This window comes from Pseudomonas brenneri (genome assembly GCF_007858285.1).
GTDB classification, from domain to species: Bacteria; Pseudomonadota; Gammaproteobacteria; order Pseudomonadales; family Pseudomonadaceae; genus Aquipseudomonas; species Aquipseudomonas brenneri.
In genome coordinates this window covers 54,985-438,551 of sequence record NZ_VFIL01000006.1, presented here as the reverse complement: position 1 = coordinate 438,551, position 383,567 = coordinate 54,985, and the positions used below count along the sequence as shown (strand labels likewise).

Sequence of the window (383,567 nt, the reverse complement as noted above, 5' to 3'; positions counted from 1 at the left end):
TTCTTTTCGGTCACTTGATTGACCGCTTGGATTTTGAATTCTTCGGGATAACGTGGGTTGCTCATGGCACCTCCTGATTGGCCTCAGTTTAAGGCAAAGAGGTGTCTACGAAACCCGGGGCGATTCAAGCTTACGAAAAGCCTCAGTGCTCCGATGCTGGTGTTTTGCTGCAGTGCGCAGCGTGCTTCATCTCCTACACGACTATCGAAGGCCGCGACGCCACCACTTTGAATCCATTTGATGGGCAGACGTGCGAAGTCAGCTTTGACGTGGATGCTCATAAATCAGCTCCGTTTCCATACGACGGCAACCATAGCCACCGAAAGGATTATCACCGCACACAGTGCCAAGTTGAGAGGGTCTGCTGTGAGTGCGGTTGAGAAAATGCTCGTGATTGATTCCATATTGGCATGCTCCAAAATCAGTTATGGAGCCATTTCACACCCAACCGAGAACAGCATCTAGATGATCCATTATTCAAAAAACAGCGGCAATCCCTTATAGAATAAGGGCTGTACCTATTTTCGATTAGTTAATCTCAGCAGCCCTTACATGCAAAAAATGGCTATCAGAAATGCTAAAGTGAATCAGAATATGTAAATTGATTTGGTGGGAAATGATGGGATTCGTCGAACAAAATTTGAGAGAAAAGCTGCGAGAGCCGGACGCGGTTCCCTACGCACGACGCATTTCTGGGGGGCACTTTCTTTTAGAGATATCTACTGATCGAGGTGTTCATACTCTTCAGCGACAACGAGGGGGAAACAGAGTGTTCAAGACCTTCGAACCGCTTCTTAGTCTGCTGGCCGGCCTAGGGGTAGTTGAGTTCGCAATCATATTGGATAGCGCGAAGGTGACCCCAGGAGGACCGGTTATGCCTTGGAGTCGCCCTGTAAACCCGGACAAGATCTCCCACGCCTCTTGGCGGCACGATTTCGACATACCTTTCTAGTTGGGCTCGCAACTCTGTGTGCTCGATGTTCCTCACATGCATTCTGGTTTGAGCTTGGGAAGGGCTGAAAAGTGAAAGGCATGCGAATGGCCCCTGGTTTGCTGGGCATGCCTCGGGTTTCGCTTTTCACCGACCTATCTATTTTTTGATAGCAGATGGCCCTTCCTGCTAGCTACGATGACTCTCAGTTATCTGGATTGGGGGGCCGTATGGAGCAAACCGAAATTGAGCCGCTTTTGGCGACGGTATACGCGGTTCTCCGCGCAGAAGGTGCTGATGAGGCGGCGGAGGTAGTCCGCGGTCATCCTGCGAATGCGGAACTGACAGGCAACGACAACTGGAATGGCGGAACCAACTATTGGGAAATCCACTTCATCATTCCTGCTTTGGAGTACGCCAAGCTCGGGGTCAAACGGGTCCAGCTCCAGGAAAGGATCACAACCGCGCTGAGGACGGTAACTGAGCACGAGCAAAGCGACGCGTACTCGGCGCTGATCGTGCCTGCACGTGAGTATCATGTGGATTGGCGCTCCGGGAAGTCTTCCAACCTACCGAAATCGGTGCGGCAAAACATCACGGATGGCCTACGTCTTGAGAACGTGAAGTGGTATGGGGAGCTCAATGATGTTGAGTTTCTGAGTCGGCTGTATGAGCTTGAAACCCTTCCTTCCACGGACAGTCGCTACAAAGACGCCGTCGGCGACATTTGGCAACATCGCTATAACAATGATGACTGGGACGATGACTGGGTCTTCAGCGACTCCCGATTCAACCTCTTCGATGGGAGTGCTGAGGCATTTCTCCGGTTTCTCTGCGAAACGGTGCACCCCGTAGTTCGCCCCCAACGAGAAGAAGCGGTTAAGCTCGTTGAGCATTTCAACGATCAACTCCAGAACGCCGGCTGGGAGTTGTATCAGGAGCAGCAAATCGCCGGCCGCCCACGCTTTTCCTACCGTTTGATAAGCAGCGCTTCGACAGAAGGGAACGCAACTAGGTCGGTCATGCGAGCGAGAGTTGTTGTCGAGGCGCTGAGCGCTGGATGGATGGCGAAGCAAATTGAACGTCTGGAATATGCCGTCGATTCAGACCCCGAATTGGCGATCGGGACAGCCAAAGAACTGGTGGAAAGCTGCTGCAAGTCCATTCTCACGAAACGAGAAATTCCGTTCACCAAGGCCGATGACCTAGGCAATCTGACAAAGAAGGTTACCAAAGCATTGCAGCTGGTTCCCGACGGAGTCAGTGAAGCAGCTAAGGGCGCTGAAAACATCAAGAATATCCTCCGCAACCTCACTCAGTTGACCAGCAATCTCACGCAGTTGAGAGGTTTGTACGGTACCGGACATGGCAAGGACGGCCAACATCGCGGGCTGCAGCCTAGGCATGCTCGGCTTGCGGTTGCCGCAGCAGTGGCATTTATCGATTTCGTATCGGAAACGCATCGATACCGAGAAGCTTCCGAGCCGCAGAGTTAAAGAGCTTGGCAGATCAGTTGTTTTGATGGACCCGATGGGCATAGCGTCGACCGGCTCGCATCCAGCCAAACGCTTCTAGATACCCCTATCACCAAGCAGCGGGCTGGTGCCCGCTGTGGCCGAGAAAAAACTTAGCGCAGTGTCCGAAATTAGTTGACCACTACAGGTTGTGAGCGATGAAATCCTGTCAAATCCGTGTTGAGGAATTTCTATGAGTGATGGAGAGAAGAACGCCCAAGGTAGGATCATAGGCTTTGATCCACGCATCCTGTTTACCAAGGGACTTCAGTTGGATACGGCTGATCTGGTCGTCGGCGCTGCGACCGATGAAACGGTTGGGCGACTCAGCGCCATGAGCTTTCTGGCGCTTAACGACCGGAACGGCGCTCAGATTTTCCTTAACGTGACCATTGTGGCACCTCCATTTTCTGCTTGGCCGCTGTCCGACGATGACATTCTTGAGCTCGTGCGAAAGGGCTTTCTGGCTCTGAACGGTCAGTCGCTGGGGGAGCGAGAACTCGAATCAGTCCGAAGACGACTTGTCATTCGCCGGTGTCCCGATCTGGACACCAAGGGCTTGCTGGCTCAAATCAGTAGTCTCACCCGAACATTGGTGATCGTCCCGATGGCCCACGTCTATCGCGACGCTGCGGTCACCGACGTCGAGAATCCGAGTAGGGCAGCTTCACGTCTGGTGGAGCACTTGTGGGTACCCCATCTGGCTACGTGGTCGGACAAATGTGTTAAATCGCTGGCGGACTCTGGTAATTATCTGGTGTTGTCCACTCCTGAAGACCCGCCAACCGACGAGCGTCTAAAGGAGCAGCTCAATTCAGTTGAAAATCTATACCCCGTGTATTTGTTGAATGATGCAGTTGATCTAATTAACAGACTCATCTCCGAGAACGCGCCGCGCTGGATAGGGCTAGCAGTATGTGGTCGCGTGGATGAAGCGCTTAGCGAAATCTGGGCGCTGGACGTTGAAGAACCTGTGAAGCGCCAGTTGGAGATTCAAGCACTGAACCGCAGCAGTTTCCGGGAAAGAACGCTTTCTGCGCTCGAGGCCTACGTGGAGAAGGGCTTTGACTTAACGCCAGACCTTGCTGTCAGATTTGGACGTATCGCCTATCGCTCAGATGCACCGCATCTGGCAGCTCGGCTTATAGGCGATGGCGTAGATAGCACGCTTGATATCGGTCTGCTAGAAAAAACGCTGGTGACCTGTGACTCAATGGGTGACGGTGCTCTAGCGCTTCGAGTATCCCAGCGACTGAAGTCTTTATTCCCAGAGTCTCCCTTTCTAGATCGTTACAGAGAGGGTTGGCTGATTATGCTGAGCGGTGCGACCGATCTATCTTCATTTCATGAGGCACTGCCCACACTCGAGCTCCTCGGGTTTGAATCAGAGATCGCAAAAACGTTGCTTTCACCCTCGGATGCCGGGATTGACGCACTCATCGTCGCAGCGGGTAACGAGACCACCCATGATAAGGATCTGGCTTCTCTATGCGGAGCGACGTATGCATTGGCTCGCCTCGATGCCAAGTATGCTATCAACCGCGCCTTAAGTATCAGCCCCGCAGGCTTGTTCAAGCGCCGCGCAGCTTGGTTGCTCATCAGCGCAATGAGGCGTCTTTTCCTACGCAGTGCCCCGGGCGACGACGTTGTGGGGATCATTCAGCCACCTCTTGCCTATCTTAGGCATTACCTTTCTGAAAATCCTGATGACGTCGAGGCTCGCGAAGCATTCACCGCCCTGTTCGCGGTCGAATCCAGCGCAAGTTTAGGCACTCCGATTCTCATTGCTCAGACATTAAACCTTGCGCATGAGAGCCGAGCTTGTCTGGTGCAGGACAACCCCAAGGTCCTAATGGCGACCGCAGTACAGGTCGATAGATTTCTGGGTGATGCTGAGGCCTGGCTTGGTAAGGTCGGCGTATATGACGTGAGCCACACTGAAATTCCCGCTGAGCTGATTCAGGGTGAGCCACTTGCTCTGCTCAACGCCCTCGAGTCTCTGGTCAGGGAAATCTCCATCGATCCTGAGGGCAACCTTGAATACGCCGAACACCTCTCGTTCCTGGCCTGCGGGGTGGCACGCCATGTGAGTGATACAACGGCTGATATCAACGCCCTGCGATTCGTCGCTTGCTGCTATGCCGGCAGTGGTCAGACTCAACGAGCACGCGATCGCGCCGAGCAGATACTTGAGTTAACGGGAGACTCGGTTGCCAGGCAACGAGCGGCCTGGGTTGCATTCGCGGATATCTATCACCGCACGAGAGGCCCTTTGCCCGCCCTGCTCGGGCTGGCGTTCGCTTTGGAGTTAAAGCATCCGGTTAGCGCAGATGAGCTTTGGTGGGAAGGCTATACGTTGATTCGCATTGTCCGTGACCTTGGGCTTACCGAATACGCGCAGACGTCCCTGGATCATCTCAGGCAGGTCACTGCGTTACTCGATGAACCAGCTGATACTGAAAAGCGGATACGCACTCTTGAGCTCAGCCTACGCCTGATCGGCGCGCAGCACCTTGATGCCGCCATGCAGCTTGCCTTGGTGGATGACGCTGCGCAGCACTGCAGTGAAGTCTTGCAAGGGAGGGATGAGATTCTCCCCGCGACGGTGATACTGGCCCAGTCCATCGGGCTATTGGAGCACTCGGGGAATGCAGAGGCCTCAATTGACCATGCGCGCGAAACCTTGGAAAAGGCACTCGCCCGAATAGAAGCTTCCCAAGCCAACTATGTGCGCGCCATGACTGCCAGCGATCCGACAATTGAGGATATTCTTCACCTGACTCGACGCGTTGACCCAACCCGCAACAGCGGTGATGCACCGGGTGACCTGAGGGTCGCCGAAATCAGCGCAAGACGTTTTCTCAAAGCAGGTAAAGGTGCGCGGTCACCCGACGCGGTTGCTACCACGCTTGAGCTGATTGCCGATCGGGCGTTGGATCCGCTCCAAAACGCTCGTGAGCTGGAAACTCAGTGGCCATTAAAATACGCGCACACTCTCTGTCCTGAAGACGGTGCGGTAATGATGCTGGGCACGGATTCGGAGGGTGCATTGGTGACCCTGACGGTGGAGCAGGGGGAGACTGTTGTATCCACCCAGGATGCAAGCGAAACCGACTTTGCAACGGCGGTAGAGGATTGGACCAAGGTCTATCCACACCGATATGGCTATATAAACCGGGAAGAGGGCAACAACGAATTCTTCCTCAGCATGGCAGATCTGCACGTACCCATTCCGAAGGCCAAGCGCCTAATTGTTGTGGCCGAACCAGGTGTGCAGCAGGTGCCGATTAACCTCGCGCTGATCAACGATAACTTTGCAGGGTACCAACGTGCAATTGGATACGTGCCATCACTCACTTGGCTGGAAGCTAAGTCTCGGCAGCCACGCATCCTGGAACCAAGACGAGTCGCGTGGATATCGGAAGCCACAGGCGGCCATGAGAATGACGTACTGATACGGGTTCTCGAGCGTAACGAGTACACCCTCCGGGAACATGGGTTCGAGGTAGAGACACAAGGAAAGATTCCTTCAACGCTCAAAGCTGCGCAAATTGCCGTAGTGGCTGCGCACGGTGATGTCGGGGCGGGAGGCAGGTTCTTCCATCGAGTGTCGGATGAAGGCAGCCTTGTGGTTTCTCCTGCGGCGTTGGCCAACGCACTCGAAGGTTCGGATCTGGCGATTTTGTTTGTCTGCAGCGGCGGGCGAACTGACAAGCACCCGCATGGGAATACAGCAGTCGGCCTACCTAAGCATTTGTTGTCTCGGGGGTGCCGAACCGTGATCGCCTCGCCGTGGCCTTTGTTCGCTAGCATTGCCGGCCCTTGGCTCGAATCATTTCTAAGATCATGGGACGAAGGGGTATCGGCCTTGGATGCGACGTTTCTAGCCAATCAGGCCGTAGAAATGCATTTCGGCAATGTTCCTCAGTATTCGTTGGCAATGACGGTTTATGGGGATGTGCTCATGACGAAGGTTTGAGGCCCCACGAGTTGGCAGCAAGGCGAATGTAAGCCATACCGTACTAGGGGCGTCGATCGTTGACGTTATTTGGGGTATGAAAAATCATACCCCAGTCTTTGTCTGGCAATCTCCTGCTTCATCTGTGAAAGCGCCGCAGGAGTACGGAAATATGCATAGCAGCAAAATTTCTCAACGCGTTCAGAGAGTCAGGATCGGCCATTAAATAGCTTGCCAGAGTCCGAGCCACAGGGTCCTCCCCTGCGATAGCGTTGCCCTGCACGAACGTAAGAAAGTCGCGCAGTTGTCCAAACGTTCCTTCAAATTCACGAATTTTTTAAGTTCATTCGTAGGAGGGTTGGCCGGGCCCTCGTAATAATATTTTTCCAAGCAGATCGCCTCAGACTGAGGATGGATTCTCTTTCCTCCGGCTTTAACATCAACAGTTAGATTTCCATTTGAGTCAGCCCACGCACGAAGATAGACCCGAGGCACATAGTGCTGTCGAACGGTCAATTGCATTGAACCTATTTATCAGATAAATGCCAGTTTCGGACTCGATGAGGATGTTATCGCCAGCATAGGGTTGACCCGGTTACTGCTGAATACGTAATCCGGTTGCCTCGTGTTTGCGCTTCAAGGCTACATCAATATCCGCAATGAACCTCTCGGGCGTCATTGCTAGAGTTTCCCCTGTCAACCGGTGCACAGCGACTACAGTCTCCGCCCGAACGGCTTGATTGCTGGTGAGCTGAACTGTACGTACCAAATTGGATGGTTCGACAAAATCGCTCATCATTTTGGACAGAGCTGCGAGCTCTCGCTCCAGGCTCGTGATAGCGGCCACATTATTGAGAGTGGCCTCGGCATGATCGATTTCAGCGTTAGTAAGCTCATCATTGGCTGGGATGAGTTCGAGCTGTTTACGGTAATCCGATATCTGCCCGGCATACGTTTGATGGTCCCACTCAAGCCATGCTCCCAAACCGATTAGCTTGCCGTAGGAGCTCGGGTACCAACTTCTCTCGACAACCTTCTGCCCATTCTCGGTGCCTGTCTTGGTTATCTGATATTCCCAGACCACTTCCAGTCTATTCATCTTCCAGCGGTCGATTAATTTTTGCCAGATCTGTCGGGGAAATGCGTTGCTCAGTTCAGTGATTCGAGCTTGAAAATCCCTGTGCTGCATGTGAAGGGCTTTGCCCTGCTCTATGTAGGATTGCCTTTTCTTGAGTAGCGATTCCACCTTACGACGGCGAATTAATTGCCGCTGGTTGGCATCAAGTTGCTTGAAGCCTGCTTTGACCGATTCATCATCCAGACTGAGGTACTTGTAAGCGCAGCAATGGCCAATCAGAACCACGGAACCATCTGTACAGCTGACGACGTATCCTTTCTGGTGCTGCTGAGCACATCGCTTACCAAGCTTTTCATACTGGCAGCTTGCTTCAAGTTGGTAGAGTTTATAAGGCCACACCCCGTGGCTGAAATTCTCTTTGTTCAGCAGCAGATCTAGAGCGATGTCGAAGTGACCTTGGATGTCAGCGAGGGTCTTGAACTCCATGAACTCGGTTGATGGCATCAATTGCTCCAATCTGGTTAAAAACGGGAGAGGATGGGACGCGCAGGTGTATCTGTATGCATAAACAGTATAGGGTGCACAGGTCTTTGATGGAAGGCTTCGTGCCATCACTTACAGTGGCTAAGAGTCTTGGATGAGGCGGAGTCTGGTGAAACAGGAGGCCAGGAAGATTAGCCGACACCTTAGGTTAGCCTCTCCCTCGACGAATGCTCATGACCGGACGGAAGGCTGCGGCGTGTTTGGCTGCGACAGTTTTAATTCTCTAGAGCATGTGGTGCCAAGGACGATTTGGACGATTGCGACAGTTTTGCGTTTCCTTCGCCACTACATGGGGGCGCGTAAATTCGGGCATGTCAGCGACAGTTTTAATTCTCTAAATTCAGGGTGGTTTTAGAGAATTAAAACTGCCGCTGGTGTATTAAATCTGACGCAGGTAGCTGACCGTTCTGATCAGCGCCTGCTACAGACGCGCCACCGTCCTCAATGGCTGCACGAAGTAGCCTTGGCCAGATCCCTATAGGTGGAAGTCGCCCGCAGCTTCCGGTTGGTAAAGCACTTTCCTGATCTCAATCCGGCGGGTCCGATCAGAAATTCGCCAGTCGATGGCGTCCCCCTCCTGATAGCCCAGGATGGCGGCGCCGATGTCGGAATACACGGAATGCTTCCCTGCGTTGCTGTCCGCGTCTTCGGGGTAAACCAGGGCCACTTCGATCTCTTCGTCGTCCAGCTGCAGCAAGGCCCTGGAGTTCATCGTGACGACATTGCGCGCCACCTGCTGCGGCTTGACGACAATGGCTCGCTCAAGCTCGTGTTCGAGTTCAACAACGGCCGGGCCTTGTTCGAGCACGATTAGACTTTCGAGCCTGGCCTTGTCGATTTCAGTGATGTAGATCCTAGTGGAGTCGCCAACGCCACCTTCGCGCAAGGACTGGAGATAGCGGCCCACCGTCATGGAAAACGACTTCAATGTCGGTGTTTCGCTCTCAAGCACAAAGCCGCTGCGCAGAAAGGCTTTCAGCGAGCGCGCGTTGTCCGGGTGGATCTTGGCGATGAGCTTCTTGGCCCGCATGTCGAGGAAGGCCAGTTTCATGCCTTCGCGGATCGTACGGGCGCCAAGGTTCTTGCCCCATTTGTCGCTGTCTCCGATGACCAGGACGATCTCGCAATCTGAGCCGGTCTTGATGAGACGGACAAAGCCCACCGGCGCGTCATGCCGGTCATAGGCCATGAAGAATCGCCCGCCCCGGTTGAATAGATGGGTCAGGATCGGCAATTGAGTCCGATCGATGGCGTGCTCGATGGAGCGGGAGACATGACGCGAATCGCTCAGATAGCAGGTGACGCGCTCATCCTCCAACCAGTCCATCAGCGTCAGTGCATGCGCCCGAGTAATTTCGGGGCACAGCGAAATGAAAGGCTTGTTCATCTTCAGCACACTTATTTGTAGTCGAAAAGGGCGGAAGCCCTCCATGGTTATGGCCATGACGGTTCTTTCGGCAACCGGCTATGTTAAGACATAACGCGAGTAATGCCGAATAGCCTGGAGACTCGGCCAAACAGGTGGCGCCTGACATCACGTTTTCGCGCGCAAGCCCGCTCTCACATTTGAGCGTCGCGAGCCTTCGGATAGGTGTGACTCAGGTCCACCAATACCGCACCAGATGAAAGAAAATCGGTGCCGCGAAACACACCGAATCCAGCCGATCGAGCATCCCGCCGTGCCCTTCGATCATATGCCCCCAGTCCTTCACGCCCCGATCGCGCTTGATCGCCGACATCACAATCCCGCCGGCAAAGCCCAGCAGGTTGATCAACAGTGCTATCAGGAAGGACTGCCAGGGGTTGAACGGTGTGATCCACCACAGCGCCGCGCCGATCAGGGATGACAGCAGGATCCCGCCGACAAAGCCTTCGACGGTTTTCGACGGTGACAGGTTGGGGGCGATCTTGCGTTTGCCGAACAGTTTGCCGCACACGTACTGCAACACGTCCGAGAGCTGCACCACGATCACCAGGTAGGCGATCAGCAAGAGGTTGCGGCCCTCGTAGCCGACGATGTCGAGGGTCAGCAGGGCGGGGACGAAGGATACGCAGAACACCGCGATCATCAGGCCCCACTGCACTTTCGACGCCCGCTCCAGGAAGTGCGTGCTGTCGCCGCCCAGCGAGGCCAGGATGGGCAGCAGCAGGAATACGTAGACCGGGATAAAGATCGAAAACAGGCCGTACCAGTCAAAGTAGATCAGCAGGTATTGCAGCGGCAGCGCCAGGTAGAACGCGGCGACCAGCGCCGGGTAGTCGCTGCGGCGGGTGGGGGTGAGGGTGAGGAATTCGCGCAGGGCGTAGAACGACACGGCGTAGAACAGCAGGATCACCGTGCCGGTGCCGAGCCAGAAGGCGATGCCGATCACCACCACCATCACCCACCAGGCGTTGATGCGGGCGTTGAGGTTGTCGATCACCGCGTTAGGCGTGCCACGGGTGCGTAGCTTGAGGATCAGGCCGATCAGCGAGGCGAGCACCAGGATCATGCCGATACCGCCGAACAACATCAGGGTTTGGCTATCCATGTCAGGAATGCTCCGGGGCTAGGGCGAGCAGGGCGTCGCGGCTGCGGGCGAGGAATAGGGCCTTGTCTTCACCGTCTGCCAATTGCAGGGGGGCGCCGAAGCTGGTGGTGCATAGCAATGGCAGTGGCAGCACGCGACCCTTGGGCATCACGCGGTTGAGGTTGGCGATCCACACCGGGATCAGTTGCGCCTGTGGATAACTCTTTGCCAGGTGATACAGGCCACTTTTGAACGGCAACAGGCCATCCTCCAGGTTACGCGTACCCTCGGGGAAGATGATCAGCGAGTCGCCCTGTTCCAGGGCTTCGAGCATTGGCTGCAAAGGGTTATCCACAGGGTCTTTGCGTTCGCGGTCGATCAGCACGCCGTTGAAGACGCGGTTGATGATGTAACGGCGCAGCGCGCTTTTGTTCCAGTAGTCCGTGCCGGCCACCGGGCGTGTGGCTTTGCGCAGGTTTGGCGGCAAGGATGCCCAGAGCAGCACAAAGTCGCCGTGGCTGCTGTGGTTGGCAAAATAGATGCGCTGCACCGGTTCTGGCGCACAACCCAGCCACAGGCTGCGAGCGCCGGTCACTGTGCGGGCCATGGAGGTAATCAGGGTCGCGACCACGGGTTCGAACATGAGGATTCCTTATCCGGAGAAGGGCAGCCACGGGCTGGCCAGGATGACGGCCAATGTCAGTACTACTTGCGCGCCCAGCAGGTAAGCCTGTTTGCGCAGCAATTTGAGGGCGCCGCGCTGGCGCTCGGCCCAGGGTCGGCTGGCGCGGTTGGCCGGTTGCAGGCCCAGGCTTTGCAGGCTCTGGTCCAGTTCGCCGGTGCGCTCTATGTCCTTGGCCAGCAGCGCAAACAGATCGGCATCGAACGCCACCCGCAGTGCCCAATACTTTTGCAGCAGCCCAAGGATAATCATCCACAGGCTGAGCAGCAGGCAGATCGGCGCGATACTGACCATCAACAGTTGCGCCAGGCCAAACAGCACCCCGAGCAAGGTCAGGCCTGTGGATAACTGATCCAGCGAGCGGCCACGGCGCAGCAGGCTGGCGACCACCTGGAGTTGCATATCAGCGGGCATGCGGCAGTTCTCCCAAGGCTTGACGGTGATTGGCATGCAGGACCACATCCGGTCGTGCTGTACGAATAATAGCCAGTGCCTCATCCACCGTGTTGGCACGCCCGCTGTGCAGCAGCCATGCAGCCACGGCGCTGGCACTGCGCGAATAACCGAGGGCGCAGCACACCAGCAACGGCCCGTGTTCGCGCAGGCGCTCAATGGCTTGGGCCGCTTCCAGGCACTGTGCAGGTGTAGGTACGGTCAGGTCGAGGACGGGCAGGGCATGGTAAGCGCGGCCTTGTGGATAAACCGGCAGTTCGGCACACAGGTCGACCACGGCATTGAATGAATTTAACTGTGCTGCTGTCGGAATCCGCCCCAGCCAGACGTTATCCACAACCTGGTCGGGCTGTGGATGTTTGCGCGTCCAGAGCCGTGAGTTGAGCCACGCCGCCGCGAGATAAGGCGCATACAGCCAGCGTGCTGCCGGGCTGAGGCGCCCATCCGCGCGTTTCTGAAAACCTGTGGCGCCCAGCAGCCAATAGTTGAGTGCCACCAATAACACCGCCACGGCCGGCCAGAGCAGCCACAACCCTGCGCCCCCCAACGTAAAGGCCGCTATCGCCAGCAACAGGGCGCCCACGGCGTAACGCAAGCCCAGGCGCCAGCGTTTCGGGTCCTGGGTCAGCCGTGCATGCAACAGCGGGCTTGGATGATCCACCGGCCATAGCCACACACACAGCCAGCCGGCCAGGGCGCCTGTGGGTAAGTCGATAAAGTGATGCTGGTAAGTGGTCAGCACCGAAATGCCGATCAGGGCGAACCAGCCATGCACCAGCCAGCGCCACAGGCCCTGGGTATGGCGCTGGTACATGACCCACAGGATTACCAGCAAGGCGATATGCAGCGAAGGCGCCTGGTTGAACGGTTTGTCGAACCCCGCCAGCACCGCGAACAGCCAACCGAACACGCCGTCCATTTCCGGTCGCTCGAAGGTGAAGCGCAACGGCCAGAGCAGGAAGCAGCTCACGGCAATCACCTGGGCACTGAGCAGGCGCAGGGCATGTTGCTTGAGTTCATGGCGGCTGTTGGGCAGCAATAGGGAGAAACCGTAGAGCAGGTCGATCGACCAGTAGGGCACGATGGTCCAGGCCCAGAACGGCATATGGGTTTCCCAGCCGAACACCAGGGTGCCGACGTCGCTGCGCTGGCTGGTGACCCAGGTGGCGAAGCCGTAGGTGCTGAAAAACAGCGGTGCCAACAGCAGCAGCCACAGCAACGCTGGTTTGAACAGTCCCGGTTCGCGCATGCTCAGATCTTCTGCGCCAGTGACACGCTGAAGATGCCCCACTCATCCACGCGCTGGGTGATCTTGCGAAAGCCCGCCGCCTCCACCAATTGATCCATTTCCGCCTGGCTGCGACGCCGCATCACCCAGGCCTGGCCCTGGCGATGGCTGGTGAGGGCGCGGGCGATCAGTTCCAGCTGCGGGTGCCATGGTTGGCCGGTGTACACTAGGTACCCGCCGGGCTCCACGGCTTCGGCCAGGCCGGCCAGGGAGCCGCCGACCATGGCGTTATCGGCAAACAGTTCATACAACCCGGACACCACGGCCAACGTTGGCTTGGGCGCCAGCGCTGCCAGGTCGGCCCGGTCAAACGCATCGCCTTTGACGAACTGCGCAATATCCCCCAGGCCTTTCTCACGGATCAGCGCGCCGCCGTCGCGTACGTTGATATCGCTGTAGTCGCGCAACAGGATCGATTCCGGCAGTGGAGAAACGCCCTGCAAGGCTTCCAGAATGTACCGACCATGCCCGGCGGCGATGTCGACGATACGCACTTCACGAGCGTCGTCCCGCAGTTTGGCCATGGCCAGGCGCAGCAACTCTTCGACATGCAGTTTGCGCTGGCGAATCCCACGCCAGCCGATGGAGTTCAGGTAGTTGGTATCGATCATCCGCCCCAGCGCACCTTTGCCGGTGGGCTTGTTGCGATAGACATAGTCCAGGGTGCTGCCGGAATCGAAACCGGTGTCAAAGCCCAGTTTCACGCCCTCGGACAACTGGCGACCCAGGCCCATGCTGGCGCGGGTCATGCGCCAGTACAGGTCACGCAGTGAGTTGCGTGGCAGCGGCGCGGCGAGGGATTCGGATTCGGCGCAGGTCGCGCCGATCTTGTCGGCATCCAGCAGGCTGGCGCGGTCCAGCGGGTGTGCGAAGTTTTGCAGGATAAAACGCCTGGCGCTGGCCAGTGCCACGGCGCGGTCACGTTCGCCGAGGGTGTCGTGGAAAAAGCCGGGGAGGATGTGCAGTTCTTTTTTCAGGCTGCCAAGGCGTTCGAAGAATTGCTGCTGGGGTTTGCGATGCACCACAAAGTCCGAGCCGGAGATCAGCAGTTGGGTCGGCACCTGGATGGCCTGGGCGTCGGCGACCACGCGGTCGGCCGCTTCGTACAGGCCCAGCAGCACGTTCACCGAGATCGCCTTGGTGATCAGCGGGTCGCTGTCATAGGACGCCACGCGTTCGGGGTCATGGCTAAGAAATTTGGCCTTGACGTAGCTGTTGACGAAAAAGTTGCCGCGAAAGCGCCGCATCAGCGCCAGGCCTGGCCGGGCGAAGGGCACGTAGAGCTTGACCTTGAACGCCGGGGAGGCAAGCACCAGGGCGCGGATGTTCGGCGCGTAGTCGTGGACCCAGGTGGCGGCGATCACCGCGCCGACGCTTTGGGCGATGACGGCGAGGTTGGCGGGCTCAATGCCATAGGTTGTGCCGATATGGTCGCAGAAGGTCTGCACGTCCCGCGCGCTGGTGGCAAAGCTTGGGCTATCGCCACGCTCGCCGGGGGATTGGCCGTGGCCGCGGGCGTCCCAGGCGAAGAAATCGAAGTGCGGCAGGTCCAGCTCATCCACTAGGTGCGCAATGCGCCCGGAATGCTCGTGGCCACGATGGAACAGCAGGATCGCCTGGCGCGGCTCGCTGCCTGCCTCTGTGGTCGCGGGCCAGTGCCGATAGAAAAGTTCTACGCCGTCATGGGTGCTGAAGGTGTGTTGCTGCTGTTCGCGCATCGCAAGATCCTTATGCCGTCGGGGAGATGTCTTGTGGTTCTTTGAGGCCCTGGCGCACACGGTTGACCAGGGTGTAGGCGAGCAACGCAGCCATCAGCCACATCACCCCGTCGACCCAGCCGGCGCCGAGCCAGCCCAAGGCCACGCCGGTGGCGAGTACGCCGAGGACAAACGCACGGTCACTCTTGCCCATGGGCCCGTCATAGCGCCGCGATGCGCCGACCATGGGCCCGAGCACGCCAGCGTATTCGCTGAACACCGCCAGCAGTGTCACCAGCAACACCGGTGCCAGGCTGACCCCGGGAATCAAGGCAAATGGCAGGATCAGCGCGCTGTCGGCGATCACGTCGCACAGTTCATTGAGGTAGGCGCCCAGGCGCGACTGCTGGCCGAACTCCCGGGCGAGCATGCCGTCGATGGCATTGAGGGCCATGCGCAGGATCATCCACAGCGGGATCAACGCGAACAGCCAGGTGTACTGGGCGAAACCGGCGATCAGCAGGCCCACCAGCAACGACACGATCCCGGCCAGCACCGTGATCTGGTTGGCGGTGGTGCCGTTGTCATACAGGCGCTGTACCAGAGGGCGCAGCAGGTTTTGAAAACGCGGTTTGAGCTGATAGATCGAAATCATGAGAGTGACGCTTCCTTGTCCGTGATCCCGCGAAAAAGCTGCTGCGAGTGTGACGACAAATCGCGGCGGGCACTAGTGATGGCTCCTACAAGGATTCAGGAAACCACGAAAATTTTCACAGCGTTGTAACGTCCATCCGGCACCTCACTCTAGTGCTGTGTCGGGACGGAACAAACCGTTCAGCCGACCCCCTACAGACCCATGAGGAATACAACAATGAACTTCAAGAATGCCGTTTCCGGTGCTGCCCTGGCCATTGCTGCCGCCACAATGTTTGCCGGTGTCGCGACCCAGGTCCAGGCCGCCGATGAAGCGAATGTGCATTGCTACGGCGTGACCTCCTGCAAAGGCATGAACGATTGCAAGACCGCTGAGAACGCCTGCAAGGGCCAGGCTGTCTGCAAGGGCCATGGTTTCAAGTCTATGACCAAGGCAGCCTGCGATGCGGCTGGTGGCAAAGTCGGCGAATAACCGCGAATACGTGATCCCGCAGCGGTGTGCACGCCGCTGTGGACACTTTCCAGGAGTTCGTCATGTCGGTATCGGTTCCTTGCCTGGGCTACGGCCTGGGTTTACGCAGCGCTTACTATCAGGAGATTATCGAGCAGTCGCCCGATGTGGACTGGTTTGAAATCGTCTCCGAGAATTATCTGGTCCAGGGCGGTAAAGCCCTGTACTACCTGGACGCCATCGCCGAGCGCTATCCGCTGGTGATGCATGGCGTGTCCCTGTCCATCGGCGGGCCCCATGCCCTCGATATGGACTACCTCAAGCAACTCAAGCAATTGGCTGACCGGGTCAAGCCGGCCTGGGTGTCCGATCACCTGTGCTGGAGCCGTGGCAACGCCCATCAACTGCATGATTTGCTGCCACTGCCCTACACTGGGGAAAGCCTGCGCCACGTCGCCGACCGTGTACGGCAGGTACAAGACGTGTTGCAGCGGCCATTGGTGCTGGAAAATGTCTCCAGCTATGTGCGATCCAAGGACGATGAATTCACCGAGTGGGAATTCCTCAGCGCCTTGACCCACCTCAGCGGTTGCGAGCTGCTGTTGGACGTCAACAACGTATATGTCAGCTCGCGCAATCACGGTTTCGACGCCTGGACCTTTATCCGTAACCTGCCGCCGCAGCGCATCCGCCAACTGCACCTGGCCGGGCATATGGATTACGGTGACTACGTGGTCGATACCCATGACCATCCCGTGTGTGACCCGGTGTGGCAGCTGTATCAACAGACCCTGGAACACCTGGGGCCGGTGGCGACATTGCTGGAGCGCGATGACCATTTCCCGCCGTTCGCCGAGCTGCTCGACGAACTGGGCAAGGCCCGTGAGTTGGGGGCTGGCGCCTTGGCCAGGAGGTCGTTATGCGCCTGATCGAGTGGCAACTGGCGTTCGAACGACATCTCTTGGCAGACAGTGACAACAGTGGCTTTGGCAGCACGTTGATCGGTGGCCCGACCCTGGATGTCGACACTGGGCTGGCGATCTACCACAATGCCTACCGGGCTCGCCTGCTGGAAGTGATGCAAGGGGATTTTCCAGGGCTGTGGCATTGGCTGGGGGATGACGAGTTTGCTGGGCTGGTGGCGGCCTATGTGCATCGTTACCCCTCGACGCACTTCAGCTTGCGCTGGTTGGGGCAGCGGTTTGAAGGCTTTATTGGCGAGCATCTGGTCGCCGAACAAAGCGCCCCCCTGGCAGAACTGGCCCGCCTGGAATGGGCCTTTACCCTGGCGTTTGATGCGCCAGCGGGCCAACCCCTGACCCTGCAGGATATGGCGCAACTGGCCCCCGAGGCCTGGCCGTTGCTGCAGGTCGAGTGGGCCCCAGCAGTGCAGCAGGTGGTGTGCCACTTCAACAGCCTGCAGATCTGGCGCGCGGTCAAGGCGCAGGCTGAGTTTCCCGGTAGCCAGCCATTGCCGCTGGCCGAGGTGTGCCTGATCTGGCGTGACCAACAGGTGTGCCGCTACCGCAGCCTGGAGCCCGCCGAGGCGTACGCCCTGGCCGGGATGGCCGAGCGGGGTTGGACGTTTTCAGAACTGTGCGCCGAATTGGCAGTCACTTATCAAGAGGGCGCGCCGCTGCAAGCTGTCACGTGGTTGAAACAGTGGGTTCAGGACGGTTTGCTGCAACGTCGGGCCCCATAGAATGGGGCTATTGAATCGATAGCCTGCTACTTTTTTATGGATGGTCTACCCTCATTTCAGACGTCTGAAACAAGGGGGGACTACTCATGCTCGCGCAACTTCCACCGGCCTTACAGAATCTTCAGCTACCGCTGCGTCTGCGACTCTGGGATGGCCATGAATTCAACCTGGGCCCGGAGCCCAGCGTCACGATTGTGGTCAAGGACCCGGTGATGGTGACGCAACTGAGCCATCCCACGCTCGATTCCCTGGGCGCTGCCTTCGTTGAGGGCAAACTGGAGCTGGAAGGCTCCATCAGCGATGTGATCCGGGTGTGTGACGAATTGAGCCACGCGCTGGTCGAGGAAGATGAGCACGCCGGACCGGTGCGTTCGATCCACGACAAGGCTACGGACGCCGCCGCGATTTCCTACCATTACGACCTGTCGAACGAGTTCTACCAGCTCTGGCTGGACCGCGACATGGCCTATTCCTGCGGTTACTTCGAGACCGGCAGCGAATCCCTGGACCAGGCCCAGCAAGACAAATTCCGCCACCTGTGCCGCAAGTTGCGTCTGCAGCCTGGGGAATATCTGCTGGATGTCGGTTGCGGCTGGGGCGGGCTGGCGCGTTATGCGGCGCGGGAGTTTGGGGTCAAGGTGTTCGGCATCACCCTGAGCAAGGAACAACTGGCACTGGCCAGGGAGCGGGTGCTCGCCGAGGGTCTGGAAGACCAGGTGGAGTTGGCGTTGCTCGACTATCGCGACCTGCCCCAGGACGGGCGGTTCGACAAAGTGGTCAGCGTCGGCATGTTTGAACATGTTGGGCACGCGAACCTGGCGCAGTACTGCCAGACCCTGTTCGGCGCCGTGCGCGAAGGTGGCCTGGTGCTCAACCATGGCATCACTGCCAAACATACCGACGGCCGCCCGGTGGGGCGTGGCGCCGGCGAGTTTATCGAGCGCTACGTGTTCCCCAATGGCGAGTTGCCGCACCTGGTGATGATCAGCGCCCAAATCAGTGAAGTGGGTCTGGAAGTGGTCGACGTGGAAAGCCTGCGCCTGCATTACGCACGCACCCTGGACCACTGGAGCGAGCGCCTGGAAGACAACTTGGAAGCCGCTGCGAAGATGGTGCCGGAGCAGGCACTGCGCATCTGGCGCTTGTATCTGGCGGGTTGCGCCTATGCGTTTGCCAGGGGCTGGATCAACCTGCACCAGATCCTGGCAGTCAAACCCCATGCCGATGGCAGCCATGAGTTGCCGTGGACGCGGGAAGACCTTTACCGCTGAGATCTTTGACCGCACTGAAAGACCCAATGTGGGAGCGAGCAAGCCCGCTCCCACATTGGTTGCGCGTCGGTTTACAGGATCGGGGAAATCAGCCGCGCCACCCGCATGCCCAATTGTTGCAGGCGGCGGGTCTGCAGGCTTTCTTCCTGGCTGATTTCATGGGCCTGGGCAAAGTCGTCCAGCAGCATGTGTTCCACTTCGCTGGCGAAGGCTTTGTCGACCGTCAGCAACATCACTTCGAAATTGAGGCGGAATGAACGGTTGTCCAGATTCGCACTGCCGATAGCGCTGATTTCGCGGTCTACCAGCACCACTTTCTGATGCAAGAAACCGGGTTTGTAGCGGAATACCCGGACCCCGGCGCGTACTGCTTCAATCGCGTACAGGCTGGACGCCGCATAGACAATCCGATGGTCGGGGCGTGATGGCAACAGCAAGCGCACATCCACACCACGCAATACCGCCAGGCGCAGTGCGGCGAATACCGCTTCATCGGGGATGAAATACGGGCTGGTGAGCCACACCCGCTCGGTGGCCGCGTGAATGGCTTCGACGAAAAACAGCGAGCAGGTTTCATACGGGTCCGCCGGGCCGCTTGCCAGCAGTTGGCAGAGCACGCCGTCATCGGCATAGGTGTCGGGCAGGATCAGTGGCGGCAGTTCGCGTGCAGCCCAGAACCAGTCTTCGGCAAACGACTCCTGCAGGCACGCCACCACCGGGCCGCTGACTTGCACGTGGGTGTCGCGCCAGGGCGCGAGCGGCGGTTTTTTACCCATGTATTCGTCGCCGACGTTATGCCCGCCGACAAATCCGCTAAGACCATCCACCACGACAATCTTGCGGTGGTTGCGGAAATTCACCTGAAAACGATTGAACCAGCCGCTGCGGGTGGCAAACGCCTTGATCTGTACCCCGGCGTCGCGCAGCGATTGCACATAGCGGTGGGGCAGGGAGTGGCTGCCGATGCGGTCATACAGCACGTAGATGGCCACGCCCTCGGCGGCCTTGGCCTTGAGCAGGGCGTGCAGTTGGCGCCCGAGTTCATCGTCATGAATGATGAAGAACTGTACCAGCACAGCCGTCCTGGCCGCGCGGATGGCCTCGAAGATGGCGCTGAAGGTCGCGTCGCCATTGACCAGCAAACGCACCTGATTATTGGCCAGGCACGGCATGCGTCCCAGCTTGGGCATGGCGCGCAGGGAGGCGTAGGCGTGGGAGTTGCGCGCGGCCAGGGCCTCTTCGACCCAGGGGCGCCAGTTCAGTTCGGTGATTGCCTTGTGCATCTCCTGGTTGGCCTGGCGCCGGGCCTGGATATAGGCATCGAAGCTACTGCGGCCAAAGATCAGGTAGGGAATCAGTGTCAGGTAAGGCATGAACATCAGCGACAGCGCCCAGGCGATCGAGCCTTGGGCGGTGCGTACGGTCAGCACCGCGTGCAGGGCGGCGAGGGAGCCGAGAAAATGCAGGGTGGCGATGAAGTAGCCAAGCAGGTGCGGGCCGAAGAAATCCATGGACAACATTACTCCTGACAATCCAATGCGTAACAGACCATGTTCGGCGGCGATTGTCGCTATTTTATTGAGCATGCAACGCCGACCACTTTACGACGTCTAACACCGACAATTACCCAGGAGTTACCCGATGAATGCTCGTCTGCTTGGTTTGGCCATGGTTGTTGGTTTGACGCTGCCGGTGGCAGCGCAGGCGCAGATGTTGGCGCCGGGCTTGTGGGAATTGACCACCAGCAATATGAAGGTCGATAACCAGAACCTGCCTGACTTGTCGTTGATCCTCGGTCAACTGAAGCAACAGATGACCCCGGAACAGCGCGCCATGCTGGAAAAACAAGGCATTACCATGGCCGGCAAGGGCGTGCAGGTGTGCCTGACCCCCGCGCAAGTAGCCTCCGATTCGATCCCGCTGACCGACCCGCAATCGGGTTGCAAGCAAGAGGTGACAGACAAGACCGGCAACCAGTGGAAGTTCCGCTTCAGTTGCCCGAAAGCCCAGGGCAGTGGCGTGGCGACGTTCCAGAGCCAGAAGGCGTTCACCACCTCGGTCAACGGCACTTTCAACGCCACCGGTATCCAGCAGAACGGCAGCCTCGACACTCAAGCCCAGTGGTTGGGCAGCGACTGCGGTACGGTAAAACCTCGCGGCTGAAGCATCCCCCTGTAGGCGCCGGCAAACCGTCTCCTACACATTTGGGTCAGCGTAAAAAGTGCAGGGGCAGCCCCTGGCAACTGTCGATCACCTGACCGTCATGCCAGGCCAGGTGCCCCGATACCAACGTGGTGCTGACACTGTGGCGAAAGCTACGCTCGGCAAACGGCGTCCACCCACAACGCGCCAGGATCGGCTGGCTGCTTACCGGTTTGCCGTGGGGCTCGGGCTTGATCAGTACCAGATCGGCCCAATAGCCTTCACGCAGGTAACCCCGGTCGGGTATGGCGAAGAGGTCGGCGACGCGATGGCTGGTCTTGGCCACCAACGTGGTCAGCGGCAGCAGGCCGTCAGCCACCAACTCCAATAATGCCGGCAGTGCATGTTGCACCAGGGGCAACCCCGCGGGTGCCTCGCGGTACGGCCGCTGTTTTTGCTCCCAGGTGTGAGGCGCATGGTCGGTGCCGATCACATCCAACCGGTTGCTGAGCAAGGCCAGGCGCAGGGCATTGCGGTCGGCACGGGTCTTGATCGCCGGGTTGCATTTGATCTGATGGCCCAGGCGCGCGTAGTCACGATCATCGAACAGCAAGTGATGCACACAGACTTCAGCGGTGATGAGTTTTTCTGCCAGCGGCTTGTCTTCGAACAGTGCCAGTTCCCGGGCGCTGGTCAGGTGCAGCACATGCAAACGCGTACCGTGGCGACGGGCCAGGTCCACCGCCAGGGACGAGGATTGGTAGCAGGCTTCGGCATCACGGATCAGCGGGTGCGCGACGGCAGGAATGGCTTCGCCGAAGCGGTTGCGCAAACGTTGCTCGTTGGCCTGGATGCTCGGCGTATGTTCGCAGTGCGCGAGCAAAATCGTCGGCACCTCGGAAAATAGCCGCTCCAGAATCTGCGGATCATCCACCAGCATATTGCCGGTGGAGGCCCCCATAAACACTTTGACTCCGGCAACCTTGCGCGGATCAAGGGCGGCCACGGTATCGAGGTTGTCGTTGCTGACCCCAAAGTGAAAGCCATAGTTGGCCACCGAGTGCAGGGCGGCGCGGCGTTTTTTGTCGGCCAGTGCTTCGAGGGTCAAGGTCGCCGGCTGGGTGTTGGGCATGTCCATGAAACTGGTGATCCCGCCGGCGACAGCTGCACGGGACTCGCTGTAGATACTGCCTTTGTCCGGCGCGCCAGGCTCACGAAAATGCACCTGGTCGTCAATCATGCCTGGCAGCAACCACTGACCCTGGGCGTCGATCTCGACAGCGGCGTTTTGCCCTTCGATGCTGCTGGCGATTTTTTTGATACGACCGTTGGTGACCAGCACGTCGGCGTCCAATTCCTGGCCTTCATTCACCAGGCGGGCGTTGCGGATCAGCAGGCTGCTCATAGTCAGAACTCGTTTTGCAGGGCTTTGTAGCCGCGTACCAGATCAACGTTTGTACGGGCCACGTCTTCGGAAAACTCCGAGGCACTGACACTCACTGGCGGGAACTGCGACAGGTCGGTGTTGGGCCCGATACGGGTGGTGGAGGGCACATAGAACGCGGCGGGCAAGTCGCGACCATCGACCACCGAGTTGTGCCGCACCACACAGCCATCACCGACCACACAGTTGAACAGCACGCTGTTGAAACCGATAAACACCCGATCGCCGACGATACAGGGGCCGTGGACAATCGAGCGGTGAGCAATGGAGGTGAATTCGCCGATGGTTACCGCCGCGCCGGATTTGGAGTGGATCACCACGCCGTCCTGGATATTGGAGTTGGCGCCGATAGTGATCGGATCCATGGCGCCGTCGGCGTTGACTTCGTCGGCGCGAATCACCGCATAGGGGCCGACAAATACATTTTCGCCGATGACCACTTTGCCGCAGATGATCGCGGTTTTATCGACGTAGGCTGACTCGGCAATGACCGGCAGATCGCCGGAGGGGTTCTTGCGGATCATGCAGCAGGTTCCTTGAGGGGCGCGGTGAGGATGTGTACCTGGTGGTCTTCAATGGCGTTGTAAAAGCAGGTCGGGCGCCCGGTGTGGCACGCCGGGCCTTGTTGGTCGACGATCAGCAGGACGGCATCGCCGTCGCAGTCCAGGCGTGCTTCGATCAACTGTTGCCTGTGGCCTGAGCTTTCACCCTTGCGCCACAAGCGCTGACGCGAGCGTGACCAGTAGCAGACCTGGCCGCTGGCGAGGGTTTCGTCGAGGGCCTGGCGGTTCATCCAGGCCAGCATCAATACCTCGCCGCTGCGGTGTTGCTGGGCGATGGCGGCAATCAGGCCGTCGCTGTTCCACGGCAAGGCATCCAGTACCTGGGCCAGGGGAAAGCGGCTGCCCACGGCGGCGGCTTCCAGTTCAAGCATCGACAGTGTCATGGCGTGCCCAAGGCGTCGGACAAGGTGTTGAGGTTGTATTCAAACAGGCCGATAAAGGTACTGGCCGGGCCTTTGGCAGCCAGGGCATCGGAGTACAACGTGCCGCCGATATGCGCGCCGCTTTCCTCGGCAATCTGCTTGAGCAGGCGTGCGTCCTTGATGTTCTCGATGAAGACCGCCTTGACGTGGGCCTGGCGGATCTGGGTGATCAGCGCGGCGACTTCGGCGGCCGATGGCTCGCGCTCGGTGGACAAACCTTGGGGCGCCATGAAGTCGATACCGTAGGCCTGGCCCAGGTAGCCGAAGGCGTCATGGGAAGTGACGATGCGTCGATTGCCCGCAGGCAGCGCGGCAAAATTGGCCTTGGCTTCGGCCAGCAGGCGGTAGATCTTTTGCAGGTACGCCTGGCTGTTGCGTTGGTAGTCGGCCTTGTTGGCCGGGTCGGCAGTGATCAATGCCTGGGTGATATTGCTGATGTAGATTTCGGCGTTGGCCAGGTTATGCCAAGCGTGGGGGTCGGGGATCTTTTCACCGTCTTCGTCCAGCGTTCGCGCGATCACGCCTTTGCTGGCGGTGACCACCGTGGCCGGGGTCTCGGTGCTGGCAACCAGGCGATCGAGCCACGGCTCGAAACCCAGGCCATTTTTGATGATGACGCGGGCCTTGAGCAGCGCCTTGGCATCGTCGGGTGATGGCTCATAGGTGTGTGCATCGGCATCGGGGCCGACCATGTTGCTGAGCTGGATATGTTCGCCGCCGACCTGCTGGGTCATGTCGGCGAGAATGCTGAAGCTGGTGACCACCTGGAGCTTATCTTGGGCGGTCGCGAACGACAGCGGTAGCAGGACGCTGAACAGTACGAGTAGAGCGCGCATCGGAAAACACCTCATTGGGATGTAAGCAAGGGCGGGCGGCGCAGCAAGCCATGTACCGGCCCGAACACCACGGACAGCAGGTACAAGCCGCCAGCCACCAGCACAATCGCCGGGCCGCTGGGCAGCGAGTAATAGAACGACAGCAACAAGCCAAGCCACACCGACACGCATCCGAGCAGCGCCGATATCGCGATCAATACCGGCAGCCGCCGGCTCCAGAAGCGTGACGCCGCGGCGGGCAACATCATCAGGCCGACCACCATCAAGGCGCCGATGGCCTGGAAACCGATCACCAGGTTCAACACCACCAGGGTCAGGAACACACCATGGGCCAACGGCCCGAGGCGACTGACGGTTTGCAGGAACAGGGGGTCGAGGGTGTCCAGCACCAGCAGTTTGTAGATCAGTGCCATGGCGATCAGGCTGAAGCCGGACACCCACAGCATGCCGGTCAAGGTCGGGCCGTCTACCGCCAGCGCCGAGCCGAACAGCAGGTGCAGCAGGTCCAGGCGCTTGCCGGCGAGACCAAGGATCAGCACGCCGGCGGCCAGGGAAATCGGGTAGATCGCAGCCAGGCTGGCATCTTCGCGCAGGCCGGTGCGGCGGGTGATCCACGCGGCGAGGCCGGCCATGCCCAAGCCGGCGCCGAGGCCGCCGAGGGTCAGGGCCGGCAGGCTCAGGCCGGCAAACCAGAAGCCCAGTGCGGCGCCGGGCAGGATGCCGTGGGCCACCGCATCGCCGATCAGGCTCATGCGCCGCAGGATCAGGAACACCCCCAGCGGCGCGGTGCTACAGGCCAGCAGCAGGCCGCCGAGCAGGGCGCGGCGCATGAACACGAAGTCGCTGAAGGGCATCCACAGTTGGGCGGTGAGGTGCATCAGGCGACCTGCATCTGCGGTTGTTGCAGGATCAGTGCGGTGCTCGGCGCGAGCACGCAACCGCTGCTTTTGATCTGCAACGCCTGTGGCAGATGTTGGCGGACAGCGGCCAGGTCATGGCAGACCACCAGCAAGGTGCGTCCTTCGGCATGCCAGGCGTGGATATGTTTCCACAGCAGCGCCTGGCCTTGTTCATCCAGTGCGGCATGGGGCTCATCCAGCAACAACACCGGCGCTTCGGCCAGGCTGAGGCGGGCGAGTAGGGCGCGTTGCAGTTCGCCTCCGGACAGGGCCATCAAGGGGCGCTGTTCCAGGCCGCTGAGGCACCAGTCCTCCAGCACGGCTTGCAGACGTTGGCTGCGTTGTTGCGGGGAGTGTTTTTTCGCCCAGAAACCGGCAATCACCAGTTCTTGAAGGCTGATAGGAAACTGCCGGTCCAGATATTGTTGCTGTGGCAGGAAAGACAGCCCGCCGCGTCGTGGAACATCCAGCGTGACATTGCCCGCCAGGGGCTTCTGCAGGCCGGCGATGACTTTCAACAAACTGCTTTTACCCGACCCGTTTGCGCCGATCACCCCGGTCAGGCTGCCTTTGTCCAGTTCGATATCAATGGCCGGTGTCAGCGGTTGGCCCGGAGCGCCCCAGCGCAAGGCATTGCAACGGATCACGCGCGAGCCCTCGTCCAACGGCTTTCGGCCACGGCGTCGTGGGCGTGCAAGCTTTCGGCGTGGATGACTTTGAGGTGAAAGGCTTGCACGGCGTCCGAGCGTTGCAGCGCCAGGTTCAGGCGGCGGGCGGCGTCTTCACAGAACATCAGGTTCTGCCCGTTGGCCAAGGCGAAGGCTTGTTCATCGGCCCGCTTGACCGCGGTTTGTACGGCAGTGCCAAGGGCGGCTTCGGCCTGGTCGATCAACTCAGTCAGTGGCAGCGAGGGTTGCCCAGGTTGCAGATCAACCCGCAAGTGCGCAGTGCTGCGCTGGCTGTGCGGTGTGGCGATGATCCCTTTGGCGCTGCCAAGCCAGGCCAGCACGTCTTCGTGTTGCAACGACGTGTTAGCGAAGTCATCGATAAATTGCTGCTGAATCAACTGCCTGGCGAGGGCAGCCGAGCACGGGCAGGTTGAGGAATAACTAACGTCAATTTTTAGTTCCACGTGGAACATCTGCTTTTCCAGGCGTGCTTCGATGCTCACCGGATAGCTCTTCCAACCGGCTAATGGGCTGACCAGCGCAGGACGTTTAAGCAACAAGTCGGTATGAACCCGCAGGTACGCACTGTTCGACAAGCCTTCATGGCTATCGAGAAAACGCTGTAGCACCTGACGCAGCAGCGCCGGTTGCAGGTCTTGTGACTCAAGCATTTCCAGCGCCAGGTATAAGCGCGACATATGAATGCCGCGCGCCTCGCCATCGTCCAGGCTTACTCCTGCATCGGCCTTGGCGCTCAAACGTTGGCCGTCGATCAGGATGGGCAGGGCAATGCCACACATGCCCACCCAGTCGAGTGGCAAGGCTTGGCGAGAAGCCTGCGCGGCGATATCCGGCAGAGTCAGCGCATTCATAAGCAGGTCCATCGTTGGATATAAATTGACATGTTATAGTATAACAATTCAGTCGACGATTATTTTTCTGCGGTGAATGTCATGCACAGACGTCAACTCCTTAGCCTGCTGCTGGCCAGCTCCGTGTTTACTTTGCCTTTTGCGCTGCATGCGACGCAGATCCGCAATGCGCGCCTGTGGCGTTCCAATGACAAGCTGCGGTTGGTGTTCGATCTCAGCGGCCCGGTGAGCTACAAGACCTTTTCCCTGAGCGCGCCCGAGCGGCTGATCATCGACTTGAGCGGCGCGGGCCTGAGCGGTGATTTCAGCCAATTGGCACTGGCCAACAGTGGCATTACCGCGATTCGCTCCGGGCGCCAGGGTACGGGCGACACCCGAATCGTCCTCGACCTGGCCCAACCGATGCAGCTCAACAGCTTTGTCCTGCCGCCGCAGGATGGGCAGGGGCATCGCCTGGTGCTGGACCTGAGCAGCAGCGCCCGCCAAGCACCGGTGGAGAAAGCGCATCCCAAGCGCGACATTATCGTCGTGGTCGACCCTGGCCACGGTGGCAAGGACCCCGGCGCTGTTGGCGCCAAAGGTGAGCGGGAAAAGGATGTGGTCCTGGCCATCTCCCAGTTGCTGGCCAAGCGGCTCAAGCGCGAGAAGGGCTTTACCGTAAAGCTGGTACGCAACGATGATTTCTTCGTACCGCTGCGCAAACGGGTGGAGATCGCCCGGCGCTACAAGGCCGATATGTTTATCTCGGTCCACGCAGATGCGGCGCCACGGCTGACGGCGTCGGGGGCTTCGGTGTATGCCTTGTCCGAAGGCGGTGCCACTTCGGCAACGGCGCGCTTCATGGCGCAGCGGGAAAACGGCGCCGACCTGTTGGGCGCCACCAGCCTGCTCAACCTCAAGGACAAGGACCCGATGCTCGCCGGGGTCATCCTCGATATGTCGATGAGTGCCACCCTGGCCGCCAGCCTGCAACTGGGCAATACCGTACTGGGCAGCCTGGCGGGCATCACCACGTTGCATCAAAAGCGTGTGGAGCAGGCGGGGTTCGCGGTTCTCAAGTCGCCGGACGTGCCGTCGATCCTGGTGGAAACCGGCTTTATCTCCAATGTCCGTGACAGCCAGCGGCTGGTCACTGCGCGTCATCAACAGGCAATCGCGGATGGCCTGTTTGAAGGGTTGCAGCGCTACTTCCAGAAAAACCCACCGATCAACAGCTACATGGCCTGGGCCCAGCAGCAGAAGAACGGCCAGGCCTAGCAGCCGGTGATGCGGCTACACGTGAACTTGGCGCTGGCGCCGCCGGAGCTGGAAAACCGGTTGATCGTGGTCCAGCCCACGCGCCGCGTGTAGCCAACCCATGCCTCACCATCGGAGGCCAGCCCGGTAAAAAACGTCAACTGGCCATAACGGCTGTTGGTCTGGGCCCAGTAGCGCTTGCCGATCACCTCGAACCCGCGCAAATAGGTGGTGCTGCCCACGGTGGCGACGCTGTACGCGTTGCCCTGGGCATCGACGCAGGCCAACAGGGTGGCGCTGCGAGTGCAGGTGGCCAATTGGCTCGGCACTTGCGCGCTGGCCTGGTTCGCGACCAGCAGCAACATGCCGCACAACAGGTATTTCATAAGGCTTCTCGGGGCATGGACGGGCTCAAGGATTGCGCCCTTCGTCGCGTCAGGCAAGCGGGGATTAGCTTATTTGCATTGTTATACTATAACATTAAAGCGAAGCCTGACCCGTGAACCGACCTGATGACTGAACAAGACCTGCTTGCCCAATCGCCCGCCGATTACATGAGCGAGCCCCAGCAAACCTTTTTCCGCCAGTTACTGCTGGCCCAGCGCGCTGACTTGCAAGCGCGCATCGACGCCGAGTTCATGGTGCTGCGCGAGCAGGAACCCAACAGCGACCCCGCCGATGTCGGCAGCGCCGAAGAACAGCGCCAATGGCAACTGCGCCTGCTGGAGCGAGAAAAGAAGCTGTTGGACAAGATCGACGAAGCCCTGGAGCTCCTGGCCCGCGGTGAATACGGCTGGTGCCGCGAAACGGGCGAGCCGATTGGCCTCAAGCGCCTGTTGCTGCGGCCTACAGCGACCCTGTGTATCGAAGCCAAAGAACGTGAAGAGCTGCGCGAACGCCATCAACGGGCGATTTGACCGGCCACCCTGATGAGGAACACCTGATGACCGACCGTCTACCCGTTACCGTGCTGTCCGGATTTCTCGGCGCCGGCAAAAGCACCCTGCTCAATTACGTCCTGCGCAACCGCGAGAACCTGCGGGTGGCGGTGATCGTCAACGACATGAGCGAGATCAACATTGATGGCGGCGAGGTCCAGCGCGACGTCAGCCTCAACCGCTCGGAAGAAAAACTGGTCGAGATGAGCAACGGCTGCATCTGCTGCACCTTGCGTGAAGACTTACTGATTGAGGTCACAAAGCTCGCCAGGGATGGCCGGTTCGATTACTTGTTGATTGAGTCCACCGGCATTTCCGAGCCGCTGCCAGTGGCCGAAACCTTCACCTTTCGCGATGAAAACGGCCAGAGCCTGGCGGATATTGCGCGCCTGGACACCATGGTTACGGTGGTCGACGGCATGAACTTCCTGCTCGATTACCAGGCGGCCGAAAGCCTGGCGTCCCGTGGCGAAACCCTGGGTGAGGAGGACGAGCGTTCTATCACTGACTTGCTGATCGAACAGATCGAGTTTGCCGACGTCATCCTGATCAGCAAGATCGACCTGATCAGCAGCCATGAACGTGAAGAACTGGTGGCCATCCTTGAGCGCCTGAATGCCCAGGCGCGCATCATTCCCATGGTCATGGGCGAAGTGCCGTTGGCCGAGATCCTCAACACCGGGCGTTTCGACTTCGAGCGCGCGGCCCAGGCGCCGGGCTGGTTGCAAGAGTTGCGCGGTGAACATGTGCCGGAGACCGAGGAATATGGCATTGCCTCCACGGCCTATCGGGCGCGTCGGCCATTCCACCCGCAACGTTTTTTCGACTTTATCGACCGCCCGTGGACCAACGGCAAACTGCTGCGCTCCAAGGGGTTTTTCTGGCTGGCCAGCAAGCACCGCGACGCCGGCAGTTGGTCCCAGGCCGGCGGCTTGATGCGCCATGGTTTTGCCGGTCGCTGGTGGCGCTTCGTGCCCAAGAGCCAATGGCCTGAGGACCAGGAAAGCGTTGCGGCGATCATGGGCAACTGGCAGTTGAGTACTGGCGATTGCCGCCAGGAACTGGTGTTTATCGGGCAGAACATCGATTTTGCGCAACTGCGTGTTGAGCTGGACGCGTGCCTGCTGACCGATGAAGAAATGGCCCTGGGCGTCGAAGGTTGGCGCCATATGGTCGACCCTTTTGGCCCTTGGTACGAGGAGGCAGCCGCCTGATGCTGGCACCTGTGATTCAACTGCGCCCGGTGATTCGCCAGACCCGTGGGGAAACCCCGCTGGCCCTCGCCGACATCCTGGACAACGGTGTGAACCTGGCGCTGTGGCAGCGCCAGTTGCCGCTGCATATTGCCGAGTTTGGCGCCTTGCTGGTCTCGCTGAACGAGCCGCTTGCCGAGTCGCTGGTGGTGGAGTTGGACAGCGAAGAGGCTGAGCCCAACTTGTTGGGCCTGGCCGCAGGCTGTCGTGATCTGGAAGGCTACGACGGGTTTATCGCCGATGTGGCGTGGCTGGTCAGCGCCTTTGCCTGCCTGTTGGGGGCCAAGCGCATCGGCGTGCGGCTGAGGCTGCTGGATAAGGCCATGTGCCCGCGTTTTCATGTCGATCATGTGCCGGTGCGCTTGATCACCACCTACGCCGGCATCGGCAGTCAGTGGCTGCGCGAAGGGGTGATGGACCGCCGCCAGTTGAGCCAGGCAGACGCGGAACCCAGCGAGCGCATCGAGCAGATCCACTGTGGTGAGGTTGCCCTGCTCAAAGGCGAAAAGTGGCGCGGCAATGAAGGCTACGGCTTGATTCATCGCTCGCCGGCGCTGGCCGCCAACGAGCGACGGCTGATTCTGACGCTGGATTGGTTGGCATAACCGGGTAGGATCAAGCCTCTCTACACGGTCAGAATAATGTCCAGCATGCTGCAAAATATTCCCACTCATGTGATTGCCGGGCCTTTGGGCGCCGGCAAGACCAGCCTGATCAAGCACCTGCTCGCCCAGCGCCCGCCCCACGAACGCTGGGCAGTGTTGATCAATGAGTTCGGGCAGATTGGCCTGGATGCCGCGCTGCTGACCCTGGATGACGATGGTATTGCCTTGGGCGAAGTGGCTGGTGGCTGCTTGTGTTGTGTGAATGGCGCACCGTTCCAGGTAGGCCTGGGTCGTTTGTTGCGTAAGGCCAAGCCCGACCGGTTGTTTATCGAGCCCTCGGGGCTTGGCCATCCGGCGCAATTGCTCCAGCAGTTGCGCCAGGCGCCCTGGCACACCGTGCTGGCCGTCCAGCCTTGTGTGCTGGTACTCGACGCCCAGGCGCTGGCGGCGGGCAGGTCATTGCCCGAGGCCCAGCGTGAGGCGCTGGTCAGTGCCGGGTTGCTGGTGCTGAACAAGGATGAAGGGCTGGACGCCGTACAGCGCGGCGAGATTGAAAGGGCGCTGCCGGCTTGCGAGGTTTTCTGGACCCGACAGGCGCAACTGCCATTGGCCCGGCTGCCGGGGCTCGATGCTCAGGCGGGGGCGGTTGTGGATAACTTCGAAACACCCAAGGGGCTGGGGCAGATCCCGGCTGTCTGGAGCGATCCGTGCGTGCCGATTTGCCTGCATCAGGCCCAGGCAGGTGCGTGGAGCATCGGTTGGCGCTGGCATCCGAGCCAGCAGTTCGACACCTGCAAGGTCCGGCAATGGCTGGAAAGTTTGGACTGGCAGCGCGCCAAACTGGTTATCCACAGTGTCGGTGGCTGGGTCTCGGCCAACGCTGTGGATAACACCACGCTCACCTGGCAGCCCAGCGAATGGCGGCGGGACTCACGTATCGAGCTGATTTTCAGCGAGGAACAGGACGTGGCCATGCTGCAAGCAGCCTTGGCCAATTGCCGTCAGTGACGGGTCTTGCTGTGCTCCTGGCGCCACTGGCTCAGTTCAATCACTTCGGCAGTGGGCGGCGGCGTCTTTATTTCAAACGGATAGGGCGCCAGTTCGATCTGCGCACTGTGGGCACCAAACTGGGTGATGGTACCGGGATGGCGTGCTTCGCCGGTCACGGTGAACTCAAAGTTGTAGACCCGCGCCAAACGCCGACGGCCGTTGGCGTCCTTGACGAAACCGATGCGTTTCAAGGCCACGGCGCCGTCGAGCAGCTCGATGTCGAGCTTGGCGCAATGCTGCTTGACCCTCTCCAGCGCGCGCTCGCGCAGGCCGTGGTTGTGCCACACCCAAGCGGCAGCCGCCGCCAGCAGCATCAGCACAAAGATATTTCCCAGGGTCAGCATGCGATTTGCTCCAACAAAGTAAGGCCAGCTTAACTGTGTCTCCGGTCTGTCGTACAGGCTGCTTTTAGTCGCATACTGCGCGGCCAGAATTTAACGGTTTTACGGAAATCCCCTGCATGAAACGTACGCCTCATCTGCTTGCGATCCAGTCCCATGTGGTCTTCGGCCATGCCGGCAACAGCGCCGCCGTGTTTCCCATGCAGCGGGTGGGGGTGAATGTCTGGCCGCTCAACACCGTGCAGTTCTCCAACCATACCCAGTATGGCCAGTGGGCGGGAGAAGTGTTGGCGCCGCAGCAAATTCCTGCGTTGGTAGAAGGGATCGCGGCGATTGGCGAGCTGGGTAACTGCGACGCGGTGCTGTCTGGCTACCTGGGCAGCGCCGCCCAGGGCCGGGCGATCCTGACCGGTGTGGCGCGGATCAAGGCAATCAACCCCAAGGCGCTGTACCTGTGCGACCCGGTGATGGGCCACCCGGAAAAAGGCTGCATCGTGCCGCAGGAAGTCAGTGATTTTTTGCTGGACGAAGCCGTCGCCATGGCCGATTTCCTGTGCCCCAACCAACTGGAACTGGACAGCTTCTCGGGGCGCAAGCCGCAGTCGCTGTTCGATTGCCTGGGCATGGCGCGAGCGCTGCTGGCGCGCGGGCCCAAAGCGGTGCTGGTCAAGCACCTGGACTATCCGGGCAAGCTGGCGGACGGTTTCGAGATGTTGTTGGTGACTGCCGAGGGCAGTTGGCACCTGCGCCGGCCGCTGCTGGCATTCCCGCGCCAGCCGGTGGGCGTGGGCGACTTGACCTCAGGTTTGTTCCTGGCGCGGGTGCTGCTGGGCGACAGCCTGCTGGCGGCCTTCGAGTTCACTGCGGCGGCTGTGCATGAAGTGCTGCTGGAAACCCAGGCGTGCGCCAGTTACGAGTTGGAGTTGGTACGAGCCCAGGACCGCATCGCCCACCCGCGCGTGCGCTTCGAAGCCACGCCGATCAGCCTGTAACACCACCAACCCTAATGTGGGAGCGGGCTTGCTCGCGAATGCGGTGGGTCAGTCAGCACCTGTATTGACTGATTCACCATATTCGCGAGCAAGCCCGCTCCCACATTTCGATTGGGTTTACAGTTTGGGATCAGAGGGCGTCGGCCTTGATTTCCTGGTAGCGCTTCTCCAGCTCCTGGCGAACCTGGCGACGCTGCTTGCCCTGGATAAACCGGCGCTTGTCTTCACTGTTCTGTGGCTGCAACGCGGGCACGGCGGCCGGTTTGCGGTCGTCGTCGACAGCGACCATGGTAAAAAAGCAGCTGTTGGTATGGCGTACCGAGCGCTCGCGGATGTTCTCGGTGACGACCTTGATCCCCACTTCCATCGACGTGTTGCCGGTGTAGTTGACCGACGCGAGGAACGTCACCAACTCGCCGACATGGATCGGCTCGCGAAAAATCACCTGGTCCACCGACAGTGTGACTACGTAGCGGCCGGCATAACGGCTGGCGCAGGCGTAGGCCACTTCGTCGAGGTACTTGAGCAGGGTGCCGCCGTGGACATTGCCTGAGAAGTTGGCCATGTCAGGGGTCATCAATACCGTCATCGACAGCTGGGCGTTTCCGGGTTCCATAGCACACTCACGGTTGTAGGCATTGGTTGGGGGGCACCTCTGCGGATGCTGGAATCATTACAGCGCCATCCCTTACGGGACGCCGGGATGGGGCTTGCCGTCACGCCGGGAGCGATCTGTTTCCATATATTGCACCGGCTTTCTGCCGGAAGTCGCGGTGTTACCCTTCAAAAGCCTATTTCAAGGGCATTTCTTACGATTAAGGCAGACTTTTCCTTCCGCACATTACGAGCCGTTGTGGTGGCTGCGTGGAACTTGGGAAAGTGCCAGTACCCTCAAGGAGCCCCTCGCCATGCACGCCATCAGCTTTATCCAGGACTTGGCCGTGATCATGCTCGTGGCAGGGGTGGTGACCATCCTGTTCCATCGCCTCAAGCAGCCAGTGGTCCTGGGGTACATCGTCGCTGGCTTCATCATCGGCCCGCACACTCCGCCATTCGGGCTGATCCACGACGAAGACACGATCAAGACCCTGGCCGAGCTGGGGGTGATCTTCCTGATGTTCTGCCTGGGCCTGGAGTTCAGCCTGCGCAAGCTGTTCAAGGTGGGCGCCACGGCGTTTATCGCAGCCTTCCTCGAAATCATCCTGATGATCTGGATTGGCTACGAAATTGGCCAATGGTTCGATTGGAACACCATGGACTCGCTGTTCCTCGGCGCGATCCTGGCGATTTCCTCGACCACCATCATCGTCAAGGCGCTCAACGACCTGAAGATGAAAAACCAGCGCTTTGCCCAACTGATCTTTGGCGTGCTGATCGTCGAAGACATCCTGGGTATCGGCATCATTGCCTTGCTGTCGAGCATCGCCGTCAGCGGTACAGTCAGCTCCGGCGAAGTGTTTTCCACCGTCGGCAAGCTCTCGCTGTTCATGATTGTGGCGCTGGTGATCGGCATTTTGCTGGTGCCGCGGCTGCTGGCCTACGTGGCCAAATTCGAAAGCAACGAGATGCTGCTGATTACCGTCCTGGGCCTGTGTTTCGGGTTTTGCCTGTTGGTGGTCAAGCTCGAATACAGCATGGTGCTGGGGGCCTTCCTGATCGGCGCGATCATGGCCGAATCCCGGCAGTTGCTGAAAATCGAGCGTCTGATCGAGCCGGTTCGCGACATGTTCAGTGCGATTTTCTTTGTCGCCATCGGCTTGATGATCGACCCGCAGATCCTGCTGCAATACGCCTGGCCGATCGCGGTGATTACCGTGGCGGTGGTGCTGGGCAAGATGTTGTCCTGTGGCCTTGGCGCGTTTATCGCTGGTAACGACGGCCGCACCTCGTTGCGGGTAGGGATGGGGCTGTCACAGATTGGCGAGTTTTCTTTCATCATTGCGGCGCTGGGGATGACGTTGCAGGTCACCAGCGACTTTCTCTACCCGGTGGCGGTGGCGGTTTCTGCGATTACTACGCTGCTGACGCCGTACCTGATTCGTGGTGCCGATCCTCTGTCGTTGAAGATTGCAGCGGTGATGCCGCAGCGCCTGAGCCGGGTGTTTGGCCTGTATGGCGAATGGCTGCGCAGCATTCAACCCCAGGGCGAAGGCGCAATGCTGGCGTCGATGATCCGCAAGATCATCCTGCAGGTGGGGGTGAACCTGGCGCTGGTGGTCGCAATTTTCTTTACCGGCAGTTTCTTCGCGGCGCGTATAGGCGGGTATCTGCAAGGCTGGATCAGTGATCCGAGCTGGCAAAAGGCATTGATCTGGGGCGGCGCATTGTTGTTGTCGCTGCCATTCTTGATTGCCGCGTATCGCAAGCTCAAGGCGCTGTCGATGCTGCTGGCGGAGATGAGCGTGAAGCCGGAAATGGCCGGGCGCCATACCCAGCGTGTGCGACGGGTGATTGCCGAGTTGATCCCGATCCTTTCGCTGCTGGTGATTTTCCTGCTATTGGCAGCCTTGTCGGCCAGTATTTTGCCGACCAACAAGTTGCTGGTGTTGATTGCGGTGGTGACCGCCGCAGTCGCAGCGGTGCTCTGGCGCTGGTTTATCCGCATACATACGCGCATGCAGGTGGCCTTGCTGGAAACCCTGGATAACCACAAGGACACCCACGAACACTGATCAGCTTTCCAGCCAGACGTCCCGCGCCCAGTGCCACACCGATTCCCAGGACTCTTCGGTGACCAGCTCTTCTTCGCCGGACCACAGCACGACCGTGCCGTCTTCCTCGACGCAGTAGTAATCGTCACCGTCCTGGCAGATCGGGATCAGCTCGCGAGGCACGCCGATATCCCAGGCATTGGCTGCGACTTCCGGCAGATAGGTGTGGGACTGTGGGTCGGTGATGGTCACCGGCTCCAGGCTGCCATACACCACATCGCTGACGGTCAGCAGGAATTCCTTGAACACAAACGGGATGTTGATAAACAGCTGTTCTTCGACTTCCACCAACTGGTCTTCGTCGGGCAGTTCCAGAGGAACCGGTACCGGTTCGTTGGCTTCACGCAATTGTTCGATAACTTCTTCCACGGCCGGGATCCTCATGCTAGATGGCGCGGTTTATAGGGGCGTTTTATACAGTAGCTCGCTATAAGTGCAACCGCGAAATAGAAAACCCGGTGAAGACGGTTAAAACTGCTTTTCCAGCTTTAGGCTGATGCTGTTTTTGTCGTAGGAATAAAGCCAGTCGACATTGCTTACGACCTTGTTGTACTTGACTGTCAGACTGGGCACCACATCCATCACCGCCAGGCGTGGGGCGCGCAGGATAAACGTGTAGCCTTGTTCATCGTCGCTGCGTCGGTCATCAACAATCGCGCTGTAGGCATCGTATTGGCGCTTGCGGTATGACGCGAACAGCACGGCGCTGACACCCACCTCGAAATCCTTGGCGACGCCCAGCCGCACACCTTTTTGCAGGTAAGCCTGGGTACGGTCCTGGGCGTTGCGCTGGCTCAGGTCCACGCCGCCGAACAGCGTCCAGCGCTGGGGCAGTGCCTGCCATAGGGTGGCGTAGACCGAACTGATGCCGCCGTCGAGGTTGGTATTGAGGTCGTGCTTGTAGGCCATGTCCTTGTATTCGCCTTCGAGCTTGAACATGCGCGTGGCCGATAACGTGTGGATCCATTCGCCCCGCAGCCCCCAGGCGCTGTACATGGCGTTGTCGGCAATGGTGTTGAACTCATACGACGGCCCGAAGGAGTACTGGTTCTTGGCATCGTGGTAGCTGTAGCCGGCATTGTTGATCACTGTGCCTTCGTTGTACTTGCTCTCTTTTTCATACGCCTGGCCGTACAACAGCGAGCGCATGAATACCCCGTGATGGCCGCTGAGGGCGATGCGTTTGTTGAGCGTGGCCTCGTAATCCGCGCCGTGGGCAGACACGGCCTTGGGCAGCGAGCGTTGGACCAGAATGGTTTCTTCGGCAGTGACGTAGCGATACGTCACCGTGCTTTCGGGTGACTGATTGAGGTTTTTGCCCCAGGTCGGGCCGATGGCGAAGGAGCCTTGCCAGTCTTCACGGTGATCCAGGGCCTGCTTGAAACTGTCGACGGTCTTGCCCAGGCCCATGGCCTGCGCGTCGGCGGGGCTGAGGCCGCTGCTGATCTGCTGGAATACGGCGTTGGACTCGCCATCCTTGCGGTTCTCGAACAGCACCCGCGCCAGCTCCAGGCGGCCGGGCAGGAAGTCGGACTGTATCGCCAGCAACTGCCGGTAATAATCTTCGGCCTGTTCCAGATCGCCATCGGCGCGGGCCAGGCCGCCCTTGGCATAGGCGGTGAGCATCGGGTCGTGGCCGGGCAGGGCGGTGTAGCGTTTGAGATAGTCCCTGGCCTGTGGCCAGTTCTGGCGCGAGAGGGACACGTACACCGCACGGCCCAACTCATCCAGGTTGTTGCCGACGGTGTAGTCCTGGCCATCGATGTTCAACAGTGGCGCGGCGCCGTCGCTGGGCAGTTCATCCTTGAGCAACTCGCGCTCTTGCTGGTTGGCGCGGTACTCGATGATCTGGTTCAGGCGCAGGCTGGTGTCCTGGTCGGCAGCAAATACCGCGGGGGCCATGAACAGCAGCAGGGAAAAGGGTAAAGCGTGGAGCGCAGGGGATCGTTTGCAGTAGGGCTGGGGCATTACTGGGCTCTCGGGATCGCTTCAAAACGCCAAAAACAAGTGCCTGGGGGCAGGCACTTGCTTGGGTGGTGCTACAACAGGTTCAACCGGCGATTACTTGGCGACGCCACCGAAGGCGGTGTCGTAGTTGCGATCGGAGAACTTGGCGATACCGGCCAGCGACGCGGTAGAGCCTGCGCCGAAGAAGCTGCCTTGCGAGGTGCCCGACGAAAGCAGTGCGTTGGTTGCGGTATTACGCGCTTGGGCAGTACCGGCGAAGCCTGCGGTGGCGGTGTCGATGGCGGCGGTGACTTGAACTTTCAGCGCGCTGTTGCTCAGCGAGCCGGTCAAGGTGGGTGCAGCGTTGCCGAACGAGGCGGTCAGGTCGCCGGACAGCACGTTAGCCCCGGAGTAGTTGTTGATGCCCTGTACGGCATAGGTCACGTTGGCTGTTGGCAGTACGCGGCCGGCGGTGTCGCCGGAGTAGTACACGACGCGAGTCGGGTCGTTGTTGGTGCCGTTTTGCGACCATTCGCCGTAGTACACCTGCTGGTTGGCGACTTGTTTGAAGTCGAAGTTGCCCAGGGCGGCGTGGGAGGCTGGCATCATGGCGGGGGTAATAGTGGTGACCCCATTGCCATCGGTGGCAACCATACCTTTCAAGCCACTGAACGGTACTTTTGCACCGCCGTAGAAGGCCACGACGCCAACAGCTGGCACCCCTGGGGAGCTAGGGTGGTTAGGCGACGAAGCGCCAGTACCGCCAACGACAATGGCACCGGTGTAACTTTGACCGGAAGCAGAATCTGCCTGGGCAACCCCAGTCAGACCAAGAAGAGCGATTGCCAGTACTGTGTAGTTTAAAGTTTTCATTTCATGATCCATTGAGTGATTTAAATTAAGTCAACACGTCAAGCAGTTGCCGATTGCTTCTTCAGCCTCCCATGGCTCACCTCGCAAGTTTAAAGTTGTGGAAAAACGATTCAGATAAGAAGTGGCTGTTACTTAACAACCCCACCGAACGCCGTGTCGTAATCACGATTCGCGAACTTGGCGATACCGGCCAGCGAGGCGTTCGCAGGCGGCGGCAAGTAGGCCAGGCTGTAAACGCCGCTGCTATCAGGGCGTGCATAGCCTTTTAGTGCATTGAAGGCGAGCGTTATACCGCTATGGAAGTTGGTAAGTTTCAGACCCGGTTGGCCTGGCACACTGGGATACTCGGGTAATCCAGAGTTATACGTGGAGCCTGCAACGAAATAATTAATGTAGCTTTGCCCTGAGGCGTTCCCCGCTTGAACGATACCAGCCAGACTAAAGGCGGTAAGAGCCAAAAAGGCACGGGTGATGACTTTCATTTTATCGCTCCTTGAATTCGATGAATGTTTTGAAACTTCAAAAGTTTGTGGTAAATGCAAGCTTCAGGGTTCGACCGGGAGCGGGCATTGCGGAACGCGTCAGGGGATCGATGTAGTAGAGGTTACTCAAGTTAGTACCGGTCAACTCAAGGGAGGCATCATCGGTCAGCTTGTAGTTGACGTAGGCGTCATAAGTGACAATGTCGTCCCACGACATGGGCGTATTGATGTAGTAACTGACCATGGCGCTGTTTGCATAGTTGCTATAGAACTTACTTTGGTGTTGGCGGTAATAAATCGCGCGTCCGCCCACTTCCAGCTTTCGATCAAAGAATCGCGCACCCAGGCCTAGGTTGGCTGACCACTCCGGCTGCGACATGCTCACCAGATAACCGCCTACAAAACCATCATCCACGCAATTGGGGGTACTGCCGTCGTAGCTGATCAACATCGCCGAAGTCTCGTCACAGACTTTGTTTTTCAATACATGGGCAAGGCTTACATCGGTGAAAAAACGCCCGCTGTCGTAGCGCCCTTGAAACTCGACGCCGGAGGTGGTTTGTTTTTCCAGGTTACTAAAGCGCAGTTCGGGGCTGCGTTCGATCACGTTCTTGATAGTGTTGTGGTAATAGGTCAGCTTGATATCCGCATGTTCACTGCCACCCCAGCCGGCGAGGTTATGGATGTAGGCGGCTTCGTAGTTGTAGGCGTGTTCGGGCTCAAGTCCCCAAGGGTTGGTCGATGACGAGAAGCCTATAGTGCTTTCAAACATGCTCGGGTAACGGATGGCCTCACTGTAGCGAAGGTAGACTCGGCCATTTTCCGAGGTGTAGAACGTGGCAGATAAGTTTGGCGCCCAGCCGCTGTCTTTCTGGTGTTTGGCCTTGATATCTTTTTGCTCATAGATTTCGCCCACCGATGCAGTGCACTGGATCATATTTTCTCCAGCAGCACCGTTGATACACGGATTGTTATCGCGCGAATAACGACCTTTGCCATCATGTTCCCAGTTCACCGTATGCTCGGTGTTTTGGACGCGCGGCGTATTGTTTTTAATAAGTTCTGTTAATTCCTGACGATCTGATTCAGGGGTGTCAAACATGTCCCAGAAGATTTTTTCGAAGGCAATTTTCCGGTCAATATCGGTTTGCCACTCAGTGTCTGTCAGGGTTTTTTGAGTGGTATAAGTGACTTTTCGCCCGGTTTCTACGGGTTTTGACGTTATGCCGGTCTTGTCTTGTTCACTTTTCAAATAGTCATCAAACGCCCAGTAAGATGAATAACGCATTCCGGCGTTGAATCGGGCAAAGCTGACAGGGCGCCAATCGAAGTTGAAGTTGTATTCCTTTTCCTCACGGCGCCCGGCCCGGGGGTACATGCGCAAGGTATCGCTGATGATGGGATCGTAGTAGTTGTCGTTCGACCCCAGTTTTTCATGTTGATAACTGCCGCCAAGAGTCAGGTCGAGGCTGTCGAGCAACTTGAATTTGTTGCTCGCAATCAAGCCGGTGCGGTCGTGCTGGGCATTGGCCAGTGCGGTGTTCCTGTACACCGGGTCGTCTATGGTGCTGGCATTGGGGACACCACCGCTGCTGTAGGTATCACTGCGGGTGTTGGTTGCCCACAGGTTGGAATAGAAATCTACCCACGGGTTATCTTCGGGCTTGAGGTTGTATTCCAGGTTATAGGCTTTGCTTTGTACATGGCTCAAGGGCCACTGCGGCACGCCGTAGGTGGCTGCGTCATATCGGTCCTGGGGCCTGAAGAACGAGATGCGCGATGGCATGATTTCGCCATATAGCGCATCCGTGTCGCGGTAGCCGAACTCCAGGGATTGGCCTTCATCGATCTTGAGTTTGGCCTTGGCCAACCAAGACTCCATCTTGCTGGAGGTATTGGGCACTTCATCGCCTGGCTTGTAGATATTGGCCAGGTTGGGGATGTAATCAAATTGGCCGTTGATCTGCTTACCGGTCGCGTAAAAGTCGCTTTTGTTCTTGCCAGCGTAGTGGTTGCCCTTTTCCCGGAAGGCGTAGGCAGCGAGCAGTTCGAATTTTTCCTGGCGCGTGCCCAGGGCCAGGCGATAGGCAGAGTCGTCACTGGACAACAGGTTGTTGCTACTGCTTGTGCGCGGGTGTTTGTACAGCGATGGATCGTAGTACGAGTGGACGGGATAATAGATATGGTCAGGGCTGGGCATCTGCCCGGTCATCAGCGTTGGCAGCTTGGGTGAAACCGAATTGTTGCTGCCTTCCATCTTGAGTTCGCCACCGAACTCCTGGTCTTGCTTGAGAATGTCATCGACGTTAAGGGTGCTGGCTACCACCGCACCACCGACGCCGCTATAGACGTTGCGCTCCAGGTTCGGGCCTTTGAGCACCTTGATGCTGCCGATCAGGTTGGGGTCGATGTAGTTGCGGTTGTTGGCGCCCATATAGCCGCGATACACCGTCAGTGCCTGCTCGGTGCCGTCGATGGTCAGCGGCACGCGCCCCGGGCCCTGGATGCCGCGGATGTTCGGGTCCAGCGCGCCGCTGTTACGCGAATCGCCGCTGTAGACGTTAAGCATGCCCTTGAACATATCGGCGGGGGCTGCGCCTTTGTAGCGCTCGATCTGCTCCTTGCCGGCATAGACCGTGGAGATGTCCTGGTCGTAGACGTCGTTGTAGCCTTTTTCATCGCGCGACTGTTTGCCCTCCATGCCAAGCACGTAGGTGGGATGCAGGTCGCCAGGCAGGATGCCGGCCGAGTTCGGCCCGGGCTGCACCTGGATGATCGGGCGGTCGGACGGGCCGCTGAGGCTGTAGGTGACACCTTGATTGGCCAGCAATGTTTGCAGCGCTGCGTCCAGGGACAGGCGACCCTTGACCGGGTTGCCGTAGCTGTTGGTGAAGTCGTTGCTGCCCAGGTACAGCTCGACACCGGCCTGGCGCGCCAGCAGCACCAGGGCTTGATCCAGGGCCAGGGTCGGCACATCGAAATTGTGCACATCAGTGGCCGGGGCGTGTGTTGCACTGACGGCCGGGGCTGCCAGTACCGGGCTGATAGTCGTGGCATCGGCGACCAGCGCAATGACGGCCAACTGAATCCCCAGGCTCAGTCGGGTACGTTTTGTTGCCTGGCGCTTTTTGTTGTTCTCGTGCGTCTGCAAAACCGGCCTCACTAAAGTAAATAAGATTTATTCACATGTAGTAGAAACGGCTCAGCTGCAAAAACGCGATAGATCGTTATGATCTATGAATATGATTTTTTATTTGATTTTTTAAGATCGATCAGTAGATCAGTGTCAGCCCAGGCAGCTCGACAATACGCCCATGAACTTGCGCCACCAGGTGCTTGAGCGCCTCGTCGAGGTTATCCAGGCGCATCACTGCACTGATTTTGACGTTGCGCAGTGCCTCACCTTTGACCAGTACCAGCCCAGGTCGATAGCGGTTGATGCGGGCTGCGGCGTCGGCCAGGGATTCACGCTGGAATACCAGTCGTCCTTCCTGCCAACTGGCCAGCTCCTCAGGGCTGGTGTTCAGTGGTACAAGCCCAGATTTTGGGCTGAAGCGCAGGCTGTTGCCCTGTTCAAGCAATGCCGAGCCGGCGGCCTCATCGCGCCCGTGATCGGTCAGATTGACCTCGACCCGGTGCTGCAATACGCCTACCCAGCCTTCGCGATCCTTGCCGATACCCACCAGATAGCGGGTGCCGCGTGCCGTGATATCGGCGCCGGGTGCCTGGACGGTGAAGGGGCGTCGCTCCTGTTCATTCATCGGCGCAGGTGTGAACACGGCTTCGCCCTGGCTCAAGCGCACACGCCGGGTCTGATCGTCGTAGGCCAGGTTGAGAATACTGTGGCTACCCAACTGCACCTGGCTGCCGTCGGCCAGGGTGATCTGGCGCACTTCGCCAAAACCGGTGTGGTAGTCGCTGGTCAGGGCTTGTGCCCAAAAGGGCGGCGCCAGCAGCATCCAGCAGCCGAGGGCGAAGGCCGTCGCCGCGCCTCCACTGATGATTGGCATGCGTAGCCAGGCCGAGCGCGGCGGGCGCTGGGGTTTTACATAACCGGGGCGTTGCTTGAGCGATGCCGTGGCCTGCCAGGCACGATTGGCGCGCTCAACGGCAGCCGCGTGCAATGGGTCGGCAGCCAGCCAACGCGCAAAAGCCTCAAGTTCACGTGCCGAAAGCTGTCCTTGGCGATGGCGCATCACCCAGTCGGCAGCTTTGCGCTCTACCGGGTCGATAGTCTGTGGGGAGGCGTTCACGGTTCGGTCTATTTACCTTTTGGCTCTTTGTCATACACAAGGCTCAGCCCTCTTGGTCTGGCTCTAGCGCCCGGCCAATCCTGGCCAGGGCCATTGCCATGTGTTTTTGTACAGAGCTTGTGGATATCCGTAAATAGCGCGCGGTCTCTTTGTGCGTCATGCCCTCGACGCGACAGAGCATAAATACGTCGCGGGTACGGGCAGGCATGCGTTCAAGCAGGCTTTCCAGGTGCTCCAGTTCGAGTGCGCCGAGTGCCTGTTCTTCAGGGCAACTGGTTTCATCGACCAGGGTGGCGAAAAAGGCCGTGGAGTCGTTTTCGTAGCGCTTTTCACCAAAGCGCCGGTGATGGTCGATCATCAGGTTGTGCGCTACCCGAAACAGATAGGACGGCGCGCAGAGCACGCGCTCCAGGCTCTCCAGCTGGGCGATGCGCAAAAATGTGTCCTGCACCAGGTCCGAGGCCAGGCTGGGGGAGCACTTCTTGCGCAACAGATATCGATGCAACGCAGGGGCGTGTTGAGTGAACAGTTTTTCCAGCACGGCGGCACTTTCCTATGCACGGGCAGAACCGGGGGAGGGCGAGTATAATGAGAGTCGTTCTCATTAATCCAGTAAAACTCCTCACTGAGTTTTCCACAGGCAAAAAAACACCCCGGTGGTGCAGGCTCTTTGGAGCACTGCACTCGACCGGGGTGTTTGTTACAGCAGGCTATGCGCCTTTGCGGATCAGCCGTTCTGGCGGATACCGGCTACCAGCCAAGGCTGGTTTTCGCCTTGCGGACGTTCCATGTTCCAGCTTTCGCTGAACACTTCGCCCTGGTCGAAGCGCGAGGTCTTCGACACACCGCTGAAGGTCAGGGTGGCGATGGTCTTGTCGGCGCGGTCATCCACACCTTCCAGTTGCACGCGCAGGTCGTCGATGTAGGTCGACTGGAAAGCGTCGCCCAACTCGGCACGTTCGCGCTTGAGGAACTCCAGCAGTTGCGGGGTCACGAACTCGGCGATCTTGTCCATTTCGTTGGCGTCCCAGTGTTGCTGCAGGGACTGGAAGTGGTTGCGGGCCGCTTCGACGAAACGCTCTTCGTTGAACCAGGCTGGCGCATTGATCACCGGACGCGCAGCCGCAGGTGCCGCCGAGCCGCCGAAGATCGAACCCATGGCCGGCTTTTGCTCGAACACTTCACGCTGCATTGGCGCGCCAGCTGGAGCCAGGTGCTCCTGTTGCTTGCGACGACGGGCGGCGATAAAGCGGAAGATCACAAAGGCGATGACGGCCATGATCAGGATGTCGAAGATCTGCATGCCCTGGAAGCCGCCGCCCATGAACATGGAAGCAAGCAGGCCACCGGCAGCGATACCGGCCAGAGGGCCCAACCAGCGCGAAGCACCGCCGGCCTTGGCAGCAGCGCCCGCGGCACCGGCTGCACCTGCGGTGGCAGCCGCTCCACCCATGCCGCCAGCGGCTGGGGCCATTTGGCTGGTCTGGTGGCTCGGCGCTGCGCCGGAGCTTTTACCGCCACCGAAGCGTTTGGCGTTGGCGTCGAGGCTCATCGTCAGGCCGATGCACAACGCCATGGCGATGCTAAGAAAACGTTTCATAAAGGGAATTCCCATTTGTGGATTGCACGCGCGCCATGTTGCACAGGTGTACTGACAGTGGCTAGCGACATAATGTTTCGGGCTTTTGCGTAAGGCCTAATCCGAATGCTCTGTAGGGTGTATCCGTGCCCTGTGTAGGAGCGAGCTTGCTCGCGAAAAACTCCAAGACACCACGCTCATCCAGGATACCCGCGTGATCGTTGACGATCTTCGCGAGCAAGCTCGCTCCTACGCAGGGCAGGCTTTAGACCGCTTCGAGCTTGGCGTAGCCCATCATCAGCCACTTGCTGCCTTCGGCGAAGTTCACCTGCACCCGGGCCTGGGCCCCGGCGCCTTCGAAGTTGAGGATCACACCCTCGCCAAAGATCGCATGCTTGACCAACTGGCCCAGGCTGAACGGGGTTTCGGGAATTTCCGCACCGGCAAACATGTTGCTGGAATTCTGCTGCTGGCCACCGCCAAACGGCCGGCTGACGCTATTGGACAAGCGCACTTCCTGAATCAGCCCTTTCGGCACTTCTCGTACGAAGCGCGACACCTTGTTGTAGGTCTCGCTGCCATACAGGCGACGCGTCTCGGCGTAGGTCATCACCAGGTTCTGCATGGCTCGGGTGATGCCCACGTAGGCCAGGCGGCGTTCCTCCTCAAGGCGGCCGGGCTCTTCCAGGCTCATCTTGTGCGGGAACAGGCCTTCTTCCATGCCCACCAGGAACACGTAGGGGAATTCCAGGCCCTTGGCACTGTGCAGCGTCATCAATTGCACGCTGTCTTCGTGCTCGTCGGCCTGGGTATCGCCGGCTTCCAGCGATGCGTGGCCGAGGAACGCCGCCAATGGCGACAGGTCGGCATCTTCCTCGCTGTTCTCGAAAGCCCGGGCGGCGCTGACCAGTTCCTCAAGGTTTTCTACCCGGGCCTGGCCTTTCTCGCCTTTTTCCGCTTCGTGGTAAGCGATCAGGCCGGACTGTTCGATCACGGTCTGGGTCATCAGGTGCAGCGGCATTTCCAGGCACTTGGCGGCGAGGTTGTCGATCAACTCGACAAACCCACCCAACGCCCCGGCAGCGCGACCTGTCAGGCCTTTATTGACGATCAGCAGGCGCATGGCCTCCCACATCGACACATCGCTGTGACGCGCGTGTTCGCGGATCGCCTCGACGGTTTTCTCGCCAATACCCCGCGCCGGTACGTTGATCACCCGCTCCAGCGCCGCATCGTTGCCGCGACCTTCCAGCAGGCGCAGGTAGGCCATGGCGTTTTTGATTTCCGCACGTTCGAAGAAGCGCTGGCCGCCATAGATGCGGTACGGGATACGTTCGCGCAGCAAGGCTTCTTCCAGCACCCGCGATTGGGCGTTGGAGCGATACAGAATGGCGATGTCGCTGCGGGCCAGCCCGGTTTTCAGGGCGCTTTCAATGGTTTCCACCACGTAGCGCGCTTCGTCGTGTTCGTTGAAGGCTGCGTAGAGGTTGATCGCCTCGCCTTCGCCGCCGTCGGTCCACAGTTCCTTGCCCAGGCGCCCGGTGTTATTGGCGATCAAGGCGTTGGCGGCCTTGAGGATCCCGGCGGTGGAGCGATAGTTCTGCTCCAGGCGAATGGTCTCGGCGTCCGGGAAGTCGTCGGAATACTGGTAGATGTTCTCGATTTTCGCGCCGCGCCAGCCGTAGATCGACTGGTCGTCGTCGCCCACCACCATCAAGCTGTCGCCGCCCTTGGCCAGCAGGCGCAACCAGGCGTACTGCACGGCGTTGGTGTCCTGGAACTCGTCCACCAGAATGTGCCGGAAGCGCTTCTGGTAATGCGCCAGCAAACCGGGGTTGTCGCGCCACAGGTCGAGGGCCCGCAGCAGCAATTCGGAGAAGTCGATGACGCCGGCACGCTGGCAGGCCACTTCGTAGGCTTCATAAATGCTGCGCATGGTGGCCAGGAACAGGTCACCGCTGGCCTGGATATGTTGCGGGCGCAGGCCTTCGTCTTTCTGGCCGTTGATGAACCACTGGGCCTGGCGCACCGGCCAGCGTTGTTCATCCAGGCCCAGCTCGCGGATCACCCGCTTGACCAGGCGTTGCTGGTCATCGCTGTCAAGAATCTGGAAGCTCTGGGCCAGGCCTGCTTCCTGCCAGTGGGCCCGCAACAAGCGGTGCGCCAGGCCGTGGAAGGTGCCGACCCACATGCCGGCCGGGCTGATGCCCATCAACTGCTCGATGCGGTGGCGCATCTCGGCAGCGGCCTTGTTGGTGAAGGTCACCGACAGGATGGAATGCGGGGACGCGTTCTCGACCTGGATCAACCAGGCGATACGGTGCACCAGCACTCGGGTTTTACCGGAGCCAGCACCGGCCAGGACCAACTGACGACCAACGGGGGCTGCTACGGCCTGGCGTTGGGCATCGTTGAGGGAGTTCAGCAAAAGGGAGAGATCATCGCGCATCGGCGCATTCTAGGGTGCCGGGGGAAGGGGGGCAAATCCCAATGCCGGGTGGTCGGCACAAAAAACCGCCGGTGATCTTCAATCGGCAAATAATCGCGTCGCCGTGATGACTGGTAAGTCATCGCCTGCAGCCCGCGTCCCGTCTTGTTCAGCCCCTCTGGGCCAAAGGTTTGCGCGGGTTTATTCGCAGAATTTTATGATCCAGAGCAGTTTGGTCTGCCGGCCTGCTTGTGTATGCTCCGTCGACGTTTCGGGCTCACCATTATAAGAACACTGCCTATGACCCTCAGCACTGACCTGCCTGGCCCTTCTGTCGCGCCGGCTCAGGTTATCCGCAAGCACTACGCCATGGAGATGGCGGTCGAGCGCACGCGTCTGTTGTACCAAGGTTCGTTGCTGCCCACTTTATTAATGTTGATCAACGGTCTGGTCTGCGCCTGGTTGCTCTGGAGCCCGCCGCGCTATGTACTGGTCGGTGGTTGGCTGGTGTGGTTGCTGGCGCTGGTGGCGATGCGGGTGATCCAGGTGGCGGCCTTCGACAGCGCCCTGCCCAGCCGGCAGGCACAGCCGATCTGGCGACGGATGTTCATGTTGGGCTCGGCGGCCAGCGGCCTGACCCTGGCGAGCGCAGCCATTGCCCTGGTGCCCTTGGACAGTTTCGTACAGCAGGCCTGGATCTTTGGCCTGATTGGCGTGGCGACGCTATCGGCCAGCGTGGCCTACGCCGTGAGTGTGCCGGCCTTTTTGTCGTTTGCCTTGCCCTGCCTGGTGCCCACCATCCTCTATCTATTCTTCAGCGGCGAACCGCGATTGCAGGGCTGGAGTTACCTGGGCCTGATTCTGCTGGCGTCCCTGAGTCTGGTGGCGTGGCAGGTCAACCGCCTGATCCAGCGCGGTTTGCTACGGCGTTTCCAGAACCAGGCCTTGATCGAACACCTGCAACAGGCCCGTCAGCGCAGTGAGCAGTTGAATCAGGAACTGGTGCGCGAGGTCGAGCAGCGGCGCCAGGTCGAACAGGAACTGCGCGAGGCCCAGGTCAGCCTGCAACATCGCGTCGAACAACGCGGCCAGCAACTGGACGCCGCCAGCCTGGCCCTGAGCAAAAGCGAGGCGCGCCTGGCCATGGCGTTGCAGGCCAGTGAACTGGGCTTGTGGGACTGGAACCTGCAAACCGATGAGGTCCATCACACCCAGCTCAAGGAATTGTTTGGCCTGGAGCCGGAGTACGTCACGGCGATGCTGCGCGACCTCAAGCCCCGCCTGCACCCGGACGATTTGCCGCTGCTCAAGCGCGCGCTGGTGGAGCATTTGACGGGGCGCAGCGAGGACTATCAAGTGGAGTACCGCGTGCGCCATGGCGATGGGCGCTGGGTGTGGATCGAGGACCGTGGGCGCGCTGTGGAGCGTACCGCCAGCGGACGCGTGACGCGCATGCTCGGTACCCGGCGCGATATCAGCGCCGGCAAGGCGGTGGAAGAACAGCTGCGACTGGCGTCGACGGTATTTGAGGCGGCCAGCGAAGGCATTGTGATCCTGGACCCGGAGTACGTGCTGATTGCGGTCAATCAGGCCTTCAGCCGCGTCACCGGCTTTGATATCGACGATATGCTCGGGCGCAATGTCGTGGAGCTGCCGTGCAGCCGCGATGCGCGCCGACACTTCCCGGTGATTCGCCAGGCCTTGTTGAGTCACGGCAGTTGGCAGGGTGAGTTGGTGGAGGCGCGCAAGAACGGCGAGCTTTATCCACAATGGCTGCAATTGAGCGTGGTGCGTGATGTTCGGGGAAATGTCAGCCATATCGTCGGCTTCTTCGCTGATCTGTCGGCACGCCGCGAATCCGAGGAGCGCATGCGCTACCTCACCCATTACGACGAGCTGACGGGCCTGGCCAACCGTTCGCTGTTTCGTGAGCGCCTGCGTGAAGCCCATCAACGGGTACGCCAGGGTGGCCGCAGCCTGGCGTTGCTGCATATCAACCTGGACCGTTTCAAGCTGCTCAATGACAGCCTGGGTCATGAAGTCGCCGACCAGTTGCTGCAAAAAATGGCCCGGCGCCTGATCAATGCATTACCGGAAGCCGACACCATTGCGCGGCTGTCCGGCGACGAATTCGCGGTGCTGTTCGATGCTTATGGCAGCCTGTCGAGTCTGGCGCGGGTCGCCACCCGGCTGCTGGCCAAGCTGCGGGTGCCGATGACGGTGGATGGGCATGAGTTGGTGGTCAGCGCCTCAATCGGGGTCAGCCTGTTACCCGATAACGCGCGGGAAATTTCCGCACTGGTCAGCCAGTCGAACATGGCCATGCAACACGCCAAGCACCTGGGCGGCAATAACTTCCAGTTCTACACCGACAGCCTGCAAGCCAGCACCCTTGAGCGCCTGCAGTTGGAAAATCAACTGCGCAAAGCCATTGATGAGCGCCAACTGAAGGTGTTCTACCAACCCAAGTTGTGCCTGGCCACCGGCAAGATGAACGCCGCCGAGGCGCTGGTGCGTTGGGACCACCCGCAATGGGGCAGCGTGCCGCCCGGTGATTTTATCGGGCTGGCGGAAGAGACCGGGTTGATTGTCCCGTTGGGTGAATTCGTGCTGCGCCAGGCCTGCTGGCAGGCGTGCGAGTGGCAGCGCCAGGGCCTGGCGCCGATCCGGGTGTCGGTCAACCTGTCGGTGCATCAGTTGCGCCAAGGCAAGCTGGTGAGCCTGGTGCGCCAGGTCTTGGACGAAACCGGGCTGGCGCCGCAATACCTGGAACTGGAACTGACTGAAAGCCAGTTGCTCGACAGCGTCGAGCACATCATCGCCACCTTCCAGCAATTGCGCGATCTGGGGGTGAAGTTGGCCATTGATGACTTTGGCACCGGCTATTCGTCCCTCAGTTACCTCAAGCGCATCCCTGTGGATTACGTGAAGATCGACCAGACCTTTATTCGTGGCCTGGGCCAAGGGCGTGAAGACCTGGCGATTACCCGGGCAATCATCGCCATGGCCCACGGGTTGGCGCTCAAGGTGGTGGCCGAGGGTGTGGAGGACCAGCAGCAGATGGATTTCCTGCGGGCCGAACACTGCGATGAAGTGCAGGGCTACTTGATCAGTCGACCCATCGAGGCCGAAGGCTTGGCGGATTTGTTACGAAAAAATGCGCTTTTTCCCTAGCCGGAACGCGTGCGCACCCGCAGCTACAAAGCATTTGCCCGCTGATTCAGGGGGCAGCAGGGCGATTTAGTGATGCATCGAACGGGCAAATCAACAATTCTTGTAGTATAACTACAAGCTTGCTACATCCCTGGCGTCTGCCAATAACAAGAGTCCAGCCCTTTGAACCTGTTGCAACATATCGCCCAGTCGCGCCACCTGTTACGCAAATCGGAACTCAAGGTTGCCGATCACGTGCTGCTTGACCCTGCGGCCGTGATGCACAGTTCCATGGCTGACCTGGCCCACAGCGTGGGGATCAGCGAGCCGACCATCGTGCGCTTCTGCCGCGCCATCGGTTGTTCGGGGTTCCAGGACTTGAAGCTGAAGCTGGCCCAGAGCCTGGCGGCCGGCGCCAGCTTCGGCCAGTTCGCCATTCATGAAGACGACTCCGTCGCCGACTACAGCCTGAAAATTTTCGACACCACCCTGCACACCCTGATGGAGGTGCGGGAGAAGCTCGACCCGATCGAGCTGCAAAAAGCCGTGACTGCCATGTCCCAGGCCCAGCGCGTGGAGTTCTATGGCTTTGGTGCGTCCGGCGCGGTGGCGGCGGATGCCCAGCACAAGTTCTTTCGCTTGCTGCTGACGGCGGCGGCCTACAGCGACCCGCACATGCAGGCGATGTCGGCGGTAACGTTGAAGCCCACCGATGTGGCGATCTGCATTTCCCAGTCCGGCCGTTCCAAGGACTTGCTGATCACCGCCAACCTGGTGCGTGAAAGCGGCGCCTCGCTGATCACCTTGTGCCCGAGCCAGACACCGTTGGCGGAACTGTCCACCGTCAACCTGGCGATCGATGTACACGAAGACACCGAGATCTACACCCCGCTGACCTCGCGTATCGCCCACCTGGTCGTGATCGACGTGCTGGCAATGGGCGTGGCGATGGCGCGCGGGCCGAGCCTGGTCAACCACCTCAAGAGCGTCAAGCGCAGTTTGCGCAGCCTGCGGTTGTCGCCCAAGTCCGTCAAAGCCCTCGACGACTAAGAGTCGTACACCGATCAAAAATGTGGGAGCAAGCCCATTCCCACATTTGGATCTTCAGCGGATTCAGGAAGATTCATCGTCCTGTAACCCCCGCGCCGCCAAACCGTCATCCCCCGCGCCCATCCTGTACTCCCCGTACTCGCATTGGGAGACTCGAAATGGCCCGGCACTACGAAGACAGCACCAGCACCGTCAAGACCCGTCGTCAGCAGGAAGACCAGCGCCGCATGGCGTTCCGGCGTGCAATTGAAGACCGTTGCGACCAGCGCCAATTACAGCAAAGCATCAGTGATTATCCGGAGCTGCACTGGCAGGCCCCCGCGGCCGCCCAGCGAAGCGTTCAGCCAACGCGCTGATCTGCACCCGCTCGTTGCGGATAAAGCCCAGGAACGCATGGGCCACCGGTGACAGGCGCTTGGCCTTGGCTTGCACCAGGCACCAACTGCGGTACAGCGGCAGCTCTTCCACCGGCAGCTCCTTGAGCCCGCCGGTGGCCAGCTCCAGGTTCAGGGCGTGGCGTGTCAAAAGCGCCACGCCCAACCCCGCCACGACGCACTCGCGCTGTGCCTCGGCCGAGGCCACTTCCACCGTCTGGGTGAAGTGCACGCGCTTTTCCTTGAAATATTCCTCGCAGGCCAGTCGCGTCCCGGAACCCGGCTCGCGCAGCAGCAGGGTGTAAGGCTCCAGGTCTTGCAGGCGCAACGGGCCTTGCAGGCTCAGCGGATGGTCTGGCGGCGCCACCGCCACGATCGGGTTGTTGAGAAACGGCAGGAACTCCAGGCCCATGTCCTGGGGCACCATGGACATGATCACCAGGTCGTCACGGTTGTCCGACAGCCGGCGGATCACCTGGGCGCGGTTGACCACCGTGAGGTGCAGTTGCACCTCCGGGTGCTGGCGCTTGAAGGCGGCGAACAAGTGCGGCACGAAGTATTTGGCGCTGGATTCCACCGCCAGTTTCAGTTGGCCCTGTAGCGAGCCCTGCATGTCCGAGAGCTGCATATCGAGGTTTTCCAGGCGCCCGAAGATGTCCCGGCTGGCGCGTTGCAGGGCTTCGGCGGCTTCGGTCATGTAGAGCTTTTTGCCTACGTAGTCGAACAGCGGCTGGCCGATCAGCTCTTCGAGCTGGCGGATTTGCAGGCTGACCGCCGGTTGGGTCAGAGACATTTCCTCGGCTGCACGGCTGTAGGAACGCAAATCGCAGACTTCATTGAAGATCTGCAACTGGCGTAATGTCATACGCATCAATGACTTACGCATAATTCAAAAGGTCTCGCCGGGGTCTGTCCGATCAACTATAAGTCTTTACTTATACACAACCCAATAATTATTGATTTTTGTTAATCCCTAAGTGCGCATAGTGTGTCTCTCGCGACTGGCTGGAAACATTTGGTCACGCGCCGACCTGGTCTAGCAGGTCGAAGAACGCAGCAATCGGCTCAAGGGAATTTCCAAGTGATAACAAAGATCCTGATCGCCAACCGTGGTGAGATTGCCGTCCGCATCGTGCGGGCCTGTGCCGAAATGGGTATCCGTTCGGTGGCGGTCTTTTCCGACGCTGACCGTCATGCCTTGCACGTCAAGCGCGCCGACGAGGCCCACAGCATTGGTGCCGAGCCCCTGGCCGGTTACCTGAACCCGCGCAAGCTGGTGAACCTGGCGGTGGAAACCGGCTGCGACGCGTTGCACCCCGGCTACGGCTTCCTGTCGGAAAACGCCGAACTGGCCGATATCTGTGCCGAACGCGGAATCAAATTCATTGGTCCATCGGCCGAAGTGATTCGCCGCATGGGCGACAAGACTGAAGCGCGCCGCAGCATGATCAAGGCTGGCGTACCGGTCACCCCAGGCACCGAAGGCAACGTCGCCGACATCGCCGAAGCCCTCACCGAAGGCGACCGTATTGGTTACCCGGTGATGCTCAAGGCCACCTCCGGTGGTGGCGGTCGCGGTATCCGTCGTTGCAACAGCCGCGAAGAACTCGAACAAGCCTTCCCCCGCGTAATCTCCGAGGCCACCAAGGCCTTCGGTTCGGCGGAAGTGTTCCTGGAAAAATGTATCGTCAACCCCAAGCACATCGAGGCGCAGATCCTCGGTGACAGCTTTGGCAACGTGGTGCACCTGTTCGAGCGCGACTGCTCGATCCAGCGCCGTAACCAGAAGCTCATCGAAATTGCCCCAAGCCCGCAACTGACCCCCGAGCAGCGCGCCTACATCGGCGACCTGTCGGTGCGCGCGGCCAAGGCCGTGGGCTACGAGAACGCCGGCACCGTGGAGTTCCTGCTCGCCGAGGGCGAGGTGTACTTCATGGAGATGAACACCCGGGTGCAGGTGGAACACACCATCACCGAAGAAATCACCGGGATCGACATCGTCCGTGAGCAGATCCGTATCGCCTCGGGCCTGCCGCTGTCGGTGAAACAGGAAGACATCCAGCACCGTGGCTTTGCGTTGCAGTTCCGCATCAACGCCGAAGACCCGAAGAACAACTTCCTGCCCAGCTTTGGCAAGATCACCCGCTACTACGCGCCTGGCGGCCCCGGCGTGCGTACCGATACGGCGATCTACACCGGCTACACCATCCCGCCGTTCTACGACTCCATGTGCCTGAAACTGGTGGTGTGGGCGTTGACCTGGGAAGAAGCCATGGATCGCGGCCTGCGTGCCCTGGACGACATGCGCCTGCAAGGCGTGAAGACCACCGCCGCCTACTACCAGGAAATCCTGCGCAACCCGGAATTTCGCAGCGGCCAGTTCAACACCAGTTTTGTGGAAAGCCACCCTGAGCTGACCAACTACTCGATCAAGCGCAAACCCGAAGAGCTGGCCCTGGCCATCGCCGCCGCCATCGCCGCCCACGCAGGCCTGTGAGGAATATAACAATGAGCAAGAAGATCTTCGTTACCGACACCATCCTGCGCGACGCCCACCAGTCGTTGCTGGCGACCCGGATGCGCACTGATGACATGCTGCCGATCTGCGACAAGCTCGACAAAGTCGGCTACTGGTCCCTGGAAGTCTGGGGCGGTGCGACCTTCGACGCCTGTGTGCGCTTCTTGAAAGAAGACCCGTGGGAGCGCCTGCGCAAACTGCGCGCTGCGTTGCCTAACACGCGTCTGCAAATGCTCCTGCGTGGGCAGAACCTGCTGGGCTACCGCCACTACAGCGACGATGTGGTCAAAGCCTTCGTCGCCAAGGCCGCCGTGAATGGCATCGACGTGTTCCGCATCTTCGACGCCATGAACGACGTGCGTAACCTGCGCGTGGCCATCGAAGCGGTGAAAGCGGCGGGCAAACACGCCCAGGGCACTATCGCCTACACCACCAGCCCGGTGCACACCATCGAGGCATTCGTGGCCCAGGCCAAGCAAATGGAAGCCATGGGTTGCGACTCGGTGGCGATCAAGGACATGGCCGGCCTGCTGACCCCGTACGCCACCGGCGAACTGGTCAAGGCGCTGAAGGCCGAGCAGAGCCTGCCGATCTTTATCCACTCCCACGACACCGCTGGCTTGGCTGCAATGTGCCAACTCAAGGCCATCGAAAACGGCGCCGACCATATCGACACCGCCATCTCCAGCTTCGCCTGGGGCACCAGCCACCCAGGCACCGAGTCGATGGTCGCGGCCCTCAAAGGCAGCGAATTCGACACCGGCCTGGACCTGGAACTGTTGCAGGAAATCGGCCTGTACTTCTATGCCGTGCGCAAGAAGTACCACCAGTTCGAAAGCGAATTCACCGCCGTCGACACCCGTGTGCAAGTCAACCAGGTACCGGGCGGGATGATTTCCAACCTGGCCAACCAGTTGAAAGAGCAGGGCGCCCTCAACCGCATGAGTGAAGTGCTGGCTGAAATCCCGCGGGTGCGTGAAGACCTGGGCTTCCCGCCGCTGGTGACCCCGACCTCGCAGATCGTCGGTACCCAGGCGTTTTTCAACGTGCTGGCCGGCGAGCGCTACAAGACCATCACCAACGAAGTGAAGCTCTACCTGCAAGGCGGCTACGGCAAGGCGCCGGGCACGGTGGACGAGAAACTGCGGCGCCAGGCCATCGGCAGCGAAGACGTGATCGACGTGCGCCCGGCCGACCTGCTCAAGCCGGAAATGACCAAACTGCGCGGCGAAATCGGCGCGTTGGCCAAGTCCGAAGAAGACGTGCTGACCTACGCCATGTTCCCCGATATCGGGCGCAAGTTCCTCGAAGAGCGTGAAGCCGGCACCTTGTCCCCTGAAGTGCTGTTGCCAATCCCCGAAGCGGGCGGCGTGGCGCGTGCTGGTGGCGAAGGTGTGCCGACCGAGTTCGTCATCGACGTGCACGGCGAAAGCTACCGCGTCGACATCACCGGTGTCGGCGTCAAGGCTGAAGGCAAGCGTCACTTCTACCTGTCCATCGACGGCATGCCGGAAGAGGTGGTGTTCGAACCGCTCAACGAGTTCGTCGGCGGCGGCACCAGCAAACGCAAGCAGGCCAGCGCGCCTGGGCATGTGAGCACCGCGATGCCGGGCAATATCGTCGATGTGTTGGTCAAGGAAGGCGACGTGGTCAAGGCCGGCCAGGCCGTGCTGATCACCGAAGCGATGAAGATGGAGACCGAAGTGCAGGCGGCCATCGCCGGCAAGGTCACCGCTGTTCATGTGGCCAAGGGCGACCGGGTCAACCCTGGCGAGATCCTGATTGAGATCGAAGGCTGATCGACAGCCTTCGACACTACCGCTTAATCCTCGGGGGGGCATGTGCCCCCCTTTTTTTTCGCCTGGATTATTAGAAGCTCAGCGTCCATTGGCCGAGGACACTCTGGTTACTGCTACGCGTGCCGAATTCGCTGCTGTAGGTCAGGCCGATGCTCTGGCTGGCGGAGACTCCCACATCCAGCCCAGCCTTCAGCGCAAGACTGTCGCGGTCCAGCGAGGAGCCGTCGATGACGAAGTCACTGTTGAACACGGCCTTGTTCACCCACGCCGAAGACTGGCGCACGCGACTGGTGACATCCCCGTAAAGGTGTTTCCAGTGGGTGCTCAGGTGTGGCTTGAGGGTCATCTGGTTGTCCAGTGTGTAGAGGCTGGCCAGGCGCACACCCAAGGTGCTGCTGAGGTTGTCCTGGGTCTGCGCGCCGACGTTCAGGGCTGTCATGCCGCCCTTTTCCTTGAAACTCTTACGCTGGTAACGCTGATAGCCCAGGCCGATAAAAGGTTCTGTATTGAACGTGCCGCTGTCCAACCGATAGCCCAACTCGGTGAAGGCATTCTGGCTTTGGGCCTTGTATTGGCCGTTGACGCGTTCGCGGTAGTCAATGAAGTCGAAGTCGATGCTGCGCTTGTTCTGACCACTGTGGTTGCTATGGATCGCCCCCAGGCGCAGCGCGAGTGGCCCATCCTGGCGCACGGCATACGCGCCCAGGTGCCAGCTGTCGAGGTCGGCCTTGAAGCGTTTGGCGCTCAGGTCACTGTCCGATTTACCGACCATTGCGCCCACCCGCCATGCGGGGTCCACCGCCCAGTCGGCGCCCAGCATCAAACCTTGAGTGCTTTGCTTCACACCAGCGCTGCCGCGTTGGCCGTCGAGCCTGCCGGTGTTACCCAGGCCCTGGACCCAGAGCCGGCCAGGGCCGGAGCGAGTGGTGGAGTCATTCAACTCGCGCATGGCCGAGAGCAGGCCGTTGCTGATCTGGTTCATGTTGTTTTGTGTGGCACTGCCCAGGTTAGCGTTCTGGCTGCCGGCCAGTTGCTCCAGCACCGCACCGATTCTTCCAGGGGCCAGGTTGCCCATGTAACGGGCGTCATCTGCAATCAGGTACTGCTCGCCCAGGCTCAGGTTGCCGGACTCCAGCAAGGCGTCCACCGCACGGTCCAGCACCTGGGCCACGCTCCGACCGTTGTCGGTGGTGGCGTAATCGACGAAATAAAACGGCGTGGCCGGTTCGGGGGCGGCGGGCTGATGATCGCTGGGCGGTTCCATATCCCCGCGTGCTGAGGCTATTTGAATGCTGAAGGCGCTCAGCGCGAAGGCAATGACAAGGGCAAGTCGCTTGGATGTGCAGGGCATACGGTCCCAACCTCTGGTATGTGAGGCGGGGAATTTAGCGAGGCTGCGGGAGGATAACTGTCAGGGGGCGTGTTCGAGGCAGGCGGGAGATGTCTTTAGTCCGGGGCGAATCAAGGCGTGGGTGTTGTGGTCTGAAAAGACGCTGCCGCCCTGCGACAAGGGCAGACGAGGTGGTTGATGGATTTGCATTTTATTGCGCTTTATAGGGTACTGATCTGCTCTGGATGCATTTTAATGCGTTAAATCAGCACGTCTTTCGATTTGAATGCACTATATTGCATATTAGGTACCGGCTAACCTCTTGAGGATGCATTAAATTGCAAATGGAACCGATCCACTCACTCATGCTGCAAATTTATACTGAGGGTCATTGGCACGATGCCATGCGGCTGGAGTTCTCCGAGCCGCAAAAAGGCTTTGAGGGGCCCTGTCGGTTTCACTATCGCCAGGATTATCTCGTCGAAAACCTTGATGACATTCAACAGGCGTTTTCCAACGCCGTGAGTGGCCGTTTCCCTCTGGAGTGGGATGTTACTTTCCTCAAGACAGCTCCCGCGTTCTTACACGACATTGCGCCGGCAGGTGCGGCGAAGCGTTTTCTGATGAGGCGAGTCGGCGAGAGCAAGCCGGACAATGTCAGCGTGGACCTGTTTTTACTCGGCCGCTGCACGCCGGCGCCCATTGGCAACTTGCGTATCAAGGAATCCGTTGAGGCATTGGGTGCCCGCTTGCCCATCGGCTTTGCCCGGCAGGATGTGATTAGCCGCGATAACGGTTTTCTGGAATATGCCTACGAGCAAGGCGCCGCCATTGGCGGAGCGACCGGAGCGGGAGGAGAGGCGCCGAAGCTATTGATGGCGCAGAGTCGCGAAGGCCTGCTGTATCCGGATGCGATTCTTGAAGACGCCGATGTTGCCCAGCATTGGTTTATCAAATTTGCCCGCAATGGTGCGACCCTCAACGATCAAGCGATCCTCAGGAGCGAATTTCACTACTACAAGGCGCTCCAGGCATTAGGCATCGAAACCGTCGCCGCCCAGGGGTTGGCATTGGAGGAGGCGTCCAAGCCCAGCCTGTGGATGCATCGGTTTGATCGTAATGTGACGGCGACGGGTGTCGAGCGGCTGGCGGTCGAGTCGATTTATTCATTGGCGGGTGTGATCACACCTGGCAGCTACATGGATCATCTGGAAGTTGTGCAGATGCTGGCCGATCAATGGATAAAGGTTGGCCAGGCAGATGAAGTCGCGGACCTGATTGCCGACTATTTGCGGCGGGACTTGCTCAACAAAATCCTCGGCAACTCGGATAACCATGGGCGTAACACCTCGATTATTCGCGAACGTGCCTCTGTGCGCCTGGCGCCGATTTACGACTTGGCCCCGATGGTCATGGATGCCGAGGGTATTACCCGCACCACCAAGTGGCCCAAGGCCCTGGAAGTGGCCGGTGAAATCAACTGGCGCGGCGTATGCACCGCGCTGGCCGGTTTTGTCGATCCGCAGCAAGCCTTTGAACGACTGCGAGCAGATGCCGAGCACTTGCGGGCGTTGCCGGACCTCCTGGTGGCAAGCGGTTTGCCAGCCGTCACCCTGAATCACCCGGCCATCGCGCTCGGCAAGCTGGACCAACGATTGAAGCAATGGGGGCTCGGATGACCATCAGCATGGATACACGCGCCTTGTTGATTGAGAGCGTGGAACAGGGCCTGGCCCAGGGCACCCTGCAGATCGGCGAAGCCGTGCGCCGGCTGCGGGTTGAAGTCACGGGCCTGCACCAGAGCCAATTCGCCAGGATGTGCAAGATTTCCGTGCGCACCCTGGTGCATATCGAGCATGGCGAGGGCAATCAGACGCTCAAGTCGTTGAACGCGGTGTTCCGGCCGTTCGGTTTGCAGATGGGCGTGGTCAAGGTGCGACGTCAGACGGGCTGAACATCAGCCGCGTCGTACATACCCCTTGCCGTAATGGCGCTCCATCCGCGCCTGGATCAGCTCCAGCCCGATGGACAGCATCCAGTAGATAATCGCTGCGGTGGTCAGCATTTCGATATAGCGATAGCTCGACCGGCCATAGGATTGTGCGAGGAACATCACTTCCCAGACGCCCATCACCGAAATCAGCGAAGAATCCTTGAGCATCGAGATGAACTGGTTGGTGGTCGGCGGAATAATCGTGCGCATGGCCTGCGGCAGGGTCACGTGCCAGAAGATCGCGCTGTCGCGCATGCCCAGGGCCAGGGCGGCTTCCCGTTGGCCGTGGGGTACGCCGAGAATGCCGGCGCGAAAAATCTCGCTCAGATAAGCGCCATAGTTCAGCGACAAGGCGATGATCCCGGCGGCGATGGCGCCCGGCACCAGGCCCAGTTGCGGCAAGCCCAGATAGATCAGCAGGATCTGGATCAGCAGCGGGGTGCCGCGAAAGAACGACGCGTAGAAACTGGCAATGCCAAAGGCCACGGCACTTTTCGACAAGCGCCCCAGCGCGGTGACAAAGCCCAGCACCGACGACGCCACAATCGAACACAGGCATAGAAATAGCGTCAGCGCTGCGCCTTGCAGGAAGCCATTGGGCGCTAGGTGCAGGCCCAGCAGATTGGGCAGTTTGTCGAGGATGATCGAGAACTTCAGGTCAAAGCTCAGGAAAAAACTCGCGAACAGCACAAACAATGCCGCCCAGGTCAGGTACAGGCGGGTGCGGAAACCGAACAGCCGCTGCACGCGCGATTCGGGAGGTGTAGGGAACGCGCTCATTGGCTGATATCGGCGCCGATCCACTTCTGCGACAGCTTGCTCAAGGTGCCGTCCTGTTTCAGTTGGGCGAAGACTTCACGCACTTTGTTGTCCCATTGCGGGTCGCCTTTCTCGATGGCCACCGAATTGGGCTCCGAGTACAGTGCCTCGCCGGCGAGCTTGAAACGTTTGTCTTCGCTCAGGCGCGGTTGGGCGGTTACCAGGTTGGTGAGGATCGCATCCAGACGCACACCAGCGCCCAGGCCGAGGTCCTGGAAGGCCACGTTATCGGTGTCGTAGGGCGCGATCTGCACATTCTCGAACGGGTACTGCAAGTGCGTGTCTTCGGCCCCTTCGATCACCAGATTCTTGTTCAGGTAGCTTTCATAGCTTGAAGCGCTGGTGAGCCCGACCTTCTTGCCGCTCAGGTCCTTGGCGCCGTGGATCCGCTCATCCTTGGCATTGACCACAATCACCGCCGGCGAGGCGTAGTACTGCACCGGGAAATCAAACACCTCGGCGCGGGCCTTGCTCGGGGTCATGGAGCAGATGCAAATGTCGTAACGCCCGCTCCAGCGGCCGGCGGCGATCACATCCCATGAAGGGGTTTCCAGGCGCAGCTTCACGCCCAGCTTCTGCGCCACCGCCTTGGCCACATCCACATCGAAGCCGTCGAGTTGGTTTTGCTCATTGAGGAACGAGAACGGTGGGTAGCTTTCCATCAGCACGCCGACCAACTCCTTTTTCTGCTCGATACGGTCCAGGGTGGCACCGCCGAAGGCTTGGGTCGAGGCAGCCAAAATTGTCAGGCCCAGGGCCAATAGCGGTTTGATGTTCAAGGAGGGCACCTGACTAAAAAAGAGGTTGTGATAAGGCGAATTGAGCGTATTAAATAGTTATAAGAACGACTCTCATAGTGAGTTATTTTCATAAGCTTATGAGTAAAAAGCATATGGGCGCAGCAACTACAGTAATTTTGGACGGCGGCATGGGCCGCGAACTGCAGCGCCGTGGCGCGCCCTTCAGGCAACCGGAATGGTCGGCGCTGGCATTGAGCGAAGCACCGCAGGCGGTGGAGGCGGTACACGCGGCTTATATCCAGAGCGGTGCCAATGTGATCACCAGTAACAGCTATGCGGTTGTGCCTTTTCATATTGGTGAAGCGCGGTTTGCCGCTGAAGGGCAGGCCCTGGCGGCGTTGGCTGGCGAACTGGCACGGCGGGCGGTGAATGCATCGGGTAAGGCGGTGCGGGTGGCGGGCTCGTTGCCGCCGCTGTTCGGTTCCTATCGGCCCGACCTGTTTGAGGCGGCGAGGGCAAGCGAATTGCTAGCACCACTGGTGGCAGGCCTGTCCCCCCATGTGGACCTGTGGCTGGCAGAAACCCAGAGTTCAATTGCCGAAGCACGCGCCATCCACGCGGGGCTGCCAGAGGACGGCAAGCCGTTCTGGCTGTCGTTTACCCTCAAGGATGAAGACACCGACGCAACACCGCGCCTGCGCTCCGGCGAACCGGTGGCGGACGCGGCCGAAGCGGCGGCACAGTTGGGTGTGCAGGTGTTGTTGTTCAATTGCAGCCAGCCCGAGGTGATCGGTGCGGCGATTGATGCCGCCCACCAGGCATTTGCCCGCCTGGGGGTGACGATTCAGATCGGCGCCTACGCCAACGCCTTCCCACCGCAACCCAAGGAGGCCACAGCCAACGACGGCCTCGACCCGCTGCGCGAGGACCTTGACCCGCCCGGCTACCTGCACTGGGCCACCGATTGGCAAGCGCGCGGCGCCAGCCATCTGGGCGGTTGCTGCGGGATTGGGCCGGAGCATATTGCGGTGCTGGCGCAAAAACTGGGTTAAGGCTTAAAGCGCCTGGCGGCGACACTCCGCCAGGCCCTTCAACTGGCCCGAACCCGCCTGGTTACCCTCAGACAACCACGCCTCAAACCCCGCGCCCACCGTCGGCCACTCCCCATCCAGAATCGAATACCACGCGGTATCGCGGTTCTGCCCCTTGACCACCATGTGCTGGCGGAATACCCCTTCAAAACTGAAGCCCAGGCGCTCGGCTGCGTACTTGGAGCGGGCATTGGCGTTGTTGCACTTCCATTCCAGGCGTCGGTAGCCCAGTTCAAAGGAATGCCTGGCCAGCAGATACACCGCCTCGGTGCTTTTTGGCGAGCGCTGCATCGGCGCGCCGAAGGTGACGTGGCCGATTTCGATGCGACCCTGGGCCGGGACGATCGACATCAGGCTGAGGATGCCCTGCACGTCGCCGCTGGCACGGTCGATCACACTGAAAAAGTACGGGTCGCTGTTAAGCGCGTGATTGTTCAGCCAGGCGTCGAAGGCCGCGCGCTCGGGAAACGGGCCATAGGGCAAGTAGTCCCACAGCTTGGGGTCGGCGCCGGGCCCTTCGAGGGCTTGCCACAAACCATCGCCGTGGCGGGCCGGGTCGAGTTTTTCCAGGCGGATAAAGCGTCCTTCGATCAGCTCTGCGCTGGGCGCCGGGGCGCCTTTCCAGTCGGCCGGTGATATCGACATGCGGTGCTCCTTAAAGGCCTTTGCGAAACTGGATAAAACCAGGGCGCTCGGCGATACGTTCGTAGAGGATAATGGCGGTCGCGTTGCTTTCATGGGTCAACCAGTGGACCTTGCAGCAACCGTCAGCCTTGGCGGTGGTGTAGACGAATTCGATCAGCTTGCGCCCAACCCCGGTACCGCGCTGGGCGGGGTCCACCAGCAAGTCCTGCAGGTAGCAGGCGTTCTCGATGCTCCAGTTGGAGCGATGGTAGATGAAGTTGACCATGCCCACTGCCTTGCCGTCGTGCCAGGCCAGGGCCGAATGGGTTGGTTCGTTGGGGTCGATCAGACGTTGCCAGGTGCTGGTGCTGACCGCGTCCGGCAGTTCGGTGTTGTAGAAGCGCAGGTAAGCCTGCCACAGCGGCAACCATGCGGCGTGGTCGGCATGGGTGACCTGGCGGATTTCAATCGGGTTCATACGGGCTCCTTGGGCATGAATCGGGCGAGGGTCTGGTCGCGCACATCGAGGCTGGCAGCCAGGCCTTCACGCACGCCGGCAATATCCGCCGCGCTGCGGTTCTGGCTGAGTTTGCGTTTGCCGATCAAGCGCTCGATCGGCAGGGCGAATCCGACGATGGCCTTGAGCATGCCGTCAATATAGTCGGCCGGGGCATCGCTGACTTTCCATGGCTGGGCGCGACCGGTTTCGTGGCGCTCGGTGAGGGCGCCGACGACACCCAGCAGGCGCTCGGCATCGGTGAACACCTCGGCCTGGCCGTAAGCGTGTACGGCGATGTAGTTCCAGGTCGGCACGACTTTGCCGTGCTCGGCCTTGGCCGGATAAAACGCCGGGCTGACGTAGGCCTCGGCACCAGCAAAAATCACCAGGGCCGCGCTGGCGTTTTGCAGGTCCTGCCACTGCGGGTTGGCCTTGGCCAAGTGTCCGTAGAGGGTGCCGTTGGGGCCTTCATCAGGATTGAGCAGCAACGGCAGGTGGCTGGCCTGCAGGCCCTGCTCGCCAAAGGTCACCAACTGCGCCAGGCGGGTGTGCTGGATCAGTTGCTGCAGCTCGGGCAGATCGTCGAGGGCAAAGGCACGGGGTGTGTACATGGAAATTTTCCTTGGCGAATGCCTGCATCCTAGGCAGGCTAATGGTTCGTTGTAAGAGCCATCTTTGGCCTATTTCATAGGTCCAATTTACGGAGTGTCTGTCATGCCCCCGTTAGAGCCGCCGCTGTCGTTCAACCCGGCCGGGATTGACCTGGATCGCCGCCAGGGCCTGACGCGCCAGTTATACGAGGCGCTGCGTCTGCGGGTTCTGGATGGGCGGCTGGTCAGCGGCACGCGACTACCGGCCAGCCGCGATCTGGCGGCGGCTTTGGCGATTTCCCGTAACAGCGTGGTGCGGGCCTACGATCAGCTGTATGCCGAAGGCTTTATCGAAGGACGGGTGGGTGATGGAACCTACGTGGCACAACTGCCTACCAGCAAGACGGCGGCCAAAAAACTATCCACAAAAGTGTCCACAGGCTTATCAACAGGCTTATCCCCAGCCTTATCCACAAAACGTGAAGATTTAGCTGGAAATTTGTCCAGTAAAGTTATCCACAGCCCGGCCCTGGAGCGCCTGCAAAACAACCATTTACCATCGCCACCCAGTGGTCCGCCTCGGGCTTTCAGGGTGGGTGTGCCGGCCTTTGATTTATTTCCGTTCGACGTCTGGGCCAAGCTCAATGCGGCTTTCTGGCGCAAGCCGGACTTACAGCAACTGTGCTATGGCGACCCGGCGGGGGACGAACGCCTACGCGGGCTGATCGCGGCCTACCTGCGCAGTTCCAGAGGCATGCAGTGCACCGCTGAGCAAATAGTGATCACCAGTGGCGCGCAACAGGGAATAAGCCTTTGTGCACAGCTGCTGGTGGAGCCCGGAGATGCCGTAGCGATCGAAAATCCCGGCTACCGGGCGGCAGGGCATGCGTTCGCGATTGCCGGTGCCAAACTCCATGGCGTAGCGGTAGACGCCGAAGGCATCGATTGCACGGCATTGAACGCACTCAACGACTGCCGTCTGGCCTATGTCACGCCGTCCCACCAGTACCCGACTGGGGTGGTGATGAGCCTGGTGCGACGCCTGGAATTACTGGCCTGGGCCGAGCGCACGGGCGGCTGGATCATCGAGGACGATTACGACGGCGAGTACCGTTACAGCGGCGCGCCCCTGGCACCGCTGGCGGCCCTGGATCGCAGCGGTCGGGTGCTCTACGTGGGCACATTCGGCAAGGTGGCGTTCCCGGCGTTGCGCCTGGGTTATCTGGTCCTGCCACAGGCAATGGTGGACGCCTTCACCCGGCGCCGCGCCGTGGATGTGCGGCATTCGGAGGTCAGCACTCAGGCGGTGATGGCCGAGTTCATGGTAGCGGGGCATTTCCAGCGGCATATCCGTCGGATGCGTCGTGCCGCCTTGAGTCGACGCAATGCCTTGCTGGCCGGTTGGCCTGCCAATGTGCCAGGTATGGGCAGCCTGCCCGGTGTCGCAGCAGGGTTGCACCTCACAGTGCGGGTGGAAAGCCTGGCTCGGGAAGCGCAATTGCTGGCCCAGGCCCGGGCGATGGATGTCGAAATCAACGGTTTGAGCAGCTACTGGTTGCCCGATTCCATCCCGATACCAGACTCGCGCGCCGGCCTGGTATTGGGGTTTGCCGCCGTGCCCGAAGAGGCCATCGCCCAGGCCCTGGCAAGGTTGCGCAAGGCCTGGCAGGTCGGATGATAATCAGCTCTGGAAGAATAGGGAGCGGGCCAACTGCGGACTGATTTCACTGCGATAGATTGCGATCTGGTCGCGGACACTCAAGCCTGTGCGGTGGATGGCGCCTCCAAGTTTCTGTTGGTTGCGGGTCTTGAGGTGGCCGGCGATGTAGTGTTCGAGCTCTGCTTGCGGCGACTCATAGTGAAAGTGCGCGTACCAAAGCACCGCGTGAGTTTGATGATCACGCACCTCGTATTCGTCGAGGTAGTTTTTCCCGGGGCCCTTGAGCCGTCGGCGGGTGAGCACTTTGGCGATTTTCACCAGCCCTTGGCTATGCAGCCATTCCACCCGTGCTGCCGTCGGCGGTTGCTGTTTGGTCATTTCGATGCGGGTGCTTGTTCCCAGCTCGTAGAGCCGCGTAGCCGCGTTGTTGAGTTTGCGGTTGAGGGTGGCGGCGGGAGGGCGGTCGCTTTCGGTGAGGTTGAGTTGAGTCAGAGCTTCTTCGATAGTGCTCGCCGCGCGTTCCAGGCGTGCAGCGTACTGATGAAACATTTCTTCGATTTCCACCGGGATGCGTCCGGCTTTCTTCGAGTGGCTCAAGGTTCGCAAGGTGGCGGCGGGCTCTTCGTCCAACAGGCTCTGCCCGGTATTGATACTCCGACTCAGGTCGATGGCCTGGGGTACAAGGGAAGCTGAGGAGGGGCTCTCCCGCTCGACCCAGACCCCTGGGCTTTTTTCGTGAAAGGTCGCGATGACCTTGCCCGTCACGGGTGCCTTGACGTCCACCAGGCTACGTTCGGCTTCACGGGGCTCGCCCACCACGACCCCGTTGAAGCGCGTCTTGATGACTTTGCGTTTGGGCGCCGGCGGTGTTTTTGATGGGCCGGGTTTGGGCTCCTGGGCTTTTCTTTCCTTGAGCAGCCCCACCAGTTCCTGAACCGCCTGCTGGTTGAATTGTTCGACTTGTTGGCGGAGGTTTTCCAGCGGCTCTCGTTGCACCTGCTCCGGGTATTCGGTGTGTAGGTCCAGCAGGCGCTGGTCGACAATTGCAAATTGGTCGAGCAGGCTGTTCAACACTTCAATGCGCTCGTTCAGGTCACTGACGCTGGCTTCTACCAGTGTCTCGATCCACGTTTGTACGTTGAGATCGGCGATATCGATGATGTCATTGAGTTGGGCGTGGGCGTTGGTGAAGGCCTCCCCACTGCCTTCGCCAATACACAGGTAGCGGCTGAGGGTGAGTTGCAGCGCCTTGAGGTCGTAAAGCTTGAATTCGGGCAAGGCTTTCATGGTGGTCTGGATGACTTTTGCACCCTCTATGCCTAGGCCCTCCAACTCGCGAAAGCGCGAAAGCGCGTACTCCATGCGGTTGATCATATCCAGGTTCAACTTAGCCATTGTCTGGGCGATTTCGCTGCGCTGTTTTAAGTTCTGGCCGGTAACGGCTTCTATGTCTCCCACCGCTACCAACAACTTTTCGCGAAAGACAGGGAGACGTTCTGAGATAGCAGAGCGTGTCAGCAGCAGTTGTTTGTTCAAGTAATCGATCATGCTGCTCTGGTAGTTGGGCACCGAGTCGAGGATGTTCAGCGATCGCAGTTGACGAATGGGCACGTCATATTCGGCCAGGCGGCTGTCCACCTTGTCGAGGAATGTCTGGCGCTGGCGGTCGGCGGACGGCCCGGGAGTCGGGTCTATCGCCGCGTGCGCCGCTGATACTTCGGCCTGACCGCGTTTTTCTTCGGCGTCGAATTTGTTGAGTTTCTCCCTGAGGTCGTTGATCCGGGAGGGTGTCTTGCCTCGGGCAGATTGCCGGCGGTTCCGGAAGCCGGCGCCACGCAGGCGCAGGCGGGTATCGACAAACCATTGACCGGCCAGGTTACTCACCAGTAAAGGGCCGTTGTGGGAGGGGCGTTTTGGGTCGACGATCACGACACTGTCGTTTTCATCCACCGTGACCTCGAACCAGCGGACTCCGACGGGTGCATACCATTTATCGGCAAGCGAATAGAGATGCAGGTGAGCCCCTGCTTCTTTGATCGGCTCCCCCAGCCCTTCGGGTTTGGCAATGTTGAAGCGCTCCAGTGTTGTTCCCAGGTTTGCGGGTGCGCGATTGAGCGGGCCGCTGGTATACAGGGGCCCTTGATGGTGAGCGGGTAGATCGGCATCGGGCAGGTTGGGTTGTTGCGTCACGGGGACTTTGCGGGCCGGTAGCGGTACGATTTCAGGATCCGTCACGGGGGTGGATTCAGGTACCGGCGGTTGCTCCTTGATCGTCTTTCGCCCCGGCGGATGTCGCAGGGCGACGTGCAGCACCAGGGCCATGCCCAGGTTGAGCAGCAGGTCGACCTGCGCCGCCCAGGAAGCTTTCCCGTCGGGCCCTGGCTCGGTTTGGGCGGATGCTTGCAGGTCGTCCATGATTTGCCAGATCCAGACGGCGATCCCGGCTGTACGCCCCATGAATGGCAAGGCTGCGCTGAAAATCATCCAGCCGGCTTGCCGGTAGCTTGCCCAGCGTTTCTTCACGTTGGATACCGATTGCCGAGTGGCCAGTTCAACCATCGCATTGGCGTTGTCCTTGAACAGCGTCGCCAGGGTGTCGTTGCCTACCACTTCATCGCTCAAGGCAATGGGACCGCTCATTTGCATCACCACCTGGGGCTCCACCAGCCCGCGCACGACGGTCCACGGTGAGGGCAGTGCGGTGGGGAAGACGTATTGCTCGTAGTTAAAGCGCACGTTTTCGGGTAACCAGGCCAGCACCGAGTCGCGCAAGGTGCGGTGATGCTTGATGGCATAGAGCAGGTTTTGCCGTGACGGGTACTGAACCAGCACCGGCTCCAGCAGTGGACGATACAGTAGGCACGGGCCTTGGGTGTGGTCGCGGGGACCGATCACGAACATATTGGCCACCACATCCTGTGTCTGGCCGGGGCGCAAGGTGGGGACAAACGCCAGGCGTCGGATGACGATTGCTTGCCCATCGACCTGCCGTTCATGCGCTTGCGCGTGCATGACAGCGGCGATATAGCGGTAACCACGATCATCGAGGCCATGCAGGCGTTGAATTTTCCACTGCAGTGCCAGCAGCGGCAGTTGCACCTGCAAGTGTGAGGTGTAGAGGGTTTGTCGGCTCTTTGACTCAATAGGGTCGTCAAGCAAGGTGCGCTTGATGAGGTTCGGATAGTGTTCGCCCAGGTCGAGGGTTTCGATCAGGTCCTTGAGGTAGCTGTACGTCAACCATGTGGGGCCATTGCCACCGTTGTAGCGCACGCTGGCCGTGCCGGTGGGTAGCCCGGTGAGATTATCCAGGGCCAGGTCGATCAGGTTGCACCGGGTGATGTCACTGGTGCCTGGTAGCACAAAGGTACCCCAGAGCACCGGGCTCTCGATACTGATCTCGATTTTGTCCAGGTTCAGGCTCGCGTCATTTCTGTGGGTCTGCATCTGGTTTTGCAGCTGCTGCCGGGCGTAGTCGCGGATCGGTGGGATACCGTCCTGGAAAGACTGCCCATGATTGTGCGTATGCAGTTCGGCCAGCTCGATCACGCACCGGCTGTAGGTCGATACATCCAGGTCCGAGGCACGAGCGAGCCAGTTGGGGAGCTGTTGATGGATCTGGCGGATATTCGACAGCGAGTCATCGCTCAAGTCTTCAATCACCGGCAGGATGCGGGCTACCGCCTGGCCGGTGACGACCGTTGCGGGAGGTGCTTCGAGGCTGGACGAGCCAACTACGCCGATTTCTTGCAGTTGCAGGGCGATCAGATTGCACGCCAGGCTATCGAAGAAATCACCGGTAGGTTCGTACAGTCGCCATTGCACACTCACGTCGGGTTGATATTGAGTAAGGCTCGCCGGCAACGCTTCGCCGAGTTTATCCAGCGACTCGAATTTCTCGTAACCGCTGATCAGCGAGTACGCCAGAATTCGCTGGCGCTGCTCGTGTACACCGATCAGCACGGCCATATCCGATAGGCCAATGTGAACGTCATTGTTGTTGTGATGCCCATCCATGTCGATCAGGTAAGCGTGTGTCTGGTACGTATCGGAGGCCTTGCGCTTGTCCAGCTCCGGAGCGTGGAACAACGTCCTGGCCATGGCGCAATCGTGCTCATCCCAACCTTCCTGGGTGGTGACATTCCACACCTTGCGCAGGGAATGGGAGAGCGTCTGCCAGCGCGGGCCTGACAGGCCATTGGAGGCATTCCAGTAATCGAGCTGCTGCTCCTGGAAGGCGGTGAATATCAGGGCCGATAGCTCATTGATCAACCGTGCGATGGCATCGATCTTCACCGGTAGGTGCACGGCAGGCTGGGCCTCTGGCTCCAGGGTGAGGAAATGCTCACCGTCGATATAGATCACCATGCTCGGCGACATGGCCTGGTTGGCCAGGATCGAGGTCAGTGATTGCGCGGAGGCGGGCGCCGACTGAATGACATCGCCGACGATGCGCCAGTGTGGCGTGATAACCATGGCCAGGTCCGGGTCGATAGTGAGTGTCGGGTATTGCTCAATGAGGGAGGAACGCAACAGGTTGGCGGCGACATCCCGAATGGACGGACCAACGCTCAATTGCGTCAACAGTTCATAGTTACTGGGAGGGTGGTTGTTGGTGAGGGATGAGTCGTTGGGCATCTGCAGCTCCTTGGCCAGTGTCAGGCTTTAAGAGCGCCAAGGTAGTTTCCGGGAGGGAGGGAAAGACGGTAGATAAATAATCATGGCCGGGGCGTGCTCTCCCCGGCCATGAGTGATTATGTCCCGGACTTGATCTTGGTCCAGGCGCGGGTCCTGGCACGTTCGGCATCGCGGGCCAGGGGTTTCAAGGTGTAGAGCGTGGCCATCGCTGCTTCGCTGGGGTACAGGTTGGGGTTGTTGCGGATCGCTGGATCCACCTGTTCGGTGGCGTCCTTGTTGGGGTTGGGATAACCGACAAAATCGCTGATGGGGGCGATGACCTGGGGTTGCAGCAGGTAGTTGATAAAGGTGTAGGCGTCTTGCGGGTTTTTGGCGCCCTTGGGTATCGCAAGCATGTCGAACCAGATCGGCGCGCCTTCCTTGGGCAGGCGCATATCGACCGTCACCCCGTTCTTGGCTTCTTTGGCACGGTTGGCAGCCTGGGAGAAGCTGCCGGAATAGCCGACGGCCACGCAGATATCACCGTTGGCGATGTCAGCCATGTATTTGGAGGAGTGAAAATAGGTGATGTACGGCCGGATCTTGAGCAGCAGGGCCTCGGCTTTTTCATAGTCCTTGGGGTTGCTGCTGTTGGGGTCCAGGCCCAGGTGTTGCAAGGCCAGGGGCAGGATTTCCGACGGCGAATCGAGAAGGGCGACGCCGCACTGCTTGAGCTTGCTGATGTTCTCTTCCTTGAAGATCAGGTCCCAGCTGTCTACGGGGGCGCTGTCTCCCAGCGCGGCCTTGACCTTGGCCGGGTTGAAGCCGATCAAAATGGTGCCGTACATGTACGGCACGGCGAATTTATTGCCGGGGTCGTTGGCCTCGATCAACTTCATCAGCTTGGGGTCGAGGTGGTTCCAGTTCGGCAGTTGGCTGCGGTCCAGGGGTTGGAACACACCGGCTTCGATCTGTTTGGCCAGGAACACATTGGACGGCACCACCACGTCATAGCCGGAGTTGCCAGTCAGCAACTTGGCTTCCAGGGCTTCGTTGGTGTCGAAGATGTCGTAGATCAGCTTGATCGCCGGGTTCCGGGCCTTGAAGTCGTCCAGCGCCTTGGGGGTGATGTAGTCGAACCAGTTATAGACCCGCAGGGTGTTTTCTTGTGCATGGGCGGTGGTGCTCAGCACGGCGGCGCAGAGCACAAGCGACTTGAGCATGTTCATTGGGCTGCTCCCTCGAAACCTTCGAGAACGTTGACGGCATTGATGCCGATTTCTTCCACCGCGTAACCGCCCTCCATCACAAACAGCGTGGGCCTGCCCAAGCGCGCGATACGTGCGCCCATGGCCAGGTAGTCCGGGCTGTCGAGTTTGAACTGCGAGATAGGGTCGTCCTTGAACGTGTCCACGCCCAGGGACACCACGATGATCTCGGCGCCGTAACGTTCAATCTCCGTGCAGGCCTCTTCAAGTGCTGCACTCCAGGATTCCCAGCCGGAACCAGCCGGCAGCGGGTAGTTGAAGTTGAAGCCTTCACCGGCCCCATCACCCAATTCGTCGGCATAGCCCAGGAAAAACGGAAACTCCGCTTCCGGGTGGCCGTGGATCGAGGTGAACAGCACATCGCTGCGCTCATAGAAAATCGATTGGGTACCGTTACCGTGGTGGTAATCCACGTCCAGGATCGCGACCTTTTTATGGCCTTGGTCAAGGAAGGCCTGGGCGGCAATAGCAGCGTTGTTGAGGTAGCAATAACCGCCCATCAAGTCACTGGCGGCGTGGTGCCCCGGTGGGCGGCAGAGTGCGAAGGCACTGTGGGCGCCCTGCTGGATGGCTGCCTGGGCTGTGAGAGCGACCTGCGCCGCGCTGTACGCTGCTTGCCACGTGCCGGCGGTGATCGGCGCGCCGCCGTCGAAGCTGTAATAGCCCAATTGGCCATGCAGGCTGGTGGGCAGTACACGCCGCAAGGTGCGTGCGGGCCAGGTGTAGGGCAACAGGTCGCCGTCTTGGCCGAACTCGGTCCAGCGCGCCCAAGCCCCCTTGAAGAAGTCCAGGTAGGCACGGCTGTGGATACGCTGCAGCGGTGCCAGGCCGAAATCCTGGGGCGCCTGCACCGGGCCCAGTTCGCGGTCCTTGACCCGTTGCAGCACGTGGTCGGCGCGCGAGGGCATTTCAAAGCAGGGCATCAATTGCCCGTCCATCAGTTCGCAACGGCCGTGGTGCAGGTGGTGATCGTCTGAGTAGATCGTCAGCATTTGTTGTTCTCCGCAGGCTGTATCGGTGAATGCAGTCTTGCGGCGAGCGCGATTTAAGAGAACGGCAGGAGCGGCCAAAAGGGGATTAATACGGCCAAATTATCTGTCCGAAATTCGCCCCATGTGGGAGCGGGCTTGCTCGCGAAGGCATCACCGCGGTGCGGGTCAGGGGCGAAATTGACTAGGCGCCACACCGCTCCAGCGCACAAATGCGTGCCGAAAACTTGCGGTCTCGCTGAACCCCAGGGCCTCGGCAATCCGATAGATCGGCCACTGGTCTTGCGACAACAGTTGCTTGGCCTGCTCGAAGCGCAGCTCGTCCAGCAACTCCTGGTAACTGCAGCCCAGGTCATGCAGGTGCCGGCGCAGGGTGCGCGGCGAACAGTTCATCTGCTGGGCCAGGCCATCCAGCCCGGGTGCGGCGTGCAGTTGTGCAGCGAGCAACTGGCGGACCCGTCCCAGCCAGGCCTCGCGCCCGGTGAATTCGGTGTTCTGTTTGCGGCAGCGCTCAGCCATGGCCCGGTGGGTCACGGTATCGGCCAGAGGCAAAGGTTGGGCAAGCCAGCGTTGGTCAAAGGCGAACGCATTGGCAGTGGCCTGGAACTGCAACGGGCAGTCGAAGCACTCGGCGTAGCGTGCCTGATAATCCGGCGCATCATGCTCAAAGCGCGCGCCCAGCAGAGGCAGCGGGTGGCCGAGCAGGTCGTCGCAGATAACCTTCAACGACCCCAGGCACAGCTCCACATTGAAGGCAGTTAGCGCCGGGTTTTCTCGGTAATCGCTGGCGGTGAACCAGATACGTTCGCCGTCCTCCTCCAGGCTCAGCTCAAACAGTGTTCCCAACAGCGCCGGATAACGCAGGGCCAGGCGCAAAGCGTCACCGAAAGTGGCACTGGTGAGCAGGGCATAGCCGAGCATGCCGTAGGCCGATACGTGCATTCGCTGTCCCACGATCAGTCCGATATCGCGCTGCAAGGCCACGGCATTGGCGCACACCTGCATCTCCTGGTGCGTGGCGATGCGCGTGTCGGCGCGGCTCAAGTCCGCCGCACAGATGCCACTGCCGGCCAGCAGCGCTTCGGCGGGCCAGCCTTCGGCCTTGAAGGTGCTGAGCACCAGGGAAACGGCATTGAGGGTAGTGAGGTGGGAGTGCAACATGGGAACTTCCAGCCAGGGGATGGCTGGAAGTGGAGCAAGTTATATGCCGCTCAGCTCAGTTCGCCGCACAGGTCCAGTTCCACCAGGCGGCGGACTTCGTGGGTTACAAGGCCGGCGCCGAGCAGGGCCTGTAATTTGCCGAACACCGCTTCGCGGGTCATGCCGCCTCCAGACAGAACGCCCACACCGCGCAAACGGCTGCCCGCTTCGTACACATCCAGTTCCACGCCGCCTTCATGGCATTGGGTAATTGCCACCACCACTACGTTGTGCTCCTGCGCACGCTGGAGGCTGGCGAGAAACGCCGGGTTATCGCTCGGCCCGGTACCGCTGCCGAAGCACTCCAGGACCAGCGCCTGGATACCGCTGTCGACCAGTGCATCCAGTTGCCCAGCGGTGATGCCCGGCACCAGCGGCAGCACACCGACATTGGCCAGGGCCTTGGGTTGGCGGTAATCCAGGCCGGCGGGAATTGCCTGGGCCTTGGCCACGCCGCCGTTGCGCTGCAGTGCGGCAAACGGATGGCGACCAAAGCTGCGGACCTTCGCGCAGCGGGTCGGTGCCATCAGCGCGCCGTGGAAATACAGCTGCACACCCGGTGCCAGGCCTTCGCCCAACGCGGCCAGGGCGCCGCTGACGTTTTCCCAGGCATCGCTGTCGGGCACGCCGGCCGGCAGCATAGACCCGGTAAACACCACGGGCGCCGGCAGGCCCAGCAGTTGGAAACACATGGCCGCCGCGCTGTAGGCCAGGGTGTCAGTGCCGTGCAGGATCAGTACGGCATCGGCGCCGTTGTCCACAGCCTCGACCACGGCGCTGCGCAGTTGCTGCCAGTAAGCGGGGGTCATGTTGGCGCTGTCGATCAGCGGCGCCATCTCCCGGAAGCGCCACGCGGGCACTTGCATGTTGGCAAGCTGCTCGCGCATGCGCGCCTCGAAACCCGATGCAGGCGCCAGGCCGTTGGCGCTGGCTTGCATGCCGATGGTGCCACCGGTGTAGAGCACCATGACGTTGTTGGATGGGGACATGAATTTTCTCCTGAACGAAAAACGCCGCCGGGCCCAGAGCATGCCCAAGGCCAGGCGGCGTGTCATCTATCTACGCTCAGCGTTGCACTTGAGCGTTCAGTTCAACCGATGGGGCTGCGTCCGGTTGCACCGGGTTGGCCGGCCAGGCCTTGCGGTCCAGGTCCAGGTCGGGGAACTGGCTGGAGTCGAACACCGGGGTCTTGATCCCGGCGGCGCGCTGGTCGTCGTAGTCCTTGAGCAGGCGCATGGCGATCTTGAACAGGAACGCCAGGGCGAACAGGTTGACGAACGCCAGCATGGTCATGGTGATGTCGGCGAAGGCGAACACGGTGCCCAGGTTCTCGATCGAGCCCCAGAAGATCAGCACCAGCACCAGCGCACGGTAACCGATCAGCACCTTGCGGTTGTTACCCACCAAAAAGCGCAGGTTGCTCTCGCCCAGGTAGTAGTTGTACATGATCGAGGTGAACACGAACAAAGCCAGGGCCACCGAGATGAACATCCGGCCCCAGTCACCCACCACCGCAGCCAGGGAGTTCTGGGTCAGGGCAATGCCGTCGCCTTCAAAACCTGGGGTGTAGAACCCCGAGAGCAGGATCAGCAGCGCGGTGCAGGTGCAAATGATGAAGGTGTCGAGGAACACGCTGAACGCTTGCACCACACCCTGGGCGACCGGGTGCTCGACCGAGGCCACGGCGGCCACGTTGGGCGCACTGCCCAGGCCGGCTTCGTTGGCGAACACGCCGCGTTTCACGCCCATGATGATCGCGCTGCCCACCAGGCCGCCGAAGGCTTGGTCCAGGCCAAAGGCGCTCTTGACGATGGTCATCAACATGCCCGGCACCTGGTCGAATTGCAGCACGATCACGTAGACCGTCACGGCGATGTAGACCAGGGTCTTGACCGGCACCAGCAGGTCGGCGATCGAGGCAATGCGCTTGATCCCGCCGATGAACACCAGGCCCAGCAATACCGCCAGGGCCAGGCCGGTGTAGGTGGTGTCGAAGCCAAAAGCATTGTTCAGCGAGTGGGTCACGGCATGGGCTTGCAGGCCGTTGAAGGCAAAGCCGAAGGTCACCAGCAGCAGGAATGCCATGACCATGCCCAGCCAGCGTTTTTGCAGGCCGTGCTGGATGTAATAGGCCGGGCCGCCACGGTAGGTGCCTTCAGCGTCGGTGCGCTTGTAGAGCTGGCCGAGGGAGCACTCGATAAAGCTCGAAGACATGCCCACCAGTGCGGTGACCCACATCCAGAACACGGCACCCGGCCCGCCCAGGGTCACGGCAATGCCGACGCCGGCGATGTTACCGGCGCCCACCCGCCCGGCCAGGCTGAGCATCAGCGCCTGGAACGAACTGAGTTGGCCGGCGCTGCTTTTCAGGCTGTCGCGAAACACCGCGAACATATGAAAGAAGTGACGAAACTGAACGAAACGCGAGCGGATCGTGAAGTAGCCACCGAGCCCGACAATGAGCACGATCAGCACTTTTCCTGAGAGGAAGTCGTTGATGACTTCTAGCATGGAGTATTCCTCGCTGTTTTTTGTAAAGGCAAAAGCCGGACGGTTCGACACATCGTGTTACACACAATCGCGCAGGCAGCACGATAGGTGGGTCGAGTGTTCGTCCCGGTTCCAAGTCGCGGGTTGTTATTAGTTCGGCGTTCGCATGCGGTTGACGACCGTGCATGCGAAGAGGGGCGGCACTATACCGATGTGCGCGCCAGCCGTCTGCAAGCAGCGCAACTGGGCGAGGAATGGTAGGCGGGCAAAGGGCTGAACCGGTTCACTTTTGTAGGAGCGAGCGTGCTCGCGAAGAACGTTAACGATAACGCGGACTTGCTGGATGAGCGCGGCGCTCTCAGGTTTTTCGCGAGAAAGCTCGCTCCTACAGGGAGCAGGCGTTAAAAAACAGGCAAAAAAAAGGGCCTGAAGAACAAGTCTTCAAGCCCTCAAAAGGGTGAGAGGTGTCTAGTCCCTCAACCTGGTGAGCGGTGCTACATGCGTTCAGGCCTTCAAAGGCACCAGACGCGGGGCAATCATGTTTTCCGGGCGCAGGATGTCGTCGAGCATGGCGTCGTCGAGCAAGCCTTCTTCACGCACCAGTTCCAGCACGCCGCGGCCGCTTTCAAGGGCGATACGGGCGATGCGGGTGGCGTTTTCATAACCGATGTACGGGTTCAGCGCGGTGACCAGGCCGATGGAGTGTTCCACCAGTTCGCGGCAGCGGGCTTCGTTGGCGGTGATGCCGACGATGCAGTGTTCGCGCAGCATGTCCATGGCGCGTTGCAGCAGGCGGATCGAGTCGAAGATCTTGAAGGCGATCAGCGGTTCCATCACGTTCAGTTGCAGTTGGCCGCCTTCGGCCGCCATGGTCAGGGCCAGGTCGTTACCGATCACCTGGAACGCGACCTGGTTCACCGCTTCCGGGATCACCGGGTTGACCTTGCCGGGCATGATCGAGCTGCCTGGCTGACGCGCTGGCAGGTTGATTTCGTTGATCCCGGTACGCGGGCCGCTGGACAGTAGGCGCAGGTCGTTGCAGATCTTCGACAGCTTCACCGCAGTACGCTTGAGCATGCCGGAGAACAGCACAAAGGCGCCCATGTCGGAGGTGGCTTCGATCAGGTCGGCGGCTGGCACCAGCGGCTGGCCGCTGATGGTGGCCAGGCGTTGTACGGCCAGGGCCTGGTAGCGCGGGTCGGCGTTGATGCCGGTACCGATGGCGGTGCCGCCCAGGTTGACTTCGGTCAACAGCTCCGGAGCCAGGGTCTTCAGGCGGGCCAGGTCTTCACCCAGGGTGGTGGCGAAGGCGCGGAATTCCTGGCCGAGGGTCATCGGCACGGCGTCTTGCAGCTGGGTGCGGCCCATTTTCAGGACGTGGCCGAACTCGACACCTTTGGCGGCGAACGCCTGGATCAGGCTGTCGAGGCTGGCCAGCAGCGCGTCATGGCCCAACAGCAGACCCAGGCGGATCGCGGTCGGGTAGGCGTCGTTGGTCGACTGCGCCATGTTCACGTCGTTGTTGGGGTGCAGGTACTGGTATTCGCCCTTCTGGTGGCCCATGGCCTCTAGCGCGATGTTGGCGATGACTTCGTTGGCATTCATGTTGGTTGAAGTGCCAGCGCCGCCTTGAATCATGTCCACCACGAACTCTTCGTGGAAGTCGCCGCGGATCAGGCGGGCGCAGGCTTCGCTGATGGCAGCGTGCTTGGCTTCGCTGAGCTGGCCCAACTCGCGGTTGGCGTCAGCGGCGGCTTGCTTGACCATTGCCAGACCGACCACCAATTTCGGGTAATGCGAAATCGGAACGCCGGAGAGACGGAAGTTATTCACGGCTCGCAGGGTCTGGATGCCGTAATACGCTTGGGCAGGTACTTCGAGTACGCCAAGCAGGTCTTTTTCTGTGCGGAATGATGCAGCGGAGGACATGACGGAAATCATCTCGATATGGACCCGGAACAGGCCGGAACGCTGCGAATGCTAGGCTTGCAGAAGTTTTTGGGCCAATGCTGTTAAGCACTGGCCTATGCACAAACGGCATAATGTTGATGTGACCCGGTTATCATGGCGGGCGTGTGTGCCAAAATGGTGCATGCCCTGGAGAATCAGATGAACCTTGAAAGCAAATGGCTGGAAGACTTTAGCGCCCTGGCTGCCACGCGCAGTTTCTCCCAGGCTGCCGAGCGGCGCTTTGTCACCCAGCCGGCCTTCAGCCGACGTATCCGCAGCCTGGAGGCCGCGTTGGGGCTGACCCTGGTCAACCGCTCGCGCACGCCCGTCGAACTGACGGCGGCGGGGCAATTGTTTTTGGTGACGGCGCGCACGGTGGTCGAACAACTGGGCGAAGTACTGCGCCATTTGCACCACCTCGAAGGCGGGCAGGGCGAAGTCATGCAAGTGGCCGCCGCGCACTCCCTGGCATTGGGCTTTTTCCCACGCTGGATCGCGCAATTGCGCAATGAAGGGCTGAACATCGCCACGCGGCTGGTGGCCACCAACGTCGGCGACGCCGTGCATGCACTGCGTGAAGGCGGTTGCGACTTGATGCTGGCGTTCTACGACCCGGATGCCGCGATGCAGATGGACCCGGACATTTTCCCGTCGCTGCACCTGGGCAACACAGAAATGCTCCCGGTCTGCGCCGCCGATGCCGATGGCAAGCCGTTGTTCGACCTGGAGGGCGAGGGCAGCGTGCCACTGCTGGCTTATAGCGCCGGTGCGTTCCTCGGGCGTTCGGTGAACCTGTTGCTGCGCCAGCGCGCGCTGCGCTTTACCACGGTGTACGAAACCGCCATGGCCGACAGCCTCAAAAGCATGGCTTTGGAAGGGTTGGGGATTGCCTGGGTGCCGCAGTTGAGCGTGCGTGCCGAATTGGCCCGGGGCGAACTGGTGGTGTGTGGCGGGCCGCAGTGGCATGTGCCGTTGGAGATTCGGCTGTATCGCTGCGCGTTGGTGCGCAAGGCCAACGTGCGGTTGTTGTGGCGCAAGCTGGAAGGCGGCGCGGCGCAGTCCCCGGCGGCTGAGCGCGGTTAAATGTGGGAGCTGGCTTGCCTGCGATAGCGGTGTATCAGCTGACATTTCAGGCACTGACCCTCCGCCATCGCAGGCAAGCCAGCTCCCACAGTATTTTGTGGTGTTTTCGCTGACCTGGAAGTCAATAAAATCGCAGGTTTAAAGCGTAAGACAGATGGTCATCCAAGGGGCTGTTTATCTGCATTATTACGGTATACTGCGCGGCCTTCGGCCGGTCCAACCGGCCTTAATTCGTACAACAAGCCACGCCGGATTTCCCGCGTGGCTTGTTGTTTTTTGACGCGCCTGCGGGCGCCCAGAGAGAAGAGGCACGACGATGAGTGCATTGGTTGGCGTGATCATGGGCTCCAAGTCCGATTGGTCCACCCTTAGCCACACCGCCGATATGCTGGAAAAACTCGGCATTGCGTTCGAAGTGAAGGTGGTCTCTGCCCACCGCACGCCGGACTTGCTGTTCCAGTATGCCGATGAAGCAGAATCCCGTGGCATCGAGGTGATCATCGCCGGTGCCGGTGGCGCAGCCCACCTGCCGGGCATGTGTGCGGCCAAGACCCACTTGCCGGTACTCGGCGTGCCGGTGCAGTCGTCGATGCTCTCGGGCGTGGATTCGCTGTTGTCCATCGTGCAGATGCCGGCCGGGATTCCAGTGGCTACCCTGGCGATCGGCAAGGCTGGCGCGATCAACGCAGCATTGCTGGCCGCCAGTATCCTGGGCGCCAAGCACCCGCAGTTCCACGCGGCACTGAAGAAGTTCCGCGCGGAACAGACTGACAGTGTCCTGGACAATCCTGACCCACGCATCGCCTGAGGTTGATTGATGAAAATCGGTGTAATCGGTGGCGGCCAACTGGGCCGCATGCTGGCTTTGGCGGGTACTCCGCTGGGGATGAACTTCGCGTTTCTCGATCCGGCGCCGGACGCCTGTGCGGCGGCCCTGGGTGAACACCTGCGGGCGGACTACAGCGACCCGGACCACTTGCGCCAACTGGCCGATGAAGTCGACCTGGTGACCTTCGAGTTCGAAAGCGTCCCGGCCGAAACCGTGGCTTTTTTGTCACAATTCGTGCCGGTGTACCCGAGCGCCGAAGCCTTGCGTATCGCTCGCGACCGCTGGTTCGAAAAAAGCATGTTCAAGGACCTGGGCATTCCGACCCCGGCCTTCGCCGACATCCAGTCCCAGGCGGACCTGGACGCGGCGGTCGCCAGCATCGGCCTGCCGGCCGTGCTGAAAACCCGCACCCTGGGTTATGACGGCAAGGGCCAGAAAGTCCTGCGCACCGACGCCGATGTGGTCGGTACTTTCGCCGAACTGGGCAGCGTCGCCTGCCTGCTGGAAGGCTTCGTGCCGTTCACCGGCGAAGTCTCGCTGGTGGCTGTGCGGGCCCGTGATGGCGAAACCCGTTTCTACCCGTTGGTGCACAACACCCACGACAGCGGCATCCTCAAGCTGTCCGTGGCCAGTACCGACCACCCGTTGCAGGCGTTGGCCGAAGACTATTCCAGCCGCGTGTTGAAGCAACTGGATTATGTCGGGGTGATGGCGTTCGAGTTCTTTGAAGTCGACGGTGGCCTCAAGGCCAACGAAATCGCCCCGCGCGTACACAACTCCGGGCACTGGACTACCGAAGGCGCCGAATGCAGCCAGTTCGAAAACCACCTGCGGGCGGTAGCGGGCTTGCCGTTGGGTTCCACGGCCAAGGTTGGCGAGAGCGCGATGCTCAACTTCATTGGCGTCGTGCCGCCGGTGGAGCAGGTCATTGCGATTGATGACTGCCACCTGCATCACTACGGCAAGGCCTTCAAGGTCGGGCGCAAGGTCGGCCACGCCAACCTGCGTTGCAAGGATCGCGCGACCCTCGACGCGCAGATTGCCAAGGTCCAGGCGCTGATCGCCGCGCAATAACCCTGGGGTAGGCGGGAACCATTGGTTGCCGCCATCCTCTGATTGCAGGATGCCAAAGTCTGACTAGGCTTCAGCTAACTTTCATTCAGAGGGAAATGCCATGGGTATCATTGGAACCATCTTTATCGGTTTGATCGTCGGCCTGCTGGCGCGTTTCCTGAAACCAGGCGATGACAGCATGGGCTGGATCATGACCATCCTGCTGGGTATCGCCGGCTCTCTGGCGGCCACCTATGGCGGTCAGGCACTGGGGATCTACCAGGCAGGCCAAGGCGCAGGCTTCATTGGCGCGCTGGTCGGTGCCATCGTGTTGCTGGTGATCTACGGTCTGCTGAAAAAGAAATGATTTAGCGTCAAGCCCTCTGCGCTGCGCAGGCGCAGAGGGCTAGAATGCCGACACTTGTTTATTGGTCGAGCCACTCCATGCGCCGTCTTCTGTTGACTGTCCTTTTGCTGGGCTCAAGCCTGGCCCACACCGCTGAGCTGGCGGAAACCGACTGGCTGGAACTGATGCCCAAGTCGGACCAGAAAGCCCTCGAACAAATGCCTGATATCGACCACAACTCCCCGGAAGCCCTGGGCACCTTTACCGAAAAGGGTGGCCTGAAGCAGAGCAAGGGGTTGCCGGCGGTAATGTATTCGACCAAGACCGTGGCTGCCATGAATGGCAAGCACATCCGCCTGGGTGGCTACCCGGTGCCGCTGGAAACCGATGCCAAGGGGCGCAGCACCCTGTTCTTCCTGGTGCCTTACCCGGGCGCCTGCATCCACGTGCCACCGCCGCCGCCCAACCAGTTGGTGCTGGTGCGCTATCCCAAGGGCTTGAAGCTGGACGATATCTATACGCCGTTGTGGGTGACGGGCACGTTGAAGGTGGAGACGGTCAACAACGACCTGGCGGATGCGGCGTATGCGCTGGATGCGGGGGTGGTGCGGGTGGTGCAGGAGTCAGACCTGTAACCAGCGCCACAAATCCCCCTGTGGGAGCAGGTCTACAGGGGCAGGCTGGCGATACTCACGCCCATGGTGTGGCTCGCGCCAGGTGCCAGCACCACTACATCGTCCAGCACATTGGCCGTCTCGATGCACAGCATGCCCTGCCAGCCATCGTCGGCCATGTCATCGAGCGCCTTGGCGCGTTCAGTCCAGGGGTTCCAGATCACCGTCGATTTCGACCCTTCGCTGGTGAGCTGGATACGGCGCTGCCAGTCTTTATCAACGATGTTCAATTGTGCCGGGGTGTCGAGGTAGATGCGGTCGGTCTCGGCGCTGAAGTTCAGCGCTCCAGACTGTTGTTTGGTCTGCCAGCCGTCGGCGGTATCGATATAGTCCAGCCCGTCCAGTCCTTCGACCTGCACAGTGCGCACATCGCTGACGGCGAAGTAGCTGTGCAGCGCCTGGCTGATGGTCACGGTATCGCTGCCACGGTTGTGGCTGCTCAGGCGGATCTGCAGTTGATCATCCAGCAGGATGCTCATTTTCAGGTCGACCTGGTGTGGCCAGCCCGGGAACCCGCCCGCCGGCGCCGGTAGCACCAGCTCAACCCGGTTGTCTTCGACGCCGGCCAAGGTCCAGAGGGCGGTGCGCGCAAAACCATGGGCACCCGCTGGCTGATCACTCTGGCGCATCGCTTTCACGCTCTGCGGGTTGCGGTCGAACACGCCAAACCACGGCCAGCACACCGGCACGCCAGTACGGATGCCTTTGCCTTGTTTGAACAGCGCCTTGTCATTGGGCCAGATCACCGGTTTTGCGCCAGCAGGCTGGTAACTGAAGAGGTGCGCACCCTGTTGGGCCACCAGCACTTGGGCGCCGTTGTGGCGGATGCGCCAGCAGTCCAGCTCATCCATTTTCACGGTTTCAATGTGGGGCATAGGCATACAAGGCTCTCTCAATCACAGGCAATGGGGCAATGGACCGTCAAACCGCCGCGAGGTTTAACGCGCCCGCGATGGAACCGACCGGGTGCGACCGCTACCATCAATGGCAACGAACACAAACACCGCTTCGGTGACTTTTCGCCATTCGCTGGACAGCGGGTCATCGCTCCACACTTCGACCATCATCTGGATCGAGCTGCGGCCGATTTCCAGGGCCTGGGTGTAGAAGGACAACTGCGCGCCCACCGCCACCGGCACCAGGAAAGCCATGCGATCGATCGCCACGGTAGCCACGCGGCCACCCGCGACCTTGCTGGCCATTGCCGTGCCGGCCAGGTCCATCTGTGCGACCAGCCAACCGCCGAAAATATCGCCGAAACCGTTGGTTTCACGGGGCAGTGCGGTGATTTGCAGGGCGAGATCGCCTTGCGGGATAGGATCTTCTTGTTCGAGTTCGATCATGCCGGGGGTGCCTCTGACCCGTGACTCTTGGACTATGTAATCGGTGAATAGCCGTCTTGGAAAAACGATTCAGCCCCGAACATACTACGTTCGTCACGTTTTTCGAAAGGCGCCTTGAGGGAAACTCTGCGAAATCGGCTGGTCGGTGCCAACGACGTTTTCGCGCAACTTCCACTATAAGCAGGTGCAAGCTGGGCAGTATATCGGTCGGTAGCCTGTACGACGACTGTCGGTTCCTGATTTTGTACATCTATCTACATGGCTTTACAGGCGTCAAGAAAATGGCCAAAACAGTCAGGCAACTTGAGGGGTTTGACCATTGTTTCTTTTTAACGCTGGCCGCCAGTATTTGCAGGCGTTTTCGGGCCCCGACAATAATTCGAAGAGGGAACAGGCGGGCCTCGCAAGGGGGTGACTTTGCGAGTCGGCGCTAACCGCGGTGCAGGTGTTTAGACTGTGCTTTTCCAGGCAATTTGTTATCTTGCCGGACCTGCCTGGCGCAAACCCACGCTGTTGCGGATTCCTGATCTGACCTAATAAGAGAAGCCTTGCCATGACCACAGTGCCTTCAAGCATTGCGCCTCCCGCACGACCGCTGAACCGCAACGATTATAAAACCCTGTCGCTGTCTGCCTTGGGCGGGGCGCTGGAGTTCTACGACTTCATCATTTTTGTGTTCTTCGCCACGGTGGTCGGGAAGCTGTTCTTCCCCGCCGACATGCCTGAATGGCTGCGCATGATGCAGACCTTCGGTATCTTCGCTGCCGGCTACCTGGCCCGGCCGCTGGGCGGGATCATCATGGCGCACTTCGGTGACCTGTTGGGCCGTAAGAAGATGTTCACCCTGAGCATCTTCATGATGGCCGTACCGACCCTGATCATGGGCCTGCTGCCAACCTACGCGCAGATCGGCCTGTGGGCGCCGATCCTGTTGCTGCTGATGCGCGTGATCCAGGGCGCGGCGATTGGTGGCGAGGTGCCCGGCGCGTGGGTCTTCGTTTCCGAACACGTACCGCCACACCATATCGGCTACGCCTGCGGCACCCTGACCAGCGGCCTGACCGGCGGGATTTTGCTGGGTTCGCTGGTCGCCACCGCGATCAATACGGCCTATACCCCGGAGCAGGTCTCCGATTACGCCTGGCGGATCCCGTTCCTGCTGGGCGGTGTATTCGGCCTGTTTTCGGTGTACCTGCGCCGCTGGCTGCACGAAACGCCGATCTTCGCCGAGATGCAGCAGCGCAAGACCCTGGCGGCCGAGTTGCCGTTGCGTGCGGTATTGCGCGACCACCGTGGCGCCATCGTGCTGTCGATGTTGCTGACGTGGCTGCTGTCGGCCGGCATCGTCGTCGTCATCCTGATGACCCCGACGGTGCTGCAGACCATTTACCACTTCAGCCCGACGGTGTCGTTGCAGGCCAACAGCCTGGCGATCGTCACCCTGAGTTTGGGTTGCATCGCGTCCGGCGCCCTGGCTGATCGTTTTGGTGCGGGCCGCGTGCTGGTCGCCGGTTGCGCGTTGCTGCTCGCGACCTCGTGGACGCTGTATCACAGCCTGCTGGATCACCCGGACTGGCTGTTCCCGCTGTACGCCTTGACCGGTTTGTTTGTAGGCACCATCGGCGTGGTGCCCTACGTGATGGTCAAGGCCTTCCCGCCAGTGGTGCGCTTCAGCGGCCTGTCGTTCTCCTACAACGTGGCCTACGCCGTGTTCGGTGGCCTGACGCCGCTGGTGGTGTCGCTACTGATGAAAGAAAGCCCGATGGGCCCGTCTTACTACGTTGCCATCCTTTGTGTGATGGGGATGGTGGTGGGCGGGTACCTGTGGAAGCGCGGGCGCTGAGCCCCCTGTAGGAGCCGGCAAGCCGGCTCCTACAAGGTTTTGTAGGCAATCAACGTTTACAGGGTGTTTCTGAATTACCGCAATCCCGCGCTCCACCCCCGCATTTACTCAGCCTCTCCCCGCGCCTGCCTGTTCTTCCAATACTGGCCTTTCATCTAATTGTCATATTCCAGACATAGAGTGTTCACACGGCCTACCGATACTTGGCCCCGATCCAACTATCCCTATCTGCTAGGAGTAAGGCATGAAACTGAAGCGTTTGATGGCGGCAATGACCTTTGTCGCTGCTGGCGTTGCGACTGCCCACGCGGTGGCCGCTGGTGTTGACCCGGCAATTGCGGCCTATACCAAAACCACTGGTGTATCGGGCAACTTGTCCAGCGTCGGTTCCGATACCCTGGCCAACCTGATGACCTTGTGGGCCGAGAACTACAAGAAAGAATACCCGAACGTAAACATCCAGATTCAAGCCGCCGGTTCCTCTACCGCGCCGCCTGCACTCACCGAAGGCACCGCCAACCTGGGCCCGATGAGCCGCAAGATGAAGGACAACGAACTGCAGGCTTTCGAGCAGAAGTACGGCTACAAGCCGACTGCAATCCCGGTGGCCGTGGACGCCCTGGCGGTGTTCGTACACAAAGACAACCCGATCAAGCACCTGACCATGGCCCAGGTCGACGCAGTGTTCTCGTCGACTCGCCTGTGCGGCGCCAAGGCTGATGCCAAGACCTGGGGCGACCTGGGCGTGACCGGTGACCTGGCCAACAAGCCAGTGCAACTGTTCGGTCGTAACTCGGTATCCGGCACCTACGGCTACTTCAAGGAAGAAGCCCTGTGCAAAGGTGACTTCAAGCCAAACGTCAACGAACAACCAGGCTCGGCTTCGGTCGTGCAGTCGATCAGCTCTTCGCTCAACGGCATTGGTTACTCGGGCATCGGCTACAAGACCGCCAGCGTGAAAACCGTGGCCCTGGCCAAGAAAGAAGGCGGCGAGTTCGTCGAAGACACCGAAGAGAACGCCCTGAACGGCAAGTACCCGCTGTCGCGCTTCCTCTACGTGTACATCAACAAAGCCCCGAACAAGCCTCTGGCCCCGCTGGAAGCCGAGTTCGTGAAACTGGTTCTGTCCAAGCAGGGCCAGGAAGTTGTAGTCAAGGACGGCTACATCCCACTGCCAGCCAAAGTTGTCGCAAAGGCACTGGCTGACCTGGGTTTGAAAGAAGGTAAATAAGCTACGGGGCCGGGTAAAACCGGCCTTTTCTGTAGGAGCGAGCTTGCTCGCGAAAAGCGTTAACGATAACGCGCCGTATCTGAGTCAACGCGGTGCCTTGACGTTTTTCGCGAGCAAGCTCGCTCCTACAGAAACTCCTAATTTTTCGGTCCGCTGCCAGCCCTGCTACGCGGCGGATTTCTTGCGTCACTGCATTGTCATCTTTCTGTCATACAGGATCGCTAGGGTGTGCGCATGAATGATCTGGCCAATTCCACCATGACGACGACTTCTCCCCCCAAGCGCATTGATTTCAATACGCCTGAGCTGCAACGCAAGCGCCGCATCCGCGCGCTCAAGGATCGCCTGACCCGCTGGTACGTGCTGGTCGGCGGCCTCGCCGTTCTCGGCGCTATCACGCTGATTTTCTTCTTCCTGGCCTACGTGGTCGCGCCGCTGTTCCAGGGTGCCAGCCTGACCAAGGACGACGCCCTGAGCCCGGCCTGGATGCAGGATGCCGGCAAGCCGTTGCTGATCTCGCTGGAAGAGCAGAACCAGGTCGCCATGCGGGTTTCCGACAAAGGCCAGGCATTGTTCTTCACGGTTGATACCGGCGCTGAACTCAAGCGTGTCGACCTGGCCCTGCCAGCCGGCGCCAGCGTGGTGTCCATCGGTAAAGATCAGCCGGGCAGCCCGTTGGTGATCCTCGGTCTGTCCAATGGCCAGTCCCTGGTGTTCCGCCACTCCTATAAAGTGACCTACCCGGACGGCAAGAAGACCATCTCGCCCGAGATCGAATACCCCTACGGCGAAGCGCCGATGGTGCTCGATGAAGCCGGTCGTCCGTTGGAACACGTTGCCCTCAACGCCACTGACACCTCGCTGATCATTGCCGGCTCCGCAGGTTCGCACCTGAACGTGCTGTCGGTGAGCCGCGAAGAAAACATGATGACCGGCGAAGTGGTCAGCGAGCAGAAGCGCATCGAACTGCCACAAATGACTGAGCCGGTGAAAGCGATCTTCGTCGATCCGCGCCAGCAATGGCTGTACGTGATCAACGGTCGCGCCCTGGCCGATGTGTTCAGCCTGCGGGACAACAGCCTCAACGGTCGCTACAAATTGCTGGAAGATGGCAACGCCGAAATCACCGCCAGCACCCAGCTGGTGGGCGGTATCTCGCTGATCGTCGGTGACTCCAAGGGCGGCCTGGCCCAGTGGTTCATGGCCCGCGACCCGGATGGCGAGCAACACCTCAAGCAGATCCGCACCTTCCAGATGGGCACCACGCCTATCGTTGAAATCACCGCCGAAGAGCGTCGCAAAGGCTTCGTCGCCCTCGATGCCTCCGGTAAGTTCGGTGTGTTCCACAGCACCGCGCACCGTACCTTGCTGGTGGACCCGGTGGTCGAAGGCCAGGGCATCTTCGGCATGTCGCCACGGGCCAACCGTGTGATCGTCGAGGCCGGCGGCAAGCTGCAGCCGTTGGCGCTGGACAACCCGCACCCGGAAGTGTCCTGGAGCGCGTTGTGGAGCAAGGTCTGGTACGAAAACTACGACGAGCCTAAATACGTCTGGCAATCGACCGCCGCCAACAGCGACTTCGAACCCAAGATGAGCCTGGCGCCACTGACCTTCGGTACGCTCAAGGCCGCGTTCTACGCCATGCTGCTGGCCGCACCCCTGGCCATCGCCGCCGCTATCTACACCGCCTACTTCATGGCTCCGAGCCTGCGCCGCAAGGTCAAGCCGGTGATCGAGTTGATGGAAGCGATGCCGACGGTGATCCTCGGTTTCTTCGCCGGCCTGTTCCTGGCGCCGTATGTCGAAGGGCATCTGCCGGGGATTTTCAGCCTGCTGATGTTGTTGCCGATTGGCATTCTGCTGGCGGGCTTCATTTTCAGCCGCCTGCCTGAGTCGATCCGCCTGCGGGTGCCGGATGGCTGGGAAAGCGCGATCCTGATCCCGGTGATCCTGTTTGTGGGCTGGCTCTCGCTGTACATGAGCCCGTACCTGGAAACCTGGTTCTTCGGTGGCGACATGCGCATGTGGATCTCCCATGACCTGGGAATTACCTACGACCAGCGCAACGCCCTGGTAGTCGGCCTGGCCATGGGTTTTGCGGTGATCCCGAACATCTACTCCATCGCCGAAGACGCCGTGTTCAGCGTGCCACGCGGCCTGACCCTGGGCTCCCTGGCATTGGGCGCCACGCCATGGCAGACCATGACGCGGGTTGTGTTGCTCACCGCAAGCCCGGGGATTTTCTCGGCGCTGATGATCGGCATGGGCCGTGCGGTCGGGGAAACCATGATCGTGTTGATGGCCACCGGTAACACCCCGGTCATGGAAATGAACCTGTTCGAAGGCCTGCGCACCCTGGCAGCCAACGTCGCGGTGGAAATGCCCGAGTCGGAAGTGGGCGGCAGTCACTACCGGGTGCTGTTCCTCTCGGCACTGGTGCTGCTGTTGTTCACCTTCATCATGAACACCCTCGCCGAGCTGATCCGTCAGCGTCTGCGCAAGAAATACTCGTCGCTTTAAGAAAGGTAGAAGTCTGTGAAACAGAACTCCCTGAATGGATGGTTCAAGAGCGGCGCCCCAGGCGTCTGGATCAGCGGTGGCGCGGTGGCCATCGCGGTCATCATGACCATTGGCCTGCTGGCTGTGATCGCCGTGCGCGGCTTGGGTCACTTCTGGCCGGCCGACCTGATCCAGGCCAACTACAACGTGCCGGGCCAGGCCAACCACATCGTCATCGGCGAAGTGGTGCAGAAAGAACAAGTGCCACGCGAGCGCCTGAAAAGCGCGGGCTTGCCGGTGCCGGACGAAGGTCCGGAGTTCATGACCCGTGAGCTGATCAAGGTCGGCAACCGCGATTTGAACGGCAACGACTTCACCTGGATCGTCGGCGAGTGGCTGACCGACCAGACCACGCCTGCCGAGTTGATGGCTATCGAGCGTCGTGAGTGGGGCAACTTCTACGGCACCCTGGTCAACGTCAAGCAAGACGGCAAGGTGATCGCTGAAGGCCAGGCTGCATGGCCCGAGCTGCAAGCGCGGGTTGACCGGGTGAACCGGTTGGCCGCTGATCTCAAGAGCCTTGAGAAGAGCGACATCGGTGCGATCAACGCAGGTCTTGAGCGTATCCGCCTGCACGGTCGCAAACTGGAACTCAGCGGCAAGCTCGACGCCGCCGCCCAGGCCGACATGGATGCCGATCGCGCTGAACTGAATGCGCGTTACCAGGCTGTGGAAGCGCGCCTGACCGACCTGCATGCCCAGTTCAACCGCGACAGCCTGACGGCCCGCGATGCCAACGGCAAAGAGCTTGAAATCAATATCGGTCATGTGGTGCATGCGTTCCAGCCGAACGCCATGGGCACCATGACCAAGATCGGCTTCTACATCAGTAAGGTCTGGGAGTTCTTGAGCGACGACCCACGGGAAGCCAACACCGAAGGCGGGATCTTCCCGGCGATCTTCGGCACCGTGATGATGACCCTGATCATGGCGATGATCGTGACCCCGTTCGGCGTGCTGGCGGCGGTCTACCTGCGTGAATACGCCAAGCAGAACACCTTGACCCGCATCATCCGCATCGCGGTGAACAACCTGGCGGGCGTCCCGGCGATTGTCTACGGTGTGTTCGGCCTGGGCTTCTTCGTCTACGTGCTGGGTGGTTCGGTGGACCGGTTGTTCTTCCCCGAAGCCCTGCCGGCGCCGACCTTCGGTACACCGGGCCTGTTGTGGGCCTCGTTGACCCTGGCGCTGCTGGCGGTACCGGTGGTGATCGTGGCCACCGAAGAAGGCCTGGCGCGGATCCCTCGCACCGTGCGTGAAGGTTCCCTGGCACTGGGTGCGACCAAGGCGGAAACGCTGTGGAAAATCGTCCTGCCCATGGCCAGCCCGGCGATGATGACCGGCATGATCCTCGCCGTGGCCCGCGCCGCTGGTGAAGTGGCACCGCTGATGCTGGTGGGTGTGGTGAAGCTGGCACCGTCGCTGCCGCTGGACGGCAACTACCCGTACTTGCACCTGGACCAGAAGATCATGCACCTGGGCTTCCATATCTACGACGTCGGCTTCCAGAGCCCCAACGTTGAAGCGGCACGTCCGCTGGTGTACGCCACCGCGTTCCTGCTGGTGCTGGTGATCGCCACGCTGAACCTGTCGGCGGTATGGATTCGTAACCACCTGCGCGAGAAGTACAAGGCGCTGGATAGCTGATTGAATTGAACGCGGACCCAATGTGGGAGCGGGCTTGCTCGCGAATGCGGTGTATCAGTAACAGATGGGTCGACTGACCTGACGCTTTCGCGAGCAAGCCCGCTCCCACAGGGAACCGGGTTGGAAACAGATTTGAGGTAAACCGCAAGGCCCACTATGAAGCCGCGGTTCAACGAAACGAATTGGTAGCACAGGGAGCATCCCATGCAACATGAAACCCATTCCCACGGCATCAACATGTCAGCCCTGGGTCGCGACAAGCAGAGCCTGAGCCTGGCCGAAGAAACCGTAGCCATCGAAGTCCCGGGCCTGAGCCTGTACTACGGTGAGAAGCAGGCGCTGTTCGACGTCAGCATGAACATCCCCAAGCAGCGCGTGACCGCCTTTATCGGCCCGTCGGGCTGCGGCAAGTCCACGCTGCTGCGTACCTTCAACCGCATGAACGACCTGGTGGACGGTTGCCGTGTGGAGGGTGCAATCAACCTCTACGGCAGCAACATCTACCGCAAGGGCGAAGACGTGGCCGAGCTGCGTCGCCGTGTGGGCATGGTGTTCCAGAAGCCCAACCCGTTCCCCAAGACCATCTACGAAAACGTGGTCTACGGCCTGCGCATCCAGGGCATCAACAAAAAACGCATCCTCGACGAAGCCGTCGAGTGGGCCCTTAAAGGCGCGGCGCTGTGGGACGAGGTCAAGGACCGCCTGCACGAATCGGCCCTCGGCCTGTCCGGCGGCCAACAGCAGCGTCTGGTGATTGCCCGTACCATCGCCGTGGAGCCGGAAGTGCTGTTGCTCGACGAACCGTGTTCGGCACTCGACCCGATTTCGACGCTGAAAGTCGAAGAGTTGATCTACGAGCTCAAGTCCAAGTTCACCATCGTCATCGTGACCCACAACATGCAGCAGGCGGCACGGGTTTCGGACTACACCGCGTTCATGTACATGGGCAAACTGGTGGAATTCGGCGATACCGATACCCTGTTCACCAATCCGGCGAAGAAGCAGACCGAAGACTACATCACCGGTCGCTACGGCTAGGAAGCTGTGGTTCTGATTGCACTGACGCTGCGGTTCTCCGCACCTTACCGGACGCTCCAAGGACGCCAACATGATTAGCAAAGAAGGCCTTACCCACCACATCTCCGCGCAGTTCAACGCCGAGCTTGAGGAAGTGCGCAGCCACCTCCTGGCCATGGGCGGGCTGGTGGAGAAGCAAGTCAACGATGCAGTGACCGCGCTGATCGAGGCTGACTCGGGCCTTGCCCAGCAAGTGCGCGAGATCGATGACCAGATCAACCAGATGGAACGCAATATCGACGAGGAATGCCTGCGCATCCTCGCCCGTCGCCAGCCGGCGGCTTCTGACCTGCGCTTGATCATCAGCATCTCCAAGTCGGTGATCGATCTGGAGCGTATCGGCGACGAAGCCACCAAGATCGCCCGGCGCGCCATCCAGTTGTGCGAAGAAGGCGAAGCGCCGCGGGGTTACGTCGAAGTGCGCCACATCGGCGACCAGGTGCGCAACATGGTCCGCGATGCGCTGGATGCGTTTGCCCGCTTCGACGCCGACCTGGCGTTGTCGGTGGCCCAGTACGACAAGATCATCGACCGCGAATACAAGACCGCGCTGCGTGAGCTGGCGACCTACATGATGGAAGACCCGCGCTCTATCTCGCGGGTGTTGAGCATCATCTGGGTACTGCGCTCCCTGGAACGGATCGGCGACCACGCGCGCAATATCTCGGAATTGGTCATTTACCTGGTGCGCGGCACCGACGTACGGCACATGGGCCTCAAGCGCATGAAAGCCGAAGTTGAAGGCACGGCCGATCAAATCCCTAATGTTCCGGACGAATCTGACGATAAGTAAGATTGCCCGAGAAATAAACGCCCGGCCTCTGGTCGGGCGTTTTCGTTTGTGGCGTATGAGTTTTGCGCTGCGGGCAGCCATAAAGTCCCGGCGTGACTGATGAGTTTTTGGCAAAATGCCATCATTGTGAAGCGTTTTGCTTGCCGGGGTTTTGAGAGGATGAAGGGTCGATGAGTAAAGTCAGTGTGTTGGTGGTGGATGACGCCTCGTTTATTCGCGACTTGGTAAAGAAGTGCCTGCGTAACTACTTCCCCGGCATCAAGATTGAAGATGCGGTAAACGGCAAAAAGGCCCAGGCCATCCTGATGCGCGAAACCTTCGACATGGTTTTGTGCGACTGGGAAATGCCGGAAATGTCGGGCCTGGAACTGTTGACCTGGTGCCGCGAGCAGCCGCAGCTCAAGGCCATGCCATTTGTCATGGTCACCAGCCGTGGCGACAAGGAAAACGTGGTCCAGGCGATCCAGGCCGGGGTCTCCGGCTACGTCAGCAAGCCATTCACCAACGAGCAGTTGCTGAACAAGGTCAAGCAGGCCCTGAACAAGATCGGTCGCCTCGACGCCTTGCTGGCCAGTGCACCGACCAAGATGAACTCGGCCTTTGGCAACGACTCCCTCAGCGCCCTGACCGGCGGCAAGCCCGAAGCCGTCAAGCCAGCCCCGGTGGCCGCGCCGAGCAAAGGCCTGCTCAACAGTCCGCCTGTGCAAGCCTCCGTCGCCCCCTCGGCCGCCAGCGGTCGTGGCCAGGGCCAGTTGCGCCTGTCCAGTGGCACCCAGCAATGTGTGATCAAGGCCCTGAGCATCAAGGAGGCGCTGCTAGTGGTGCGCCGTGGCGACGTCCTGCCCCAAGTGCTGGAAAGTGCGGTGCTCGACCTGGAGCAAGGCGAGAACGCTGAAACCGCGCGCCTCAATGGCTACCTGCATGCAATCGTCGCCTACGAACCGCGCCCCGACAGCGACTGGCTGCAACTGACCTTCCGCTTTATCGACCAGGACGCGCAGAAGCTCGACTACATCTCCCGGCTGATCGCCCGGGGTACGGCGCAGAAGCATTTTGTGCCGGGTGCATAACCTGGGCAAAAATGCCGTGGATCGACCAATTGTCTGATTCTCGGCGCCCGTCTTGATTTATATCTGTTTCGATATAATCTCTCGATAGCGCTTCGGTGCTGTCGAGTGCCCGCCATGCCTTGAAACACACCGCTGCTGCTGTTGACTGAATCGTCGATTACGCTTTTTCTTTCCAGGAAAGGAGAAGTGAATGCCCAGGCACAAGGATGTGGTGTTTGTGGGAAGTGCACTCAAGGATCTCAGGTCGTTCCCGATTGAGGCGCGAAGAGCCGCTGGTTTTCAATTGGATCTTTTGCAGCAGGGCGAACAGCCTTTTGACTGCAAGCCGATGAAAACCATTGGGCGCGGGGTCAATGAGATTCGTATCACCGATGAGTCAGGAGCGTTTCGGGTGTTCTATGTGGTCAATCGGCCCGAGGCGGTTTATGTGTTGCATGCGTTTCGCAAAACCACGCAAAAAGCTGAAACGCGGGATATCGAACTGGCTCGCGCCAGATTGCAGGAGTTAGGTTAAGCCATGACTGACCAAAAGCTTCATACCGAACGCTTCGCCAGTGTTTGGGACGCCCTGGAAGACGCTCCCCAAGAGGCCGCAAACATGCGTTTGCGCTCAAAGTTGCTGCTGGAATTGTGCAAAGCCATTCGTGGCTGGAAGCTCTCCCAGAAGGACGCGGCCCAGCGGCTTCATATAAGCCAGCCACGACTCAACGATGTACTCAGTGGCAAGATCGACAAGTTCTCCCTCGATGCCTTGGTCAATCTGTCCGCCGCCGCCGATATGAACGTAGATATTTGCTTCTCGACGCAACCGGCCTGATCCACACAACACTGTCATGAACCCTTGCTAGCCTGCCGTTCGGTCATACCCGGCAGGTTTACCCCATGCTTGTGCGTTTTATGTTGTTTTGTGGCCTGTGCGCGGTCGCTTCATCGTCCCTGGCCATGACCCTCTATCGTTCCACCGATGCCCGTGGCGTGGTGTTTTTCAGCGACCAGAAAACCCCTGGCGCCCAGGCGTTTGTGTTCCAGGAGCGCCGGGTCGTGCCGGTGAAGCGCCAGGTGCTTGATCCCCTGCCGCCGCGTAACCTGCGGCCAGCGCAGTTTCAGCGCTACCCGTTGCCCTGGCGCGGTGGCCCCTTCCGCCTGACCCAGGGGCCTGGCGGCACGTTCAGTCACTCTGACGTCAAAAGTCGCTACGCCATGGATATCGCCATGCCTGAAGGCACGCCGATCATCGCTGCGCGGGGCGGGGTGGTGGTGAAGACCGAGAACAGCCAATCGGGGCGGGGCAGTGACCCGTCGGGCAACTTCGTGCGGGTGTTACACGATGACGGCACCCAGAGTGTGTATCTGCACCTCAAGCTGGGGTCGGTCAGTGTCAGGGAAGGGCAGCGGGTGGCGGTGGGCAGCCCATTGGCGCTGTCGGGCAATACCGGCAACAGCAGTGGGCCACACCTGCACTTTGTGGTGCAGCGCGATACGGGGGCGGGGTGGGTGTCGATTCCGTATGAGTTCACGCAGCCGGTACAGGCGTTGCCCAACTTTGCGTCGGGCACGCGGTAAGGCTTTTGTAGGAGCGAGCTTGCTCGCGAAAAACCTGAGGGCGCTGCCGGGTGTCAGGATCCCAGCGTTATCGTTAACGTCCTTCGCGAGCAAGCTCGCTCCTACAGGGGGTGTGCCCTAGTCGAGCATCAAGACCTTGGCCAGCACGATTTTCGGGCCTTTCATCTTCTTGATGATGATCCGCAGGCCTTCCACTTCCAGCACTTCTTCCTCTTCCGGCACCCGGTTCAGGGTTTCGTAGATCAAGCCAGCGAGGGTTTCGGCTTCGATGTGATCCAGGTCGATACCCAGCAGGCGTTCGATCTTGAACAGCGGCGTATCGCCACGTACCAACAGCTTGCCCGGCTGATAGGCGAGGATGCCGCGTTCGGCCTTGCGGTGTTCGTCCTGGATATCGCCCACCAGCACTTCGAGCACGTCTTCCATGGTCAGGTAGCCGATGATGTTGCCGTCGGCTTCTTCAACCAGCGCAAAGTGCGCGCCGCCCTTGCGAAATTGCTCCAGCAGTTGCGATAGCGGCATGTGCCGCGAAACGCGCTCCAGCGGGCGGGTCAGCTCGGCCAGGTTGAACGACTCGGGAATATGGTCCAGGGCCGCCAGTTCCAGCAGCAGGTCCTTGATGTGCAGCAGGCCGACAAACTCACCGCGCACGGCGTCGTACACCGGATAGCGACTGAATTTGTGGCGGCGGAACAGCGCGAGGATTTCCTTGAGTGGCGCGTTGAAGTCCAGCGTCACCAGGTCTTCTCGGGAGTTGGCCCAATCCACTACTTCCAGCTCGCCCATTTCCACGGCCGAGGCCAGTACACGCATGCCCTGGTCGCTCGGGTCCTGGCCGCGGCTGGAGTGCAGGATCAGCTTGAGTTCTTCACGGCTGTAATGGTGCTCGTGGTGCGGGCCTGGCTCGCCTTGGCCGGCAATACGCAGGATCGCGTTGGCGCTGGCGTTGAGCAGGTAGATCGCCGGGTACATCGCCCAGTAGAACAGGTACAGCGGCACGGCGGTCCACAGCGACAGCAACTCGGGCTTGCGAATGGCCCAGGACTTGGGGGCCAGCTCACCGACCACGATGTGCAGGTACGAAATCACAAAGAAGGCGGCAAAGAACGACACGCCCTTGATCACTTCAGGCGATTCGACGCCCATCGCGCCCAGCAGCGGCTCCAGGATGTGCGCGAAAGCCGGCTCGCCGACCCAGCCCAGGCCCAGGGACGCCAGGGTGATACCCAGTTGGCAGGCCGACAGGTAAGCGTCGAGCTGGCTGTGTACGGTGCGCAGGATCTGCCCGCGCCAGCCATTGGTATGGGCGATTGCCTCGACCCGGGTGGCGCGCAGTTTGACCATAGCAAATTCCGCCGCAACGAAGAAACCGTTGAGCAGTACCAGGATCAGTGCAAAAAGAATCATGCCGAAATCGGCGAAGAGTGTCGCGAGGGTGATACCAGGGGAAGGGTCCATGATGGGGTTTTGCGAGTTCCGTGTGTTCAAAAAGGGGTGATGGCTGTGCCTCAAGGGCGGGCACAAGTCAGGCAATGTAGCGGCTGAAGGAGCGCTTGCCTAGTGGCGGCTGCCGGGTGGGCGCGCGAATGCATGCTGCATAGGGCTTATGTGGGAGCTGGCTTGCCTGCGATGCAGACGCCTCGGTCTTACAGAAGCACCGAGGTGATGCTATCGCCGGCAAGCCAGCTCCTACATGGGATGGAGGGGATTTTCAGATTAATCCTTCGCCGCGATTGCCGGCGAGCGGCTGACCTGTGCTGGCGCAAAGTGGCAGGTAAAGGTACTGCCGTGGCCCAGTACGCTGCTGATTTCCAGGCGGGCCCGATGGCGCAACAGCACATGCTTGACGATCGCCAGGCCCAGCCCGGTGCCGCCGGTGTTGGAGTTGCGGCTGGAGTCGACACGGTAGAAGCGCTCGGTCAGGCGTGGCAAATGCTTGCTGTCGATACCGATCCCCGAATCCTGCACGCTCAGGTGCGCGCCGTGCTGATCGGCCCACCAGCGGATGCGGATCGTGCCTGTGTCCTGGGTGTATTTCACGGCGTTGAACACCAGGTTGGAAAAGGCGCTGCGCAACTCGCCCTCGCTGCCTTTGAGCAGCACCGACGGGTCGGCCTCCAGGGTGATGTACTGGCCGCGTTCGCCGGACAGGGCCTGGGCATCGTTCTTGATGGTCTGCAGCAGGCTCTGTACGGCCACGGGATGGTTGTCCGAGGGGTAGTCGGTGGCTTCCAGCTTGGCCAGCAGCAGTAGGTCGTTGAGCAGAGTCTGCATGCGCGAGCCTTGTTGCTGCATTTGCTGCAAGGCACGGCTCCAGCGCGGGTTGACCTCTTCGACGTTGTCCAGCAGCGTCTCCAGGTAGCCGCAGATCACCGTCAGCGGGGTACGCAGCTCATGGGAGACGTTGGCGACGAAATCCTTGCGCATCTGTTCCAGCTGATGGATACGGGTCACGTCGCGCACCAGCATCAAGTGTTCGTTGTTGCCGTAGCGCGTGAGGTACAGCTGGATACGCACCCGGTCGTTGGTGGGCGACGGGATTTCCAGGGCTTCTTCGTAGTTATCCTGTTCGAAGTATTCCTTGAAGCGCGGGTGGCGCACCAGGTTGGTCACCGGCTGGCCGCTGTCCTGGGGCGTCTTGAGGCCCAGCAGAGTCTCGGCGGCGCGGTTCCACCATTCCAGGTTGCCGTCGCTGTCGAGCATGATCACCGCGTCCTTGAGCGCGGCGGTCGACTCCTGGACCCGGTCGATCACCGCTTGCAGGCGGCCACGTACCCGTTGGTCGCGGCGTTGCAGGTGGTAGATGCTGTCGAACACCTCACCCCACAGGCCGTAGCCGTCGGGTGGTGCCTCATCGGGTTTGTGCTGGCGCAGCCACTCGTGCAGGCGCAGCAATTGCTTGAGGGTCCAGCCCAGGTAGAGGCCCAGGCCGATGGCCAGGCTCCAGCCGTAGTAGCCGCTGATAAGGCCGACCAACAGGCAGCCGGTGACCAGCAGGAGCATGTGGCGGATCAGGGTGCCATGCCAGTTTTGATTCACTTGAACATGCGTCCTTGTCGGCTGTTAAGTCTGGATAGGGCTGGCTCAGCCTTTGGTTGAAAACCTATAACCGGTACCGCGCACGGTTTGTACCAGATTCTCGTAGGCATCGCCCAAGGCTTTGCGCAGGCGGCGGATATGCACGTCAACGGTGCGCTCCTCGACATACACGTTGCCGCCCCACACCTGGTCGAGCAATTGCCCACGGGTATAGGCGCGTTCCTGGTGGGTCATGAAGAACTGCAACAGGCGGTATTCGGTGGGGCCCATCTCGGCCGGCTTGCCATCGATGGTTACGCGGTGGCTGATCGGGTCCAGCAGCAGGCCGCCGACTTCAATCGGCGCCTCGCCATCGGTCGGACCGGCGCGGCGCAGTACGGCCTTCAGACGTGCGACCAATTCCCGTGGGGAAAATGGCTTGGTGATGTAGTCATCGGCACCGACTTCCAGGCCCTGGATCTTGTTGTCCTCTTCGCCCTTGGCGGTGAGCATGATGATCGGGATATCCCCGGTCAGCTCATCGCGCTTGAGACGCCGGGCCAATTCGATGCCGGAGGTGCCGGGCAGCATCCAGTCCAGCAGGATCAGGTCCGGCTTGCGGTCGACGATAATGGCGTGGGCCTGCTGGGAGTTCTCTGCCTCCAGGCAGTCATAGCCGGCCATTTCCAACGCAACGGCGATCATTTCGCGAATGGGCGCTTCGTCGTCAACGATCAGAATGCTCCTGCCAACCATGCTAAGTCCTCTTGTCATTTAACTGTCTTGCGCCGCATTAGATAACGGAATTATTGCAGTCGTGTGACAGTATTTTACTGGCCTGCGCAATCGGACTGGTCCTGAACTACGCTTTGAGTCCGAATCCTGACAACCGCAAAAGGAAGGTTCCGATGACTCAACGTACTTTTTCCTGGAAAGCCCTGCTGGTCACGGCGGTGCTGACGCTGCCGACACTGGCATTTGCGGCAGAGCCAGCCATGACTAAAGACGGGATGTTGGTAGATCACAAGGGCATGACGCTCTATACCTTCGCCAAGGATGCTGGCGGCAAATCCATGTGCAATGACAAGTGCGCGACCAACTGGCCGCCGTTGAAGGCCGAGTCCACCGATAAGTCGATGGGCGAATGGACCGTCATCACCCGTGACGACAACACCAGCCAATGGGCTTACGACGGCAAGCCGTTGTACACCTTCATTGCCGACAAGAAGGCTGGCGATGCGACCGGCGACGGCAAAATGGAGGGCGCCTGGAAGATCGCCAAGCCCTGACCTTCCTTGTAGGAGCCGGCAAGCCGGCTCCTTATCGAAAGGCGTAGTCCGCCACAATCCCGAGAAAAATCGCCAGTCCCGCCCAATGGTTGTGCAAGAACGCCTTGAAGCACTTCATCCGGTCCCGATCCCGGGTGTACCAGAACTCCCAGGCAAAACACCCCGCCGCTGCCAGCAGGCCCAGGTGGAACCAGCCTCCCAGCTCAAAGCGCGAGCCTGCCAGCAGCAGGCAAACTAGCGCCAGCCCCTGCAAGGTGAGGATGATGATGCGGTCGGCATCGCCAAACAGAATGGCGGTGGATTTGACGCCGATTTTCAAATCGTCATCGCGGTCGGTCATCGCGTAATACGTGTCGTAGGCCACCGTCCACAGCAGATTGGCGATGTACAGCAACCACGCAATGGCCGGCAGGCTGCCGGTCTCGGCGGTGAACGCCATGGGCATGCCCCAGGAAAACGCCGCGCCCAGCACCACTTGCGGGTAATAGGTGTAGCGCTTCATGAACGGGTAGCTGACAGCCAGGGCCAGACCGCCCAGCGACAGCCAGATGGTCGCGGCGTTGGTCAGCAGCACCAGCAGGAAGCTGATGCTCATCAGCACTGCAAAGAACACCAGCGCTTCCTTGGAACTGATCTTGCCGCTCGCCAACGGACGTTGCGCCGTGCGCTTCACGTGGCCGTCGACCTTGCGGTCAGCCCAGTCATTGATCACACAACCGGCGGCCCGGGTCAGTGTCACGCCGAGGACAAAAATCACGATATTGCTCAGCGACGGCGAACCCTTGCCGGCGATCCACAGCGCCCACAGGGTGGGCCACAGCAGCAGGTAGATGCCGATGGGCTTGTCCATGCGCGTCAGTTGAACGAAGTCCCAGGCCCGAGGGTTCAGGCGGTTCAAAGATTGGAGCAGGCGCTGGTACATCAGCAATTCTCCGCAGATTCGTGCACCGCTTGCCACAGGCTTGGCAGGAAGACTTCCGCCACCAACACGCTCAACGCGCCGCGATCAAAGCGCGAGCGCCGGGCCCACAAACCGTTGGTCTGATCTGCCGTCGGCAGCCAGGCACGTGGGTAGTGGCAAACCTCGATAGCCTGGCGGGCGAAGGCCTGGTCACAAAACAGCAGTTCACCCAACGAGCGACTGCCCAACTCATCCATATGCAGGCCGTCGCCCTGCAAGGCACTACGGGCCGCCACGCTGCGGGCGAACACCCAGGCCTGGCCGTGACCGCGCAAATACACCTCGCGCACCCAGCCAATACTGGCCGCTGGCAGGTCGAGGGCGGCGCATTCGTCGTCTCGCAGGGGCTGCCAGCCTTCGAACAGTGGCGTGACACTGAAGCCATCGTTGGACAGGTGCGTCAGGCGGCGAGTCAGCGAGCCCTCATCGAACAGCCAGTCGAGGGCAAGGGGTGCGGGCAGAGGGTGCAGAAGGCTCTGGTTCAGCCATTGGCAGGCATCGGGAACGGCAATCGAATGCGGCACGGGGAGTCATTATTGGCAGTTAATGAGGCGCCGAGCTTACCATGCTCACCCGAATTTTTGCCGGGCTGCGCCGGGACATTGGGCCGAACGTGCTTGCATCTGGGCGCCCCGATCAGTACAAAACGCCCTGAGCCGGACGGCAATGCTGGATCTATCGACTGTCGGCCAGTAAGCCTGGACCCTGAGGAAGCAAGTAATGAAGAAGTGGCAATGTGTAGTCTGCGGCCTGATCTACAACGAAGCAGACGGTTGGCCGGATGATGGGATCGCCCCAGGCACCCTGTGGCAGGACGTCCCTGAAGACTGGCTGTGCCCGGACTGCGGCGTCGGCAAAATGGATTTCGAAATGATCGAAATCGGTTGATTCGCTGAATTTAAGAAACGAACTACAAGGAGAAAGGAATGAGCGCACCTGTCGTGATCATCGGTACGGGCTTGGCCGGTTACAACCTGGCTCGGGAGTTTCGTAAGCTCGACAGCGAAACCCCGCTGTTGCTGATCACTGCAGATGACGGGCGTTCCTACTCCAAACCCATGCTCTCCACCGGTTTTGGCAAAAACAAGGATGCTGATGGCCTGAGCATGGCGACCCCGGGCACCATGGCCGAGCAACTGAAGGCCGAAGTGCGCACCCATACGCGAATCAGCGGGATCGACCCTGGGCACAAGCGCCTGTGGATCGGCGAGGAGGCGGTGGCCTACCGCGACCTGATCCTGGCCTGGGGCGCCCAGACCGTGCAGGTACCGGTCGAGGGCGATGCCGCTGAACTGATTTTCCCGATCAACGACCTGGAAGACTACGCACGCTTTCGCCACGCCGCCGCCGGCAAGCGCCGCGTGCTGCTGTTGGGCGCGGGCCTGATCGGCTGTGAATTTGCCAACGACCTGATCCTCGGCGGCTATGCAATCGACTTGGTGGCACCGTGCGAGCAAGTCATGCCGACCCTGCTGCACCCGGCTGCGGCTGCAGCGGTGCAGGCCGGGCTCGAAGGCCTCGGTGCGCGCTTCCACCTGGGGCCGGTGCTCAACCGCCTGCAACGCACGGCTGACGGCCTGGAAGCCCATCTGTCCGATGGCACGGTGATCGAATGCGACCTGGTGGTCTCCGCCATCGGCCTGCGCCCCCGGGTGGACCTGGCGGCTGCGGCTGGCCTGCAAATCAACCGTGGGATCATGGTCGACCGCCACCTCAAGACCTCCCACGCCAATATCTACGCCCTGGGCGACTGCGCCGAGGTCGATGGCCTGAACCTGCTGTACGTCATGCCCCTGATGAGCTGCGCCCGCGCCCTGGCCCAGACCCTGGCGGGCAACGCCACGGCGGTCAACTACGGGCCGATGCCGGTCACAGTGAAAACCCCGGCCTGCCCGCTGGTGGTCTCGCCACCGCCACGGGGCACTGAAGGCGTGTGGAGCGTCGAAGGGCAGGGTGGTGACATCAAGGCTTTGTGCCGCGATTCCTCCGGGCGCCTGCTGGGCTATGCCCTGACCGGCACGGCGGTCATGGAAAAACTGGCCCTGAATAAGGAACTTCCGCCACTGCTGGCGTAAATGCTGGTCGTTCTGTCGGAATAACCACCTTTTTCCCCCTAGAAAGGTCGCCGTGAGACTGGCGCAGGCACCAATGGCATGCCATCCTCACTCCCGTCTGCCGCAGAGTAGAGCCTGCGGCGCCTTGGCGCTGCTCCAGCAGAGAGCAGCACGGACATAACAACAAAAAACCGTCAAAGAGGCTTCACCTATGCGTAAACCAGAACTCGCAGCCGCCATTGCAGAAAAAGCAGACCTGACCAAAGAACAGGCCAACCGCGTCCTCAACGCCGTACTTGAAGAAATCACCGGCGCCCTGCACCGCAAGGACAGCGTCACCCTGGTTGGTTTCGGCACCTTCCTGCAACGCCACCGTGGCGCCCGCACCGGCAAAAACCCGCAAACCGGCGAGCCGGTGAAAATCAAGGCGAGCAACACCGTAGCGTTCAAACCGGGCAAGTCGCTCAAAGACAGCGTCAACCCGTAAGCGCGGCACCGTCTCGAAGGGAGGCGGGGAGGTATGAAAAATGGGCACGCCGACTGGGTCGGGTGCCCATTTTTGTTGGGGCAGTGCCTTCCCAAGGGGCAGCGCATCGAGATTTTTCGAGTCATGCACGCCCGTTCCGCCCGGCCTCACTATCAGGTGTGGCCTGGTATCCAGAATAGGTTTTTACCACCGGACTTAATGATTTTCTCGACCAGCTCAGTGAATGATTTTGCGATCAGCGTGCTCTCATCGGCCGACGGATAACTGTCCCAGAACGAGTCGTAGCAATACCCAAATTGCGGGCCCGGCGTCAGGTCGATTGAAATTATTTGATCTTCACATTTAACCAGCACGTACCAGTTAGCTGAGTCGGGATCTTCCAAGTCTTCGTTCATTACGACAAAGTCGGAACGTTCAAGTATTGGTGACTGAATCGTGAAGCTGTAGCGTGCCTGCGGATAGAAAACTGCGCTGCTGTAATGCTGATAAAAATCGGCTAAGTCATTGGGGATGGGGCCGTTCGGCAATCCAGCGGAAGGTACTGTCGTGCAGTCAGAATTTTCTATCAGGTCAATGATTTTAGTCAGGCTCATCTTCCGCATCCCTTACACAGGTAGTTTTTCATTGCTTTGTTGTACAAGCTGCGTGAACCATTTAGGCCGTGTCTTCATGGTAAGGGGATAGATTTGTTTTTGTTAAACATATCTATTAACTAAGTCTGCCCCCTTTGTTTATTGTTTTTCACCTAGTATAAGCTGCGCACAAAAAGTTTCAGTGAGGATCTCCAAACGGGGGTGTTGATTTTTTCAAAATAAAGTTTCAGCTCGGTTGTGCTTTCTTTTACATAAAAAATGTCTGATAGTTGTTGTGTTTGTCGGCCTAGATGATCAAATAAATGAAAAGTCAATACATTGGTTTTCTGTGTTTTTGGGTTGTTTATTTTCCAAGTTATCTGGTCGTCACTTGTCTGAAATATATCAGTGGCGCTAACCGGATTTGATATTTCCCAGCCGGCCTGCTCCAAGGCTTCTTTCAATTCAACCATACGTGCCCGAGTCACTATAAACTCTCCCAGAATCCCTTTTGAGGCGTCACACCGCTACGGCTAAGGCCATGAGTGATATCCGCTTTATTCATACTGGTCCCCCCTTTCTGCCAGGTGTCGATAGAGAGTATTTGACCCTTTTTATCAGTAATGGTCACGCTATAAGCGTCCTCTCCTGTTTTCCGGACGTGGTATCGCGCATCCGGTGCTTTGCCTCCTCCTTTTAGGGCTTTTCCATGGCTGATATTTTTTATGCCGCGTTTGAGATACTGCGCAGGTGACGGATTGGAGTGGCGACGAGCATGGTCTTTTAGGCCCGAGTCATTCTTTTTGAAGGTACGCCTGCTCTTCTACGACGCCCCGTAGGATTTTAATCCTAGGGGATCGACCCAGCCTAAGGTGTTGGGCGCATATTGATAGCGGTTGATCCCTCCCGTTAGATCAATCGGATCCGGAGTAGTAATTCTCCCTACATCCGGACGGATTTTTGTGTGGGAAGATCACTCACCTTTTTTCTTTTTATCCAAATAGAATTTCAAATACTTTTTTGGTCTTTCTTTGAATGCTCGCTCCTTACCGAAAGCATAGGCGGCGTCAAAATATTGAAATGCCTTCTCTTCCTCATGAAGTTCGACGCAGACCATGCCCAAATCTATCAATGGCGCTGTATTGCGCTCCGAACTTCTGCCATCTAGTGTGATTTGAGCCCAGTATTTTGCAGTTTTGAAATCACCAGCGTCAAAATAGAAATTATAAAAAGAGCCAGCGATCCATCCAGTTAATAGTTTCCATCCCAGTCTTGGCTCTGGGAGTAATGCCCACGCTTGCTCATAGGCAGCGAGGGCTTCCAGCTTGTTGCCGGCTTCATCCAATTCGTTTCCGGTTTCCATGATGGAAGATATTCTTACTTCCAAGTCCGGATTTTCTTCTGACAGATCTTTCATCGGTAATGTTCTCACTATGGATATCGAGGCTTCTCGGCCGGCCCAATAAAGTCGCCTGGGTCCCTGTATCGATCCTTGAGGCTAGCACCCTGAGACCGGTTATAGCTGTAATGCTCCAACTCATAGTTGTTCGGGTCGCGCATCCAGCCACGTACTTCCTTGGTTTTGGCTCCATGGAAGCCGCCCGTCTGGTTCCAGTATCTGACAGCATCGGTTCGGTGCGCCATGTCGGCATCCTTGATTGGGTACCACTCGTCATCTACCCGACTTCTGAACTGCATATTTTTTCCTGCCCCTCTGATGCGATCATCAGCGCGCATACGTGCAATGACGATTTTGCCAGTTTTGCTCTTCTTGCCCGGCGTTCTACCCACTGAGTTCAAGCGGCATGAAAGACCAAGCGGGTCATTCCAACCGAAGGGGTTTCGTGCGTATACGTAGAAATTCAAGCCACCGTAGAGCCCAATCGGATCCGGCGTAATAAACCTTCCCACATCCGGATCATAAAACCTGAACGTATTAAAATGCAGCCCCGTCTCCCGGTCCAGGTACTGCCCCTGAAACCGCAGGTTCTGCTCTTCAATGAAGTACGGTTCCCGCACCTCTTCCACGGTATTGCCCCACACCCGATAAGTCGCCTGCCACAGGGTGTGCCCATCAGCCTCGGTCAGTTGCTCCGGCAAGCCGTTGAGATCGTTGTGGTAATAACGAATTTTTTGCAGCGCCCCGATGCCGTCGACGCGGGCCAGGGGTTGGTAGCCTTCGTCTTCATAGAGGTAAAGGCTGGTCTGGCTGTGCTTATGCTCCTGTAACAGGCGCAAGCCGTCCCACGTGAATTGGGTTTCGCCCAGCGGATAGCCATTGCTGCCGTGTTCGGTCTTGCCGATGCGTCGGCCCAGTGGGTCGTAGGCCATCCGCACCACGCTGGCGCCTTCATTGCGCACTTCGATCAGTCGGCTTTCGGCGTCGTACGCAAAGTGTTGTACGCCACGAGCGCCGCTGCGTTTTTCGATCATTCGGCCAAAGGCATCGTAGCGGTAGCGTTTGTCCTGATAGGTCAGCAGTTTGTTGTGTACCACCAGCCCGGCCCCGGACTGTGGGCCGTCCAGCAGGTTTGCCGCCGCGTCGTAGGCGAAGGTTTCGCGCTGGCCGTGCAGGCTGTCCTGGCTTGCGATAATGCGGCCGGTGGCGTCGTAGTGCAGGAGTTGGCGATGTTGCGCGCTGGGTTGTTGATCGAGTTTGCCGATCAGGTTGTCGGCGGGGTCGTATTCAAAGTGCTTTTGCACCGCCGCCGGCATCAACGCCGGCTGGCTGGTGTGACGGCGTTGGCGGGCGCGCAGGCGGCCGCTGCGGTCGTACTCGCTGCGGGTGCTGATCTGGCCTTGGGTGCGCAGCACTTCGCGGTGCAGGCGGTCACGCTCGAAGTCGCTGATGACCTGGCCGTCGAGGTTGATCTGATGCAGATGGCCACTGCCGTAATACAAGCGATTGAGCCAGCGGCCGTCGGGCAGTTGGGTCTGGATCAGGTTGCCGAGTTCGTCGTAGTGGTGTTGCAACTCGCCGGCCGAACTGCGCTCGGCGAGCAATTGGCCAACCGCGTCATAGGCAAAGCTCAAAGCTTGGGCATTGCCCTGCAGGTCGGTGAAGGACACGTCCGTAAGCTGGTCCAATGGATCGTAGGTGTAGTCCGTGCGGCCATCGTCAGTGGTTTTGGCAATCAAGCGGCCAATGGCATCGCGCTCCAGTCGATGCACGATAGGGGCGGGCGGTGTCTCGGGGACCACGGCCAGGCCCGTGCCATAAGGCGCCGCAAGGGCGGTCACAGTGGTGACGTTGTCCAGGCGGTCGTAGCTGTAACGCTTGGCGCTGCCGTCCAGGTCTTGCTGCTCCGTCAACCGATCCCCATCATCCCAGGCAAACCGATAACGTTCCCCGTTCTCGTTGACCAGCGCTTGCAGCCGACCAAAGCTGTCATAGCCGAACTGCACTTGCCGACCATGGGCATCGGTGCGCTGACGGACCTGGCCGCGACGGTTGTGTTGATAGCACGTGGTGTGGCCGGCCGGATCGGTGTAAGCCGTCAGTTGGCCGCTGATATCACGCTGGTACTGCTCGCTACGTCCGTCGGGTAATTGGCTGCTGAGCAAGCGACCCAGGGCGTCATAGTGGAACTGGGTCCGTTCGCCGAGGGCGTCGGTGATGACCTGCAAAAAACCCTGTTCGTTATAGCTGAACCGCGTCGGGTAACCCGAGCAATCGGTGTGTTCGACCAGTTGCCCGAACGGGTTCCAGCGCAGTTTTTTGCTTTTGCCCGTGGCGTCGATAATCTCGACGACCTGGCCATGGGCGTCATAGCGGTAGCGGGTGACATGGCCCAGCGGGTCGATGGCGACGGTGCAGTTGCCGCGTTGATCATAGCGGTAGCGCCAACTGTTGCCGGCGGCGTCGGTTTGCACCAACGGCAGGGCCCAGTGTTCCAGCCACAACGTCGAGTCGCTGCGCCCCAGGGGGTCGGTTTCGCCGATGAGGTTGCCGGCCTCGTCGTAGCTGTATTCATATCGGCCACCCTGTGGGTCGGTGGCGTTGAGCAATTGGCGCTCGTCGTTCCATTCGAACAGCCAGGTCTGGCCGAGGTTGTCGCTGTAGTGAGTGATCTGGTGCTGGCTGTTCCAGTGGCGGATGCTGACACGCTGCAAACTGTCGGTAATACGTGTGGTGCCGGCCTGCACGTCATAGTCGAACTGGTAAGCGTCACCTTCGTTGGTCCAATGCTTGACCACGCGCCATTCCAGGCCATCAATCAAGGCCCATTCATAAAAGCAGTGCAAGCCGCTGGGCAACTGGTGTTCCACCATGCGTTGCCCGCTGTCGTAGGCAAAGCGCCGCTGCACCTGGCCGCTGGCATCGCGCACCTCGGTCAGGCTGCCGATGGCGTCGTAACCGTAGCTTGCGAGCACTTCTCGGCGTTGATCGGGGTACACGCGCTCGATGCAGGTCACGTGGGCCGGGTCGCGGATCAGTTCGACCTGCACCAGATCAAACGTGTCGCGCAGCCGCACCAGGCGTCCTGCGTCGTCATAATCAAGGTAGATGCGGTTGTCGTTGCGGTCACCCAGTTGGCTCAGGCGCAGCAGCGACGGGGTTGCGGGGGTGGGTTCAAACAAGCGGTACGTGCCGTCGTCGCTTTCAATCAACAATTGGCCGTTGCGGTTGCGCCGTACGGCAAGCCCTTCACCTGCACTGAATACTGCGCCGCCCAAGGGGATGGAACCCATGTCGATAGGCCGGCCCTGTTCATCGGTGTAGACAAGCGTTTCGCCGCCTTCGGGATGGGGTTGGATCTCGACGCACACCTCATACGGCACACTCCAGCCAGCGCCGAACAGACTGCCACGGCGTTCGTCGCGACTGTTGTAGAAGCGCTGCCAATCGAGCGGAAACAGGCCGGGCAGGACGAAATCCAGTTCCTGGTCATCGCCCAGCACCTTGGCGCCGGTAGCCGCATGCACCGGGTTCGAGGAACCCATGGCCGCGTTGGCCGCTGCGCCCATGGCGCTGCTGACGGCCATCGACGCGGCCCCGCCCACCAGCATGCAGGGCAGTTTGCTGAAAAACTTGCCCTTGCCACCTTTGAGCATCAGCAGCGCCGTGACGGCCAGCCCGACGCCTGGGGTCTTGCCGCTACGAATCTCGCGCACCACCACCGAACCGCCGCCAATGGTGACGTTGGAGGAGATCAGCCCGGAGGACACCACCTTCGCATCGCAGGTGCTGCGGTCACCGCTGCGTACGGCGGGCTGGCCGTTGATGGTCACCTTGTCCGAGCCTTCGGCCATGAATTGCGGTGGCATCGGAGGGTGCTTCATGCAAAGCACCAGGTCTTCCGGCTTGGTCTCCGTGCCTGGTGCAGGCGAAGCCACGGTGGGGCGCCACATCTGTGAGAAGAACTCGCCGGCCATGTCCAGGTAGCTGGCTTCTTCTTCCGGCGCCGGCATTTCCAACTCGGTGCCGGCCGGTGCGACATGTGAAACAACCGCCCCTGCCGCGCGGGCGGCGGGGATGTTATTGGTGAGCGTGTCGAGGGAGCCGGTGAGGATGTTGGCCTGCACCGTGGGCGGAAACAGCGCGTTGCCGATGCCCTCGCATAAATTGCTCAGGCCCTTGTCGGCCCCGCTCTTGCTCATCACAAGGCCCACGACCACGCCGACGACCGCGCCCAGGAGAAAGCAACCCAGCCCGCCCGTGACCACGGTAATCCCGGTGGCAGCTACTACCGCCGCCGTGGCCAGCGCGGTAATCGCGATGTTAGCCGCCACCTCCAGCACTCCGCCGAGAATGTCGGCCATCATCGAGGTGTGTTCCATCGCATCGCCCAGGCGGGCGGCCCATAACGCGTCAGACATGCAGGTCGCTCATCAGGAAACAGCGTCAAACGACAACGAGTTTTTAATCGTCGCCCAGTGCGCCGCTTCGGCATCGCCGAGTTTGTCGGCCTTCACATAACTCAGCGCGAGCATCTTGCGTGTGCCCGGCAACACCAGGGCGAGTTGATACTGAAACACCTTGTCGTTGCCCTTGCTGAACTGGCTGCGCAGCTCGATCCCTTCGACCTCCTGGGCGGCCCCCAGGCGCACCGGCACGCTGGGTAGGCAACGCAGGTCCTGTACTTGTTTTTCCAGGCGCTTGAGTTGGTCGTCGAAGTTGCTGTGCAAGGTTTCGCCTTCAGCCAGCAAGCTGCGGCTGACGATCAGTGAAGTCCCCAGCGCCGGGAACTTGAGGATATTGATGGTCGCGTCCTGCAACTCACTGGCGGGCAGTTGAAACTGGAATTCGTTGATGCGGTACGTCATGGCAGGCAGGTCTCGTCAGGAGCTTTTGGGCGCGGGGAACGCGGCTTTGATATTGGCGTCGATGCTGGCTTTTATGCCCTGGCCATCCGGTGTGGCGCCAGGCCCGCCGCCATTGTTGAGGTGCAGCACGCCGCCAGTGTTGAACTCGGCATCGCCACTGGCGTAGAAGCTGATCTGCACGCCGGTAAGGTTGATTTGCCCGCTGGCGTTGAGCTCCAGGATGCTTTCACCGCAGACCAGGCGCAGGTTTTCGCCGACCTCGATGACATAGCTCTGGCTGATGCTGTCGGTCTTCTTCTGGCCAACGGAAAGGATGTCTTCCTGTTTGACGATGCGCAGGCGGTTGTTGCCAATGGTCACCGTCTCGTTGTGCCCAATGCTCTTGTTGCGGTCATGCCCCACCGAGTGGCTTTCATCCACTTCCACCACAATGTCCTGATTACGCTCGGCATGGATGTACAACTGCTCCAGGCCCTTCTTGTCCTCCATGCGGATTTCATTGAAGTTCGCCGGGCTGCCGCCCTTGCTGGAACGGCTTTTCATGCCGCTCTGGGTGGCGTTTTCCGGCAGGTCGTAGGGCACCGTCTGTTCGGCGTTGTACACCCGGCCGGTAATGATCGGGCGATCCGGGTCGCCTTCGAGGAAGCTGACAATCACTTCCTGGCCGATGCGCGGGATCTGCATCGAACCCCAGTTTTTCCCGGCCCAGGATTGCGACACGCGAATCCAGCAGGAGCTGTTTTCGTTGGATTGGTCGTGGCGGTCCCAATAGAAATGCACTTTCACCCGGCCATACTGGTCGGTCCAGATTTCCTCGCCCTTGGGCCCGACCACCAGCGCGGTCTGCGGGCCTTTGACGATAGGGCGATGGGTGTTGGCCTGCGGGCGAAAGCTCTGTTGCGCGTCGATGCAGGTCAGGCTGCTGTCGAACTGCGCCGACCCGCCACCGCCGCCGGACTCCAGGCGTTCCTGAGTGATGCGGTAATGCGCAATGAGGATCAGGTATTCGCGGTTCTGGTCACGCCGACTGAAGCCGGTAAGGCTGAACAGGTGGCCGGCGCCCAGGCCGCGTGCATTGCCGCTGAACTCCACTTGTTCATGCAGGGCTTGCAGGGCTTCGATGCGGGTACGTGCGTAGTGTTCGCCGTCTTCGCTTTTGACGTAGGTGCCGGGGTAATCGTACAGCGGGTAGTCGCCGGCAGTGTGCGGGCGTGGCATGGCCGAGCGTACGTCGATGCTCGCGCTGGGGCGCTGGAAATCGTAGTCGTTGAGCTCAAGGGAGCCGGATTGAACTTGCTGCGCCAATTGCCAGTTGTGCATATGGTCGCGCTCGCGCTGCTGTTCGTCCTTGGGGTAGTAAGGCACTGAGGTGTAGCCGGGCACCGTGGCGTGGGCGCCATAGGCATCGGCCAACACCAGCACATGGCGGTCCTGTTCGTGGCGGAAGAAGTAGTAGATACCTTCCTGTTCCATCAGGCGGCTGACGAAATCGAAGCTGGTCTCGCGGTACTGCACGCAGTATTCCCACTCGCGATACGGCCGGCTCAGGGCGTCTTCGAAGTCGGAAAACCCCAGGTCGCGGAACACCTGCTTGATGATCTGCGGGATGCTCAGGTTCTGGAAAATCCGGCAGTCGGAGGTGCGGCTCAACAGCCACAGCCACGGGCGCAGCGTCACCTGGTAACTGGCGAACTGGCCCTGGTCGATGTTCTGGCTGCAGCGCGCGACAATGCCATGGAAATACCGCTCGCCGCCGTCCGCCAGTTGCAGGCTGACGTTCATCGGCTTGCCCAGCAACTGGTTGAGGTCGATGTTGGCGTCCAGCGAGTTCAGTTGCAGGTCGTAGTAGAACAGCCGCCCCAGCTCTTCGCCGCCGCCCATTTCATTGAGCAGCAGCACATCCGGCCCCAGGGGACTGGTGATCTTGGCCAGGCGTGAGGCTTGGTTGAATAGCATTGGTGGTCCCGTAAATACCGTAATGACTGAAGAAACCGACTCAGAAATGTGGGAGCGGGCTTGCTCGCGAATGCGGTGAATCAGTCACCGGATGCATCAACTGACACACCGTTTTCGCGAGCAAGCCCGCTCCCACATTTGGATTGCATTGCGTCAGGTCAATCGGCGTCGCTGAAGTCGTAGTGCAATTCGTTGTCCCGGCTGCTGATCCGCACCCCCGCCAGCGCCTTGCCTTCAAGCATGCGCGTGAGGAACTCGCGGCTCATGTCCGGCAGCAGGCTGTTGGTCAGGATGGTGTCGATCATCCGCCCGCCGCTTTCGGTTTCGGTGCAGCGTGAGACGATCAGGTCGATCACCGCGTCGTCGTAGTCGAACGCGACTTTGTGGGTGTTTTCCACGCGCTTCTTGATGCGGTCCAGTTGCAGGCGGGTGATCGCCTTGAGCATCACGTCGCTGAGCGGGTAATACGGAATCGTCACCAGGCGCCCGAGCAGGGCCGGCGGGAAAATCTCCAGCAGCGGCTGGCGCAGGGCCTTGGCGATTTCCTCCGGGTCGGGCACGTTTGCCGGGTCTTTGCAGACGTGGGAAATCAGCTCGGTGCCGGCGTTGGTGGTCAGCAGGATCAAGGTGTTCTTGAAGTCGATCACCCGGCCTTCGCCGTCCTCCATCACGCCCTTGTCGAAGACCTGGAAGAAGATCTCATGCACGTCCGGGTGGGCTTTTTCCACCTCGTCCAGCAGCACCACGCTGTAGGGTTTGCGCCGCACGGCTTCGGTCAGCACGCCGCCTTCGCCATAGCCGATATAACCCGGTGGCGCGCCCTTGAGCGTCGACACGGTGTGGGCTTCCTGGAACTCACTCATATTGATGGTGATCACGTTCTGCTCGCCGCCGTACATGGCTTCGGCTAGGGCCAGGGCGGTTTCGGTCTTGCCCACGCCCGAGGTGCCGGCCAGCATGAACACGCCAATCGGCTTGCTCGGGTTGTCGAGGCCGGCGCGGGAGGTCTGGATGCGCTTGGCGATCATCTGCAAGGCGTGGTCCTGGCCGATGATGCGTTTTTTCAGGTGCTGGTCGAGGTTGAGCACCGTCTCCAGCTCATTGCGCGCCATGCGGCCCACCGGAATGCCGGTCCAGTCGGCGACCACCGAGGCCACGGCCTGGTAATCCACGGTCGGCAAGATCAGCGGGGTTTCACCTTGCAGGGCGCTGAGGCGCTGTTGCAGGTCCACCAGTTGCGCACGCAATTGGTCGTTGCCGCTGTCGACAACGCCCGCTTTCTCGCGCAGGGTCGCGCGGGTGGCGAGCAACTCGTCGACCAGGGCTTTCTCTTCGGCCCAGCGGTTTTCCAGGGTTGCCAGGCGCTCGCGCTCGGCAGTCAGCAAGGCTTCGCTGTTGCTCTGGCGTGTGCCAATGGCGATGCCGATGGCATGCTCGCGGGCGATGATTTGCAGTTCGGTTTCCAGGGCTTCGATGCGGCGACGGCTGTCGTCCACCTCGGCCGGCACCGCGTGCAGGCTGATGGCGACGCGGGCGCAGGCGGTGTCCAGCAGGCTCACGGATTTATCTGGCAACTGGCGTGCCGGAATATAGCGGTGGGACAGCTTCACCGAAGCTTCCAGGGCTTCATCGAGGATCTGCACCTGGTGGTGCTTTTCCATGGTCGAGGCCACGCCACGCATCATCAGCAACGCCTTGTCTTCCGACGGCTCGGCCACTTGCACCACCTGGAAGCGCCGGGTCAGCGCCGGGTCTTTCTCGATGTGCTTCTTGTACTCGGCCCAGGTCGTGGCAGCCACGGTGCGCAAGGTGCCACGGGCCAGGGCCGGCTTGAGCAGGTTGGCCGCATCACCGGTGCCGGCGGCGCCACCGGCACCGACCAGGGTGTGGGCCTCGTCGATAAACAAGATGATCGGTTTTGGCGAGGCCTGGACGTCTTCGATGACTTGGCGCAGGCGCTGTTCGAATTCGCCTTTCATGCTGGCGCCGGCTTGCAGCAGGCCCACATCGAGGCTGCGCAGCTCCACGTCTTTCAACGCCGGCGGCACGTCGCCGGCGACGATGCGCAGGGCAAAACCTTCGACCACGGCGGTCTTGCCCACCCCGGCTTCACCGGTGAGGATTGGGTTGTTCTGGCGCCGACGCATCAGGATGTCCACCAGTTGGCGGATCTCTTCGTCACGCCCCACGATCGGGTCGAGCTTGCCGCTGCGTGCCTGTTCGGTCAGGTCCACGGTAAAACGCTTGAGGGCTTCCTGTTTGCCCATGGCACTCGGCGCCATGGCACCACTGGCCTCGCCCGGCACACTGCCGGCGTTGAAACCATCACTGGCGCTCAGGGCGTTTTCCGGCGAATCACCGACATATTCATCAAAGCGTTCGCTCAGGGCCTCGGCCTTGATCTTGTCGAATTCCGCAGACAAGCCCAGCAGCGCATGCCGCAGGCTTGGCGTCTTCAGGATTCCCAGCACCAGGTAGCCGGTGCGCACCTGGCTTTCGCCAAACATCAGGCTGCCGTACACCCAGCCGCGTTCCACGGCTTCTTCCACATGGGAGGACAGGTCGGTGATCGACGTTGAGCCACGGGGCAGGCGGTCCAGGGCTTCGGTAAGGTCACGGGCCAGGCGCGCCGGCTCGACGTTGAACTGGCGGATGATGCGATGCAGGTCCGAATCCTGCAGTTGCAGCAACTGGTGGAACCAATGGGCCAGCTCCACGTAGGGGTTACCGCGCAATTTGCAGAACACCGTGGCGGCTTCGATGGCCTTGTAGGCCACGCTGTTGAGTTTGCCGAACAGCGCGGCGCGACTGATTTCACCCATGCTCTGGATTCCTTGAGGTGGTGGCCTGATCGGCGTAATGCCGGGCCAGGATTAGGTCGTTGGCGTCCTGCCCGGGTTGGCCGAGCCAGGTGTTGAAACCCAACCGAAACTGCCCGTTGAGCTGCAACGGTGGCACTTGCGGTTGTTGGAGAATCAGGTTCAGGTCCCAGTCCAGTTCATGGCCCAGGTATTCGGCGACCCAGGCCACCAGCTCATTGAACGGCTGGCTGCCGGGCAGCATGCCCATGTAGTCGTCGAGCGTCAGGGGCCCGAGACGGATGCGGAATTTGTGCTGGCGATCCCACACATGGCTGCCCAGGCAGAAGTCCACGCCCAGCTGATTGGCACTGACGCTGACCCGGCTGCGCTCGGGCAGCTCCAGCCATTGGCCGACGTACTCTTCAATTTCGACCGGCAGGCCGAAATACTCGCCGAGAATCGCCTTCAAGCCGTCCGGGTAGCGGGTTTGCGCCGAGAGGTGGCCGCTGTAGTGCAGCTTTGCCGTGTCGGGGATCAGGCCCTGGCCGAGCAGGCTGGGCATGCCGCGGCCACTGAGCGCCGCGAGGCGGGCGGACCAGTAGTCATCGTCGGGCCGATCATGGCTGACGGTCGGCCGCGCCTCGGCCCAGGCCCGATAGAACAGAGTCAGCAGGCGATGGTGGAACACATCCAGGAAACGTTTGCTGGTGCTGTCGGCGCTGTTGCGCTGGCGTTCGCGCACGTACTCGGTGATGTGCAGCGGCAGCGGGCCGTTGGGGCCGCCGAGGCCGAAAAAGAACTGCTCCAGGCGCGCAGGTGTGCCGTCGCCGCCGGGATCCACCGACGCCAGGGTGGCCGGCGCGAAGGTGCAGTCAGCCCGTTGCCCGAGGCGCAGCGGATCATCGGCCAGGCGCAGGGAATGCCCCAGGCGCGGCAGGTGGGCCGATTCGCACTCGATACGGCGCAGGGCCTGGAAGAAGTCATATTCCCAGGGCTCCTGATGCATCGCATCCAGGGTACTCACAGGGTCGGACGCCGTCCGGGCTTGGCTTTCCATCGCATGATCTCGCCGCGTTCGGTGGTACGGATCACCGTCTCGGTAAAACTGTTGATCGACACGTAACGCGCCAGGAAGCGTTCCAGCACTGCGCCGAGCAGGAACACGCCGGTGCCGCGGAACGCGTTTTCATCAAATTCCAGGGTGATTTCCAGGCCCCGGCCAAACACGATCGGGCCGGGCATCGGCAGGCGCCGGGTCACCGCTTTGCTAGTGACCTCGCGCAGGCCTTCGATCTGCAATTGCAGGGCCGCGTCGTTGCTGTCGCCATACAGGCGCAGCAGCTCACGCAACGCCGCGGCACCTTGGCCCTCGCTCAGGGACAGGTAGTTGAGCGACAACTGGCTGATCAGGCGCCAGGCCTTGGCATCGTGGGCGTGGCTGGCGCGCGGCCGGCTGGGGCCGGCCACGCAGCGCACCGCCATTACCGGGGCACTGTCGGCCAGGGTGAAGTCGGTCTTGCCGTTGCCCACGCTCATGAACAACGGCAGGTCGCGGTTGGTGCACAGCGCGGTCACGCCCAATTGACGCAGGTCGTGGCGGTAGGGCGCCTGCTGGCTGTCCACCAGGCTGACAAAGGTCTCGCTGCCCACGTAAGTGGAGCGCGGACCATTGCGCCGCTGGTCGCTGGACAGCACGCGCGGCTCGCGGCGCACGCTGTAGTAAGTCTGGTCGCGGCCGTAGCGCGACGGATCACGCACGGCGTAGAACGGCAAGAAGGGTTGCTCCGGCCCGGTGCCGTGGCCGGTGATGCCGCTCAGGGAGTGAATTTCAAAATCCATGGGCCGGGTGCGGTCGGCAATCACATGGTGTTCGTTGACCCGTTCGGACAAGTGAATGCGGTCTACCCGCTTGGGGAACAGGTTGATCGCCGGGGTGCAGAAGGGCACGAACTGCGTTGCGCCAACACTGCCTTCCAGGCTCGGATCGTGGCGGTCGAACAGTACGATCAGCTCCAGCTCCTGGCCATCGCAGCGTTGTACGGCGCGGCTCAGTTCGGTGAACTCGACGAACAGGTAACGATGGGGCAGGGCGAAGTATTCCTGCAGCAGGCGGTAACCCTGGAAGGCTCGCGATACCACCGGCATCGCCGCATCGGCGTCGTCGAACCCGCGCGAGCGCAACGCGTCCTGCGGCAGGCGTTCCACCCAGTCACTGCCGGGCTGGCGCGCAAACACCGCGCAGACATTGCCCAGCAATTGCTCGTAGAGGCGGAACGGCTGCTCATCGGCGCCGCTCAGGTACAGCGGCAGATTGTCCAGGGCCAGGCTGTTGAAGGGCAGCTCGGCGCCGGTGCGCAGGGTCAGGCGCAGCCCGGCCTTGGCCTTGGGCTCTCTGGCGGCCAGGCGCCCGAGTACGGCGGACGGGTTGCCGAAGTAATCGGCCTGGCTGACCTGCAACGGCCACAGCATCACCGGGTGGGCGGTGCGGTACTCGCAGCAGGTCTGGGTTTCGCGGCCAAGGGCTGCGCGCAGCACGGTGTCGCGGGGCAGTGGAAAACCGCTGGCCAGCGAACCTTCATCGGGATCGGCCTGCAACTGCACCACGGTCATCGACGGGGTCGGCGCCAGGTAGTGCGGGTAGGCGATTTCCAGCAGGTTATGGGTGAAGGTCGGGTACTCGGCATCGAGTTTGAGTTGCACCCGGGCGGTGAGATACGCGAAGCCTTCGAGCAGGCGCTCGACGTACGGGTCGGCGCAGTCCATGCCGGACAGGGTCAGCCGACTGGCGATCTTCGGGTATTCCTTGGCGAACTCCGCGGCGCTCTCGCGCACGTGGTGCAGCTCCTGGTTATACAGCTCCAGCAGGCGCGGGTTCATGGGCGCCTCCGCTGGTCGGCGTTGACCACGCGTACGTGGCCGGACTCCAGGTCCAGGTCGGTCTGCAGCAGCAGGCGCAAGGGCACGGGCTGGGCCCACAGGTCGCCTTCGATCTCGAAACACAAGGCGTTGTGGTTCATCTCGCCATGGGCCACACGCGCCTTGACCCGCAGGGTGTGGCGCAGGATGCGCGGCTCAAAGGTGGCAATTGCCTGGTAGATCGAGGCCTCCAGGGCATTGATATCGACGCTCGACGCACTGTTGCCCGCCAGCGCCGGCAGGCCGTAATTGACCACGGATGTACCGGCCGGGGTGTGCAGCGTGGCATCGGCATTGAGCAGCGACGTGGTATTGAGCAGCCACGCCAGGTCCCGCAGCACCGAGGCTTTGAGCTGGGTCAGGGACAGCACGCGCTTGTCCGCACTTTCCTTGGGATTGCTCGGCTCGTCGTCGGTCAACCGGTCCAGCAGGGACGGTTGCAGACGGTCGCGGGTGGCGATTTCGGTTACCACGTGAAGGGCGCTACATACATTTTTTGGTCGCCACCCGAGCCGCAGGCCGCAAAGGTGCTAACTGCCCCCGCCTCAAAAATCCCTTGATACTGGCGAACAGCTTGCATCTTGCTGAGGCAGTCATGGCTGGGCGCGGGCATATGCTCGCTACGCCAAACTGCAAAAATCGGGGTGTTGTTGAACGTCTCTACGCGTAGCTTCTGCTGTGCATCCAGGCTGAAGCTGCAAGGCCACTCCATGTCTAACTGCATGCGAGTCTGGTCGGGCTTGACCAGCGTGCAGCGACCTTGATCATCTACCAGGCTCAGGGGCTGGTCGACAAACATCGCTTGTGTGGCAGCGGTTGGTGTTGGTACGTCTTCCGCCGCGCACGCACTCAGGCTTACAAGGCTCGCGGCCAGGGCCGCAAAAACAAAAGGCCTACGCATTACAAAAGCTCCCAGAACCAGATTTCCTTGGCACTTGAGGACAGGTCACCGCTCTTGGTCAGGCCACGGTTCCACAGGTCGATATGGTCGCCAGTGGGCTGGCCAGCCCGATCAGTATTGGTCTGGTAGCAGTCCTTGAAGAAGATGATGCCGGTCTTGCCCCGCAACGTGGCGCGGTCGGCCACGCTGTTGGTATAGGTTTTTGGTGGGCTGAGCTGGCGCTTTTTCGACAGCCAGTGTGCCAGCGACTCTGCACCCCGGGCGTGTCCATGCGCACAGAGTGGGCCGAGGTTATAGGTCGACGAGTTGACTGGTAGCGTGCGTTCGCCACACAGCGCAATGCTCACGCGAATGGCGCACTGGTTCGCCCAGGGACCGCTGCAGGCGGGGTCGGTATGGGTGTAGCGCGGATAGCTGTTCCACAAATTGATAAACGAAGGTTTGGCCATGACTCAGATACCGAAAAGGAGAAGGTCGAAATTCGAGCAAGCACCAAAAAAACCGGCGCGCGGCGCCATGGGGCTTCGTATCAATGCTGGGTGTTGGAACGGATATTCCAGCCGTGGCGGCATCCACAGGTCGCCCTCGATCTCGAACCTCAAGGTGCTGTGATTCATCTCGCCCTGGGCCACGCGCGCCTTGGCCCGCCGAGTGTGGCGCAGGATGCTCGGCTCGTCGTCGGTCAACCGGTCCAAAAGGGACGGTTGCAGGCGGTCGCGGGTGGCGATTTCGGTTACCAAATGAATAGGCCCGTATAATTTTTCTGATCACCTGTGCCAACCATGCAACTACCGCCACGAGCGATTATTGAGGGTTCGAGTTGGCCATTGATCTGGCGTATGGCGCGGTACTCAGAGCGACACCTGTCACTGTTCTCAGGGTCTGCCGCCGTATGAATAACGATCACAATGGGAACCTTACCGAAGGTCTCGACATGCGATTTGCCTTGTTGGTCAACCGTAAATTGGCAGGGCCACGGCATGTCGAGTGGCAATATGTTTTGGTCTGGTTTGCGTAATACGCAGCGCTGTTGGTCGTTTTCCAGGGTCAGTAGTTGCCCATTTATTGAGACGATCTGGGCCGCGGCAACGGATGGCGTCGCTATTTGATCTTGAGGCTCGGCACACGCAGAAAGGCTTGATAACAAGCAGCCAATAAACGCGAAATGATGGACTCTGATCATACGAGCTCCCAGAACCAGATGGCTCTTGATCGGTAGGCGGGATCGTCATACCGGCTAGCGGTAATGCCACGGTTCCAAAGATCGATATGGTCACCGGTACGGCTATCGGGAGACTCTCCCAGTTGTTGGAAACAATCCTTGAAGAAAACCAGGCCTTTTTTATCCATCAACTTGCGGCGCTCTTCTGAGCTGCCTCCAAGAATAGTTGGGCGCCCCAAGTGATGCTTCCACAACCAATTTGCCAGGGACTCAGCACCTCGCGCATGCCCATGGGAACATTTGGGCTCGGTATAGGTGGATTTGTTGACCTTGATAGTCAGTTCTGCGTTGAGGGTAATACTCATGCGGATGGCGCATTGATTGTCCCAAGGGCCATCACAGGGTTTTGCGTTTGGGTGCGTAACCAAAAGATCGGAATACGCCTTCCACAAATTAATAAACGAAGGTTTGGCCATGACTCAAATACCGAAGGAGGAAAGGTCGAATACGAGCAAGCACCAAAAAACCCCGGCGCGTGGCGCCAGGGGTCTTCGTATCAACGCTTGGTGTTGGAACGGATATTCCAGCCGAACTTGATCGGGCCGCCGTCCTTGGTGCCGTCGGCTTTCTGCGGCTGGTAGTCGACCATCACCTGGGCAAAGTTCAGGGTGACGTTTTCGGTCAGGCGATCATCGCTGCCCGAACCGCCGGTGCTCAGGGACGTGATCAGCACTTCTTCAAGGTTGATGATCATGTACTCGACCTGGCTCTCGCCGCCGGCCTTGCGCACGGTCAGCTTGACCTTGTCGATGTGCTTGCCGCTGGCGCAATGCATCATCAGGTTGGGCGAAGCCTTGTCGACGTACTTGGTCAGCGACAGGTCCTGGATGCTCACCTTGCCCGCGCCGCCGCCACTGCCAACGTGCATGTTGCCGGACTGGGCCATGCCCCAGCTCCAGTTCAGCACGTCGATTTCGTCCTTGTGGGCCTTGTCCATGGACTCGCCCTTGATGTCGCCGATCTTGATGAAAATATCAACAGCCATGTTTTCTCCCTGTGTGGTCTCTACCACAGTATTTGTTAACGTCGCCGACCTCTGTAGGAGCGAGCTTGCTCGCGAAGGCCGACAACGATGACGCGGGCATCCTGAATGAACGCGGCGTCTTCAAGTTTTTCGCGAGCAAGCTCGCTCCTACAGGGAGCGAGCCAGTCCTGATTTTTAGGCGCTTTTTGCCGAAGGCAGTTTCGATACCAGGCGCAACGACACGGTCAGCCCTTCGAGCTGGTAGTGCGGACGCAGGTAGAACTTGGAGTTGTAGTACCCCGGGTTGCCTTCGACGTCCTCCACGATCACCTCGGCGGCAGCCAATGGGTGCTGGGCCTTGGTGGTTTCGGTGGAGTGCGCAGGATCCCCGTCGACGTAGTTGAGGATCCAGTCCTGCAACCAGCGCTGCATCTCGTCCTTCTCTTTGAAGGAACCGATCTTGTCGCGCACGATGCACTTCAAGTAGTGGGCGAAACGGCAGGTGGCGAACAGGTACGGCAGGCGCGCGGCCAGGTTGGCGTTGGCGGTGGCGTCCGGGTCGTCGTATTCGGCCGGTTTCTGCAACGACTGGGCGCCGATGAACGCGGCGAAGTCGGTGTTTTTCTTGTGCAGCAGCGGCATGAAACCGTTCTTCGCCAGCTCCGCTTCACGGCGGTCGCTGATGGCGATTTCGGTCGGGCACTTCATGTCCACGCCACCGTCATCGGTCGGGAACGTATGGGCTGGCAGGTTTTCCACCTCGCCGCCAGACTCCACGCCACGAATGCGCGAGCACCAGCCGAAGTGTTTGAACGAACGGTTGATGTTCACCGCCATCGCGTACGCAGCGTTGGCCCAGGTGTACTTGGAGCTGTCGGCGCCGTCGGTGTTTTCTTCGAAGGCGAAGGCTTCCACCGGGTCGGTCTTGGCGCCATACGGCAGACGCGCCAGGAAGCGCGGCATGGTCAGGCCGATGTAGCGCGAGTCTTCCGACTCACGCAGCGAGCGCCAGCCGGCGTATTCCGGGGTGGTGAAGATCTTGGTCAGGTCGCGCGGGTTCGACAGTTCCTGCCATGAGCCCATGCCCATCACGGTCGGCGAAGCGGCGGCAATGAATGGCGAGTGCATGGCGGCGCAGACCTTCGACAGCTCGCCCAGCAGCTCCACATCCGGAGGCGACTGGTCGAAGTAGTAATCGCCCACCAGGCAACCGTAAGGTTCACCACCGAACTGGCCGTACTCTTCCTCGTACATCTTCTTGAAGATCGGGCTTTGGTCCCACGCGGTGCCCTTGAATTTTTTCAAGGTCTTGTGCAGGTCATTTTTCGAGATATTGAGCACGCGAATCTTCAGCTGCTCATCGCTCTCGGTGTTGTTGACCAGGTAGTGCAGGCCGCGCCAGGCGCTTTCCAACTGCTGGAAATCCGGGTGGTGGATGACCTGGTTGACCTGGGCGGTGAGCTTGGCGTCGATGGCGGCGATGATCGATTCGATCGACTTGATCGCGTCGTTGGACACCAGGTCCGTCTGCGCCAGGGCCTGCTCGGCCAGGGTGCGCACGGCGGTCTCGACGGCTTCGCGGGCACGCTCGGTCTTGGGCTTGAATTCTTGCAGCAGCAGGTTTGCAAACTCGCTGGCTTCTTGGGTGGCACCCAGGTTCTGAGCGCCTTCGCGGGCGGTATTGTCGGTCATGATTACTGGTCCCCAGCAGGTTTCGGCGCGCTCGCAAGGGCCTGCAGCAATGCCGGGTCCTTGATTGCCTTCATGATGATTTCTTCAGCGCCGGTCTTGCCGTCCATGTAGGTCAGCAGGTTCGCCAGCTGGGTGCGGGCTTCGAGCAACTGGTTCAGCGAGTCGACCTTGCGTGCCACGGCTGCCGGGCTGAAGTCGTCCATGCTTTCGAAGGTGATATCCAGGCTCAGGTTGCCTTCGCCTGTCAGCTCGTTGGGTACGTGGAAGGCCACGCGCGGCTGCATGGCCTTGAGGCGTGAGTCGAAGTTGTCGACGTCCACTTCAAGGAACTTGCGATCAGCCACCGGCGCCAGAGGCTCGGCAGGTTTGCCGGCGAGGTCGGCCATCACACCCATCACGAAGGGCAGCTGGACCTTTTTCTCGGCGCCGTAAAGCTCGACGTCGTACTCGATCTGCACCCGAGGCGCGCGGTTGCGCGCGATGAATTTCTGAGAACTTTGCTTCGCCACGTTGCTGCTCCTGGTCGCTTGAGCGACGGTGTTGTTACTGCAAAGCCTGGCGACTTACTCGCCGTCCGGGCCGCGCAGGTTTTCAAATTGGGACATGCCATCGGGAATCAGATTGCGCACGATGGCTGCAAAATCGGCGTGCACCAGGTTTTTTGCCCGGCTCAACAGCACCGGCAGCGGGCTCGAAGGCTCGTGCCGGGTGTAGTACGCAAGGATTCGGTCGAGGTCGCGCAGCACTTCTTCGCGGCTGGCGATCTCGCCCGTGTTGCGGGGTACGGCAGGGGCGCCAGCGTGTTCGACCGAGGCGTGGCTGTCGTCACTGACAACCTCGGGTTCACGGCTGTCGCCGCTCTGCGCAGCGAACTGGCTGAAAATCTGCAGGGCCTGCTTGAGCGGATGCTTCAGCGCGCCGAGGTCCACGCCCTGGGCGGAACCGACTTGCTCGCTGACGTATTGCTCAATGGTTTCACAGGCCGCACGGGCCTCGACGAGGGCGGCGTGGGTGGCTTGCAGCTGTTCTGGATCGCTGTCGAGGAAGGCTGCGGCCAGTTGTTCAGTACCGAGGTTTTCCCCGGGAAAGCTTTGCAGGCCGCTGGCATTCAGGGCGCCACGCAGGCTCACGGGGCCGAAGGCGCGCGAGCGTGCGAGGACGCTTTCGCGCAGCAGGCGGATGTTCGTGTCGCAGGTCAATCCGGTGAGGGCGTTGATGCGTACGGTGGGGTCGTTGTCATCATCGGCATCCAGGCGCGGATGCAGGTCGGCCCAGTATTGCTGGAGCAGTTCGCTGATCAGGGTCAGGGCACTGGCCAACCCACCAACGCCTTGCAGGGCGAGGGAACTTTGCAGCAGGAAATGGCTGATGCGCAGGTCTTTGCTGCGTTGCAGCAGGTCCAGGCTTTGTTGCTGGATGCTGCGCCACTCGGGCGGTTCGGCGGGCAAAATAGCGTCGCCCATGCTGCGCTCGGGTTGACCCTGGGCAGCACGTTCCAAGTGCAGGAAATCCGCGTCATATTCCAAGTCTTCGCCACACGGCGAAGTCGCGGAAACAGCGGTGAGCAGCAACGGCACATCCACTAAATTCGATCTCCATATCGGCCCTTTAGTCTCGGGCGGTTCATGCGTTAGTTGCGCAGCTAGTTGCGCATTTCATCGGCATGTTTTCTTGGTTCAGCTGGCGCATTGATTTCAATGTGCCACTACCTATCTTCAAGAAGTTGTGCATTTTTGGTGTAGTAGTTAGGCGTTGTCAAGGTAAGCTATTCGTCCCGTGTGACAGATGTGCGGTGCTTAACAACCTGTGCGACCCATGAGTCAAAGCAGGCACCGCTGGAAGATTTTTGTCACAAGAGCCGGTTAAGATCAGCGATCATGCTGGTAAAAGTGGCTTTTCAAGGTTGTTTAAAGGATTTTGCGGGTGACGCTTGGGAAGGGTTTTCCCTTGGGTCGGCCGTGCGCGAGGTTCAGCAAGGAGGCAAGATGTCGCTGTGTTTGACTATCACTAGTTATCACAAGATCACCCCAGGTCAATGTCCGGAAAAGTCCATGGATAGTGGAGTGATGGCAATTGGCCGCTCTAACGAAAATGACTGGATATTGCCTGATCCAGAACGTTTGGTCTCCGCGCAACATTGCGTAATTCAATACAAGGATGGCCGTTACTATCTAACCGATAACAGCACTAATGGTGTGGAATTGGTTAACGCCGGCATTCGCCTGCGCCGGGGAAACAGTGAGCCACTACAGGATGGCGAGTTGATCCGTATTGGTGATTACGAGATCCAGGCCCGTATCGACTCTGGCGTGAAAGTGACAGACAGCTCTCCGTTTGCCGGCGGGGACTCCAACAGTTTCGAAGCCCTGATGGGGCGCCAGGGTGCCGTCGTGAATGCGCCACTGCCCACTCCGGTAATCGCGCCGCAGTTCCAGGGCGCGTCGGCGATGGACACCCTGCCGGACCTGTTCGACTTTCTCACCCCAACCGCTGTTCCACCGCCGACCCAGCCCGATCATGTGCCGGCCGAACAGCACGACTTTCGCCCGCCGACACCCGTGGCCGAGCCGCCCGCACCGGTGATGTCGGGCCCGGTGATTCCAGAAGACTGGGACCTGCTTGGTGAAGCGCCGGCGCCGGTGATCAGCCCGCCGACACCTGTTGTCGTGCCTGAGCCACCCAGTGCACTGCCTGTGGTTGAGCCGCCGCTCGCCGTGGCAGATGCCGCCCAACCTGATTTGTTGCAAGCCTTCCTGCGCGGTGCCGGCCTGGATCAACTGCGCCTGGACAAGGCCCAGGCCGAGGCACAGATGGAAAGCATCGGCCGCAGCTACCGGCTGATGGTTGAAGGCTTGATCGACGTATTGCGTGCACGCAGCAGCCTCAAGGGCGAGTTCCGCATGCAGCAGACGACGATCCAGCCGGTGGAAAACAATCCGTTGAAATTCGCCCCCAATGCCGACGAAGCGTTACTGCTGCTGCTTCGCCACGGCAACCAGGCGTTTATGGCGCCGGATCTGGCTGTGCGCGACAGTTTCGACGATCTGCGTGCCCATCAACTGGCGGTGATGGCCGGCGTCGAGGCGGCTATCAAACACCTGCTGACGCGTTTTGAACCTGCGCAGTTGGAAGAGCGCATGGGCAAGCCCGGCGGGTTGTCGAGCCTGTTCAACGGTTCGCGCCAGGCCCAGTACTGGCAACAGTTCACCGAGCTCTACAAAAGTATTTCCCGCGAGGCCCAGGAGGATTTCCAGGACCTGTTCGGCCGTGAGTTCAGCCGGGCCTATGAAGCACACAGCGCACGACAGCGGCGCTGAAACTGGAACAACGGACAGCCACATACGTCATTGAGGACGCAGGATGATTTCCAGGTTTTTACTCGCTACCGCCAGCCTGTTGCTGCTGACGGCTTGTGCCAAGGATGCCGCGCCACCCCAGGCGCCAGAGACACCCATCGACTCTACCCGCGTCGAGTTGCACTTCCATGCCATCAGCGGCCTCAACCCTGGCACCACGGGCCAGCCAGCACCGGTGCGGGTGCGGATTTTCGAGCTGAAAAATGCCGCGACCTTCAGCCGTGCCGATTACTTCGCCCTGGCGGATCGCGCCCAGCCGACCCTCGGCCTGGACCTGCTGGACCAGGATGAAGTAGTGATCCAGCCCGGCCAGCAAGTGAGCATCCAGCGCGATCTCGACCCGGCCACCCGGCAGATCGGCCTGCTGGTGGGCTATCGCGAATTGGACCGCGCGCAATGGCGCACGGTCCTCAGCGTGCCGCCACGCCAGGCCAGCGAATACCAGATCAGCCTTGATGTGCGCGCCGTACGTGCGCACCTCAGTGTTGCCCCATCCAGCCCTGCCCAATAAGAAGCAATCGGAGCCCCCATGTCCTGGAACAATCGCGTGGTCTGGTCGGAAGGCATGTTCATCGGAACGCAGCACTTCCAGCAGCATGACCGTTACCTGGAAAACCTGATCGATGCCCGCAGTCGCCCACTGTCGGCCGGTGCCTGGGGGTTTTCCGAGTTGCTGATCGACCAGGGCCTGCTGGCCCAGGGCAAGCTGGCCATTGTCTCGGCGCGGGGCCTGTTGCCCGATGGCACGCCGTTCAACATTCCCCAGGACGACCTGGCACCAAGCCCGCTGAATATCGATGACAACCTGCGTGATGGCCTGGTGTACCTGGCCTTGCCCCTCAAGCGCGCTGGTGCCCGCGACACCGTAGATGAAGGCGAGGCCCTGGGCGCCGCGCGTTACCTGAGCCAGGTGCGCGAGGTGCGCGATGACAACGCACCTTTCGAAAATCGCGCCCCGGTGGCCGTTGGCTCGCGCGCCTTGCGCTTGCTGACCGCCGCCGATGGCATCAGTGACTACGCCGCCATCGGCCTGGTCCGCATCAAGGAAAAACGCGCCGACCGTGCCCTGGTGTTGGATGACAGTTACATCCCGCCGGTACTGGACGTGGCCGCGAGCAAGCCGCTGACGGCGTTTCGCAGCGAATTGCTGGGCCTGTTGCACCAGCGGGGTGAAGCCCTGGCCGGACGCGTGGTGGCTTCGGGTGCCGGTGGTGCTTCGGAGATTGCCGATTTCATGCTGCTGCAACTGGTCAACCGCGCCCAGCCGCTGATCCAGCATCTGAGCCAGTTGAGCCCGCTGCACCCGGAGCGTTTCTTCAGTGAACTGGTGAGCCTGGCTGGCGAATTCTCGACCTTTTCCACCTCTGGCCGCCGCCCGCAGGAGTACCCGCGTTACCAGCATGACGACCTGGCGCTGAGCTTCGCTCCGGTGATGCAGGCCTTGCGCGAAGCGCTGTCGATGCTGATCGACAGCAAGGCCACACCGATCCCGATTGTCGAGAAAGCCTACGGCGTGCACGTGGCGATGCTGGCGGATAAAACCCTGATCGACAGCGCCAGTTTCATCCTCGTGGTACGTGCCGATGTACCGGGCGAAACCCTGCGCGCGCGCTTCGGCCAGCAGAGCAAGGTTGGTTCGGTGGAACACATCCGTGACCTGGTCAACCTGCAACTGCCAGGCATCGGCCTGCTGCCGCTGCCGGTGGCGCCACGGCAGATCCCGTACCACGCAGGCTCCACCTACTACGAACTGGATCGCGGCAGCGAGCACTGGCAGCAACTGATCCACTCCGGCGGTTTTGCCTTCCACATCGCCGGGCAATTCCCGGGCTTGAACCTGGCCTTCTGGGCGATCCGAGGATAATCCGCGATGCATCCCAATGATGACGACCGCACCCAGTTCATGCCGCGCCCGGGTGGCCGTGCGCCGGAGCCTGCGCGTGCAGAGCCGGCGCCTCTGTCGATGCCGGCGGCGCCGATCCTCACCGGCAAGAGCCAGGGCCTCAACCCTCTGGAAAGTGCCGCCGGCCCACTGCTGGCGCTGCTGACACGCCTGCGTAACACCATCGCCCATCCCGCGCCGTCGAGCCTGCGCGCGCAATTGCTGGCCTACCTGCGCCAGTTCGAAGAGCGCGCCGAGGCGGCCGGAGTGGCCCGCAACGAGGTGCTGCTGGCCCGTTACGCGCTGTGTACCGCCCTTGATGAAGCGGTGCTGAGCACGCCCTGGGGCAGTGCCAGTGACTGGGGCAAGCAGAGCCTGTTGATCACCGTGCACAACGAAGCCTGGGGCGGCGAAAAGGTCTTCCAACTGCTGGATCACTGCCTGCAAAGCCCGCGCGAGCGCCTGTATCTGTTGGAACTGTTGTACCTATGTATGTGCCTGGGTTTTGAAGGCCGCTACCGCGTCATGAACGACGGGCGTAGCCAGTTGGAAGCATTGCGCGAACGCACCGCAGCGGCGATTCGCAGCGCCCGTGGCGAACATGAGCGTGAGCTGTCGCCCCATTGGCGCGGCGTCACCGTGGCCCGTGATCGCCTGGCGCAATTCATGCCGCCATGGATTGCGGTCGCCATCGGCCTGGCCTTGTTGCTGGCCTTGCTGTTTGGCCTGCGCCTGAAACTGGCGTCGGATGCCGAGCCGGTCTTCAAGAATATCCATGCCCTGGGCGAAATTCCGGTGCAGGCCATCGACCGTCCGGTGGCGCAGCCAAAGATCATCGAACGCCCGCGCCTGGCTGGCTTTCTGGTCGAAGACATCAAGGCGGGCCGGGTGGCGGTGGAAGATGCCGTCGACCGTTCCGTGGTGACGATCCGTGGCGATGAGCTGTTCGCCTCGGCCAGCTCCAGCATTGTCGATGACTACCAGCCGCTGATGCTGCGCATCGCCGACGCCATCCGCAAGGTCAAGGGCCAGGTGCGGGTGACCGGGCACAGCGATAACCGCCCGATTGCCACCCTGCGTTTCCCGTCCAACTGGGCCTTGTCCGAAGCACGGGCCAAGTCGGTGCTGGAGATCCTCGCGGCCAAGACCGGCCAGGGCGAGCGCTTCAGTGCCGAAGGTCGCAGCGACACCGAACCGGTGGCGACCAACGCCACAGCCGAAGGCCGTGCCCGCAATCGCCGGGTTGAAATCACCGTATTGGCGGAGGGCGTCGAGTGAAGGCGTTTTTCAGTTTTATGATTCGCTGGGTGATCCCCGTGCTGGGCCTGATTGCCCTGGGCCTGATCATCTGGTTTGTCGGGCCGTTGCTCGACGTGCTGGTGCCTGAAGGCCGACGCTGGGCGTTGATCATCCTGATATTCGTGGTGTGGATCGCCTACCGCGTGTTTCGCATCATCCAGGCCCGCCGCCAGGCCGCCGAAGTGATGCGCAGCCTGGCCGCCGAAACCCCGGCCGATCCCAATAGCGTCGCCACTGCTGAAGAACTCGCGACCCTGCGCCAGCGCATGGACGAAGCCCTGGCGCTGCTGAAAAAGGCCAAGCTGGGCGGCGACGAGCGGCGCAATCTCTATGAGCTGCCGTGGTACGTGATCATCGGTCCACCGGGCTCGGGCAAGACCACGGCGCTGGTCAATTCCGGGCTGCATTTCCCACTGGCCGCCCAGTTGGGCGCCGGCGCGGTGCGTGGCGTAGGCGGTACGCGCAATTGCGATTGGTGGTTCACCGATCAAGCCGTGCTGCTGGACACGGCAGGCCGCTACACCACCCAGGACAGCAACTCGACAGTGGATAAAGCCGCCTGGCTGGGCTTTCTCGACCTGCTGAAAAAGCAGCGCGCACGTCGCCCGATTGACGGCGCATTTATCGCCATCAGCCTTTCGGACCTGCTGCTGGGCAGCGACGCCGAGCGCGGCGCCCATGCTGCGGCGATCCGCCTGCGGATCCAGGAGCTGTACACCCAACTGGGCGTGCGCTTCCCGATCTACCTGATGCTGACCAAGCTCGACCTGGTGCCGGGCTTCATGGAGTTTTTCGACAACCTGAGCAAGGAAGACCGCGCCCAGGTGTGGGGCATGACCTTTGCCCTGGACGACGGCAAGCACAGCGACAGCCCGTTGGCCCATTTGCAAAGCGAATTCGCCGGCCTGGAACAGCGCCTCAACGAACGCTTGGTGGAGCGCCTGCAACAGGAGCGCGACCCGGCGCGGCGTGACCTGATCTACGGTTTCCCGCAGCAGTTCGGTGCGTTGAAGGACTGCCTGCAAAGCTTCCTTGAGGGTGTGTTCAAACCCAATGCCTTTGAAGAGCGCGTACTGCTGCGCGGGGTGTATTTCACCAGTGGCACCCAGGAAGGCAGCCCGATCGACCGACTGATCGGCGCCATGGCCCAGAGCATGAACCTGGACCGCCAGCACCTGGCGCGCCAGAGCGGCACCGGGCGCAGTTACTTCATCGAAAAACTGTTCAGCGCCGTGGCCTTTGCCGAGCGCGGATTGGTCGGAGTCAACCCGAAGGTCGAACGCCGCCGTAAATGGCTGGCCCGTGGCGTCCTGGCCGCAACCGTGGCGGTGGTGCTGGTGGTCAGTACCCTGTGGTGGGTGAGTTATCGCGCCAACCAGGCGTATATCGCCCAGGTCGACCAGAAAGTCGCGCCATTGGGCCAGGCCGTGCAGACCCTGAGCCCGGCACAGCGCGAGGTGTTGGCCGTGCTGCCGCTGCTCAATGCGGTGAAAAACCTGGCGGGCGACTCGCCAAGCTGGTCCGAGGGCCTGGGCCTGTACCAGGGCGACATGCTGGAAGCCGAGTCCGCTAGCGTCTACCGCAAGCTGTTGATTGCGGTCTTTGCGCCACGCCTGGTCACGCGTATCGAAGAGCAACTGCACGGCGGTGGCAATTCCGACTTCCTCTATGAAGGCTTGAAGGCCTACCTGATGCTGGCTGACAGCGAGCATTACGACCCGGACTTCATCAAGGCCTGGATCGCCCTGGACTGGGACCGCAACCTGCCGCGCGACCTGCCCGCCGACCAGCGTCAGGCGCTGACCGGGCACTTGCAGGCGCTGTTCGACCGCCATCCACCGAATGCGCGCCTCGACCCACGGCTGATCGATGACTTGCGTCGGCAGCTGCAACAACTGCCGGTGGCCCAGCGCGTATACGACCGGGTCAAGCGCCAGAAGCTGCCTGAAGGCGTGACGGATTTTCGCATCAACGAAGCGGCTGGCCGCGATGCCGCGCTGGTATTCAGCCGTAAAAGTGGCAAGCCGCTGGGTGAGCCGTTGAGTGGATTGTTTACCGCCAAGGGCTATCGCCAGGGCTTTTTGCTGACCAGCCTGAACCAGGCCGGCACCCTGGCTGAAGAGCAGTGGGTATTGGGTCATGCGCCCGCGGATCAACAGAATGTCGCCAGCCTTGCCGCTGATGTGCGGCGCCTGTATTTCCAGGATTATCAGCGCCAGTGGGACGCCTTGCTGGCCGATATCGACTTTGTGCCCATCACCAGCGTGGCCCAGGCGGCCGACGTGTTGCGAGTGATCTCCGGCCCGAGTTCGCCGCTGAAGAAGCTGCTGGTGGCGGTGGCCAAGGAAACCGACCTGCAGGCTGAAGAGCGTCAACTGGCTGCCAAGGGCGTGCCGGTGGAGGGGGGTGTCGACAAACTCAAGGAGCGTCTCGGCAGCCTGCTCGGCGAGGCCCAACCAACGGCCAGCGCGCCGGCCCTGACGGAAGACCCGGTGACCGCGCATTTTGCCGAGCTCAACAGCATCGTCGCCAAGAACGAAGGCGAGCCGGCCGCCATCGACGGCCTGCTGGCGGACATGAATGCGTTGTATGTGCAGGTCAGCGCCATGGTCGGCGCCAGTGGCGATGCCTTGCTCGGCGAAGCCAAGAACCAGGCCGCTGCCGCCGCCACGCGGGTCAGCCTGAATGCCGAACGCCAGCCGCCGCTGGTACAGGGCATGGTCAAGTCGGTGGTCAACTCCACCACCAACAGCATGATGGGCGGGGTGCGCAATCAACTGAACGCGGCCTGGGTCAGCGAAGTGGTCAATGTCTATCGCCAGTCCCTGGCCGGGCGTTACCCGATGTCTCCTGGCAGTGCCCGCGATGCCACCCTGGACGACTTCGGCCAGTTCTTCGGGGTGGGAGGGGTGATGGACAACTACTTCCGCAAATACCTGCAGCCTTATGTCGACACCTCGGCGCAAACCTGGCGCTGGCAGCCGGGGGCGGCGCAGAAGCTCGGGATCGCGCCGGGCGTGCTGCAAACCTTCCAGCGCGCGGCGACCATTCGCGATGCGTTTTTCCGCACTGGCGGCACCCAGCCCATCGTGCGCTTCGAACTCAAGCCGGTGGCGATGGACGCGACCATCACCCAGTTCCTGCTCGACCTCGACGGCCAGCAACTGAGCTACGACCACGGCCCGAGCCGGGCGGTGGCGATGCAGTGGCCGAATCCCGGCAACAGTGGCGGGGTGCGGATCTCGATCATGCCGCCAGCCGCCAGTGGGCGTTCGGGCGTGACCCTGGATGGCCCGTGGGCGTGGTTTCGCCTGCTGGAGCAATCGGACCTGTCTGCCGGCAATTCGCCGGATCGCTTCAACCTGCGCCTGCGGGTCGATGGCGCAAGCATCGCCTATGAGTTGCGTGCCAACAGCGCCTTCAACCCGTTCAAGAGCCGCGTGCTGAGCGGGTTCAGCCTGCCGGAGCGGTTATGACCACGTTGGGGTTCTACGGCAAGTTGGCCAGCCGCGGGGACTTTGTCAGCCGCGCCTTGCCCCAGAGTTTTATCGGCCCCTGGGACAGTTGGCTGGCCGCCGGTTTGCTCGCCAGTCAACACAGCCTGGGCGGCGACTGGCTCAACGTGTACCTGGTCAGCCCGCTGTGGCGATTTGTGCTGGCACCGGGGGTGTGCGGGCCGGATGCGGCGGCGGGTGTGGTGATGCCAAGCATTGATCGGGTTGGCCGGTACTTCCCGCTGGCGGTGGTGACGTTGTTGGATCACGACACCAATCCGGCGTCCCTGGTGGGTGGCCCGGACACCTGGTTCGAGCAGGCCGAGGAGTTGTTGCTGCACACCTTGGATGCTGGCGCCACGTTCGAAGGGTTCAACGATGGCCTTGACCGCCTGGGTTTGCCGCTGAGTGAGCCGCGTGCGCTGGACAGTCGCTTCGCCGGTCTGCAGCGGGTGGCCGCCACCGTGCCCGATGGCCGCATGGCCGCGCTTGCCGAACAGGCCTGCGAAGGCGCGAGCCTCTGGTGGGGCCGTGGCTCGCAACGTATTTCCCCAGGTTTGCTGCGGTGCCAGGGCTTGCCGGCTGCCGGTGATTTTGCGCAATTTCTGCTCGGACAAGAAGGTGTGATGTAGATGGGGTCGACGTACAAATCCGCGAGCAAAAGCCATGTGGGCATGGTGCGCCAGGTCAATGAAGACGCGTGCCTGGACCTGCCGGAAAACCGCCTGTGGGTGGTGGCCGATGGCATGGGCGGGCATGCGGCGGGCGACTATGTCAGCAGCTTGATTGTCGACAGTCTGCGCAGCCTGCCCGTGGGGCGGTCCCTGGACGAATACACGGCCGCACTGCGCACCGAGCTGACCCGGGTCAACGCGGCCGTACGTGAAGAAACCGCCAACCGTGGCGTGACCATGATGGGCAGCACCGTGGTTGTGCTGGCTGCGCGCGGCCTGCGCGGCGTGTGCCTGTGGGCCGGTGACAGCCGCTTGTATCGCCTGCGCGATGGCGAGCTGGAACGCATCTCCCGCGACCACAGCTACGTGCAGGATTTGCAGGACAGCGGCCTGCTCAGTGAGGCCGATGCGCGGGTGCATCCACGGGCCAATATCGTGACCCGCGCCATTGGCGTGGAGGCGCAATTGGAGCTGTCGGTGGTCGACCTGTTGATCGCCCCCGGCGACAGTTACCTGCTGTGCAGCGATGGCCTGAACAAGACCGTCGAAGACCACGAGATCCACGAAGTACTGAGCCATGCCGAGCCTGACGAAATTGCCCGCAGTCTGGTGCACCTGGGGCTTAACCGCGGTGCGCCCGACAACATCACCACCCTCGTCGTGAAGGTGTCGCCATGACCCTGATTATTCCCGGCTACGACATCGACGGCGAAATCGGTGAAGGCGCCATGGCCAGTGTCTACCTGGCCACCCAGCGCTCCCTGGAGCGCAAGGTGGCGTTGAAGGTCATGGCCGCTGCGCTGGCCGCCGACCCGAGCTTCTGTGAACGTTTCCTGCGTGAGGGCAAGACCCTGGCGCGGCTGTCGCACCCGCACACGGTGACCATCCATGACATCGGCAATGTTGGCGAACTGTATTACATGGCCATGGAATACCTGCCCAACGGCACGCTCAAGGAGCGCATCGCCGCCGGCCTGACGCCGGAGCAGGGGCTGGTGTATATCCGCCAGATCGCCTCGGCGCTGGGTTACGCCCATGCCCAGGGCCTGGTGCACCGCGACGTCAAGCCGGCGAACATCCTGTTTCGCGCCGATGGCACGGCGGTGCTGTCGGACTTTGGGATTGCCAAGTCCCTGGATGACCGGACCCAGTTCACCCAGGCCGGGTTTGCCGTAGGGACACCCAGTTACATGAGCCCGGAACAGGCGCGGGGCCAGGAAATCGATGGCCGCGCCGATCTCTACGCCCTGGGTGTGGTGCTCTATGAAATCCTTGTCGGCAAGCTGCCTTACAACGGCACCGATGCACTCTCCACGGCCCTGGCGCACCTGACCGAGCCCTTGCCGGAATTGCCGCTGCACCATGGCCGTTATCAACAGGTGCTGAAAAAGCTCCTGGCCAAAGATCCGGCAGAGCGCTACCCGGATGCGACGGCGTTGTTGCTGGCGCTGGATCAACTGCCAGCCGAAGCACCCCAAGAAGTGCTGGAGGCAACGCTGATTCGACCGGTCAGCCGCGATCTGGCCGGCATGACTCCAGTCTCCATCGACATTCCCAGCGACCCGCCGCAGCCGCAAGTGCTACGCCAGCCAGTGGTGACGCCCACCCAGCATCGCGCCGTTGCCGAACAACGGCGTGGCCCGGTCCTGGCATTGGCTGGCCTGGCGGTGGCTGTTGCGCTGGCCATGGGTGGCGCCAGTTACTGGTGGTTGAGTGCCGACGCACCGGCATCGCCACCTGCTGCGCCAGTGCCCGCTACGCCTGCAGCCGTCACACCGTTGGCCGCCGATATCGACGGCGGTCAACGCCCCTTGCTGATGGCTGGCAAGAAAACCCTGTTCCAACGGGTCCTGAGCAAGCCCGGCGCCAAGCTCTCCAGCGAGGCGGGCGGCGCACCGGGCAAGGCTTTGCCAGCGTTTTCCGTGCTGTATGTGTACCAGCGCAAGGACATCGACGGTGGCCCGTGGCTGCGCGTTGGCACCGCCACCGACGGGCGCAGCGACGGCTGGTTGCCGGCCGCGCAAGTCAGCGACTGGAAGCAGAGCCTGGTACTCAAGTTCACCGAGCGTTCGGGGCGTGCGCCGGTGATGTTCCTGCGCCAGGCTGGCGAGGTGGAAAAACTCCTGGCGGATCCCGCTTCGGCAAAAAACCTGCTGCTCAAGGCGCAGAAAAACCCCGAGGACAATCAGCAGGTCCTGGCCCTGGAGCCTGCCGCCAGCGCCGTGCCGCAGAACCAGTTCTACCTGTTGCCGATCTTCGATGCCAAAGAGAGCTTCGACGAGAATGGCCAGCCGGTGCAGTTGCTCAATGTGGCGTCCATCGATCCCGGTAGTGCCGCCGCCAAGCCGGCCACTCCGGTGCTCAGTGCGAATGCCGATGCCTTCCGCACCGCCGTGGTGCTGGTGGTGGACACCACCGTGTCGATGCAGCCCTACATCGACCAAGTGCGCGACGTGGTCCACGAGTTGCAGACCCGCATCGCCGAGCGTGGCGAGTTGGACAGCGTCAGCTTTGGCATGGTTGGCTTTCGCAGCAGCGTGAAGAAAACCCCGGGCCTGGAATATGTGGCCAAGACCCTGATCACCCTCGATCAGGGACGCGACCCCCAGCGTTTTCTCGACATGGCGCGGCAGGTCAAGGCCTCGACCGTTTCCAGCCACTCCTTCAACGAAGACGCGTTCGCCGGAGTGATGCAGGCGGTCGAAGGCATGGACTGGTCGGGCTACGGCGGACGCCTGATCCTGCTGGTGACCGATGCCGGCGCCTTGCGCAAGAACGACCCGTTCGCTGCGACCCAGATGAACGAAGCCGAAGTGCGCCAGGCTGCGCTGGGCAAGCAGATCAAGATCTATGCCCTGCACCTGCGCACCGATGCCGGCAAGAAAACCCATGGCGGCGCCGAATCCCAGTACCGCACCCTGACCGCCGACGCCAACCCGCGGATCGGCGATCTGTACACCGCGGTGCCGGGCGGCGATGTGCGCAAGCTGGGCGAGCGTGTCGATGAGATCGGTACGGTGTTCGCCAATCTGGTGCATCAAGTGCGCAGCAACACCCCGCAGCCGGTACCGTTGCTCAGCAGTGCGCCGAGCCTGGCGGACAAATCCGCCGCCGTCGGCTATGCCATGCATATGGATTTCCTCGGCCACAAAGGCGCCAGCCAGGCGCCGCAACTGGTCAGTGCCTGGACCGCCGACCGTGACCTGACCAACCCCGCACTGCCGGCGTTCCAGGTCTGTGTGATGCTCACCAAATTGCAGCTCAACGACTTGCAGCAGTCGCTCAAATTGATCGTCGATGCGGCCCGCAAGACCCAGACCTCACCCAAGGATTTCTTCCAGGAAATCGCCAGTGCCTCGGCCTACATGAGCCGCGACCCGCAGGCTTTGCGCAAGGGCGGCAACCTCGCCGCCGGCGGCATCCTCGGCGAATACCTGGAGGGCCTGCCGTACCGCAGCAAGTCCTTGAACATGACCCAGGACCTGTGGCTGTCGTTGAGCGTGGCCGAACAGGAAGACTTTATCGACGAACTGGATTCGAAAATCCGCCTCTTTGAGACCTTCCATAACGATGTGGCCAACTGGGTCCGTTTCGGTGATGCCGAACCGGGCGATGCGTTGTACCGCGTGCCATTGTCGACGCTGCCTTGATGCTGAACCTGAGCGCGGTGCACAAGAGCCGGGGCGTCGGTAGCCAGCGCTATAGCCTGGTGATTCCAGCGTTGCACCTGTGTGCCGGGGAGCAATTGGCGATTGTCGGGCCGAGCGGCTGCGGCAAAAGCACCTTGCTGGATCTGCTGGCGTTGGTATTGGCACCGGATCAGGTGGGCCGGTTTGAATTCAACCAACTGGATATTGGTGGTTTATGGCGCGCCAATCAGCAATCCATGTTGGCCGGGTTACGCAGCCGGCACCTCGGTTATGTGTTGCAGACCGGCGGCCTGCTGGGCTTTCTCGATGTGCGCGGCAATATTGCCCTGTCCCGGCAACTGTTGGGGCTCAAGGACGATGGCAGCGTGGCGCGCCTGGCGGAGCAGTTGCAAATCAGTGACCAGTTGGCCAAGAAACCCGCTGCGTTATCGGTGGGCCAACGCCAACGCGTCAGTTGCGCCCGAGCCTTGGCCCATGCCCCGCAATTGGTGCTGGCGGATGAGCCGACCGCGTCCCTTGACCCGCTTAACGCCGAGCGTGTCATGCAGGCGCTGCTGGCCCAGGCCCGCGAGCACCGCGCCGCCTGCGTGATCGCCACCCATGACGAGCCCCTGGCCCGCGCCAGCGGCTTGCAGGTGCGGCGCATCAGTTGCCAGCGCGACACTGACGGTGGCGTCACCGCGACCCTCGGGGAGGCGTGCTGATGCGTATCCCTCTGGTGGCCTCCCTTGCTTGGCAGGATTACCGCAACGATGGGTGGCTGTCGGCCTGTTCGGTGCTGGCGCTGGTGGCCGTGATCGCGCCGTTGCTGGTGTTGTTCGGCCTCAAATTCGGGTTGGTCAGCAGCCTGACCGAGCGCCTGGAGAATGACCCGGCGACCCGGGAAATCATCCCGTTGGGCGGTGGTCGCTTCAGCCGCACCTTTGTCGATCAGCTTGGCCTACGCCGCGATGTAGCGTTTGCCATCCCGCGCACGCGACAGATCGCGGCCACGGCGCAGGTGGGAGCGTTGACCCTGGAAATGTTGCCAACCGCGCCAGGTGATCCGTTGCTGGGCGGTCTGCCGATACCGGTGGGCCTGGACCAGATCGTGCTGAGCCACACCGCTGCCGAGAAGCTTGCAGCGCGGCCGGGGGATTGGTTGCAAACCCAGTTTGTGCGGCAAGTGGCCGGGCGCGTCGAGGCCCAGCATACGCGGCTGCAAGTGCTGGCGGTGTTGCCCCTGGAGGCGTTCGCACGGGACGGATTGTTTGCCGGGTTGAGCCTGCTGGAAGCGGTGGAAGACTACCGCGATGGCCGGGCCGTAGCGGCGCTGGGTTGGGACGGTGACGCGGCGGGAGTGAGCGAGCTGCGGGTGTATCCGGCGTTTCGTTTATATGCGCGCAGTCTCAGCGATGTAGAGGGGCTGCGGGTGTATTTCGCCGCGCAGGACCTGTTGGTCTCGACCCAGGCGCTGAGCATCGCCCAAGTGCAGTCGTTGAGCCGCAACTTGTCGATTGTGTTTTGGATCATCGCCGGGCTGGCCTTGGCGGGTGCATTTGCGGCGATCTTCGCCGGGGCGTTGGCCGCCGTGGCGCGCAAGCGTCGGGAATTGTCGGTGTTGCGCCTGCTGGGATTTTCCACCGGCGCGCTGTTGCTGTTTGTGGTGATGCAGGCGCTCTACAGCGCGGGTTTCGCCGCCATGCTCAGCGCCGGTCTGTATGGCCTGGCCGAGGCGGGTTTGAATCAATTATTCGTGCAGGTGCCGGGCGAATACGCCAGTCATCTGTTGACGCGGCATTACGCCCTGACCCTGCTCGCGGTGCTCGGCGTCAGCGCCGTGGCGGCCGCGTGTGGAGGGTGGCGTGTGGCGCGTATCCAGGCTTCTGAGGGCATCCGAGATGTATAAATTATTGGCCGCCGCCGTGGCGCTGAGCCTGGTCTCTGTGGCCTGGGCCGATGAGGCAGGCGACAAACTGGACAACCCCAAGCCGTTGGCCGATGACGTCAGCCTGCCGCTGCCGTGCGAAGGCAATATGGTGTTCCGCTACGCCTATGTCCTGGCCCAGGGCACCCTGGACGACCGTGAGGTCAGCCTCGGCTACCCGTTCAGCGAAGGTGAGGCGGGCTACAAGCAGTCGTTTATCTCCGGCTATCGCCGAGACTTTATCAACGGTCAATTCACCCTCAAGGATTTGCCCAAGGGCTGGAACAAGGTCATCGCGCCGCTGATGCCCAAGACCGACGCCAAGACCCCGCTCAAGCCGATGCTCTATTTTATCGGCAAGTACGAAGTCACCGCGCGCCAGTACGCGCAGGTCATGTCCCAGGCCCAGTCGCTGGCCAGCGGCGAGCCGGCCCCGGCGTGCGAGGTGCCTGAAGGCATGGCCGGGCGCTTGCCCAAGGTCAAGCTGTCGCGCTTTGAAGCCGAGCGTTTCTCGGCGGTGTACAGCGCCTGGTTGATGAAATACCACCGCGACTTGCTGCCGGTCAGTGGCCGTGGTTCTTCGGCAGAGGATGGCGGCCTGGGCTTTGTGCGGCTACCGACTGAAGTGGAGTGGGAATTCGCCGCGCGCGGCGGCCAGGCGGTGAGCCGCCAGGACCTCGAAGGCCGGTTGTTCCCCCGACGCATCGAGGGCAGCGACAGCGACGGCCCGCTGGCCGATTGGGCGGTGTTCAACCAGGTCGCCGGCGGCACTGGCCAGGCGGCGCGACTGATGCCCATCGGCACCAAGTTGCCGAACCCCATCGGCATGTTCGACGTGATCGGCAACGCCGCCGAGATGGTCCAGGAATCGTTCCAACTGGTGCACGCCGGCCGCCGCCAGGGCACCTATGGCGGCTTTATCGTCAAGGGCGGCAACTACCTGGAGGGCGAGGGCACGCTGTTCAGCGGCATGCGCCGCGAATACCCGTTGTTCGGCGCCGATGGCACTGAGCAAAGCAACGAGACCACCGGTTTTCGCGTGGCGATTGGTGCGCTGTCGGCACCACGTTCACGCTACAACGAACTGTTCGCCCAGTGGCAGAAAGAGGGCCGTCTGGCCGCGCTGACCGACGCCATCGACGACGCCCAAGACCCGACCAAACGCCTGGACAGCATCATCGCCGCCAGCGTCGACCCACGGTTGCAGGCCGAGTTGGGGCTGGTCAACGAAGAGCTCAAGCGCAACGTGTCGCTGATTGCCCAGCAGCGCGAGGAGGCGGCCGGCAACCTGATCCAGTCTGCTGCCCTGGTGGCCGAGACCATCAATAACTACAACATCCGCCTGATCAATCTGCAGAAGAGTCGCCAGCAGTCCCTGGACGCCAAGGACGAGGCCAGCGCGCAGTTGTTCGCCACGGCGATCGCCAATGGCCGCAGCGCGCTGGACGGCGCGGTGGCGATCTATATCGATAACCTGGCCACCGGCACGCGCTACACCGATGCGGTGATCCAGGCGCAGTTTCAACGGATCCAGCAAGAATTGGAGCGCAAGCCGGTACTGGGCAAGAGCCTGGTGACGCGCGCGACGTTATTCGTTCGCCATGTCGGCAACTATCGCAAGCAACAGCGAGCCGACCCGGCAACGATTTTGAAGCAATTGCTCGCAGCGAGCGGTCAGCGGTCTTGACCGTTGGTTGTATGGCGAGCCTGGAAGGGACTCAGGCGGCATGGGCCGTGCTGGGCAAGTCAAACTTAAAAGAGAACACACCTATGCTTTTTTCCCGTAAGGCGGTTTCCAAGCGTCACTTGCTGCTGGTCGCGGCTGGTTTCAGCACTGTGCTGACAGGTTGCGCCACGTCGCCGGCCTCCAAGGTCGCGTCGAGCACCAAGGTTGAGTACTACCCGAGTTGCTACGAGCCGGTGCAGCACCTGCGTGCCACCGATTCGGACATGACCAAGTCGGTCGTCACGGGCGCCGCCCTTGGCGCGGCCGGTGGTGCGCTGTTGGGCGCCCTGACCGGCGACTCCGACAAGCGTGGCCGCAACGCGGCCATTGGCGCGGCGGGTGGTGCCCTCGCGGGCGGCGCAGCGGGTTACTACACCGAGCGTCAGAAGCAGATCAGCGACGACAACCAGCGCATCGCGTCCTACGCCACTGACTTCAACAAAAGCGCCTCCGATATCGACCGCAGCACCGCGTACGCCAAGGCGTCCCAGCAGTGCTACCAGAGCGCGTTCACTAAGCTTGTGGCCGACCGCAAGGCCAAGACCGTCAACGACACCGAAGGCCGCAAGCGCCTGGCGGAAATCGTCGCCGGCCTCAAGGAGTCCAACGACCTGGTCGTTGCAGTCAACGGCAAGGCCAGCGAAGACCTGAACAACTACACCCAGGCCTACGAGAAAGACCTGCAACAGGTGGGCGTGCAGCGCAATGACGTGGTGACGGTGGCCACGGCAGAGGCCGCCCCGGCGGTGGTCCCGGCGAAGAAAGGCAAATCGACTAGCAAAGTCGTGACCAAGCGTCCGCCACTACCCAAGGTGCCGACAGAAGCGGTGAGCACCGAGAAAACCATCCAGACCGTCAAGGTCAAGCAGGCCGAGAGCAAGCAAGTGGCCAGCGCCGGTAAAGCGCAGATCGAAGGCACCTGCCGCGATCCGAATCTGGCTGACTGGGCACCGGTGCCTTGCCCTAACGTTTAAGCCAAGTTGTTGCTATAAGCGGTAAACGCCAACCGATCTCCTGCTAACGCGGGAGATCGGTAGCGTTCCGCGCACAAATCGTTAAACTGCTGCGGCCACCCAATAATTACACTGAGGCCGTGTGCATGAAATTTCGTTTTCTTCTGTGGGTGCTGGGCCTGATGATGGCCAAAGCCAGCCGCAACAACCCTGCATTCCAGCAGCAGTTGGGTGACAAGGACCTGGCGTTCCAGCTGCAGACCCTTGACGGCAAGGTTGCCCGTCACTTCATCGTCAAAGACCAGCGCATCACCAGCCGCTCGGGTGTCCACCCGGAGCCTGCGTTTGCTATTGCCTTCAAAGACGCCGCCTACGGCTTCGCCACGATGCAGGCGAAGAACAAGCAACTGGCGTTCATGACAGGGATTCAGGACAAGTCGATCCAGATCAAGGGCAACCCGGCCCTGGTGATGTGGTTCCAGGGGTTGACCAAGTATTTGAAGCCGAAGAAAAAGAAGTAGGGCTTCAGTCAGACCGAGGTGAACTCTTCGCGAGCAAGCCCGCTCCCACATTCGACCGGGTTCCAACTTTGGAATGCGGTCGAATGTGGGAGCGGGCTTGCTCGCGATAGCGATACAACAGACGCCCGCTTCACCCCTGGCTGAACTGCGACGCCAACTCCCGCAACAACACCTCGGCATCCAGCACCTTGCTCACTACATCCTCAGCTTTGCTGCGGTCCAGGCCCAGGCGCTCCAGCAGCTCGTCCGGGATCTCGGCCTCAGGCCCGGAGCCGATGCCGCGCCCGCGCAACAGGCGTACGGCCAGGCACACCAGGTTCGGGTATTCGGCGTATTGGCCGTCGTAGGTCGGGTCATGCTGGAAGCGCAGGGCAGTGGACAGCTCTTGCGGCATGTCCCAGTAACGCATCAACCAGGCACCGATCTGCTCGCGGCTGATCCCCAGCAAGTGTTGCTCGACATAGCTGTGGCACAGGTGCGGGTTGACCTCCAGGTGCCGGCAGATCAGCGAGAAGTGCGGCGGGAAGACGTGGGCCAGCAACAGATAGCCAAAGTTGTGCAGCAGGCCCGCCAGGTAGGTCAGGCCGGCTTCCGGGCGCTGGGCGCGCGGCATGGCACGGGTCAGCCCTTCGATTACCGCCGCGGTGTAGATCGACTGGTGCCAGTAGGGCGTAGCCTGTTGCGGATGGTCCTTGGGCAGGCTCAAGGTCTTGCCCAGCGCCAGGCCGAGGGCCAGGTTGATCACCAGGTCGAAGCCCAGCACGCGCACAATCGCATCTTCCACCGAGCGGATCTTGCCCGGCGAGGCGTAATACGGCGATGCCGCCCAGCTCACGACTTGCGCGGCCAGGGCTGGGTCGGTTTCGACCACGCCGGTAATGTCGTCGATGGTCGCGTTGGGATCGACCCGCAGCTTGATGATCTTCTGCGCGGTATCGGCCAGCGGCGGGATCTCGATGGTGGCTTCCAGGCGTTGCTGGATGCGGCGGGCGGTAAACGCCTGCATTGCCTGGGTGATCTCGTCACGATCGTCGGCAGGACGGTCGAAGTTGGGCCGGATGCTGCTCAGGGGCTCGCCGAAGTTGGCGGCACTGGCCTTGCTCAGCATGCGCTTGAAGTCATCGCTGGTGATTTCCAGCAGCACCGTGGCTTCGCCCGAATGCACCAGCAGGGTTGGCTCGCGCAGCAGACTTTCTTCGTACAGGCACGGTGAACTGGTCAGCGGCGGCAGACCAGGCAACAGGCTCAGGCTGTGCTTGCCGAGCATGCGCTCCAGGCGTTCCGGCGAGACAGCAGTCAGGTTGCGGCCGGTCAGTTCGGTGAGGCGGTTGAGGTCCAGCAATTGGCTCTGGGGGAACAGCACCATGAGGGCGCCCACGGCGTCATCGAGCAGCACCGCTTGAACCTTTCGGGCCGGATTCAGCCCTGGGTGTTCGGTGACTTGCGTGTAGCTGATGGCGAGTTTCGCGAGCAGGTCCCGAATGACCGAGGGTGCGGTCGGCGGGGCTGTGGCGTGGGCAACTTCTGACATGGCCGGATCCAATCTCCTACATTTGCTTGGAGTATAACCAGCTTGGTCCGGCTGAGTGGTGTCTAACTGTGGTTTGTGATGGTGTTGGCGGTCCCCATTACTGTAGGAGCGAGCTTGCTCGCGAAGAACCTTAGCGATAACGCGGGGCACCGGCATATACGTGGCGCCTGTGAGTTCTTCGCGAGCAAGCTCGCTCCTACAGGGGCGCTGGGTCAGACCTGGCCGTATTGCTGGCCATGACGCAGCCAGCGATCGAGCAACGGGCTGACGTGGTGCGGCCAGCGTTCCAGCAGGGCCTGGGCGGCGTCGCGCACCGCTGGCAGCAGGTCGGCATCACGCATCAGGTCAGCGACCTTGAACTGCAGCAACCCGGTCTGGCGGGTGCCAAGCATCTCGCCTGGGCCGCGCAGTTCCAGATCCTTTTCGGCAATCACGAAGCCATCGTTGGTTTCGCGCATGATCCCCAGGCGCTGGCGACCAATCTGCGACAGCGGCGGATGGTAGAGCAGCACGCAGTGACTGGCGGCACTGCCCCGACCGACGCGGCCACGCAGTTGGTGCAATTGAGCCAGGCCCAGGCGCTCGGGGTTTTCGATGATCATCAGGCTGGCGTTGGGCACATCCACGCCGACTTCAATCACCGTAGTGGCCACCAGCAGTTGCAGGTTGCCGGCCTTGAACTCGGCCATCACCGCGGCTTTTTCCGCAGGCTTCATGCGCCCGTGGATCAGCCCGACCTTGAGCTCGCCCAAGGCACTGGTGAGGTCTTCATAGGTGGTTTCAGCCGCCTGGCAGGTCAGCTCTTCCGACTCTTCGATCAGCGTACACACCCAATAGGCCTGGCGCCCTTCGGTGCAGGCCCCGCGTACCCGTTCGATCACTTCGACCCGACGGGTGTCGGTGACCAGCACGGTGTTGACCGGGGTGCGGCCGGGCGGCAGTTCATCGAGAATCGAGGTGTCGAGATCGGCGTAGGCACTCATGGCCAAGGTGCGTGGGATCGGGGTGGCGGTCATGATCAACTGGTGCGGATTCATCCGTCCGCCCACGCCTTTTTCGCGCAGGGCCAGGCGTTGCTGCACACCGAAACGGTGCTGTTCGTCGATGATCACCAGGGCCAGGTTCTTGAATTTCACTTCGTCCTGAAACAGCGCGTGAGTGCCCACCACCATCGGTGCGCCGGCAGCGATCTGCTCCAGGGCGGCCGTGCGGTTCTTGCCCTTGAGCTTGCCCGCTAGCCACGCCACTTCCAGGCCCAGGGGTTCGAGCCAGCGCTTGAAGGTGATGAAGTGCTGTTCGGCAAGGATCTCGGTCGGCGCCATCAGGGCCACTTGATAACCGGCCTCCAGGGCCTGCAGCGCAGCCAGGGCGGCGACCACGGTCTTGCCGGCACCGACGTCGCCCTGGATCAGGCGCAGCATGGGTTCTTTCTGGCTCAGGTCGTAGGCGATTTCATTGCCTACGCGCTGTTGTGCACCGGTCGGCGCAAAGCCCAGGTTGGCCAGGTATTGCGCGGGCAGGCGCGTGGCCTTGGGCATCGCCGGCGCGCGCAGGGAACGCATGCTTTCGCGCAGGCGTTGCTGGGACAGTTGATGGGTCAGCAGTTCTTCAAAGGCCAGGCGATGCTGGGCCCAGTGATGACCCAGAGCTAGCTCATCGACATCGGCATCGGCCGGTGGATGGTGCAGGTAGCGGATCGCGTCATCCAGGGGCGCCAACTGGTAGTCCCGGGCCAGCTCCTGCGGTAGCCAGTCGGGCAGGCTTTGCGGGCCGAGCAGGGCCAGGGTCTGCATGCATAATTGGCGCAGGCGCTGTTGCGTCAGGCCTTCGGTGAGCGGGTAGATCGGGGTGAGGGTGGTGTCTACCGGTGGTGGCTCGTCGCCGGTGATGGCGCGATATTCCGGGTGATAGATTTCCAGGCCCGAGGCCCCTGGCCGGGCTTCACCGTAGCAACGCACGCGGGTGCCACGCTTGAGGCCTTCCTTTTGTGCGTTGCTGAAATGGTAGAAGCGCAGGCTCAGGCCACCGGTACCGTCCTGCAGGCGCACCACCAGGCTGCGGCGCTTGCCCATCACCACATCTGCACCGCTGACGGTGCCCTCGACCACGGCATCCTGCCCGGGGCGCAGATGGCCGATGGGCACTACACGGGTGCGGTCCTGGTAACGCAGGGGCAGGTGAAACAGCACGTCCTGGAGGTTTTCCAGGCCAACCTTGGCCAGTTTCTCGGCCATGGATTCACCGACACCCTTGAGTGCCGTCACCGACACCTGCGACAGTTCAGTCATACAAGTGCTTAGCTCGCAGCAGGCGGCTTGGCCACCGAGCACAGGCGGATCGAGTCGGCGAGGATATCAATCGCTTTGGGGCGCGGGAAACTGGCACGCCACGCAATCGCCACGGTACGGAATGGCACGGGCGGGGTGAGCGGACGCACTTCAATCACGCCGGCAGCGTAGTGATGGCTGTCCACGGCCGACAGCGGCAGGATCGAGATGCCCAGGCCGGACGCTACCATGTGGCGAATGGTCTCCAGGGAGCTGGACTCCACAGTGGTGTGTTTGGCGCCGTCGTTGCCCTTGCTCAGGGTTGGACAGGCCTCCAGCACCTGGTCACGGAAGCAGTGGCCTTCGCCAAGCAGCAGCAGGCTCTTGTCGTTGAGCAGGCTGGCGTCGATCGTGTCTTTCTGGGTCCATGGATGGGACGCAGGCATCAGCACAGAGAACGGCTCGTCGTAGAGCGGTAGCGTCAGCACGTCGGCTTCGTTGAATGGCAGGGCGATGATGATCGCGTCCAACTCACCGTTGCGCAGCTTGTCGCGCAACACGTGGGTGAAGTTTTCTTCGATATACAGCGGCATCTGCGGCGCGACGCGGTGCAGTTGCGGGATCAGGTGTGGGAACAGGTACGGGCCGACGGTGTAGATTGCGCCGACTTTCAGCGGGGCGGTCAGTTGGTTCTTGCCGGCCTGGGCCAGCTCACGAATGCTCTGGGCCTGCTCCAGCACCTTCTGGGCCTGGGCAACAATGCCTTCGCCTACCGGGGTGAGGCGCACGGCGCTTTTGCTGCGCTCGAAAATCAGCACACCGAGTTCGTCTTCAAGCTTCTTCACACCCACCGACAGCGTCGGCTGGCTGACATGGCAACGTTCTGCGGCATGGCCGAAGTGTTGCTCTTGGGCGAGGGTCACGATGTAGCGTAATTCTGTAAGAGTCATAGCGGGCGTCCATGAGGTTGCGGGCCAAGCATACCGGCTGCAATCGATAGGCGCACGTTATCAGAACTGGAGTGGGGATTGAGCGGTTTGTGCGGGGGATTTTGCTGAAGCCCGGGACTGTCTGTATGAGCAGGCAAGCCTGCTCATACAGACAGGGGATCAGCGGCGACGTTTCTCGATGTTGTAGACAAACGGCGCAACGATTTCGATGCTGCCGTTTTTCAACATATCGGCCGGTGGCTTGGGCAGCGGCTGGGCACGACGGATCATCTCCAGGGTAGCGCGGTCCAGGTCGGCGTTGCCGGAGCGGCCCACCAGTTCATAGGACAGCACCTTGCCTTCGGCATCCACCACGAACCGCAAGCGGTTCAAGCCTTCCTTGCCACGGGCCTGGGCGCCTGGCGGGTACTTCTTGTACTTCGCCAAGTGACCGAGCAGCGTACTTTCCCACGTTGCCTTGGCCGCGATCTGCGCCGGCGAAGGACCGGGTTGTGGCTGCGCCGACTTTTCCGAAGGCGCATTATTCGCCGGGCTTTCGCTTGGCGGATCCTCGGAAGGTTTCTCCTTGGGCGGCTCGACCTTTTTCTCCGGCTTGGGCGGCTGTGGCTTGGGCTTTGGCTTGACCGGCTTGGGCACGGAAATGGTGGGTTTCGGTGCCTCGGCCAGCTTGGGCAATGGCAACTCTTCCACCGGTGCCGGCGGTTGCGGTGGCGTCACCACCTTCGGCGGGGCCGGAGGGGGTGGCGCCGGCATCGGCGCCAGGTCGATGACCATGGCCGCCGGTGGCAACTGCACCATGTGTGGCGCCGACCACTGGAGCGCGAGGATGATCGCGACGGCGTGGACGCCCAGCACGACGGCGAGGCTGGTGCCATAACGCGTCAGTTTGTGGCGCGTCGTGATCATTTCTTGGCTGCCGTCTCAAGTCCGACCAGACCGACCTTGAGGTAACCGGCCGCCCGCAGGGCATCCATCACGCTCATCAGGTCGCCGTAGTCCACGCCTTTGTCGGCCTGGAAGAAGATCGTCGTGTCTTTCTTGCCCTGGGTCCGGGCGTCGAGCACCGCACCGAGGGTTTCGGATTTGACTTCTTCTTCGCCCAGGAACAGGCGCTGGTCAGCCTTGACGCTGAGGAACACCGGTTTCTCCGGTCGCGGCGCGGGTTTCGCGCTGGAGGCGGGGAGGTCGACCTTGATGTCCACCGTAGCCAGGGGTGCTGCGACCATGAAGATGATCAGCAGCACCAGCATCACGTCGATAAACGGCGTGACGTTGATTTCGTGGTTCTCGACGAGCTCGTCGTCACCTTGATTCAAATGCAGGCCCATGGCCGATTACCCCACTTTCACCATGTGCGGTTGCGAGCTGCGCTCGGTAGGCAGGTGATCGAGGTCACGGCTGACCAGCAACAGGACTTCTGCCGAAGCATCCGACACCTGGGCCTTGTAGCCGGCGATCGAACGGGCGAACACGTTGTAGATCACCACCGCAGGAATCGCGGCGACCAGGCCCAGGGCAGTTGCCAGCAGGGCTTCGGCAATACCGGGAGCGACGACGGCGAGGTTGGTGGTCTGGGTCTTGGCGATGCCGATGAAGCTGTTCATGATGCCCCACACGGTACCGAACAGGCCGACAAACGGTGCGGTGGAACCGATGGTTGCCAGCACGCCGGTGCCATTGCTCATGTTGCGACCGCAGGCCGCTACCAGGCGCTCAAGGCGGAAACTCACACGCTCCTTGATGCCTTCCTTCTCACGGGTGTTGGCCGACAGGCGCATTTCTTCCAGGGCGTCGTGCACCAGCAGGTGCGCGAGGGTGCCCTTGATGGCCGCGCTTTCGCTGGCTTCCTTGAGGGTGGTGGCTTTTTTCAGGTTGGCGATTTCGGTGCGCAGGCGACGTTTGGCGCCCAGCAGCTCGAAGCCCTTGGCGATCCAGATGGTCCAGGTGATGATCGAGGCGATGGCCAGGCCGATCATCACGATCTTCACGATGATGTCAGCGTTCTGGTACATGCCCCAAGGTGACAGGTCGTGGGCCATGCCCAGGGTGTTGTCTTCTTCCAGGACAAGACCGGTTTCATCTGTGGGGGCTACGCCTTCGGCAGCGGCAGGTGCGGCAGCCGGGGCGCCGGGTACTGCGGCATTTTGCTCAGGTGCGGGGGCTGCGGCGGCCGGGGCCGGCGCAGTAGCGGCCGGCGGGGTAGCCGGGGCCGTGACATCGGCGAAAGCGGCGGTCGGTGCCAGCAAGGCGCTGAACAGCACCGCAGCAATCGCGCGCCAGGCGCGGGACGGGCTGTGAGGCTTGGTTGGCGAAGCGGGGAGGTTATTGCGTGTCATGCTGGCCGGACCTGAGAGTTGAAAATAAGTAATTGTCCTGCCAGGCCGGAGGGCGGCCGAGGACAAACGGGCGGTTATTATTGCAAGTAATTCTTGTTAACAGAAGTAATACAGTAACTTTATTTGTGCTTTTCCTGGCCGCTGGTCACCTGCGAGGGCTAATCTAGACCTTTGAGAACGGAGTTTTGTGATGTCTGCGCCTTCTGTGGTGATTGCCGGTTGTGGTGATGTAGGGAGCCGGCTGGCAAGTCAATTGCTGGCCGCGGGATGGGAGGTGCATGGCCTGCGACGTAATGTCTCGCGCCTGCCGGAAGGGGTGATTGGCATTGCCGGTGACCTGTTCAATAAAGAGTGTCCCGACACGTGGCCGATCGGCGGCGTGGATTACCTGGTGTACTGCGCCGCTGCAACCGATCACGACGAGGCGGGCTATCGCAAGGCTTATGTCCAGGGCCTGCAGCATGTGTTGGAGTGGCTGGGCGACTATGGCCAGGAGCCCAAGCATCTTGTTTTCGTCTCCAGCAGCAGTGTCTACGGCCAGCAGGATGGCGAGTGGGTCGATGAAACCTCGGCCACCCAGGCCGTTGGCTATTCCGGGCAGGTGATGCTGGAAGCCGAGCAAGTGGCATTCGACAGCGGTATCCCAGCCACGACACTGCGCTTGACCGGCATTTACGGTCCGGGTCGTGAGTGGCTGTTGAGCCAGGTGCGTCAAGGCTATCGCGTGGCTGTTGAGCCGCCTCTATATGGCAACCGCATACATGTCGATGATGCGGCGGGGCTGTTGGCCTTTTTGCTGTTGCATGTGGAGCAGGGCGGTACGTTGGACAAGGTCTATATCGGTGTCGACGATGCGCCTGCGCCGCTGTCTGAAGTCGTGGGCTGGCTGCGTGAGTACCTTGGGGTCACCGAGTGGGCCGAAGACGCCAGTGTGCGGCGCGCGGGCAGCAAGCAGTGCAGCAATGCGCGGGCCAAGGCACTGGGCTGGACGCCAACGTATCCAAGCTACCGCGAAGGCTATGCGGCCATCCTCAAAGGCTGAAGCGCGGTTGAAAATGTGGGAGCGGGCCCGCTCCCACATTTAGGTTACTGTTTTTCCAGCAACCACTGGCGTGGCCCGGGGCTCAACTGAGGGACTTCGTCTGGCCGGGAATGATTGATCGCCTGGACAATTTCCAGCGTGTTGCCGTAGCGTACGAAAATCCAGCTGTCTCCCACATCGCCTTTGCCCAGGTACAGGGTGTCATTGCCGGCGCCCTGAGTGGCGCAATCCCCGCCCAGGCATAGCTCGTAGCGGTCACTCTTCCCCAGTCCCGATAGGTTGCCATCCGCGTTGAACACTACGGTGCCGCCGGCGCCCTGCCCTTCAAGGATTTTCCATTGGCCACCCATATAGGCTGAGTTCAGCGCCTGCCGGAATGTGTTCCCCCATTGCGTACCCTCTGCGGCGGGTGGGTAGGGACGCTGGAACACTTGGCCGGGAAGATCCTTGCGAGGCAGTTGGAGTAGTTGCTGACCCTTTAATTGCAGTTCGTCACTGCCATAGCCGTTGTGGTCGACGGTCCATACGCCGGGTGCTTTTGGCAGGAGTTGGCCTTCATCAACCTCAAAGGCACTGCTGGCATTCGCCCTAGCGGTGCGGGTATCGATATCCCACTCCAGGTTCCGGCCATTGGCGCTCAGGGTCTTGAGTAACGGCCGGCCCTGCGCGGCGGCATCGATGGCGGTCTGGTTGATCCAGATCCCGCTGATGTCAGCGGGTTGCGGCGCTTGGGTGCAGCCGCCCAGCAAGGCCAGGCCAATGAGGAGTGGTTTGAACATGGAGTCGTCCGAGGCAAGGGAGTGTAACTAACGAAAAAGGAGCCCGTAGGCTCCTTTGTTCTGTATCACTGTTTTTCCAGCAACCACTGGCGTGGCCCAGGGGTGAACGAAGGCACTTCGTCGGCCTGGGACGTATTGATCGCCTGGAAAATCTCCAGTTGCTTGTCATTGCGGCTGAAGATCCACGGGTTGCCCTGGCCGCCTTGTTGCAGCCAGATGCTGTCGTAGCCACCGCTCATGGACGCGCAATCGCCTGCCAGGCACAGCGAATACTGGTCAGCGCCCGGCAGGCCGGTCACTTGGCCGTTGGCCTGGAACTGCACGGTCGCGCCGCTGCCGCTGCCGCTGGTGATTTTCCAGCTACCGCCCATATAAGCCGAGTACAGCGCGCGCTCGAAGTTGGCGCCCAGGGGTGCGCCTTCGGGGGCAGGGTCCTTGGGGCGATCAAAGAGCTGTTCGGGTTCGTTGTCGTTGGCTACTTGCAGCAACTGCTTGCCGTCACGCTTGAGTTCGGTGGTGGAGCTGCCGTAGAAGTCGACGTTCCAGGTGCCTGACTTTTCACCCTCCAGCTTGCCTTCAGGCCGTTCGAAGCCATTGAAGTAGCGCGCCTGGTAGGCCCGGGTATTGACCTCCCATTCGAGGTTCGGGCCGTAGGCTTGCAGGGCTTCACGCAAAGGGCCGCCCTTGGACGCCGCATCGATGGCGACCTGGTTGATCCAGGTACCGCTCACATCCCGGTCGGCTGGATTGCTGGCGCAGCCGCCAAGGAGTAGGGCGAGCAGCGTGGAGGCAACGAGCGCTTTGCGCATTACGAAATCCTTTTAAAACGAAGTCGGCGCAACCTATTGGGTTGCGCCGAATGTATTACTCGATGACCAGAATCGCGTCCATCTCAACCTGCGAACCCTTGGGCAGGGCGGCAACGCCAATGGCGGCGCGGGCTGGGTAGGGTTGTTCGAAGTACTTGCCCATGATCTCGTTGACCTTGGCGAAGTGGCTCAGGTCGGTGAGGAAAATGTTCAGCTTGACGATGTCCTTGAACGAACCGCCCGCTGCTTCGGCTACCGACTTGAGGTTTTCGAAGACTTGTACGGTCTGGGCTTCGAAGCCTTCAACCAGCTCCATGGTCTTTGGGTCCAGTGGGATCTGGCCGGACATGTAGACGGTGTTGCCCGCCTTGATCGCCTGGGAATAAGTACCGATGGCGGCAGGTGCCTTGTCGCTGGTGATAACAGTCTTGGTCATGAATGACTCCTTGTAATGTCCGGGCTATAGGGGAGGCGTTATGCGCGCATGCGAGTGATGCGGATAACCCCGGTCAGGGCACGCAGTTTCTTGATCACGCGGGCCAGGTGTACGCGGTCGTGCACGCTGACCACCAGTTGGACCACGCTGATGCGACCATCGCGTTCGTCCATGCTGATTTTTTCGATATTGCCATCGGCCGCGTTGACGCTGCTGGCCAGCAAGGCGATCAGCCCGCGCTGGTGCTCCAGCTCGACCCGCAGCTCGACGTTGAATTCGCCGGTGACATCCTTGGCCCATGACAGCTGGATGCATTTTTCCGGGTTGTGGCGGATTTCACTGATATTGCGGCAGTTGTCCAGGTGCACCACCATGCCTTTGCCGGCGGACAGGTGCCCGACAATCGGGTCGCCCGGGATCGGCGTGCAGCACTTGGCGTAGCTGAGGACCAGGCCCTCGGTGCCGCGAATGGCCAGCGGGCCTTCGGGGCTCGGTAGTTGCTCGCCTTCGCCCAGTAGGCGGCGGGCGACGACGTAGGCCATGCGATTGCCCAGGCCGATATCTTCGAGCAGGTCTTCGATGGTTTCCTGGCGGTACTCGTGGAGGATCGCCTGTACGCGCTCGGCGGGGATCTTCTCGAGGGAGCTGTCGAAACCGTTGAGTACCTTGTTCAGCAGGCGCTCGCCCAGGCTGATGGACTCGGAGCGGCGTTGCAGCTTCAGCGCATGGCGAATATGGGTACGTGCCTTGCCGGTGACCACGAAGTTGAGCCACGCCGGATTCGGCCGGGCCCCTGGCGCGCTGACGATCTCCACGGTGGAGCCGCTTTGCAGCGGTTCCGACAGCGGGGCCAGGCGACGATTGATCCGGCATGCGATGCAGCTGTTGCCGACATCGGTGTGGACCGCGTAGGCAAAGTCGACCGCCGTGGAGCCCTTGGGCAGCTCCATGATCCGGCCTTTGGGCGTGAACACGTAGACCTCGTCCGGGAACAGGTCGATCTTCACGCTTTCGATGAATTCCAGGGAGTTGCCAGCGCGTTGCTGCATTTCCAACACGCCCTTGACCCACTGGCGGGCGCGGGCATGGGTGCCTTTGGGCTGCTCGTCGCCGCTGGATTTGTACAGCCAATGGGCGGCGATGCCGTTGTTGGCCATCTCTTCCATTTCCCGGGTGCGGATCTGGATCTCGATCGGCACCCCATGCATACCGAACAGCGTGGTATGCAGCGACTGGTAGCCGTTGGCCTTGGGAATGGCGATGTAGTCCTTGAAACGCCCCGGCAGGGGTTTGTACAAATTATGTACAGCGCCCAGCACGCGGTAACAGGTATCGACCTTGTCGACGATGATCCGGAACGCATACACGTCCATGATCTCGTTGAAGGCCCGGCGCTTGCCGCGCATCTTCTTGTAGATGCCGTAGATATGCTTCTGCCGCCCGCTGACTTCGCCTTCAATCTCGTCGATTGCCAGGCAGTGGCTCAGGGACTCTTCGATCTTGTTGACGATTTCCTTGCGATTGCCCCGGGCGCGCTTGACCGCCTGGTAGATGCGCGCCGAGCGCATCGGGTGCATCGCCTTGAAGCCAAGGTCTTCGAATTCGATACGAATGGCATGCATGCCCAGCCGGTTGGCGATGGGCGCGTAGATTTCCAGGGTTTCCTTGGCGATGCGCCGGCGTTTTTCACCGGACAGCACTTCCAGCGTGCGCATGTTGTGCAGCCGGTCGGCCAGCTTGACCAGGATCACCCGGATATCCCGGGCCATGGCCATGGCCATCTTCTGGAAGTTTTCCGCCTGGGCCTCGGCCTTGGTCTCGAAGTTCATCTGGGTCAGCTTGCTGACCCCGTCGACCAGATCGGCCACGGTTTCGCCAAATTGCGCACTGAGCGCTTCCTTGGCAATGCCGGTGTCTTCGATCACGTCATGCAGCATCGCGGCCATCAGGCTTTGATGGTCCATGTGCATGTCGGCAAGAATATTGGCCACCGCAAGAGGATGGGTGACGTACGCCTCGCCGCTGCGGCGGCGTTGGCCGTCGTGGGCTTGCTCGGCGTAGAAATACGCTCGGCGGACCAGGTTGACCTGGTCGGTACCGAGGTAGGTCGATAAGCGATCGGCGAGGGCGTCTATGCTCGGCAAAGTATTAACTCCTGCCGTAGGCTGTGACCCCGCGCCGTGCTACGTCGACCAGGCATAGGCTTAGACGGCCTCGTTGGACTCGTCCTCGAACGCTGCAAACAGCGGTTCGTCTTCAACGATTTCAGCGCTGGCGATGTAGTCATAGCTCATCACGCCGGCAGCGATTTCGCGCAGGGCCATAACGGTAGGCTTGTCATTTTCCCAATTGAGCAACGGCTCTTTGCCGCCAGTGGCCAATTGACGGGCACGCTTGGTAGAGAGCATGACCAGCTCAAAGCGGTTATCCACGTGTTCTAGGCAGTCTTCAACGGTTACGCGGGCCATGGTATTCCTCGGAGCGAATGCAAGATGCGCGCTGCCCGGTTGGGCGAGCGGACTCAACAGTTTAAAAAATCACCAGCGTTTAGGGAAGCGCTGATTTTGCGCAGGCCCCGGCAAACACGCTACAAGTGCCAATGTAAGGCCCTTGCAGCGGTTTTGGGAAGAGCCATTCAACCGAGCAGTTCGGCCAGCAATTTGCCAAAACGCTGCTGTTGGCGTTTTTGCTGGAGCTGATTGGCGCGGAAAATCGCCTTCAGGTCATCCAGGGCGTGGGCAAAATCGTCGTTGATGATCAGGTAGTCGTAGTCGACATAGTGGCTCATTTCGCTGACGGCTTCGCGCATGCGCCCGTCGATGATCTCGTCACTGTCCTGGCCGCGATTGGTCAGACGCTGGTGCAAGGCCTCCAGGGATGGCGGCAGAATGAAGATCGAACGCGCCTTGGGCATCAATTGGCGCACCTGTTCGGCGCCCTGCCAGTCGATTTCCAGGATCAGGTCGTGGCCTTCGTCCAGGGTCTGCTGCAAATGGCTCTGGGACGTGCCATAGAGATTGCCGAACACTTCGGCACGCTCCAGGAAGTCGCCATGTTCGATCATCTTCACGAACTCGCTGCGCTCGACGAAGTGATAGTTCACGCCGTTCACCTCACCGGGACGCATGGCGCGAGTGGTGTGGGAGACCGACACGCGGATCTCCGGGTTGGCGTCAGTCAGGGCCTTGACCAGGCTGCTTTTGCCCGCGCCCGAGGGGGCGGAAATGATGTACAGGGTGCCGGTGCTGTGGGTCATGGGAGTTGCCTTACTCAATATTCTGTACTTGTTCGCGCATTTGCTCGATCAACACTTTGAGGTTGACCGCAGCCTGGGTACTACGCGGATCGAAGGCTTTGGAGCCCAGTGTATTGGCTTCGCGGTTGAGTTCCTGCATCAGGAAGTCCAGGCGCCGACCAGCGGCACCTGCCGACTTGAGCACGCGGCGCACTTCCAGGATGTGGGTGCTCAGGCGGTCGAGTTCTTCGGCGACGTCGCTTTTTTGCGCGAGCAGGACCATTTCCTGTTCCAGGCGTACCGGGTCGAGGTCGGCCTTCATGTCGGTGAAGCGGTCGAGCACCTTCTGGCGCTGGGTGGCCAGCATTTGCGGCACCAGTTCGCGCAGGGTCACGACGTCTTCTTCGATGGCCGTCAGGCGCTCATTGATCAGGCGGGCCAGTTCGGCGCCTTCGCGCTCACGGCCGGCCTTGAGCTCCTTGAGGCCCTGGTTGAACAGGGTCAGGGCTTCGGCGTTCAGCGCCTGCGGGTCAGTGGCGTCGGCCACCAGTACGCCGGGCCAGGCCAGGACTTCCAGCGGGTTCAGGGCCGCTGGCTGCTTGATCAGGCTGGCAATGGTTTCGGCGGCTGCGACCAACTGTGCGGCGCGCTCGCGGTCAACCTGCAGTGGCTTGCCGGTGGTTTCTTCGGTAAAGCGCAGGGTGCATTCCAGCTTGCCGCGCGAGATGCCGGCGCGCAGGGCTTCGCGCACTGCGCCTTCAAGGTCGCGAAAGGACTCGGGCAGGCGCAGGTGCGGCTCCAGGTAGCGGCTGTTGACCGAGCGCAATTCCCAGCTCAAGGTGCCCTGGACGCCGGCTTTTTCGACGCGGGCGAAGGCGGTCATGCTATGCACCATGGAGGTACCTCGCGATACAGTCCCGCAAACGGGCGGGCTGATAGGTAGATTGAAGCCAAGTGGCTGCGAAGGCGCAGGATTGTAGCGCAACGGGGCGAGCGCCCCCAAATGCTGGCTGTGACAAAGGGTGCCAGGGGTGTCTATTCGTAACCGAATTTATTAGCAGTGCCGAGAAGTGGCCTGCGGCTCTATAATGCTCGGCAGTTTTTCGTCCTCAGTACAGGTATCCCCTATGAAACGTCCAAGTGGTCGCGCTGCCGATCAGCTCCGCTCGATCCGCATCACCCGCAACTACACCAAACACGCCGAGGGATCTGTACTGGTCGAGTTTGGCGATACCAAGGTCATCTGCACCGTCAGCGTTGAAAATGGCGTGCCACGTTTCCTCAAGGGCCAGGGCCAGGGTTGGTTGACCGCCGAATACGGCATGTTGCCGCGCGCCACCGGCGAGCGTAACCAGCGTGAAGCCAGCCGTGGCAAGCAAGGCGGCCGCACCCTGGAGATCCAGCGCCTGATCGGCCGCTCCCTGCGCGCGGCGCTGGACATGTCTAAACTGGGCGACGTGACCCTGTACGTCGACTGCGACGTGATCCAGGCCGACGGCGGCACTCGCACCGCATCCATTACTGGCGCCATGGTGGCCCTGGTTGATGCGTTGAAAGTGATCAAGAAGCGCGGCGGCCTGAAAGGCGGCGACCCGCTCAAGCAGATGATTGCTGCTGTTTCGGTGGGCATGTATCAGGGCGAGCCGGTGCTGGACCTGGACTACCTGGAAGACTCGGCGGCCGAGACCGACCTGAACGTGGTCATGACCAGCACCGGTGGTTTCATCGAAGTGCAGGGCACCGCCGAAGGCGCGCCGTTCCAGCCGGCAGACCTGAACGCCATGCTGGCCCTGGCCCAGAAAGGCATGAGCGAAATCTTCGAACTACAGACCGCCGCACTGGCTGACTGAAACCAGCCTCAAGGAGCAACGCCATGAGTGACAACCAGCTTCCTGTGCCAGCCCAGACCAAGGAAGTGCGCCAGTGGGCCATGCTCTGTCATTTCGCGGCGTTCCTCGGCCTGGTGTTTCCGTTTGGCAGCGTGCTGGGGCCGTTGATCCTGTGGCAGGTGAAAAAGGACATGGACCCGCTGATTGATGATCAGGGCAAGGAAGCGCTGAACTTCCAGCTGACCGTGGCCATTGCCTGGCTGGTCTGCTTTGTCCTGGGTTTTGTGATCATTGGTTTCCTGATGATGGCGGTGCTGGTGATTGCCGCGTTGGTGCTGACCATCATTGGGGGCATCAAGGCCAATAAAGGCATTGCCTATCGCTACCCGTGCACATGGCGATTGATCAAATAATGATCGCCCACAAAAAAACCGACAGTGATGTCGGTTTTTTTGTACCTGGATATTGACCTCAGATGGTCAGGGTCCAGTCGTAATCCACGATCAACGGCGCATGTTGCGAGAAGCGCGGTTGACGCGGCAGGCGTGCGCTGCGGACAAACCGGCGCAGGCCGGGGGTCAGCAGTTGGTAGTCAAAACGCCAGCCCAGATTGAGCATCTCGGCCTGTTCGTTGTCCGGCCACCAGCTGTACTGGTCACCTTCGCGGCTGACTTCACGCAGGGCATCTACATAACCCATGTTGCCGACAATCTCGTCCATCCAGGCCCGTTCCGGCGCCAGGAAACCCGGGGATTGCTGGCTGTCGCGCCAGTTCTTGATATCCAGCTTCTGTTGCGCCACATACAACGAGCCACAATAAATGTACTCGCGGCGTTTGCGTCGCTGTTTATCCAGATAGCGGGCGAAATCGTCCATTAGCTTGAACTTCTGGTTCAAGTCTTCATCGCCGTTCATCCCCGAAGGGAGCAGCAAGGTAGCAATACTGACTTTGTCGAAATCGGCTTGCAGGTAGCGCCCGTAGCGATCGGCTGTCTCGAAGCCGAGGCCGCTGATGACCGCCTTGGGTTGCAACCGTGAGTACAGAGCCACGCCACCTTGGGCAGGGACTTCGGCATCACAGGCATAAAGGAAGTAGCCATCCAGTTGGAAGGCTGGGTCGTCCAGTTCAAAGGCGGAGGCGCGGGTGTCCTGCAGGCAGATGACGTCGGCATTCTGGGCTTGCAGCCAACTGAGCAAACCACGCTCGACTGCAGCCTGAATACCATTAACGTTCACACTGATGATCCGCATAAATGGCCCCAAAAATCGCGTGCGTGTATGATACACGCCGTCTACCTATTTAGCTAAATCCGTGGTATCTGAGGCTTTTTTCATGCAGGCGTATCAACGCGATTTCATTCGTTTTGCCATCGATCGCGGGGTTTTGCGCTTCGGTGAGTTCACCCTCAAGTCCGGGCGCACCAGCCCATACTTCTTTAATGCCGGCCTGTTCAACTCGGGTTCTGCCCTGGCGCAACTGGGGCGTTTCTACGCGGCCGCCATCGTTGAAAGCGGCATTTCCTTCGACGTGCTGTTTGGCCCAGCCTACAAAGGCATTCCGTTGGCTGCTGCGACCGCAGTGGCCCTGGCTGAGCATCACGGCCGGGATCTGCCGTGGTGCTTCAACCGCAAGGAAGCCAAGGCCCATGGCGAAGGCGGCAGCCTGGTCGGCGCGCCGTTGACCGGCGACGTGCTGATCATCGACGACGTGATCACCGCCGGCACCGCGATCCGCGAAGTGATGCAGATCATTGCGTCCCAGGATGGCGCCAAGGCCGCTGGCGTATTGATCGCACTGAACCGCCAGGAGCGTGGCAACGGTGAGTTGTCGGCGATCCAGGAAGTGGAGCGTGACTTCGGAATCCCGGTGGTGAGCATTGTCTCGCTGAACCAGGTGTTGCAGTTCCTCGAAGACGATCCACAGCTCAAGCAGCACCTGCCGGCTGTTCGTGCATACCGCGAGCAATTCGGCGTCTGACACCGCTCCCACATTTGGATCGCGTGCAAACAAAAGGCCCCGCTCAATTTGATTGAGCGGGGCCTTGTGTTTTCTGGTGCTTAAGGACGCTTGCGATTGCTGATCAGCGTGCCCATGCCGGTATCGGTGAAGATCTCCAGCAACACTGCGTTCGGCACCCGGCCATCGATGATCAACGAGCTGCCAACACCACCTTGCACCGCCTCCAGTGCGCAGCGGATCTTCGGCAGCATGCCGCCGTAGATGGTGCCGTCGGCGATCAAATCGTCGACCTGCTGGGTGGTCAGGCCGGTCAGGACCTTGCCTTCCTTGTCCATCAGGCCGGCGATGTTGGTCAGCAACATCAGCTTCTCGGCCTTCAGGGCCTCGGCAACTTTGCCGGCGACCAGGTCGGCGTTGATGTTGTAGGACTCACCGTTGGCACCCACGCCGATCGGCGCAATCACCGGAATGAAGTCGCCCTTGACCAGCAGGTTCAGCAAGTCGGTGTTGATGCCGATCACTTCGCCTACCTGGCCGATGTCGATGATTTCCGGCTGGGTCATCTCAGGGGTCTTGCGGGTCACGGTAAGTTTCTTCGCGCGGATCAGTTCGGCGTCCTTGCCGGTCAGGCCGATAGCGCTGCCGCCGTGGCGGTTGATCAGGTTGACGATGTCTTTGTTCACCTGGCCGCCGAGGACCATCTCCACCACGTCCATGGTCTGTGCATCGGTGACGCGCATGCCGTCGATGAAATGACTCTCGATGGACAGGCGCTTGAGCAGGTCACCGATCTGCGGGCCGCCGCCGTGCACCACCACTGGGTTGATCCCGACGGCTTTCATCAACACGATGTCGCGGGCAAAGCCGGTTTTCAGCTCGTCGCTTTCCATGGCATTGCCGCCGTACTTGATCACCAGCGTCTTGCCGACGTAGCGTCGAATGTAAGGCAGCGCTTCGGAAAGGACCTTGGCGGTGTTGGCGGCGGCTTCGCGTTCGAGGGTCATTCAGGGCTCCGGGGCAAATAATCAGAACGGTAGTTGGAGATCAGGGGCAACACGTTTCAACTGGGCGTGGAACACGTCCTTGATGCGCTGCAACTCGGCCTCGGTATCCGCCTCGAAACGCAGGACCAGCACCGGCGTGGTGTTGGACGCGCGAACCAGGCCCCAGCCTTCGGCATAATCGACTCGCACACCATCAATGGTGGTCAGGTTGGCGCCTTCACCCCATTGCGCATCGTGCAGTGCGTCAATGATGCTGAATTTGCTCTCTTCGGTCACATGGATATTGATTTCCGGCGTGGAAATATCGTTCGGGAAGGTCTCGAACAGATCTTCGGCGCTGGATTTCTCCTTGCTGAGGATCTCCAGCAGGCGCGCGGCACTGTAGATGCCGTCGTCAAAACCGAACCAGCGCTCCTTGAAGAACACGTGGCCGCTCATTTCGCCGGCCAGTAGGGCGCCGGTTTCCTTCATTTTCTTTTTGATCAACGAGTGACCAGTCTTCCACATCAGCGGACGGCCACCGTATTCCTTGATCAGCGGTGTCAGGCGACGGGTGCACTTCACGTCAAAAATAATCTCGGCGCCTGGGTTGCGCGCCACCACGTCGCGGGCGAACAGCATCAGCAGGCGGTCGGGGAACACGATGCTGCCGGTGTTGGTCACCACGCCCACGCGGTCGCCGTCGCCATCGAAGGCCAGGCCGAGATCGGCGCCCACTTCTTCGACCTTGGCGATCAGATCCACCAGGTTTTCAGGTTTGCCCGGGTCCGGGTGATGGTTGGGGAAGTGGCCGTCGACGTCGCAGAACAGCGGGATCACTTCGCAGTTCAGGGCTTCGAGCAATTGCGGAGCTATCACGCCGGCTGCGCCGTTGCCGCAGTCCACCACGACCTTCAGGCGACGCTCAAGCTTGACGTCACGGGTGATTTCATCCGAATACCGCTGGAGGATATCGACCTGGGTGATGCTGCCTTTGCCGCTGGTCAGGTCGTTGGTTTTCAGGCGCGTGTGCAGGGCCTGGATCTGTTCGTTGGCCAGGGTGTCGCCGGCGATCACGATCTTGAAGCCGTTGTAGTCCGACGGGTTGTGGCTGCCGGTGAGCATGACGCCCGACTTGCCGGCCAGCACGTTGGCGGCGTAGTACAGCGCCGGGGTCGGCACCAGGCCGACGTCGCTGACATGGCAGCCGCTGTCGGCCAGGCCCTGGATCAGGCGCTCCACCAGCTCGGGGCCGGACAGGCGGCCATCACGGCCTACCGAGACGTTGGGCTCGCCCTGGGCCAGGCTCTGGGAGCCGATGGCGCGGCCGATCCAGTAGGCGGTTTCGGCGGTCAGGGTTTTCGGCACGACGCCACGGATGTCGTAGGCGCGGAAAATGCTGTCGGGAAACGTCGGTGCGACTGGGGCTGCGTTGCTCATCACTGGGGAAACTCCATCGATACGGTACGGACAGGCCTGAATGTGGCGACCGGCAGGCTCAAACTGAAGGGTAAGACGGCGTTTTTGCCCTAGAGTTCGTGGTGCGAAAATGCCATCGGGGCATGTCGGACGCAGAGCCCGGCATGCCTGAGCGTAGTCAGTGGCTGCCGGAATGCCCGAAACCGCCCGCGCCACGCTGGGTTTCGTCGAACTCGGTCACCAGCTCGAAATGCGCTTGCACCACCGGCACCAGGACCAGTTGAGCGATGCGCTCGCCGACGGCGATGTTGAAAGCGGTCTGGCCACGGTTCCAGCACGAGACCATCAATTCGCCCTGGTAGTCGGAGTCGATCAGGCCCACGAGGTTGCCCAGCACGATCCCGTGTTTGTGACCCAGGCCGGAGCGCGGCAGGATCAGCGCTGCCAGGCCGGGATCGCCGACGTAGATCGACAGGCCGGTGGGGATCAGCAGAGTCTGGCCCGGCTCAAGGACGGTGTCCTGCTTGAGCATGGCGCGCAGGTCCAGGCCGGCGGAGCCCGGTGTGGCGTAGGCCGGCAGTGGGAATTCGCTGCCGATGCGGGGGTCGAGGATCTTGGCTTGCAAAGCGTGCATGGAAATTAAACCTGGTTCAGCCGTTGGGCGATAAAAGAGATCAGTTGGCGGGCAATCTTGCCCTTGCTGGTCTGGGCGAAAAGGGTGGCGTGCAGTTCGCGGTCAATCACGCTGCAAGCGTTTTCCTCGCTGTTGAAGCCGATACTCGGGTTGGCGACATCATTGGCAACGATCAGGTCGAGGTTTTTGTCTTTGAGTTTGCGTGCGGCGTAGTCCAGCAGGTTTTCGGTCTCGGCGGCGAAACCGACGCTGAACGGACGATCCGCGCGGGTGGCGATGGTGGCCAAAATGTCCGGGTTGCGCACCATTTGCAGGAGCAGGCCGTCGCCGCTTGTAGGGTCTTTCTTGAGTTTTTGCGGCGCAACCACTTCCGGGCGGTAGTCTGCGACCGCTGCCGAAGCGATAAACACATCGCAGGGAATCGCTGCCTCACAGGCCGCAAGCATGTCGCGGGCGCTGACTACGTCGATGCGGGTGACCCGGTCTGGGGTTGGCAGATGCACTGGGCCTGTGATCAGGGTCACGCGCGCGCCTGCCTCAACCGCCGCTTCAGCCAGGGCAAAGCCCATTTTCCCTGAGCTATGGTTGGTGATGTAGCGCACCGGGTCGATGTTTTCCTGGGTCGGGCCGGCGGTAATCAGCACGTGCTTGCCGGTCAGGGCCAGGTGCTGGAAGCACTCGGCGGCGCACAGCGCCAGGTCGGTGGCTTCGAGCATGCGGCCCAGGCCGACGTCGCCACAGGCCTGGCTGCCGGAGGCCGGGCCGAAGACCTTGAGGCCACGGCTTTGCAGCAGTTGGGTGTTGGCCTGGGTCGCCGGGTCGCGCCACATGGCCTGGTTCATCGCGGGAGCGATGGCGACAGTGGCGTCGGTGGCCAGTACCAGTGTGGTCAGCAGATCGTCGGCAATGCCTTGGGCGAGGCGGGCGATCAGGTCGGCAGTGGCGGGTGCGATCAGCACCAGGTCGGCCCATTTTGCCAGCTCGATATGACCCATGGCAGCTTCGGCGGCCGGGTCCAGCAAATCCAGGTGAACCGGGTGGCCGGACAGGGCCTGCATGGTCAGCGGGGTGATGAACTCACTGCCGCCACGGGTCATGACCACACGCACTTCGGCGCCCTGGTCCAGGAGCCTGCGAACCAACTCTGCGCTCTTGTAGGCGGCAATGCCGCCGCCGACGCCGAGAACGATGCGTTTCCGATACAGACGCTGCATTGGTTTGCCTTTCCAGTTCAGTGATGGCGTTGCGATCCCCCCTCCCCAGGTGAAATCGCGCGCAAAAAAGAGCGGCTAAGATAACACAGCGCCCGCCATGCAACAGCGGCGCACATGCACACGGAGGTGCCATGAGTATTCGCAACTGGCCTGTGGCGGAGCGGCCACGGGAGAAGCTTTTGGAGTTGGGGGCGGCGAGTCTCTCGGATGCCGAGCTGCTGGCGATTTTCCTGCGTACCGGCGTCTCGGGTAAAAGTGCCGTGGACCTGGCGCGCCATCTGTTGGCGCAATTTGGCAGCCTGCGTGCGCTGCTGGAGGCCCGGCAGAGCGTATTCATCCAGCATCTGGGCCTGGGGCCGGCGAAGTTTGCCCAACTGCAGGCTGTGCTGGAAATGGGTCGGCGCCATCTGGCCGAGCATGTGCGTAATGAGTCGGTGCTGGAAAGCCCGGTGGCGGTGCGTGATTACCTCAAGGCCCTGCTGCGTCATGAGCCCCACGAGATATTTGGTTGCCTGTTTCTCGACTCAAGGCATCGGGTGCTGGGCTTCGAAGCATTGTTCCAGGGCACCATCGACAGCGCTACGGTCTACCCGCGACAAGTGGTCAAGCGCGCCCTGGACTACAACGCTGCGGCATTGATCCTGTGTCACAACCATCCATCCGGGAGCACCGAGCCGAGCATTGCTGATCGAAAATTGACCAAAGTGCTGCAAAAGGCCCTGGATCTGGTGGATGTGCGGGTACTGGATCACATTATTGTCGGCGATGGTGACCCGCTGTCGATGGCCGAATATGGATGGATATAACGCAATCCCTTGTAGGAGCCGGCAAGCCGGTTCCTACAAGGGGCGGGTCAGGGTTTGACGCTGACTTTGGAGAAGTCCTGCCGCCCAAACGGGCTGACCTGGTACCCCTCGACATTCTTGCGTGTCAGGGCAAAGGCCGTCGGGTGAGCCAGTGGCAACCATAGCGCCTGCTGTTGGATCTGCGCCTGCGCCTGTTGGTACAGCTTGCTGCGCACGCCTTGCTCGTTGGTGGTCTTGCCAGCGCTGATCAGCTTGTCCAGAGCCGGGTCGCAGTAACGGGCGAAGTTGGTGCCGGATTTGACCGCCGCGCAGGAAAACTGCGGGGTCAGGAAGTTGTCCGGGTCGCCATTGTCGCCGGCCCAGCCCATGAACAGCAGGTCGTGCTCACCGGCCTTGGCGCGGCGGATCAGCTCGCCCCATTCGATCACGCGGATCTCTGCCTGGATGCCGATCTTGGCCAGGTCGGCCTGCAATAGCTGGGCGCCCAGGCTCGGGTTGGGATTGAGCAGGCTGCCAGATGGCCGGGTCCAGATAGTGGTCTTGAAACCGTCCTTGAGCCCGGCGCGATCCAGCAGCCCCTTGGCCTTGGCGATGTCCTGTGGATACCCCGGCAGCTCCTTGGCAAAACCCCAGGTATTGGGCGGGTAAGGCCCATTGGCAGCTTCGGCGGTGCCTTCAAACACAGCCTTGAGGTAGCTGGCCTTGTCGAAGGCCAGGTTGATTGCCTGGCGCACTTCGGGTTTGTCCAGTGGCGGGTGCTGGCTGTTGATGGCGACAAAGGCCGTCATGAAGGCGGCAGTTTTTTCCACCTTGAGCACTGCGTCCTTTTGCGCCTCACCGATATCCAGGGGCTTGGGCGACAAGGCAATCTGGCATTCATCCCGGCGCAGCTTCTGCAAGCGCACATTGGCGTCCGGGGTGATGGCAAAGATCAAGTTATCCACAGCCGGTTTGCCGGCAAAGTAATCCGGGTTGGCCTTGTAGCGAATGGCCGCATCTTTCTGGAAGCGCCCGAACACGAACGGCCCGGTGCCGATGGGTTGGCTATTGAGCTTTTCCGGGGTGCCGGCCTTGAGCAGCTTGCCTGCGTATTCGGCCGGGTAGATCGAGGCAAAGCCCATGCTCAGCGCGGCAAGGAACGTGGAGTCGGCGTGATCCAGGGTAAAACGCACGGTCAGCGGGTCCAGGGCGTCGATCTTTTTGATCAGCGCTGGCAGTTGCAACGACTGGGCATGGGGGAAGCCGCTCTGGGCGATCTTGTGCCAGGGGTTGGCCGGGTCGAGCATGCGCTCGAAGCTGAAACGCACGTCTTCGGCGGTCAGGCTGCGGCTCGGGCTGAAGTACGCGGTGCGGTGGAATTTGACGTCCGGGTGCAATTTAAAGGTGTAGGTCAGGCCGTCCGGCGAGACTTCCCAGCTATCGGCCAGGCTCGGCACCAGCTTGCCGCTCGCGGCGTCGAAGTCCACCAGGCGGTTCATCAGCACATCCGCCGAGGCGTTGGTGGTGGTCAGCGAGTTGTATTGCACCACATCGAACCCTTCGGGGCTGGCCTCGGTGCAGACGCTCAGCGTAGAGGCTGCCTGGGCCAGCGGGGCGAGGAAGAGCGGGGCGAGCAATAAGGGTAGGGCAGCGAGACGCATGGTCGGTTTCCTGTGCAGATCGAAGGCCCATCTGCGAGTGCAGTCTGGAAAAGTCCTACCGTAGTAGGCTGATTGGCAAATGACTAGCCCATATTTACCTGTGCAGGGGCCGTAAATGCTGTTTTGATGGCACTGCAGATCATTTTGCCCGGCGCCCTGGCGTACACGTAGCAGCGATAAAACATTCGGTGCGACGAGCGGTTCAATTGTACAGCGGCCCATCCTGGCTGCACTTGGGGCCTGTGTGGGCGAGATTTACAGCGGGAAAAACACACCGGCTGTTGTTGCACTGGGGTCTTTCTGGTATAAAGCAGCGCTCTTTTCTAGGGGCCCGGTTCCTTCACTGTAGGTGTAGCCGGTAAGACCCTTAAAGAAACGCGGCGCCTGGCGCCAAATGACTGAGAGATTAAGCGGCCAACCCATGCCGGGTTGGGCATGTGGTTTTAGAGGGCTGAGGCATGTCGAGAGTCTGTCAAGTTACCGGTAAGGGTCCGGTGACTGGGAATAACATTTCCCACGCAAACAACAAAACCCGTCGTCGTTTCCTGCCAAACCTGCAGCATCACCGCTTCTGGGTTGAAGAAGAGAAACGTTTTGTCCGTCTGCGCGTATCTGCCAAAGGCATGCGCATCATCGACAAGCGTGGCATCACTGTCGTGCTCGCTGAACTGCGCCGCGACGGCAAAATCTAAGGAGCTATATCATGCGTGAATTGATTCGAATGATCTCTAGCGCCGGTACTGGTCACTTCTACACTACCGACAAGAACAAGCGTACTACCCCGGACAAGCTCGAAAAGAAAATGTTCGACCCGCGCGTTCGCAAGCACGTGATCTACAAAGAAGGCAAAATCAAGTAATTGGTTTTCTTTCTTGTGAAAAAAACCCGTATCTCACGATGCGGGTTTTTTTTGCCTTGGAAAAAGTCGCGCGCGACCGATCAGGCTTTTTCTTCGAATATCACGTAGATCTTGCGGCATGACTCCAGCACTTCCCAGGTGCCACTGAAGCCGGCCGGGATGACGAAGCGATCGCCGGCGCGCAAGGTCTTGGCGTTGCCGTCGGCATCGCGCAGCACCGAAACCCCCTGCACGATCTCGCAATACTCGTGTTCGGTGTAGTTGACCTTCCATTGCCCGGCTTCACCTTCCCAGACCCCGGCGTTCATCTGGCCGCACGGGCTGTTGTAGTGGTTGTAGACCGTTTGCTCGGGATCGCCCTTGAGGATTTTTTCTGCGGCGGGGCGGTAGCGTTCGGCGGTGGTGTTCGCCTGGCTGAAATCGACGATATCCTGAATGTTCATGCACGTATCCCGTCTAGGCCTGGGGTTGGAGAGCCAAAGTCTATGTTTATTAAAATGAACATCGCAAGGGCGTTTGCTGCCGTTATGTCAAATATATTGAAACATCCCTTGTGGCTGGTTTAGGGTGGCGGGTGCCTCGGACCGAATAGCTGGCTGGCCGGGCAAGCATTTGGAAGGGAACTGGTGATAACGCCGGGCCCTTATATTTAATAAGAGGAGGACACTCGCATGACCACCCTGACCCGTGCCGACTGGGAACAACGCGCCAAGGACCTGAAGATTGAAGGCCGCGCGTACATCAATGGCGAATACACCGCCGCCGTTTCCGGCGACACGTTCGAATGCCTCAGCCCGGTCGATGGCCGCCTGCTGACCACGGTTGCCAGCTGTGACGTCGCCGACGCCCAGCGCGCCGTGGAAAACGCCCGTGCCACCTTCAACTCCGGCGCCTGGTCACGCCTGGCCCCGGCCAAGCGCAAAGCCACCATGATCCGTTTCGCCGCGCTGCTCAAGGCCAATGCCGAAGAGCTGGCCCTGCTTGAAACCTTGGACATGGGCAAGCCAATCGGTGATTCCCTGGGCATCGACATTCCAGGCGCAGCGCAAGCCCTGAGCTGGAGCGGCGAGGCCATCGACAAGATTTACGACGAAGTCGCTGCCACTCCCCATGACCAACTGGGCCTGGTGACCCGCGAGCCCGTCGGCGTGGTGGCGGCCATCGTGCCGTGGAACTTCCCGCTGATGATGGCCTGCTGGAAACTGGGGCCGGCGCTTTCCACCGGTAACTCGGTCGTCCTCAAGCCGTCGGAAAAATCGCCGCTGACCGCCATCCGCATCGCTGCCCTGGCCGTTGAAGCCGGTATCCCCAAAGGCGTGCTCAACGTGCTGCCGGGCTACGGCCACACCGTGGGCAAGGCCCTGGCGCTGCATATGGACGTGGACACCTTGGTGTTCACCGGTTCCACCAAGATCGCCAAGCAACTGATGATCTACTCCGGCGAGTCGAACATGAAGCGCGTCTGGCTGGAAGCGGGCGGCAAGAGCCCGAACATCGTGTTTGCCGATGCTCCGGACCTGCAGGCCGCTGCTGAATCCGCCGCTGGCGCCATCGCCTTCAACCAGGGCGAAGTTTGCACCGCCGGCTCGCGCCTGCTGGTGGAGCGTTCGATCAAGGACAAATTCCTGCCGATGGTGATCGAGGCCCTCAAGGGCTGGAAGCCGGGCAACCCGCTGGACCCGGCCACTAACGTCGGTGCGCTGGTGGATACCCAGCAGATGAACACCGTGCTGTCGTACATCGAAGCCGGGCACGCCGATGGCGCCAAACTGGTGGCCGGTGGCAAGCGTACCCTGCAGGAGACCGGCGGTACCTACGTCGAGCCGACGATTTTCGACGGCGTGACCAACGCCATGAAGATTGCCCAGGAAGAGATCTTTGGCCCGGTCCTGTCGGTGATTACCTTCGACAGCGCTGAAGAAGCCGTAGCCATCGCCAACGACACGCCTTATGGCCTGGCCGCTGCGGTATGGACCTCGGATATCTCCAAGGCACACCTGACCGCCAAGGCCCTGCGTGCCGGCAGCGTGTGGATCAATCAGTACGATGGCGGCGACATGACCGCGCCGTTTGGCGGGTTCAAGCAGTCGGGTAACGGTCGCGACAAGTCGCTGCACGCGTTCGATAAATACACCGAACTGAAGGCGACCTGGATCAAGCTGTAAGCAACCTAGCTGATCCCTTGTAGGAGCGAGCTTGCTCGCGAAAAACGTCAACGATAACGCGTTCTGTCTGGTTGAACGCGGTGTTCTTGAGTTCTTCGCGAGCAAGCTCGCTCCTACAGTTCGTTTTACCGTCCATGAATGAGTTATCCACAGGAGCGTGGCAATGCGTTGGGCGACTTATTTCGCCGTCCTGGCTTCGGTGCTCAGCGTCGGCCTTGCCCTGGGCGTCAGCATGCCGCTGGTGTCCCTGCGCCTGGAAAGCTGGGGCTATGGCAACTTTGCCATCGGCATCATGGCGGCCATGCCGGCGTTCGGCGTGTTGCTGGGCGCCAAGGTGTCCAGTCGCCTGGCTTCCTGGCTGGGCACGGCAAACCTGATGCGCCTGTGCCTGTGGGCCGGGGCGATTTCCATCGGTTTGCTGGCGGTATTGCCCAGCTACCCGGTGTGGCTGGTGCTGCGGTTGATGATCGGGGTGATCCTGACCATTGTGTTTATCCTCGGCGAAAGCTGGATCAACCAACTGGTGGTGGAACAGTGGCGTGGCCGGCTGGTGGCGCTGTATGGCTGTACCTACGCCTTGAGCCAGCTGTCGGGGCCGTTGTTGCTCGGCGTGCTGGGTACCGATCATGACTATGGCTTTTGGGTTGGCGTCGCTCTGTTGATCGTTGCGCCATTCCTGCTGCTGGGGCGTAGCGGGGCACCGACGGCGGAGGCCTTCAGCGTGACCTTTGGCGATTTATGGGGATTTTGCCGGGGCTTGCCGGCGATTGCCTGGGCGGTGGCGTTGTTTGCCGCGTTCGAGGCGATGATTCTGACACTGCTGCCGGTGTATTGCCTGCAGCAGGGTTTCACTGCCGAGGTGGCACTGGCGATGGTCAGCACCGTGGTTGTAGGCGATGCGCTGCTGCAATTGCCGATTGGTGCGTTGGCCGATTACCTGCCCAGGCGCACCCTGTTCCTGGGGTGTGCGGTGCTGTTGCTGGTGTCGAGCCTGGCGATTGCGCCGTTGCTCGATACCTGGCTGATCTGGCCGATCTGGGTACTGTTTGGTGCTAGCGCCGGCGGCTTGTTCACCTTGTCGTTGATTCTGATCGGCGAGCGCTACCGTGACGATGCGCTGGTGCGGGCCAATGCCCATATTGCGCAGTTGTGGGGCATTGGCTGCCTGATCGGGCCGCTGGTGGCGGGCGCCGGTAGCCAGTGGATCAGCGGGCATGCGTTGCCGCTGTTGATGGCGGCGGGGGCGTTGGGGCTGGTGATTTTGTTGCTGCGCCAAGGAGCGTTTGGCGCCGAGCAACCAGCCTAGGCAAGCCTGCTCCTACAGGGATTCAGAGCATGCGTTCCAAGCCCACCGTGGTGGCGAACCAGGCATTGAACCGGCGCCACCAACTGCCTGGTTCGCGGGTCAGGGTGTGCAGTTGGCCGTTATCTTCCGTCACCCAGACCACTTGGCCACCCTGCAGCTTGGCCTCATAACTCAAGGCCGGTGCCATCCCTTGCAGGGCCAGCTTGCGCACATGCTCGGCCAGCTCCGGGCTGTCCACCAATACCCCGACTTCGGTGTTCCACAGCACCGACCGCGGGTCGGAATTGAACGAGCCGATAAACGATTTTTGTCGATCGAAGATCATTGCCTTACTGTGTAGGCTGGAGTCCGAGCCATACAGCGAACGGCTGCCCAGCAGGTGCGGGCCACTGCCACCGCCGCCGTCTCCAGGTTGGCGGCGCAGCTCGTAGAGTTTCACCCCGTGTTCCAGCAGCGCCTTGCGATAGGGGGCGTAGCCGCCGTGTACCGCCGGCACGTCGGTGGCTTCCAGGGAGTTGGTCAAAAGGCTCACCGCAACCCCCGCGTCCGCGCGACTGGTCAGGTACACCAGGCCCGGTTGGCCGGGGACGAAGTAGGCCGAGATCATCATCAGTTCGTGGCGCACACCTTCCAGCTCGGGCGCCAGTTGAGTGGTGAGCAGCAAGCGTGGATCAGGATCGGCCTTGGCCAGGACCTTGCTCGGCGCGTCCCACAGCGCCTGGTTCCAGGCCCAGATCAGTTCCCGGCGCCAGATCTCCATGCGTGGTTGGGTCTTGTAGGTCCGCAGGCGGTTATACAGGGCATGGTTTTGCTGGCGCGACTCGGCCAGAGACGTCTCCAGCAGCCCGCGCGCCGTGGCCAGGTCGCGGGAGGACGGGGCGCTGGAGATAAAGTCGGCGATAGGCTTGCTCAGCGCACTGTTCCAGTACTGATCAAAGCTGTGGCCCAGCTGTTCGGCCACCGGCCCCACGCTGAGCATGTCGATGTCGGTGAAGTTCAGGTTGGGCTCGGCATCGAAATACTCATCTCCCAGGTTGCGCCCGCCGACAATCGCCACGCTGTTATCCGCCAGCCACAGCTTGTTGTGCATGCGCCGGTGTTGCAGCGACAGGTTGAACAACCGGCCCATGGCGCGCGTCGCCCCGGTGCTGCGGCCCAGGTGCAATGGGTTGAACAGGCGAATCTGGATCTGCGGGTGCGCGGCCAGGGTGGCGATGATTTGGTCCAGGCCGTCGCTGGTGGTGTCGTCCAGCAGGATGCGCACCCGCACGCCACGGTCGGCCGCCGTGAGCAACTCGTCTACCAGCATGCGCGTGCTGATACCGTCATGGACGATGTAGTACTGCAAGTCGAGGCTGGTCTGGGCATTGCGGATCAGTTCGGCGCGGGCCATGAACGCTTCGCTGCTGTTGGGCAGCAGGCGAAACCCGGAGCGGCCCTTGTAGGGCACGGCCTGGGCCTGGATCGAGCGGCCGAAGGCGGACTGCGTCGCCGGCAGCGCCTCGCTGGGCACGCGGGGTACGTCCAGGGTGGCGCAACCGCCCAGGCCCAGGAACCCAAGCAGGAAAAACGCTAACAGCCTTTGGCTCATCAAGGAGACAGGTTCCGAATCAGGGCGGTGGTGGGTATATGACGGTGATTGATGGCAAAAGGTCAGTCCACCCGTGGCTCGGCTTCGGCCAGCATCTTGATCGCTGTTGCCCCGACCTTGCGCACCGCCTCTTCAACCTGGGGTGTTGGCTTGGCAGCGTAGTTCATCCGCAGGCAGTTCCGGTATTTGCCCGAGGCGGAAAAGATGCTGCCTACCGCAATCTGCACCCCTTGTTCGACCAAGGCCCGGTTGAGCTTGAGGGTATCGAACCCGTCGGGCAGTTCCACCCACAGCATAAAGCTGCCCTGGGGCCGGCTGGCCCGGGTGCCGGCGGGGAAATAGCGGCTGACCCAATCGAGCATCAGGTCGCGATTGCGCTGGTATTGGGTACGCATCCGCCGCAAATGGGGTTCGAAGTGCCCGTTCTTGAGGAATTCGGCAATGGCGATCTGTGGTTGGGTGGCGGTGGAGCCGGTGCTGATGTACTTCATGTGCAGCACCCGTTCCAGATAACGGCCAGGTGCCACCCAGCCGATTCGCAGGCCGGGGGCCAGGGTCTTGGAGAATGAGCTGCAGAGTAGGACACGGCCATCTTCGTCGAAGGATTTGATGGTGCGCGGTCGTGGGTAGCTGTAGGCCAGTTCGCCATACACATCGTCTTCGATAATCGCCACGTCAAAGCGCTGGGCCAGGGTCAGCAATGCCCGCTTGCGCGCCTCGGGCATGATGTAGCCCAGGGGGTTGTTGCAGTTGGGGGTCAGCTGGATAACCTTGATCGGCCATTGCTCCAGGGCCAGTTCCAGGGCTTCGAGGCTGATACCGGTCAGCGGGTCGGTGGGGATTTCCAGGGCTTTCATGCCCAGGCCCTTGAGGGTTTGCATGGCGCCGTGGAAGCTCGGCGAGTCCACGGCGACGATATCGCCGGGCTCGCAAATCGCACGGATGCTGGAGGACAACGCCTCGTGGCAGCCGGTGGTGATCACGATGTCCTGGGCGTCGAGCTGGCAGCCGGAATCCAATGACAGACGGGCTATTTGCTCACGCAATTCCATACAGCCGTAGATGTTGTCGTAGTACAGGCCCGGCAGGTCCTGGCGCCGGCTGACCCGGGCGAGGCTGCGCAGCAAGGGCTTGATGGTCGGTGACAGTACATCCGGCATGCCGCGGCCCAACTGTATGACGTCTTTGCGCGGCACCGCGCGGACCAGCTCCAGTACCTGGTCCCACTGGGAAATTTCCACCGGACGCTGGGCCGGCCGACCCACGGCGGGCAGCGCCGGCAGCTCGCGCCCGACGGGCACGAAGTAGCCGGATTTTGGCTTGGGCGTGGCCAGGCCGTTGTCTTCCAGCAGCCGATAAGCCTGCTGCACGGTGCTCAGGCTGACCCCATGTTCCACGCTCAGAGCACGTACCGAGGGCAGGCGATCGCCGGGGCGATAGAAGCCCTGTTCGATGCGGGTACCCAGCAATTCGGCGAGGTTGACGTAGAGGGTCATGGCGGTCGCTCCCGGGGGACCAGTACAGATGAAGGGAAAATACAGGATTCAGCCCGTGTTTGGCAGTATCTGTATGGATTTAATAAAGGTTGGTTGAATCTGTAATGGTTTTGTCGCGCCATTCATTCTAGTCACTCATGGCAACAGGCAAATGAGGGGCAGGACAATGAGTGGCTTGAGCGATGTGCGGCTGGCGCTACACAGTCAGGAACTGGAAGCAGGGCAGGAACGTGGGATGACCGGGCTGGCGCCTGGCAATCCGAGCTGCTGGGAACTGTTCTGGCGCCGTCGCCATACGCGCAAGGCCTTGCTGGGCCTGAGCCGGGAGCAATTGCGTGATATCGGCCTGACTGCCGAACAGGCGCGCCAGGAAGGCTTGAAGCCGTTCTGGCGCGGGTGAGTCAGAGCAGTTCTTTCATGCGGTGCCAGAGCATGCCCAGGGCCAATAGCGGTGAGCGCAAATGCTTGCCGCCGGGGAAGGTGATGTGGGGCACCTGGGCAAACAGATCGAAGCGCCCACGGTGCTGGCCGCTGATGGCTTCGGCCAGCAGCTTGCCCGCCAGGTGGGTGGCGTTCAGACCGTGGCCGGCATAGGCCTGGGCAAAGTACACATTGGGGTGGTCGGCCAGCCGGCCAATCTGCGGTAGGCGGTTGGCACCGATGCCGATCATGCCGCCCCATTGGTAGTCGATCTTCACCTCGGCCAATTGCGGGAAAACCTTGAGCATCTTCGGCCGCATATACGCGCCAATGTCCTGGGGATCACGCCCGGAATAATGGCAGGCACCGCCAAACAGCAGGCGCCGGTCGGCCGACAGCCGGAAGTAATCCACTGTGACCCACTGATCACACACGGCCATGTTTTGCGGCAGCAGTTCGGCGGCCTGGGCCGGGCTTAAGGGTTCGGTGGCGATGATGTAGCTGCCGGCGGGCAGCACCTTGCCGCTCAGGTGGGGGTTGAGGCCATTGAGATAGGCATTGCAGCCCAGCACCAGGGTCTTGGCGCGCACGCAACCCTGGGCGGTGTGGACTTTGACTTCAGGGCCGTAGTCGATGCGCAGCACCTGGGACTGTTCAAACAGCCGTGCGCCCAACTGCTGGGCGACGGCGGCTTCACCGAGGGCCAGGTTCAGCGGGTGCAGGTGGCCGGAGCCCATGTCGATCATGCCGCCCACGTAACGGTCGGACCCGATCACGCTGCGCATTTCCCCGGCTTGCAGCAGGCGCAGTTCATGGCGATAACCCAGGTCGTGCAACTCTTCGGCATCGGCGGCCAAGCCTTGCAGGTCGCGGGGCTTGTTGGCGAGGTCGCAGTAACCCCAGGTCAGGTCGCAATCAATCTGGAAGCGCTCGACCCGCTGGCGCACGATTTCCACGGCTTCCAGGCCCATCAACTTCATCTGCCGCACGCCTTCGGTGCCGACCACATTGGCAAACTGATCGAGGCCATGGCCGACGCCACGAATCAACTGTCCGCCATTGCGCCCGCTGGCGCCCCAGCCGATCTTGCGCGCCTCCAGCAGCACCACGCTAAACCCGCGTTCAGCCAACTCCAGGGCCGTATTCAACCCAGAGAACCCGCCGCCCACCACGCACACATCGGCGACGACTTCGCCCGCCAAGGCCGGGTAATCGGGTTGCGGCAGGCTGCTGGCGGCGTAGTAGGAAGCGGTGTGCCGGGCGCTGGCGATCATGGGAAGCATCCGTGTCTGGAAAATTTGACGCAGGATACAGCGGTCGGGTGAAGCTGTCTCACCCAGGGGTTTTAGGGCAAAATCCACACCTATTCGCCGTTCGGTATGGGTTTCGATGAGTTGCAACAGCCAGAAAGTCAACGCGCTGCGCCGGCAGATTCCCTCGTTTGAGTGTGTGCCGGGTTGCCATGATTGCTGTGGGCCGGTGACTACATCCACCGAGGAAATGTCGCGCCTGCCGCGCAAGACCGCAGCCGAGCAGGAAGCGGCCATGGATGAGCTGAACTGTGTACACCTGGGGCCCAACGGTTGCACGGTGTACGACGAGCGCCCATTGATCTGTAGGTTGTTTGGTACTACGCCCAGCCTGCCATGCCCCAACAACCGTGGGCCGGTGGAGCTGATTCACCCGCGGGTGGAGAAGCAGATCCACGAGTACATGGCGACCACCCGGCAGGTGCTGGTCTGACAGAGGTACTCGGTCAAAAGGTGGGAGCTGGCTTGCCTGCGATGACGGTGTGCCAGGCAATGAAAATGGCGGCGGGTTGATCGCTATCGCAGGCAAGCCAGCTCCCACAGGATCAATCCGGGATCGGCAGGTTCAGGCTTTCCTTCACCTCTTCCATCACGATATAGCTCTTGGATTCGCGCACATGGGGCAGCTTGAGCAGGATGTCGCCCAGCAGTTTGCGGTACGAAGCCATCTCGGAAATCCGCGCCTTCACCAGGTAGTCGAAATCCCCTGAAACCAGGTGGCACTCCAGCACATGGGGCAGTTTCAGCACAGCACGTCGGAATTCTTCGAAGGTATCGCCGGATTTGTAGTCGAGGCTGATCTCGACAAACACCAGCAGGCTACCCTTCAAGTGCTGCGGATTGAGGCGGGCGTTGTAACCCATGATGATCCCCTCGCGCTCCAGGCGCCGGACCCGTTCGGTGCAGGGCGTGGTCGACAGCCCTACCTTTTCCCCCAGCTCGGTAAACGAAATCCGCCCGTCCGCTTGCAGGATGCGCAGGATGTTGCGGTCGATCTTGTCCAGCTCCCGCTTGGTCTGGGTATTGGTCCGCATAGGGGATGCTCCTCCGTGAAAAGGGTTTTTGCCGAGAATTGTCGCCAAATATAGGCACTTATATAGTGAAATGCACTGGTCATTGCTTTTTATACTGCCCACATCTTTGTGCTGAACAACAAACGTCAGCGGTCAAGCCGTGATGAGGATATAAAAATGCGCGTTTTGGTCTTGGGTAGCGGTGTCATTGGTGTGGCCAGTGCCTACTATTTGGCGCGTGCCGGTTTTGAGGTGGTCGTGGTCGACCGTCAGCCGGCCGTTGCAATGGAGACCAGCTTCGCCAACGCCGGCCAGGTCTCGCCCGGCTATGCGTCGCCATGGGCCGCGCCGGGCGTACCGCTCAAGGCTATCAAGTGGTTGCTGCAGCGCCATGCGCCACTGGCGATCAAGGCCACGGCCAATATCGACCAGTACTTGTGGATGGCGCAGATGCTGCGCAACTGCACCGCCAATCGCTATGCGGTGAACAAGGAGCGCATGGTGCGTCTGTCCGAGTACAGCCGCGACTGCCTCGATGAACTGCGCGCTGAAACCGGCATTGCCTACGAAGGCCGTAGCCTGGGTACTACCCAATTGTTCCGCACCCAGGCACAACTGGATGGTGCGGCCAAGGATATTGCCGTGCTCAAAGAGTCCGGCGTACCGTTCGAGCTGCTCGACCGTGCCGGCATTGCCCGCGTCGAGCCGGCCCTGGCCAGCGTCACGGATATCCTGGCCGGTGCCTTGCGCCTGCCCAATGACCAGACCGGCGACTGCCAGATGTTCACCACGCGCCTGGCCGATATGTGCAAGCAGTTGGGCGTTGAGTTCCGTTTCGAGCAGGACATCCAGCGCCTGGACCACGCCGGTGATCGTATCAACGGTGTGTGGATCGACGGCAAGCTGGAAACCGCTGACCGCTACGTGCTGGCCCTGGGCAGTTACTCGCCACAGTTGCTCAAGCCGCTGGGGATCAAGGCGCCGGTGTATCCGCTCAAGGGTTACTCCCTGACCGTGCCGATCACCAACCCGGCGATGGCTCCGACCTCGACCATTCTCGACGAAACCTACAAGGTCGCGATCACTCGCTTCGACAACCGCATCCGGGTCGGTGGCATGGCTGAAATAGCCGGTTTTGACCTGTCGCTGAACCCACGCCGGCGCGAAACCCTGGAGATGATCGTCAACGACCTTTATCCTCAGGGCGGTGATTTGAGTGAAGCGACGTTCTGGACCGGCCTGCGCCCGACCACCCCGGACGGTACGCCAATTGTCGGCGCCACCCCTTTCAAGAATCTGTTCTTGAATACCGGCCACGGCACCCTCGGCTGGACCATGGCCTGTGGCTCTGGTCGCTTGCTGGCGGACCTGATGGCCAAGAAAACCCCGCAGATCAGTGCCGCAGGCCTTGATATTTCCCGTTATGGCAGCCCTCAGGAGTCCACAAAACATGTCAATCCAGCGCCAGCTCACCAATGAGCGCATGAGCCAGATCGTTGTCCACAGCGGTACCGTGTATCTGGCAGGGCAGGTCGGCGACGACATGAGTGCCGGGATTGAACAGCAGACCCGTGAAACCCTGGCCAATATCGAGCGTTTGCTGGATCTGGCCGGTACCGACAAAACCAAGTTGCTGTCGGTGACGATCTACCTCAAAGACATCGACGCCGACTTTGCCGGCATGAACGCGGTATGGGACAAGTGGCTGCCAAAAGGCGTCGCACCCGCCCGTGCCACGGTCGAGTCGAAACTGTGTGAGCCAGAAATCCTGGTCGAGCTGTCTGTCGTGGCCGCTCTGCCTTAAACGATCCCTCTTCCGGTGCCGGCGCTGTCGGTCGGTACCGGTTTTTTCTTCCTACCGCCGCCTAGAAGCCTGCCGCCATGCGTCCTGCCCGTGCCCTGATCGACCTACAAGCCCTGCGCCACAACTACCAATTGGCCCGCGAACTGACCGGGGCCAAGGCCCTTGCCGTGATCAAGGCCGACGCCTACGGCCATGGCGCCGTGCGCGTGGCCCAGGCCCTGGAAGACCAGGCCGACGGTTTTGCCGTGGCCTGTATCGAGGAGGCGCTGGAACTGCGCGCTGCCGGAATTGGTGGGCCGGTGTTGTTGCTCGAAGGGTTCTTCGAGGCCGACGAACTGCCGCTGATCATCGAGCATGACTTCTGGTGCGTGGTGCATTCGTTGTGGCAGCTGGAAGCGATTGAACAGGCGCGCCTGAGCAAGCCGCTGACGGTGTGGTTGAAGCTGGATTCGGGCATGCACCGGGTCGGGTTGCATCCCAAGGATTATCACGACGCTTACCAGCGCCTGCTGGCCAGTGGCAAAGTGGCCAAGATCGTGTTGATGAGCCACTTCGCCCGTGCCGATGAGCTGGACTGCGCGAGCAGCGATGAACAGGTCGCGGTCTTCGAGGCCGCGCGCCAGGGCTTGGCGGCCCAGGTCAGCCTGCGCAACTCGCCGTCGGTGATGGGCTGGCCGAGCGTTTCCAGCGACTGGGTACGGCCCGGCATCATGCTTTACGGTGCGACGCCCTTCGGCGAAGACCAGGCGGTTGCCGCGTGTTTGCAGCCGGTGATGACCCTGGAGTCGAAAGTCATCTGCGTGCGCGAATTACCGGCGGGCGAGCCAGTGGGTTACGGCGCGCGATTCGTGACGCCCAAGCCGATGCGTATCGGTGTGGTTGCCATGGGTTATGCCGATGGTTATCCACGGCATGCGCCGACCGGCACGCCGGTACTGGTCGCCGGCCAGCGCAGCCAGTTGTTGGGGCGGGTGTCGATGGACATGCTGTGCATCGACCTGACCGATGTACCCCAGGCGGGTCTGGGTTCAACCGTCGAGTTGTGGGGCAAAAACATCCTCGCCAGCGATGTGGCGACCGCCGCCGAGACCATCCCCTATCAGATTTTCTGCAACCTGCGCCGCGTGCCACGGCTCTATTCCGGCGCTTAGCCGCCGGCTACAGATGAAGCCCACCGGGATTCAGACCAAAGTGTTGTAAATACTGAACGCTGTCGCCATGATAACGCTCAATTACAACAAAGCCTGAATCCTAGGAGGCTCCTGCATTGGACGTCGGCGAACGACTGCAATCCATCCGTAAACTGAAAGGTCTTTCCCAGCGTGAGCTCGCCAAGCGTGCGGGCGTCACCAACAGCACCATTTCGATGATCGAGAAAAACAGTGTCAGCCCCTCCATCAGCTCCTTGCGCAAGGTGCTGGGCGGCATCCCCATGTCCATGGTCGAGTTCTTTTCCGAAGAGATCCTCCAGGAAAAACCGACGCAGATCGTCTATAAAGCCAATGAGCTGATCGACATCTCCGATGGCGCGGTCACCATGAAACTGGTGGGCCGGGCACATCCCAGCCGGGCGATTGCGTTTCTCAACGAAATCTACCCGCCAGGCGCTGATACCGGCGAGGAAATGCTGACCCATGATGGCGAGGAAACCGGGATCCTGTTGGAGGGTCGTCTGGAATTGGTGGTAGGCGCCGAAATTTTTGTGCTCGAAGCCGGCGATAGCTACTACTTTGAAAGCACCAAGCCGCACCGTTTTCGCAATCCGTTCGATGTGCCGGCGCGACTAATCAGCGCAGCCACACCCGCGAACTTTTAACAGAAGAGGCGCCCTGCCTACCTTGCAGAGGTGCCCGTAGTTGCATTTCGCCCTGCTGAATCTCCCCTTGGATAATAGGGTTGTTTCAGTGAGGCGGCCTAACCGTTATACTTTCGCCGCCTGCGAAACCGTGGCCGCAGGCGTGAATAGCCACCATGAGGGTGAACGCGTGAACCTAATTATGAAAATGCTGGCTGTACCAGCAACCGTACTGGCCCTTTGGGCTGCCAGCGCTCAAGCTGCGACCAATGATGATATTGCCAAGCGCCTTGAACCCGTCGGGAAGGTCTGTATTCAGGGTGAAGAATGCAAGGGCATGGAAGTCGCTGTGACAGCGGGCGGCGGCGGCGCGAAAACGCCGGACGAGATCATTGCCAAACACTGCAACGCTTGCCACAGCACGGGCCTGTTGGGCGCACCGAAAATCGGTGACACCGCAGCCTGGAAAGAGCGCGCCGACCACCAGGGCGGCCTTGACGGCATCCTGGCCAAGGCCATCACCGGCATCAATGCCATGCCGCCTAAAGGGACGTGCGCCGATTGCTCGGATGCTGACCTCAAAGGTGCGATCGAGAAGATGTCTGGTTTGAAATAAACCGATCTTCGCCAAAAAGCCGCTGACCAGCGGCTTTTTTGTGCCCGCAATTTGGTTGCCAAGGCTGTTCATTGCAGCAAAGACCCGGCAAGCTCGGTCCAACCTCAATTCATGGAATGTTCAGGAGGGTCGGATGGTGCAGTTGTGTTCAATCGAGCAAGCGGTCGACGACGTACTGGCACGCTTGCCTGCGCATATTCACATGGGGATGCCGCTGGGCCTGGGCAAGCCGAACCTGTTTGCCAACGCGTTGTACCGGCGCATCGCCAAGCTGCCCGAGCGCGAGCTGACGATCTACACCGCCCTGAGCCTGGGTCGCCCGCCGTTGGGCGATGGTTTGCAGAAGCGCTTTCTCGAACCGTTTATCGAGCGGGTGTTTGGCGACTATCCTGAACTGGACTTCCTCGCCGCCCTGCGCAAGGGCAGCCTGCCGGCCAATATCCACGTGCAGCAGTTCTTCATGCAGCCCGGTAGCCTGTTGCACAGCGCCCAGGCCCAGCAGGATTACGTCAGCAGCAACTACAGCCATGCCGCCCGCGATATCAACGCTGCCGGCCTGAACCTGGTTGCACAGTTGGTGGCCAGCAGCAGTGAGCACCCGGATCGCCTGAGCCTGAGCTGCAACCCTGATATCACCCTCGACCTGTTGCCGATGATCGCCAAGCGCCGCGCGGCCGGGGAGACCATCCTGGTGGTCGGTCAGGTGCATGAGGACTTGCCCTACATGCCGGGCGACGCCGAGTTGGGCATGGACCAGTTCGACTTCCTGATCGACGAGAAAGACCACACCACACTGTTCTCCACACCGAACATGCCGGTGGGGTTCCAGGACCATTTCATCGGTTTGCACGCCAGCACCCTGGTGCGCGATGGCGGTACCTTGCAGATCGGCATTGGTTCGATGGGTGACGCCCTGACCGCTGCGCTGCTGGCGCGCCAGGCCGATAACGAAGGCTACCGGCAGTTGCTCACTGACCTGGATGTGTACCAATGGGCGCCGCTGATCAGCCGTGAGGGCGGGGTCGAGCCGTTTGCCCGGGGCCTCTACGGTTGCAGCGAGATGTTCGTCAACGGCCTGCTGGTGCTGGCCGATGCCGGGATTGTGCGGCGCAAGGTCTACGCCGATGTGGCGACACAGACGCAGGCCAACGCGGGCCTGCTGGACGATGCAGCACAGCCCGACGGCGTGTCGATCCATGGCGGTTTCTTCCTGGGGCCGCGTAGTTTTTACCATCGCTTGCAGGAAATGACTCACGCCAAGCGCCAGGCATTCAACATGACCCGCATCAGCTATATCAACGAGCTGTACGGGCAGGAAGAACTCAAGCGTTTGCAGCGCGTGGATGCGCGGTTTATCAACAGCGCGATCATGGTGACGTTGCTGGGTGCAGGCGTTGCCGACCAATTGGAAGACGGCCGCGTGCTCAGCGGTGTGGGCGGGCAATACAACTTTGTCGCCCAGGGTCATGCGCTGGAAGGCGCGCGCTCGATCCTGATCCTGCGCAGCTGGCGCGAATCGGCCGGCGAGGTCAGCTCCAATATTGTCTGGGAGTACGGCCATTGCACGATTCCACGACACCTGCGCGATATCGTGATCACGGAATACGGCATCGCTGACTTGCGCGGCCAGACCGACGCCAAGGTGATCGAGGCGCTGCTCAATGTCACCGACTCACGGTTCCAGGCCGACTTGATCGAACAGGCGCAAAAAGCCGGCAAGTTGCCCAAGGATTTTGCGCTCGACCCACGCTTTGCCGACAATACGCCCGAGCGGTTGCAGGCGGTGCAGGCGCGCCATTCAAGGCTGTTTCCGGAGTATCCGCTGGGCAGTGACTTCAGTGATGAAGAGCGGGATTTGTTGCGGGCGCTGAATTGGCTCAAGAGCAAGTTCAAGCTGACGGAGATTCTGGAGTTGGGCAAGGCGGCGCTGGATGCGCCGGAGCCTGCGGCGTTTCCCGGGCATCTGGTGCGGATGCGCCTGGATAAGCCGCAGGGGTTTAAAGAGGACCTGTATCAGCGCTTGCTGCTCGCAGGCCTCAAGGCCACCACACACTAACGGCCACCACAAACCCAATGTGGGAGCGGGCTTGCTCGCGAATGCGGTCTGTCAGCCAGTTCATGAGTGGCTGATCCACCGCTATCGCGAGCAAGCCCGCTCCCACATTTTTAACTGTGCTCGCTCACCTTCAGTCGATGAAGGTCACGACCCCACCGGCCAGGGACTTCACCCGCGCCAGCGATTCAACACGGTAGCCCTGGGCATCCAGCTCCGCACGGCCACCCTGGAACGACTTCTCGATCACAATCCCCAGGCCCGCCACGGTGGCGCCGGCCTGTTTGATGATCGAAATCAGCGCCTGGGACGCCTTGCCGTTGGCCAGGAAGTCATCGATTACCAGCACGCGATCGCTGCTGGTCAGGTGGCGCGGGGAGATCGCCACGGTGCTTTCGACTTTCTTGGTGAAGGAATACACCGTCGCCGACAGCAGGTTTTCCGTCAGGGTCAGGGACTGTTGCTTACGGGCGAAAATCACCGGCACGCCGAGGTTAAGGCCGGTCATGATCGCCGGCGCGATGCCCGAGGCTTCGATGGTAACGATCTTGGTGATCCCCGAGTCCTTGAACAGCGCGGCGAATTCGTCGCCGATCAGCTTCATCAGCGCCGGGTCGATCTGATGGTTCAGAAAGGCGTCGACTTTGAGTACCTGGTCGGAAAGCACGATGCCTTCTTCGCGAATTTTCTTGTGCAGTGCTTCCACAAAAGCTTCCTCTGGTGGCGCAAGGGGCGCCGAAAGTAGATTAAAAAGTAGTCGATTCTAGCGCTTTAGCATCGCGCGTATATCTGCCAGGGCGGTGTTGCCGCGTACCGCCTTGACTTCAGTCGGGGTGTCGTCGTTGCCTTCCCAGGCCAAATCGTCCGGTGGCAGTTCATCGAGGAAGCGGCTCGGGGCGCAGTCGATGATCTCGCCGTATTGCTTGCGCTTGGCCGCAAAGGTGAAGGCCAGGGTCTGGCGCGCGCGGGTAATGCCTACGTAGGCCAGGCGCCGTTCTTCTTCAATGGTGTCGGCTTCGATACTGGAGCGGTGTGGGAGGATTTCCTCTTCCATGCCCATGATGAACACATAGGGGAATTCCAGGCCCTTGGACGCATGCAAGGTCATCATCTGCACGCCTTCGGCGCCATCTTCTTCTTCCTGCTGACGTTCAAGCATGTCGCGCAGGACCAGCTTGCCGATCGCGTCTTCGACGGTCATTTCGCCGTCTTCGTCTTTTTCCAGGGTGTTCTTCAACGCTTCGATCAGGAACCAGACGTTGCCCATGCGGTAATCCGCGGCCTTGTCGCTGGAGCTGTTGGTGCGCAGCCAGTTTTCATAGTCGATGTCCATGACCATGCTGCGCAGGGCGCTGATCGGGTCTTCGCCGGCGCACTGCTCGCGCACCTTGTCCATAAAGCGCTTGAAGCGCGACAGGCGATCGGTGAAGCGCGTGTCCAGGTGCTCGCCCAGGCCGATTTCGTCGGTGGCGGCGTACATCGAGATCTTGCGTTCGGTGGCGTAGTTGCCGAGTTTTTCCAGGGTCGTGGAGCCGATTTCCCGGCGCGGCACGTTGATCACACGCAGGAAGGCGTTGTCATCGTCCGGGTTCACGATCAACCGGAAGTAGGCCATCAGATCCTTTACTTCCTGGCGTCCGAAAAAGCTGTTGCCGCCCGACAGGCGATACGGAATCTGGTGGTGCTGCAACTTCAGCTCGATCAGCTTGGCCTGGTAGTTGCCGCGATACAGGATGGCGAAGTCGCTGTAGGGGCGGTCGGTGCGCAGGTGCAAGGTCAGCAACTCGACGGCCACGCGCTCGGCTTCGGCATCTTCGTTGCGGCAGCGGATCACGCGGATTTCGTCGCCATGGCCCATCTCACTCCACAGTTGTTTCTCAAACTCGTGGGGGTTATTGGAGATCAGCACGTTGGCGCAACGCAGGATACGACTGGTGGAGCGGTAGTTCTGCTCCAGCATCACCACTTTCAAGGACGGGTAGTCGACCTTGAGCAGCATCAGGTTTTCCGGGCGCGCACCGCGCCAGGCGTAGATCGACTGGTCGTCGTCGCCCACCACGGTGAACTGGTTGCGCGTACCGATCAGCAACTTCACCAGCAAATACTGGCTGGCGTTGGTGTCCTGGTATTCGTCCACCAGCAGGTAGCGCACCTTGTTCTGCCACTTTTCGAGGATGTCGGCGTGTTCCTGGAACAGCTTGACCGGCTGCAGGATCAAGTCGTCGAAGTCCACCGCATTGAACGCCTTGAGCGTGCGCTGGTAGTGGGTGTAGACGATGGCGGCGGTCTGTTCCTTGGGGTTGCGTGCGTTTTCCAGGGCTTCGGGGGGCAGGATCAGGTCGTTTTTCCAGGCGCCGATCATGTTCTTGATCTCGTCGACGCCGTCGTCGCCCGCGTATTCCTTCTGCATGATGTCGGTCATCAGGGCCTTGACGTCGGTCTCGTCAAAGATCGAGAAGCCCGGCTTGTAGCCCAGCCGCGCATGCTCCTTGCGGATGATGTTCAGCCCCAGGTTGTGGAAGGTACACACGGTGAGGCCACGGCCTTCGCCACCCTTGAGCAGGGTGCCGACGCGCTCTTTCATCTCGCGCGCGGCCTTGTTGGTAAAGGTCATGGCGACGATGTACTGGGCACGGATGCCACAGTTCTGGATCAAGTGCGCGATCTTGCGGGTGATCACGCTGGTTTTGCCGGAGCCAGCACCGGCGAGCACCAATAGAGGGCCGCCGACGTAGTTCACGGCTTCTTGCTGCCGGGGATTGAGTCGGGACATACGGAATTTTGGGAGTCATTGTTCAAAAGGGCGGGCATTTTAACAGGCTGGCAAGATTCTGCTGCCTCTGAACGACAGTGTGACGTACCACTCGATCTAAATTTGCCGCTTTTGTTACTTTGACGCAGGATGTGCGGGGTTTTTGGGTCTATCGTTCGATCTAGAGCCGCACTGCGCGTATTTGATAACCAATATCATTGGTGATTATCAGGCTGCACGTCATAATGCCCGCCGCCAACGAAATCTTGCACAGTCTAGGGAGCTAGCTTGTCTACGCCTGTCGAACCCTTGCGTTTGCTGCTATTGGCCGATACGCCTACGTGGGCAGCGTTGTTGCGCGAGTGCCTGGCGCCGATGGGCGACGGGGCAGTGCTGATCAGTGCGCCAAACTGGGAGTCGGTGAGCAGCCTGTTCGATGACGACCGCACGGCCGTCTTGCTGACCACCCCCAGCCTGCAACCCGACCCGGGCCGTTGCAGCCTGCCGACCGTCTTGTTGCTGGAGCAGGAGCCGCTGGTTGCGCCGCTGGGCGCCAGTGACTGGCTGATCCTCGGTGCGTTTGATGTCGATACGGTGCGCCGCTGCCTGCGCCATGTGCGCGAGCGTGGCTTGCTGGAAAACACCCTGCAACGCCTGGCCGAACAAGATCCGCTGACCGGCATCGCCAATCGCCAGGGGTTCCAGACCCTGCTGGCCGCACGCCTGGCGGAAAACGACGGGCGGGGCCTGGCCCTTGGTCACCTGGACCTGGACAACTTTCGCCACGCCAACGATGCCCTTGGCCACCAGGCGGGCGACCGGCTGATCCTGCAAGTGGTCTCGCGGCTCAAGAGCCAGTTGGAAGCCGGCGACCAACTGGCGCGCCTGGGCAGTGACGAATTCGCCTTGCTGATCGACACCCGCCGCGCGCCGCAACGCGCCGAGTGGATGGCCGAACGTATCACCGAGGCCATGGCCGAACCTTACTGGGTCGACGGCGAGAGCCTGCTGATCGGTTGCAGCCTCGGTGTGGCCCACGCCCGCGCCAAGGCCGGCGCCGACCCGTTGATGTGGCACGCGCATATCGCCATGCAGCAAGCCAAGAGCACCCAGGGCTGCACCTTTCATATCTTCAACGAGCGTATCAACCGCAATGCCCGTAGCCTTGCCGACCTGGAAAGCGAACTGCGCCGGGCGCTGCGCCGAGACGAACTGGAGCTGCATTACCAACCGCGCCTGGACCTGGACGATGGGCATATCGTCGGCCTCGAAGCCCTGGTGCGCTGGCGCCATGGCGAGCGCGGCCTGTTGCCGCCGAGCGAGTTCGTGCCCCTGGCCGAGCAGAGCGGCCTGATCGTGCCGTTGGGCTACTGGGTGATTTCCCGTGCCCTGCGCGATATGCAGGACCTGCGCGAACGCGGCCTGCCGGCGCTGCACATGGCGGTCAACCTGTCGTTTCGCCAGTTTCAGGACAGTCAGTTGCTGTCGACCTTGAGCCGGCTGATTGCCGAGCGTGGGGTGGAGGCGCAATGGCTGGAATTCGAGCTTACCGAAACCGCCGTGATGCGCCGCAGCGATCTGGTCAAGCAGACCATGGATGCCTTGGGCCGCCTGGGTGTGCGTTTTTCCCTGGATGACTTCGGCACCGGATTCTCCTCGTTCGTCCACCTCAACAGCTTGCCGATTGCCTTGCTCAAGATCGACAAGAGCTTTGTCGGCGGCATGGAGGAGCGCGAGGAAAACCGCAAGCTGGTGCATGCGATGATCAACCTGGCCCACAACCTCAACCTGGAAGTGGTGGCCGAAGGCGTGGAAACCCCTGAGCAACTGGCGTTGTTGCGGCTGTTTGGTTGTGACCAGGCCCAGGGTTACCTGATCAGCAAGCCATTGCCGTTGCCGGAGTTGGTGGAGTATCTGACGTTTGGCAGCAGCCAGCAGGCGTTGTTGGGTGAGGTGATCTAACCCTGTAAACCCAATCAAAAATGTGGGAGCGAGCAAGCCCCACATTGACCGCATGCATCCTTCAGCTTACTTGGGCAATCATCCGCTTCATCTTTCTTTCAAACGCCCACGTCAGGGTAATCGCCGCACAGGCTAGGCCCAGCGCCAAGCCCCACCATACGCCAGTCGGTCCCCAGTCCAGGGTAAACGCCATCAACCAGGCCGCTGGTGCGCCAATCAACCAGTAGCAACCCAGGCCGACGAGGAAAGTGGTCTTGGCATCCTTGAGCCCACGAATGCAGCCCATGGCGATGGTCTGCACGCCATCGAACAGCTCGAACCACGCAGCCACGGCCAACAGGCTGACGGCCAGGCTGATCACCTGGGCAAAGGCTGGGTCGTCATGGTCCAGGAATAGGCCGATCAGCGGGTCCGAGAACAGCCAGAACACCATGGCGAACCCCAGCATTACCGTCGCGCCAAAGGTAATCCCGACCCGCCCGGCCAGCCGTGCGTCGAGTAACTGACCGCCGCCGTAGTGCAAGCCGATGCGCATGGTCACGGCATAGGACATGCCCGCCGGCACCATGAACGCCACCGAGACGATTTGCAGGGCGATCTGATGCGCAGCCAACTGCGTACTGCCCATGGTGCCCATGCACAGCGCAGCGAAGGCGAACAACCCGACTTCCACCGCATAGGTGCCGCCAATCGGCAGGCCCAGGCGCCACAGCTCGCGCAAATAGTGCAGGTTGGGCCGCAGCAGGCCCTTGCCCAGTGGATAGGCCGCGTAGGCACGGTTGTATTTGATGTACCACAACAGCGCCAGGGCCATGCAGTTGGCGACAATCGCGGTGACCAGGCCAATGCCCATCAGGCCCAGCTTGGGCAGGCCGAACATGCCTTCGATCAATGCATGGTTGAGCAGGTAGTTGATCACCGTGCCGCACAGGCTGATCACCATTACCGGCGTGGCTTTGCCGATGGCGCTGGTGAAGCCGCGCAGGGCCATGAACGTCAGGTAGCCGGGCAGGGCGAACGGCAGGATCATCAGGAACTGGCCGGCCGACTGCACGTTGGTTTCGGTCTGGCCGAACAGCAGCAGCACTGGCTTGAGGTTCCACAGCAGCAAGCCGGCTACCAGCGCCATCAGCCAGGCCAGCCAGAGCCCGGCCTGGGTCAGGCGGGTGGCTCCTTCGATGTCACCGGCGCCCTGGCGAATAGCGACCAGGGTGCCCACGGCGGCAATCACGCCGATGCAAAAGATCGACACAAACGAATAGCTCGCCGCACCCAGCCCGCCGCCGGCCAGGGCTTCGGGGCTCAGGCGGGCCATCATCAGGGTGTCGGTCAGCACCATCAGCATGTGCGCCAACTGCGAGGCAATCAACGGCCCTGACAGCCGCAGAATGGCCCAGAGTTCGGTACGTGCCGGATGCTGCATGATCATCACGCTCAATAATTCAGGAAGGGGTGCAAGGGTTGATTCTCGGCGCTCTCAGCGTTTTGCACAAAGGGATAAATGCGATCGTTCGCATGATTAAAACTCATGCAAGGATGATTCTGGTAGGGTTTCGGGATCGTGCCGTCGGAGTTTTCCTCATGTCTCGCCGTCTTCCTCCGCTGTATGCCTTGCGCGCATTTGAAGCTGCCTCCCGGCACAACTCCTTCACCCGCGCGGCCGAGGAGTTGTCAATTACCCAAAGTGCGGTCAGCCGGCATATCCGCACCCTGGAAGAGCACTTCGCCTGTCGCCTGTTCCAGCGCAGCGGGCGCACCTTGCAGCTCACCGAGTCGGCACGCCTGCTGCTGCCGGGTGTGCGTGAAGGGTTTGCCGCCCTGGAGCGCGCCTGCCATACCTTGAATGCCGAAGATGACATCCTGCGCATGAAGGCCCCGTCCACCTTGACCATGCGTTGGTTGCTGGCGCGGTTGAGTCGCTTCCGGCACCTACAGCCTGGTAATGAGGTGCAGTTGACCAGCGCGTGGATGAGCATCGATGAAGTGGACTTCAATCAGGAGCCGTTCGACTGCGCGGTCCTGCTCAGCGATGGGCATTTTCCTGCGGACTGGGAGGCCAGTTACCTGTTTCCCGAGTTGCTGATCCCGGTAGGCGCCCCGAATTTGCTCAACGATGGCCCCTGGGATGTGGAGCGCCTGGCCAGCGCTGAACTGCTGCACCCCACACCGGATCGCCGTGACTGGCGGCGTTGGCTGCAACGCACGGGATTGGCCGCACGGGTGGCGATCAAGGGCGGGCAGGTGTTCGATACGCTGGAGTTGGGCATGATTGCCGCTGCCCGGGGCTATGGTGTGTCCATGGGCGATCTGCTGATGGTGGCCGAAGATGTCGCCCAGGGACGCTTGAGCCTGCCGTGGCCGACCGCAGTGGCCAGCGGCGAAGGCTATTACCTGGTCTGGCCGAAGACTCGCCCCGGCGGTGAGCGTCTGCGCCGGTTGTCGGACTTCCTGCAAAACGAGGTCCGGGCCATGGAATTGCCGGCAGTCGAGCAACTCGACTGAATCGATGCAGCGCCCGCAAACCATGTGTTTGGGTGATACCCCTGTGATTTGCTCAAGTATTGATCCAGGCCGCCGAAGTAAGGGGTGTCGGAGCCGCCAATACGCCGCGGCCCAGCGTGCCCCCTATTTCAAGAAATTCGCCGATTAGCGCTATGAGATCAGGATGATCCGGCCTCGGCCAGGAGCTGTCATGTCTCAACCCCGCGCCCGCATAGCTTCGCAACTGGGCCTTGCCCTGGCGGTCATATTGGCTGTCGTGATCAGCGGCAGTACCGTGTTTGCCCTGCGCTCCCTCGATTCGGCCAACCTGCAGACCCGCGAAGAACACCTGGCCAGCGAAGCGCGTTTGCTCGCCGACCAACTCAATACCTTCCACAGCACCTTGCGCGAAAGCACCCAGCGTTTGAGCGGGCTGTTTGAAAAGCGCTTCGGCGCCGGCTTGAGCGTACGTCCCGAGCAGAGGGTGAACGTGGCCGGGGTGCAGACCCCGAGCCTGTACCTTGGCGATGAAGCGCTGAACAACAACTTCGACGACGTCGATGAGTTCAAGCAGATGTCCGGCGGCGTGGCCACGGTGTTTGTGCGCAGTGGCGAAGATTTCATCCGCATCAGCACCTCCCTGACCAAACAGGACGGTAACCGCGCCATCGGCACGGTGCTGGATCGCCAGGGGCCGGCCTACCAGCGTCTGCTCGCCGGGCAGAGCTACATTGGCCGCGCGGTGCTGTTCGAACGTTCCTACATGACCCAGTACAGCCCGGTACGCGATGCCAGCGGCAAGGTGATCGCGGTGTTGTTTATCGGCTTTGACTACACCGATGCGCAGAACGCCCAGTTCGCCAACCTCAAGCGTTTCCGCATTGGCCAGACCGGCTCGCTGGCGCTGCTGGACGAGCAAAAACACTGGCTGGTGCCGCCTGCCGGTGTGCAGGCGTTGGAGCAGGCGGTTCCCGTGATCCTGGAGTTGGCGCAAAAGCCTGGCCAGGGGCGTTTCTGGAGCGACCAGAGCGAAGACTTCTACAGCGTTGCGGTGCCGTTTGACGGCGGCCCGTGGTCGGTAGTGGCGAGCATGCCCAAGGCCGAGATTCGTGCCGTGACCTGGGCAGTGGGCATCCGCCTGGTAATCGGCAGTGTGTTGGCGATGCTGCTGGCCGTGGGTGCGGCGGTCTGGTTGCTGCGCAGCAAACTGCAGCCCCTGGGCGATCTGGTGCGCCAGGCCGAGGCCCTGGGCGCGGGTGATCTGAGTGCGCGGCTGAATGTGTCCAGCCATGACGAAATCGGTCAACTGGCGCGCAGTTTCAACCAGATGGGCGAGGCCCTGTCGACCATGGTCTCGCATATCCGCAAGGCGGCCGAGGAGGTCAATAGCCGTGCCCAGGCGCTGTCGGGCCTTTCGGGTGGGGCCTATGAAGGCATGGAGCAGCAGTCCGGCGAGATCACCAGCATGGCCGGCGCGGTGGAAGAGTTCAGCGCGACCTCGTTGAACATCGCCGACAACATGGGCAATACCGAACGCCTGGCCCAGGAAAATGCGCAGCAGACCCGCATCGGGCGTGATTCGATGCAGGAGGCGTCGTCGTCCCTGGAACATATCGCCACGGCACTCAACAGCACGGCCACGGTGATCAATACCCTGGGCCAGCGCTCCCAGGAAATCGGCGGCATCGTCGGGGTGATCACCTCGATTGCCGACCAGACCAACCTGCTGGCGCTCAACGCCGCCATCGAGGCGGCAAGGGCCGGGGAGCAGGGGCGTGGGTTTGCGGTGGTCGCCGATGAAGTGCGCAACCTGGCGTCGCGTACCCGTCAGGCCACCGATGAAATTTCCGGGATGATCCAGAGCATCCAGCAGGAAACCGGCAATGCCATCAGCACCATGGAGCAGGGTAATGTGCTGATGCGGGAAGGCCTGTCGCGCAATGCCGACGTCGCGTCGGCCCTGGCGCGCATTGACGAACAAAGCCGCTCGGCCGGCCAGCAGTTTGCCGCGATCACCACCGCCACCCAGGAGCAGAGCAGCACCGCAACCCTGCTCAGCAGCAACCTGCAGAGCATCGCCCTGGCCAACAGCGAACAGCGTGAAGTGGTGTCGAACCTGGCCGTTACCGCCAGGGAACTGGAGACCCTGGCGGCAGGGTTGCGCCAGGAAGTGGATCGGTTCCGCTAAGGCTGATCAGTCCCCCAGCCCCGGGTCCACCCGTTTGCCGATGTCCTTGAGCCGCGCCAGTTGATCAACCATCCCTGGCGCTTCGTCGAGGCTGCTGACAAAGGTCCACAGATAGGTCATCACTGCATAGATATGGCCGGCCTTGACCGCCGGTGACAAGGCCAGTTGGCTGATCGCGACGATGAACAGCAGCGCGGCCAACGCGCCGATGAACAGGTAGGCAGCGGCCTCGCGGTCCGACAGCCAGATCCGCAGGCGCGACAGCAGTTGATATTGGCGTCGAAGGGTTTGGGCGCCGACTTCCTCTACCAGGCCGATCTCCTTCTCCAGGCGGTTGTTCAACCGTTCGTGCAGTTGCTCGTTACGACGGGCAAAGCGCGGCAGCAGGGTGATGCATATCGCCAGCGCGGCAAAGCAAGCCAGGCCAACCCAAGGTTCAATCACCAATAACATCACGGCTGCACCGACGATGGACACCAAGGCCGTTGCAATAATTGGCACATGTTTTTCGAAGAAGTCGACAAAGTCCCGCGCCAGCACCACCCGCGCGGCGGCCTTTGACGTGCTGTGATTTTGCAGGCGCTGATTGAGAATCACCGGTACGGCAAGATCGGCGTAGATCCGGGTGAAGGTGCGGGTATCCAGGGCCCGGCGTGCGGCACCGACTACCCAGAAAGCCATCACCACCGCCGCATAGAACAACGCACTGCCGGCATCGCCGCGCAGGATCGAGTCCACCGCAAAACCGGCAAACAGGGGATAGGCCAGCAGCAATGCGTTCTCCAGCGCGACCAGTGACAGCGTGCAGAACAGCTTGCCGGGATAGGCCTTGGCGATTGCCTTGAGGGTTTGGCTGGCGGATTGCTGGCCGATTTTCTTGCTTTCTTCGATCAGGATGTTTGGCGTTACGGATGGCATGGGTGCACCAAAGGAGTAATAGGCGCTACTATTGAGCGACCGCTCAAGTATCCTTGAGCAGTCGCTCAAAAAGCAAGCGCCGCTTATCTGCCGGTGCCCGTAAGGAATTGCCCATGTCGCGTATCGACCGTAAAGACCAGATCATCGCTGCTGCCCTGGAGCTGTTTCGCAGCAAGGGTTTTGCCGATGTCTCCACCCGCGACCTGGCGGAGCATGCCGGATTATCCCGCAGCCACGTGTATCACTACTTCAGCGACTGGAAAGAACTGCGCCGTGAAGCATTCATCCGTTTTGCCAATGAGCAACTGGACGAAGTGCGCGCGCCGTTGGCGGATGCACCGCCGCTTGAGGCCCTGGTGGGCTTCTTGCGCGGCTGCCTGCCATGCACCGCCGATGCTGGCTGGGCACTCTGGCTGGATGCCTGGGATGAAGCGATGCATGACGCGGAACTGGCCCAGGCGTATCTGCTGATCAATGCCCAGTGGCAAGCCATGCTCGCCGAAGTGATCGAGCAGGGGATCGCCACCGGGGTGTTCCGCTGCGACTCGTCCAGCCGTGCTGCGCGCCAGATCTTTGCCGTGACGATGGGCTATACCGATGACCTGTTGCTCAAACCCTCTGTTGAGTCGGCAGAAGCCGTGCTGGAGGAGGTGATGGAAGTTGCGGGGCTGTTGCTGGATTTGCCCAGGGCGCTTTAACTCATGGCTGCCGGCCGGTACTGCAACGCTTCGGCCAAATGATTGCGCGTGATGCTTTCTGCCTGCTCCAGATCCGCCAGGGTGCGTGCGACCTTGAGTAGCCGATGAGCTGCGCGCAACGACAAGGTCAGGCGCTCGCAGGCGGTTTCCAGCCAGCCTTCATCGACTTTCGAGAGCAGGCAGTGGCGCCGCAGGCCCGTCAGGTCGAGGAAGGCATTTGCACAACCCTGGCGTTGCTGCTGGCGATCCCTGGCGCTGGCGACAAGGGCTGAAGCGCTGGCCGTGTCATTGCCGGTTTGCCTGGCCGGGTTCAGTGCGGTGCTTTCCCGGGCGACGGTCAGGTGCAGGTCGATGCGGTCCAGCAACGGCCCGGAGAGTTTGTTGCGGTAGCGCTGGATCTGCTCCGGCGTGCAACGACAGCGCCCGCTGGGTTCGCCCAGGTAGCCGCAGGGGCAGGGGTTCATTGCCGCTACCAGTTGAAACCGCGCCGGGAAACTCACGCGGTCGCGGGCGCGGGAAATCACGATATGCCCGGACTCCAGCGGCTCGCGCAGCACCTCAAGTACCTTGCGATCAAACTCCGGCAATTCATCGAGAAACAGCACCCCGTGATGGGCCAGGGTGATTTCCCCAGGCTGTGGTTTCGAACCGCCACCCACCAGCGCCGGCCCGGATGCTGAATGGTGCGGCTGACGGAATGGCCGGTGGGGCCAGTGGCTCAACGGAGCGAGGCTGACCACCGACTGGATCGCGGCGACCTCCAGGGCTTCCTGTTCACTCAGCGGTGGCAGCAAGCCGGGCAGGCGGCTGGCGAGCAAGGTCTTGCCGGTGCCGGGTGGTCCGCTGAACAGCAGGTTGTGGGCGCCGGCTGCGGCAATCAGCAGCGCGCGCTTGGCGGCAAGTTGGCCCTGCACCTCGCTCAGGTCCGGGTACGGCTTGTTCAGGTACAGCAACCCGTCGGACTTGTAAGGTTCGATCGGCACCAGCCCATTCAGGTGTGCCACCACTTGCAGCAGGTGATCCACTGCAATCACCTTCAGCCCGGAGGCCAGGCACGCCTCCTCGGCATTGGCCCGAGGCACGATCAGTGTGCGCCCGGCCTTGCGTGCAGCCAGGGCCGCCGGTAATACGCCTTTCACCGCTCGCACCTCGCCGGACAGGGCCAGTTCGCCAAGACACTCCACGTCATCCAGCTCCAGCGCTGGCACCTGCACACTGGCCGCGAGAATCCCCAAGGCAATCGCCAAGTCAAACCGCCCGCCGTCCTTGGGCAGGTCGGCGGGCGCCAGGTTGAGGGTGATGCGGCGTGCGGGGTACTGCAGCGCGCTGTTGAGAATGGCGCTGCGCACGCGGTCCTTGCTTTCCTTGACGGCGGTCTCCGGCAGGCCCACCAACGTCAGCGACGGCAAGCCATTGGCCATATGCACTTCGACCGTGACGGCAGGGGCTTCGACGCCGATCTGGGCGCGGCTGTGGACGATGGCGAGGGACATGCTCGTTCCTTGAAATGGGCGACCGCTTCCTGCGGGTTTTTCAAGGGTAGACGAGGGAGGGGAGGATGCCGTGCGCAGGTTTTACAGAACGTATCCATGTAGGAGCGAGCTTGCTCGCGAAAAACGTCAACGATAACGCGGGGCTTCTGGATGCACGCGGCGTTCTCAGGTTTTTCGCGAGCAAGCTCGCTCCTACAGGGGCGGCGTGTTATTGCTCGCTGGGCTTCAACCGTGCTTCCAGCTCCGCCACCTTCGCTTCCAGGCTCTCCAGCCGTGCACGGGTGCGGGCCAGGACGACCATCTGGCTGTCGAATTCTTCGCGGCTGACCAGGTCCAGTTTGCTGAACCCGCTTTGCAGCAAGGCCTTGAACTGGCTTTCGATTTCATTGCGGGGCAGCGGGGTGTCGCCGCTGAACAGGCGAGAGGCGTGGCCGCTCAGGGCGTCGAGGAGGTCTTTGGGCGCGAGCATGGGAAACATTCCGGAAAACAGTTGGCCGGCAGTGTATCACGCAGTGCCTATAGTCTTTTTCATGTGCCCTGCGCACGGTTTTCGCGCATTGGCCTGAATGGTGGTGCACTGTTTTTGTGCGTATCCAGGCCGCTGCACGGGCCCATGGGTGGACGTAAGCCGGCAACGGATTGATTTCAGTGATTTTTACGGAGCTGGCAAGGTTTCTGCTTAGACGATCATGACCCATGCACTGATGCAGTCGCTGTGACGAATGCAGTGCGCTGACGGACCAGGGTACATGTTTCGTCACCAACGGTTAGCTGGCGTCGCAAAGGCAATTGCCGAGGCGACGATGCGTTACAAAGCCAGGCACTGCGCTTAGACTTGAGACGGGTTTGTTTTCCTGGGGCAAGTCCACCAATTCGGGAGAGAGTTTTCATGAAGCTAGTCACTGCCATCATCAAGCCGTTCAAGTTGGACGATGTACGCGAGTCACTGTCCGAGATCGGCGTGCAGGGCATTACCGTCACTGAGGTCAAAGGCTTCGGTCGGCAGAAGGGTCATACCGAGCTGTATCGCGGCGCGGAATACGTAGTCGATTTCCTGCCGAAGGTGAAGATTGATGTCGCCATTGACGACAAGGATCTTGATCGGGTTATCGAGGCGATAACCAAGGCGGCCAACACCGGCAAGATCGGTGACGGCAAGATCTTCGTGGTCAATCTGGAACAGGCTATTCGCATCCGTACCGGCGAAACCGATACCGACGCAATCTAAGCCGCCAAACCCCAACGCCCCAGGAGAAAACAATATGACTCTGCGTAAATTCGCAGGGCTAGGAGCCCTGTTGTCCATCGTAATGCCCAGCCTGGCCATGGCGGCAGACGAAGTGGCGGCTCCAGTCCTCAATTCCGGCGACACCGCCTGGATGCTGACAGCTACCGCGCTGGTGCTGTTCATGACCATCCCTGGCCTCGCGCTGTTCTACGGCGGCATGGTCCGCTCCAAGAATATTCTTTCCGTGATGATGCAGTGTTTCGCCATTACCGGTCTGATCAGCATCCTGTGGGTCGTCTACGGCTACAGCATTGCGTTCGACACGACTGGCATGGAGCAGGGCGTCGTCAACTTCAACTCGTTCTTCGGCGGCATGGGCAAGGCGTTCCTGGCGGGTGTCACTCCGTCCAGCATCACAGGCCCTGCGGCGTTGTTCCCGGAAGCGGTGTTCATCACCTTCCAGATGACCTTCGCGATCATCACCCCGGCGCTGATCGTCGGTGCGTTTGCTGAGCGCATGAAGTTCTCCGCCATGCTGCTGTTCATGGCCATCTGGTTCACCCTGGTCTATGCGCCGATCGCGCACATGGTCTGGAGCGGCAACGGCGGCCTGATGTGGGACTGGGGCGTGCTGGACTTCGCTGGCGGCACCGTGGTGCACATCAACGCCGGTGTGGCTGGCCTGGTAGCGTGCATCGTGCTCGGCAAGCGTAAAGGCTACCCGACCACCCCGATGGCCCCGCATAACCTGGGTTACACCCTGATTGGTGCCGCGATGCTGTGGATCGGCTGGTTCGGCTTCAACGCCGGCTCCGCTGCAGCGGCCAACGGCACCGCCGGCATGGCGATGCTGGTGACCCAGATCGCCACCGCTGCTGCGGCGCTGGGCTGGATGTTCGCCGAGTGGATCACCCACGGCAAACCAAGCGCCCTGGGCATTGCCTCTGGTGTGGTTGCCGGCCTGGTGGCCGTTACGCCGGCCGCCGGTACAGTGGGCCCGATGGGTGCCCTGGTGATCGGCCTGGCTTCGGGTGTGATCTGCTTCTTCTGCGCCACCAGCCTCAAGCGCAAGCTGGGCTACGATGACTCCCTGGATGCCTTCGGTGTGCACGGTGTCGGCGGTATCGTCGGCGCAATCCTCACCGGTGTGTTCGCGGCTCCGATCCTGGGTGGCTTCGGCACGGTGACCGATATTGCCGCACAGGTCTGGATCCAGGCCAAGGGCGTTGGTTTCACCGTGATCTATACCGGTATCGTGACCTTTGTGATTCTCAAGGCGCTGGACCTGACCATTGGCCTGCGGGTGACCGAAGAGGAAGAGGCTGTTGGCCTGGACCTGGCGGAGCACAACGAACGCGGCTACAACTTGTAAGTACGCTTGAAAAAACATGCCCGGCTTGCCGGGCATTTTTTTGTCTGGTATTTGCTGTCATGAACGCGTGTGAGATTTTTTGTGCCGAGTTTGTGATTGGATCCACAAAGTACTTTTCACTGTGCGAATGTCTTACAGGCATGTAGGCGTATTCGGCACTTTGTTTTTTCCCAGAGCGCGCTAGAATGCGCGCCGATGGGCGCATAACTGTAGGTGGCAACAGGCTCTGATTACTCTGCGGGCCAGGCCCCGGGTCATTTCAAGGGTAGCCTGTCGAGCCGCCAACTGAGTTTGCCGGTCAAGTCCGGCCACTTGGTGATGGGCACATGGCAAAGCGTTTATCTGGGCGAGCAGCGTGATCATGACGGTGCTCGTGAAGTCCTCGCCACTTTGCATGGTGATGGGGCATAAGCCACTGGTTATCCGGTGGACGTTGATTTTTTTCCGGCAGCCTTCGACAGATGGTGAAGCTGGGCTATAACTAATCTGCTTTTCGCAAGTCATGAGGTAGAACATGAGCGACGATGATCTGGAAAACGACGACCTCGAAGTAGGTGACGACGATGAAACCGAAGAAGGTCTTGAGGCGGCTGCCGAAGACGTAGCTGACGACGACGGCGGCGATGACGCGCCGGCCCCGACAGCCAAAGGCAAGGCCAAGGCTGCTGTGTCGGTTGACGAGTTGCCGAGCGTTGAAGCCAAGAACAAAGAGCGCGATGCGCTGGCCCGTGCGATGGAAGAATTCCTCGCCAAGGGCGGCAAAGTGCAGGAAGTCGAGGCCAACGTGGTGGCAGATCCACCGAAAAAGCCGGATAACAAGTACGGCAGCCGTCCTATCTGAGGTCGGTTACTTGCTTGCTGAAAAAGCCCGCCGTCGCTGCGGGCTTTTTCATGGGCGACTCTTTTTCTGCGGTGATGACTTCTGTAGGAGCCGGCTTGCCGGCGAAGATCGTCAACGATAATGCGGGGTGCCTGACGTCACGCGGTGCTCTCGGGTTTTTCGCCGGCAAGCCGGCTCCTACAGTTATTTCCAGCTGTGGAGCAGTGAGGGCAGCTCGGTCAAGCTACGAATCTGCGCATCCGGCAATTTCTCGCCTTCCCAGGCCTTGCCCGTCGGGTTGAACCACACTGCCCGCAGCCCCGCCTGCTGTGCCCCGGCGATGTCATCACCCGGGTGATCGCCAATATGCACCGCCGCACTGGCCTCCACCCCGCCCCGCTGCAATGCTTCCTGAAACAAGCGCACATCCGGCTTGGCGATGCCGATATCTTCGGCCCGCAGGGCAAAGTGGAAGTAATCCGCCAGGCCTACGCGCTGTACATCGGCGTTGCCATTGGTGATCACCCCCAGCAGAAAGTGCTGGCGCAGGGCATCAAGCATTGGCTCTGCTTCCGGGAATACCGTGAGCTGGTGTCGCGCGTGAATGAACGCCTCAAAGCAGGTATCGGCCATTTGCGTAGCTTGCGGTTGTGGGTAACCGGCCTCTTCAAAGGCGTGCATCAGCACCCGGTGGCGCAGGATGCTGATCCGGTGTTTGAGCTCGGGATGACGCTGCAACACCTGCTGGCGCAGGCTGGCGAAATGCTCCAGGGAAAAGTCGCCGACCTTGGACGCATGGGTGGCCAGCCATTGGCGCATCGATGCTTCGGCGCTGATGATGACGGGGACGTTATCCCACAGGGTATCGTCCAGGTCGAAGGTGATTAGCTTGATGCTCATGAGTCGCCGCCTTTAACGCGTTTGGCCCGTGGATGGGCGCTGTCGTACACCGTCGCCAGGTGCTGGAAGTCCAGGTGGGTGTAGATCTGGGTGGTCTTGATATCCGAGTGGCCGAGCAGTTCCTGCACTGCGCGCAAGTCTTGTGACGATTCCAGCAGGTGGCTGGCAAAGGAGTGCCGCAGCATGTGCGGATGCAGGTTTTGCCCCAGCTCTCGCTCGCCGGCGGCCTTGACCCGTAACTGAATGGCTCGTGGCCCGAGGCGTCGGCCTTGCTGGCTGACAAACACCGCAGCGTCCGGCGGATTGCTCAATGCCCGCAGGGGCAACCACACCAGCAGGGCATCCCGGGCCTTTTTGCCGATGGGCAGCACGCGGGTCTTGCTGCCTTTACCGTGTACTTGCACCAGGCCATCGGCCAGGTCCAACTGATCGAGGTTGAGGCTGGTCAGCTCCGACAGGCGCAGGCCCGAAGAGTAGAACAGCTCCAGGATCGCCTGGTCACGGTGCGCCAGGAAGTCATCCTCGACCGCGCCATCGAGCAGTTGCAGGGTGCGGTCGGCATCCAGGGTCTTGGGCAGGCGGCGTTCGCCCTTGGGCGGTGCCAGGCCGTTGGCCGGGTCGTGATCGCACAGGCCTTCGCGGTTGAGGTAGTGATAGAGGCCGCGCACCGCCGACAGCAGGCGCGCCAGGCTGCGCGAGGACTGGCCTTGCTGGTGCAGGCGGGCAATCAGGCTGCGCAGGCCCTGGATATCGAGGGCCTTCCAGCTGCCGATCTGTTGTTTCTCGCAGAACGCCAGGACCTTGTTCAAGTCCCGCCGATAGGCCTCCAGCGTATGGGGAGACACCTGGCGCTCGCTGCGCAGATGAGCGCAGTAGGCGTCCAGTTGTCGTTCCATGGCTAGCGCACCGCGCGCAGGGCGGTGGTGAAGCGCGGCAGGCTGCGGCTCAACACTTCGGCAATGTAGGTCAAAAACAGCGTGCCTACGGTGCTCTTGTAGTGCTGCGGATCACGGCTGGCGATGGCCAGGACACCGTGCAAGCCTTGATGGCTGAGGGCGACCACCGCGGTAGAGCCGATCTGCACGCGCTGGTCCTCGCCAAACAGGAAGTCCAGCTCATGCTCACGCAGGGTGCCGCTGATGGTCTTGCCTTCCGACAGCAGGCCACCAATGGCGGTCTGCGCCTCGCTGCCCTTGACCCAGCGCCCAACCGGCATCGGGTTGTCGCTGAACAGGATCAGGCTGACAAACGGCACCTGGAAGTCCTGGCGCAGGCTGTCTTCGACGGCAATGGTCAGGTCTTCCAGGCTGCCTGCATCCAGCAGCGCCAGGATCAGGCGGCGGGTCTTGTCGAACAGACGGTCGTTGTCGCGGGCCACGTCCATCAGTTGCGAGAGTCGATGGCGCATTTCGATGTTGCGCTCGCGCAGGATTTTCATCTGCCGTTCCACCAGCGACACGGTATCGCCGCGCTGGTGGGGAATGCGCAAGGCCGGCAGCAGTTCTTCGTGTTCGACGAAGAAGTCCGGATTAGCCTCCAGGTAAGCGGCGACGGCCGCTGCCTCCAGGCTTTCGCAAGGGGATCCTTCGGGCTGCTTGGCGGGTGCCAGGGGCTTATCGGTCATTGGCGAGGCGCTCTCATAGACGGACTTGTCCTTCGTATACACGGGATGCCGGGCCGGTCATTTTCACCGGTTGGCCTGGGCCTGCCCATTCGATGGACAGGCGTCCGCCGGGCAGGTCGATCAGCAGTGGCGAATCCATCCAGCCCTGGCTGATCGCAGCCACGGCAGCGGCGCAGGCGCCAGTGCCGCAAGCCTGGGTTTCCCCGGCGCCGCGCTCCCACACACGCAATTGCGCACGGGAGCGGTCGATGACCTGCAGGAAGCCGACGTTGACCCGTGCCGGAAAGCGCGGGTGATGTTCGATCTTCGGCCCCAGTTCATGCACCGGCGCATTGTTGATGTCGTTGACCCGCAGCACGGCATGGGGGTTGCCCATGGACACGGCTGCCACCTCGACGACAGTGCCGTCGACATCCAGCGGATAACTCAGCGCCTGGGCGTCAGCCTGGAACGGAATATCGGCTGGCACCAGGCGCGGGGCGCCCATGTCGACGCTGATCTGGCCGTCACTGCGGATATCCAGCTCGATAATGCCGCTTTTGGTCTCGACGCGAATCTGCCGTTTGGCGGTCAGGCGCTTGTCCAGCACAAAACGGGCGAAACAACGCGCACCGTTGCCGCACTGTTCCACTTCGGAACCGTCGGAGTTGAAGATCCGATAACGGAAATCCACCTCCGGGTTGCTCGGCGCCTCGACGATCAGCAACTGGTCGAAGCCGATGCCGGTATGGCGGTCGCCCCACAGCTTGGCGTGCTTGGGCAGGATGTGCGCGTGCTGGCTGACCAGGTCAAGGACCATGAAGTCATTGCCCAGGCCGTGCATCTTGGTAAAACGCAGCAGCATGGGATTACTCCGGCAGCAGGCTTTCGCCAGCAAACAACTCGGCTACCGTCTCGCGGCGACGCACTTCAAACGCTTGATCACCGTCCACCAACACCTCGGCGGTACGCCCGCGGGTGTTGTAGTTGGAGCTCATGACAAACCCATAGGCACCGGCCGAATGCACGGCCAGCAGATCGCCTTCTTCCAGGGCCAGTTCACGGTCCTTGGCCAGGAAATCGCCGGTCTCGCAGATCGGGCCGACGATGTCATAGGCGCGGGCAACGCTTGCGCGCGGCGTCACGGCGGTGACATTCATCCAGGCCTGGTACAGCGCCGGGCGGATCAGGTCGTTCATCGCCGCATCGACGATGGCGAAATCCTTGTGTTCGGTGTGCTTGAGGTACTCGACCTGGGTCAGCAGCACACCCGCATTGGCGACAATATAGCGGCCCGGCTCAAACATCAGCGTCAGGTCGCGGCCTTCGATGCGCTCGCGCACGGCCTGGATATAGTCGGCAATCAGCGGCGGCTCTTCATCGCGATAACGCACGCCCACGCCACCACCGAGGTCGATGTGGTGCAGGTAGATGCCGCACTCACCGAGGCGGTCGATCAGTGCCAGCAGGCGATCGAGGGCGTCGATGAACGGTGGCAAAGTGGTCAATTGCGAGCCGATATGGCAGTCCACACCCAGCACTTCCAGGTTTGGCAACTGGGCGGCACGGATGTACACGTCTTCGGCGTCGGCAATGGCGATGCCGAACTTGTTTTCTTTGAGACCGGTGGAAATGTACGGGTGGGTGCCGGCATCGACGTCCGGGTTGACGCGCAGGGAGATCGGCGCGCGCACGCCCATCTCGGCGGCTACCACTTGCAGGCGCTCCAGCTCGTCGGTGGATTCGATGTTGAAGCAATGCACGCCTACTTCCAGGGCGCGGCGCATGTCTTCGCGGGTCTTGCCGACACCGGAGAACACAATCTTGTCGGCCTGGCCGCCAGCGGCCAATACACGCTCCAGCTCACCACGGGACACGATGTCGAAACCAGCGCCCAGGCGCGCCAGGACATTGAGCACGCCGAGGTTGGAGTTGGCCTTGACCGCGTAGCACACCAGGTGCGGTACGCCGACGAGCGCATCGGTAAAGGAGCGGTATTGCGCTTCGATGTGGGCACGGGAGTACACGTAGGTCGGGGTACCGAAGCGTTCGGCAATCGCGGACAGCGCCACGCCTTCCGCGAACAGCTCGCCGTCCCGGTAGTTAAAAGCGTCCATGATGTTCCCTTAGTTGGTGTCGTGCTTGTGCGCTTTGGATTGCGACGTTTGCGCCTGTTCATTCGGGTCTTTGCTGTCATCGGGCAGGTACAGCGGGCCTTTTTGACCACAGGCACTGACGAGGCAAGCGACCGCGACGAGCGCAGCAAGGGAAGAGATCAGGCGCTTCATGGCTAAATCCTTGAATATGCATTAATTGCGCCCGAGTATACCGACCACCCGCCAGCTTGCCTATGCGCCGGGACACCCGTCCGGCGGGGCTTTGCCGAGTATGTCGTGAAGTGGCCTACATCTATCGCGGATATTTCACGCGGCTGACGGGAATGAAATCGGTATCCTTTGCAATCATCATGGCGCGTCCGTATCGTGCGCCGCTTGAGCGTGAGTAGACACTTTTTGAGGTTCCCACCATGAGTTTGACCGAAGCCCGCTTCCACGACCTGGTCGATGCGACCCAGCAAGCGCTGGAGGATATTTTCGACGAGAGTGGCGAAGACCTGGATCAGGAGAACTCCGCCGGTGTGCTCACCGTCAAGTTCGAAAACGGCAGCCAGTTGATTTTCAGTCGCCAGGAGCCGCTGCGTCAGCTCTGGCTGGCCGCGCGTTCCGGTGGTTTCCACTTTGACTACGACGAAGAAAGTGGCCACTGGATGTGTGACAAAACCGAAGAGCAGTTGGGCGAAATGCTCGCGCGCCTCGTCCAGGAACAAGCCGGCGTCGAGCTGGATTTCGACGAGATCTGATTGTGACTCAGCCCGCACCCGCCCGAGCGCCCAAGCCGCTGTTCAGCAATGTCAGCCCGGCAGTGCCGTCACCTTGTATCAGTTTGTGTCGGCTGGATGAGCAAAAAGTCTGCCTTGGCTGCTTCCGACACGTGGAAGACATCCGTGAATGGCGCTCCGCTGACGATCAGCGGCGCCGCGTGATTGTCGCCCAGGCCGAGCAACGCAAGGCCGGCGCCTGACCTTCAGGCCTGCCCATCTTGTTTATTTGTTGTGCTGTGGTAGTGTCCGGGTACGCCTCAACTCATCGAGGTCCGTGAGAACCCCGCCTTTTCCTGGCGGGGTTTTGCTTTTTTGTGCAGAAAAAAAGGAGACTGCCGCAATCATGACTGCACCTTCCATCATCCTCACCCGTCTCGATGTGCAACGTCTTGAGCAACTGATCGACCGTATGGACGACAAATTGCCAGGCGTCATCGCCCTGCAAGCCGAACTTGACCGCGCTGACGAAGTGGTCGGCCACGATGAAGTGCCTGCCGGTGTCGTGACCATGAACTCCAGCGTCCATTGCCGTGAGCAAAGCAGCGGCAAGGACTATCACCTGACCCTGGTCTACCCCAAGGATGCGAATGCCGACGAAGGCAAAATTTCGATCCTGGCCCCGGTGGGCAGTGCGTTGCTGGGCCTGCAAGTCGGCCAGCATATCGATTGGCCAGCCCCGGGCGGCAAGACCCTCAAGCTTGAGCTGCTGAGTGTCGAAGGCCAGCCCAAGGACGGCGGCGCGTTCCCACTCTAAACCTGGTTCAACGCCTGGTTGAGCGCCTGCTCCAACTCGGCCTTGTAGCGCAGGTACAGATTGCTCGGGCTTTGGACATCACCGAGCAGGCCGGACAGGTCCAGATCGGTGATGTAGCAACGATAGCGCTCGGTTTCCCGGCGCTGCCCGACGATCTCCTGGGCGACGACTGCAAACAGTTGGTCGCCAAATTCCAGTTCGCAAAACTCCCGCTGATTGCAGTACAGGGTAATCCCTACCTGCCCTGGCGCGCCCTTGCCGATAATTGCCTGCACGTCGTAGAACGGTTTGTTGGCCGGCGTCTGGGGCGCAGGTCGTGGCTCGACCCGCCGGGCGCGGCCGCCTGCCGATGACAGTTGGTAATACAGCACCTGCACAGCCCCCAGTGGCTGCTGCGGGTCCAGCGGTGACAGCGCGTCACGCCGATAAATGACCGATTGCAGGAAACGTTGCAATGGCACCAACAGGCTCTGTTCATCGTGAAACGGCAGGCGTTGTTGCCAGAGCGCATTGAACTCGTCGAGCACGTACAGCTCGGCGAAGCCCTCGTTGATGCGATAAAACACTTGCACACAATCGGCCTGGCCCATGGGCAGCAAGGCTGCCAGGTCGTGGTCTTCGAGGGCCATGGCATCCAGGTGCAGCGGGCTGTAGCTGGCCAATTCTTCGCTGAGGTAATCCACCAGCGCCTGCTGGCTGGCCAGTGGCACATGAGTGGCTTGCCCTGGGGCCAGTTCCATGACGTGATAATGCTGTTGCACCTGGATCAGGTAGCGGTGGTTGAGCTGGCTGAGCATCAGGTTTTGCGCGGTATCGAAAATCTCTTCCACACGCTGGGCAATGAACTGTGCCCGGTTGTGGCAGAAACAGCGCACCCGCAGCCGTGGCAGTTGGTTGCGCGGCAACTGGTTCAGATAGTCGCGCAGGCAGTCGAGCAGGGCGTGGGGCCCGTCGTAGCGGCTGACCATCACCTCGTTCCAGCTGTTGAGCGTCACCTGATCCAGGGTCAGCACCAGGTTTTCCCTGACGCCGGCGTAACTCAACGAGTCGGTGCGCTCGGTGGTCATCAGGATATTCAAATCGCGGTGGTGCTTGAGCGGGTCGACACCGACGTTGACCAGCAACAGCACTTCATCGGGTATCGCTGTGCGCAGCAAGCGCTCCTCATCGACTGTGGCCAGGGGCAGGGCGACGGTCTGTTGCAGGCTGCCCAGCAGGTTGAACAGCTCGAACTCGCTCAAGTCGCTGGTGCCTGGGTGCAAGGCCAGGCGGGTGCTGCTGTCGATCACACCGTTGCGATGGCACCAGGTGAGCATCTCCAGCAGGTCACGGCTGCGCTTGATCGGGGCAAAGTGTTCCCATTCCAGTGCGGTCAGGCTGCCGTTGTACAGGCCCCAATGGGACTGGCCCGGCTCCTTGCGGTTGGGCGAGTGGACCAGGGTGAGGGTGTCTTCGGCCAGGTCTGGGGCAATCCCTGGGTTGATGAACTCGACTTTGCCGGCCTTGCGTTCAAAGGCGGCGTACAGGCGCCGGCCCAGCACATTGAGGTCGCGTTTGTTGATCAGGCTGACGGTCTGCTCGGTGCGGGCGAACTGGGTCAGGAAGCGATAGCTGTAATTGAGCTCGTTGACCAGCGCGCGGCGCTCGGACGCCACCTGGCGCACTTTCCACTGGCTGCGGCTATCGAGCAGGGCCAGTTGTCGCGGGTCCCAGCCCCATTCATTGGCCAGGCGCTCCAGCAGCGCACGTTGCCACCCGGTGGTGCGCTGGCCGGTGGTGAGCTTGCGGTTGACCTTCAGGTACAGGCTGCGCCGCACCAGTTCCAGGCGTTCGGGCTCGTTGCGGCCCAGCAGGTATTCCTCGATACGCCGATAGACCACGATGTACGGGTCCAGCTCATCCAGATCCAGTTGGTTGGCGAACACCGCCCGTTTGAAGCGCAGGCTCAGGCACTGCACCTTGGGGTGCTCGCTGGCATACACCTCGGTCAGCAACAGCTTGAGCACGGACTTATAGGGCGACTCGATGCCCTTGAACAGTTGCCACAAACCGGCGCCGATGAATTCTCCCGGTGGAATCTGAGCCAGGTGCCCGAGGTCGAGGGTTTCGTCGGCGCGGATAAAACGTTTGGAAACCAGCGCGTGGGTAAATTCGGCATAGCGCGCTTCTTCGTAGACCGGCACCAGCCACCAGATCGGCGTGCGTCCGGCCAGCCAGATAGCGGTGCGGTAAAACTCGTCCAGCAATAGATAGTGCTGGCTGGTACCGCAGTCATCCGAACTGAGCTGGGTATCGCGACCACCCTGTACAAAACGCTTGGGTTCGATCAGGAAAAAGTGCGCCTCGGCCCCCATGCTCAGGGCCCAGGTCTCCAGCAACTGGCATTTCTTGCGCAATTCGCCCAGTTCGACCTCGTCCAGGTCCTCGGCGTGGCAGACCCAGACGTCCATATCGCTCTGGTCGGCTTGGGCCAGTGTGCCGAGGCTGCCCATCAGAAACAGACCGTGGATCGGGGTTGGCGGGTTGCCGTGGCGTGGCTTGTAGGAAAACGAGCGGGTCAGGCGTTGGGCTTCGGCCAGGACCTGGGCGTCCGGTTCAAAATTCGACAGCCCGGCCGGGGTACTGCCCGAGACATAGCCCGGCAGCAGCGGGTGATTGACGTGGAAAAACAACGGCAGCAGCGCCAGCACGCTTTGCTGGCGCGGGGTCAGTCCTTCGACGGCACGGGCCATGCGGCCTGCGTTGAGGGTCAGGAAACGCGCGCGCAGTTGGGCCAGTACCTTGCGGTCAATGCCTTCATCCAAGTCAGGGCGGATTTCATGGGTACTGGTCATGTCGAACTCAATGGCTCGCAGGGCCCGGCGTGGGCAGCCGTGTAGGAGTTTACAGACAGAATCGTAGGAGGTTTAAGAGGAATCTGTTTTTGACGTCAGAATTTTATCGCGGGCGCAGGAGTGCCCGCGGAATCCATGAACAGAGGATCCCGTGGGCGATACGAGGTATCAAGCGGCTTCTTTGGTGGTCGCGGTGGTCAGAATCGTCAGCAAGGTCTGGGCTTGTTCGGCAGCGTCACGACCCAGGCTGGTCAGGTAGCCGCCATCTGGCTGGTCGATCAGTTTTTTCTCGAACAGGCGCTTGGCAGCAGCAATGGCAGTTGGAGCGGCGGTCTGGTGGACTTTCAGACCTTCATGAGTGCTATCCAGGGGGAAAAGTACAAGGATTTCCAGTTCGGCAACCAACTCAGGGGTATACGACATAAGGACTCCAGACGTTCTAGGAATTGTCAGACGCTAGCAGAGCCTAAGGTGAACGTACTTGAGCGAACTGTCCAGTGTGTAGGCGCGAGCTTGCTCGCGAAAAGCGCTAACGTTGACGCGGGGCAGTTGAGTAACCGCAGCGCGCTCAGGTTTTTCGCGAACAAGCTCGCTCCTACAAGGGCAGGGTCACTGGTTTTCGGGCGGCAGCTCTGGCAGTGCGCGCAGCGCCGTTTCATACCAATCGGTATTGAACGGGCGGTCTTCTTCCAGCATCGCGTCGATTTCGACGGCCAGCACGTGGGCCATCAGGTTCAGGATGTCTTCGCGCTCGTAGCCCACCAGGGTCAGCTTGTTGAACGTGGCCTTGGCCGCAGGCGGGTTTTCGCTTTCGATCTGGTTTTCGATCGCTTGGGTCAGGGTGGACTCGGCGAACTCTTCTTCGTCGTTGTCGATATCGGTTGGCTCGCTCATGGCAGCCTCCTGTCAGGAAAGGGCGCCAGTTTACCCCCATTCAGCCAGGTGATGCTGCTGGTCAGACGGCTCATCACGATCTATAACCTACCCAGCCAACCCCCTGCACGGCCTGGAGGCTTTGTGATGCTCAAGCTCTACGGATTTTCGGTCAGTAACTACTACAACATGGTCAAGCTGGCGCTCCTGGAAAAGGGCTTGCCCTTCGAGGAAGTGCCGTTTTATGCCGGGCAAACCCCCGAAGCCCTGGCGGTGAGCCCGCGCGGCAAGGTGCCGGTGCTGAAGGTCGAAAAAGGCTTCATCAACGAAACCAGCGTGATTCTCGAATACCTCGAACAGACACAGTCGGGCCCGGCCCTGCTGCCTGGCGATGCGTTCCAGCGTGCCCAGGTGTTGGCGTTGTGCAGGGAAATCGAGTTGTACATCGAACTGCCAGCCCGCGCGTGTTATGCCGAGGCGTTCTTTGGCATGTCGGTGCCAGAAGCGATCAAGGACAAGTCCAGGGCCGAGCTGCTGCTGGGGATTGCGTCGCTGGGGCGCCACGGCAAGTTTGCGCCGTATGTGGCGGGGGAGAGTCTTACGTTGGCCGACTTGTACTTCCTGTACAGCGTGGACTTGGCGTGTGCGGTCGGTGGGAAGCTGTTTGGCCTGGATCTGTTGGCTGAGTTTCCGCAGGCCAAGGCCTTGCTGAAGAAGCTGCAAGACATGCCTAACGCCCAGCGAGTGGCGGCGGACAAGGAGGCGGCGATGCCAGCCTTCATGGCGATGATCGCGGCGAAGAAGTAATAACGGTGGGAGCGGGCTTGCTCGCGATAGCGTTGTGGCAGTCGGTATATAAATTGACTGATCCGCCGCCTTCGCGAGCAAGCCCGCTCCCACATTTTGGACTGCCAGTTGTTAGCGGCTGGCGAGCAGTGCCTGGCCGCGCGCAGCGGCGGCCTTGACCTGGGCCGGTGCGGTGCCGCCGATGTGGTTGCGGGCATTCACCGAACCTTCCAGGGTCAGCACCGCGAACACGTCCTGCTCGATCTGGTCGCTGAACTTACGCAGCTCTTCCAGGCTCATTTCCGCCAGATCCTTGCCGGTGTCCACGCCGTATTTCACAGCATGGCCAACGATTTCATGGCAGTCACGGAACGGCAGGCCACGGCGCACCAGGTAGTCCGCAAGGTCAGTGGCGGTGGAGAAACCGCGCAGGGCCGCTTCACGCATGATCGCGTGCTTGGGCTTGATCGCCGGGATCATGTCGGCAAACGCGCGCAGCGAGTCGCGCAGGGTGTCGGCGGCGTCGAACAGCGGTTCCTTGTCTTCCTGGTTGTCCTTGTTGTAGGCCAGGGGCTGGCCCTTCATCAGGGTCAGCAGGCCCATCAAGGCACCGAAAACACGGCCGCTCTTGCCACGAACCAGCTCTGGCACGTCAGGGTTTTTCTTTTGCGGCATGATCGAGCTGCCGGTGCAGAAACGATCCGGCAGGTCGATGAACTGGAACTGCGCGCTGGTCCACAGCACCAGTTCTTCGGAGAACCGCGACAAGTGCATCATCGCGATGCTGGCCGCGGCGCAGAACTCAATGGCGAAGTCACGATCCGACACGCCGTCAAGGGAGTTGCCGCCTACTGCGTCAAAACCCAGCAGTTGCGCGGTGTATTCGCGGTCGATCGGGTAGGTGGTGCCCGCCAGCGCGGCGCTGCCCAGCGGCATGCGGTTGGCGCGTTTGCGGCAATCGACCAGGCGCTCGTAGTCGCGGCTGAGCATTTCGAACCAGGCCAGCAGGTGGTGGCCGAAAGTCACGGGCTGCGCGGTCTGCAGGTGGGTGAAACCGGGCATGATGGTGTCCGATTCACGCTCGGCCTGTTCCAGCAGGCCTTTTTGCAGGCGGGTGATTTCGCCCAGGATCAGGTCGATTTCATCGCGCAGCCACAGGCGGATATCGGTGGCCACCTGGTCGTTGCGGCTACGTCCGGTGTGCAGCTTCTTGCCCGTCACGCCGATACGGTCAGTCAGGCGGGCTTCGATGTTCATGTGCACATCTTCAAGGTCCACGCGCCAGTCGAAGGTGCCAGCCTCGATTTCGCCACGGATGGTGGTCAGGCCATCAATGATGCTGTCGCGCTCGGCATCGGTCAGCACGCCGACCTTGGCCAGCATGGTGGCGTGGGCGATGGAGCCCATGATGTCGTGGCGATAGAGGCGCTGGTCGAAGGTGACGGAGGCGGTGAAGCGCGCGACGAAGGCGTCGACGGGCTCACTGAAGCGGCCGCCCCAGGACTGGTTGGTCTTGTCGGTGCTCATGGATTCGCTCGTGATCTGCTTAAAAGAGGGCATGAAAGTGTGCCGTCGATAATAACAGGGTTGCCCGTGGAGGCGTTGATACGCCGCATCGGCATTTTTATTTGTTTGATGGATGGCAAAGTGCCTTGCCGTCGACCGCGTCCGGGATGAGACTGGAGGCAGGATTGCACAAGGGCTTTAACGCGGGCGATTCCTGAGGTAAACATGGGGTGTTTATTGAAACGATATTTGACGATTGAGCTATATCGTCTTCATGAGCGTCTACAGTTCCACTGACAGGGGTGCAGTGCACCATTGCCGGGTGGTGAAGTCGAACTCCAGGCTAACCATAAAGTAGAGGGGGTGTTCATATTGTGTATCAGCAAACCCTATGACGATGCCCTGCGGTATCGGGCTTCTGGCGGTATTGAGCAGGTCCGGGTAAATATTGGTGCCGCTCTCGGGGCACTTTTTGCCGCTCCCGCTAGTCTTAGCGTGGATCGCCGTGACGGAAGTCACCGCACCTGTCTACGCTATCCTTGTGCGAGACTCACGCAGGAATCCAGCGCAATATGAATGTCCTGATCGTTGATGACGAACCCCAAGCCCGCGAGCGACTGAACCGTATGGTCAGTGAGCTTGAGGGATACACTGCCCTAGAGCCGAGCGCCGCAAGTGGCGACGAGGCCTTGACCTTGATCGAAAGCTTGAAGCCGGATGTCGTGCTCCTCGATATCCGCATGCCGGGCCTCGATGGCTTGCAGGTAGCCGCCCGGTTGAGCGAGCGCGAGTCGCCGCCAGCACTGGTGTTGTGCGCCACCGAGGAGGAATTTTCCTCGGATGCCCTGGCGGCCAGTGGTGTCAGCTTCCTGGTCAAACCGGTCTCTGCCGATGCAGTGCTCAAGGCCTTGAAGAAGGCGGAGCGACCCAATCGCGTCCAGCTTGCCGCCCTGACCCAGCCCGCAGCGCAAAGTGGCAACGGCCCGCGCAGCCACATCAGCGCCAGGACCCGCAAGGGCATTGAGCTGATTCCTGTGGATCAGGTGGTTTATTTTATTGCCGATCACAAGTACGTGACCTTGCGTCACGAGCACGGTGAAGTGCTGCTCGATGAGCCGCTCAAGGCCCTGGAAGATGAATTCGGCGAGCGCTTCGTGCGTATCCACCGCAATGCGCTGGTGGCCCGCGAGCGCATCGAGCGCCTGCAGCGCACGCCCCTGGGGCATTTCCAGTTATTCCTCAAAGGGCTTAACGGCGACGCGTTGATCGTCAGCCGGCGCCATGTCGCAGGTGTGCGCAAGATGATGCAGCAGCTTTAGCCCAAGGGTTGCGGCGATGTTCATGTCCCATATCCCGGTGCGATGCGGCCAGGGAGGCCCCGCACTTGCTGATTCAAATCAAGGCGCTTGTGCCTGAGCTGTTATTATCTGCCGTATCTATTCAGTACGGATTGATCCATGTCCTCTCGCGAAATCCGCATCGCCACCCGTAAAAGCGCCCTGGCCTTGTGGCAGGCCGAATACGTCAAAGCCCGCCTTGAGCAGGCCCATCCGGGCCTCACGGTGTCCCTGGTACCCATGGTCAGTCGCGGCGACAAGCTGCTCGACTCGCCGCTGTCGAAAATCGGTGGCAAGGGCCTGTTCGTCAAGGAGCTGGAAACCGCCCTGTTGGAGAATGAAGCCGACATCGCCGTGCACTCGATGAAAGACGTGCCGATGGATTTTCCTGAGGGCCTGGGCCTGTATTGCATCTGCGAGCGTGAAGACCCGCGTGATGCCTTCGTGTCCAATACCTACGCCTCCCTGGATGAGCTGCCGCTGGGCAGCATCGTCGGCACCTCCAGCCTGCGTCGCCAGGCGCAACTGCTGACCCGCCGCCCAGACCTGCAAATCCGTTTCCTGCGGGGCAACGTCAACACTCGCCTGGCCAAGCTGGATGCCGGCGAGTACGACGCGATCATCCTGGCTGCAGCCGGCCTGATCCGCCTGGGTTTTGAGGATCGCATCACCTCGGCCATCAGTGTCGAGGACAGCCTGCCTGCGGGTGGCCAGGGTGCCGTCGGTATCGAATGCCGCACCGCTGACCGCGAAATCCAGGCGCTGCTCAAGCCTCTGGATCACCAGCAAACCGAAATTCGCGTCACCGCCGAGCGTGCCTTGAACAAACACCTCAACGGTGGTTGCCAGGTGCCGATCGCCTGTTACGCGGTGCTTGAGGGCGATAACCTCTGGCTGCGCGGCCTGGTGGGCGACCCCGACGGCGGCTTGCTGCTCACTGCCGAAATCCGCGGGCCACAAGCCGACGCCGCGAACCTGGGTGTCCAGGTGGCCGAAGAACTCCTGGCAAAAGGCGCCGGTGCCATTCTGCAAAAAGTCTATGGCGAGGCCGGTCCGCAGTGACCGGCTGGCGTGTGCTGCTGACACGGCCTGCGGAGGAATCGGCAGCCCTGGCGGTGTCGCTGTCTGATGCCGGTATCTTCAGCAGCAGCCTGGCGTTGCTGGAAACCGAAGCCTTGCCCTTTGCTGGCGAACACTCGGTGGTTTTCCAGGACCTGGATCGCTATTGCGCAGTGATCGTCGTGAGCAAGCCGGCCGCGCGCCTGGCGCTGCAATTGCTCGATCGATACGCGCCAGCGGTGCCGAGCTTGCCGTGGTTCAGCGTCGGTGCGGCAACAGCCCAGGTCCTGGCCGAGCATGACCTGGACGTGAGTTACCCCGAGCTTGGGGATGACAGCGAGGCCTTGCTTGCTTTGCCCAGGTTGCGCGAGGCTGTCGCTGTCGACGCTGCCCGTGTCTTGATCCTGCGCGGGCAGGGTGGGCGCGAGTTGCTGGCTGAGCGTTTACGCGGCCAAGGTGCTAGTGTCGATTATCTGGAGTTGTATCGTCGTTTTCTTCCGGCCTACGACACCGGTGTGCTGATGCAGCGCATTGAAGTGGAACGCTTGAACGGCGTGGTGGTCAGCAGTGGGCAGGGTTTTTTACATCTGCAAGCGCTCGCCGGCACCGATTGGCCACGCGTGGCACAGTTGCCGTTGTTCGTGCCCAGTCCACGCGTCGCCGAAATGGCGCGGGCGGCGGGCGCGGAAAAAGTTGTGGATTGTCGCGGTGCCAGTGCCGCGGCTTTGCTAGTGGCGTTACGGAGCCAGCCCGTTCCCACTCTCTAATAACGCAAAGGATGGACACGTGAGCGAAACAGCCTTGCCTAAAGATGAAGCTCAGCCTGCGCTTGATGCGCCTGTTGAGACCCCGGTCACTGCGCCTCGCCGTGGTAACGGCCTGGCGGTCCTCGCCTTGTTGCTCGGTGCCGCAGGTGTTGCGGCCGGCGGCTGGGGGATCTGGCAGGTCCGGGCCCTGCAAGCCAGCAGCCAGCAGCAGTTTGGCCAGGTACAGACCCTGGACGAACAAGCCCAGGGCATCAAGCAGGCACAACAGCAGTTGGCCGCACGCCTGGCACAATTGCCGGGCGCTGATGAGTTGGAGGAGCGCCGTCGGTTGGTGGCGCAGTTGCAGGGCGACCAGCAACGCCTGAACCAGCGTTTGGAAACCGTCCTGGGCGCCAGCCGCAAGGATTGGCGCCTGGCTGAGGCCGAGCACTTGTTGCGTCTGGCCAGCCTGCGCCTGTCAGCGCTGCAGGACATCAACAGTGCCCAGGCGCTGGTGCAGGGCGCCGATGAGATCCTGCGTGAGCAGAGTGACCCCGGCTCCTACGCCGCCCGTGAGCAGTTGGCCAAGAGCCTGGCGGCGTTGCGCAGTGTCGAGCAGCCGGATCGTACCGGGCTGTACTTGCAGTTGGCTGCCTTGCGTGACCAGGTGGTGCAGTTGGCCGCCGTTTCCCCGGAGTTCCAGCTTCAAGAAACCGCACAGGGCCGCCCGACTACCGATACGGACAGTCGCTGGAGCCAATGGTGGGAGCAGATTTCCCGCTACTTCCGCATCGATTTCAACCCCGACGACAACATCCGTCCGCTGCTGGCAGGCCAAGGCCTGAACCAGGTGCGATTGGCCCTGAGCCTGGCGCTTGAGCAAGCACAATGGGCTGCGCTCAATGGCGAGCCAGCGGTGTACGCCCGCGCGTTGGGTGAGGCCCGCAGTGTGTTGCAGGGCAACTTCAACCAGGACAACCCGCAAAGCCAGGCCATGCTGGCGCGCATCACCGAGCTTGAGCCCAAGGCCGTCTCGGTGGTGACACCGGACCTCGCCGCGAGTTTGTCTGCGGTGCAGGCTTACCTTGAACGCCGCCATCTGTCTGCCGACGAAGCCAAGGCTTCCGCCGGTAAGCCGGCGACCCAGGAGTAACGCCGATGAAGCGTTTCTATGTGATCCTCGTGCTGGCGATTGCGCTCGCCCTGGCGCTGGCGGTGGGCATCTCGAAACACACCGGCTATGTGCTGATCAGCTATCCCCATGTGCTGCATTACGAGTCTGGCCTGTGGTCGACCCTGGTGGCGGTGTTTGTCGTCGGTCTGGCGATCTACCTGCTGCGGGTGCTGCTGGGCCTGGTGACGACCTCCGGTGGCGTGGTCAATCCCTGGTCGCGGCGCAACCGTAGCCGGCGGGTGCAGGTGGCTATCGAACAGGGTCAGATGGACCTGGCGGAAGGGCGTTGGGCCAGTGCGGAGCGGCATTTGCACCGTGCTGCGCAAGCTGAGCGCCAACCCTTGCTGTATTACCTTGGTGCGGCCCGGGCAGCCAACGAGCAGGGGCGTTATGAAGAGTCTGACAGCTTGCTGGAGCGTGCCCTGGAGCGTCAGCCCCAGGCCGAGTTGGCCATTGCTTTGAGCCACGCACAGTTGCAGATGGACCGTGGCGACACGGATGCCGCCCTGGTGACGCTACAGGCCATGCATGAGCGCCATCCGCACAACGCCCAGGTGTTGCGTCAGCTCCAGCGCTTGCACCAGCAGCGGGGTGACTGGTCCTCGGTGATCCGGTTATTGCCGGAACTGCGCAAGGATAAAGTACTGCCCGCCACCGAGCTGGCGGATCTGGAGCGCCGGGCCTGGGGTGAAAACCTGAGCCTGGCCGTCCAGCGCGAAGAGCACGGTGAAGCCGGCCTGCAATCCCTTGAGCGGGCCTGGCAGCAATTGACCTCGGCCCAGCGCCAGGAGCCGCAACTGGTGCTGGCTTATGCCGAACAATTGCGTCAACTGGGCGCCGATACCAAGGCCGAGGAGGCTTTGCGTGGCGCGATCAAGCGCGGTTACGACAGTCACCTGATCCGCTTGTATGGCCTGCTGCGCGGTGGGGATCCGGCCCGCCAGTTGAAATTCGCCGAAGGCTGGCTCAAGGACCATCCGGGGGATGCCAGCCTGTTGCTGACGCTGGGTCGGCTCTGCCTGCAAAACAGTTTGTGGGGCAAGGCGCGGGACTATCTGGAAAGCAGCCTGCAGGCGCAACGCAACCCCGAGGCCTGTGCCGAGTTGGCGCGGTTGCTGGCGCAGTTGGGTGATACCGAGCGCAGTAATCAACTGTTCCAGGAGGGCCTGGGTCTGTTGGACAGTCGCCTGCTGGCTTCACCGCTACCGGTGCCTGCCCGGGTTTAACGTAGGATATTTTGAAGGGTTGGCTCAGAAGCATCTGGCAACCAACTCTTCAAAATCCTTCGGTTTTGCGGGCTTCAGGGGCTTGAGGTGGTTTCCCACACGGCACCGCGTAAAGTTACCTGCCCTCTGACGGGATATCCCTGCAATCTCGCGGAAGCGTCTGCTCCAGCGCGTATTGAAAGGGGTAAGGTCTTTCCTCTACCGTAACTACCTATCTCTTGCGTTGCGGATAAACAATGTCTTTGGCCCCCTCACGCTCCTTGTTCTTCCTGGCGTTCATGGCCGGTGTGTTGACGTTGGGCGCGTCTTTTTATCTGGAATACGGGGCTCTTTTGCGACCTTGTTTCCTGTGCCTGATCCAGCGCAGCCTGTTGGCGGTGTTCACGCTGATCAACCTGATAGCAGCGATCCATGGCCCCAGGCGTGTAGGCATTTACCTGTATTGGGCGGCGAGCACGGGGTGTGCGTTGCTCGGTGCAGTGACGGCGGTGCGCCAGGTGTTATTGCAGAACATCCCCCCTGACCAGATGCCCAACTGCTGGCCAAGCCTGGAGTACATGATCGATAACCTGTCGCTGGGGCAAGCTCTGCAATTGGCATTCAAGGGCACCGTCGACTGTGTGGAAATCAACTGGACGTTGTTCGACCTGAGCATTCCGGAATGGAGCCTGCTGTTCTTCGTGGCCATGCTGATACTGGGGGCAACGCAGTTTTCCCGCTTGTTGTCCGGTCAGGGTTTGCGGTTCGTGAAGCACTGATTGGGTGTGTTGGGGCGTAGGAAGGGATTAAACACTTGTATGAACTTTCTGGTCTGCGTACCTTGAAGCCATAGTCATGCGGGCATAATCTGGCCCGCACGCGTTATTGAAACAGTTTGTTCGATGCGGCGTTGTCCGGTTGCCGCTTTATCCTCGAAGTGTTGCGCGGGCAAAAGCGGCACCGCCCATAAGGGAAGAGATCATCATGTTGGAAAGTTGTCAGAATGCTCAGGAACGCTGGGGTGGTGTGCACAAGCTGATCGATAGCTGGTTGAAGGCACGTCACGAACTGGTCCGCTCCTTTGATGCGCTTGGCGAGAAGCCTGAGGCGTTGGCTGAGAACCGTGGGCCTTTGCAGGAATTCTGTGGAGTGCTGGTGGATTACGTTTCGGCAGGGCACTTCGGGGTCTATGAGCAACTGACCAAGGAGGCCGAGGCTTTCGATGACCAACGTGGCCTGGAATTGGCCGAGACCATTTACCCGCGCATTGATGTCATCACCGAAAAGCTCCTCGCCTTCAACGACCTCTGTGACAAGGGCGAGTGCGTTGCCGCGAAATTCAAAGAGCTTGGCGGCCTGCTCCATGAGCGTTTCGAGCTGGAAGACTGCCTGATCGAAGTGCTGCACAACGCCCACAAGGAAGAGCCTGCAACCCAGGCTTGAGCCCCGGCGGCAAGACATAAAACGGTGCGCATGGCGCACCGTTTTTCGTTGGGTTCAGGCACCTGTGGCGAGCAACTCAATCTCGAAAACCAGTGGTGTGTAAGGTGCGATCAACTGGCCCGCACCGTCTGCGCCATAGGCCTGTGCAGAAGGAATCACCAGGCGCCATTTTGCGCCTACCGGCATCTGTTGCAGCGCGCTTTGCCAGCCGCTGATCACGCTGTCCAGGCGAAACCATTGGGGCTGCGTGCTCTGATCGAAAATCGTCCCATCGGGCAATCGTCCAACATACTTCACTTGCACACGGTCATTGGCGCCCGGTTTTTTCCCGCTGCCGGGAGTCAGTTCGGTGAGCAGGATGCCGTCAGCCAATTCACGCACGCCGGACTTGGCTTTTTCCGTGCTGAGAAATTTCTGTTCGGCGGCCAGTGCCTTTTCGCTTTGCGGCACCTGTGACTCGATGCTTGCCTGCGCTTCGTGCTGGGCCAGAATCTGTTCGATGCGTGCGTCATCCAGTGCCAGGGGCTTGCCTTGATAGGCTTGTTTGAGGCCGTCGAGCAAGGCCTGTATCTGCAGGTCGGGAACTTCCTGGCGCAGGCGTTCACCCAGGCTGGCGCCCAGGCTGTAGGCCAGGTCGTGGCTGTCTTTGGACGCCGCCGGCTCACTCGCGTTGGCCACTGAAAGCGACAAACCCAGGATGAAAAAAAGGTAACGCGACATGGGTATTCTCCAGCCGAAAGTGCGGTGGATTATGCCAGTGTGGAGGGGTAAATAACGGAGTGGTTTTTCGTTATATCGATAAGAATTTCTGTGCGGTGCAACGCAACGCATTCGATACTGTCAACATGCCCTAGCGGCGGTAAGAGCAGAGGGCTAGTATGAGCCGCACCCACGTCAGCCAGGAGGTAAACCATGTCGGCCAAACAGAAGCCTGTTAATACCCCGTTGCACTTGCTCCAACAACTCTCGGGCAGCCTGCTCGAACATTTGGAAAGCGCTTGCTCACAAGCCTTGGCTGATGCAGAGAAATTGCTCGCCAAGCTGGAAAAGCAACGCGGCAAGGCTCAGGAAAAACTGCATAAATCCCGCACCAAACTGCAAGATGCCGCGACCGCCGGCAAAGCCAAGGCACAAACCAAAGCCAAGGGCGCCGTAAAAGAACTTGAGGACTTGCTCGATGCCCTCAAGGATCGTCAATCCGAAACCCGCACCTACATCCTTCAACTCAAGCGCGATGCCCAAGAGAGCCTGAAACTGGCGCAGGGCGTTGGTCGCGTGAAAGAAGCGGTGGCTAAAGTGTTGAGCACTCGTACACCGGCCAAGGCAGTTGCTGCCAAGGCACCGGCTAAAGTTGCGGCCAAGCCTGCTGCTAAAAAAGCGCCTGTGAAACCAGCCGCCAAGCCAGCTGCTAAAACCGCTGCTGCGAAACCAGCCGCCAAGCCAACTGCTAAAACCGCTGCTGCGAAACCAGCCGCCAAGCCAGTTGCTAAAACTGCTGCCGCAAAACCAGCCGCCAAGCCAGCTGCTAAAACCGCTGCTGCGAAACCAGCCGCCAAGCCAGTTGCTAAAACTGCTGCCGCAAAACCAGCCGCCAAGCCAGTTGCTAAAACGGCTGCCGCGAAACCAGCCGCCAAGCCCGCTGCTAAAACCGCTGCCGCAAAACCAGCCGCCAAGCCCGCTGCTAAAACTGCTGCCGCAAAACCAGCCGCCAAGCCCGCTGCTAAAACCGCTGCCGCGAAACCAGCCGCCAAGCCTGCTGCTAAAACTGCTGCTGCGAAACCAGCCGCCAAGCCAGTTGCTAAAGCTGCTGCCGCGAAACCAGCCGCCAAGCCAGTTGCTAAAGCTGCTGCCGCGAAACCAGCCGCCAAGCCAGTTGCTAAAGCTGCTGCCGCGAAACCAGCCGCCAAGCCAGTTGCTAAAGCTGCTGTCGCGAAACCAGCCGCCAAGCCGGCTGCCAAACCTGCTGCTGCCAAGCCAGCTGCCAAACCTGTTGCTGCGAAACCAGCCGCCAAACCAGCGCCAGCTCCAGCTGCTGCCAAACCAGCGACCCCTGCCGCTCCAGCCGCTACAACTGCACCGGCCAGCAGCACGTCTGCCCCGGTAGCACCAGGCACCACCCCAACCAGCGCTTCCTAAGTGCCGGTGGCCGCGGCGCGCAGTTGATGCAGCGCGCCGTGGTCGAGGTTGGCGGCCTCGGTCGCCAGTCCTTCAAGCCATTTCTGATCCGTGGCGCTTCCTCCCGTTGGCCAAGCCTGTGCCAACGCCTCCAGACGTAACAGCAACTGCCGTTCGGCTTCCAGTTCCAGGGCCTTGACCTGCTCGCGCAACGCTCCCAGCCCGGCATCCTGCTGCGCCATAGCGCGCCATTGCTTGCGTACCTTGCGCAAGGGCTCCACTACGGTTACCTGCCAGGGCTCGGCAATTGTTCGCAGCGCCCGCACACGTTCAGGCTCAGGTACGGCCCCGCGTTGCTCCAGCCACAGCCCACACAACAACAGGCACACATCCGCCCCTTGTTCCTGCAAGCGCAGGCACGTGTCTTCCACGCCCGCACGGGCGTAGGTCGAAAGAGCAAAGCTCCACAGGTCAGCGCACATATTCACACCCAAGCCAGCGGCCAACGAAGCTGGTAGACTCCGCCGCCATTATGATCCGACTTCAAAGCCTAACATTACAGCGTGGCCCGCAACGTCTTCTTGAAGACGCCGAGCTGACCCTGCACGCCGGTCACAAAGCCGGCCTGATCGGTGCCAATGGCGCCGGCAAATCCACGTTGTTCGCCCTGTTGCTCGGTGAGCTGACCCCGGATTCCGGGGACTGCCTGCTGCCAGCCGACTGGCGTATCGCTCATATGCGCCAGGAGATCGACACCCTGGACCGCATCGCGATCGACTACGTGCTCGATGGCGACCTGCGCCTGCGCCAGGTGCAACACGACTTGGCCGAGGCCGAGAAAGCCCAGGACGGTGCCGCGCAGGCTCGCCTGCACTCGGAACTCGACAGTGCCGACGGCTACACCGCCGACGCCCGCGCGCGCAAGATGCTCGCCGGCCTCGGGTTCACCAATGAACAGATGGATCGCCCGGTCGCCGACTTCTCCGGTGGCTGGCGCATGCGCCTGAACCTGGCCCAGGCCCTGATGTGCCCGTCGGACCTGTTGCTGCTCGACGAACCGACCAACCACTTGGACCTCGATGCGATCCTGTGGCTGGAAGATTTTCTCAAGAACTACCAAGGCACCTTGCTGCTGATTTCCCACGACCGGGACTTCCTCGACGCCGTGGTCGATAACATCGCCCATGTCGAACAGAAAAAAATCACCCTCTATCGCGGTGGTTACTCGGCATTCGAGCGTGCCCGTGCCGAACGCCTGGCCCAGCAACAACAGGCCTTCGAGAAGCAGCAGGCGCAGCGGGCGCACATGGAAAGTTATATCGCCCGGTTCAAGGCCCAGGCCACCAAGGCCCGCCAGGCCCAGAGCCGGATCAAGGCCCTGGAGCGCATGGAAGAACTGTCGGCGGCCCACGTCGATTCGCCGTTCGACTTCGTGTTCCGCGAATCGGTGAAAATCTCCAGCCCCTTGCTCGACCTCTCGGATGCACGCCTGGGTTATGGCGACAAAACCATCCTGGAGAAGGTCAAGCTGCAGCTCACCCCGGGTGCGCGCATTGGTTTGCTCGGGCCTAACGGCGCGGGCAAGTCGACGCTGATCAAAAATCTTTCCGGTGAGCTGCAACCCCTGGCCGGCCGCCTGACCCGTGGCGAGAACCTGGTGGTGGGCTACTTCGCCCAGCATCAGTTGGACTCCCTCGACGCCAAGGCCAGCCCGCTGTTGCATTTGCAGCGCCTGGCGCCGACCGAGCGCGAGCAGACCCTGCGCGACTTCCTCGGTGGTTTCGACTTCCGTGGCGCGCGCATCGACGAGCCGGTGCTGAATTTCTCCGGCGGCGAAAAGGCCCGCCTGGCCCTGGCGCTGATCGCCTGGGACCGGCCGAACCTGCTGTTGCTCGACGAACCGACCAACCACCTGGACCTGGAAATGCGCCTGGCGCTGACCATGGCCCTGCAGGAATTCAGTGGTGCGGTACTGGTGGTGTCTCACGACCGCCACTTGCTCAAGAGCACCACTGATAACTTCCTGCTGGTGGCCGATGGCAAAGTCGAAGAGTTCGATGGTGACCTGGACGACTACGCCCGTTGGTTGACCGAGTATCGCCTGCGTAACGCGCCGGTCAGCAACACCCCGGTCAACCCGGACAAGACCGACAAGAAAGCCCAGCGCCAGGCCGCTGCTGCGCTGCGTCAGCAACTGGCGCCGCACAAGCGTGAAGCCGACAAACTGGAAGCCGAGTTGGGCAAAGTCCACGAGCGCCTGGCCAAGATCGAGGCCAGCCTCGGTGACAGCGCCGTGTACGAAGCGGCACGCAAGGATGAACTGCGCGACCTGCTGGCCGAACAGGCCAAGCTCAAGGTGCGCGAAGGGCAACTGGAGGAAACCTGGATGGAAGCCCTCGAATTGCTGGAAGGTCTGCAAGCGGAGCTGGAGGCGCTGTCCTGATGGAAGCCTTGCAACTGCCACTGCCGGCGCAATGGATCGAACCGATCTGGGTTGGCGTGCAAATCCTGTTGATCCTGCTGGCGGGCTACCTGACCCAGCGTTTTGTCGCCAAGGGCCTGACGCGCCTGGGCGAGCGCTACCCGTTCCCGCCGCAACTGCTGATGCCGCTGCGTGGTGGTCTGCGCTGGCTGATCATGGGCAGTGCGCTGATCTTTGTCCTCGAACGCCTGGGGGTTTCGGCCACTGTGCTGTGGACCGCACTGTCAGGCTTTGTGGCCGTGGCGGCCGTGGCGTTCTTTGCCATGTGGTCGGTGTTGTCCAACCTGCTGTGTGCGATTTTGATTTTCACCGTCGGGCCGTTTCGCCTGGGTGATGTGGTCGAGTTGGTGGATACCGTCGACAAGCCGGGCGTCAAAGGCCGGGTGATCGCGATCAACCTGCTTTACACCACGCTGATCGAAGTGGCTGAGGCGGGTACCGACAGCGCTGTGGTGCAAGTGCCCAACAGCCTGTTCTTCCAGCGCGCGGTACGCCGCTGGCGCGGCAGCGATATCAGCCCCCTGCCTTAAAATTCTCTAGCCAGCCCTCGGCCCTCGGAGTTAGCTTAGTGCTCACAACGAATTTGCTACGAGGTGTGTAATGGCGCTCGACACATGGCTGGCCTTTTTCCTGGCCAGTTGGATCATCAGTCTCTCTCCCGGTGCGGGTGCCATCGCTTCGATGTCCAGTGGCCTGCAATACGGCTTTGTGCGCGGTTACTGGAACGCCATCGGCCTGCAGCTGGGCTTGGCGATGCAGATTGCCGTGGTTGCCGGCGGCCTTGGGGCAGTGCTTGCGGCATCGTCTACCGCCTTCTACGCGATCAAATGGTTCGGCGTGGCCTACCTCGTGTACCTGGCCGTCAAGCAATGGCGTGCCTTGCCCATGGATATGACCGATGACGCTGCCGTGCGCCCTATTGGCAAGCCCATGGCGATGATGTTCCGTGGTTTTCTGGTGAACGCCAGCAACCCCAAGGCCCTGGTCTTCATGCTGGCGGTACTGCCGCAGTTCGTGAACCCGCAGGCGCCGCTGCTGATCCAGTACCTGATCCTCGGCGCGACGATGATCGGCGTGGATATGATCGTAATGGCCGGCTACACCGGGTTGGCATCGAAAGTGTTGCGCCTGTTGCGCACGCCCAAGCAGCAGAAGCGCGTGAACCGCACGTTTGCCGGGTTGTTCGTGGGCGCTGCGGCGTTCCTGGCCAGCTTGCACCGCGCCACCGCCTGACGGAATAAACCCAATCAAAACTGTGGGAGCAGGCAAGCCAGCTCCCACATTGATGTGTGCTAGCCGAGCCATTGAGGCTCAGCGCAGGATCTTCGGCGCTTCGTCCCTTGGCAGGTTGTTGCGCAATGCCGGCTGGCCGGGCTCTTGATCGCCGCCGCCCAGTTGCTCTTGTAGCTGGCGTGCCACGTCCTCACCCAAGGCTTTCGACACTTCCCTCACCACCCGTGGCCGGTTCAGGTTCACGCGCACATCACGACTGCTCACCAGCTTGGTGTCCTGGCCCTCACCCATGGCGGTAAACGCCGAGGTGATTTCATAGGTGCGGGTGTTGATCAGACTGAAGTCCGCCACCACGCTCAGCCCCAGCACTGCCGAATAGCTGCTGGTGCGATCCAGGGCGTTGATGTCCCGGGTGAAGCCGATGTCCGACAAGGTGCCGAACAGCACATAGTCCGCGCCCTTGAAGTGGCCGGCCTTGATCCGCTTGATCACGTCGTACACATCGCCCTTGGCTTCGCTGGTGTAGGGCGTGCCCTGGACCAGTTGGAATTGGCGCGACTTGAGAATCTCGCCCTTGATATCGCCGCTGAATTTGCGCAGTTCGCCCTGTTCGATGTAGCTGCTGCGGCTTTCGAACTCGCTGTAGCTGGAGGCGCCGCTGGCGTTATAGGCGCTGGCCTGGAAGTTGTTGCTGGCCGAGACTGCGTGGATGTATTCCTCTACGCGGGCTTCGTACGCCAGGTCAGTGACGGCGATCTTGGGGGCCGCCGAGGCGCCAAAGGCGCACAGCAGGCCGAGCAGGCCGATCCATAGGCGCATGGCTTAGCGCTCCGTGGTCTTGCGGATTTCTTTTTCGTCCATCCATTCGGCCAGGCCGCTTTCGACGTCGACCAGTTGCAGGCTGAACTTGTAGAACACGTCCTTGTAGTCGGCGCTGCGCTTGACGATGGAACTGATGGAGCCTTCCAGGCGGTACTTGGCGGCAATCATGTTGCCGGTCTTGCTGACCGTGGATTTCTTGTACAGGCCGCTCTGGTTTTGCAGCTTGAGCTGGTCAACCTGGCTTTGCATATCGGTGTTGTCGCTGGCGAAGCGGGCGGTGCCGGTTTTCATCAACTGCGTCTTGATCGAGGTGGTGATCTCGCGGGTATCGATATACTCGCTGGTCTTGTTCTTCACGTCATACACCTGCACCACCGGGCGGCCCTGGAGAATGCCGGACTGCGCCAGGGAGCGGGTCATGCTTTCGGCGATCATCTGCAAGTCGGTGGAGCCGAACTCGTTGGTCACCAGTTCCACGGCCTTGGTATCGCCGTAGCTGATGTTTTTGCCGCCGATGACCGGCGAGGTGTTGGCGCAACCGCTGGCCAGGACGGCGACTACGGCGAGGAACGAAAAGCGTGCAAGCATGGGAAAGTCTCTCGAAAGCTGAATAGGGGGCAGACTCAAGGCGTTTTCACTTCAAGGCGGAAATCGGCGGCATGGGGCAGATTGGCGATGGCCGGCAGGAAGGTGGCCTGGTTGGCATAGAGGTTCAGCACTTTCCAGGTTTCTTCATCGCCCACCGGGAAGCCATCGGCGCCCAGCCAGGCGAAGCGGTAATACATCATCTGGTTGCTGCTGGTGATGTTGCTCAGTTGCACCTTGGCGGTCAGGAAGCCGTTCTCGCGAGCCACGCGAATCGCGCCGACGGCGATGCCCTTGAACTTGCCCATCACCACGACTTTGCTCGCGGCGCTGCCCGGCTCCGGCGGCGGGGTGGCGCAACCGGCGAGGAAGACCAGCGCCAGGGCGCCGAGGATAAAATGACGCATAACGTGCTCCTTAAGGTTGTTTGAGACTGGCGACAGCCTGGGCCGGGTTGCTGGCGAATACCTGGTTGCCGACCACGCGCAAGGTGATCACCTGATGGCGTTGTTCGGCCTTGACCGTCACCAGGGTGCCGCCCAGGGCATTGGGCAGGCTCACCTGGTGCTCGCCATGCTTGAGGCGCAGGCGTGCGACCTGGGTCATGTCCGGCAGGGTGCGCCAGGTGCGGGTATCGGCGCCCTCGGTGACAGCGGAGGCGATGCCCAGTACCAGACCGGCCATTGGGTTGGTCTGGTTCAGGTTCTTTTGCGTCACGCCACGGCTGATGGCGCGCACGGTGGTGCGCAGGATGATCCCCGGCATATCGTCGCGCAGGGCACGGCGGGACATGGCGGTGGTGCTGTTGAGGGCTGTGAGGTTCTGTTGCCGGCCATCGACACCGATCTGGGCGAAGGTGGCTGTCGAGGTGTCTGGCTTGATCACCGGAAACGACAGCGGTGTGATCACCCAATGCCCGTCGATGGGGATCGGCAGTGGCAGGCGGATCGAGTCGCGCGCCGGCGCCAGGCCGCTCTGGACCACGATCAGCACGTCGCTTTCGTCAGCCGCTACGGCTGAGGCGTCCAGATCGAGCAGGGCCTGTTCCAGCAGCGGCGTGTTGGGGCGCAGTTCGGCGGCCTTGCGATAGCCCGGCGCGGCCAGGTCTTTTTCGCCCAGGGCTTCGTAGACGAAGCCGGCCAGGTAATGGCTGAACGCACTCTGGTAGCTGTTCTTCAGGCCCACCACGTCCGGCGCGTCGAGGCTTTCTACCGGATAGCCGCGCAGGTCCTTGAACTGCGTGGCCACGCCCTGGCGTTCGGCCTCGTTTTCGCGCTTGAGGTATTCCTTGTCCCGCAACTCGGCGATCACGGCTTCGCGTTCGTGGGTTTTCTTGATCTCGGTGCGGGCGCCGTCGAAGTCATTGACCGCCAGCAGGTTGAGCGCCATCTGGGTGGTGAGCATGACTTTTTCGTAGTCATAGCCTTCGTAGCGCCGCACTTTGTCATTGACCAGGAAGCTGCCGAATTGCGAAAGGTAGCGCTCGGTGTCGAACTTGACCGCCTCTTCCCACTTGTACACCGCCAGGTCCGCCCGGTGCCAGGCGGCCTGGCTGCCGGCCAGGTCGCCCTTGGCGCGCAGCAATTCGCCTTTCTCGAAGTAGTAGAGAAGGTCCTTGTCGTCGCTGCTGTTGTTTTTTTCCAGCAGGGTCAATGCGCCGTCGACGTTGCCGCTGGCCAACTGTTGGTTGGTGGCTTGCAGTTCTGTGTCGTAACTGCGGAACATCGAACAACCCGACAGCAGCGTAACTGCGGCGAGGGCAAGGGAGATGAAGACGCGAGATGCCATTGAGGTGCTGCTTCCCTGAGCGTAATCGGCCGAAGGGGCTGGTCGGGCCGAATAACCAATTGCAGGAAAAGCCTTTCCCACATATTCCTCATAAAAAGAGGAGCACAAATGCCGTTTCGCGATAACGAAGGCGGCGCATTATAGGCTGCGCTACTGGCAAAACAATGGCTTTTAAGCTCCATTGTGAAAGGCTTGTGCCACTATCGGAGCACGTCATTTCGGCGGGAAAAGCACTAACGCCTTGAGTCAAACCGATTAAAATTCGACAATGTGTTACTTCTTGTTTCCATTTGAGAGTCATTCATGACTGCCCCCTCCCGTTTTCTCGCCTGGCTGTTGTTGCCGGCGTTGGTGTCGTGCAGCTTCAATCTGCTGGCGGCCACCGCAGAAGGTGCGCCCCAGGCCCTGCATTTACTGGACTATATCGGCGCTGACTATCCGCCGACGGTGGAGGCGGGCAAGGTGGTCGATGAGTCCGAATACCAGGAACAGGTGGAATTTCTCGGTGTATTGCAGGGGTTGGTGGCCGAGCTGCCGGACAAGCCCGAGCGCGCAGGCCTGGTCAAGGGCGTCGATGAACTGTTGGCCGCCGTCACCCGTCACCAGGATGGCAACGCAGTCGCACGTCAGGCGCGGCAGTTAGGTGCGCAATTGGCGGTGGCCTATGAAGTCAGCCAGGCGCCGGCCATTACCCCGGACCCGACCCGCGGTGCGCCGCTGTACGCCCAGCATTGCTCGGTGTGCCACGGTGACGCCGGGGCGGGGGATGGCCCGGCCGGTGTCGGCATGACACCGCCGCCGGCCAACCTGCGCGATGCGCAGCGCCTGGACCGCCTGAGCCTCTACGGCATCTACAACACCCTGGGCCTGGGCGTCGAAGGCACCGATATGCCGTCGTTCGCCGACCAGTTGGATGACCGTCAGCGCTGGGACCTGGCGACCTACATCGCGGGCTTCACCGCTGACCCGGCTGCGGCGAAAAGCGAAAAATCCTTCAACCTGGCGGACCTGGCCCGCCAGACTCCGGAAGAAGTGCTGGCCGCCGAAGGCCCGGACGCCGTGCGTGTATTCCGTGCGCAACGGGCGCAGCCGCCGCAGGTCCAGCGTGGCCCGGCGCAATTGCTGGACTACACCGCTGCCACGCTGGATAAGAGCCTGGCGGCGTTTCGCAGTGGCGAGCATGAACAGGCCTACGACCTGTCGGTAGCCGCGTATCTGGAAGGCTTCGAGCTGGTAGAAAGCTCCCTGGATAACGTCGATGCCAACGTGCGCAAGGACACTGAGAAAGCCTTGATGGCCTATCGGCAGTCGTTGCAGGACGCTCTGCCGATCGAACAAGTCCAGCAGCGCCTGGACGTGGCCAAGGGCAAACTCACTGAAGCTGCCGGCTTGTTGGGCGGCGATGGCCTGAGCTGGTCGTTGAGCTACATCTCGGGCTTGCTGATTCTGCTGCGTGAAGGGCTGGAGGCGATTCTGGTACTGGCGGCGATTCTCGCCTTCCTGCGTAACACCGGCCAGCAGTCGGCGGTGCGCAGCGTCAACGTCGGTTGGGCCCTGGCATTGGTGGCCGGTGCAGCGACCTGGGCCCTGGCGGCCTATGTGATTGACGTCAGCGGCGCCCAGCGCGAGTTGCTGGAAGGCTGCACGGCGCTGTTTGCCAGCGTGATGGTGCTGTGGCTGGGTGTGTGGATGCACGACCGCCGCCACGCGGCCGCCTGGCAGGACTACATCAAGAGCAGTCTGGTGGGCGGTGGTGGGCGTTTTGGTTTTGCGATACTGGCGTTCTTCTCGGTATACCGCGAACTGTTCGAAGTGATCCTGTTCTACGAAACCCTGTGGCTACAGGCCGGCCCCGCCGGACACAACGCCGTCCTGGCCGGTGGCGCCACGGCGCTGGTGCTATTGATGGGGTTGGCGTGGATCATCCTGCGCGGCTCGGCGAAGCTGCCATTGGCGCTGTTCTTCGGGATCAACGCGGCGCTGCTGTGCGCGCTGTCGGTGGTGTTCGCCGGGCATGGCGTCAAGGCGTTGCAGGAGGCCGGTATCTTCGGCACCCGGCCGGTGGCGTTCTTTGACTTTGACTGGCTGGGCATCCATGCCGATGCGTATTCGTTGAGTGCCCAGGCAGTGGCGATCATTGCGATTGTGGTGTTGTACAGCCGCAGCCGGCTGGCCGAGAAGCGCCGGGTGGCCTGATCGCCGGTGCCGGCTTCTGTAGGAGCTGGCTTGCCTGCGATGCAGACGCCTCGGTCTGTCAGTGACACCGAGGTGATGCTATCGCCGGCAAGCCGGGCTCCTACAGGGGGCGGGTCAGGCGTCGTTCTCGTGGGTCAGTTCCAGCACCCGGTCCACCAACTTGTTGATGCCTGAGGCCACTTCGCTGATGTTTTTGGCCAACATGTAGGCCGGTGTGCTCACCAGTTTGCGCGCCTTGTCTTCGACGATCTCGTCCACCGCGCATTCCTGGTGGGTGGCGCCCATCTTGTCCAGGGCTGCTGCCGTGCCAGCATCGTTGCCGATGGTGCACACCACGCCTGGGCCGTAGATTTTCGCTGCCAGCGCCGGCGAGATGCAGATCAGCCCCACGGGCTTGCCCGCTTCGGCAAAGGCTTCGGCCAGCGCCAGTACGTCCGGGTTGACGCTGCAACCAGCGCCTTCAACGGCAAAGTTCGACAGGTTCTTGGCTGCGCCAAACCCACCGGGCACGATCAGCGCGTCGAACTCTTCAACGTTGGCTTCGCGAATATCCTTCACTTCACCCCGCGCTATGCGCGCCGACTCCACCAGCACATTGCGTGACTCGGGCATTTCTTCGCCGGTGAGATGGTTGATCACATGGTGTTGCGCAATGTTCGGGGCAAAGCACTGAACCTGAGCGCCGCGCTGGTCCAGGCGCAACAAAGTGATCACACTTTCATGGATTTCAGCGCCGTCGTACACGCCACAGCCGGAAAGGATCACTGCAATCTTTTTGCTCATGGGCATTTCTCCTGATTTATGGCGTTAAATGTCTACTTATTTGTCGCTCATTGCCAATAGGGCATCCGGCCATTGCACCTAATCTTGATGTAACAATAATTGACCGGATTTGCCCATGGTTTTTGCTCCTTCACAGGAGGAGGACGAAAACGAGGCGGTGATCTTTGGCGTGGCCACGCCGCTGGCCAGTTGGAACCCGCCGTGGGCCAACCTGCAGTTCTATGCGCAATGGTGCAGTGATACCCGGCGCACCGAGAGTGGGTGGCACAAGCTGCCTTGGCCAGCGCATTGCCGCAGGCGGTGCCTCATCGGGCCGACTTACTCGGCGGGTGTCGTAGACTCGGGCTTTTTCGCTTCGGCCTGTACCTGCGCCAACTGGGCTTTCTCGGCGGCGCAGTTTTCCCGCGCCAGGCGGGCATTACGGATGCGCCGGCGCAACCATAAGCCCAGACCGAGCAAGAGCAAGGCGCCGAGCACCCACAGCTCGTACTTCTTGACGCTGCCCAGCATGCCTTCGAGCACGGCGCCGAAGTGGTAGGCCGCCGCGCCCAGCGCTGCCGCCCAGATCGCCGCGCCAATGCCGTTGAGCAACAGATAGCGTCCCGGCGGGTAGCCTGACAGGCCAATGGCCACGGGCATCACTGTGCGCAGGCCATACACGAAGCGGAAACTCAGGACCCAGATATCCGGATGCCGGCGGATATGCTCCAGCGCCCGATCGCCCAGCAGTTGCCAGCGCGGTTTGCGCGCCAGCAATTTGCGCCCATGTTTACGGCCCATGAAATACCAGAGCTGGTCGCCGGCATAGCTGCCGAAGAACGCAACCACCACCACCACGTTGATATCCATGTATCCGCGGAACGCCAGGAAGCCCGCGAGCACCAGAATGGTCTCACCTTCGAAGAACGTCCCCAGGAAGAGGGCAAAGTAGCCAAAGTCATTCAGAAATTGTTGGAGCATTGTCTGGGTGCTGGCGAAATGAACGCGCAGCCTACGCCTTCGTGAACATTCATGAAAGTATCGAGATGTGTCACAAAGTGAACATTTCCTACAGAAACCATGAATGCGGCGACAGGTCGCATGCCGGTTGTATGAGTAAGCACAACTGTCATTCCTTCGTCATAATGGCCGCTTATAACTGTCACGCTCGCCCGTCAAGCCGGGCTCAGGAGTCTGCCGTGAGCTTTACCCCCGCCCAACGCCTGTTTCCCGCTACCCGCCTGCGCCGCAACCGTCGTGATGATTTTTCTCGCCGCCTGGTTCGTGAAAACGTCCTGACGGTGGATGATCTGATCCTGCCGGTGTTTGTGCTGGACGGTGAAAATCGCCGGGAAGCGGTGGCCTCGATGCCGGGTGTCGAGCGTTTGACCATTGATCTGCTTTTACAAGAAGCGGCGCAGTGGGTCGAACTGGGGATCCCGGCGCTGGCGCTGTTTCCGGTCACGCCGGCCGGGCTCAAGTCCCTGGATGCCGCCGAGGCCTGGAACCCCGAAGGTATTGCCCAGCGCGCGACCCGCGCCCTGCGCGAGCGTTTCCCTGAGCTTGGGGTGATCACTGACGTGGCGCTGGACCCGTTCACCACCCACGGGCAGGATGGCATTCTGGATGAAGAAGGCTACGTGCAGAACGACATCACCGTCGACGCATTGGTCAAGCAGGCGCTGTCCCATGCCGCAGCGGGCGCCCAGGTGGTGGCCCCGTCGGACATGATGGACGGTCGGATCCAGGCGATTCGCGAAGCCTTGGAGCTGGCCGGCCATGTCAATGTGCGGATCATGGCCTATTCGGCCAAGTACGCCAGCGCCTACTACGGCCCGTTCCGCGATGCGGTCGGCTCGGCGTTGAACCTGGGCAAGGCCAACAAGGCCTCGTACCAGATGGACCCGGCCAACAGCCATGAAGCCCTGCACGAAGTGGCGGCGGACCTGGCCGAAGGTGCCGATATGGTGATGGTCAAGCCCGGCATGCCGTACCTGGACATCCTTTATCGGGTCAAGGAGGAATTCAAGGTGCCGACCTTTGTCTATCAGGTCAGTGGTGAATACGCCATGCACATGGCTGCGATTCAAAATGGCTGGTTGAGTGAAGGAGTCATCCTGGAATCCCTTACCGCCTTTAAACGTGCGGGGGCTGATGGCATCCTGACTTACTTTGCCGCCCGTGCCGCCCAATTGCTTAGAGAGCAACCATAGCCCTCACAGGAACACTCGATGAATACCGAAGGACTCACAGACGTTGCCGTAAAAGATGCGCATCCGGTGGTTGAACAAGTCGCCGAAACCCCGCCGGAGCTTGCACCTGAGCAGCCTGTCGTGCTCGCGGAGCCGATGGTGGCGGCACCGCCTATCGTGATTCCGAACCTGGATGACAGCAGCCTGTATATCCATCGCGAGCTGTCGCAACTGCAATTCAACATCCGCGTGCTGGAACAGGCGCTGGATGAGTCCTACCCGCTGTTGGAGCGCTTGAAGTTCCTGCTGATCTTCTCCAGCAACCTGGATGAGTTCTTCGAGATCCGTGTCGCCGGCCTCAAGAAACAGATCACCTTTGCCCGTGAACAGGCTGGCGCCGATGGCCTGCAGCCGCACCAGGCCCTGGCCCGCATCAGCGAACTGGTGCACGGCCATGTGGATCGCCAATACGCCATCCTCAACGACATTTTGTTGCCGGAGCTGGAAAAGCATCAGGTGCGCTTCATCCGTCGGCGCAACTGGACCGTCAAGCTCAAGACCTGGGTGCGTCGCTATTTCCGTGACGAAATCGCGCCGATCATCACCCCGATTGGCCTCGACCCGACACACCCGTTCCCGCTGCTGGTGAACAAGAGCCTGAACTTTATCGTCGAACTCGAAGGGATCGATGCCTTTGGTCGTGATTCGGGCCTGGCGATCATCCCGGCGCCGCGCCTGTTGCCACGGATCATCAAGGTACCGGAAGAGGTCGGGGGGGCTGGCGATAACTATGTATTCCTTTCGTCGATGATCCACGCCCACGCCGATGACCTGTTCCAGGGCATGAAGGTCAAGGGCTGCTACCAGTTCCGCCTGACCCGTAACGCCGATTTGGCCGTGGATACCGAAGACGTCGAAGACCTGGCCCGCGCCTTGCGCGGTGAGCTGTTCTCCCGCCGTTATGGCGATGCAGTACGCCTGGAAGTAGCGGACACCTGCCCAAAACATCTCTCGGACTACCTGCTCAAGCAGTTCAACCTGGCCGAGACCGAGCTGTACCAGGTCAATGGCCCGGTGAACCTGACGCGCCTGTTCAGCATTACTGGCCTGGACAGCCATCCGGAGCTGCAATACACGCCATTCACCCCGCAGATCCCGAAACTGCTGCAAAACAGCGAGAACATCTTCAGCGTGGTCAGCAAGCAGGACATCTTGCTGCTGCACCCGTTCGAGTCGTTTACCCCGGTGGTCGACCTGTTGCGCCAGGCTGCCAAGGACCCACACGTCCTGGCCGTGCGCCAGACCCTGTACCGCAGCGGCGCCAACTCGGAAATCGTCGATGCGCTGGTGGATGCCGCGCGTAACGGCAAGGAAGTTACGGCGGTGATCGAACTGCGTGCGCGGTTTGACGAAGAATCCAACCTGCAACTGGCCAGCCGCCTGCAAGCGGCCGGTGCGGTGGTGATCTACGGTGTGGTCGGCTTCAAGACCCACGCCAAGATGATGCTGATCCTGCGTCGCGAAGCCGGTGAAATCGTGCGTTACGCGCACCTGGGTACCGGTAACTACCACGCCGGCAACGCCAAGCTCTACACCGACTACAGCCTGCTGACCTCCGACGACGCCTTGTGCGAAGACGTCGGCAAACTGTTCAGCCAATTGATCGGCATGGGTAAGACGTTGCGCATGAAGAAGCTGCTGCATGCGCCGTTCACCCTGAAAAAGGGCATGCTCGACATGATTGCCCGCGAGACCCAGTTCGCCCTCGACGGCAAGCCGGCGCATATCATCGCCAAGTTCAACTCGCTGACCGATCCGAAGATCATCCGCGCGCTGTACAAGGCCAGCCAGTCCGGTGTGCGCATCGACCTGGTGGTGCGTGGCATGTGCTGCCTGCGCCCGGGCATTGCCGGGGTGTCGCACAATATTCACGTGCGTTCGATCATCGGCCGCTTCCTGGAGCACACGCGGGTGTTCTACTTCCTCAACGGCGGCGAGGAGCAGATGTTCCTCTCCAGCGCCGACTGGATGGAGCGCAACCTCGACAAGCGTGTGGAGACCTGCTTCCCGGTGGAAGGCAAGAAGCTGATCATGCGGGTCAAGAAAGAGCTGGAGAGTTATCTCACCGATAACACCCACAGCTGGAGCCTGCAGTCGGATGGGCGCTACGTGCGCAACACGCCGACCGGCAACCAGAACCCGCGCAGTGCGCAGGCGACGTTGCTGGAGCGGCTCGGCAGCCCGGTGCTGGCCGTTCGTTGACGCTCCCCTCATGGAAGCGGGCAGGTCCGCTTCCATGTTTCCCGCCTACATCCACCACTGAGAAATCGGACAAGCCTGTCGGATTTGCCAGGTTGGGGGTTGTATGTTCCCGTTCCTAGACTGACCTCTGGCTATCAGGCGATAGCCTGTACATGGCAGTTGAGGATTTTTCGATGATGGGATCAGGCATAGGAATCGGGTTGGGAGCAGCGGGGCTTTACGAGGCATTGACCTCGCCGCCGAAGGGCTACCGCAGTGCGCAGGCCATGTCGCGCGACATGGCCCGGGCGGCGGTGACGTCTGAGTCTCTGGTGCGGGACTCGTTGAAAAACATCGCAAACATCGATCATGGCTTGCAAGGCGGCAACGCGTTTGTGCAGATCAACCCCGATGCGCTTGAGCAGGCGCGGGCGCGCGATCAGGAGCGTAACCGCGGCGGGGTGTGCGGCTTTTTGCACGGTGTGCCGATTGCCCTGAAAGATGTATTCGAAACCCGCGGAAAAATGCACACCAGTGCGGGTTCCCGTGCGCTGCTAGGTTCGCCGACGACAAAAAACGCCAAGGTCGTGGATAACTTGCTCAAGGCGGGTGCAGTGATCGTGGGTAAAACCAATATGAGTGAGCTGTCCAACTTTCGCTCCAGCGTACCGGTTGATGGCTGGAGCTCCCGTGGCGGGCAAACCCTTAACCCTCATCGACTGGGTGGGCAGGTGGCGGGGTCGAGTACTGGATCGGCCGTGGCGGTAGCCCAGGGACTTGTCCCGCTCGCATTGGGCATCGAGACCAACGGTTCGATCATTGCGCCGGCGGCCTACAACGGTGTGCTCGGTTTGAAAACCACGGCCGGACTGGTGAGTACCGAGGGGGTGATGACCAGCTCAAGACTGGACTCGGTGGGCACGTTTACGCGTAACGTGCGCGATGCTGGCGAAGCGCTAAACGCCATGGTCGAAACAACGGTCTACACCGCCGGGTTGACGCCCGATGCCTTGCAGGGCAAACGCATTGGCTACACGCCGGTGCCTGAGTTGTCGCCAGAGCAGGCCAGGGACCCGGCCAGGCGCGCGGATAGGCAGTATTTCGAGGACGCGATCAGATTGCTGGTGGCCAAGGGGGCAGTCCTTGTGCCAATAGCCAGCCTGGACGCTGATGTGGCGCCAGAGACGTACGATCAATACAACGATGCGCTTTTTGCAGGGCTCAAGCAAAAAATCGACGGCTACCTAGCTGGCAGGCAAGGGTTGTCGGTGAAGTCGTTGGCCGAGCTTATTGCGTTCAACGAGCGTGACAGGCGAGCCGGAGAGCCGGACCAGGCGCTGCTGGAACACATCAACAGCCTGGCGGTGACGGATGAGCAACGGGAGCGGTTGTGGGAGGCTGTTCTCCCGATTTTCAGGGATATCTTCGATAAGCCACTGAAGGAGCATAAGCTGGACGCGGTGCTGTCGAGTTTTCGTTCAGACAGTTATTTCTTTGCCGCGGCAGCTGGCTACCCCGGCATATCGGTGCCCTCGGGCATGGATGATGAGGGCATGCCAACCGCGCTGCACTTTGCGGGTACGAGCAACAGTGAAGCCACACTGCTCTCGGTTGCGTATGGCTATGAACAGGCATCGCAGGCTATCCGCGAGCCGGCGTTCCTGCCTGGCGCGCCGATGTTGTCGTCGGCCGAGAGCGTCTAGGGATCAGCACACGTTCAGGCTTAAACCCACTCGCGTCAGCCACTCGGCTTCCTGGGCAAAATCCGCCTGGGTCAGTTGGTTCTCGTCCAGCCAATCTTCGGGGAATACCACATCCAGGCTGTCACCATTGGCGCGCAAGGTGACCTGCGGCATCTGCTGGGTGCCACGGATGTGGTGGAACAGGATCGCAAAGCGCAGCAGGGCGCACAGGCGAATCAGCTTGATGCCCTCGGCGCCGAACTCGGCGAACTTGTCCTTGGGAATATTGCGGCGATGACCGCGCACCAGCAGCGCCAGCATCTGCTGGTCTTCCCGGGAAAAGCCCGCCAGGTCGGAGTGCTCGATCAGGTACGCGCCGTGCTTGTGGTAATGGTAGTGGGCGATATCCAGACCCACTTCATGGACCTTGGCTGCCCAGCCCAGCAGTTCACGCCAGACCCCGTCCTGCAGGTCCCAATCCTCGGCGACCTGGTCAAACGCATGCAGCGCCTTGCGCTCCACCCGCGCCGCCTGCTCCAGGTCGACGTGGTAGCGCTCCATCAGTGAGCCGAGGGTGCGCTCACGCACATCTTCATGATGATGGCGGCCCAGCAGGTCGTAGAGCACGCCTTCACGCAGGGCGCCATCGCAGTGGTCCATGCGTTGCAGTTCTAGGGCGTCGAAGATGGCCTCAAGGATCGCCAGACCGGCCGGGAAGATGGTCCGGCGATCGGGCTTGATGCCCTCGAAGTCGATTTTCTCGGCATCGCCGAGCTTGAACAGCTTGCGCTTGAGCCAGGCCAGGCCTTCGGCATTCACCTCGCCGGTGCCGTGGCCGCCAGCCTTCAGGGCCAGGCCGATGGCGCGGATGGTGCCGGATGAGCCGATGGCTTCATCCCAGGTCAGGCGGTGCAGGGCATGCTCGATGCTCATGATCTCCAGCCGCGCCGCCGTGTACGCCTGGGCGTAGCGGGCCGGGGTGATCTTGCCGTCCTTGAAGTAGCGCTGGGTGTAGCTGACGCAACCCATTTGCAGGCTTTCGCGCAGCAACGGCTCGAAGCGCTGGCCGATGATGAACTCGGTGCTGCCACCGCCAATGTCAGCCACCAGGCGTTTGCCGGGGGTATCGGCCAGCGTGTGGGAAACACCGAGATAGATCAGGCGTGCTTCTTCACGCCCGGAGATGACTTCCACCGGGTGCCCGAGGATCTCCTCGGCGCGGCGGATGAATTCGCCACGGTTACGCGCTTCGCGCAATGCGTTGGTACCGACGATTCGCACGGCGCCCTGGGGCATGCCGTTGATCAGTTGGGCAAAACGCTTGAGGCAGTCGAGCCCGCGCTGCATGGATTCTTCGTTGAGCTTGCGCTCATCGTCGATCCCGGCAGCCAGTTGTACCTTTTCGCCGAGCCGCTCAAGGATGCGGATCTCACCGTTCTGGGCCTTGGCCACGACCATGTGAAAGCTGTTGGAGCCCAGGTCGATGGCGGCGATCAGGGACAGATTCTTGGCTTGGGATTGCGGCATGGGTAGGGGATCTCGGTCGATAACCTTGCCATCGTGCCACGATCAAACGCTGACGCCAACGCGTAGTGCTCGGTGATTTGTCCTACGCCTGCTCTTGATCAAGTTTTGTAGGAAATGTAGGGAAAATTTCCGGATGACCGATGACATATCTTTAGTGGGGTGTAGGGAACTAAAAGGCTTTTAGAGAATTTTGGAGATTATATAATTTCCTACAAGAGTAGTTAATTATACTCATCCTTAATCTGCTCTGGACTACTTTGGTGGGTGGTAAAAGAGTCAGTTGTTTTAAACGAGTCCCACAGAGTTCTGGGTGTCGTCTTATATTTATTGAGTGAGTCGAAGGTGAAACTGTCGGTCGGCAATGATGCCGTGGTGTTATTTATTTATAGCTTTGTGTTTCAGGGAGGAACTAATGGCGATGAAGGAATTGCCTGGTTATTAAAGAAGTAATGCCTGAACACTTTCTAACGACAGGTCGATCATGAAAAAAGTATTGGGTTTGACGATGGGTGTTATTTGCCTGGCTGCAAGTATTGGCGCTCAGGCAACAAACGTTGCTCAGTTGGTAGTGCGGGGGACGATCACGCCCGCAGCCTGCAATTTGAGCTTGGGTAATAGTGGCATCATCGACTATGGGGTTATCCGTTCCGGTGAGTTGTCCCAGACCAGCTTCAATCCTCGCTCACCGCAAACCACATCGTTGGTTGTCAACTGCGGTACCACCCCGGCCAAGTTCGGCCTGACCCTGACCGATTTGCAGGCGGGCAGCAAGGTCACTGGCATTCTCGGCGGCGGCTATACCGAAGCGCAGAACTTCGGGTTGGGCGCTGTATCGTCCCGACGTACCGGGGGGTACTCGGTCACTCTGCGAGATCTGAGGTCTTCAGGTCTCACGTTGAGTCCGATCATGCGGGTCAGCACCGGCGCCTGGCAGAACAGTGACGGAAAAGTCGCACAAGCGCCTACCCAGTACTCGTGGCGTAATGGTGCGAGCATAACCCCCGCATCCATTGCTCAGCTCACGGGCATCATTGAAGTGATGGCGGTCATTAACAAAGCGCAAGACTTGGACCTCACCCGTGATGTGACGCTGGATGGCCGCGCCACCTTAGTGCTTAGTTACATCTAAACCTCTAGTAACAGCCGATATTGAAACGAAAAGTGTCATGACGCTTTCGGGACTTGTCGGCTGTTTTTCTGTGCGTTTGCTATTTGTCTTGATCGTTGCGGAGAAAACACAGTGAGTTGTTTTTTGAAAGCAGGTGTGACGCTGTCGTGGTGTGCAATATTATTGTTTTGCGCAAGTGGCATGGCGGTGGCCGATGGTATGCAACCCGAAACAACGGTTGTCGTGCTTTATGAGGAGAACGGTGAAGCGACGATCAATATCAAGAACACAGATCCGGGGCCCGCACTACTTCACTCGGTGATCGAGAATATACCGGAGGATAAAGAGCCACTGCTGATCGTCACGCCACCGATTACCCGGGTCGAAGCCGGTGAGACCCAGTTGGTTCGTTTTATCAATACATCTGGCACGCCGCTCAAGACCCAACGATTGAAACGTGTTTCCTTTGAAGGCATTCCCCAGGCCCGCAGCCCTGGTGGGGCGACCATTGGCTTTACCCTGCGGCAGAATTTACCGCTGATCCTGCATCCCAAGGGGTTGGCCAAGCACCAGGCACCCTGGGAGTTGTTGAAATGGAAGCGCCAGGGCAGTGGCCTGGCCGTTCATAACGACAGTGCGTATGTGGTGCGGTTGGCGCTGGAGTTGCAACTGCTCCCGGGGAAAACGTTGGCAACCTTGCCGCGCAGTTACATCCTGCCAGGTGAAGTACTGGCGGTTGATGCCCAGGGGCCACTGGCGGGCGTTACCTCGGTCGTATTGCAGCCCGCCACGGTGTACGGGTTCACCGTTGACAGCTACAGCGCAGATGTTGCCGATCATGGGATTTAACCGAGTGGTGGGCAAGGGAGTGGGCGGCGCCTGTTATTCGGGGCTGTTCATGGGGTTGGCAACCCTTTTTGGGCATCATGGGGATGCATTGGCCATCGAGTTGGGGGAAGGGTTTGACCTGGCAGCCCTGACCACTCATGGCATTGATCCAAAAGTTTCGGACTATTTCCGCAGCGCGGCGCGTTTTCGCGAAGGTGTCCAGGTGGTCGGGCTGCGGGTCAATGGCGCGGCGCTAGGCTTGGTGGATGCCCGGTTCGATTACCAGGGCCAACTGTGTTTTACCCGGGGGTTACTGGACAAAGCTGGTTTGCGGGTGCCGCCTGCGGTCTTGCAGGCTGGTGTGACGGCCGACCAGACGTGTCACGATTTCCTTGGCGAGTTCCCGGCGACGTTGGTGAGATTGCGCCCCGGTAGTGACGAGGTGTCCCTGGTGGTACCTACGCAATCGTTGCGTGAACCCGAGTGGGAGGCTGGCAGTTTCAGCCAGGGCGGTACGGCCGCCATGCTCAATTACGATGTGCTTGGATTCGATAACCATGCGCGCGGCGACTCCAACCGTTTTGTCTCGGCCTATACCGAGGCGGGCTTCAATCTTGGCAACTGGATTGTGCGCAGTCGGCAGTTCTATGTTTCCGATAACGGCAAGGGTAGCAGCGAACATGTGTACGCCTATGCCCAGCGAGATTTCGCGGCCTTGAAGTCGACCTTCCAGGCGGGTCAGATTTCCAGCAGGAACCCGGTATTTGGCGGCCTCCAGCTCTCGGGGTTCCAGCTCTTTCCTGATGGTGTCGCCCGTGTCGGGAGCACCAACGGTGTAGTGGTCGAAGGCTTGGCCCATAGCCAGGCAAGGGTTGAGGTGCGCCAGTCCGGGGTGTTGATCCATTCGACCCTGGTGCCCGAAGGGCCTTTTCGCCTGACGGACCTGCCACTGCTCAATGGTACCAGCGACCTGGACGTGAGTGTCATCGGTACGCGGGGAGGCAAACGCAGTTTCGTGGTGCCTGCGGCGTCTTTCGGTGCCTACGTGCCCGTGCAACCTGGTTTCGACTTTGCGCTGGGCAAGGTGCGGGAAACCATCGCCAGCAACAGGGAGCAACCGGTGGTGGCGATGGGCAGCGGCACCTGGGATTTGGGTGCAGGCACAGCCCTGGGGCTCGGTTTATTGGGGACGGATGAATACCACGCGGCAGGTGGCACGTTGAGTCGTGTCTTTTTCCAACGGGTTTCAGTGAGAGCACGACACAATCGGTCCCGCGATAAGGTTCGCGGTGTGGGCGGGACACGCAACTCCGTGTCGCTGGGTAGCCCGTTGGGCGCGGGTGTTGAGGCAAGCCTGAGTGCCACCACCCAGAGTCGAGGTTACCGTGATGTCCTGGAGGTCGGCACAGCCTCGACCAACGATCTTCTGGACACGCGTTTTCAGCGCCAGTACACCGCCGGACTGAGTTGGGCCGCGCCGGTTTTGGGTACGCTCTCCGTCACCTACTCCCATAACGCGCAATTTGACGGGCAGAGCACCGAGCATGTGTTCGCGTCGTGGACCAAGCGTTTCGACGACGTCGATGTCGCACTCGTCGCCGACTCGCAGACCGGTCCGTCGCGCCGGCGAAAGCGCCGTTATGCCGTCAACGAGGAACTTCCCTCCGAAGGGCTGTCGGTGCGCCTGCAAGTCAGTGTGCCGTTTGGCGATGATCGCCGCCTCACATCTTTCGCCAGCCGGCGCAACGGCCGCTCCGATATCGGTACAACACTGTCGGAACGGGTCAACGAGTATGTGAACTATGAAGTGGGCACCGAGCGCGACCTTACGGATCGCCAGAAGGCGGTGCATGGTCGTGTAGACGTCATGCCTCGCTACACCCGCGTGGGTGCGGGGGTGAACCGGGACGCATCAGGCACCACCTACACCGGGCAATTGCAGGGGGGCGTCGTGGCTCATGGACAAGGGCTGACCTTTTCACCCTACGCGGTGCAGGATACTTTCGGCCTGCTATCGGTGGGAAACATCACGGGAGCCAAAGTCTCGACACCCCATGGGCCGGTCTGGACCGACTACCGCGGTCACGCGGTCATTCCTGGATTGCCGGCCTATAGCACCAGCCACCTCGAAGTGCAGACCCAGTCCCTGCCCAAGCGTGTCGATCTCAAGAACGGCACCCAAACGCTTGCCGCTGCTCGTGGGTCGTTCAATTCCGTGGAGTTCAAGGTGGTCAGCGCCCGTCGGGTTCTGTTGACGGCCCATGACCCGCAGGGACGTGCGTTACCCCAGGGCGCTGCAGTATTTGGCCAGGACAAGGCCTTCCTGACCAACGTAGTGGGCGACGGCCTGATTTTCCTGAATGACAGCCAGCCCCAACAGACCCTGAGTGTTGAGCTACCGGGCTCTACGAAGCCTTGCCTGCTGCAACTGAACCTTGAGCCAGAGCCCTCCAATGACAAACTTTATGAAACTGCTTCGGCGACCTGCCGTGCGTTGTAAATCGATCGGCAGGATTTATCCGTGTCTTTTATTCGTCGTGGCGTTATTGGCCAGCGAGGCCAGTCTCGCTACCTGTCAGTTGGCGTTAAGCCAGCCACGGGTCGACTACGGCGTAATGCGTCAAGCGCCCGATGAACATGTCAGTGCACAGTCTTACGGTACCCGGACCGTGCTCCTGAACGTGGTGTGCATTGATCCCGTTCCCATGGCAGTACGGTTCAGTGGGGTACCTGCGGGGCCTTTGGGCTTTCGGTTTGGCGCCACCGGGGCCTTTGCCCTGAATATCCGGCACGCCCACCTTGATGGCCGACCCGTGGAGTTGGTCGCCGAGAGCTCGGTGCCTGCGCACGCCAGCGAGCGGCTTGTGCCCGGGCAGGTCCTGATTGCCCGTGCGGCTGGCGTACCGATAACGGGCCGACGGCTATCGGCACAACTGGAGATCGCCCCATTCCTGCCGGTTGACGCGTTCTCTGTGCGCAGCGAAACGACGCTCCAGGGCCAGGTGCAGGTCGAGTGGTTGTCGCATGGCGTTGGCGTCAGCCCGGCGACTCCACCGAGCCAATGAAATTGGCCAGTTCGGCGGTGCGCGGTTGGGCAAATAGCACTTTCGGGTCACCGACTTCATGCACCTTGCCCTGGTGCATGAACACCAGCTTGTCGCCGACTTCCCGGGCAAAGCGCATTTCATGGGTCACCATGATCAGGGTCATGCCGTCCTTGGCCAGTTGGCGCACCACACTGAGTACTTCGTTGACCAGTTCCGGGTCCAGGGCCGAGGTGATTTCATCGCACAGCAGCACCTTGGGCGACATTGCCAATGCGCGGGCGATGGCCACCCGTTGCTGCTGGCCGCCGGACAGGCGATCCGGGAACGCGTCGAACTTCTCTCCCAGGCCGACACGGTCGAGCATCTGTCGTGCCAGTTCCGCAGCCTTGGCCTTGGTGACCTTTTGCACGACCTGGGGCGCGAGCATGACGTTTTCACCCACGGTCAAATGGGGGAACAGGTTGAACTGCTGGAACACCATGCCGACTTTTTGCCGCAGGCTGCGCAGGTCGGCACGGGCCGCATCGAGGTATTCGCCGTCGACTTCAATCACCCCGTCGTTGATCGACTCCAGGCCATTGAGGGTGCGCAGCAACGTAGACTTCCCCGAGCCGCTGCGGCCGATGATCGCCACCACCTGGCCTTCCTCGACACTCAAGTCGATACCTTTGAGCACATGGTGATCGCCGTAATACTTATGCAGCGCGGATATTCTAAGCAGAGGCATGCAGTCTCCTTTCCAGGTAGCGGGCACTGAGGGACAAGGGGTAGCAGAGCAGGAAGTAACCGAGCGCCACCAGGCCGTAGACCATGAAGGGCTCGAAGGTGGCGTTGGCGAGCATGCCGCCGGTCTTGGTCAGTTCGGTGAAGCCGATGATCGACGTCACCGCCGTGCCCTTGACCACCTGCACCGAGAAGCCCACCGTCGGTGCCACGGCAATTCGCAGGGCCTGGGGCAGGATCACATAGCGCAGTTGCTCATAAGGATTGAGCGCCAGGCTGGCGGAAGCCTCCCATTGGCCATGGGCAATGGAGTCGACACAGCCGCGCCAGATCTCGGCCAGGTAGGCGCTGGTAAACAGGGTCAAGGCAATCGCGGCGGCCAGCCACGGCGAGATATCGATCCCCAGCAAGGCGACACCGAAGAACACCAGGAACAATTGCATCAACAACGGCGTGCCCTGGAACAATTCGATATAGGTCCGGGCGATGTTGCGCGGTAGCGCCTTGGGGCTGATGCGCAGGGTCATCACCAGCAAGCCGATCAGCCCACCGCCGATAAACGCCACCAGCGACAACAGTAACGTCCACTGCAGGCCGGTCAGCAGGTTGCGCACGATGTCCCAGAATGAAAAATCACTCATCGGCTGTTCCTCATTACATAGCGGCGACCGATCCAATTGAGCAACTGGCGGATCATCAACGCCATGCACAGGTACACCAGCGTGGTCAGGGCATAGGTTTCAAAGGCGCGGAAATTGCGCGACTGGATAAAGTTGGCGGCAAAGCTCAACTCTTCAGTGGCGATCTGCGAACACACCGCCGAGCCGAGCATCACGATGATGATCTGGCTGCTCAGGGCCGGCCAGACCTTGCCCAGCGCCGGCAGCAGCACCACATGGCGAAACGCTTCAAAACGCGTCATGGCCAAGGCTGCCGCCGCCTCCAGTTGCCCGCGAGGAATCGCCTGGATACCGGCACGAATGATCTCCGTGGAATAGGCGCCGAGGTTGATCACCATCGCCAGTACCGCCGCCTGCCATTCGGAAATCTGCAAGCCCAGGGACGGCAGGCCGAAGAAGATGAAGAACAACTGCACCAGGAACGGTGTGTTGCGAATCAATTCGACATACACCCCGAAGAACCAGTAGAACGGCTGGATTTTCCAGGCGCGCACCACGGCGCCGACAATCCCCAGCGCCACCCCCAGGATCGCACCGATGGCGGTCAGCTCCAGGGTGAACAGCGCGCCACGCAACAGCAGGTCGGTATTGGCCAGCACCGGCACAAAGTCGAATTGATAGGCCATCAATCAGCTCCGCCTCAGAGATCGGCAGGCAATGGCTCTTTGAGCCACTGCATTGCGTTCTTTTCCAGGCTGCCGTCAGCCTTGGCGGCGACCAGGATCTGGTTGACCTTTTCCAACAGCGCCGGCTCGTTTTTGTTGACGCCGACATACACTGGCGAATCCTTGAGTTTGACTTTAAGCGCCGGCACCCGCTTGGGGTTGCGCTCGCTGATCGCCACCATCACCACGTTGCCACTGGCGATCAGGTCCACCTGGCCGGCGAGGTAGGCGGCGATCGTCGAGTTGTTGTCTTCGAAGCGCTTGATCGTGGCTTCCTTGGGCGCTACGGCGGTCAACTCGATATCTTCAATGGCGCCCCGGGTCACGCTGATGGTCTTGCCCTTGAGGTCGTCGAGGTGGGTGATGGTCGCTTCCGGCGGGCCGAATACGGCGAGATAGAACGGCGCATAGGCCTTGGAAAAGTCGATGACCTTCTCGCGCTCCGGGTTCTTGCCCAGGCTGGAAATCACCAGGTCCACCTTGCCGGTGGTCAGGAATGGAATGCGGTTGGTGCTGTTGACCGGCGTGAGTTCCAGCTTGACCTTGAGTTGCTCGGCCAGCAGCTTTGCGGTGTCGATGTCCAAACCGCGCGGTTGCATATCCGGGCCAACCGAGCCGAACGGCGGAAAGTCCTGGGGCACGGCGACCTTGAGGGTGCCACGTGCGACGATATCGTCCAGGCCATTGGCCTGGGCAGGCGCCTGGCTAAGCATCAGGCTGGCAAACAAGGCAGTGAGCAGGGCGCTGCAACGCTTGGTCATGGCAACTCTCCGAAAGTGGTGAAGGACATTTCTGAGTTTTGCCAGTGCATAGCCCATGCCATGACGCCCTGAAACGCCTGCAAGGCAGGTTTTTCCAGGCGTATATCGGTCTGACTGGTCTGAACAGTCAGGTCTCGTTTTGCACCCTTTTCGAGCGCTGGCAAAACCGCGCGAGCCCCTTTAGGGCGTGGCTTGCCGGCTGCCGAGAATAGCTTTACAACTAGGCCCACTGTTGACTGAAACCTCGGGTTTTTTCATGAATTCCATCGCCCAAGCCGTACCGGAAGCGGCCTTGCAAGCTATCCGCAAACTCATCAAGGAACAGGGCTTCGGCCCCGGCGATGCATTGCCTTCCCAGCGCGACCTGGCGCTGCAATTGGGGGTCAGTCGTGCCTCGTTGCGTGAGGCCTTGTCTTCGCTCAGTGCGCTGGGAGTGGTCAGTGTGCAGCCGGGCAAGGGCGTGTTTGTGCAGGCGCCGCCTGAGGCCGATCTGGGCGCAGTGGCCTGGCCATTTACCGCGCAGGCCAGCCCGCTGGATATCTTCCAGTTGCGTTATGCCCTGGAGGGGTTTGCGGCGGGGCTAGCGGCCATGACGCTGACCACCGAGGCGCTGGATGAGCTCGAAGACAATGTCCAGGCCATGCGCCGGGAACTCAAGGCCGGTGATTTCGAGGCGGCCGCACGGTTGGACTTCGCTTTCCACCAGCGCATCCTGTTGGCCAGTGGCAATCAGGCGATGGTCAGCATCCTCAGCGCCAGTGCCGAGGTGTTCCTGGAAAGCCAGAAACTACCGTTCATCCGACCGGAGCGGGCCATGGAAACCTGGCAGGAGCACCGCAAGATCCTCCGTGCCCTGGCCCGGCGCAGCAGCGCGGCGGCACATAAATCCATGCAGGAGCACGTGCGTAACGCGGCGCTGCGCACGGGCATCGCCTTTGTCACGCCGGCAACATCCTGAATCGGTAATACCGAAAATGATGACGCGTGATAGCAAGAGTCAATCAGCGGCGGCTTCCTGAACGAAGGAAGGGCGGCTATGATGGGCAACGTTTTTTTTGCTTACAACCCGGAGACATCCATGAGCAACGATCTTATCAAGCACGTCACCGACGCGACCTTTGAGGCCGAAGTACTGCAGGCCCAAGGCCCGGTGCTGGTTGATTACTGGGCTGAGTGGTGCGGTCCTTGCAAAATGATCGCTCCGGTCCTGGACGACATCGCAACCACCTACGAAGGCAAGCTGACCGTTGCCAAGCTGAACATCGACGAAAACCAGGAAACCCCGGCCAAGCATGGCGTGCGTGGTATCCCGACCCTGATGTTGTTCAAGAATGGCAACGTCGAGGCCACCAAGGTCGGCGCACTGTCGAAGTCGCAACTGGCTGCATTCCTCGACGCCAACATCTAAGCGTCGTCAAAAAGCCCCGCAAATTGCGGGGCTTTTTCGTGAAGCAGGGCTAGACGCTCTGAAATTCAGGTGGTACATTCGGCCCCGCACTGGTTTCTCCACTGCCCCCTGCAAGCCGTCGCCGACGCATTCCTTTCGATTAGTACGCGATCCTGTCGCCTTCTCTGCGGCGCGGCCTCATTAAGCCAAAAGCTTAATTCCCCCCCTCTATAAATGATTACGTCATTCCTATATGAATCTGACTGAACTCAAGCAAAAGCCGATTACCGACCTGCTCCAACTGGCCGAAGAAATGGGCATAGAAAATATGGCCCGTTCGCGCAAGCAGGACGTGATTTTCTCCCTGCTGAAAAAGCACGCGAAAAGCGGCGAGGAAATCTCCGGTGATGGCGTGCTGGAGATTCTCCAGGACGGCTTCGGCTTCCTTCGCTCTGCAGACGCTTCCTATCTTGCCGGCCCAGACGATATCTACGTCTCGCCGAGCCAGATCCGTCGCTTCAACTTGCGCACCGGTGACACCATCGTTGGCAAGATCCGCCCTCCAAAGGAAGGCGAGCGTTATTTCGCCCTGCTCAAGGTCGACACGATCAACTTCGATCGTCCCGAGAACGCGAAGAACAAGATTCTCTTCGAGAACCTGACGCCGCTGTTCCCGACCGTGCGCATGAAGATGGAAGCCGGCAACGGTTCCACCGAAGACTTGACCGGTCGAGTCATCGACCTGTGCGCCCCGATCGGCAAGGGCCAGCGTGGCCTGATCGTCGCGCCGCCGAAAGCCGGTAAGACCATCATGCTGCAGAACATCGCAGCGAACATCGCGCGTAACAATCCTGAAGTTCACCTGATCGTGCTGCTGATCGACGAGCGTCCGGAAGAAGTGACCGAAATGCAGCGCACCGTGCGCGGCGAAGTGGTTGCCTCGACGTTCGATGAGCCGCCAACCCGCCACGTGCAGGTTGCCGAAATGGTGATCGAGAAGGCCAAGCGCCTGGTCGAACACAAGAAGGACGTGGTGATCCTGCTCGACTCCATCACCCGTCTGGCCCGTGCCTACAACACCGTGATCCCGAGCTCCGGCAAGGTCCTGACCGGTGGTGTCGATGCCCATGCCCTGGAGAAGCCGAAACGTTTCTTCGGCGCCGCGCGTAACATCGAAGAAGGCGGCTCGCTGACCATTATCGCCACCGCGCTGGTTGAAACCGGCTCGAAGATGGACGAAGTGATCTACGAAGAGTTCAAGGGTACCGGCAACATGGAACTGCCTCTGGACCGTCGCATTGCTGAAAAGCGTGTGTTCCCGGCCATCAACATCAACCGTTCCGGCACCCGCCGTGAAGAGTTGCTGACTGCCGATGACGAACTGCAGCGCATGTGGATCCTGCGCAAGCTGCTGCATCCGATGGACGAAGTCGCCGCCATCGAGTTCCTGATCGATAAGCTGAAAACCACCAAGACCAACGACGAGTTCTTCCTGTCGATGAAGCGTAAGTAATACGACGTTTCAGGTCCGAAAGAATGGCGCCCCAAGGGGCGCCATTTTTTTTCGCCGGTTTTTTAAGCAAGTTCCGAGCGCAAATGCGCGGCGATAAGCTGCCAGCGGCCTTCAGAGCAGGTAGGATGTACGCCTATTTTACGGGTGGCATGGTTAATGAAATTCAAGGATCTTCGGGATTTCGTGCAGCAACTTGAGCAGCGCGGAGAGTTGAAACGTATTCAGGTGCCGGTGTCCCCGGTCCTGGAAATGACTGAGATTTGCGACCGCACCTTGCGCAACAAGGGCCCGGCGCTGCTGTTCGAGAACCCCACAGGCTTTGATATCCCGGTGCTCGGCAACCTGTTCGGCACGCCCGACCGGGTGGCCTTCGGCATGGGCGCCGAGTCGGTCAGCGAACTGCGCGAAATCGGCAAGCTGCTGGCCTTCCTCAAGGAGCCCGAGCCGCCCAAGGGCCTGAAGGACGCGTGGTCGAAGCTGCCGATCTTTCGCAAGATCATTGCCATGGCGCCCAAGGTGGTCAAGGACGCGGTTTGCCAGGAAGTGGTCATCGAAGGCGATGATGTCGACCTGGCGATGCTTCCGGTCCAGACCTGCTGGCCCGGCGATGTCGGCCCGTTGATCACCTGGGGCCTGACCGTCACCAAGGGCCCGAACAAGGATCGCCAGAACCTGGGGATCTACCGCCAGCAAGTGATCGGCCGCAACAAAGTGATCATGCGTTGGCTGAGCCACCGTGGTGGCGCGCTGGACTTCCGTGAGTGGTGCGAGAAGCACCCCGGCCAGCCGTTCCCGGTCTCGGTGGCCCTGGGCGCCGACCCGGCGACCATCCTCGGCGCCGTGACGCCGGTGCCCGACAGCCTGTCCGAATACGCCTTTGCCGGCCTGCTGCGCGGCAACCGCACCGAGCTGGTGAAGTGCCGTGGCAACGACCTGCAAGTACCGGCCACCGCCGAAATCATCCTCGAAGGCGTGATTCATCCGGGCGAGATGGCCGATGAAGGCCCGTATGGCGATCACACCGGCTACTACAATGAAGTCGACAGCTTCCCGGTGTTCACCGTCGAACGCATCACCCACCGGATCAAACCGATCTACCACAGCACCTACACCGGCCGGCCGCCTGATGAGCCGGCGATTCTCGGCGTGGCGCTGAACGAGGTGTTTGTGCCGATCCTGCAGAAGCAGTTCCCGGAAATCACCGACTTCTACCTGCCGCCCGAGGGTTGCTCGTATCGCATGGCCATCGTGACCATGAAGAAGTCGTACCCGGGCCATGCCAAGCGGGTAATGCTCGGTGTGTGGTCGTTTTTGCGACAGTTCATGTACACCAAGTTCGTTATCGTCACCGACGACGACATCAACGCCCGGGACTGGAACGACGTGATCTGGGCCATTACCACGCGCATGGACCCCAAGCGCGACACGGTAATGATCGACAACACGCCGATCGACTACCTCGACTTCGCCTCGCCGGTGTCGGGCCTGGGCTCGAAGATGGGCCTGGATGCCACCCATAAATGGCCGGGTGAAACCACCCGCGAGTGGGGCCGGGTGATCGTCAAGGATGAAGCCGTGACGGCGCGTGTCGATGCGATGTGGAAAGAATTGGGAATAGATTGATGCGTGTAACCCTGCAACCTTCCGGCGCGGTCCTTGACTTGCAGCCCGGCGAGCGGATTCTTGAAGGTGCACGGCGCCTTGGCTACGAATGCCCCCAGGCGTGCCGCAACGGCGTGTGCCACGTGTGCGCGGCCCTGTTGGTCGAGGGCCGGGTGCAACAGGCCGGCGAGGTGCGTGACCATGGTGAGTTCTACACCTGCATTGCCGAGCCGCTGGAAGATTGCATCGTGCTGTGGGATGGCGTGCTGGCGCCGGGAGAGTTGCCGGTGCGCAAACTTGCCTGCCAGTTGAGCGAGTGCGTGGACCTGGGTGGCGACGTGTGGCGCGTGCGCCTGCGGGCGCCGGCCGGCAAGGCGGTACGCTACCACGCGGGCCAGTACCTGATGATCGAGCGGGAAAACGGCGAAAAGTCGGCGTTTTCCCTGGCGTCGGCGCCCCACGCCGGGCGGGAGCTGGAGTTGCATGTGCTGGTGCGTGAAGACAGCGCCCGCAGCCTGATCGAGCAGTTGCTGCGCAACCAGATGGCGCGGGTCGAGCTACCATTTGGCGATACCCATCTGGCCGAATTGCCCGACGGGCCGCTGGTGCTGATCGCGGCTGGCACCGGTATGGCACAGATGCACAGCCTGATCGAGCACTGCCGGGCCAGCGGTTTCAAGCACCCGGTGCATCTGTATTGGGGCGTGCGCCAACCGGATGATTTCTACCAGGTCGAACATTGGGAGCAGTGGCAGCAATTGCCCAATCTGTTCCTGCACAAAGTGGTCAGTGACCTGTGCGGTTGGGAGGGGCGCTGTGGTTTGTTGCATGAGGCGGTGTGTGAAGACATCAGCGACCTCAAGGGTGTGCATGTCTACGCCAGCGGTTCACCCGCGATGATCTATGGCACGCTGGATGCGCTGGTCAACGCCGGCATGGATGCACACCAGATGCGCGCCGACGTGTTTGCCTACGCCCCGCGCTCCTGACCTGTGGGAGCGGGCTTGCTCCCACACTGGATTGTGTCTACTCAGGCCTGTCGGCGTCAGAACCGCAGGCCCGTGGTCACCATCGCCGCATTGAACCCCAGCAGCACGAACTCCGCCGCTACCGGCCCGTAGTGAGCCCCGACCGAAGGAATGATCACTGGCGCCACGCCATAGCGGTTCAATGGAATCTTGTCGCGGTACTTGCCGCGGTAGCCCTGGATCGCCCCGCCGGTCAGCTTCAAGTACACCGGATAGTCGGCCATGTCATAGCGTTTGCCCGCGTAAGCGTAATACGAGCGCTGGCGAAACGAGTTGCGAAAGGTCGCACCGCCATACACCCACCCCGAAGCGTCATTGCGCTCCAGGCCGATCAGGTCCTGGTTGTTGTTGTGCTCGGGGTCCGGCGCAAAGTGCCGGGTGTAGACGCTGGTCTGGGCGTACCAGAAGCCTTTGTCGTCGTTGGCTGGCGCTTCGGCGGCCAGGGCGGTGGTGGCCTGCGCCAGGAGCAGCAGGCCGGAAAGTCGGTTTTTCATGGGGCGACCTCGATAGTCGGTGAATGCACGGCTAAATGGGTCGTGACGCGGGCCTATTTTGAGGGTTCATCCTCCATAAAGGCTGAACGGGCGCTGAAAATAGCGGGGTTTTCTGGAGTAATCCTGACGAAAGGGGCACGTTGCTTATGCTTTTTCTTATTCATAAAGGGTATTTATTCGTACAAATAAATGTCATTAAGCTATATGTCGTCGGGCTACCGACTTCCCGCCAATACAGCTTGGTGGAAGGCGCTGAAGCGGGTACGCCCGGCGTGACTACGCGGCCTATAGCACTTTTTCGCCTTGCGGTTACAGCGGCGCGTTCTATTACGGTAAAGTCGCCTATAACTGGTAATGCACAGGAGACCTAAGCGATCTGCCATGACCGTTATTGAATCCGAACTTCTGCAATTGGCTTACCCACCGCGACTCGATCTGGGGCCGCAACTCACTCACGAACAATTGATGAGCTCGATGCAGGCCACCATGGGCCTGCACAAGGGTGGGCCGGTCTGGCTGTTTGCGTATGGCTCGCTGATCTGGCGCCCCGAGTGTTCGGCCACCCAGCGCCTGCGCGCACGGGTCCACGGTTATCACCGGGGCCTGTACCTGTGGTCCCACGAGCATCGGGGTACGCCGGAGTTGCCGGGGCTGGTATTTGGCCTGGATCGTGGCGGCTCGTGCAGCGGCTTTGCCTACCGCCTGCCGGAGGAGCAGTTGGAAGCCTCGCTCTATGCCTTGTGGCAGCGGGAGATGCCTTACCCTTCGTATCGGCCGCACTGGCTCAGTTGCCGGCTTGAAGATGGCAGCCAGGTGCAGGCATTGGGTTTTGTGCTGGAGCGGCACCTGCCCAGCTATGCTGGCAACTTGCCCGACAGTGTGCTGAATCAGGTATTCGCCAGCGCTTGCGGGCGCTACGGCACTACTCGCGATTATGTCGAGCAGACCGTCAACGCCCTGCGTAGCCACGCCATGCCAGACAAGAATCTGGAGGCGCGGCTCAAGCGATGTGCCAAAGGCTGCGGCGGCGATTAACGCGCCGAGCTGACGCTATTGGTGTGCCACAGCGTAGGAATCAGGAACGCGATGGCCAACAGGCACGCGCCGATCAGCAGCACAAAGCCGCCGTCCCAGCCGAAGTGGTCCACGGTGTAGCCCATGGCCGCACTGGCCGCCACCGAACCGCCCAGGTAACCGAACAGGCCGGTGAAGCCCGCCGCCGTACCCGCAGCCTTCTTCGGTGCCAGCTCCAGCGCCTGCAGGCCGATCAGCATCACCGGGCCGTAGATCAAGAAGCCAATGGAGAACAGCGCGATCATGTCGACCATCGGGTTGCCTGGCGGATTGAGCCAGTACACCAGGGTCGCGACGGTGACCAACGCCATGAACACAATGCCGGTCAGGCCACGGTTGCCACGGAAGATCTTATCCGACATCCAGCCGCACAACAGTGTGCCGGGAATCCCAGCCCACTCGTAGAAGAAGTACGCCCAGGACGACTTGTCGACCGTGAAGTGCTTGGCTTCCTTGAGGTAAGTCGGCGCCCAGTCCAGCACGCCATAGCGCAGCAAGTAGACGAAGACGTTAGCCAGGGCTATGTACCAGAGCATTTTGTTGCGCAGCACGTACTTGACGAAGATTTCCTTGGCGCTGAATTCCTCTTCGTGGCTGGCGTCGTAGCCTTCCGGGTAGTCGTTCTTGTACTGCTCGATGGGCGGCAGGCCCACAGACTGCGGGGTATCGCGCATGGTGATAAAGGCAAATGCCGCCACCAGCAGGGCCACGGTGGCCGGCACATAGAACGCCGCATGCCAATCGTTGAACCAGGCCATGCCCAGCAGGAACAGCGGGCCGATCAGGCCGCCGCCGACGTTATGCGCCACGTTCCATACCGACACCACGCCGCCGCGTTCTTTCTGCGACCACCAGTGCACCATGGTTCGCCCGCTCGGCGGCCAGCCCATGCCCTGGGCCCAGCCGTTGATGAACAGCAAAATGAACATCATGGTCACGCTGGAGGTGGCCCAAGGCGCGAAACCGAAAATGAACATCACCCCGGCCGATACCAGCAAGCCAAAGGGCAGGAAATAGCGCGGGTTGGAGCGGTCGGACACCAGGCCCATGAGGAACTTGGACAGACCGTAGGCAATCGCAATCGCCGACATGGCCAAGCCCAGTTGACCACGGGTGTAACCCTCGTCGATCAGGTACGGCATGGCCAGGGAGAAGTTTTTGCGCAGCAGGTAATACCCTGCGTAACCGATGAAAATACCGGCGAAGATCTGCCAGCGCAGGCGTCGGTAGGTACTGTCGATTTTTTCTTCAGGCAGGGGCGCCTGATGTGCGGCAGGACGAAAGAAAGCAAACATTCAAGAGCTCCAGATTTCTTGTTTTGACTGCGGATGCGAATGTTACAGTTTCGTTACCGAAAATAGCATCGCCTCTTATCTGCAAACACAGGAAATTTGAGCAATTGCATGTTCTTTTACGAACATGTCGCAAATAGATAAGTTGTGGTCGTAACTGGCTTCTGATAGCGCTGGAGATCAAAATGTGGGAGCGGGCTTGCTCGCGATTGCGGTGTATCAGCCACTGAAAATGTGACTGATACACCGCTCCCACATTGATTGCATTTCAAATCACTAGCGGACCTGGACGACTACCTTGCCCACGGCCTTGCGCTGCCCGAGGTCATTAATCGCCTGCGCTGCGTTATCCAGCGGATACACCTGCGACACCAATGGCTTCAACTTCCCCTCGGCATACCAACTGAACAATTGCTGGAAGTTCGCCGCATTGTCCTGGGGTTGGCGCTGGGCAAATGCGCCCCAGAACACCCCAACCACCGCCGCGCCCTTGAGCAGTGCCAGGTTCACCGGCAACTCGGGAATGCGCCCGCTGGCAAACCCCACCACCAGCAGCCGGCCGTTCCAGGCAATGGCGCGAACGGCCTGGTCAAACAGATCGCCGCCCACCGGGTCGTAGATCACGTCTGCGCCGTTGCCGTCGGTCAGGCGCTTGATTTCATCCTTGAGATTGGTCTCGCTGTAATTGATCAACTCATCAGCCCCCGCCGCCTTGGCCACGGCCAATTTGTCGGCGCTGCTGGCAGCGGCGATCACCCGGGCGCCCATGGCCTTGCCGATCTCCACGGCGGCCAGGCCCACGCCACCGGATGCGCCCAGCACCAGCAGGGTCTCGCCGGCCGCCAAGTGGCCGCGTTGCTTGAGGGCGTGCATCGAGGTGCCGTAGGTCATGCTGAAGGCGGCGGCGGTGTTGAAACTCATGCTCGGCGGAATCGGCAGCACGTTATAGCCCGGCACCGCGACCTGTTCGGCAAAGCTGCCCCAGCCGGTCAACGCCATGACCCGATCACCGACCTTCAGGTGGCTGACCTTTTCCCCGACTTCGCTGACCACGCCTGCCGCTTCGCCGCCCGGCGAGAACGGGAAGGGCGGTTTGAACTGGTACTTGCCCTCGATGATCAGCGTGTCCGGGAAATTCACCCCCGCGGCATGCACATCCAGCAGGATCTCGTTCTTCTTGATCGCGGGGCTGGCGACCTCTTCCAGCACCAGGGTTTCGGCGGGGCCGAAGGCTTTGCACAGCACGGCTTTCATCGGACTCTTCCTTTTGGCGTAGTGGCCGATAAGTGTAGGTGGGTCAGGTCACGGGTCAACGAGCATGCCCCGGCCTGATAAGTCGCCATAAGCTTGTGCTCTGCCTTGCTAGCGTTATGCTACTGGCAACCGAATTTGAGGAATGAACTGTGAAAGCGTGGATCCTGTTGATGCTGGCCCTGACGTTGCCGATGGCAGCCCATGCCGAAGAAGCCAAGGAAGGCGAAGCGCCGAAGGTCAGCTATTACAGCCTGACCCCGCCCTTTGTCGGCAACTATGCCCTGGATGGCGGCCCGAAACTGCGGGTGTACAAAGCCGATGTGGCCCTGCGCGTGACCGGCCCGGAAGCGGCGGCGGCGATCAAGGCCAATGAACCGTTGATTCGTAACCAATTGGTGGCGTTGTTTACCCAGCAGACTGTCGAGAGCATGGGCAGTGTTGAGGGTAAGGAAAAGCTGCGCCAGGAAGCATTGAAGCAGACGCAGCAAGTGATGAGTGACGAGACGGGTAAACCGGTGGTTGAGGATCTGTTGTTCAATAACCTGATCATTCAATAGAGCTGAACTGATTGAGTTTTTTGTCAGGTATAGAAAACCAGCAACCTAGGTTGCTGGTTGCAATGAAAATTATGCGGTAAGTAGTAATGTCTTATTGTCAACTATAGAGGCCCCGTCTGGATTTGAGTCGAAAATAAACGTAAAGGTGACGATTAAGCTAGGTTGACTTGTTTTATAATCTCCAGACGCCCCCCAGGCATGCCATTGCCCATCCTTAACAGGGGTGAATGATAGCTCAGGTCCTTGGATAAGCATGGGCTTAATTATGAATTTTGGATTTCGCGAGAATCCAGTGTCGTTCGCGCACATGTATCTAATAGCTTTAAGAGTATATATTAAGTCCTTGTGGGTATATTCAACCTCTATCCTTCCTAGGGAGCCATGTGGACTGAATTCTCCAGTGACCGTTGTTCTCCCTAGAGGTTTTTTTGGGTCAATAATGATTTTTATATCGTGTTTGATATCGTTGTCTTGGGAGCGGTTTTTATTTGATTCCGGTGAGTTAATCATTTTTTGCTTTCCTTGAAATGTTGAAGGCAATAAGTTTGCACTCGCTTTTATAATTAACCATCGGAGAGGGTCGCGGACTACTGTTATAACTGACAGGTCTTTATGGTATTTTTTACTAAGTGCAATATTTTTATAGCTTTTAGTTTTGAAGGTTTTATTCAAGAAGCCAAACTCTTCCTAAACCGCGCCAACGCCACCGCAAAAAACAACAACCCAATCCCCGCCAGCGCCAGCAAATCCGGCCACACCACGTTCACTCCCGCATCGCGGAACAGAATCGCCGCACTCAAGCTCACAAAATGCGTCGACGGCGAGCCCTGCATCACCCACTGCAACCATTGCGGCATGCTGTCCAGCGGTGTGCTGCCGCCTGACAGCAACAGCATCGGAATGATCACCGGAATCGCCAGCAGCCCGAACTGTGGCGTCGAGCGGGCGAGGGTGGCGAGGAAGATGCCCAGGGCGGTGCTGGCAAACAGGTACAACGCCGTCACCAGCAGGAACAGGCTCAACGAACCGGCCAGCGGCACGCCGAGCATGCCCTTGACCACCACTTCCAGCGACAGCCACGTACACAGCACCACCACCAGCATGTTGCTCCAGATTTTTGCCAGCATGATTTCCAGCGCGGTCAGCGGCAGCACCAGCAAATGATCGAGGGTGCCGTGCTCGCGCTCGCGCAGCAGTGCGGTGCCGGTCAGGACGATGGCAAGGATGGTGATGTTGTTGACGATCTGGATCACCGCCAGGAACCAGCCACCCTCCAGGTTGGTGTTGAACAGTGCCCGGGTGGTCAGTGTCGCCGGCGCCCGGCTGGCGACGTCGGCCTGGCCGCTGTAGGTCAGCAGTTCGCGCTGGAATATCCGCCCGATATACCCCGCGCCCATAAAGGCCTGGCTCATCGCCGTGGCATCCACGTTGACCTGCACGCTCGGTTGGCGTCCGGCCAGCAGGTCGGCCTGGAAGTTGGCCGGCACATTGATCACGAAGGTGTACTGGCCGCTGTCCATGACCTTGTCCAACTGGTCGTAGGCCAGTGGTGCGGCGGGCTGGAATTGCGGTGGTTGCAGGGCTTGCGCCAGTTGGCGGGACAGTTGGCCATGGTCTTCATCGACAAACGCGACGCTGGCGTTGTGCACGCCAATCACCGAGCCGGCCGCGGGCATATAGATAGCCACGGTGAAGGCGTAGAACAGAAACAGCAGCAATACGCTGTCGTGGCGCAGGCTGGTGAGTTCTTTGATCCCCAGACGCAGGATATGCGCAAGCTTATGCATCAGGCCTCCTGCTTCTTGAGCATGACCAGGCTAAGCCCGGTGAACCCCAGGAAAAACCCGAACAGCGCCAGGCACTGTGGCCATAGCTGGCGCAGGTCCAGGGCTTTGGTGAAGGTGCCAACGGCGACGTCGAGGAAGTAACCAGCGGGAAACAGCATACCCATCAGTGCGGCCGCACCTTCCAGGGATGAGCGTGGCACGATCAGCCCGGAGAACTGGATGGTCGGCAGGCTGGTGATGATCATGGTGCCGAGGATCGCGGCGATCTGGGTGCGGGTGAACGCGGAAATCAGCAGGCCCATGCTGGTGGTGGCCAGCACATACAACAGGCCGCCAAACGCCAGGGTCACGCCGCTGCCCTTGAACGGCACGCCGAATAGCCAGCGGTTCATTGCCACCAGCAACGCCAGGTTGATCAGGCTGACGGCCAGGTAGGGCGCCTGTTTGCCGAGGAGGAATTCCAGGCGGGTCAGCGGCGTGGCGTAGAAGTTGGTGATCGAGCCCAGTTCTTTTTCACGCACGATGCCCAGGGCGGTGAGCATCGCCGGGATAAACGCCAGGATCAGCGCCATCACGCCCGGGCCGATGGCATTTACGCTGACCACGTCCTGGTTGTAGCGAAAGCGGGTTTCCAGTTTGGCGGCAGCGGGTCGGGACAGCGGTGTGCTGTTGAGTTCGGCCAATTGCTGGAGATTGGCCTGGTGTACCGCTTCTACATAGTTGCGGCTGGTCTCGGCGCGAAACGGCATGCCGCCATCGAGCCAGGCGGCCACCGCGGGTTGGCGTCCGGCATACAGGTCGCGGCCAAAGCCGGGAGGAATCTCCAGGGCCAGTTTGATTTCCGAGCGTTGCAGGCGGCGGTGCAGTTCGGCCGAGTCGGTGATCGGTGGCTGTTCGGCGAAGTAGCGCGAACTGCGGAAGGCTTCCAGATAGGCACGGCTTTGCGGGGTCTGGTCCTGGTCATACACGGCGAAGGCGAGCTTTTCCACATCCAGGGAAATGCCGTAACCGAAGATCACCATCATGAAGATCGCGCCGAGCAGGGCAAAGGCCATGCGGACCTTGTCGCGCAGCAACTCCTTGCCTTCGCGGCTGGCTACGGCCAGCAAGCGGGCCAGGCTGAAGCCGCGTTTACTGATGGGTGGCGCACTGGCGGCGCTCACGGTTTCGTTCGGCGTGGCGGTTTCGGGGGCGCCCTGAGCCTGTTCCAGGCAGGTGACGAAGGCCGCTTCCAGTGTGTCGCCGTGGAACTGTTGTTGCAGGGCGTCTGGGGTGTCGCAGGCCAGCACCTTGCCGGCATGCATCAACGAAATACGGTCGCAGCGCTGGGCTTCGTTCATAAAGTGGGTGGACAGGAAAATGGTCACCCCTTGCTCGCGGGACAACTCCACCAGCAAGCGCCAGAAATCATCCCGCGCGGCGGGGTCGACGCCGGAGGTGGGTTCGTCGAGGATCAGCACTTCCGGCCGATGCAGCACCGCTACGGCCAGGGACAGGCGCTGGCGCAACCCCAGCGGCAACTTGCCGGACGGCTGGTCGGCGATATGGCTCAGGTCAAAGCGCTGGATCAGCTCATCGATACGCGGGCCACTGTCGGCCTTGGGCAAGTCGAACAACTGGGCATGCAGCACCAGGTTCTGGCGCACGCTGAGTTCGCCGTACAACGAGAAACTCTGGGACATGAACCCCACGCGCTTGCGGGTCGCCAGGTCCTTGGCATTCACCGGGTTGCCCAACAGCATGGCGCTGCCCTCGCTGGCCGGCATCAGCCCGGTAAGGACTTTCATGGTGGTGGTCTTGCCGCAGCCGTTGGAGCCCAGGAAGCCGAAAATCTCGCCACGCCCGATGGCGAAGCTGACTTTGTTCACCGCTATGAAGTCGCCAAAGCGCAGGGTCAGGTCGTGGGCTTCGATGGCGATGTCGCTGTTGCCGTTTTCCCGGGGAGGGATCACCAGCGGCTGGTTGTCGTGGGCGCTGTCGCCCTGGAAGTGGGTGAAGGCGTCATCCAGTTTGCCGCTGGGCGTGATGGCGGCCAGTTCATGGCTCAGGCCATCGGCGATCAGTTTGCCACGGTCGAGCATCAGGCAATGTTCGAACTGTTCGGCTTCCTCCATGTAGGCCGTGGCCACCAGTAGTGTCAGTTGCGGGCGCTCGCTGCGTACGCTTTCCACCAGTTCCCAGAAGCGTCGACGTGACAATGGGTCGACGCCGGTGGTGGGTTCATCGAGGATCAACAGGTCCGGATCGTGGATCAGCGCGCAGCACAGCCCCAGTTTTTGCTTCATCCCGCCCGACAGCTTACCCGCCGGGCGGTCGGCGAAGCGTGCCAGGTCGGTGGCCAGCAGCAGGTTGTGCATGCGCTGGTCGCAATCGGCCTTCGACAGCCCAAACAGGGTGGCGAAGAAACGGATGTTCTCGCGGATGGACAGCTCGGGGTACAGGTTGCCGCCCAGGCCCTGGGGCATAAAGGCGATCAACGGGTACAGGCTGTTGCGGTGGCGGCGGTCTTCGATGGAGCCGCCGAGTACCTGCAAATCACCGGCCTGCAGCTTTTTGACCCCGGCGATCAAGCCCAGCAGGCTCGACTTGCCCGCGCCATCCGGGCCGATCAGCCCGCAGCGCGTGCCGGCCGGCAAGCTGAAGGCAATGTCGATCAGTGCCTGTTGCTTGCCGTAGCGGTGGTTGATGCCGGTGGCGTGCAGCGCCAGGCCGTTCATTGCAGGTTGGCCGGCCAGTCCAGGTCGGCGGTGCGCACGTAGCCGGCGCCGGGCATGCCGGGCTTGGCTTGGGGCACGGCGCTGGGTTGAGTCAGGCGCAGCTTGACGCGGAACACCAGTTTCTGGCGCTCATCGCGGGTTTCCACTTCTTTGGGTGTGAACTGGGATTTGGCCGCGACAAAGCTGATTTTTGCCGGCAGTGGCTGATCCGGCAGGGCATCGAGCACGATCCGCGCTTCGCTGCCCACGGTCAGGCGCCCGGTGACGGAGGCGGGCAGGTAGAGGTTCATGTACTGGTCATTCGGATCAATCAGCAGCAACACCCGCCCGCCGGCACCGAGCACTTCGCCAGGTTCGGCCAGGCGCAACTGGATGATGCCGTCGATGGGCGCGCGCAGGCTGCTGTCTTCGATTTCACTGGTCAGTTGTGCCACCTGGGCCTGGGCAGCACCGATGGCGGCCTTGACCGCATTGACCTGGGCCTGGGCGGCGATCACAGCGGCATTGCCGGTGTTCTGGTGCGCCTGCTGCTGGTCGATCAACTGCGCGCTGGCGAAGCCGCGTCGGTACAGCTCCTGGGTGCGCTTGAGCTCCTGGCTGGCCAGCAGGTTTTCGCTCTGGCGCAGTTGCACGTTGGCTTCGGCGGCGGCGAAGTTTTCCTTGGCGCGCAACACTTCGGCCTCGGCCTGGGCGCGCTGGGCTTCCAGGGTGCGGGTGTCGATACGCGCCAGCAACTGGCCCTTTAGCACTTTGTCGCCTTCATCGACCCGTACTTCGGCCAGGCGGCCGGGGATCTTGGTGGCGATCTGCACTTCGGTGGACTCCAGCCGGCCGTTGCCCATGCTCAAGCCTTCCGGCAGGCGGTCGAGGGTGGACTTCCAGTAGCCGAAGCCACCGGCGGCTACCAACAACAGAATCAGGAGAAAGGCGAAAAAATGCGAACTGCGATGGGGCGTCGACATGGGTGCATCCTGCGGTGTTAGCGTCCTAGTTTGCCGGGATCGTAACCGATAGCCGTTGATACCGGTCAAATGAATCCCTTTAGGCGCTAGCGCAGGGTCATGATTGCCGCCCACTGCTCGGCTGTCACCGGCATCACCGACAAGCGACTGCCTTTTTGCACCAGTGGCAGTTCAGCCAGGGCGGTCTGCTGTTTGAGGTAGCCGAGCCCGAGGACTTTGGGGAAGGTTTCGACGTGGGCAACGGTGATCGCACTCCACGGATTTTTTTCCGGGGTGGCCTTGGCGTCGAAGTAATGACTGTCAGGTTCCAGCGCTGTCGGGTCTGGGTAAGCCGCTTCGACGATTTTCCCTACGCCGGCAATCCCCGGCTCCGGGCAACTGGAGTGGTAGAAGAAGAACGCATCACCCACGGCCATGGCCCGCAGGAAGTTGCGCGCCTGGTAATTGCGCACGCCATCCCAGCGCGCTTCGCCGAGGTTTTCCAGGCCCTTGATGGACAGCTCATCGGGCTCGGATTTCATCAGCCAATAGGCCATGGTTTTTGCTCCTTTGCAGGGGATTGGGCAGGTTGTGCGTCACTTTCATGACAAACCGACGGTCGGTTGACGTCAAGGTTTGCGTGTTGGTTCACGTTAACGCAGAATGCCGGGATTTTAAGCTTGACGCAGCTGGAACGGACTACTTTGGAACGTTGCTGTCATCGTGTGTGATATGCCTGAAGGGGGGCAATCGATGAAACGCAAACCGGATTTACTATGGATTTTGGTTATTTTGTTCGGTCTGGGCGTCGTGACCACCGGGTATGCACAGAGCTTGTGGTCGAACAAGACCGAAGCCCCCGTTGAACTTGCACAACAGCAGCAGCCACAATTGTTCAAGCGCTGACTCTATTTTGGCGCCGTTGATTCCAGCGGCGTCCCCTCTGCGACATACCACGTCCTATCGGTAACGGTGCCTTCCAGCGGCACATCCCAGTTTGCCTGCGCCAGTCGTTCGACTTTTTGGCATTCATGGGCCAGGCCCAACAGGGTTGGCTTGCGCCAGTGACTGCGGCGCGAAAGATAGGCCAGGCTGCGGTCATAAAAACCGCCACCCATACCCAGTCGCCCACCGGCATCGTCGAAGCCCACCAACGGTAACAACACCAGGTCCAGTGCCCAGACTTTGCGCTGTTGTCCGAGGTTGGCCCGTGGCTCAAGAATGCCGAAGCGATTGGGTTTGAGTTTTTCCCCGCGCCGCACGCGCTGGAACACCATCTTGGTCCGCGGCCAGGCGCTGAGCACCGGCAGGTAAGTGGCCTTGCCTCGGCGCTGGGCCGCGCGCAGCAGCAAGCGCGGATCGATTTCACCATCCATCGGCAGGTACAGGGAAATATGTTTGGCCCGGCGAAACAGCGGGTGCTGTGCCAGTTGCCGATACAGGCCAAGGGCGGCCTGGCGCTGCTCGCTCGGCGTCAGGGCACGGCGGGCCTTGCGTAACATGCGTCGAAGTTGCGGACGGGAAAGCGGCGCAGGTTCGGTCATGGTGGTCGGCTCATACAACAATGCCAGTCCGGGGACTGGCATTGAGTTTGGGAATCAGGCTCCCCGACAGAACCGCTGTCGACTTAGCCCTTGAACCCGAAAGTTCAAGGTGGAAGATGCAGTAGGCTTTAAGGCTTTCCGTCTAGCGGACATGCACACCAGCCCAACGTGCAACTTCCAGGGTAGTGCGAATCGGCTCAGGGACATCGCCGACTGGCAAGCACGCCAGGGAGTGAAGCGAGTATACCCCAAACAGCCGCTGCAATCAGCCCTTGGGTTGCTCTTGATCGTTGGAAAGTGCCAGGTCAACGCGCTCCAGCAGGTCGCGCACTTGCTCGCGTGTCGAGCCGTTGGCCTGTACGTCAGGGCGTTCCTGCTTGTGCAGCAGATCGTGGGTAATGTTCAGCGCGGCCATCACGGCGATACGGTCGGCGCCGATGACTTTGCCGCTACTGCGGATCTCACGCATCTTGCCATCCAGGTAGCGGGCGGCGCTCACCAGGTTGCTGCGCTCTTCCTGGGGGCAGATGATTGAATATTCTTTGTCGAGAATCTGCACGGTGACGCTATTGCTTGAACTCATGAGTCTTGCTCCAGGGCCTTCAGGCGCGAAATCATCGATTCGACCTTACGCCGGGCGATTTCGTTTTTTTCAATGAGGTGAGCGCGTTCCTCGCGCCAGGTCTTTTCCTGAGCTAATAGGAGTCCGTTTTGACTCTTTAGTTGCTCGACCCGGGTAATTAGCAATTCGAGTCTGGCCATCAGCGCTTGCAAGTCGGTGTCTTCCATGGGGTTCCACTGGATTTGTCTGATGAATGGCAACTGCAGGATAAACGATCTGACGCCCTTGATAGTCGGGTGCGTCTGCCGGTGCTAGGATACAGCGCTTCATTCTAGACATCGCGCCGCCTGGCGCCTAGCTCATCATGCCTATTCAGAACTCCCCGTACGACGCTTTTTCCAAACTGCTGAGCTCCAGCGGTCATCCTTGCTCGCCTGCCGAACTGCACGGCGTGCTGCTGGGCCGCAGTTGCACCGGTGTTGGCTTTGACGCCGACAACTGGCTGGCTGACGTTGCCGAGCTGTTGGAAACCGAGCCGTTGGACAACGTGCGCAATGCCTTGATCGGCCTACAAGAGATGGTCAAGGGCGAACTGACCGGTGATGACGTCACTGTGGTCCTGCTGCTGCCAAGCGATGACGCCCCGCTCGCCGAACGCGCCGCCGCACTGGGCCAATGGTGCCAGGGCTTCCTCCATGGTTTTGGCGTAAATGCCGGTGGCCTGGAGTTGAGCAGCGACGCCAAGGAAGTGTTGCAGGATTTGGCAGCCATCTCCCAGGTGCAAGATGCCCTGGAAGAATCCGAAGACGGCGAAGGCGACTACATGGAAGTCATGGAATACCTGCGCGTCGCGCCGCTGCTGCTGTTCACCGAGACCAAAAAGTCCGCTGAGCCCGCAGCGCCCAAGCCGTCGCTGCACTAAGAGAGGGAACCCATCTGCCCATGATCCATATCCCCAAAGCGGAATACACCCGCCGCCGCAAGGCGCTCATGGCGCAGATGGAACCCAACAGCATCGCGATCCTGCCGGCCGCCGCCGTGGCGATCCGCAACCGTGATGTCGAACACGTCTACCGCCAGGACAGCGACTTCCAGTACCTGAGCGGCTTCCCCGAACCGGAAGCGGTGATTGTGTTGATGCCGGGCCGCGCCCATGGCGAATACGTGCTGTTCTGCCGCGAACGCAATGCCGAGCGCGAATTGTGGGACGGCCTGCGCGCCGGTACCGAAGGCGCGATTCGCGAATACGGCGCCGACGATGCTTTCCCGATTACCGATATCGACGACATCCTGCCCGGCCTGATCGAAGGTCGCGACAGGGTGTACTCGGCCATGGGCAGCAATGCCGAGTTCGACCGGCACCTGATGGAATGGATCAACGTGATCCGCTCCAAGGCGCACCTCGGCGCGCAGCCGCCGAACGAATTCGTTGCCCTGGATCATCTGCTTCACGACATGCGCCTGTATAAATCCGCCGCAGAAGTGAAGGTGATGCGCGAAGCTGCGCGGATTTCCTGCGCTGCCCATATCCGGGCGATGCAGGCCAGCCGCGCCGGGCTGCATGAGTTCAGCCTGGAAGCCGAGCTTGATTACGAGTTCCGCCGGGGCGGGGCGAAGATGCCGGCTTATGGCTCCATCGTCGCGTCGGGGCGCAACAGTTGCATCCTGCACTACCAGCAGAATGACGCGTTGCTCAAGGATGGTGATCTGGTTTTGATCGATGCCGGCTGTGAGATCGACTGCTACGCCAGCGATATCACCCGCACCTGGCCGGTCAATGGCAAGTTTTCCGCCGAGCAGAAAGCGATCTATGAAATCGTGCTGGCCTCTCAGGAAGCCGCCTTTGCGCAGATCGCACCGAACAAGCACTGGAACCAGGCGCATGAGGCGACAGTGCACGTCATCACCGCCGGGTTGGTGAAGCTGGGCTTGTTGCAGGGTGATGTGGACGAGTTGATCGCCAGCGAAGCCTACAAGGCTTTTTATATGCACCGCGCCGGACACTGGCTGGGCATGGATGTGCATGATGTCGGCGAATACAGGGTCGGCGGCGAATGGCGAGTGCTGGAAGTGGGCATGGCCCTGACCGTGGAGCCGGGCATCTACATTGCCCCGGACAACCAGAACGTGGCAAAGAAATGGCGTGGCATAGGCGTGCGCATCGAGGATGACGTGGTGGTGACCAAGCAAGGCTGTGAAATTCTGACCGGCGGCGTACCCAAGACCGTGGCCGAGATCGAAGCACTGATGGCGGCCGCCCGATGAGCCGGGTCAACCTGGCCATTATCGGCGGCGGCCTGGTGGGCGCCAGCCTGGCGTTGGCGTTGCAGGCCGGGGCCAAGGCCCGGGGCTGGAAGATCGTGTTGATCGAACCCTTCGCTCCCGGCGACAGCTATCAGCCGAGCTACGACGCCCGCTCTTCGGCGCTGTCGTTTGGTGCGCGGCAGATTTACCAGCGCCTGGGCGTGTGGCAGGACATTTCCCGGCGTGCCGAGCCGATCAAGCAAATCCACGTTTCCGATCGTGGCCGCTTCTCTACCGCCCGCTTGTCGGCGCTGGAAGAAGGCGTGCCGGCCCTGGGCTACGTGGTGGAAAACGCCTGGCTCGGGCAGTGCCTGTGGCAAGGCCTGGACAAGGACGTGATCAGTTGGCGTTGCCCGGCTGAAGTCAGCCGCCTGGAACCGCTGGCCGACGGCTACCGCCTGACCCTCAACGATGAAACCGTCATCGAGTGCGACCTTGCGGTACTGGCCGATGGCGGCCGCTCCGGCTTGCGCGAGCAGTTGGGTATTGGCGTCAAACAGCGTCCCTATAACCAGAGCGCGCTGATCGCCAACATCACCCCTAGCGAAGCGCATAACGGCGAGGCGTTCGAGCGTTTCACCGACGAGGGCCCGATGGCCTTGTTGCCGCTGGCGGACAACCGCTGTGCGCTAGTCTGGACCCGTGTCGGCATGGACGCCCAGCGCTTGGCGCAGTTGGATGAGCGCAGCTTCCTCAGTGAGTTGCAGGGCGTGTTCGGCTACCGCCTGGGCACCTTGAAACAGGTCGGCGCGCGTCACTTATATCCGCTGACGCTGGTGGAGGCCGAGGAGCAAGTGCGCTCGCACTTGGTGATCCTCGGCAACGCCGCCCACAGCCTGCACCCGATTGCCGGCCAGGGTTTCAACCTGTCGCTGCGCGACGCTTATGCATTGGCCGAGGCGTTGTTGGCCGGGCCGGCAATACCGGGCGACCTGGCAACGTTGCAAGCCTACCGTGAACGCCAGCGCCTGGATCAGCAAATGACCGTGGGTTTCTCCGACCAAGTCACCCGCCTGTTCGGCAGTGGCCAACCGCTGGTCGCCATGGGTCGCAACCTGGGCTTGCTGGGCCTGGACCTGTTGCCGCCGGCCAAGCGCTGGTTCGCTCGGCAGGCCATGGGCCTGGGTACGCGCCCCGATGCGTAAGTGGCTGATCGAGCGCCTGGGCAAGGCGCGGTTGTTGCGCTGGTTCTTGAGCCTATACCCGCCGTACCTGGGGGCTGGGGTTCGGGTGCAGCACCTGAGTGCGGATTTTCGTCACGCCAAGGTGCGCATGGGCCTGGGCTGGTACAACCGCAATTATGTCGGGACCCAGTTTGGCGGCAGCCTGTATTCGATGGTCGACCCGTTCTACATGCTGCTGTTGATGGAGAACCTGGGGCGCGACTACATCGTCTGGGATAAGGCCGCCAGCATCGATTTCATCTCGCCGGGCAAAGGCCCGGTGTATGCCGAATTTTCCATCGACGACGCCTTGCTGGATGAAATTCGTCGACAGACCGCAGGTGGCGAGAAGTATTTGCCCCACCTCAAGGTCCTGATTCATGACGGCTCCGGCACCCTGGTGGCGCGCGTCGACAAAACCCTTTACGTGCGGCGCAAGCCGCCAGCGAGACAGGCTTAAAGCATGGACATGCGCGCAGATGTGCTGATTGTCGGGGCCGGAATGGTCGGAAGCGCCCTGGCGCTGGCGTTGCAAGGCAGTGGCCTGCAAGTGCTGCTGCTCGACGGCAGCCCGTTGAGCGTCAAGCCATTCGACGCCGCGGCTCCTTTTGAACCGCGAGTGAGTGCCTTGTCGGCGGCCAGCCAGCGCATTCTCGAGCGCCTGGGGGTGTGGGATGGCATTGCCAGTCGCCGCGCCAGCCCGTACGGCGAGATGCAGGTCTGGGATGGCAGCGGCACCGGGCAGATCCACTTTTCGGCGGCCAGCGTGCATGCCGAGGTGTTGGGGCATATCGTCGAAAACCGCGTGGTCCAGGACGCCTTGCTCGACCGCCTGCACGACTGCGACCTGGGCCTGCTGGCCAATGCCCGCCTGGAGCAGATGCGCCGCTCCGGCGACGACTGGCTGCTGACCCTGGCCGATGGCCGCACCCTGCGCGCGCCATTGGTGATCGCCGCGGACGGGGCCAACTCGGCGGTACGCCGCCTGACCGGCACCGCCACCCGCGAATGGGATTACCTGCATCACGCCATTGTCACCAGCGTACGCAGCAGCCAGCCGCACCAGCGCACGGCCTGGCAACGTTTTACCGACCACGGGCCGCTGGCGTTCCTGCCACTGGTGCGCGATGGCCAGGAAGATTGGTGTTCCATCGTCTGGTCAACCACGCCGAGCGAGTCCGAACGCCTGATGGCCCTGGACGACGAAACCTTCTGCCGCGAACTGGAACGTGCCTTTGAAGGGCGGTTGGGCACCGTGGTCAGTGCCGACCCACGCCTGTGCGTGCCACTGCGCCAGCGTCACGCCAAGCGTTACGTCGCCGAAGGCCTGGCCCTGATTGGCGATGCGGCCCATGTCATCCACCCGTTGGCGGGGCAGGGCGTTAACCTGGGGTTCCTCGACGCGGCGGTGCTGGCCGAGGTGCTGCTGCAGGCGTCCGAGCGCGGTGAGCGCTTGGCCGATGTGAAGGTGCTCAGTCGCTACGAGCGCCGGCGCATGCCCCACAATCTTGCGCTGATGGCGGCAATGGAGGGCTTTGAGCGGTTGTTCCAGGCTGATCAATTGCCGTTGCGCTGGTTGCGCAATGCCGGGTTGAAGATGGTCGACCAGATGCCCGAGGCCAAGGCGCTGTTTGTGCGCCAGGCGCTGGGGTTGACCGGGGATCTACCGGATCTGGCCAAGCCCTGAGGCCAGTTGCCGCACCCCAGAATCCAGTTATGCAACATCTCGTAACGCCTCCACCAAGTGTTCGGTTGAGATGCTAAATGTGAGTCCTTATCATTTGCACTCCTTCGATTACGAGAGACCGCACCCATGTTGGCACCCAAGCGCCTCCTGACTGCCCTGGCACTCACCCTGATTGCCAGCACGACCGCCCAGGCGGCTGACGAAGTAGTGGTCTACTCCTCTCGTATCGACGAGCTGATCAAGCCGGTATTCGACGCTTACACCAAGAAGACCGGCGTCCCGATCAAGTTCATCACCGACAAGGAAGCGCCGCTGATGCAGCGCATCAAGGCCGAAGGCGAGAACGCCACCGCCGACCTGCTGCTGACCGTGGATGCCGGCAACCTCTGGCAAGCCGAGCAGATGGGCATCCTGCAGCCGTTCACCTCCAAGGTGATCGACGCCAACATCCCTGCGCAATATCGTGCTGCAAGCCATGCCTGGACCGGCTTGAGCCTGCGGGCGCGGACCATTGCCTACTCCACTGCCCGCGTGAAGCCGGGTGAGTTGACCACCTACGAAGCCCTTGCCGACAAGCAATGGGAAGGCCGCCTGTGCCTGCGCACGGCGAAAAAGGTCTACAACCAGTCGCTGACCGCCACCCTGATCGAGACCCATGGCGCGGCCAAGACCGAAGAAATCATCAAGGGCTGGGTGAGTAACCTGTCCACTGACGTGTTCTCCGATGACGTTTCCGTGCTGGAAGCGATCAACGCCGGGCAATGTGATGTCGGCATCGTCAATACCTACTACTACGGCCGCCTGCACAAGCAAAAGCCGGACCTGGGCGTCAAACTGTTCTGGCCGAACCAGGGCGACCGTGGCGTGCACGTCAACCTGTCGGGTATTGGCCTGACCAAGCATGCACCGCACCCGGAGGCGGCCAAGGCCCTGGTGGAGTGGATGACCACCCCAGAAGCACAGAAGATCTTTGCTGACGTGAACCAGGAGTTCCCGGCCAACCCGGCGGTACAGCCGTCTGCAGAAGTAGCTGCCTGGGGTAAGTTCGTTGCCGATACCCTGCCGGTGGAAGTCGCGGGCAAGCGCCAGGCCGAAGCGATTCGCCTGATGGATCGCGCGGGCTGGAACTGATACGGGCTTAAAAACACCGCAAATCTAATGTGGGAGCGGGCTTGCTCGCGAAGGCGGAGTGTCAGTTAATAGATCGCTGACTGACACACCGCCTTCGCGAGCAAGCCCGCTCCCACAGTGTTTTGTACATGCCTCCAAATCATCCACTGCTTGAGAATCCGCTTTTGGCCCACCCCGCCCAACGCCGCTGGTACCTGCCAGTCTTCACCGTCGCCGCCCTGGTGCTGCTGCCGTTGAGCGTCCTGCTGTTGTCCTGGCAAAGCATCGACACCCAAATCTGGTCCCACCTGTGGGACACCCAGATGCCGCGTCTGCTGGGCAATACCTTGACCCTGGTGCTGGGCGTCGGGGTTGGCGTAACGGTGCTGGGCGTCAGCCTGGCCTGGCTGACCAGCCTTTGTGAATTCCCCGGCCGGCGCTGGCTGGACTGGGCGCTGATGTTGCCGTTTGCAATTCCCGCCTATGTGCTGGCGTTTGTCTTCGTCGGCCTGCTGGACTTCTCGGGGCCAGTGCAGAGCCTGATGCGCGAGTGGTTCGGCACGGGCCTGCGCCTACCGCGCGTGCGCTCCACCAGTGGCGTGATCATCGTGCTGGTGCTGGTGTTCTATCCCTACGTCTACCTGCTGGCGCGCACCGCCTTTCTGGCGCAGGGCAAGGGGTTGATGGAAGCGGCGCGGGTGCTGGGGCAATCGCCGTGGCAGGCGTTCTGGCGAGTGGCCTTGCCCATGGCGCGACCGGCCATCGGCGCTGGCGTGGCCTTGGCACTGATGGAAACCCTGGCGGACTTCGGTGCGGTGTCGGTCTTTAACTTCGACACCTTCACCACCGCGATCTACAAGACCTGGTACGGATTTTTCAGCCTGTCCAGCGCCGCGCAACTGGCGAGTCTGTTGCTGTTGGTGGTGATGCTGGTGCTCTACGGCGAGCGCCGTGCCCGTGGTGCCAGCCGTCCCAGCAATGAACGGCCGCGCGGCAAGGCGCTGTATCACCTGCGTGGGTTCAAGGCGGCTGCGGCGAGTGGCTGGTGCGGGTTGGTCTTTGCCTGCGCCTTTGTCATCCCCATGATCCAATTGGTGGCGTGGTTCTGGCAGCGCGGTCGTTTTGATCTCGATGAGCGCTACGCTGGGCTGATCGTGCATACCCTCTACCTGGGGGGCATGGCCGCGCTGATCACCGTCAGCGTGGCGCTGCTGCTGGCGTTCGCCAACCGTCTGGCGCCGACCCGGGCGATTCGTTCCGGGATCAGCCTGGGTAACCTGGGTTACGCCTTGCCGGGTTCGGTGCTGGCGGTGTCGATCATGTTGGCGTTCAGCTATCTGGACCGTGAACTGGTAATCCCTGTTTCCGGCTGGCTGGGGGGCGCGGGCAAGCCGTTGTTGCTGGGCAGTCTGTCGGCACTGGTGATGGCCTATCTGGTGCGCTTCCTGGCCGTGGCCTATGGCCCACTGGAAAACAGCCTGGCACGTATTCGCCCGTCCCTGCCGGAAGCGGCGCGTAGTCTTGGGGTCAGTGGGCCACGACTGTTTTGCAAAGTGTATCTGCCACTTTTGCTGCCAGGCACTTTGAGCGCAGCCCTGCTGGTGTTCGTCGACGTGCTCAAGGAAATGCCCGCGACCTTGCTGATGCGCCCATTCGGCTGGGATACGTTGGCGGTACGCATCTTTGAGATGACCAGCGAAGGCGAGTGGGCGCGCGCCTCCTTGCCCGCTCTGACCCTGGTATTGGTCGGCCTGTTGCCGGTCATCGGCTTGATTCGACGTTCTGCCCGACGAATCGGTTAGGTGCCAGTCCTACGGCTTGAGGCTACAATGCGCGGCATTCGGTGCGGTCCATCTTTCAGATCGGATGGCTGAACGTGGCTGCAAGCCTTGTATTTCAAGGTGTGTAGCCCGAACGGCGACCGTCCGCACCTTCGCCACGCCCGGAAGGAGAAACCCATGGGACAGCGTACGCCTCTGTATGACCTGCATCTCGCCCTAGGCGCGAAAATGGTCGATTTTGGCGGTTGGGATATGCCTTTGCATTACGGCTCGCAAGTCGAGGAGCACCATCAGGTGCGCCGTGACTGTGGGGTGTTTGATGTTTCCCATATGACCGTGATCGACATCTCGGGGCACCAGGCCAAGGAGTGGCTGCAATTGCTGCTGGCCAATGATGTCGATCGTTTGCATGGCTGTGGCCATGCGTTGTACAGCGCCATGCTCAACGAGCAGGGCGGGGTGGTGGACGACATGATCGTCTACTGTGCCGACGACGGTTACCGGCTGGTGGTCAATGCGGCCACCCGCGACCAGGACCTCGCCTGGATGCAGGCCCAACTGGGCAGCTATCAGGTACACATGCGCGAGCGTCCGGACCTGGCCATGCTGGCTATCCAGGGCCCTCAGGCCCGGCACAAGATTGCCGAACTGGTCACCCAGTCACGCGGCGTCTTGATCCACCAGCTCAAGCCTTTCGAGGGCCGTGCCGACGGCGACTGGTTTATCGCCCGTACCGGTTATACCGGTGAAGATGGCCTGGAGATCGTCCTGCCTGCCGACCAGGCCCCGGCGTTCTTCAATGACCTGGTAGGCGCGGGTATCTCGCCCATTGGCCTTGGCGCGCGTGACACATTGCGTCTGGAGGCCGGAATGAACCTCTACGGCCAGGATATTCACCTGGGCGTTTCACCGTTGGCCGCCAATATGGCCTGGAGCATTGCCTGGGAACCCGCCAGTCGCAACTTCATTGGCCGCGCCGCCCTGGAAGCCGAGCGCGCGGCTGGCGTGCAGCTCAAACTGGTGGGCCTGGTGCTGGAAGAACGTGGGGTTTTACGCGCTCATCAAGTGGTTCGCATCGCTGATGTTGGCGAAGGAGAGATCACCAGTGGTAGTTTCTCTCCTACGCTGAGCAAATCCATTGCGCTGGCGCGTGTACCGATGGCCACCGCTGACCGTGCGGAAGTAGAGATTCGCGGTAAGTGGTACCCGGTGCGAGTGGTCAAGCCGACCTTCGTGCGCCATGGCAAGACCTTGATCTAACCTTTTCCGGCGGGCCAATGGCCGCTGACATTTCTTTTTGAGGACACAGACTATGAGCGATATCCCTGCCGCACTGCGTTTTGCCGAAAGCCACGAATGGGCACGCCTGGAAGCCGACGGCAGCGTGACCGTCGGGATCTCCGACCATGCCCAGGAAGCATTGGGTGATGTGGTTTTCGTTGAGTTGGCTGAAGTGGGCAAGGTGTTCGCCGCCGGCGACGCGGCGGGCGTAGTGGAGTCGGTGAAGGCTGCTTCGGATATTTATTCGCCAGTGTCGGGTGAAGTGATTGCGGTCAACGATGAATTGGCCGATGCCCCTGAGTCGCTCAATGAAAAGCCCTACGAGGCCTGGATCTTCAAGCTCAAGCCAAGCAACCCTGCCGAGCTGGAAAAGCTGCTGGATGCTGCCGGCTACAAGGCGGCCATTGGCGAATAAGCCTACGCACAACCCATTGTGGGAGCGAGCAAACCCGCTCCCACATTGATTGGGTTTAACCCGTCTGCAGTACTGTTTTCACCGCCGCGACAGCACGCTCCACATCCGCCTTGCTCATCGCCGTAAACATCGGCAACGAGACAATCAAACGCCCGACTTTTTCTGCTACCGGGAACATGCCTTCCTTGAACCCTTGTGCCCGATACAAACTCAGCAGGTGGATCGGCGGGTAGTGGTAGCCAATGCCTACACCCTGGGCCTGCATCTGCTCCATGAACGTGGCACGGGCCGGGAGGCCATCCTGACGCTCGGGCAGTACCAGTTGGAACAGGTGCCAATTGCTGTTTTCAAAGTCCGCAGGCGGTAGTTGCGCGCCGTACGTTGTCTCGAAATCGCTGCCAAAACACTCGAAATAATGCCGGGCCAGGGCCTGGCGATGGGCGGTGACCTGTTCGATCTGGGCAAACTGGCCCAGCCCGATTGCGGCGGCGATGTCAGTCATATTGAACTTGCCGCCCAGTACATCCACGTCCAGGCCATCGAAGCCGCTGCGAGTAACGCCTTGCAGCCGGTACTTTTCCGCCAGGCGCGCTTCTTCGGCGTTGTTCAGCACCAGGCAGCCGCCTTCGGAACAGGTGATGTTCTTGTTCGCCTGGAAACTGAACGAGACAAGATCCCCGGTGGCGCCAATCCGCTGGTCATCCCAACTGGAGCCCAGCGCCTGGGCGGCATCCTCGACGATACGCAACCCGTATTTGTTGGCTAAGGCGTAGAGCATCGGCATATCCAGCGGCAGGCCCGCCAGGTACACCGGAATGATCGCCTTGGTGCGCGGCGTGATGGCTGCTTCCACCTGAGCCAGGTCGATATTGCGGGTGACCGGATCGATATCGGCAAACACCGGTGTGGCGCCCACCTCCAGAATCACATTGGCCGTCGCCACCCAGGAGATCGGCGTGGTGATCACTTCATCCCCCGGCCCGACGCCGGCGATACGCAGGGCAATCTCCATGGTGCAGGTGCCGGAGTTGAAGGTGCGTACCGGCCGGCCGCCAAAGTACTCCGATAATTGCGCTTCGAACGCCTGCACCTTCGGCCCGCTGGTGATCCAGCCAGAGCGCAATACATCACCGACCGCCGCGATGGTGGCTTCATCAATGACCGGTTTTGAAAACGGCAGGAAAGGCAGTTGGCTCATGATGTCGAAGATACTCGCTTGAGAAAAACCAAGAATAAAAACTCAAATCAACCCCGGCATCGTCGCACGAGGGAACTGAATATAGCCTGTCGCCTGTGAACGTATCGTCGAAAAACAGGCAAAAAAAAGCCGCTCTAAAGCGGCTTTTTCATGCGCCGGATTTACTCGGCAGCCACAGCGTTTTTCGCCAGGATGGCGTTGGCCAACTCCATATCAGTGGCTTTCAGGCCTGGGTTGTCTGCACGCACTTTCTGCATGGCGGCTTCCAGGTATGGGCCACGGATACCGCCATCACTGGCGACGAAACTGCCGGCATCGTCCTGGGCGGCGACGACCAGCTTGTGGTCCTTGAAGGTCAGGTACGTGGAGCCTGTGGTAGCGCCCGACGAGATGACGTTACGCCAGAAGCTGTCGGCCATCGCTGAACCAACAGGAAGGGACAGCACGGCGAGGGTGGCGACAGCATATTTGAGACGCATGATGGGTGACTCCGACTGGGTTAACTGAACAGTTTGATTGTAGATAACCCAGCCTAGTTCCGTGGATGACTAAACAGTTTCGACCCGTAAAATCACACCGTCCTGGCCAACCACCCGGACTTGAGCGCCTACTGGCGAATCCTGCCCGGTGACCATCCACACGCCGTCACCGACCTTGATCTTGCCCCGGCCATCGATAATGGCTTGATGCACCATAAAGGTGCGACCAATCAGCTCCGAACCACGCATGTTCAGGCCCGGTTGGTCGCTGGCCTTGGCGCTGCTGCGCTGGCGTTTCCACCAGTACACCGCCGTCAGTATCGACAGCACGGCAAACAGCAGCAGTTGCAGCTCCAACCCAAGCCCCGGCATCAGGAACTTGAGCACGCCAACCGCTGCGGCCGCGATGCCCATCCACAGCAGATAACCGCCGGCACCAAACACTTCGAGAATCAACAGCACCGTGCCCAGCGCCAGCCAATCCCAGAACGACAGGTGTTGCAGGAACTCCCACATGGTGCGGGCCTCAGGCTTTCTTGTTGTCGAAGGTGGCCTTGACGATTTCGCCGATGCCGCCCACTGCGCCGATGACCTGGCTGGCTTCCAGCGGCATCAGGATCACCTTGCTGTTGTTGGCCGAGGCCAGCTTGCCCAGTGCATCGATGTATTTCTGTGCGACAAAGTAGTTGATGGCTTGCACGTTACCGGTAGCAATCGCTTGCGACACCACTTGGGTGGCGCGGGCTTCTGCCTCGGCCTGACGTTCACGGGCTTCGGATTCGAGGAACGCCGCCTGACGACCCCCTTCAGCCTCCAGGATTTGCGCCTGTTTCTTACCTTCGGCGGTCAGGATGGCGGACGCTCGCAGGCCTTCGGCTTCGAGGATCTGTGCGCGCTTGATCCGCTCGGCTTTCATCTGGCCCGACATGGCGGCCATCAGGTCGGCAGGCGGGCTGATGTCCTTGATCTCGATCCGGGTGATCTTGATGCCCCACGGCGCGGTGGCTTCGTCGACCGTGCGCAACAGCTTCTCGTTGATACCGTCGCGCTGGCTGAGCATGGCGTCCAGTTCCATGGAACCGAGCACCGTACGGATATTGGTTTGCAGCAGGTTGCGGATCGCATGTTCGAGGTTGTTGACCTCGTAGGCCGCCTGGGCGGTGTTCACCACCTGGAAGAAACACACCGCGTCGATCTGTACCGTGGCGTTGTCGGCGGTGATCACTTCCTGGGGCGGAATATCCAGCACGCTTTCCATCACGTTGATCTTGCGCCCGATGCGGTCCATCACCGGAATGATGATATTCAGGCCAGGCTTGAGCGTGTTGGTGTAGCGGCCGAAGCGCTCCACCGTCCATTGGTAGCCTTGGGGTACGACTTTGAAGCCCATGAACAGGATGGCAATGGCCAAGCCGACGAAGAGGAGAAGCACTGTTCCGATCTGCATAACGATTCCTTGTCTGGTGGTGGTGACGCGAGGTCTGTCGATTGTAACGGGGTTGTCGTAGATAAGAACGGTTTACTCGTTCAACGCTACAGTGCCGGCGTGACCCGCAACACTTCTTCCAGGGTGGTCAGCCCGTCGGCAACCTTGTGAGCGCCCGCCAACCGCAGGTTGCACATGCCGTCTTTGAGGGCTTCGCGACGCAATGCCTGCAGATCGGTATCGACGCAGACCAAGGTCCTGGCGCCCTCATTCATCAGCATGATCTCGTAGATCCCGATGCGTCCGCGATAGCCACTGTCCCGGCAATCCGCGCAGCCTTTGGCCTGGAACGCGCCGACAGGTGTCGGTAACGCCCATGGCCGCGTGGCATTGTTCCAATCGTCCTCGTTCAACGTCACCGGGCTTTTGCAGTGCGGGCACAACCGGCGCGCCAGGCGCTGGGCCATGACCCCCAGTAATGTGGCCTTGATCAAGTAATGGGGAATGCCCAGCTCCAGCAGGCGGCTGACCGCGCTGGGGGCGTCGTTGGTGTGCAGGGTCGATAGCACCAGATGGCCGGTCAATGCCGCCTGGATTGCCATTTCGGCGGTTTCCAGGTCACGGATCTCTCCGATCATGATGATGTCCGGGTCCTGGCGCATCAGCGCGCGGACGCCGCTGGCAAAGGTCAGGTCGATATTGTGCTGGACCTGCATCTGGTTGAAGGCCGGCTCGACCATCTCGATAGGGTCTTCCACCGTACACAGGTTGACCGTGCGGTTCGCCAGTTGCCGCAGGGTGGTATAGAGGGTGCTGGTCTTGCCTGACCCCGTGGGACCTGTGACCAGGATGATGCCGTTGGCCTGACGGGTCATATGCTGCCAGCGCTGCAGGTCATCGGCCGAAAGCCCCATCTGCTGAAAGTCCTGGAGCAGCACCTGGGGATCGAAAATCCGCATCACCAGTTTCTCGCCGAAGGCCGTGGGCAGGGTCGAAAGACGCAGTTCCACTTCGATATCCGTGGGCGTCTTGGTCTTGATCCGGCCATCCTGGGGTTTGCGCTTCTCGGCGACATTCATCCGCCCGAGGCTTTTCAGGCGGCTGACCACGGCGGTCGTGACCTGTGGCGGAAACTGATAGACATCGTGCAGCAACCCATCGATGCGCAAGCGCATGCGGCCCTGGTCGCCGCCGGGCTCGATATGGATATCGCTGGCGCGCTGGCCGAAGGCAAATTGCAGCAGCCAGTCGACAATGTTGACGATGTGCGCGTCGTTGGCATCGGGCTCCTGGTCGCCAGCGCCAAGGTTGAGCAACTGCTCGACAGGGGACGCCATGGGGTTGGTCTGGTCGGCCCCGCTGACCGACCTGGCTAGCCGGAAGAACTCCTGGGTACAACGGCGGATCACCTGGGGGTTGGCCACCACGCGCTTGATCGAACGCTTCAAGACATGACCCAGGCCCGTTTCCCACTCACGCAGATACGGTTCGGCACAGGCCACCGTCACGCTGTCGCGATCGAGGGCGACCGCCAGGATGCTGTGCCGCTGGGCGAAGGCGTGGGACATCAGTGGCACCACGCTCGCCACATCGATTTTCAGTGGGTCGATGCGCAGATAGGGCTGTTCGACGTGAATGGCGAGCCATTGTGTCAGTGCTTCCAGAGACAGCGACATGCCCGGCCGCGCAGGGTCGGGCAGTGACTGGTCGGCGAGAAACTCCAGCGGATGCAAGTCGTTGGTCGGGGTGCGCCGCAAGCGTTCGGCAAGGGCTTCGTCGAGCAGGCCGTGGGCGGTGAGGGCGGGCAGCAGTTCGTCGAGGCAGAGCCTGCGATCCTGAAGTTCTGGCACTGCGGGCATGGCGGTTTCCTGGGCGATTTCAAGCAGTAGCGCCAAGGCTAGTCCCACCCTGATTGCTGTCGCCCAGTGGGTTATTACCGGTTTTTACTGAGCCGCCGCCGATACCGCTTGCAGCCTTGTGGATTCAACAGGTTGCAGCTCCAGCGAGCACACGCTGATCAGGTTACGAAGTTTTTCACCGATCACCTGGGCGCGGTGCCAGCTCAGGCCGTCCATCACCACCTCGACGTTCAGCAGGTCTTCGTCGCGGGTCACGTTTACCTGTTGCGGCACCAGGAACTGCAAGGCGAAGTAATTGAGGATCCGGCACAGCACATCGGGTTCAGCCTCGGCGAGGATCTGGTAGCGCACCTGGCAATGGCTGTTGCTGACTGCCCAGGCATCGTGGCGGGTCGCGGGGCTGGTGGGGACTGAATGCATGGCCGTTCTCCAAATCTGACTGGAGAAATTTTTACATGGCGTGTCGGGTATTTCTTATCTATGTTTGAGCGATATGCCTTATAAATGACTTATACGATTCGTAGGTAATGGTTTGTAAGGTATTTTTATGCACAGTGAGTTGGATGTCTACGACCGCCGGATCCTGGCGTTGCTCCAGGAAGACGCGTCGCTCTCCAGCGCGCAGATTGCCGAACAAGTCGGGCTATCGCAGTCGCCCTGCTGGCGGCGGATCCAGCGGCTCAAGGAAGAGGGGGTGATTCGCGCGCAGGTGACGTTGCTCGACCGCAAGAAGATCGGCCTCAACACGCAGATCTTTGCCGAGGTCAAACTCAACGCCCACGGGCGGTCCAACTTCACGGAGTTCACTGAGGCGATTCGTGGATTCCCGGAAGTACTGGAGTGTTATGTGCTGATGGGGGCGGTGGATTTTCTGTTGCGCATTGTCACCTCGGATATCGAGGCGTATGAGCGTTTCTTCTTCGAGAAACTGTCGATGGTGCCGGGGATACAGGAGGTCAACTCGATTGTGGCGCTGTCGGAGATCAAGTCCACTACCAGTCTGCCAGTGTTGCGGTGAGAGTGCGGACGTCATCGCCGGCAAGCCCTAATGCCAGTCAGTTAAGGCTTTTTTGTAGGCGCGAGCTTGCTCGCGAAGAACGTGAGAGCGCCGCGTTTACCTAGCAAACACGCGTTATCGTTGACGTCCTTCGCGAGCAAGCTCGCTCCTACACGCGATAGCAATCTTACAGACGCAGCAAAGTCTTCCAGGCCCGGTTCTGGTACACCGCAATCACCTGATGCATCCGCGCATCCAGCGACTCATCAGTGATCGGCAGGTTGGCCAGCGCGGCCAACTTGTTCAGCTCACCGTACAAACGATCCAGCTCCGCAATTTCCAGCAGGTGGCGGGCATGGTGCAGCCACGCCTGCAGGCGCTCGATGCGCGGCAGTTGCTCGGCCAGGTCTTCCGGCTGTTGTTGGTAGCGCGGCAGGCGCAGGGCGACGGCTTCGTCGGCCAGCAGGCGCGGCAGCCAGTTGGCGACCTGGGCGGCGCCCTGGCGGTTGCCGCGCACGTTGCGGTCCAGGGTCCAGGTGCGGGCCAGCAGCCAGCGCGAAGTGTTCAGTGAGAACAGGCCCCAGCGCACGTCGTCCAATTCTTCGATGAACTGCTCTGGCGCGGCCTTGCGCACGTCTTCATCCTCTTCGCCGGCCTGGACCAGTGGGCGCCAGTCTTCCAGCAGGGCGTCGAGGGCACTGCGCAGTTCGCTGGTGGATTGACGTGGCGCAGCCTGGCCGAGGCTGCCGATCAGGGCGCGCATTTCGGCGAGGTTTTCCACCCAGTCCTGCAGCAGGCGCCAGTGGCCGTTGAAACGGTACTGCTCGGCCAGGCGCTGGCTGCTGCCCAGCAGATGCCACATCAGCGCGGCGAAAACGTCATCCAGAGGCATTTGCGGTTGCAGTTGTGGGGCAGGCAGGCTCAGGGAGTAGCTGCTGGCGTCGAACAGGCGGTAGCCGCGTTCGGCCTTGCTGATATCGCACGGCATCAGCGCCAGGGTCTGGGCCAACTCGGCAGCCAGTTCCAGCAGGGCGGCGGGTTCGCCTTCGCGCAGTTCCAGTTCCAGCTCGCAGATTTCTTCCTTCTGCTTGCCGGCGATCACGTGGCCCAGGTCCAGGGCTGCTTCGATCACTACCTTGGCTTTGCCACGGCCCCAGGCGATCTCGGCACGCTCACGGACGAAATCGGTGGTGAAGATCGGCTTGAGGGTCTTTTTGTCCAGTTCAGCCAACTGCTCGGGCCAGCATTCGCCGTCGAGTTTTTTCACGTCGAGCTTGGCCTTGGGCAGTTCCCAGTTGTACTCGTTACGTTCCGACAAACCGGCGACGCTCTGGCCACGGGTCTTGAGGGTCTGGATCACGTCGTCGCCGTCCTTGCGCAGGCGCAGGGCAACCTTGGCCTGGGCCAGGTCGCGCTCGGGGGTGTCGAAGTACTGGTTCATCAACTCACGGCGTTCCCAGCCACTTTTATTGCGTTTTTTCAGGAGCGGGTGCTCGCGCAGCGCGGCGAGGGTCTCGCGGCTGACGCGAAGCTTGATTTCGGTTTCTTTTTGCATGGCCGGAACATCCAGGATCGGGAGTGCAGCCGGGGGAAAAGGTGGCTGCCAAGGTCGTGCAGTGTACAGGACTGAGCCCGGCAACGTGCCGCAACGGGTTTATTGTGTAACGCAGATGGTTCTATGATGGGTTTCATCTGTGGAAGTTGAGAGACCGCGCATGCCTTTACCGTCCATGAAAGAACAATTTGCCGCACTGATTGCCGCGCCATCGGTCAGTTGCACCCAAGCGTCTCTCGACCAGACCAACCGCCCGGTGATCGACCTGCTCGCAAGCTGGTTGGGCGACCTGGGTTTCGCCTGCGATATCCAGCAGGTCAGCCCCGGCAAATTCAATCTATTGGCCAGCTTCGGCAGCGGCCCCGGTGGCCTGGTACTGGCGGGGCATAGCGATACCGTGCCTTACGATGAGGCGCTGTGGCAGACCGATCCTTTGAAGTTGACGGAAGTGGATGGCCGTTGGGTAGGACTGGGTAGCTGCGACATGAAGGGTTTTTTCGCCCTGGCTATCGAAGCGGTCCTGCCGCTGCTGGACCAACCGTTCAAGCAACCGCTGTTGATCCTCGCGACCTGTGATGAAGAAAGCTCCATGGCCGGCGCTCGCGCCCTGGCTGCGGCGGGCCGCCCCCTGGGGCGCGCGGCGGTAATTGGCGAGCCCACGGGCCTCAAGCCGATCCGCCTGCACAAGGGGGTGATGATGGAGCGCATCGATATCCTCGGGCGCAGCGGTCATTCGTCGGACCCGAGCCTGGGCCACAGCGCCCTTGAAGCCATGCATGACGCCATGGGCGAACTGCGCGGCCTGCGCCTGGCCTGGCAACGGGAATACCGCAACCCACAATTCACGGTGCCCCAGCCGACCTTGAATTTTGGCTGTATCCACGGCGGCGATAACCCCAACCGGATTTGCGGCCAGTGCTCCCTGGAGTTCGACCTGCGGCCCTTGCCCGGCATGGACCCCCAGGTGTTGCGCGACGCGATCCGCCTGAAACTGCAGCCCATCGCCGAACGCCATCAAGTAAAGATCGACTACGCGCCGCTGTTCCCCGAAGTGCCACCCTTCGAGCAGCCTGAAGACGCCGAACTGGTGCGTGTCGCGGAACATTTGACCGGCCATCGTGCCGAAGCAGTAGCGTTCGGTACTGAAGCGCCTTATCTTCAGCGCCTTGGTTGCGAAACCCTGGTGCTCGGCCCTGGGGACATTGCCTGCGCCCACCAACCGGGCGAGTACCTTGAAATGTCACGCTTGACGCCTACAGTGCGTCTATTGCGGGAACTGATTGAACATTACTGTCTCAAGCCTGCATAAATTAACCCCATTGCACCCCGTACATAGAAGGAGAGCGAGCGTGTCGCCAAGCCTGTTCCGACGATAACCATCAGCCCGCTGTGCGTTTAGCGATTCATCCTTTTTTGGCTGCTTTTTATTACAGGCCCAGGTTTTATGCCCGAATACGTCAATTGGCTTCGTCACGCTTCGCCCTACATCAATGCCCACCGTGACTGCACCTTTGTGGTCATGCTGCCGGGCGATGGTGTGGATCACCCGAACTTCGGCAATATCGTCCACGACCTGGTGCTGCTGCACAGCCTCGGCGTGCGCCTGGTGCTGGTGCATGGCTCGCGCCCGCAAATCGAAACCCGTCTCGCTGCCCGCGGCCTGACCCCGCATTACCACGATGGGATGCGCATCACCGATGCAGCGACCCTGGAGTGTGTGATCGATGCAGTGGGCCACCTGCGCATCGCCATTGAAGCGCGTTTGTCCATGGACATGGCGTCCTCGCCGATGCAGGGCTCGCGCCTGCGGGTGGCCAGTGGCAACCTGGTGACCGCGCGGCCGATCGGCGTGCTCGACGGCATCGACTACCACCACACCGGCGAAGTGCGCCGGGTCGACCGCAAGGGCATCAACCGTCTGCTGGATGAGCGCTCCATCGTCGTCCTGTCGCCACTGGGCTATTCGCCGACCGGGGAGATTTTCAACCTGGCCTGTGAAGACGTGGCCACCCGCGCCGCCATCGACCTGGGCGCCGACAAGCTGCTGCTGTTTGGCGCCGACCTGGGCCTGATCGACGAAAATGGCCGGTTGGTGCGCGAACTGCGCCCGCAACAAGTGCCGGCGCACCTGCAACGCCTGGGCAACAACTACCAGGCCGAACTGCTCGATGCGGCGGCCGAGGCCTGTCGTGGGGGCGTGGGGCGCAGCCATATCGTCAGTTATGTCGAGGACGGTGCGCTGTTGACCGAACTGTTTACCCGGGACGGCGGCGGTACGCTGGTGGCCCAGGAACAGTTCGAACTGGTGCGCGAGGCGGCGATTGAAGACGTCGGCGGCTTGCTGGACCTGATCAGCCCGCTGGAAGAGCAGGGGATCCTGGTGCGTCGTTCACGGGAAGTGCTGGAGCGGGAAATCGAGCAGTTCAGCGTGGTGGAGCGCGAAGGCATGATCATCGCGTGTGCCGCGTTGTACCCGATTGCCGATTCCGACGCGGGTGAGCTGGCGTGCCTGGCGGTCAATCCGGAATATCGCCATGGCGGTCGCGGTGATGAGCTGCTGGAGCGCATCGAAACCCGTGCCCGCACCCAAGGCTTGAAGACGCTGTTCGTGCTGACGACTCGCACCGCCCATTGGTTCCGCGAGCGCGGGTTTGTGCCGAGCAGCGTGGATCGCCTACCGTCGGCACGGGCGTCGCTGTACAACTTCCAGCGTAATTCGAAGATCTTCGAGAAGACCTTATAAACACGGTATTCGGTACACCCAATACCTAAATGTGGGAGCGAGCAAGCCCGCTCCCACATTTTTTGTCCGTGTTTATTCCTGGATAAATTTGTCTGTCACAAACGCCGAATAGTCCGGCAGCACAGTTTCCACCTTGCCTTGTTCCTTCAGGAATTTGGCGGTCTCCCCAATGGCCTTGGCCGTTGCGCCATTAAGCAAGGCGTCGGTTTGCTGCGCCTGGGCATCGGGGAAGGTGCTGCCTTCCAGCAGTTCAGGGATATCTGCGGCGTTTGCGCCGGTCAGCCTGGCGATCTTCTGCACCGGCGACGAATCCACCGTCCACTTGGCTTTATTGGCTGCGTAGTCGGCAAACGAGTCCAGGGTGACCTTGGCAAACTTGGCCACGATCTCTGGATGCTTCTCGGCAAAATCCTTGCGTGCTACCCACACCTCAAACGTCGGCGCGCCCCATTGGCCCACCTGAGCCGCGTCGGTCAGGGTCTTGCCGGTCTTGCGGATTTCCCCCAGGGCGGGTGACCAGACAAATGCACCGTCGATATCCCCGCGTTTCCAGGCTGCGGCAATTTCGCCTGGTTGCAGGTTCACCACTTTGACCTGCTTTGTGTCCAGGCCCCAGTGTTTCAAGGCCGCGAGCAGGCTGTAGTGGGATGTGGAGACAAACGGCGTGGCGATGGTTTTGCCGATCAGGTCCTTGGGTGCGTCAATATGGCTGCCGTTACGCACTACCAAAGCTTCAGAACTATTGATCTGGGCCGATACGATGAACGCTACGATGGGTAGGTTACGGGATGCGGCGGCCGCCAACGGGCTGGAGCCGAGGTTGCCGATCTGTACATCGCCGGAGGCAATCGCGGTGACCACCTCCGGGCCGCTGTTGAAGCGGCGCCAGTCGATTTTCTCGCCAATGGCCTGCTCATAAAGGCCGTCGGCCTGGGGCACTTTGCTCGGATCGATACCGGTTTGATAGCCGACGGTGAGGTTGGCCGCCTGCGCCCCAAAAGAAATTGTAAGGGATAGTAAAACTGTAACAAATTGACGAGAGGATGCGCGTTTGGCCATGATGGCGTCGCCTTTTTGATCGTGAGTGACGTGTGCAGGATTCTGTTCACACTAAACGATCTAAAAAATGGCTAACAAATACCCTTTAGGAATTAGCTTATGGAGCGATACCCCACTGCGGGTTGGTCGCCCCATGGAAAGTGTTATTCCTGAATAGTATGAAAAAGGACGAAATAATTCTTTTTGGGTGTATGAAAAACTCATTACCCTGCAGGGACCAAATCAACTGCGATTAGACGAAGGTAGTAGACACACAAGGTTACGATTGACTTGTCAGTCACGATCTGGCGCTAATCGCGCATCTGTGGATCGAGGGCGTCAGACCCGAGACCAAAGAACTACAAAAATTAGAAACGAGAGGAGCGGTACATGAAGAAGTCCACATTGGCGTTCGCCATCGCGGCTGGGGTTTTGGCTCAGCAAGCAGGCGCCGCTGGTTTTGTTGAAGACACCAAGGCATCCGTCAGTTCGCGGACCCTGTATTTTGATAACGATCAGCGTGAAGGTGGTTCTGACCAGCGCGAAACGGCCACCGGCCTGAAGTTCAACGTCCAGTCTGGTTTCACTGAAGGTACGGTTGGCTTTGGTATCGATGCCCAGGCATTGGTCGGCTTTCACCTGGACGGTGGCCGTGGCCACCACCCAGACAACAACTCCTTTGTTCCAAGCGACACCGACGGTTCGGCTGTGAGCAGCTGGAGCAGCGCGAGCGCCAACGTAAAGGCTCGCTTTTCCAAGACCGAGGCCCATCTGGGCGGAGCCCTGGCTCCGAACCTGCCGGTCGTGATCGCAAGCGATGGCCGTCTGCTGCCACAAACCTTTGAAGGCGGCACTGTCACCTCCAAAGAAATCGACAACGTGACGTTCAACGGCGGTCAACTTGAACACGCCACCGGTCGTGCTTCGAGCAACAGCACTGGCCTGTCGGTTGCAGGCGCCAGCCAGGAAAGCAACAAGTTCCGTTATGGCGGTGCTGATTGGAAGGTCACCAAAGACCTGACCTTGCAGTACTACTACGCCAACCTGGAAGACTTCTATAAGCAGCACTTCCTGGGTCTGGTTCACGTCTACCCGATCACCGAAGGCCAGTCGTTCAAAACCGACGTGCGCTACTTCGATAGCAGCTCCGACGGTAAGAACGGTCAGGCTGGCTACCAGTTCAACAACAATGGTGGTTATGCGAAGGACGCAGGCGAAGTTAATAACAAAACCTGGAGCGCCATGTTCACCTATAGCCTGGGTGGCAGTGCGTTCATGGTCGGTCACCAGCGTGTGAATGATGACGGCGGTTTCGTCTGGTTGAACCAGGGCGGTGTTGTCGACGGTAATGGCCGTAACGAAGGCGCTGGCGGTTCCAGCTTCTACCTCTTCACCGATAGCATGATCAACTCCTTCGTGCGTGCGGGTGAAAACACCACCTTCGGTCAGTACTCCTACGACTTCGCTGCATTGGGCGTTCCAGGTCTGAAAACCTCGATTGCTTACCTGCATGGCGACAACATCAAAGCCAAGAACGGCGGCAGCGACCAGTCCGAGTGGGAACGCGATATGCGTGTCGACTACACCATTCAGCAGGGCGCTCTGAAAGGCTTTGGCACCACACTGCGTCACGGTGTCTATCGTGGCAGCGGCACTGGCATCCAGGACCAAGACCAGACTCGTCTGATCTTCAACTACACTTACAGCTTCCTGTAAGAACCGTTGAGAAAAAAACCTCGCGTTAATCGCGAGGTTTTTTTTGCTCAGAAATTGGTCAATCAACGCAAAGCTGTATATTCATTTATGGTCTAAATAAATCGATATTTATTCTTTTTAAATTAAATTCAAAGCAGGCACAGTGGGCTCCATAAGCACTCATCAGGAGCCACACCATGAGCCTCAGACTGGGCGATATCGCCCCCGACTTTGAACAGGATTCCAGCGCCGGCAAGATTCGCTTCCACGAGTGGCTGGGCGATAGCTGGGGCGTGTTGTTTTCCCACCCGGCGGACTTCACCCCGGTGTGCACCACCGAGCTGGGTTTCACCGCCAAGCTCAAGGACGAATTCGCCCAGCGTGGGGTCAAGGCCATTGCCCTGTCGGTAGACCCGGTGGACTCCCACCATAAGTGGATCGAGGACATCAACGAAACCCAGGCCACTGTCGTCAATTTCCCGATCCTGGCCGATGCCGACCGCAAGGTTTCGGACCTCTACGACCTGATCCACCCCAATGCCAACGACACGCTCACCGTGCGTTCGCTGTTCGTGATTGACCCGAACAAAAAGATTCGCCTGACCATCACCTACCCGGCCAGCACCGGGCGCAACTTCCACGAAATCCTGCGGGTCATCGACTCGTTGCAACTGACCGACAACTACAAAGTCGCCACTCCGGCCAACTGGCAGGACGGTGATGAAGTGGTGATCGTGCCGTCGCTCAAGGATGAGGACGAGATCAAGCAACGCTTTCCCAAGGGCTATCGCGCGGTGAAGCCGTATCTGCGGCTCACGCCACAGCCTAATCGTTAACCCGCTCCCACAGGTTGATCGCATTTCAGTGCTCACATAGCAGGGGTTTTCAGGCCGTTTCGACGGCCTTTTTTTCGCCTGGCGAATGATTTCTCGCATATGCAATTTAAGAATAAACAAATGAATAAATAAGATTTATAGATATATAAATCTGCTGATAAGGTCTGTTCCATCTTGGCGCCATCGCCGCACCGCGAACCGCCGACACTTGCTCAAGGAAACTCCCAGATGCTGGTCGTAACACTTGGTGGCAGTCCCAGCCAACGCTCCCGCTCAGGGGTGCTGCTGGATCATTCGCGGCGCTGGTTGCAGCAGCAAGGCGTGGAAGTGGTGAGTTATCAGATACGGGACTTCCCCGCCGAGGATTTGCTGTACGCACGCTTCGACAGCCCCAAGGTCCTCGACTTGCTGGCCCAGGTAGCCAATGCCGATGGCTTGTTGATCGCCACGCCGGTGTACAAGGCGTCGTTTTCCGGCGCGTTGAAAACCATCCTCGATCTGCTGCCGGAACGCGCCCTGGCCCACAAAGTGGTATTGCCCATGGCTACCGGCGGCAGTATTGCCCACATGCTGGCGGTGGATTACGCCTTGAAGCCCGTGCTGTCGGCGCTCAAGGCCCAGGAGTTGCTGCATGGGATTTTCGCCGAAGACAGCCAGATCGCCTACGGCGAAGGCAGTGCCCAGGCGCAGTTGGTGCCAATCCTTGAACAACGCTTGAGCGAAGCCCTGGAGCAGTTCTACAGCGCCATGGCCCGCCGCCCGCAACCGCTGGACCCCCATGTGTTGAATGAACGTTTGTTGAGTGCTCGCTGGAGCATCTAAGCCTCACCCGGATGTAAGCCACACCCTAATGTAAGAAACCCTCACCTTACTCAGCCGCCATCGGCCAAGCAGGTGCAGCCACAACCCTCATCGTCAATTTGGAGAGCGTCATGCGCACTGTCATCTTGCGTCGGGGCCTGGTCGCACTGTTTGCTGCGGCTGTGTCCTTCGGCGCCATTGTTCAAGCTCAAGCGGCCGAAACCCTGCGGATCGGTTATCAGAAGTACGGCACCCTGGTGCTGCTCAAAGCCAAGGGCACCCTGGAAAAGCGCCTGGCTGAGCAGGGCGTGAACGTGCAGTGGACCGAATTTCCCGGTGGCCCGCAGTTGCTCGAAGGGCTGAATGTCGGCTCCATCGACTTTGGTGTGACTGGCGAAACCCCGCCGGTATTCGCCCAGGCCGCCGGTGCCGATCTGCTCTACGTTGCCTACGAACCGCCAGCGCCGACCAGCGAGGCCATCCTGGTGCCCAAGGACTCGCCGATCAAGTCGGTGGCTGAGCTCAAGGGCAAGAAAGTCGTGCTCAACAAAGGCTCCAACGTGCATTACCTGCTGGTGCGCGCCCTGGAAGACGCCGGCCTGAAATACACCGACGTACAGACCGTGTTCCTGCCGCCCGCCGACGCCCGTGCCGCCTTCGAACGTGGCAGTGTCGATGCCTGGGTGATCTGGGACCCGTACCAGGCTGCCGCCGAGAAACAACTGCAAGCGCGCACCCTGCGTGACGCCACCGGCATTGCCGATAACCACCAGTTCTACCTGGCCACCAAGCCTTACACCGAAAAACATCCGGACGTGATCAGGGCGCTGGTGGAAGAAGTGCGCGCCGTGGGCGAATGGTCCAAGGCCAACCCCCAGGAAGTCACCGAACAAGTCGCCCCACTGCTTGGCCTGCCGGCTGACATCACCCTGACCTCGGTGAAACGCCAGGGTTACGGCGCGCTGTTCCTGACCCCGGAAGTGGTCGCCGCCCAGCAGAAAATCGCCGACACCTTCTACCAGCTCAAATTGATTCCCAAGCCCTTGAGCATCAAGGACGTGATCTGGACGCCACCTGCGACCGTGGCCAAAGCGCCGTAATCCGATTTCTTCAGGAGACAACTCCATGAGCCTCACTATTTTCTGGTTCCTGCCTACCCACGGCGACGGCCATTACCTTGGCACCGCCGAAGGCGCGCGCGCCGTGGATCACGGTTATCTGCAACAGGTCGCCCAGGCCGCAGATCGCCTGGGCTTTGGCGGGGTACTGATCCCCACCGGACGTTCCTGCGAAGACTCGTGGCTGGTGGCCGCCTCGCTGATCCCGGTGACCCAGCGTCTGAAATTTCTGGTCGCACTGCGCCCCGGGATCATCTCGCCGACGGTGGCCGCGCGTCAGGCCGCGACCCTGGACCGATTGTCCGGTGGGCGGGCGCTGTTCAACTTGGTGACCGGCGGTGATCCAGAGGAACTGGCCGGCGACGGTCTGTTCCTCAGCCATGAGGAGCGCTATCAGGCCTCGGTGGAATTCACCCGCATCTGGCGCCGCGTGCTGGAAGGCGAAACCGTGGACTACGACGGCCAGCACATCAGCGTCAAAGGCGCCAAGTTGCTGTACCCACCGATCCAGCAGCCACGTCCGCCGCTGTATTTCGGCGGATCTTCCGAAGCGGCCCAGGACCTGGCAGCCGAACAAGTGGAAATGGTCCTGACCTGGGGCGAACCACCGGCGGCAGTGGCGGAAAAAATCCAGCAGGTGCGGGCCAAGGCAGCCAAGCTTGGGCGTACCGTGCGCTTTGGTATTCGCTTGCATGTGATCGTGCGTGAAACCAACGATGAAGCCTGGAAAGCCGCCGACAAACTGATCTCCCATCTGGACGACGACACCATCGCCCGTGCCCAGGCCTCGCTGGCGCGCTTTGATTCGGTGGGCCAGCAACGCATGGCCGCCTTGCATGGTGGCAGTCGCGACAACCTCGAAGTCAGCCCCAACCTGTGGGCCGGCGTCGGCCTGGTGCGCGGCGGCGCCGGCACTGCACTGGTAGGCGATGGGCCGACCGTGGCGGCGCGGGTCAAGGAGTACGCAGAGCTGGGCATCGATACCTTCATCTTCTCCGGTTATCCCCACTTGGAAGAGTCGTACCGGGTTGCGGAGTTGCTGTTCCCGCACCTGGATATCGAACGTCCCGAGCTGCCGAAAAGCGCCGGTTACGTGAGCCCGTTTGGCGAGATGGTGGCCAACGATATTCTTCCCAAAGCCGCGTCGCAGAGCTGAGGCGCCGTCATGAATAGTCAACGGATTCTGCATCGACTGGCGCCCTGGGCGCTGCCGATCCTGTTGCTGGCAGTGTGGCAGTTGTCGGTGTCGGCGGGCTGGTTGTCGACACGTATTCTGCCGGCGCCCAGCGCAGTGATTGCGGCTGGGGTACACCTGGTCAGCAGTGGTGAAATCTGGACCCACCTGGCCATCAGCGGCTGGCGCGCGGGCCTGGGTTTTGTGATCGGTGGCGGCATCGGCCTGGCCCTGGGCTTTATCACCGGCCTGTCGACATGGGGCGAACGCCTGTTGGACAGCTCGGTGCAGATGATTCGCAACGTGCCGCACCTGGCGCTGATCCCGCTGGTGATTTTGTGGTTCGGCATTGATGAAACGGCGAAGATTTTCCTGGTCGCCCTCGGCACGCTGTTTCCGATCTACCTCAATACGTATCACGGCATCCGCAACGTCGATCCGGCGCTGGTGGAGATGGCTCGCAGTTATGGCTTGTCCGGCTTCAGTCTGTTTCGTCAGGTGATCCTGCCCGGTGCCTTGCCGTCGATCCTGGTGGGTGTGCGCTTTGCCCTGGGCTTTATGTGGCTGACGCTGATCGTTGCAGAAACCATCTCTGCCAGCTCCGGCATCGGCTACCTGGCGATGAATGCCCGGGAGTTCCTGCAAACCGACGTGGTGGTGCTGGCGATTGTGCTGTACGCGGTGCTCGGCAAATTGGCAGACCTGGCGGCGCGTGGCCTGGAGCGTGTGTGGCTGCGCTGGCATCCGGCCTACCAAGTGCAAAAAGGAGGTGCGGCATGACCGCTCAACAACCTCCACGCCTGCTGCGGGGTATCCCGTTGGCGGTGCGCAAGCTGCGCAAGGCGTTTGGCGCGCGGGAAGTCTTGCGCGAGATCGACCTGCACATTCCGGCGGGGCAGTTCGTGGCTGTTGTCGGCCGCAGTGGCTGTGGCAAAAGTACCTTACTGCGCTTGCTGGCCGGCCTTGATAGCGCCAGCAGTGGCGAGTTGCTTGCAGGCTCTGCACCGCTGAGCGAAGCGCTCGAAGACACGCGGCTGATGTTCCAGGAAGCACGCCTGCTGCCGTGGAAAAAGATCATCGATAACGTCGGCCTGGGCCTTAAAGGCAACTGGCGGCCCCAGGCACTTGAGGCGCTGGAGGCGGTCGGCCTGGCCGAGCGTGCCGATGAATGGCCGGCGGCGTTGTCCGGTGGCCAGAAACAACGGGTGGCCCTGGCCCGCGCGTTGATTCACCAGCCGCGCCTGTTACTGCTGGATGAACCCCTGGGTGCGCTGGATGCCCTGACCCGCATCGAGATGCAGCAACTGATCGAAAACCTGTGGCGCAAGCACGGTTTCAGCGTGTTGCTGGTGACCCATGACGTCAGCGAAGCCGTGGCCATTGCCGATCGGGTAATCCTGATCGAAGACGGCGAAATCGGCCTCGACCTGCATGTGGAACTGCCACGCCCGCGGGTCCGCGGCTCCCATCGCCTGGCGGCCCTGGAAACTGAAGTGCTCAACCGTGTGCTGTCACTGCCCGGCACGCCGCCGGAGCCGGAACCTGTTTCACCGTTGCCTACGCAATTGCGGTGGGCGCAATAACTCACTTGTCCCTTAAGGAGTAACACCATGACTATCAAAGCGATCAACGTGCGTAACCAGTTCAAAGGCACCATCAAGGAAATCGTCGAAGGCGACGTGTTGTCGGAAATCGACGTGCAGACTGCGTCCGGCATCGTCACTTCGGTAATCACTACCCGCTCGGTGAAAGAGCTGGAGTTGGTGATTGGCAGTGAAGTGATTGCGTTTGTGAAGTCTACCGAGGTGTCGATCGCCAAGCTGTGATCGGCTTCCGACCGCTATCGCGAGCAAGCCCGCGCCCACATTTTTGAATGTATTCACAAATCAAAATGTGGGAGCGGGCTTGCTCGCGAAGAGGCCGGCCCAGTCACCACAACACTTATCGCTTAGGTAAAAACACCGGCAAATAAAGCCCCACATACGCATCAAACACCCGCATCCCTTCCTCCGCCATGCGCGGGGTGATCTGCCCATGCTGATGTACCGAGCGCGCGTAAACGCGGTCGCTCAACTCCAGCGCCAGGGCAAACACGTCCACGTCCGCCGGCAGCACCGGTACTTCAAAGTGGCGGTTGAACACGTGCAGCATCAAGTCCCCCAACTCCAGGTCGTGCTGGCGGTCGGCCTGGGTGACTTCGGTGAGGCCGTGCTGGGCGAGGATCAATTGCCGGGCGGCGGCGTCGTTGCTGTAGATGGTCAGCATGCGCAACTCCACTACGCGCGACAGGTCGCGCCAAGTGTGCAGTTGATCGTGGTCGATGGGCGCTTGCAGCGCGGCGCGAAACGCGGCGTGCACGTCAGCTGTCAGCGCTTCGAGCAAGGCCGGTACGCTGGCGAAAAAGTGATACACCGACGACGGCGGAATCTGCGCCCGTTCGGCCACGCTGTAGATCGACAGGCTGGCCACGCCTTCGGCGGCCAGCAAGGTGCGGGCGGCGTCGAGGATCGCGTCGATCCGGGCCTGGCTGCGGGCGCGGGGTTTGCGAGGGGCGGCGGGGCGGGTCATGGAAGTCTCCTACAGGGCAGCGGGCATTGTATGAGCAGCCGTCTGTGTTGTCTGCCAGGACGCCTTCGCGAGCAAGCCCGCTCCCACATTCGACCGTATTCCACCTTTGAAATGAGGTCGAATGTGGGAGCGGGCTTGCTCGCGAAGAGGCCAGCCAGGTCTCCCTGAAGAATCCCAAAAAAAACGCCACAGACCAAAGGCCTGTGGCGTTTTTTCAATGCAACCACCGCTTACACGGTATGCAGGTACCAGTTGTACTCAAGGTCGGAGATGGAGTGTTCGAACTCCTCCAGCTCACTTTCCTTGCAGGCGACGAAGATATCGATGTATTTCGGATCGATGTACTTGGCCATCACCTCGCTGTCGTCCAACTCGCGCAGGGCATCACGCAGGTTGTTCGGCAGGCTTTGCTCGTTCTGCTCGTAGCTGTTGCCTTCCACCGGTGCGCCAGGTTCGATCTTGTTGGTCAGACCGTGGTGCACGCCTGCCAGGACCGAAGCCATCAGCAGGTAAGGGTTGGCGTCGGCGCCGGCCACACGGTGTTCGATACGTACCGCGTCGGACGAGCCGGTCGGTACGCGAATCGCCACGGTGCGGTTGTCCAGGCCCCAGCACGGCGAGTTCGGCACGTAGAACTGTGCGCCGAAACGACGGTAGGAGTTGACGTTGGGGCACAGGAAAGCCATTTGTGCAGGCAGGGTCTCCAGCACACCGCCGATCGCGTGACGCAATGCGGCGTTCTGCTCGGGATCCTCGCTGGCAAAGATGTTCTTGCCGTCTTTGTCCAGGATCGAAATATGCACGTGCAAACCGTTGCCTGCCTGGCCCGGGTAAGGCTTGGCCATGAAGGTGGTATCCATCTCATGGTCGTAGGCAATGTTCTTGATCAAACGCTTGAGCAGTACCGCGTAGTCGCATGCCTTGATCGGGTCGGCGACGTGGTGCAGGTTCACTTCGAACTGCGCCGGGGCACTTTCCTTGACGATGGCGTCAGCTGGGATGCCTTGCTCTTTGGCACCTTCCAGAATGTCCTGGAGGCAGTCGACGTATTCGTCGAGGTCGTCGATCAGGTAGACCTGTGTCGAGTGCGGGCGTTTGCCGGAGATCGGCGAGCGGGGAGGTTGTGGCCGGCCGTTCACGTTCTCCTGGTCGATCAGGTAGAACTCAAGCTCGAAGGCAGCGCAGATGGTCAGGCCTAGATCGTCAAACTTGGTTACAACTTGGCGGAGCACTTCGCGCGGATCGGCGAAGAAAGGTTCACCTTCAAGTTCGTGCATGGTCATCAGCAGTTGCGCGGTAGGGCGCTTTTGCCAGGGCTCATTGCACAGGGTATCGGGGATTGGATAACAGATTCGGTCAGCATCACCGATGTCCAGACCCAGGCCGGTGCTTTCCACCGTCGAGCCATTGATATCCAGGGCAAATAAAGAGGCAGGCAGGTTAATGCCCTTCTCGTAAACCTTGTGGAGGCTGGTGCGTTCGATGCGCTTACCGCGCACCACACCATTCATATCCGCAATTAGAAGGTCTACGTACAGAACCTCAGGATGATCCTTAAGGAACGCGTTCGCTTCGTTAAGCTGAACGGCACGCGGGGGTACCGACATGATGCAACACCTTTGTTGTTAAAAATATCAATCATTGATCTTTTCTGGTTTCAGTCAACCCGAACGGCATGCCGAAGTCAAGCGAGGCCTTTTTTGCCCTAAAAAAGCGCCTTGGGGGCTTTTTTGCGGCTTTTTTGGGCAGTTTTGCCAGTTTGACCGGCTTGGGACTAGCAGGCTTGAGCGGGCCGTGTTGTATTTTTTACGGGGGTGTTGTGTAAAAAAATGAACAAGGCTAAGCTCGATTCAAACCCATAACAGCAATAATACCGGGGTGCTTCATGTCTGGCCTGCCGTTAATCGGCGTCACCGCCTGCTCCAAACAGGTTGGTCTGCATGCTTATCACATCAGTGGCGACAAATACGTCCGCGCCGTGGCAATCGCTGCCAAGGGCTTGCCATTGATTATTCCGTCCCTGGCGGATCTGTTCGATCCGGCCAATATTCTTGACGGCCTGGACGGCATTCTCTTTACCGGTTCCCCCTCCAATATCGAACCCTTTCACTACGACGGCCCGGCCAGTGCGCCTGGGACTGCCCATGATCCTGCACGGGACCAAAGCACCCTGCCGCTGATTCGCGCCGCGATTGCCGCAGGCGTACCGGTGCTGGGGATTTGCCGAGGCTTCCAGGAAATGAACGTGGCCCTGGGCGGCAGCCTGCACCAGAAGGTTCATGAACTGCCGGGCATGATGGATCACCGCGAAGACGACACCCAGCCGCTGGAAGTCCAGTACGGCCCGGCGCACGCCGTGGCGATCAGCCCGGGCGGTGTATTGGCGAGCCTGGGCTTGCCGGACACGATCCAGGTCAACTCGATCCACAGCCAGGGCGTTGACCGCCTGGCGCCCGGCCTGCAGGTCGAAGCGCGCGCGCCGGATGGCCTGGTCGAAGCTTTTTCGCTCAAACAGGGCAAGGCTTTTGCAGACGCTTTTGCATTAGGAGTGCAATGGCACCCTGAATGGCAGGTAAGCTCCAATCCGTACTACCTCGCGATCTTCAAGGCATTTGGCGATGCCTGCCGAAAGCGGGCGAAACAAAGAGACGCGCACGCGTCAAACAACGCCTGACCTTTAATGGATGTCAGGAAACCCAGCCCAGAGGCATTTATGAGTAACAACCTCGACCAGCTCACCGATTGGTTGAAAGACCACAAGATCACAGAAGTCGAATGCATGATTGGCGACCTCACCGGGATCACCCGGGGCAAGATCTCGCCGACCAACAAGTTCATTGCCGAAAAAGGCATGCGCCTGCCCGAGAGCGTTCTGTTGCAGACCGTGACCGGCGACTATGTCGAAGACGACATCTATTACGAACTGCTCGACCCGGCCGACATCGACATGATCTGCCGCCCCGACCAGAACGCCGTGTTCCTCGTGCCCTGGGCCATCGAACCCACCGCCCAGGTGATCCACGACACCTACGACAAGCAAGGCAACCCGATCGAGCTGTCGCCGCGCAACGTGCTCAAGAAAGTCCTCAAGCTCTACGCCGACAAAGGCTGGCAGCCCATCGTGGCGCCGGAGATGGAGTTCTACCTGACCAAGCGTTGCGAGGACCCGGACTTCCCGCTGCAACCGCCGATTGGCCGTTCCGGCCGCCCGGAAACCGGTCGCCAGTCCTTCTCTATAGAAGCGGCCAACGAATTCGACCCCTTGTTCGAAGACGTCTACGACTGGTGCGAGCTGCAAGAGCTGGACCTCGACACGCTGATCCACGAGGACGGCACGGCGCAGATGGAAATCAACTTCCGTCATGGCGATGCCCTGTCCCTGGCCGACCAGATCCTGGTGTTCAAGCGCACCATGCGTGAAGCCGCGCTCAAGCACAACGTGGCTGCCACCTTCATGGCCAAGCCCATGACCGGCGAGCCCGGCAGTGCCATGCACTTGCACCAGAGCATCATCGACATCGCTACTGGCAAGAGCGTGTTCTCCAATGAGGACGGTTCCAAGAGCGAGCTGTTCCTGCACCACATTGGCGGCCTGCAGAAGTTCATTCCCGAGCTGTTGCCGCTGTTCGCCCCCAACGTCAACTCGTTCCGCCGCTTCCTGCCCGACACCTCGGCGCCGGTGAACGTGGAGTGGGGCGAAGAGAACCGCACCGTCGGCCTGCGCGTACCGGATGCCGGCCCGCAGAACCGTCGCGTGGAAAACCGCCTGCCGGGCGCCGATGCCAACCCGTACCTGGCGATCGCCGCCAGCTTGCTGTGCGGCTATATCGGCATGGTCGAAGGCATCAGCCCGAGTGCGCCGGTGGTCGGTCGTGGTTACGAACGGCGCAACCTGCGCCTGCCGTTGACTATCGAAGACGCGCTGGAGCGCATGGAAAACAGCAAGACCATCGAGAAATACCTGGGTCACAAATTCATCACTGGCTACGTCGCGGTCAAGCGGGCCGAGCATGAAAACTTCAAGCGCGTGATCAGTTCGTGGGAGCGGGAATTCCTGCTCTTCGCCGTCTGATGCGCCGGGTGCGGCCGGGATGCGCCGCACCCTCACCTGCTACTTTTGGAGATTGGTATGTCCAGCAACAACCCGCAAACCCGTGAATGGCAAGCCCTGAGCAACGATCACCACCTGGCGCCGTTCAGCGACTTCAAGCAATTGAAAGAAAAAGGCCCGCGCATCATCACCAACGCCAAGGGCGTTTACCTGTGGGACAGTGAAGGCAACAAGATCCTCGACGGCATGGCCGGCCTGTGGTGCGTGGCCATCGGTTACGGTCGCGATGAACTGGCCGACGCCGCCGCCAAGCAGATGAAACAACTGCCTTACTACAACCTGTTCTTCCAGACCGCCCACCCGCCGGTGCTGGAGCTGGCCAAGGCCATCGCCGATATCGCCCCGGCCGGCATGAACCATGTGTTCTTCACTGGCTCCGGCTCCGAAGGCAACGACACGATGTTGCGCATGGTTCGCCACTACTGGGCGATCAAGGGCCAGCCGAACAAGAAAACCATCATCAGCCGCAAGAACGGCTACCACGGCTCCACCGTGGCCGGCGCGAGCCTGGGCGGCATGACGTATATGCACGAGCAAGGCGACTTGCCGATCCCGGGTATCGTGCATATCGCGCAGCCGTACTGGTTCGGTGAAGGCGGCGACATGAGCCCTGAAGAGTTCGGGGTCTGGGCTGCCAATCAACTGGAAGAGAAAATTCTGGAAGTCGGCGTGGACAACGTCGGTGCCTTTATTGCCGAGCCGATCCAGGGTGCCGGTGGCGTGATCGTGCCGCCAGCGACCTACTGGCCGCGCATCAAGGAAATCCTCGCCAAGTACGACATCCTGTTTGTCGCCGACGAAGTGATCTGTGGCTTTGGCCGTACCGGTGAGTGGTTCGGTAGCGATTTCTACGATCTGACGCCAGACATGATGACCATCGCCAAGGGCCTGACCTCGGGCTACATCCCCATGGGCGGCCTGATCGTGCGCGACGAAGTGGTGGCGGTGCTCAACGAAGGGGGCGATTTCAACCACGGTTTCACCTACTCCGGGCACCCGGTGGCGGCTGCGGTGGCGCTGGAAAACATCCGCATCCTGCGCGATGAAAAAATTGTCAGCCGCGTCCATGACGAAACGGCACCGTATTTGCAAAAGCGTCTACGCGAGCTGGCGGATCATCCGTTGGTGGGCGAAGTACGTGGTGTCGGCATGTTGGGTGCGATCGAGCTGGTGCAGGACAAGGCCACGCGCAAGCGTTATGAAGGCAAAGGCGTGGGGATGATCTGCCGCACCTTCTGCTTCGAGAATGGCCTGATCATGCGCGCCGTGGGCGACACCATGATCATTTCGCCGCCGCTGGTGATCAGCAAGGCCGAGATTGACGAGCTGGTGACCAAGGCTCGCCAGTGCCTGGACCTGACTTTGGCGGCATTGCAGGGCTAAGTGCTAGGCTCAGAATGCAGCGGCTTGCGGCTGTTGCATTCGGGCAATGATAAATGCGGGGCTTTGGTTGAAAGCCGGCCCCTGAACTTGCCAGACTGTCGCCCTGTTTTGTCGCCCTTCGACGGGCCATGAAACGTAGAAAGATGTGGCCCAAAAAAGAAAAATTGGAGCATGACCGAATGAAGGCATTAGGTTTGAAGAACGCTGGCAAGACCCTCCTGGCCTTGTCCCTGATGGGCGCAATGGCCGGCACGGCCCAGGCTGCCGACAAAGTGCTGCACGTCTACAACTGGTCCGACTACATTGCACCGGACACCGTCGCCAACTTTGAGAAAGAGTCTGGCATCAAGGTGGTGTACGACGTTTTTGACAGCAACGAAACCCTGGAAGCCAAGCTGTTGGCGGGCAAGTCCGGTTACGACATCGTCGTACCGTCGAACAACTTCCTGGCCAAGCAGATCAAGGCCGGTGTGTACCAGGAGCTGGACAAGTCCAAGCTGCCAAACTGGAAAAACCTCGATACCGACCTGCTCAAGGCCGTGGGCGATGCCAGTGACAAAGGCAACAAATATGCATTCCCCTACATGTGGGGCACCATCGGCATCGGCTACAACCCGGACAAGGTCAAGGCCGCGCTGGGCGTCGACAAGATCGACTCGTGGGACGTGCTGTTCAAGCCCGAGAACATCGAAAAACTCAAAAGCTGTGGCGTGAGCTTCCTCGACTCGCCGACCGAAATGATCCCGGTGGCCCTGCATTACCTGGGTTACCCGACCGACAGCCAGGACAAGAAACAGCTGGCTGAAGCCGAAGCGCTGTTCCTCAAGATCCGTCCTTCGGTGGGCTACTTCCACTCCTCCAAGTACATTTCCGACCTTGCCAACGGCAACATCTGCGTGGCCGTGGGTTACTCGGGTGACCTGGAACAATCCAAGTCCCGCGCGGCTGAAGCCGGTGGCAAGGTCAAGGTTTCCTACGCCATTCCCAAGGAAGGTGCAGGCAGCTTCTATGACATGGTCGCCATCCCTAAAGATGCCGAGAACCTGGACGCCGCCTACCAGTTCATGAACTACCTGATGAAGCCTGAAGTCATGGCCGCCATCACCAACAGCGTACGTTTCCCGAACGGTAACAAGGCTGCCACGCCGCTGGTGAACAAGGATATCTCGGGCGATCCGAGTATCTATCCGTCGGATGATGTGAAGGCCAAGCTGTATGCAATCAGCGATCTGCCAGCCGCGACCCAGCGTCTGCTGACGCGCAGCTGGACCAAGATCAAATCGGGTAAATAAGCACGAACCTGTAGGAGCGAGCTTGCTCGCGAAAAACTCAAATGCGCCGCGGGGTGCCTGATGCCCCGCGTTATCGTTGACGACCTTCGCGAGCAAGCTCGCTCCTACAAAAAATTAAATGACAGAAAGTTTTGCCGGATCGGTTTATCGAGGGTAAGTTGCGCGCCGGTTTTGTTGCCGGGCAACAACTTCGGGCCCAACTATTTAAGAGGACCTCCACTTGCCAATTTCTTTATTTCGCAAAGCCTTGCTGGTTGGGGCAGGCCTCACGTTGGCAGTCAGCGTGCAGGCAGCTTCCACCGTGCATGTTTATAACTGGTCGGACTATATCGGCCCCGACACCCTGGCCAACTTTGAAAAGGCCACTGGCATCAAGCCCGTCTACGACGTGTTCGACTCCAACGAAACCCTGGAAGGCAAGTTGCTGGCCGGGCGCACCGGGTATGACGTGGTGGTGCCGTCCAACCACTTCCTGGGCAAGCAGATCAAGGCCGGTGCGTTCCAGAAGATCGACAAGTCGTTGCTGAGCAACTACGCCAATCTCGACCCGGCGCTGCTCAAGCGCCTGGAAAAGAACGATCCGGGCAACCAATACGCCGTGCCTTACCTGTGGGGCACCAACGGCATCGGCTACAACGTCGATAAAGTGAAGGAAGTGCTGGGCGTCGACAAGATCGACTCCTGGGCCGTGCTGTTCGAGCCGGAAAACATGAAGAAGCTGGCCAGTTGCGGCGTGTCCTTCATGGACTCGGCCGATGAAATGCTGCCGGCGGTACTCAACTACATGGGCCTGGACCCTAACAGCACCAACCCGGCGGACTACAAGAAAGCCGAGGAAAAACTGCTGAAAGTGCGTCCCTACGTGACCTACTTCCACTCATCCAAATACATCTCGGACCTGGCCAACGGCAATATCTGCGTGGCCGCCGGGTTCTCCGGCGATGTGTTCCAGGCCAAGGCCCGCGCGGCCGAGGCCGGCAAAGGCGTGAACATCGCCTACGCGATTCCGAAAGAAGGCGGCAACCTGTGGTTTGACGTACTGGCGATCCCCAAGGACTCGACCAACGTCAAAGAGGCCCATGCCTTCATCAACTATTTACTGCAACCTGAAGTGATCGCTCAGGTCAGTGATTACGTCGGCTACGCCAACCCTAACCCAGGGGCGGACACGCTGATGGAGCAATCGATACGCACCGACGAAGCGGTTTATCCACCGCAGGCGGTTCTCGACCGGACGTTTGTCAACTTCGAGCTACCCCCGAAAGTGCAACGCTTGATGACCCGTAGCTGGACCAAGGTCAAGACGGGCAAGTAAGGCTCAAATTATCCAAGGTTCGTCCGTATTGGACGTTCTGCACTCTTTTTTTTGGGAGTTTCGTAAATGGCAGTTGCCTCCGGCGCCTATAAGAAAGCCCTCGAGGGCGACCAGACACCGAAAAAGGTGTTGGTCAAAATCGACCGGGTCACGAAGAAGTTCGACGAGACGATTGCCGTGGACGATGTGTCCCTGGAAATCAAGAAAGGCGAGATCTTTGCCTTGCTCGGCGGTTCGGGTTCGGGCAAGTCCACCTTGCTGCGTATGCTCGCAGGTTTCGAGCGCCCGACCGAAGGGCGGATTTTCCTCGACGGTGTGGATATCACCGACATGCCGCCCTACGAGCGGCCGATCAACATGATGTTCCAGTCCTACGCCTTGTTCCCACACATGACGGTGGCGCAGAACATCGCCTTCGGCCTGCAACAGGACAAGATTCCCAAGGCCGAGGTCGAGGCCCGTGTGGCCGAGATGCTCAAGCTGGTGCAGATGAGCCAGTACGCCAAGCGCAAGCCGCACCAGCTGTCTGGCGGCCAGCGTCAGCGCGTGGCATTGGCCCGTTCCCTGGCCAAGCGCCCGAAACTGCTGCTGCTCGATGAGCCGATGGGCGCCCTGGACAAGAAGCTGCGCTCGCAGATGCAACTGGAGCTGGTGGAAATCATCGAGCGCGTCGGCGTGACCTGTGTGATGGTGACCCACGATCAGGAAGAGGCCATGACCATGGCCGAGCGCATCGCAATCATGCACCTGGGCTGGATCGCGCAGATCGGCAGCCCGATCGACATCTACGAAACCCCCACCAGCCGCCTGGTGTGCGAGTTTATCGGCAACGTCAACATCTTCGACACCGTGGTGGTGGATGACGCCGAAGGCCATGCGGTGCTCAAGTGCGCCGACCTGGACCGCGATATCTACGTGGGTTATGGCATCGCCACTTCGGTGGAAGACAAGTCGGTGACCTACGCCATCCGCCCGGAAAAGCTGCTGGTCACCACCGAAATGCCGACCTGCGAGCACAACTGGTCCAGCGGCAAGGTGCATGACATTGCCTACCTGGGCGGCCACTCTGTGTTCTACGTTGAACTGCCGAGCGGCAAGCTGGTGCAGTCCTTCGTCGCCAACGCCGAACGCCGTGGCGCGCGACCGACCTGGGGTGACCAGGTCTACGTGTGGTGGGAAGACGACAGCGGCGTGGTACTTCGCTCATGAACATGAAGAAATTCAAACGGCGACTGCACCGAATAATTCCCAGCGGCAAACAGGTGGTCATCGGGATTCCATTCCTGTGGCTGTTCATGTTCTTCATGCTGCCGTTCTTCATCGTCCTGAAGATCAGCTTTGCCGAAGCCGACGTGGCGATCCCGCCCTACACCGAGATCTATACCTACATCGAGCAGAAGCTGGAGGTGGTGCTCAACCTGGCCAACTACAGCCTGCTGGCCGGCGACGAGTTGTACATCGCCGCCTACCTGGGCTCGCTGAAGATGGCGTTTTTCAGCACGGCGCTCTGCCTGCTGATCGGCTACCCGATGGCCTACGCCATCGCCAGTGCGCGCAAAGAGATGCAGACCGTGCTGGTGCTGCTGATCATGATGCCGACCTGGACCGCGATCCTGATCCGCGTGTATGCGTGGATGGGCATTCTCAGCAACAACGGCTTGCTCAATGGCTTCCTGATGTCCATGGGGTTGATCAACGAACCGTTGCAGATCCTCAACACCAACATCGCGGTGTATATCGGCGTGGTCTATTCGTACCTGCCGTTCATGATCCTGCCGCTGTACGCCAACCTGGTCAAACATGACCAGAGCCTGCTGGAAGCGGCCTCGGACTTGGGTTCGAGCACCTTCAACAGTTTCTGGAAAATCACCGTGCCGCTGTCCAAGAACGGCATCATCGCCGGCTGCATGCTGGTGTTCATCCCGGTGGTGGGCGAGTTCGTGATCCCGGAACTGCTGGGCGGCCCGGAAACCCTGATGATCGGTAAAGTGTTGTGGCAAGAGTTCTTCAACAACCGCGACTGGCCGGTGGCGTCTGCCCTGGCGGTGGTGATGCTGGCGATCCTGATCGTGCCAATCATTCTGTTTAACCGCAGCCAAGCCAAAGAGATGGAGGGCAAGGTATGAAGCGCTTCAGTTTCTCCAGCTTCATGCTGGTCGTAGGGCTGCTGTTTATCTACCTGCCGATGCTGATCCTGGTGATCTATTCGTTCAACGAATCGAAACTGGTGACGGTGTGGGGTGGTTGGTCGATCAAGTGGTACGTGGGCCTGCTGGACAACACCCAGTTGATGGGCTCGGTGGCCCGCTCCCTGGAAATCGCCTGCTACACGGCGGTGGCTGCGGTGGCGTTGGGTACGTTGGCGGCGTTTGTGCTGACCCGTATCAGCCAGTTCAAGGGCCGCACGCTGTTCGGCGGCTTGGTGACGGCGCCGCTGGTCATGCCGGAAGTGATCACCGGTCTGTCGCTGTTGCTGCTGTTCGTGGCCATGGCGCAGATGATCGGTTGGCCCCAGGAGCGTGGCATTGTCACCATCTGGATCGCCCACACCACGTTCTGTGCGGCGTACGTGGCGGTGGTAGTGTCGGCACGCCTGCGTGAGCTGGACCTGTCGATCGAAGAAGCGGCCATGGACCTGGGTGCGCGGCCGTGGAAGGTGTTCTTCCTGATCACCATCCCGATGATCGCGCCATCGTTAGCGGCGGGCGGCATGATGTCGTTCGCGTTGTCGCTGGATGATTTGGTTCTGGCCAGCTTCGTCTCGGGCCCGGGTTCGACTACCTTGCCGATGGAAGTGTTCTCGGCGGTGCGCCTTGGGGTCAAACCCGAGATCAACGCCGTGGCCAGCCTGATTCTGCTGGCGGTGTCGCTGGTGACGTTCCTGGTGTGGTACTTCAGCCGTCGCGCGGAAGAGCGGCGCAAGAAGGCGATCCAGCAAGCCATCGAAGAAGCGGCAGCGGATGGCTGGAAACAGCCGGACGTGCGCCGCGCGCCCGCACCGGTCTAAAAATGTGGGAGCGGCGGTGCGACGATTCGACTTGCTCGCGAATGCGCAGTGTCAGTCACTGAAGAGGTGACTGACACTCTGCTATCGCAGGTAAGCCAGCTCCCACACTTGATTGCATTTCAAGTTGATTAGGCAGTCCACGGCGACTGGCGAATCACCTCGACAAAGTTCATCGGCTTGAACCCCGGTTCCTGATCCACCAACACATCGGTCTTCACGTTGCCAAACGTGGTCTGCGGGCGATGGCGCAAGCCGTCGGCAAACGCACAGATGATGCACTCCTTGAACCCTTCGCCCCGTGGATGCGCATGCACCACCGCTTCGCGCTGCACGTGGCTAAAGGCGGCGTAGTCCATGCCCAGCACATCCATCTCCACACCGGCCGTGACCAGCGCGACAGTGGGGCGCAGGTGCTGGGGCACGCCAGGGGTGGTGTGCAGGGCGATGGACAGCCACACCTGCTCGATATCGTCGTCGCTTAAACCGTAGGGCTTGAGAAAGTCGGCGGCAGCGTTGGCACCGTCTACTTCAAAGCGTTCGTTGTCGCTGCGATGGCCTGCCACCAGGCCCAGATCGTGGAACATCGCGCCGACGTAGAGCAGCTCCGGGTTGTAGGCCAGTTGCTTGCGTTCACCGCTGAGCGCGCCGAACAGGAACACCCGGCGGGAGTGGTGGTAGAGCAGGTCGGATTCAATGTCGCGGATGTACTCGGTGGTAGCCTTGGCCAGGGCGCTGTCGGGGATTTTGATACCGGCGATGGTGGTGCTCATGGTCATGATCCTCAAGAAGGCGCCGGGTTGGCGCTGATGAGTCCAGTTTGGTCGCGCCTGTGCGCGAGGGCCATCGCGGTGAGGATGCGATCCCGGCCAATGTGCGGTCACATCGTGCCACGTGAAATCGGCTAGGGTGTAGCAGGCACTGCTATCGCTTGAAGCCTGCAACAATCCAAATGTTTCTTCGTTTATTCCGATAGAAAGGTGTGCCATCCATGCACAAAACCGTCGCCATCCTGATCTTCCCCGGCGTCCAGTCACTGGATGTGACCGGTCCCATGGACGTGTTCTGCGAGGCCAATCGCTTCCTGGCGCCTGCGGATCATTACCAGCTCGAAGTCATCGGCCAGGTCCAGGGCAACATTGCCTGCTCCAACGGTCTGTCATTGCAGGCCCATATCCATTACAGCGATGCGCTGCAAGCCTATGACCTGTTGTTGGTAGCCGGTGGCCCGCAGTTGCCCTTCGAGGATTTCGGCCCGGCGTTCAATCAGTGGTTGCAAGGCGCCAGCGCCAGGGCTCGGCGTTTCGGCTCGATTTGCAATGGCGCGTTCATGCTCGCGCGCGCCGGTTTGCTGGAGGGGCGCACGGTCACCACGCACTGGGGTGACGCGGCGGATCTGGCGCGCCTGTGCCCCTCGACCCAGGTCGACGCCGACCGCCTGTACGTGCAAGACGCCAACCTCTACACCTCGGCCGGGGTCACGGCGGGCATCGATCTGTCGTTGTACCTGCTGGCCCAGGACCACGGCCCGGAAGTGGCCTTGAGCGTGGCCAAGCGCCTGGTGGTGTTTACCCAGCGTAGCGGCGGGCAGTCACAGTTCAGCCCGTTCCTGACACCCCATGCCGAATCTTCCTCGGCCGTGGCGCAGGTGCAGTTGTACGTGCTGGCGAACCTGACCGGCGACCTGGGCATTGCCGACCTGGCCCGCGCAGCCAACATGAGTGCGCGCAACTTCTCGCGGGTATTTGCCCGTGAGGCGCGAATCACCCCGGCAGAATTTGTCGAGCGGGCGCGGGTGGATGCGGCGCGGGTGATGCTCGAAAGCAGCAGCGCGCCGCTCAAGACCGTGGCCTATCAATGCGGCTTTCGTGATGCCCAGCACCTGCGCAGTGTGTTCAACCGCCGGCTGGGTGTGACGCCGCAGCAGTTTCGGCTCAACTTTGCGGCGCCGGTTTGAGCGTGTCGTAGGCTTCCAGCGCGCGCAGCGAGTAGATGTAGGCGGCGCCGGCATTCAGTGAGATGGCAGTGGCCAAGGTTGCGGCGACTTCTTCGCGGGTGGCGCCGGCCTTGATCGCGGCGTCGGCATGCACGCCGATGCAACCGTCGCAACGAGTGGTGATCGCCACTGCAATCGAGATCAGTTCGCGGGTCTTGGCATCCAGGACGTTGTTTTCCTCGGCGGCTTCGCCAAGCGCCATGTAGGCTTTGACCATCTTCGGGTTGCTCTTGCCCAGTGTGCCAAAGGCTTTCTTCACGGTAGGCAGCAAGTCGGACCAGTTATTGAACATTGCGATAACTCCTGAACGGGTTGGGTGTGAAGCCAGTGTGTTCCGTCCAGGTTTGGCGGTATTGTTCGATCCGCTCAACTTTTTGACCGATATTCGCAAATGAACGCTATCGACACCCTGATCACCATGGCCAACCTGCGCGGCAGCCTCGATGTACGTTGCCAGTTCCAGGGCGACTGGGCCCTGGACCATGCGCCCGAATCACTGGGCGTGGCGCCGTATCACATTGTGCTCAGTGGCACCTGCCACGCCGAGCTTTCGGGCGGGCAACGAGTGACCCTGGAAGAGGGCGACATCCTGCTGCTGCCCGGCGGTGCGACTCACCTGTTGCGCAGCCAGGGCGCGACGGTGCCAGCGATGTTACCCAGGGTGATCGACGACGGTGTCCTCAAGGTGCATCGCCTGGGTGGCGATCAGCCGGAGGTGGAGATGCTCTGTGGCAGCTTTCACTACAACCGCCAGTCGTTGCTGTTCGCGGCCTTGCCGGCGTATCTGGTGGTGTCCAGCCGGCAATGGCAGGCCGATGGGCAACTGGCGGCCCTGATTGCGCTGATGCGCAGCGAAGCGGATGGCGAGCGGCTCGGTGCGCGGTCGTTCATCGATGCGCTGTCGGTGGCCCTGTTCACTTTGCTGGTGCGTACCTGGCTGGCACAACAAGCGCCGTTGGCGGGGACGTTTGCCTTGCTCACCGACAAACGCCTGGGCCGCGCCTGGCAGGCGATGCTGGCCGAGCCCGGGCATGACTGGACCATCGACAGCCTGGCCGGCGCAGCGTCGATGTCCCGGGCCACGTTCATGCGCGCGTTTGTCAAAGTGGCGGGCGTATCGCCGTGGGTGTTGCTGACCCAGTTGCGCATGGAACTGGCGTTCAACCTGTTGCAGCAGTCGCGGTTGAGCCTGACGGATATCGCGGCCCGGGTGGGTTATCAATCCCAGGCGGCGTTCAGCAAGAAGTTCAAGGAGGCGTATGGCCAGGCACCCGGTCGAATGCGCAACGCAGATTAAAACTGTGGGAGCGAGCAAGTCGAATCGTCGCACCGCCGCTCCCACATTTATGATGGCGTTTCGTCAGGGCTGTTGTGGGGGGCGGGCCGGCAACAGCTTGAGGGTGCCGCGAGTATTGGCCTGGACCTCTTCTTCATCAAAATGCGCTTGCTCGTACCCGCCCTCGATGTAGGTCTCGGCCTGGTCGGCATAGTGCTTGTCGAACGGCACGCCGCTTTGCCCGACCGGGTTGATGGTCAGTGCGTGGGCGGCGTCGGCGAAGTCGACCAGGCGCCGGGTAGACGGACCATAAGTCACCGGCCATGGCGCCGGGCCAATGATTGCGGACAGGTTGTTCGGCACTTCGTGGCTGCCCGGTGAGGCAAACGGGCCGACATTGACGATCTGGTCCAACGGCTTCTTGATACCCAGTGGATGGCCGTGGGTCAGGGTGTGCGCCTTGCCCCACTGCCATTGGGTCGGGTCGTCGCCGAAGGTGGTTTTCAGATGGGCCAGGCTCTTGTCCCAGGCGCGCTTGACGGTCTCGGTGCGCTGCCCGTTCCACCACGGCGAGTCCGCGGCGGCGGCCAGGCGTGGCAGGGCGGCGTCGATCACGCGAGTGGTGATCAGGGTCTTGAACATGTCGTCACCCAACTTGGGGCGAAAGGCCGCGTCTGTCAGGTCATACAGCAACTGGTTGAACACGGTGGCCGGGATCGACTCCACCGGGTAGTCACCTTTCCATGTGGCCAGTTGCTCCACCAGTTTGAGCTCGGACGGATCCTTGACCACCTCACGCAGCACCGGCAACAGCGGCGCCAGCAGGCGGGGCCCGTAGGCGGTGGTGGTGCCCAGTTGCAGGGCCTGGCTGTTGTCCAGGTCCCATTTGACCTGGTTGTCGCTCAACTGCGCGTTTAGCTGCTGGCCACGATCCGCCAGGTTGTAATAGCCGGGGATCTGCATGCCGGTGGGCGATACCGGCTGGGCATTGGCCGAGACCACATAACCACGCGCCGGGTTTTCTTCCTGGGGGTTGGCGCTGAACGGGTAGAAGCCCAGCTTGTCAGCCTGAGGCGTGCTGCCGTCGAGGATAAACCCGGCATTGGCACCCGCCGGGCGGATCGGCAACTGCGCGGCTGCCCACCAGCCGATATCGCCCTTGGCATTGGCCCACACGATGTTGAGCCCCGGCGCATGCACCTTGGCGGCCGCCGTGCGCGCCTTGGCCAGCGTGTCGGCGCGGTTGAGTTGGTAGAACCCGTCGAGGATCGGGTTTTCGGTGTCGAGGAACGCCCACCACATGGCAATCGGTGTCTTGCCGGCGTTGGCTCCGAGTACGTCGTTGATGATCGGGCCGTGGGGCGAGCGGCGCAGGGTCAACGTCACCGGGGCCTGTCCCTTGACGGCGATATGCTGTTCGCTGCTGGTCATATCGACCCACTGGCCGCGGTACCACACCTGGTTGGGATTATCCGGGTTGACCTTCTCGGCGATCAGGTCGAGGTCGTCGTTCTGGAACATCGTCAGGCTCCAGCCAAACGCTTTGTTGTGCCCCAGGAACGCCACCGGCACCAACGCATTGTGATAGCCATAGAGTTCGAAGCCGGGCGCCGAGAGGTGCGCCTCGTACCACACCGACGGCACCGAGAAACGGATATGCGGGTCGCCCGCCAGCAACGGCTTGCCGCTCTTGGTGCGATTGCCGCTGATGGCCCAGGCGTTGCTGCCTTCGAACTGCGGCAGGCCGTTGTCGGCCAGGGCCTGCTCACTGAGGCGGGCGATGGCGTCGAGGTCTTGCCAGTCACCGGCGGTCAGGCCGAGGTCGCCCTTGGCTTTCCAGTCGAGGTCAAACACCTCCAGGTAGTCGCTGCCCAGTTGGTCTCGCACATAAGTCAGCAACGGTTCTGTGCGAAAGGCTGCAGCAAAGCTGTAGGCCAGGTAGCCGGCGATGCTGATGGTGTCTTCGGCGGTGAACGGCCGCTTGGGGATGCCCAGTACGTCAAACTCCATGGGGCTGGCGTGGTTGTCCTGATATTGGTTGATCCCGTCCAGATAGGCTTGCAGGGCCTTCCAGTGCGGTGACTGGCGGTCCATCTGCGCCGCGTAGGTGGCGGCGCGCTCGCGGATGCGCAGGGTGCGGAACAGTTTGTCGGTGTCCAGCAACTTGGCGCCCAGCACTTCGGCCAGCTCGCCCTGGGCCAGGCGCCGCATGATTTCCATCTGGAACAGGCGGTCCTGGGCGTGTACATAACCCAGGGCACGATACAGGTCAGCCTCGTTCTCGGCGCGGATATGCGGCACGCCACGGTCGTCGTAACGCACCGTGACCGAACCTTGCAGGTTGGCCAGCTCCACGGTGCCCTGGCGGGTGGGTTGCTTGCTGTAGACATACCAGCCGGCGCCGAGGGCGATCAGCACCAGCAGGGCCGCGAGACCCGACACGACGCGCTTCATGAACAATCCTTATTATTAGACGTGGGGCTACTTTAGAAGAGCTACGAACCTTCTGGCCAGGAACAATAGCAGCCAACCGCCAGGGTGTGGGTCGCGTTCACCGTGCGCCCGCCCTGGAGTGCCTGCAGGATCGGTTCGATAAAACTGTTGCTTGAATTACAGGTCAGCCCTTCGCTGTACGGCCCGAAATACGCCAGTTTACCGTTGCGATCCCAGATGCCGACCGCCGGGCTGGCGGGCACCTGATTGGCGCCGGGCAGGGCATTGAGGACTTTCATGGCGCCAAGGGTGGTGGGCAATTGGCCGTGGCTGCCGGCTTTTTGCAGGGCATAGAATTCCACGCCCAGGGGCGCGTATTGCTCGATCAGTTCACTGAGGTGTTGTTGATTGCCGACATTGCACGGGCAGGCCGGGTCCCAGAAGTGCACCAGGCGGATCGGGCCGGGGCCTGCGAGCTCGTCGGGCAGGCGCAATGGGTCGCCGGAAAACACCGCCGTGTGTGCGCTGAATGCCCGCAGGTAGCGGCCCTGGAACCAGTCATACGCGGCCCACAGAACGGCGGCGCAGATCAGCATGATCAGGCTGGCGAGCAGGGCGGTGCGGTAGGGTTTTCGCATTCAGAGCAATCCTCGAAGGTCGCGTAGCTTGCCATGCTTGCCCTGACAGATGAATATCGCGACTCGATATTCATCTGTCAGGGCTGTGAAGCCCTAGTCTGGAAGTTCTTATGCCCGTTACCTTTGACCCCGATCATTTGCGCGAAAGCTTGCGGCCCCTGGTGGACGCGCAGCCGCTTTCGGCCGAAGCCAGGGTCTACCAGCGCTTCTATGGGCTGGACCTGGCCGCGCGCAAAGAGCCTGCGGTCAGTCGCCTGGGGCGCTTCGAGGTGGATGGGTTCGAGGTGGTCAGCCAGGTCTGGTGGCCGGCGAAACCGGTGGCCACACTGTTTATGTTCCACGGTTTCTACGACCACATGGGACTGTACCGCAGCGTGGTGGAGTGGGGCCTGGACCAGGGTTTCGTAGTGATTGCCTGCGACTTGCCGGGCCATGGCCTGTCCAGCGGCGTGCGTGCCAGCATCGATGATTTTGCGGTGTACCAGCGGGTGGTGAGCGGCTTGTTCGAACAGGCCGACGCGCTGCAACTGCCCAAGCCCTGGCATCTGTTCGGGCAAAGCACCGGCGGGGCGATTGTGGTGGATCATCTGCTCAACCATGGCGCAGGCAGCCCGGCGCAAGGCCAGACTTTCCTGTTGTCGCCGCTGGTGCGGCCGCGGGCCTGGGGCTGGTCGCAGCTCAGTTATTACCTGCTCAAGCCGTTCGTCAAAGGCATCGCCCGGCGTTTCAGCGATAACAGCAATGACCCGGCGTTCCGCCCGTTCCTCGAAGCTGACCCCTTGCAGCCCCGGCAACTGCCCACCGCCTGGGTGGGCGCGTTGGCGCGCTGGATCAAACGCATCGAAGCTGCGCCACGCAGCACACGACGGCCACTGATCGTGCAGGGCGAGGAGGATATGACCGTGGATTGGCAGCACAACTTGCAGGTGCTGCGCGGCAAGTTCGATCAGCCACAGATCCTGATGTTGCCGCGTGGGCGGCATCACTTGGCAAATGAATTGCCTGAAATCCGCGAGCAATACTTCAAGTTCCTCACCGACCACCTGAAATAACCCTCACCCCTGTAGGAGCGAGCTTGCTCGCGAAGAACGTCAACGATAACGCGCGCTGCCTGGTTAGACGCGGCGTCCTTGAGTTTTTCGCGAGCAAGCTCGCTCCTACAGGGGGAGGGGCGTCAGGGGGCCAGGCTGGAGGTGCTTTGGCCGACCGCCAGGCCGGCACGGATCGCTGCCAGCGCCGCTTGGTAATACGCCTTGCCTTGCGGTGACTCGGCAAACGTGGCGAACTCTTCCAGCTCCGGGTCTGACAAGTCCCGATACACATACAACAAGGTGCTGTTCAGGTCATTGCCGATCTGCTGCATCAAGCGCTCGCGCTGACCGTTCAACATACTCTGCGCCTGACCGCCGCCCAACAGACCGGGGATCATCTGGCTCAGGCTGTCTGCTGCCACGCCAGCAATCGCCAGGCTGACCTCGGCCCCGGCTTCGCGGGCGGGCAGGGCCTGGGCCAAGTGGCCGATGATCAGGCTGCGGGTGGCGTCGGCCTGGATCTGTGGCAAGCCCTGGGCATTCTTGGCCAACTGGTCACGGCGGGTCGCCAGCAATTCGGCGGCGACAATCTTGCGCCCCAGAGGCGACTGGAAAAACGCCAGCGCGGGTTTTGGATCGGCCAGGTTCTGGCGCAACTGGGCTTCAGCCCGCTGATCCATGGCCTTGGGGGCGAAGCGTTTATTGCTGTTGTCCACCAGCGCCTGGTACACCGCCGGCGGCAAGCTGTTGCGGTAGCGCTGCTGGGCGGCACTCAAGGCGTCACTGAAATGCGCACGTTGTTGCGGCCAGCCGGCGACCGTGTACAACTGGTCATGGCTGTCTGCCCAGGCGGGCAACACGCAGAACATCAGCAAGGATAAAAACAAACGACGCATATGGACTCCTGTCAGTCGGCCACTATTGTCCGTGTCGGGCGTAGGATTTGTCGAGAAGTCCTATCAGTTGCCTGACTAAAGTGTATTTAGGTGCTCGGCGGCGCTGTCGGTTTTCCAGGCGTATGGATACTATGCGCGCCATGCAAATATCCCCTGATGACCCGCTGCTGCTACGCATCGTCGACGACCTGGCCGTGAAAGGTTGGTCGCAGCAGAACATCTTCCTGCCAGAGGCTCTGACCCTGGAACTGGCGGCTGAGTGCCATAAACGTGCCGTTGAAGGTGAATTGGCACCGGCCGCTGTCGGACGCGGGCCGGCCCAGGAGATTCGCGAGGGGATCCGTGGCGACCATATCCAATGGCTGGAGCCCGGCCAGGCGCCTATTTGCGATCGCTATCTGCTGTTGATGGACAGCCTGCGACTGGCAATGAACCGAGGGCTGTTCCTGGGCCTGGAAGAGTTTGAATGCCACTTCGCGATGTACCCGCCGGGGGCGTTCTACCTCAAGCACCTCGACCGTTTTCGCGACGATGACCGGCGCATGGTCTCGGCGGTGGTCTACCTGAACCAGGACTGGCTGCCCGAACATGGCGGCCAGTTACGCATGTACCTCAAGGATGGCGTCGAACACGACGTGGACCCCACCGGCGGGTGCCTGGTGGTGTTCCTGTCGGGGGAAGTACCCCACGAAGTCCTGCCTGCCCATCGCGAGCGCCTGTCCCTGACCGGCTGGTTTCGCCGGCGGGGCAACGAGCCGTTTTGAGCATGCAAAAGATTCTGGTCAGCCGCTGCCTGCTGGGGCATCGCGTACGTTATGACGGCGGGGCCAGCGGGCCGTTCGACCAACTGGCCGCCTGGCAGGCCGAAGGCCGGGTGGTTGCGGTGTGCCCGGAAGTCGCTGGCGGCCTGCCTACGCCACGCCCTTCTGCCGAGATTCCGGGCGGGCAGGGGATGGATGTGTGGGAAGGTCGTGCGCAAGTGCTGACTGCCGATGGCGAGGACTTCAGCGAAGCCTTTCTCGATGGCGCGCGGCAGGCCCTGGCCCTGGTGCAGCGCCATGGCATCCGCATCGCCGTGCTCAAGGCCAACAGCCCCTCATGCGGCAATCTGCTGACTTATGACGGCACGTTCAGTGGGGTGAAAGTCACGGGCGAAGGGGTGACGGCAGCGTTGCTCAAGCGCCATGGGGTGCAGGTGTTCAGCGAGTTGGAGTTGGCCGAGGCGGTGGTAGCCCTGGACCAGCTCCCAAACCCCACCTAAATCCAATCTAGGACCAGGCTTTTTGTGGGAGCGAGCAAGCCCGCTCCCACAAAAGCCCACTCACAAGCCTATTTGGTGGGTTTGCTGGTGTCGGCCTCCAGCCACTTTTGTGACAGCGCCGCCAGCCGTCCATCGGCCTTGATGCGCTCCAGCGCCTTGTCCAGGCTCGACTTGAACGCCGGGTTGCCCTTATGGAACGGGATGGCCAGGGTCAACGTGGCCTTGGCATCGACACGGTTGCGCAGGTCCACACCCTCGGTGGGCTTGGCGGCAAATTGGCTGCTGGTGAGGGTGTCGAGGTTGCCCAGCAGACGCTTTTGTTGCTTTTTCGCAAGCATCTGGGCATTGGCATAGCTATACGGCACGCTGAAATCGAAACGATCCTGCAGTTGCGCAGTCACAGCGATATGGTTAATCGCCACGTCGTACTTGCCGCTCTCTACACCGGGCAGCAAGTCGCTGTCGTCGGTGGTGATAAAGGAGGCACGTACGTCCATTTCCCGCGCCAGCAACTCACCCAGCTCCACTTCAAAACCGGTGAGTTTGTCGCCTTCCTTGAAGTTGAAGGGTGGCGTATCGGCTTCGAGGGCAATGCGCAGTTCCCCACGGTCAAACACGTCGTCGAACAGTTCGGCGTGAGCCAAGGGGCTCAGAAGAGGCAGCAAAAGTAACAGGCCAGGCAAAAAGCGCATGGTCACTCCTAAAGAATTCGAAGGTGCGAGACGCGGTTCAGGCTCGCTTTGCTATGGTGTCGAGTGCCTTGGACAACGTTTCGTCACTAAGTTGTCATAACCCTACAGATTTCACAGAAAAACTGGAGAAGTTAATGAAAGCCATTTTGTCTCGTGCAACCCTGGCCAGTCTTTTGCTGGGAGCTTCCATGCTGGCGTCAGCCGCCGATATCCCACGTACACCTGCGCCCAAGGGGGCTGAGGTGTTTATTGTCTCGCCTAAGGATGGCGCTACCGTCGACAAGACCTTCACCGTTGAGTTTGGCATCAAGGGCATGGACCTTGAGCCTATCGACAAACAAGTCCCAGGTGCCGGCCATCACCACTTGCTGGTTGATCAGAAGGCATTGCCTGACCCAAGCCAGCCGATTCCAGCCACCGATACCGTGATCCACTTCGGCAAGGCACAAACCAAGACCGAACTGACCCTGGCCCCGGGCAAGCACACCCTGCAACTGGTGGCGGGCGATAACGTTCACCGTCAGTTTGAACCTACTGTAGCCTCAAAAGTGATCACCGTTACCGTCAAGTAAGATTTGTTCAGACGAAAAAAAGGGAGCCCTCAGGGCTCCCTTCTTCGTGGTGCGTCTGAAACCTTAGAACAACACGCGGCTACGGATAGTACCGCTGATGTGCTGCAGCTTCTCTTGCGCCAGGTCCGAGTACTCGGCGTCGACGTCGATCACCACGTAGCCAACCTTCTCGTTGGTCTGCAGGAATTGACCGGAAATGTTGATGCCGTTTTCCGCGAATACCTTGTTGATCTCCATCATCACACCCGGGATGTTCTGGTGGATGTGCAGCAGACGGTGCTTGCCAGGGTGAGCCGGCAGGGCTACCTCCGGGAAGTTGACCGAGGACACCGACGTACCGTTGTCGCTGTACTTGACCAGCTTTTCCGCCACTTCCAGGCCGATGTTGGCCTGGGCTTCAGCGGTGGAGCCGCCGATGTGCGGGGTCAGGATCACGTTGTCCAGGCCACGCAGCGGGCTTTCGAAGATGTCATCGTTGGAGCGTGGCTCCACCGGGAACACGTCGATGGCGGCGCCGATCAGGTGCTTGTCCTTGATCGCGTCGGCCAGGGCATCCAGTTCGACCACGGTGCCGCGTGCGGCGTTGATCAGGATCCCGCCTTTCTTGATGGCGCGGATTTCCTTCTCGCCGATCATCCACTGGGTCTCAGCGGTTTCCGGAACGTGCAGGGTCACGATATCGGACATGCCCAGCAGCTCGGTCAGGCTCGACACCTGGGTGGCGTTGCCCAGCGGCAGCTTGGTCAGGGTGTCATAGAAGAACACCTGCATCCCCAGGCCTTCGGCCAGTACCGACAATTGCGTGCCGATCGAACCGTAACCAACGATACCCAGCTTCTTGCCGCGGATTTCGAAGGAGTTGGCCGCGCTCTTGATCCAGCCGCCACGGTGGCAGGAAGCGTTCTTCTCGGGGATGCCGCGCAGCAACAGGATGGCCTCGGCCAATACCAGCTCCGCCACGGAACGGGTGTTGGAGTACGGGGCGTTGAACACTGCGATACCGCGCTCGCGCGCTGCATTGAGGTCCACCTGGTTGGTGCCGATGCAGAAACAGCCGACAGCCACCAGCTTCTTGGCGTGGTCGAAGATCTCTTCGGTCAGCTGGGTGCGGGAGCGAATGCCGATAAAGTGCGCGTCGGCGATCTTTTCCTTGAGCTGGGATTCCGGCAGAGAACTGGTGATGTACTCAATGCTGGTGTACCCGGCGGCCTTTAGGACGTCGACGGCCGATGGGTGGACGCCTTCCAGAAGAAGGAACTTGATCTTGCTCTTATCGAGAGAAGTCTTGCTCATCTGCGTAAACCTGTATCCCGGAGAAAAATGGCAGGGAATCGAGCAGCGCAAGCTGACCCGGACGGCAGGAAAGCCGTCACCGCAGAAACGCCCTTGGGCTCTGTCCTGCGGGGGCGGTATGCTAGCATACGCGCCCCGCTAAACACTCATTCCTGCGACGTGAAGCGTTCTCAGGATGACCATGAATTGTTCGAGAGTTCTGTCGATGACCCATCCTGCCCTGATTGATGAGCTAAAGACCCTGGTTGAGCCCGGCAAAGTGCTGACCGATGCAGACTCCCTGGAGGCTTACGGCAAGGATTGGACCAAGCACTTCGCCCCCGCGCCGACCGCCATCGTCTTCCCCAAGACCATTGAGCAGGTGCAGGCCATTGTCCGTTGGGCCAATGAACACAAGGTGGCGCTGGTGCCATCCGGTGGGCGTACCGGTCTGTCGGCTGCTGCCGTTGCCGCCAATGGCGAAGTGGTGGTGTCGTTCGACTACATGAACCAGATTCTCGACGTGAACCTCACCGACCGCACCGCCGTGTGCCAGCCGGGCGTGGTCACCAAGCAATTGCAGAACACCGCCGAAGAAAACGGCCTGTACTACCCGGTGGACTTCGCTTCGTCCGGCTCCAGCCAGATTGGCGGCAATATCGGCACCAATGCCGGCGGGATCAAGGTCATTCGCTACGGCATGACCCGCAACTGGGTGGCCGGCATGAAGGTCGTCACCGGCAAGGGCGATGTACTGGAGCTCAACCGCGACCTGATCAAGAACGCCACCGGCTACGACATGCGCCAGCTGTTTATCGGCGCCGAAGGCACCCTGGGTTTTGTGGTCGAAGCCACCATGCGCCTGGACCGTGCGCCGAAGAACCTGACCGCCATGGTCCTCGGTACGACTGATTTCGACTCGATCATGCCGGTGTTGCATGCGTTCCAGAGCAAGCTGGATCTGACGGCGTTCGAGTTCTTCTCCGACAAGGCCCTGGCCAAAGTCCTCGGCCGTGGCGACGTGCCGGCGCCGTTCGAGACCGATTGCCCGTTCTATGCCCTGCTGGAATTCGAAGCCACCACCGAAGAAGTTGCCAACCACGCCCTGGAAACCTTTGAGCACTGTGTCGAACAGGGCTGGGTGCTGGATGGCGTGATGAGCCAGAGCGAAACCCAGTTGCACAACCTGTGGAAGCTGCGTGAGTACATCTCCGAGACCATCTCGCACTGGACGCCGTACAAGAACGACATCTCGGTCACCGTGTCGAAAGTGCCGGCGTTCTTGAAGGAAATCGATGCGATCGTCGGCGAACATTACCCAGACTTCGAAATTGTCTGGTTCGGCCACATTGGCGACGGCAACCTGCACTTGAACATCCTCAAGCCACAAAACCTGTCCAAGGATGAGTTCTTCGCCAAGTGCGCCACCGTCAACAAGTGGGTGTTTGAAACCGTCGAGAAGTACAACGGTTCGATCTCCGCCGAACATGGCGTGGGCATGACCAAGCGTGATTACCTGACCTACAGCCGCTCCCCGGTTGAAATCGAATATATGAAGGCGGTGAAGGCCGTGTTCGACCCGAACGGGATCATGAACCCGGGCAAGATCTTCGCTGTTTAATCATCACGAAAGAGGAAGTGGTCCATGAGCTATCAGCATAAGTACGTCGACGGCACCAACATCCACTTTCCACTGGGCAAAGTGGTTTGCATCGGGCGCAACTACGCCGAACACGCCAAGGAGCTGGATAACCCGGTGCCGACCGAGCCGCTGCTGTTTATCAAGCCGGGCAGTTGCGTGGTGCCATTGGAAGACGGTTTTGCCATTCCGGCCGAGCGCGGTTCGGTGCATTACGAAGCGGAAATCGCGGTGTTGATCGGCAAGCCCCTGTCGAAAACCCCGAGCCGTGAAGAAGTGCTGGATGCCATCTCCGGCTTTGCCCCGGCCCTGGACCTGACCCTGCGCGACAAGCAGGCCGAGCTCAAGGCCAAGGGGTTGCCGTGGGAAATCGCCAAGTCCTTCGATGGTGCGGCAGTGATCGCGCCCTTTGTGGTCGGCAGCACGTTCCCGGACCTGGCCGATATCGGCATTCGCCTGACCATCAATGGCCAGGTGCGCCAGGACGGCAACAGTTCGCATATGCTCAACCCGATCGTACCGATGATCCAGCACATGGCCGGCTGCTTCTCGCTGCAGGCCGGTGATGTGATCCTCACCGGTACGCCAGCCGGTGTCGGCCCGCTGAATGTGGGCGATGAGTTGGTGCTGGAACTGCCGGGCGTGAGCCGCTTCGAAAGCAGCGTGCGCTAAACGAATGTGGGAGCGGGCTTGCTCGCGATAACGGACTGTCAGTTAACGAATATGTCGACTGATAGACCGTTATCGCGAGCAAGCCCGCCCCCACGATTTATTGGTGTGTATCCGCAAGTCGGGGTTTTGCATTTTTTTCACACGTTATCCGGATAATCCCCAGTCATAAGGCACGCGGGCGTATATCGCCTGGGCTTCCCCCTACAGCTGAATATCTGGAAAGCCTCCATGGCCGTGCCGCTCCCTTCTGTGAAACCCACTCCTCGTCCGCGCTTGAAGATGCGCTGGTACTCCTGGCTGTTCCTGGTCGGGGCGCTCATGTACGGGGTCTCCTGGTTGATGCACTGGGATGACCGTGGCGCGTTATGGGTGCTGGAACGTTTCGAAACCCCGGTTGAACGCCAGGAAAGTGTCTGGCTTCCGGACTACCAGGCCGTGATCGACGCCAAACCGTTGCCCGGCATGGAAAAGGACGAGGCTTCGGACTTGGCCTACAACCCCCAGACCAAAACCTTGTTCGCAGTCATGGGGCGCAACCCATTCCTGGTGGAGCTCAGCCTGCAGGGTGATGTGCTGCGCAAAATGCCTCTGGTCGGCTGGAGCAACCCTGAAGGCGTGACGGTGATGGAAAATGGCGTGCTCGGTATTGTTGATGAGCGCCGGCACTCCCTGACCCTGGTCAAGGTGGATGCCGACACACGCCAATTGGCTTTCGCGGACTTCCCGACCTATGACCTGGGCCCTTCCGAGAATCAGAACAAGGCGTTTGAAGGCGCAGCCTGGGATAAACGCAATCAACAACTGATCCTGGGCAAAGAGCGGCCAGCGCAGCTGTTTACCTGGAAAAGCAACGGCGGTCAGGCCCTGACGGGCGACAAGCAGGTATTGCCCAGTACCGAGTTGGATATACGCAACCTTTCCGCCTTGAGCATCGATCCGCGTACCGGTCACCTGTTGGTGTTGTCCGCCGATTCCAATCTGCTGCTGGAGCTGGACGAAAAGGGTGAGCAAGTCAGCTTCATGACCGTGCTCGGCGGTTTCAACGGTCTGAAAGACACCATCCCACGCGCCGAAGGCGTGGCCATGGACGAGAACGGTACGCTGTACATGGTCAGTGAGCCAAACCTGTTCTATCGTTTCGAGAAGCAGAAATAGTCGATTGATTACGTCGGATTCTTCCCTATGAGCGGCATTCGCCAGACAGTGAGGGGCGTTTAAGTTTAAATTCAGACTGCTGTGATATTCATTTGCCAGTTTTGACTTTGAGCCAGCCCCCATGCGCCGATTTGCCCGCCCCAAACCTGCACTTCTTATCCTGTTGTTGATCGCTCTGATCGGCGGTGGAGTGGTTGCGCAGAATTTCCGTTTATTCGAGCGTGCCTGGTTCAATTGGCAGTCCTGGCGTCAGCCGGCGGATGAGCGATCCATTGGCCTGGCGGATTATCAGGTGGTGCTGGAGGCGCAGATCATCGACGGCCTCGACGATGATGTCTCGGCACTGACCTTTGATCCGGTGCGCAAGAGCCTGTTTACCGTGACCAATCAAAACGCCGAACTGGTCGAGTTGTCCCTGGACGGCAAGATCCTGCGGCGGATTAATCTGGTGGGTTTTGGCGATGCCGAAGCGGTGGAGTTCATCAGCGAGAACACCTATGTGGTCAGCGATGAACGCCAGCAGCGCCTGATCAAGATTCACCTGGAGGACGACACACAGTTTCTCGACGCGGCCGATGCCGAGCAGATGACCCTGGGTGTGCACCTCAAGGGCAATAAAGGGTTTGAAGGGCTGGCCTATGACTCGGTGGGCAAGCGCCTGTTTGTCGCCAAGGAACGGGACCCGATGCTGATCTACGAAGTACACGGCTTTCCCCATTTCAAACCGGAAAAAACCTACTCGGTCCATGTCGTCAACAACCCCCGGCGCGATGCCGGGCTGTTTGTACGCGACCTGTCCAGCCTGCAATACGACGAACGCAGCGGCCACCTGCTGGCGCTGTCCGATGAGTCGTATTTGGTGTTGGAGCTGGATATCGACGGTCGCCCCTTGAGCAGTCTGTCGCTGCTCAAGGGGCGCCATGGCTTGAAAAAGCGCGTGCCTCAGGCCGAGGGCATTGCCATGGATGACGATGGCACGCTGTATCTGGTCAGCGAGCCGAACCTGTTCTACGTCTTCAAGAAAACACCCGATCCACTGTAGGAGCGAGCTTGCTCGCGAAAAACTCAAGAACACCGCGTTTAACCAGACTGAACGCGTTGGCGTTGACGTTCTTCGCGAGCAAGCTCGCTCCTACAAGGATCGTATGGGGCTCAGAACATCCACTGCACGCCCAGGGAATAGCCGGTCTGGCTACCTTCGGCATGGCCCAGGCGGCCGTTCACTTCGGCGTACACCCCAAGCTGCGGGGTGATCGCCAACTGGCTGCCGACCTGTGCGCGGCCAAAACTCTTGTCCACTGAACCCAGGCGCGCAGTGCGCACCTGGCCATCCGCCCGTGCAGTCAGGTCCAGGTCGTCCAGGCGGCCGTTGGCCAATTCCTTGACCCAGGCGATGTCGCCGTAGGGCATCAGGCTCAAGCCGTAAGGCAGGGCCACAGCACCGCGTACGCGCCAACCGAGGCTGGCTTCCAGGGAGTCGAAGGACTGTTCTTCATATTCAAGGGCGGTGCGCAGGTTCTGCTTCTCGTGGAACTTGTCGATGCGGTAGTGGCTGTAGTCCAGCCCGGCAAACGGCCCGGTCTTGAGGGTGCCCAGGTCGAAGTCATAACCACCGAGCACCCGAGCGCCGAGGGACAAGGCATCGGTCTCGCCAGTCAGTTGCTGGTTAAGCAGCACGGGGCCGCCATTGGCCTGGATCACCAGGTTACGTTTTGAGTCGAAGCTGCTGTGGCCCACGCTCAGGTCGCCGGCCAGCCAGGTTGGGCCGCCATCGTTCAACAAGGCATAGACTGCGGCTTGCCAGGTGTCGCTTTGCAGCTTGCCACGGTGCTCCAGTTTGTCGCGACCGTTAAGGTAGCTGAGGCTGGCGCCGATGTTCAGGTTGCTGCTCAGTTGATAGTCGCCCAGGGCATGCAGGCCCAGGCGCCGGGCTTCGGGGTTAGGGGCGGTGTCGAAGCCGCTGTCCGGGCTGTACTCGCCGTCCACGCCGATCTCGCCATCAAAGCTGCCCACTTCACGGCTGGCCGATTGCAACGTCAGCCAGCGGCGATCGTGCAAACGCACCATGGCCTGGTGCTGGCGCTGCAGGTTGTCCTGCATATTGCGCGCAACCGCACCGCCCGAGGTGGTGGAGGCCATCAAGTCGGCATTGGTCAGCTCCAGCACCAGGCGGCTGAGCAGGCGCGAATAGTCGCGCAGACGCTGGTCGATGCGTTCCTGGCCGAAAGCATTGGTCAGGACCGTCTTGTTGTCTTCGTTGGGGTCGTGCCAGGTCGAACCGCCGGGGATCGCCGGGTTGTCGGTCTGGGTGTAGCCGTCCAGGTCGCCCAGTTCCCAGTTGGTGGCTTCGATATACAGGATGGGAATGTTCAGCGGCTCGAAGGCTTCGCCGTCGCTGCAGCAACCGGTGCCTGCGGGGTATTTCGGGTCCAGGCCGGGGTTGGTGAACAGGTTGATGTTCAATTCCTTGGCGATCTGCATCGTGTGCTCACGCAGCGACGCCAGGGCTGGGTTGGCGGTGCTGTTCTGGCCGGCGTGGGCGTACATCATGTCGCCGGTGATCAGGCTGTCGAGGTTGATCATCGCCAGCATGTTTTCACGCTGGCTGGCACTCAGGGAGTTGACGAAGGCCCTGGAGCCGCGCAGGCCTTCCTCTTCGGCGCCGAAGCCGACGATCTGCAAGCCGTTTTCCAGTTGCAGGCCGCCGAGGTTCTTCGCCACTTCGGTCAGCACGCTGGCACCGGAACCGTTGTCGTCCAGGCCTTGCAAGGCCGGGCGGCCAAAAAAGGTATCGAAGTGCGCGCTAATCACCACGTACTGCGCCTTGGTGCCGGCAGCGTAGGCCACCACGTTCTGTGAGGCGCGGCTGCCGGCGTTCCAGGTGAAGTCCTGGCGACTGATGGCGTAGGCATTGCCCATCTGGCTCTGCATCCAGTCGGCAGCGCCGGCAAAATTGGCCGTGCCGCGATAACGGCCAGGGTAGTCGGTGATCAGTTTTTCCAGGGTGACATTGGCGTGTTCGCCATAGTCGTAGGCGTTGGATTGTGTCGAAAGCAGGGCACAGGCAACGCTGACAGCGAGAGCTAGGGGCTTGATCACAAGGTCTTCCTTGAAGGGGTTGAGGGAGTTGCTCGGCGGGACCGATTGCACAATGCGCGCCTCATTCCATGGGGCGGTCGCGGATTGGCGCGTTGTTGGAAGTGGGGGTCGCCTGGCTATAAGTTGTAACGGATTTGATACCAGATGCGGCGGGGGATGCCGTGACCTGGCGCACAAATTGGGGCGGGCGGGGGAGAGGTTGCTGCGAAAAGTAGCGTTTTTGTTACATGTCCATCGGACGGGACGCGATCAAAAATGTGGGAGCGGGCTTGCTCGCGAATGCGGTGTGTCAGTCAACATATCCATCACTGGCACACCGCATTCGCGAGCAAGCCCGCTCCCACAGGGGTTCTGCGTGGACTTAGGCCTTGAGGGTCTTCACGCCTTCGCTAGTGCCCAGCAGCAGCACATCGGCAGGGCGCGCGGCAAACAACCCATTGGTGACCACGCCAACGATGGCATTGATCTGGGTCTCCAGCTCCACCGGGTTGGTGATCTGCATGTTGAACACATCGAGGATGATGTTGCCGTTATCGGTCAGCACGCCTTCGCGGTACACCGGGTCGCCGCCCAGCTTTACCAGCTCGCGGGCCACGTGGCTGCGGGCCATGGGGATCACTTCCACCGGCAGCGGGAAGTTGCCCAGCACCGGGACCAGCTTGCTGGCGTCGGCGATGCAGATAAAGGTCTTGGCCACGGCCGCGACGATCTTCTCGCGGGTCAGGGCTGCGCCGCCGCCCTTGATCAGGTTCAGGTGCTCGTCGCTTTCGTCAGCGCCGTCGATGTAGAACTCCAGGTCGCTCACGGTATTGAGCTCGTACACCGGAATGCCATGGCCCTTGAGGCGCGCGGCGGTGGCTTCGGAACTGGCTACGGCGCCGTCGAACGCGCCCTTGTGCAGGGCCAGCGCGTCGATAAAGCAATTGGCGGTGGAGCCGGTGCCAACACCGACGATGCTTTTATCGTCGAGTTTAGGAAGGATTAAATCGACGGCGGCCTGGGCCACTGCCTGTTTGAGTTGATCCTGGGTCATGCGGGCTCCGGAACGGGCGGGGAGTAAAGAGGGGCGCGAGTATAACCCAACAAAACCTCTGGATTCGTGTGGTCGTCCGGCCAAGAGGCGGGTTAGACTCCTCGGCCCTGCCCAACCCGCCCAGTGATGCTTTCCGATGCTCGAACAGTACGTCAAGAAGATCCTCACCTCGCGCGTTTACGACGTTGCCGTGGAAACCCCGTTGCAGACCGCCCGCCAGCTCTCCGAGCGCCTGGGTAACAAGGTCTGGCTCAAGCGTGAAGACTTGCAGCCGGTGTTCTCCTTCAAGATTCGCGGCGCTTACAACAAGCTGACCCAACTGACGGCCCAGGAACGCGCGCGTGGCGTGGTCACCGCCTCGGCCGGCAACCATGCCCAGGGCCTGGCCCTCGCGGCCAAGGTGCTGGGGGTCAAGGCCACGATCGTGATGCCCAAGACCACCCCGGAGATCAAGGTCGAAGGCGTGCGTTCCCGTGGTGGCAAAGTGGTGCTGCACGGTGATTCCTTCCCGGAAGCGCTGGCGTATTCGTTGAAGCTGGTCGACGAAAAAGGCTACGTCTACATTCACCCCTACGATGATCCGCACACCATTGCCGGGCAGGGCACGGTGGCGATGGAGATCCTGCGCCAGCATCCAGGGCCGCTGGACGCGATTTTCGTCCCGGTGGGCGGTGGCGGCCTGATTGCCGGTATCGCGGCCTATGTGAAATACCTGCGCCCCGAGATCAAGATCATCGGTGTCGAACCCGACGACTCCAACTGCCTGCAAGCCGCCATGGCCGCTGGCGAGCGCGTGGTGTTACCGACCGTTGGGCTGTTTGCCGACGGCGTGGCAGTGGCGCAGATCGGCCAGCACACCTTTGATATCTGCAAAGACTATGTAGACGAAGTGATCACCGTCAGCACCGATGAAATCTGTGCGGCGATCAAGGACATCTACGACGACACCCGCTCCATCACCGAGCCGGCGGGTGCATTGGGTGTGGCCGGGATCAAGAAGTATGTGGAGACCCGTGGCGTCAGCGGCCAGACCTTTGTTGCCATCGACTCCGGGGCCAACGTCAACTTCGACCGTCTGCGTCATGTGGCTGAGCGCGCCGAGTTGGGCGAAGGTCGTGAAGCGATCATTGCCGTGACCATCCCCGAGCGTCCGGGCAGCTTCAAGGCTTTCTGTGAGGCCGTGGGCAAGCGCCAGATCACCGAATTCAACTACCGCTACCACTCCGGCAGCGAAGCACACATTTTCGTCGGAGTGCAGACCCACCCGGAAAACGACCCGCGCAGCGCGCTGATCGCCAGCCTGACCGAGCAGGGCTTCCCGGTGCTGGACCTGACGGAGAACGAACTGGCCAAGCTGCACATCCGCCATATGGTCGGCGGGCATGCGGCGCACGTGAGCAATGAAGTGGTGTTCCGCTTCGAGTTCCCGGAGCGTCCGGGGGCGTTGTTCAACTTTCTTAACAAATTGGGCGGACGCTGGAACATCTCGATGTTCCATTATCGCAACCACGGTGCGGCGGACGGCCGTGTGGTCGCCGGGCTGCAAGTGCCGGCCAATGAGCGTCACCTGGTGCCGGCGGCGCTGGAGGCAATTGGTTACCCGTATTGGGATGAAAGCGACAACCCGGCTTATCAGCTGTTCCTCGGTTGAGCGACTACGCTGACTGGGCGGCCATTAAGGAATCGAAAACATGGAATACCTGACGACCCTCAAGACTCTCCACATGGTGGCGACGGTGCTGTTGCTGGCCAGTGGCCTGGCACTGGCCGTGCTGACCTGGCGCAAGCGTAGCGCGGGCCCGGCGATTACCTTGCAACGGCCATGGCTGTTTGTCTGGCTGTTGATGGGCGTAAGCCTGGTGAGCATGCCATTTACCGGTTGGTGGCTGGTGCACCTGATCGGCTGGCCCTTGGGGCAGACCTGGATCCTGGGCTCCAGTGTGATCTACACCGTGGCGGCGCTGGCGTGGTTCTGGCTGGTGGTGCGCCTCAATCGCCTGCGCCTGGGTGGTACGGGCAGCGCGAAATTCACCTTGGCCCTGGCGGTTGTGAGCCTGGTGGGGTTTGTGGCGATTGCTGGGTTGATGGGCGCCAAGCCGGTCTAGCGTTCGTCAAACCATTGTAGGAGCGAGCTTACTCGCGAAAAACGTCAACGATAACGCGTACCCACTGATTAAACGTGTCGCGCTCAGGTTTTTCGCGAGCAAGCTCGCTCCTACAGGGATTCGGGTTATCAGCCGCGCAGGCTGATCACCGGCCACCCACGCTTCTGGGCCTCCGCCCGCAAATTCGCATCCGGATCCACCGCCACCGCATGAGTCACCTGCTCCAACAGCGGCAGGTCATTCATCGAGTCGCTATAGAAATAGCTGTCCTCCAGGCTATACCCGGTCTCTTCCAGCCACCGACTCAAACGTGTCACCTTGCCCTCACGGAAGCACGGCACATCCGTACTGCGTCCGGTGTAGCGGCCATCAGCCATCTCGCATTCGGTGGCGATCAGGGTTTCAACCCCCAAACGTGCGGCAATCGGCGCGGTGACAAAGCGGTTGGTGGCGGTGATGATCACCAGCGTGTCACCGGCAGCACGGTGCTTGGCCAGCAGTTCAACCGCCTTGGGCAGCATCAGCGGCTCGATGCAATCGCGCATGAAGTCGCGGTGCCATTCATCCAGTTGGGCCATGTCGGTGCGGCCGAGGATTTCCAGGCTGAAGTTCAGGTACGCGGCGTTGTCCAGCTTGCCGGCCAGGTAATCCTGGTAGAACTCATCGTTACGGGTCTTGTAGGCAATGGCATCAAGAATGCCGCGCTCACACAGGTAATCACCCCAGGCGTGGTCACTGTCGCCGCCCAAAAGTGTGTTGTCCAAGTCGAATAAAGCCAGGCGCATTGCGGTTACTCGCTGAAAAGTCTGTAAAAAGGCGTCCAGAATACGGTCTTTTCACAAGAGTGCACATAAGGTAAGCAGCCTCGTTGCCGCTGCAACAAGCTTTGTGGAACAATGCGGCGACATGCGTTTGCGAGGTTGTTGCCGTGATCGACCCCGATGGTTTCCGTCCAAATGTCGGGATTATTCTTACGAATGATGCCGGACAGGTGCTATGGGCTCGCCGTATCAACCAAGATGCCTGGCAGTTTCCCCAGGGCGGGATCAACCCCGACGAAACCCCTGAAGACGCCCTGTACCGCGAGTTGAACGAAGAAGTAGGCCTGGAACGTGAAGATGTGCAAATTCTCGCCTGTACCCGAGGCTGGTTGCGCTATCGTTTGCCGCAACGCCTGGTGCGTACCCACAGCCAACCGCTGTGCATCGGCCAGAAGCAAAAGTGGTTTCTCCTGCGCCTGGTCTCCAATGAGCAGCGGGTGCGGATGGATTTGACCGGTAAACCGGAGTTCGATGGCTGGCGCTGGGTCAGTTATTGGTATCCGTTGGGCCAGGTGGTGACATTCAAGCGCGAGGTTTATCGTCGCGCTCTCAAAGAGCTTGCCCCGCGCCTTTTAGCGCGCGACTGACGACGGAGTTCGACCCCGAGCCATGCTCAATACGCTGCGCAAGATCGTCCAGGAAGTTAACTCCGCCAAGGATCTCAAGGCGGCGTTGGGGATTATTGTGTTGCGCGTCAAGGAAGCCATGGGCAGCCAGGTCTGCTCGGTTTACCTGCTGGACCCCGAGACCAACCGTTTTGTGCTGATGGCCACGGAGGGCTTGAATAAGCGCTCCATCGGCAAGGTCAGCATGGCGCCCAATGAAGGTCTGGTGGGCCTGGTGGGGACGCGTGAAGAACCCCTGAACCTTGAGAACGCGGCCGATCACCCGCGCTATCGCTACTTTGCCGAAACCGGCGAAGAACGCTACGCCTCCTTCCTCGGTGCCCCGATCATCCACCACCGCCGTGTTGTCGGCGTGTTGGTCATCCAGCAGAAAGAACGCCGCCAGTTCGACGAAGGTGAAGAAGCCTTCCTCGTGACCATGAGCGCGCAGTTGGCCGGGGTTATCGCCCATGCCGAAGCCACCGGCTCGATTCGCGGCCTGGGTCGCCAGGGCAAGGGTATCCAGGAGGCCAAGTTCGTCGGCGTGCCGGGTTCGCCGGGCGCGGCGGTCGGTACCGCGGTGGTCATGCTGCCACCGGCCGACCTCGATGTGGTGCCGGACAAGACCGTCGACGACATCGACGCTGAAATCAAACTGTTCAAGACCGCCCTGGAAGGCGTGCGCACCGATATGCGCAACCTGTCGACCAAGCTGGCCACCCAGTTGCGCCCCGAGGAACGGGCGCTGTTCGACGTTTACCAGATGATGCTGGATGACGCGTCCCTGGGGAATGAAGTCAAGACGGTGATCAAGACCGGCCAGTGGGCCCAGGGCGCACTGCGCCAGGTGGTCACCGACCACGTCAACCGCTTTGAACTGATGGACGACGCGTACCTGCGCGAGCGCGCCTCGGATGTACGTGACCTCGGTCGCCGCCTGCTGGCCTACCTGCAGGAAGATCGCAGTACCAACCTGGTCTACCCCGACAACACCATCCTGATCAGTGAAGAACTGACCGCCACCATGCTCGGCGAAGTGCCGGAAGGCAAACTGGTGGGCCTGGTCTCGGTATTGGGCTCGGGCAACTCCCACGTGGCGATCCTGGCCCGTGCCATGGGCATCCCGACGGTGATGGGCCTGGTGGACCTGCCGTATGCCAAGGTCGACGGCATCTCGATGATCGTCGACGGGCACCGTGGCGAGGTCTTCACCAACCCCAGCGACGTGCTGCGCAAGCAGTATGCCGAAATTGTAGAAGAGGAGCGCCAGCTGTCCCAGGGCCTTGATGCCCTGCGCGAACTGCCCTGCGTGACCCTCGACGGCCACCGTGTGCCGCTGCTGGTCAATACTGGCCTGCTGGCGGATGTCGCGCGTGCCCAACAACGTGGCGCTGAAGGGGTGGGGCTGTACCGCACCGAAGTGCCGTTCATGATCAACCAGCGTTTCCCTAGCGAGAAGGAGCAACTGGCGATTTATCGCGAGCAACTGTCCGCCTTCCATCCGCTACCGGTGACGATGCGCAGCCTGGACATCGGCGGCGACAAGTCACTGTCTTATTTCCCCATCAAGGAAGACAACCCCTTCCTTGGTTGGCGCGGCATCCGCGTTACCCTCGACCACCCCGAAATCTTCCTCGTCCAGACCCGCGCCATGCTCAAGGCCAGCGAAGGCCTGAACAACCTGCGCATTCTCCTGCCGATGATCTCCGGCACCCACGAACTGGAAGAAGCCCTGCACCTGATCCACCGTGCCTGGGGCGAAGTGCGCGACGAAGGTGCCGATGTACCGATGCCGCCAATTGGCGTGATGATCGAAATCCCGGCAGCGGTGTACCAGGCCAAGGAACTGGCGCGGCAGGTGGACTTCCTGTCGGTGGGCTCCAACGACCTGACCCAATACCTGCTGGCCGTGGACCGCAACAACCCACGGGTGGCCGACCTCTACGACTACCTGCACCCGGCGGTGTTGCAAGCCCTGCAACATGTAGTGCGCGATGCCCATGCCGAAGGCAAGCCGGTGAGTATCTGCGGGGAAATGGCCGGTGATCCGGCGGCGGCGGTGCTGTTGATGGCCATGGGCTTTGACAGCCTGTCGATGAACGCCACCAACTTGCCGAAGGTCAAGTGGATGCTGCGCCAGATTAACCTGAGCAAGGCCAAGGAACTGCTGGCGGAGTTGATGACCATCGACAACCCGCAAGTTATCCACAGCTCGCTGCAACTGGCCCTGAAAAGCCTGGGGTTGGCGCGGATGATCAATCCGACCGCGACGAAAACCCTGTAGGCGCGAGCAAGCTCGCGCCTACAGGTTGATGTCTACCTCGCCGAGTCGCCCACCATGGGGCCCGAAGCTACGTTCCACCATCCGCCGCGTCCCATCGGCATGCACAATCAGCGCGGTACTCGCTCGCGTCCCATAACTGGGGCTGGCGATAAACACACTCGACAACAGGCTCTCCGTCGCCAGCCCCACCCCGGTATCCGGCAGATCGGCAAAGGGGGCGGTCTGCGGGTCGCTCAAAATTCCCAGCAAGGCTTCAGGCTGCGGATCGTCCAACACTTCGGCCAGCGCGGCCTTGGCCTTGAGCAGTTTCGGCCACGGCGTATCCAGCCCGGCATTGGATAACCCATAGACCCCGGCCATCAGTTGCGTGGGCGTCGACTCATTGGCGTTGTAATGCCACAACGCGTCCCGCGTCCCGATTAACAGGTTGAACCCGGCATATTCAATTGATCTGCCGTTAACATCGGCTAAATAGTCGTCAATTGGCAGTGACCCGTTGAGAAAGCGCGCTACCAGCTCGCCACGGGACTTGCGCGCCGGTGGCTGGTGCGGGTTGCGGATATTGGTCAGCGCGGCGAACCGTCCATCGGCGCCGACCCCCAGCCAGGTCCCGCCCGCTTCCTGGTCGCGGCCGGCATAAACCTGCGGTGCATCCGGCCACTGGGCCAGGGGCAGGCTGGGCCGGGCGTAGAACTCATCACGGTTGGCCGCGACGATCAGCGGCTGGGCATGGCCCGGCCGCCAGGCGAAAACAATCAGGCACATAAGGTATTACCTCTGTGTTTTTGCCCACTCTACCCATAGAGCCGCCGGCTATCCATCGTATCGAAGTTGGGCCAGATGCCTCCCATCCGTTAACATGCCAGGCTGCTTGGCGTGGGGGCGAACTTCTTCATTTGATCGAACTGCTGTAACGCAGGCTTAATCGCCCACCGGCATGGTCCGTGCGCACTAACGAATGATTTAACGAGGAGTCGCAATGCTGCCTTACCCGCAGATCGACCCGGTGGCCCTGGCCATCGGTCCGCTGAAAATCCACTGGTACGGCTTGATGTACCTGATCGGCATCGGCGGTGCCTGGCTGCTGGCTTCCCGGCGCCTGAACCGCTTCGACCCGACCTGGACCAAGGAAAAGCTCTCCGACATGGTGTTCTGGATGTCCATGGGCGTGATCGTTGGCGGACGCCTGGGCTATGTGCTGTTCTACGACCTCAGCGCGTACCTGGCCAACCCGACCCTGATTTTCGAGGTGTGGAAGGGCGGCATGGCGTTCCACGGCGGCTTTATCGGCGTGATGCTCGCGGCCTGGTGGTTTGGCCGGCGCAACGGCAAGTCATTCTTCCAGTTGATGGACTTCGTCGCGCCAATGGTGCCGATTGGCCTGGGTGCCGGGCGTATCGGTAACTTTATCAACGCCGAATTGTGGGGCAAGCCGACCGACGTGCCGTGGGCCATGGTGTTCCCGCCGTTCAGCGATCCGGCGCAATTGCCGCGTCATCCGTCGCAGTTGTATCAGTTCGCCCTTGAGGGCGTGGCGCTGTTCCTGATCCTCTACATCTTCTCGCGCAAACCACGGCCAACCATGGCGGTGTCGGGGATGTTTGCCCTGTTCTACGGGATCTTCCGTTTCATCGTCGAGTTTGTGCGGGTGCCGGATGCGCAGTTGGGTTACCTGGCGTTCGGTTGGCTGACCATGGGTCAGGTTCTCAGTATTCCGATGATTCTGGCAGGCCTGGGCATGCTCTGGTGGGCTTACAATCGCCCGCAGGCGATCAAGAACACCGCGCTATAAATTCGAACGCCGAGGCTCATGGGCCTCGGCTTCACCGATACAGGTAATGACATGAAGCAATATCTAGAGCTGGTTTCCCACGTCATCAACAATGGCACCAAGCAGGCCAACCGCACTGGCGTGAACACCATCAGCTTCCCCGGTGCGATGTTGCGCTTTGACCTGCAGGAAGGTTTCCCGGCCATCACCACCCGCAAAATGGCCTTCAAGTCGGCGATCGGCGAGATGTGCGGCTTTTTGCGCGGGGTGAACAATGCTGCCGAGTTTCGCGCCCTGGGCTGCAAGGTGTGGGACCAGAACGCCAACGAAAACGCACAGTGGCTGGCCAACCCGTTCCGCCAGGGCGATGACGACCTGGGTGAAATCTACGGTGTGCAATGGCGCAAGTGGCCGGCGTACAAGCAGATCCCGCTGAGCAACCAGGCCGCTATCGAGCAGACCCTGGCCCAAGGCTATCGCCAGATCGCCGAAGGCGAGGAAGACGGCCAGGCCTACGTGGTGCTGTACAAGGCCATCGACCAGATCCGCCAGTGTGTCGACACCATCATCAAGGACCCGGGCAGCCGCCGCATCCTGTTCCACGGCTGGAACTGCGCCCAACTCGATGAAATGGCCCTGCCGCCGTGCCACTTGTTGTACCAGTTCCACCCGAATGTCGAGACCCGGGAGATTTCCCTGACCCTCTACATCCGCTCCAACGACCTGGGCCTGGGCACGCCGTTCAACCTGACCGAAGGTGCTGCGCTGCTGAGCCTGATCGGCCGCCTGACCGGCTACACGCCGCGCTGGTTCACCTATTTCATCGGTGATGCCCACGTCTACGAAAACCATCTGGACATGCTCAACGAGCAGCTCAAGCGCGAGCCATTCGCTGCGCCCAAGCTGGTGATCAGCGACCGCGTGCCGGAGTTTGCCAAGACTGGCGTATACCAGCCGGAGTGGCTGGAGTTGATCGAGCCGGGCGACTTCTCGCTGGAAGGCTATGAGCACCATGCGCCGATGACGGCGCCGATGGCGGTCTGATCTAAACGCGGTCAAAAAATGTGGGAGCGGGCTTGCCCGCGATAGCGGTGTATCAGTCGACATCTTAATTGACTGGTCCACCGCTATCGCGGGCAAGCCCGCTCCCACATTTGGTTGGCGTTCACATTAGTTAATGGCCATGGCTTCTACCGACATGTGAATGCTCCGCCTCACTGGTCGCCACACTCCCGCTGACTTCCAGCCGCTGCAAAATCCCACACTGATCAATCTCCGGCCCTTCGCCACAGCGCTGGCGCAGGTCGAGCAGTTGCGTCTGCAACGCCAACAACCCATCGATCCGCGCCTTGACGTGATGGATATGCTCGTCGATCAGGGCATTGACGCTTTCGCACTGGTCCTGGGGGCTGTCGCGCAGGCCCAGCAGGCTGCGGATCTCTTCCAGGGTCATGTCCAGGCTGCGGCAGTTGCGGATAAAGGTCAGCCGCTCGGTGTGGGCCTGGGTGTACAGGCGGTAGTTGCCCTCACTGCGCGCAGGCGGCGGCAACAGGCCTTCCTTCTCGTAATAACGGATGGTTTCTACCGGGCAGTCGGTCAGTTTTGCCAGTTCGCCGATCTTCATCGCAGCAATCTCCAAAAGGGTGCTTGACCCTATAGTGGCTACAGGGTCTTTACTTGGCAACAGGCACCTTCACGGACGCGACACAATGAGCGATTCCATTCACACCCCGCATAAGCATGACCACGACCACGATCATGATCACGGCGAAAAACTGCAGCCTGTGCAAAAGCACGATCATGGCGGCTCCTGCTGTTCCGGCGCGGCTGCGCCATCCCTGGTGACGTTGACCGAAGCGCCTAGCGCCAACGCGCGGCTGAGCACCTTCCGCATCGAAGCCATGGACTGTCCCACCGAGCAAACGCTGATCCAGAACAAACTGGGCAAGCTGGCCGGTGTGCAGCAGCTGGAGTTCAACCTGATCAACCGCATCCTCGGCGTGACCCACGACCTGCCGAGCACCGCGCCGATCATTGAAGCCATCAAGTCCTTGGGCATGCAGGCCGATCCGATCGAAGAGGGTGCGCCTGCCGCCGAACCTGCGGCCAAGAAGCCCTGGTGGCCGCTGGCCCTGTCCGGTGTCGGCGCGCTGGCAGCGGAGGTGATCCATTTCACCAACGCCGCGCCGACTTGGGTGGTGGCTCTGGTGGCGCTGGTGTCGATCCTCAGTGGCGGCCTCACGACCTACAAAAAGGGTTGGATTGCCCTGAAGAACCTCAATCTGAACATCAATGCGCTGATGAGCATCGCTGTTACCGGTGCGGTGCTGATCGGCCAGTGGCCAGAAGCGGCCATGGTGATGTTCCTGTTCACCGTGGCCGAGTTGATCGAAGCCAAGTCCCTGGACCGTGCACGTAATGCCATCAGCGGCTTGATGCAGATGACACCGGAGCGGGCCACGGTGCGCTTGGCTGACGGTAGTTGGGTCGAACAGGAGGTCAAAATCATTGAACTGGGCGCCATCGTGCGGGTACGCCCCGGTGAGCGCATTGGCCTGGACGGGGAAGTCACCGCGGGCCAATCCACCATCGACCAGGCACCGATCACCGGGGAAAGCCTGCCGATTGAAAAGACCGTGGGCGACAAAGTGTTCGCCGGCACCATCAACCAAGCCGGTTCCCTGGAATACCGGGTGACCGCCGCCGCTAACAACTCCACCCTGGCGCGCATCATCCATGCGGTGGAGCAGGCCCAGGGCTCGCGGGCGCCGACCCAGCGCTTTGTCGACAGCTTCTCGAAAATCTACACCCCGGCGGTGTTCCTGTTTGCCTTGGGCGTGGCTGTTATTCCGCCGCTGTTCATGGGCGGGGTGTGGTTCGACTGGATCTACCGTGCGCTGGTGCTGCTGGTGGTTGCCTGCCCATGCGCCCTGGTGATTTCCACCCCGGTGACCATCGTCAGCGGCCTGGCCGCGGCGGCGCGCAAAGGCATCCTGATCAAGGGCGGTGTGTACCTGGAGGCTGGCTACAAGCTCGACTACCTGGCCCTGGACAAGACCGGCACCATCACCCATGGCAAGCCGGTCCAGACCGACTACCTGGCGCTGTCCGCCAATGATAATGCCCCGGCCTTGGCCGCCAGCCTTGCCGGGCGCTCCGATCACCCGGTATCGCTGGCCATCGCCAACGCGGCTGTGGATAAAAACCTGGCGCTGCTCGCTGTGGATAACTTCGAGGCCCTGGCCGGGCGCGGGGTCCGTGGCGAAATCAACGGCGAGGTCTATCACCTGGGCAACCACCGCCTGGTGGAAGAGCTGGGCCTGTGCTCGCCAGCCCTTGAAGAAAAACTCTTCGCCCTGGAGAAACAAGGCAAGTCCGTGGTGTTGCTGTTGGACAAGTCCGGCCCAATGGCGCTGTTCGCCGTGGCCGACACGGTCAAGGACAGCAGCCGCGAAGCCATCCAGCAGTTGCACGAGTTGGGCATCAAGACCCTGATGCTCACTGGCGACAACACCCACACCGCCCAGGCAATTGCCGCCCAGGTGGGGATCGACCAGGCCCAGGGCGATTTGCTGCCCACCGACAAGCTCAAGGCCATCGAGGATCTGTACGGCAAAAACCACCGGGTCGGCATGGTCGGCGATGGCATCAACGACGCCCCGGCCCTGGCCCGCGCCGAGATTGGCTTTGCCATGGCCGCCGCTGGCACTGACACCGCCATCGAGACCGCCGACGTGGCGCTGATGGACGACGATTTGCGCAAGATTCCGGCATTCATACGCTTGTCGCGACAAACGTCGAGTATCCTCAAGCAGAACATCGCCCTGGCGCTGGTGATCAAGGCGATCTTCCTTGCGGTCACCTTCCTGGGCATGGCCACTATGTGGATGGCAGTTTTCGCCGACATGGGCGTGAGCCTGCTGGTGGTTTTCAATGGTCTGCGCCTGTTGCGCAAATAGTCGATGAGAGGGTGGTGTGCTGAGTGCCGAGCTGAAGGCGTTTTACATGGTCGCCCGCCTGGGCAGCATTACCCAGGCGGCGAAAAAACTCGGCCTGAGCCAGCCCACGGTGACCACCCAGATTCGCCATCTGGAAAGCCAGTACTCGGTTGAGCTGTTCTATCGCGGTGGCCGCCGCCTCACCGTCAGCGACGAGGGCGCGCGGCTGTTACCGATGGTCAAGGCGTTGTTGCAGCAGGAAGCGGATATCGAGTTTTTCCTGCGCAACAGCGGCCAGGTCCAGGGCACCCTGAGAATTGCCGCCACCGCGCCTTATTACATCCTCGATCTGGTCAAGACCTTCCGCGAGCGGCTGCCGCAGGTGGAAGTCTCAGTGGAAATCGGCAACTCCCAGCAGGTGCTTGAAGCCCTGGATGACTACCGGGTGGACGTCGCGGCCTCATCGCAACTGCTGGAAGATCCTCGCCTGATCCGCCGGGTGCTGGGTACCGACCCGCTGGTGCTGGCGGTGCATCGCAATCATCCGTTGGCGGTGTTGGAGCATGTGCCACTCAGTGCATTGGCCGGGCATACCTTGTTGATGCGTGAGGCAGGCTCTACCACGCGGCGCCTGACTGAAGAAATGCTCGCTGGCGCGGGCGTGAGTTATGGGCCGCTGCTGGAAATCGGCAGCCGTGAGTCGATCCGCGAGGCGGTGTTGCGCAATATCGGCATCAGCATCATTGCCCGCCAGGAAGTGCCCCATGATCCACAGTTGCGGGTGCTGACCATCGAGAATGCGCCGCAGATTCCGGAGTACCTGTATTGCCTCAAGGAGCGCAAAGGTGCGCGGCTGCCGGCGGCGTTTCTGGGGTTGGCGCAGGAAATGTCGCCACTCTGAGGGTGTTGGTGGCTTTGAAATCGCCATCGCAGGCAAGCCCGCGATAACGCCAGGCCAGTCACCACAACTCCGCAACCCTACCCAAATCTACCAATACCACTATCACCCGCTTTTGCCTTCCTGCCACAACAGGGACGCATTTGCTCCCTAGCATGGCCTTCATCAGTTTGATGAGGTGCCACCATGAACACAGCCCAGCTCAACCCCGGCGCGCCGATGAAGGTGCGTGGTATCCAGAAGCGCTTTGGCGCCTTTACCGCCCTGGACCATGTGTCCCTGGATGTCGACGCCGGTGAACTGGTGTGCCTGCTCGGCCCCTCGGGCTGTGGCAAGACCACTCTGCTGCGCTGCATCGCCGGCCTGGAACGCCAGGACAGCGGCGAGTTGTACCTGGGTGATCGCGATGTTTCCCTACTGGCACCGCAGGCGCGGGACTACGGCATCCTGTTCCAGTCCTACGCGCTGTTTCCCAACCTCAGCGTCGAGGCCAACATCGGCTATGGTCTGACCGGCAGCGGCCGCGATGAAGTGCGCAAGCGCGTGGCGCAGATGCTGGAACTGGTCGGCCTGACCGGCAGCGAAAAGAAATACCCCGGCCAACTGTCCGGTGGCCAGCAGCAACGGGTCGCCCTGGCCCGCGCCCTGGCGCCGGCCCCGTCGCTGTTGCTGCTGGATGAACCGATGTCGGCCCTCGACGCCCGGGTGCGCGAGCACCTGTGTACCGAACTGCGCCAACTGCAACGCCGCCTGGGCATCACCACCTTGATGGTCACCCACAACCAGGACGAAACCATGCTGATGGCCGACCGCATCGCTGTGATGAACAACGGCAAGGTCGAGCAGTACGCCACTCCTCAAGAGATTTACGACCGTCCGGCCACGCCGTTCGTGGCCGAGTTTGTCGGCCAGGGCAACTGGCTGCCGTTCAGCCGCAACAGCGCCAGCCACGCCCAGGTCGGTGGGATGAATGTGCGCCTGGCCGATGACTGCGGTAAAGCCGCGTCGGGCCGCCTGTTCTGTCGGCCGGAAGCGATCAGCGTCAACCCGCCGGTGCATGAAGAAAACCTGTTCCCGGCCAAGGTCCGCGAGATCACCTTCCTCGGCAACCGTTGCCGCATGAGTTTCGAGCTGGACCAGTTGCCCGGTCACCCCATGCTCGCCGAACTGGCGCCGGAAGCCATGCCGCGCCTGGGCGCCCAGGATATCTGGGTCGCGCTGCCACCGCGCAGCCTGCAGGTGTTTGCCTGAGATGGCCGCTGACATGACCCTGCCGATACCCGACCGCGTGGCTCGCCAGGTTTCCCGTGCCGAAATCGGCGACCGCATCTTTGTAGTGGGCGGCAAGTTGCTGCTGCTGTGCCTGTTGGGCATCGCCGTGTTGTTGCCGTTGCTGGCGATCTTCTGGCGCGGCTTCAGCGCTGAAGACGGGCAGGGCGGTGGGCTGGTGGCGGCGCGCGAACTGCTGACCAGCGCCAACTTCCACTGGCTGCTGGGCAATAGCCTCAAGGTTTCCCTCAGCGTAGCGGCCATCGTCGTACCGCTGGCCTATCTGTTTGCCTACGCGCTGCAACGCACGCTGATCCCCGGCAAGACGCTCTGGCGTGGTCTGTCATTGCTGCCGCTGATGGCGCCCTCGATGTTGCCGGGCATCGCCCTGGTGTATCTGTTCGGCAACCAGGGCATGTTGCGCGGCCTGCTGTCAGACAACATCTACGGCTTCTGGGGCATTGTCCTCGGTGAAGTGATCTACACCTTTCCCCATGCGCTGATGATCCTGCTGTCGGCGCTGTCCCTGGCGGATGCGCGGCTGTTCGATGCCGCGTCGAGCATGGGCGCCAGCCCGGCCCGGGCGTTTCGCAGCATCACCTGGCCGGCGACGCGTCAGGCCGTGTTCGCCGCGTTCTGCCTGGTATTCACCCTGACCATTACCGACTTCGGCGTGCCCGTGGTGGTGGGCGGCGACTATCAAGTGCTGGCGCTGGAAGCCTACAAGGCGGTGGTCGGCCAGCAGCAGTTCGGTCGCGGCGCCCTGATCGGCATGGTGTTGCTGCTGCCGGCGCTGCTCAGTTTCGCGGTGGATACCTGGCTGCGCCGGCGCCACGGCGACTCCATGAGTGGCCGCGCCCAAGTGTTCCAGCCGGCGCCGTCGCGCCTGCGGGATGGTTGCTACCTGGCGATTGTGTTGCTGATCTGCGCGGTGTTGCTGCTGGTATTCGGCATGGCGGTGTATTCGTCGCTGGTGAAGTTCTGGCCGTACAACCTGTCGCTGTCGCTCAACCACTACCAGTTCAACGACACCGCCGGCGGCGGCTGGCTGGCCTATCGCAACAGTTTGACCATGGCGATCTGCACCGCACTGATCGGCAGTGTGCTGATCTTCACCGGCGCTTACCTGATGGAAAAGACCAAGGGGCAAAAAGGCCTCAACCTGGCGCTGCGCATGCTCAGTTTTGTGCCGATGGCGGTACCGGGCTTGGTGCTGGGCCTGGGCTATGTGTTCTTTTTCAACCTCAATGGCAACCCGCTGCATGTGCTCTACGGGAGCATGACGCTGTTGGTGGTATGCACCATTGCTCACTATTTGACCACTGCGCAAATGACCGCCACGACTGCCCTGCGCCAACTCGATGCCGAGTTCGAAGCCGCTGCGCTGTCGCTCAAGGCGCCGTTGTACCGCCACTATCTGCGGGTCACCGTGCCGATCTGCCTGCCGGCGCTGTTGGACATCCTGCGCTACCTGTTTGTCTCGGCGATGACCACCGTCTCGGCGGCGATCTTTCTCTACAGCCCCGACACCATCCTCGCCGCAGTCGCCGTGTTGAACATGGACGACGCCGGCAATGTTGGCGGCGCGGCGGCCATGTCGACCTTGATTCTGTTCACTTCAGCCGGCGTCTCGCTGCTGCTGGCGTGGGCCTCACGCGGCTTGTTGCGCCGCTCCCAGGCCTGGCGCCAAACCGCGCCCGGTCAATAACTCTGCCCCACACAAGGAAACGCACCATGTTCAAGCCCCTGGCCCTCGCCGCTGCTGTGCTCACCGCGTTCAGCCTGAATGCCTTTGCCGCAAAAACCGAGTTGACCGTGTACACGGCCCTCGAAGCCGAGCAGTTGAAGACCTACAAAAAAGCCTTCGAAGCGGCCAACCCGGACGTCGAGATCAAGTGGGTGCGGGACTCCACCGGGATCATCACTGCCAAGCTGCTGGCGGAAAAAGCCCGCCCGCAAGCTGACGCGGTATGGGGCCTGGCGGCGTCCAGCCTGGCGATTCTCGATCAGCAGGGCATGCTGCAAAGCTACGCACCCAAGGATCTGGACAAGATCGGCAAGAACTACCGCGACGCCGCCAACCCGCCGGCCTGGGTCGGCATGGACGTGTGGGCCGCGACTATCTGCTTCAACACCGTCGAAGCCGAAAAGCAGGGCCTGAGCAAGCCGATCAGTTGGCAGGACCTGACCAAGCCCGAGTACAAGGGCAAGATCGTCATGCCGAACCCGGCATCGTCCGGCACCGGTTTCCTCGACGTCAGCGCCTGGTTGCAGACCTTCGGCGAGAAGCAGGGCTGGCAGTACATGGATGATCTGCACCAGAACATCGGCCAGTACGTGCACTCCGGCTCCAAGCCGTGCAAGTTGGCGGCCTCCGGTGAGTTCCCGATCGGGATTTCCTTTGAATACCCAGCGGTGCAGTTGAAGCGCCAGGGCGCGCCGCTGGATATCGTTTTGCCCAAGGAAGGCCTGGGCTGGGACATTGAAGCCACCGCCGTGATCAAAGGAACCGCGCATCAGGAAGCGGCGCAGAAACTCGCCGACTTCTCTGCAAGCCCTGCTGCGATGGAGCTGTACAAGGAAAACTTCGCGGTCCTGGCCCAGCCGGGTATTGCCAAGCCGCAGACCGAGCTGCCGGCGGACTACGAGCAACGGCTGATCAAGAACGACTTTGCCTGGGCCTCGAAAAACCGCGATAACATCCTGACTGAGTGGCGCAAGCGCTATGACGGCAAGTCGGAAAAACAATAACTTCAACCGTTGCTAACACTGTAGGAGCGAGCTTGCTCGCGAAGAACGTGAACGATAACGCGGGCAGTCAGAATGCACGCTGCGCCCTCAGGTTTTTCGCGAGCAAGCTCGCTCCTACAGGGGGCGAACACCATGACACACCACACTGACCTACTGATCATCGGCGCCGGCATCCTCGGCCTGTCCCACGCTTACGCCGCCGCCAAGCGCGGCCTCAAGGTCAAGGTCTTCGAACGCACGGCCACGCCCCTGGGCGCCTCGGTGCGTAACTTCGGCCAGGCGCTGGTCACCGGCCAACCACCAGGCCCGATGCTCGACCTGGCCCGGCAAAGCCGTGATATCTGGGGGCAATGGGCACAACTGGCGAACCTGCAACTCAAGCGCAATGGCTCCTACCTGTTTGCCCGCACCGAAGCTGAAGAACACTTGCTGGAAGCGTTTTGCGCCGGTCGCGCCGAGGAATACGGTTACCGCGTCAACCTGCTGCAAGGCGCTGCGATGAATGATCTGTATGGCGGCCAGTTTCGCCATCATCGCGCAGCCTTGCACGGCCTGGACGATCAGCAGCTGTATTCACGCGAAGCACTCCCTGCGCTGATCAACTACCTGTGCCGCGAACTCAAGGTGGAATTCCACTTCTCCACCCTGGTGCGTGATATCGAACCCGGCCAACTGCACAGCACCGCCGGGAGTTTTCGCGGCGAGCAGATCATTGTCTGCTCCGGCCACGACTACCAGACCCTGTTGGCCGAGCAGATCGCCGAACTCAACCCGCAGATCTGCCACCTGCAAATGCTCCGTGCCCGGCCCAAGGTCGACCTGAACCTGCAACATGCGTTGCTGACAGGCCTGAGTTGCGTGCACTACGGCGCTTTTGCCGACTTGCCGGAAGCGGCGCCAGTGCAGGCGCAGATCCTGCGGGATGTGCCGCACCTGCATGAACACGGCATCCACCTGCTGATCAGCCCGACACCGTATGGCGAGTTGATCATCGGCGACTCCCACCATTACGGCAGCGATCCGTCACCGTTCAATGCCGAACAGGTGGACAACTGGATGATCGAGCTGGCAGAACAGACCCTGGGTTGCCAGATTCAGGTCGTGGAACGCTGGCAGGGCGTCTATGGTTCCCGTGGGCCGGGGCCGTTTTCGTTCCTGCGCGCTGCAGATGGCGTGAGCGTGGCCTTGATGCATACGGGCGTAGGCATGAGCGTGGGGCCGGCGATGGCCGAGCGCAATATCACTGAGCTGTGGGGGGAAGTGTGATGCAAGCTGAACACGTTATCGCGCAAGTCTTTGCCTTGTACGAACGGCATGGCGCAGCCGACTACATTGGCGAGCCGGTGTCGCAGATCGAGCATATGTCCCAGGCCGCGCAATTGGCCATGGCCGAGGGCTTCGACGACGAAGTGGTGCTGGCGGCGTTCTTCCACGATATCGGGCATATCTGCGGCCAGGGTGGCGAGAACATGGGCGGCTACGGCGTAGTCAGCCATGAACGCCTGGGCGCCGACTATCTGCGGCGCGCCGGCTTCAGTGAGCGCCTGGCAAAATTGGTGGAATATCACGTACAGGCCAAGCGCTACCTGACCTTCAGCCAGCCGGACTATTACGACCGTTTGAGCGAGGCCAGCCGCCGTACCCTGGGTTACCAGGGCGGGGTGATGACGGCCGATGAGGCCCGAGCGTTCGAGCAGGATCCGCTGTGCGCGGTGAGCCTGCGCATGCGCCACTGGGATGAACAGGCCAAGGACATGCACGTGCCGGTGCTGGACCTTGAGGTGCTGAAGGCCAAGGCCCGGCAACTGCTGGCGGCTTAAGCCTCGTCCAGGCGCTGGGCCAGGGCTTCGATCTGTTCCTGGCGCTCGGCCTGGCTCAACCTTGGGTGAGGGTTGAGCGACGACCATTGCGGATGGGCGCGCGCCTTGTGCAGGGCGTCGGGCAGCTTGCCTTCACGCCAGGTCTTGTCCTGCGGGGTATCGACCTTGATGCTGTGCATCGCCGCATGCCCACGCAGGTTCAGGGCCTTGAGCAACTGCCGTTGGCGCAGGGCCAGCAGGCGCAACACGCTGTCATCCACGGTCAGCTCGCGCTGGCCCTTGATCTTGCCCAGCAGACGGCTGCCGTAGCTGCGCGCGGTTTGCAGCGCGCCGCCGGCAATCGCCCCGGCCAGGGCGGCGGCGCCCAGGGTCAGGCCGCCGACCAGCAAGTCCACACCGGCGCCGGCCGCGGCTCCTGCTGCAATCCCTCCGCCGACCCGCACCCCTAGTTGCTTGAGGGTTTCGGGGTTGAACAAATCATCGCCCCAACGCCCGTCCAGCAGCGGCAGGTCGCTGGCCGCAGCGTCTTGCGGGCGGAAACCGAACAACTTGAGCAGGGCTTCGACGCAACGTTGTTCGCGCTGGCGCACGGCTTTGCGCAGATCGCCGATGGCTTGTTGTTCATCCTCGGTGACCACACTGCGCCGGCACGCGGCGCAGTCGATCAGCAGCTCGGCGATCAGGCGGGCAGCGCTTTGCTGGCGCGCCTGGCGTTGAGCCTCTTGATCAAGGATCAGCCGTTCCAGCTGTGGGCGTGAGCTTTCCAGCAACAGGGCCAGGCTTTCATACAGCCGTCGCTCGCCATCTTCGGGGGGCGCCACACTGTCAAACCGCACCAGCGCATGCAGGCCCAGGCGGGCCAGGGCTTCGCGCCAGTCCGGCTCGCGGTGGTCGCTGCTGCTGACAAAGTTGAGCACCGGCAGCAGTGGCTTGCCGCAACTGGCCAGCACTTGCAGCTCGTCGCGGTATTTGGCCAGTACCGGTTCCCGGGCGTCGATCACATACAGGCCGGCATCGGACGCGAGCAGTTGACGCAGCACCTTGGCTTCCTGCTCGAAGCGTTGGCGGGCTTCGCTGCCTTCCAGGAAGCGGGCGAGGCGGGCCGGGCCGTCGAGACGCTCGCCCGGTCGGTCGAGGCGTTCGAGGTAATCGAGCAGGGCGATGGCATCTTCCAGGCCCGGCGTGTCGTACAGTTCCAGCAAAGCTTCACCGTCGACCGACAAGCGCGCGCCCTCGACATGCCGGGTGGTACTGGGGCGGTGGGACACTTCGCCAAAGCCCACGTCACGGGTCAGGGTGCGTAGCAGCGAGGTCTTGCCGACGTTGGTGTGGCCGACCACCGCCAGTTTCAGGGGTTTAGTCATGACCAGTCTCCAGCCAGGTAAGCGGTGCGCAATCAGCGAAGGGCAAACCCAGTTGCTGCAAGGCCGTGTGCCAATCACCGAGGCGCTCGGCATCCAGTGCCTGGCCCGGTGGTGCTTGCAGCAGCCAGACACGGGTGGCGCTGGCGCAGCGGGCCAGTTCGCCGATCAACGCCAGGCTGCCGCGATCCGGCGAGCGGCGTGGGTCACAGGCGATCACCAGGCGGGCGGGCGGGAAGCGGGTCAATTGTTCCAACAATTTGTTGCGCGACTCGCGGCTGTCGAGGATTCCGGCGTTCTTGACCGTGGCCGGCAGTTTGGGTGGCCACGGGTGCTGGTCGTCGAGTTCGATGGCCACCAGCAGGGCGCCATCGCTTTGCAACTCGCTGGCCCCGCCGCTGACTGGGTGCAACTGTTCTGGAGCCGCATCGTTCACACCGAGGCGTTCACTGCTGGGCATCAAGGCTTCACGCAACGCGCTGTAGCCGGGCAGGTTGAGGTCCAGGCGCAAGGCGGCACGCCCGCGTTGCCAGCGCCATAGGCAGAGGAGAGCGAGGACCAGCCGGGGCAGCAGGCCGTAGACCAGCAATACGCCCACCAGCCAGGCAGCCCAGGCCTGGCGGGCGCTTTCGATATTGAGTGCAGAGTCGCCGCTGGCGCGGATCATTTCCACCGTTGGCACGCTGAAACCGAGCAGGGCGGGCAGGCTGCCCAGGGCCTGGGTCACGCTGACAAAGGTGTCGGCGCCGAGAATGGTGGTTTCCCAGACAAAGCCGTAGCGCCGGGTGGCCATCAAGGTCAGCAGGATCACCAGCGCGCTGCACAGCGCCAGCAGCCACAGGCCATTGACCAGCACGCCGACCGCCCAACGGTTGAGCTTGTGGCGTTGCAGCAGCAACAACAACGCCGGCGCCAGTTGCGCGGCCTTGGCATCGCGGGCGAGTTTTTCGCTGAGCCACAACCACAGGCGGCCGAGGCTGGCGCTATGGTCGCCGGCAAACAGCAGGCCCAGGGCCCAGCTCAGCAGCAGGATCAGGTTCAAGCCCAGCAGGCTGCCCAGGGCCCAGAACACATTGACCGGGGTCAGGCCGTTGCCCAGTGCGGCGAAGGCCAGGCCGGCGCCGCTGACGACGGCCAGCACCATCAGCACGATCAGCGCCAGGCGCGCACCTTGCAGCCAATGGTGCAGGGCGGCGCTCAGGCCGTCGCGCTCGGCCAGCCATAGGGCACGGTTTTGAATGCGTGTCGGCAGGTCGCCGCCGCTACTGCGGGCCAGGCGATTGGCTTCCTGGTCCTCCAGGGCGCCTGCGTGTTCTTCACGCAGGCGCACGGTTTCCGTCAGCCAGAGTTTTTGCAGGGGGTTCAGTGCAGTCACGCGCCGTCCTGTTGTGTCAGTGAGCCTGGAGCATAACCCCTGGCCCGCGCCTCTGGTATTCTCGTCGTCATGAAAAAAACTCTCCCTTTAAGCCTGATCGCAGCCCTCGGTGAAAACCGCGTGATCGGCGTCGACAACAGCATGCCCTGGCATTTGCCGGGGGATTTCAAATATTTCAAGGCCACCACCCTGGGCAAGCCGATCATCATGGGGCGCAAGACCTGGGATTCCCTGGGGCGACCGTTGCCGGGCCGCTTGAACATTGTGGTCAGTCGTCAGACCGATCTGATGCTCGAAGGTGCGGAAGTTTTTCCTTCACTGGATGCAGCCGTTGCGCGGGCCGAGGCCTGGGCGTTGGAGCAGGGCGTGGATGAGCTGATGCTGATCGGCGGCGCGCAATTGTATGCGCAAGGGCTGGAGCAGGCGGATCGCCTGTATCTGACGCGGGTTGCGTTGAGCCCGGAGGGGGATGCGTGGTTTCCGGCGTTTGACTTGAACCAGTGGAAGTTGGTGTCGAATGTGCAGAATCCGGCAGAAGGCGACAAGCCGGCGTACAACTTCGAAGTCTGGGAAAAAGCCTAACTGTAGGAGCGAGCTTGCTCGCGAAGAACCTGAGAGCGACGCGGCCATTCAGTATGCCCGCGTCATCGTTAACAGTCTTCGCGAGCAAGCTCGCTCTTACAGAGTTATGCCTGTGCTAGTTCCGGATGCTCATCGGCATTGAGCAATTCTTTATCCGTCTGCTGCATGATCTGGCTGGTAATCGCCCCCGCCGTCATCGAGCCATTGACGTTCAACGCCGTACGGCCCATGTCGATCAGCGGCTCTACGGAAATCAGCAACGCCACCAACGCCACCGGCAAGCCCATCGCTGGCAGCACGATCAGCGCGGCAAACGTCGCACCGCCGCCCACGCCTGCCACACCGGCCGAGCTCAAGGTCACAATCGCCACCAATGTTGCGATCCACAATGGGTCGAGCGGGTTGATGCCCACGGTCGGCGCCACCATCACCGCCAACATCGCCGGATACAGACCGGCGCAACCGTTCTGGCCAATCGTCGCGCCAAACGAAGCAGCAAAGCTGGCGATGGACTGCGGGATGCCCAGGCGACGGGTTTGCGCTTCGATGCTCAATGGGATGCTTGCTGCGCTGGAGCGACTGGTAAACGCGAAGGTCAGCACCGGCCACACCTTGCGGAAGAAGCGCAGCGGGTTGATCCCGGCCAGCGACAGCAGCAGGCCGTGGACTACAAACATCAGCCCTAGCGCCAGGTAGGACACCAGCACGAAGCTGCCGAGCTTGATGATGTCTTGCAGGTTGGAGCTGGCGACCACTTTGGTCATCAACGCCAGCACGCCGTAGGGGGTCAGCTTCATGACCAGGCGCACCAGGCGCATCACCCAGGCTTGCAGGGTATCGATGGCGTTCAGCACTTTCTGGCCTTTTTCCACGTCATCCTTGAGCAGTTGCAACGCGGCAACGCCCAGGAACGCGGCGAAGATCACCACACTGATAATCGATGTCGGCTTGGCCCGGGCCAGGTCGGCAAACGGGTTCTGCGGGATGAACGACAGCAGCAACTGCGGGATGTTCAGGTCGGCGACCTTGCCCGCGTAGTCACTCTGGATCACTTGCAGGCGCGCCAGTTCCTGGGTGCCGGCCACCAGGCCTTCGGCGGTAAGGCCGAACAGGTTGGTCAGGCCGATACCGATCAGCGCCGCAATGGCGGTGGTGAACAGCAGCGTGCCGATGGTCAGGAAGCTGATCTTGCCCAGGGACGCGGCGTTGTGCAGGCGGGCCACGGCGCTGAGGATCGAGGCGAACACCAGCGGGATCACGATCATCTGCAACAGTTGCACATAACCATTGCCGACCAGGTCGAACCAGCCGATCGAGGCCTTGAGTACCGGGTGGCCAGCGCCGTAGATCGTGTGCAGGGCCACGCCGAAGGCAACGCCCAGGACCAGGGCGAACAACACCTTCTTGGCCAGGCTCCAGTGAGTACGGCGGGTTTGGGCCAGGCCCAGCAATAATGCGAGGAACACCAGCAGGTTGAGAATCAGCGGCAGATTCATTGAAGCTCCAGGTAAAGGACTGCCAATCGCATGAGCGTGCGACTGCGAACCGGAAATCCTAACAGCTTGAAATATATTGATTTAATACCGTTATGGAATGGCGACTGTCGTTTTTGGAATAAGGCGTTGACGTTCCTGTGTACGTGGGTGGCGGGATCAGGACGCCGTCGGTCGTGCGTGTAGCGGGCGTTGTCATACAGATTTGTTAGCGTTTATGCCTTTCACTCAGGGAGAAAACGCACATGAAGCTCGCGCCGAGACTGTTTGCCGCCGCGCTATGCCTGGGGCTTGCCAGCCAGGTCATGGCCGCCACCGAGTTGAAACACTGGCCCGCACCCGCCGCCAAGCAACTGAATGAGATGATCGCCGCCAACGCCAACAAGGGTAACTACGCGGTGTTCGACATGGACAACACCAGCTACCGCTTCGACCTCGAAGAATCGCTGCTGCCGTACATGGAGAACAAGGGCCTGATCACTCGTGACAGTCTCGACCCGTCGCTCAAGCTTATGCCGTTCAAAGACACCGCCGATCATAAGGAAAGTCTGTTCAGTTACTACTATCGCCTGTGTGAAGTGGACGACATGGTCTGCTATCCGTGGGTCGCCCAGGTGTTCGCTGGCTTCACCCTCAAGGAGCTCAAGGGCTACGTCGATGAGCTGATGGCCTCCGGCAAGCCGGTACCGGTCACCTACTTCGAAGGCGATGTGGTGAAGAACATGGAGGTGCAGCCACCGAAAATCTTCACCGGCCAGACCGAGCTGTACAACAAGCTGATGGAAAACGGCATCGACGTGTACGTGATGACGGCGGCCTCTGAAGAGCTGGTGCGCATGGTCGCGTCCGATCCCAAGTACGGCTACAACGTGAAGCCGCAGAACGTGATTGGCGTCAGCCTGCTGCTCAAGGACCGCAAGACTGGCGAGCTGACCACCGCACGCAAGCAAGTCACGGCCGGCAAGTATGACGAAAAGGCCAACCTCGGCCTGGAACTGACCCCGTACCTGTGGACCCCGGCGACCTGGATGGCCGGCAAGCACGCGGCGATCCTCACCTACATCGATGAATGGAAAAAGCCGGTACTGGTTGGCGGCGACACCCCTACCAGCGACGGCTACATGCTGTTTCACGATGTGGACGTGGCCAAGGGCGGCATTCACTTGTGGATCAACCGCAAGGACAAGTACATGACGCAAATGAACGGCATGATCGCCAAACACGCTGCGGCCCAGGCCAAGGAAGGCTTGCCGGTGACGGCGGACAAGAACTGGGTGATCGTCAAGCCCGACGAGATCCAATAACCCTGTAGGAGCTGGCTTGCCAGCGATGGCATCGACGCGGTGTATCAGGTACGCCGTGGTGTCCGCATCGCAGGCAAGCCAGCTCCCACATTTGATCTCCTGTGGCTTGGCGATTCAGGCAGGCAAAAAAATGCCCCGCACCTGGCGGGGCATTTTTATGGGCGGGACTTACAGACCGTCGAGCATGGCCTTGTTACGTACCGCACCCTTGTCGGCACTGGTGGCCAGCAGCGCGTAAGCCTTCAGCGCGGTGGTGACTTTGCGCGGACGCTTCTCCACCGGCTTCCAGCCCTTCTTGTCCTGCTCGACCCGGCGTGCGGCCAGTTCTTCATCGCTGACCAACAGGTTGATCGAACGGTTTGGAATGTCGATCAGCACCTTGTCGCCATCTTGCACCAGGCCAATCGCGCCGCCGGCAGCGGCTTCTGGCGAAGCGTGGCCGATGGACAGGCCCGAAGTACCGCCGGAGAAGCGACCGTCGGTCAGCAGCGCACAGGCTTTGCCCAGGCCCTTGGACTTGAGGTACGACGTCGGGTAGAGCATTTCCTGCATACCCGGGCCGCCTTTCGGGCCTTCGTAGCGGATGATCACGATGTCGCCTTCTTTCACTTCGTCGGCGAGGATGCCGCGTACCGAGCTGTCCTGGCTTTCGTAGATCTTGGCGCGACCTTCGAACACATGGATCGACTCGTCCACGCCGGCGGTTTTCACCACGCAGCCGTCGAGGGCGATGTTGCCGTACAGCACGGCCAGGCCGCCTTCTTGCGAGTAGGCATGCTCGACGCTACGGATGCAGCCGTTTTCACGGTCGTCATCCAGGGTTTCCCAACGGGTCGACTGGCTGAACGCCGTCTGGGTCGGGATCCCGGCAGGGCCGGCCTTGAAGAAGGTGTGCACGGCTTCGTCGTCAGTCTGGGTGATGTCCCATTTGGCGATGCCCTCGGCCAGGGACTTGCTGTGCACGGTCGGCAGGTCGGTGTGCAGCAGGCCGCCACGGGCCAGGGAGCCTAAGATCGAGAAGATCCCGCCGGCACGGTGCACGTCTTCCATGTGGTACTTCTGGATGTTCGGCGCGACTTTGCACAGCTGGGGTACATGCCGGGACAGGCGGTCGATATCGCGCAGGTCGAAATCGATCTCGGCTTCTTGCGCTGCGGCCAGCAAGTGCAGGATGGTGTTGGTGGAACCGCCCATGGCGATATCCAGGGTCATGGCGTTTTCGAACGCCTTGAAGTTGGCGATATTGCGCGGCAATACCGACTCATCGTTCTCGGTGTAGTAACGCTTGCACAACTCGACGATGGTGCGACCGGCCTGCAGGAATAATTGCTCGCGGTCGCTGTGGGTCGCCAGTGTAGAACCGTTGCCCGGCAACGCCAGGCCCAGGGCTTCCACCAGGCAGTTCATCGAGTTGGCGGTGAACATGCCGGAGCACGAACCGCAGGTTGGGCAAGCGCTGCGCTCGTATTCCGCGACCTTCTCGTCAGAAGCGCTGGAATCGGCGGCGATGACCATGGCGTCCACCAGGTCGAGGCCGTGGGAGGCGAGTTTGGTCTTGCCGGCTTCCATCGGGCCGCCAGAGACGAAGATCACCGGGATGTTCAGGCGCAGGGAGGCCATCAGCATGCCGGGGGTGATCTTGTCGCAGTTGGAGATGCACACGATGGCGTCGGCGCAGTGGGCGTTGACCATGTATTCCACGGAGTCGGCGATGATCTCGCGGCTCGGCAGGGAATACAGCATGCCGTCATGGCCCATGGCGATGCCGTCGTCCACGGCAATGGTGTTGAATTCCTTGGCCACGCCGCCAGCACGTTCGATCTCGCGGGCGACCAGTTGGCCCAGGTCCTTGAGGTGGACGTGGCCCGGTACGAACTGGGTAAACGAGTTGGCAATCGCGATGATCGGCTTCTTGAAGTCGTCATCCTTCATCCCCGTGGCACGCCACAGTGCGCGCGCGCCGGCCATGTTGCGGCCGTGGGTGGATGTTTTCGAGCGGTAATCTGGCATGGAGCACTCCGGGCGGCTAATCAGGAATCAAAAGGGGAGTGAGCTTCTATTGACGTCTGGAACACCCGAAAAATGGCACTGGTGTCCGGAAGTTGCCGCAAACGTGACGGGATCGCCGTGCGCATTGGCCTTGAGCTCATAAACCCGCCGGGGGATGACTGGCGATGAATAGGGTCGATTCTACACCGTCTTCCTGTAGGAGCGAGCTTGCTCGCGAAAAACCCATCGGCGACGCAGGTTGCCTGGGGGCGCTGCGTTATCGTTGGCGTTCTTCGCGAGCAAGCTCGCTCCTACAGGGGGTGTTTCAAAGCCAGATGGCATCCCACAGCGGGTATTGGCCGATATGCTCGACCAGACCGGCTCGCAAAGGATTGGCAATCATGTAGCGGGCCACAACCTTCAAGTCCTCTTCCCAGCGTAGCGCTCGGTCGAAGTAACCTTTTTGCCAGATCGTCCCGAAGGAGCGTCTCGTCTGATTGATGGCGCGGGCACTTCGCGATTTGGTGATTTGCATCAGCCTAGGCAAATCGCCGTTATGCAATTCGATCAGCCAATGGAAATGGTCAGGCATGACTACCCAGGCCAGCGAAGTTGCCTCGCCGTCTTCCTGTGCCCTTCTGAACTCGCTGGCAAGTAGGCGGCCGATACGCCAGTCCTTGAAGACTGCCTGCCGCTGGTGAGTCACGGCGGTGAGCAGATAGATTCTTCCAGGCTCTGAATAGCGCCCTGCACGCAGTCGATGCGCATTTTGTGAGGTGGACATTCCTTCGTCCTCTTCTGTGGTTAGAAGAGAAAAGGTAGGAGGCGCCAGCGTCTATGGGTGTTTAAACAGTGATTCCGAATATGCCCCGGCCCACTGTAGGAGCGAGCTTGCTCGCGAAAAACGCATAGGCGACGCAGGTTACCCGGTAGCACTGCGTTATCGTTGGCGTTCTTCGCGAGCAAGCTCGCTCCTACAGGGGTGGGTGAAGCCTTAGCTATTGGGCAACAACCGGCAGGTGATGCTCTTGATGTAGCGCGTCTCGACAATCGCGGGGTGCACCGGGTGGTCCGGGCCCTGGCCGCCACGCTCCAGCATCTGGATATTGCGGTCCAGGTGGCGGGCGCTGGTCAGCAGGATGTTTTGCAGGTCGTCTTCCGGCAGGTGCATGGAGCACGAGGCGCTGACGAGGATGCCGTCCTTGCTGAGCAGGCGCATGGCTTGCTCGTTGAGGCGGCGGTAGGCGCCTTCTCCGTTCTTCATGTCTTTTTTGCGTTTGATGAAGGCCGGTGGGTCGGCGACGATCACGTCGAAGCGTTCTTCGCTGGCTTTCAGTTCTTTCAACGCTTCAAAGACGTCGCCTTCGATGCAGGTCATCTTCTCCGCGACGCCGTTCAGCGCGGCGTTGCGCTCGACGCCGTCGAGGGCGAAGGCCGAGGCGTCGACGCAGAACACTTCACTGGCGCCGAACGTTGCAGCTTGCACGCCCCAACCGCCGATGTAGCTGTACAGGTCCAGAACGCGTTTGCCTTTGGCATACGGGGCCAGGCGTGCGCGGTTCATGCGGTGGTCGTAGAACCAGCCGGTCTTCTGGCCCTGGATCACCGGGGCTTCGAACTTCACGCCGTTTTCTTCGAGAGCGACCCACTCCGGCACCAGGCCGAATACGGTTTCGACGTAGCGGTTGAGGCCTTCGGCGTCGCGCGCGGCGGAGTCGTTCTTGAACAGGATGCCGCTCGGCTTGAGCACCTGGGTCAGGGCGGCGATCACGTCGTCCTTATGGGCTTCCATGGTCGCAGAAGCAATCTGCACCACCAGGATGTCGCCGAAACGGTCAACTACCAGGCCTGGCAACAGGTCGGAATCGCCGTAGACCAGGCGGTAGAACGGCTTGTCGAACAGGCGGTCGCGCAGGGACAGGGCGACGTTCAGGCGATGTACCAGCAGCGACTTGTCCAAAGGCAGCTTGATGTCGCGCGACAGCAGGCGCGCGCAGATCAGGTTGTTCGGGCTCATGGCCACGATGCCCAGGGTCTTGCCGCCAGCCGCTTCCAGAATAGCCTGGTCGCCTGCCTGGAAGCCGTGGAGTGGGGTGGCGGCCACGTCGATTTCGTTGCTGTAGACCCACAGGTGGCCGTTGCGCAAACGGCGATCGGCGTTGGCTTTGAGACGCAGGCTTGGCAGGGACATGACGTCGCTCCGGAAAAAAGAGCGGGAGTATACCCTTTGCGCATCCGTTCATGTGGGAGCTGGCTTGCCTGCGATGCAGACGGCGCGGTGTATCTGACGTACGGCGTTGATGCTATCGCAGGCAAGCCAGCTCCCACAAAAGACCGAGATAGAGGTTAGAATCGCCGCCTAGCCCAGAGTGTGTACTTATGTCCCAAGAGCTTTCCGCCGAACAGATCCAACAGGCCCTGCAAGGCATCAGCGTGCCGCCTCAACCGCAAATCATGGTGGATTTGCAGATGGAGCAATACATGCCCGATCCGGACCTGGAAGTGATCGCTCGGTTGATCTCCCAGGACCCCGGCCTGTCCGGTTCGTTGCTGAAAATCGTCAATTCGCCGTATTACGGCCTGAGCAACAAGATTGCCTCGATCCAGCGGGCGGTCAACCTGCTGGGCAGCCGTTCCATCGTCAACCTGATCAATGCCCAGTCGATCAAGGGCGAGATGAGTGACGACACCATCGTCACCCTCAACCGGTTCTGGGACACCGCCCAGGATGTGGCAATGACCTGCCTGACCCTGGCCAAGCGCACCGGCTCCCAGGCGGTGGATGAAGCCTACGCCCTGGGCCTGTTCCACGATTGTGGCGTGCCGCTGATGCTCAAGCGCTTCCCGGACTATATGAACGTGCTGGAAGAGTCCTACGCCAAAGCGGGCCCCGACTGCCGGGTGGTCGATACCGAGAACCGCGCGTTCCACACCAACCATGCGGTGGTGGGCTACTACACCGCCAAGTCCTGGCGCCTGCCGGAGCATGTGACCAACGCCATCGCCAACCACCACAATGCCCTGGCGATTTTCAGCGATGAGTCGGCGCGCAACAGCCCACTGAAAAACCTGCTGGCGATCCTGAAGATGGCCGAGCATATCTGCGCGTCCTATCGGGTTCTGGGCAACCAGACGGTGGACCATGAATGGGAGAGCATCGGCCATCTGGTGCTGGATTACGTGGGCCTGTCGGATTACGACTTCGAGAACCTGAAGTTGTCGATCCGCGAATTGGGCGCGCACTAACCTTTCTATCGCGAGACGAATATGCCTGAGCTGCCAGAAGTCGAAACCACCCGGCGCGGGATCGCGCCGCACCTGGAAGGCCAGCGGGTCAGCCGGGTGATCGTGCGTGAGCGCCGCCTGCGTTGGCCGATTCCCGAGGACCTGGACGTGCGCCTGTCCGGGCAGCGCATCGTGCTGGTGGAGCGTCGCGCCAAGTATCTGCTGATCAATGCCGAAGTCGGCACCTTGATCAGCCACTTGGGCATGTCGGGCAACCTGCGCCTGGTGGAAGTCGGCCTGCCGGCGGCCAAGCATGAACATGTGGACATCGAACTGGAGTCAGGCCTGGCCCTGCGCTACACCGACCCACGGCGCTTTGGCGCGATGCTCTGGAGTCAGGACCCGCATAACCACGCACTGCTGCTGCGCCTGGGGCCAGAGCCGTTGACTGACCTGTTTGATGGCGAGCGCCTGTTCCAGCTGTCCCGTGGGCGCTCCATGGCGGTCAAGCCGTTCATCATGGACAACGCGGTGGTGGTGGGCGTGGGCAATATCTACGCGACCGAGGCGTTGTTTGCCGCCGGGATCGACCCGCGCCGGGAGGCCAAGGGCATTTCTCGTGGGCGATATTTGAAGCTGGCGATTGAGATCAAACGCATTCTTGCGGCTGCCATCGAGCGTGGCGGTACAACCTTGCGTGATTTTATTGGCGGCGACGGGCAGCCGGGGTATTTCCAGCAGGAGTTGTTTGTCTACGGGCGCGGGGGCGAGGCGTGCAAGGTCTGCGCGAGTGAGTTGCGTAATGTGATGCTGGGGCAGCGGGCGAGTGTGTTTTGCCCAAAATGCCAGAGCTGACTTTGTGTGAGGGCGGTTGCCGTCATCGCGGGCAAGCCCGCTCCCACATTTTGATGTGTGAATACCTTCAAATGGGAGCTGGCTTGCCTGCGATAAGGCCCGCCCAGCCACCACAAGGTTTCAGGCCTTGCCGGTAATCAAGCGGTACTTCTCCATCAACTGCTCTTCTGTTTCCGGACGGGCTTCATCCAGCGGAATGCAATCGACCGGGCACACTTGCTGGCACTGGGGCTCGTCATAGTGGCCGACACACTGGGTGCACAGGTTGGGGTCGATCACGTAGATCTCTTCACCCTGGGAAATGGCAGCGTTCGGGCACTCGGGTTCGCAGACGTCGCAGTTGATGCAATCGTCGGTGATGATCAGGGACATGGAAACTCCTGCCAGGGCACTTGAGCCAAGGCATCTGAAAACTAATGCGCGCAATTGTGCCGCATTGGCGCCCGCAGTGCGAGCAGGCGCCGATCAAGCGGTCTTACTTCTTGAAGCGTAGGGTCAGGGCGTCGGCGACCGCAGGGTGCACAAACTTGGTGATATCACCGCCCAATGCCGCAATTTCCCGGACCAATGTCGAGGAAATGAACGAATAACGCTCCGACGGTGTGAGAAACAGGCTCTCGACGTCCGGTGCCAGTTGGCGGTTCATATTGGCCAGCTGGAATTCGTATTCGAAGTCCGACACTGCGCGCAGGCCGCGCAGGAACACATTGGCGTTCTGTTCCTTGGCGAAGTGCGCCAGCAGTGTCGAAAAGCCCACTACTTCAACGTTCGGCAGGTGCTTGGTGACCTCGCGCGCCAGTTCCACGCGCTGTTCCAGGGGAAACAGCGGGTTTTTCTTGGGGCTGGCAGCGACCGCGATGATCACATGGTCGAACAAGCGCGAGGCGCGTTCGACCAGATCGCCATGGCCTTTGGTAATCGGGTCGAAGGTACCTGGGTACAACACTCGGTTCATCGCGTCGTCCTGGCGGAGTCCGTTGGGGAACCGGATGGTATCGCAGCCATCCCGGTCGGCCAAGTCAACTTATTCAGAAGAAAGCACTATAGACACCGCGAATACCCCTATGAACCCCCTGTAGGAGCGAGCTTGCTCGCGAAGAACGTCAACGATAACGCAGCGCTATCAGATAGCCCGCGGTGCCTATGGGTTCTTCGCGAGCAAGCTCGCTCCTACGGGGGGCCATCATCGGTTTTTCATGCTGTTTTCAGGCGTTCGGCCAGTGCCGTCGCCAGTTGTGCGGTCAGGCCATACACCGACAGTTGTGGGTTGGCGCCGATGCTGGTGGGGAACAATGAACCATCGTGGATCGACAGGTTACGCAACTGGTGATGCCTTCCGAGGCTGTCGGTCACGGCGTTTTTCGCCTCTTCACCCATGGCGCAACCGCCCATCACGTGGGCGCTGCCCAGGCAAGTGCGGTGCAGTTCCAGGTTCAGGCCGTCAATCAGGCTGCGGGCTTCGGCCAGTGTGCTGACGTACCGTGCGTCATGGTGCAGCGGCTTGACCGACTTGGCACCGGCGGCAAACTGGATTTCGGCCATGCTGTGGAAGGCCCGGCGCAGGCCATCCCAGGCATAGGGCGAGACCTCATAGTCGAGTACCGGCGTGCCATCGCCCCGCAGGCCGACGCTGCCGCCCTGGCTATCAGGGTGGAACCCGTCCCGCAGCAACGCGAGCATCGCATGGGTCTTGGGCAACTGACTCATGTCCAGAGCGTTCTGCGTGCCATAACCACCGAACAATGTACTGGCCAGGGCCGGGTGCAAGGGCGGCGCTTCAAGCTTGTAGGACATTTTACCGGTGGTGCCGTCCTGCCATTGGAAGTGGTCGGAGTAAATCGACTGTGGCGCGCCATAGAACGGGTTGATCACCTCGTCGAACAGCCCTGCGGAAAAATTCACCAGATGCAGGAAGGTGCGCTTACCCAGGCGTGCATGCGGGTCGGGCGCGTCGGAGCGCATCAGCAGCGCCGGGCTGTTGATACCGCCGCCGGCCAGCACGTAATGCTTGGCCTTGACCGTGATCTTGCGGCCGGTAGGCGCTACGCAGCGTGCGTCCATGGCCACGCATTCGAGGCTGGTGATGGTGTCGCCGCTGAATTTCAGGCGCTCGGCGCGGGCCAGGTACAGCAGCTCGCCGCCTTGCTCCAGGGTCGAGGGAATGGTGGTCACCAGCATCGATTGCTTGGCGTTGACCGGGCAGCCCATGCCGCAATAGCCCAGGTTGAAGCAGCCGCGCACGTTGCGTGGGATCACGTGCCAGCTGTAGCCGAGCTTTTCGCAGCCTTTGCGGATCACATCATTGTTGGGGTTGGGTGGCAGGGCCCAGGGTGCGATGCCCAGGCGTTGCTCCATCTTTTCAAACCACGGCGCCATCTCGGCGCTGCTGTGACCCGCGACCGCGTACTCGCTGGCCCAGTGGGACAACGTCGGGTCGGGTGTGCGAAAACTCGACGTCCAGTTGATCAGCGTGGTGCCACCCACCGCGCGGCCCTGCAGGATGGTGATGGCGCCGTCCTTGCTCATGCGCCCGATGCCTTCCTGATACAGGCTGGCGTAGGCCTCGTCTTCCAGCAGCTTGAAGTCGCTGCTGGTCTTGAGCGGGCCTTCTTCGATCAGCAGCACCTTGTAGCCCGCTGCGCTGAGGATTTCGGCGGTGGTGCCACCGCCCGCGCCGCTGCCGATGATTGCGACATCGGCCTCCAGGGTCAGGTCCTGGTCAAGGGCGGCGCCATTGTGGGTTTTCCAGCCGCGGGCCATGCCATCGCGGAACACATCAGGTACGGGCATCAGCTTGTTCTCTTATTTTTATCAGGCGTCATGACTTGTAGGAGCCGGCTTGGGTGATCAAGGCTAGATCTTCGGCGGCCCGGGGTACCCGCAATGGGCCCAGGACTCAGGCCGGAAATACCAGGCCATGATCACCAGCTTGAGCAGCGAGCCGTGGCCCATGCGCAGCAGGTTGAGGAAGCTGTTTTCCCAGCGATGCAGGAAGTTGCGAATCTGCTCGCTGCTGGCGTTTTCCCAACTGCCCCAGACGCCGGTGAGCGGGCCACGGGTGACCGCCATGCCCAGCACATCGAACAACTGCTGGGTCAGCTTGAACATCTCCGGCGACAGGTGTTGCAGGCTGTAATCGAGTTTTTTCAGCGTGTCTTCAATCCCTGCGGTCACGACCTCAGCGCTGGCCGCCCCTTCCAGCAACACCGGGATTACCGCGCGCAGAAACGGCAGGTCGCTGTTGTGCAACATGGCAAAGCCGCTGGCGGGGGTGCTGCTGGAGCAGCCGCTGAGGCTGGCGCCAAGGCCGGCGGTCGCCAGGAAAGCGCTGGCGCACAGGCCGATTTTCAAGACGCCGCGCCGCGACAGCGCGGGTGATTCAGTCAGGCTAGGGTTCATTTTTATTGTTGTCCCGGTGATAACGGTTTTAGCGCACGAACAGCTTCTGGATCAGTTTCTGGATGGCTTTGCCATACGGCGGGTAAATCAGCTTCGCCGCGTTCAGGCGCTGCTTGATCAGTACGCCCTTGGCCTTGCTGAAGGTGAGGAAGCCTTCATGGCCATGGTAGTGGCCCATGCCCGACGGGCCGATGCCGCCAAATGGCATATCGTCCTGAGCCACATGCAGCAGGGTGTCGTTCAAGCACACGCCGCCGGAATGGGTTTCGTGGAGTACGCGATTCTGCTCGGCCTTGTTGTAGCCGAAGTAATACAGCGCCAGTGGGCGAGGGCGTTGGTTGATGTAGGCAAAGGCCTGGTCGATCCCGCGATAGGGCACGATGGGCAGCACCGGGCCGAAAATCTCGTCCTGCATCACGGTCATCTCATCGCTGACATTCAGCAGCAGGCTATGGGCCATGCGCCGGGCCTGGCCCTGGTCGTAGAGCGGCACCAGGGTCGCGCCCTTGTCGGTGGCGTCCTTGACGTAGGCATTGAGCCGGGCGAGTTGTCGCTCGTTGATGATGGCGGTGTAGTCCGGGTTATCGGTCAGTGTCGGATAAAACCCATGTACCGCCTGGGTGTAGGCTTCGACGAAGCCCTCTACCCGGTCCTCTGGAACCAGCACGTAGTCCGGCGCCACACAGGTTTGCCCGGCATTCAGCGCCTTGCCGAACGCGATTCGTTCGGCGGCGTCCTTGAGCGGTACATCCGCCGAGACAATGGCCGGGGATTTGCCGCCCAGTTCCAGGGTGACCGGGGTCAGGTGCTCGGCGGCGGCGCGCATCACATGCTTGCCGATGCTGGTAGCGCCAGTGAACAGCAGGTGATCGAAAGGCAGTTTGGAAAACGCCATGCCCACTTCCGCTTCGCCGAGCACCACGCATACCAGGTCTTCGGGGAAGATTTTCGCCAGCAGGGTCTTGAGCAACTGACCGGTGGCCGGGGTGGATTCGCTGAGCTTGAGCATCACCCGGTTGCCCGCCGCCAACGCACCGACCAACGGGCCGATGGCCAGATACAACGGATAGTTCCAGGGCACGATCACCCCGATGACCCCCAGCGGTTGATAGATAACTTTGGCAGACGCCGGCTGGAAGGCTATACCTACAGCGCGGCGCGACGGTTTCATCCATCCCTTGAGGTGTTTGCTGGCGTAGTGAATGCCGTGCAGGCTGGGCATCAGTTCGGCGAACAGGGTTTCATCGGCGCTGCGATGGCTGAAGTCACTGCTGATGGCCTCGATCAGCGCCTGGCGCTCGTCGCTGAGCAGGTCACGCAAGGCCTTGAGCCACTGCTGGCGCTGCGCCGCCGGCGGCATCGGGTTACCTGCGTAGGCGCGCCGTTGGGCGTCAAACAGGTCCTGGAGTTGGTCCAGCGCCTGGGAATCTTGCAGGTAGGCAACGTTGGCAGGCATGGCGCAGTTCCTGATTGTTATTGGTATAACTGCGTTTTTAGAGTCATTGCTCTATTTTGTCAAATGCCTTCGCAGCAACATGCAGTTTTATCCTGGCAAGGATAGACCGTAAGATGTTTGCATCAGGATTCAAGAAGCCGATACCCCATGGCACCACGAGTAAAAACCAGCGAACGCATTGTGCAAACCAGCCTGGAGCTGTTCAACCAGCAGGGCGAGCGCAGCATCAGCACCAATCACATTGCCGCCCACATGGAAATATCCCCGGGCAACCTGTACTACCACTTCCCGAACAAGCAGGCGATTATCGCGGTGCTGTTTCGCGAGTACGAAGCCTTGGTGGACAGCTTCCTGCGCCCGCCACAGGGGCGTGCAATGGTGGTCGAAGACAAGCGCTTCTATCTGCAGGCGGTGCTGGCCGGTATGTGGCGCTATCGCTTTTTACATCGTGACCTTGAGCATTTGCTGGAGAGCGACCCGGAACTGGCTACGGGCTACCGGCGTTTCTCCCAGCGCTGCCTGATTCAGGGCGGCGCGATTTACCGGGGGTTTGTCGAGGCCGGAATCCTGAATATGGACCCGGTGCAGACCGAAGCCCTGACCCTCAATGCCTGGATCATCCTGACCTCCTGGGTACGTTTTTTGTGTACCACCAATGAAAACTCCACGCACCTGAGTGCCGAGGCGATCAAGCGCGGGGTGTATCAGGTGCTGGTGCTGGAGGCTGGGTTTATCACGCCGCAGGCTAAAGAGGCCGTGGACGGGTTGTTCAAGGAGTTTTACGTGCCGTTGAATCAGGCACTGGAAGAAGTGAAGTAAGCCCTTTCCTAAACGTATTTCCAGGAGTCCGTCATGCCGCTCGCGCAACTGATCAGCCCGCCACAACTGGCCGAACGCCAGAAGCATGCAGGCTTAGTCATCCTCGATTGCCGTTTTGCCCTGGAAGACCCGGACTACGGGCGTTGCAGCTATGCCGAAGGGCATATCGAAGGTGCGCAGTATGCTGACTTGGAACGCCACCTCAGCGGGCCGGTGACCAAGGGCGTGACCGGGCGCCATCCACTGCCGGCGCCCCAGGCACTGATCCGGCAGTTGCAGGCCTGGGGCATCCATGCCGACAGCGAGATCGTGCTGTATGACGACGGCCCAGGCGCGTATGCCGCCCGTGCCTGGTGGCTGCTGGCGTGGTTGGGCAAGCGCGACGGCGTGTCGATCCTTGATGGCGGGCTGAAGGCTTGGCACAACGCAGGTTTCCCCTTGAGCCTGGATGCCCCGAAGATCGAGCCTGGAACCTTCGTCGGCAGCCCGGACAACCACCTGTTGCTGGATGCCGAACACCTGCAAAAACGCCTGGGCCAGCCAGGCCTGACCCTGATCGATGCCCGCGCCTTGCCGCGTTTTCGCGGCGAGGTGGAGCCGATTGATCCGATTGCCGGGCACATTCCCGGGGCGCAATGTGCGGCGTTCAACGAGAACCTGGGCAGTGATGGGCGTTTCTTGCCGGTGGAGCAGCTCAAGCAGCGGTTTGCCCAGAAGCTGCAAGACCGTTCGCCGGATGAGTTGGTGGCGTATTGCGGCTCGGGTGTGACGGCGTGCCACAACCTGTTTGCCCTGAGCCTGGCGGGTTATCCGTTGGGTAAGCTGTATGCGGGGTCGTGGAGTGAGTGGATCAATGATCCGCAGCGACAAATCGCAACCGGCGACTGAGTTGCCGGGCCTGTAAACCCAATCCAATGTAGGAGCTGGCAAGCCAGCTCCTACATTATTGACCGAGTTGCGACAGCAGCCATTGCGGGATCCGCCGCTCCAGGTAGTAGCCAGGCTGTTTCAGCGAACCGTCGACAAACCCCACATGCCCGCCCTTGGCCTGTAGTTCAAACTCGGTGCAGTCCGACAGCTCGCTGGCCTGGGGCAGGCTGTGGGCAAACACAAAAGGATCGTCCGCCGCCTGGATGATCAGCGTCGGTGTGCGAATCGCGCCTAGAAAGTAGCGACTCGACGCGCGCCGGTAATAGTCCTCGGCGCTCAGGTAGCCATGCAGCGGCGCGGTGACGCGCCCGTCAAAGTCCCAGAACGTACGCATCTTCTCCAGCGAGCCCAGGTCGGCCAGGGTCTTGAGCGCGTCTTCGCGTCCGTCCTGCTGGAATTGGCGTTGCTTGGCCCGGATATAGCCGAGCATCTCGCGCATGAAATGCTTCTGATAGACCCGTGAAAAGCCCAGGCCGATGCGGTCGGCGCACTGGTCCAGGCGAAACGGCACCGATACCGCCGCCGCCCCTTGCAGGCCAGAGCTGTCGCCGGTTTCGCCCAAGTGCTTGAGCAGTACATTGCCGCCCAGGGAATAGCCCACGGCATACAGCGGCGCCAACGGCCGCTTGGCCCGCAGGTGCGCGATGGTGGCCGCCAGGTCTTCGCTGGCACCGGAATGGTAACTGCGGGCCAGCCGATTGGGTTCGCCGGAGCAGCCGCGCCAATTCAGCGCAACGCTGGCCCAGCCCTGGCCGGCCAGGGCTTTTTGCAGGCCTGCGACGTAGGGCGAATTCGACGAACCGGTCAGCCCGTGCAGCACCAGCACCAGCGGCGCATGGGGATCATGCGGGCCATGCCAGTCGAGGTCGAGAAAGTCGCCATCCTCCAGCCACAGGCGTTCGCGCTGGCGATCGAGGTGGTTGGTAGCGCGCCAGAGCGGGCCCCACAGCGTTTGCAGATGGGGGTTGCCAAGGCCGAAGGCGGGGCTGAAGCGGTTGGATGAAGGCGTCATACACACCGATCATTGTAGGAGCGAGCTTGCTCGCGAAGAACCAACAAGCGACGCACCTCTATCAGATGCGCTGCGTTATCGTTGGCGGCCTTCGTCGGAACGCCGCCCGCAGACACGCTCGCTCCTACGCCGTACGTTGCCACAGCGCGTAATACACCCGCCCGGATTTCTGCTCGCGGTGCAGGCGCCAGTTGCCCGGCAGGCCAAGGGTCGAAGGCGCAGCTTCACTTTCGGTGTAGACCCAGGCGTCATCGGCCAACCATTGGCGCTCTTCCAGCAGCGCGCAGACCGTCGGCAACAGGTTCTGGTTGAACGGTGGGTCGAGGAACACTACGTCGAATGCACTGGCCGGCTGGGTTTCCAGATAGCGCAGGGCATCGGCGGTCTGTACATGACCGGTGGTGCAGCGCAGGGTGCCCAGGTGTTCGCGCAGGCTGGACACTGCCACGTTGCTTGCGTCCAGGGCCTGGCCCAGGGCCGCGCCACGGGACAGGGACTCCAGGAACAACGCCCCGCTGCCGGCGAACGGGTCAAGCACCTTGGCCCCTTCGATGTACGGCGCGAGCCAGTTGAACAAGGTCTCACGGACCCGATCCGGTGTAGGACGCAGGCCCACCACATCGGGGAAACTCAGCTTGCGGCTGCGCCATTGGCCGCCAATGATGCGCAGTTGGCCCACACCGTTGTGAACGTTATGGACAGGTTTTTTAGGGCGCGATGGACTGGCCATTAATGCTCCGGAACCCCGAGCGGTTGCTCGGCAGGTTTATCAGTGGGGGGCGGTAGTGGCTTTTGCGCGGTGGTTGGACCTGCGGTCACAATCACCATTTTATCGCTACTCAAGTGTTTGTTCATGGCGGCCTTGACCTGATCGACGGTCAGGGCCTGGGATTGCTGCATGAAGTCTTCCAGGTAATTGAGCGGCAGGTTGTAGAAACCCATGGCGCCCAGTTGCCCGACGATATCGGCGTTGCTCGCGGTAGACAGCGGGAAGCTGCCGGCCAGCTCGCGCTTGGCGTCATCCAGTTCTTTTTGCGTCGGCCCGGTCTTGAGGTAGTCGGCCAGCACTTGCTCCACCAGGCGCAAGGTGCCGCCGCTCATTTCGGCGCGGGTCTGCAGGTTGATCATGAACGGGCCACGTACCTGCATCGGCGAGAAGCCCGAATACACGCCGTAAGTCAGGCCGCGCTTCTCACGCACTTCGCTCATCAGGCGGGTGCCAAAACCACCGCCACCCAGGATCTGGTTGCCCAGGGACAAGGCCGCGTAGTCCGGGTCGGCACGGTTGATGCCCAGTTGTGCGAACAACAGATGCGTCTGCTTGGATGGAAACTCGATATGCCCCAGGCCAGCCTTGGGCTCGGTCGGTTCGGCGATCTTCGCCAGCGCCGGGCCCTTGGGCAGGGATGCGGACACCTTGGCCGCCATGGCCTCGGCGTCGGCGCGGGACAGGTCGCCGACCATCGCGATCACCGCGTTGCCAGCGGCGTAGGCCTTGGCGTGGAATGCTTGCAGCTGCGCCTGGGTAATCGCCGGAACGCTCGCAGGCGTGCCTTCGCTCGGGTGCGCATAGGGATGATCGCCGTACAGGCGCTTGAACAGCTCGATGCTCGCCAACTTGCCCGGGTTCTGCTTCTGGTACTCGAAGCCGGCCAGCAACTGGTTCTTGATCCGTGCCAGGGAGTCGGCAGGGAAGGTCGGCTGGCCGATCACCTGGTCAAACAGCGTGAGGGCGGCGTCGCGCTTGTCGGCGGCACTGAGGCTGCGCAGCGAGACCAGCGCCATGTCGCGGTAGGCACCGTTGCTGAAGTCAGCACCCAGGCCTTCAAAACCGGCGGCAATCTGCCCCACATCCTTGCCCGGCACGCCTTCGTTGAGCATGGCGTTGGTCAGCAGGGCCAGGCCTGGGGTGTTGCCGTCCTGGCTGCTGCCAGCGGCGAACAGGATGCGCATGTCGAACATCGGCAGTTCGTGGGCCTCGACGAACAACACCTTGGCGCCTTCGGCGGTGTTCCAGGTCTGCACGTTGAGCTTGCGGTTGGTCGGGTTCTTGCCGTCCAGTTCTGCCAGCGATTGCAGGGTCTTGCTGGACTTGGCCTGTTCCAGCGCCGGGCTGGCCACGGAGTCGTCCGGGCGACCGATATACACCGCGACCGCTGCCACCAGGGTCACGACGATCAGGCCGGGCAGCACCAGGCGGTTGTTTTTGCGATTACTCATGAGTGGTCTCCTCTGGCAGGACATGGGCGACACTCAGGCGTTCGCGGGTGAAATACGTGCGTGCGGCCTTCTGGATGTCCTCGGGCGTCACGCTCTGCAATTCGGCAAGTTCGGTATCCATGAGTTTCCACGACAGGCCGACGGTTTCCAGGGAGCCGATGGCCGTGGCCTGGCTGGTGATGGAGTCGCGCTCGTAGACCACGCCGGCAATGACCTGGGCGCGGATACGCTCCAGCTCCTCGGCAGTCGGTGGCTTGGCCTTGAGTTCGTCCAGCAGGCGCCAGAGCCCGGCTTCGGCCTGGGCGACGGTTTTCTTCTTCTGCTGGTTGGGCGTGGCGCTCAGGGTGAACAGGCTGTCGCCACGGGTGTAGGCGTCGTAGTTGGTCGAAGCCCCGGACACCAGTTCTTCACCGCGTTCCAACTGGCTTGGGATGCGCGCGCTGTAGCCGCCATCGAGCAGGGCCGAGATCAGGCGCAGGGCATTGACCGAGCGCTTGTCTTCGGCGGTGGCCAGGCCCGGGACGTTGAAGCCCAGGATGACGCTCGGCAATTGAGTCTGCACGTGCAGGGTCAGCAGGCGTTCGCCCGGCTCGGCCAGCTCCAGCGGTTTTTTCGCCGGTGGCACGTCACGCTTGGGGATCGGGCCGAAGTAACGCTGGGCCAGGGTTTTCACCTCGTCCGGAGTCACGTCGCCGACCACCACCAGGGTGGCGTTGTTCGGCACGTACCAGGATTGGTACCAGTGGCGCAGTTCCTCGACCTTCATGCGGTCCAGGTCAGCCATCCAGCCGATGGTCGGCGTGTGGTAGCCACTGGCCGGATAGGCCATCGCCTTGAAGCGCTCGAAGGCCTTGGACATCGGGTTGTCATCGGTGCGCAGGCGGCGCTCTTCCTTGATCACTTCGATCTCGCGGCTGAACTCGTCGGCCGGCAGGCGCAGGGTGGCCATGCGATCAGCCTCCAGCTCCAGGGCGACGCCCAGGCGGTCACGGGCCAGTACTTGGTAGTAGGCCGTGTAGTCATCGCTGGTGAAGGCGTTTTCCTCGGCACCCAGGTCGCGCAGGATCAACGAGGCTTCGCCGGGGCCGGTCTTGGAGCTGCCCTTGAACATCATGTGTTCCAGGGCGTGGGACAAGCCGGTCTGGCCTGGGGTTTCGTAGCTGGAGCCGACCTTGTACCAGACCTGCGATACCACCACCGGGGCGCGATGGTCTTCGCGCACGACGACCTTGAGGCCGTTGTCCAGAGTGAATTCGTGGGTGGGTTGAGGATCGGCAGCCAAGGCTGAAAGGGGCAGACAAACTGTGCTGAGCAGCAGGCCTGCGGCGCGGCGGGCTAGAGCATTCATTCGTTTTTAAACCTGTTGGGCTGCCCGCTTGGTCTTAGCGTCGGCGGGCGAGGAGGTGCTAGGATACTGATCCGTATTAGCGACGGCCACTGCGGCGGTCATATCGTTTCGGATCCAGTCGTCGTAAAGATGGAGTTATCGGTGGGTTTCCCCGGTTTTCATCCGCTTTTCGCCGATTTTGTCGCTTCAGTCCTATATTGAATCGATTTGTTGAGGCTGTATTCACGCCTCACAAAATACTGCGCATGAACAAGCTGGCTAAAAAACAGTCTGTTGCGCATTGAATATTATTTACCGGGGCGCCACCTTGGCGCGTCGCTACCTTGAGATAGCCGTCCTCCATGTTTGGTTCCAACGACGACAAGAAGAACCCAGCTGCGGCTGGCGAGAAAAAAGGCCTGTTTGGATGGCTGCGCAAAAAGCCGCAGGAAACCGTCGTCGAACAGCCGCAAGTCCAACCTGAGCCTGCTCCGCAGCCGCTCCTGCAAAGTGAGCCGGTGATTGAGCGGGTGGCCGAGCCCGTCGTCGAGGCGCCGGCGCCGGTCGTGTTGCCTATCGCCGAGCCGGTTTTGCAGCCGGTGGTGGAAGCTGCGCCAGAGCCAGAGCCAGAGCACAAGCCATGGCCGACATTGCCGGTGGCTGAAGAGCCTGTGGCGTTGGTCGAGGATGTACAGGCCGAGCATGTGGCGCCGCCGATTCCTGCCATTGCCGAGCCTGTCGAGCCTGTCGAGCCGCTACCCGTCGTTGCTGAACCGGCCCCGCTGGTAGTCGAGCCCGCTCCGGTGGTGATCGCTGCACCCGCAGTCATCGAGGCTGCCTTGGTACCTGCACCTGTCGAAGCGCCTGCCGAAACCAGCAAGACCGGCTTCTTCGCCCGCCTCAAGCAAGGCCTGAGCAAGACCAGCGCCAGCATCGGCGAAGGCATGGCCAGCCTGTTCCTGGGCAAGAAGATCATTGATGACGAACTGCTCGAAGATATCGAGACCCGTCTGCTGACCGCTGACGTGGGCGTCGAAGCCACCGCCGTCATTATCCAAAGCTTGACCCAGAAGGTTGCGCGCAAGCAGCTCACTGATGCCGATGCACTTTATAAGTCATTGCAGGCCGAGTTGGCCGCCATGCTCAAGCCGGTGGAAGCACCGCTGGTCATCACCGAGAACAAGCCGTTCGTGATCCTGGTCGTAGGCGTCAACGGCGCCGGCAAGACCACCACTATCGGCAAGTTGGCGAAGAAGCTGCAACTGGAAGGCAAGAAAGTCATGCTCGCCGCCGGTGACACCTTCCGCGCCGCTGCCGTGGAGCAATTGCGGGTATGGGGCGAGCGCAACAAGATCCCGGTCATCGCCCAGCACACCGGCGCCGATTCCGCCTCGGTGATCTTCGATGCCGTGCAGGCCGCCAAGGCCCGTAACATCGACGTACTGATTGCCGATACCGCCGGTCGCCTGCACACCAAAGACAACCTGATGGAAGAATTGAAGAAAGTGCGCCGGGTCATCGGCAAGCTCGACGCCGATGCGCCGCACGAGGTGTTGTTGGTGCTGGATGCCGGCACCGGGCAGAACGCGATCAGCCAGGCCAAGCAATTCAACCAGACGGTGCAACTGACTGGCCTGGCGTTGACTAAGCTCGATGGCACGGCCAAGGGTGGGGTGATTTTCGCCCTGGCCAAACAATTCGGGCTGCCGATTCGTTATATCGGTGTCGGCGAAGGTATTGATGACCTGCGCACGTTTGAAGCCGAACCCTTTGTCCAGGCACTGTTTGCCGAGCGGGAGCGTTCATGATTCGATTCGAACAGGTCGGTAAGCGCTATGCCAATGGGCATGTGGGCTTGCATGAGCTGAGTTTCCGGGTACGCCGTGGCGAGTTCTTGTTTGTCACCGGGCATTCCGGCGCCGGCAAAAGTACCTTGCTGCGCCTACTGCTGGCCATGGAGCGTCCCACCACCGGCAAGTTGCTGCTGGCGGGCCAGGATCTGGCCACTATCAGTAATGCGCAGATTCCATTTCTGCGCCGGCAGATCGGCGTCGTGTTCCAGAACCACCAGTTGCTGTTCGATCGCACGGTGTTCAACAACATCGCCCTGCCATTGCAGATTCTCGGGCTGTCCAAGGCCGAGATCGTCAAGCGTGTGGATTCGGCCCTGGAGCGTGTGGCGCTGTCGGACAAGACCGACCTGTACCCCGGCGACCTGTCCACAGGCCAGCAACAGCGTGTCGGCATTGCCCGCGCCATCGTTCATCGCCCGGCCTTGCTGCTGGCGGATGAACCGACCGGTAACCTCGATCCGCGCCTGGCTGCAGAAATCATGGGGGTTTTTGAAGACATCAATCGCCTGGGCACCAGCGTGCTGATTGCCAGCCACGACCTGGCATTGATCGCGCGCATGCGCCATCGCATGCTGACCTTGCAACGCGGTCGCCTGATTGGTGATGGGGAGGCTGGCGTATGAGTGCCACACGTAGCCCTAAAGTCTCCGAGCGCGTGGCGCCGAAACCGGCCGACCCGCAGCCGCAGAAAAAGAAACGCGACGAAGACGACGGTCCGGACTTCAGCACCCTGCTGCACGCCTGGATCGAAAGCCATCGCGCCAGCCTGGTGGACAGCCTGCGCCGCCTGGGCAAGCAGCCGATTGGCAGCTTCTTTACCTGCCTGGTGATGGCCGTGGCCTTGAGCCTGCCGATGGGTTTGTCATTGCTGCTTAATAATGTCGAGCGCCTCGGCGGTTCCTGGCAGCGCGCGGCGCAGATTTCCCTGTACCTGCAACTGGACGCCAGCGCCAATGAAGGCGAGGCCCTGCGCGAGCAGATCAAGAACATCCCAGGCGTGGCGGATGCCGAGTACATCAGTCGTGAACAGGCCCTGGAAGAATTCCAGCAGCAATCGGGCCTGGGCGAGGCGCTCAAGGAGCTGCCGCAGAACCCGCTGCCGGGCGTAGTACTGGTCACGCCGAATGAGGTCGACAAGACCGCCCTTGAAGCATTAAGACAAAAACTGGCTGAACTGCCCAAGGTACAACAAGCGCAGCTTGATTTAGTCTGGGTCGAGCGTCTGGCGGCGATTCTCAAGCTGGGCGACCGGTTTGTCTTCGGCCTGACGGTGTTGCTGGTTTCTGCATTACTTTTGGTGATAGGCAATACCATTCGTCTTCATATTGAAAACCGCCGCACCGAGATAGAAGTGATTAAACTGGTCGGCGGCACAGACAGCTATGTGCGTCGTCCTTTTCTGTACATGGGCGCGCTTTATGGCTTCGGTGCCGGGATTCTGTCCTGGGGCGTATTGGCGTTTGGCCTGGATTGGCTGAACGACGCGGTAATCGGCCTGGCCGGTTTGTATGGCAGTGATTTTGCCTTGGCTGGCGTACCCGCTGCCGATGGTCTATCACTCTTGCTTGGCGCGGTGTTGTTGGGTTATATCGGTGCATGGATCGCAGTCGCACGCCATCTCAGGGAGTTGGCGCCGAAATAGTGTCTTTTTGCTTGTATTGACCTTTCAGCGTTTATAGGGAACTTGTCCTACGGTTTCCGGTCAATTTTCGCAGTGCTGAACTGCACGAGTTATGTGAGTCGGAGGTTTTTTCGTATGACCACTTCTTTGCAACCTGCTTATGCTCTGGTCCCAGGCGCGAACCTGGAAGCCTATGTGCACACGGTCAACAGCATTCCTTTGCTGACGCCCGAGCAGGAGCGTGAACTGGCCGAGAGTCTCTATTATGAGCAGGATTTGGGGGCGGCTCGGCAGATGGTGCTCGCCCACCTGCGTTTTGTCGTACATATCGCCCGTAGCTATAGCGGCTACGGCCTGGCCCAGGCTGACCTGATCCAGGAAGGCAACGTCGGCCTGATGAAGGCTGTAAAGCGCTTCAACCCGGAAATGGGCGTGCGTCTGGTGTCGTTCGCCGTGCACTGGATCAAGGCGGAGATTCACGAGTTCATCCTGCGCAACTGGCGCATTGTGAAAGTCGCGACCACCAAGGCCCAGCGCAAGCTGTTCTTCAACCTGCGCAGCCAGAAAAAACGCCTGGCGTGGCTGAACAACGAGGAAGTCCACCGTGTGGCGGAAAGCCTCGGCGTGGAGCCGCGGGAAGTGCGCGAGATGGAAAGTCGCCTGACCGGCCATGACATGGCCTTCGACCCGGCCGCCGAAGCGGACGACGACAGTGCTTTCCAATCGCCGGCCAACTATCTGGAAGACCACCGGTACGATCCGGCGCGTCAACTGGAAGATGCCGACTGGAGCGACAACTCCAACCACAACCTGCACGAAGCGCTGGAAGTGCTGGACGACCGCAGTCGTGACATTCTCTACCAGCGCTGGCTGGCAGAAGAAAAAGCCACGCTGCATGACCTGGCCCAGAAGTACAACGTGTCGGCCGAGCGGATTCGTCAGCTTGAGAAAAGCGCGATGAACAAGCTGAAACTGTCGATCGCCGCCTAACACGCAGCGAATGGCCAAAAAAATGCCCCGATCGAAAGATCGGGGCATTTTTGTTTGCAGTCGACAACCTCAAATATAGCGCGGTCACAAAAATGTGAGAGCGGGCTTACTCCCACATTTGGTTTTGTGTGGTGTCAGTTTGACCACGGCGCCTGACGTGTTTTGTTCAGCTCATTCAAATAGCCTGTACCGCCCAACTGCCCCATCTGCTGACGAATCCACGCCGCCCGCCGCGCCACATATGCCGTCGGGTGGCTGGCACTCCACACCCGCGGGTTAGGCAGCACCGCCGCCAGATAGCTGGCCTGCTGCCGCGAAAGCCCCTTGGCACTCACCCCAAAGTGGTGCCGAGCCGCCGCTTCTGCGCCAAACACCCCTTCATCCCATTCCACGCTATTGAGGTACACCTCAAGAATCCGCTGCTTGGGCCACAGGATTTCGATCAGTCCGGTAAACCAGGCTTCCAGGCCCTTGCGCAAATAACTGCGGCCGGCCCATAAGAAAAGGTTTTTCGACACCTGCTGGCTCAGCGTGCTGGCGCCGCGAATCGAGCCGCCGCGCTCGTTATGCAGCAGGGCGGCCTGGATCGCGCCGAAATCAAAGCCCCAGTGCTGGGGGAAGCGCTGGTCTTCGCCGGCCATGACCGCCACTTTCAGGTCGTCGGAGATCTCATCCCACGGCACCCAGGTGCGTTGCAGGTCGATGGGCTCGCCGTCGACCCAGGATTCGATCTTGCGTTCGATCATCAGCGCAGTGAACGGCGGCGGTACTACACGAAACAGCAGCACCAGCAAAATACTGCCGATGACAAACCATTTCACGACTTTGAGAAAACGACTGAAGAGGACACGCAGCATAGAGATGGCTTGGCCGAACCCGTTGAGCGGGCCATTATACAGACCCTGTCCAATGAGTCTGACTGGAGTTCCTCATGCTGCGTGGCTTTCTGATGTTGGCGGCTTTTTTCGGTTTTACCGGTGTTGCCCTCGGCGCATTTGCCGCCCACGGCCTGAAAAAAAGCCTGAGTGCTGAATACCTGGCGATTTTCCACACTGGCGTGACCTATCAGTTGGTACACGCCCTGGCCTTGTTTGGCGTGGCCTTGCTGGCCGCGCACCTGCCCGGGCGCCTGGTGATGTGGGCCGGGGTGTCGTTTACCATCGGTATCCTGCTGTTCTCCGGCAGCCTGTATCTGCTGACCACCATCGGCATCGGCAAGCTGGGGATCATCACCCCGTTCGGCGGCCTGGCGTTCCTGATCGGCTGGCTATGCCTTGGCCTGGCCGCCTGGCGCCTGCAATGACCGCTTGACGCTTGTAGCTGACCTTCAGGTCATGATCAGGCTAGAATGCTGGCCCCTAAAAACGATGGCGGCCCTGGCATGCGCATTCAGTTGAACGGCGAACCCTATGAACTGCCCGACGGTGAAACCGTCGCGGCCCTGCTGGCCCGTCTGGAACTGACCGGACGTCGCGTCGCAGTGGAGCTCAACCAGGATATCGTCCCGCGTAGCCAGCACCCCGACACCGCCCTCGCCGAAGGCGACCAGGTCGAAGTGGTCCACGCCATCGGCGGCGGCTAGCCTGCCGGCACGTATCCGGATTCTGCAGAACCTCAACCCATTGCGAGGATTTCCCATGAGCATCGTTCGTAGCGACAAGCCCTTCGTCCTGGCCGGTCGTACCTACCAGTCGCGTTTGCTGGTAGGCACCGGCAAGTACCGTGACATGGAAGAAACCCGCCTGGCTATCGAAGCCTCGGGCGCCGAGATCGTGACGGTAGCCGTGCGCCGCACCAACATCGGCCAGAACCCGGGCGAACCGAACCTGCTGGATATCCTGCCGCCGGACCGCTACACCATCCTGCCGAACACCGCCGGTTGCTACGACGCCATCGAAGCCGTGCGCACCTGCCGCCTGGCCCGTGAGCTGCTCGACGGTCACAACCTGGTGAAGCTGGAAGTGCTGGCGGATCAGAAAACCCTGTTCCCCAACGTGATCGAAACCCTCAAGGCCGCCGAAACCCTGGTCAAGGAAGGTTTCGACGTGATGGTCTACACCAGCGATGACCCGATCATCGCCCGCCAACTGGCCGAGATCGGCTGCATCGCGGTCATGCCGCTGGCCGGTCTGATCGGTACTGGCCTGGGGATCTGCAACCCGTACAACCTGCAGATCATCCTCGAAGAAGCCAAGATCCCGGTGTTGGTGGACGCGGGTGTCGGTACCGCGTCCGACGCTACCATTGCCATGGAGCTGGGCTGCGAAGCGGTGCTGATGAACTCGGCCATCGCCAACGCGCAACAGCCGATCATGATGGCCGAAGCCATGAAACACGCGATTGTCGCCGGCCGCCTGGCGTACCTCGCCGGTCGCATGCCGAAAAAACTTTACGCCAGCGCCTCCTCGCCGCTGGATGGTCTGATCAAGTAAGAGCCATTGATGACTGAATCAAACGAAACGCCGAACCCCGTGGAAGAAGGCGACGAGTCCAAGCACCGCCGCATCAAGAGTTTTGTGATGCGTGCCGGGCGCATGACTGAAGGCCAGCAAAAGGGCCTGGAACAAGGCACGCCGCTGTTCGTCCTGCCCCTGGCCGATGCGCCGGTGGACTTTGACCAGGTGTTTGGCCGCTCGGCCCCGCGCTCCCTGGAAATCGGCTTCGGCATGGGCCATTCCCTGCTGGAAATGGCCGCAGCTGCGCCCGAGCAAGACTTTATCGGTGTCGAAGTGCACCGTCCGGGCGTGGGCGCATTGCTTAACGGCGTGCTGACCCAAGGCTTGAAAAACCTGCGGGTCTACGACTGCGACGCGATTGAAGTGCTCAACCGCTGCATCGCCGACAACAGCCTCGACCGCCTGATGCTGTTTTTCCCGGATCCGTGGCACAAGAGCCGTCACCACAAGCGCCGTATCGTCCAGGCCTCCTTCGCGGAACTGGTGCGCAGCAAGCTGAAAGTGGGCGGCATCCTGCACATGGCCACCGACTGGGAACCCTACGCGGAGTACATGCTGGAAGTGATGAACGTCGCCCCTGGCTACCGCAACCTGGCCGAAGACGGCCAATGTGTGCCACGCCCGGCCGAGCGCCCGATCACCAAGTTCGAGCGTCGTGGCGAGCGGTTGGGGCATGGGGTTTGGGATTTGAAGTTCGAAAAGCTGGCTTGATCAGCTAGAAGACTGAAATGCGATCAACTGTAGGAGCGAGCTTGCTCGCGAAAAACGGACAGGCGACGCGGGCTACCTGATAGCTCTGCGTTATCGTTAACGTTCTTCGCGAGCAATCTCGCTCCTACAGTTTTTTGGTGTTGGGCTTTTGGTCAGCGGCGGTCGGCAACCACGCCAATCAGCACCAGCACCACCAACAACACCGGCGCCAAACTGTAGTTATTAAACTGGCTCAACCCCCGCACAATCCACGGCGTGGCGTAGATCAACGCAGCACCGCTGCCGATCATGCACAGCAGCGCCATCAACGGTACGCGCAAGGCGCCGGCGATGTTGCCCAGGCGTGCTTCGACCCAGCCCTTGATGTCGGCGCCAAACAGCACCAGCAGGCAGCCGACGAGCGCCAGGGATATTTCTGACAGGTTACTGCGGCTCCAGCGGGATACGGTGGCAAGCAGGTCGAGTACCAGATCCATGGGATTTCCTTAGAGCGATCAGCTCAAAAACTTCTGCAGCAGGTCATTGAGAAAGAGTTGCCCACGGTCGGTGGCCGCCAGGCGTGACGGTTCGACCTGCAATAAGCCACTTTGTTCTGCCTCGCGCCGGGACTCATCCAGGCTGGCCAGGTCCAGGCCGGTGCGTTCGGCGTAAAGACTGGCCTCAACGCCGTCGGTAAGGCGCAGGGCGTTCATCAGGAACTCGAAGGGCAACTCTTCGTTGGTCAGCTCTTTCATGCCTGCCTGAAAGCTTTTGGCCGGGTTGAGGTAGTCCTTCGGTGCGCGAGTCTTCCAGGTGCGCACGATGCGCCCGTCTGGATGGCTGAGCTTGCCGTGGGCACCGGCACCGATGCCGATAAAGTCGCCAAAGCTCCAGTAGTTGAGGTTATGCCGCGCGGGCCGGTCCGGCTGGGCGTAGGCCGAGACTTCATATTGGGCGTAACCGTGTTCGGCGAGCAGGGCCTGGCCGGCTTCCTGGATATCCCACAGGGTGTCGTCTTCCGGCAGCGTCGGCGGCTGGTTCCAGAACACTGTGTTGGGTTCCAGGGTCAGTTGGTACCACGACAGATGGGTCGGCTTGAGGGCGATGGCCTGGCGCAGGTCGCCCAGCGCATCGTCCAGGGACTGATCGGGCAAGCCGTGCATCAGGTCCAGGTTGAAGTTGTCGAAACCGGCCTGGCGCGCCATGCCGGCGGCTCTTACGGCCTCATCGCCATTGTGGATGCGGCCCAGGGCCTTGAGTTTTTCCTGCTGGAAGCTCTGGATACCGATGGACAGGCGATTGATCCCCAGCTTGCGATAAGCCACGAACTTCTCTTGTTCGAAGGTGCCGGGATTGGCTTCCAGGGTGATTTCGATATCGCTGGTAAACGGGATACGTTGTTCGACGCCCTTGAGCAGCCGGCCCAATGCCGCGGCGCTGAACAAGCTTGGCGTACCGCCACCAAAGAAAATCGAGCTCAACTCACGGCCATATACCGCGTGCAGATCCTGGTCGAGGTCCGCCAACAGTGCGTCGACGTACTCTTCTTCCGGCAACACCGGGCTGGCGGTGTGGGAGTTGAAGTCGCAATAAGGGCATTTGCGCACGCACCACGGGATGTGGATGTACAGCGCCAGGGGCGGCAGCACTGGCAGGGCCGCCCGAGGTGTTTGCGCGCCGCCGTGGATCAGCGGCAGCGCCGGGGTGTCGTGGGTCATTTCAAGCCCAGGCGCTGGCGCAGCAAATCCATTGCACGGGCGCGGTGGCTGATCTGGTTCTTGTCGGCGGGGCTCAGTTCGGCGCTGGAGACTTTGCGCTCCGGCACCCAGAACAGCGGGTCATAGCCAAACCCATGCTCGCCACTGGCCGCATGCAGGATGCGCCCGTGCCACAAGCCTTCGCAGAGGATCGGCAGCGGGTCGTCGGCATGCCGCACAAGGGCCAGCACGCAGACGAACTGCGCGCCACGCATCGCCTCTGGTACATCCTTGAGAGCGTCCAGCAACTTGGCATTGTTCGCCGCATCGCCTTTGCCGTCGGCATAACGCGCCGAGTAGATGCCGGGCGCGCCGCCAAGAAAGTCCACGGCCAGGCCAGAATCGTCGGCCAATGCCGGCAGGCCGGAAATGCGCGCGGCATTGCGGGCCTTGAGGATGGCGTTTTCAACGAACGACAGGCCGGTTTCTTCCGGTTCCACCTGGCTGAACTCGCCAATCGAGCGCAATTGCACCGATTCGCCGAGCATGGCCTGGAGTTCCTTGAGTTTGCCGGCGTTATGGCTGGCCAGTACGAGTTGTGTCAGGTTCATTATTCGGCCGGGAACAGTTCTTGGGTGAAACTGAAACCGTGGGCCTTGCCGCCGGTTTCAACATTGATGGTAAAGGTGCGGAATTCCTGCTGCGGCACTGAGTAGGGGGCGAGGTAGTAGATCGCGCCTTTTTCAGTGATTTGCTTGAAGGTCAGCATTTCACTCTTGCCGGTCAAGTCCTTGATCGTGCCGGTCACTTGCGCCGCCACGGGCTCGACACCCTTGATCACCGAGACGTTGATCATGCCCTTGTTCTTGCTGCGCACCACGCCTACAGCCTGGGCCGTCTCGGGTTGCAGGAAGCTGGAGGTGAAGGTGCTGTAGTGCACGGTGATATCACCAAACGCCTTCTGCCGGTTACTGTCGATAGGGCCGGCGGCCATGGCACTGGCGCCCAGGCAGGCGGTGAGTAGAAAAATAGCCAGGCGACTCATGATCGTCCTCCTCGAAAATGGTTAGACGGCAATCTGATGGTCGGTCAGGCCGGGACTGCTGACCCGATAAATCCCGATCTCACCTAAAAGATTAGGCCATAGCTTACTCGCCCAGCCGTGGCGGTGCTGTTGATCGACGGCAAGGCGGTTGATCACTTTGGCTTCGCGCCCGCTGCACAGTGCTTCGAAATCCTCGAAGGTGCAGAAGTGAATGTTCGGTGTGTTGTACCAGGTGTATGGCAGGAAGTCCGACACTGGCATCCGGCCCTTGGTGGCCAGGTACCAGCGGCAGCGCCAGTGGCCGAAGTTAGGGAAGGTAATGATGCACTGGCGGCCGACACGCAACATTTCGTCGAGGATCCGATCCGGGTAGTGCACGGCCTGCAGGGCCTGGGTCATCACCACGATATCGAAGCTGTTGCTGGCAAAGTTGCCCAGGCCCTTGTCCAGGTCTTGCTCGATCACGTTGATGCCCTTGGCCACGCACTGGGCGATGTTGTCCGGGTCGTTTTCCAGGCCATAGCCGGTGACTTGCTTGTTGTCGCGCAGCCAGCTCAGCAGTTCGCCATCGCCGCAACCGAGGTCGAGCACGCGGCTGCCGGCGGGGATCCAGTCTTGGATGATTTCCAGGTCGGCTCTCATGGCGTTCTCACAAAGTAATGCGGTTCATGTAGTTGCTGAAAGCCTGCAAATAACGTGGGATCGGGATCAGGAAGGCATCGTGGCCTTGCGGTGCATCGATCTCCAGGTAGCAGACGTCTTTGCGCGCGGCCATCAGCGCATCCACCAGTTCCCGCGAACGGGCCGGGGAGAAGCGCCAGTCGGTGGTAAACGACATCACGCAGAACTTGGCGCTGGCACCCTCGAAGGTTTTCGCCAGGTCGTCATCAAAGTTTGCCGCCGGGTCGAAGTAGTCCAGGGCCTTGGTCATCAGCAGGTAGGTGTTGGCGTCGAAACGCCCGGAGAACTCCTCGCCCTGATAGCGCAGGTAGCTTTCGACCTGGAACTCGACGCTGTGGAAGTCGTAGTTGAGCTTCTCGCTCTTGAGCCCACGGCCGAATTTCTCGCCCATGGAGTCATCCGACAGGTAGGTGATGTGCCCGACCATCCGCGCCAGCATCAGCCCGCGCTTGGGGATCACGCCCGCTTCCTGGAACGAACCGCCGTGGAACTCCGGGTCGGTGAGGATCGCCTGGCGCGCCACTTCGTTGAAGGCGATGTTCTGTGCCGACAACTTGGGGGCCGAGGCGATGGCCAGGCAATGGCGCACACGGTCGGGGTAAGTGATGGTCCATTGCAGCGCCTGCATGCCGCCCAGGCTGCCGCCGATCACCGCCGCCCATTGGCGTACACCGAGCAGGTCGGCCAGGCGTGCCTGGCTGTGCACCCAGTCTTCCACGGTCAACACCGGGAAGTCGGCGCCAAACGGCTTGCCGGTCTCCGGGTTGAGGCTGCTGGGGCCGGTGGACCCGTTGCAGCCGCCGAGGTTGTTCAGGCTGACCACAAAGAACTTGTTGGTGTCGATGGGCTTGCCGGGGCCGATGCAGCTGTCCCACCAGCCGGGCTTGCGCTCGTCGGCGCTGTGGTAGCCCGCCGCGTGATGATGGCCAGACAGGGCGTGGCAGATCAGCACGGCATTGCTGGCCGTGGCGTTCAGCGCGCCGTAGGTTTCATAGATCAGGTCATAGGCCGGCAGCGATCGACCGCAGGCCAGGGCCAGGGGTTCGCTGAAGTGCGCCACTTGGGGCACGACCAGTCCAACAGAATCGGGGGGGAAGGCAGCTGGCATCGACCCTGCTCTCGTTTAAATGAGGCGTAAGTCTAAAGAGCGGGGGGGCTAGCGGCAAGCGAACCTTGTCCGGGCTGATGACGGCTTGTTTCTGTAGGAGCCGGCTTGTCGGCGATGGCGTTTTCGCGGGTGCCATCGCCGGCAAGCCGGCTCCTACAAAGGTCAGATCAGCAGGCGCAGGATGTCCGGCATCATGGTCATCGCCGCCAGGTTGTTGATCACCAGCATATCCAGGAGCTTGAGCACCATGAACGCGAGGATCGGCGAGATATCCAGGCCGCCGAGGTTCGGCAGGATCTTGCGGAACGGCGCCAGGGCGGGCTCGCAGATCTGGTTGACCAGTTCGGCGCCAGGGTTATGGCTGCCCGGTGCGACCCAGGACAGGATCACGCTGATGATCAGGGCAAAGAAGAAAATCTTCAGGAACAGTGCGGTCACGCCGATCAGGGCCCACACCATCAGTTGCAGGAAGTTGCCGGTGGTGCCGTAGGTCAGCAACAGCGTCAGGGCCATCAGCGCCAGTTGGACCAGGATCGCCAGTACCAGCGATGACATGTCCAGGCCGAACAGGCTCGGGATCACCCGGCGCAACGGCTTGAGCAGCGGCTGGGTGGCCTTCACGGCGAACTGGCACAGAGGGTTGTAGAAGTTGGCGCGTACCAGTTGCAACACAAAACGCAACAGCACGATCAGCAGATACAGACTGCCGAGGGTTTGCAGCACGTAGACGGCTGCGGTGTTCAAACCAATCATATTGGCTCCTTATTGACCTAGTTGTTCGGCCAGTTCGGCCGAGCGGTGCGCGGCGGCACCCAGTGCTTTTTCGACCAGGGCTTCAAAGCCCCCGGCCTGGAACGATTCGATGGCAGCCTGTGTGGTGCCATTGGGCGATGTCACGCGACGGCGCAACTCGGCTGCATCCACATCGCTGGACACCACCATATGCGCGGCGCCGAGGGCGGTTTGCTGAGTCAGTTGCTCGGCGATTTCCCGTGGCAGGCCCAGCTTCACGCCAGCCTCGGTCATGGCTTCGACCAGCAGGAAGAAATACGCCGGGCCACTGCCGGACACGGCGGTGACGGCATCCAGTTGCTGTTCTTCTTCCAGCCACAGGGCCATGCCCACGGCCGACAGCAGTTCCTGGGCCTGCTCACGCTGAGCGGTGCTGACTTGTGCCGTCGCGTACAAGCCGCTCACGCCCTGGCGCAACAGCGATGGCGTGTTGGGCATGCAGCGTACGATGGGCTGGGCGCCGAGCCAGGTGTTCATGCTGGCGCAGTTGATGCCGGCGGCAATCGACACCACCAGTTGTTGCGGCGCCAGGCTTGGGCGCAGGGCTTCGCACACGGCCTTCATGGCCTGTGGCTTGACCGCCAGCACAATCACGTCGACACCCTGGATGGCCTCGGCGTTGTCGGCAAAGGTCTGGATACCGTGCTCGGCACTCACCCGTGCGCGGGTCTCGGCGCCGGGATCGCTGGCGCGAATCTGCGCAGCTTCCAGGCCCTTGGCCCGCAGGCCGCCGATCAGGCTGGCCGCCATGTTGCCGGCGCCGATAAAGGCTATACGCGTGTTGCTCATGACAGGTCCTTACTCAGATGGAAGTCAGCCATTTTCATGGCTGGCCGTAGTCGCGGGCGCCAAACAGGGCGGTACCGATCCGCACCCAGGTGGCCCCTTGGGCAATGGCCGACTCAAGGTCATGGCTCATGCCCATGGAAAGTGTGTCGAGCCCAAGGTTCAGGCTCGCTTGCAAGTCACGCACGGCTGCGAACGCGGCATCTTGCGCGGCACGGTCCTCGGTAGGCTCGGGAATCGCCATCAGGCCCCTTAGCTTCAAACGCGGCAGGGCGCTGATCGCCTCGGCCAGCGCTGGCAAATCGGCGGGTGTACAGCCGGATTTGCTGGCTTCGCCACTGACATTGACCTGAATGCAGATATTGAGTGCTGGCAGGTCGGCCGGGCGTTGCTCGGACAGGCGTTGGGCGATTTTCAGGCGGTCCACAGAGTGCACCCAAGCGAAGTTCTCGGCGATAGCGCGCGTCTTGTTCGATTGAATGGGGCCGATGAAGTGCCAACTCAAGGGCAGGTCGGTTAATTCGGCTTGTTTGCCGAGGGCTTCCTGCAAGTAGTTCTCGCCGAAGTCGCGCATCCCGGCGGCATAGGCTTCGCGCACGGCTTGCGCGGGCTTGGTCTTGCTGACCGCCAGCAAATGCACGCTGGATTCATCACGTTGCACGGCCTGGGCCGCAGCACGGATCCGCTGACTAACCAGGCCAATATTGTCTGCTATGGTCGACATTCAAGTTGCGCCCGTGGATATGGAGTCCGCGGCATTCTACTGGAAATGGATAGCCCTATGGACATCACTGAACTGCTGGCCGCAAGCGTCAGCCGGGGCGCCTCCGACCTGCATCTGTCGGCAGGGCTGGCGCCGAGGATGCGAATTGACGGTGAGGTGGTGCCACTCGATTGGCCATCATTGAGTGCTACGCAAGTTGCGGACTTGCTCAGCCCGATCCTCAATAAGCATCAACAAAAGGATTTCGAAACATCTCTTGAAACGGATTTTTCCTTCGAGTTACCTGGCGTTGCGCGCTTTCGCGCCAACGTATTCCGCCAGCACCGGGGGATAGGCGCGGTGTTTCGCACGATTCCCTCCCAGGTCCAGAGCCTCGAAACCCTGGGGCTGGGCGATATATTCCGGCGCATTGCCGAGTTGCCCAGGGGGTTGGTACTGGTGACCGGTGCGACGGGCTCGGGCAAGTCCACTACCCTGGCGGCGATGGTCGATTACCTCAACAACACCCGCCATCAGCACATCCTCACCCTTGAAGACCCCATCGAATTTGTCCATGAACCGCGCAAGGCACTGATCAACCAGCGCCAGGTACATCGCGACACCCACAGCTTTTCCACGGCCCTGCGCTCTGCGTTGCGCGAAGACCCGGACGTGATCCTGGTGGGTGAGTTGCGCGACCTGGAAACCATCCGCCTGGCCCTGACGGCGGCTGAAACCGGGCACCTGGTGCTTGGCACCCTGCACACCAGTTCGGCGGCAAAGACCGTGGACCGGCTGGTGGACGTATTCCCGGCAGGGGAAAAGGCCATGGTCCGTTCGATGCTCTCGGAGTCGCTGCAGGCGGTGGTTTCCCAGGTGTTACTGAAAAAAGTTGGCGGCGGGCGCGTGGCGGCCCATGAAATCATGCTCGGTACACCGGCGATCCGTAACCTGATCCGTGAGGACAAGGTGGCGCAGTTGTATTCGGCGATCCAGACGGGTGGGGCGTTGGGGATGAAGACGTTGGATATGAGCTTGAAGGGGTTAGTCGGGGAAGGGGTCGTCAGCCGGGAAGAGGCACAGCAGAAGGCGAGGGTGCCTACCGACATGTGAGGTCTTGCGGGCAATAAAAATCAAATGTGGGAGCGGGCTTGCTCGCGAATGCGGTGTGTCAGTCACCCTCTTTGGTGGCTGATCTATTGCATTCGCGAGCAAGCCCGCTCCCACATGTTTTACCGCATTTCAGCCTTGAATCAGCGTTGCACGATCCGCAGGTTGTTCTGCTCTTTAGGCAGCACACGCTTGGCAATCACGTAGTTCTTGTTCCAGAACGGCTTTTTCAGGGTGTCGATGCTGACCGACTTGCCACGCCGCGGTGCGTGAATGAAGCGGTCGTTGCCCAGGTAGATGGCAACATGGTTGACTTGGCGGCTCTTGAGCTTGAAGAACAGCAGGTCGCCAGGCTTCAAATCCTTGCGATCGACTTTCTGCCCGTGGCCGCTGGCCATGGCATTGGAGGTGCGTGGTAAATCCACCGCAGCTACATCATTGAAGGCGTATTTCACCAGGCCGCTGCAATCAAAGCCTTTACTTGGGCTGCTGCCGCCCCAACGATAAGGCGTACCGAGCACGTTGACCGCACGGCTGAGGACTTTGCTGCTTTGCTGGTTATTGCTCGCTACCAGGCCGGAAACTGCTTTACCGTGGGCCTTGCTCACTTGAGTCGGGCGCTTGACGGTGAGTTTTACCGATTTGGCGGAGCTGGTAGTGGCGTGGACTTTAGGGGTGAAACCATTGACGTTCGGAAGTCGTTGCTCACGATTGGTGGCGTGGGCGGCCAGTGGCATTAATAGGCAAATGGTTAGCCATGTCTTTAAAAATGGTCGCATAAGGCAGGCTCTTGTTGGTTTGCGCGCAACTTTATAACAGCTTTTAGTGTCTTTCTCAGGCCGTTTGTCGACTGAACCTTGACGTCAAAATCAGGAAAACCGCGACGAACCGTCGCAATTGTCCTACACAAGTCAGGCGGTACAAGGCTTTGAGGGAAGCGACGATATCATTTGCCGTACGTCGGGTGCCTGTAAAAAAGTCACAAAGAAACCAGAAATATTTATCTATCGAGGCAAAAGAGGTCATTCATGAACACCTATCGACAGGCTGTTTCGCAACAGGACACTCACAGCAAAATGATCGGTTACCTGCTCTGGATCTTCGGATTCACCGGCGCGCACCGTTTCTATTACGGCAAGCCGGTGACCGGGACGATCTGGTTCTTCACCTTTGGTTTGCTGGGGATTGGCTGGCTGATCGACCTGTTCCTGATCCCCGCGATGGACCGCGAAGCCGACCTGCGCTTTACCGCAGGGCCGATCGAATACAACGTGGCCTGGATTCTATTGGCGTTCCTGGGGGTGTTTGGCTTGCACCGTATGTATCAGGGCAAATGGCTTACCGGCCTGTTGTACCTGGTGACCGGCGGCTTGTTCCTGCTGGGTGTGCTGTATGACTTCTGGACGCTGAATACGCAGATTTCGGTGCGCAATGCCGAGCGGCTGGGCGGGCGCTGATCATCTCCAGCCTTGTGAGGATCTAATTGTGGGAGTGGGCTTGCTCGCGATGGCGGTGTATCAGTCGACCTATTTGTTAACTGATACACCGCTTTCGCGAGCAAGCCCGCTCCCACATTTGACTGTGCCCGCTTCAGTTCTGGATCAAGCCTGGTAGCTGATCCGTCCGTCCACCAGGGTGTAGCGCACATTCGCCGGCAAGCTATGGCCGATGAATGGGCAGTTTTCCCCCCTGGACAGCCACTGCTCGCCAGCCACGGTGGAACTGGCCGGATCAAACAGCACCAGATCTGCCGCCGAACCCACCGCCAACTTGCCCGCCGGCAGGCGCAACGCCTGGGCCGGGCCTGAACTCAGGCGTGCGAGCAGCGTTGGCAGGTCCAGCAAACCATCTTCCACCAGGGTCATCGCCAATGGCAGCAGCAACTCGACGCTGCTGATCCCAGGCTCTGTCGCGCCAAACGGTGCCAGCTTGGCATCCCGTTCGTGGGGCTGGTGATGGCTGGAGATCGCCGAAACTACCCCAGACTTCACCGCCGCGCGCAAACCATCACGGTCGGCGCGGGTGCGCAGTGGCGGTTGCACGTGGTACAGGCTGGAGAAGTCGATCAACGCCTCATCCGTCAGGATCAACTGGTACAACGCCACATCGGCGGTCACCGGCAAGCCACGGGCCTGCGCTTGGGCGATCAGGGCCACGCCCCGGGCGCTGGTCAGTTGGCTGAAGTGCGCGCGTACGCCGCTTTGCTCCACCAACAGCAGGTCACGGGCCAGGGCCACGGTTTCTGCGGTTTCCGGGATGCCCGCAAGGCCGAGGAAACTGGCGGTGGCGCCTTCATGGGCCAGGCCACCTTCGGCCAGGTCGCGGTCCTGGGAGTGGAAGATCACCGTCAGGTCGAAGGTGGCCGCATATTCCAGCGCACGGCACAGGGTGCGGGTGCTGCGGAAACTCTCCAGGCCATTGCCGAAGGCTACGCAGCCGGCGTCACGCAGGGCAATCAGTTCGGCCAGTTGTTCGCCGTCCAGGCCTTTGCTCAGGGCGCCAATGGGGAACACTTTGCAATTGCCGGCCTCGCGGGCGCGATCGAGGATCAGCTCGGTCACGGCCGAGGTGTCCAGTACCGGCTTGGTCTGCGGCGGGCAGCACAGGCTGGTCACGCCACCGGCGGCGGCGGCGCGGGTTTCGCTGGCGATGCTGCCTTTGCGGCTGTAGCCCGGTTCGCGCAGGGCGACGTTCAGGTCCACCAGCCCAGGCGCGGCCACCAGGCCTTTGGCGTCGATGGTTTGGGTCGGGCTGAAACCGCTGGGTGCGGCGCCGATGGCAATGATCTTGCCGGCTTCCAGGTGCAGATCGCTGACTTGATCCAGGCCACTGGCTGGATCGATGACTCGGGCGCCGAGAATGCTGAGCTTCACTGGGCGTTCTCCTGCTCGAATTGACGTTGGGCTGTTTGCCCGCTCATGGCCATGGACAGCACGGCCATGCGCACGGCGATGCCGTAGGTGACCTGGTTGAGAATCACCGAATGCGGGCCGTCGGCCACCGCCGACTCAATCTCCACCCCACGGTTGATCGGGCCGGGGTGCATGACAATCGCATCGGGCTTGGCGCCGGCCAGGCGCGCGGTGGTCAGGCCGAACAGGCGGTAGAACTCGCCCTCGCTGGGCAGCAGGCCGCCGGCCATGCGCTCGCGTTGCAGGCGCAACATGATCACCACGTCGACGTCCTTCAGGCCTTCGGCCATGTCGGTGTAGACCTTCACCCCGTATTGCTCGATGCCCACCGGCAGCAGGGTTTTCGGCGCAATCACGCGGATGTCCGGGCAGCCCAGGGTTTTCAGGGCCAGCATGTTCGAGCGCGCCACCCGCGAGTGCAGGATGTCGCCAACGATAGCCACCGAGAGGTTTTCAAAGCCGCCCTTGTGCCGACGGATGGTGAGCATGTCGAGCATGCCCTGGGTCGGGTGGGCGTGACGGCCATCGCCGCCGTTGATGATCGCCACCTGCGGGCACACGTGCTCGGCGATAAAGTGCGCCGCGCCCGAGTCGCTGTGGCGTACCACGAACATGTCGGCCGCCATGGCTTCCAGGTTGCGCAGGGTGTCGAGCAGGGTTTCGCCCTTGCTCGCCGACGAGGTGGAGACGTTCAGGGTGATCACGTCGGCTGACAGGCGCTGGGCCGCCAGCTCGAAGGTGGTGCGCGTGCGCGTGGAGTTCTCGAAGAACACGTTGCAAATGGTTTTGCCGCGCAGCAGCGGGACTTTTTTCACCGCCCGGCCGCCGACTTCGAGGAACGAGTCGGCAGTGTCGAGGATTTCGGTGAGCAATTCGCGGGGCAGGCCGTCGAGGGACAGGAAGTGTTGCAGTTGGCCCTGAGCGTTGAGCTGCAGCGGGCGCTTGGCATCTAGAGGCGTCATCGCGGGGACTCTTTACAAGGCGGTTTAAAGGGCGAGGTCTTGCAGTTCGAGTTCGAGCGGCGTGGGACCGGACAATTTTACCCGCTGCTGGGCTGAAAGCGACAGGGTTGCGCCCACGACATCCGGGCTGATTGGCAGTTCGCCAGCGTCGAGGTCGAGCAGGCAGACCAGGGTGATACTGGCCGGGCGGCCGTAGTCGAACAGCTCGTTCATGGCGGCGCGGATGGTACGCCCGCTCATCAGCACGTCATCGATCAGCACCAGGTGCTGGCCTTCGATCTCGAACGGCAGCTCTGACGGACGCACCTGCGGGTGCAGGCCGTTCTGGCTGAAGTCGTCGCGGTAGAAGGACACGTCCAGGGTGC

General features: G+C 60.9%; 359 protein-coding genes, 1 other RNA gene and 5 pseudogenes (1 of these 365 running past the window's edge). 179 read left to right on the top strand and 186 right to left on the bottom strand.

The features are described from left to right. The first annotated feature begins 1,161 nt into the window (after positions 1-1,161). Entirely contained in the window at positions 1,162-2,427 is a 1,266-nt protein-coding gene (locus FJD34_RS16270; RefSeq protein ID WP_090292534.1) for an abortive infection family protein, read from the top strand. A 211-nt stretch (positions 2,428-2,638) separates the two neighbouring features. Then, positions 2,639-6,424: a CHAT domain-containing protein gene (locus FJD34_RS16265; protein WP_090292532.1), complete on the top strand. Its 3,786-nt coding sequence runs from the start codon at positions 2,639-2,641 to the stop codon at positions 6,422-6,424. 201 nt (positions 6,425-6,625) lie between these two features. On the opposite strand, the gene FJD34_RS28850 is transcribed toward FJD34_RS16265, so the two are convergent. From FJD34_RS28850 to FJD34_RS16220, 9 genes are all read right to left on the bottom strand, one after another. Beyond that, positions 6,626-6,925, bottom strand: a complete 300-nt coding sequence (locus FJD34_RS28850; protein WP_090292530.1) for a DUF4238 domain-containing protein — start codon at positions 6,923-6,925, stop codon at positions 6,626-6,628. A gap of 73 nt (positions 6,926-6,998) precedes the next feature. Next, positions 6,999-7,985 (bottom strand): hypothetical protein, encoded by a 987-nt coding sequence (locus tag FJD34_RS16255; RefSeq protein WP_090292528.1) that lies wholly within the window; start codon positions 7,983-7,985, stop codon positions 6,999-7,001. 514 nt (positions 7,986-8,499) lie between these two features. After that, positions 8,500-9,468 (bottom strand): bifunctional GNAT family N-acetyltransferase/nucleoside diphosphate kinase regulator, encoded by a 969-nt coding sequence (locus FJD34_RS16250; protein WP_174553296.1) that lies wholly within the window; start codon positions 9,466-9,468, stop codon positions 8,500-8,502. Positions 9,469-9,622: 154 nt separating this feature from the next. Further along, a complete protein-coding gene (locus FJD34_RS16245) occupies positions 9,623-10,555 on the bottom strand; it encodes a phosphatidate cytidylyltransferase (RefSeq protein WP_032856645.1) in 933 nt (310 codons plus the stop codon). A 1-nt stretch (position 10,556) separates the two neighbouring features. Continuing rightward, positions 10,557-11,177, bottom strand: a complete 621-nt coding sequence (locus tag FJD34_RS16240; protein ID WP_032856646.1) for a lysophospholipid acyltransferase family protein — start codon at positions 11,175-11,177, stop codon at positions 10,557-10,559. Positions 11,178-11,186: 9 nt separating this feature from the next. Further along, positions 11,187-11,630: a hypothetical protein gene (locus tag FJD34_RS16235; RefSeq protein WP_090292526.1), complete on the bottom strand. Its 444-nt coding sequence runs from the start codon at positions 11,628-11,630 to the stop codon at positions 11,187-11,189. Beyond that, the gene (locus FJD34_RS16230; protein ID WP_090292524.1) at positions 11,620-12,918 is read right to left on the bottom strand and encodes a phosphatase PAP2/dual specificity phosphatase family protein; all 1,299 of its coding nucleotides are present in this window, start codon (positions 12,916-12,918) and stop codon (positions 11,620-11,622) included. The genes FJD34_RS16235 and FJD34_RS16230 overlap by 11 nt, the downstream gene beginning before the upstream one ends. Before the next feature lie 2 nt (positions 12,919-12,920). Continuing rightward, positions 12,921-14,675, bottom strand: a complete 1,755-nt coding sequence (locus tag FJD34_RS16225; RefSeq protein WP_032856649.1) for a bifunctional alpha/beta hydrolase/class I SAM-dependent methyltransferase — start codon at positions 14,673-14,675, stop codon at positions 12,921-12,923. 10 nt (positions 14,676-14,685) lie between these two features. Then, a complete protein-coding gene (locus FJD34_RS16220; RefSeq protein ID WP_032856650.1) occupies positions 14,686-15,309 on the bottom strand; it encodes a CDP-alcohol phosphatidyltransferase family protein in 624 nt (207 codons plus the stop codon). A gap of 216 nt (positions 15,310-15,525) precedes the next feature. On the opposite strand from FJD34_RS16220, the gene bufA2 reads away from it, so the two are divergent. The 4 genes from bufA2 to cfaB all read left to right on the top strand — a co-directional run bounded on the left by bufA2 (position 15,526) and on the right by cfaB (position 18,732). Next, positions 15,526-15,780 carry a BufA2 family periplasmic bufferin-type metallophore gene (gene bufA2, locus FJD34_RS16215; RefSeq protein WP_032856651.1) on the top strand — a complete coding sequence of 85 codons (255 nt, stop codon included), beginning with the start codon at positions 15,526-15,528 and terminating at the stop codon, positions 15,778-15,780. 62 nt (positions 15,781-15,842) lie between these two features. Further along, positions 15,843-16,688, top strand: a complete 846-nt coding sequence (gene bufB / locus FJD34_RS16210; RefSeq protein WP_032856652.1) for an MNIO family bufferin maturase — start codon at positions 15,843-15,845, stop codon at positions 16,686-16,688. Next, on the top strand, positions 16,679-17,461 hold the full coding sequence (locus tag FJD34_RS16205) for an HvfC/BufC N-terminal domain-containing protein (RefSeq protein WP_090292522.1): 783 nt from the start codon (positions 16,679-16,681) through the stop codon (positions 17,459-17,461). Before bufB ends, FJD34_RS16205 begins: the two co-directional genes overlap by 10 nt. An 86-nt stretch (positions 17,462-17,547) precedes the next feature. Continuing rightward, positions 17,548-18,732 carry a C17 cyclopropane fatty acid synthase CfaB gene (gene cfaB / locus FJD34_RS16200; protein WP_032856654.1) on the top strand — a complete coding sequence of 395 codons (1,185 nt, stop codon included), beginning with the start codon at positions 17,548-17,550 and terminating at the stop codon, positions 18,730-18,732. A gap of 71 nt (positions 18,733-18,803) precedes the next feature. Here cfaB and cls read toward each other — a convergent pair whose 3' ends face one another. Further along, positions 18,804-20,243 (bottom strand): cardiolipin synthase, encoded by a 1,440-nt coding sequence (cls, locus tag FJD34_RS16195; RefSeq protein WP_090292520.1) that lies wholly within the window; start codon positions 20,241-20,243, stop codon positions 18,804-18,806. A 130-nt stretch (positions 20,244-20,373) separates the two neighbouring features. Between cls and FJD34_RS16190 the strand changes: the two genes are divergently transcribed. Continuing rightward, complete coding sequence (locus FJD34_RS16190) at positions 20,374-20,895, top strand: DUF3617 domain-containing protein (protein WP_090292518.1); 522 nt, start codon at positions 20,374-20,376, stop codon at positions 20,893-20,895. Between the two features lie 46 nt (positions 20,896-20,941). On the opposite strand, the gene FJD34_RS16185 is transcribed toward FJD34_RS16190, so the two are convergent. Genes FJD34_RS16185 through folE2 form a run of 7 tightly spaced genes read right to left on the bottom strand, consistent with a single transcriptional unit; the run spans position 20,942 to position 26,578 of the window. Further along, positions 20,942-22,279: a dihydroorotase gene (locus tag FJD34_RS16185; RefSeq protein WP_090292516.1), complete on the bottom strand. Its 1,338-nt coding sequence runs from the start codon at positions 22,277-22,279 to the stop codon at positions 20,942-20,944. Between the two features lie 2 nt (positions 22,280-22,281). Beyond that, a complete protein-coding gene (locus tag FJD34_RS16180) occupies positions 22,282-22,842 on the bottom strand; it encodes a gamma carbonic anhydrase family protein (protein ID WP_032856659.1) in 561 nt (186 codons plus the stop codon). Then, the gene (gene hisI / locus FJD34_RS16175; protein WP_032856660.1) at positions 22,839-23,264 is read right to left on the bottom strand and encodes a phosphoribosyl-AMP cyclohydrolase; all 426 of its coding nucleotides are present in this window, start codon (positions 23,262-23,264) and stop codon (positions 22,839-22,841) included. The genes FJD34_RS16180 and hisI overlap by 4 nt, the downstream gene beginning before the upstream one ends. Further along, a complete protein-coding gene (locus FJD34_RS16170) occupies positions 23,261-24,139 on the bottom strand; it encodes a metal ABC transporter substrate-binding protein (protein ID WP_090292514.1) in 879 nt (292 codons plus the stop codon). Before FJD34_RS16170 ends, hisI begins: the two co-directional genes overlap by 4 nt. An 11-nt stretch (positions 24,140-24,150) precedes the next feature. Then, positions 24,151-25,017: a metal ABC transporter permease gene (locus tag FJD34_RS16165; RefSeq protein ID WP_032856662.1), complete on the bottom strand. Its 867-nt coding sequence runs from the start codon at positions 25,015-25,017 to the stop codon at positions 24,151-24,153. Continuing rightward, on the bottom strand, positions 25,017-25,685 hold the full coding sequence (locus FJD34_RS16160) for a metal ABC transporter ATP-binding protein (protein WP_090293232.1): 669 nt from the start codon (positions 25,683-25,685) through the stop codon (positions 25,017-25,019). Before FJD34_RS16160 ends, FJD34_RS16165 begins: the two co-directional genes overlap by 1 nt. Beyond that, positions 25,682-26,578 (bottom strand): GTP cyclohydrolase FolE2, encoded by an 897-nt coding sequence (gene folE2, locus FJD34_RS16155; RefSeq protein ID WP_090292512.1) that lies wholly within the window; start codon positions 26,576-26,578, stop codon positions 25,682-25,684. The genes FJD34_RS16160 and folE2 overlap by 4 nt, the downstream gene beginning before the upstream one ends. 81 nt (positions 26,579-26,659) lie before the next feature. On the opposite strand from folE2, the gene FJD34_RS16150 reads away from it, so the two are divergent. Continuing rightward, entirely contained in the window at positions 26,660-27,835 is a 1,176-nt protein-coding gene (locus FJD34_RS16150; RefSeq protein ID WP_090292510.1) for an N-acetylmuramoyl-L-alanine amidase, read from the top strand. Here the strand turns inward: FJD34_RS16150 and FJD34_RS16145 are convergent. Further along, positions 27,832-28,200, bottom strand: a complete 369-nt coding sequence (locus tag FJD34_RS16145; protein WP_090292507.1) for a glutamine synthetase — start codon at positions 28,198-28,200, stop codon at positions 27,832-27,834. The two genes, FJD34_RS16150 and FJD34_RS16145, sit on opposite strands and share 4 nt — an antisense overlap. Before the next feature lie 126 nt (positions 28,201-28,326). On the opposite strand from FJD34_RS16145, the gene dksA reads away from it, so the two are divergent. Genes dksA through FJD34_RS16125 form a run of 4 tightly spaced genes read left to right on the top strand, consistent with a single transcriptional unit; the run spans position 28,327 to position 31,618 of the window. Next, on the top strand, positions 28,327-28,731 hold the full coding sequence (gene dksA / locus FJD34_RS16140; protein ID WP_032856668.1) for an RNA polymerase-binding protein DksA: 405 nt from the start codon (positions 28,327-28,329) through the stop codon (positions 28,729-28,731). Between the two features lie 26 nt (positions 28,732-28,757). Next, the gene (gene zigA / locus FJD34_RS16135; protein ID WP_032856669.1) at positions 28,758-29,966 is read left to right on the top strand and encodes a zinc metallochaperone GTPase ZigA; all 1,209 of its coding nucleotides are present in this window, start codon (positions 28,758-28,760) and stop codon (positions 29,964-29,966) included. After that, the gene (locus FJD34_RS16130) at positions 29,966-30,610 is read left to right on the top strand and encodes a DUF1826 domain-containing protein (protein ID WP_029290068.1); all 645 of its coding nucleotides are present in this window, start codon (positions 29,966-29,968) and stop codon (positions 30,608-30,610) included. Before zigA ends, FJD34_RS16130 begins: the two co-directional genes overlap by 1 nt. 45 nt (positions 30,611-30,655) lie before the next feature. Then, positions 30,656-31,618, top strand: a complete 963-nt coding sequence (locus FJD34_RS16125; protein ID WP_090293230.1) for a CobW family GTP-binding protein — start codon at positions 30,656-30,658, stop codon at positions 31,616-31,618. Here FJD34_RS16125 and FJD34_RS16120 read toward each other — a convergent pair. Next, positions 31,612-32,004, bottom strand: coding sequence for a DUF3301 domain-containing protein (locus FJD34_RS16120; protein WP_032856673.1), 393 nt, complete (start codon positions 32,002-32,004; stop codon positions 31,612-31,614). The genes FJD34_RS16125 and FJD34_RS16120 overlap by 7 nt on opposite strands. Before the next feature lie 116 nt (positions 32,005-32,120). Here FJD34_RS16120 and pdxY point away from each other — a divergent pair, with 116 nt between their 5' ends. Continuing rightward, positions 32,121-32,993 carry a pyridoxal kinase PdxY gene (gene pdxY / locus FJD34_RS16115; protein WP_032856675.1) on the top strand — a complete coding sequence of 291 codons (873 nt, stop codon included), beginning with the start codon at positions 32,121-32,123 and terminating at the stop codon, positions 32,991-32,993. Between the two features lie 130 nt (positions 32,994-33,123). Here pdxY and FJD34_RS16110 read toward each other — a convergent pair whose 3' ends face one another. Continuing rightward, complete coding sequence (locus FJD34_RS16110; protein WP_032856676.1) at positions 33,124-33,609, bottom strand: acyl-CoA thioesterase; 486 nt, start codon at positions 33,607-33,609, stop codon at positions 33,124-33,126. Between the two features lie 292 nt (positions 33,610-33,901). On the opposite strand from FJD34_RS16110, the gene FJD34_RS16105 reads away from it, so the two are divergent. Further along, the gene (locus FJD34_RS16105) at positions 33,902-35,665 is read left to right on the top strand and encodes a cation:proton antiporter (protein WP_032856677.1); all 1,764 of its coding nucleotides are present in this window, start codon (positions 33,902-33,904) and stop codon (positions 35,663-35,665) included. On the opposite strand, the gene FJD34_RS16100 is transcribed toward FJD34_RS16105, so the two are convergent. The 9 genes from FJD34_RS16100 to uvrD all read right to left on the bottom strand — a co-directional run bounded on the left by FJD34_RS16100 (position 35,666) and on the right by uvrD (position 47,287). Continuing rightward, on the bottom strand, positions 35,666-36,073 hold the full coding sequence (locus tag FJD34_RS16100) for an SMI1/KNR4 family protein (protein ID WP_029290059.1): 408 nt from the start codon (positions 36,071-36,073) through the stop codon (positions 35,666-35,668). 99 nt (positions 36,074-36,172) lie between these two features. Then, the gene (locus FJD34_RS16095; RefSeq protein WP_090292504.1) at positions 36,173-37,672 is read right to left on the bottom strand and encodes a surface lipoprotein assembly modifier; all 1,500 of its coding nucleotides are present in this window, start codon (positions 37,670-37,672) and stop codon (positions 36,173-36,175) included. A gap of 93 nt (positions 37,673-37,765) precedes the next feature. After that, positions 37,766-38,524 carry a Slam-dependent surface lipoprotein gene (locus FJD34_RS16090; protein ID WP_032856681.1) on the bottom strand — a complete coding sequence of 253 codons (759 nt, stop codon included), beginning with the start codon at positions 38,522-38,524 and terminating at the stop codon, positions 37,766-37,768. Positions 38,525-38,652: 128 nt separating this feature from the next. Beyond that, entirely contained in the window at positions 38,653-39,006 is a 354-nt protein-coding gene (locus FJD34_RS16085; RefSeq protein ID WP_090292502.1) for a hypothetical protein, read from the bottom strand. A 37-nt stretch (positions 39,007-39,043) separates the two neighbouring features. After that, on the bottom strand, positions 39,044-42,157 hold the full coding sequence (locus FJD34_RS16080; protein ID WP_032856684.1) for a TonB-dependent receptor domain-containing protein: 3,114 nt from the start codon (positions 42,155-42,157) through the stop codon (positions 39,044-39,046). Between the two features lie 121 nt (positions 42,158-42,278). Then, a complete protein-coding gene (locus tag FJD34_RS16075; RefSeq protein ID WP_223232689.1) occupies positions 42,279-43,259 on the bottom strand; it encodes a FecR family protein in 981 nt (326 codons plus the stop codon). A gap of 43 nt (positions 43,260-43,302) precedes the next feature. Then, positions 43,303-43,800 (bottom strand): RNA polymerase sigma factor, encoded by a 498-nt coding sequence (locus FJD34_RS16070; protein WP_032856686.1) that lies wholly within the window; start codon positions 43,798-43,800, stop codon positions 43,303-43,305. Between the two features lie 186 nt (positions 43,801-43,986). Further along, positions 43,987-44,859 (bottom strand): Tim44 domain-containing protein, encoded by an 873-nt coding sequence (locus FJD34_RS16065; protein ID WP_032856687.1) that lies wholly within the window; start codon positions 44,857-44,859, stop codon positions 43,987-43,989. A 244-nt stretch (positions 44,860-45,103) separates the two neighbouring features. Continuing rightward, a complete protein-coding gene (uvrD, locus tag FJD34_RS16060; protein WP_090292500.1) occupies positions 45,104-47,287 on the bottom strand; it encodes a DNA helicase II in 2,184 nt (727 codons plus the stop codon). Positions 47,288-47,566: 279 nt separating this feature from the next. Here uvrD and FJD34_RS16055 point away from each other — a divergent pair, with 279 nt between their 5' ends. From FJD34_RS16055 to FJD34_RS28360, 3 genes are all read left to right on the top strand, one after another. Further along, the gene (locus FJD34_RS16055) at positions 47,567-50,440 is read left to right on the top strand and encodes a GGDEF domain-containing phosphodiesterase (RefSeq protein WP_090292498.1); all 2,874 of its coding nucleotides are present in this window, start codon (positions 47,567-47,569) and stop codon (positions 50,438-50,440) included. Positions 50,441-50,602: 162 nt separating this feature from the next. Beyond that, the gene (hexR, locus tag FJD34_RS16050) at positions 50,603-51,469 is read left to right on the top strand and encodes a transcriptional regulator HexR (RefSeq protein ID WP_029290040.1); all 867 of its coding nucleotides are present in this window, start codon (positions 50,603-50,605) and stop codon (positions 51,467-51,469) included. Positions 51,470-51,627: 158 nt separating this feature from the next. Next, entirely contained in the window at positions 51,628-51,825 is a 198-nt protein-coding gene (locus tag FJD34_RS28360; RefSeq protein WP_082445499.1) for a PA3496 family putative envelope integrity protein, read from the top strand. Here FJD34_RS28360 and FJD34_RS16040 read toward each other — a convergent pair. Continuing rightward, positions 51,755-52,729 (bottom strand): LysR family transcriptional regulator, encoded by a 975-nt coding sequence (locus FJD34_RS16040; RefSeq protein WP_032856693.1) that lies wholly within the window; start codon positions 52,727-52,729, stop codon positions 51,755-51,757. The two genes, FJD34_RS28360 and FJD34_RS16040, sit on opposite strands and share 71 nt — an antisense overlap. Positions 52,730-52,924: 195 nt before the next feature. On the opposite strand from FJD34_RS16040, the gene FJD34_RS16035 reads away from it, so the two are divergent. Together FJD34_RS16035 and oadA are read left to right on the top strand one after the other, a co-directional pair. After that, a complete protein-coding gene (locus FJD34_RS16035; protein ID WP_032856695.1) occupies positions 52,925-54,340 on the top strand; it encodes an acetyl-CoA carboxylase biotin carboxylase subunit in 1,416 nt (471 codons plus the stop codon). 11 nt (positions 54,341-54,351) lie between these two features. Next, a complete protein-coding gene (gene oadA, locus FJD34_RS16030) occupies positions 54,352-56,160 on the top strand; it encodes a sodium-extruding oxaloacetate decarboxylase subunit alpha (RefSeq protein WP_032856696.1) in 1,809 nt (602 codons plus the stop codon). 70 nt (positions 56,161-56,230) lie between these two features. Here oadA and FJD34_RS16025 read toward each other — a convergent pair whose 3' ends face one another. Then, positions 56,231-57,511, bottom strand: coding sequence for an autotransporter outer membrane beta-barrel domain-containing protein (locus tag FJD34_RS16025; RefSeq protein ID WP_090292495.1), 1,281 nt, complete (start codon positions 57,509-57,511; stop codon positions 56,231-56,233). Positions 57,512-57,834: 323 nt separating this feature from the next. On the opposite strand from FJD34_RS16025, the gene FJD34_RS16020 reads away from it, so the two are divergent. Together FJD34_RS16020 and FJD34_RS16015 are read left to right on the top strand one after the other, a co-directional pair. After that, the gene (locus tag FJD34_RS16020) at positions 57,835-59,169 is read left to right on the top strand and encodes a HipA domain-containing protein (protein ID WP_032856699.1); all 1,335 of its coding nucleotides are present in this window, start codon (positions 57,835-57,837) and stop codon (positions 59,167-59,169) included. After that, positions 59,166-59,444, top strand: a complete 279-nt coding sequence (locus FJD34_RS16015) for a helix-turn-helix domain-containing protein (protein ID WP_032856701.1) — start codon at positions 59,166-59,168, stop codon at positions 59,442-59,444. The genes FJD34_RS16020 and FJD34_RS16015 overlap by 4 nt, the downstream gene beginning before the upstream one ends. A 3-nt stretch (positions 59,445-59,447) precedes the next feature. Here the strand turns inward: FJD34_RS16015 and FJD34_RS16010 are convergent, their stop codons facing one another. Both FJD34_RS16010 and FJD34_RS16005 read right to left on the bottom strand, forming a co-directional pair. Further along, entirely contained in the window at positions 59,448-60,263 is an 816-nt protein-coding gene (locus FJD34_RS16010; protein WP_065942305.1) for an amino acid ABC transporter permease, read from the bottom strand. Next, the gene (locus FJD34_RS16005; protein WP_032856704.1) at positions 60,260-61,081 is read right to left on the bottom strand and encodes an ABC transporter substrate-binding protein; all 822 of its coding nucleotides are present in this window, start codon (positions 61,079-61,081) and stop codon (positions 60,260-60,262) included. Before FJD34_RS16005 ends, FJD34_RS16010 begins: the two co-directional genes overlap by 4 nt. 113 nt (positions 61,082-61,194) lie before the next feature. Here FJD34_RS16005 and FJD34_RS16000 point away from each other — a divergent pair, with 113 nt between their 5' ends. Continuing rightward, positions 61,195-62,094, top strand: coding sequence for a homocysteine S-methyltransferase family protein (locus tag FJD34_RS16000; RefSeq protein WP_032856706.1), 900 nt, complete (start codon positions 61,195-61,197; stop codon positions 62,092-62,094). Positions 62,095-62,097: 3 nt separating this feature from the next. Here FJD34_RS16000 and FJD34_RS15995 read toward each other — a convergent pair whose 3' ends face one another. Genes FJD34_RS15995 through FJD34_RS15985 form a run of 3 tightly spaced genes read right to left on the bottom strand, consistent with a single transcriptional unit; the run spans position 62,098 to position 63,867 of the window. Beyond that, positions 62,098-62,778, bottom strand: coding sequence for a GNAT family N-acetyltransferase (locus FJD34_RS15995; protein ID WP_090292493.1), 681 nt, complete (start codon positions 62,776-62,778; stop codon positions 62,098-62,100). A 10-nt stretch (positions 62,779-62,788) separates the two neighbouring features. After that, on the bottom strand, positions 62,789-63,235 hold the full coding sequence (locus FJD34_RS15990; protein ID WP_090292491.1) for a GNAT family N-acetyltransferase: 447 nt from the start codon (positions 63,233-63,235) through the stop codon (positions 62,789-62,791). Next, positions 63,232-63,867: an FMN-binding negative transcriptional regulator gene (locus tag FJD34_RS15985; RefSeq protein WP_032856710.1), complete on the bottom strand. Its 636-nt coding sequence runs from the start codon at positions 63,865-63,867 to the stop codon at positions 63,232-63,234. The genes FJD34_RS15990 and FJD34_RS15985 overlap by 4 nt, the downstream gene beginning before the upstream one ends. Before the next feature lie 103 nt (positions 63,868-63,970). Between FJD34_RS15985 and pdxR the strand changes: the two genes are divergently transcribed. Continuing rightward, on the top strand, positions 63,971-65,524 hold the full coding sequence (pdxR, locus tag FJD34_RS15980) for a MocR-like pyridoxine biosynthesis transcription factor PdxR (RefSeq protein WP_090292489.1): 1,554 nt from the start codon (positions 63,971-63,973) through the stop codon (positions 65,522-65,524). A gap of 3 nt (positions 65,525-65,527) precedes the next feature. Here the strand turns inward: pdxR and FJD34_RS15975 are convergent, their stop codons facing one another. From FJD34_RS15975 to aspA, 7 genes are all read right to left on the bottom strand, one after another. Further along, positions 65,528-70,141: a dermonecrotic toxin domain-containing protein gene (locus FJD34_RS15975; protein ID WP_032856714.1), complete on the bottom strand. Its 4,614-nt coding sequence runs from the start codon at positions 70,139-70,141 to the stop codon at positions 65,528-65,530. A gap of 116 nt (positions 70,142-70,257) precedes the next feature. Continuing rightward, entirely contained in the window at positions 70,258-71,349 is a 1,092-nt protein-coding gene (locus tag FJD34_RS15970; RefSeq protein WP_032856715.1) for a polyamine ABC transporter substrate-binding protein, read from the bottom strand. Continuing rightward, complete coding sequence (locus tag FJD34_RS15965) at positions 71,346-72,380, bottom strand: histone deacetylase family protein (RefSeq protein WP_090292488.1); 1,035 nt, start codon at positions 72,378-72,380, stop codon at positions 71,346-71,348. The genes FJD34_RS15970 and FJD34_RS15965 overlap by 4 nt, the downstream gene beginning before the upstream one ends. A 165-nt stretch (positions 72,381-72,545) precedes the next feature. Next, positions 72,546-73,538 (bottom strand): AraC family transcriptional regulator, encoded by a 993-nt coding sequence (locus FJD34_RS15960; RefSeq protein WP_032856718.1) that lies wholly within the window; start codon positions 73,536-73,538, stop codon positions 72,546-72,548. 50 nt (positions 73,539-73,588) lie between these two features. Next, complete coding sequence (locus tag FJD34_RS15955; protein ID WP_090292486.1) at positions 73,589-74,566, bottom strand: asparaginase; 978 nt, start codon at positions 74,564-74,566, stop codon at positions 73,589-73,591. Positions 74,567-74,642: 76 nt separating this feature from the next. Beyond that, the gene (locus tag FJD34_RS15950) at positions 74,643-76,088 is read right to left on the bottom strand and encodes an alanine/glycine:cation symporter family protein (protein ID WP_032856722.1); all 1,446 of its coding nucleotides are present in this window, start codon (positions 76,086-76,088) and stop codon (positions 74,643-74,645) included. Between the two features lie 483 nt (positions 76,089-76,571). Continuing rightward, a complete protein-coding gene (gene aspA, locus FJD34_RS15945) occupies positions 76,572-77,996 on the bottom strand; it encodes an aspartate ammonia-lyase (RefSeq protein WP_017739004.1) in 1,425 nt (474 codons plus the stop codon). A 180-nt stretch (positions 77,997-78,176) separates the two neighbouring features. Between aspA and FJD34_RS15940 the strand changes: the two genes are divergently transcribed. The 5 genes from FJD34_RS15940 to FJD34_RS15920 all read left to right on the top strand — a co-directional run bounded on the left by FJD34_RS15940 (position 78,177) and on the right by FJD34_RS15920 (position 81,963). Next, complete coding sequence (locus FJD34_RS15940) at positions 78,177-79,100, top strand: LysR substrate-binding domain-containing protein (protein WP_090293226.1); 924 nt, start codon at positions 78,177-78,179, stop codon at positions 79,098-79,100. A 316-nt stretch (positions 79,101-79,416) separates the two neighbouring features. Next, a complete protein-coding gene (gene purE, locus FJD34_RS15935; RefSeq protein ID WP_029289954.1) occupies positions 79,417-79,908 on the top strand; it encodes a 5-(carboxyamino)imidazole ribonucleotide mutase in 492 nt (163 codons plus the stop codon). 9 nt (positions 79,909-79,917) lie between these two features. Continuing rightward, positions 79,918-81,003 carry a 5-(carboxyamino)imidazole ribonucleotide synthase gene (locus FJD34_RS15930; protein WP_032856724.1) on the top strand — a complete coding sequence of 362 codons (1,086 nt, stop codon included), beginning with the start codon at positions 79,918-79,920 and terminating at the stop codon, positions 81,001-81,003. A 100-nt stretch (positions 81,004-81,103) separates the two neighbouring features. Beyond that, positions 81,104-81,349, top strand: coding sequence for a GlsB/YeaQ/YmgE family stress response membrane protein (locus FJD34_RS15925; protein WP_029289950.1), 246 nt, complete (start codon positions 81,104-81,106; stop codon positions 81,347-81,349). Positions 81,350-81,426: 77 nt separating this feature from the next. Further along, the gene (locus tag FJD34_RS15920) at positions 81,427-81,963 is read left to right on the top strand and encodes a DUF3299 domain-containing protein (RefSeq protein ID WP_032856725.1); all 537 of its coding nucleotides are present in this window, start codon (positions 81,427-81,429) and stop codon (positions 81,961-81,963) included. A gap of 32 nt (positions 81,964-81,995) precedes the next feature. Here FJD34_RS15920 and FJD34_RS15915 read toward each other — a convergent pair whose 3' ends face one another. After that, positions 81,996-82,883: a D-hexose-6-phosphate mutarotase gene (locus FJD34_RS15915; protein ID WP_065942309.1), complete on the bottom strand. Its 888-nt coding sequence runs from the start codon at positions 82,881-82,883 to the stop codon at positions 81,996-81,998. A 57-nt stretch (positions 82,884-82,940) separates the two neighbouring features. After that, positions 82,941-83,345 carry an acyl-CoA thioesterase gene (locus FJD34_RS15910; RefSeq protein WP_003176975.1) on the bottom strand — a complete coding sequence of 135 codons (405 nt, stop codon included), beginning with the start codon at positions 83,343-83,345 and terminating at the stop codon, positions 82,941-82,943. A 562-nt stretch (positions 83,346-83,907) separates the two neighbouring features. On the opposite strand from FJD34_RS15910, the gene FJD34_RS15905 reads away from it, so the two are divergent. The 10 genes from FJD34_RS15905 (at position 83,908) to FJD34_RS15855 (ending at position 95,128) form a co-directional block, all read left to right on the top strand. Beyond that, complete coding sequence (locus FJD34_RS15905; RefSeq protein WP_174553316.1) at positions 83,908-85,188, top strand: MFS transporter; 1,281 nt, start codon at positions 83,908-83,910, stop codon at positions 85,186-85,188. Between the two features lie 244 nt (positions 85,189-85,432). Beyond that, entirely contained in the window at positions 85,433-86,419 is a 987-nt protein-coding gene (locus FJD34_RS15900; RefSeq protein ID WP_032856729.1) for a phosphate ABC transporter substrate-binding protein PstS, read from the top strand. A 486-nt stretch (positions 86,420-86,905) separates the two neighbouring features. Continuing rightward, on the top strand, positions 86,906-88,939 hold the full coding sequence (locus FJD34_RS15890) for an ABC transporter permease subunit (protein WP_174553315.1): 2,034 nt from the start codon (positions 86,906-86,908) through the stop codon (positions 88,937-88,939). 15 nt (positions 88,940-88,954) lie between these two features. Beyond that, positions 88,955-90,625 (top strand): phosphate ABC transporter permease PstA, encoded by a 1,671-nt coding sequence (gene pstA / locus FJD34_RS15885; RefSeq protein WP_065942311.1) that lies wholly within the window; start codon positions 88,955-88,957, stop codon positions 90,623-90,625. Positions 90,626-90,829: 204 nt separating this feature from the next. After that, a complete protein-coding gene (gene pstB / locus FJD34_RS15880) occupies positions 90,830-91,663 on the top strand; it encodes a phosphate ABC transporter ATP-binding protein PstB (protein WP_029289934.1) in 834 nt (277 codons plus the stop codon). A 70-nt stretch (positions 91,664-91,733) separates the two neighbouring features. After that, positions 91,734-92,495: a phosphate signaling complex protein PhoU gene (phoU, locus tag FJD34_RS15875; protein WP_029289933.1), complete on the top strand. Its 762-nt coding sequence runs from the start codon at positions 91,734-91,736 to the stop codon at positions 92,493-92,495. Between the two features lie 170 nt (positions 92,496-92,665). Further along, entirely contained in the window at positions 92,666-93,565 is a 900-nt protein-coding gene (locus FJD34_RS15870; RefSeq protein WP_090292481.1) for a response regulator, read from the top strand. A 190-nt stretch (positions 93,566-93,755) separates the two neighbouring features. Next, a complete protein-coding gene (locus FJD34_RS15865; RefSeq protein WP_032856735.1) occupies positions 93,756-94,079 on the top strand; it encodes a type II toxin-antitoxin system RelE/ParE family toxin in 324 nt (107 codons plus the stop codon). A 3-nt stretch (positions 94,080-94,082) separates the two neighbouring features. Beyond that, positions 94,083-94,382 carry a helix-turn-helix domain-containing protein gene (locus FJD34_RS15860; RefSeq protein WP_032856736.1) on the top strand — a complete coding sequence of 100 codons (300 nt, stop codon included), beginning with the start codon at positions 94,083-94,085 and terminating at the stop codon, positions 94,380-94,382. Between the two features lie 65 nt (positions 94,383-94,447). After that, the gene (locus FJD34_RS15855) at positions 94,448-95,128 is read left to right on the top strand and encodes a M23 family metallopeptidase (RefSeq protein ID WP_032856738.1); all 681 of its coding nucleotides are present in this window, start codon (positions 94,448-94,450) and stop codon (positions 95,126-95,128) included. A gap of 117 nt (positions 95,129-95,245) precedes the next feature. Here FJD34_RS15855 and FJD34_RS15845 read toward each other — a convergent pair whose 3' ends face one another. The 3 genes from FJD34_RS15845 to phoB form a co-directional block, all read right to left on the bottom strand. Next, positions 95,246-96,586, bottom strand: coding sequence for a hemolysin family protein (locus tag FJD34_RS15845; protein WP_032856740.1), 1,341 nt, complete (start codon positions 96,584-96,586; stop codon positions 95,246-95,248). A gap of 258 nt (positions 96,587-96,844) precedes the next feature. Beyond that, positions 96,845-98,131 (bottom strand): phosphate regulon sensor histidine kinase PhoR, encoded by a 1,287-nt coding sequence (gene phoR, locus FJD34_RS15835; protein ID WP_229689200.1) that lies wholly within the window; start codon positions 98,129-98,131, stop codon positions 96,845-96,847. 81 nt (positions 98,132-98,212) lie between these two features. Next, complete coding sequence (gene phoB, locus FJD34_RS15830) at positions 98,213-98,902, bottom strand: phosphate regulon transcriptional regulator PhoB (protein WP_003176964.1); 690 nt, start codon at positions 98,900-98,902, stop codon at positions 98,213-98,215. Positions 98,903-99,054: 152 nt separating this feature from the next. Between phoB and FJD34_RS15825 the strand changes: the two genes are divergently transcribed. Beyond that, positions 99,055-99,435, top strand: coding sequence for a COG4315 family predicted lipoprotein (locus FJD34_RS15825; protein WP_032856744.1), 381 nt, complete (start codon positions 99,055-99,057; stop codon positions 99,433-99,435). Positions 99,436-99,466: 31 nt separating this feature from the next. Here FJD34_RS15825 and ubiA read toward each other — a convergent pair whose 3' ends face one another. Both ubiA and FJD34_RS15815 read right to left on the bottom strand, forming a co-directional pair. Continuing rightward, positions 99,467-100,357, bottom strand: a complete 891-nt coding sequence (gene ubiA, locus FJD34_RS15820; protein ID WP_032856746.1) for a 4-hydroxybenzoate octaprenyltransferase — start codon at positions 100,355-100,357, stop codon at positions 99,467-99,469. Beyond that, entirely contained in the window at positions 100,357-100,920 is a 564-nt protein-coding gene (locus FJD34_RS15815) for a chorismate--pyruvate lyase family protein (protein WP_032856747.1), read from the bottom strand. Before FJD34_RS15815 ends, ubiA begins: the two co-directional genes overlap by 1 nt. A gap of 196 nt (positions 100,921-101,116) precedes the next feature. Between FJD34_RS15815 and FJD34_RS15810 the strand changes: the two genes are divergently transcribed. From FJD34_RS15810 to FJD34_RS15800, 3 genes are all read left to right on the top strand, one after another. Beyond that, the gene (locus tag FJD34_RS15810; RefSeq protein ID WP_032856748.1) at positions 101,117-101,284 is read left to right on the top strand and encodes a rubredoxin; all 168 of its coding nucleotides are present in this window, start codon (positions 101,117-101,119) and stop codon (positions 101,282-101,284) included. 38 nt (positions 101,285-101,322) lie between these two features. Beyond that, positions 101,323-102,471 carry an NAD(P)/FAD-dependent oxidoreductase gene (locus tag FJD34_RS15805; protein ID WP_032856749.1) on the top strand — a complete coding sequence of 383 codons (1,149 nt, stop codon included), beginning with the start codon at positions 101,323-101,325 and terminating at the stop codon, positions 102,469-102,471. Between the two features lie 190 nt (positions 102,472-102,661). Next, a complete protein-coding gene (locus FJD34_RS15800; protein ID WP_003213368.1) occupies positions 102,662-102,937 on the top strand; it encodes an HU family DNA-binding protein in 276 nt (91 codons plus the stop codon). 152 nt (positions 102,938-103,089) lie between these two features. On the opposite strand, the gene FJD34_RS15795 is transcribed toward FJD34_RS15800, so the two are convergent. The 19 genes and pseudogenes from FJD34_RS15795 to tssA form a co-directional block, all read right to left on the bottom strand. Continuing rightward, positions 103,090-103,530: a hypothetical protein gene (locus tag FJD34_RS15795; protein WP_146552222.1), complete on the bottom strand. Its 441-nt coding sequence runs from the start codon at positions 103,528-103,530 to the stop codon at positions 103,090-103,092. Between the two features lie 152 nt (positions 103,531-103,682). Continuing rightward, positions 103,683-103,997 (bottom strand): hypothetical protein, encoded by a 315-nt coding sequence (locus tag FJD34_RS15790; RefSeq protein ID WP_146552220.1) that lies wholly within the window; start codon positions 103,995-103,997, stop codon positions 103,683-103,685. Positions 103,998-104,353: 356 nt separating this feature from the next. Then, positions 104,354-104,461 (bottom strand): annotated as a pseudogene (locus FJD34_RS28635) (RHS repeat-associated core domain-containing protein); the annotation flags it as partial. 21 nt (positions 104,462-104,482) lie between these two features. Continuing rightward, positions 104,483-104,926 (bottom strand): hypothetical protein, encoded by a 444-nt coding sequence (locus FJD34_RS15780; RefSeq protein ID WP_090292477.1) that lies wholly within the window; start codon positions 104,924-104,926, stop codon positions 104,483-104,485. Positions 104,927-104,940: 14 nt separating this feature from the next. Next, positions 104,941-109,329 (bottom strand): RHS repeat-associated core domain-containing protein, encoded by a 4,389-nt coding sequence (locus FJD34_RS15775; RefSeq protein ID WP_090292475.1) that lies wholly within the window; start codon positions 109,327-109,329, stop codon positions 104,941-104,943. Positions 109,330-109,341: 12 nt separating this feature from the next. Next, a complete protein-coding gene (locus FJD34_RS15770) occupies positions 109,342-109,776 on the bottom strand; it encodes a DcrB-related protein (protein ID WP_032856755.1) in 435 nt (144 codons plus the stop codon). A gap of 15 nt (positions 109,777-109,791) precedes the next feature. Further along, positions 109,792-111,732: a type VI secretion system Vgr family protein gene (locus tag FJD34_RS15765; protein ID WP_090292473.1), complete on the bottom strand. Its 1,941-nt coding sequence runs from the start codon at positions 111,730-111,732 to the stop codon at positions 109,792-109,794. 158 nt (positions 111,733-111,890) lie between these two features. Further along, the gene (gene tssH / locus FJD34_RS15760; protein ID WP_090292471.1) at positions 111,891-114,554 is read right to left on the bottom strand and encodes a type VI secretion system ATPase TssH; all 2,664 of its coding nucleotides are present in this window, start codon (positions 114,552-114,554) and stop codon (positions 111,891-111,893) included. Beyond that, positions 114,547-115,590, bottom strand: a complete 1,044-nt coding sequence (gene tssG, locus FJD34_RS15755; RefSeq protein ID WP_090292470.1) for a type VI secretion system baseplate subunit TssG — start codon at positions 115,588-115,590, stop codon at positions 114,547-114,549. The genes tssH and tssG overlap by 8 nt, the downstream gene beginning before the upstream one ends. Beyond that, positions 115,554-117,410, bottom strand: a complete 1,857-nt coding sequence (tssF, locus tag FJD34_RS15750; RefSeq protein WP_090292468.1) for a type VI secretion system baseplate subunit TssF — start codon at positions 117,408-117,410, stop codon at positions 115,554-115,556. The genes tssG and tssF overlap by 37 nt, the downstream gene beginning before the upstream one ends. Beyond that, the gene (gene tssE / locus FJD34_RS15745) at positions 117,407-117,922 is read right to left on the bottom strand and encodes a type VI secretion system baseplate subunit TssE (protein WP_090292466.1); all 516 of its coding nucleotides are present in this window, start codon (positions 117,920-117,922) and stop codon (positions 117,407-117,409) included. The genes tssF and tssE overlap by 4 nt, the downstream gene beginning before the upstream one ends. Next, a complete protein-coding gene (locus tag FJD34_RS15740) occupies positions 117,916-118,350 on the bottom strand; it encodes a hypothetical protein (RefSeq protein WP_065942317.1) in 435 nt (144 codons plus the stop codon). Before FJD34_RS15740 ends, tssE begins: the two co-directional genes overlap by 7 nt. After that, complete coding sequence (locus FJD34_RS15735; protein ID WP_032856767.1) at positions 118,350-118,799, bottom strand: type VI secretion system amidase effector protein Tae4; 450 nt, start codon at positions 118,797-118,799, stop codon at positions 118,350-118,352. Before FJD34_RS15735 ends, FJD34_RS15740 begins: the two co-directional genes overlap by 1 nt. 3 nt (positions 118,800-118,802) lie before the next feature. Further along, positions 118,803-119,090 carry a hypothetical protein gene (locus FJD34_RS15730; RefSeq protein WP_065942318.1) on the bottom strand — a complete coding sequence of 96 codons (288 nt, stop codon included), beginning with the start codon at positions 119,088-119,090 and terminating at the stop codon, positions 118,803-118,805. A gap of 439 nt (positions 119,091-119,529) precedes the next feature. Further along, complete coding sequence (locus FJD34_RS15720; RefSeq protein WP_032856772.1) at positions 119,530-119,988, bottom strand: type VI secretion system amidase effector protein Tae4; 459 nt, start codon at positions 119,986-119,988, stop codon at positions 119,530-119,532. An 80-nt stretch (positions 119,989-120,068) separates the two neighbouring features. After that, positions 120,069-120,557: an Hcp family type VI secretion system effector gene (locus FJD34_RS15715; RefSeq protein WP_090292462.1), complete on the bottom strand. Its 489-nt coding sequence runs from the start codon at positions 120,555-120,557 to the stop codon at positions 120,069-120,071. Between the two features lie 174 nt (positions 120,558-120,731). Continuing rightward, the gene (tssC, locus tag FJD34_RS15705) at positions 120,732-122,228 is read right to left on the bottom strand and encodes a type VI secretion system contractile sheath large subunit (protein WP_032856774.1); all 1,497 of its coding nucleotides are present in this window, start codon (positions 122,226-122,228) and stop codon (positions 120,732-120,734) included. Between the two features lie 2 nt (positions 122,229-122,230). Next, entirely contained in the window at positions 122,231-122,737 is a 507-nt protein-coding gene (gene tssB, locus FJD34_RS15700; RefSeq protein WP_010207547.1) for a type VI secretion system contractile sheath small subunit, read from the bottom strand. Between the two features lie 54 nt (positions 122,738-122,791). Beyond that, on the bottom strand, positions 122,792-123,811 hold the full coding sequence (gene tssA, locus FJD34_RS15695; RefSeq protein WP_032856776.1) for a type VI secretion system protein TssA: 1,020 nt from the start codon (positions 123,809-123,811) through the stop codon (positions 122,792-122,794). Positions 123,812-124,213: 402 nt separating this feature from the next. Here tssA and tagH point away from each other — a divergent pair, with 402 nt between their 5' ends. From tagH to FJD34_RS15630, 13 genes are all read left to right on the top strand, one after another. After that, complete coding sequence (gene tagH / locus FJD34_RS15690) at positions 124,214-125,545, top strand: type VI secretion system-associated FHA domain protein TagH (protein WP_090292460.1); 1,332 nt, start codon at positions 124,214-124,216, stop codon at positions 125,543-125,545. 43 nt (positions 125,546-125,588) lie between these two features. Beyond that, positions 125,589-126,095, top strand: a complete 507-nt coding sequence (gene tssJ / locus FJD34_RS15685; RefSeq protein WP_090292457.1) for a type VI secretion system lipoprotein TssJ — start codon at positions 125,589-125,591, stop codon at positions 126,093-126,095. Between the two features lie 18 nt (positions 126,096-126,113). After that, positions 126,114-127,448, top strand: coding sequence for a type VI secretion system baseplate subunit TssK (tssK, locus tag FJD34_RS15680; RefSeq protein WP_090292455.1), 1,335 nt, complete (start codon positions 126,114-126,116; stop codon positions 127,446-127,448). Between the two features lie 6 nt (positions 127,449-127,454). Next, entirely contained in the window at positions 127,455-128,744 is a 1,290-nt protein-coding gene (locus FJD34_RS15675; protein ID WP_032856783.1) for a DotU family type VI secretion system protein, read from the top strand. Then, positions 128,741-132,241, top strand: a complete 3,501-nt coding sequence (tssM, locus tag FJD34_RS15670; RefSeq protein ID WP_090292453.1) for a type VI secretion system membrane subunit TssM — start codon at positions 128,741-128,743, stop codon at positions 132,239-132,241. The genes FJD34_RS15675 and tssM overlap by 4 nt, the downstream gene beginning before the upstream one ends. Further along, positions 132,238-132,891 (top strand): type VI secretion system-associated protein TagF, encoded by a 654-nt coding sequence (gene tagF, locus FJD34_RS15665; protein ID WP_032856786.1) that lies wholly within the window; start codon positions 132,238-132,240, stop codon positions 132,889-132,891. The genes tssM and tagF overlap by 4 nt, the downstream gene beginning before the upstream one ends. Continuing rightward, positions 132,892-133,611 (top strand): PP2C family protein-serine/threonine phosphatase, encoded by a 720-nt coding sequence (locus FJD34_RS15660; protein WP_032856788.1) that lies wholly within the window; start codon positions 132,892-132,894, stop codon positions 133,609-133,611. It begins immediately after the preceding gene. Continuing rightward, complete coding sequence (locus tag FJD34_RS15655; RefSeq protein ID WP_090292451.1) at positions 133,608-136,583, top strand: serine/threonine-protein kinase; 2,976 nt, start codon at positions 133,608-133,610, stop codon at positions 136,581-136,583. Before FJD34_RS15660 ends, FJD34_RS15655 begins: the two co-directional genes overlap by 4 nt. Continuing rightward, entirely contained in the window at positions 136,583-137,287 is a 705-nt protein-coding gene (locus tag FJD34_RS15650) for an ABC transporter ATP-binding protein (RefSeq protein WP_090292449.1), read from the top strand. Before FJD34_RS15655 ends, FJD34_RS15650 begins: the two co-directional genes overlap by 1 nt. Further along, on the top strand, positions 137,287-138,471 hold the full coding sequence (locus FJD34_RS15645; protein WP_090292447.1) for an ABC transporter permease family protein: 1,185 nt from the start codon (positions 137,287-137,289) through the stop codon (positions 138,469-138,471). The genes FJD34_RS15650 and FJD34_RS15645 overlap by 1 nt, the downstream gene beginning before the upstream one ends. Beyond that, complete coding sequence (locus tag FJD34_RS15640; RefSeq protein ID WP_090292445.1) at positions 138,464-140,176, top strand: formylglycine-generating enzyme family protein; 1,713 nt, start codon at positions 138,464-138,466, stop codon at positions 140,174-140,176. The genes FJD34_RS15645 and FJD34_RS15640 overlap by 8 nt, the downstream gene beginning before the upstream one ends. An 83-nt stretch (positions 140,177-140,259) precedes the next feature. Then, positions 140,260-141,189 carry a type VI secretion system-associated lipoprotein TagQ gene (tagQ, locus tag FJD34_RS15635; RefSeq protein WP_032856795.1) on the top strand — a complete coding sequence of 310 codons (930 nt, stop codon included), beginning with the start codon at positions 140,260-140,262 and terminating at the stop codon, positions 141,187-141,189. Positions 141,190-141,314: 125 nt separating this feature from the next. Beyond that, the gene (locus tag FJD34_RS15630) at positions 141,315-141,689 is read left to right on the top strand and encodes a helicase (RefSeq protein ID WP_090292443.1); all 375 of its coding nucleotides are present in this window, start codon (positions 141,315-141,317) and stop codon (positions 141,687-141,689) included. Between the two features lie 130 nt (positions 141,690-141,819). On the opposite strand, the gene FJD34_RS15625 is transcribed toward FJD34_RS15630, so the two are convergent. The 6 genes from FJD34_RS15625 to exbB form a co-directional block, all read right to left on the bottom strand. Next, positions 141,820-143,220, bottom strand: a complete 1,401-nt coding sequence (locus tag FJD34_RS15625; protein ID WP_032856797.1) for an aminoacyl-tRNA deacylase and HDOD domain-containing protein — start codon at positions 143,218-143,220, stop codon at positions 141,820-141,822. A gap of 212 nt (positions 143,221-143,432) precedes the next feature. Next, complete coding sequence (gene recG / locus FJD34_RS15620; protein ID WP_090292440.1) at positions 143,433-145,508, bottom strand: ATP-dependent DNA helicase RecG; 2,076 nt, start codon at positions 145,506-145,508, stop codon at positions 143,433-143,435. 8 nt (positions 145,509-145,516) lie between these two features. Then, positions 145,517-146,437, bottom strand: coding sequence for a hydrogen peroxide-inducible genes activator (locus tag FJD34_RS15615; protein WP_032856799.1), 921 nt, complete (start codon positions 146,435-146,437; stop codon positions 145,517-145,519). A 159-nt stretch (positions 146,438-146,596) separates the two neighbouring features. Beyond that, positions 146,597-147,343, bottom strand: a complete 747-nt coding sequence (locus FJD34_RS15610) for a TonB family protein (protein ID WP_032856801.1) — start codon at positions 147,341-147,343, stop codon at positions 146,597-146,599. Next, positions 147,340-147,765 carry a TonB system transport protein ExbD gene (gene exbD, locus FJD34_RS15605; protein ID WP_029289838.1) on the bottom strand — a complete coding sequence of 142 codons (426 nt, stop codon included), beginning with the start codon at positions 147,763-147,765 and terminating at the stop codon, positions 147,340-147,342. Before exbD ends, FJD34_RS15610 begins: the two co-directional genes overlap by 4 nt. A gap of 6 nt (positions 147,766-147,771) precedes the next feature. Continuing rightward, positions 147,772-148,773 carry a tonB-system energizer ExbB gene (gene exbB / locus FJD34_RS15600; protein WP_032856804.1) on the bottom strand — a complete coding sequence of 334 codons (1,002 nt, stop codon included), beginning with the start codon at positions 148,771-148,773 and terminating at the stop codon, positions 147,772-147,774. A gap of 190 nt (positions 148,774-148,963) precedes the next feature. On the opposite strand from exbB, the gene FJD34_RS15595 reads away from it, so the two are divergent. Beyond that, positions 148,964-149,815: an NAD-dependent epimerase/dehydratase family protein gene (locus tag FJD34_RS15595; protein WP_090292438.1), complete on the top strand. Its 852-nt coding sequence runs from the start codon at positions 148,964-148,966 to the stop codon at positions 149,813-149,815. Positions 149,816-149,859: 44 nt separating this feature from the next. Here FJD34_RS15595 and FJD34_RS15590 read toward each other — a convergent pair whose 3' ends face one another. The 7 genes from FJD34_RS15590 to FJD34_RS15560 all read right to left on the bottom strand — a co-directional run bounded on the left by FJD34_RS15590 (position 149,860) and on the right by FJD34_RS15560 (position 155,969). Next, the gene (locus FJD34_RS15590) at positions 149,860-150,594 is read right to left on the bottom strand and encodes a hypothetical protein (protein ID WP_090292436.1); all 735 of its coding nucleotides are present in this window, start codon (positions 150,592-150,594) and stop codon (positions 149,860-149,862) included. 65 nt (positions 150,595-150,659) lie between these two features. After that, positions 150,660-151,403, bottom strand: a complete 744-nt coding sequence (locus tag FJD34_RS15585) for a hypothetical protein (protein WP_032856809.1) — start codon at positions 151,401-151,403, stop codon at positions 150,660-150,662. 55 nt (positions 151,404-151,458) lie between these two features. Continuing rightward, positions 151,459-151,839, bottom strand: coding sequence for a RidA family protein (locus tag FJD34_RS15580; RefSeq protein WP_025130815.1), 381 nt, complete (start codon positions 151,837-151,839; stop codon positions 151,459-151,461). 38 nt (positions 151,840-151,877) lie between these two features. After that, positions 151,878-153,983, bottom strand: a complete 2,106-nt coding sequence (spoT, locus tag FJD34_RS15575) for a bifunctional GTP diphosphokinase/guanosine-3',5'-bis pyrophosphate 3'-pyrophosphohydrolase (protein WP_032856810.1) — start codon at positions 153,981-153,983, stop codon at positions 151,878-151,880. A gap of 60 nt (positions 153,984-154,043) precedes the next feature. Further along, complete coding sequence (gene rpoZ, locus FJD34_RS15570; RefSeq protein WP_032856811.1) at positions 154,044-154,307, bottom strand: DNA-directed RNA polymerase subunit omega; 264 nt, start codon at positions 154,305-154,307, stop codon at positions 154,044-154,046. A gap of 167 nt (positions 154,308-154,474) precedes the next feature. Continuing rightward, positions 154,475-155,095: a guanylate kinase gene (gene gmk / locus FJD34_RS15565; protein WP_032856812.1), complete on the bottom strand. Its 621-nt coding sequence runs from the start codon at positions 155,093-155,095 to the stop codon at positions 154,475-154,477. A gap of 10 nt (positions 155,096-155,105) precedes the next feature. Then, positions 155,106-155,969 carry a YicC/YloC family endoribonuclease gene (locus FJD34_RS15560; protein WP_032856813.1) on the bottom strand — a complete coding sequence of 288 codons (864 nt, stop codon included), beginning with the start codon at positions 155,967-155,969 and terminating at the stop codon, positions 155,106-155,108. Positions 155,970-156,201: 232 nt separating this feature from the next. Between FJD34_RS15560 and rph the strand changes: the two genes are divergently transcribed. Together rph and FJD34_RS15550 are read left to right on the top strand one after the other, a co-directional pair. Next, entirely contained in the window at positions 156,202-156,924 is a 723-nt protein-coding gene (gene rph / locus FJD34_RS15555; RefSeq protein WP_029289820.1) for a ribonuclease PH, read from the top strand. 23 nt (positions 156,925-156,947) lie between these two features. Next, on the top strand, positions 156,948-157,316 hold the full coding sequence (locus tag FJD34_RS15550; protein ID WP_029289818.1) for a DUF4870 domain-containing protein: 369 nt from the start codon (positions 156,948-156,950) through the stop codon (positions 157,314-157,316). Positions 157,317-157,374: 58 nt separating this feature from the next. Here FJD34_RS15550 and FJD34_RS15545 read toward each other — a convergent pair whose 3' ends face one another. Then, positions 157,375-158,154, bottom strand: coding sequence for an exodeoxyribonuclease III (locus tag FJD34_RS15545; RefSeq protein WP_029289816.1), 780 nt, complete (start codon positions 158,152-158,154; stop codon positions 157,375-157,377). An 82-nt stretch (positions 158,155-158,236) separates the two neighbouring features. Here FJD34_RS15545 and pyrE point away from each other — a divergent pair, with 82 nt between their 5' ends. Continuing rightward, a complete protein-coding gene (gene pyrE, locus FJD34_RS15540; RefSeq protein ID WP_021492595.1) occupies positions 158,237-158,881 on the top strand; it encodes an orotate phosphoribosyltransferase in 645 nt (214 codons plus the stop codon). A gap of 80 nt (positions 158,882-158,961) precedes the next feature. On the opposite strand, the gene argB is transcribed toward pyrE, so the two are convergent. The 4 genes and pseudogenes from argB to coaBC form a co-directional block, all read right to left on the bottom strand. Next, positions 158,962-159,867, bottom strand: a complete 906-nt coding sequence (gene argB, locus FJD34_RS15535; protein WP_029289812.1) for an acetylglutamate kinase — start codon at positions 159,865-159,867, stop codon at positions 158,962-158,964. Between the two features lie 21 nt (positions 159,868-159,888). Further along, positions 159,889-161,295 (bottom strand): annotated as a pseudogene (locus tag FJD34_RS15530) (phosphomannomutase/phosphoglucomutase); the annotation flags it as partial. Positions 161,296-161,443: 148 nt separating this feature from the next. Next, complete coding sequence (gene dut, locus FJD34_RS15525; RefSeq protein ID WP_029289808.1) at positions 161,444-161,899, bottom strand: dUTP diphosphatase; 456 nt, start codon at positions 161,897-161,899, stop codon at positions 161,444-161,446. 5 nt (positions 161,900-161,904) lie between these two features. Continuing rightward, positions 161,905-163,113 (bottom strand): bifunctional phosphopantothenoylcysteine decarboxylase/phosphopantothenate--cysteine ligase CoaBC, encoded by a 1,209-nt coding sequence (gene coaBC / locus FJD34_RS15520; RefSeq protein WP_029289805.1) that lies wholly within the window; start codon positions 163,111-163,113, stop codon positions 161,905-161,907. A 131-nt stretch (positions 163,114-163,244) separates the two neighbouring features. Between coaBC and radC the strand changes: the two genes are divergently transcribed. Beyond that, on the top strand, positions 163,245-163,919 hold the full coding sequence (gene radC, locus FJD34_RS15515) for a RadC family protein (RefSeq protein WP_032856818.1): 675 nt from the start codon (positions 163,245-163,247) through the stop codon (positions 163,917-163,919). Positions 163,920-163,966: 47 nt separating this feature from the next. Here radC and FJD34_RS15510 read toward each other — a convergent pair whose 3' ends face one another. Beyond that, positions 163,967-165,559 (bottom strand): ABC transporter substrate-binding protein, encoded by a 1,593-nt coding sequence (locus tag FJD34_RS15510; RefSeq protein ID WP_065943611.1) that lies wholly within the window; start codon positions 165,557-165,559, stop codon positions 163,967-163,969. A 458-nt stretch (positions 165,560-166,017) separates the two neighbouring features. On the opposite strand from FJD34_RS15510, the gene rpmB reads away from it, so the two are divergent. Together rpmB and rpmG are read left to right on the top strand one after the other, a co-directional pair. Beyond that, positions 166,018-166,251 (top strand): 50S ribosomal protein L28, encoded by a 234-nt coding sequence (gene rpmB, locus FJD34_RS15505; RefSeq protein ID WP_007920377.1) that lies wholly within the window; start codon positions 166,018-166,020, stop codon positions 166,249-166,251. 11 nt (positions 166,252-166,262) lie between these two features. After that, positions 166,263-166,418: a 50S ribosomal protein L33 gene (gene rpmG / locus FJD34_RS15500; protein WP_003176906.1), complete on the top strand. Its 156-nt coding sequence runs from the start codon at positions 166,263-166,265 to the stop codon at positions 166,416-166,418. A gap of 80 nt (positions 166,419-166,498) precedes the next feature. Here the strand turns inward: rpmG and FJD34_RS15495 are convergent, their stop codons facing one another. Further along, positions 166,499-166,861: a cupin domain-containing protein gene (locus FJD34_RS15495; protein ID WP_090292432.1), complete on the bottom strand. Its 363-nt coding sequence runs from the start codon at positions 166,859-166,861 to the stop codon at positions 166,499-166,501. A 228-nt stretch (positions 166,862-167,089) separates the two neighbouring features. On the opposite strand from FJD34_RS15495, the gene FJD34_RS15490 reads away from it, so the two are divergent. Together FJD34_RS15490 and FJD34_RS15485 are read left to right on the top strand one after the other, a co-directional pair. After that, positions 167,090-168,583, top strand: coding sequence for an aldehyde dehydrogenase (locus FJD34_RS15490; protein WP_032856822.1), 1,494 nt, complete (start codon positions 167,090-167,092; stop codon positions 168,581-168,583). Between the two features lie 163 nt (positions 168,584-168,746). After that, the gene (locus FJD34_RS15485) at positions 168,747-169,889 is read left to right on the top strand and encodes an MFS transporter (protein WP_032856823.1); all 1,143 of its coding nucleotides are present in this window, start codon (positions 168,747-168,749) and stop codon (positions 169,887-169,889) included. Between the two features lie 22 nt (positions 169,890-169,911). On the opposite strand, the gene FJD34_RS15480 is transcribed toward FJD34_RS15485, so the two are convergent. Further along, positions 169,912-171,480 carry a phospholipase D family protein gene (locus FJD34_RS15480; RefSeq protein WP_090292429.1) on the bottom strand — a complete coding sequence of 523 codons (1,569 nt, stop codon included), beginning with the start codon at positions 171,478-171,480 and terminating at the stop codon, positions 169,912-169,914. Between the two features lie 62 nt (positions 171,481-171,542). After that, a complete protein-coding gene (locus FJD34_RS15475; protein ID WP_032856825.1) occupies positions 171,543-172,976 on the bottom strand; it encodes an aminotransferase-like domain-containing protein in 1,434 nt (477 codons plus the stop codon). Between the two features lie 166 nt (positions 172,977-173,142). On the opposite strand from FJD34_RS15475, the gene FJD34_RS15470 reads away from it, so the two are divergent. Continuing rightward, entirely contained in the window at positions 173,143-173,376 is a 234-nt protein-coding gene (locus FJD34_RS15470; RefSeq protein ID WP_090292428.1) for a DUF1127 domain-containing protein, read from the top strand. Position 173,377: 1 nt separating this feature from the next. Here FJD34_RS15470 and FJD34_RS15465 read toward each other — a convergent pair whose 3' ends face one another. Further along, complete coding sequence (locus FJD34_RS15465) at positions 173,378-174,670, bottom strand: NAD(P)/FAD-dependent oxidoreductase (RefSeq protein ID WP_090292427.1); 1,293 nt, start codon at positions 174,668-174,670, stop codon at positions 173,378-173,380. A 115-nt stretch (positions 174,671-174,785) separates the two neighbouring features. Between FJD34_RS15465 and FJD34_RS15460 the strand changes: the two genes are divergently transcribed. Further along, positions 174,786-175,139 carry a YkgJ family cysteine cluster protein gene (locus FJD34_RS15460; protein ID WP_029289779.1) on the top strand — a complete coding sequence of 118 codons (354 nt, stop codon included), beginning with the start codon at positions 174,786-174,788 and terminating at the stop codon, positions 175,137-175,139. 112 nt (positions 175,140-175,251) lie between these two features. Here the strand turns inward: FJD34_RS15460 and FJD34_RS15455 are convergent, their stop codons facing one another. Then, on the bottom strand, positions 175,252-175,740 hold the full coding sequence (locus tag FJD34_RS15455; protein ID WP_003206849.1) for an Lrp/AsnC ligand binding domain-containing protein: 489 nt from the start codon (positions 175,738-175,740) through the stop codon (positions 175,252-175,254). Between the two features lie 156 nt (positions 175,741-175,896). Here FJD34_RS15455 and dadA point away from each other — a divergent pair, with 156 nt between their 5' ends. The 6 genes from dadA (at position 175,897) to FJD34_RS15425 (ending at position 181,990) form a co-directional block, all read left to right on the top strand. Then, entirely contained in the window at positions 175,897-177,198 is a 1,302-nt protein-coding gene (gene dadA, locus FJD34_RS15450; protein WP_032856828.1) for a D-amino acid dehydrogenase, read from the top strand. Beyond that, positions 177,170-177,523, top strand: coding sequence for a RidA family protein (locus tag FJD34_RS15445; RefSeq protein ID WP_032856829.1), 354 nt, complete (start codon positions 177,170-177,172; stop codon positions 177,521-177,523). The genes dadA and FJD34_RS15445 overlap by 29 nt, the downstream gene beginning before the upstream one ends. 77 nt (positions 177,524-177,600) lie before the next feature. Then, a complete protein-coding gene (gene alr / locus FJD34_RS15440; RefSeq protein ID WP_090292424.1) occupies positions 177,601-178,674 on the top strand; it encodes an alanine racemase in 1,074 nt (357 codons plus the stop codon). A gap of 116 nt (positions 178,675-178,790) precedes the next feature. Next, on the top strand, positions 178,791-179,339 hold the full coding sequence (locus FJD34_RS15435) for a cupin domain-containing protein (protein WP_032856831.1): 549 nt from the start codon (positions 178,791-178,793) through the stop codon (positions 179,337-179,339). 181 nt (positions 179,340-179,520) lie between these two features. Further along, complete coding sequence (locus FJD34_RS15430) at positions 179,521-179,934, top strand: c-type cytochrome (protein WP_032856832.1); 414 nt, start codon at positions 179,521-179,523, stop codon at positions 179,932-179,934. Positions 179,935-180,067: 133 nt separating this feature from the next. Then, positions 180,068-181,990: an acetyl-CoA hydrolase/transferase C-terminal domain-containing protein gene (locus FJD34_RS15425; protein WP_090292422.1), complete on the top strand. Its 1,923-nt coding sequence runs from the start codon at positions 180,068-180,070 to the stop codon at positions 181,988-181,990. Positions 181,991-182,120: 130 nt separating this feature from the next. Here FJD34_RS15425 and FJD34_RS15420 read toward each other — a convergent pair whose 3' ends face one another. After that, entirely contained in the window at positions 182,121-182,693 is a 573-nt protein-coding gene (locus FJD34_RS15420) for a xanthine phosphoribosyltransferase (RefSeq protein WP_029289761.1), read from the bottom strand. Between the two features lie 57 nt (positions 182,694-182,750). After that, positions 182,751-184,760, bottom strand: coding sequence for a DNA helicase Rep (gene rep / locus FJD34_RS15415; RefSeq protein WP_032856834.1), 2,010 nt, complete (start codon positions 184,758-184,760; stop codon positions 182,751-182,753). Positions 184,761-185,027: 267 nt separating this feature from the next. Here rep and FJD34_RS15410 point away from each other — a divergent pair, with 267 nt between their 5' ends. Continuing rightward, complete coding sequence (locus tag FJD34_RS15410) at positions 185,028-186,701, top strand: putative bifunctional diguanylate cyclase/phosphodiesterase (protein ID WP_090292420.1); 1,674 nt, start codon at positions 185,028-185,030, stop codon at positions 186,699-186,701. 61 nt (positions 186,702-186,762) lie between these two features. Here FJD34_RS15410 and FJD34_RS15405 read toward each other — a convergent pair whose 3' ends face one another. Next, on the bottom strand, positions 186,763-188,130 hold the full coding sequence (locus FJD34_RS15405) for a NorM family multidrug efflux MATE transporter (protein ID WP_032856836.1): 1,368 nt from the start codon (positions 188,128-188,130) through the stop codon (positions 186,763-186,765). Between the two features lie 152 nt (positions 188,131-188,282). Between FJD34_RS15405 and FJD34_RS15400 the strand changes: the two genes are divergently transcribed. Both FJD34_RS15400 and FJD34_RS15395 read left to right on the top strand, forming a co-directional pair. After that, a complete protein-coding gene (locus FJD34_RS15400; RefSeq protein ID WP_090292418.1) occupies positions 188,283-189,203 on the top strand; it encodes a LysR substrate-binding domain-containing protein in 921 nt (306 codons plus the stop codon). A 190-nt stretch (positions 189,204-189,393) separates the two neighbouring features. Beyond that, on the top strand, positions 189,394-191,370 hold the full coding sequence (locus FJD34_RS15395; protein WP_032856838.1) for a methyl-accepting chemotaxis protein: 1,977 nt from the start codon (positions 189,394-189,396) through the stop codon (positions 191,368-191,370). 6 nt (positions 191,371-191,376) lie between these two features. Here the strand turns inward: FJD34_RS15395 and FJD34_RS15390 are convergent, their stop codons facing one another. Continuing rightward, positions 191,377-192,288: an ABC transporter six-transmembrane domain-containing protein gene (locus tag FJD34_RS15390; RefSeq protein WP_174553295.1), complete on the bottom strand. Its 912-nt coding sequence runs from the start codon at positions 192,286-192,288 to the stop codon at positions 191,377-191,379. 113 nt (positions 192,289-192,401) lie between these two features. Here FJD34_RS15390 and FJD34_RS15385 point away from each other — a divergent pair, with 113 nt between their 5' ends. After that, positions 192,402-192,986 carry a TetR/AcrR family transcriptional regulator gene (locus FJD34_RS15385; RefSeq protein ID WP_090292413.1) on the top strand — a complete coding sequence of 195 codons (585 nt, stop codon included), beginning with the start codon at positions 192,402-192,404 and terminating at the stop codon, positions 192,984-192,986. On the opposite strand, the gene FJD34_RS15380 is transcribed toward FJD34_RS15385, so the two are convergent. Both FJD34_RS15380 and FJD34_RS15375 read right to left on the bottom strand, forming a co-directional pair. Next, positions 192,983-194,479: a YifB family Mg chelatase-like AAA ATPase gene (locus FJD34_RS15380; RefSeq protein WP_090292410.1), complete on the bottom strand. Its 1,497-nt coding sequence runs from the start codon at positions 194,477-194,479 to the stop codon at positions 192,983-192,985. The genes FJD34_RS15385 and FJD34_RS15380 overlap by 4 nt on opposite strands. A gap of 208 nt (positions 194,480-194,687) precedes the next feature. Beyond that, positions 194,688-194,948 carry an accessory factor UbiK family protein gene (locus FJD34_RS15375; protein ID WP_032856880.1) on the bottom strand — a complete coding sequence of 87 codons (261 nt, stop codon included), beginning with the start codon at positions 194,946-194,948 and terminating at the stop codon, positions 194,688-194,690. Between the two features lie 420 nt (positions 194,949-195,368). Between FJD34_RS15375 and glnK the strand changes: the two genes are divergently transcribed. From glnK to sutA, 4 genes and pseudogenes are all read left to right on the top strand, one after another. Beyond that, positions 195,369-195,707, top strand: a complete 339-nt coding sequence (glnK, locus tag FJD34_RS15370; protein ID WP_002555808.1) for a P-II family nitrogen regulator — start codon at positions 195,369-195,371, stop codon at positions 195,705-195,707. A gap of 34 nt (positions 195,708-195,741) precedes the next feature. Continuing rightward, on the top strand, positions 195,742-197,079 hold the full coding sequence (locus FJD34_RS15365) for an ammonium transporter (RefSeq protein WP_032856882.1): 1,338 nt from the start codon (positions 195,742-195,744) through the stop codon (positions 197,077-197,079). A gap of 249 nt (positions 197,080-197,328) precedes the next feature. Then, positions 197,329-197,490: pseudogene (locus FJD34_RS15360) on the top strand (YjbQ family protein); the annotation flags it as partial. Positions 197,491-197,593: 103 nt separating this feature from the next. Further along, positions 197,594-197,920: a transcriptional regulator SutA gene (gene sutA, locus FJD34_RS15355; RefSeq protein ID WP_032856883.1), complete on the top strand. Its 327-nt coding sequence runs from the start codon at positions 197,594-197,596 to the stop codon at positions 197,918-197,920. Positions 197,921-198,103: 183 nt separating this feature from the next. On the opposite strand, the gene FJD34_RS15345 is transcribed toward sutA, so the two are convergent. Genes FJD34_RS15345 through lptM form a run of 6 tightly spaced genes read right to left on the bottom strand, consistent with a single transcriptional unit; the run spans position 198,104 to position 202,690 of the window. After that, positions 198,104-198,799 (bottom strand): HAD family hydrolase, encoded by a 696-nt coding sequence (locus tag FJD34_RS15345; protein WP_032856884.1) that lies wholly within the window; start codon positions 198,797-198,799, stop codon positions 198,104-198,106. Continuing rightward, positions 198,796-199,695 carry a tyrosine recombinase XerC gene (xerC, locus tag FJD34_RS15340; protein WP_032856886.1) on the bottom strand — a complete coding sequence of 300 codons (900 nt, stop codon included), beginning with the start codon at positions 199,693-199,695 and terminating at the stop codon, positions 198,796-198,798. The genes FJD34_RS15345 and xerC overlap by 4 nt, the downstream gene beginning before the upstream one ends. Before the next feature lie 2 nt (positions 199,696-199,697). After that, positions 199,698-200,423 carry a DUF484 family protein gene (locus FJD34_RS15335; protein ID WP_090292408.1) on the bottom strand — a complete coding sequence of 242 codons (726 nt, stop codon included), beginning with the start codon at positions 200,421-200,423 and terminating at the stop codon, positions 199,698-199,700. 13 nt (positions 200,424-200,436) lie between these two features. Next, positions 200,437-201,267, bottom strand: coding sequence for a diaminopimelate epimerase (gene dapF, locus FJD34_RS15330; RefSeq protein WP_032856890.1), 831 nt, complete (start codon positions 201,265-201,267; stop codon positions 200,437-200,439). Between the two features lie 4 nt (positions 201,268-201,271). Beyond that, complete coding sequence (lysA, locus tag FJD34_RS15325) at positions 201,272-202,519, bottom strand: diaminopimelate decarboxylase (RefSeq protein WP_032856892.1); 1,248 nt, start codon at positions 202,517-202,519, stop codon at positions 201,272-201,274. Positions 202,520-202,528: 9 nt separating this feature from the next. Further along, positions 202,529-202,690, bottom strand: a complete 162-nt coding sequence (gene lptM / locus FJD34_RS15320; RefSeq protein WP_032856894.1) for an LPS translocon maturation chaperone LptM — start codon at positions 202,688-202,690, stop codon at positions 202,529-202,531. A gap of 239 nt (positions 202,691-202,929) precedes the next feature. Here lptM and cyaY point away from each other — a divergent pair, with 239 nt between their 5' ends. From cyaY to rnk, 3 genes are all read left to right on the top strand, one after another. Continuing rightward, entirely contained in the window at positions 202,930-203,262 is a 333-nt protein-coding gene (gene cyaY / locus FJD34_RS15315; RefSeq protein WP_032856896.1) for an iron donor protein CyaY, read from the top strand. 2 nt (positions 203,263-203,264) lie between these two features. Further along, positions 203,265-203,483: a DUF1289 domain-containing protein gene (locus FJD34_RS15310; RefSeq protein ID WP_032856898.1), complete on the top strand. Its 219-nt coding sequence runs from the start codon at positions 203,265-203,267 to the stop codon at positions 203,481-203,483. A 143-nt stretch (positions 203,484-203,626) separates the two neighbouring features. After that, positions 203,627-204,037 (top strand): nucleoside diphosphate kinase regulator, encoded by a 411-nt coding sequence (gene rnk, locus FJD34_RS15305; protein ID WP_032856900.1) that lies wholly within the window; start codon positions 203,627-203,629, stop codon positions 204,035-204,037. Here the strand turns inward: rnk and FJD34_RS15300 are convergent. From FJD34_RS15300 to FJD34_RS15290, 3 genes are all read right to left on the bottom strand, one after another. Beyond that, positions 204,034-206,871, bottom strand: coding sequence for a class I adenylate cyclase (locus tag FJD34_RS15300; RefSeq protein ID WP_090292406.1), 2,838 nt, complete (start codon positions 206,869-206,871; stop codon positions 204,034-204,036). The two genes, rnk and FJD34_RS15300, sit on opposite strands and share 4 nt — an antisense overlap. A 168-nt stretch (positions 206,872-207,039) precedes the next feature. Then, complete coding sequence (locus tag FJD34_RS15295; protein WP_032856902.1) at positions 207,040-207,294, bottom strand: TIGR02647 family protein; 255 nt, start codon at positions 207,292-207,294, stop codon at positions 207,040-207,042. Positions 207,295-207,480: 186 nt separating this feature from the next. Beyond that, the gene (locus tag FJD34_RS15290) at positions 207,481-207,765 is read right to left on the bottom strand and encodes a hypothetical protein (protein WP_090292404.1); all 285 of its coding nucleotides are present in this window, start codon (positions 207,763-207,765) and stop codon (positions 207,481-207,483) included. Positions 207,766-207,891: 126 nt separating this feature from the next. On the opposite strand from FJD34_RS15290, the gene FJD34_RS15285 reads away from it, so the two are divergent. Further along, complete coding sequence (locus FJD34_RS15285; RefSeq protein WP_032856905.1) at positions 207,892-208,551, top strand: glutathione S-transferase family protein; 660 nt, start codon at positions 207,892-207,894, stop codon at positions 208,549-208,551. A 111-nt stretch (positions 208,552-208,662) separates the two neighbouring features. Here FJD34_RS15285 and argH read toward each other — a convergent pair whose 3' ends face one another. Then, positions 208,663-210,057, bottom strand: a complete 1,395-nt coding sequence (gene argH / locus FJD34_RS15280; protein ID WP_032856907.1) for an argininosuccinate lyase — start codon at positions 210,055-210,057, stop codon at positions 208,663-208,665. Positions 210,058-210,608: 551 nt separating this feature from the next. Here argH and FJD34_RS15275 point away from each other — a divergent pair. The 7 genes from FJD34_RS15275 (at position 210,609) to FJD34_RS15245 (ending at position 217,000) form a co-directional block, all read left to right on the top strand. Next, on the top strand, positions 210,609-211,355 hold the full coding sequence (locus FJD34_RS15275) for a LytR/AlgR family response regulator transcription factor (protein WP_032856909.1): 747 nt from the start codon (positions 210,609-210,611) through the stop codon (positions 211,353-211,355). A gap of 138 nt (positions 211,356-211,493) precedes the next feature. Then, positions 211,494-212,435 carry a hydroxymethylbilane synthase gene (gene hemC / locus FJD34_RS15270; RefSeq protein ID WP_032856911.1) on the top strand — a complete coding sequence of 314 codons (942 nt, stop codon included), beginning with the start codon at positions 211,494-211,496 and terminating at the stop codon, positions 212,433-212,435. Next, positions 212,432-213,199, top strand: coding sequence for a uroporphyrinogen-III synthase (locus FJD34_RS15265; RefSeq protein WP_090292402.1), 768 nt, complete (start codon positions 212,432-212,434; stop codon positions 213,197-213,199). Before hemC ends, FJD34_RS15265 begins: the two co-directional genes overlap by 4 nt. A gap of 19 nt (positions 213,200-213,218) precedes the next feature. Further along, positions 213,219-214,331 (top strand): uroporphyrinogen-III C-methyltransferase, encoded by a 1,113-nt coding sequence (locus FJD34_RS15260; RefSeq protein ID WP_090292400.1) that lies wholly within the window; start codon positions 213,219-213,221, stop codon positions 214,329-214,331. Positions 214,332-214,336: 5 nt separating this feature from the next. Continuing rightward, positions 214,337-215,578 (top strand): heme biosynthesis protein HemY, encoded by a 1,242-nt coding sequence (locus FJD34_RS15255; protein ID WP_090292398.1) that lies wholly within the window; start codon positions 214,337-214,339, stop codon positions 215,576-215,578. A 236-nt stretch (positions 215,579-215,814) separates the two neighbouring features. Beyond that, the gene (locus FJD34_RS15250; protein ID WP_032856918.1) at positions 215,815-216,336 is read left to right on the top strand and encodes a disulfide bond formation protein B; all 522 of its coding nucleotides are present in this window, start codon (positions 215,815-215,817) and stop codon (positions 216,334-216,336) included. 205 nt (positions 216,337-216,541) lie between these two features. Then, positions 216,542-217,000: an Rsd/AlgQ family anti-sigma factor gene (locus FJD34_RS15245; protein WP_032856919.1), complete on the top strand. Its 459-nt coding sequence runs from the start codon at positions 216,542-216,544 to the stop codon at positions 216,998-217,000. 54 nt (positions 217,001-217,054) lie between these two features. Here FJD34_RS15245 and FJD34_RS15240 read toward each other — a convergent pair whose 3' ends face one another. Next, a complete protein-coding gene (locus FJD34_RS15240) occupies positions 217,055-217,720 on the bottom strand; it encodes an FKBP-type peptidyl-prolyl cis-trans isomerase (RefSeq protein WP_032856921.1) in 666 nt (221 codons plus the stop codon). Between the two features lie 192 nt (positions 217,721-217,912). Here FJD34_RS15240 and FJD34_RS15235 point away from each other — a divergent pair, with 192 nt between their 5' ends. Continuing rightward, on the top strand, positions 217,913-219,136 hold the full coding sequence (locus FJD34_RS15235; RefSeq protein WP_090292396.1) for an AlgP family protein: 1,224 nt from the start codon (positions 217,913-217,915) through the stop codon (positions 219,134-219,136). Here the strand turns inward: FJD34_RS15235 and FJD34_RS15230 are convergent. Further along, on the bottom strand, positions 219,133-219,597 hold the full coding sequence (locus FJD34_RS15230) for a TIGR02444 family protein (RefSeq protein WP_090292394.1): 465 nt from the start codon (positions 219,595-219,597) through the stop codon (positions 219,133-219,135). The genes FJD34_RS15235 and FJD34_RS15230 overlap by 4 nt on opposite strands. 50 nt (positions 219,598-219,647) lie before the next feature. On the opposite strand from FJD34_RS15230, the gene FJD34_RS15225 reads away from it, so the two are divergent. From FJD34_RS15225 to FJD34_RS15215, 3 genes are all read left to right on the top strand, one after another. Further along, on the top strand, positions 219,648-221,558 hold the full coding sequence (locus FJD34_RS15225; protein ID WP_065943601.1) for an ATP-binding cassette domain-containing protein: 1,911 nt from the start codon (positions 219,648-219,650) through the stop codon (positions 221,556-221,558). After that, complete coding sequence (locus tag FJD34_RS15220; protein ID WP_032856930.1) at positions 221,558-222,127, top strand: mechanosensitive ion channel family protein; 570 nt, start codon at positions 221,558-221,560, stop codon at positions 222,125-222,127. Before FJD34_RS15225 ends, FJD34_RS15220 begins: the two co-directional genes overlap by 1 nt. 70 nt (positions 222,128-222,197) lie before the next feature. Next, positions 222,198-222,830: a LysE family transporter gene (locus tag FJD34_RS15215; RefSeq protein WP_032856931.1), complete on the top strand. Its 633-nt coding sequence runs from the start codon at positions 222,198-222,200 to the stop codon at positions 222,828-222,830. 78 nt (positions 222,831-222,908) lie between these two features. On the opposite strand, the gene FJD34_RS15210 is transcribed toward FJD34_RS15215, so the two are convergent. The 4 genes from FJD34_RS15210 to FJD34_RS15195 are packed head-to-tail and all read right to left on the bottom strand — an operon-like array spanning position 222,909 to position 226,025. Continuing rightward, positions 222,909-223,649 (bottom strand): penicillin-binding protein activator LpoB, encoded by a 741-nt coding sequence (locus FJD34_RS15210; protein ID WP_090292391.1) that lies wholly within the window; start codon positions 223,647-223,649, stop codon positions 222,909-222,911. Positions 223,650-223,652: 3 nt separating this feature from the next. Further along, positions 223,653-224,240 carry a penicillin-binding protein activator LpoB gene (gene lpoB, locus FJD34_RS15205; protein ID WP_032856934.1) on the bottom strand — a complete coding sequence of 196 codons (588 nt, stop codon included), beginning with the start codon at positions 224,238-224,240 and terminating at the stop codon, positions 223,653-223,655. Positions 224,241-224,275: 35 nt separating this feature from the next. Beyond that, a complete protein-coding gene (locus tag FJD34_RS15200) occupies positions 224,276-224,644 on the bottom strand; it encodes a YcfL family protein (RefSeq protein ID WP_090292390.1) in 369 nt (122 codons plus the stop codon). 10 nt (positions 224,645-224,654) lie between these two features. Continuing rightward, positions 224,655-226,025, bottom strand: coding sequence for a COG3014 family protein (locus tag FJD34_RS15195; RefSeq protein ID WP_090292388.1), 1,371 nt, complete (start codon positions 226,023-226,025; stop codon positions 224,655-224,657). Positions 226,026-226,328: 303 nt separating this feature from the next. On the opposite strand from FJD34_RS15195, the gene FJD34_RS15190 reads away from it, so the two are divergent. Then, entirely contained in the window at positions 226,329-228,221 is a 1,893-nt protein-coding gene (locus FJD34_RS15190; RefSeq protein ID WP_032856939.1) for an FTR1 family protein, read from the top strand. Positions 228,222-228,335: 114 nt separating this feature from the next. Here FJD34_RS15190 and elbB read toward each other — a convergent pair whose 3' ends face one another. Next, positions 228,336-229,004, bottom strand: coding sequence for an isoprenoid biosynthesis glyoxalase ElbB (gene elbB, locus FJD34_RS15185; protein WP_065942428.1), 669 nt, complete (start codon positions 229,002-229,004; stop codon positions 228,336-228,338). A gap of 118 nt (positions 229,005-229,122) precedes the next feature. Between elbB and FJD34_RS28945 the strand changes: the two are divergent. Beyond that, positions 229,123-229,278, top strand: a pseudogene (locus tag FJD34_RS28945) (sterol desaturase family protein); the annotation flags it as partial. Between the two features lie 44 nt (positions 229,279-229,322). Here FJD34_RS28945 and FJD34_RS15180 read toward each other — a convergent pair. Continuing rightward, positions 229,323-229,964, bottom strand: coding sequence for a DedA family protein (locus FJD34_RS15180; RefSeq protein ID WP_065942427.1), 642 nt, complete (start codon positions 229,962-229,964; stop codon positions 229,323-229,325). A 218-nt stretch (positions 229,965-230,182) separates the two neighbouring features. Between FJD34_RS15180 and hemB the strand changes: the two genes are divergently transcribed. The 3 genes from hemB (at position 230,183) to FJD34_RS15165 (ending at position 235,119) form a co-directional block, all read left to right on the top strand. Continuing rightward, positions 230,183-231,196: a porphobilinogen synthase gene (gene hemB, locus FJD34_RS15175; RefSeq protein ID WP_032856943.1), complete on the top strand. Its 1,014-nt coding sequence runs from the start codon at positions 230,183-230,185 to the stop codon at positions 231,194-231,196. Between the two features lie 18 nt (positions 231,197-231,214). Further along, positions 231,215-233,437 (top strand): polyphosphate kinase 1, encoded by a 2,223-nt coding sequence (gene ppk1 / locus FJD34_RS15170; RefSeq protein WP_065942425.1) that lies wholly within the window; start codon positions 231,215-231,217, stop codon positions 233,435-233,437. 152 nt (positions 233,438-233,589) lie between these two features. Then, on the top strand, positions 233,590-235,119 hold the full coding sequence (locus FJD34_RS15165; RefSeq protein WP_223232691.1) for an amidase family protein: 1,530 nt from the start codon (positions 233,590-233,592) through the stop codon (positions 235,117-235,119). A 3-nt stretch (positions 235,120-235,122) separates the two neighbouring features. Here the strand turns inward: FJD34_RS15165 and ppx are convergent, their stop codons facing one another. Next, positions 235,123-236,625: an exopolyphosphatase gene (gene ppx, locus FJD34_RS15160; RefSeq protein WP_032856946.1), complete on the bottom strand. Its 1,503-nt coding sequence runs from the start codon at positions 236,623-236,625 to the stop codon at positions 235,123-235,125. Positions 236,626-237,106: 481 nt separating this feature from the next. Between ppx and FJD34_RS15155 the strand changes: the two genes are divergently transcribed. The 4 genes from FJD34_RS15155 (at position 237,107) to FJD34_RS15140 (ending at position 241,626) form a co-directional block, all read left to right on the top strand. Next, positions 237,107-237,754: a DUF1120 domain-containing protein gene (locus FJD34_RS15155; RefSeq protein ID WP_032856947.1), complete on the top strand. Its 648-nt coding sequence runs from the start codon at positions 237,107-237,109 to the stop codon at positions 237,752-237,754. A 135-nt stretch (positions 237,755-237,889) separates the two neighbouring features. Further along, positions 237,890-238,582 carry a fimbria/pilus chaperone family protein gene (locus tag FJD34_RS15150; protein ID WP_211365095.1) on the top strand — a complete coding sequence of 231 codons (693 nt, stop codon included), beginning with the start codon at positions 237,890-237,892 and terminating at the stop codon, positions 238,580-238,582. Beyond that, positions 238,572-241,061, top strand: a complete 2,490-nt coding sequence (locus tag FJD34_RS15145) for a fimbria/pilus outer membrane usher protein (RefSeq protein WP_373290049.1) — start codon at positions 238,572-238,574, stop codon at positions 241,059-241,061. The genes FJD34_RS15150 and FJD34_RS15145 overlap by 11 nt, the downstream gene beginning before the upstream one ends. Beyond that, on the top strand, positions 241,027-241,626 hold the full coding sequence (locus tag FJD34_RS15140) for a DUF1120 domain-containing protein (RefSeq protein WP_082445509.1): 600 nt from the start codon (positions 241,027-241,029) through the stop codon (positions 241,624-241,626). Before FJD34_RS15145 ends, FJD34_RS15140 begins: the two co-directional genes overlap by 35 nt. On the opposite strand, the gene FJD34_RS15135 is transcribed toward FJD34_RS15140, so the two are convergent. Genes FJD34_RS15135 through FJD34_RS15120 form a run of 4 tightly spaced genes read right to left on the bottom strand, consistent with a single transcriptional unit; the run spans position 241,598 to position 244,437 of the window. Beyond that, positions 241,598-242,335 (bottom strand): amino acid ABC transporter ATP-binding protein, encoded by a 738-nt coding sequence (locus FJD34_RS15135; protein ID WP_032856949.1) that lies wholly within the window; start codon positions 242,333-242,335, stop codon positions 241,598-241,600. The genes FJD34_RS15140 and FJD34_RS15135 overlap by 29 nt on opposite strands. Beyond that, positions 242,322-242,972: an amino acid ABC transporter permease gene (locus tag FJD34_RS15130; protein ID WP_032856951.1), complete on the bottom strand. Its 651-nt coding sequence runs from the start codon at positions 242,970-242,972 to the stop codon at positions 242,322-242,324. The genes FJD34_RS15135 and FJD34_RS15130 overlap by 14 nt, the downstream gene beginning before the upstream one ends. Then, positions 242,969-243,637, bottom strand: coding sequence for an amino acid ABC transporter permease (locus FJD34_RS15125; protein ID WP_090292381.1), 669 nt, complete (start codon positions 243,635-243,637; stop codon positions 242,969-242,971). The genes FJD34_RS15130 and FJD34_RS15125 overlap by 4 nt, the downstream gene beginning before the upstream one ends. A gap of 14 nt (positions 243,638-243,651) precedes the next feature. Next, on the bottom strand, positions 243,652-244,437 hold the full coding sequence (locus FJD34_RS15120; RefSeq protein ID WP_032856954.1) for a transporter substrate-binding domain-containing protein: 786 nt from the start codon (positions 244,435-244,437) through the stop codon (positions 243,652-243,654). Positions 244,438-244,693: 256 nt separating this feature from the next. Here FJD34_RS15120 and FJD34_RS15115 point away from each other — a divergent pair, with 256 nt between their 5' ends. The 5 genes from FJD34_RS15115 (at position 244,694) to FJD34_RS15095 (ending at position 249,928) form a co-directional block, all read left to right on the top strand. After that, positions 244,694-245,395: a FadR/GntR family transcriptional regulator gene (locus FJD34_RS15115; protein WP_090293221.1), complete on the top strand. Its 702-nt coding sequence runs from the start codon at positions 244,694-244,696 to the stop codon at positions 245,393-245,395. A 120-nt stretch (positions 245,396-245,515) separates the two neighbouring features. Beyond that, positions 245,516-245,845, top strand: coding sequence for a thioredoxin TrxA (gene trxA / locus FJD34_RS15110; RefSeq protein ID WP_032857000.1), 330 nt, complete (start codon positions 245,516-245,518; stop codon positions 245,843-245,845). A gap of 232 nt (positions 245,846-246,077) precedes the next feature. Beyond that, a complete protein-coding gene (rho, locus tag FJD34_RS15105) occupies positions 246,078-247,337 on the top strand; it encodes a transcription termination factor Rho (protein WP_003176825.1) in 1,260 nt (419 codons plus the stop codon). 156 nt (positions 247,338-247,493) lie between these two features. Then, on the top strand, positions 247,494-248,960 hold the full coding sequence (ubiD, locus tag FJD34_RS15100; RefSeq protein WP_038444369.1) for a 4-hydroxy-3-polyprenylbenzoate decarboxylase: 1,467 nt from the start codon (positions 247,494-247,496) through the stop codon (positions 248,958-248,960). Continuing rightward, on the top strand, positions 248,960-249,928 hold the full coding sequence (locus tag FJD34_RS15095) for a CDP-6-deoxy-delta-3,4-glucoseen reductase (RefSeq protein WP_090292378.1): 969 nt from the start codon (positions 248,960-248,962) through the stop codon (positions 249,926-249,928). The genes ubiD and FJD34_RS15095 overlap by 1 nt, the downstream gene beginning before the upstream one ends. A gap of 56 nt (positions 249,929-249,984) precedes the next feature. Here the strand turns inward: FJD34_RS15095 and FJD34_RS15090 are convergent, their stop codons facing one another. Then, on the bottom strand, positions 249,985-250,461 hold the full coding sequence (locus FJD34_RS15090; RefSeq protein WP_090292376.1) for a sn-glycerol-3-phosphate transporter: 477 nt from the start codon (positions 250,459-250,461) through the stop codon (positions 249,985-249,987). A 381-nt stretch (positions 250,462-250,842) separates the two neighbouring features. Between FJD34_RS15090 and FJD34_RS15085 the strand changes: the two genes are divergently transcribed. After that, a complete protein-coding gene (locus tag FJD34_RS15085) occupies positions 250,843-251,496 on the top strand; it encodes a gamma-glutamylcyclotransferase (protein WP_032856959.1) in 654 nt (217 codons plus the stop codon). On the opposite strand, the gene glpT is transcribed toward FJD34_RS15085, so the two are convergent. Continuing rightward, positions 251,493-252,830, bottom strand: a complete 1,338-nt coding sequence (glpT, locus tag FJD34_RS15080) for a glycerol-3-phosphate transporter (protein WP_032856960.1) — start codon at positions 252,828-252,830, stop codon at positions 251,493-251,495. The genes FJD34_RS15085 and glpT overlap by 4 nt on opposite strands. A 273-nt stretch (positions 252,831-253,103) precedes the next feature. Beyond that, the gene (locus FJD34_RS15075) at positions 253,104-254,081 is read right to left on the bottom strand and encodes an NADPH:quinone oxidoreductase family protein (protein WP_032856961.1); all 978 of its coding nucleotides are present in this window, start codon (positions 254,079-254,081) and stop codon (positions 253,104-253,106) included. A gap of 149 nt (positions 254,082-254,230) precedes the next feature. Between FJD34_RS15075 and FJD34_RS15070 the strand changes: the two genes are divergently transcribed. Continuing rightward, positions 254,231-254,638 (top strand): flagellar basal body-associated protein FliL, encoded by a 408-nt coding sequence (locus FJD34_RS15070; RefSeq protein WP_032856962.1) that lies wholly within the window; start codon positions 254,231-254,233, stop codon positions 254,636-254,638. Between the two features lie 69 nt (positions 254,639-254,707). Here FJD34_RS15070 and FJD34_RS15065 read toward each other — a convergent pair whose 3' ends face one another. The 5 genes from FJD34_RS15065 to FJD34_RS15045 all read right to left on the bottom strand — a co-directional run bounded on the left by FJD34_RS15065 (position 254,708) and on the right by FJD34_RS15045 (position 260,640). Then, complete coding sequence (locus tag FJD34_RS15065; RefSeq protein WP_139115624.1) at positions 254,708-255,310, bottom strand: hypothetical protein; 603 nt, start codon at positions 255,308-255,310, stop codon at positions 254,708-254,710. After that, the gene (locus FJD34_RS15060; protein ID WP_032856964.1) at positions 255,307-256,425 is read right to left on the bottom strand and encodes an ABC transporter permease; all 1,119 of its coding nucleotides are present in this window, start codon (positions 256,423-256,425) and stop codon (positions 255,307-255,309) included. The genes FJD34_RS15065 and FJD34_RS15060 overlap by 4 nt, the downstream gene beginning before the upstream one ends. Next, a complete protein-coding gene (gene rbbA / locus FJD34_RS15055) occupies positions 256,425-259,142 on the bottom strand; it encodes a ribosome-associated ATPase/putative transporter RbbA (protein WP_090292373.1) in 2,718 nt (905 codons plus the stop codon). The genes FJD34_RS15060 and rbbA overlap by 1 nt, the downstream gene beginning before the upstream one ends. Further along, positions 259,139-260,104: an HlyD family secretion protein gene (locus FJD34_RS15050; protein WP_032856966.1), complete on the bottom strand. Its 966-nt coding sequence runs from the start codon at positions 260,102-260,104 to the stop codon at positions 259,139-259,141. The genes rbbA and FJD34_RS15050 overlap by 4 nt, the downstream gene beginning before the upstream one ends. Positions 260,105-260,190: 86 nt before the next feature. Further along, positions 260,191-260,640, bottom strand: coding sequence for an EVE domain-containing protein (locus FJD34_RS15045; protein WP_032856967.1), 450 nt, complete (start codon positions 260,638-260,640; stop codon positions 260,191-260,193). Between the two features lie 196 nt (positions 260,641-260,836). Between FJD34_RS15045 and FJD34_RS28075 the strand changes: the two genes are divergently transcribed. Continuing rightward, positions 260,837-260,989, top strand: coding sequence for a hypothetical protein (locus FJD34_RS28075; protein WP_090292371.1), 153 nt, complete (start codon positions 260,837-260,839; stop codon positions 260,987-260,989). Between the two features lie 2 nt (positions 260,990-260,991). Here the strand turns inward: FJD34_RS28075 and FJD34_RS15040 are convergent, their stop codons facing one another. From FJD34_RS15040 to FJD34_RS15025, 4 genes are all read right to left on the bottom strand, one after another. Continuing rightward, on the bottom strand, positions 260,992-261,627 hold the full coding sequence (locus FJD34_RS15040) for a 5-formyltetrahydrofolate cyclo-ligase (RefSeq protein ID WP_090292367.1): 636 nt from the start codon (positions 261,625-261,627) through the stop codon (positions 260,992-260,994). A gap of 56 nt (positions 261,628-261,683) precedes the next feature. Continuing rightward, positions 261,684-261,862: non-coding RNA, 6S RNA (gene ssrS, locus FJD34_RS15035), on the bottom strand. 30 nt (positions 261,863-261,892) lie between these two features. Next, positions 261,893-262,210: a cell division protein ZapA gene (locus tag FJD34_RS15030; protein WP_032856969.1), complete on the bottom strand. Its 318-nt coding sequence runs from the start codon at positions 262,208-262,210 to the stop codon at positions 261,893-261,895. Further along, the gene (locus FJD34_RS15025) at positions 262,207-262,416 is read right to left on the bottom strand and encodes a TIGR02449 family protein (protein WP_007982902.1); all 210 of its coding nucleotides are present in this window, start codon (positions 262,414-262,416) and stop codon (positions 262,207-262,209) included. Before FJD34_RS15025 ends, FJD34_RS15030 begins: the two co-directional genes overlap by 4 nt. Positions 262,417-262,553: 137 nt before the next feature. On the opposite strand from FJD34_RS15025, the gene FJD34_RS15020 reads away from it, so the two are divergent. The 9 genes from FJD34_RS15020 to gcvH all read left to right on the top strand — a co-directional run bounded on the left by FJD34_RS15020 (position 262,554) and on the right by gcvH (position 271,930). After that, positions 262,554-263,111 (top strand): YecA/YgfB family protein, encoded by a 558-nt coding sequence (locus tag FJD34_RS15020; protein ID WP_032856970.1) that lies wholly within the window; start codon positions 262,554-262,556, stop codon positions 263,109-263,111. A gap of 20 nt (positions 263,112-263,131) precedes the next feature. Continuing rightward, positions 263,132-264,454 carry a Xaa-Pro aminopeptidase gene (gene pepP / locus FJD34_RS15015; RefSeq protein WP_065942419.1) on the top strand — a complete coding sequence of 441 codons (1,323 nt, stop codon included), beginning with the start codon at positions 263,132-263,134 and terminating at the stop codon, positions 264,452-264,454. Further along, positions 264,451-265,638 carry a 2-octaprenyl-6-methoxyphenyl hydroxylase gene (gene ubiH / locus FJD34_RS15010; protein WP_090292366.1) on the top strand — a complete coding sequence of 396 codons (1,188 nt, stop codon included), beginning with the start codon at positions 264,451-264,453 and terminating at the stop codon, positions 265,636-265,638. The genes pepP and ubiH overlap by 4 nt, the downstream gene beginning before the upstream one ends. Beyond that, on the top strand, positions 265,631-266,116 hold the full coding sequence (locus tag FJD34_RS15005) for a DUF4442 domain-containing protein (protein WP_032856973.1): 486 nt from the start codon (positions 265,631-265,633) through the stop codon (positions 266,114-266,116). The genes ubiH and FJD34_RS15005 overlap by 8 nt, the downstream gene beginning before the upstream one ends. Positions 266,117-266,125: 9 nt before the next feature. Beyond that, the gene (locus FJD34_RS15000; protein ID WP_167360836.1) at positions 266,126-267,343 is read left to right on the top strand and encodes a 2-octaprenyl-3-methyl-6-methoxy-1,4-benzoquinol hydroxylase; all 1,218 of its coding nucleotides are present in this window, start codon (positions 266,126-266,128) and stop codon (positions 267,341-267,343) included. A 126-nt stretch (positions 267,344-267,469) separates the two neighbouring features. Next, positions 267,470-268,474, top strand: a complete 1,005-nt coding sequence (locus tag FJD34_RS14995) for an extracellular solute-binding protein (RefSeq protein ID WP_032856975.1) — start codon at positions 267,470-267,472, stop codon at positions 268,472-268,474. Between the two features lie 164 nt (positions 268,475-268,638). After that, on the top strand, positions 268,639-270,255 hold the full coding sequence (locus tag FJD34_RS14990) for an ABC transporter permease (RefSeq protein WP_090292364.1): 1,617 nt from the start codon (positions 268,639-268,641) through the stop codon (positions 270,253-270,255). Positions 270,256-270,411: 156 nt separating this feature from the next. Further along, entirely contained in the window at positions 270,412-271,494 is a 1,083-nt protein-coding gene (gcvT, locus tag FJD34_RS14985) for a glycine cleavage system aminomethyltransferase GcvT (protein WP_090292362.1), read from the top strand. A gap of 52 nt (positions 271,495-271,546) precedes the next feature. After that, positions 271,547-271,930 carry a glycine cleavage system protein GcvH gene (gcvH, locus tag FJD34_RS14980; protein ID WP_032858946.1) on the top strand — a complete coding sequence of 128 codons (384 nt, stop codon included), beginning with the start codon at positions 271,547-271,549 and terminating at the stop codon, positions 271,928-271,930. A 55-nt stretch (positions 271,931-271,985) separates the two neighbouring features. Here gcvH and FJD34_RS14975 read toward each other — a convergent pair whose 3' ends face one another. From FJD34_RS14975 to FJD34_RS14950, 6 genes are all read right to left on the bottom strand, one after another. Beyond that, positions 271,986-273,128: a DegT/DnrJ/EryC1/StrS family aminotransferase gene (locus tag FJD34_RS14975; protein WP_065942417.1), complete on the bottom strand. Its 1,143-nt coding sequence runs from the start codon at positions 273,126-273,128 to the stop codon at positions 271,986-271,988. A 161-nt stretch (positions 273,129-273,289) separates the two neighbouring features. After that, positions 273,290-273,607, bottom strand: coding sequence for a DUF2388 domain-containing protein (locus tag FJD34_RS14970; RefSeq protein WP_029289499.1), 318 nt, complete (start codon positions 273,605-273,607; stop codon positions 273,290-273,292). Between the two features lie 69 nt (positions 273,608-273,676). Continuing rightward, a complete protein-coding gene (locus FJD34_RS14965) occupies positions 273,677-274,123 on the bottom strand; it encodes an NfeD family protein (protein ID WP_032858942.1) in 447 nt (148 codons plus the stop codon). A 10-nt stretch (positions 274,124-274,133) separates the two neighbouring features. Then, on the bottom strand, positions 274,134-275,054 hold the full coding sequence (locus tag FJD34_RS14960) for an SPFH domain-containing protein (protein WP_032858941.1): 921 nt from the start codon (positions 275,052-275,054) through the stop codon (positions 274,134-274,136). Between the two features lie 86 nt (positions 275,055-275,140). Then, positions 275,141-276,892 carry a GspE/PulE family protein gene (locus FJD34_RS14955; RefSeq protein ID WP_090292360.1) on the bottom strand — a complete coding sequence of 584 codons (1,752 nt, stop codon included), beginning with the start codon at positions 276,890-276,892 and terminating at the stop codon, positions 275,141-275,143. A gap of 84 nt (positions 276,893-276,976) precedes the next feature. Beyond that, complete coding sequence (locus FJD34_RS14950) at positions 276,977-277,312, bottom strand: hypothetical protein (protein ID WP_065942415.1); 336 nt, start codon at positions 277,310-277,312, stop codon at positions 276,977-276,979. 127 nt (positions 277,313-277,439) lie between these two features. Between FJD34_RS14950 and FJD34_RS14945 the strand changes: the two genes are divergently transcribed. Beyond that, a complete protein-coding gene (locus tag FJD34_RS14945; protein ID WP_029289490.1) occupies positions 277,440-277,910 on the top strand; it encodes an Lrp/AsnC family transcriptional regulator in 471 nt (156 codons plus the stop codon). Between the two features lie 166 nt (positions 277,911-278,076). Here FJD34_RS14945 and FJD34_RS14940 read toward each other — a convergent pair whose 3' ends face one another. Beyond that, positions 278,077-279,444, bottom strand: coding sequence for a CYTH domain-containing protein (locus FJD34_RS14940; protein WP_065942414.1), 1,368 nt, complete (start codon positions 279,442-279,444; stop codon positions 278,077-278,079). A 160-nt stretch (positions 279,445-279,604) separates the two neighbouring features. Between FJD34_RS14940 and argE the strand changes: the two genes are divergently transcribed. Together argE and argA are read left to right on the top strand one after the other, a co-directional pair. Beyond that, positions 279,605-280,753, top strand: a complete 1,149-nt coding sequence (gene argE, locus FJD34_RS14935) for an acetylornithine deacetylase (protein WP_032858931.1) — start codon at positions 279,605-279,607, stop codon at positions 280,751-280,753. A gap of 135 nt (positions 280,754-280,888) precedes the next feature. Then, positions 280,889-282,187, top strand: a complete 1,299-nt coding sequence (argA, locus tag FJD34_RS14930; RefSeq protein WP_032858930.1) for an amino-acid N-acetyltransferase — start codon at positions 280,889-280,891, stop codon at positions 282,185-282,187. Positions 282,188-282,259: 72 nt separating this feature from the next. Here argA and tauA read toward each other — a convergent pair whose 3' ends face one another. Then, complete coding sequence (gene tauA, locus FJD34_RS14925; protein WP_065942339.1) at positions 282,260-283,246, bottom strand: taurine ABC transporter substrate-binding protein; 987 nt, start codon at positions 283,244-283,246, stop codon at positions 282,260-282,262. Between the two features lie 369 nt (positions 283,247-283,615). Between tauA and FJD34_RS14920 the strand changes: the two genes are divergently transcribed. The 8 genes from FJD34_RS14920 (at position 283,616) to FJD34_RS14885 (ending at position 290,675) form a co-directional block, all read left to right on the top strand. Beyond that, entirely contained in the window at positions 283,616-284,941 is a 1,326-nt protein-coding gene (locus FJD34_RS14920) for an OprD family outer membrane porin (RefSeq protein ID WP_065942338.1), read from the top strand. A gap of 176 nt (positions 284,942-285,117) precedes the next feature. Then, complete coding sequence (locus FJD34_RS14915; protein ID WP_032858921.1) at positions 285,118-285,756, top strand: peroxiredoxin; 639 nt, start codon at positions 285,118-285,120, stop codon at positions 285,754-285,756. A 228-nt stretch (positions 285,757-285,984) separates the two neighbouring features. Beyond that, a complete protein-coding gene (gene ssuE / locus FJD34_RS14910; protein ID WP_032858919.1) occupies positions 285,985-286,578 on the top strand; it encodes an NADPH-dependent FMN reductase in 594 nt (197 codons plus the stop codon). Between the two features lie 110 nt (positions 286,579-286,688). Next, the gene (locus FJD34_RS14905; RefSeq protein ID WP_032858917.1) at positions 286,689-287,657 is read left to right on the top strand and encodes a sulfonate ABC transporter substrate-binding protein; all 969 of its coding nucleotides are present in this window, start codon (positions 286,689-286,691) and stop codon (positions 287,655-287,657) included. Positions 287,658-287,682: 25 nt separating this feature from the next. Then, positions 287,683-288,831, top strand: coding sequence for an FMNH2-dependent alkanesulfonate monooxygenase (gene ssuD, locus FJD34_RS14900; protein ID WP_032858915.1), 1,149 nt, complete (start codon positions 287,683-287,685; stop codon positions 288,829-288,831). Between the two features lie 9 nt (positions 288,832-288,840). Continuing rightward, on the top strand, positions 288,841-289,629 hold the full coding sequence (gene ssuC, locus FJD34_RS14895) for an aliphatic sulfonate ABC transporter permease SsuC (protein ID WP_032858913.1): 789 nt from the start codon (positions 288,841-288,843) through the stop codon (positions 289,627-289,629). Next, positions 289,626-290,432, top strand: coding sequence for an aliphatic sulfonates ABC transporter ATP-binding protein (ssuB, locus tag FJD34_RS14890; protein WP_090292358.1), 807 nt, complete (start codon positions 289,626-289,628; stop codon positions 290,430-290,432). Before ssuC ends, ssuB begins: the two co-directional genes overlap by 4 nt. A gap of 27 nt (positions 290,433-290,459) precedes the next feature. Next, a complete protein-coding gene (locus tag FJD34_RS14885; RefSeq protein WP_003213899.1) occupies positions 290,460-290,675 on the top strand; it encodes a TOBE domain-containing protein in 216 nt (71 codons plus the stop codon). A 115-nt stretch (positions 290,676-290,790) separates the two neighbouring features. Here the strand turns inward: FJD34_RS14885 and FJD34_RS14880 are convergent, their stop codons facing one another. Together FJD34_RS14880 and FJD34_RS14875 are read right to left on the bottom strand one after the other, a co-directional pair. Continuing rightward, the gene (locus FJD34_RS14880; RefSeq protein ID WP_090292356.1) at positions 290,791-291,417 is read right to left on the bottom strand and encodes a TetR/AcrR family transcriptional regulator; all 627 of its coding nucleotides are present in this window, start codon (positions 291,415-291,417) and stop codon (positions 290,791-290,793) included. A 230-nt stretch (positions 291,418-291,647) separates the two neighbouring features. Further along, positions 291,648-293,024, bottom strand: a complete 1,377-nt coding sequence (locus FJD34_RS14875) for a glutamine synthetase family protein (RefSeq protein ID WP_032858908.1) — start codon at positions 293,022-293,024, stop codon at positions 291,648-291,650. 278 nt (positions 293,025-293,302) lie between these two features. Between FJD34_RS14875 and FJD34_RS14870 the strand changes: the two genes are divergently transcribed. The 8 genes from FJD34_RS14870 to FJD34_RS14830 all read left to right on the top strand — a co-directional run bounded on the left by FJD34_RS14870 (position 293,303) and on the right by FJD34_RS14830 (position 302,525). After that, positions 293,303-294,091 carry a gamma-glutamyl-gamma-aminobutyrate hydrolase family protein gene (locus tag FJD34_RS14870; RefSeq protein WP_090292354.1) on the top strand — a complete coding sequence of 263 codons (789 nt, stop codon included), beginning with the start codon at positions 293,303-293,305 and terminating at the stop codon, positions 294,089-294,091. A 39-nt stretch (positions 294,092-294,130) separates the two neighbouring features. Next, complete coding sequence (locus FJD34_RS14865) at positions 294,131-295,489, top strand: glutamine synthetase family protein (protein ID WP_090292352.1); 1,359 nt, start codon at positions 294,131-294,133, stop codon at positions 295,487-295,489. Positions 295,490-295,546: 57 nt separating this feature from the next. Further along, a complete protein-coding gene (locus FJD34_RS14860; RefSeq protein ID WP_032858903.1) occupies positions 295,547-296,911 on the top strand; it encodes an aspartate aminotransferase family protein in 1,365 nt (454 codons plus the stop codon). Between the two features lie 179 nt (positions 296,912-297,090). Further along, positions 297,091-298,203, top strand: a complete 1,113-nt coding sequence (locus FJD34_RS14855) for a polyamine ABC transporter substrate-binding protein (RefSeq protein WP_032858964.1) — start codon at positions 297,091-297,093, stop codon at positions 298,201-298,203. Positions 298,204-298,423: 220 nt separating this feature from the next. Further along, the gene (locus FJD34_RS14845; protein WP_032858901.1) at positions 298,424-299,518 is read left to right on the top strand and encodes a polyamine ABC transporter substrate-binding protein; all 1,095 of its coding nucleotides are present in this window, start codon (positions 298,424-298,426) and stop codon (positions 299,516-299,518) included. 66 nt (positions 299,519-299,584) lie between these two features. Beyond that, the gene (locus FJD34_RS14840) at positions 299,585-300,727 is read left to right on the top strand and encodes an ABC transporter ATP-binding protein (protein ID WP_029289449.1); all 1,143 of its coding nucleotides are present in this window, start codon (positions 299,585-299,587) and stop codon (positions 300,725-300,727) included. Next, positions 300,724-301,644: an ABC transporter permease subunit gene (locus FJD34_RS14835; protein WP_032858900.1), complete on the top strand. Its 921-nt coding sequence runs from the start codon at positions 300,724-300,726 to the stop codon at positions 301,642-301,644. Before FJD34_RS14840 ends, FJD34_RS14835 begins: the two co-directional genes overlap by 4 nt. Next, positions 301,641-302,525, top strand: a complete 885-nt coding sequence (locus tag FJD34_RS14830) for an ABC transporter permease subunit (protein ID WP_029289445.1) — start codon at positions 301,641-301,643, stop codon at positions 302,523-302,525. Before FJD34_RS14835 ends, FJD34_RS14830 begins: the two co-directional genes overlap by 4 nt. Before the next feature lie 128 nt (positions 302,526-302,653). Here FJD34_RS14830 and FJD34_RS14825 read toward each other — a convergent pair whose 3' ends face one another. Continuing rightward, positions 302,654-303,295: an HD domain-containing protein gene (locus tag FJD34_RS14825; RefSeq protein WP_032858898.1), complete on the bottom strand. Its 642-nt coding sequence runs from the start codon at positions 303,293-303,295 to the stop codon at positions 302,654-302,656. Positions 303,296-303,513: 218 nt separating this feature from the next. Between FJD34_RS14825 and FJD34_RS14820 the strand changes: the two genes are divergently transcribed. After that, a complete protein-coding gene (locus FJD34_RS14820) occupies positions 303,514-304,479 on the top strand; it encodes a GlxA family transcriptional regulator (protein ID WP_032858897.1) in 966 nt (321 codons plus the stop codon). On the opposite strand, the gene FJD34_RS14815 is transcribed toward FJD34_RS14820, so the two are convergent. Further along, positions 304,457-304,810, bottom strand: coding sequence for a carboxymuconolactone decarboxylase family protein (locus tag FJD34_RS14815; RefSeq protein ID WP_028618364.1), 354 nt, complete (start codon positions 304,808-304,810; stop codon positions 304,457-304,459). The genes FJD34_RS14820 and FJD34_RS14815 overlap by 23 nt on opposite strands. Positions 304,811-304,909: 99 nt before the next feature. Between FJD34_RS14815 and FJD34_RS14810 the strand changes: the two genes are divergently transcribed. Beyond that, complete coding sequence (locus tag FJD34_RS14810; RefSeq protein WP_032858893.1) at positions 304,910-305,815, top strand: AraC family transcriptional regulator; 906 nt, start codon at positions 304,910-304,912, stop codon at positions 305,813-305,815. A 63-nt stretch (positions 305,816-305,878) separates the two neighbouring features. Here FJD34_RS14810 and FJD34_RS14805 read toward each other — a convergent pair whose 3' ends face one another. Continuing rightward, positions 305,879-308,248, bottom strand: a complete 2,370-nt coding sequence (locus FJD34_RS14805) for a penicillin acylase family protein (protein ID WP_090292350.1) — start codon at positions 308,246-308,248, stop codon at positions 305,879-305,881. 41 nt (positions 308,249-308,289) lie between these two features. Next, the gene (locus FJD34_RS14800; protein WP_032858891.1) at positions 308,290-308,865 is read right to left on the bottom strand and encodes a DUF6436 domain-containing protein; all 576 of its coding nucleotides are present in this window, start codon (positions 308,863-308,865) and stop codon (positions 308,290-308,292) included. A gap of 110 nt (positions 308,866-308,975) precedes the next feature. Between FJD34_RS14800 and bipL the strand changes: the two genes are divergently transcribed. Then, positions 308,976-309,917 carry a phospholipase BipL gene (gene bipL / locus FJD34_RS14795; protein ID WP_032858890.1) on the top strand — a complete coding sequence of 314 codons (942 nt, stop codon included), beginning with the start codon at positions 308,976-308,978 and terminating at the stop codon, positions 309,915-309,917. Positions 309,918-310,039: 122 nt separating this feature from the next. Here bipL and FJD34_RS14785 read toward each other — a convergent pair whose 3' ends face one another. Then, complete coding sequence (locus FJD34_RS14785) at positions 310,040-310,792, bottom strand: DUF2059 domain-containing protein (RefSeq protein ID WP_090292348.1); 753 nt, start codon at positions 310,790-310,792, stop codon at positions 310,040-310,042. A gap of 131 nt (positions 310,793-310,923) precedes the next feature. Between FJD34_RS14785 and FJD34_RS14780 the strand changes: the two genes are divergently transcribed. Beyond that, positions 310,924-311,556 (top strand): 2OG-Fe(II) oxygenase, encoded by a 633-nt coding sequence (locus FJD34_RS14780; protein ID WP_032858887.1) that lies wholly within the window; start codon positions 310,924-310,926, stop codon positions 311,554-311,556. 2 nt (positions 311,557-311,558) lie between these two features. After that, positions 311,559-312,053 carry a 2-thiouracil desulfurase family protein gene (locus FJD34_RS14775; protein ID WP_065942334.1) on the top strand — a complete coding sequence of 165 codons (495 nt, stop codon included), beginning with the start codon at positions 311,559-311,561 and terminating at the stop codon, positions 312,051-312,053. 68 nt (positions 312,054-312,121) lie between these two features. On the opposite strand, the gene FJD34_RS14770 is transcribed toward FJD34_RS14775, so the two are convergent. Continuing rightward, positions 312,122-312,745, bottom strand: coding sequence for a transporter substrate-binding domain-containing protein (locus FJD34_RS14770; protein WP_032858883.1), 624 nt, complete (start codon positions 312,743-312,745; stop codon positions 312,122-312,124). 134 nt (positions 312,746-312,879) lie between these two features. Here FJD34_RS14770 and FJD34_RS14765 point away from each other — a divergent pair, with 134 nt between their 5' ends. After that, positions 312,880-313,317 (top strand): DUF4399 domain-containing protein, encoded by a 438-nt coding sequence (locus FJD34_RS14765; protein WP_032858882.1) that lies wholly within the window; start codon positions 312,880-312,882, stop codon positions 313,315-313,317. Between the two features lie 63 nt (positions 313,318-313,380). Here FJD34_RS14765 and serA read toward each other — a convergent pair whose 3' ends face one another. Then, positions 313,381-314,610, bottom strand: a complete 1,230-nt coding sequence (gene serA, locus FJD34_RS14760) for a phosphoglycerate dehydrogenase (RefSeq protein ID WP_029289418.1) — start codon at positions 314,608-314,610, stop codon at positions 313,381-313,383. Between the two features lie 205 nt (positions 314,611-314,815). Here serA and FJD34_RS14750 point away from each other — a divergent pair, with 205 nt between their 5' ends. The 4 genes from FJD34_RS14750 to FJD34_RS14730 all read left to right on the top strand — a co-directional run bounded on the left by FJD34_RS14750 (position 314,816) and on the right by FJD34_RS14730 (position 319,097). Beyond that, on the top strand, positions 314,816-316,210 hold the full coding sequence (locus FJD34_RS14750; protein WP_065942333.1) for an FAD-binding oxidoreductase: 1,395 nt from the start codon (positions 314,816-314,818) through the stop codon (positions 316,208-316,210). A 24-nt stretch (positions 316,211-316,234) separates the two neighbouring features. Continuing rightward, complete coding sequence (locus tag FJD34_RS14745; protein ID WP_090292345.1) at positions 316,235-316,900, top strand: fumarylacetoacetate hydrolase family protein; 666 nt, start codon at positions 316,235-316,237, stop codon at positions 316,898-316,900. Between the two features lie 228 nt (positions 316,901-317,128). Further along, complete coding sequence (locus FJD34_RS14735; protein ID WP_032858877.1) at positions 317,129-318,055, top strand: SdiA-regulated domain-containing protein; 927 nt, start codon at positions 317,129-317,131, stop codon at positions 318,053-318,055. A 121-nt stretch (positions 318,056-318,176) separates the two neighbouring features. Next, complete coding sequence (locus tag FJD34_RS14730) at positions 318,177-319,097, top strand: SdiA-regulated domain-containing protein (RefSeq protein WP_090292343.1); 921 nt, start codon at positions 318,177-318,179, stop codon at positions 319,095-319,097. Between the two features lie 110 nt (positions 319,098-319,207). On the opposite strand, the gene FJD34_RS14725 is transcribed toward FJD34_RS14730, so the two are convergent. Next, entirely contained in the window at positions 319,208-321,154 is a 1,947-nt protein-coding gene (locus FJD34_RS14725; RefSeq protein WP_090293217.1) for an autotransporter domain-containing protein, read from the bottom strand. Positions 321,155-321,515: 361 nt separating this feature from the next. Then, a complete protein-coding gene (rpiA, locus tag FJD34_RS14720; RefSeq protein ID WP_029289406.1) occupies positions 321,516-322,187 on the bottom strand; it encodes a ribose-5-phosphate isomerase RpiA in 672 nt (223 codons plus the stop codon). Between the two features lie 136 nt (positions 322,188-322,323). Between rpiA and ilvA the strand changes: the two genes are divergently transcribed. Together ilvA and FJD34_RS14710 are read left to right on the top strand one after the other, a co-directional pair. Further along, a complete protein-coding gene (gene ilvA / locus FJD34_RS14715; protein ID WP_032858872.1) occupies positions 322,324-323,838 on the top strand; it encodes a threonine ammonia-lyase, biosynthetic in 1,515 nt (504 codons plus the stop codon). A gap of 40 nt (positions 323,839-323,878) precedes the next feature. After that, entirely contained in the window at positions 323,879-324,292 is a 414-nt protein-coding gene (locus FJD34_RS14710) for a DUF2269 family protein (protein WP_032858870.1), read from the top strand. A gap of 128 nt (positions 324,293-324,420) precedes the next feature. Here the strand turns inward: FJD34_RS14710 and FJD34_RS14705 are convergent, their stop codons facing one another. Further along, entirely contained in the window at positions 324,421-325,077 is a 657-nt protein-coding gene (locus FJD34_RS14705) for a histidinol-phosphatase (RefSeq protein WP_090292341.1), read from the bottom strand. 143 nt (positions 325,078-325,220) lie between these two features. Here FJD34_RS14705 and FJD34_RS14700 point away from each other — a divergent pair, with 143 nt between their 5' ends. Together FJD34_RS14700 and ptsP are read left to right on the top strand one after the other, a co-directional pair. Then, entirely contained in the window at positions 325,221-325,700 is a 480-nt protein-coding gene (locus FJD34_RS14700) for an RNA pyrophosphohydrolase (RefSeq protein ID WP_032858866.1), read from the top strand. 22 nt (positions 325,701-325,722) lie between these two features. After that, positions 325,723-328,002 carry a phosphoenolpyruvate--protein phosphotransferase gene (ptsP, locus tag FJD34_RS14695; protein ID WP_032858864.1) on the top strand — a complete coding sequence of 760 codons (2,280 nt, stop codon included), beginning with the start codon at positions 325,723-325,725 and terminating at the stop codon, positions 328,000-328,002. An 18-nt stretch (positions 328,003-328,020) separates the two neighbouring features. On the opposite strand, the gene FJD34_RS14690 is transcribed toward ptsP, so the two are convergent. Beyond that, positions 328,021-328,767 carry an NRDE family protein gene (locus tag FJD34_RS14690; protein ID WP_032858862.1) on the bottom strand — a complete coding sequence of 249 codons (747 nt, stop codon included), beginning with the start codon at positions 328,765-328,767 and terminating at the stop codon, positions 328,021-328,023. A gap of 214 nt (positions 328,768-328,981) precedes the next feature. Between FJD34_RS14690 and lgt the strand changes: the two genes are divergently transcribed. Continuing rightward, on the top strand, positions 328,982-329,794 hold the full coding sequence (lgt, locus tag FJD34_RS14685) for a prolipoprotein diacylglyceryl transferase (protein WP_032858860.1): 813 nt from the start codon (positions 328,982-328,984) through the stop codon (positions 329,792-329,794). Positions 329,795-329,845: 51 nt separating this feature from the next. Beyond that, complete coding sequence (locus FJD34_RS14680; RefSeq protein WP_065942340.1) at positions 329,846-330,817, top strand: thymidylate synthase; 972 nt, start codon at positions 329,846-329,848, stop codon at positions 330,815-330,817. 130 nt (positions 330,818-330,947) lie between these two features. Here the strand turns inward: FJD34_RS14680 and cadR are convergent, their stop codons facing one another. Beyond that, a complete protein-coding gene (gene cadR / locus FJD34_RS14675) occupies positions 330,948-331,397 on the bottom strand; it encodes a Cd(II)/Pb(II)-responsive transcriptional regulator (RefSeq protein ID WP_032858858.1) in 450 nt (149 codons plus the stop codon). An 85-nt stretch (positions 331,398-331,482) separates the two neighbouring features. On the opposite strand from cadR, the gene FJD34_RS14670 reads away from it, so the two are divergent. The 7 genes from FJD34_RS14670 to FJD34_RS14640 all read left to right on the top strand — a co-directional run bounded on the left by FJD34_RS14670 (position 331,483) and on the right by FJD34_RS14640 (position 340,449). Further along, positions 331,483-333,732 (top strand): heavy metal translocating P-type ATPase, encoded by a 2,250-nt coding sequence (locus tag FJD34_RS14670; RefSeq protein ID WP_090292338.1) that lies wholly within the window; start codon positions 331,483-331,485, stop codon positions 333,730-333,732. Between the two features lie 16 nt (positions 333,733-333,748). Next, positions 333,749-334,612 (top strand): LysR family transcriptional regulator, encoded by an 864-nt coding sequence (locus FJD34_RS14665; protein ID WP_065942329.1) that lies wholly within the window; start codon positions 333,749-333,751, stop codon positions 334,610-334,612. A gap of 183 nt (positions 334,613-334,795) precedes the next feature. After that, positions 334,796-335,860, top strand: coding sequence for a putative 2-aminoethylphosphonate ABC transporter ATP-binding protein (locus FJD34_RS14660; RefSeq protein ID WP_090292335.1), 1,065 nt, complete (start codon positions 334,796-334,798; stop codon positions 335,858-335,860). A gap of 1 nt (position 335,861) precedes the next feature. Then, positions 335,862-337,586 (top strand): putative 2-aminoethylphosphonate ABC transporter permease subunit, encoded by a 1,725-nt coding sequence (locus tag FJD34_RS14655; RefSeq protein ID WP_065942327.1) that lies wholly within the window; start codon positions 335,862-335,864, stop codon positions 337,584-337,586. A 26-nt stretch (positions 337,587-337,612) separates the two neighbouring features. Beyond that, complete coding sequence (locus FJD34_RS14650; RefSeq protein WP_029289369.1) at positions 337,613-338,629, top strand: putative 2-aminoethylphosphonate ABC transporter substrate-binding protein; 1,017 nt, start codon at positions 337,613-337,615, stop codon at positions 338,627-338,629. A gap of 132 nt (positions 338,630-338,761) precedes the next feature. After that, positions 338,762-339,895 (top strand): TIGR03364 family FAD-dependent oxidoreductase, encoded by a 1,134-nt coding sequence (locus FJD34_RS14645; protein ID WP_032858850.1) that lies wholly within the window; start codon positions 338,762-338,764, stop codon positions 339,893-339,895. Next, on the top strand, positions 339,895-340,449 hold the full coding sequence (locus tag FJD34_RS14640) for a phosphonate degradation HD-domain oxygenase (protein ID WP_032858849.1): 555 nt from the start codon (positions 339,895-339,897) through the stop codon (positions 340,447-340,449). The genes FJD34_RS14645 and FJD34_RS14640 overlap by 1 nt, the downstream gene beginning before the upstream one ends. On the opposite strand, the gene FJD34_RS14635 is transcribed toward FJD34_RS14640, so the two are convergent. Both FJD34_RS14635 and FJD34_RS14630 read right to left on the bottom strand, forming a co-directional pair. Further along, entirely contained in the window at positions 340,446-341,813 is a 1,368-nt protein-coding gene (locus FJD34_RS14635) for a DUF3482 domain-containing protein (RefSeq protein WP_032858848.1), read from the bottom strand. The two genes, FJD34_RS14640 and FJD34_RS14635, sit on opposite strands and share 4 nt — an antisense overlap. Beyond that, on the bottom strand, positions 341,806-343,185 hold the full coding sequence (locus tag FJD34_RS14630; RefSeq protein WP_090292334.1) for a DUF2868 domain-containing protein: 1,380 nt from the start codon (positions 343,183-343,185) through the stop codon (positions 341,806-341,808). Before FJD34_RS14630 ends, FJD34_RS14635 begins: the two co-directional genes overlap by 8 nt. A gap of 69 nt (positions 343,186-343,254) precedes the next feature. Between FJD34_RS14630 and FJD34_RS14625 the strand changes: the two genes are divergently transcribed. Then, a complete protein-coding gene (locus FJD34_RS14625) occupies positions 343,255-343,767 on the top strand; it encodes a dihydrofolate reductase (RefSeq protein ID WP_065942760.1) in 513 nt (170 codons plus the stop codon). Here FJD34_RS14625 and FJD34_RS28695 read toward each other — a convergent pair. Both FJD34_RS28695 and FJD34_RS14620 read right to left on the bottom strand, forming a co-directional pair. Next, a pseudogene (locus tag FJD34_RS28695) lies at positions 343,766-343,855 on the bottom strand (outer membrane lipoprotein carrier protein LolA); the annotation flags it as partial. The gene FJD34_RS14625 and the pseudogene FJD34_RS28695 overlap by 2 nt on opposite strands. Positions 343,856-343,871: 16 nt before the next feature. Further along, the gene (locus tag FJD34_RS14620) at positions 343,872-345,263 is read right to left on the bottom strand and encodes an L-cystine transporter (protein WP_032858845.1); all 1,392 of its coding nucleotides are present in this window, start codon (positions 345,261-345,263) and stop codon (positions 343,872-343,874) included. 242 nt (positions 345,264-345,505) lie between these two features. Here FJD34_RS14620 and FJD34_RS14615 point away from each other — a divergent pair, with 242 nt between their 5' ends. After that, positions 345,506-346,564 (top strand): HAD family hydrolase, encoded by a 1,059-nt coding sequence (locus FJD34_RS14615; RefSeq protein ID WP_032858844.1) that lies wholly within the window; start codon positions 345,506-345,508, stop codon positions 346,562-346,564. A gap of 168 nt (positions 346,565-346,732) precedes the next feature. Here FJD34_RS14615 and ilvD read toward each other — a convergent pair whose 3' ends face one another. The 3 genes from ilvD to FJD34_RS14595 all read right to left on the bottom strand — a co-directional run bounded on the left by ilvD (position 346,733) and on the right by FJD34_RS14595 (position 350,744). Then, entirely contained in the window at positions 346,733-348,574 is a 1,842-nt protein-coding gene (gene ilvD, locus FJD34_RS14605) for a dihydroxy-acid dehydratase (protein ID WP_032858842.1), read from the bottom strand. Between the two features lie 304 nt (positions 348,575-348,878). Beyond that, complete coding sequence (locus tag FJD34_RS14600) at positions 348,879-349,337, bottom strand: REP-associated tyrosine transposase (protein WP_065942759.1); 459 nt, start codon at positions 349,335-349,337, stop codon at positions 348,879-348,881. 210 nt (positions 349,338-349,547) lie between these two features. Continuing rightward, positions 349,548-350,744, bottom strand: a complete 1,197-nt coding sequence (locus tag FJD34_RS14595) for a class I SAM-dependent rRNA methyltransferase (RefSeq protein WP_065942758.1) — start codon at positions 350,742-350,744, stop codon at positions 349,548-349,550. Between the two features lie 242 nt (positions 350,745-350,986). Here FJD34_RS14595 and FJD34_RS14590 point away from each other — a divergent pair, with 242 nt between their 5' ends. Both FJD34_RS14590 and mutM read left to right on the top strand, forming a co-directional pair. Then, entirely contained in the window at positions 350,987-351,799 is an 813-nt protein-coding gene (locus FJD34_RS14590; RefSeq protein WP_174553314.1) for an HDOD domain-containing protein, read from the top strand. Between the two features lie 21 nt (positions 351,800-351,820). After that, the gene (gene mutM, locus FJD34_RS14585; protein WP_090292332.1) at positions 351,821-352,633 is read left to right on the top strand and encodes a bifunctional DNA-formamidopyrimidine glycosylase/DNA-(apurinic or apyrimidinic site) lyase; all 813 of its coding nucleotides are present in this window, start codon (positions 351,821-351,823) and stop codon (positions 352,631-352,633) included. Positions 352,634-352,753: 120 nt separating this feature from the next. Here mutM and FJD34_RS14580 read toward each other — a convergent pair whose 3' ends face one another. The 5 genes from FJD34_RS14580 to FJD34_RS14560 all read right to left on the bottom strand — a co-directional run bounded on the left by FJD34_RS14580 (position 352,754) and on the right by FJD34_RS14560 (position 357,488). Then, a complete protein-coding gene (locus tag FJD34_RS14580; RefSeq protein WP_029300613.1) occupies positions 352,754-353,005 on the bottom strand; it encodes a YfhL family 4Fe-4S dicluster ferredoxin in 252 nt (83 codons plus the stop codon). A 103-nt stretch (positions 353,006-353,108) separates the two neighbouring features. Further along, positions 353,109-353,588, bottom strand: coding sequence for a pantetheine-phosphate adenylyltransferase (gene coaD, locus FJD34_RS14575; RefSeq protein WP_003176711.1), 480 nt, complete (start codon positions 353,586-353,588; stop codon positions 353,109-353,111). A gap of 239 nt (positions 353,589-353,827) precedes the next feature. Next, positions 353,828-355,423, bottom strand: a complete 1,596-nt coding sequence (locus tag FJD34_RS14570) for a GMC family oxidoreductase (RefSeq protein ID WP_032858834.1) — start codon at positions 355,421-355,423, stop codon at positions 353,828-353,830. Positions 355,424-355,486: 63 nt separating this feature from the next. Then, on the bottom strand, positions 355,487-356,032 hold the full coding sequence (locus FJD34_RS14565) for a twin-arginine translocation pathway signal protein (protein WP_090292330.1): 546 nt from the start codon (positions 356,030-356,032) through the stop codon (positions 355,487-355,489). Positions 356,033-356,060: 28 nt separating this feature from the next. After that, entirely contained in the window at positions 356,061-357,488 is a 1,428-nt protein-coding gene (locus FJD34_RS14560; protein ID WP_090292328.1) for a coniferyl aldehyde dehydrogenase, read from the bottom strand. A 147-nt stretch (positions 357,489-357,635) separates the two neighbouring features. Between FJD34_RS14560 and FJD34_RS14555 the strand changes: the two genes are divergently transcribed. Then, positions 357,636-358,307 carry a TetR/AcrR family transcriptional regulator gene (locus FJD34_RS14555; protein ID WP_032858829.1) on the top strand — a complete coding sequence of 224 codons (672 nt, stop codon included), beginning with the start codon at positions 357,636-357,638 and terminating at the stop codon, positions 358,305-358,307. A gap of 33 nt (positions 358,308-358,340) precedes the next feature. Continuing rightward, on the top strand, positions 358,341-359,195 hold the full coding sequence (locus FJD34_RS14550) for a sulfurtransferase (RefSeq protein ID WP_090292326.1): 855 nt from the start codon (positions 358,341-358,343) through the stop codon (positions 359,193-359,195). 55 nt (positions 359,196-359,250) lie between these two features. Here FJD34_RS14550 and FJD34_RS14545 read toward each other — a convergent pair whose 3' ends face one another. The 4 genes from FJD34_RS14545 to FJD34_RS14530 all read right to left on the bottom strand — a co-directional run bounded on the left by FJD34_RS14545 (position 359,251) and on the right by FJD34_RS14530 (position 363,817). After that, positions 359,251-360,249 carry a hydrolase gene (locus tag FJD34_RS14545; RefSeq protein WP_090292324.1) on the bottom strand — a complete coding sequence of 333 codons (999 nt, stop codon included), beginning with the start codon at positions 360,247-360,249 and terminating at the stop codon, positions 359,251-359,253. Between the two features lie 124 nt (positions 360,250-360,373). Continuing rightward, positions 360,374-360,979 (bottom strand): 16S rRNA (guanine(966)-N(2))-methyltransferase RsmD, encoded by a 606-nt coding sequence (gene rsmD, locus FJD34_RS14540; protein ID WP_032858824.1) that lies wholly within the window; start codon positions 360,977-360,979, stop codon positions 360,374-360,376. Beyond that, on the bottom strand, positions 360,979-362,469 hold the full coding sequence (locus tag FJD34_RS14535; protein WP_032858822.1) for a M16 family metallopeptidase: 1,491 nt from the start codon (positions 362,467-362,469) through the stop codon (positions 360,979-360,981). The genes rsmD and FJD34_RS14535 overlap by 1 nt, the downstream gene beginning before the upstream one ends. Next, positions 362,462-363,817 (bottom strand): M16 family metallopeptidase, encoded by a 1,356-nt coding sequence (locus FJD34_RS14530; protein WP_032858820.1) that lies wholly within the window; start codon positions 363,815-363,817, stop codon positions 362,462-362,464. The genes FJD34_RS14535 and FJD34_RS14530 overlap by 8 nt, the downstream gene beginning before the upstream one ends. Before the next feature lie 341 nt (positions 363,818-364,158). Here FJD34_RS14530 and ftsY point away from each other — a divergent pair, with 341 nt between their 5' ends. The 4 genes from ftsY (at position 364,159) to rpoH (ending at position 368,260) form a co-directional block, all read left to right on the top strand. Continuing rightward, entirely contained in the window at positions 364,159-365,604 is a 1,446-nt protein-coding gene (ftsY, locus tag FJD34_RS14525; RefSeq protein WP_090292322.1) for a signal recognition particle-docking protein FtsY, read from the top strand. Beyond that, positions 365,601-366,272 (top strand): cell division ATP-binding protein FtsE, encoded by a 672-nt coding sequence (ftsE, locus tag FJD34_RS14520; RefSeq protein ID WP_003213784.1) that lies wholly within the window; start codon positions 365,601-365,603, stop codon positions 366,270-366,272. Before ftsY ends, ftsE begins: the two co-directional genes overlap by 4 nt. Further along, positions 366,269-367,291, top strand: coding sequence for a permease-like cell division protein FtsX (ftsX, locus tag FJD34_RS14515; protein WP_032858816.1), 1,023 nt, complete (start codon positions 366,269-366,271; stop codon positions 367,289-367,291). The genes ftsE and ftsX overlap by 4 nt, the downstream gene beginning before the upstream one ends. 114 nt (positions 367,292-367,405) lie before the next feature. Then, the gene (gene rpoH, locus FJD34_RS14510; protein ID WP_003176698.1) at positions 367,406-368,260 is read left to right on the top strand and encodes an RNA polymerase sigma factor RpoH; all 855 of its coding nucleotides are present in this window, start codon (positions 367,406-367,408) and stop codon (positions 368,258-368,260) included. A 134-nt stretch (positions 368,261-368,394) separates the two neighbouring features. On the opposite strand, the gene mtgA is transcribed toward rpoH, so the two are convergent. After that, positions 368,395-369,117, bottom strand: coding sequence for a monofunctional biosynthetic peptidoglycan transglycosylase (mtgA, locus tag FJD34_RS14505; protein WP_032858815.1), 723 nt, complete (start codon positions 369,115-369,117; stop codon positions 368,395-368,397). 74 nt (positions 369,118-369,191) lie between these two features. On the opposite strand from mtgA, the gene FJD34_RS14500 reads away from it, so the two are divergent. The 4 genes from FJD34_RS14500 (at position 369,192) to trmB (ending at position 371,427) form a co-directional block, all read left to right on the top strand. Next, a complete protein-coding gene (locus tag FJD34_RS14500) occupies positions 369,192-369,563 on the top strand; it encodes a DUF423 domain-containing protein (protein WP_032858813.1) in 372 nt (123 codons plus the stop codon). Positions 369,564-369,641: 78 nt separating this feature from the next. Beyond that, positions 369,642-369,842: a sulfur carrier protein ThiS gene (thiS, locus tag FJD34_RS14495; protein ID WP_090293215.1), complete on the top strand. Its 201-nt coding sequence runs from the start codon at positions 369,642-369,644 to the stop codon at positions 369,840-369,842. Between the two features lie 55 nt (positions 369,843-369,897). After that, positions 369,898-370,692 (top strand): thiazole synthase, encoded by a 795-nt coding sequence (locus FJD34_RS14490; protein WP_017845016.1) that lies wholly within the window; start codon positions 369,898-369,900, stop codon positions 370,690-370,692. Between the two features lie 9 nt (positions 370,693-370,701). Then, a complete protein-coding gene (gene trmB / locus FJD34_RS14485) occupies positions 370,702-371,427 on the top strand; it encodes a tRNA (guanosine(46)-N7)-methyltransferase TrmB (protein WP_032858810.1) in 726 nt (241 codons plus the stop codon). A 152-nt stretch (positions 371,428-371,579) separates the two neighbouring features. On the opposite strand, the gene FJD34_RS14480 is transcribed toward trmB, so the two are convergent. The 9 genes from FJD34_RS14480 to FJD34_RS14440 all read right to left on the bottom strand — a co-directional run bounded on the left by FJD34_RS14480 (position 371,580) and on the right by FJD34_RS14440 (position 378,239). Beyond that, on the bottom strand, positions 371,580-371,903 hold the full coding sequence (locus FJD34_RS14480; RefSeq protein ID WP_029300493.1) for a DUF3392 domain-containing protein: 324 nt from the start codon (positions 371,901-371,903) through the stop codon (positions 371,580-371,582). 18 nt (positions 371,904-371,921) lie between these two features. Further along, positions 371,922-373,124, bottom strand: a complete 1,203-nt coding sequence (hemW, locus tag FJD34_RS14475) for a radical SAM family heme chaperone HemW (protein ID WP_090292320.1) — start codon at positions 373,122-373,124, stop codon at positions 371,922-371,924. Further along, positions 373,121-373,717 (bottom strand): RdgB/HAM1 family non-canonical purine NTP pyrophosphatase, encoded by a 597-nt coding sequence (gene rdgB / locus FJD34_RS14470; RefSeq protein ID WP_032858808.1) that lies wholly within the window; start codon positions 373,715-373,717, stop codon positions 373,121-373,123. The genes hemW and rdgB overlap by 4 nt, the downstream gene beginning before the upstream one ends. Beyond that, positions 373,714-374,148, bottom strand: a complete 435-nt coding sequence (locus tag FJD34_RS14465) for a DUF4426 domain-containing protein (protein ID WP_029300487.1) — start codon at positions 374,146-374,148, stop codon at positions 373,714-373,716. The genes rdgB and FJD34_RS14465 overlap by 4 nt, the downstream gene beginning before the upstream one ends. A 21-nt stretch (positions 374,149-374,169) precedes the next feature. Beyond that, positions 374,170-374,790 (bottom strand): methionine biosynthesis protein MetW, encoded by a 621-nt coding sequence (gene metW, locus FJD34_RS14460; protein ID WP_029300485.1) that lies wholly within the window; start codon positions 374,788-374,790, stop codon positions 374,170-374,172. 7 nt (positions 374,791-374,797) lie between these two features. After that, complete coding sequence (gene metX, locus FJD34_RS14455) at positions 374,798-375,937, bottom strand: homoserine O-succinyltransferase MetX (protein ID WP_032858805.1); 1,140 nt, start codon at positions 375,935-375,937, stop codon at positions 374,798-374,800. A gap of 162 nt (positions 375,938-376,099) precedes the next feature. After that, positions 376,100-376,690, bottom strand: a complete 591-nt coding sequence (locus FJD34_RS14450) for a YggT family protein (protein ID WP_032858804.1) — start codon at positions 376,688-376,690, stop codon at positions 376,100-376,102. 9 nt (positions 376,691-376,699) lie between these two features. Further along, positions 376,700-377,518: a pyrroline-5-carboxylate reductase gene (proC, locus tag FJD34_RS14445; RefSeq protein ID WP_090292318.1), complete on the bottom strand. Its 819-nt coding sequence runs from the start codon at positions 377,516-377,518 to the stop codon at positions 376,700-376,702. Positions 377,519-377,552: 34 nt separating this feature from the next. Beyond that, the gene (locus FJD34_RS14440) at positions 377,553-378,239 is read right to left on the bottom strand and encodes a YggS family pyridoxal phosphate-dependent enzyme (protein ID WP_032858800.1); all 687 of its coding nucleotides are present in this window, start codon (positions 378,237-378,239) and stop codon (positions 377,553-377,555) included. A 57-nt stretch (positions 378,240-378,296) separates the two neighbouring features. Here FJD34_RS14440 and FJD34_RS14435 point away from each other — a divergent pair, with 57 nt between their 5' ends. After that, on the top strand, positions 378,297-379,331 hold the full coding sequence (locus FJD34_RS14435) for a type IV pilus twitching motility protein PilT (protein ID WP_090292316.1): 1,035 nt from the start codon (positions 378,297-378,299) through the stop codon (positions 379,329-379,331). A 140-nt stretch (positions 379,332-379,471) separates the two neighbouring features. On the opposite strand, the gene FJD34_RS14425 is transcribed toward FJD34_RS14435, so the two are convergent. Continuing rightward, on the bottom strand, positions 379,472-380,107 hold the full coding sequence (locus FJD34_RS14425; RefSeq protein ID WP_029300475.1) for a C40 family peptidase: 636 nt from the start codon (positions 380,105-380,107) through the stop codon (positions 379,472-379,474). A 249-nt stretch (positions 380,108-380,356) separates the two neighbouring features. On the opposite strand from FJD34_RS14425, the gene FJD34_RS14420 reads away from it, so the two are divergent. After that, positions 380,357-380,785 (top strand): NINE protein, encoded by a 429-nt coding sequence (locus FJD34_RS14420; RefSeq protein ID WP_032858797.1) that lies wholly within the window; start codon positions 380,357-380,359, stop codon positions 380,783-380,785. Between the two features lie 144 nt (positions 380,786-380,929). On the opposite strand, the gene FJD34_RS14415 is transcribed toward FJD34_RS14420, so the two are convergent. The 3 genes in view from FJD34_RS14415 to pyrR are tightly spaced (at most 24 nt apart) and all read right to left on the bottom strand, a layout consistent with a single transcriptional unit that may run on beyond the window. Further along, the gene (locus FJD34_RS14415; protein ID WP_032858796.1) at positions 380,930-382,201 is read right to left on the bottom strand and encodes a dihydroorotase; all 1,272 of its coding nucleotides are present in this window, start codon (positions 382,199-382,201) and stop codon (positions 380,930-380,932) included. Then, a complete protein-coding gene (locus tag FJD34_RS14410) occupies positions 382,198-383,202 on the bottom strand; it encodes an aspartate carbamoyltransferase catalytic subunit (RefSeq protein ID WP_032858794.1) in 1,005 nt (334 codons plus the stop codon). Before FJD34_RS14410 ends, FJD34_RS14415 begins: the two co-directional genes overlap by 4 nt. 24 nt (positions 383,203-383,226) lie before the next feature. Beyond that, positions 383,227-383,567, bottom strand: partial view of a bifunctional pyr operon transcriptional regulator/uracil phosphoribosyltransferase PyrR gene (gene pyrR / locus FJD34_RS14405; RefSeq protein ID WP_065942744.1) — the 3' portion only. 166 nt of this gene lie beyond the right edge of the window; only the last 341 of its 507 coding nucleotides appear in the window; its start codon lies off the right edge, out of view; it ends in the stop codon at positions 383,227-383,229.

What these genes read in the sequence shown, in the direction of transcription:
- FJD34_RS14805 (WP_090292350.1), bottom strand. Translation starts at nt 308,248, where the DNA reads ATGAAGCGCGTCGTGTCGGGTCTCGCGGCCCTGCTGGTGCTGATCGCC.
- tssK (WP_090292455.1), top strand. Translation starts at nt 126,114, where the DNA reads ATGTCCTGGAACAATCGCGTGGTCTGGTCGGAAGGCATGTTCATCGGA.
- rpoZ (WP_032856811.1), bottom strand. Translation starts at nt 154,307, where the DNA reads ATGGCCCGCGTAACCGTTGAAGACTGCCTAGAACACGTGGATAACCGC.
- gcvH (WP_032858946.1), top strand. Translation starts at nt 271,547, where the DNA reads ATGAGCGATATCCCTGCCGCACTGCGTTTTGCCGAAAGCCACGAATGG.
- FJD34_RS16000 (WP_032856706.1), top strand. Translation starts at nt 61,195, where the DNA reads ATGGGCGCAGCAACTACAGTAATTTTGGACGGCGGCATGGGCCGCGAA.
- FJD34_RS16120 (WP_032856673.1), bottom strand. Translation starts at nt 32,004, where the DNA reads ATGCTGACCCTGGGAAATATCTTTGTGCTGATGCTGCTGGCGGCGGCT.
- FJD34_RS15510 (WP_065943611.1), bottom strand. Translation starts at nt 165,559, where the DNA reads ATGCGTCTCGCTGCCCTACCCTTATTGCTCGCCCCGCTCTTCCTCGCC.
- lysA (WP_032856892.1), bottom strand. Translation starts at nt 202,519, where the DNA reads ATGGACGCTTTTAACTACCGGGACGGCGAGCTGTTCGCGGAAGGCGTG.
- FJD34_RS15800 (WP_003213368.1), top strand. Translation starts at nt 102,662, where the DNA reads ATGCGTAAACCAGAACTCGCAGCCGCCATTGCAGAAAAAGCAGACCTG.
- proC (WP_090292318.1), bottom strand. Translation starts at nt 377,518, where the DNA reads ATGAGCAACACGCGTATAGCCTTTATCGGCGCCGGCAACATGGCGGCC.
- FJD34_RS14780 (WP_032858887.1), top strand. Translation starts at nt 310,924, where the DNA reads ATGCGCGCCATGCAAATATCCCCTGATGACCCGCTGCTGCTACGCATC.
- FJD34_RS14820 (WP_032858897.1), top strand. Translation starts at nt 303,514, where the DNA reads ATGCACAAAACCGTCGCCATCCTGATCTTCCCCGGCGTCCAGTCACTG.
- FJD34_RS15295 (WP_032856902.1), bottom strand. Translation starts at nt 207,294, where the DNA reads ATGTCGTATACCCCTGAGTTGGTTGCCGAACTGGAAATCCTTGTACTT.
- FJD34_RS14480 (WP_029300493.1), bottom strand. Translation starts at nt 371,903, where the DNA reads ATGGATCTGGTACTCGACCTGCTTGCCACCGTATCCCGCTGGAGCCGC.
- FJD34_RS16040 (WP_032856693.1), bottom strand. Translation starts at nt 52,729, where the DNA reads ATGCGTAAGTCATTGATGCGTATGACATTACGCCAGTTGCAGATCTTC.
- FJD34_RS15640 (WP_090292445.1), top strand. Translation starts at nt 138,464, where the DNA reads ATGTATAAATTATTGGCCGCCGCCGTGGCGCTGAGCCTGGTCTCTGTG.
- FJD34_RS15995 (WP_090292493.1), bottom strand. Translation starts at nt 62,778, where the DNA reads ATGTCGATATCACCGGCCGACTGGAAAGGCGCCCCGGCGCCCAGCGCA.
- FJD34_RS16125 (WP_090293230.1), top strand. Translation starts at nt 30,656, where the DNA reads ATGCTGCAAAATATTCCCACTCATGTGATTGCCGGGCCTTTGGGCGCC.
- FJD34_RS15085 (WP_032856959.1), top strand. Translation starts at nt 250,843, where the DNA reads ATGACCGTTATTGAATCCGAACTTCTGCAATTGGCTTACCCACCGCGA.
- FJD34_RS15870 (WP_090292481.1), top strand. Translation starts at nt 92,666, where the DNA reads ATGAGTAAAGTCAGTGTGTTGGTGGTGGATGACGCCTCGTTTATTCGC.
- tssJ (WP_090292457.1), top strand. Translation starts at nt 125,589, where the DNA reads ATGATTTCCAGGTTTTTACTCGCTACCGCCAGCCTGTTGCTGCTGACG.
- FJD34_RS15805 (WP_032856749.1), top strand. Translation starts at nt 101,323, where the DNA reads ATGAGCGCACCTGTCGTGATCATCGGTACGGGCTTGGCCGGTTACAAC.
- FJD34_RS16145 (WP_090292507.1), bottom strand. Translation starts at nt 28,200, where the DNA reads ATGAAATACCTGTTGTGCGGCATGTTGCTGCTGGTCGCGAACCAGGCC.
- FJD34_RS15990 (WP_090292491.1), bottom strand. Translation starts at nt 63,235, where the DNA reads ATGAACCCGATTGAAATCCGCCAGGTCACCCATGCCGACCACGCCGCA.
- pepP (WP_065942419.1), top strand. Translation starts at nt 263,132, where the DNA reads ATGATCCATATCCCCAAAGCGGAATACACCCGCCGCCGCAAGGCGCTC.
- pstB (WP_029289934.1), top strand. Translation starts at nt 90,830, where the DNA reads ATGCAACATGAAACCCATTCCCACGGCATCAACATGTCAGCCCTGGGT.
- gmk (WP_032856812.1), bottom strand. Translation starts at nt 155,095, where the DNA reads ATGACCCACAGCACCGGCACCCTGTACATCATTTCCGCCCCCTCGGGC.
- oadA (WP_032856696.1), top strand. Translation starts at nt 54,352, where the DNA reads ATGAGCAAGAAGATCTTCGTTACCGACACCATCCTGCGCGACGCCCAC.
- pdxR (WP_090292489.1), top strand. Translation starts at nt 63,971, where the DNA reads ATGCCCCCGTTAGAGCCGCCGCTGTCGTTCAACCCGGCCGGGATTGAC.
- FJD34_RS15970 (WP_032856715.1), bottom strand. Translation starts at nt 71,349, where the DNA reads ATGAACATGCTCAAGTCGCTTGTGCTCTGCGCCGCCGTGCTGAGCACC.
- FJD34_RS15245 (WP_032856919.1), top strand. Translation starts at nt 216,542, where the DNA reads ATGTTGGAAAGTTGTCAGAATGCTCAGGAACGCTGGGGTGGTGTGCAC.
- FJD34_RS14945 (WP_029289490.1), top strand. Translation starts at nt 277,440, where the DNA reads ATGCACAGTGAGTTGGATGTCTACGACCGCCGGATCCTGGCGTTGCTC.
- tssG (WP_090292470.1), bottom strand. Translation starts at nt 115,590, where the DNA reads ATGGAAAGCCAAGCCCGGACGGCGTCCGACCCTGTGAGTACCCTGGAT.
- FJD34_RS15910 (WP_003176975.1), bottom strand. Translation starts at nt 83,345, where the DNA reads ATGATCGAACTCGAACAAGAAGATCCTATCCCGCAAGGCGATCTCGCC.
- FJD34_RS15000 (WP_167360836.1), top strand. Translation starts at nt 266,126, where the DNA reads ATGCGCGCAGATGTGCTGATTGTCGGGGCCGGAATGGTCGGAAGCGCC.
- FJD34_RS15545 (WP_029289816.1), bottom strand. Translation starts at nt 158,154, where the DNA reads ATGCGGATCATCAGTGTGAACGTTAATGGTATTCAGGCTGCAGTCGAG.
- FJD34_RS15470 (WP_090292428.1), top strand. Translation starts at nt 173,143, where the DNA reads ATGAGTGGCTTGAGCGATGTGCGGCTGGCGCTACACAGTCAGGAACTG.
- dksA (WP_032856668.1), top strand. Translation starts at nt 28,327, where the DNA reads ATGACTGAACAAGACCTGCTTGCCCAATCGCCCGCCGATTACATGAGC.
- FJD34_RS15950 (WP_032856722.1), bottom strand. Translation starts at nt 76,088, where the DNA reads ATGCTAGAAGTCATCAACGACTTCCTCTCAGGAAAAGTGCTGATCGTG.
- FJD34_RS15090 (WP_090292376.1), bottom strand. Translation starts at nt 250,461, where the DNA reads ATGAAAAACCGACTTTCCGGCCTGCTGCTCCTGGCGCAGGCCACCACC.
- coaBC (WP_029289805.1), bottom strand. Translation starts at nt 163,113, where the DNA reads ATGCAGCGTCTGTATCGGAAACGCATCGTTCTCGGCGTCGGCGGCGGC.
- tauA (WP_065942339.1), bottom strand. Translation starts at nt 283,246, where the DNA reads ATGGCCAAACGCGCATCCTCTCGTCAATTTGTTACAGTTTTACTATCC.
- FJD34_RS14905 (WP_032858917.1), top strand. Translation starts at nt 286,689, where the DNA reads ATGCGCACTGTCATCTTGCGTCGGGGCCTGGTCGCACTGTTTGCTGCG.
- FJD34_RS14915 (WP_032858921.1), top strand. Translation starts at nt 285,118, where the DNA reads ATGAGCCTCAGACTGGGCGATATCGCCCCCGACTTTGAACAGGATTCC.
- FJD34_RS16225 (WP_032856649.1), bottom strand. Translation starts at nt 14,675, where the DNA reads ATGCGCGAACAGCAGCAACACACCTTCAGCACCCATGACGGCGTAGAA.
- FJD34_RS14950 (WP_065942415.1), bottom strand. Translation starts at nt 277,312, where the DNA reads ATGCATTCAGTCCCCACCAGCCCCGCGACCCGCCACGATGCCTGGGCA.
- FJD34_RS15770 (WP_032856755.1), bottom strand. Translation starts at nt 109,776, where the DNA reads ATGACGTACCGCATCAACGAATTCCAGTTTCAACTGCCCGCCAGTGAG.
- FJD34_RS14800 (WP_032858891.1), bottom strand. Translation starts at nt 308,865, where the DNA reads ATGCGAAAACCCTACCGCACCGCCCTGCTCGCCAGCCTGATCATGCTG.
- FJD34_RS15890 (WP_174553315.1), top strand. Translation starts at nt 86,906, where the DNA reads ATGCAGGATGCCGGCAAGCCGTTGCTGATCTCGCTGGAAGAGCAGAAC.
- FJD34_RS15300 (WP_090292406.1), bottom strand. Translation starts at nt 206,871, where the DNA reads ATGACCAGTACCCATGAAATCCGCCCTGACTTGGATGAAGGCATTGAC.
- radC (WP_032856818.1), top strand. Translation starts at nt 163,245, where the DNA reads ATGAGTATTCGCAACTGGCCTGTGGCGGAGCGGCCACGGGAGAAGCTT.
- FJD34_RS14815 (WP_028618364.1), bottom strand. Translation starts at nt 304,810, where the DNA reads ATGTTCAATAACTGGTCCGACTTGCTGCCTACCGTGAAGAAAGCCTTT.
- lpoB (WP_032856934.1), bottom strand. Translation starts at nt 224,240, where the DNA reads ATGCTTGCACGCTTTTCGTTCCTCGCCGTAGTCGCCGTCCTGGCCAGC.
- ppx (WP_032856946.1), bottom strand. Translation starts at nt 236,625, where the DNA reads ATGCCGCAATCCCAAGCCAAGAATCTGTCCCTGATCGCCGCCATCGAC.
- FJD34_RS15345 (WP_032856884.1), bottom strand. Translation starts at nt 198,799, where the DNA reads ATGAGCATCAAGCTAATCACCTTCGACCTGGACGATACCCTGTGGGAT.
- FJD34_RS16180 (WP_032856659.1), bottom strand. Translation starts at nt 22,842, where the DNA reads ATGATCCGCAAGAACCCCTCCGGCGATCTGCCGGTCATTGCCGAGTCA.
- hisI (WP_032856660.1), bottom strand. Translation starts at nt 23,264, where the DNA reads ATGACACTGTCGATGCTTGAACTGGAAGCCGCCGCCGTGGGCAGCCGC.
- FJD34_RS14420 (WP_032858797.1), top strand. Translation starts at nt 380,357, where the DNA reads ATGAACACCTATCGACAGGCTGTTTCGCAACAGGACACTCACAGCAAA.
- FJD34_RS14735 (WP_032858877.1), top strand. Translation starts at nt 317,129, where the DNA reads ATGGCCGTGCCGCTCCCTTCTGTGAAACCCACTCCTCGTCCGCGCTTG.
- FJD34_RS15490 (WP_032856822.1), top strand. Translation starts at nt 167,090, where the DNA reads ATGACCACCCTGACCCGTGCCGACTGGGAACAACGCGCCAAGGACCTG.
- FJD34_RS14440 (WP_032858800.1), bottom strand. Translation starts at nt 378,239, where the DNA reads ATGTCGACCATAGCAGACAATATTGGCCTGGTTAGTCAGCGGATCCGT.
- elbB (WP_065942428.1), bottom strand. Translation starts at nt 229,004, where the DNA reads ATGAGCAAAAAGATTGCAGTGATCCTTTCCGGCTGTGGCGTGTACGAC.
- mtgA (WP_032858815.1), bottom strand. Translation starts at nt 369,117, where the DNA reads ATGCTGCGTGTCCTCTTCAGTCGTTTTCTCAAAGTCGTGAAATGGTTT.
- FJD34_RS14565 (WP_090292330.1), bottom strand. Translation starts at nt 356,032, where the DNA reads ATGAACCCTAGCCTGACTGAATCACCCGCGCTGTCGCGGCGCGGCGTC.
- FJD34_RS15625 (WP_032856797.1), bottom strand. Translation starts at nt 143,220, where the DNA reads ATGTCAGAAGTTGCCCACGCCACAGCCCCGCCGACCGCACCCTCGGTC.
- argA (WP_032858930.1), top strand. Translation starts at nt 280,889, where the DNA reads ATGCCCGAATACGTCAATTGGCTTCGTCACGCTTCGCCCTACATCAAT.
- FJD34_RS15130 (WP_032856951.1), bottom strand. Translation starts at nt 242,972, where the DNA reads ATGAGTGATTTTTCATTCTGGGACATCGTGCGCAACCTGCTGACCGGC.
- FJD34_RS15495 (WP_090292432.1), bottom strand. Translation starts at nt 166,861, where the DNA reads ATGAACATTCAGGATATCGTCGATTTCAGCCAGGCGAACACCACCGCC.
- FJD34_RS15235 (WP_090292396.1), top strand. Translation starts at nt 217,913, where the DNA reads ATGTCGGCCAAACAGAAGCCTGTTAATACCCCGTTGCACTTGCTCCAA.
- FJD34_RS15475 (WP_032856825.1), bottom strand. Translation starts at nt 172,976, where the DNA reads ATGACCCTCTACGTCAACCTCGCCGAATTGCTGGGTACCCGCATCGAA.
- FJD34_RS14825 (WP_032858898.1), bottom strand. Translation starts at nt 303,295, where the DNA reads ATGAGCACCACCATCGCCGGTATCAAAATCCCCGACAGCGCCCTGGCC.
- FJD34_RS15855 (WP_032856738.1), top strand. Translation starts at nt 94,448, where the DNA reads ATGCTTGTGCGTTTTATGTTGTTTTGTGGCCTGTGCGCGGTCGCTTCA.
- FJD34_RS16090 (WP_032856681.1), bottom strand. Translation starts at nt 38,524, where the DNA reads ATGAAAACTTTAAACTACACAGTACTGGCAATCGCTCTTCTTGGTCTG.
- FJD34_RS15550 (WP_029289818.1), top strand. Translation starts at nt 156,948, where the DNA reads ATGAGTGACAACCAGCTTCCTGTGCCAGCCCAGACCAAGGAAGTGCGC.
- serA (WP_029289418.1), bottom strand. Translation starts at nt 314,610, where the DNA reads ATGAGCAAGACTTCTCTCGATAAGAGCAAGATCAAGTTCCTTCTTCTG.
- FJD34_RS15585 (WP_032856809.1), bottom strand. Translation starts at nt 151,403, where the DNA reads ATGCGCAAAGCGCTCGTTGCCTCCACGCTGCTCGCCCTACTCCTTGGC.
- FJD34_RS15445 (WP_032856829.1), top strand. Translation starts at nt 177,170, where the DNA reads ATGTCAATCCAGCGCCAGCTCACCAATGAGCGCATGAGCCAGATCGTT.
- FJD34_RS14580 (WP_029300613.1), bottom strand. Translation starts at nt 353,005, where the DNA reads ATGTCCCTGATCATCACCGACGATTGCATCAACTGCGACGTCTGCGAA.
- FJD34_RS15075 (WP_032856961.1), bottom strand. Translation starts at nt 254,081, where the DNA reads ATGAAAGCCGTGCTGTGCAAAGCCTTCGGCCCCGCCGAAACCCTGGTG.
- FJD34_RS14870 (WP_090292354.1), top strand. Translation starts at nt 293,303, where the DNA reads ATGTCTGGCCTGCCGTTAATCGGCGTCACCGCCTGCTCCAAACAGGTT.
- ftsX (WP_032858816.1), top strand. Translation starts at nt 366,269, where the DNA reads ATGAGTGCCACACGTAGCCCTAAAGTCTCCGAGCGCGTGGCGCCGAAA.
- FJD34_RS14680 (WP_065942340.1), top strand. Translation starts at nt 329,846, where the DNA reads ATGAAGCAATATCTAGAGCTGGTTTCCCACGTCATCAACAATGGCACC.
- FJD34_RS15380 (WP_090292410.1), bottom strand. Translation starts at nt 194,479, where the DNA reads ATGTCCCTCGCCATCGTCCACAGCCGCGCCCAGATCGGCGTCGAAGCC.
- FJD34_RS14860 (WP_032858903.1), top strand. Translation starts at nt 295,547, where the DNA reads ATGTCCAGCAACAACCCGCAAACCCGTGAATGGCAAGCCCTGAGCAAC.
- FJD34_RS14560 (WP_090292328.1), bottom strand. Translation starts at nt 357,488, where the DNA reads ATGCCTGCCAACGTTGCCTACCTGCAAGATTCCCAGGCGCTGGACCAA.
- FJD34_RS14555 (WP_032858829.1), top strand. Translation starts at nt 357,636, where the DNA reads ATGGCACCACGAGTAAAAACCAGCGAACGCATTGTGCAAACCAGCCTG.
- FJD34_RS15025 (WP_007982902.1), bottom strand. Translation starts at nt 262,416, where the DNA reads ATGGAAGACACCGACTTGCAAGCGCTGATGGCCAGACTCGAATTGCTA.
- FJD34_RS16025 (WP_090292495.1), bottom strand. Translation starts at nt 57,511, where the DNA reads ATGCCCTGCACATCCAAGCGACTTGCCCTTGTCATTGCCTTCGCGCTG.
- FJD34_RS14465 (WP_029300487.1), bottom strand. Translation starts at nt 374,148, where the DNA reads ATGAGTCGCCTGGCTATTTTTCTACTCACCGCCTGCCTGGGCGCCAGT.
- FJD34_RS14545 (WP_090292324.1), bottom strand. Translation starts at nt 360,249, where the DNA reads ATGACGCCTTCATCCAACCGCTTCAGCCCCGCCTTCGGCCTTGGCAAC.
- FJD34_RS14615 (WP_032858844.1), top strand. Translation starts at nt 345,506, where the DNA reads ATGAAGCTCGCGCCGAGACTGTTTGCCGCCGCGCTATGCCTGGGGCTT.
- FJD34_RS15740 (WP_065942317.1), bottom strand. Translation starts at nt 118,350, where the DNA reads ATGCGTAGGCCTTTTGTTTTTGCGGCCCTGGCCGCGAGCCTTGTAAGC.
- FJD34_RS15365 (WP_032856882.1), top strand. Translation starts at nt 195,742, where the DNA reads ATGACTCTGCGTAAATTCGCAGGGCTAGGAGCCCTGTTGTCCATCGTA.
- dut (WP_029289808.1), bottom strand. Translation starts at nt 161,899, where the DNA reads ATGCACGCTTTGCAAGCCAAGATCCTCGACCCCCGCATCGGCAGCGAA.
- FJD34_RS15795 (WP_146552222.1), bottom strand. Translation starts at nt 103,530, where the DNA reads ATGAGCCTGACTAAAATCATTGACCTGATAGAAAATTCTGACTGCACG.
- pyrE (WP_021492595.1), top strand. Translation starts at nt 158,237, where the DNA reads ATGCAGGCGTATCAACGCGATTTCATTCGTTTTGCCATCGATCGCGGG.
- FJD34_RS15390 (WP_174553295.1), bottom strand. Translation starts at nt 192,288, where the DNA reads ATGCCATCCGTAACGCCAAACATCCTGATCGAAGAAAGCAAGAAAATC.
- sutA (WP_032856883.1), top strand. Translation starts at nt 197,594, where the DNA reads ATGAGCGACGATGATCTGGAAAACGACGACCTCGAAGTAGGTGACGAC.
- FJD34_RS16065 (WP_032856687.1), bottom strand. Translation starts at nt 44,859, where the DNA reads ATGAAACGTTTTCTTAGCATCGCCATGGCGTTGTGCATCGGCCTGACG.
- trxA (WP_032857000.1), top strand. Translation starts at nt 245,516, where the DNA reads ATGAGCAACGATCTTATCAAGCACGTCACCGACGCGACCTTTGAGGCC.
- FJD34_RS15630 (WP_090292443.1), top strand. Translation starts at nt 141,315, where the DNA reads ATGAAATTTCGTTTTCTTCTGTGGGTGCTGGGCCTGATGATGGCCAAA.
- FJD34_RS15810 (WP_032856748.1), top strand. Translation starts at nt 101,117, where the DNA reads ATGAAGAAGTGGCAATGTGTAGTCTGCGGCCTGATCTACAACGAAGCA.
- FJD34_RS15140 (WP_082445509.1), top strand. Translation starts at nt 241,027, where the DNA reads ATGAAACTGCTTCGGCGACCTGCCGTGCGTTGTAAATCGATCGGCAGG.
- FJD34_RS16085 (WP_090292502.1), bottom strand. Translation starts at nt 39,006, where the DNA reads ATGAAAGTCATCACCCGTGCCTTTTTGGCTCTTACCGCCTTTAGTCTG.
- tagQ (WP_032856795.1), top strand. Translation starts at nt 140,260, where the DNA reads ATGCTTTTTTCCCGTAAGGCGGTTTCCAAGCGTCACTTGCTGCTGGTC.
- FJD34_RS14550 (WP_090292326.1), top strand. Translation starts at nt 358,341, where the DNA reads ATGCCGCTCGCGCAACTGATCAGCCCGCCACAACTGGCCGAACGCCAG.
- FJD34_RS14570 (WP_032858834.1), bottom strand. Translation starts at nt 355,423, where the DNA reads ATGCCCGTACCTGATGTGTTCCGCGATGGCATGGCCCGCGGCTGGAAA.
- FJD34_RS15645 (WP_090292447.1), top strand. Translation starts at nt 137,287, where the DNA reads ATGCGTATCCCTCTGGTGGCCTCCCTTGCTTGGCAGGATTACCGCAAC.
- FJD34_RS15195 (WP_090292388.1), bottom strand. Translation starts at nt 226,025, where the DNA reads ATGGCATCTCGCGTCTTCATCTCCCTTGCCCTCGCCGCAGTTACGCTG.
- FJD34_RS16055 (WP_090292498.1), top strand. Translation starts at nt 47,567, where the DNA reads ATGACCCTCAGCACTGACCTGCCTGGCCCTTCTGTCGCGCCGGCTCAG.
- FJD34_RS15865 (WP_032856735.1), top strand. Translation starts at nt 93,756, where the DNA reads ATGCCCAGGCACAAGGATGTGGTGTTTGTGGGAAGTGCACTCAAGGAT.
- FJD34_RS15985 (WP_032856710.1), bottom strand. Translation starts at nt 63,867, where the DNA reads ATGTACACACCCCGTGCCTTTGCCCTCGACGATCTGCCCGAGCTGCAG.
- FJD34_RS16170 (WP_090292514.1), bottom strand. Translation starts at nt 24,139, where the DNA reads ATGCGCGCTCTACTCGTACTGTTCAGCGTCCTGCTACCGCTGTCGTTC.
- FJD34_RS16270 (WP_090292534.1), top strand. Translation starts at nt 1,162, where the DNA reads ATGGAGCAAACCGAAATTGAGCCGCTTTTGGCGACGGTATACGCGGTT.
- FJD34_RS15900 (WP_032856729.1), top strand. Translation starts at nt 85,433, where the DNA reads ATGAAACTGAAGCGTTTGATGGCGGCAATGACCTTTGTCGCTGCTGGC.
- FJD34_RS14920 (WP_065942338.1), top strand. Translation starts at nt 283,616, where the DNA reads ATGAAGAAGTCCACATTGGCGTTCGCCATCGCGGCTGGGGTTTTGGCT.
- FJD34_RS14855 (WP_032858964.1), top strand. Translation starts at nt 297,091, where the DNA reads ATGAAGGCATTAGGTTTGAAGAACGCTGGCAAGACCCTCCTGGCCTTG.
- cyaY (WP_032856896.1), top strand. Translation starts at nt 202,930, where the DNA reads ATGAGTTTGACCGAAGCCCGCTTCCACGACCTGGTCGATGCGACCCAG.
- ftsE (WP_003213784.1), top strand. Translation starts at nt 365,601, where the DNA reads ATGATTCGATTCGAACAGGTCGGTAAGCGCTATGCCAATGGGCATGTG.
- FJD34_RS16150 (WP_090292510.1), top strand. Translation starts at nt 26,660, where the DNA reads ATGCACAGACGTCAACTCCTTAGCCTGCTGCTGGCCAGCTCCGTGTTT.
- rep (WP_032856834.1), bottom strand. Translation starts at nt 184,760, where the DNA reads ATGTCCCGACTCAATCCCCGGCAGCAAGAAGCCGTGAACTACGTCGGC.
- gcvT (WP_090292362.1), top strand. Translation starts at nt 270,412, where the DNA reads ATGGGACAGCGTACGCCTCTGTATGACCTGCATCTCGCCCTAGGCGCG.
- cls (WP_090292520.1), bottom strand. Translation starts at nt 20,243, where the DNA reads ATGGATTTCTTCGGCCCGCACCTGCTTGGCTACTTCATCGCCACCCTG.
- FJD34_RS14620 (WP_032858845.1), bottom strand. Translation starts at nt 345,263, where the DNA reads ATGAATCTGCCGCTGATTCTCAACCTGCTGGTGTTCCTCGCATTATTG.
- ubiA (WP_032856746.1), bottom strand. Translation starts at nt 100,357, where the DNA reads ATGTACCAGCGCCTGCTCCAATCTTTGAACCGCCTGAACCCTCGGGCC.
- FJD34_RS15115 (WP_090293221.1), top strand. Translation starts at nt 244,694, where the DNA reads ATGAATTCCATCGCCCAAGCCGTACCGGAAGCGGCCTTGCAAGCTATC.
- FJD34_RS14830 (WP_029289445.1), top strand. Translation starts at nt 301,641, where the DNA reads ATGAAGCGCTTCAGTTTCTCCAGCTTCATGCTGGTCGTAGGGCTGCTG.
- FJD34_RS15595 (WP_090292438.1), top strand. Translation starts at nt 148,964, where the DNA reads ATGTCTGCGCCTTCTGTGGTGATTGCCGGTTGTGGTGATGTAGGGAGC.
- FJD34_RS14835 (WP_032858900.1), top strand. Translation starts at nt 300,724, where the DNA reads ATGAACATGAAGAAATTCAAACGGCGACTGCACCGAATAATTCCCAGC.
- FJD34_RS16020 (WP_032856699.1), top strand. Translation starts at nt 57,835, where the DNA reads ATGGAACCGATCCACTCACTCATGCTGCAAATTTATACTGAGGGTCAT.
- FJD34_RS15940 (WP_090293226.1), top strand. Translation starts at nt 78,177, where the DNA reads ATGAACCTTGAAAGCAAATGGCTGGAAGACTTTAGCGCCCTGGCTGCC.
- FJD34_RS14530 (WP_032858820.1), bottom strand. Translation starts at nt 363,817, where the DNA reads ATGAATGCTCTAGCCCGCCGCGCCGCAGGCCTGCTGCTCAGCACAGTT.
- argB (WP_029289812.1), bottom strand. Translation starts at nt 159,867, where the DNA reads ATGACCCTCGAACGCGAAGCCGCCGCCAACACCGCCAAGGTCCTTTCC.
- FJD34_RS15860 (WP_032856736.1), top strand. Translation starts at nt 94,083, where the DNA reads ATGACTGACCAAAAGCTTCATACCGAACGCTTCGCCAGTGTTTGGGAC.
- FJD34_RS15960 (WP_032856718.1), bottom strand. Translation starts at nt 73,538, where the DNA reads ATGTTGCACTCCCACCTCACTACCCTCAATGCCGTTTCCCTGGTGCTC.
- FJD34_RS16265 (WP_090292532.1), top strand. Translation starts at nt 2,639, where the DNA reads ATGAGTGATGGAGAGAAGAACGCCCAAGGTAGGATCATAGGCTTTGAT.
- FJD34_RS15560 (WP_032856813.1), bottom strand. Translation starts at nt 155,969, where the DNA reads ATGGTGCATAGCATGACCGCCTTCGCCCGCGTCGAAAAAGCCGGCGTC.
- FJD34_RS15145 (WP_373290049.1), top strand. Translation starts at nt 238,572, where the DNA reads ATGGGATTTAACCGAGTGGTGGGCAAGGGAGTGGGCGGCGCCTGTTAT.
- rbbA (WP_090292373.1), bottom strand. Translation starts at nt 259,142, where the DNA reads ATGAACGGCCTGGCGCTGCACGCCACCGGCATCAACCACCGCTACGGC.
- FJD34_RS14490 (WP_017845016.1), top strand. Translation starts at nt 369,898, where the DNA reads ATGAGCATCGTTCGTAGCGACAAGCCCTTCGTCCTGGCCGGTCGTACC.
- FJD34_RS15230 (WP_090292394.1), bottom strand. Translation starts at nt 219,597, where the DNA reads ATGTGCGCTGACCTGTGGAGCTTTGCTCTTTCGACCTACGCCCGTGCG.
- FJD34_RS16240 (WP_032856646.1), bottom strand. Translation starts at nt 11,177, where the DNA reads ATGTTCGAACCCGTGGTCGCGACCCTGATTACCTCCATGGCCCGCACA.
- FJD34_RS15275 (WP_032856909.1), top strand. Translation starts at nt 210,609, where the DNA reads ATGAATGTCCTGATCGTTGATGACGAACCCCAAGCCCGCGAGCGACTG.
- FJD34_RS14645 (WP_032858850.1), top strand. Translation starts at nt 338,762, where the DNA reads ATGACACACCACACTGACCTACTGATCATCGGCGCCGGCATCCTCGGC.
- dapF (WP_032856890.1), bottom strand. Translation starts at nt 201,267, where the DNA reads ATGCTGCTGCGTTTTACCAAGATGCACGGCCTGGGCAATGACTTCATG.
- FJD34_RS15215 (WP_032856931.1), top strand. Translation starts at nt 222,198, where the DNA reads ATGGCGCTCGACACATGGCTGGCCTTTTTCCTGGCCAGTTGGATCATC.
- FJD34_RS14625 (WP_065942760.1), top strand. Translation starts at nt 343,255, where the DNA reads ATGAAAAAAACTCTCCCTTTAAGCCTGATCGCAGCCCTCGGTGAAAAC.
- pdxY (WP_032856675.1), top strand. Translation starts at nt 32,121, where the DNA reads ATGAAACGTACGCCTCATCTGCTTGCGATCCAGTCCCATGTGGTCTTC.
- FJD34_RS15200 (WP_090292390.1), bottom strand. Translation starts at nt 224,644, where the DNA reads ATGCGTCATTTTATCCTCGGCGCCCTGGCGCTGGTCTTCCTCGCCGGT.
- FJD34_RS15825 (WP_032856744.1), top strand. Translation starts at nt 99,055, where the DNA reads ATGACTCAACGTACTTTTTCCTGGAAAGCCCTGCTGGTCACGGCGGTG.
- FJD34_RS16130 (WP_029290068.1), top strand. Translation starts at nt 29,966, where the DNA reads ATGCTGGCACCTGTGATTCAACTGCGCCCGGTGATTCGCCAGACCCGT.
- ssuE (WP_032858919.1), top strand. Translation starts at nt 285,985, where the DNA reads ATGCTGGTCGTAACACTTGGTGGCAGTCCCAGCCAACGCTCCCGCTCA.
- FJD34_RS14640 (WP_032858849.1), top strand. Translation starts at nt 339,895, where the DNA reads ATGCAAGCTGAACACGTTATCGCGCAAGTCTTTGCCTTGTACGAACGG.
- FJD34_RS14730 (WP_090292343.1), top strand. Translation starts at nt 318,177, where the DNA reads ATGCGCCGATTTGCCCGCCCCAAACCTGCACTTCTTATCCTGTTGTTG.
- FJD34_RS14650 (WP_029289369.1), top strand. Translation starts at nt 337,613, where the DNA reads ATGTTCAAGCCCCTGGCCCTCGCCGCTGCTGTGCTCACCGCGTTCAGC.
- tagF (WP_032856786.1), top strand. Translation starts at nt 132,238, where the DNA reads ATGACCACGTTGGGGTTCTACGGCAAGTTGGCCAGCCGCGGGGACTTT.
- rpoH (WP_003176698.1), top strand. Translation starts at nt 367,406, where the DNA reads ATGACCACTTCTTTGCAACCTGCTTATGCTCTGGTCCCAGGCGCGAAC.
- folE2 (WP_090292512.1), bottom strand. Translation starts at nt 26,578, where the DNA reads ATGAATGCGCTGACTCTGCCGGATATCGCCGCGCAGGCTTCTCGCCAA.
- FJD34_RS14655 (WP_065942327.1), top strand. Translation starts at nt 335,862, where the DNA reads ATGGCCGCTGACATGACCCTGCCGATACCCGACCGCGTGGCTCGCCAG.
- FJD34_RS15400 (WP_090292418.1), top strand. Translation starts at nt 188,283, where the DNA reads ATGTCTCGCCGTCTTCCTCCGCTGTATGCCTTGCGCGCATTTGAAGCT.
- hemC (WP_032856911.1), top strand. Translation starts at nt 211,494, where the DNA reads ATGTCCTCTCGCGAAATCCGCATCGCCACCCGTAAAAGCGCCCTGGCC.
- FJD34_RS15485 (WP_032856823.1), top strand. Translation starts at nt 168,747, where the DNA reads ATGCGTTGGGCGACTTATTTCGCCGTCCTGGCTTCGGTGCTCAGCGTC.
- FJD34_RS15920 (WP_032856725.1), top strand. Translation starts at nt 81,427, where the DNA reads ATGCGCCGTCTTCTGTTGACTGTCCTTTTGCTGGGCTCAAGCCTGGCC.
- trmB (WP_032858810.1), top strand. Translation starts at nt 370,702, where the DNA reads ATGACTGAATCAAACGAAACGCCGAACCCCGTGGAAGAAGGCGACGAG.
- FJD34_RS15020 (WP_032856970.1), top strand. Translation starts at nt 262,554, where the DNA reads ATGCCTATTCAGAACTCCCCGTACGACGCTTTTTCCAAACTGCTGAGC.
- FJD34_RS15180 (WP_065942427.1), bottom strand. Translation starts at nt 229,964, where the DNA reads ATGCTCCAACAATTTCTGAATGACTTTGGCTACTTTGCCCTCTTCCTG.
- FJD34_RS28075 (WP_090292371.1), top strand. Translation starts at nt 260,837, where the DNA reads ATGAAACGCAAACCGGATTTACTATGGATTTTGGTTATTTTGTTCGGT.
- FJD34_RS14955 (WP_090292360.1), bottom strand. Translation starts at nt 276,892, where the DNA reads ATGCCCGCAGTGCCAGAACTTCAGGATCGCAGGCTCTGCCTCGACGAA.
- ilvA (WP_032858872.1), top strand. Translation starts at nt 322,324, where the DNA reads ATGCTCGAACAGTACGTCAAGAAGATCCTCACCTCGCGCGTTTACGAC.
- FJD34_RS16205 (WP_090292522.1), top strand. Translation starts at nt 16,679, where the DNA reads ATGCGCCTGATCGAGTGGCAACTGGCGTTCGAACGACATCTCTTGGCA.
- FJD34_RS15610 (WP_032856801.1), bottom strand. Translation starts at nt 147,343, where the DNA reads ATGATCACGACGCGCCACAAACTGACGCGTTATGGCACCAGCCTCGCC.
- rsmD (WP_032858824.1), bottom strand. Translation starts at nt 360,979, where the DNA reads ATGGCCAGTCCATCGCGCCCTAAAAAACCTGTCCATAACGTTCACAAC.
- FJD34_RS14535 (WP_032858822.1), bottom strand. Translation starts at nt 362,469, where the DNA reads ATGAGTAATCGCAAAAACAACCGCCTGGTGCTGCCCGGCCTGATCGTC.
- FJD34_RS15005 (WP_032856973.1), top strand. Translation starts at nt 265,631, where the DNA reads ATGCGTAAGTGGCTGATCGAGCGCCTGGGCAAGGCGCGGTTGTTGCGC.
- FJD34_RS15225 (WP_065943601.1), top strand. Translation starts at nt 219,648, where the DNA reads ATGATCCGACTTCAAAGCCTAACATTACAGCGTGGCCCGCAACGTCTT.
- FJD34_RS15430 (WP_032856832.1), top strand. Translation starts at nt 179,521, where the DNA reads ATGAAAATGCTGGCTGTACCAGCAACCGTACTGGCCCTTTGGGCTGCC.
- FJD34_RS15120 (WP_032856954.1), bottom strand. Translation starts at nt 244,437, where the DNA reads ATGACCAAGCGTTGCAGCGCCCTGCTCACTGCCTTGTTTGCCAGCCTG.
- phoB (WP_003176964.1), bottom strand. Translation starts at nt 98,902, where the DNA reads ATGGTTGGCAGGAGCATTCTGATCGTTGACGACGAAGCGCCCATTCGC.
- ubiD (WP_038444369.1), top strand. Translation starts at nt 247,494, where the DNA reads ATGAAATTCAAGGATCTTCGGGATTTCGTGCAGCAACTTGAGCAGCGC.
- FJD34_RS15590 (WP_090292436.1), bottom strand. Translation starts at nt 150,594, where the DNA reads ATGTTCAAACCACTCCTCATTGGCCTGGCCTTGCTGGGCGGCTGCACC.
- dadA (WP_032856828.1), top strand. Translation starts at nt 175,897, where the DNA reads ATGCGCGTTTTGGTCTTGGGTAGCGGTGTCATTGGTGTGGCCAGTGCC.
- zigA (WP_032856669.1), top strand. Translation starts at nt 28,758, where the DNA reads ATGACCGACCGTCTACCCGTTACCGTGCTGTCCGGATTTCTCGGCGCC.
- rpiA (WP_029289406.1), bottom strand. Translation starts at nt 322,187, where the DNA reads ATGACCCAGGATCAACTCAAACAGGCAGTGGCCCAGGCCGCCGTCGAT.
- FJD34_RS14770 (WP_032858883.1), bottom strand. Translation starts at nt 312,745, where the DNA reads ATGCGCTTTTTGCCTGGCCTGTTACTTTTGCTGCCTCTTCTGAGCCCC.
- mutM (WP_090292332.1), top strand. Translation starts at nt 351,821, where the DNA reads ATGCCTGAGCTGCCAGAAGTCGAAACCACCCGGCGCGGGATCGCGCCG.
- cfaB (WP_032856654.1), top strand. Translation starts at nt 17,548, where the DNA reads ATGCTCGCGCAACTTCCACCGGCCTTACAGAATCTTCAGCTACCGCTG.
- FJD34_RS28850 (WP_090292530.1), bottom strand. Translation starts at nt 6,925, where the DNA reads ATGCAATTGACCGTTCGACAGCACTATGTGCCTCGGGTCTATCTTCGT.
- argH (WP_032856907.1), bottom strand. Translation starts at nt 210,057, where the DNA reads ATGAGCACCGACAAGACCAACCAGTCCTGGGGCGGCCGCTTCAGTGAG.
- exbB (WP_032856804.1), bottom strand. Translation starts at nt 148,773, where the DNA reads ATGACACGCAATAACCTCCCCGCTTCGCCAACCAAGCCTCACAGCCCG.
- FJD34_RS14965 (WP_032858942.1), bottom strand. Translation starts at nt 274,123, where the DNA reads ATGTGGGAGTTCCTGCAACACCTGTCGTTCTGGGATTGGCTGGCGCTG.
- FJD34_RS28360 (WP_082445499.1), top strand. Translation starts at nt 51,628, where the DNA reads ATGGCCCGGCACTACGAAGACAGCACCAGCACCGTCAAGACCCGTCGT.
- FJD34_RS14435 (WP_090292316.1), top strand. Translation starts at nt 378,297, where the DNA reads ATGGACATCACTGAACTGCTGGCCGCAAGCGTCAGCCGGGGCGCCTCC.
- FJD34_RS15335 (WP_090292408.1), bottom strand. Translation starts at nt 200,423, where the DNA reads ATGACCGATAAGCCCCTGGCACCCGCCAAGCAGCCCGAAGGATCCCCT.
- FJD34_RS16165 (WP_032856662.1), bottom strand. Translation starts at nt 25,017, where the DNA reads ATGCACCTCACCGCCCAACTGTGGATGCCCTTCAGCGACTTCGTGTTC.
- rph (WP_029289820.1), top strand. Translation starts at nt 156,202, where the DNA reads ATGAAACGTCCAAGTGGTCGCGCTGCCGATCAGCTCCGCTCGATCCGC.
- FJD34_RS14600 (WP_065942759.1), bottom strand. Translation starts at nt 349,337, where the DNA reads ATGTCCACCTCACAAAATGCGCATCGACTGCGTGCAGGGCGCTATTCA.
- FJD34_RS14410 (WP_032858794.1), bottom strand. Translation starts at nt 383,202, where the DNA reads ATGACGCCTCTAGATGCCAAGCGCCCGCTGCAGCTCAACGCTCAGGGC.
- recG (WP_090292440.1), bottom strand. Translation starts at nt 145,508, where the DNA reads ATGACTGAACTGTCGCAGGTGTCGGTGACGGCACTCAAGGGTGTCGGT.
- ssuC (WP_032858913.1), top strand. Translation starts at nt 288,841, where the DNA reads ATGAATAGTCAACGGATTCTGCATCGACTGGCGCCCTGGGCGCTGCCG.
- FJD34_RS15925 (WP_029289950.1), top strand. Translation starts at nt 81,104, where the DNA reads ATGGGTATCATTGGAACCATCTTTATCGGTTTGATCGTCGGCCTGCTG.
- uvrD (WP_090292500.1), bottom strand. Translation starts at nt 47,287, where the DNA reads ATGCGCGATGATCTCTCCCTTTTGCTGAACTCCCTCAACGATGCCCAA.
- FJD34_RS14975 (WP_065942417.1), bottom strand. Translation starts at nt 273,128, where the DNA reads ATGAGCCAACTGCCTTTCCTGCCGTTTTCAAAACCGGTCATTGATGAA.
- thiS (WP_090293215.1), top strand. Translation starts at nt 369,642, where the DNA reads ATGCGCATTCAGTTGAACGGCGAACCCTATGAACTGCCCGACGGTGAA.
- ssuD (WP_032858915.1), top strand. Translation starts at nt 287,683, where the DNA reads ATGAGCCTCACTATTTTCTGGTTCCTGCCTACCCACGGCGACGGCCAT.
- FJD34_RS15060 (WP_032856964.1), bottom strand. Translation starts at nt 256,425, where the DNA reads ATGCATAAGCTTGCGCATATCCTGCGTCTGGGGATCAAAGAACTCACC.
- FJD34_RS15190 (WP_032856939.1), top strand. Translation starts at nt 226,329, where the DNA reads ATGACTGCCCCCTCCCGTTTTCTCGCCTGGCTGTTGTTGCCGGCGTTG.
- rho (WP_003176825.1), top strand. Translation starts at nt 246,078, where the DNA reads ATGAATCTGACTGAACTCAAGCAAAAGCCGATTACCGACCTGCTCCAA.
- FJD34_RS15465 (WP_090292427.1), bottom strand. Translation starts at nt 174,670, where the DNA reads ATGATCGCCAGCGCCCGGCACACCGCTTCCTACTACGCCGCCAGCAGC.
- FJD34_RS15210 (WP_090292391.1), bottom strand. Translation starts at nt 223,649, where the DNA reads ATGCGCCTATGGATCGGCCTGCTCGGCCTGCTGTGCGCCTTTGGCGCC.
- FJD34_RS15580 (WP_025130815.1), bottom strand. Translation starts at nt 151,839, where the DNA reads ATGACCAAGACTGTTATCACCAGCGACAAGGCACCTGCCGCCATCGGT.
- FJD34_RS16010 (WP_065942305.1), bottom strand. Translation starts at nt 60,263, where the DNA reads ATGAGCGCGTTCCCTACACCTCCCGAATCGCGCGTGCAGCGGCTGTTC.
- FJD34_RS14810 (WP_032858893.1), top strand. Translation starts at nt 304,910, where the DNA reads ATGAACGCTATCGACACCCTGATCACCATGGCCAACCTGCGCGGCAGC.
- FJD34_RS15125 (WP_090292381.1), bottom strand. Translation starts at nt 243,637, where the DNA reads ATGGCCTATCAATTCGACTTTGTGCCGGTGCTGGCCAATACCGACCTG.
- FJD34_RS14595 (WP_065942758.1), bottom strand. Translation starts at nt 350,744, where the DNA reads ATGTCCCTGCCAAGCCTGCGTCTCAAAGCCAACGCCGATCGCCGTTTG.
- FJD34_RS15955 (WP_090292486.1), bottom strand. Translation starts at nt 74,566, where the DNA reads ATGTCCCCATCCAACAACGTCATGGTGCTCTACACCGGTGGCACCATC.
- FJD34_RS16250 (WP_174553296.1), bottom strand. Translation starts at nt 9,468, where the DNA reads ATGGCCATAACCATGGAGGGCTTCCGCCCTTTTCGACTACAAATAAGT.
- FJD34_RS16245 (WP_032856645.1), bottom strand. Translation starts at nt 10,555, where the DNA reads ATGGATAGCCAAACCCTGATGTTGTTCGGCGGTATCGGCATGATCCTG.
- FJD34_RS15615 (WP_032856799.1), bottom strand. Translation starts at nt 146,437, where the DNA reads ATGACTCTTACAGAATTACGCTACATCGTGACCCTCGCCCAAGAGCAA.
- FJD34_RS15290 (WP_090292404.1), bottom strand. Translation starts at nt 207,765, where the DNA reads ATGAGCGAGCCAACCGATATCGACAACGACGAAGAAGAGTTCGCCGAG.
- coaD (WP_003176711.1), bottom strand. Translation starts at nt 353,588, where the DNA reads ATGAACCGAGTGTTGTACCCAGGTACCTTCGACCCGATTACCAAAGGC.
- FJD34_RS15395 (WP_032856838.1), top strand. Translation starts at nt 189,394, where the DNA reads ATGTCTCAACCCCGCGCCCGCATAGCTTCGCAACTGGGCCTTGCCCTG.
- FJD34_RS14635 (WP_032858848.1), bottom strand. Translation starts at nt 341,813, where the DNA reads ATGACTAAACCCCTGAAACTGGCGGTGGTCGGCCACACCAACGTCGGC.
- bufA2 (WP_032856651.1), top strand. Translation starts at nt 15,526, where the DNA reads ATGAACTTCAAGAATGCCGTTTCCGGTGCTGCCCTGGCCATTGCTGCC.
- FJD34_RS15240 (WP_032856921.1), bottom strand. Translation starts at nt 217,720, where the DNA reads ATGTCGCGTTACCTTTTTTTCATCCTGGGTTTGTCGCTTTCAGTGGCC.
- alr (WP_090292424.1), top strand. Translation starts at nt 177,601, where the DNA reads ATGCGTCCTGCCCGTGCCCTGATCGACCTACAAGCCCTGCGCCACAAC.
- FJD34_RS15780 (WP_090292477.1), bottom strand. Translation starts at nt 104,926, where the DNA reads ATGAAAGATCTGTCAGAAGAAAATCCGGACTTGGAAGTAAGAATATCT.
- FJD34_RS15480 (WP_090292429.1), bottom strand. Translation starts at nt 171,480, where the DNA reads ATGAGCCAAAGGCTGTTAGCGTTTTTCCTGCTTGGGTTCCTGGGCCTG.
- FJD34_RS15135 (WP_032856949.1), bottom strand. Translation starts at nt 242,335, where the DNA reads ATGCCTCTGCTTAGAATATCCGCGCTGCATAAGTATTACGGCGATCAC.
- FJD34_RS15165 (WP_223232691.1), top strand. Translation starts at nt 233,590, where the DNA reads ATGGCAGTTGAGGATTTTTCGATGATGGGATCAGGCATAGGAATCGGG.
- FJD34_RS15775 (WP_090292475.1), bottom strand. Translation starts at nt 109,329, where the DNA reads ATGTCTGACGCGTTATGGGCCGCCCGCCTGGGCGATGCGATGGAACAC.
- aspA (WP_017739004.1), bottom strand. Translation starts at nt 77,996, where the DNA reads ATGTCCTCCGCTGCATCATTCCGCACAGAAAAAGACCTGCTTGGCGTA.
- FJD34_RS15405 (WP_032856836.1), bottom strand. Translation starts at nt 188,130, where the DNA reads ATGATCATGCAGCATCCGGCACGTACCGAACTCTGGGCCATTCTGCGG.
- FJD34_RS14500 (WP_032858813.1), top strand. Translation starts at nt 369,192, where the DNA reads ATGCTGCGTGGCTTTCTGATGTTGGCGGCTTTTTTCGGTTTTACCGGT.
- FJD34_RS15930 (WP_032856724.1), top strand. Translation starts at nt 79,918, where the DNA reads ATGAAAATCGGTGTAATCGGTGGCGGCCAACTGGGCCGCATGCTGGCT.
- FJD34_RS16190 (WP_090292518.1), top strand. Translation starts at nt 20,374, where the DNA reads ATGAATGCTCGTCTGCTTGGTTTGGCCATGGTTGTTGGTTTGACGCTG.
- FJD34_RS14425 (WP_029300475.1), bottom strand. Translation starts at nt 380,107, where the DNA reads ATGCGACCATTTTTAAAGACATGGCTAACCATTTGCCTATTAATGCCA.
- tagH (WP_090292460.1), top strand. Translation starts at nt 124,214, where the DNA reads ATGTCGCTGTGTTTGACTATCACTAGTTATCACAAGATCACCCCAGGT.
- cadR (WP_032858858.1), bottom strand. Translation starts at nt 331,397, where the DNA reads ATGAAGATCGGCGAACTGGCAAAACTGACCGACTGCCCGGTAGAAACC.
- FJD34_RS15250 (WP_032856918.1), top strand. Translation starts at nt 215,815, where the DNA reads ATGTCTTTGGCCCCCTCACGCTCCTTGTTCTTCCTGGCGTTCATGGCC.
- FJD34_RS14750 (WP_065942333.1), top strand. Translation starts at nt 314,816, where the DNA reads ATGACCCATCCTGCCCTGATTGATGAGCTAAAGACCCTGGTTGAGCCC.
- FJD34_RS14970 (WP_029289499.1), bottom strand. Translation starts at nt 273,607, where the DNA reads ATGCGTCTCAAATATGCTGTCGCCACCCTCGCCGTGCTGTCCCTTCCT.
- FJD34_RS16235 (WP_090292526.1), bottom strand. Translation starts at nt 11,630, where the DNA reads ATGCCCGCTGATATGCAACTCCAGGTGGTCGCCAGCCTGCTGCGCCGT.
- FJD34_RS15385 (WP_090292413.1), top strand. Translation starts at nt 192,402, where the DNA reads ATGTCGCGTATCGACCGTAAAGACCAGATCATCGCTGCTGCCCTGGAG.
- ilvD (WP_032858842.1), bottom strand. Translation starts at nt 348,574, where the DNA reads ATGCCAGATTACCGCTCGAAAACATCCACCCACGGCCGCAACATGGCC.
- argE (WP_032858931.1), top strand. Translation starts at nt 279,605, where the DNA reads ATGCCTTTACCGTCCATGAAAGAACAATTTGCCGCACTGATTGCCGCG.
- FJD34_RS16185 (WP_090292516.1), bottom strand. Translation starts at nt 22,279, where the DNA reads ATGAGCAGCCTGCTGATCCGCAACGCCCGCCTGGTGAATGAAGGCCAG.
- rpmG (WP_003176906.1), top strand. Translation starts at nt 166,263, where the DNA reads ATGCGTGAATTGATTCGAATGATCTCTAGCGCCGGTACTGGTCACTTC.
- tssC (WP_032856774.1), bottom strand. Translation starts at nt 122,228, where the DNA reads ATGACCGACAATACCGCCCGCGAAGGCGCTCAGAACCTGGGTGCCACC.
- FJD34_RS15650 (WP_090292449.1), top strand. Translation starts at nt 136,583, where the DNA reads ATGCTGAACCTGAGCGCGGTGCACAAGAGCCGGGGCGTCGGTAGCCAG.
- metW (WP_029300485.1), bottom strand. Translation starts at nt 374,790, where the DNA reads ATGAGAGCCGACCTGGAAATCATCCAAGACTGGATCCCCGCCGGCAGC.
- FJD34_RS15155 (WP_032856947.1), top strand. Translation starts at nt 237,107, where the DNA reads ATGAAAAAAGTATTGGGTTTGACGATGGGTGTTATTTGCCTGGCTGCA.
- FJD34_RS15975 (WP_032856714.1), bottom strand. Translation starts at nt 70,141, where the DNA reads ATGCCCAACGACTCATCCCTCACCAACAACCACCCTCCCAGTAACTAT.
- FJD34_RS14710 (WP_032858870.1), top strand. Translation starts at nt 323,879, where the DNA reads ATGGAATACCTGACGACCCTCAAGACTCTCCACATGGTGGCGACGGTG.
- FJD34_RS15765 (WP_090292473.1), bottom strand. Translation starts at nt 111,732, where the DNA reads ATGCTATTCAACCAAGCCTCACGCCTGGCCAAGATCACCAGTCCCCTG.
- FJD34_RS15455 (WP_003206849.1), bottom strand. Translation starts at nt 175,740, where the DNA reads ATGCGGACCAATACCCAGACCAAGCGGGAGCTGGACAAGATCGACCGC.
- FJD34_RS15220 (WP_032856930.1), top strand. Translation starts at nt 221,558, where the DNA reads ATGGAAGCCTTGCAACTGCCACTGCCGGCGCAATGGATCGAACCGATC.
- FJD34_RS15285 (WP_032856905.1), top strand. Translation starts at nt 207,892, where the DNA reads ATGCTCAAGCTCTACGGATTTTCGGTCAGTAACTACTACAACATGGTC.
- phoU (WP_029289933.1), top strand. Translation starts at nt 91,734, where the DNA reads ATGATTAGCAAAGAAGGCCTTACCCACCACATCTCCGCGCAGTTCAAC.
- FJD34_RS15255 (WP_090292398.1), top strand. Translation starts at nt 214,337, where the DNA reads ATGAAGCGTTTCTATGTGATCCTCGTGCTGGCGATTGCGCTCGCCCTG.
- FJD34_RS15675 (WP_032856783.1), top strand. Translation starts at nt 127,455, where the DNA reads ATGCATCCCAATGATGACGACCGCACCCAGTTCATGCCGCGCCCGGGT.
- FJD34_RS15040 (WP_090292367.1), bottom strand. Translation starts at nt 261,627, where the DNA reads ATGACCGAACCTGCGCCGCTTTCCCGTCCGCAACTTCGACGCATGTTA.
- FJD34_RS15425 (WP_090292422.1), top strand. Translation starts at nt 180,068, where the DNA reads ATGGTGCAGTTGTGTTCAATCGAGCAAGCGGTCGACGACGTACTGGCA.
- tssF (WP_090292468.1), bottom strand. Translation starts at nt 117,410, where the DNA reads ATGAACCCGCGCCTGCTGGAGCTGTATAACCAGGAGCTGCACCACGTG.
- FJD34_RS14765 (WP_032858882.1), top strand. Translation starts at nt 312,880, where the DNA reads ATGAAAGCCATTTTGTCTCGTGCAACCCTGGCCAGTCTTTTGCTGGGA.
- FJD34_RS14840 (WP_029289449.1), top strand. Translation starts at nt 299,585, where the DNA reads ATGGCAGTTGCCTCCGGCGCCTATAAGAAAGCCCTCGAGGGCGACCAG.
- FJD34_RS15655 (WP_090292451.1), top strand. Translation starts at nt 133,608, where the DNA reads ATGACCCTGATTATTCCCGGCTACGACATCGACGGCGAAATCGGTGAA.
- FJD34_RS14960 (WP_032858941.1), bottom strand. Translation starts at nt 275,054, where the DNA reads ATGCAGATCGGAACAGTGCTTCTCCTCTTCGTCGGCTTGGCCATTGCC.
- FJD34_RS16110 (WP_032856676.1), bottom strand. Translation starts at nt 33,609, where the DNA reads ATGGAACCCGGAAACGCCCAGCTGTCGATGACGGTATTGATGACCCCT.
- FJD34_RS14880 (WP_090292356.1), bottom strand. Translation starts at nt 291,417, where the DNA reads ATGACCCGCCCCGCCGCCCCTCGCAAACCCCGCGCCCGCAGCCAGGCC.
- FJD34_RS14865 (WP_090292352.1), top strand. Translation starts at nt 294,131, where the DNA reads ATGAGTAACAACCTCGACCAGCTCACCGATTGGTTGAAAGACCACAAG.
- metX (WP_032858805.1), bottom strand. Translation starts at nt 375,937, where the DNA reads ATGCCAGCTGCCTTCCCCCCCGATTCTGTTGGACTGGTCGTGCCCCAA.
- FJD34_RS14885 (WP_003213899.1), top strand. Translation starts at nt 290,460, where the DNA reads ATGACTATCAAAGCGATCAACGTGCGTAACCAGTTCAAAGGCACCATC.
- FJD34_RS14670 (WP_090292338.1), top strand. Translation starts at nt 331,483, where the DNA reads ATGAGCGATTCCATTCACACCCCGCATAAGCATGACCACGACCACGAT.
- FJD34_RS14940 (WP_065942414.1), bottom strand. Translation starts at nt 279,444, where the DNA reads ATGCAAAAAGAAACCGAAATCAAGCTTCGCGTCAGCCGCGAGACCCTC.
- FJD34_RS15715 (WP_090292462.1), bottom strand. Translation starts at nt 120,557, where the DNA reads ATGGCTGTTGATATTTTCATCAAGATCGGCGACATCAAGGGCGAGTCC.
- FJD34_RS14785 (WP_090292348.1), bottom strand. Translation starts at nt 310,792, where the DNA reads ATGCGTCGTTTGTTTTTATCCTTGCTGATGTTCTGCGTGTTGCCCGCC.
- FJD34_RS15030 (WP_032856969.1), bottom strand. Translation starts at nt 262,210, where the DNA reads ATGAGTTCAAGCAATAGCGTCACCGTGCAGATTCTCGACAAAGAATAT.
- ssuB (WP_090292358.1), top strand. Translation starts at nt 289,626, where the DNA reads ATGACCGCTCAACAACCTCCACGCCTGCTGCGGGGTATCCCGTTGGCG.
- tssH (WP_090292471.1), bottom strand. Translation starts at nt 114,554, where the DNA reads ATGGGTGAAATCAGTCGCGCCGCGCTGTTCGGCAAACTCAACAGCGTG.
- FJD34_RS16255 (WP_090292528.1), bottom strand. Translation starts at nt 7,985, where the DNA reads ATGCCATCAACCGAGTTCATGGAGTTCAAGACCCTCGCTGACATCCAA.
- ppk1 (WP_065942425.1), top strand. Translation starts at nt 231,215, where the DNA reads ATGAATACCGAAGGACTCACAGACGTTGCCGTAAAAGATGCGCATCCG.
- purE (WP_029289954.1), top strand. Translation starts at nt 79,417, where the DNA reads ATGAGTGCATTGGTTGGCGTGATCATGGGCTCCAAGTCCGATTGGTCC.
- FJD34_RS15095 (WP_090292378.1), top strand. Translation starts at nt 248,960, where the DNA reads ATGCGTGTAACCCTGCAACCTTCCGGCGCGGTCCTTGACTTGCAGCCC.
- FJD34_RS14775 (WP_065942334.1), top strand. Translation starts at nt 311,559, where the DNA reads ATGCAAAAGATTCTGGTCAGCCGCTGCCTGCTGGGGCATCGCGTACGT.
- FJD34_RS14660 (WP_090292335.1), top strand. Translation starts at nt 334,796, where the DNA reads ATGAACACAGCCCAGCTCAACCCCGGCGCGCCGATGAAGGTGCGTGGT.
- FJD34_RS14995 (WP_032856975.1), top strand. Translation starts at nt 267,470, where the DNA reads ATGTTGGCACCCAAGCGCCTCCTGACTGCCCTGGCACTCACCCTGATT.
- FJD34_RS14450 (WP_032858804.1), bottom strand. Translation starts at nt 376,690, where the DNA reads ATGATTGGTTTGAACACCGCAGCCGTCTACGTGCTGCAAACCCTCGGC.
- xerC (WP_032856886.1), bottom strand. Translation starts at nt 199,695, where the DNA reads ATGGAACGACAACTGGACGCCTACTGCGCTCATCTGCGCAGCGAGCGC.
- FJD34_RS15460 (WP_029289779.1), top strand. Translation starts at nt 174,786, where the DNA reads ATGAGTTGCAACAGCCAGAAAGTCAACGCGCTGCGCCGGCAGATTCCC.
- FJD34_RS15915 (WP_065942309.1), bottom strand. Translation starts at nt 82,883, where the DNA reads ATGCCTATGCCCCACATTGAAACCGTGAAAATGGATGAGCTGGACTGC.
- lptM (WP_032856894.1), bottom strand. Translation starts at nt 202,690, where the DNA reads ATGAAGCGCCTGATCTCTTCCCTTGCTGCGCTCGTCGCGGTCGCTTGC.
- bipL (WP_032858890.1), top strand. Translation starts at nt 308,976, where the DNA reads ATGCCCGTTACCTTTGACCCCGATCATTTGCGCGAAAGCTTGCGGCCC.
- FJD34_RS15965 (WP_090292488.1), bottom strand. Translation starts at nt 72,380, where the DNA reads ATGCTGACGATCTACTCAGACGATCACCACCTGCACCACGGCCGTTGC.
- phoR (WP_229689200.1), bottom strand. Translation starts at nt 98,131, where the DNA reads ATGCTCCTGCTGGTCACCGGCTGCCTGTTGGTCGGCCTTATCAGCGGC.
- FJD34_RS15660 (WP_032856788.1), top strand. Translation starts at nt 132,892, where the DNA reads ATGGGGTCGACGTACAAATCCGCGAGCAAAAGCCATGTGGGCATGGTG.
- FJD34_RS15050 (WP_032856966.1), bottom strand. Translation starts at nt 260,104, where the DNA reads ATGTCGACGCCCCATCGCAGTTCGCATTTTTTCGCCTTTCTCCTGATT.
- FJD34_RS16230 (WP_090292524.1), bottom strand. Translation starts at nt 12,918, where the DNA reads ATGCGCGAACCGGGACTGTTCAAACCAGCGTTGCTGTGGCTGCTGCTG.
- FJD34_RS15845 (WP_032856740.1), bottom strand. Translation starts at nt 96,586, where the DNA reads ATGGACCCTTCCCCTGGTATCACCCTCGCGACACTCTTCGCCGATTTC.
- FJD34_RS14745 (WP_090292345.1), top strand. Translation starts at nt 316,235, where the DNA reads ATGAGCTATCAGCATAAGTACGTCGACGGCACCAACATCCACTTTCCA.
- FJD34_RS15045 (WP_032856967.1), bottom strand. Translation starts at nt 260,640, where the DNA reads ATGGCCTATTGGCTGATGAAATCCGAGCCCGATGAGCTGTCCATCAAG.
- ftsY (WP_090292322.1), top strand. Translation starts at nt 364,159, where the DNA reads ATGTTTGGTTCCAACGACGACAAGAAGAACCCAGCTGCGGCTGGCGAG.
- glnK (WP_002555808.1), top strand. Translation starts at nt 195,369, where the DNA reads ATGAAGCTAGTCACTGCCATCATCAAGCCGTTCAAGTTGGACGATGTA.
- ptsP (WP_032858864.1), top strand. Translation starts at nt 325,723, where the DNA reads ATGCTCAATACGCTGCGCAAGATCGTCCAGGAAGTTAACTCCGCCAAG.
- glpT (WP_032856960.1), bottom strand. Translation starts at nt 252,830, where the DNA reads ATGTTTGCTTTCTTTCGTCCTGCCGCACATCAGGCGCCCCTGCCTGAA.
- rnk (WP_032856900.1), top strand. Translation starts at nt 203,627, where the DNA reads ATGACTGCACCTTCCATCATCCTCACCCGTCTCGATGTGCAACGTCTT.
- ubiH (WP_090292366.1), top strand. Translation starts at nt 264,451, where the DNA reads ATGAGCCGGGTCAACCTGGCCATTATCGGCGGCGGCCTGGTGGGCGCC.
- FJD34_RS15375 (WP_032856880.1), bottom strand. Translation starts at nt 194,948, where the DNA reads ATGCTCGCGCCCAAAGACCTCCTCGACGCCCTGAGCGGCCACGCCTCT.
- FJD34_RS16015 (WP_032856701.1), top strand. Translation starts at nt 59,166, where the DNA reads ATGACCATCAGCATGGATACACGCGCCTTGTTGATTGAGAGCGTGGAA.
- FJD34_RS16095 (WP_090292504.1), bottom strand. Translation starts at nt 37,672, where the DNA reads ATGCCCCAGCCCTACTGCAAACGATCCCCTGCGCTCCACGCTTTACCC.
- FJD34_RS16105 (WP_032856677.1), top strand. Translation starts at nt 33,902, where the DNA reads ATGCACGCCATCAGCTTTATCCAGGACTTGGCCGTGATCATGCTCGTG.
- exbD (WP_029289838.1), bottom strand. Translation starts at nt 147,765, where the DNA reads ATGGGCCTGCATTTGAATCAAGGTGACGACGAGCTCGTCGAGAACCAC.
- FJD34_RS14690 (WP_032858862.1), bottom strand. Translation starts at nt 328,767, where the DNA reads ATGTGCCTGATTGTTTTCGCCTGGCGGCCGGGCCATGCCCAGCCGCTG.
- hemW (WP_090292320.1), bottom strand. Translation starts at nt 373,124, where the DNA reads ATGACCCACGACACCCCGGCGCTGCCGCTGATCCACGGCGGCGCGCAA.
- lgt (WP_032858860.1), top strand. Translation starts at nt 328,982, where the DNA reads ATGCTGCCTTACCCGCAGATCGACCCGGTGGCCCTGGCCATCGGTCCG.
- rpmB (WP_007920377.1), top strand. Translation starts at nt 166,018, where the DNA reads ATGTCGAGAGTCTGTCAAGTTACCGGTAAGGGTCCGGTGACTGGGAAT.
- FJD34_RS15720 (WP_032856772.1), bottom strand. Translation starts at nt 119,988, where the DNA reads ATGGCCAAACCTTCGTTTATTAATTTGTGGAAGGCGTATTCCGATCTT.
- bufB (WP_032856652.1), top strand. Translation starts at nt 15,843, where the DNA reads ATGTCGGTATCGGTTCCTTGCCTGGGCTACGGCCTGGGTTTACGCAGC.
- FJD34_RS14875 (WP_032858908.1), bottom strand. Translation starts at nt 293,024, where the DNA reads ATGTCGGTACCCCCGCGTGCCGTTCAGCTTAACGAAGCGAACGCGTTC.
- FJD34_RS15735 (WP_032856767.1), bottom strand. Translation starts at nt 118,799, where the DNA reads ATGGCCAAACCTTCGTTTATCAATTTGTGGAACAGCTATCCGCGCTAC.
- FJD34_RS14705 (WP_090292341.1), bottom strand. Translation starts at nt 325,077, where the DNA reads ATGCGCCTGGCTTTATTCGACTTGGACAACACACTTTTGGGCGGCGAC.
- FJD34_RS16220 (WP_032856650.1), bottom strand. Translation starts at nt 15,309, where the DNA reads ATGATTTCGATCTATCAGCTCAAACCGCGTTTTCAAAACCTGCTGCGC.